388 protein-coding genes, 1 tRNA gene, 7 pseudogenes and 2 riboswitches (2 of these 398 cut by a window edge) are annotated in these 461,373 nt (G+C 70.7%); of the genes and pseudogenes, 224 read left to right on the top strand and 172 right to left on the bottom strand.

Annotated features, from left to right (window positions below; all coding sequences use genetic code 11):
- The 8 genes in view from BKA18_RS10610 to BKA18_RS10575 are tightly spaced (at most 35 nt apart) and all read left to right on the top strand, a layout consistent with a single transcriptional unit that may run on beyond the window.
- Positions 1-352, top strand: the end of a protein-coding gene (locus tag BKA18_RS10610; RefSeq protein WP_366048093.1) for a class I SAM-dependent methyltransferase. The gene continues 494 nt to the left of window position 1, outside the view; 352 of the gene's 846 nt are visible here — the last part of the coding sequence; its start codon lies off the left edge, out of view; the stop codon is at positions 350-352.
- The gene (locus BKA18_RS10605; protein ID WP_366048094.1) at positions 349-1,113 is read left to right on the top strand and encodes a phosphotransferase; all 765 of its coding nucleotides are present in this window, start codon (positions 349-351) and stop codon (positions 1,111-1,113) included. The genes BKA18_RS10610 and BKA18_RS10605 overlap by 4 nt, the downstream gene beginning before the upstream one ends.
- On the top strand, positions 1,110-1,766 hold the full coding sequence (locus BKA18_RS10600) for a histidine phosphatase family protein (RefSeq protein WP_366048095.1): 657 nt from the start codon (positions 1,110-1,112) through the stop codon (positions 1,764-1,766). Before BKA18_RS10605 ends, BKA18_RS10600 begins: the two co-directional genes overlap by 4 nt.
- Positions 1,763-2,599, top strand: a complete 837-nt coding sequence (locus tag BKA18_RS10595; RefSeq protein ID WP_366048096.1) for a phosphotransferase — start codon at positions 1,763-1,765, stop codon at positions 2,597-2,599. The genes BKA18_RS10600 and BKA18_RS10595 overlap by 4 nt, the downstream gene beginning before the upstream one ends.
- 35 nt (positions 2,600-2,634) lie before the next feature.
- The gene (locus BKA18_RS10590) at positions 2,635-3,630 is read left to right on the top strand and encodes an NAD-dependent epimerase/dehydratase family protein (RefSeq protein ID WP_366048098.1); all 996 of its coding nucleotides are present in this window, start codon (positions 2,635-2,637) and stop codon (positions 3,628-3,630) included.
- 27 nt (positions 3,631-3,657) lie between these two features.
- Entirely contained in the window at positions 3,658-4,779 is a 1,122-nt protein-coding gene (locus BKA18_RS10585; protein ID WP_366048099.1) for an adenosylhomocysteinase, read from the top strand.
- Positions 4,780-4,784: 5 nt separating this feature from the next.
- Positions 4,785-5,351 carry an NUDIX hydrolase gene (locus BKA18_RS10580; RefSeq protein WP_366048100.1) on the top strand — a complete coding sequence of 189 codons (567 nt, stop codon included), beginning with the start codon at positions 4,785-4,787 and terminating at the stop codon, positions 5,349-5,351.
- A 24-nt stretch (positions 5,352-5,375) separates the two neighbouring features.
- Positions 5,376-6,155 (top strand): 3-deoxy-manno-octulosonate cytidylyltransferase, encoded by a 780-nt coding sequence (locus BKA18_RS10575; protein ID WP_429638310.1) that lies wholly within the window; start codon positions 5,376-5,378, stop codon positions 6,153-6,155.
- Between the two features lie 157 nt (positions 6,156-6,312).
- Here BKA18_RS10575 and BKA18_RS10570 read toward each other — a convergent pair whose 3' ends face one another.
- Together BKA18_RS10570 and BKA18_RS10565 are read right to left on the bottom strand one after the other, a co-directional pair.
- On the bottom strand, positions 6,313-8,232 hold the full coding sequence (locus tag BKA18_RS10570; RefSeq protein WP_366048101.1) for an AIPR family protein: 1,920 nt from the start codon (positions 8,230-8,232) through the stop codon (positions 6,313-6,315).
- A gap of 638 nt (positions 8,233-8,870) precedes the next feature.
- Positions 8,871-10,637, bottom strand: coding sequence for a hypothetical protein (locus BKA18_RS10565; RefSeq protein ID WP_429638309.1), 1,767 nt, complete (start codon positions 10,635-10,637; stop codon positions 8,871-8,873).
- Positions 10,638-11,508: 871 nt separating this feature from the next.
- Between BKA18_RS10565 and BKA18_RS10560 the strand changes: the two genes are divergently transcribed.
- Positions 11,509-11,829: a hypothetical protein gene (locus tag BKA18_RS10560; RefSeq protein ID WP_366048103.1), complete on the top strand. Its 321-nt coding sequence runs from the start codon at positions 11,509-11,511 to the stop codon at positions 11,827-11,829.
- 626 nt (positions 11,830-12,455) lie between these two features.
- Positions 12,456-12,638 carry a hypothetical protein gene (locus tag BKA18_RS10555; protein WP_366048153.1) on the top strand — a complete coding sequence of 61 codons (183 nt, stop codon included), beginning with the start codon at positions 12,456-12,458 and terminating at the stop codon, positions 12,636-12,638.
- Positions 12,639-12,736: 98 nt separating this feature from the next.
- Here BKA18_RS10555 and BKA18_RS10550 read toward each other — a convergent pair.
- A pseudogene (locus tag BKA18_RS10550) lies at positions 12,737-12,838 on the bottom strand (IS5/IS1182 family transposase); the annotation flags it as partial.
- A gap of 169 nt (positions 12,839-13,007) precedes the next feature.
- Positions 13,008-13,421 carry a TIGR03618 family F420-dependent PPOX class oxidoreductase gene (locus BKA18_RS10545; RefSeq protein ID WP_366048104.1) on the bottom strand — a complete coding sequence of 138 codons (414 nt, stop codon included), beginning with the start codon at positions 13,419-13,421 and terminating at the stop codon, positions 13,008-13,010.
- Positions 13,422-14,085: 664 nt separating this feature from the next.
- Between BKA18_RS10545 and BKA18_RS10540 the strand changes: the two genes are divergently transcribed.
- Positions 14,086-14,853, top strand: a complete 768-nt coding sequence (locus BKA18_RS10540) for a hypothetical protein (protein WP_366048105.1) — start codon at positions 14,086-14,088, stop codon at positions 14,851-14,853.
- Positions 14,854-15,009: 156 nt separating this feature from the next.
- Here the strand turns inward: BKA18_RS10540 and BKA18_RS10535 are convergent, their stop codons facing one another.
- Complete coding sequence (locus tag BKA18_RS10535; protein WP_366048106.1) at positions 15,010-16,383, bottom strand: helix-turn-helix transcriptional regulator; 1,374 nt, start codon at positions 16,381-16,383, stop codon at positions 15,010-15,012.
- Positions 16,384-16,529: 146 nt separating this feature from the next.
- Between BKA18_RS10535 and BKA18_RS10530 the strand changes: the two genes are divergently transcribed.
- From BKA18_RS10530 to BKA18_RS10450, 17 genes are all read left to right on the top strand, one after another.
- Positions 16,530-16,724, top strand: coding sequence for a hypothetical protein (locus tag BKA18_RS10530; protein ID WP_366048107.1), 195 nt, complete (start codon positions 16,530-16,532; stop codon positions 16,722-16,724).
- 941 nt (positions 16,725-17,665) lie between these two features.
- Positions 17,666-18,025: a hypothetical protein gene (locus BKA18_RS10525; RefSeq protein WP_366048108.1), complete on the top strand. Its 360-nt coding sequence runs from the start codon at positions 17,666-17,668 to the stop codon at positions 18,023-18,025.
- Between the two features lie 2 nt (positions 18,026-18,027).
- On the top strand, positions 18,028-18,978 hold the full coding sequence (locus tag BKA18_RS10520; RefSeq protein WP_366048109.1) for a hypothetical protein: 951 nt from the start codon (positions 18,028-18,030) through the stop codon (positions 18,976-18,978).
- A complete protein-coding gene (locus BKA18_RS10515; protein WP_366048110.1) occupies positions 18,978-19,763 on the top strand; it encodes an ATP-binding protein in 786 nt (261 codons plus the stop codon). The genes BKA18_RS10520 and BKA18_RS10515 overlap by 1 nt, the downstream gene beginning before the upstream one ends.
- A 96-nt stretch (positions 19,764-19,859) precedes the next feature.
- Positions 19,860-20,459 (top strand): WhiB family transcriptional regulator, encoded by a 600-nt coding sequence (locus BKA18_RS10510; protein WP_366048111.1) that lies wholly within the window; start codon positions 19,860-19,862, stop codon positions 20,457-20,459.
- Positions 20,456-21,478 carry a DUF2637 domain-containing protein gene (locus tag BKA18_RS10505; protein WP_366048112.1) on the top strand — a complete coding sequence of 341 codons (1,023 nt, stop codon included), beginning with the start codon at positions 20,456-20,458 and terminating at the stop codon, positions 21,476-21,478. The genes BKA18_RS10510 and BKA18_RS10505 overlap by 4 nt, the downstream gene beginning before the upstream one ends.
- A gap of 103 nt (positions 21,479-21,581) precedes the next feature.
- Complete coding sequence (locus tag BKA18_RS10500) at positions 21,582-21,806, top strand: hypothetical protein (protein ID WP_366048113.1); 225 nt, start codon at positions 21,582-21,584, stop codon at positions 21,804-21,806.
- A 269-nt stretch (positions 21,807-22,075) separates the two neighbouring features.
- The gene (locus tag BKA18_RS10495; protein ID WP_366048114.1) at positions 22,076-22,426 is read left to right on the top strand and encodes a plasmid mobilization protein; all 351 of its coding nucleotides are present in this window, start codon (positions 22,076-22,078) and stop codon (positions 22,424-22,426) included.
- Positions 22,427-22,429: 3 nt separating this feature from the next.
- Positions 22,430-24,178, top strand: coding sequence for a relaxase/mobilization nuclease domain-containing protein (locus BKA18_RS10490; RefSeq protein ID WP_366048115.1), 1,749 nt, complete (start codon positions 22,430-22,432; stop codon positions 24,176-24,178).
- A 679-nt stretch (positions 24,179-24,857) separates the two neighbouring features.
- On the top strand, positions 24,858-25,316 hold the full coding sequence (locus BKA18_RS10485) for a hypothetical protein (protein WP_351269700.1): 459 nt from the start codon (positions 24,858-24,860) through the stop codon (positions 25,314-25,316).
- A 2-nt stretch (positions 25,317-25,318) separates the two neighbouring features.
- Complete coding sequence (locus BKA18_RS10480) at positions 25,319-27,505, top strand: hypothetical protein (protein WP_366048116.1); 2,187 nt, start codon at positions 25,319-25,321, stop codon at positions 27,503-27,505.
- On the top strand, positions 27,505-28,620 hold the full coding sequence (locus BKA18_RS10475) for a hypothetical protein (protein ID WP_366048117.1): 1,116 nt from the start codon (positions 27,505-27,507) through the stop codon (positions 28,618-28,620). The genes BKA18_RS10480 and BKA18_RS10475 overlap by 1 nt, the downstream gene beginning before the upstream one ends.
- Positions 28,621-28,894: 274 nt before the next feature.
- Positions 28,895-29,203, top strand: a complete 309-nt coding sequence (locus tag BKA18_RS10470) for a hypothetical protein (protein ID WP_238572580.1) — start codon at positions 28,895-28,897, stop codon at positions 29,201-29,203.
- A gap of 94 nt (positions 29,204-29,297) precedes the next feature.
- Positions 29,298-30,875, top strand: coding sequence for a hypothetical protein (locus BKA18_RS10465; RefSeq protein ID WP_366048119.1), 1,578 nt, complete (start codon positions 29,298-29,300; stop codon positions 30,873-30,875).
- Complete coding sequence (gene mycP, locus BKA18_RS10460) at positions 30,872-32,092, top strand: type VII secretion-associated serine protease mycosin (protein WP_366048120.1); 1,221 nt, start codon at positions 30,872-30,874, stop codon at positions 32,090-32,092. The genes BKA18_RS10465 and mycP overlap by 4 nt, the downstream gene beginning before the upstream one ends.
- A 10-nt stretch (positions 32,093-32,102) precedes the next feature.
- Positions 32,103-36,089 carry a type VII secretion protein EccCa gene (gene eccCa / locus BKA18_RS10455; protein ID WP_366048121.1) on the top strand — a complete coding sequence of 1,329 codons (3,987 nt, stop codon included), beginning with the start codon at positions 32,103-32,105 and terminating at the stop codon, positions 36,087-36,089.
- Between the two features lie 317 nt (positions 36,090-36,406).
- On the top strand, positions 36,407-36,811 hold the full coding sequence (locus BKA18_RS10450) for a hypothetical protein (protein WP_366048122.1): 405 nt from the start codon (positions 36,407-36,409) through the stop codon (positions 36,809-36,811).
- A 314-nt stretch (positions 36,812-37,125) separates the two neighbouring features.
- On the opposite strand, the gene BKA18_RS10445 is transcribed toward BKA18_RS10450, so the two are convergent.
- Together BKA18_RS10445 and BKA18_RS10440 are read right to left on the bottom strand one after the other, a co-directional pair.
- Positions 37,126-37,431, bottom strand: coding sequence for an esterase (locus tag BKA18_RS10445; RefSeq protein WP_366048123.1), 306 nt, complete (start codon positions 37,429-37,431; stop codon positions 37,126-37,128).
- Positions 37,432-37,541: 110 nt separating this feature from the next.
- Complete coding sequence (locus tag BKA18_RS10440) at positions 37,542-37,844, bottom strand: hypothetical protein (protein WP_366048124.1); 303 nt, start codon at positions 37,842-37,844, stop codon at positions 37,542-37,544.
- A gap of 208 nt (positions 37,845-38,052) precedes the next feature.
- Between BKA18_RS10440 and BKA18_RS10435 the strand changes: the two genes are divergently transcribed.
- The gene (locus BKA18_RS10435) at positions 38,053-38,241 is read left to right on the top strand and encodes a hypothetical protein (RefSeq protein WP_366048125.1); all 189 of its coding nucleotides are present in this window, start codon (positions 38,053-38,055) and stop codon (positions 38,239-38,241) included.
- 365 nt (positions 38,242-38,606) lie between these two features.
- Here BKA18_RS10435 and BKA18_RS10430 read toward each other — a convergent pair whose 3' ends face one another.
- From BKA18_RS10430 to BKA18_RS10340, 19 genes are all read right to left on the bottom strand, one after another.
- Positions 38,607-38,735: a hypothetical protein gene (locus BKA18_RS10430; protein WP_366048126.1), complete on the bottom strand. Its 129-nt coding sequence runs from the start codon at positions 38,733-38,735 to the stop codon at positions 38,607-38,609.
- Between the two features lie 43 nt (positions 38,736-38,778).
- Positions 38,779-39,327 (bottom strand): hypothetical protein, encoded by a 549-nt coding sequence (locus BKA18_RS10425; protein ID WP_366048127.1) that lies wholly within the window; start codon positions 39,325-39,327, stop codon positions 38,779-38,781.
- Between the two features lie 32 nt (positions 39,328-39,359).
- Positions 39,360-40,007: an SPDY domain-containing protein gene (locus tag BKA18_RS10420; protein ID WP_429638395.1), complete on the bottom strand. Its 648-nt coding sequence runs from the start codon at positions 40,005-40,007 to the stop codon at positions 39,360-39,362.
- 235 nt (positions 40,008-40,242) lie between these two features.
- The gene (locus tag BKA18_RS10415; RefSeq protein ID WP_366048128.1) at positions 40,243-41,103 is read right to left on the bottom strand and encodes an SPDY domain-containing protein; all 861 of its coding nucleotides are present in this window, start codon (positions 41,101-41,103) and stop codon (positions 40,243-40,245) included.
- A gap of 103 nt (positions 41,104-41,206) precedes the next feature.
- A complete protein-coding gene (locus tag BKA18_RS10410; RefSeq protein ID WP_366048129.1) occupies positions 41,207-41,983 on the bottom strand; it encodes a winged helix-turn-helix transcriptional regulator in 777 nt (258 codons plus the stop codon).
- Between the two features lie 31 nt (positions 41,984-42,014).
- Positions 42,015-42,542 carry a hypothetical protein gene (locus BKA18_RS10405; protein ID WP_366048130.1) on the bottom strand — a complete coding sequence of 176 codons (528 nt, stop codon included), beginning with the start codon at positions 42,540-42,542 and terminating at the stop codon, positions 42,015-42,017.
- Positions 42,543-42,580: 38 nt separating this feature from the next.
- Positions 42,581-43,054: a hypothetical protein gene (locus tag BKA18_RS10400; protein ID WP_366048131.1), complete on the bottom strand. Its 474-nt coding sequence runs from the start codon at positions 43,052-43,054 to the stop codon at positions 42,581-42,583.
- Positions 43,051-43,854, bottom strand: a complete 804-nt coding sequence (locus tag BKA18_RS10395; RefSeq protein WP_366048132.1) for a hypothetical protein — start codon at positions 43,852-43,854, stop codon at positions 43,051-43,053. The genes BKA18_RS10400 and BKA18_RS10395 overlap by 4 nt, the downstream gene beginning before the upstream one ends.
- A 1-nt stretch (position 43,855) precedes the next feature.
- Positions 43,856-44,467: a DUF4913 domain-containing protein gene (locus BKA18_RS10390; RefSeq protein ID WP_366048133.1), complete on the bottom strand. Its 612-nt coding sequence runs from the start codon at positions 44,465-44,467 to the stop codon at positions 43,856-43,858.
- 345 nt (positions 44,468-44,812) lie between these two features.
- Positions 44,813-46,285 carry a hypothetical protein gene (locus BKA18_RS10385; protein WP_366048134.1) on the bottom strand — a complete coding sequence of 491 codons (1,473 nt, stop codon included), beginning with the start codon at positions 46,283-46,285 and terminating at the stop codon, positions 44,813-44,815.
- 59 nt (positions 46,286-46,344) lie between these two features.
- Positions 46,345-47,403 carry a hypothetical protein gene (locus tag BKA18_RS10380; protein ID WP_366048135.1) on the bottom strand — a complete coding sequence of 353 codons (1,059 nt, stop codon included), beginning with the start codon at positions 47,401-47,403 and terminating at the stop codon, positions 46,345-46,347.
- Between the two features lie 215 nt (positions 47,404-47,618).
- On the bottom strand, positions 47,619-47,879 hold the full coding sequence (locus BKA18_RS10375) for a hypothetical protein (RefSeq protein ID WP_366048136.1): 261 nt from the start codon (positions 47,877-47,879) through the stop codon (positions 47,619-47,621).
- Positions 47,876-50,527: an SUMF1/EgtB/PvdO family nonheme iron enzyme gene (locus BKA18_RS10370; protein ID WP_366048137.1), complete on the bottom strand. Its 2,652-nt coding sequence runs from the start codon at positions 50,525-50,527 to the stop codon at positions 47,876-47,878. The genes BKA18_RS10375 and BKA18_RS10370 overlap by 4 nt, the downstream gene beginning before the upstream one ends.
- Positions 50,524-51,300 (bottom strand): class I SAM-dependent methyltransferase, encoded by a 777-nt coding sequence (locus tag BKA18_RS10365; protein WP_366048139.1) that lies wholly within the window; start codon positions 51,298-51,300, stop codon positions 50,524-50,526. Before BKA18_RS10365 ends, BKA18_RS10370 begins: the two co-directional genes overlap by 4 nt.
- A 387-nt stretch (positions 51,301-51,687) precedes the next feature.
- On the bottom strand, positions 51,688-52,875 hold the full coding sequence (locus BKA18_RS10360; protein ID WP_366048140.1) for a DnaB-like helicase N-terminal domain-containing protein: 1,188 nt from the start codon (positions 52,873-52,875) through the stop codon (positions 51,688-51,690).
- The gene (locus BKA18_RS10355) at positions 52,872-53,120 is read right to left on the bottom strand and encodes a hypothetical protein (protein WP_366048141.1); all 249 of its coding nucleotides are present in this window, start codon (positions 53,118-53,120) and stop codon (positions 52,872-52,874) included. The genes BKA18_RS10360 and BKA18_RS10355 overlap by 4 nt, the downstream gene beginning before the upstream one ends.
- Before the next feature lie 110 nt (positions 53,121-53,230).
- On the bottom strand, positions 53,231-55,024 hold the full coding sequence (locus BKA18_RS10350; RefSeq protein ID WP_366048142.1) for a type IV secretory system conjugative DNA transfer family protein: 1,794 nt from the start codon (positions 55,022-55,024) through the stop codon (positions 53,231-53,233).
- 96 nt (positions 55,025-55,120) lie between these two features.
- A complete protein-coding gene (locus BKA18_RS10345; protein WP_366048143.1) occupies positions 55,121-55,282 on the bottom strand; it encodes a hypothetical protein in 162 nt (53 codons plus the stop codon).
- Positions 55,283-55,743: 461 nt separating this feature from the next.
- Positions 55,744-57,231: a hypothetical protein gene (locus tag BKA18_RS10340; RefSeq protein WP_366048144.1), complete on the bottom strand. Its 1,488-nt coding sequence runs from the start codon at positions 57,229-57,231 to the stop codon at positions 55,744-55,746.
- A gap of 395 nt (positions 57,232-57,626) precedes the next feature.
- Here BKA18_RS10340 and BKA18_RS10335 point away from each other — a divergent pair, with 395 nt between their 5' ends.
- The gene (locus BKA18_RS10335) at positions 57,627-58,526 is read left to right on the top strand and encodes a hypothetical protein (RefSeq protein WP_366048145.1); all 900 of its coding nucleotides are present in this window, start codon (positions 57,627-57,629) and stop codon (positions 58,524-58,526) included.
- 116 nt (positions 58,527-58,642) lie between these two features.
- Here BKA18_RS10335 and BKA18_RS10330 read toward each other — a convergent pair whose 3' ends face one another.
- Both BKA18_RS10330 and BKA18_RS10325 read right to left on the bottom strand, forming a co-directional pair.
- Positions 58,643-59,413: a hypothetical protein gene (locus BKA18_RS10330; protein ID WP_366048146.1), complete on the bottom strand. Its 771-nt coding sequence runs from the start codon at positions 59,411-59,413 to the stop codon at positions 58,643-58,645.
- 27 nt (positions 59,414-59,440) lie between these two features.
- On the bottom strand, positions 59,441-60,136 hold the full coding sequence (locus tag BKA18_RS10325; protein ID WP_366048147.1) for a hypothetical protein: 696 nt from the start codon (positions 60,134-60,136) through the stop codon (positions 59,441-59,443).
- 747 nt (positions 60,137-60,883) lie between these two features.
- Here BKA18_RS10325 and BKA18_RS10320 point away from each other — a divergent pair.
- The 6 genes and pseudogenes from BKA18_RS10320 to BKA18_RS10295 all read left to right on the top strand — a co-directional run bounded on the left by BKA18_RS10320 (position 60,884) and on the right by BKA18_RS10295 (position 66,350).
- On the top strand, positions 60,884-61,297 hold the full coding sequence (locus BKA18_RS10320) for a pentapeptide repeat-containing protein (RefSeq protein ID WP_366048148.1): 414 nt from the start codon (positions 60,884-60,886) through the stop codon (positions 61,295-61,297).
- A pseudogene (locus BKA18_RS10315) lies at positions 61,272-61,451 on the top strand (pentapeptide repeat-containing protein); the annotation flags it as partial. The gene BKA18_RS10320 and the pseudogene BKA18_RS10315, both read left to right, overlap by 26 nt.
- A 723-nt stretch (positions 61,452-62,174) precedes the next feature.
- Positions 62,175-62,621 (top strand): hypothetical protein, encoded by a 447-nt coding sequence (locus BKA18_RS10310; protein ID WP_429638427.1) that lies wholly within the window; start codon positions 62,175-62,177, stop codon positions 62,619-62,621.
- A 576-nt stretch (positions 62,622-63,197) separates the two neighbouring features.
- Entirely contained in the window at positions 63,198-64,274 is a 1,077-nt protein-coding gene (locus BKA18_RS10305) for a tyrosine-type recombinase/integrase (protein ID WP_366048841.1), read from the top strand.
- A 22-nt stretch (positions 64,275-64,296) separates the two neighbouring features.
- Positions 64,297-64,605, top strand: a complete 309-nt coding sequence (locus BKA18_RS10300) for a helix-turn-helix domain-containing protein (protein WP_429638302.1) — start codon at positions 64,297-64,299, stop codon at positions 64,603-64,605.
- A 197-nt stretch (positions 64,606-64,802) separates the two neighbouring features.
- Complete coding sequence (locus tag BKA18_RS10295; protein WP_366048844.1) at positions 64,803-66,350, top strand: hypothetical protein; 1,548 nt, start codon at positions 64,803-64,805, stop codon at positions 66,348-66,350.
- A 2-nt stretch (positions 66,351-66,352) separates the two neighbouring features.
- On the opposite strand, the gene BKA18_RS10290 is transcribed toward BKA18_RS10295, so the two are convergent.
- The 7 genes from BKA18_RS10290 to BKA18_RS10260 all read right to left on the bottom strand — a co-directional run bounded on the left by BKA18_RS10290 (position 66,353) and on the right by BKA18_RS10260 (position 73,644).
- Positions 66,353-67,921, bottom strand: coding sequence for an ATP-binding protein (locus tag BKA18_RS10290; RefSeq protein WP_366047074.1), 1,569 nt, complete (start codon positions 67,919-67,921; stop codon positions 66,353-66,355).
- Positions 67,922-67,941: 20 nt separating this feature from the next.
- Positions 67,942-68,397 (bottom strand): DUF6238 family protein, encoded by a 456-nt coding sequence (locus tag BKA18_RS10285; protein ID WP_366047076.1) that lies wholly within the window; start codon positions 68,395-68,397, stop codon positions 67,942-67,944.
- A 42-nt stretch (positions 68,398-68,439) separates the two neighbouring features.
- Complete coding sequence (locus tag BKA18_RS10280; RefSeq protein ID WP_366047077.1) at positions 68,440-69,909, bottom strand: SCO6880 family protein; 1,470 nt, start codon at positions 69,907-69,909, stop codon at positions 68,440-68,442.
- Between the two features lie 102 nt (positions 69,910-70,011).
- Complete coding sequence (locus BKA18_RS10275) at positions 70,012-71,406, bottom strand: SCO6881 family protein (protein WP_366047078.1); 1,395 nt, start codon at positions 71,404-71,406, stop codon at positions 70,012-70,014.
- A gap of 31 nt (positions 71,407-71,437) precedes the next feature.
- A complete protein-coding gene (locus tag BKA18_RS10270) occupies positions 71,438-72,127 on the bottom strand; it encodes a hypothetical protein (RefSeq protein WP_366047079.1) in 690 nt (229 codons plus the stop codon).
- Positions 72,127-72,435 carry a DUF6112 family protein gene (locus tag BKA18_RS10265; RefSeq protein ID WP_046929256.1) on the bottom strand — a complete coding sequence of 103 codons (309 nt, stop codon included), beginning with the start codon at positions 72,433-72,435 and terminating at the stop codon, positions 72,127-72,129. The genes BKA18_RS10270 and BKA18_RS10265 overlap by 1 nt, the downstream gene beginning before the upstream one ends.
- A 78-nt stretch (positions 72,436-72,513) precedes the next feature.
- Positions 72,514-73,644 carry a C40 family peptidase gene (locus BKA18_RS10260; protein WP_429638300.1) on the bottom strand — a complete coding sequence of 377 codons (1,131 nt, stop codon included), beginning with the start codon at positions 73,642-73,644 and terminating at the stop codon, positions 72,514-72,516.
- A 608-nt stretch (positions 73,645-74,252) separates the two neighbouring features.
- On the opposite strand from BKA18_RS10260, the gene BKA18_RS10255 reads away from it, so the two are divergent.
- Positions 74,253-75,002, top strand: coding sequence for a DNA-methyltransferase (locus BKA18_RS10255; protein WP_366047081.1), 750 nt, complete (start codon positions 74,253-74,255; stop codon positions 75,000-75,002).
- Positions 75,003-75,069: 67 nt separating this feature from the next.
- Here BKA18_RS10255 and BKA18_RS10250 read toward each other — a convergent pair whose 3' ends face one another.
- Complete coding sequence (locus BKA18_RS10250) at positions 75,070-75,987, bottom strand: DUF5655 domain-containing protein (protein WP_366047082.1); 918 nt, start codon at positions 75,985-75,987, stop codon at positions 75,070-75,072.
- Between the two features lie 399 nt (positions 75,988-76,386).
- Between BKA18_RS10250 and BKA18_RS10245 the strand changes: the two genes are divergently transcribed.
- A complete protein-coding gene (locus BKA18_RS10245; protein WP_366047083.1) occupies positions 76,387-77,061 on the top strand; it encodes a DUF6338 family protein in 675 nt (224 codons plus the stop codon).
- Between the two features lie 173 nt (positions 77,062-77,234).
- Here the strand turns inward: BKA18_RS10245 and BKA18_RS10240 are convergent, their stop codons facing one another.
- Positions 77,235-77,792: a hypothetical protein gene (locus tag BKA18_RS10240; RefSeq protein WP_366047084.1), complete on the bottom strand. Its 558-nt coding sequence runs from the start codon at positions 77,790-77,792 to the stop codon at positions 77,235-77,237.
- A 281-nt stretch (positions 77,793-78,073) separates the two neighbouring features.
- Here BKA18_RS10240 and BKA18_RS10235 point away from each other — a divergent pair, with 281 nt between their 5' ends.
- Complete coding sequence (locus BKA18_RS10235) at positions 78,074-81,145, top strand: CHAT domain-containing protein (RefSeq protein ID WP_366047085.1); 3,072 nt, start codon at positions 78,074-78,076, stop codon at positions 81,143-81,145.
- Between the two features lie 54 nt (positions 81,146-81,199).
- Here BKA18_RS10235 and BKA18_RS10230 read toward each other — a convergent pair whose 3' ends face one another.
- A complete protein-coding gene (locus BKA18_RS10230) occupies positions 81,200-82,090 on the bottom strand; it encodes a hypothetical protein (protein ID WP_366047086.1) in 891 nt (296 codons plus the stop codon).
- A 608-nt stretch (positions 82,091-82,698) separates the two neighbouring features.
- Here BKA18_RS10230 and BKA18_RS10225 point away from each other — a divergent pair.
- Positions 82,699-83,619 (top strand): phosphorothioated DNA-binding restriction endonuclease, encoded by a 921-nt coding sequence (locus BKA18_RS10225; protein WP_366047087.1) that lies wholly within the window; start codon positions 82,699-82,701, stop codon positions 83,617-83,619.
- 101 nt (positions 83,620-83,720) lie between these two features.
- Here the strand turns inward: BKA18_RS10225 and BKA18_RS10220 are convergent, their stop codons facing one another.
- Entirely contained in the window at positions 83,721-86,603 is a 2,883-nt protein-coding gene (locus BKA18_RS10220) for a hypothetical protein (protein ID WP_366047088.1), read from the bottom strand.
- A gap of 725 nt (positions 86,604-87,328) precedes the next feature.
- Between BKA18_RS10220 and BKA18_RS10215 the strand changes: the two genes are divergently transcribed.
- Together BKA18_RS10215 and BKA18_RS10210 are read left to right on the top strand one after the other, a co-directional pair.
- A complete protein-coding gene (locus BKA18_RS10215) occupies positions 87,329-87,607 on the top strand; it encodes a helix-turn-helix domain-containing protein (RefSeq protein WP_366047089.1) in 279 nt (92 codons plus the stop codon).
- Between the two features lie 173 nt (positions 87,608-87,780).
- Positions 87,781-89,034 carry a tyrosine-type recombinase/integrase gene (locus BKA18_RS10210; RefSeq protein ID WP_366047090.1) on the top strand — a complete coding sequence of 418 codons (1,254 nt, stop codon included), beginning with the start codon at positions 87,781-87,783 and terminating at the stop codon, positions 89,032-89,034.
- 336 nt (positions 89,035-89,370) lie between these two features.
- Here BKA18_RS10210 and BKA18_RS10205 read toward each other — a convergent pair whose 3' ends face one another.
- On the bottom strand, positions 89,371-90,522 hold the full coding sequence (locus BKA18_RS10205) for a metal-dependent hydrolase family protein (protein WP_366047091.1): 1,152 nt from the start codon (positions 90,520-90,522) through the stop codon (positions 89,371-89,373).
- 787 nt (positions 90,523-91,309) lie between these two features.
- On the opposite strand from BKA18_RS10205, the gene BKA18_RS10200 reads away from it, so the two are divergent.
- Positions 91,310-91,945 (top strand): GNAT family N-acetyltransferase, encoded by a 636-nt coding sequence (locus tag BKA18_RS10200; protein ID WP_366047092.1) that lies wholly within the window; start codon positions 91,310-91,312, stop codon positions 91,943-91,945.
- A gap of 241 nt (positions 91,946-92,186) precedes the next feature.
- Here BKA18_RS10200 and BKA18_RS10195 read toward each other — a convergent pair whose 3' ends face one another.
- The 5 genes from BKA18_RS10195 to BKA18_RS10175 form a co-directional block, all read right to left on the bottom strand.
- Complete coding sequence (locus BKA18_RS10195) at positions 92,187-94,634, bottom strand: molybdopterin oxidoreductase family protein (protein WP_366047093.1); 2,448 nt, start codon at positions 94,632-94,634, stop codon at positions 92,187-92,189.
- Positions 94,635-94,808: 174 nt separating this feature from the next.
- Positions 94,809-95,213, bottom strand: a complete 405-nt coding sequence (locus BKA18_RS10190) for a hypothetical protein (RefSeq protein ID WP_382976732.1) — start codon at positions 95,211-95,213, stop codon at positions 94,809-94,811.
- 181 nt (positions 95,214-95,394) lie between these two features.
- Positions 95,395-95,907: a DUF6328 family protein gene (locus BKA18_RS10185; RefSeq protein ID WP_366047094.1), complete on the bottom strand. Its 513-nt coding sequence runs from the start codon at positions 95,905-95,907 to the stop codon at positions 95,395-95,397.
- Between the two features lie 48 nt (positions 95,908-95,955).
- The gene (locus BKA18_RS10180) at positions 95,956-96,270 is read right to left on the bottom strand and encodes a DUF6479 family protein (protein WP_366047095.1); all 315 of its coding nucleotides are present in this window, start codon (positions 96,268-96,270) and stop codon (positions 95,956-95,958) included.
- A gap of 129 nt (positions 96,271-96,399) precedes the next feature.
- The gene (locus BKA18_RS10175) at positions 96,400-97,290 is read right to left on the bottom strand and encodes an SDR family oxidoreductase (RefSeq protein ID WP_366047096.1); all 891 of its coding nucleotides are present in this window, start codon (positions 97,288-97,290) and stop codon (positions 96,400-96,402) included.
- A gap of 366 nt (positions 97,291-97,656) precedes the next feature.
- On the opposite strand from BKA18_RS10175, the gene BKA18_RS10170 reads away from it, so the two are divergent.
- Both BKA18_RS10170 and BKA18_RS10165 read left to right on the top strand, forming a co-directional pair.
- Positions 97,657-98,355, top strand: a complete 699-nt coding sequence (locus BKA18_RS10170) for a diguanylate cyclase (protein WP_366047097.1) — start codon at positions 97,657-97,659, stop codon at positions 98,353-98,355.
- Positions 98,319-98,453, top strand: a pseudogene (locus BKA18_RS10165) (SMP-30/gluconolactonase/LRE family protein); the annotation flags it as partial. The gene BKA18_RS10170 and the pseudogene BKA18_RS10165, both read left to right, overlap by 37 nt.
- Positions 98,454-98,613: 160 nt before the next feature.
- Here BKA18_RS10165 and BKA18_RS10160 read toward each other — a convergent pair.
- Entirely contained in the window at positions 98,614-99,288 is a 675-nt protein-coding gene (locus tag BKA18_RS10160; RefSeq protein WP_366047098.1) for a UdgX family uracil-DNA binding protein, read from the bottom strand.
- Between the two features lie 221 nt (positions 99,289-99,509).
- Between BKA18_RS10160 and BKA18_RS10155 the strand changes: the two genes are divergently transcribed.
- The 5 genes and pseudogenes from BKA18_RS10155 to BKA18_RS10135 all read left to right on the top strand — a co-directional run bounded on the left by BKA18_RS10155 (position 99,510) and on the right by BKA18_RS10135 (position 104,469).
- The gene (locus BKA18_RS10155) at positions 99,510-100,988 is read left to right on the top strand and encodes an aminotransferase class I/II-fold pyridoxal phosphate-dependent enzyme (protein WP_366047099.1); all 1,479 of its coding nucleotides are present in this window, start codon (positions 99,510-99,512) and stop codon (positions 100,986-100,988) included.
- A 254-nt stretch (positions 100,989-101,242) separates the two neighbouring features.
- Positions 101,243-101,569, top strand: a complete 327-nt coding sequence (locus BKA18_RS10150; protein ID WP_366047100.1) for a plasmid stabilization protein — start codon at positions 101,243-101,245, stop codon at positions 101,567-101,569.
- A gap of 165 nt (positions 101,570-101,734) precedes the next feature.
- Positions 101,735-102,145, top strand: a pseudogene (locus BKA18_RS10145) (CBS domain-containing protein); the annotation flags it as partial.
- Between the two features lie 157 nt (positions 102,146-102,302).
- The gene (locus BKA18_RS10140) at positions 102,303-102,719 is read left to right on the top strand and encodes a CBS domain-containing protein (protein WP_366047101.1); all 417 of its coding nucleotides are present in this window, start codon (positions 102,303-102,305) and stop codon (positions 102,717-102,719) included.
- A gap of 172 nt (positions 102,720-102,891) precedes the next feature.
- Entirely contained in the window at positions 102,892-104,469 is a 1,578-nt protein-coding gene (locus BKA18_RS10135; RefSeq protein WP_366047102.1) for a S53 family peptidase, read from the top strand.
- Positions 104,470-104,613: 144 nt separating this feature from the next.
- Here the strand turns inward: BKA18_RS10135 and BKA18_RS10130 are convergent, their stop codons facing one another.
- The 3 genes from BKA18_RS10130 to BKA18_RS10120 all read right to left on the bottom strand — a co-directional run bounded on the left by BKA18_RS10130 (position 104,614) and on the right by BKA18_RS10120 (position 107,876).
- Positions 104,614-105,639 carry a trypsin-like serine peptidase gene (locus BKA18_RS10130; protein WP_366047103.1) on the bottom strand — a complete coding sequence of 342 codons (1,026 nt, stop codon included), beginning with the start codon at positions 105,637-105,639 and terminating at the stop codon, positions 104,614-104,616.
- Between the two features lie 211 nt (positions 105,640-105,850).
- Complete coding sequence (locus BKA18_RS10125) at positions 105,851-106,786, bottom strand: SDR family oxidoreductase (protein WP_366047104.1); 936 nt, start codon at positions 106,784-106,786, stop codon at positions 105,851-105,853.
- Positions 106,787-106,838: 52 nt separating this feature from the next.
- Positions 106,839-107,876 carry a DUF4429 domain-containing protein gene (locus BKA18_RS10120; protein ID WP_366047105.1) on the bottom strand — a complete coding sequence of 346 codons (1,038 nt, stop codon included), beginning with the start codon at positions 107,874-107,876 and terminating at the stop codon, positions 106,839-106,841.
- A gap of 453 nt (positions 107,877-108,329) precedes the next feature.
- On the opposite strand from BKA18_RS10120, the gene BKA18_RS10115 reads away from it, so the two are divergent.
- The 5 genes from BKA18_RS10115 to BKA18_RS10095 all read left to right on the top strand — a co-directional run bounded on the left by BKA18_RS10115 (position 108,330) and on the right by BKA18_RS10095 (position 113,618).
- Positions 108,330-109,646 carry a multidrug effflux MFS transporter gene (locus tag BKA18_RS10115; RefSeq protein ID WP_366047106.1) on the top strand — a complete coding sequence of 439 codons (1,317 nt, stop codon included), beginning with the start codon at positions 108,330-108,332 and terminating at the stop codon, positions 109,644-109,646.
- A complete protein-coding gene (locus BKA18_RS10110) occupies positions 109,643-110,779 on the top strand; it encodes a serine hydrolase domain-containing protein (RefSeq protein WP_429638393.1) in 1,137 nt (378 codons plus the stop codon). Before BKA18_RS10115 ends, BKA18_RS10110 begins: the two co-directional genes overlap by 4 nt.
- Positions 110,780-110,819: 40 nt before the next feature.
- A complete protein-coding gene (locus BKA18_RS10105; protein ID WP_366047108.1) occupies positions 110,820-111,815 on the top strand; it encodes a small ribosomal subunit Rsm22 family protein in 996 nt (331 codons plus the stop codon).
- A 295-nt stretch (positions 111,816-112,110) separates the two neighbouring features.
- Positions 112,111-112,710, top strand: a complete 600-nt coding sequence (locus BKA18_RS10100) for a TetR/AcrR family transcriptional regulator (RefSeq protein ID WP_366047109.1) — start codon at positions 112,111-112,113, stop codon at positions 112,708-112,710.
- Positions 112,711-112,871: 161 nt separating this feature from the next.
- Complete coding sequence (locus tag BKA18_RS10095; RefSeq protein ID WP_366047110.1) at positions 112,872-113,618, top strand: bifunctional DNA primase/polymerase; 747 nt, start codon at positions 112,872-112,874, stop codon at positions 113,616-113,618.
- Between the two features lie 174 nt (positions 113,619-113,792).
- On the opposite strand, the gene BKA18_RS10090 is transcribed toward BKA18_RS10095, so the two are convergent.
- The 4 genes from BKA18_RS10090 to efeO all read right to left on the bottom strand — a co-directional run bounded on the left by BKA18_RS10090 (position 113,793) and on the right by efeO (position 118,232).
- On the bottom strand, positions 113,793-114,722 hold the full coding sequence (locus tag BKA18_RS10090; RefSeq protein ID WP_488169136.1) for an SCO2278 family lipoprotein: 930 nt from the start codon (positions 114,720-114,722) through the stop codon (positions 113,793-113,795).
- The gene (gene efeU / locus BKA18_RS10085; RefSeq protein ID WP_006605975.1) at positions 114,655-115,647 is read right to left on the bottom strand and encodes an iron uptake transporter permease EfeU; all 993 of its coding nucleotides are present in this window, start codon (positions 115,645-115,647) and stop codon (positions 114,655-114,657) included. The genes BKA18_RS10090 and efeU overlap by 68 nt, the downstream gene beginning before the upstream one ends.
- Positions 115,648-115,714: 67 nt before the next feature.
- Positions 115,715-117,049: an iron uptake transporter deferrochelatase/peroxidase subunit gene (efeB, locus tag BKA18_RS10080; protein WP_366047111.1), complete on the bottom strand. Its 1,335-nt coding sequence runs from the start codon at positions 117,047-117,049 to the stop codon at positions 115,715-115,717.
- A gap of 28 nt (positions 117,050-117,077) precedes the next feature.
- Positions 117,078-118,232 carry an iron uptake system protein EfeO gene (gene efeO, locus BKA18_RS10075; protein WP_366047112.1) on the bottom strand — a complete coding sequence of 385 codons (1,155 nt, stop codon included), beginning with the start codon at positions 118,230-118,232 and terminating at the stop codon, positions 117,078-117,080.
- Positions 118,233-118,465: 233 nt separating this feature from the next.
- Here efeO and BKA18_RS10070 point away from each other — a divergent pair.
- Positions 118,466-118,705, top strand: a pseudogene (locus tag BKA18_RS10070) (PhzF family phenazine biosynthesis protein); the annotation flags it as partial.
- A gap of 62 nt (positions 118,706-118,767) precedes the next feature.
- Here BKA18_RS10070 and BKA18_RS10065 read toward each other — a convergent pair.
- Both BKA18_RS10065 and map read right to left on the bottom strand, forming a co-directional pair.
- On the bottom strand, positions 118,768-119,457 hold the full coding sequence (locus BKA18_RS10065; RefSeq protein ID WP_366047113.1) for a biliverdin-producing heme oxygenase: 690 nt from the start codon (positions 119,455-119,457) through the stop codon (positions 118,768-118,770).
- Between the two features lie 158 nt (positions 119,458-119,615).
- Entirely contained in the window at positions 119,616-120,473 is an 858-nt protein-coding gene (gene map, locus BKA18_RS10060) for a type I methionyl aminopeptidase (RefSeq protein WP_006605980.1), read from the bottom strand.
- Positions 120,474-120,538: 65 nt separating this feature from the next.
- On the opposite strand from map, the gene BKA18_RS10055 reads away from it, so the two are divergent.
- A complete protein-coding gene (locus BKA18_RS10055) occupies positions 120,539-120,781 on the top strand; it encodes a hypothetical protein (RefSeq protein ID WP_006605981.1) in 243 nt (80 codons plus the stop codon).
- Between the two features lie 231 nt (positions 120,782-121,012).
- On the opposite strand, the pseudogene BKA18_RS10050 reads toward BKA18_RS10055, so the two are convergent.
- From BKA18_RS10050 to BKA18_RS10040, 3 genes and pseudogenes are all read right to left on the bottom strand, one after another.
- A pseudogene (locus BKA18_RS10050) lies at positions 121,013-121,387 on the bottom strand (MFS transporter); the annotation flags it as partial.
- Positions 121,388-121,531: 144 nt separating this feature from the next.
- Positions 121,532-122,161, bottom strand: coding sequence for a hypothetical protein (locus BKA18_RS10045; RefSeq protein ID WP_006605982.1), 630 nt, complete (start codon positions 122,159-122,161; stop codon positions 121,532-121,534).
- A 148-nt stretch (positions 122,162-122,309) separates the two neighbouring features.
- Positions 122,310-123,275, bottom strand: coding sequence for a dihydrodipicolinate synthase family protein (locus BKA18_RS10040; RefSeq protein ID WP_366047114.1), 966 nt, complete (start codon positions 123,273-123,275; stop codon positions 122,310-122,312).
- 162 nt (positions 123,276-123,437) lie between these two features.
- On the opposite strand from BKA18_RS10040, the gene BKA18_RS10035 reads away from it, so the two are divergent.
- The 7 genes from BKA18_RS10035 (at position 123,438) to BKA18_RS10005 (ending at position 129,886) form a co-directional block, all read left to right on the top strand.
- Complete coding sequence (locus BKA18_RS10035; protein ID WP_366047115.1) at positions 123,438-124,121, top strand: FadR/GntR family transcriptional regulator; 684 nt, start codon at positions 123,438-123,440, stop codon at positions 124,119-124,121.
- A gap of 294 nt (positions 124,122-124,415) precedes the next feature.
- Positions 124,416-125,510 (top strand): sialidase family protein, encoded by a 1,095-nt coding sequence (locus tag BKA18_RS10030; RefSeq protein ID WP_366047116.1) that lies wholly within the window; start codon positions 124,416-124,418, stop codon positions 125,508-125,510.
- Positions 125,507-126,841 (top strand): ABC transporter substrate-binding protein, encoded by a 1,335-nt coding sequence (locus BKA18_RS10025; RefSeq protein WP_366047117.1) that lies wholly within the window; start codon positions 125,507-125,509, stop codon positions 126,839-126,841. Before BKA18_RS10030 ends, BKA18_RS10025 begins: the two co-directional genes overlap by 4 nt.
- Positions 126,838-127,824 carry a carbohydrate ABC transporter permease gene (locus BKA18_RS10020; protein ID WP_366047118.1) on the top strand — a complete coding sequence of 329 codons (987 nt, stop codon included), beginning with the start codon at positions 126,838-126,840 and terminating at the stop codon, positions 127,822-127,824. Before BKA18_RS10025 ends, BKA18_RS10020 begins: the two co-directional genes overlap by 4 nt.
- A complete protein-coding gene (locus tag BKA18_RS10015) occupies positions 127,821-128,669 on the top strand; it encodes a carbohydrate ABC transporter permease (RefSeq protein ID WP_006605988.1) in 849 nt (282 codons plus the stop codon). Before BKA18_RS10020 ends, BKA18_RS10015 begins: the two co-directional genes overlap by 4 nt.
- Positions 128,670-128,731: 62 nt before the next feature.
- Positions 128,732-129,463 carry an NADPH-dependent F420 reductase gene (gene npdG, locus BKA18_RS10010; RefSeq protein ID WP_040900868.1) on the top strand — a complete coding sequence of 244 codons (732 nt, stop codon included), beginning with the start codon at positions 128,732-128,734 and terminating at the stop codon, positions 129,461-129,463.
- 198 nt (positions 129,464-129,661) lie between these two features.
- Complete coding sequence (locus BKA18_RS10005; RefSeq protein WP_366047119.1) at positions 129,662-129,886, top strand: hypothetical protein; 225 nt, start codon at positions 129,662-129,664, stop codon at positions 129,884-129,886.
- A gap of 40 nt (positions 129,887-129,926) precedes the next feature.
- On the opposite strand, the gene BKA18_RS10000 is transcribed toward BKA18_RS10005, so the two are convergent.
- Entirely contained in the window at positions 129,927-130,724 is a 798-nt protein-coding gene (locus BKA18_RS10000) for a site-2 protease family protein (protein WP_366047120.1), read from the bottom strand.
- Positions 130,725-130,908: 184 nt separating this feature from the next.
- Here BKA18_RS10000 and BKA18_RS09995 point away from each other — a divergent pair, with 184 nt between their 5' ends.
- Positions 130,909-134,319, top strand: a complete 3,411-nt coding sequence (locus tag BKA18_RS09995) for an AfsR/SARP family transcriptional regulator (RefSeq protein ID WP_366047121.1) — start codon at positions 130,909-130,911, stop codon at positions 134,317-134,319.
- Between the two features lie 52 nt (positions 134,320-134,371).
- Here the strand turns inward: BKA18_RS09995 and BKA18_RS09990 are convergent, their stop codons facing one another.
- From BKA18_RS09990 to panB, 3 genes are all read right to left on the bottom strand, one after another.
- Positions 134,372-135,202: an ABC transporter permease gene (locus BKA18_RS09990; RefSeq protein WP_040899396.1), complete on the bottom strand. Its 831-nt coding sequence runs from the start codon at positions 135,200-135,202 to the stop codon at positions 134,372-134,374.
- Positions 135,199-136,227, bottom strand: coding sequence for an ATP-binding cassette domain-containing protein (locus BKA18_RS09985; RefSeq protein ID WP_366047122.1), 1,029 nt, complete (start codon positions 136,225-136,227; stop codon positions 135,199-135,201). The genes BKA18_RS09990 and BKA18_RS09985 overlap by 4 nt, the downstream gene beginning before the upstream one ends.
- A gap of 595 nt (positions 136,228-136,822) precedes the next feature.
- Positions 136,823-137,683, bottom strand: coding sequence for a 3-methyl-2-oxobutanoate hydroxymethyltransferase (gene panB, locus BKA18_RS09980; RefSeq protein WP_006605995.1), 861 nt, complete (start codon positions 137,681-137,683; stop codon positions 136,823-136,825).
- A 192-nt stretch (positions 137,684-137,875) separates the two neighbouring features.
- Here panB and BKA18_RS09975 point away from each other — a divergent pair, with 192 nt between their 5' ends.
- The 5 genes from BKA18_RS09975 (at position 137,876) to BKA18_RS09955 (ending at position 144,695) form a co-directional block, all read left to right on the top strand.
- Positions 137,876-139,495, top strand: a complete 1,620-nt coding sequence (locus BKA18_RS09975) for an MFS transporter (RefSeq protein ID WP_366047123.1) — start codon at positions 137,876-137,878, stop codon at positions 139,493-139,495.
- On the top strand, positions 139,492-140,151 hold the full coding sequence (locus tag BKA18_RS09970) for a TetR/AcrR family transcriptional regulator (protein WP_093482866.1): 660 nt from the start codon (positions 139,492-139,494) through the stop codon (positions 140,149-140,151). Before BKA18_RS09975 ends, BKA18_RS09970 begins: the two co-directional genes overlap by 4 nt.
- 1,021 nt (positions 140,152-141,172) lie before the next feature.
- Positions 141,173-141,964, top strand: coding sequence for a hypothetical protein (locus BKA18_RS09965; protein ID WP_366047124.1), 792 nt, complete (start codon positions 141,173-141,175; stop codon positions 141,962-141,964).
- Between the two features lie 326 nt (positions 141,965-142,290).
- Positions 142,291-143,295, top strand: coding sequence for an endonuclease/exonuclease/phosphatase family protein (locus BKA18_RS09960; RefSeq protein WP_429638391.1), 1,005 nt, complete (start codon positions 142,291-142,293; stop codon positions 143,293-143,295).
- A gap of 164 nt (positions 143,296-143,459) precedes the next feature.
- Complete coding sequence (locus tag BKA18_RS09955) at positions 143,460-144,695, top strand: MFS transporter (protein ID WP_366047126.1); 1,236 nt, start codon at positions 143,460-143,462, stop codon at positions 144,693-144,695.
- Positions 144,696-144,778: 83 nt separating this feature from the next.
- Here BKA18_RS09955 and BKA18_RS09950 read toward each other — a convergent pair whose 3' ends face one another.
- Positions 144,779-146,533 (bottom strand): NAD+ synthase, encoded by a 1,755-nt coding sequence (locus tag BKA18_RS09950; protein WP_006606001.1) that lies wholly within the window; start codon positions 146,531-146,533, stop codon positions 144,779-144,781.
- 65 nt (positions 146,534-146,598) lie between these two features.
- The gene (locus BKA18_RS09945) at positions 146,599-148,242 is read right to left on the bottom strand and encodes a multicopper oxidase family protein (protein ID WP_366047127.1); all 1,644 of its coding nucleotides are present in this window, start codon (positions 148,240-148,242) and stop codon (positions 146,599-146,601) included.
- Between the two features lie 296 nt (positions 148,243-148,538).
- On the opposite strand from BKA18_RS09945, the gene BKA18_RS09940 reads away from it, so the two are divergent.
- The 3 genes from BKA18_RS09940 (at position 148,539) to BKA18_RS09930 (ending at position 154,276) form a co-directional block, all read left to right on the top strand.
- A complete protein-coding gene (locus BKA18_RS09940; protein WP_366047129.1) occupies positions 148,539-149,429 on the top strand; it encodes an alpha/beta fold hydrolase in 891 nt (296 codons plus the stop codon).
- A gap of 432 nt (positions 149,430-149,861) precedes the next feature.
- Positions 149,862-151,223, top strand: coding sequence for a type I glutamate--ammonia ligase (gene glnA / locus BKA18_RS09935; RefSeq protein WP_006606004.1), 1,362 nt, complete (start codon positions 149,862-149,864; stop codon positions 151,221-151,223).
- Between the two features lie 26 nt (positions 151,224-151,249).
- Positions 151,250-154,276 (top strand): bifunctional [glutamine synthetase] adenylyltransferase/[glutamine synthetase]-adenylyl-L-tyrosine phosphorylase, encoded by a 3,027-nt coding sequence (locus BKA18_RS09930; protein WP_366047130.1) that lies wholly within the window; start codon positions 151,250-151,252, stop codon positions 154,274-154,276.
- Between the two features lie 442 nt (positions 154,277-154,718).
- Here the strand turns inward: BKA18_RS09930 and BKA18_RS09925 are convergent, their stop codons facing one another.
- The 3 genes from BKA18_RS09925 to BKA18_RS09915 form a co-directional block, all read right to left on the bottom strand.
- Complete coding sequence (locus BKA18_RS09925) at positions 154,719-155,543, bottom strand: phosphatase PAP2 family protein (protein WP_366047132.1); 825 nt, start codon at positions 155,541-155,543, stop codon at positions 154,719-154,721.
- A gap of 118 nt (positions 155,544-155,661) precedes the next feature.
- A complete protein-coding gene (locus BKA18_RS09920) occupies positions 155,662-156,711 on the bottom strand; it encodes a LacI family DNA-binding transcriptional regulator (protein ID WP_366047133.1) in 1,050 nt (349 codons plus the stop codon).
- Between the two features lie 24 nt (positions 156,712-156,735).
- Positions 156,736-158,406 carry a glycoside hydrolase family 13 protein gene (locus BKA18_RS09915; protein ID WP_366047134.1) on the bottom strand — a complete coding sequence of 557 codons (1,671 nt, stop codon included), beginning with the start codon at positions 158,404-158,406 and terminating at the stop codon, positions 156,736-156,738.
- A 222-nt stretch (positions 158,407-158,628) separates the two neighbouring features.
- Here BKA18_RS09915 and BKA18_RS09910 point away from each other — a divergent pair, with 222 nt between their 5' ends.
- From BKA18_RS09910 to BKA18_RS09885, 6 genes are all read left to right on the top strand, one after another.
- On the top strand, positions 158,629-159,906 hold the full coding sequence (locus tag BKA18_RS09910; protein ID WP_366047135.1) for an extracellular solute-binding protein: 1,278 nt from the start codon (positions 158,629-158,631) through the stop codon (positions 159,904-159,906).
- A 53-nt stretch (positions 159,907-159,959) separates the two neighbouring features.
- Positions 159,960-160,838 carry a carbohydrate ABC transporter permease gene (locus BKA18_RS09905; protein WP_429638390.1) on the top strand — a complete coding sequence of 293 codons (879 nt, stop codon included), beginning with the start codon at positions 159,960-159,962 and terminating at the stop codon, positions 160,836-160,838.
- Complete coding sequence (locus BKA18_RS09900; protein WP_366047137.1) at positions 160,832-161,707, top strand: sugar ABC transporter permease; 876 nt, start codon at positions 160,832-160,834, stop codon at positions 161,705-161,707. Before BKA18_RS09905 ends, BKA18_RS09900 begins: the two co-directional genes overlap by 7 nt.
- Position 161,708: 1 nt before the next feature.
- Positions 161,709-163,298: a glycoside hydrolase family 13 protein gene (locus BKA18_RS09895; protein WP_366047138.1), complete on the top strand. Its 1,590-nt coding sequence runs from the start codon at positions 161,709-161,711 to the stop codon at positions 163,296-163,298.
- Positions 163,286-164,350 carry a LacI family DNA-binding transcriptional regulator gene (locus tag BKA18_RS09890; RefSeq protein ID WP_429638294.1) on the top strand — a complete coding sequence of 355 codons (1,065 nt, stop codon included), beginning with the start codon at positions 163,286-163,288 and terminating at the stop codon, positions 164,348-164,350. The genes BKA18_RS09895 and BKA18_RS09890 overlap by 13 nt, the downstream gene beginning before the upstream one ends.
- A gap of 316 nt (positions 164,351-164,666) precedes the next feature.
- On the top strand, positions 164,667-165,698 hold the full coding sequence (locus tag BKA18_RS09885; RefSeq protein WP_006606014.1) for a hypothetical protein: 1,032 nt from the start codon (positions 164,667-164,669) through the stop codon (positions 165,696-165,698).
- An 11-nt stretch (positions 165,699-165,709) separates the two neighbouring features.
- Here the strand turns inward: BKA18_RS09885 and BKA18_RS09880 are convergent, their stop codons facing one another.
- Positions 165,710-165,967, bottom strand: coding sequence for a DUF397 domain-containing protein (locus BKA18_RS09880; protein WP_366047140.1), 258 nt, complete (start codon positions 165,965-165,967; stop codon positions 165,710-165,712).
- Positions 165,964-166,809 carry a helix-turn-helix domain-containing protein gene (locus BKA18_RS09875; RefSeq protein ID WP_366047141.1) on the bottom strand — a complete coding sequence of 282 codons (846 nt, stop codon included), beginning with the start codon at positions 166,807-166,809 and terminating at the stop codon, positions 165,964-165,966. The genes BKA18_RS09880 and BKA18_RS09875 overlap by 4 nt, the downstream gene beginning before the upstream one ends.
- 139 nt (positions 166,810-166,948) lie before the next feature.
- Between BKA18_RS09875 and BKA18_RS09870 the strand changes: the two genes are divergently transcribed.
- On the top strand, positions 166,949-167,413 hold the full coding sequence (locus BKA18_RS09870; protein ID WP_006606017.1) for an ATP-binding protein: 465 nt from the start codon (positions 166,949-166,951) through the stop codon (positions 167,411-167,413).
- A 41-nt stretch (positions 167,414-167,454) separates the two neighbouring features.
- On the opposite strand, the gene BKA18_RS09865 is transcribed toward BKA18_RS09870, so the two are convergent.
- Both BKA18_RS09865 and BKA18_RS09860 read right to left on the bottom strand, forming a co-directional pair.
- On the bottom strand, positions 167,455-168,246 hold the full coding sequence (locus BKA18_RS09865; protein WP_366047142.1) for a hypothetical protein: 792 nt from the start codon (positions 168,244-168,246) through the stop codon (positions 167,455-167,457).
- Between the two features lie 70 nt (positions 168,247-168,316).
- Positions 168,317-168,799, bottom strand: a complete 483-nt coding sequence (locus BKA18_RS09860) for a hypothetical protein (protein ID WP_366047143.1) — start codon at positions 168,797-168,799, stop codon at positions 168,317-168,319.
- Between the two features lie 348 nt (positions 168,800-169,147).
- Between BKA18_RS09860 and pulA the strand changes: the two genes are divergently transcribed.
- Positions 169,148-171,790, top strand: coding sequence for a pullulanase-type alpha-1,6-glucosidase (gene pulA, locus BKA18_RS09855; protein WP_366047144.1), 2,643 nt, complete (start codon positions 169,148-169,150; stop codon positions 171,788-171,790).
- Between the two features lie 93 nt (positions 171,791-171,883).
- On the opposite strand, the gene BKA18_RS09850 is transcribed toward pulA, so the two are convergent.
- The 4 genes from BKA18_RS09850 to BKA18_RS09835 form a co-directional block, all read right to left on the bottom strand.
- Positions 171,884-172,237: a DUF6086 family protein gene (locus BKA18_RS09850; RefSeq protein ID WP_366047145.1), complete on the bottom strand. Its 354-nt coding sequence runs from the start codon at positions 172,235-172,237 to the stop codon at positions 171,884-171,886.
- Between the two features lie 461 nt (positions 172,238-172,698).
- Positions 172,699-172,968, bottom strand: a complete 270-nt coding sequence (locus BKA18_RS09845; RefSeq protein WP_366047146.1) for a hypothetical protein — start codon at positions 172,966-172,968, stop codon at positions 172,699-172,701.
- A gap of 192 nt (positions 172,969-173,160) precedes the next feature.
- Positions 173,161-173,592, bottom strand: a complete 432-nt coding sequence (locus BKA18_RS09840) for a hypothetical protein (protein ID WP_366047147.1) — start codon at positions 173,590-173,592, stop codon at positions 173,161-173,163.
- Positions 173,570-177,559 (bottom strand): polymorphic toxin-type HINT domain-containing protein, encoded by a 3,990-nt coding sequence (locus tag BKA18_RS09835; RefSeq protein ID WP_366047148.1) that lies wholly within the window; start codon positions 177,557-177,559, stop codon positions 173,570-173,572. Before BKA18_RS09835 ends, BKA18_RS09840 begins: the two co-directional genes overlap by 23 nt.
- Before the next feature lie 457 nt (positions 177,560-178,016).
- On the opposite strand from BKA18_RS09835, the gene BKA18_RS09830 reads away from it, so the two are divergent.
- Both BKA18_RS09830 and BKA18_RS09825 read left to right on the top strand, forming a co-directional pair.
- A complete protein-coding gene (locus BKA18_RS09830) occupies positions 178,017-178,523 on the top strand; it encodes a hypothetical protein (protein ID WP_366047149.1) in 507 nt (168 codons plus the stop codon).
- A gap of 75 nt (positions 178,524-178,598) precedes the next feature.
- Positions 178,599-180,203, top strand: coding sequence for a S1 family peptidase (locus BKA18_RS09825; protein WP_366047150.1), 1,605 nt, complete (start codon positions 178,599-178,601; stop codon positions 180,201-180,203).
- 25 nt (positions 180,204-180,228) lie between these two features.
- On the opposite strand, the gene BKA18_RS09820 is transcribed toward BKA18_RS09825, so the two are convergent.
- From BKA18_RS09820 to BKA18_RS09800, 5 genes are all read right to left on the bottom strand, one after another.
- Complete coding sequence (locus BKA18_RS09820) at positions 180,229-180,741, bottom strand: GNAT family N-acetyltransferase (RefSeq protein ID WP_366047151.1); 513 nt, start codon at positions 180,739-180,741, stop codon at positions 180,229-180,231.
- 54 nt (positions 180,742-180,795) lie between these two features.
- Positions 180,796-181,491, bottom strand: coding sequence for a TetR/AcrR family transcriptional regulator (locus BKA18_RS09815; RefSeq protein ID WP_366047152.1), 696 nt, complete (start codon positions 181,489-181,491; stop codon positions 180,796-180,798).
- Between the two features lie 146 nt (positions 181,492-181,637).
- The gene (locus tag BKA18_RS09810; protein WP_366047153.1) at positions 181,638-183,608 is read right to left on the bottom strand and encodes a hypothetical protein; all 1,971 of its coding nucleotides are present in this window, start codon (positions 183,606-183,608) and stop codon (positions 181,638-181,640) included.
- Between the two features lie 293 nt (positions 183,609-183,901).
- Positions 183,902-184,132: a DUF397 domain-containing protein gene (locus BKA18_RS09805; protein ID WP_006606024.1), complete on the bottom strand. Its 231-nt coding sequence runs from the start codon at positions 184,130-184,132 to the stop codon at positions 183,902-183,904.
- 35 nt (positions 184,133-184,167) lie between these two features.
- On the bottom strand, positions 184,168-187,338 hold the full coding sequence (locus BKA18_RS09800) for an alpha-N-acetylglucosaminidase (protein WP_366047154.1): 3,171 nt from the start codon (positions 187,336-187,338) through the stop codon (positions 184,168-184,170).
- A 368-nt stretch (positions 187,339-187,706) separates the two neighbouring features.
- Between BKA18_RS09800 and BKA18_RS09795 the strand changes: the two genes are divergently transcribed.
- The 3 genes from BKA18_RS09795 to BKA18_RS09785 are packed head-to-tail and all read left to right on the top strand — an operon-like array spanning position 187,707 to position 190,253.
- Positions 187,707-188,522, top strand: a complete 816-nt coding sequence (locus tag BKA18_RS09795) for a GNAT family N-acetyltransferase (protein WP_366047155.1) — start codon at positions 187,707-187,709, stop codon at positions 188,520-188,522.
- Positions 188,519-189,499: a lysophospholipid acyltransferase family protein gene (locus BKA18_RS09790; RefSeq protein ID WP_366047156.1), complete on the top strand. Its 981-nt coding sequence runs from the start codon at positions 188,519-188,521 to the stop codon at positions 189,497-189,499. The genes BKA18_RS09795 and BKA18_RS09790 overlap by 4 nt, the downstream gene beginning before the upstream one ends.
- Positions 189,492-190,253 carry a DedA family protein gene (locus BKA18_RS09785; RefSeq protein WP_366047157.1) on the top strand — a complete coding sequence of 254 codons (762 nt, stop codon included), beginning with the start codon at positions 189,492-189,494 and terminating at the stop codon, positions 190,251-190,253. Before BKA18_RS09790 ends, BKA18_RS09785 begins: the two co-directional genes overlap by 8 nt.
- Positions 190,254-190,260: 7 nt before the next feature.
- Here the strand turns inward: BKA18_RS09785 and BKA18_RS09780 are convergent, their stop codons facing one another.
- From BKA18_RS09780 to glnII, 4 genes are all read right to left on the bottom strand, one after another.
- Positions 190,261-190,884, bottom strand: coding sequence for a winged helix-turn-helix domain-containing protein (locus BKA18_RS09780; RefSeq protein ID WP_366047158.1), 624 nt, complete (start codon positions 190,882-190,884; stop codon positions 190,261-190,263).
- 467 nt (positions 190,885-191,351) lie between these two features.
- Positions 191,352-192,029, bottom strand: a complete 678-nt coding sequence (locus BKA18_RS09775; RefSeq protein ID WP_366047159.1) for a rhomboid-like protein — start codon at positions 192,027-192,029, stop codon at positions 191,352-191,354.
- Between the two features lies 1 nt (position 192,030).
- Complete coding sequence (locus BKA18_RS09770) at positions 192,031-192,948, bottom strand: DUF6891 domain-containing protein (RefSeq protein ID WP_366047160.1); 918 nt, start codon at positions 192,946-192,948, stop codon at positions 192,031-192,033.
- A gap of 222 nt (positions 192,949-193,170) precedes the next feature.
- Positions 193,171-194,193 carry a glutamine synthetase gene (gene glnII / locus BKA18_RS09765; RefSeq protein WP_006606033.1) on the bottom strand — a complete coding sequence of 341 codons (1,023 nt, stop codon included), beginning with the start codon at positions 194,191-194,193 and terminating at the stop codon, positions 193,171-193,173.
- A gap of 251 nt (positions 194,194-194,444) precedes the next feature.
- Between glnII and BKA18_RS09760 the strand changes: the two genes are divergently transcribed.
- Positions 194,445-195,353, top strand: a complete 909-nt coding sequence (locus tag BKA18_RS09760; protein WP_366047161.1) for a Gfo/Idh/MocA family protein — start codon at positions 194,445-194,447, stop codon at positions 195,351-195,353.
- Between the two features lie 144 nt (positions 195,354-195,497).
- The gene (locus tag BKA18_RS09755; RefSeq protein ID WP_006606035.1) at positions 195,498-195,770 is read left to right on the top strand and encodes a hypothetical protein; all 273 of its coding nucleotides are present in this window, start codon (positions 195,498-195,500) and stop codon (positions 195,768-195,770) included.
- Between the two features lie 78 nt (positions 195,771-195,848).
- Here the strand turns inward: BKA18_RS09755 and BKA18_RS09750 are convergent, their stop codons facing one another.
- Both BKA18_RS09750 and BKA18_RS09745 read right to left on the bottom strand, forming a co-directional pair.
- Positions 195,849-196,415, bottom strand: coding sequence for a PadR family transcriptional regulator (locus tag BKA18_RS09750; RefSeq protein ID WP_366047162.1), 567 nt, complete (start codon positions 196,413-196,415; stop codon positions 195,849-195,851).
- A gap of 119 nt (positions 196,416-196,534) precedes the next feature.
- Positions 196,535-198,550, bottom strand: a complete 2,016-nt coding sequence (locus BKA18_RS09745) for an oxidoreductase (protein WP_366047163.1) — start codon at positions 198,548-198,550, stop codon at positions 196,535-196,537.
- 354 nt (positions 198,551-198,904) lie between these two features.
- Between BKA18_RS09745 and BKA18_RS09740 the strand changes: the two genes are divergently transcribed.
- A complete protein-coding gene (locus BKA18_RS09740) occupies positions 198,905-199,774 on the top strand; it encodes a HalD/BesD family halogenase (protein WP_366047164.1) in 870 nt (289 codons plus the stop codon).
- A 237-nt stretch (positions 199,775-200,011) separates the two neighbouring features.
- Positions 200,012-201,826, top strand: a complete 1,815-nt coding sequence (locus BKA18_RS09735) for a choline/carnitine O-acyltransferase (RefSeq protein ID WP_366047165.1) — start codon at positions 200,012-200,014, stop codon at positions 201,824-201,826.
- Between the two features lie 34 nt (positions 201,827-201,860).
- On the opposite strand, the gene BKA18_RS09730 is transcribed toward BKA18_RS09735, so the two are convergent.
- The 3 genes from BKA18_RS09730 to BKA18_RS09720 form a co-directional block, all read right to left on the bottom strand.
- Positions 201,861-202,730 (bottom strand): Fpg/Nei family DNA glycosylase, encoded by an 870-nt coding sequence (locus tag BKA18_RS09730; RefSeq protein ID WP_366047166.1) that lies wholly within the window; start codon positions 202,728-202,730, stop codon positions 201,861-201,863.
- 130 nt (positions 202,731-202,860) lie between these two features.
- Positions 202,861-205,089 (bottom strand): catalase/peroxidase HPI, encoded by a 2,229-nt coding sequence (gene katG, locus BKA18_RS09725; protein WP_366047167.1) that lies wholly within the window; start codon positions 205,087-205,089, stop codon positions 202,861-202,863.
- A gap of 33 nt (positions 205,090-205,122) precedes the next feature.
- On the bottom strand, positions 205,123-205,260 hold the full coding sequence (locus BKA18_RS09720; protein WP_366047168.1) for a hypothetical protein: 138 nt from the start codon (positions 205,258-205,260) through the stop codon (positions 205,123-205,125).
- Positions 205,261-205,440: 180 nt separating this feature from the next.
- Here BKA18_RS09720 and BKA18_RS09715 point away from each other — a divergent pair, with 180 nt between their 5' ends.
- The 3 genes from BKA18_RS09715 to BKA18_RS09705 all read left to right on the top strand — a co-directional run bounded on the left by BKA18_RS09715 (position 205,441) and on the right by BKA18_RS09705 (position 211,856).
- Positions 205,441-205,857, top strand: a complete 417-nt coding sequence (locus BKA18_RS09715; RefSeq protein WP_366047169.1) for a Fur family transcriptional regulator — start codon at positions 205,441-205,443, stop codon at positions 205,855-205,857.
- 411 nt (positions 205,858-206,268) lie between these two features.
- Positions 206,269-211,059, top strand: a complete 4,791-nt coding sequence (locus tag BKA18_RS09710) for a DUF6531 domain-containing protein (protein WP_366047170.1) — start codon at positions 206,269-206,271, stop codon at positions 211,057-211,059.
- A complete protein-coding gene (locus BKA18_RS09705) occupies positions 211,056-211,856 on the top strand; it encodes a hypothetical protein (RefSeq protein WP_366047171.1) in 801 nt (266 codons plus the stop codon). The genes BKA18_RS09710 and BKA18_RS09705 overlap by 4 nt, the downstream gene beginning before the upstream one ends.
- Positions 211,857-212,145: 289 nt before the next feature.
- Here BKA18_RS09705 and glnA (BKA18_RS09700) read toward each other — a convergent pair whose 3' ends face one another.
- Entirely contained in the window at positions 212,146-213,555 is a 1,410-nt protein-coding gene (glnA, locus tag BKA18_RS09700; protein ID WP_006606042.1) for a type I glutamate--ammonia ligase, read from the bottom strand.
- 347 nt (positions 213,556-213,902) lie between these two features.
- Between glnA (BKA18_RS09700) and BKA18_RS09695 the strand changes: the two genes are divergently transcribed.
- Entirely contained in the window at positions 213,903-214,370 is a 468-nt protein-coding gene (locus BKA18_RS09695; RefSeq protein WP_235449200.1) for an RDD family protein, read from the top strand.
- 251 nt (positions 214,371-214,621) lie between these two features.
- On the opposite strand, the gene BKA18_RS09690 is transcribed toward BKA18_RS09695, so the two are convergent.
- The 4 genes from BKA18_RS09690 to lipB form a co-directional block, all read right to left on the bottom strand.
- Positions 214,622-215,332, bottom strand: a complete 711-nt coding sequence (locus BKA18_RS09690) for a DUF4191 domain-containing protein (protein WP_040899413.1) — start codon at positions 215,330-215,332, stop codon at positions 214,622-214,624.
- Positions 215,333-215,342: 10 nt separating this feature from the next.
- The gene (locus tag BKA18_RS09685; protein WP_366047172.1) at positions 215,343-215,573 is read right to left on the bottom strand and encodes an SCO2195 family GlnR-regulated protein; all 231 of its coding nucleotides are present in this window, start codon (positions 215,571-215,573) and stop codon (positions 215,343-215,345) included.
- 211 nt (positions 215,574-215,784) lie between these two features.
- Positions 215,785-216,735 carry a lipoyl synthase gene (gene lipA / locus BKA18_RS09680; protein WP_006606046.1) on the bottom strand — a complete coding sequence of 317 codons (951 nt, stop codon included), beginning with the start codon at positions 216,733-216,735 and terminating at the stop codon, positions 215,785-215,787.
- Between the two features lie 163 nt (positions 216,736-216,898).
- Positions 216,899-217,723 (bottom strand): lipoyl(octanoyl) transferase LipB, encoded by an 825-nt coding sequence (gene lipB / locus BKA18_RS09675; RefSeq protein WP_366047173.1) that lies wholly within the window; start codon positions 217,721-217,723, stop codon positions 216,899-216,901.
- Positions 217,724-218,002: 279 nt separating this feature from the next.
- On the opposite strand from lipB, the gene BKA18_RS09670 reads away from it, so the two are divergent.
- Positions 218,003-219,454: an NsdA family TPR-like regulatory protein gene (locus tag BKA18_RS09670; protein ID WP_366047174.1), complete on the top strand. Its 1,452-nt coding sequence runs from the start codon at positions 218,003-218,005 to the stop codon at positions 219,452-219,454.
- 13 nt (positions 219,455-219,467) lie between these two features.
- On the opposite strand, the gene BKA18_RS09665 is transcribed toward BKA18_RS09670, so the two are convergent.
- From BKA18_RS09665 to BKA18_RS09655, 3 genes are all read right to left on the bottom strand, one after another.
- Positions 219,468-220,868, bottom strand: a complete 1,401-nt coding sequence (locus BKA18_RS09665) for an FAD-dependent oxidoreductase (protein WP_366047175.1) — start codon at positions 220,866-220,868, stop codon at positions 219,468-219,470.
- Positions 220,869-221,113: 245 nt separating this feature from the next.
- Positions 221,114-221,998, bottom strand: a complete 885-nt coding sequence (locus BKA18_RS09660; protein WP_366047176.1) for a TIGR01777 family oxidoreductase — start codon at positions 221,996-221,998, stop codon at positions 221,114-221,116.
- 81 nt (positions 221,999-222,079) lie between these two features.
- Positions 222,080-222,598, bottom strand: a complete 519-nt coding sequence (locus tag BKA18_RS09655) for a DUF4240 domain-containing protein (protein ID WP_006606051.1) — start codon at positions 222,596-222,598, stop codon at positions 222,080-222,082.
- Between the two features lie 262 nt (positions 222,599-222,860).
- Between BKA18_RS09655 and BKA18_RS09650 the strand changes: the two genes are divergently transcribed.
- Positions 222,861-224,783 (top strand): hypothetical protein, encoded by a 1,923-nt coding sequence (locus BKA18_RS09650; protein ID WP_366047177.1) that lies wholly within the window; start codon positions 222,861-222,863, stop codon positions 224,781-224,783.
- Positions 224,784-224,936: 153 nt separating this feature from the next.
- On the top strand, positions 224,937-225,851 hold the full coding sequence (locus BKA18_RS09645; protein WP_366047178.1) for an SDR family oxidoreductase: 915 nt from the start codon (positions 224,937-224,939) through the stop codon (positions 225,849-225,851).
- A 46-nt stretch (positions 225,852-225,897) separates the two neighbouring features.
- Here the strand turns inward: BKA18_RS09645 and BKA18_RS09640 are convergent, their stop codons facing one another.
- The 7 genes from BKA18_RS09640 to BKA18_RS09610 form a co-directional block, all read right to left on the bottom strand.
- On the bottom strand, positions 225,898-226,926 hold the full coding sequence (locus BKA18_RS09640; RefSeq protein WP_366047179.1) for a helix-turn-helix transcriptional regulator: 1,029 nt from the start codon (positions 226,924-226,926) through the stop codon (positions 225,898-225,900).
- Between the two features lie 339 nt (positions 226,927-227,265).
- The gene (aceE, locus tag BKA18_RS09635; RefSeq protein ID WP_366047180.1) at positions 227,266-229,938 is read right to left on the bottom strand and encodes a pyruvate dehydrogenase (acetyl-transferring), homodimeric type; all 2,673 of its coding nucleotides are present in this window, start codon (positions 229,936-229,938) and stop codon (positions 227,266-227,268) included.
- Between the two features lie 356 nt (positions 229,939-230,294).
- Entirely contained in the window at positions 230,295-230,918 is a 624-nt protein-coding gene (locus tag BKA18_RS09630; RefSeq protein ID WP_006606056.1) for a GntR family transcriptional regulator, read from the bottom strand.
- A 129-nt stretch (positions 230,919-231,047) separates the two neighbouring features.
- Positions 231,048-232,784 carry a 2-oxoglutarate dehydrogenase, E2 component, dihydrolipoamide succinyltransferase gene (sucB, locus tag BKA18_RS09625; RefSeq protein WP_366047181.1) on the bottom strand — a complete coding sequence of 579 codons (1,737 nt, stop codon included), beginning with the start codon at positions 232,782-232,784 and terminating at the stop codon, positions 231,048-231,050.
- 56 nt (positions 232,785-232,840) lie between these two features.
- Complete coding sequence (gene lpdA, locus BKA18_RS09620; RefSeq protein WP_006606058.1) at positions 232,841-234,229, bottom strand: dihydrolipoyl dehydrogenase; 1,389 nt, start codon at positions 234,227-234,229, stop codon at positions 232,841-232,843.
- 370 nt (positions 234,230-234,599) lie between these two features.
- Entirely contained in the window at positions 234,600-236,144 is a 1,545-nt protein-coding gene (locus BKA18_RS09615; protein WP_366047182.1) for a leucyl aminopeptidase, read from the bottom strand.
- Positions 236,145-236,334: 190 nt separating this feature from the next.
- Positions 236,335-237,129: an adenosylcobinamide-GDP ribazoletransferase gene (locus BKA18_RS09610; RefSeq protein ID WP_006606060.1), complete on the bottom strand. Its 795-nt coding sequence runs from the start codon at positions 237,127-237,129 to the stop codon at positions 236,335-236,337.
- Positions 237,130-237,238: 109 nt separating this feature from the next.
- Here BKA18_RS09610 and BKA18_RS09605 point away from each other — a divergent pair, with 109 nt between their 5' ends.
- Entirely contained in the window at positions 237,239-237,976 is a 738-nt protein-coding gene (locus tag BKA18_RS09605) for a hypothetical protein (RefSeq protein WP_366047183.1), read from the top strand.
- Here BKA18_RS09605 and BKA18_RS09600 read toward each other — a convergent pair.
- From BKA18_RS09600 to BKA18_RS09580, 5 genes are all read right to left on the bottom strand, one after another.
- A complete protein-coding gene (locus BKA18_RS09600; protein WP_366047184.1) occupies positions 237,951-238,700 on the bottom strand; it encodes a hypothetical protein in 750 nt (249 codons plus the stop codon). The two genes, BKA18_RS09605 and BKA18_RS09600, sit on opposite strands and share 26 nt — an antisense overlap.
- A complete protein-coding gene (locus BKA18_RS09595; RefSeq protein WP_366047185.1) occupies positions 238,697-240,460 on the bottom strand; it encodes a phosphatidylglycerol lysyltransferase domain-containing protein in 1,764 nt (587 codons plus the stop codon). Before BKA18_RS09595 ends, BKA18_RS09600 begins: the two co-directional genes overlap by 4 nt.
- 144 nt (positions 240,461-240,604) lie before the next feature.
- Positions 240,605-241,651 (bottom strand): nicotinate-nucleotide--dimethylbenzimidazole phosphoribosyltransferase, encoded by a 1,047-nt coding sequence (gene cobT / locus BKA18_RS09590; protein WP_366047186.1) that lies wholly within the window; start codon positions 241,649-241,651, stop codon positions 240,605-240,607.
- A gap of 16 nt (positions 241,652-241,667) precedes the next feature.
- The gene (locus BKA18_RS09585) at positions 241,668-242,423 is read right to left on the bottom strand and encodes a class I SAM-dependent methyltransferase (protein WP_366047187.1); all 756 of its coding nucleotides are present in this window, start codon (positions 242,421-242,423) and stop codon (positions 241,668-241,670) included.
- A 62-nt stretch (positions 242,424-242,485) separates the two neighbouring features.
- Complete coding sequence (locus BKA18_RS09580; protein WP_366047188.1) at positions 242,486-243,976, bottom strand: bifunctional adenosylcobinamide kinase/adenosylcobinamide-phosphate guanylyltransferase; 1,491 nt, start codon at positions 243,974-243,976, stop codon at positions 242,486-242,488.
- Between the two features lie 161 nt (positions 243,977-244,137).
- On the opposite strand from BKA18_RS09580, the gene BKA18_RS09575 reads away from it, so the two are divergent.
- Positions 244,138-244,353 carry a hypothetical protein gene (locus BKA18_RS09575; protein ID WP_006606068.1) on the top strand — a complete coding sequence of 72 codons (216 nt, stop codon included), beginning with the start codon at positions 244,138-244,140 and terminating at the stop codon, positions 244,351-244,353.
- Between the two features lie 76 nt (positions 244,354-244,429).
- Here the strand turns inward: BKA18_RS09575 and BKA18_RS09570 are convergent, their stop codons facing one another.
- Entirely contained in the window at positions 244,430-245,026 is a 597-nt protein-coding gene (locus tag BKA18_RS09570) for a DUF3043 domain-containing protein (protein WP_006606069.1), read from the bottom strand.
- Positions 245,027-245,378: 352 nt separating this feature from the next.
- Between BKA18_RS09570 and BKA18_RS09565 the strand changes: the two genes are divergently transcribed.
- From BKA18_RS09565 to BKA18_RS09540, 6 genes are all read left to right on the top strand, one after another.
- The gene (locus tag BKA18_RS09565; protein WP_040899421.1) at positions 245,379-246,164 is read left to right on the top strand and encodes a PspA/IM30 family protein; all 786 of its coding nucleotides are present in this window, start codon (positions 245,379-245,381) and stop codon (positions 246,162-246,164) included.
- Positions 246,165-246,220: 56 nt separating this feature from the next.
- A complete protein-coding gene (gene pspAA, locus BKA18_RS09560; protein ID WP_006606071.1) occupies positions 246,221-246,499 on the top strand; it encodes a PspA-associated protein PspAA in 279 nt (92 codons plus the stop codon).
- A gap of 103 nt (positions 246,500-246,602) precedes the next feature.
- Complete coding sequence (locus BKA18_RS09555) at positions 246,603-247,883, top strand: sensor histidine kinase (protein WP_366047189.1); 1,281 nt, start codon at positions 246,603-246,605, stop codon at positions 247,881-247,883.
- Positions 247,880-248,566: a response regulator gene (locus BKA18_RS09550; RefSeq protein WP_006606073.1), complete on the top strand. Its 687-nt coding sequence runs from the start codon at positions 247,880-247,882 to the stop codon at positions 248,564-248,566. Before BKA18_RS09555 ends, BKA18_RS09550 begins: the two co-directional genes overlap by 4 nt.
- Positions 248,567-248,738: 172 nt before the next feature.
- Positions 248,739-251,996, top strand: coding sequence for an efflux RND transporter permease subunit (locus tag BKA18_RS09545; protein WP_366047190.1), 3,258 nt, complete (start codon positions 248,739-248,741; stop codon positions 251,994-251,996).
- A 216-nt stretch (positions 251,997-252,212) separates the two neighbouring features.
- Positions 252,213-252,722, top strand: a complete 510-nt coding sequence (locus BKA18_RS09540; protein WP_366047191.1) for a DUF4430 domain-containing protein — start codon at positions 252,213-252,215, stop codon at positions 252,720-252,722.
- A 353-nt stretch (positions 252,723-253,075) separates the two neighbouring features.
- Here the strand turns inward: BKA18_RS09540 and nadA are convergent, their stop codons facing one another.
- A complete protein-coding gene (nadA, locus tag BKA18_RS09535; RefSeq protein WP_366048824.1) occupies positions 253,076-254,275 on the bottom strand; it encodes a quinolinate synthase NadA in 1,200 nt (399 codons plus the stop codon).
- A 317-nt stretch (positions 254,276-254,592) separates the two neighbouring features.
- On the opposite strand from nadA, the gene erpA reads away from it, so the two are divergent.
- Positions 254,593-254,946 (top strand): iron-sulfur cluster insertion protein ErpA, encoded by a 354-nt coding sequence (erpA, locus tag BKA18_RS09530; protein WP_006606077.1) that lies wholly within the window; start codon positions 254,593-254,595, stop codon positions 254,944-254,946.
- A gap of 138 nt (positions 254,947-255,084) precedes the next feature.
- On the opposite strand, the gene BKA18_RS09525 is transcribed toward erpA, so the two are convergent.
- The gene (locus BKA18_RS09525; protein ID WP_366048823.1) at positions 255,085-256,602 is read right to left on the bottom strand and encodes a hypothetical protein; all 1,518 of its coding nucleotides are present in this window, start codon (positions 256,600-256,602) and stop codon (positions 255,085-255,087) included.
- Positions 256,603-256,727: 125 nt separating this feature from the next.
- Positions 256,728-256,955, bottom strand: coding sequence for a hypothetical protein (locus tag BKA18_RS09520; RefSeq protein ID WP_366048822.1), 228 nt, complete (start codon positions 256,953-256,955; stop codon positions 256,728-256,730).
- A 158-nt stretch (positions 256,956-257,113) separates the two neighbouring features.
- Between BKA18_RS09520 and BKA18_RS09515 the strand changes: the two genes are divergently transcribed.
- On the top strand, positions 257,114-258,088 hold the full coding sequence (locus BKA18_RS09515) for a carbohydrate kinase family protein (RefSeq protein WP_006606080.1): 975 nt from the start codon (positions 257,114-257,116) through the stop codon (positions 258,086-258,088).
- Positions 258,089-258,097: 9 nt separating this feature from the next.
- Here BKA18_RS09515 and BKA18_RS09510 read toward each other — a convergent pair whose 3' ends face one another.
- Positions 258,098-259,543, bottom strand: coding sequence for a cysteine desulfurase/sulfurtransferase TusA family protein (locus BKA18_RS09510; protein ID WP_366048821.1), 1,446 nt, complete (start codon positions 259,541-259,543; stop codon positions 258,098-258,100).
- A gap of 349 nt (positions 259,544-259,892) precedes the next feature.
- On the opposite strand from BKA18_RS09510, the gene ctaC reads away from it, so the two are divergent.
- The 4 genes from ctaC to BKA18_RS09490 all read left to right on the top strand — a co-directional run bounded on the left by ctaC (position 259,893) and on the right by BKA18_RS09490 (position 264,392).
- A complete protein-coding gene (ctaC, locus tag BKA18_RS09505; protein ID WP_366048820.1) occupies positions 259,893-260,855 on the top strand; it encodes an aa3-type cytochrome oxidase subunit II in 963 nt (320 codons plus the stop codon).
- Complete coding sequence (gene ctaD, locus BKA18_RS09500; RefSeq protein ID WP_093482782.1) at positions 260,852-262,588, top strand: aa3-type cytochrome oxidase subunit I; 1,737 nt, start codon at positions 260,852-260,854, stop codon at positions 262,586-262,588. Before ctaC ends, ctaD begins: the two co-directional genes overlap by 4 nt.
- Positions 262,585-262,983, top strand: a complete 399-nt coding sequence (locus BKA18_RS09495) for a cytochrome c oxidase subunit 4 (protein ID WP_006606085.1) — start codon at positions 262,585-262,587, stop codon at positions 262,981-262,983. The genes ctaD and BKA18_RS09495 overlap by 4 nt, the downstream gene beginning before the upstream one ends.
- A 134-nt stretch (positions 262,984-263,117) precedes the next feature.
- Positions 263,118-264,392: a L,D-transpeptidase gene (locus BKA18_RS09490; RefSeq protein WP_208859184.1), complete on the top strand. Its 1,275-nt coding sequence runs from the start codon at positions 263,118-263,120 to the stop codon at positions 264,390-264,392.
- Between the two features lie 19 nt (positions 264,393-264,411).
- On the opposite strand, the gene BKA18_RS09485 is transcribed toward BKA18_RS09490, so the two are convergent.
- Complete coding sequence (locus BKA18_RS09485; RefSeq protein ID WP_006606087.1) at positions 264,412-264,813, bottom strand: hypothetical protein; 402 nt, start codon at positions 264,811-264,813, stop codon at positions 264,412-264,414.
- 263 nt (positions 264,814-265,076) lie between these two features.
- On the opposite strand from BKA18_RS09485, the gene ctaE reads away from it, so the two are divergent.
- The 6 genes from ctaE (at position 265,077) to BKA18_RS09455 (ending at position 272,248) form a co-directional block, all read left to right on the top strand.
- Positions 265,077-265,697 carry an aa3-type cytochrome oxidase subunit III gene (gene ctaE, locus BKA18_RS09480; protein WP_006606088.1) on the top strand — a complete coding sequence of 207 codons (621 nt, stop codon included), beginning with the start codon at positions 265,077-265,079 and terminating at the stop codon, positions 265,695-265,697.
- 84 nt (positions 265,698-265,781) lie between these two features.
- A complete protein-coding gene (gene qcrC / locus BKA18_RS09475) occupies positions 265,782-266,591 on the top strand; it encodes a cytochrome bc1 complex diheme cytochrome c subunit (RefSeq protein ID WP_006606089.1) in 810 nt (269 codons plus the stop codon).
- Entirely contained in the window at positions 266,588-267,652 is a 1,065-nt protein-coding gene (gene qcrA, locus BKA18_RS09470) for a cytochrome bc1 complex Rieske iron-sulfur subunit (protein WP_040899425.1), read from the top strand. The genes qcrC and qcrA overlap by 4 nt, the downstream gene beginning before the upstream one ends.
- On the top strand, positions 267,649-269,286 hold the full coding sequence (gene qcrB / locus BKA18_RS09465) for a cytochrome bc1 complex cytochrome b subunit (RefSeq protein WP_366048636.1): 1,638 nt from the start codon (positions 267,649-267,651) through the stop codon (positions 269,284-269,286). Before qcrA ends, qcrB begins: the two co-directional genes overlap by 4 nt.
- A gap of 138 nt (positions 269,287-269,424) precedes the next feature.
- On the top strand, positions 269,425-270,489 hold the full coding sequence (gene trpD, locus BKA18_RS09460) for an anthranilate phosphoribosyltransferase (protein WP_366048637.1): 1,065 nt from the start codon (positions 269,425-269,427) through the stop codon (positions 270,487-270,489).
- 91 nt (positions 270,490-270,580) lie between these two features.
- Positions 270,581-270,698, top strand: a riboswitch (SAM riboswitch).
- 170 nt (positions 270,699-270,868) lie between these two features.
- Positions 270,869-272,248, top strand: a complete 1,380-nt coding sequence (locus tag BKA18_RS09455) for an aminotransferase class V-fold PLP-dependent enzyme (RefSeq protein WP_366048638.1) — start codon at positions 270,869-270,871, stop codon at positions 272,246-272,248.
- Positions 272,249-272,723: 475 nt separating this feature from the next.
- Here BKA18_RS09455 and BKA18_RS09450 read toward each other — a convergent pair whose 3' ends face one another.
- Positions 272,724-273,005 carry an Lrp/AsnC family transcriptional regulator gene (locus BKA18_RS09450; RefSeq protein WP_006606094.1) on the bottom strand — a complete coding sequence of 94 codons (282 nt, stop codon included), beginning with the start codon at positions 273,003-273,005 and terminating at the stop codon, positions 272,724-272,726.
- Complete coding sequence (locus BKA18_RS09445) at positions 273,002-273,781, bottom strand: rhomboid family intramembrane serine protease (RefSeq protein WP_429638284.1); 780 nt, start codon at positions 273,779-273,781, stop codon at positions 273,002-273,004. The genes BKA18_RS09450 and BKA18_RS09445 overlap by 4 nt, the downstream gene beginning before the upstream one ends.
- A 194-nt stretch (positions 273,782-273,975) precedes the next feature.
- Here BKA18_RS09445 and BKA18_RS09440 point away from each other — a divergent pair, with 194 nt between their 5' ends.
- The 5 genes from BKA18_RS09440 (at position 273,976) to BKA18_RS09420 (ending at position 279,654) form a co-directional block, all read left to right on the top strand.
- Positions 273,976-274,215 (top strand): hypothetical protein, encoded by a 240-nt coding sequence (locus BKA18_RS09440; protein ID WP_040899430.1) that lies wholly within the window; start codon positions 273,976-273,978, stop codon positions 274,213-274,215.
- Between the two features lie 18 nt (positions 274,216-274,233).
- Positions 274,234-275,607, top strand: coding sequence for an NYN domain-containing protein (locus tag BKA18_RS09435; RefSeq protein WP_078568761.1), 1,374 nt, complete (start codon positions 274,234-274,236; stop codon positions 275,605-275,607).
- A 306-nt stretch (positions 275,608-275,913) separates the two neighbouring features.
- Complete coding sequence (locus tag BKA18_RS09430) at positions 275,914-276,939, top strand: C40 family peptidase (RefSeq protein ID WP_366048639.1); 1,026 nt, start codon at positions 275,914-275,916, stop codon at positions 276,937-276,939.
- A 231-nt stretch (positions 276,940-277,170) separates the two neighbouring features.
- Positions 277,171-278,217: a C40 family peptidase gene (locus BKA18_RS09425; RefSeq protein ID WP_006606099.1), complete on the top strand. Its 1,047-nt coding sequence runs from the start codon at positions 277,171-277,173 to the stop codon at positions 278,215-278,217.
- A gap of 51 nt (positions 278,218-278,268) precedes the next feature.
- Positions 278,269-279,654 carry a hypothetical protein gene (locus BKA18_RS09420; RefSeq protein WP_366048640.1) on the top strand — a complete coding sequence of 462 codons (1,386 nt, stop codon included), beginning with the start codon at positions 278,269-278,271 and terminating at the stop codon, positions 279,652-279,654.
- 103 nt (positions 279,655-279,757) lie between these two features.
- Here BKA18_RS09420 and BKA18_RS09415 read toward each other — a convergent pair whose 3' ends face one another.
- Positions 279,758-281,083, bottom strand: a complete 1,326-nt coding sequence (locus tag BKA18_RS09415) for a glycosyltransferase 87 family protein (protein ID WP_366048641.1) — start codon at positions 281,081-281,083, stop codon at positions 279,758-279,760.
- Between the two features lie 230 nt (positions 281,084-281,313).
- Between BKA18_RS09415 and BKA18_RS09410 the strand changes: the two genes are divergently transcribed.
- Positions 281,314-282,456: a glycosyltransferase family 4 protein gene (locus BKA18_RS09410; protein WP_366048642.1), complete on the top strand. Its 1,143-nt coding sequence runs from the start codon at positions 281,314-281,316 to the stop codon at positions 282,454-282,456.
- Between the two features lie 475 nt (positions 282,457-282,931).
- Here the strand turns inward: BKA18_RS09410 and BKA18_RS09405 are convergent, their stop codons facing one another.
- Positions 282,932-284,743 (bottom strand): AMP-dependent synthetase/ligase, encoded by a 1,812-nt coding sequence (locus tag BKA18_RS09405; protein WP_006606103.1) that lies wholly within the window; start codon positions 284,741-284,743, stop codon positions 282,932-282,934.
- A gap of 276 nt (positions 284,744-285,019) precedes the next feature.
- Here BKA18_RS09405 and BKA18_RS09400 point away from each other — a divergent pair, with 276 nt between their 5' ends.
- The 6 genes from BKA18_RS09400 to BKA18_RS09375 all read left to right on the top strand — a co-directional run bounded on the left by BKA18_RS09400 (position 285,020) and on the right by BKA18_RS09375 (position 290,287).
- Positions 285,020-285,796 carry a metallophosphoesterase family protein gene (locus BKA18_RS09400; protein ID WP_006606104.1) on the top strand — a complete coding sequence of 259 codons (777 nt, stop codon included), beginning with the start codon at positions 285,020-285,022 and terminating at the stop codon, positions 285,794-285,796.
- Positions 285,797-286,014: 218 nt separating this feature from the next.
- Positions 286,015-286,518 carry an SRPBCC family protein gene (locus BKA18_RS09395; RefSeq protein ID WP_147249091.1) on the top strand — a complete coding sequence of 168 codons (504 nt, stop codon included), beginning with the start codon at positions 286,015-286,017 and terminating at the stop codon, positions 286,516-286,518.
- Positions 286,519-286,520: 2 nt separating this feature from the next.
- Positions 286,521-287,723: an ArsA family ATPase gene (locus BKA18_RS09390; RefSeq protein ID WP_366048643.1), complete on the top strand. Its 1,203-nt coding sequence runs from the start codon at positions 286,521-286,523 to the stop codon at positions 287,721-287,723.
- A 106-nt stretch (positions 287,724-287,829) separates the two neighbouring features.
- Positions 287,830-288,306, top strand: coding sequence for a DUF5304 domain-containing protein (locus BKA18_RS09385; protein WP_093482764.1), 477 nt, complete (start codon positions 287,830-287,832; stop codon positions 288,304-288,306).
- Between the two features lie 120 nt (positions 288,307-288,426).
- A complete protein-coding gene (locus BKA18_RS09380; protein WP_006606108.1) occupies positions 288,427-289,368 on the top strand; it encodes an ROK family glucokinase in 942 nt (313 codons plus the stop codon).
- A gap of 124 nt (positions 289,369-289,492) precedes the next feature.
- The gene (locus BKA18_RS09375; protein WP_429638278.1) at positions 289,493-290,287 is read left to right on the top strand and encodes an endonuclease/exonuclease/phosphatase family protein; all 795 of its coding nucleotides are present in this window, start codon (positions 289,493-289,495) and stop codon (positions 290,285-290,287) included.
- A gap of 1 nt (position 290,288) precedes the next feature.
- Here BKA18_RS09375 and BKA18_RS09370 read toward each other — a convergent pair whose 3' ends face one another.
- Both BKA18_RS09370 and BKA18_RS09365 read right to left on the bottom strand, forming a co-directional pair.
- A complete protein-coding gene (locus BKA18_RS09370; RefSeq protein ID WP_366048644.1) occupies positions 290,289-290,915 on the bottom strand; it encodes a hypothetical protein in 627 nt (208 codons plus the stop codon).
- Entirely contained in the window at positions 290,902-291,699 is a 798-nt protein-coding gene (locus tag BKA18_RS09365; protein WP_366048645.1) for an alpha/beta hydrolase, read from the bottom strand. Before BKA18_RS09365 ends, BKA18_RS09370 begins: the two co-directional genes overlap by 14 nt.
- A 169-nt stretch (positions 291,700-291,868) precedes the next feature.
- Between BKA18_RS09365 and BKA18_RS09360 the strand changes: the two genes are divergently transcribed.
- The 5 genes from BKA18_RS09360 to BKA18_RS09340 all read left to right on the top strand — a co-directional run bounded on the left by BKA18_RS09360 (position 291,869) and on the right by BKA18_RS09340 (position 297,140).
- On the top strand, positions 291,869-292,603 hold the full coding sequence (locus tag BKA18_RS09360) for a lysophospholipid acyltransferase family protein (RefSeq protein WP_006606113.1): 735 nt from the start codon (positions 291,869-291,871) through the stop codon (positions 292,601-292,603).
- Between the two features lie 87 nt (positions 292,604-292,690).
- Positions 292,691-294,007, top strand: a complete 1,317-nt coding sequence (gene macS, locus BKA18_RS09355) for a MacS family sensor histidine kinase (protein WP_429638389.1) — start codon at positions 292,691-292,693, stop codon at positions 294,005-294,007.
- Between the two features lie 23 nt (positions 294,008-294,030).
- Positions 294,031-294,675, top strand: a complete 645-nt coding sequence (locus BKA18_RS09350) for a response regulator (protein ID WP_239013729.1) — start codon at positions 294,031-294,033, stop codon at positions 294,673-294,675.
- Positions 294,676-294,874: 199 nt separating this feature from the next.
- Complete coding sequence (locus BKA18_RS09345) at positions 294,875-295,903, top strand: 6-phosphofructokinase (RefSeq protein ID WP_366048646.1); 1,029 nt, start codon at positions 294,875-294,877, stop codon at positions 295,901-295,903.
- Between the two features lie 220 nt (positions 295,904-296,123).
- Positions 296,124-297,140: a 2-hydroxyacid dehydrogenase gene (locus tag BKA18_RS09340; RefSeq protein ID WP_366048647.1), complete on the top strand. Its 1,017-nt coding sequence runs from the start codon at positions 296,124-296,126 to the stop codon at positions 297,138-297,140.
- On the opposite strand, the gene BKA18_RS09335 is transcribed toward BKA18_RS09340, so the two are convergent.
- Positions 297,106-299,130: an anthranilate synthase family protein gene (locus BKA18_RS09335; protein WP_366048648.1), complete on the bottom strand. Its 2,025-nt coding sequence runs from the start codon at positions 299,128-299,130 to the stop codon at positions 297,106-297,108. The two genes, BKA18_RS09340 and BKA18_RS09335, sit on opposite strands and share 35 nt — an antisense overlap.
- A gap of 263 nt (positions 299,131-299,393) precedes the next feature.
- Here BKA18_RS09335 and BKA18_RS09330 point away from each other — a divergent pair, with 263 nt between their 5' ends.
- Both BKA18_RS09330 and BKA18_RS09325 read left to right on the top strand, forming a co-directional pair.
- Positions 299,394-300,743: a class II 3-deoxy-7-phosphoheptulonate synthase gene (locus BKA18_RS09330; protein WP_040899445.1), complete on the top strand. Its 1,350-nt coding sequence runs from the start codon at positions 299,394-299,396 to the stop codon at positions 300,741-300,743.
- A 171-nt stretch (positions 300,744-300,914) separates the two neighbouring features.
- Entirely contained in the window at positions 300,915-301,190 is a 276-nt protein-coding gene (locus BKA18_RS09325; protein ID WP_366048649.1) for a (2Fe-2S)-binding protein, read from the top strand.
- Positions 301,191-301,278: 88 nt separating this feature from the next.
- Here BKA18_RS09325 and bfr read toward each other — a convergent pair whose 3' ends face one another.
- Positions 301,279-301,755 carry a bacterioferritin gene (gene bfr / locus BKA18_RS09320; RefSeq protein WP_006606121.1) on the bottom strand — a complete coding sequence of 159 codons (477 nt, stop codon included), beginning with the start codon at positions 301,753-301,755 and terminating at the stop codon, positions 301,279-301,281.
- Between the two features lie 148 nt (positions 301,756-301,903).
- On the opposite strand from bfr, the gene BKA18_RS09315 reads away from it, so the two are divergent.
- Positions 301,904-302,536, top strand: coding sequence for a sulfite oxidase-like oxidoreductase (locus BKA18_RS09315; RefSeq protein ID WP_006606122.1), 633 nt, complete (start codon positions 301,904-301,906; stop codon positions 302,534-302,536).
- A gap of 12 nt (positions 302,537-302,548) precedes the next feature.
- Here BKA18_RS09315 and BKA18_RS09310 read toward each other — a convergent pair whose 3' ends face one another.
- The 5 genes from BKA18_RS09310 to thiO form a co-directional block, all read right to left on the bottom strand.
- Positions 302,549-303,442, bottom strand: coding sequence for a deoxyribonuclease IV (locus tag BKA18_RS09310; RefSeq protein ID WP_366048650.1), 894 nt, complete (start codon positions 303,440-303,442; stop codon positions 302,549-302,551).
- A gap of 63 nt (positions 303,443-303,505) precedes the next feature.
- Positions 303,506-305,464: a Stk1 family PASTA domain-containing Ser/Thr kinase gene (pknB, locus tag BKA18_RS09305; RefSeq protein WP_366048651.1), complete on the bottom strand. Its 1,959-nt coding sequence runs from the start codon at positions 305,462-305,464 to the stop codon at positions 303,506-303,508.
- A gap of 707 nt (positions 305,465-306,171) precedes the next feature.
- Positions 306,172-307,005, bottom strand: a complete 834-nt coding sequence (locus BKA18_RS09300) for a thiazole synthase (RefSeq protein WP_366048781.1) — start codon at positions 307,003-307,005, stop codon at positions 306,172-306,174.
- 8 nt (positions 307,006-307,013) lie between these two features.
- Positions 307,014-307,229: a sulfur carrier protein ThiS gene (gene thiS, locus BKA18_RS09295; protein WP_366048780.1), complete on the bottom strand. Its 216-nt coding sequence runs from the start codon at positions 307,227-307,229 to the stop codon at positions 307,014-307,016.
- Positions 307,226-308,455 carry a glycine oxidase ThiO gene (gene thiO / locus BKA18_RS09290; protein WP_366048778.1) on the bottom strand — a complete coding sequence of 410 codons (1,230 nt, stop codon included), beginning with the start codon at positions 308,453-308,455 and terminating at the stop codon, positions 307,226-307,228. Before thiO ends, thiS begins: the two co-directional genes overlap by 4 nt.
- A riboswitch (TPP riboswitch) is annotated at positions 308,447-308,559 on the bottom strand. (Overlaps the previous gene by 9 nt.)
- Before the next feature lie 156 nt (positions 308,560-308,715).
- Between thiO and BKA18_RS09285 the strand changes: the two genes are divergently transcribed.
- The 5 genes from BKA18_RS09285 (at position 308,716) to BKA18_RS09265 (ending at position 313,628) form a co-directional block, all read left to right on the top strand.
- Positions 308,716-310,011, top strand: coding sequence for an NAD(P)/FAD-dependent oxidoreductase (locus BKA18_RS09285; protein WP_366048777.1), 1,296 nt, complete (start codon positions 308,716-308,718; stop codon positions 310,009-310,011).
- Positions 310,012-310,126: 115 nt separating this feature from the next.
- On the top strand, positions 310,127-310,492 hold the full coding sequence (locus tag BKA18_RS09280; protein WP_006606129.1) for an Rv2175c family DNA-binding protein: 366 nt from the start codon (positions 310,127-310,129) through the stop codon (positions 310,490-310,492).
- Positions 310,493-310,612: 120 nt separating this feature from the next.
- Positions 310,613-311,263 (top strand): thiamine phosphate synthase, encoded by a 651-nt coding sequence (gene thiE, locus BKA18_RS09275; protein WP_366048776.1) that lies wholly within the window; start codon positions 310,613-310,615, stop codon positions 311,261-311,263.
- Positions 311,264-311,486: 223 nt separating this feature from the next.
- A complete protein-coding gene (metF, locus tag BKA18_RS09270) occupies positions 311,487-312,404 on the top strand; it encodes a methylenetetrahydrofolate reductase [NAD(P)H] (RefSeq protein WP_051006930.1) in 918 nt (305 codons plus the stop codon).
- A gap of 36 nt (positions 312,405-312,440) precedes the next feature.
- Entirely contained in the window at positions 312,441-313,628 is a 1,188-nt protein-coding gene (locus BKA18_RS09265; protein WP_366048775.1) for a hypothetical protein, read from the top strand.
- A 64-nt stretch (positions 313,629-313,692) separates the two neighbouring features.
- Here the strand turns inward: BKA18_RS09265 and BKA18_RS09260 are convergent, their stop codons facing one another.
- The 4 genes and pseudogenes from BKA18_RS09260 to BKA18_RS09245 form a co-directional block, all read right to left on the bottom strand.
- Positions 313,693-315,204 carry a phytoene desaturase family protein gene (locus BKA18_RS09260; RefSeq protein WP_366048773.1) on the bottom strand — a complete coding sequence of 504 codons (1,512 nt, stop codon included), beginning with the start codon at positions 315,202-315,204 and terminating at the stop codon, positions 313,693-313,695.
- 91 nt (positions 315,205-315,295) lie between these two features.
- The gene (locus tag BKA18_RS09255) at positions 315,296-315,916 is read right to left on the bottom strand and encodes a DUF4126 domain-containing protein (RefSeq protein ID WP_366048771.1); all 621 of its coding nucleotides are present in this window, start codon (positions 315,914-315,916) and stop codon (positions 315,296-315,298) included.
- Between the two features lie 395 nt (positions 315,917-316,311).
- Positions 316,312-316,926, bottom strand: coding sequence for a TetR/AcrR family transcriptional regulator (locus BKA18_RS09250; protein WP_006606135.1), 615 nt, complete (start codon positions 316,924-316,926; stop codon positions 316,312-316,314).
- Positions 316,927-317,066: 140 nt separating this feature from the next.
- Positions 317,067-317,314, bottom strand: a pseudogene (locus BKA18_RS09245) (hypothetical protein); the annotation flags it as partial.
- Positions 317,315-317,918: 604 nt separating this feature from the next.
- Between BKA18_RS09245 and BKA18_RS09240 the strand changes: the two are divergent.
- From BKA18_RS09240 to BKA18_RS09230, 3 genes are all read left to right on the top strand, one after another.
- Positions 317,919-318,404: an SAV_6107 family HEPN domain-containing protein gene (locus BKA18_RS09240; RefSeq protein WP_366048769.1), complete on the top strand. Its 486-nt coding sequence runs from the start codon at positions 317,919-317,921 to the stop codon at positions 318,402-318,404.
- Between the two features lie 197 nt (positions 318,405-318,601).
- Entirely contained in the window at positions 318,602-319,357 is a 756-nt protein-coding gene (locus BKA18_RS09235) for a methyltransferase (protein ID WP_006606139.1), read from the top strand.
- Positions 319,358-319,615: 258 nt separating this feature from the next.
- The gene (locus BKA18_RS09230; RefSeq protein ID WP_366048768.1) at positions 319,616-320,038 is read left to right on the top strand and encodes a DUF3040 domain-containing protein; all 423 of its coding nucleotides are present in this window, start codon (positions 319,616-319,618) and stop codon (positions 320,036-320,038) included.
- A 518-nt stretch (positions 320,039-320,556) separates the two neighbouring features.
- Here the strand turns inward: BKA18_RS09230 and BKA18_RS09225 are convergent.
- From BKA18_RS09225 to BKA18_RS09210, 4 genes are all read right to left on the bottom strand, one after another.
- On the bottom strand, positions 320,557-322,983 hold the full coding sequence (locus BKA18_RS09225) for a transglutaminase TgpA family protein (protein ID WP_366048766.1): 2,427 nt from the start codon (positions 322,981-322,983) through the stop codon (positions 320,557-320,559).
- 124 nt (positions 322,984-323,107) lie between these two features.
- Positions 323,108-324,475, bottom strand: a complete 1,368-nt coding sequence (locus BKA18_RS09220) for a DUF58 domain-containing protein (protein ID WP_366048765.1) — start codon at positions 324,473-324,475, stop codon at positions 323,108-323,110.
- Positions 324,475-325,494: an AAA family ATPase gene (locus tag BKA18_RS09215; RefSeq protein ID WP_006606143.1), complete on the bottom strand. Its 1,020-nt coding sequence runs from the start codon at positions 325,492-325,494 to the stop codon at positions 324,475-324,477. The genes BKA18_RS09220 and BKA18_RS09215 overlap by 1 nt, the downstream gene beginning before the upstream one ends.
- A 269-nt stretch (positions 325,495-325,763) precedes the next feature.
- Positions 325,764-326,324, bottom strand: a complete 561-nt coding sequence (locus BKA18_RS09210) for a beta-class carbonic anhydrase (protein WP_006606144.1) — start codon at positions 326,322-326,324, stop codon at positions 325,764-325,766.
- Between the two features lie 517 nt (positions 326,325-326,841).
- Between BKA18_RS09210 and rsmH the strand changes: the two genes are divergently transcribed.
- The 16 genes from rsmH to BKA18_RS09130 all read left to right on the top strand — a co-directional run bounded on the left by rsmH (position 326,842) and on the right by BKA18_RS09130 (position 344,953).
- Positions 326,842-327,810: a 16S rRNA (cytosine(1402)-N(4))-methyltransferase RsmH gene (gene rsmH / locus BKA18_RS09205; protein WP_366048764.1), complete on the top strand. Its 969-nt coding sequence runs from the start codon at positions 326,842-326,844 to the stop codon at positions 327,808-327,810.
- Entirely contained in the window at positions 327,807-328,373 is a 567-nt protein-coding gene (gene ftsL / locus BKA18_RS09200; protein WP_366048763.1) for a cell division protein FtsL, read from the top strand. Before rsmH ends, ftsL begins: the two co-directional genes overlap by 4 nt.
- Before the next feature lie 7 nt (positions 328,374-328,380).
- Positions 328,381-330,393, top strand: a complete 2,013-nt coding sequence (locus BKA18_RS09195) for a peptidoglycan D,D-transpeptidase FtsI family protein (RefSeq protein WP_429638273.1) — start codon at positions 328,381-328,383, stop codon at positions 330,391-330,393.
- Between the two features lie 18 nt (positions 330,394-330,411).
- On the top strand, positions 330,412-332,229 hold the full coding sequence (locus BKA18_RS09190; RefSeq protein WP_429638272.1) for a Mur ligase family protein: 1,818 nt from the start codon (positions 330,412-330,414) through the stop codon (positions 332,227-332,229).
- Between the two features lie 62 nt (positions 332,230-332,291).
- Positions 332,292-333,740, top strand: coding sequence for a UDP-N-acetylmuramoyl-tripeptide--D-alanyl-D-alanine ligase (locus BKA18_RS09185; RefSeq protein WP_366046263.1), 1,449 nt, complete (start codon positions 332,292-332,294; stop codon positions 333,738-333,740).
- A 5-nt stretch (positions 333,741-333,745) separates the two neighbouring features.
- Positions 333,746-334,810 carry a phospho-N-acetylmuramoyl-pentapeptide-transferase gene (gene mraY, locus BKA18_RS09180; RefSeq protein WP_006606150.1) on the top strand — a complete coding sequence of 355 codons (1,065 nt, stop codon included), beginning with the start codon at positions 333,746-333,748 and terminating at the stop codon, positions 334,808-334,810.
- Positions 334,807-336,336: a UDP-N-acetylmuramoyl-L-alanine--D-glutamate ligase gene (gene murD / locus BKA18_RS09175; RefSeq protein WP_366046278.1), complete on the top strand. Its 1,530-nt coding sequence runs from the start codon at positions 334,807-334,809 to the stop codon at positions 336,334-336,336. The genes mraY and murD overlap by 4 nt, the downstream gene beginning before the upstream one ends.
- Positions 336,337-336,394: 58 nt before the next feature.
- Positions 336,395-337,744: a putative lipid II flippase FtsW gene (gene ftsW / locus BKA18_RS09170; protein ID WP_429638271.1), complete on the top strand. Its 1,350-nt coding sequence runs from the start codon at positions 336,395-336,397 to the stop codon at positions 337,742-337,744.
- Positions 337,745-337,750: 6 nt separating this feature from the next.
- Positions 337,751-338,842 (top strand): undecaprenyldiphospho-muramoylpentapeptide beta-N-acetylglucosaminyltransferase, encoded by a 1,092-nt coding sequence (gene murG / locus BKA18_RS09165; protein WP_093482732.1) that lies wholly within the window; start codon positions 337,751-337,753, stop codon positions 338,840-338,842.
- Positions 338,843-338,865: 23 nt separating this feature from the next.
- Positions 338,866-339,681: a cell division protein FtsQ/DivIB gene (locus BKA18_RS09160; RefSeq protein ID WP_040899457.1), complete on the top strand. Its 816-nt coding sequence runs from the start codon at positions 338,866-338,868 to the stop codon at positions 339,679-339,681.
- A 281-nt stretch (positions 339,682-339,962) separates the two neighbouring features.
- Positions 339,963-341,189 (top strand): cell division protein FtsZ, encoded by a 1,227-nt coding sequence (gene ftsZ, locus BKA18_RS09155; protein WP_366046262.1) that lies wholly within the window; start codon positions 339,963-339,965, stop codon positions 341,187-341,189.
- Between the two features lie 14 nt (positions 341,190-341,203).
- Positions 341,204-341,968, top strand: coding sequence for a peptidoglycan editing factor PgeF (pgeF, locus tag BKA18_RS09150; protein WP_366046261.1), 765 nt, complete (start codon positions 341,204-341,206; stop codon positions 341,966-341,968).
- Positions 341,965-342,687: a YggS family pyridoxal phosphate-dependent enzyme gene (locus BKA18_RS09145; RefSeq protein ID WP_366046260.1), complete on the top strand. Its 723-nt coding sequence runs from the start codon at positions 341,965-341,967 to the stop codon at positions 342,685-342,687. Before pgeF ends, BKA18_RS09145 begins: the two co-directional genes overlap by 4 nt.
- A gap of 122 nt (positions 342,688-342,809) precedes the next feature.
- On the top strand, positions 342,810-343,430 hold the full coding sequence (locus tag BKA18_RS09140) for a cell division protein SepF (protein ID WP_147249460.1): 621 nt from the start codon (positions 342,810-342,812) through the stop codon (positions 343,428-343,430).
- A 67-nt stretch (positions 343,431-343,497) separates the two neighbouring features.
- Entirely contained in the window at positions 343,498-343,791 is a 294-nt protein-coding gene (locus BKA18_RS09135) for a YggT family protein (RefSeq protein WP_006606159.1), read from the top strand.
- Positions 343,792-343,840: 49 nt separating this feature from the next.
- Complete coding sequence (locus BKA18_RS09130) at positions 343,841-344,953, top strand: DivIVA domain-containing protein (RefSeq protein ID WP_366046259.1); 1,113 nt, start codon at positions 343,841-343,843, stop codon at positions 344,951-344,953.
- A gap of 174 nt (positions 344,954-345,127) precedes the next feature.
- On the opposite strand, the gene ileS is transcribed toward BKA18_RS09130, so the two are convergent.
- Positions 345,128-348,280, bottom strand: coding sequence for an isoleucine--tRNA ligase (gene ileS, locus BKA18_RS09125; protein WP_366046258.1), 3,153 nt, complete (start codon positions 348,278-348,280; stop codon positions 345,128-345,130).
- 616 nt (positions 348,281-348,896) lie between these two features.
- Here ileS and BKA18_RS09120 point away from each other — a divergent pair.
- The 4 genes from BKA18_RS09120 (at position 348,897) to BKA18_RS09105 (ending at position 353,234) form a co-directional block, all read left to right on the top strand.
- Entirely contained in the window at positions 348,897-349,745 is an 849-nt protein-coding gene (locus BKA18_RS09120) for a TraR/DksA family transcriptional regulator (protein WP_366046257.1), read from the top strand.
- 122 nt (positions 349,746-349,867) lie between these two features.
- Positions 349,868-350,470 carry a signal peptidase II gene (lspA, locus tag BKA18_RS09115; protein WP_366046256.1) on the top strand — a complete coding sequence of 201 codons (603 nt, stop codon included), beginning with the start codon at positions 349,868-349,870 and terminating at the stop codon, positions 350,468-350,470.
- A gap of 86 nt (positions 350,471-350,556) precedes the next feature.
- A complete protein-coding gene (locus BKA18_RS09110; RefSeq protein WP_366046255.1) occupies positions 350,557-351,498 on the top strand; it encodes an RluA family pseudouridine synthase in 942 nt (313 codons plus the stop codon).
- Positions 351,499-351,638: 140 nt separating this feature from the next.
- Positions 351,639-353,234, top strand: coding sequence for a Na+/H+ antiporter (locus BKA18_RS09105; protein ID WP_366046254.1), 1,596 nt, complete (start codon positions 351,639-351,641; stop codon positions 353,232-353,234).
- Between the two features lie 54 nt (positions 353,235-353,288).
- On the opposite strand, the gene BKA18_RS09100 is transcribed toward BKA18_RS09105, so the two are convergent.
- Positions 353,289-354,398 carry a mechanosensitive ion channel family protein gene (locus tag BKA18_RS09100; protein ID WP_366046253.1) on the bottom strand — a complete coding sequence of 370 codons (1,110 nt, stop codon included), beginning with the start codon at positions 354,396-354,398 and terminating at the stop codon, positions 353,289-353,291.
- A gap of 105 nt (positions 354,399-354,503) precedes the next feature.
- Between BKA18_RS09100 and BKA18_RS09095 the strand changes: the two genes are divergently transcribed.
- The gene (locus BKA18_RS09095) at positions 354,504-355,115 is read left to right on the top strand and encodes a dienelactone hydrolase family protein (protein WP_366046252.1); all 612 of its coding nucleotides are present in this window, start codon (positions 354,504-354,506) and stop codon (positions 355,113-355,115) included.
- A gap of 42 nt (positions 355,116-355,157) precedes the next feature.
- Here the strand turns inward: BKA18_RS09095 and BKA18_RS09090 are convergent, their stop codons facing one another.
- From BKA18_RS09090 to BKA18_RS09060, 7 genes are all read right to left on the bottom strand, one after another.
- Entirely contained in the window at positions 355,158-356,801 is a 1,644-nt protein-coding gene (locus BKA18_RS09090; RefSeq protein ID WP_366046251.1) for an alkaline phosphatase D family protein, read from the bottom strand.
- 88 nt (positions 356,802-356,889) lie between these two features.
- Positions 356,890-357,798, bottom strand: coding sequence for a thioredoxin domain-containing protein (locus BKA18_RS09085; protein WP_006606171.1), 909 nt, complete (start codon positions 357,796-357,798; stop codon positions 356,890-356,892).
- 45 nt (positions 357,799-357,843) lie between these two features.
- Positions 357,844-358,557: a hypothetical protein gene (locus BKA18_RS09080; RefSeq protein WP_366046250.1), complete on the bottom strand. Its 714-nt coding sequence runs from the start codon at positions 358,555-358,557 to the stop codon at positions 357,844-357,846.
- A gap of 122 nt (positions 358,558-358,679) precedes the next feature.
- Positions 358,680-359,528, bottom strand: coding sequence for a thioredoxin domain-containing protein (locus tag BKA18_RS09075; protein ID WP_366046249.1), 849 nt, complete (start codon positions 359,526-359,528; stop codon positions 358,680-358,682).
- A gap of 96 nt (positions 359,529-359,624) precedes the next feature.
- A complete protein-coding gene (locus BKA18_RS09070; RefSeq protein WP_366046276.1) occupies positions 359,625-360,311 on the bottom strand; it encodes a hypothetical protein in 687 nt (228 codons plus the stop codon).
- A 1,073-nt stretch (positions 360,312-361,384) separates the two neighbouring features.
- Positions 361,385-361,735 (bottom strand): hypothetical protein, encoded by a 351-nt coding sequence (locus BKA18_RS09065; RefSeq protein WP_366046248.1) that lies wholly within the window; start codon positions 361,733-361,735, stop codon positions 361,385-361,387.
- A 590-nt stretch (positions 361,736-362,325) separates the two neighbouring features.
- On the bottom strand, positions 362,326-363,690 hold the full coding sequence (locus BKA18_RS09060; protein ID WP_366046247.1) for a DUF2252 domain-containing protein: 1,365 nt from the start codon (positions 363,688-363,690) through the stop codon (positions 362,326-362,328).
- Positions 363,691-363,889: 199 nt separating this feature from the next.
- Here BKA18_RS09060 and dnaE point away from each other — a divergent pair, with 199 nt between their 5' ends.
- Positions 363,890-367,447 carry a DNA polymerase III subunit alpha gene (gene dnaE / locus BKA18_RS09055; protein WP_366046246.1) on the top strand — a complete coding sequence of 1,186 codons (3,558 nt, stop codon included), beginning with the start codon at positions 363,890-363,892 and terminating at the stop codon, positions 367,445-367,447.
- 178 nt (positions 367,448-367,625) lie between these two features.
- Here dnaE and BKA18_RS09050 read toward each other — a convergent pair whose 3' ends face one another.
- Entirely contained in the window at positions 367,626-367,805 is a 180-nt protein-coding gene (locus tag BKA18_RS09050) for a hypothetical protein (RefSeq protein WP_093482713.1), read from the bottom strand.
- A gap of 273 nt (positions 367,806-368,078) precedes the next feature.
- On the opposite strand from BKA18_RS09050, the gene BKA18_RS09045 reads away from it, so the two are divergent.
- The 4 genes from BKA18_RS09045 (at position 368,079) to BKA18_RS09030 (ending at position 372,118) form a co-directional block, all read left to right on the top strand.
- Positions 368,079-369,368: an NYN domain-containing protein gene (locus BKA18_RS09045; RefSeq protein ID WP_366046245.1), complete on the top strand. Its 1,290-nt coding sequence runs from the start codon at positions 368,079-368,081 to the stop codon at positions 369,366-369,368.
- A 95-nt stretch (positions 369,369-369,463) separates the two neighbouring features.
- The gene (locus BKA18_RS09040) at positions 369,464-370,453 is read left to right on the top strand and encodes an ABC transporter ATP-binding protein (protein ID WP_366046275.1); all 990 of its coding nucleotides are present in this window, start codon (positions 369,464-369,466) and stop codon (positions 370,451-370,453) included.
- A gap of 82 nt (positions 370,454-370,535) precedes the next feature.
- Entirely contained in the window at positions 370,536-371,360 is an 825-nt protein-coding gene (locus BKA18_RS09035) for an ABC transporter permease (RefSeq protein WP_358922950.1), read from the top strand.
- A gap of 68 nt (positions 371,361-371,428) precedes the next feature.
- The gene (locus tag BKA18_RS09030; protein WP_366046244.1) at positions 371,429-372,118 is read left to right on the top strand and encodes an ABC transporter permease; all 690 of its coding nucleotides are present in this window, start codon (positions 371,429-371,431) and stop codon (positions 372,116-372,118) included.
- Between the two features lie 79 nt (positions 372,119-372,197).
- Here BKA18_RS09030 and ybaK read toward each other — a convergent pair whose 3' ends face one another.
- The 3 genes from ybaK to BKA18_RS09015 are packed head-to-tail and all read right to left on the bottom strand — an operon-like array spanning position 372,198 to position 375,168.
- The gene (ybaK, locus tag BKA18_RS09025; protein WP_366046243.1) at positions 372,198-372,710 is read right to left on the bottom strand and encodes a Cys-tRNA(Pro) deacylase; all 513 of its coding nucleotides are present in this window, start codon (positions 372,708-372,710) and stop codon (positions 372,198-372,200) included.
- A 58-nt stretch (positions 372,711-372,768) separates the two neighbouring features.
- Complete coding sequence (locus BKA18_RS09020) at positions 372,769-373,515, bottom strand: LON peptidase substrate-binding domain-containing protein (protein WP_235446239.1); 747 nt, start codon at positions 373,513-373,515, stop codon at positions 372,769-372,771.
- Between the two features lie 51 nt (positions 373,516-373,566).
- A complete protein-coding gene (locus BKA18_RS09015) occupies positions 373,567-375,168 on the bottom strand; it encodes an oxidoreductase (protein WP_366046242.1) in 1,602 nt (533 codons plus the stop codon).
- A gap of 264 nt (positions 375,169-375,432) precedes the next feature.
- Here BKA18_RS09015 and hisD point away from each other — a divergent pair, with 264 nt between their 5' ends.
- The 12 genes from hisD (at position 375,433) to BKA18_RS08955 (ending at position 383,244) form a co-directional block, all read left to right on the top strand.
- Entirely contained in the window at positions 375,433-376,755 is a 1,323-nt protein-coding gene (gene hisD / locus BKA18_RS09010; RefSeq protein ID WP_366046241.1) for a histidinol dehydrogenase, read from the top strand.
- Positions 376,756-376,763: 8 nt separating this feature from the next.
- Positions 376,764-377,882 (top strand): histidinol-phosphate transaminase, encoded by a 1,119-nt coding sequence (locus BKA18_RS09005; protein WP_366046274.1) that lies wholly within the window; start codon positions 376,764-376,766, stop codon positions 377,880-377,882.
- Entirely contained in the window at positions 377,879-378,472 is a 594-nt protein-coding gene (hisB, locus tag BKA18_RS09000; RefSeq protein ID WP_030085936.1) for an imidazoleglycerol-phosphate dehydratase HisB, read from the top strand. The genes BKA18_RS09005 and hisB overlap by 4 nt, the downstream gene beginning before the upstream one ends.
- A complete protein-coding gene (locus BKA18_RS08995; protein ID WP_006606188.1) occupies positions 378,469-378,633 on the top strand; it encodes a hypothetical protein in 165 nt (54 codons plus the stop codon). The genes hisB and BKA18_RS08995 overlap by 4 nt, the downstream gene beginning before the upstream one ends.
- Positions 378,624-379,280 (top strand): imidazole glycerol phosphate synthase subunit HisH, encoded by a 657-nt coding sequence (gene hisH, locus BKA18_RS08990; RefSeq protein ID WP_366046240.1) that lies wholly within the window; start codon positions 378,624-378,626, stop codon positions 379,278-379,280. The genes BKA18_RS08995 and hisH overlap by 10 nt, the downstream gene beginning before the upstream one ends.
- Positions 379,281-379,288: 8 nt before the next feature.
- Positions 379,289-380,011, top strand: a complete 723-nt coding sequence (gene priA / locus BKA18_RS08985) for a bifunctional 1-(5-phosphoribosyl)-5-((5-phosphoribosylamino)methylideneamino)imidazole-4-carboxamide isomerase/phosphoribosylanthranilate isomerase PriA (protein ID WP_366046273.1) — start codon at positions 379,289-379,291, stop codon at positions 380,009-380,011.
- 21 nt (positions 380,012-380,032) lie between these two features.
- A complete protein-coding gene (locus BKA18_RS08980; RefSeq protein ID WP_366046239.1) occupies positions 380,033-380,440 on the top strand; it encodes a Rid family hydrolase in 408 nt (135 codons plus the stop codon).
- Positions 380,437-381,201 carry an imidazole glycerol phosphate synthase subunit HisF gene (gene hisF, locus BKA18_RS08975; RefSeq protein WP_006606192.1) on the top strand — a complete coding sequence of 255 codons (765 nt, stop codon included), beginning with the start codon at positions 380,437-380,439 and terminating at the stop codon, positions 381,199-381,201. The genes BKA18_RS08980 and hisF overlap by 4 nt, the downstream gene beginning before the upstream one ends.
- A gap of 61 nt (positions 381,202-381,262) precedes the next feature.
- Positions 381,263-381,532, top strand: coding sequence for a hypothetical protein (locus BKA18_RS08970; RefSeq protein ID WP_359362312.1), 270 nt, complete (start codon positions 381,263-381,265; stop codon positions 381,530-381,532).
- Positions 381,522-381,809 carry an SH3-like domain-containing protein gene (locus BKA18_RS08965; RefSeq protein ID WP_366046238.1) on the top strand — a complete coding sequence of 96 codons (288 nt, stop codon included), beginning with the start codon at positions 381,522-381,524 and terminating at the stop codon, positions 381,807-381,809. Before BKA18_RS08970 ends, BKA18_RS08965 begins: the two co-directional genes overlap by 11 nt.
- The gene (locus BKA18_RS08960; protein WP_366046237.1) at positions 381,806-382,396 is read left to right on the top strand and encodes a nitrile hydratase subunit alpha; all 591 of its coding nucleotides are present in this window, start codon (positions 381,806-381,808) and stop codon (positions 382,394-382,396) included. The genes BKA18_RS08965 and BKA18_RS08960 overlap by 4 nt, the downstream gene beginning before the upstream one ends.
- A gap of 215 nt (positions 382,397-382,611) precedes the next feature.
- Positions 382,612-383,244 carry a TIGR03085 family metal-binding protein gene (locus BKA18_RS08955; RefSeq protein ID WP_006606200.1) on the top strand — a complete coding sequence of 211 codons (633 nt, stop codon included), beginning with the start codon at positions 382,612-382,614 and terminating at the stop codon, positions 383,242-383,244.
- Between the two features lie 86 nt (positions 383,245-383,330).
- Here BKA18_RS08955 and BKA18_RS08950 read toward each other — a convergent pair whose 3' ends face one another.
- Positions 383,331-383,474, bottom strand: coding sequence for a hypothetical protein (locus BKA18_RS08950; protein WP_167551469.1), 144 nt, complete (start codon positions 383,472-383,474; stop codon positions 383,331-383,333).
- 32 nt (positions 383,475-383,506) lie between these two features.
- Here BKA18_RS08950 and hisI point away from each other — a divergent pair, with 32 nt between their 5' ends.
- The 11 genes from hisI to lgt all read left to right on the top strand — a co-directional run bounded on the left by hisI (position 383,507) and on the right by lgt (position 393,055).
- Positions 383,507-383,911 carry a phosphoribosyl-AMP cyclohydrolase gene (gene hisI / locus BKA18_RS08945; RefSeq protein WP_366046236.1) on the top strand — a complete coding sequence of 135 codons (405 nt, stop codon included), beginning with the start codon at positions 383,507-383,509 and terminating at the stop codon, positions 383,909-383,911.
- Positions 383,912-383,922: 11 nt separating this feature from the next.
- On the top strand, positions 383,923-385,467 hold the full coding sequence (locus BKA18_RS08940; RefSeq protein ID WP_366046235.1) for an anthranilate synthase component I: 1,545 nt from the start codon (positions 383,923-383,925) through the stop codon (positions 385,465-385,467).
- A gap of 203 nt (positions 385,468-385,670) precedes the next feature.
- A complete protein-coding gene (locus BKA18_RS08935; RefSeq protein WP_366046234.1) occupies positions 385,671-386,336 on the top strand; it encodes a TIGR02234 family membrane protein in 666 nt (221 codons plus the stop codon).
- 85 nt (positions 386,337-386,421) lie between these two features.
- Complete coding sequence (locus tag BKA18_RS08930; RefSeq protein ID WP_006606204.1) at positions 386,422-386,664, top strand: HGxxPAAW family protein; 243 nt, start codon at positions 386,422-386,424, stop codon at positions 386,662-386,664.
- 143 nt (positions 386,665-386,807) lie between these two features.
- Entirely contained in the window at positions 386,808-387,275 is a 468-nt protein-coding gene (locus BKA18_RS08925; protein WP_366046233.1) for a DUF2752 domain-containing protein, read from the top strand.
- A gap of 181 nt (positions 387,276-387,456) precedes the next feature.
- A complete protein-coding gene (trpC, locus tag BKA18_RS08920) occupies positions 387,457-388,266 on the top strand; it encodes an indole-3-glycerol phosphate synthase TrpC (RefSeq protein ID WP_093482689.1) in 810 nt (269 codons plus the stop codon).
- A gap of 34 nt (positions 388,267-388,300) precedes the next feature.
- The gene (trpM, locus tag BKA18_RS08915) at positions 388,301-388,471 is read left to right on the top strand and encodes a tryptophan biosynthesis modulator TrpM (protein ID WP_368449594.1); all 171 of its coding nucleotides are present in this window, start codon (positions 388,301-388,303) and stop codon (positions 388,469-388,471) included.
- Positions 388,472-388,648: 177 nt separating this feature from the next.
- Positions 388,649-389,935, top strand: a complete 1,287-nt coding sequence (gene trpB, locus BKA18_RS08910) for a tryptophan synthase subunit beta (protein WP_093482688.1) — start codon at positions 388,649-388,651, stop codon at positions 389,933-389,935.
- Entirely contained in the window at positions 389,932-390,750 is an 819-nt protein-coding gene (gene trpA / locus BKA18_RS08905; protein WP_366046232.1) for a tryptophan synthase subunit alpha, read from the top strand. The genes trpB and trpA overlap by 4 nt, the downstream gene beginning before the upstream one ends.
- Positions 390,751-390,863: 113 nt before the next feature.
- A complete protein-coding gene (locus BKA18_RS08900; RefSeq protein ID WP_366046231.1) occupies positions 390,864-391,838 on the top strand; it encodes a DsbA family protein in 975 nt (324 codons plus the stop codon).
- A 155-nt stretch (positions 391,839-391,993) separates the two neighbouring features.
- Positions 391,994-393,055 (top strand): prolipoprotein diacylglyceryl transferase, encoded by a 1,062-nt coding sequence (gene lgt / locus BKA18_RS08895; protein WP_366046230.1) that lies wholly within the window; start codon positions 391,994-391,996, stop codon positions 393,053-393,055.
- Between the two features lie 204 nt (positions 393,056-393,259).
- On the opposite strand, the gene BKA18_RS08890 is transcribed toward lgt, so the two are convergent.
- Positions 393,260-394,516: a CaiB/BaiF CoA transferase family protein gene (locus BKA18_RS08890; RefSeq protein ID WP_366046229.1), complete on the bottom strand. Its 1,257-nt coding sequence runs from the start codon at positions 394,514-394,516 to the stop codon at positions 393,260-393,262.
- Between the two features lie 46 nt (positions 394,517-394,562).
- Positions 394,563-395,780 (bottom strand): ADP-ribosylglycohydrolase family protein, encoded by a 1,218-nt coding sequence (locus tag BKA18_RS08885; protein WP_429638387.1) that lies wholly within the window; start codon positions 395,778-395,780, stop codon positions 394,563-394,565.
- A gap of 589 nt (positions 395,781-396,369) precedes the next feature.
- Here BKA18_RS08885 and BKA18_RS08880 point away from each other — a divergent pair.
- From BKA18_RS08880 to BKA18_RS08870, 3 genes are all read left to right on the top strand, one after another.
- Positions 396,370-397,101, top strand: coding sequence for a VIT1/CCC1 transporter family protein (locus BKA18_RS08880; RefSeq protein ID WP_006606214.1), 732 nt, complete (start codon positions 396,370-396,372; stop codon positions 397,099-397,101).
- A 291-nt stretch (positions 397,102-397,392) separates the two neighbouring features.
- Positions 397,393-401,997, top strand: a complete 4,605-nt coding sequence (gene gltB / locus BKA18_RS08875) for a glutamate synthase large subunit (protein ID WP_366046227.1) — start codon at positions 397,393-397,395, stop codon at positions 401,995-401,997.
- The gene (locus tag BKA18_RS08870) at positions 401,990-403,450 is read left to right on the top strand and encodes a glutamate synthase subunit beta (protein WP_366046226.1); all 1,461 of its coding nucleotides are present in this window, start codon (positions 401,990-401,992) and stop codon (positions 403,448-403,450) included. Before gltB ends, BKA18_RS08870 begins: the two co-directional genes overlap by 8 nt.
- 220 nt (positions 403,451-403,670) lie before the next feature.
- On the opposite strand, the gene BKA18_RS08865 is transcribed toward BKA18_RS08870, so the two are convergent.
- Complete coding sequence (locus tag BKA18_RS08865) at positions 403,671-404,243, bottom strand: hypothetical protein (RefSeq protein ID WP_366046224.1); 573 nt, start codon at positions 404,241-404,243, stop codon at positions 403,671-403,673.
- Positions 404,244-404,310: 67 nt separating this feature from the next.
- On the opposite strand from BKA18_RS08865, the gene BKA18_RS08860 reads away from it, so the two are divergent.
- The gene (locus tag BKA18_RS08860) at positions 404,311-405,072 is read left to right on the top strand and encodes a winged helix-turn-helix domain-containing protein (protein ID WP_366046223.1); all 762 of its coding nucleotides are present in this window, start codon (positions 404,311-404,313) and stop codon (positions 405,070-405,072) included.
- Between the two features lie 21 nt (positions 405,073-405,093).
- On the opposite strand, the gene BKA18_RS08855 is transcribed toward BKA18_RS08860, so the two are convergent.
- On the bottom strand, positions 405,094-405,675 hold the full coding sequence (locus BKA18_RS08855) for a MarR family winged helix-turn-helix transcriptional regulator (RefSeq protein ID WP_366046222.1): 582 nt from the start codon (positions 405,673-405,675) through the stop codon (positions 405,094-405,096).
- A 68-nt stretch (positions 405,676-405,743) separates the two neighbouring features.
- On the opposite strand from BKA18_RS08855, the gene BKA18_RS08850 reads away from it, so the two are divergent.
- A complete protein-coding gene (locus BKA18_RS08850) occupies positions 405,744-406,469 on the top strand; it encodes an SDR family NAD(P)-dependent oxidoreductase (protein ID WP_366046221.1) in 726 nt (241 codons plus the stop codon).
- A gap of 23 nt (positions 406,470-406,492) precedes the next feature.
- Here the strand turns inward: BKA18_RS08850 and BKA18_RS08845 are convergent, their stop codons facing one another.
- Complete coding sequence (locus BKA18_RS08845) at positions 406,493-406,969, bottom strand: PPOX class F420-dependent oxidoreductase (protein ID WP_366046220.1); 477 nt, start codon at positions 406,967-406,969, stop codon at positions 406,493-406,495.
- 82 nt (positions 406,970-407,051) lie between these two features.
- Positions 407,052-407,540, bottom strand: coding sequence for a hypothetical protein (locus BKA18_RS08840; protein WP_006606221.1), 489 nt, complete (start codon positions 407,538-407,540; stop codon positions 407,052-407,054).
- 142 nt (positions 407,541-407,682) lie between these two features.
- On the opposite strand from BKA18_RS08840, the gene BKA18_RS08835 reads away from it, so the two are divergent.
- Both BKA18_RS08835 and BKA18_RS08830 read left to right on the top strand, forming a co-directional pair.
- Positions 407,683-408,414, top strand: coding sequence for an MBL fold metallo-hydrolase (locus tag BKA18_RS08835; RefSeq protein WP_366046219.1), 732 nt, complete (start codon positions 407,683-407,685; stop codon positions 408,412-408,414).
- A 141-nt stretch (positions 408,415-408,555) separates the two neighbouring features.
- Complete coding sequence (locus BKA18_RS08830; RefSeq protein ID WP_366046218.1) at positions 408,556-409,251, top strand: alpha/beta fold hydrolase; 696 nt, start codon at positions 408,556-408,558, stop codon at positions 409,249-409,251.
- A 40-nt stretch (positions 409,252-409,291) separates the two neighbouring features.
- Here the strand turns inward: BKA18_RS08830 and BKA18_RS08825 are convergent, their stop codons facing one another.
- Positions 409,292-410,185, bottom strand: a complete 894-nt coding sequence (locus BKA18_RS08825) for a hypothetical protein (protein ID WP_366046217.1) — start codon at positions 410,183-410,185, stop codon at positions 409,292-409,294.
- Positions 410,186-410,450: 265 nt separating this feature from the next.
- Here BKA18_RS08825 and BKA18_RS08820 point away from each other — a divergent pair, with 265 nt between their 5' ends.
- The 5 genes from BKA18_RS08820 (at position 410,451) to BKA18_RS08800 (ending at position 416,956) form a co-directional block, all read left to right on the top strand.
- On the top strand, positions 410,451-411,257 hold the full coding sequence (locus BKA18_RS08820) for a S1 family peptidase (RefSeq protein ID WP_006606225.1): 807 nt from the start codon (positions 410,451-410,453) through the stop codon (positions 411,255-411,257).
- 215 nt (positions 411,258-411,472) lie between these two features.
- Positions 411,473-411,652, top strand: coding sequence for a hypothetical protein (locus BKA18_RS08815; RefSeq protein WP_040899489.1), 180 nt, complete (start codon positions 411,473-411,475; stop codon positions 411,650-411,652).
- A 101-nt stretch (positions 411,653-411,753) separates the two neighbouring features.
- Entirely contained in the window at positions 411,754-412,434 is a 681-nt protein-coding gene (locus tag BKA18_RS08810; RefSeq protein ID WP_366046216.1) for a response regulator, read from the top strand.
- A 41-nt stretch (positions 412,435-412,475) separates the two neighbouring features.
- The gene (locus BKA18_RS08805; protein WP_366046272.1) at positions 412,476-413,627 is read left to right on the top strand and encodes a sensor histidine kinase; all 1,152 of its coding nucleotides are present in this window, start codon (positions 412,476-412,478) and stop codon (positions 413,625-413,627) included.
- Positions 413,628-413,866: 239 nt separating this feature from the next.
- Positions 413,867-416,956 (top strand): endo-alpha-N-acetylgalactosaminidase family protein, encoded by a 3,090-nt coding sequence (locus BKA18_RS08800; protein WP_366046215.1) that lies wholly within the window; start codon positions 413,867-413,869, stop codon positions 416,954-416,956.
- Between the two features lie 51 nt (positions 416,957-417,007).
- On the opposite strand, the gene BKA18_RS08795 is transcribed toward BKA18_RS08800, so the two are convergent.
- Positions 417,008-418,819, bottom strand: coding sequence for a beta-galactosidase (locus BKA18_RS08795; protein WP_366046214.1), 1,812 nt, complete (start codon positions 418,817-418,819; stop codon positions 417,008-417,010).
- Between the two features lie 165 nt (positions 418,820-418,984).
- Between BKA18_RS08795 and BKA18_RS08790 the strand changes: the two genes are divergently transcribed.
- The 6 genes from BKA18_RS08790 (at position 418,985) to pyk (ending at position 428,177) form a co-directional block, all read left to right on the top strand.
- A complete protein-coding gene (locus tag BKA18_RS08790; protein ID WP_366046213.1) occupies positions 418,985-419,863 on the top strand; it encodes a helix-turn-helix domain-containing protein in 879 nt (292 codons plus the stop codon).
- Between the two features lie 221 nt (positions 419,864-420,084).
- A complete protein-coding gene (gene pepN, locus BKA18_RS08785) occupies positions 420,085-422,634 on the top strand; it encodes an aminopeptidase N (protein WP_366046212.1) in 2,550 nt (849 codons plus the stop codon).
- A 190-nt stretch (positions 422,635-422,824) separates the two neighbouring features.
- Positions 422,825-424,240 (top strand): pyridoxal phosphate-dependent decarboxylase family protein, encoded by a 1,416-nt coding sequence (locus tag BKA18_RS08780; protein WP_366046211.1) that lies wholly within the window; start codon positions 422,825-422,827, stop codon positions 424,238-424,240.
- A complete protein-coding gene (locus BKA18_RS08775; RefSeq protein WP_366046210.1) occupies positions 424,237-425,685 on the top strand; it encodes a lysine N(6)-hydroxylase/L-ornithine N(5)-oxygenase family protein in 1,449 nt (482 codons plus the stop codon). Before BKA18_RS08780 ends, BKA18_RS08775 begins: the two co-directional genes overlap by 4 nt.
- Before the next feature lie 199 nt (positions 425,686-425,884).
- Positions 425,885-426,595: an SIMPL domain-containing protein gene (locus tag BKA18_RS08770; protein ID WP_366046209.1), complete on the top strand. Its 711-nt coding sequence runs from the start codon at positions 425,885-425,887 to the stop codon at positions 426,593-426,595.
- 145 nt (positions 426,596-426,740) lie between these two features.
- A complete protein-coding gene (gene pyk / locus BKA18_RS08765; protein WP_366046208.1) occupies positions 426,741-428,177 on the top strand; it encodes a pyruvate kinase in 1,437 nt (478 codons plus the stop codon).
- A gap of 56 nt (positions 428,178-428,233) precedes the next feature.
- On the opposite strand, the gene BKA18_RS08760 is transcribed toward pyk, so the two are convergent.
- On the bottom strand, positions 428,234-429,022 hold the full coding sequence (locus BKA18_RS08760; protein ID WP_366046207.1) for a helix-turn-helix domain-containing protein: 789 nt from the start codon (positions 429,020-429,022) through the stop codon (positions 428,234-428,236).
- Positions 429,023-429,106: 84 nt separating this feature from the next.
- Positions 429,107-429,189 (bottom strand) — tRNA-Leu (locus tag BKA18_RS08755).
- An 87-nt stretch (positions 429,190-429,276) separates the two neighbouring features.
- Between BKA18_RS08755 and BKA18_RS08750 the strand changes: the two genes are divergently transcribed.
- Positions 429,277-429,933, top strand: coding sequence for an ANTAR domain-containing response regulator (locus BKA18_RS08750; RefSeq protein ID WP_006606237.1), 657 nt, complete (start codon positions 429,277-429,279; stop codon positions 429,931-429,933).
- A gap of 63 nt (positions 429,934-429,996) precedes the next feature.
- On the opposite strand, the gene BKA18_RS08745 is transcribed toward BKA18_RS08750, so the two are convergent.
- The 7 genes from BKA18_RS08745 to BKA18_RS08715 all read right to left on the bottom strand — a co-directional run bounded on the left by BKA18_RS08745 (position 429,997) and on the right by BKA18_RS08715 (position 439,107).
- Positions 429,997-430,713, bottom strand: a complete 717-nt coding sequence (locus BKA18_RS08745) for an ABC transporter ATP-binding protein (protein WP_366046206.1) — start codon at positions 430,711-430,713, stop codon at positions 429,997-429,999.
- Complete coding sequence (locus BKA18_RS08740; protein ID WP_366046205.1) at positions 430,710-431,648, bottom strand: ABC transporter ATP-binding protein; 939 nt, start codon at positions 431,646-431,648, stop codon at positions 430,710-430,712. Before BKA18_RS08740 ends, BKA18_RS08745 begins: the two co-directional genes overlap by 4 nt.
- A gap of 5 nt (positions 431,649-431,653) precedes the next feature.
- Positions 431,654-433,450 carry a branched-chain amino acid ABC transporter permease gene (locus tag BKA18_RS08735; RefSeq protein ID WP_366046204.1) on the bottom strand — a complete coding sequence of 599 codons (1,797 nt, stop codon included), beginning with the start codon at positions 433,448-433,450 and terminating at the stop codon, positions 431,654-431,656.
- 5 nt (positions 433,451-433,455) lie between these two features.
- Complete coding sequence (locus BKA18_RS08730) at positions 433,456-434,385, bottom strand: branched-chain amino acid ABC transporter permease (protein ID WP_366046203.1); 930 nt, start codon at positions 434,383-434,385, stop codon at positions 433,456-433,458.
- Between the two features lie 126 nt (positions 434,386-434,511).
- Entirely contained in the window at positions 434,512-435,732 is a 1,221-nt protein-coding gene (locus BKA18_RS08725) for a branched-chain amino acid ABC transporter substrate-binding protein (protein WP_366046271.1), read from the bottom strand.
- Positions 435,733-436,216: 484 nt separating this feature from the next.
- Positions 436,217-436,690 (bottom strand): PaaI family thioesterase, encoded by a 474-nt coding sequence (locus tag BKA18_RS08720; RefSeq protein WP_366046202.1) that lies wholly within the window; start codon positions 436,688-436,690, stop codon positions 436,217-436,219.
- Positions 436,691-436,806: 116 nt separating this feature from the next.
- Entirely contained in the window at positions 436,807-439,107 is a 2,301-nt protein-coding gene (locus tag BKA18_RS08715; RefSeq protein ID WP_366046201.1) for an FdhF/YdeP family oxidoreductase, read from the bottom strand.
- 293 nt (positions 439,108-439,400) lie between these two features.
- On the opposite strand from BKA18_RS08715, the gene polA reads away from it, so the two are divergent.
- Together polA and BKA18_RS08705 are read left to right on the top strand one after the other, a co-directional pair.
- On the top strand, positions 439,401-442,139 hold the full coding sequence (polA, locus tag BKA18_RS08710) for a DNA polymerase I (RefSeq protein WP_366046200.1): 2,739 nt from the start codon (positions 439,401-439,403) through the stop codon (positions 442,137-442,139).
- Positions 442,140-442,323: 184 nt separating this feature from the next.
- On the top strand, positions 442,324-443,040 hold the full coding sequence (locus BKA18_RS08705) for a rhomboid-like protein (protein ID WP_366046270.1): 717 nt from the start codon (positions 442,324-442,326) through the stop codon (positions 443,038-443,040).
- A gap of 48 nt (positions 443,041-443,088) precedes the next feature.
- Here the strand turns inward: BKA18_RS08705 and BKA18_RS08700 are convergent, their stop codons facing one another.
- Positions 443,089-444,042 (bottom strand): DUF4184 family protein, encoded by a 954-nt coding sequence (locus BKA18_RS08700; RefSeq protein WP_366046199.1) that lies wholly within the window; start codon positions 444,040-444,042, stop codon positions 443,089-443,091.
- 150 nt (positions 444,043-444,192) lie between these two features.
- On the opposite strand from BKA18_RS08700, the gene BKA18_RS08695 reads away from it, so the two are divergent.
- The 3 genes from BKA18_RS08695 to pgfA all read left to right on the top strand — a co-directional run bounded on the left by BKA18_RS08695 (position 444,193) and on the right by pgfA (position 447,465).
- The gene (locus BKA18_RS08695; RefSeq protein WP_366046198.1) at positions 444,193-445,989 is read left to right on the top strand and encodes a lytic transglycosylase domain-containing protein; all 1,797 of its coding nucleotides are present in this window, start codon (positions 444,193-444,195) and stop codon (positions 445,987-445,989) included.
- A 219-nt stretch (positions 445,990-446,208) separates the two neighbouring features.
- Positions 446,209-446,343: an SPW_0924 family protein gene (locus BKA18_RS08690; protein ID WP_006606250.1), complete on the top strand. Its 135-nt coding sequence runs from the start codon at positions 446,209-446,211 to the stop codon at positions 446,341-446,343.
- A gap of 108 nt (positions 446,344-446,451) precedes the next feature.
- Complete coding sequence (gene pgfA, locus BKA18_RS08685) at positions 446,452-447,465, top strand: cell envelope lipid trafficking protein PgfA (RefSeq protein ID WP_366046269.1); 1,014 nt, start codon at positions 446,452-446,454, stop codon at positions 447,463-447,465.
- Between the two features lie 27 nt (positions 447,466-447,492).
- On the opposite strand, the gene hrpB is transcribed toward pgfA, so the two are convergent.
- Both hrpB and BKA18_RS08675 read right to left on the bottom strand, forming a co-directional pair.
- The gene (hrpB, locus tag BKA18_RS08680) at positions 447,493-450,069 is read right to left on the bottom strand and encodes an ATP-dependent helicase HrpB (protein WP_366046197.1); all 2,577 of its coding nucleotides are present in this window, start codon (positions 450,067-450,069) and stop codon (positions 447,493-447,495) included.
- A gap of 100 nt (positions 450,070-450,169) precedes the next feature.
- Entirely contained in the window at positions 450,170-451,009 is an 840-nt protein-coding gene (locus tag BKA18_RS08675; protein WP_366046196.1) for a class I SAM-dependent methyltransferase, read from the bottom strand.
- Between the two features lie 378 nt (positions 451,010-451,387).
- Between BKA18_RS08675 and rpsA the strand changes: the two genes are divergently transcribed.
- From rpsA to BKA18_RS08650, 5 genes are all read left to right on the top strand, one after another.
- On the top strand, positions 451,388-452,908 hold the full coding sequence (gene rpsA / locus BKA18_RS08670) for a 30S ribosomal protein S1 (protein WP_033271630.1): 1,521 nt from the start codon (positions 451,388-451,390) through the stop codon (positions 452,906-452,908).
- Positions 452,909-453,436: 528 nt separating this feature from the next.
- Positions 453,437-454,390: a PAC2 family protein gene (locus BKA18_RS08665; protein WP_366046195.1), complete on the top strand. Its 954-nt coding sequence runs from the start codon at positions 453,437-453,439 to the stop codon at positions 454,388-454,390.
- A 197-nt stretch (positions 454,391-454,587) separates the two neighbouring features.
- Positions 454,588-455,178: a dephospho-CoA kinase gene (coaE, locus tag BKA18_RS08660; RefSeq protein WP_366046194.1), complete on the top strand. Its 591-nt coding sequence runs from the start codon at positions 454,588-454,590 to the stop codon at positions 455,176-455,178.
- A gap of 23 nt (positions 455,179-455,201) precedes the next feature.
- The gene (locus BKA18_RS08655; protein ID WP_366046193.1) at positions 455,202-455,663 is read left to right on the top strand and encodes a cupin domain-containing protein; all 462 of its coding nucleotides are present in this window, start codon (positions 455,202-455,204) and stop codon (positions 455,661-455,663) included.
- A gap of 386 nt (positions 455,664-456,049) precedes the next feature.
- Entirely contained in the window at positions 456,050-456,463 is a 414-nt protein-coding gene (locus BKA18_RS08650; RefSeq protein ID WP_366046192.1) for a tetratricopeptide repeat protein, read from the top strand.
- A 309-nt stretch (positions 456,464-456,772) separates the two neighbouring features.
- Here the strand turns inward: BKA18_RS08650 and BKA18_RS08645 are convergent, their stop codons facing one another.
- Positions 456,773-457,087, bottom strand: coding sequence for a DUF6343 family protein (locus BKA18_RS08645; protein ID WP_366046191.1), 315 nt, complete (start codon positions 457,085-457,087; stop codon positions 456,773-456,775).
- Positions 457,088-457,133: 46 nt separating this feature from the next.
- Complete coding sequence (locus BKA18_RS08640) at positions 457,134-458,726, bottom strand: UvrD-helicase domain-containing protein (RefSeq protein WP_366046190.1); 1,593 nt, start codon at positions 458,724-458,726, stop codon at positions 457,134-457,136.
- 462 nt (positions 458,727-459,188) lie between these two features.
- Between BKA18_RS08640 and BKA18_RS08635 the strand changes: the two genes are divergently transcribed.
- Positions 459,189-461,373, top strand: partial view of a DEAD/DEAH box helicase gene (locus BKA18_RS08635; RefSeq protein ID WP_366046189.1) — the 5' portion only. The gene runs 749 nt beyond the window's last position; the window shows 2,185 of its 2,934 coding nt (coding positions 1-2,185); it begins with the start codon at positions 459,189-459,191; the stop codon falls past the right edge of the window.

Below are 461,373 nucleotides of genomic sequence, written 5' to 3'. Positions count from 1 at the left end.
CGACAGCTACAGCGACATGGACGCCCTCATCGCCGCCGCCGGTCTCGACCCGCGCGCCGAGCGGCACGAGAGCCTTTACGCCACCGCGCACGGAGGTAACCTCGCCGACCTGGCGCAGTCGGCCATGGACGTGGTGACAGTCGAGCACGAGGAGCACCGCTTCGAGTTCTCCGGCCTCGACCACGCCGCCGAGTACCTCGCCACCAACCCCAAATACGACCTCGCACCCGGCCTGTACGGCAACCCGGGCGCCCTGGCCGCCGCGCTCCACGAGTGGCACCCGGACAAACCGATCACCACCACCTCGGTCATCACCTATGTCGTGGCTCGGTCGGCCGGAGGCCGGACGTGACGCCCTTCCACTTCACCAAGCACTACGAAACCCCGGCGAAGGCCGCTGCCGCCGCCCACCACTACGGGTGGCTCGCCACCCACGCGAAGCCGCTACGGCAGCCGGCGCTGATTGTGATCGGGCCGGCCAGCCTGACTTTCGAGCACATCGACGGTCGTCATGCGCAGAAGAAGGACCTGCTGTCCCTGGCCGCGCTCCTGGGCGATGCGCATGGTGCTGCCTGGACAAGCGACCTGCACGCAGCACAGCTGGACATGCCGCACGAACTCCGGGACGGCAGCCTTCTCGCGGCTTTCCGCTCCTGTCGGGAAGTAGCCCTGCGCAACCGGCTGGAGAAGGGCTTCCTGCCCGACAGAGTCGCCCTGCACGCGATGCTGACGCTGCTGGAGCGCTCCGCCGATGGGCCCGCCGCCTTCTACAAGGACAGCAACCCGCGGAACTTCCTGATCACCGAGAACGACACGGTCTTCAGCGTCGACACGGACGACCTCACCCTCGCGCCCTTCGGATACGACCTGGCCAAGCTGATCACGACGCTGATCATGACGCACGGCCCGATCGACCCACCCGATATCGAAGAGGCCCTGAACAGCTACAACCACGCCACTGCCCGGCACGACGCCCAGCTAGGGGCGACAAGCCGAGAGCGCCTCGGCGACTTCCTCGCACTGCACGCCGTACTGACCGCTCCGTACGCCGGACGTCACGGATACCGCTACGGCTGGCTGAGCCAGGGCCAACAATTCCAAGGCACCTCATGATCACCACAGAACTCGTCTTCGTCCGCCACGGCGAGGCTCGCTGCAACGTCGACGGCCGCGTCGGCGGGCCCGCGACCTGCACCGGGCTCACCCACCTCGGATACCTCCAGGTCCAGAAGGCCGCAGCCCAGCTGGCCGCCGAGCACCGAGCCCAGCCCTTCACCGCGCTCTACGCCGGCCCCCGACTGCGCCTGCAGCAGAGCGGACAGATCCTCGGGCAAGCCCTCGGCCTGGAGCCCCTCATCGAACCTGGCCTCGATGGACCCGTTCACGGTGAGGCCGACGGCAAGCCCTGGCACTACGTCAAGACCGCAGCCAACGGCGGACCGCATGCCCACCCAGACCAACCGTGGGCCACGGGATCCGACAGCTGGAACGGCTACCTCCAGCGAGCCGAGGCGTTTCTCCGCGACCTCATCGCCCGTCACGACGGGGGCCGAGTCGTATTCGCTGCCCACGGCGAAACGGTCCTCGCCGCACACGCCCTCCTGCTCGGACTCGGGCCGATGACGGAAGCCGGCTTCACCGTCTCCCATGCCTCCGTCACCCGCTGGCAGCACCACCACAACCGGCTCGGCCAGCGCCGCTGGATGCTCGACCGGCACAACGACACTGCCCACCTCGCCGCATTAGCAGCGGGAGCGACGCCATGAGCACGGCCTACGACGATCCGCGCATCCAACTCGCGCGCCAGACGGTCGGAGCTGTCAGCATCGTCGCCGACCCGACGCTCCCGCCCCACCTCCTGCAGCTCATCGACACCCGCGGCAACACCTATTTCGCAAAGCAGCACAGAAGCCAGGCCCGATACGTCCAAGAGACGCACGCCTACCTGACGTGGAGACGCCATCTCCAAGACCACGCACCTGAGCTAGTCGGCCGCCAGGACTCGATGCACATCCTCCTGCTCACCGCAGTGCCCGGTCGGAGCGGTGACGCACTCCTGCCTGGTTCGGACGAGGAGGAGCGGGCGCACCACGATGCCGGAGCTGCACTTCGAGCTCTTCACCAGGCGACGTGCCGTCGGAGCACCGGCGACATGGGAGACAAGCTGGCAGTCCGTCTCCGAAGCTGGGTTGCCAGGGCCGACCGCGCAGACCTCCTATCGGGCACCGAGCGGAACCTTCTCCTGCAGATCGCGGACGAACTGGCCGGCACCCGCATGGACAGTGCCGTCTGCCACCTCGACTACCAACCCAGGAACTGGCGCATCGGAGACGGCTTCTGGGCCTTCGACTTCGAGCACATGCGACGCGACGCCCGCATCCGGGACTTCGCCCGACTTGCGTTCCGCCACTGGCAGGCAGCCCCTCGATTGCGCGAGGTGTTCTTCACCGGATACGGCGGTCGCCTCACGGACACCGAACAACGGCTCCTGGAGCGGTTCGGTGCCATCGAAGCCGTCACCGCAATCGTCCGCGGCCACGAACAGGGCGACGCCGTCCTGAGCGCCCACGGCCGCACCGTCCTGTCCCACCTGAGCTGACCTCCCCACCCGCCAACCCACCTCTGGAGAGTTCCTTGTCAGACAGCCACTCCGCCGCGACCGCATCGAGCCCTCGGCGTGCGCTGGTGACCGGCGCGGCCGGCTTCATCGGATCCCACCTCGCCCATGCCCTGCTCCAGACAGGTACCACCGTCATCGGCGTCGACCGCCGCGACCCCGCAAGAGATCAGACGGCCGCCGCCAACATGGCCGCACTGCACGGTCTTCCTGGCTACATGCACATCACCGCGGATCTCCTCACCTGCGCGATCGACCCGCTCCTCATCGACGCAGACGTGATCTTCCACCTGGCCGGCATCCCCGGCGTACGGCCCTCATGGGGACCGCAGTTCAGCGAGTACGTCAACTCCAACATCCTCGCCACCCAGCGGCTCATGGACGCCGCCACCCGCATGCACGTCCCCCGGCTCGTCGTGGCCTCCTCCTCCAGCGTCTACGGCCCCACCAACGGAGGCCCCAGCGTCGAAGGTGATCACCCCCGCCCGGCTTCCCCGTACGCGGTCACCAAGCTTGCCGAGGAACAGCTCTGCCTCGCTCACGCTTCCCGAGCCGACTGCCCCACCAGCGTCATCGCACTGCGGTACTTCACGGTCTACGGCCCCCGCCAGCGCCCCGACATGTTCACCCACCGCGCCCTCCACGCCGCCATGACCGGGGAGCCCCTGCGGCTGTACGGAGACGGCCACCAGCGCCGCGACTTCACGTACATCGACGATGCCGTCGCCGCCACCATCTCTGCTGCGGGTGCCCCTATCGACACGGGCATCGTCAATATCGGCGGCGGAGCCAATGCCTCCTTGCTCGACGTGATCAACATCGCCAACCGCCTCGCTGGCCGAGAGGTCCAGATCCACGCCGACAACGTCCGCAACGGAGACGTACTGACCACCCGCGCTGACCCTCGCCGCGCCCAGTCTGTACTCGGCTGGCAGCCGACGGTCGACCTGCCCACCGGCATGCGCGTACAGATGCAGGCCCTGGCCAAGCCCGCGTATCGCACGGCCGCCTGACCACCTGGCGACGAGAGAGGAGTTGCTGTGGAGAGCCCAGAAAAGGCACGGCTGGACGCTTTCTTCCGACGAATCACCGAACGCTTCCCTGCCGCTGGTCAGGCCACCTCGCTGATCATTACGCACCTGCTCCCCGAGCGGCCGGCGTTTCTGCGCGCGATGGCTCGCACGACCACCGTCGCCGCCGTTCTCCCCAAGCCCAAGTCCGTGACCGGGGAGGCTCTGGCAGAGGTCCGCCGCACATACGCCGTCCATGCCCTTACCCGCGAACTGTTCGCCGATCCGACCAGCGCCCTGGAGTACCTCGAAGACACCGCACCTGGTCGCGACGTCGTCCTCCTCGACATCGGCGGCTACTACGCCCCCAGCCTCGGCACCCTGGTCGACAAGTTTTCCGGCCGCATCCGGGGAGTCGTCGAGGACACCGAAAACGGCCACCAGCGATACGAGGCGCTCGGCCAACTGCCCTGCCCCGTCTTCTCGGTGGCCCGCTCGCCGCTGAAGGACTGCGAGGACCACCTCGTCGGCCGGTCCATCGTCTTCTCTACGGAAGCCCTGGTCCGCACCCGAGGCGACATCCTCACCAGCCGCGACGCCTGCGTCATCGGATTCGGCAAAGTCGGCCGCAGCATCGCCCAGACCCTGCGAGCCCACGACCTGCGCGTCGTCGTCTACGACAACGATCCCGTCAAGCAGGTGCAAGCCCACGCCCAGGGCTTCCGCACCACCGCCACCTGCACGGAAGCGATCCACAAGGCTGGCCTCGTACTGTGCGCCACCGGCAACCTAGCCCTGCGGCAGAGCGACTTCGCTGCCCTGCACAACGGCGCGTACGTCGCCTCGGTCACCTCGTCCGAGGACGAACTCGAACTCGACGCGCTCGACGACCTCTACCGACGCACCCCAACTGGGGACCAGCTGACTCGCTACGACGTGACCGGCCACTACTTCTACGTGCTCGCCAACGGCAACGCCGTCAACTTCCTGCATGGCGCAGCCGTCGGCACATACATCCACCTCGTCCAGGCCGAGATACTCGCCGCCACTTCCGCTCTCAGCCAGGGCGCGTACGACCCGAGCCTCCACGAGATGTCCGCAGACGCCCGCCAGGCCATTGCCAGAGTCTGGCTCGACCACTTCGCCAGGTGATCCACATGCCCCCGTCCCGAAGCCACATCCAGACCACAACCGAGACATACCTCGGACGCCACCCCGAGGAACGGTCAGGGCTCGCGCCTCTCCTGGACGCCCTGACGCGCCCGGAGGACCCGACCAGCCGTAAGACCTACCCCGGCCATATCACCTGCAGCGCTGTCGTGATCGACCGGCACGACCAGGTGCTGCACATCCACCACAAGATCCTCGGCAAGGACCTCGCACCGGGCGGCCACATCGAGCCTGACGACGCCGCTCTCTCCAGTGCTGCCCTGCGTGAACTCCAGGAGGAGGCTGGCATCCCGCCCGGCGCCGTGGTGCCGCTGTCGAGCTACGAAGGCATCCCGCTCGACATCGATGTACACGACATCGCAGCCAACCCCGGTAAAGGCGAACCGGCGCACCAGCACTACGACTTCCGGTTCGCTTTCCGACTTCTCGGCGAGCGGAAGATCCACCTCCAAGCCGAGGAAGTCACGGACTACCGGTGGCTGCCCTTCGCGAAGGTCCCTGCACCGACCATCGCTGCCAAGCTCGCTCTCCTGGCCAGCTCCACCAGTCCCTGACCCGCCGATCGACCGGAGATCACCGTGGCCGCCACCACAACGAAGTCGAAGCACACCCCGCGCCGGCACATAGCGGTGATCCCATGCCGCTGGGGCGCCTCACGATTCCCAGGAAAGCCCCTGGCCATGCTCGGGGACAAGCCGCTGCTGTGGCATGTCCACCAGCGATGCCAGGAGGCCACACGGCTTGATGACGCCATCGTCGCGACCGACGACCACCGTATCGAAGAGACGTGCAGGCAGCTCGGCATTCGCTGCGTGATGACCGGCGAGCACGCCACCGGCACCGACCGCGTCGCCGAATGCGCCCAGCACCTCGACGCCGACGCGTACATCAACGTCCAGGGCGACGAGCCGTTCATCGACCCGGCAGCGATCGACGCCGTCTCGGAAGCAGCGGCTCACCTCGACACAACCACCCTGGCGGTCAACGCGTACACGCGCGTGACTGACGTGGCAGCGGCCATCGACCACAACGTCGTCAAGGTCGTCGTCAGCGCGGACAGCAATGCCCTGATGTTCTCCCGCCAGCCGATCCCGTATCCGCGGGGTCACTACCCTGCCTACCTCCGTCAGCTTGGGCTGTACGCGTTCACAGCCGAAGGGCTGGAGATATTCCGGAAACTGAGCCAGGGGCCGCTCGAACGCGCCGAGGGCGTCGAGATGCTGCGCTTCATCGAGCATTCGCGCAACGTGCGGATGCTGCCCGTGGTCGACGCCGGCCTTGCAGTGGACACCCCCGAGGACCTCGTCCGTGCGGGCATCGTTCTGGAACAGGCACAGGCCAGCTCCCGGTTCTCCTGAGAGGGGCGGGGGCTGGCCTTAGGTTCTGTCCGTCCGGTCATGTACGGATCCAGACGACCGTGGCGGCGAGAGCCACAGTGCCGAGGTACGTACTGGTCGGGCACAGCGGAGCAAACCTGCCGGTCACCGGTGCCGCGGACCGCATTCCGCCCCCTGGCTATCCTTCCTCCGCCTCCTGAAACGCCAGCCACTCTGTTGCGAGTTCCTGGAGAGTTCGATCACCGTTGACTTGCCAGCGCGTTGGGCCTTGAACTGCAGGTGGTGCTTCGGCCCAGGCAGCGAGCTCCCAGATACGAATGACGAGCCCACTGACCGAATAGGCAAGGCCGTCGTAGGACCAAATAAGTGGTCTCGTGCGATGGTTCTGCCAACGGACCTGAGACCTGTGCTCGTCGGCCGCAAGCCACTCTTTGGTCGCTAGCATCTCTGGGGCGTTGCTCGGATAAGTCAGCGGTGTTCCATCCTTAATCACGCGAGCGTTGACAAGAGTTGGAACTGTGGCAGGTTTCCGACGCCGGCTTGGTCGTGCCGACGCTGCATGTTCAAAGGGAAGTTGCGGCACGGGGGCTCGGCTGCGTACATCTTCCGCCACCATTCTGGCGAGGTCTCTGCACCGTTCCTCATTGGTAAACGTGCTCATGAGGAACGAGGTAGGGCCGTAGCTGAGGTTCACTCGGTACACCAGCCAGGGCAAAATGGTCTCAACCAACTCGGGTACGGCTGCCAGCACGGATTCGATAGGGAACGACAGTTCATCAATTTCCGCCAGTTCGAGAAACTGGAACACAAGATGGGTGATCAACATGTCGCCGTGCTGGGCAGTGGCGCGCGTACGACCTGCGAGGCGATTACGCAAAGCATCGAGAGCTTTTCCAGCCTCTCGCTGGATCTGCAAACACCGCCAGATACGGAAGGCACTTGGCACTTCCCCAAAAAGTCGTTGATACGCCCCCTGGGCGCCTGTCTCCCAGAGTAATTCGGTATCCCTTTTAGCCCGTACGGAAAGCTCCGGAGTTCTGTAGACACATGCGAGAGCCACGGCCGCTTGCACGACAGAGCACCCGGAGTCTGGTACGGGTTCTACTTCACCTCGCTTATACACGTACGTCTTGCCTAGAGCCAGATCGAAATCCTCACGAATCAAGGCCTGTTTTTCGTCAAGGGAGATGAAATCTCGACGATACACGTCATTTTGCGTGTTTGTGGTTTCAGCAATCCGAGAGGCATACTCATCGTAATTGTCACCCAGGGCGATGACTCGGACCGCAACATCGGCCCCTGCAACCGTCCCCGGCGTCTCCTGCATAGCTCTATGAATCGAAGTAACGGTTTGGGCGCCATTGACTACGGTGGCGTGCGTCAGTTTCAGGTCTACGGGGTGATCGGGATGCCGGCGCCCGGGGTAGAAGGGCTCGACCCGGTTACACAAGATGGTGATTCCATTGTTGTAGTACCAGAAGTTCTCCGGCTCTTCTGTGAGTGTCTTCTCGATACCGACATTGATGCGGGTGAGTCCCAGCGACTGCCTGATATTTTTCGAGAAGAGCCGAGCGCCGTGCTTCTCGTATATCGCGGCTACATCCAACATTCGCAGCGTGACATCCACTGGATCGGACATCCGATCCTCTCTTAGCTGCTGCAGCAGCTCGGCAGTTGTCATCAGGTCGTAACTTAGCATCGGCCCATGGCTGTGATGATCCTCGCTAGCACGGTCAAGAATCGCAGTTGTATGCGGGCTGAGCGGATCGTTCCCGGCAAGCGCAATGATCAGGTTGATTTTGAGGCTAGAATCACCCAACGCCGAGTCAAGGAGAGCCGTGAATGGCTGCAGCTTTTTATTGAATGCGGCAAACTGCCTGTTCTCTAGCAATCGTAGTCCATCAATGAAGGCACGGGCAGCATCAGTCTGGAAGCCCGCCGTTCCTTTTTCACTCCACTTTGCCTGAACCAACCAAACCTGGGAACCGTCTGTAACCGCCACAGCGTCGATTCCATTGTCATCACTTCCGTCGATCACTGCCTCGGCGCAACGTTTTAGCTCCCACCCCGTCACCCGACGGATTGCTGTGGCTGCCACTGCCCGCGACAGGAAAGCGCGTTCTCGCTCCTGGGTTGAGTTCCGCTGTAGATCGCCTTCATCGATTAGCCCTCGGTATGCCTGTGTCAGAGCCGACCGCATCTGGTGCAACTCAAGTTGCGTAGTCTTCACAGGTCCCCACCCCGTCCCGGTCACGTTCCTCGGATGACGCACGTTCACTTCCGTGCCGGCGCACGAACAACCCTAGTAGCGCTTGTCCTCCTCGGATGTGCTGATTCGGACGGCGCGACCACACGGTAGTCATCTTCTTCGCGGCGAAGAAGCAAGGAACAACACCTGGTGCGGGACACCGTGATGGGAGCAAGTGTTCGTGGGATGCGTGACACCCTCCTGCCGCTTGCGATCATTTGCAGGGTACTCGGGTACTGACCTGGGCAAATGGTCAGGGCGAGGCTCCGCCAGGCTCGATTGCTTGAATCAAGCTTCTCAGATGGCACCATCGCTTCATCGTTCCTGGGACACCGGCCTATCAGGCCCGAGGCGTAGGCGAAGGGGTGCAGTCATCTCTATTGGGGTGAGTCGATGTCGACATGCTGGTTGTGCAGCCCGTCGTGTGGATCACGGCGCTGTTGCAGCGGTCAGACTTTGCAACCCGGCAGAGGCGTTCGAGGGATCCTTTACTCGTAGGGATCTTCATTGTCTTGCCCACTTTGCCCTGCCTTTGCGTCCCTCATCATTTGCAGCCCCTTACCTCCCATGTAGTACCCAACATTCAAGTCGTGGTTGGTCATTTCGGTTCGGAGTCCTTTGTTGCCTCCGAAGCTTTCCAAGGATGCGTCGGGAAGGACCAGAAACAGACTCAGGCCAACTGCCCCTCCTTCCTTGGCTATGCGCAGACACAGCGATGCCGCTTTGCTGCTCGAATTAAACAGCGTCTGCGCCTCTTCGATGGCGATGAAAATACCTGGAGTCTCCACGCTGGGAGTTTCGTACCCGCCCTTCTCTTTCCTGATTTCAATGATTTTCGTAAGGTTGTATAGGGTCGCCAGCGATTTACTTAGATTGTTTCCCGAGATGTGATAGGCGGCCTGAGGCTCCTTGAATGGTTGAAAGCTATCCTGCTCCGCAGACCAGTCGACGAGGAAGAGAACGTACCTCTGACTCATCAGCAGCCCAAGGAGGATTACAGTAAGAGCATTACTCTTGCCGACCCCCTTATCTCCTACGATAATTCCGTGGGCTGCTCCTACGCCGGGCTTATAGAGGGAGAAACCTACTTTTTCGCCATCCCGATATGCGCCTGTGAAGATTCTTCCTGTCTCGGGATCATACAGCGGGGTTTTCGGGTCATAGTAAAGCGTCTTGGCGTGAAATGCGTCTTGAGCTTCCAGATGTCGCCAGTAGCGGGCAGCAGGACGGTCTCCCATTTCTGAGGCGATTACCGCCAAGTTTGATGCGGCACTGCCGTTACCGTTCAGGGCAAGCGGTTCCCAGGCGGCTATGGCGAAGTCATTAGCCCCAGCCATGTAAGCGCGCATACCTATGAGCCAGCGATCGTCGTCGTCAGGGCATAGGTTTAGGGCCTCTTGCCATATGAAATCAGGGATATCCCCCCTGTTCCCTTCGTTCCGCTTGACAGCATCTGGTAGGTAATCGAAGGCCCGCCAAGTTTCTTCGTAATCGCCGCGGACCAAGAGGCCAGATACGCCGAACCGAACGTTCGTTGCCCAAGCCTTGGCGTCTTCCCAGCTTTCAATCCTGAGGGTTGAGGTAGTCAGATACCTGTGATGCAGCTCCTCGAGGACGTTGATGTCGACTGCCCCACTGAATCCTGCTCGCGCCATGTCGACGGCCGTCTGAACTAGAGCGGCTCCTCGTGGGTGGCCGTGCACTCGCTGCGCTCTCTTCCAGTCCTCCATCAGGGCGGGTCCGGCGGCTAGGTACTCGGAAACCCCGTACATAGCGCTGTGGGCTACTGCTTCCGTTATTCGTGCGTCATTGCAACCTGACGCTCGCTCAATTTCGCTAGCACTCCAGAGCCTTGGGATGAAAATGGGTTCGACTGCTCTTAGTAAGCGATTCCCGATCCGCAGAGAAGGGTGCGACTCTCGATGAGGCTGCAAATTTGCGTATGTCTCGAATAGTTCATCTTGCATCGTGGCGACGATTGCAACGCCCATATCCTCCAACACTTGCAATAGCGTAGGATTCATGCCTCTTTTTCCGAGGAACCCCTCTAGGTCGTCCAGCCAGAGAAGGAAAGGGGATTCATCTGACTCCATTAAGTGATTGGGAAGCTCGTCAAGGTGAGTTCCGTGCGTGGGCGCGTAGATCGCATGATTCGGCATGCATCGATGGATCGCATGATGCGCGGTTCGACTCTTTCCAGAGGTGGAATCTCCGGTGAGTAGGATCATGCCGCCGTGATTTGCGAGGTGCTTCATTCGGGCGGCAACTTCTCGATCTGCGTCGCGCAGTATATATGGAGGTAGGGCTAATTGGCCCGTTACTGAGCGAGCCCTATGAACACCTAGCTTGAGTGCGTCCACCTCATGAGCCTTGGGCCATTGGGCGGGGTTGACAGTGGGCTCTTCTTTAAGCTCAATATGTATCTCGGGGTTAGTGAAGACTGGTGCCCGAATGTCACCTGCTGCAGCAACTGCCCCGTCCCCGGATGCTGTCACATTGTTTCGCCGCATTCTCCTTCTACTCCGCACCTTCGGCATCGGTTGTCAGATCGCCTCTGGCTTCTCCACCGATAGCGATGCTGCCTGGGCCTCTGGCGTTTATGCCGGCGCCAGCATCTGAGATTGCGGTTGGTGGCGCCGAAGTGCGTGCACGCGTGCTCACAGTTCTGTGAGTGGAACCACCAACTGCGACACTTCCATGTCCGCTAGCTGTCACGGTAGCCTGTTGGCCTTCGCTGGCTGTGAGCCAAATTTGTGTGGCGACACCTATGAGAAGCAGTGCGCCCAATGAAACCCACCAGGCTAAGCCCGTTCGATCAGTGGCGACGTTTGTTACTACGCCTATTCCTGCGGCGATGACTACCGATGCCCCAGCCACAAGGCCGCGTTTCATCCCTGCCTGCATTGTTCCTCCCCTAGCCCGATGTCACCCTCAGCGGGTAGTGCAGTGGCCTCGGCCAACAGGAATAGCTTGCCCGATCCGCGCGGTCGGTGGAACGGCTTTGGGGCGAGTGATCATGGCCCCGTAAGCTTGCGGCGCGTCGGGCAGGTAGTGGACCTGCCCGGTAAAGCACGACGTTGGGGCCATGATCTTAGAGGCTCGCCCCAAAGTGGCTGCCTTAAAGCCGTGGAGCCGACCGCCCCAGTCACGACGTACGAACGGATCGCACAGATCGTGTACGTGGATGCCGGACCGCTGCCCAGAGGCATGGCAGTGATCGACTTCAATAAGCCTCAAGCGCAGGAGGAGTGGCGCAAGCAGGTCGCGGAGGAGGGGGACGGCTGGCGTCTCCCGGCGCCACCATTCGCCCCAGAAGCCGATCCGGACAACCTGGCGGGACTTAGCGACGACCATCTCGCACGGATGCGCCTGCCGACTGGGCACTTGCCGATGTTCTCCCGGCCGACCGAACTGGCAGCGCTGCTGCTGGACGAGATCGCAGACTAACCGGTCATTGCCGCAGGAGAACCGGACGTTCAAGTAGTCCACTCCATGGCTCAGGACGGTCACGTGACCCATCGGACAGGCATTAGTGTCCGACGGCTCGCGTGGCGGAACTCGAGCTGACTTTGGTGTGGTCCCGCACCGGCCATCGGGACGCACGGCTGTGCCCGGGCCGTGGTCTCGGGCGCGCCAGTACCAGCACTTTGTGGTGCACATCACTCATTCGGGTGGTTAATGTGCCGAGTAGATCTGCGGGGCTCGCACTTGGCTCTTAACTGGCTGGGACTGAGTGAACTGGCCTACGGAACGAGGTAGTTGGTCTTGATTCGTCATGTGCTTCGAACCTTGCTCGTCGCGCCTTTGGTGGCGGGCACCCTGTGCATCGTGTCGTGACGGAGCGGCCTGCGGGATCGTCGGCGAGGGAGTCACGGGCGCCTGCTACAACTCCAGGGTCGGCGGTCAGGGCCAGAACGGCAGCCAGGGCACGGTCGGCACACGCGGCGGCGACGGCAGCATCGGCCTGCAGGGCCAGCCGGGCGGAGAGGCCGGTGAACCCGGCAAGGGCCGCCGGCGGCACGGGCGGCTAGGGCGGCAAGCCCCAATACACCGACATCGCACCCCCGGAGAACGTGGGCCTGGGCGGCGCCGGCGGTACGGGCGGCGACGGCGGAAAGGGCGGGCGCGACGGGGTCGGGATCAACCGCCGCCCCGAGGGCAGTGGGCAGGCCGGGCATGGCGGACTGTTCGGCACAGACGGCCAGCCCGGCGGCAATGGCTACGTCCTGATCATCTGGGACAAGCCCGCTTCCTGACGCAGCAGGTCCTCTCGGCCTGCTGCCTGCATTCCGGGATGCCGGGGGTGACGGCCTCGACTCCCTGTGGAGTGGGGGCCGTCACCGCCAGACGGTCCCACTCTGCGGTGGCTCTTCCAACGCCCTCCCCTTCCTACGTTCTTCGGCAGGTGCGGCTCCAGACGCGCCCACTTCTGATCCGACAGATCTCCCCGGCCCACACCGGCCGCAACGACGTGATCACCTTCCCGCTACGCGACCCGTCGGACACTGCCTAGTCGGGCTCATCGGCGGGCTCGGCGGAGCTGCACTCGGAGCGTGGCGCCGGCGATCGGACAGGGGAATTCTGCGGTCTGCGGTGGGTTACCAGGACTTCGGTGGATGTAGAGGTCACCAGCCCGGTGGTTTCACCGTGCCCATCGCCTTGGCGACCCTGATCTCGATGACTACGCGTTCAGGGTTGGCCCGTGGCTGCTTGTACCGCTGGGCGTAGCGCGCTTCGGCGTCTGCGACCGATTGCGGGTCGTCTTTGATGACTGCGGCTCCCTCCAGCGTCGACCAGCGACGTCCCTCGGCCTGGCTGACCGCGACGGTGACGTCCGGCCCAGCGGCGAGAACGTTGCGAACCTTTTTGCTGGTGCGGCTGCTGATGACGCGGGCGATGCGAGTCTCCGGGTCGTAGGTCACTCCGACCGGGACGAGGTGCGGGGTGCCGTCGGGCCGCGGAGTGCTGAGGAAGCAGATGCGGCGTTCCTGCCAGAAATCCAGCTCGGTGTCGGACTGTGAAGGAGGTGGTGCTGCCATACGGCCATCTTGCCTGGCAGCGCCCACGCGGTTGACCAACGGGCAGTGTGCGCCGCTTCTGGTGGCGCCGCTCGGTGCGATCGACGCCGTCGCCAGCAGAGGGAAGAAGGCACTGGTCAGGTATTTGAGAGGCGTGCTGCCTTGTCGTGTGCCACACCGAACGTAAGCCTCATGGTCATCGATTTACCAACGCCAGCTCGTTCACCGGAGCCGTAGCGAACCTCCTTAACGGCCTCGCGGGACACGGCTACCGAAGTGTCTGCGTGGTCGGCGTCGCGAGGCCCGAGACCTGATCTTCGGGCCGCAGGAGCTGACCCCGGGGGAGGTGGACTTCAAGCTCTCCTGGTGGCCCATGTGCGAAGCGCTCGATGCAACAGCGGAAGGCTGTTTCCCCCGCCCGCACGACCGTTGGCGGCTGTTTCTCGCAACCAGCCATCCCGCGTCTATGCCCCATTGAGCGGTCCTCGGATGCAGCTCGACCTCGCACCCCATCGTCGACAGGAACGCCACGGTGTGCCAAATGTAACTTTTCGTGCAAAGTGGATATATGGGTGCGTCGGGCGTCAGGGAAGCGGGCGATGTAGCCGAGCGCCTGCACCGGCGACCTGCGGAAAGTGACTTCAGGCGCTTGCCGATCACTGTACGTGAGTACCGAGCTGGATCGATGACGTCGGCGCAGCGCACCGATGCCGCTCGCGCGGTCCTGGAAGCGGTGGTTGGCCGTATAGGTCCGCCGACGCTGTACGGCGGAGACGCCTATGGCCCAAACATTCGCTGGCGGACGGATGAGCGGACGCTACTGCTGGACCATGGAGTGGAGGGCCTGCAGCTGTCCGTGCGTCGTACGGCGGAGTTGGAGCAGGAGGAGTTCGCCTGCTTCGAGCGCGGAGTGGGGGAAGGCGCTGAGCAGGTGTCGTATGCCAGCAGCCTGCCGTATCTGTGGCAGCTCTACCGCTCCGGCTCTGGCAGCCCTCCGAAGGTCTTCCCCGAGGGCTACGTAGCTCCGGACTGGGAGCGACTGGAGGAGGCGCTGGAGAGCCTGCTGCGCGCGTGGGGCGAACAGCTGCCGGCGCAGGTCGGGGACGACGCGGCCGCGTTCAATATCGTCAACCGGGCCAACAACGACCGCGCTGTGGGGCTCCTCTGTGGACGTATGGACGGTCTGACGGTCCTTGTCGACGACCGTGGCGTGCCCGACGGAGGCACTCCTCCAGAAGAGATGGAGGCTCGGGGCTGGCAGGTGCCTCTCATGGGGTGGTGGGAAGCAAATTTTGCAGAGCCAGGGTGGGGGAGTGCCGCGGCAGCGGCACAGATGGCGGTCGCAGAGTTGCGCTTGCGCGGAGCGCGCTCCCCCAGAGACCTCGGCCTGGACGATGTCAGCTGCGCGGACCGAGGAGTGCTGAACCTGCCTGGGTTGGGCGTAGGCAGCTGAGGCGGCCGCCGGCCGACACCGGCCGAGGCCTCCGAGGCCACGTTCGGCAGCCAGCTGTCGTCCCGAGGCCTGGAGGATTCTCAGGCGTTGCCCCACTGGTGCGGCCGGTCTCCTCGCCCCCCTGCGGGTCGTCCACCAAGTTCGCGGCGTCCGTTACTAGATCTCGTCGACCGGGTGCCACGTATAGGGGACCTGATCGCGGTTGGCCTCCCACTCGTCGCGGTGGATCTCTTCCAGCACCTCGATGCGTCGACGCAGCTGAGCAGTCATCTCCTGGATGCGCTGCACCGCGTCGCTGGAGTCGATGGGCAGCAGGGCCCGAGTGAGCAGTTTGTACTCCTCGGAGGCGCCCTTGACGTGGATTGCCTGCGGCATGCGGACGATGACGGTGTAGGGGTTGACCTCGGCAACGTCCCAGCGGCCGTCGTCCTGCCGCGTGGCCCAGATAACGGTGCGGGTCGAAGGACCGTAGGTCAGCCGGCAGCCATGTCCCATCAGCTCGCTCAGGATCGGCAGGGCGACGGCACCCTCGCCGGCGTACGTCGCGGCTTCGGCCGCCGTGGCGACGCTGATCTGCCCGGGGAGCTGACCGTTCGATCGGCGTGCCAGTTCCCCGCTCTCCGGGGTCTGGCCGGACACCTCTGCGGCCTGCCTCTTGGAGCTGTCGGCGTGCAGCCAGGTCATGATGACCATGCGGCAGTCCGGCAAGGCCGCCGGGAAGAGCGTCTGAGACTCCAGCTCGACGATCTCGAAATTGTGGGCCGGCAAGGACACCCGGTAGTAGAAGGCCTCCCGCGCCTCGGTGACGTCGCAGCGCTCTTCCCACAGCTGCCGAAGGTAGGCATCTCCGTTGATGATCTCGGCGACGAGGGCACCGATTTCGGCATCCTGCGGGTGCTGGAGTACGGAGAAGCGCAGCATCGCCAGCCATTCGACGGCGTGCTTGTTCCAGTCCACGAAGACCGTTTTCGCCTCGTCGCTGAGCAGCGACCACCGCATCAGGTTGGCGCCGGGATCCAAGACCCACGGGCACCAGGTCTTCATCGGGTCGTTGTACCCGACGATGTTCCACTTCGAGTCGAGCAGCCAGGCCGGATTCGTCTGCTGGTCGAGCAGAGCCTGCACCGCACGGCGGGTAGGCGTATCGAACGCCGGCGCCGGACCAGCAGCGACTGCGCCACCCATGCTGTAGAGGAGCAGGGCCTGAAGCTCGTCGCGCCCGAGGGTGAACAGCTTTCCGATGGCCTCGCACTGCTCGCGGCTCAACCGCGTCGTGGCGCCGGTTTCCAGATCGCGGTACCAGCGCACAGAGCGGGCACACGCGTCGGCGACGTCCTGCTGGGTGATCTGTCGGCCGAGCCGTTCACTGGCCACAGCTCTCCAGGCCCGCAGAAGACCGGCGAGACCCATCAGCTGCGCTGGGGTGAGCGGTCGGGCGTCTTCCCGGCCAGCCTGCTTTCCATCCTGTTTACCGGAGAGCGGCTCGTCGCCGCCCCGCTCGGGTCCGCTCTCAGCGGTTCCCCCGCCCATCGCATCCTCCGTGCTTTGTTGCCTGCACCAGGGCCACCGCTTCCCTCTTCGGGACATGGAAAAAGGGGGAGGCCATCGGCCGCCCCCTCCCCTGGGTTCCGTACATCAACAATACGGGAACTCGAATTCGATCTTGCCTCCCTTTCATGATCGATGGGATCAGAATTGTGGGCCAGGCCACACCTGAAATGGAAGATCATTTCGATGTTCCATTTCGCGGCCCTGGGCAAGGCGGTATCTACGGTCGCGATTCGGGCATAGCGGGCGGCAATTTTCTGCCGCTCGTCATTAGCGGCAGAAAATTGCCGCTCGCTTTTTATTCCGCTCGTCGGCAGGTGTAGGTAAGAGGGGATTGGCGTGTCATGTCGCAGAGATGGACCGTCATGTCTGTGTCCAGTATGGCGAGTTGGAGTTGTCGCACCCCTCGATCAAGCCTATTGATTTTCCCGGTCTACGCGCATCAACTCGGGCTTATGGATGCTTTGACTGGGGGCTTAGGTCCGGCTTAAATCACCGCATGGATCGGTTCGGCAACCTGTTGGTCCGGGCTTTCGCTGGGGGAGGAGTGTGCGTTGCAGTCATTCGAAATGAAGCGGCCGGCCCGCGGTTCTTGTTTACGGCGGGGTGGGATGGCGCAACTCTCTGCGCTGTGACGGAAGCCTCATTCCTGCTCTGCCCCCACCGATGGGTCATCACGCCGTATCGGCAGAGGCTGAGTCATCAATGGATCTTGGGTCCCGGTCCTGCATTTGTTGCTGATCGCTCTGCGGTCAGCAAGTCGAGCGGACCACCCCGGAAGCAGAGAGCATGAGTGGTCGCCGCTCCATTGCCTGTCTGAGCCTGAGGGCAGCGCGAGGAACGCCCGTCGCGAATGGCACTCCGCCCCGGCGATGGCGCGAGATCACCTACCAACACTGCGTCGGCCCCTTCTGGAGGCCGCACCGAAGCGCCCTCGCTTCATCGGGGAGTGTCATATGTCGAGTTGGCGTCGAAGTGATACAGCGACCGCTGGGCGCTGGAGTGTTGGCAGCTCTACGCATATGTTGCTGCTCCCTCGGCGAAAACGCCGAATGGGAGCGAGTGAGGAGGGGAGTCAGGAATAACGCCAAGTGCCAAGTCCCCAACGTTCAGGGGGAAATGAAGTAGGCGCCCAGAAGTTAGCAGCTTCCGGGCGCCGACCCCGCCGCCCCGAAGGGGCTGCGGATTCATAACCGGGATGAGTCGGCTGACCTTTTCGACGAGAACGGCCGTCCCACCCCACCTACGAGTGAGGAATTCTTGCATGCCCAAGTCCCGAGGCGGAAGGGCGCCCGCTCTCCAGTCCGCCAAGGCCCTTGAACCCACTGCCGGAACCCACCAGCACCGCTTGGCTGTCCTCATCGCGGACATGGTTCCCGGAGCCCGCACCCTCCGTGTCTCGCAGCGCGAGCCCGGCCGGAGCTGGCCGAGCCCCTACGCCCGCGCGTACGACGCGCAGGGCCAGCACATAGCGCTCAACCGAGCCCAGGGCATGACGGCCGCACGCTGGGTGATCCGAGCCCACCCCGAGGCGATCTGGGACAAGGCGTACGACCTCGACCTGACCACAGGGGCCCTGCGCCCCGTCGCCGACGCATACGCCGCAACGGGCGGGGGCCGCTGACCGTGGCCAGGATCCGCACCATCAAACCCGAAGCCTTCGCTTCCGAGTCGCTCGCAGCCGTCTCCCTCACCGCCGAGCGGACCTTTTTCGGGCTACTCACCCAGGCCGACGACCACGGCCGCTTCCGCGACCAGCCCGCCGTCATCGCCGGACTGCTCTGGTCCCTGCGTCCTGAGCACAGCCCTGTAGACGTCGAGGACGATCTGACCCAGCTCGCCGGCGCCAACCTGATATGCCGCTACGAAGGCGACGACGGCAAGCGGTACCTGCACATCGTCACCTGGCGCCAGCACCAGAAGATCAACCGCCCGAGCGGCATTCGTCACCCAGCCTGCCCGCAGCACGACGGAGAGCGGGCCGCTGCCGGCGCACCGCAGGCTCACGGAGCCGTCCCTGAGTCCTCCGTGAAGTCTCGCGGAACCAACAGTGAGTCCTCAGTGAAGGCTCACGGAGGACTCACTGAGCCCTCCAGGAACCACAACACCGCAGGTCAAGGCACATTCCGTGAGCCCTCACTGAGCCCTCACGGAGAACTCAGTGAGCCGTCAATGAGTCCTCACGGTCCGGATCTAGGACCTAGGAACTTGGATCTAGGAACTACTACTTCGGGGGGCGCAAGCGCCCACGCACCAGAGACCGTCTCGACCAAGCAGCTCATGGAGGAGTACGCCGCCGCCTGCGCACATCGCCCTCCCAGCGGCGTACTTGGCCACCTCGGGCGCGAGACCGCCAAACTCCTCGCTGAAGGCATCGCCCCCACCCACATCCGCGCCGGACTGGCCCGCCATCGCACCAAGGGACTTCACCCGAGCACCTTGCCGAGCCTCGTCCACGAGGCCATGAACGCCACCCCCGCTGGTTTGGTGCGGACGGAATCGCGGCCTAACCTGCCCGGTCACCGGGCCTGGGCCAACCCCGCCGACCCTGCCACCGCCTACGCCGAGGAGCTGTGATGCGCGACCACGACGCCCAGCCCGTCGGCGGCATCGCCCGCCGCCTGGCCCACATCCTCACTGCCCGGGGCATCGACCCGGCCGCCAAGCTCACCGAGGCGGCTGAGCCCACCCCCGCCCTGCATGCGGCCGAGGCCCGCATCCCGGCCCGTTACCAGGCCGCCGTCGCCGACCACCCGGCCGTCGTCGCCTGGGTCCGCGAGGTCGCCCAGGCCGGACGCCCCGGGCCCAAGGGTGCTCCGGGTATCGCCCAGGGCCGCTCGCTGCTCATCGTCGGCACCACCGGAACGGGCAAGACCCACCAGGCGTACGGCGCGGTCCGGTCCCTGCTCCTCGCCGGAGTCCGGTTGCGCTGGAAGGCGATCACTGCCGCCGACCTGTACGCGGAGCTGCGGCCCCGCCCCGGCCACGACGGCGAGCGCGAGCTGATGGACCTCGCCCGATGCCCGCTGCTGATCATCGACGACCTCGGCGCGGCCAAGAGCAGCGAGTGGACCGAGGAGATCACGATGCGGCTGATCAACCGCCGCTACAACGAGATGCTCCCGACCCTGGTCACCACCAACCTCGGCATGGCCGACCTGCGCCAGCACATCGGGGACCGCGTCGCCTCCCGCCTGACCGAGATGACCGACAAGGTCATCCTCGACGGCCCCGACCGCAGACGAGCCCTCGCAGCCGCGCGTCGCAGCAACGTTGCAGTCGCCACGCCACCGGCATGCACCGAACTTGCCGGGTCAGCGCCTCCCACGGCCGTATCCGCTGCTCGCCGCCACGGCCGCTAGCGACCTCTCGCGACCGCCGTCCCCGGTCGCCTCCTTCACGACCAATCCCCGGGTCGCGCCTGCCCAAACGGGCCCCGGGGGCCACGGAGACATCCCATGCACAGCAACGAGAACCAGACGCCGCGCACCCTCGGCGACCTCACCTGGCACGACCACGCCGCGTGCCGCTCCACCGCCCACCACCAAGTCGATCCGGAAATCTTCTTCCCCGAGCCGGACGAGATGGATCGCATCCGCGCCGCCAAAGCACTGTGCGCACAGTGCCCCGTCCTCAACACCTGCCTCGACGCCGCCCTCGAAGGCGGCGACCGCGACGGCATCCGCGGCGGTATGACCGAAGAGGAGCGAGCGCCGCTGCACCGCAAGTTCCAGCATCGCCTCAACTACGCCCGCGTGAACGCCGTCCTGGCCGGTCGTGACGTCCACCTCACCCAGGCCGAGCGCGAGGCCGTCGTCCGTGCCGCCTACCAGGCCGGTACCCCGGCTGAACAGCTCGCACGACTGCTCAAGGTCAGCAAGGAACACGCCCAGAAGCTCTACCGGGAAACCCGCCGCCAGATCCGCAACCGCGCGGTCGACCAACAGAAGACGGCGAACAAGAGGAACAAGGGCAAGAAGGAGCCCAAGAGCCAGACCACGGTGCTCAAGGAATCCAGGACGAACACCTCCCGCGACGACCTCGGGACGGCCGCGTGAAGCACATCGCGCCGCTACCAGCGCGGATCACCGGCTGGGACCGGGCCGCCATAGTCGCCCTCGGCGGCGCCGGATGCGCCCTCTCCTACGACGCCTTGCAGCAGATGGCCGTCGCCATCCACATCCGCGGGTTCCTCACCTACGTCTTCCCTCTGGTGATCGACGGCTTCATCGCCTACGGCGTGCGCGCCCTGCTGGTCCTGCGCAGCGCATCGCTCGCCGCCCGCTGCTACGTCTGGATGTTGTTCGGCACCGCGACTGCCGCGAGCATCTGGGCAAACGCCCTGCACGCCGTGCGCCTCAACCAACAGCAGCCGCAAGGCTCGGGGCTTCGACTCGGCGACGTCACCGTCGGCATCCTGTCCACCCTCGCCCCGCTCGCCTTGGCAGGAGCCGTCCACCTGTACATCCTGATCGCTCGGCGAGTCGCCGAGCCCGCTGTCCGCGGACACTCGGACACCGCCAGTGTCCGGACTGACCGGGTGACCGCTGACGGCCGGGACACCCCCGTCGGCCCGGTCGAGCACCGGCCGGCCCCGGTCACATCCGGACACCCGGCTGTGCTGTCCGGCCCGGAGACCAACCTCCCGGCGGTCATCGGCGGCCAGGGCACTCAGGAGACGGCGGCCTCGGAGGACCTGTCCGGACAGAAGGATGGCCTGGCCGAGCTGGAGTCTGAGCGCGATGGCCGAACCGCTGACCTGGGCGGACAACCGGCCACCAGACACGCCTCGGTCACCCGCCTCCACCCGGCCGCCCCGCCCGCCGCAGAGCCGGAGACTCACCCGGTCACCGCTCCGGAGACCTCGGACAACGGCACCCCGGACACCGATCCGGTGACCGACAACCTCCTGCTGATCGCCCGCCAGGCAGCCACCGAGGCGGGGAAGGCCACCCGCCAGGTCGTCGCGGACGCCATCCGCGGACAGAACATCCCGCTCGCCAACGACCGACTGACCGACCTGATGCAGCAGCTCCGCGCCGAGGCTAACGAGGGCTCGGTCACCAGGACGGGCTGACCGAACGAGTCACGCCAAGCGGGTGACCCGGCAGATCTGCACCGCCGGTCACCCGCCCACACGCACCACACCATCGACCTCTCCACACAGCGGAGGCACCACGATGCGCACCACATCGGCTACCCACGCCGAGGCCGACGCCTGGATCACCGTCCTTCGCGACCACGGACACCTCCACCGCGCCGAACCCGGGCCCCACGGGAGCTGGACCGTCCAGCGAACGCCGGCGAGCACACCCCGAACCCTGCACCACCCGGTCCTCGCGCTCGACTATGTCGCCGAGGTCCTCCGCGACGTACGCGGCCACACCGCGGAGACGCCCCGATGACCCCCTCCGAACTGTCCGGCACCACCCCTGAGCTGCAGCAATGCCACTGCCCGGCACGAGGCCGAGCAAGCTGTAGCTTCCGAAACTCCTCCGCAGCCACGGGCAGCGGAGGAGTTTCGCAAGCGCATGCCCCCGCCTCCAAAGAGGCGGGGGAGGCCAGGCACCAGGGGGTGCCGGGCCCAGAGGCTGCGACCGAGGGCGGATCGCAGCCAGGAGGGGAAGAACCGCCGCCCGCCGCGACGCGTACGCGCCCTCGCCTCCGTCAGAGCGTGCACCGCGACCAAGTCCGCAGCGTCCGCCTGACCCAAGACGAACTCGACACCGTCAAGCGCGCCGCCGAAGCCGTCGGTCTGAAGACCGCCGGGTTCCTCGCTGACGCCGCGGTCGCGGTCGCCCAGGGCCAAGGCGGTCCGAAGACATGGCTGTTGGACCAGCGCGGCCGGGTGGAAGAACTGATGGCCGCCAGCGCACAGCTCGCCCGCGCCGGCAACAACCTCAACCAGGTTGCCCGCGTGCTCAACTCCGGCGGTCAGGCTGAGTACGCGGACGAGGCGGTCGCCCGAGTCCTGCGTGCCGCCGCCCGCATCGAAGCCGCCGCCATCGAGATGGCGAGGCGCTGAGGCGTGGTCCCCGACATCTCCACCGGCAGCCGCACGTACGGACTACTCAACTACCTCTACGGGCCCGGCCGCAGGGAAGAACACACCGACCCACACCTCGTCGAGTCCTGGATGCCGGGTCTCGCCCCCGACCCCGGGCGCGACCCGGCCGCCACCCTCAAACAGCTCACCGACCGGCTCGACCTCCCCGTCCTCGCTCTCCCGAAGAACCGTCGCCCGGCCCAGCACGTCTGGCACTGCCCCGTACGAACCGCCCCCGGCGACCGTCACCTCACCGACGCCGAATGGGCGGAAGTCGCCCGCCGCATCGTCCACGCCACCGGCATAGCCGAAGACGGCGACGAGAAGGCATGCCGCTGGGTCGCCGTACGCCACGCAGACGACCACATCCACCTCGTCGCCACCCTCGTTCGCGAAGACGGCCGACGACCCCGCCGTCACCAGGACGGCATCCGCGCCCAGGCCGAATGCCGAAAGATCGAAGCCGAGTTCGGCCTGCAGATTCTCAACGCCGGTGACCGCACAGCAGCCCAGCGCCCCACCAGCGCCGAACGCTCAAAGGCCGAACGAGCCGGGCGTACCGAAACACCCCGCGAAACCCTGCGCGAATCCGTACGCCAGGCCCTGGCTGGAGCCTCCGACGAGGACGAGTTCTTCCGCCGCCTCGCCGAGACCGGCCTCCGGGTCGACAAGCGCATCGCCCCCTCCGGCGACACCATTGGATACAAGGTCGCCCTCCCCGGCGACCGCAACCGCGACGGCGAACCGGTCTGGTTCTCCGGCTCCAAGCTCGCCCCGGATCTCTCTCTGCCCAAGATCCGGCAACGCCTCGACGCCGGACCCATCGACGACGAGCCCGCTCGCGACCGCCCGCCCGGGGAACGCGGAAGCCGACCAGCCCGTGCACGCCGCGACGCAACCCACGTCGCCGAGCGCGCCGCATCCGCACTCAGCGGGGACGACTGCGAAGACGCCGCCGCGCAGCTGGTCGGCGTCGGCGAGCTGCTCGACGCGGTAGCGCAAACCGCACCGGCCTCCACCCGCAAGGAACTGGGCGAGGCTGCCCGCGCCTTCGAGCGCGCGACCCGATCACATATCCGTGCCGAGCGCGCCGACAACCGCGCCATCCGCTCCGCCGCGCACGGCATCATCCGCGCCGGCAACGCGCTTGGCAGGGGCGAGGACGGTGGGGCCACGGCAATGCTCCTGTCCACCATGGTCCTTGTAACCATCGCCGCAGTCCGCTGGCACTCCGCCCGCGGTCACGCCCAGCAGGCCGCCGCTGCCCAGCAAGCCGCTCAACATCTCCGGGCCGCCTACCGAACCGCTGCGGCCGCCCCCGTAAACGCCATGCGCGAGCAGGGCCGACGTCTGCCTGCACCCGTACGAAACCGGTACGCCGACACCGTCGCAGCCACGCTCCCCGACCAGGCCGACGATGTGCTCCGCGAGCCGGGCTGGGATGCCCTCGCTGCCACTCTGGACCAGGCCGAGCGAGTCGGCCACGACCCCGCCGCCCTCCTCAAAGAGGCGATCGAGTGGCGAGAGCTGGACACCGCCGACAACGTCACCGACGTACTCGTTTGGCGGCTGCGACGCCTCGGCAAACTGCCCGCGACCGTGCCCCCTCCCCGCGCGCGTGATGGTCGAAAGGCGCCTCCGACTGAAGCCCGTGCGGTGCGGCCAACGCCGAGCGCGCCTCCAACTCAGGCGGCGCAGCTCGATCCGCGTATGCGTTCACCGAGGCGCTGACCTGCACAGCAAAAGGCTGGACACATGACACCGGGCCCTGTTGATGCTGATCGAAGAGAACAAGAAGGAGATGATGCGGATGCTGAGCGAGGACGTCCGAGCCCATAGAACCGTGCTGTCGCCGACCATCCGCTGGTGCGTCTCCAAGCCGAGACACAGCCGCCCGGCCACGTGCACCTCCGTTGCGCCACGCACCCAGAGGAATCCGGCGGCGGTGTACCCCAGAACCATGGCGCAGGTCCCGATCTCGTCGAGCTATGAGGGGTGTTGGGGTTTGGGGCCAACTCGGTTGCTGAGTTCATTGAGGGTGCTGTCGGCGACATCGCGTCACTACGGCGCACCAGACGCAGCCATACGCTCAACGGCACGTCGATGCTCAGGAACTGCTCGATTGAAGCCCATGAATCCGCTGACGTCCAGCATCTGCTGCGGCCGCAACTGCCAGTGGTAAGCCTCGCGTTCCCAACCACCAGCTTCTCGGCTGTCGCCCGCCTCCCGGCCGAATTGGAGGCTCTTCGGCGGTTGCTCCCCGTATGCTCCCAGTCGACATTTGGCCAGGTCAGACCCCGTGATGAAACAGACCGCTCAGCTAATTGTTCCGGCCCACTTGACGCCCTAAGCTCTTTCTGCTGTGCGTCCACAGTGATCATTGGCCTGCACCACCACCGGGGGGAAGCGCATGACCTACGACCAGGATTGGGACCGTCGGCTCAATCCGTTCCGCTACAACGAGGACGGATCGCTCACTGATGCCGCCAAGCGGCAGAACGTGACGATGGAGCTCAACTCCGCTGGGGGCAACGGAGGCGGAGGCGCAGGGAGTGGGGGCCGACAGACATCGGTCCATACGGCCGCACTGACCAAGGCCGCCAAGGCGGTGGAGGAACTGCGGGGTGATACCGACAAGGTGGATCAGCACGCCCTGTCAGCTACCGACGTCGCGTCAAGTGGGCTGCACGGCTGGCAGACCGACGACGGGTTGTTCAGGATGCACAGGCGCTGGGCGGGGGAGGCCGTTCACCTCAGCACGATGCTGTCCGAGGCATACATGAAGCTGCACAACACCAGCGTGTCGTATGAGCGGACTGATCACGCCGAGAAGTCCAGGATGGACGCGCTCGACGGTGGGAGGAGCTGATCATGGTCACTTTCTCCGACCTCCTCCATGCCGACCTCGGGAAGCTCCAGGCAGCGGCGGACGAGTGGAAGCTGCTACCGAAGAAATACCAGGGACTGCAAGAGCACTTCGAGGCCCGTGTCACCAAGCCCCTGAAGTCCGATTGGCAAGGGCATGCCGCCGACCAGGCGCAAGAGTCGCTTACCAAGATCAAGAAGCAGTACGGTGCCGCAGCAGAAGAGGCACAAGCCATTGCGACGCTGTTGCTCGACGCCCATTCGGAGTTCAGCGCGGCACAGAAGAAGCTTCGCCGGATCATGGATGAGGATGCGCCGGCTGAGAAGCTCGAAGTGTTGGATAACGGCACGGTCATCGATGTTGATCTCGATAACCAAGGCACCACCGAGGAATATCGTGATGCCTTCCTCCCGGAACGCAAGGCCGCGGTCGATGCGATGCAGAAGCGTATCGAGAAGGTCTTGAGGGAGGCTACTGCTGCGGACGAAGCCGCGGACTGGGCGCTACGCCAGGACTCCAACGGTAAGAATAGCGACTCGTTTAACAAGAACATCTATACGTCGTTGGACTCGGCGCGGGACGCCAAGAAGGATATGGTCGAGGCGCTCAGGCTCACCAAAAAAGGCGAAGACCTGACCAACGATGAGCTGGGCCGGTTGGGGAAGCTTCTTTCAAAGCGCAAGAATGACATGGTCTTTGCGGAGAAGTTCGCTCTCTCGATGGGTCCGAAGGGTGCCCTCGAATTCTGGCGTGAGGCGTCAGGGCCGAACTCCGGAGAGCGAGGTGGCGAACGTAACGCCGCCCTCAAGCAGTTGCAGGCCAGCCTCGGCTCCACACTCGGCATCGCCACACAGAGCGAAAGTGCGGCAATGGACGGTTGGAAGGAGAAGATGCGGGCGCTCGGGCCGCAGATGATCGATCCGGGAGGGATCGGCGGGCCGAGTGCCAAGGGCTACCAGTTGATGAGCAGCCTCATGCGAAGCGGTAGCTACGACAGCGATTTCCTCCATGACTACGGCCGAGACCTCCTGAGCTACGAGAAGACCAGAAGCCCATCGACTCCAAGGGAGTTGTGGGCTCCGGACTCCACGATGCCGAGGATCGACTATTCGGGAGACGGGCCGGGCGCCGACCCCATGACGGGCTACATGGATGCACTGAGCAAGAATCCCGAAGCCGCAACCGGATTCCTGGACCCCGGCGAGCCGCGCGAGAACGGCAATCTCAAGTATCTCGTGGATGACCGAGAGTGGGTAGAGGACGGCTTCGACAAGAAGACCGGCCAGGGTTCGCTGGCACTGGCCATCGAAGCGGGCTCCACCGGGCATCAGCCGGGGCAGGAAGACGAGGTGCGCGAGCACACTGCATCGCAAGCCAGGATCATGCGTGACAGCATCAACATGCTCGACGGTGGCTCGAAGAACGAGAAGCTACCTGACGGCATGCATCGTCCGATCGCCAATGCCCTGGGCGACTACGTCTCCGACACGCAGGACGTGCTTTCGAACGTCAACGATGGATCAGCGCATCACGATGGAGAGAAAGCATCGGGGGTGTGGGCGGACAAGGAGACCGGACAAATGCGTATGGCCGTTGATCGGAATTCGTTGATCCGGGTCATGCGTGGGGTGTCGGACGATCCTGTGGCGTACCGCGCGCTCCAGGAGGCGCAAACCACCCATACGGCATACCAGTTGGCTGATATTCCTGCTGGAACTAGCGCGGACGAAGCCAAGAAAATGATGTCTGATGCCACTAAAGCAACGGGCGCCATCGATGCTATCCAAGGTGATGTCATCCTCGACCACCGCGACGAGGGACGCTCTGACCATAAGTGGTGGATAGCGAAGGCTGGATATCATGGGCTAGCCGAGGGAGCTAGCAAAATCCCTGCCGTTGGCTCCATCGCGGTGCGCCTCACTGATGTGGGTGCTTCCGCCTGGCAAGAGAAGATGGATGCCGATACCGATGCGCGCTCGGCCGAAGAGATCGCGGAGAACACACTCAACGGAAGCGCGGGCATGGGGGGGAAAGCCAGCATCAACGCGATGGTTGGCGAATTGTACGAGACACGAGGAATTGGCGCTGATACGTCGGACGCAAACTTCGTCCAGCATGAACTGCAGGGCTTTTACGAGGATGGTCGTACCGATGTGCAAGATGTTCTTGGCCGAGGGAAGAACAACAACTGATGACCGCTGACGCAACGGAGGATCGCCGTATTGGTGACCCCGATCCTCGAGTAGTCCGCCGCGAGCGCAAGCGGTGGCTGATCGCCGTGGTCATCATCGTCGTGGTGGCGGTGCCCAGCATCTTCTATTTCAGCGGGGCGTATGACCGTTGGCAAGACGGTCGTAGCCTGGCCGACTCTTGCAGAGGCAGTGTTGACACCTCAGAGGTCAGGGAACTGCTAGGTGTTGACCGTTTGCGCGCGCACGATGTTGAAGTAGAGCAGGGAGCTGTCCCCAGCTCAGGTCAGCTTCACAAGTGCTCCGTGCGTGACCCCGATGCCGGCGGATGGCTATCAGTGGGACTGGACTGGGGTTCCGATGCGGCGGGGGCGCTTCACGACTTTAATGAATTCGTTCCGTACGGTGACGTGGGAATGGCGATTCCGCTCGGCCACGGATGGCAAGGCGTGATGGACGAGGGGCACGCGGGTCAAGATCTCGTTGCCACAGTCAACATGCCCTGCACAAATCACCGTAGCGATCCAAAGCGTTCCTCCCTGATCGTCACGGTGAAGGGGACGGCTATGCGATCAGTGGAGGGAGCCACCCAGCGCGCGCGTTTCGCCCGCACGACGGTGAAGACGGCGCAGAACGCAGCTAAGGCATGGGGATGTACTGTTGTTCCTGGGGGCGTCATCGATCGGGTGCCGGACAACACTGCGCACTCAATAATATCGGGTAAGGCTCGGGGGACTTGTGCGGGCATCGAGGTAGCTGTCCGTGAGAGCGTCACAGATTCGAAATCCCCGATCGAGAATTGTTATTACGTCGCGGAATCAAGTTCTGTCCACAATCGCGTCAGCGCCTTCTACGGTCCCTTTGCTCCGGCGCTGCGGGAACAGCTCGGCTATGATGACGAATACGATCCGTGGAAGCCTGCCGGCCGTAAGGGCGATGCGTTCTGGGCTTCGGCACAGTGTCCTTCCGGTAGTCGGGCGTTGTACATCACGACCCGACCGGTAGACCACAATAACTACGACTCGGTCCCAAGCGAGAAGGTAGAAAAGGCCGCACTGAAGGAGTTCGCTACCCGGTCCGCTAAGCGCCACGGCTGCACTGATCTCAAATTGCCGTGAAGAGGGCCACCAGGCGCGGTGTCACCACGCAGGGCGGAGATTGAGTGGTTGTCTCTGCGTCAATGTGCGAACACGTCACTCTGGCGGACAACGGGCGCACACGACATACCGCCGTAGCCAAGTCGGCCAGATCCGGGTCGCTTTCAGGACAGATCCGCGATGCCTTCGTCCTCGCCAGGGCCACGGTTGACTGGGCGGTCTGACGGAGGGTTACATGAGTTCGCTATGGCGCGAGCGCCAGGCAGAGATCTAGCACGAGGCCGGGGGGATTTGGATGGCCGAGGGATATCGCGTCGATTTGAGCGCACTACAACAAGTCATTACGCGACTCAACTCGCTTGTGGACACCATGGATGGGGTCGGTGTCACGGCGGAGTACAAGACGGAGCTGCCCGAGGGATACCTGGGGCAGGGGTTCGCCGAGGAAGCTGGGCTCCGGGGTGCGCACGGCGAGCTGAAGCGGGACATCGCGGACATGGTCGCTGAGCTGAAGCGCATGATCGCCGCAGCTGGCAAGAATTCGGCGGCGGTGCACGACGGCTACGAGAGTCGTGAGCAAGAGGTCCGCGAATCAATGCGCTAAGTCGGAGCCACCGCTGGCTCGCGCATGTGGGCCGGCGCAGCGGGGAGGAATTGAGATGGGTAGCGGGGGCGGGCACAGCACCGACTTTTCAAGTATGACGCTTGAAAAGTTGAAGGCCATGGTGCGGGACGCGCAGCCGGACAAGGTCGATGAGATCGCCGACCACTGGATGCACGTGCATGACCAGATGGCCGGCGATGCTCCGGACGGAAGTGTGCGGGACCTGTTGGACAAGGCCGTGGCGGATGTCCTTGAGTACTGGCACGGAACCGCTGCGGACGCCTTTGCCGCGCGGGCCAAGATCTTGAGCAAGAGCCTCAAGAACGGCTCCCTGTACGCGAAGAACACGGCGCACACCCTGAAGGCCGCGGCAATCGACCTTCGAGAGGCTAAGCGGGCTGTCACCGAACTACAAGACACCGAGAGTGAGGTCAAAGACGGAAACGTGATCACGGCGGGAATCTCGTTCGTGAAAGATGGTGTGGACAAGGTAGGCGATGCCTTGAGCCGTGACGACAGCGGACTGAAACACGACGTTTCCAAGGGCATGAACGCTGGCGAAGCGCTGTCGAAGCATGCCGACACGCTCTCGCGCGGGCGGGAGATCGCCTTGCAGGCAGCCGCCCACATGGAGAAGCTCGGAGCCTCGTACAACCTTAAGGCAAAGAACCTGCAGGGCCCGGGGAAGATCGAACCGGATAAGCCTGTCTCTGCGCCGGACTCGATGGTTCCTCCGCCGGATGTGGCAGCTGCCATGGTTCCAGTTGTGGCGAGTCCCCGGAAAGCCGGACCGAGTTCGGGCGGCCGGAGGGCAGCCGGCGGTTCGTCGTCTGCGGGAGGTGGAGTCGCTTCCCCGCGTCCTGGGCAGTCGGGCGGTGCTGCGGAGGGTTCTGCCGGACCTGGAGCGCGTCCTTCCGCGCCGAAGGCACCGCTTCCTGGTACGGCGTTGGACGGGGTGCGTGGCGGTGTGCCCAACCCCACCAATTCTCCCGGCGCAGGCCCTGGCAGCGCGGTAATCGGCAGGAATCCCGGCGAATTCGGTTTGGGCCCTGGTGGGCCAGTTATGCCTCCTGGTGGTCAGCCACCGATCGGTGGCCGTGGTCCGCTGGGTGGCAGAACGCCACGCCCCGGCAAACCGGGCGTTCCGAGCACGCCTCCGGGTGGCCGCGCAGGTTCAGGAAAGTCCGCAGTGCCAGGCGCCCCCGGCCAACCAGGTCAGACAGGTCGACCGCCAATCGGCGGCGCCGGTGGTCCGGGTGCGTCTGGCAAGGGAGGAACACGTGGCCGTCAGGGAGGGTTCGCCCGACGGCCTGGCGGTGTCATCGGAGAGCCAAGCAAGCCCGCAGTGCCTGGGCGAGGCGCGCAAGGCGGCTCCGGTCTGCATCGCAGCCGCGGCGGCGTTCTGAACAGCGGTCCGGAAGGAGCATCTCGCGCTCGGGGTCCGATGGCTGTGCCGCCTGGCGGGCGATCGGCCCGCGATGAAAAGGAGAAGCGGGGGTCGTCGCGTCCCGACTACTTGGTCGAGGATGAGGACACCTGGGTATCGCAGCGCGACGTTGTGCCTGACGTTATCGGCATTTCGGCCTCCGAGGAGAACGCCGATGCTGACGCGCCGGAACAGCGAAGCCCTCAGGCGGGGCCGGACAGTTCGGAAGGAAGCGGCAAGGCGTGACGCTCAAGCGATGGATGAGATCGGCAGGTGGGACGGCGCTGCTGTGCGTGGTCAGCCTCGCGCAGGTAGCGGACCCAGCGGCCGCGGATTCCATTCGCGATCGTCAGTGGGCATTGTCGGCGTTCGATGCGGATGCGGTTGAGAAGGTATCCACAGGTCGGGGGGTGACCGTCGCTGTCATCGACACGGGCGTCGACGGGACCCACCCCGACCTCGCAGGCAATGTGCTGCCCGGTAAGGATTTCCTCAAGGGTGGTCGTGCGGACCGTGAGGAGGACAGTTCGCATGGCACTGGCATGGCCTCTCTGATCGCAGGGCACGGCCATGGGCCGGGGGGGACTGCGGGCATCAAGGGACTGGCCCCTGCGGCAAAGATCCTGCCTCTGCGCGCCATCACGGATAGTGATCTGCAAATGGGCACCGGCAAACCAGTGTCGCAGGCGATCCGCTACGCCGTTGATCACGGCGCATCGGTGATCAACCTGTCACTGGCGGACGACTTCAAGGACCCGGACATGGCCGCCTCTGTCAGATATGCGCGACAGAAGGACGCAGTCATCGTCGCCGGGGCAGGGAACGACGGAGTTGCAACGCCGGAATATCCCGCGAGCTTCCCAGGAGTGATCTCGGTGGGCGCCGTCGCCTCCGCAGGGAAGATCTGGGAGAAGTCCAACTACGGGTCGAACAACTTGCTCGCGGCACCTGGGGTAGACAACTACAGCGCGGGCCTGAACCACGAGTACCAGCACGGCACCGGAACATCTGGTGCCACAGCCTACGTATCAGCCGCCGCTGCACTCCTCCGGTCGAAGTTCCCGGATCTCACGGCCGGCCAAATCGCCAACCGCCTGGTGAAGACAGCCAAGTTGCCGGACTCCATGAAGGGCGCGAAGCTTCCGGACAAGCACTACGGGTATGGCTTCATCCGCCCCTACAGTGCCCTGACCGAGGACATTCCCGCCGGTTCGAAGAATGGCCCGCTGCCCGCTCCGTCGTCTTCCTCGCCCGACGCGCCAGCTGATCCTTCGGCCCCGGCCGATCCAGGCGCGTCTGCCAGCAAGGACCGGTCGGCGTACGTCATCTGGGGTGTCGTCGGCGTAGTGGTGCTTGGGCTCCTGGCCGTCGTGGCCGTGGTTGTTGTCAGGCGCCGGCGTCCCGTCGTGCCGCCACCTTCGCCGTTCGGCCAGCAGCAGCCTGGCCCGCCTTTCCAGCAGTAACCGGGCCCCGTTGGCAACCGTCACCATCAAGCGCCCTCCGCGCGCGACGCCTCCTGACTATCCCAAGGGCGACCTCCAGCTGAAGGCGCCGCCCGTGCTGCCTGAGCACAAGGGGGAACCTGTTGCGCTGATGCTGTTGCCGACGATGGCAATGGGCAGCAGTGCGGTCTATTTCTTCCTGCCTGGCTCTCCGCCGTTCATGAAGATCATGGGCGCCATCATGGCAGTCTCCGCTGTGGCCATGGGGATGACGCAGATTGTGCGTGCTCGCCGCGGCTCATCGTCGAGCGTGCGTGCGGCACGTCAGGACTATCTGAAGTATCTGGTCCGGACCCGTGAGGACGTGCGGGATACCGCACGTGGTCAGCGGCTGGCTGAGTGCCGCACTTTCCCGGAGCCAGGCCAGCTGTGGGCTGTGATCGCCGACCGTAAGAGACTGTGGGAGCGGCGGCCCGAGGACGATGACTTCGGTCAGGTGCGGGTGGGGGTGGGTCCTCAGCTGCTGGCGACCCGGCTCGTCGTGCCGCAGGCCGGGCCGGCAGAGGAGTGGGAGCCGCTGGCCGCGCATGCGCTGCAACGGTTCGTGAAGGCGTATGAGCAACTCGATGAACTGCCCATGGCGCTGTCCCTGCGTGCCTTCCCGTGGCTGACGATCCGGGGCCATGCCGACACAGTCCAGGGGGTCGCCCGTGCTGTGATCTGCCAATTGGCCGCTCTGCATGCGCCGGACGACCTGTGGCTAGCGGTGGTCGCAGCGCCGGGTGCAGTCCTGGAGTGGGACTGGATGAAGTGGTTGCCGCACGCCCGTCCGGCCGAGCACGGCAATGGCGTTGGACGGCGCGGCCCCGGCCTGTTGATGTTTCCTTCGTTCGATGCCCTTGAGGAGGGGCTCGCTGAGCAGTTGGCTGCGCGCCATGAATGGTCGCCGGATGCCCAGCCGCTCCTGGACCGGCCGCACTTGGTGATTCTGCTGGACGTTGGGGCCGCGGCGGGATCGCCGCTGACTACCGACCGAGACAGGTTCCAGGGCGTGACCGTCATTGAACTCGAATCGGCAGCTGGTGCCGAGCAGCAGCATCGGACGCGCGGAAGCAGGTCCCGCGGAATCGATCGTCGACCGGGTCTGGCTGTCGAACCGAACACCCTCAGCCTCGTCTCCAGTGCCGGCTCCGTCTACACCGGCATTCCTGACGTCCTGACCGCGGTCGAAGCCACCGCGCTCGCTCGTGCCCTGGCACCCTTGCGCACCAGCGACGACGAGGACGAGGACCCGCTCCTGGGCAATCTGGGATTCACCGATCTGATGGGCATCGACGACCCCACAACCTTCGACCCACCCTCGACACAGCGGACCCCGCACGAGCGGCTGCGCGTGCCGCTCGGAGTCGACGGGGACGGCAACCCCGTCGTCCTCGATCTCAAGGAAGCCTCTCAAGGAGGCATGGGGCCGCACGGACTGTGCGTCGGCGCCACTGGATCGGGCAAGTCTGAGCTGCTGCGCACTTTGGTCCTGGGGCTCGCCACGACTCATAGTTCCGAGACCTTGAATTTCATTCTGGCGGACTTCAAGGGCGGAGCGACCTTCGCCGGCCTGGCTGACCTGCCGCACACAGCCGCGTTCATCAGCAATCTCGCCGAGGACCTCACCCTCGTCGACCGGATGCAGGACGCCCTCGCCGGCGAACTACTCCGCCGTCAGGAACTCCTGCGCGCCAGCGGCAACTTCGCCAATATCGGCGCCTATGAGAGAGCACGGATGGCGGGGGCACCGCTTCAGCCGTTGCCCACCCTGCTGATCATTCTCGATGAGTTCAGTGAACTGCTGACCGCCAGGCCCGAATTCATCGACATGTTCCTGCAGATCGGACGCATCGGCCGCTCTCTCGGTGTTCATCTTTTGCTTGCCTCGCAACGTGTGGAGGAGGGCCGGCTACGCGGCTTGGACACCTATCTGTCCTACCGCCTGGTCATGCGGACCTTCTCCGCCGAAGAGTCCCGGATCGCCCTCGGCACACAGGACGCCTACCACCTGCCCGCAGTCCCCGGTGCCGGAATTCTGAGCTGCGGCACAGAAGCCCCAACGCAATTCAAGGCCGCGTACGTCTCCGGTCCGTACCGTCCCCGGCGCACGACGGCCTCCGGGCGTCGGGAAGACCTGTCACCGATGCTGTTCACTGCCGAGTCTGCCCTCGCCAATCCCGGCTCATCTGTCCCTAGCTATGAGGAAGCCCCGCAAGGCGGTGACGGTACTGGTCCTTCCGTACTGGACGTTCTGGTGGGGCGCCTCCAGGATGAGGGGCCGCCGGCACAACAGGTCTGGCTTCCCCCGCTGGAAGATTCTCCTCCCCTCGGCGATCTGCTCCCCCCTCTCACGAGCACAACCGAACGGGGCCTGCACCCCGCCGAATGGCGGGAGATGTCACTGGTCGTCCCGCTCGGCATCGCCGACATGCCATTCGAGCAGCGCCGAGAAGTCCTCAAGCAGGACTTTTCCGGTCCGCAGGGCCACGCCGTGGTCATCGGCGGCCCGCGTTCGGGGAAGTCCACCTTGCTGCGCACCCTGGTCACGGCCTTCGCTCTGACGCACACACCACGCGAAGTGCAGTTCTACTGCCTGGACTTCGGGGGCGGCAGCCTGTCGTCCCTAGCTGATCTCCCACACGTCGGGGGTGTCGCAACCCGGCTGGACGCGGCCAAGGCACGACGGACCATCGCCGAGATACGGGAGGTCCTCGACGAACGGGAGGAGTTCTTCCGGAACCACCACATCGACTCCATCCGGACCTACCGTGGGCGGCGGGCCGTGGGTCATTACCCCGACCATCTGTGGGGCGATGTATTTCTCGTCATCGATGGCTGGGGCACCTTCAAACGCGAGCACGAGCAGCTGATCCCCGACGTCGAGGCAATGGCAATTCGGGGCCTTGCCTTCGGCGTCCATCTCATCCTTACCGCCGGCCGGTACAACGAGATTCGCCCTGCCCTCAAGGACCAACTCAGCACCCGGCTGGAACTTCGGATGGCCGATCCCCTGGATTCCGAGCACGACCGCAAACGCGCCCGTAACGTGCCCGCATCCCGTCCCGGGCACGGCCTCGCCCGGGGCGGACTGCATTACGTCGCAGCCCTCCCGCAAGCCACTGGCCTCGGTGCCACACAAGACCAGACAGACGGTGCCGCAAGCTCGGCCGATCTGATCGAGGCCATCGCGGCCAACTGGTCCGGCCAGGTGTGCCCGCCTGTGCGCATGCTCCCGGATCGCCTGCACGGCGACGCGCTTCCCAAAGCCAGCGAAACGCCTGACCTGGGCTTCGCTGTGGGCTTCGACGAAGTGGCCTTGGCCCCGGCCTATGTCACCTTCGACACTGACCCGCTCCTCGTCATCTACGGCGAAAGCGGGTCTGGGAAGACCGCGCTTCTTCGTCTGCTCACCCGGCGTCTCGCCGAACGGCATCAGCCCCATGAAGCTCTGGTGATCGTCGGCGACTACCGACGCGCTCTGCATGGCCAACTCCCGCAGGACCATGTGCTGCACTACGCTCCCGCGTCGGCATCCCTCGAAGGCGGCCTCAAGCGCCTCGTCCCGCTGCTGCAAGCTCGGATGCCATCCGCGGAGGTAACCGCCGAGCAGATGCGTGCCCGCAGTTGGTGGCACGGCCCTGAGATCTTCGTCGTCATTGACGACTACGACCTCGTCGCGCTCCCGTCCGGCAATCCCCTCGAAGCGGTGGCCGAATATCTTCCCTACGCGCGAGACATCGGCCTTCGCGTGATCGTCGCCCGCAGCACCGCCGGCGCGGCCCGAACCTCCTTCGATCCGGTCACCCGGCGTCTCAAAGAACTCGGAGCAGCGGGGATCATCCTGTCGGGAGACCCCGACGAAGGACCACTGATAGGCAATACCAAGGCCGGGCCCATGCCGCCCGGGCGGGCCCAACTGATCACTCCCCGGCAACGGCCCCGCATCATCCAAATCGGCTGGTACGACCCCAACTGAGGCAGTGAGGTCAGCCAGCCGCCGATGTCCGGGTGGGGCTGTACGGGGCAGGAGTCCGCGAGCCGGTGAGCCATGCAGTGCGTCGGACGCCACGGCCGATGCAGCGAGAAGGTGGGCGGCTACGTGCAACGAGCCGCCAAAGACCTGCATAGCGTCTACCGTCCGCTGTGCCGCATAATCTCCGCGCCCACCGTCCGGACCAACCGCAGCGACCCCCGCCCCCGAGGCACAAGGCGCTGACCAGCGCAACAAAGGGCTGGACACCGGCAGCGGCGCCTGTTATGGCTGGTTGGAGAGAGAACAGGGAGACGATGCGGATGCTCAGCGAATACCTCCAGGCCCCGAGACCCGTTCTGCCGGAGACGGCAACCGGCCATGACCCGCTGCTGCGGCTCCAGGAGGAGATGCAGCCCGCAGGCGGGAACGTCGGTCTGCGCGCCACCACGCACCCCGAGGAAATCGTCATCACCGGGATCACCGTCATGTGCCCCCAGTGCGGCGCCCGGCGCGACTGGATGGTGATCTGCGACCGCAACGAGATCAGCATCCGCTGCCGCTGCGCGCACCAGTGGGTGGAGCGCGAACTGACCCGCGCGGACTACCTGGCGATGATCGGCGAAGGCATCGGCCAGGACTTCCCGAGCCTGGAGGCCGCGGCACAGGCTGAGGGGTACGACGGCACACTGGCCGGTACCTATCTCGCTGAGCCCCGTCCGGAGTGAGGGCTCATCACTCAATGCCCCACGACCTGACTGCATCCCGACGCACAGCGTTGGTGAGCCCTTCGTCTGGAATGACGGGAGGCGCGCTGGTGGCGCCGGCATGGTGCGCGTCTAATGCCCTGGCATGGACGGAAGCGTTGCCGCGGTTCTGGGCGCGGCGATAGGTGCCCTGGGGGCTGGGAGCGGTGGCTGTCCGTGCTCGAACGGGACGGGGCCTTCCAGACAGCGGCGCGAGCGGCCCTCTGTACCGAGATCCCATAAGCCGAGAGGGCTGCCCCGGCGTGGGCAGCCCTCAATGGTGGGGTCGATGGCCGTCAGGAAGAAGCCAGGTGGTTGGCGAGGTGCAGGGCGTCGGTGGCCACGGTCAGCGCGGCGTGAAGACCGGTGACCTCGAACAGGGTGGGGTGGACGATGGGGGTCCAGTCGCCGCGAAGGCCAGGCCAGGTGGCGAGTACAACGTTGGTCGCAGCCAGTCCGAGGTGGGCGGTCACGTCCATGCCGCCGCCGTGGCCAGGCTCCCAGCTCAGCAAAATGGCGCCGGGCCGGAGCCGCTCGGGATGTAGGGCGGTGGCCCAGATGGCACGGATCGGCTCGGCGGGCAGCGGGGGGACGGCGCACAAGAGAGCACCGTGTACCGACTCGGGCAGGGGCTGACGGACCAGATCACTCAGGGCAAAGGACGGGTCCGAGCTGATCGCCCCCGCCGAGAGACGCGGGTGGGCCCGGCAGGTCACACGTCCGCCCAGCCCAGCTCGGTGCGTACCGCGGGAGGAAGTACGCCCTCCTGGCCGTTCTCGGCGAGGTACACGGCACCGTTCGGGCCGGGGACTTCGACGATGCGACCGACGTAGTGGGCGTGGGGCCAGTCCGAGTTGATAGCGAAATACGCGGGCAGGTCGGGGTCGACGGTCTGGAGCTGGTGGATGAGCTGGCGGACGGTGATCTGGTGCGACAAGACGGCCTCCTGGACGAAGAGGGTCGCGAACGGAAGCGCGGCGGGGGCCTGGAACGGGGTGGTGGAGTTGAGCGGCACGAGCAGCGAACCCTTCGTTGACCTGCGATTTTTCCCGGCACCCGTACGTTGGCATGGTGTCGGGCGGGGTCTCCAGTCCATTGCCGCGGTGTGCGTCTGCCGTGGGCGAACTGGGAACAGGACCGAGCGCTGATGTCCAGGCAAGGGGGAATGAATCGGTCGCCCCAGGGGCTGTCCCCGGGGCGACCGATTGCAGTGGAGGGTTGGCTTGGAGAACGAAGAGGTCCGTACGTACAACGAGGCCGCCGACGACGCGGAGGCCGCGTCCCTGGGCCGCGCCCGCATGGCCGACGGCAGACGGATCGAACTGAGCTTGGAGGAGCTGGCGCAGCTGGTGGGGGCCGAAGCCACGGGCGAACGCGGCGCGGGCCAGCACGGGCCTGCCGGCACGCATTAACGACGGGCCGATCGCACCCCATCGCGCGTTCCGACGACCGCCATGTGACCGGTGCTCCGAGGGCCGGCGGGCGGCGTCGCTACCGGCGTGGACGAACGGGTGCGCGCTGCCTCGGCGCGAGCAGCCGCCGAGTGGTCCAGGGACCGGGCGAGTCCTTCGGCGAGGTGCCCTTCGGGGTAGGCGTCGATGATCGAACGGATGGCGTGGAGTCGGGCCTGGCTCTCCGCGTGGGCCGTCAGCAGCTCGGTTGACGAGGCGCTGAGCTGCTTGAGGTCGTGATGGAGCGGGACGTGCCCTTGGCGGGTGAGGCGGTGTATCCGTTCCCGTGGCACGGCGATGTCGCTGTCATCGATGACGAGCGCCGTTCACACCCGCAGCACCGCAACGAGTGCCGGGGCGTGGGCCCTGCCTTCGCGCAGGTAGTCGTACAGACCGTCCACGGGGTGTCCCCAAGCGGAGCTGATCACGGTGCCGGCGGCGAGGGGCGGGTTCATCAGACACAGATGGCTCCCAGATTCTTTGGTTACGGCTGGCTGATCACCGAGATTGGCGGCGGGGATTCTCCGATAGCGGGGGCAGCGTGGTGCTGCGATCGGAAGCATCGACTGCCGTGGCCGGATCGATGGGGACCCTCCAATTGGGGGAGCGTGAAATGGCAGCGAAAGCCCGAGGGGCGGGGAGCCTCTCATTGACGCTTCCGAGCCGTTCGGCTGCCCGCTCGACCAGGGCTTGCTGCACTTCGAGCGGCTGAGCATCGATCTCCGCGATCAAGCGCGGCATCGACGAGGAGAACATCGAAGCTGTGTGCAGACCAGCGACGTTGGCGACGAGGCGCAGGGCTTCCGATTCGATCAAGGGTGCCCAAGATGGGTGCAGTTCGTCCAGTTGGTAGGCCTGTTTGCCGCCTCCTTGCAGGGAGTCGGAGAAGGCCCAGCCGTTTTCCATGACCATGGGTAGACAGTCGAGGAGGGACTGCGTGGCCGCCCGGAGTCGACGGGTGAGGTCGTGGTCGGTGGCCCATCGGCCGGTGCCGGCTGTTTCCGTGGGGCCGTCGTTCGGTGGCATGTGGGGGTCTGTCTGTTCCATGTTCGTGTCCTTAGTGGAGGCGACGGCAGGGGTCATCGGCGGTGGGCGGAGCGCATGGGTGGAGCGGTGTTCGTGCCAGAGGCAGTTGCGGGCATTGCTGGAGAACTGCGGATGATGTGGTGGCCGGTGGAGCGGGCGTGGGCTGCCGTTGCGCGACGGACGTCGAGTGGCGTCGGCGCTGGTGGGGGAATGGGGGTCACTCGGGCTGCGGTGAGGTTCCGTTTGGGTACATCGGCCTTGTACCGGGCTACCGGTGTGGGGTCTGCGAGGGCGGCTGTGGTGGCGGCGATCAGGTGGGCGGGGGTGTGGGTGGTGAACGTCGCGTGCCAGCGTGAGGCGTAGCCGTCGCGTCCGCCGCTGGCGCTCCAGCGGTACTGGTAGCCGGACAGCTCGGCCTGGTGATCCAGCGCCCCTCGGACATGGTTCATTTCCGCCAGGCCGTCGGGCGCGACAGAGACGCTGAGGTGTGGCCCTTTCCCTGTGCGCCAGCCGGCATCGACGAGCGGCTGGAAGCCTTGGTCCCTGCCGGTGCTGCCGTAGAGGTGGGTGTCGTGGCCCTGGGCGTAGTCGTGGGCGAGGGCGGTGGTGAAGGCGGCGACGAGTTCCGTGGGCGTGGTGTTCTCGAAGGTGGCGAGCCAGCGGGCGGGGCGAACGGGTCGGAGTGGACGGCGATCTTCCAGAGGGTGGAGTCCTCGCCTTCGGGGAGGTAACCCAGCCGGACGTGCTGTTCGGGCGAAGTGACGTAGACGTTCGATAGTTCGTCGAGGTGGAGATGGAACGCCTGATCGAGGAGTGGCTGGAGGGCGGGGTCGCCGGTGAAGGTGGAGCCGGCGAGGTAGACCGGGGAGAGGTAGATGTCCCCGTCGGGAGCTTGGGTGGGCATGACGGATCGGATCTCCGGGTGAGGTGCGGGCGTCAGCGCTGACGGCGCGAGCTGGCGATGACGGGTGTGACGGGGGCCGGTGCGGGTGGTGGGGGATGGACTTGGTGCACCGCGTTGGTGCGCGAACTGCGGGCCAGCGCAGCCGTGATGCGCGAGGTCGCCTGGTCGGGGTGCAGGGGCTGGGTCTCGACCAGGGAGCGGTGGCGGTCGGGAATGAGGAGTGCAGCGCGGATGACGGGGCTTGGGTCGGTGAGGGCGAGGGCCGTGGCGGTGATGAGGTGCTCGGGGGTGCCCCGGCTGAAGTACGCCTGCCAGCTGGGCGTGGAGATGGGGTCAGGGCCGGCGGACATGCGCCAGGTCGACTTCTCCGGGTCAAGTAGCTCGTCGTATTCGTGGAGCCAGCCGCCGCGTATCCGGTAGGCGGAGTGACCGTCGGGCGAAACCATCCGGAACGGCCGCGTGCTGCGGACGGCCTCCCACTGGTGACTGGAGAGCACGGTGGCGGGCGTGTGCCCGGTGTGGTGCTTGCCGCCGCTGAGGTAGTCGGCGAAATTGTTGGGCAGCCCGGCGACGAGCGTGTCCGTGAACGCCGCCACGATCTCTCGGGGGGTGTCGCGGTCGAAGGTGGTGATCCAGTCCGGTACGCCGAGCGGGTCCTCGGCGTATGAGAACGTCCAGCCGCCGTAGTGGCTGTCCATGACATTGGCGATGCGCACGCGCTGGCACGGGCTGGTGTAGTACGTGTCCTCGCCGAAAGCCACGACCTTGGTCCAGTCTGTCGCAGAGTCAAGGGTGTTGAAGATGGCGTCATCAGTGCCGGGACCGGCGAGGTAGGCGGGGGTGATGAGGACATCGGCGGCGGGGTCGAGGGCGTGAGGGTCGGTGGTGGGCATGAGGATCAACTCCGAAGGGGTGGTGCACGGGCGCCCGCGCGGCTCGCAATGGAACGTGCGCGGGCGCCGTTGTGGCTGCGGGGTCTGGCTGTGGGCATGTGGATCACTTGGTCCGGGATGGGCGGGAGAGCGCCGTGACGTGGGCCGGGACGTGCGGCTGTGGCTCTGGGGCGTGAGAGAACAACCCCGGGAAAGCCGAGGGGGTCCGCCGGACAGCCGCGTTGGCCCTCGCCATGCCGGCCGTCGGCCGAGTTGTGGGGTTGTGTCGCACAGTGGCGGATGAGGCCATCGACTCGAAGGCGGCCAGCTCTACGTACACGGGCCCGAGTGCCTGAGCGGCTGGCGTCAGGTCGTACGCGCGGTTGGAGGGGCCGGTGCGGGTGAGGAGCTGATCCTCCTGGAGCTGCTGGACGCGGTAATGGAAGGAGCCTGTGGCGAGTCCCGCCTCTTCACGCAGTTCGCCGTTCGGAAAGGGGCCGTGTTGCGAGAGGGCGTGGAGGACGTCGACCGCGCCCTTGCCGCGCAGCCGGCGCAGGGCATCTTCCGTGCGCTCCGCCTCGGCGAGCACCGGGCCGCAGTCGGTGAAATGCGCGCGGTGCCAGGAAGCAAGCGCGCGATGGGCGTTGTGTGCGTGGCGGCCGAGCGGGGCGACCTCGTAGAGCCCGAGCTGCGGTCGGTCCAAGAGGCCGTCCGTGAGCATGCGTCGCAGAACCCACTGCGTGTTCTGGGTTCCGATCCACGGCAGCGCTGAGGCGATCTCTGTGAAGCGCATCTGGCCGTGCTGCTGGATGGTCTGCAGGGTCCAGGTGGTCCAGCGAGGGGCGAGGCGGCCGATCGCGTGGCGGACGTCCTCGGTCTTCGCCGATGCGTGGTCGTACATGTCCAGTTCTCCGAGTATCGGTCGTGCGCCGTCAGCGGGAGCGCACAGAGCGTTCTGCGGGCGCGGGTGAGGTGACGGCGGGGGACATCGGGGCAGCGGGGACAGGCGGCGCCGCAGCCGTGCGCAGTGCTGCGGCCCGTGCCGGGGAAGCCGGGGTCGAGGTGGCCTGCGCGCGGGACGCGGAGCGGCGTCGCTCCTTGGCCGGTGGGTCCTCGGCTTGAGGTACCGAGCGCCGGTATGCGCCGGTCAGAGCCTTCAGATGATCGGCGCTCTGGCCGCGGCGTTCGGCGAGGATGTTGATGTCCGCGCCGATGGTGCCGAGGACGGTGCTGCCGACGCCTCGCTCGATGGCCTGCAGCTCTCGGTAGGCGGACCGGGAAGTCTGGACGATCTTGTGGTCGAGGTCGTCGACCTTCCAGGCAGCGTCCACGATGAGGGCAGCCATCTGGCCGTGCGGGCTGAGGAAGTTATGCCGGGCCAGCAAGTCGGCGGGGCGGTCGACTCCGAGAGCGGCGGCGACGAGCCGTGTGCCGAGACCCGGCGGGGTGGAGGGGGACATGAACATCCTTCGTGCGGTCTTGTGCGAAGAGCTGGGGATCACGAGCGGGTACGACGGGCACGCGGCTGCGCGGCGGAAGCCGCAGGCGCCTGCGGGCTGGGGTTGGCCCGGCCGCTGCTGCCGTGCGGGGAGCGGGCCCTGGCGGCCTGGGCGCGACGCGCGAGAGGCGGCGTACGGGCGGTGGCCTCTCGCTCGCGCTCCAGCCGGCGTGCCGCGGTTCGGTAGGCGGCCTGGTCCTGGCGCTCGCCGACGGCCAGGAGGTAGATCTCCCGGTTGTGCTGGGACGAGGCTGGGGCGTCCCGGTATTGGATGACGAGACGCCATCGGGTTTCCGGATCGACGTATACCTTGTGGCAGCCCGCCAGTTCGCGTTGCAGGGCAGCCCCGCGTTCGTTGCCGTGAACCAGATGCTGCAGCTCCAGCAGGGCCAGGTCCCGAATCTTGTCCGGGACGGTGCGCAGGTCGGCGAGGGCTTCGGGGTGAGCCGCGAAGGCGTACCGTGCCCGGCTCACGGTGCGCTCCGACGCGGACGTGCCGGCGCATCCGCCGTAGACCGAGGTGGTGCGACGCGAGCCGGGGCTACGGCGAGGCCGCTGGCCTTGACCGTCGAGCGGGCGCGAGCAGCTTCTGCCCGGAGGCCGACCGTGCCTTGGGGCGCCGGTGCTACGGGGAGCGGAGTGGACCGCTCCATGGCCCAGCTATCCGCAGTTTCGGCGGTGACGAAGGCGCCCTCCCGCACCGTGTAGGACCGGAAGTCCTTGGTGGTCTCTTCGAGGAAGAGCCGATACGGAGCGCTTGCGGAATCGGGGTGGCTGTCGCGGACGAGGGTCCGCACCTCGGTGCCGAAGTCGAAGGACGACGGGTTGTCGGTGTAGTGGTCGATGACCTTGTACCGGTCGCCCGGATTGGCCCTGAGCAGATCCTCAAGCCGGGCCGTGAGGGCGTCGGCCGGCCGGGGCCCGTGGTTCTTGGACAGCTCCGCCGATTCGGCCGGGCAGCCCTGGCGGATGAGCCAGTTCTGCGCCAGCGGAATGACAGGGTGGCTCTCGTACGCGAAGTCGAACGTTCGCTGGTCGTTGTCCCGGGTGATGTGCAGTGAGACGTACTCCGCCATGCCGGGGATGTCCCAGATCGCAGCGCGGTCGTACAGCAGCAGGTAGGTGTCGCGGCCGTCAGCGCTGTGGTGCTCGGCAAGGGGCACGAACATGTCGTCCGAGAGCGTGAGCGAGAAGAAGCCCTCCTCGATCCGCTCGGTGGCGGCCTCGAAGCCGTCGATCCGGTAGTCCGGCACCGGGGCGTAGGTGCTGGCCATGTCAGACTCCGGCAGGCTCGGGCGGGGCCAGGAGCCGGTGGTTGGGGCGGGCCGGGCTGGTGGTGCACGCACCGAAGGGCCCGTCCGGTGTGCGGAGTTGAAGCAGCGCCGGGTCGAGGTGGTCGCGGTGCCATGTTGAGGGGCCGGTGAGGCCGGCTTCGACGTCGGTGAGGTGCTGCCAGGCGAGCCAGAGGGCGTGAAGCCGGGCGACGGCCTCGGGGTGTTCTCGCCACTGCTGGCACCACGGCCGGCTGGTGGTGATCTCCCTGCCGTAGACCGGCAGGAGCAGGTGGTGAACCCAGCTGGTCAGTGCGGCGAGTTCCTCGGCGTACGCCTTGCCGTCGAGCGCCAGGATCAAGACGGACGACGGGCCGTCGTCCTGCGAGTCCTGCGTGTTCGCGCTCCGGTCGCTGACCGGCACCGCGCCGGGCTCGACGGTGGGCTCCGCAGGCTCGCCAGCCTCTGCGAGCGGCTGGTCGTCGGTGAGCCGGGCGAGCGTTTCGCTCTGCTTGCGACTCTCCGCGACCAGCCGCGCGACCGTGGATACGAGGTCGTCCAGGTCGTGATCAGGTATGCGCACAGACTTGTCGCCATCGTGGGCGGGTCCGGACATGACTACCCCTCCGCAAGATCGGGTGGTTGGGGTGTCGAGGGTCCGGAAAATCCCAGGTTTGGCCTGGCCGGAAAACTGGTGTAGACGCACCGCTCAGAGCGCTAGGCGATGCGGGCAGCCCTGCGATGAAACCGGCACACATGGACGCCGGCCGGGAGTGGCTTCCGGCCGGGGCTGTCGGCGGTGGCACTGCCGTTGTTCCGCTTCATCGTGGTGGCACGCGGACGAGGTCACGGTGTGGCTGATGTTGATCCGCGGCTCCGACGAAGGGTGCTCTCGCGGCTGCTTGCCAAGTGCAGGTGCGCTCTTAGCTTGGCGTTTATCGTCGCACGTGGCGCATGGAGCTCACTCGGCCGTCCCGCAAGACGAGTCGAGGTGGGGCACCACCCTGATGCGGGCATCCTCAAGGCGGAGGCTTGCCTTCTGTCGGGCGCTGGGGATCCAGAGCTCGATGCGGTCGCCTGTCTGACCGAAGGAGATGACAGGGTGATTGGTCGGCGGGCGGACGCCGTAGTACGGGGTGTCACCGGAGGGCAGCGCCACACAGACATAGTCGGCGCTAAGGCCGAAGTACTCGGGGATGTCCTTGCCCTGAGCCGCCAGCCGTCGGTCTGCTACGCCGCTCTGGCCCGCTCCGAGCAGAACGATCAGGGAGAAGGCGATTGCCAGGCCGGTGCCGACGCTCAGCATGAAGGTCCACGACATCCAGGAACCCCGCGCGTCCACCGACGAGTTCAGAAATCGGATCCAGCCGAGATAGGCGATGGGCAGGAACAACGTGCCGAGGAACACGGACAATACCCAAGCGCCGGCGAGGATGCTCCCGACCCCTTCCTTCCCTGGCGGCAATTCCAACTCGAACGGCGACAGATAGGCGCGCTGGACTAGCGTCCCGAGCCACGGGACCAGCGGCACGGCCAGTGGTGCCGCCAGGGGAAGAATCCATGGGACGGCCCGATGGGTTGCCGTACCGCGAAGGGCCAGTACTGCGCCCACCAGCACGTAGGTGACCATCAGCAACAGGACGGGAGCGCCAACGCGCGGATCGTCGAGGCCCATCGCCGACCACAGACCGGCGCCGAACAGGATCAGCATCGCCGCCACGAAGAGCAGGCCCAGCATGGCGGCCGTCTGCCACGCCACACGGGTCTTGGGCATCGTCAGCACGTGCCGATCGACGTCCAACTCACGCCCCGACAGCGGATGCCGGGAGAGTTCGGTACGCGCGGAACGACGGCTGCGGGCCAACCGGCGAAGACGCGGCTCGTCAAGCGAGGTGGGGACGCGTACGAGGCGGACGGTGCCGGCAGCTTGATCGTGGCCAGCGGTCCGCGTCAGCAGATGTGTCGCGTGTCGCAGGTGCTGAGTTGGTGACTGGCGCCTGCCGCGCAAATGCCACTCAATCAGGGGCCGGTGCACAGGCTCCACCAGCGTGGCATCTCGGCAACTCGCGGATACGCCGGCGTCCTGGGCAAGCGTGTCAAACGTGGCCACCGCCTGTTGCACCGCCCCGTCGCGCACACTGCGTATACGCGCTTCGACGATCCTGACGGCCCAGTCGCCCTGCGGCGCCACTGACGTCTCCTGGGCGAGCGGCAGCCGTACGGGCCAACCCAACGACTCGCACAACTGAGTCAGAAGGTCGACTTCCTCGGGGCGGTCTATGACCTCGACCACCATGTAGACGCGACGATTGAAGGGCACCTTGCCGCCCCTCGCGACGGCAGGGAGCACGGCATCTGCCGCGCCCGGCGATGACGGCCGGGAACCGCCGGAGGCCGAGTCGCCGGCGGAGGCACCGGAATCAGGGGTGAACATGCTGGTGATTCTGCGCCGGGCACGTACCCGCGTCCCACAGTTTTATGATCTGCACGCCCTTAGGCGGGCGGTTCAGGGCCGGCACCACCCCGGAGGGAGGAGATGACGAGGCGTCCGTACCGTGTGGTGAGGGCGGCGGCGGTGGCGGCGATCGACAGGCCGAGGGCGACGAGCAGGTGGGTGGCGGACTGGTCGCCGAGGACCTGGAGGACGCTGAGAGCTGTGCCGAGGGGGAGGCCGAGGATGGTGAGGACTCCGAGAGCGCCGCTGATCTGCTGGCTTTCCTGGTTCTGGACCAGTCGGCTGTAGTCCGCGGCCTCGGCCAGTATCTCCGTGAAACGCTCGGGCAATCGGTACTGAGCCTGGAAGGCAAGCAGTAGTTCGTTCGCCGGGCCGTGGGCGGTCAGGTGTTGGCGCCAGTACGTACTGCGGAAGTGCGCGATGTTCCTTTCCAACGAACCGACTTGGGCGGAAAGATGCGGGCCGTCGAATACCCCGGAGAGTTCGTCGGTGAGTCGGTCGATGTGGTCACGCTGGAGCGTGCCGAGTAGCAGGGCGTCGAGGTAGACCGTGCGGGCATGCAAGGCCGCGTAGTCGTAGAAGTCGCCCGCGCCGGCGTCGGCGCGATGGCCGAGGAAGGCGGCGCTGTGCCGCAGCACCAGAGCACTCCAGTCGGCGGAGATGCGCACAGCCTGATCGAATTCGTCGACGGCGGTTTCGGGAGCGAGAGGAAAGTCGCGTGGTGTGGAACGGGATGCCAGCTGCCACAGCCAGTGGTCGGCGGTAGGCGGGAGTGCTGCCGTGGGCTCAGGCCGAAGCGCGGGCGTGTGGTGGGCTTCTGGGGTGAGGAGGGCGATGGTGTACGGGCGGGAGATCGCTAACGTTTCGGTGCCGTCGCGGACCTCGGCCACCTGTCCGAAGAGCTGCTGCGGCGCGAACGGGCCGGTGAGTGGGTCGGGGCCGGCATCGGGCCGGTGGCCTATCGCTCGCAGCACCGGAAGCAGTGGTCTGTCCACGGTGAAGTGCAGTACCGCCAGAGCGTGTCCGTGGCTGCGTCCCGTGGCCGTACGCAGCAGCTCCATGCCCTGCAGATGCAGCCCGTCGTGACCGAGTGACATTGCCCGATACCAGCGACAGGGGCGCCCAGGCGACCCGTACAGCACTCTGGCGGAGGCGGGCGCGAAGTAGGTCGCACGGGTGGCCGCATCCGTCCGTCTGCTGCCGAGCTCGAACGGGAAGGGCCCCTCCGGCCAGTCCGGAGTGCGCAGCAACCGTACCGGGAGCACGACCATGAGGAGCTGTCGCGCCCCGGCGACAGCCTCCAGGTCAACGGTCACCGGTAGTACTCGGCAGGGTCTGGCTGATCGAGCCTGACCACGAACTCAGCGCCACCGGGACGGTCTGCGGCCGCATGGAACCGCACGCGTTCACCAGTGCGGATGGTGCGGAAGCCTTCGGTCACGATCTGCGTGTAGTCGAAGGTGTAGTAGCGACCGTCCGCTTCGTCCTGGACGATGAAGGCACCGACCGCGCCGGTCAGTCCGCCGCCGGTGGGCCGGCGGTCGACGATAGTGCCGTGCCGCGCGTCGCTCATGAGGTGGCCACCTCCGGGTCGGTGATGTCCTGTACGCAACGGAAACCGACTGCGTTACTGCAGCCACGCTTCCGGTAGATGCCCTTGCTGCTCGCTTGCACGGCGCGCAGCGGATTGTCGTAGCTGCCACCGCAGATGACCGCTTCCCCGGCGTCATCCAGGCTGGTGGACGTCCACTCCCAGACGTTCCCTGCCATGTCGGTGATGCCGTACGGGGAGCAATTCGCGGCCCTTTCGCTGACCGGGGTGACCCACGCTCTGCGAAGTGCCTCTTGGGCGAACTCCTGCTGCCAGGCGTGGAAGGTCACCACGGGATGACCGACCCACGTGTCAGCGCAGTTGACCGGCGCGCCGTCAGACTCGTCACCCCAGGGAAAGAGACGTCCGTCCGTTCCGCGGGCTGCGGCTTCCCATTCCAGCGCGGTGGGCAGGCGCTTTCCCTCGAAGGCGGCGAAGGCGAAGGCGCTCCACCAGCTGACGCAGATGGCCGGGTAGTCGTCGTAGCGGGCATTGCGGTAGTAATCCGCTTCGCGGAGCCGGTCGGTCCAGGGGATGTGGGTGACGTTGTCTGGCTGGTCTGGGTGGTCCCAGGGCGAGGTGCCGTCGGGCCGCAGGACGTCGAGGAAGCGGCGGTAGCGGCCGACCGTGACGGCGTGGCGGTCGAATCGGACCGCGTGTCGCACGCGGCGTAACAAAAGCCGTTCAGCCGGCCCGACGAGGTGTACCCCAGCGGGAAGGACGCACTCGTCGGAGGGAACAATCGCCGGTATGCGGGCGAGGAAGGCTCTCACCTGCTCGGTGATGAAGGCATCTCCAGGCAGCTTTGCTACCTCTTCGCGACCGCTCGGGGTGGCAAGGAATCGGGCAGCCAGCAGCTCCTGGTAGGCGGTATGGACGAAGGCGACCTGGTCCGGACCGGCTGGCCGCAACAGGGGGGCGAGCACGCAGCTGTCGAGTTCGAGACGACCGTCGGTGAAGGCACCAGGGCCAAGGTCGCGGTGCAGGTCGACGAGGGAGAAGACCGTCTGATCGGTGAGGAACGCCCTTCCGAAGACTGCGGGCAGGCGATGTTCGGTATTGGCCTGACCGTGGTCGGCGAGGGTCTTCGTGATGTGTGCGCCGAGTAACGCGTCGAGAGGTTGCGGAGAGGCATGTTGGAGGAGGGCGGTCAGCCGCACTTCCAGCAATGTGGCTTCGGGATCCGCGAGCCGTACGAGGTGAAAGTGCGGTACTCGGGCCGGGTCGATTCCGTTCGCGTACATCTGCTCAACCAGCTGCTCGGACCGGGCGGCTCCGCTGTCCAACAGCTGGCGGACCTGGGGGGAGTCGGCGAGGAATGACACCCGCGAGCTCATGACCACAGTGGACTCAGCGGAGAGCACCGGGGCCAGATCTGCGAAGAGCCGCAGAAAGCCGGCGGGGCTGGCCTCGTCCACACCCTCGTCAACCGCATCCAGGACGCACAACGCAGAACCGGACCGGATCAGGTAGAGGAACAGGTCGTACGCACGGGAGCGGTCCGCCGTCATGCACGGGGACAGCAGGCGTGCGGCGTATTCGGGGAAGGTCTCGTCCCTCGCTTTGAGACTGAGGTCGAAGTAGAAGCGAAACCGCCGTGCATCGGGGTCTGCGGCCAGTGTTTGGAGCAACGTGCTTTTGCCGCTGCCGGGACGACCGGTGATCAGAACGTTGGCTTGGCCACGGGCAAGGCGGCCGAGGAGGACGGCTGCGTCCTCGGCTGTCTGGATTAGGGACTCTCCCGTGCGGGCATCGGTGGACAGCACGGTGGCGGTGACAGCGCTACGTGGTTCGGCACAGTCCACGGAGGTCACGTCGGCCAGGTGGGCGGCAATGTCGACGTGCCTGTCGATGAAGCTGTCGTAGCGCACCAGCCGGTAGTCGCGACCGAGCAGTTCGCGGACGGGGCCGGGCAACTCCTCGTCCTCACCTGCCTCGTCGAGGATGACGAAGCGGGTCAGTTTGGGCAGACGGGTGCGCAGCAGTTCACCGCCGTTGGAGGTGAGCACGGTGCGCAGATCGTCCACGTCCTGCGAGACCATCAGCTCTACGTACTCCAGGCGCATGCCCGATTCACGGCAGAAGAGCTGGTATACCGTGTCGGAGGTCAGGACGAATCGCTTGGCCTGACGGTAGCCCAGGGTGATGTACAGCCCGGCGAGGAACTCGCAGCGACGGGCGACCTCGGGAGCCATGTGCGGCTCTCCGCCCAGCAAGGCAGAGTTACTGGTACTCGTGAACCAGACCAGGACGTCGACGAGTCGGCGTACCGCCAGCAGGCCGTCCTCATCGGAGATGTCGTAGCCGTCGTGCGTAGACCGATTGCGCAGACGACGGATGTCATCCAGCGCGTTCAGGACGGTACTGCTGCGGATATGCGGCTGACACCGCTTGACCAGGTCATTAAGGGCGCGGCCCGATGGGTCGCCCTCGATGCCATGGTGCCGCCACAGCTCCTTGAGCAGCTTCTCCGTCAGTTTGCCGACGAGAGAGATCGCGTTCTCGGGATAGCCATCATTGAGGCTGCGCAAGGGACGTTCGAGATCGAGACCGAGGCGGTCGGCGACACGGGAGTGGTCGTCGAGTTCGCTGCGGAGCCGTTGCAGTCGTTCGTCCACCACCATGCTCATCGCCCTTCCTCCGGCTTCACGCCCAGTAAGAAGGCGAAGCAGTCGGGAAAGGCGAGCACCGGCTCCGGATGCGCGGCTCTCATCTCATCGATTCCCTTCTCGATCTCGCTGTCAGTGAACGTGGAGAGCATCGACATGTAGCGGGCCCGCACCATCCCGACGTACTTCTCTCGGTCGAGGCGCAACTCGTACTCGACGTGACGAAGGTGGGTTTGCAATCCGGCCTCCCGTAGGTGGCCGACAATGAGAGCAGGGTCGGGCTGGAGCTCTGCGAAGTGATCAAGTGCTGCCTGGAACAGCGGGTACTCGATGCTGGTCGGAAGCATGATCACGAGTAAACGACCGCCGGGAGCAAGCCGAGCCGCCAGGCCATACAGGGTGGCGGCGGGATCGGCGACGTGATGCACCGACTCCTTCAGCCAGATGGCATCCAGTTGCCCGTACGGTAATTGGGAACGTCCCGAAGCGATGTCTTCCGCCGAGGCTACGATCGGCGTCAGGCCAGCGGGTGGTGGGGTACCGATCTGGCGCAGCATCGCCACTGACGGGTCCACGCAGAGGATGGCATGCTCCGGGTTGACGATCCGAGCCACCTCGCGTGCGAACATCCCTGTGCCACAGCCGATGTCGGCGATGCGGTCAGCGGAAGAGAGACGCAGGGTCTCGGCTATGCGTGCAGACATCCAGGTGATGTGGTGCGACCCATATACCCAATGCTCGTCGTACTCGGCAGCAAGCCGCTCGTAATGTCCCTGAACATCCCGCCGCTCCACAGTCCCCCCGCCCGGGTATACGGCTCTGCTGGCCCGCCGTCAGGCTACTCCTCCCGTAACTCCACGAAACCGATCAGCCACAGTTTCAGCCAGAGCATGGAGGCGCCGATCGATCGCCTGGGTGCATACCGGCCTGGGCGGCGAAAGCATCTGCAGGGCGCGGGCGGCCTGCTGAGGCACAACGCCATTGCCCAGAGCGACCAGTTGGGCAGGACGTCCCAGCCCCGGGGTGGCGGTCACCCACCCCGGAGCCAGGCCCTGCATCCACTCCACGAACAGCAGGCTCAGGCGGCCCGCTTCATCGGTCGGCCGGGGAGCTGGGCGAGTGGCCGTCTCCCATCGGGCGACGGCGGCGGCATACGGCCCCCGCATCTCGGTCATGATCGGTCATGACGGACTCCGGCGGTGGGGACGGTCGAGGACAGCGGGTCGCGAGGCCGCGATGGGCACCGTGGCAGGGGCGGCGTCCGCGAAGCGAGGGCGGCTGCGCGATCGGGCCGCCTCGATACGGGCAGCAGGCGGGCTGGCACCCCGTTGGCCTGCGGCGCGGTGTGGTTCGGGCTCGGCTCCGGTGGCGATGCGCCAGCGGCGGCGGACTTCCTCCAGCGGTCCCAGGGCGTGGAGGGCGTAGCCGATCAGCCGCCCCGATGCCAGGGACTCGTCGTCGGCCAGCGCGCGCACCTGCCGGGCCGATGCTGCTGCTGTCCGCACGAGGGAGGCGTTGACGATCTGCTCGCCGAAGTACTCCGCCGACCCTGCGAACGCCGAGGGGTCGCAGATCCGCACAACGCGTTCGGTATCGAGGGTCCGGTCGGCCAAGGCGCCTCGGCGCTGGGTCTCCCACAGCACGGTCAGCTGGTCGATGGGCTCGCCCCGATGGTGCAGCGCTCCCAGGGACCGGTAGATCTGCTGATGGCCGGCATCGGCGAAATCGCCGGGGTGGAGCCACCCCACGACCTCGTCCAACTTCTGGGGACGCGCACTGAGGCAACCGAGGAGGAACTCCTCATCGGCCAGGAGCTGTTCATCCACCGGCTGTGGATGAACGGGAGGGGACGGGGCCGACGCCGGGGGTGCTACGGGCCGGGGCTCGCCGCCCCAGCGGCGCGCGAGATCGGCCAGCACGTCGGACAGAACTTGGGCGTGGTGCACCGTTTCCTCAACGCCGCCGCTGATCGCGTCGGCGCGGGCGGCCTGGTGCAGTCGTGTGGCGTGCTGGGCGACACTGCGGTGGATGGCTCCCTCCAGCACCATCCGTCCGTAGACCACCGCGTGCTCGGGTCGGGGACAGGCCGAAACCAGGGAGTGTGCGTACGAGGCGGTGAGGCCCCGGGTGTGCTTGCTTGCCTCGGCGACCGTGTCGGTCGGCCAGGACATCGGTACGGGGCCAGCGTCCTGGGCCTTCGAGGCGGGGTGGTCGTCGGATCGGAGCTTGAGCATCGCGGCGTAGATCGCAGCGTGTGCCGGACGGGAGAAATGCTCCGGCCGAAGCCAGGGCGAAAGGCGGTCAAGCTGGCCGGGAGCCAGGAAGACCGCTCCAAGGACTGCCTGCTCGGCTTGGACGAGCGGCGTCACCGTCGGGCCTCGCGTACTGGAGTGTCGGAAGCGTCGCGTCCGTTGTGCAGATCAGCGACGGCGCGGTTGGCGGCGGCCATATCGGTGGCGAAGCGGTCCAGTTCGCCCGTGAAGGCGCGGTCGGAGGCGAGCACGGCTCCGGAGGACGATACGAGCCACCAACGGCCGGCGCGGCGTACGACGGGAGCGTCAGCCAGCTGCTCGGAGGGTTGATCGGAAGCCCAGGACGGTACGGGGTGTGGCATGGGGAGCACCTCGTGATCAAGGCGAAGGTCGGGAAGTGGATCGGGCGGGCGGTGCGGCGCGAGGGCCGCGCCGAGCGGTCTCGCCCGGGTGCGGAGTTGCGAGGGGCCGGTCATGCCGCGGGACCGAAGTCGTCCTGGCGCAGCGCCTTGGCGACAGCGCGTTCGCTGATCGAGGCTGTGGCCTTGGCGGACGCGGCGCCCAACTTCTTGGCGTCGCGGCCCTTGTACCAGGGCTTGAGGTCCATTCGCGCGAGACGGATACCGGTGGCCATCAACACGGCGGTGCCCTTGGGCATCGCGCGGAGCACGTCCAGCGGCAGCACCCGCTCCTGGCGCATCGAGACCGAGGTCGACTTGCCCGACTCGCCGGTGGAGACCGAGACCGTTCGCACGTCGTGCTCACCGCCGAGGCGCGAGATCTTGTCGGCGAAGTCGGCGTCGTCCATGCCCGAGCCGATCACCTTGATTGTCGCGGCGGAGAGCAGCGCGTCCATGCCGGACTGGCCCCAGACCCTCACGCCCTGCTGGTAGGACTGCAGGATCGTCATCGGGATGACGCCGCGGGAACCGAGATGCGAGTACAGGTCCGGCAGGTCGGCGATCTTGCAGACGTTGGCGGCCTCGTCCAGGATCGCCAGTAGCGGAGCATCCAGACGCCCGCCATCGCGTTCGGCCTGGATGACGGCGGCGCGCATGACGGCGTCGGCGGCTGCGGCGATGATCGCTGAGGCGGAGCCGCCGCCGTCCTTCGACAGCAGGTACAAGGTGTCCTTGCTGGTCGCGAACGCATCCGGCTTGAACTCCCGTACCTTTTCGAGGCTCTTGGGTGGGGTGACCCAGGCGGCGATGCCGGGGTCGAGGAGGCAGCTGGCGTACTGCCGGGCGGTTTCGAAGATGCCGTCGCGGGTTTCGACGGCGCCGGCCACGGTGCCCTGGAGCTGGGCTGCGACCGCGTCGAACCCGGCGTCCTGGAGCAGATCGATCGCCGTGCGGTCGGCCGGCGAGGCCAGCCAGGTCAGGACGTCCGTGATCGGGCGTCGGGCTTGGGCGGCGGCCAGGAAGAAGGCGGTGAGGGTGTTGGCGGCGGCCGTGGACCAGAAGTCGCCCGCGCTGGATTCGTCGACGGAGGCGGTGACGAAGTGCCCGGCGAGCCGCCGGGCCCCGGCGAGATCGCGGGCGTCGGCGAGGATGTCCCACCACATGGTCTGTGGCGCGTGGGCGATCTGTTGCGGATCCAGCGTCCACACCGTACCGACCTCGGCGCGGGCGTCGATGGTTGCGGTGTAGGCGTCGCGTGCCGCCTTGTTGGAGGTCAGCAGCACGGGGCCGGGGGCGCGCAGGATGGCGGGGATGGCCAGTCCGGAGGTTTTGCCGGAGCGGGGGGCCATGATCGCCAGGATCACGTCCTCCCAGGAGGAGCGGAGTTCGTCCTTGCCCGGTTTGAAGGTGCCCAGCAGGACGCCCCGGTCGTCGGGGGCGACGTCCTTGGGCTTCTTGCCCGCCAGGCTGGGGCGCAGGTCGATGGCCTTGGCGGCGATCTGCTTGGCCAGCAGAGGCTCCAGGTCACGTCGGGTGGCCAGCCCCGACGGGCTGTTGCGAAAGCGCAGCCAGACCTTCGCGGCTACGACGGCGGTGGCTATGAGGACGAGGGCCGGCAGGACGTAGCAGCCGGTGACCAGAGCGGGCTGCGGCAGATGAGGCCAGACCCGCTCCGGATGAAGCAATGTTTCTTCAGGGCGGTAGGCGGCCCATGGGCCGGAGCCGGCGACGGCGTTGGTGAGGTTGCCGAACAGCCAGGCCAGCGAGCCTCCTGCCATACCTATCCCGGCGACGGCGAGCAAGAGGTAGAGGAGGAGGTCGGTACCGGTGGTGGTCGAGGGCGTGCTGGTGCGTGGGGAAGACAAGGTGAGTTCCAGGTGGCGCGGCGCGGTGAGGGACGGCGGGGCGGCGCGTTGTTCTGGTGATCACGAGGGCTCCTGGAGGCTGTTGAAGGAGGTGGCCTACGGGCGGTGGGACGCGGCGGTCTGTGTGCTCGTGGCCGTGTACGTGTCGGTGGTCGGGCTGGTGGGCCAGCCGGGGTGGTCCGGGCGGCGCTCGCGGATCTCGGCCCATGTGGCGGCGAGCGTGGAATCGCAGACGAGGTGGGAGGCGATGTCTGCCACGAGTACCTCGCCGGAGTGGATGACGTGCGGGTGGCGAGGATGGGTGGCGATGCCCCGTTTGGCGGTGCTGGAGATTGGTGCTAAAGGGACCTGGGAGGGTGGTCTACAGCAGTTCGACATCCTCGGGTGCGGTTCGCCGGGCGTTACGGGACCTCCGTCGTCCCGCGTGAGCATCCAGGCCCCCGAGCGGGCCGAACTCGAAGCTCACGAAGACTTTGCGCTGACGCGTCCCCGTAGCTCGGCACGCAGTCAAGATCACACAATCGATGGGCAGATCTCCAGAGCAGGGTGTCCCAACGCAGAGCGAGAGGCGGAGGCAATATAGATCTCTATCATCGAGACGGCAATGATCAATATCCCGTGCGCTGAGCCGCGGCTGCGGGCCTCATTCCGCAATTTCCAATAGCCGGAAGTACCAGCAACTCCCGGATATCTCCGGCGAACTGGCGTCCCGGTTGAGGTCAACCTGCCGTTGGTGCGTGCGGTCGGCCGGTCAATGCCTTGACTTCCTTGTCCACGGAATCGGCGGCAGGGGTCAGGTCCCCATCGAGCGAATCCAGAATCAGTCCAAGGGCTGCCTGCGGGTAATACTCGCGCCCGTGCAGTGGCCGGTGGCCTGCACCCTTGAGGCGCGCCAGCATCCCGTTCTCCGCCTCTCGAGCAACCCCCTCAGGAAGGCCGGTGAAGAGCCGGTGTCGGGTGTTGTAGCCGTCGCGGGCGTGCCGCGACAGCCGGACCTCTCCGTCCCCGTTGCTGATGCCGAACTTGACCCCCGGCTTCCCGGTCACCCGGTCTGTGCCTGTCACGACGTAAAACACATCCTTCGGTTTGACGGCCCCGGCTTGGGCGGCTTGGCCAGCCCTAGCCTTCCGCTCGGCAGCAGCAGCGGCGCGCGCTTCCTGCACCCGGGCCCGTGCCTCCCGGTCGACCTTCAGTTTCTGCATGGCGGCCTCGCGCTCAGCCCGCTCGGCGGCCTCGCGCTCAGTCCGGAGAGAGGGTTCATACGCTTCCGCGTAGTTCCGCTCGGTCGCGTGCACGCGCATTACGTGCATATAGGCACGGAAGCGGACATAGTCGATGCCCGGCTCGAACCGCACGATCGCCTCTGCGATGTGCGCCTCGTTCAGTGTGTACTCGCCATCCTGGTGATTGTGATCCTCCCAGCTCGCCTCGACGATGCCCCGGAGTCGCGACGTCTCGATGCCTCGCAGTCCGGCCAGGTGGTAGTTGGCATGGATGAGGTATCTGCCGACAGGGTCGTCCCAGAAGGGATCGTAGATATCGGGACCGGGAATTCGATGGTCGGTGTTCTGCGGAACAGCGGCACGGACGGCCGTCAGGCGGTGCCGTGAAGCGGTGTACGTTTCGACCCCGACGTCGCGCGCAGCAGCCCGCAGAGCCGTCACGGCCTGTGCCAGGGCGATGCCTGCAGAAGTGACGGCCTCCATGCAGGCAATCACCTCGGCCGATTCGCGGACTTCGCTCGCGCGTGCCTCGACCGCAGCTGGGTCTGGCTGCGGCTCTTCCGCTGGAACGATCGGCGCCACACCCGCAAGGGCCGCTAAAAGGTGATCGGCGTCCGCCCACGGGATCGTGATGTGCACGAACCCGGAAACAGGTAGCGGGTCGAAGCCGTGGCCATGTCCAGCGCCGTACTTGCTGTGCTCGCCGTGACAGGTCAGGTCGATGCCGACCCGCTCGGCGAGAAGCCGGATCCCTCGGACTGCTTCGTCGGCCCAGCCGTTTCGTATCTTGATGGGCGCGCGACCGTAGCGATCCAGGTCTCCTTGGTATGGCGGGGCAGGAACCTCAATGAGTACGCCACCGTCGCCCTCGGCGAGAAACGCCTTCGCGTCCGGAGCACCCCCTTCCCTGAGAACCGTTTCGAGGCCCCGCCCGAGCCTCTGCTTCTCGTCCTCCGTGTACCTGGACCACTTGCGCACACGCACGCCGACTCCCCCCTCGATGGCCGGGCCACCCGGCCGGAACGGCGACTTTATTCCGCTGCTCTGACATCTCCGCCGAGCAGGCGTACCAGAACTTCGTCGAGCGGGACTGGACCGTCCCCGCCGCCAGGGTGCGCGCACCGGCGGGGCGCTGTCGGAGCCGGGCAACACCGGCGCGGCACCGGGCATTCCGCACCTTGGAACATCCCGCTGTACCAGCAACCTGCGGCCTGGTTCTCCTGCCCGAACACGGTCCGGACGGCGAGAACGGCTGCCGTTGCGACCTCGACCTGCTCGGCGCTGGGGCAGAGAGAAGTCGACATATGTCGCCGGTGGCACTATTGAGTGCCACCGAAATTCCGACAATGTGTCTGCTCCAGCCGCCTAGTGTCCTGGCCATGGACTCTGAACGGCTCAAGCTCTCTTCGCGCAAATGGATGATCGCGGCCTTCACCGCGCTCGCCGAAGGCCCGTCGTCTCATGACCTGGCGGTCCACCACGCCGGGATCGCTGCCGAGCATCTCCTCAAGTCATACCTGGCCAGCCTCCACCCGGCTCTCGTAGTGGAGGGCAAGGATTTCAACTCCTTGCTGCACGCGACGGGTCACGGGTCACACGCTTCGGTTCCCGCGGAGCAGGTCAAGACCATCGGCTTGGCCGAAGCCCATGCCCGAGCGCAGAAGATCTTGCGGAAGAAAATGCCGGTCGATCAGCGGGCGCTTGGACCGCTAGCCAATGCTCGTAACGGCGTCGCACACAGTGGCATGTACGACCGGTCAGAGGTCAATGCCGTCTTCACCACGTGTCTCCGGCTGATCGACCCCTTGCTCGTCGAGCTCAAGATCAACACTTCCTACTGGGGCGGTTACGAGTCTCTGCACGACAGGCTTCTCGAAGAGAACGTGGAAGCTGTCCGTGTCCGGCTGGAGAGTAAACTTGCTCGGGCCAAAGATGTCTTCACGGAACGTTACGGCCACTTGCCCCAGAAGGAACGCGAGCTCGTCCTCGGCGCGATTGCGCGAGTCTCCTCTCCCGGCCACATCGAACACGACGAGCCCGCCACCTGCCCGGCATGCGACTCGCAGGGCTGGCTTAGTGGTGACACGCACGTGGACGAGGATGAGTGGGCGGTCATGTTCACCCCCTTCGTCTTCACCTGCCCGGCCTGCGACCTGCTTGTCGAGCACGAGGAACTTGAAGAGTTGGAGGGCCTCGCAGAGGAGGTCAAGCTGGATGAGTCACCAAACGACTTCTACGCGGACTGGGAGCCAGATGAAGTCCTCTACCGGGACCGGTGACCACCGTGGATCTCCACTGGATGGAGGGCCATTCCGCAACTTCTGATAGCCGGACTTACCAACAACGGCCATGACAGGAACTCCTTCTTCTGTACTTCTGGGATCGGAAGGGGTGGTCAGCGTGTACGGCGGGAGCTGGGCGGCGCGGCCGTGGAGCGGGGCGCTTCTCCCGGGGCCGCAGGACGGTCGGCTGGGCGCTTTGGTGAGGACGCCACGGCCGCGCGAGCACGGGCGGTGTGCGTGACGGAGGGGACCTCGTACCGCTTCGGGAGCGGAACGTCGGCCAGCGGCGGGGCATCCTTGGGTGTCACATCCGGCATGACCGACAGATCGAGCTGCGCGTCGGCCAACCGGTCGCCGAGGAAGGCGACATGGTGCGCGACCGTGCGCAGGTGCTGGCCCAGCTCCCGGCCGCCCGGGGTATCGAGTCGCTCGCACCAGGCGGCAGCGGTGTCGATGAACTCCTCCAGATCGCCGACGGCACCGTGGTGCTCATCGAGGATCTGCTCCAGCACATCGGCGACGTCTGCCGAGCGACGCAGCTCGTGCAGCTCGCCGGTCAGCGCGGTCAACGACTGCCCAGGCTGCGTTGTACGTGCGGTCACGCCGTCCGGTGTGGGGACGGGCGGCGGCAGCATAATGCGGGGATCGGCGGCGACGGAGAGGCCGGCGTCCTGGAATTCGCGGGTGGCGGCGGCCACGGTCCGGACCGCGATGTTGTGTGGTGTGCCCTCCGGCAGGAGGTAGACGTCCAGGTCCTGGCTGTAGCGGAAGTGGTGCTTGCGCAGGACCTCGTCCAGGTGCGGCCGGTCATCCGGTACCGCGGCGCCCACACCAAGATCGGGGTGAACTCCGAAGGCAACGTCGGGCTCGTAGGGCAGGTTCATCACGAAGACTCCTTCGAGGCAGCGGCGTCAGCGGGCGTGGACCGGCTGCTGGGTGGCGGTAGCCGGGCGGTAGGCGACGGTGGCGGCTGGCTGCTGCGGCAGCGCGACACCTGCACGGGCCGGGGAGATGGCGGTGGCGGCCTGAGCGCGGCGCTGCATCATCGACAACCTCGGGTCACGACGCTCGTTGCCGGGCATCGAGTAGAAGGCGTCGAACGCGCGGCCGGTGTGCTCCAGGCGGGCCTCGACGTGGCGCAGATCGCCTTCGCCACGGAGCAGCAGGCCCTCGCGGGTACGTACGTCCGTGCCGACCGCGCGCAGTGTGCCGTCACGGTCACGCACCTGGTCGTGAACCACGATCTGAGCTGTCCGTATGTCAGCGTCGAGCGCGCGGGCGGAAGCGAAGGCCGTCTGCCCGGCGGAACGATTCTCCAGTCGGTCAAGACCTTGGTTGGTGGTGAGTGGGGTGTGGGGATTGAGGTCGTACGCAGCGTCGGTGATGACGTGGTACTGCGCGGCCCGCAGGGACTGGACTGCCTGTTGTCCTCGGCGGGTTGGGTCGCGGTCCGGCTCGGTGAGGGCGTAGAGGTTGCTGTCGGGCAGCCGCGCGAAGCCGATCCGCCGCAGCATGTGGTCGGCGACATGGTTTTCGTGCGAAGCCGCTGCCACGACGCCGAAGCGGTCGTGGTGGCTGACGGTGATGTGCGGACGTGTTTCCGCCACGAGAAGTGCACCTCGCAGAGGTTGGGGCCGTGCGGACGACGAGGATGCGGCCCGAAGACGGGTTTGGTGATGCCGGAAAAATGCGCTAGCGCGAGCGAGGCCCGCGGTCGTGTCTGCAGATCGACTGGTCGCGCGGCGGACTCCCGCGCCGGCGCGGCGCTCTCCTGGGCGGCGAGTGGAGACCGGGCGCGGGCGGTCCCGGCCTGCGCTGACAGCTTCAGGCCCTTCGGGCTGCGCCGCAGCGACTGCTCGGCCCGCGTGCCATGCCGACGAGCGCGCCAGCGTTCTCCACAGCCTCATCCCTCGTCGTTGCGCTCTATGACTGCCCCGTCGAGGGAGAGCCGGACCGTGGCCGAGGAAGGGGGCGAACTGGGCGTGCCCCACCGGCCCTAGTAACGCTTGCTGGGCTGCACGAGGTGCAGCTGTTTGTCGATGACATCGCCGGACTGCGAGCACACGATCGGTTACATGGGGAGATCGTGAAGCCCTGTTGCGGCGCGGCGACGACGTTGGCGACCAGGTTCACGGCGGCGCTCTTCGTCGCCGAACTGCGTGAACTCCAGGGGCAGATGAGGTATCGGTAAGGGCATGTCTGAGCCATCAACGAACTCTTCACCGCCGCATTGGCGCCACTGCGGGCACGGCGCCGATACCGAGTCGGATCCGGTGGGGTGCCGAGGCGCGCTCGCCCCCATGCAAGGGGCTGCGACCTGCATACCTCATACCCCAAACCTTCGGGAGGCTTACTTGGACGGCCTCCAGCCGGGCGACAACATCGACCTTCGCGGCTGCACGATCACCGAGTCATTCTGGAGTCGGCTCCGGGCAGCTGTACATGATGGCGAACGCCCCAGATTCGGCCGGGTTCGCTTCAACGAAGCAACCTTCGAAGGAGATACCGATTTCGACGACGCCCAATTCGACGATGCGGATTTCCGGAATGCAACCTTCGAAGGTGGACCATCTTTCGTTGCACCTCACTTCACGGGCGATGCGCAGTTTCAATCGGCAGTATTTGGAGGCACGGTAAATTTCGAGGGTGGCCAATATGATGGGACAATGTTTTTCGAGCGGGTCAAATTTTCCAAGAGTGTAACGTTCTCCGACCTTTCATTTAAGCTTGGAACATGGTTCAATGATGCGCAGTTTGATGGCTTTTAACTTTAATCTCTACGGCGGCCTCTGGCTTACGGATTGCAGAATTACTGGGCAGACCTGCTTCATGGACTGCGAATTCGGCCCCTCTACCTTTTCGGGCACTAGATTCGAAGATGTAACCAGCTTCGCGCGCGCGACATTCAAAGGGGGCTGTAATTTGGAGAAGGCTCAGATTTGCCCTGATTCGATATTCGGTCCGATCGTATGCGAAGGTCCGATAAACTTGACCGATGCCCGGATTACGGCGCCAACCGTGATGGAGGTATCGGCCGCCGCGATACATCTATGCGATGCCACGCTGCAGGAGTCAGTCACTATTCGAGCGCGATATGCATCGATCGACTTGACAAGGGTCCGGCTATTCTATCCGTGTACGGTATCCACTGATCATGCGCCCAGTGAACGCGGAGACGAATCACGTTTACCGTCACTTGCGTCAGCCGAGGTGCTAGCTAACCAGTCGATGTGGCAGTGGGTGCACGATCCAGTCAACGCTTCAATAGTATCTCTCGAAGGCGTGGATTCCTCGTTCCTGCTTTTAGTCGACGTCAGCCTGCTTTGTTGTGAATTCTCAGGAGCGCATCATCTGGATCAAATGCGCCTCGAAGGGTATTGGATTCTTGGTGTGCCCCCTCTGCGGGATAGATGGCGAGGGATCCTTCCGTTTAGTCCGGCCCGACGTCAGGTAGTAGAAGAAGAAAGGAAGTGGCGAGCGCTTCGTAGCGGCGAGGATGATGATCGAACAGGGTGGGGGCAACCTCCCGAGCGAGTGCAAGATGTCCCAGGTCTCCCGACGCTAGCGGCCGTTTACCGCCAGCTTCGCAAGGCCCGAGAGGACGCGAAGGACGAGCCGGGCGCTGCGGACTTCTACTACGGCGAGATGGAGATGCGCCGGCATGGCAGGAGCTGGAAGACGACGGAACGCTGGCTCCTCCAGGGGTACTGGCTCCTCTCCGGCTACGGGCTGCGCGCGTCGCGGGCGCTTGGCTGGCTCGCCCTCGCCATGATGACCACCATCCTGCTGATGATGGGTTTCGGCCTCCCTCAGTCCTCCCCCAAGCAAGAGGCGACGGGGACCGTCCCACCCGGCGGGGGAAAGGTCATCTTCGAGATCGACAGGGGCGAACCTAAGAACCCGGCCAGGGACCGGTTCACGACGAAGCGCTTCGATAAGGCGCTCACGGTGACGCTCAACTCTGTGGTGTTCCGGTCCAGTGGTCAGGACTTGACGACGGCCGGCGGGTATATCGAGATGGCGTCGCGTTTCTCCGAGCCGGTGCTGCTCGGTCTTGCCGCGCTCGCGATCCGAGGGCGGGTGAAACGGTAGTGGACACTGCCTAGTCAACGACTCAGACAGCCCAGATCCAGGAGCTGCCATGCGTGAACTTATTTTACCTATCCACGAACAAGAATGGCTGGCCTATGGAGGTAGGGGGCGCGCTGTTACAGCCATGGCGGGTCCCATGTGTGATCACAGACGGGTACCTGGTGCCCATCACCTGCGCGGCGAGTCTCATTGAGGGCGCCGAAGGGACCTGTGGCCAGTGGCCGTGGCCGGCGTTGGCCTTCGCGGCGTCGATGTAGAGCTGGACGAGTCGACGTGTGGCACGGCGGATGGTGTTCTGCAGAGGCATGGGAACGGATTCCTTCAGATGCTTGCGAGGGGAGGGCGGAGGGAGCCGAAGTGCGGCTTCGGCTCCCTCCGCGGCATGAGCCCGGCCAGCGGATGCGCTCATGTCTGTAGGGCCGTGGGTTCGTTCGTGGCCTCTGGGATGAGCTGAAGCGGACGGCCAGCTCCTTGGGGGTGGCTGGTCTGGGGCATGAGTTTTGAAGTTCCTTCATCCACAGTGAAGTTCGGTCGGTAGCATCGACGTGATGGCACCCTCGGTGAAGGGAGTGGTCGATGAGCCTGGCCGTGGTCCGCAACCTCTCGTCCGCGCGTGCGCTGCGGACGCAGCGTGACGTCGAGGATTTCGAGCAGGAGATCGTCGACCAGTACGCCATCGCCATGGCGGCCGCGAATCTCTCGGACGGCCACATCGGCGGCGCACGGGCTGTGATCTTCGAGTTCACTCGGTCCCTCAACAGCCCTATCTGGACGGCCTCGTGCGACGATGGGGACCGCTTCCTCGCTCAGCAGCGCCTCGCGGGTCATGCCCACAGCACCCGCGCGGGCAAAGCTGGAATCCTGGCCTGCTTCTACGACTTCGTGATCAGGCGGTACCAGGGCGATGTCCACGCCTTGACGGGCTGCGTCGTCGAGCAGCCGATCGACGAGTACAACCGTCCGCGGAGCCCCCTCTACGCCGACGTTCGAGTACCGCCCTCCGAAGCGGAGATGGATGTGCTCTTCGGACAGTGGCGCTCGTCGATCTCCGAGGCTCGCAAGTACCTGCCAGCAGCCCGGGATTACTTCGTGGCGTCCCTGTGGCGTCGGCTCGGCCTGAGGATCAACGAGTCGGTCATGCTCGACATCCGGGACTGGCGCCCGGACCTGGGTGCCTTCGGGAAACTGCACGTGCGACACGGCAAGGGCAGCCGGGGCCGTGGCCCCAAGCCTCGCCTGATTCCCGCGATCAACGGCGCGGACCGCCTGATCGACTGGTGGCTCGGCGACGTACGGCATCAGTTCGGCAGCGACTGGTCCAACCCGGACGCCCCCCTGTTGCCCAGCGAGCGGCGTGACCCAGACTTCGGCGGCTGCCTGCGCGTCACCACAGATCCGCTGCGCAAGAGCCTGGCCGCGGCGACAAACACGTGGCTGCCCGGCTGGGACGGCCGACTGACCCCGCATGTGCTCCGGCACTACTGCGCCTCGTCGCTCTACGCCGAGGGCATGGACCTCAAGGCACTGCAGGAGCTGCTCGGTCACGAATGGCTCTCGACCACGACCCGCTACATCCATGTCCGCAGCGAGCACATCGAACGGGCTTGGACCGAGGCCAACCAGCGGCTGGAAACCCGTTTCGAGGAGACGTGACAACGTGCGGTGGAACCTGCGCATGAAGGCCGCTGAGCGCGGCATCTGGAAGTCGACCGAGATGCGGCGCCTGCTCGCCGAGGCCGGCGTGGAGATCAGCGCGGGCAAGATGTCCCAGCTATGGACCGGCACGCCCAACATCGTCCGCCTGGACGAACTGGACGTGATCTGCGCGATCCTGGACTGCGAGCCGTCGGAGCTGCTGATCCGCGAGCCGGACAAAGTGGCCGAGCGCCGGCCGGACCGGCCGCAGATCGCCTCCGCCTCCTCCTCCACACCACCGGTCGTCGCGCCGCGCTTCGGCAACAAGCGATCCCAGCCGCCGCTATGAGCGTCAGCCCTCCACCACCCAAGTGCGTTTCCTGCAAGGTCAATCGGGCGGCGTGGACGAACCCGCGCGTCGACTTCTGCTACGCATGCCTGCCCGGCGGACCGTTCACCCCGCCACCGTGCCGGATCTGCGGAGCGAGCGAGTCCTACTTCAGCCAAGGCCGGTGCGAGCGCTGCCACCCCGGAGCACCGCTGTACATGGGCGCCTGCCACAGCTGTCTGGCCTGGGGTGTCTACCGCCGCCACAGCTGGATGTGTTGGACCTGCCGCTGGTGGCGCGGTCATTACCCGGTTGGCACCTGTGCCTTCTGCGCACGCGAGACCTACGTCAACGGCTCGGGAGCCTGCCGTCTGTGCTGGGAAAATGCCCGCCGCGTCCAAGAGCCTGACCGTGCGATCAACCTGCCCGAGGCCAACCGTCACGGGCAGCAGTTGTTCTTGGCCAACCTGCAGTACGACACCACCGGCGCCCACCGACGACGCATAGCCCGCGAGCGGCACCGCCGTCGCCTGCAGCCGCCGTCCGAACCACTGCCCATAGCCAGTCACCGCCAGCTGCTGCTGTTCCGCATGCCACCGGGCCAGGGAGCGATCAAGAAGCGGGCCCTGACTCAGGATTCGCCGCTGCTGCGGCACTGCAACCAGGCCCTGCGCGATCACGCCCGGCAGCACGGCTGGAGCAAGCGACTGGTCAACGGGGTCGCCCACACCATCAAACTCCTCGATGCCCTCCAGGACACCCCGAGCACCAAGATCCGCAGCAGCGACGTCCTGGCCGCCATCCGCTACGGGGCCACCGTGATCTCGACTCTGGAAGTCTTGGACGCTGTCGGCCTCCTCGAGGACGACCGCACCCTGGCCGTCGAGCGCTACTTCGCCCAGCGCACCACAGACCTGCCCGCCGCAATGACCGGCCAGCTCCAGCTGTGGTTCGACACCATGCTCCGCGGCAGCAGCACCGCCCCCAGGCGCCGAGCTCGGCACGTGGAGACCATCCACATGCACATCGCCGGCATGTCGCCGATCTGGCGCACCTGGGCCCAGCAGGGCCACGCATCGTTCGCCGAGATCACTGCCCAGGACGTGACGCGTGCACTGCCCACCAGCGGCACGAACCGGATCTTCGCCGAGCAGGGCTTGCGCTCGCTGTTCACCGTCCTCAAGGCGCACCGCCGGGTGTTCACCAACCCGCTGCGCGGGATGCGAGCCACCCGCCCGAACACCACCGTCCCGCTGCCACTCGACACCCAGAAGATCCGAGACGCACTCAACTCGCCGGACCCCGCATGCGCTCTCGCAGTCGCCCTGGTGGCCTTCCACGCACTCAATGGCCGACAACTTCAGGAGCTGGCGCTGACCGACATTGTCGACGGCCGACTCCGGCTCGGACCTCGCGTCATTCCGCTCGCAGCCCCGGTCAAGACTCGGTTGACGGCCTACCTCGACCACCGCGCACGCCGATGGCCTCAGACGATCAACCCGCACCTGTTCGTCAACCATAAGACCCAGGCCCGAACCAAGCCGGTCAGCAAGCAGTTCCCCTGGCGCATGCTGAACATCACCGCGCAATCCCTGCGCGACGACCGAATCCTGCAGGAGATCTACGCCACCGGGGGCGACGTACGCCGCCTCTGCGACTTCTTCGGAATAGGCATCGAAGCCGCACTGCGATACCGGAGCGTCCTGGACGACCCCGAACTGAGGGCTACAACCGAGCGAGACTCGGGAACCCACGACCCCACGTAGACTCATCGCTGCAGCTCCCTGGCTCGCATCGGTATTGGGAATCCTTCAGTTGGAGTGAACCCACTGGGTTTGGCGGACATCCGGGCGTCTGTATCGAACAACTCGAGTTCGCGCGGGTGGAGGAGATGTTGAGTAATGAACGACCGGCCCGCGACCTTCCACAGGCCACGCCCCTTGGTGAGGGCGGACACGGCCTGCGTCTCGACGCCGGTCAGCCCCAGCAGCGCTGCGGCGGAGGTGAGTTGGTCGGCTTCCTGGCGGTAGACGATGCGGGTCGAGCAGTCGGTGAGCAGGCCCTCCGCCAGCGCCCGGCCCCGGGAGCCGGCATCGCCTGCGGTCAGTAGGTCGCTGAGGCGGTGGATCACCATGAGGTTGGCGATGCCGAGGCCGCGTGAGAGCTTCCACTGGCTCTGCATGCGTTCCAGCAGGGCGACGTGCCGCATGACGCGCCATGCCTCGTCGTAGATCACCCAGCGCCGCCCGCCGGTGGGGTCCGCGAGCGCGGACTCCATCCAGGCCGAGGCGCAGGTCATGGCCAGGACGAGCGCGGTGTCGTCGCCGGCCCCGCCCAGGCGCGAGAGATCGATGGAGAGCATTGGCGCGCTTGGGTCGAAGGCGACGGTGCTGGGGGCGTCGAACATTCCGGCCAGGTCACCGTGCACGAGCCTGCGCAGGGCGTGGGCGAGGTCTTCGGCGGCGTGTCCGAGGCGACCGGACAGCTCGCCGAGCGCGGAGTCGACCCGCTCGGGAGAGCCGAGTACGTGCGCGACATCGCCCAGCAGCGGGGTGGTGCCGTCCACTGCGGCGTGCGCGACGGCCTGGTCGAGCGCCACGTCGAGTGCGGTGTGCTCCATGGGGTGCAAGTCCCGCCGCAGGACCGTCTTGGCGAGCGAGCCGAGGAGGAGAAGACGGCGCTTGCGGACCTCGTTGGCCCAGTCCTCCTCGCTTACGCCGTGCGGCCTGGTGGGCGCGTCCAGAGGGTTCAAGCGTCCTGGGAGGCCGGGGCCGAGGGCGATGGTCTGGCCGCCCAGTTCCTGGGCGACGACGGTCCACTCGCCCTTCGGATCGCACGGCACGTAGATCCGGTAGCCGAAGGCAACGGCTCGCAGGGCGAGGGACTTGGCCAGGGCGGACTTGCCCATGCCGATGATCCCGGCGAGCAGGATGTTCGGATTCGTGAACCCATCGAGACGCCCGTACAGCGCGAACGGATCGTACGTAAACGCCGCCTCGGCATGTACGTCGCGGCCTATGTAGATCCCCTGAGCGCCCAGGCCGCCCTCGGCGAGAAAGGGATACGCACCGGACGCTGTCGCGGTCGTCATGCGGTGAGCGGGGAGCTTGAGACGGCCGCCGCGGGCGGAGGCCGAGCCGGGCCGTCCGGCTGCCGGGTAGGTGGCCCGCAGCTCGGGGCCGATGCCCGGTTCGGTGCGGCGGGCTTGGGGGCGTGCGGCGTGGCGGGCCTGGTCGCGGGCAGCGGCGAACTGGTCGCGTGCGGCGCGGGCTGTGCGGCGGTCGCTCTTGCGAGGGACGAACAGCGGACTGGCGCTGGCACGGGTGCGGGTGGACATACTGGTGGTGCTCCTGGCGGTCAGTGGCGGATCAGGCCGGTGAAGGGGTCGCGCAGATCGGCCGGGGTGTGGTCACGGCGGACCTGGGCGGCGGTGGCCAGGTGGCGCTGGCACACGGTGAGCTCCGGCGCCCCCTCGGGGAGGCGGGCCCGGCACGCCTCCCGGGTGGGGAGGTGGCCGGTGTCCGGGTGAGGGGCTGCGTGAAAGGCGGCGTGGAGGTGTTCGGCTGCCTGCCACAGGCGGACCCGGCAGGCCCGCAGGTGATCGCCCTCGGCCTCAGCCACCGGGGTGGTGCGGCCGGTGTGGGTGTCGAGGAGGCCGTACAGGGCGGTGAGGTGGGCGTGGAGGGCGTCCAGCTCGGTGCGGTGTGCGGCCACGGGCCCGGCGGGGAGGTTGATCGCTCGGTGGAAGTCGAGCGCCGCGGTGGCGAACGGGACGAAGTCCGCAGCCAGGTCGGGCAGGGGGTCGGTCGGCATGGGTGGGGCCCTTCGGTTGAGCGCGGTGGTGGAGCTGGTGCGCTACGGGCGGGCCAGCGGGAGGGCGGCGTTGGTGAAGGCTTCGGCCTGCTGCCAGGTCAAAAGCCGCAGATCGAGGAGGGCGGAGACCGCGGCCGTCTCGATCGCCGCGCAGGCGGAGTTGAGTTCGTCGTCGGTGTCGGCGCTGACGGTGAGCAGACCGGTCAGGGCGACGTCGGCGTGGCCGGCGATCAGCTGTCGCTCGCGCTGCTTGATGTCGGCGTACTCGACGGAGTCCTCTTCGGAGTCGACCTGGCCCTTGCGCTGCCGCTCGGCGGCATCCGCGATCACCGTGGCCTTCTTGCGCTGCACGTCCTTGAGCGCTGCGTCCAGACCCTTGGGTGCGTAGGTCAGCGACAGGGTGCGGCGCACCCCGGAGGTGAAGAGCAGCTGGTGCAGAAAGCCGGGGCTGGTTTCGATGCGGGGCCAGTTCTCGATCCAGTACGTGGCGTGGCGGGCCGAGTCGGTCTGGATCCGGTCGGCCTTCTCCACTAGGACGACCGGTCCGGCAGCCGCGGGATCGGCCTGCGGGCGGCCGGCCTCCGACCACAGATCCAGTGCCGCGGACGCCTTGGGGTCGTAGGCGGTACGGATCACGGCGGCGATCTCACTTGCCCCCAGCCAGCCGCTGGGCATGAGGCCGGAGTTGCGGGCGGCCTGGTCGAAGGTGGAGGTGAGCTGGGCAAGGACGGCGAAGGCGCCGGTGAGTCCGCCGCCGGCCTGGTTGATCAGGCGTCGGGCGGCCTTGAGGTCGAGGGCGAGGGCGACGTATGCCTCGTGCGGGGCTGCGGCGGGACCGGCGGCGGTCAGCAGGTCGCTGTACATGGGGCCTGCCAGGTGGGTGTCGGCGTTGCCGTGCTCGGTCCAGTAGCGGTTGAGCGCGTCGCCGGAGTCGGGAACGGTGCGCTCCAGCACCTGGACGCGGGCGATGTGTCCGGTGCGAGAGAGGGCGGCCAGGGTGCGGCCCCAGCCTGCGACGTTGCTGGTCTGGGTGGCTGGATCGAGCAGGGCGAAGGCGCGGGAGGAGACCTTCACCGCGGCGGTCAGGGTGCCGTTGTGCGGGTCGTGCACCGCACCGAACTGGCCATCAGGCGAGGTGGCCACCCGCAGTGAGGCGGCAGTGCCCGGCAGGTGCAGCAGGCCCTCACGCCGCGGGCGGCGGGACGGGCGGGCCAGCCAGATGAGCTGCCCCTTGAAACGCCGCAGCGCATAACGCAGGGCGATGGGTGCCCAGTCGGCGAGGGACCGCCCACGGTGGCGGATGAAGACCGCAGCCAGGATGACCGCCCACAGCGGGATGAGCTTGAGCGCCCCGGTGACGCCGGATTGCATCAGCACCGCGAGCAGGGCCAGGCCGGTGAGGGTGACGACGACGAGCTGGGCGACCGAGAGACCGAGCAGTACACCGCGGCGTGAGCGATGGGGGAATTTCACGGTGGCCGGGCCGTCAGGCTGAGGAGCGTCGGGATGCATGGCAAAGCCGTCCTTGGAACGTGGTGAGAAAAGGAGGAGGGAAGGGGAGACGGGGGCGGGCGGGCGGAGCGCAGCCAGGCGCCCGCCCCCGTCAGATGAGGGCTACGAGCCCGATCCACCCGGTGGCTTGGGGTAGATCCACCGCTGCGGCGTGCTACCGCCCTGCGGCGGAGGCCCACTTGCCGGTGGCGGCCCGCTGGGCCGTGGCGCAGGCGGGTCCAACCGCGTACCCGCTGCGGCCGAGGCGCCCTGGGGCACGAGCCCGGACGAGACCGGCGCCGAGGCTGCCGCTGCGCCGGAGGTGGTCGCCTGGCCGGGGCGCTGGATCAGGGGCTGGCCGTGGTCGCCTTCCGTGGGAGGCCGCTGGATCAGTGCCCGGCCCTTGTCGCCCGTGGCGTTGGGGTCCTCGCCGTAGCGGAAGCGGGTCTGCTTCGGCTTACTGTCACCGCTTGAGCCGCCGGTCGGGTCGATGCCGGAGGCGACGCCATCCGTGCCCTGGCCTGGCACCTTCGCCGGACCCTGCGGAGCAGGCGTGCCGGTGCCGGCCTGCATGGCGAGCTGGCCTGCGGTCTTGGCCGCGCCCGCAGCTACCGCCATGCCGGCTACGCCGGTGCGGTGCAGGTCGTCGTGGCCCCCGCCATCAGCGGCCCAGTGGATGAACTTGTAGGTGGCGTACGGGCACAGCATCACCAGGACCATCACGACAATGCCCGCGATCGCATCCGACAGGGCAGCGAGCCCACCGTGCGAGTCGGACTTGCCCATGGCCGAGACGCCCAACAAGAACACGATCGTCATCAGCAGTTTTGAGACGACCAGGGTGGCCGTGGCCTCGATCCAGCCGCGGCGCCAGCGCTTGGCCACCTCCCAGCCCCCGCCGGCCCCGGCGAAGACCGCCAGCGTGACCAGGACCAGGATGCCGACCTTGCGGGCCACCATCACCGCCCAATAGAGGAAAGCCCCGATGGCGCAGCCGAGCGCGATGATCGAGGGGACACCCCAGCCCAGGCCATACATCGCCCCCAGCTCGTTGACCTTGATCATGCGGCGGACCGCATCATCGACGGAACTGTTGGCTGCCTTGAACAGACCGGCACTGAGCGCGTCGACCACGGTGATGGCGACGGTGGTGCAGGCGATGGCGGCGAAGGCGAAGAAGACGCCCACCATGGTCCCGAACGCGGCTTGGGCAAGGGCGCGTTCGTCCCGGCGCCAGGCGGCGCGGGTGAGCTGCAGGCAGAACGTGCCAACCGTCAGGATCAACCCGATCGGCAACAGCAGTTCGTAGTTGTTGCGGAACCACTCGGCGTTCAGGTCGATGGCGGTGGTCTTATCGACCGCCTTGGACGCCAGGTCGGCCGCGGACTGGGCCACTTCGCCCATCGACTTGGCGATCCAGGCACCGATGCCATCGGTGACCGCCTCGCCGGTGGAACTGACGACGCCGCCGACGGCGTCGCAGATCGAATTCATCAGAGGAAGGTCGCAGGCTCCCATCAGGGCACCTCCTTATCCGGGATCAGGGCGGTCATGGCGCGGCGTTGGGCAGGACGGCGGCCAGCGCGCAGTTCTGGTGTGGCCGGCACTGGACGGCGAGGGTCATCGAGCGGGCCTCGGCCCCGGACCCGGAGCTCTTCCAGGCGAGGGTCTGGTTGCCGGTGACCGTGACGGCGTAGACGTACGCCTCGGTGATCGCACCGGGATCCTGAGCCAGCGCGGTTTTGAACGCCTGCGGGAAGTGGCCCTCGCCAACCGTGGCGCTCGCGTGCTGGTGGTTGTCGTGCATCCGCGACCACAGCACCGGACTGGGCACCTGGTCGGTGATGGACTTCCAGTCGGCGTACTTCTTCTCGCCGGTCATCCACCGCTTCAGCCCGGCCAGGTGCTCGGCCTGGGCGAAGGCGCGGGTGTCGTACGTCCACAGGACCTTCGTGGCCGCCTTGGCGAACGCGATCGGATCGGTCGTCTTCGGCGGCGCCGCGACAGCCACGCCCTTGCCGTCAGTAGCGTCGGGCGAGGGCGACGACCCCTGAGCGGATTGCGACGGTGGTGAGGGCTTGGCCGAGGGCGGGCTCTGCGTACGGTTGAGATACGCGACCAGGCCGGCGACGGCCAGCAGCACGGCGAGGATTATGCCGCCGATCAGTGAGCGCCGCAGCACCGAGGTCGGTTCTCCGTGCGTGCGCTCCTCGGGAATGCGGAGACGTTTCTTCGGCATCAGTGGACCTGCGTTCCCATGGCGGAGAAGAACGCGACGATGCCGTTGGCCGCGCCCAGCAGCAGGGCGCAACCCGCGGCAACCGCCGTGCCCTTCTTGCCGTTCGCCTCCGCCTGGTGGCCGCCACTGTGGTGACCCCAGGCCCAGACGACCGCGGAGATGACCAGGGCGCCGACCGCGGCGATGATGCCGAACAGGTTGATGCTGCCCATCACGTTCTTCAGGACATCGAGACCTGGAAGCCCGCCCTGCTTCGGCGTGACGCCGGGGTTGTAGGCCAGGTACTGGGCGTGCTGCATGAGCTTCATTGGAACTCCAGTGCGGATACGGGCATGCGAAGGCCCGGAAGGGGAGGAAGAGGGAGAGAGGGGAGAGGGAGAGGCCGGTCAGGCGACTCGACGCGCGGCGAGGATGTCCGGCCGCCAGGAAGAGAGGGTCGAGATCTTGACCACGTCACCGGTTCGCGGGGCCTGCAGGATCAACCCCTGGCCGATGAACATCCCGACGTGTTCCGGCACCGCTGCTGTGCCGCGGGTAAAGAGCAGATCGCCAGGCTTGAGGGCATCGACGCTGACCGCCTTACCCTCCTTGACCTGCGTGTACGTGGTCCGGGAGATCGAGACCCCGCTGGCCTTGTACGACGCCTGCATCAACGACGAGCAATCACAACGACCCATCGGGTCCTGACCGTGCGCATCAGAGCAGCTGCCACCCCACTGGTACGGAGTGCCCAGCTGCCCTAGACCCCAACGGATCGCCATACGAACCGACTTGGGTGCATCAGCCGGGATCTTGTAGCCCTTGGGTACGGATCCGGCAGGGATCGGGCCGAACCCGCTGCCGTCGCCTCCCGTTCCGCAGCCACCAGCGGGAGCCTCCGGCTTGGCATCGGTACTGTCCTTACCGGAAGTGCCCTTGCTGGGGAGGTTCTTGGCGATGGCCTTCTGAAGGGCCGTGGCTAGCGGTTCCCACTTGGCGTAGGCGTCGGGGAACCCGCTCGCCTGGACGGCCTGCGCGGCCTGGGCGATGGTCATCGACTGCCAGCCCGAGACCTTCAGCAGCGCCTCGTAGAACTTCGTCGAGGCGTGCACCGGATCCCGGACCTGCTGCGCGGTGCCCCAGCCCTGGCTGGGCCGCTGCTGGAACAGACCGAGAGAATCCCGGTCGCCGTAGTCCAAGTTCCGCAGCCCCGACTCCTGCAAAGCAGTCGCCAGCGCAACGATCTGCCCGCGCGGGGGCACCTTCATCGCGACGCCGGTGGCCAGGATCGTCTTGGCGATCGGTATCTGCTCCTTCGGGTTGTCCAGCCCCGAAACGGACACAGAACCCTTGCCGCCGCTCTTGAGGATCGACTCCACCTGCTTGGCCACGGCCTTGGCGTCCACCGCACCGGCACCACCGGCTTCGCCGCAGGCGGCCTGGGCGTTGCTGGCGCCGGCCAGGGCGACGGCGACGGGCGCGATCACCAGCATCGGGGCGAGGACGACGCCCCCGGCTATCGCACCGACCTTCTTCACAGCCGGCCACCGGACGCTCGGAGTATCCGAAGATCTGGCTCGGGGGAGGGGCGTGCCTGGGCATGCTGCATCAGCAGCTCCTTGCTCGTAGGCAGCGTGGTGCCGGCGTTCTCGTCGAAAAGGCCACCGGCACCACACCGGTTAAACACTCGAAAGTCCCCGAAGGGAGGGCCGTGCTTCGAAGCTGCTAACTCCGAAGCATTGGACCCTTTATCGCAACGCGGCAGCCAGCCGCGCTCGTAATCTCAGGCGCCACACAGTGAATTCCTCTACCTCGCATCCGTCAGGGCTCTTCACGGGTGCCGAGCGGGCCGCCAATTGGACGAGGCAACACGCATCAGCACAGCTCAACAGGGCCGGGATCAGGGCCCGTCCTGCGAACATGCCGAGACTGTAGAGACAAAATCCGGCCGTACCAAACGAGCCGTGATCATGAAAGGGGTGACCAAGATCCTGCCATTGGGTGCGGCCGGAAAAAGGCGCTAACCTCCAGCCCACTGCTCGCCCCAGTCAGCCGCCTGTGCGGTTGTCCCGAGCAGTTCTTGCACGCATATCCCGTTCCACGGGGGCGTGCATGTGGCCGTATTCCAGAAAGAGAGATCTGTCGAATGTCGTCGTACACCCTGCACCGAGGCGATGCGCTTACCGTCCTGAAGTCCCTGCCGGACGAGAGCGTCGATGCTGTAATCACCGACCCGCCGTACAACTCCGGCGGGCGCACCAGTTCTGAACGCACCGCCCGCACCGCACGAGCGAAGTACACCAGCGGCGACGCACAGCACGACCTCGCGAACTTCCCCGGCGAAAACCGCGACCAGCGCTCCTACCGCGCCTGGCTGACCGAACTGCTCACCGAGGCATACCGAGCAAGCCGCGAACACGCCGTCGTCATGGTCTTCTCCGACTGGAGGCAGGACCCCACCACGTCCGATGCCCTGCAAATGGCCGGCTGGACCTGGCACGGGAAAATGCCGTGGATCAAGCCGGCCTCACGGCCCCGCAAGGGCGGACCGAAGCAGGACTCCGAGTTCATCCTCTGGGGAGTCAAGGGCACCCTGGACAACACCCGCGACCTCTACCTCCCCGGCCACTTCATCGCCTCCCAGCCCCGCAAGGACCGCGTCCACATCACCCAGAAACCCATCGAGGTCATGCAGCAACTCGTCCAGGTCTGCCCGCCCGGCGGCACCGTCCTCGACCCCTTCACCGGCTCCGGCTCCACCGGCATCGCCGCACTGAAGGAGGGCCGCAACTTCGTCGGCATCGAGCTGTCCGACCACTACGCCGGCATCGCCGAACAGCGCCTCCGCAGCGCCCTGACCCAGGACGACTTCGCACTCGCTGGGCCTGAGGAGTGAGAGCGGCACGCCCCGGCAGACCGGGCCAGAACGCAGAAACAGGGCGGTTGCCCTTGTCCGTTCGAGGTCAGCCCACTTCGACACTCTGCCAGATCAGGTCACCGGCTCGTGCGAGGTCCTCGCGCGATCTGATCCGCACCTCGACGCCGTCCTTGATGCCGAGGCAGCCCAGGCCGCGGACGTCTCGCGAGAAGCCCTCCTCCAGCTCCACAGCGTCCGGATCCAGCTTCAGGTTGACCACGAGCATCCGGTTCCGCGGCTGGACCCGTACCGTGGCCACGTTCTTGATCCGCCGGTACGCGATGTAGTGCAGCTGCGGCTCCTTCTGTATATCCCCGTGCGACAGGAGCACCTGGTCGAGGTCCGCGTACAGATCCTGAAGATCCTGCGGCGACTCATCCAGGTACTGCTGAACCGACTTCGGCGAAACCGCACTGGAGACCCGGGACACGGCGGGTGTTCTTCCCCGCGTCGGAGCCGCGGCGCCGGCAACGGAGGCGACCAGCTGCAGCGTCAGCACGTCGTCGAAGACCCGGTAGCTCACCAAGTCGATGCGACGGCCGATCATCTCGATGGCCACCGTGTCGTGGTGCGTGAAGTCCCCGGCGATGCAGACGAGTCGGGGATTGCTCCAGTCGATCGCCTCGGCTGCCTCGGAGCCGAGCTTCTCCTTGACCAGGCTCTCGAACTCATGGTGATGGTCATGGAGCCATGAAAGGTACGAAAGTGCCTGATTCGTGATGTTCTGGTCGCGGGAGCGCTTGTATTCCAAGATGACCGGTGTCCCGTTCTCGTCCAAACCCAGAGAGTCGATCCGGCCCCGGTGTCGCCCCGTTGCGTACTCGCTGACCAGAAAACGGATGCCGAGCATCGCCTCCATATTGCCCTCGATCAGCGACTGCAGATGACGCTCCAGAGTCACGGACGAGCCCGGCATCTCCGTGGCCTGACCGCCGCTCACCCTGAACGCCTTCAAGTTGCTCATACGCCTCCCCCGACTCCACCTCGATCACTGCAAACGAACAATCGAGGCAAGGAAGCATTTATTCCGGAAGGGCCTCGGAGCTAACGAGCATCATGCCCCGGCCATGTACGCCTGACCGCTCCGGTATCCACGTGTTGCGCATGCACTCGGTGTATCCGTGTCGACCCAGCCGACATCGCCAGATTCCTTGCCTCGGACAACACCAAGATCAAACCAGCGTGTTGATTCCCGGCAAGCCCTTAGCCTGCCGATGGCGCGAGGGATCCGGCTTGAGCCCTGCCAGCGCTGTTCACCCCTCTCGTCGGCACGTGAACCCTGATCGGAATAGCCCACCCGCTCCGGACCGAGCATCTGGGGGTGTGAAAGGCTCTCACGGCACAACAAGGGGCAGGAGTATGCGTGCAACCACCTTCGACAATTGGCCAGTTGGTATCGCTCGTGCTACTCGTTCTGCCGGGACTGACCTATCAGTTCTTACGCGAACGCTGGCGCGGGCCGGTCGCCGGAGAGGCGCAGCTGGGCGAGCGGGTCCTGCGCGCCATCACGGCCAGCGTTGCCCTGAACGGGGCGTACGCGGTTGTCGCGGGCCCCGCCCTCGCCTCTGCCTGGCGTAGGGCAGGGAGGTCAGGGCTCGCGGCCCTGGTCGCCGAGCACCCGCGGGCCGTGGGTCTGTGGGCTCTGCTGCTTTTTCTCGGCGTTCCCGCTGCTGCTGCCGCCGCTGTCTCGTATCGCGAGCGGCGCAGCGCCCGTTCCGTGTACCTGCCCGTGCCGACCGCGTGGGACTACGCCTTCGGTGGCCGTACCCACACGGGGCCGCGCTACGTACGGGCTCGGATGAAGGACGGCACCTGGGTCGGAGGCTGGTACGGCAACCGGTCGTATGCCTCGGGCCACCCGCAGGAACCGGACCTGTACTTGCAGTGGTCGTACCGGATGAGTGCGGACGGCTCCTTTGGGCCCCGGGTGGAGGGCACCGAAGGGATCTACCTGCGCATGGCCGAAGTCGACATCCTGGAGATGGTCGGCCCTGTCGACGTACGACCTCAAGGAGATCAGGATGACCGCAGCGGATGATGAACTGACCCCGTGGGAACGGGCCTTCCTCGAAAACCCTGGTGAACCTCGTGGATATCAGCCCAAGGGCTCGGCGGACACCGAGGAGGCGCCTCCGCCGCCCCCACCCGGTCCGGCGGGCGCATCGCCGCTGCCAGAGCCGACCCGCACGGGCCTCGACGATCGCCCGTCCGTCAGCGGCTGACCATGTTCAGCTCGTATCCGGCCTGCTGGAGCGCGATCGCAGTCTCCTGGAGATCCTCGTCCCGGAACTCCCGCCAGGTTTCGAGCAGCGCCTCGATCGGTGCGAGCAATGGCACGTTCGCATACCGGGCGGAGGTGCGCCAGTGCGGAATGACGGTGGGGATTCCGTGTGGGCTGGTGCCGTCCACCTCCACGTCAAACGGGTGCCAGTGGAGGGTGTGGCCGTCGAAGCCGGCGTCCAAAATGACGATGCCCGTCGCGAAGTGCTCCTCCGGCAGTTCGAGCGCGGTGCGCAGGTCACAGTCCTCCCATGCGACGACGAGGCGTGTCGCCATGAGTACGGATGGGAGCAGCCCCAGATTGGCGAGGGCGTCGGCCGCGTCCCTGCCGCGGTAGAAGAGCCGGCACGTGACGAACCCGACGTACGGCTGGTCCATGTCCTCCGCGAGGATGTGGACTTGGGGCCGTAAGCAGAGTCCGTGGTCCCTGAGCATCGACTCACTGACTTTGAGGATGGTGTCGATCACACCGTCGGCTACAGCTGGCATGCACTCAAAGTAGCTTTCAGTCCGCGCATTTGGCCGAGGAAGACAGGAGAAGGGCACGCATGCGAGAGCGGTGGGCGTCGGCCGTCCGGTCCCGGCTCGATGGGTCCGGCGGCCCGTACGGATTGCTAGACGATGCCGCTCTGACTGAGGCTGTGGAGCTCTTCGCCTGCACGACGGACGCCCGGGACATCCTGGAGTCGTGCCACCTCGTCGGACTGCTGCACTGGAAACGGGGCAGAGCCCTCGCCGACGAGCGAGCGCTGCCCGAAATACGAACGGGCGTGGCATTGCTCGTCGTTGTACAACGGTCGGGCGCTGAACTGCCCTTGCCGGACACGTTCCCGCGGTCCGAGGAGCTGACTCCGGCGCCGGTCGGTGAAGCAGTCTGGGAGGACGTTCTCATGGGACTGGGACTGCGGCTGGAGGACGGGGCGGACGCGCACACTGCCCGGCTGGCGGTGTGCACGGGGCGCAACGCGGTGGCCGATACCCACGCGGATCCAGCCCGGCTCGCCGACCGGCTGCGTGTTCTCGGGATGGGATTGAGTCGCCTCTTCGACCACACAGGACATGTGCCCACCCTGGAGGAGGCCATCCAGGTCGCCCGCCAGGCGGTCGCGGCGGCGCGAGAGGCCGGCACTGACCCATCGATGTGCCTGCACAATCTTGCCGAGGGGCTGCGCGACCTCTTCAAGCGTACGAACGACGCCCGATCGCTGCATGAGGCTGTGGACATCGGGCGGCAGTTGATCCGGAACCCGCCAGGCGGTGAGCGTGAACGGGAGGTGATCTGGGCCGGGCTGAGCGACTACCTGCGAATCCTCTACCAGCGCACGAACGACCCCGCTTTTCTGGATGAGGCCCTCCAGATGAATGCCACCTCCGTGGAGTGCGCGTCCAGTTCCGGATCGGGCAGGACACGGGCCGAGCCGCTGATGAACGCCGCTCTGCTACGTCGTGCGGAGTTCGAGCGCACCGGGGATCAGGCGGTCCTGCACGAGGGGATCACCATGGCACGCGGAGCGGTCGGCGCCGCGCCGCGCGGCACGGCCCTCCACCATACGTGCCTGTACAACCTTGGCAGCATGCTCCACGTGCTGTCCGGCCACGCGGGTGACCTGGCGGCCCTCGACGAGGCCATCGTTTGCGTACGCGCCGTGATCCGGGCTACTCCCGCCGATCACCCTGACGGACCGTTGTACCGGGCAACGCTGGCCGGGCAGTTGCACGATCGGTACTTCCAAGCCGGGAACGCCGCCTTGCTGGACGAGGCGATCACTCTGGCAAGCGAAGCGGTCGAGGCGACACCGCAGAACCATCCCGACCGATGGATGTACCTGTCGAATCTTGCCGTACCGTTGAAGGCGAAGGCCGAGCTCACGGAAGATCTCGACATCCTGCGGCGGGTTATTTCGATCCAGCGCCAGGCAGCTGTTTCGGCCGCGCAGGCAGGCCGTGACCAGGTCGCCGCTCTGTCGAACCTCAACAACTCCCTCCGCCTGTACTTTCACTGGACGAGGGAGCTGCCCGCACTGGAGGAGGCGATCTCCGTCGGGCGCGCCGCCGTGGGCGTGGCTACCACAGACCACCATTTCCGATCGCAGTGCGAGTTCAATCTCGCGACGGCGCTGAGCAGTTATGGCCTCGCCGTCCACGACGACTCGTTGGTGGAGGAGGCCCTGGGACTGCTGGAGACCGCAGCAACCAGAAACAGCGCCCCGACTAGGCTGAGGGTGTCGGCAGCCCGCGAGTGGGCCGAAACCGCGGTGGCCGTCGGACGCTCAGAGGAGGCGGCGCGGGCCTTCGCGTTCGGCGTCGGTCTTCTGCCGCGCCTGGCCGCCCGCGGCCTGGAGCGGGCTGATGCGACTCGATGGATGGCCGAGCACGCACGTCTGGCGAGCGACGCGGCTGCTTGTGCGTTGGCCATTGGACGGCCGGACGACGCGGTCGAACTGCTCGAAGCGGGCCGAGGCGTGCTGTTGGCACAGGCGCTGGAGTCCCGGTCGGATCTCACCGAACTGCGCGAGCACGACCAGAAGCTGGCTGACCGTTTCCACTATTTGTGCGTACGCCTGGACGGCGACACATCCACCGACGGGACCGCGGACACGGCCCTCGATGCGTCACAGGGCGAGAACGCCCCGGACACCCGCCGTACGCTGGCTCAGGAGCTGGACGCCCTGGTCACACGGGTCCGGGCGTTGCCGGGCCTGGAGCGATTCCTGCTGCCTCAGCCGGTCGACCGGCTGACCGCCGAAGCGCACACTGGGCCCCTCGTCATGATCAACGTCAGCCGGTACCGGTGCGACGCGCTCATCCTGACCGGGAGCGGCGTCCAAGTATGCGAGCTGCCCGAGGTGGACCACGACGACGTCCACGACCGGCTCGGCGACATGCATCACATGCTGGACCGGATCGGCACGTCCCCCGCCGCCCGCCGGGAGGCCGAGAACGTCATGGTGCACGACACGCTGCCCTGGCTCTGGGACGCCGTGGCCGGACCGGTGCTCGAACAGCTCGGCCTCACTAGCCCGGTGGACGGACACCGCACGCGCCGCCTGTGGTGGATCCCTTGCGGCCCGCTTGCGTTCTTCCCGCTGCACGCCGCCGGCCACCATCTCGAAAGGCCCGCCATTGGGCCCCGTCGCACGGTCATGGACCGAGTCGTGTCCTCGTACACGCCCACCGTACGAGCCCTCTCCCACGCACGCGCGCAGCGCGCCCGGCAGACGGCGTCGTCGCCCAGCGGTCCACGCCCGCCACGCGTCCTGGCCGTCGCCATGCCGTACACGCCCGACGCCTCGGAGCTGGAGGGCGCCCAGCGTGAGTACGAACACCTCGAACAGCGCTTCCCCGAGTTTGAGGGCCTGGTCGGAGAAGACGCCACTCGCGAGGCCGTACTGTCCCGCCTTGCCACCCACCCCTGGGCACACTTCGCCTGCCACGCAGGTGCCGACCCCACCGACCCGTCCCGGAGCCATCTGCTGGTCTACGACCACGCAGACCGGCCGCTCAGCGTGCTGGAGGTCTCCCGGCTGCGCCTGGACAGCTCCGCGTTCGCCTATCTGTCCGCCTGCAGCACTGCCGTGACTACGCCCCGGCTCGCCGATGAAGCCCTGCACGTCGTCACTGCCTTCCAGCTCGCCGGATTCCCACACGTCGTAGGCACACTGTGGGAGATCAACGACACCATGGCCGCGACCATCGCTGAGCACATCTACACGCACCTTGGGGCAGTTGGATACGACCCCGCCCATACCAGCGCCTGCGTTCACCGGGCGACCCGTCTGATGCGGGACCGTTTCCCCAGCTTCCCCACGCTCTGGTCCGCCCACATCCATATGGGCGCATGAAGGTCGGTCCCGATGCGCATGGCGGCAGGGCCGTGGAATACAACACACGTCTAACTAGTCGACGGTCCACTTCAACCGGGGCGAGTAGTCGAGGGTGTTGCGGGAGTACGTGACAGTCGTGACTTTCCGGGCCTTCGGTACCACGAAGGGTACGCACAGGGTGTGGTCCTCGCCCTTCTGCCAGGTGGCGTTGATCTTCTCAGGTTGGCAGTCAGCGGGCCTGCTCTTCAGGGCTTCGATGAAGGTCAACGGCGTTCCCTCGCGGCCGCCCTCGGAGAGCAACCCGACCCTGTCCGTCGTCACCGTGGGCCCGCTGAGCGGGGTGTCGCCACCGACCAGCTTCGCGTTCACGTACGCCCACGCCAGCGTGGCGCCTGGGTACTTCTTCTCCTTCTCCATCTCGTCCAACTCATCGAGGTCGGAAGGCTTGCCCATGACGACCCGCTGCGGCGTGATGACGAACTTGCCTTGCTTGCTGTCGTCGCCCAGGACTTCCTGGGCTTGGGGGCTTGGCTGACCCAGCTTGAGCGCACTGCGGGGCTTTTCGGCTCCGTCGGTGCTTTTCTTGACGCTTTCGCTGGTCGCGGCGTCGGCGGGGTGAATCGCGATCTGAATGACCAGGAACAGCACCCAGGCCAAGGGGATCAACGCCCCCAAAGCGGAGGGGCGTCGGCGCAGCGGCACTCCCGGATCGAGCTGCTGGCCGGGCTGCCCTGGAACCGGCGGCGGGAGCTTGTTGAGCTTGCCCCTGACCGTGAGATTCCAGATCAGTGTGAAAGGGGTGAAGGCAATCAAGGAGAAGGGGCTCCACCAGCCTTGCCAGAGCGTCTTCCCGGTCATCTCGCGCAGCACGGCTGTGCCGCAATTCCGACAGAACGGGCCCCTCAGGCTTAGGAACCGCATCATGATGAGAACGCCCTGGTGTCCGCGAACGGTGACGTCCACAGCGGGTATAGCGCCACAGTTCCGACAGACCGGACACGGGTTACCTGTCGGGACCTGCCCCCAGGCGATCGGTTGACCGTAGCCCCGTCCCTGGTCCTGTGCTTGCCACTGACCCGGGGCCACAGGCTGGGGAGGCTGCTCAGCGTGTTGCCCGTAGCCGTGGGGTTGTGGCGGCTGGTGCTGGGCGGGCTGAGGAGCTTGGGACGGGCCCGGCTGCGGCTGAGGTTGCGGCGGTGTCGTCACTGAAATCCCCCGATTTCCTTGAGATGGCAGGGTCAGAAATGGGACGGTCGGGTGCTGGTGGGCTCATACAAGCTCATGGCGCCATGAGGGTGGCCCATCGAATCGGCATGTATCGCGGTGCCCTCGGCTCCCATGCGTCACACGATGAACTCGGAATACTAACTAATGAGGCCGAGTTCGCCATGATCAGGCACCCGGCCTCGTCCCGCCGCGCGGCATGCGTGGCGCGCCCGACAGCCACGGCCGATATGACGTCCATCCCGGCTTACGCCAGCAGATCCGCGCCTACCTCGCAGCCACCCATCCGTACTCGGCTGATCGACAGACATGATGCGATGTCGGTACCGCGAACTACCCTGGCGGCCATGGACTGGCTCGATCGAGTGGCGAAGCTCAGACAGTGGACGAACAGCGATGTCCGGGCTCCGCACAAACCATTGCTGTTGCTGTACGCACTCGGTAACTACCAGCACGATGTCGACAGCGAACTGCGCTACAGCGCAGTCGAGGAGGAGCTCAAGCGGCTGCTTTCCGAGTACGGGCCATCGCACCCGACGACCCCCGCATATCCCTTCCATCATCTCGTCAGTGACGGCGTGTGGGAGGTCAGAACCGACCGGGGGCTGGGGAGTCCCGGAAGCGGAGTGCGGGTCCTTCGTTCCAGTGGAGCTACCGGTCGGCTCGCGCCCGGCCTGCGGGCCGCGCTTGCCAAGGAGCCGTCGCTGCTGGGCCGACTGGCCAGGGTCCTGCTGGACACCCACTTCCCGCCGTCCCTGCACGTCGATCTGTGCGAAGCCGTCGGCCTCGACCTGGAGCTTGCCGAGACCTGGCCCGTGGAGGGCGCGTATGTCGCAGCCCGACGGCAACGTGATCGACGGATGCGTGACCTCATATTGACGGCCTACGAGTTCCAGTGCGCGTTCTGTGGTTATGACGGGGCGCTCGGCACAAGCGCCGTCGGGCTGGAGGCCGCGCATGTGCGCTGGTGGTCACACGACGGGCCGGACGAGGTCGACAACGGACTGTGCCTGTGCTCACTGCACCACAAGCTCTTCGACAAGGGGGTCCTGGGCCTTGGGGGCGACCACCGAATCCTCGTCTCCCAACGCTTTGTCGGCCGCAGTGAGGTCAGCCGACAGCACGTGCTTGCCCTCGCTGGCCGGCCGGTCATTGGCCCACAGTCGGGCGTCCTACCAGTCGCGAGACGACACCGCGAGTGGCACGTCCGACAGGTCTTCCACGGCGCACCCCGGACACCCGTGGGCAGGCCCGTGCACTCCACGTGACAGGAGGCTCTACCGGCGACGCATTGCCACCGCGCCCAGTTCTGCACCCAGGCGTTCCTGGCGGCGCGTTGCTTCCGTTGTCCCCCACGGAGGTGACCCGCCTATTTCAGCTCCTCCCGAAGGGCGCGCGCCAGCGCTATTACTTCTCGATCAGCATCGGATCCCAGTTTTAGGAACTCGTCGAGATCTGGCCAGTCGAGAACTTCGTCTAGCAGGAGCATGGCACGCATATCGCCGGAGGAAAGACCAGTAGCACACGCATGGCACGTGTTGCGAATCAGGTCAATAATCGAACCTCGAAAGAGTCGCGGTGCTTCGGGACTCTCCTTCCAGAAGCGGACTTCACCGACTGCCTCACTCCACTTCGCCTGCATGGCCAGAGCCTCGATGAGTCGGCGACGCGCCTCTGGGTCGACATGCCCTGAAGGCCTCGTGCCGAGCAGCTCACGGCAGCATCGTTCTGCCTCCGCGTATTGATGCCGCTGGATAAATTCCTCTGCCTTCTCAAGTGCTCCATGGGTGATGGAGTAGGAGGTAGGGGCAATTCTCGACTCTAGATCCACGAAAGCATCTGCAAGTAGAGCGAGCCTTGTTGACTCTGGCACCGGAAATTCTGAATTGTGGAGAACCGTACGCGCGTCAACTGCGAACTTGAGTGCTGCTTTGGGATATTCATCCACCCACATCCTTGCTTGGTGTAGCACATACTCAAGGTGTTGAACTGCTTCATTAAAGGTGGTTGCAAGTCTCACATGCTGCTCAGTGCTAACATCTTGAGTTTGCAGGTAAATGGCGGCCAAGGCAAATCGTGTCTGCGTGACCAGTGTGACGTTCGTCGATTCCAGACGCGCCAGGTGATCCAACTCATGAAGCATGAGCTGTTCGGCCCGTAATGCGTCACCCTGAAGATAGTAGGGGGAGGATAGGTTCCCATACAAGAGGGCGACACGCTCACTTGTGTAACCCATGTCCTCGATGTGCGTCAGCAGAGTCTCGGCGTGAGATTGCATAATCTGGACCCGCTCCAGTTCGCCGAGTTGGGAAGACGAGCTGAGCCAACGTTCCACATGGCCTGTCAACTGGTTCATAGCGGTTGGGCGTGCAGGGTTGCTCTTGAGGCGCTCGCGGACCAAAGCCTGACTCACCGTATTTACAGCGATCGTTCGCTCGGCATCCGGAAGGGTCTCTCCGTATGTAGGCGGAAGCGGCAAGTCATTCTTGATGAGCGAGAATCGGTGAAGCTCTCGAAGCGCCTCACCTAGGTTTACCGTTTCCGGTGGGACCAGAAACGCGCCGCGATGATCTGGATCCAGAGTCTCGATATCGCTGATTGCTGCCGCCAGGAGCAAGTGAGCCGGTATCTGGTGCGACGCCAGAAACCCAGATGCGAAGAACATCTGCAGTGCTGCGGAAGGCGGTTCAAGGTGTTCCTCGGACTGGGTACGGGCATCAAGGCGATCGATGCACAGGTTGAGTGCTGCGGCGAGCGTGCGGGGATATCCTGGGGGGATTGAATCCCTGTCAGCAATTGAGCGGACTTTCAGTTCCCGAAGGTAATGGTCGACGTAGTCGAGCCCAAGTCCAGTGCTGTATAGATAACTGGCCCCAAGTTCCAGGGCCAGTGGCCAGTCGCCCAGTTCCTCGGCCAGACGTTCCAGGGCTTGCATCCAATGATCCCGCTCGCCATCGGTGAGACGAAGGCGTCGGCGCAGCAGCTCAATGGATTCATCACGCGCCATCGCTGAAACATGCACGATGTCGCCACTACCTGGATGAGATGCCGCGTTGACGGTGGTGACGATTACATCACCGCGCCCCACCTTTGGGATCCACGGATCGATCTCCCGTGCTGAGCCCACGTTGTCGCAGATCAATAGCCAGCGGCCCGGCAATCGGCCGAGACCCCCTTGGACGGCTTGTTGGATATCCTCAACGGTGGTATCCGGTCGCTTGGCTGGTGAATTCGGGTTGAGAGTGTCCAACACGCGCTGGAATGAAGCGCGGGTCGAGTGCTCCGTTTCGCAGTCGATCCAGCCAATGAAATCGTACGCATCAGCACGATCAGCGATAAAGAGAGTTGCGGCACTCGACTTCCCAATGCCGGATGGTCCGACCATTGAGACCCGACGGGTTACCTGACCTTTCGCCAGGGGAAGGGAGGCCACAAGACAGCCGAGAAGTTCAGGCCGATCCACATCCGGGACTGCTGGCACCGGCCCCACGAGGATTCCCCAGTCGCGCATCCCGGTCGTGCGCGCCAGTGTCTCCCCATCGACCAAGACGAGCCTGTGTAACTCGTCGACCGAGAAGCTGGCCCGCTTGCCGGTAACGTCGGCAGCCCGGTCGAGGATCTCGGAGATCAGATAACCAGTGAGCAGGCCGGCAGACCTCTCTCCCAGACCTTGTTGCGCGCGGTTGCGAATACCTCTAAAAGTGTTCCGCAGTTGCTCACGAATCTCGTCATCATCACGAGCGTCGTAACCCACCCGGCAACGCCCCAACCGAGTGAGACCATTCTCGTCCAGTCCCTCCAGTTGGCTCCTTCGTTGGGGAGCGTCACGGAACAACTCGATAAGCCCGTCGCGCAAGTCCTGCGGACCCGCCGCAGAGGACAAGATCTCGTTGAGTTGTGCGGACCTGGCAGCGGGGCGGCCATTCGTCAGAAGGCGGTAAACATCGGCTTCGTGCTTGCCATTGATCATCTCCAGGAGGATGCCCAGTGCCGCCGCGCCGCTCATAGAACCACCTGCGACCCGGCTCTTGACCTGGGCCGCCATGCGTACGACTCCATCAAGATCGACGACGTCGAAGTCGACCTGATCTACCGTTCCCTCGCTTGTTGGAGGGCCTTCGACGCGAACGCAGGCGATTCCGGGCTCATCGAGCACCGCGGCCAACTGCTCAAGCGTGCGGAGATACTGGTACTGAAACCCGCGTGCCGCTACGCGTCCCCCATCCACGACATGTTCTCCCGTCTGCCCCACCCAACAGAAGCTGCACTCAGCCTGGGGCAAGTCTGCCGCACTGTCGGCCTCTGCAACCTGTGTACACCGAATATCTGGAGTGATTAACTTCGGCAGTCCGCCCCTGCCATGACCTGAGCACCCGTCAGGTAGTCGGCTTGGGGCGTGGGTACTGGAGTGCGGGACGCCTGAGGTTTTCCGCCGGATTGCCCTCGGTGGCGCAGCCTGGGGCCTCTCACGCATAGCTGTGGCAGCCTCGTACGCGCTCGTAGGCGAGGCTCGCAGCGGCTGTGCCGGTTGCCCCTCCAGCCGACCGCACCCTCCTCGACGCGGTCACGCCGAAGCTGAGCGGCAGTAGTACCGAAGCGTCGGGAAGAACGAAAGCGTCTTGGCTGGCATGGATGCAAGGCCGACGGCTGGGGTGCTATCTCCGTGAGCGGACGGCGTAGCACATGCCGGTTCGCGCAAGATCCGCCAGGACGATGGTGTGATCACCACGTTCATGTCGGCCTACATGCGCGTTGATGCTCTTGGTGGATGAGTCCCGGATGCGTAGTGCCCGCCGGGCCGATCAGGTGGCCTGCCGCTACGAGCGGTGTCTAGCACTTAATCGCGGCCGGTCCAAACCGGCTTTTCTCCGGACGCTGGTCTCGCCTACCAAGAGCAGCCCGGACATCGCCGCTGCATAGCTGGTGGGAGACCGGCGCGGCTGCCGGTACGGCGAAGTTCTCTCCCGGAGATATCCAATGAGTCATCAGAAGCAGCCTTTCGTCGAGACAGCGTTCCTGAACGTGGAGAACGCTGCTACATACCTCGGTATCTCGACGAACACCTTGTACGTCTGGCGTCACCGGCGGCAGGGGCCGCCCAGCTTCCGTATGGGCCCTGGCGGGCGGGTCATGTATCGCCGGGACTTGCTCGATGCATGGCTTGCGGAACAACAGGAAGCGGATTCGCGCTCGAACCCGGCCCTTAGCCCGATGAACAGGGCACCGCAGCGGCGTTCGCCGCGGACGGTGGCCTGATGCGGAAGGTCCATCTTGCCGTCGTACCGGTCGGGGCGGGTTGAGGCATCAGAGGCCACGAGTTGAAGTCGTGGACGATACCGGGAATTTCGTGCAGGCCGAGGTCGTCTGTGTGCTGAGCAAGGTGCGGGATGTGCCTTGTGAATTGACTGTCCGACCTTAAGGGGCTTCATATGGCGGGATACATAGAGGACAGGTGGCTCAAGAAGCGGCCGAATAAGGAGACCGGCAAGCGCGAACGCACCGAACTCTGGGGGAAACGCACCCGTTACCGGGTGAAGGGGATCCCGGGAGTTCAAGATCGCTCGTTCGACACGGTCGCGGACGCCAAGGCGTGGCTCGCCGAGGCGCAGACCGACTCGCGCCGCGGCGAGTTCGTAGACGCCCGCGACGGCGAGATCACCCTCCGCGAGTATGTCGAGAAGCACTGGTGGCCGTCGCAGGTCCACCCCGCGCAGACGCGGGAGAGCATGCAGTATCGGATCTGGGGATGCGTACTGCCATACCTGGGTGAGACCGCGCTGCGGGACATCGGCACGGCAGAACTCCGCAAGTGGTCCGCCGACGTGCAGCGCGCAGTCGGGGCCAGCACGGCGCACATTGCCTGGATCTACCTGAAGGCGATCATGCAGGCCGCGGTCGAGGACAAACGCCTCTTCCGTAACCCCTGCAAGGGCAACAGCAGCATCAAGCCGCCGAAGAAGCCGGAACGGAAAGCCCGCTCCTGGGAGCAGTCGCGCGTGGACGCCGTTCGTCGAGGGCTCCCGGACCGATACCAGGTGGCGCTCGACCTCGGCGTCGGGTGCGGCCTCCGCCAGGGGGAGGCGTTCGCGTTCAGCCCCGGAGACATCCACGGAGACTCGGTGCACATCGAGCGGCAAATCCTGCGGCACCGGTCACAGCTCTACTTTGGCCCGCCGAAGGGCGGCAAGGAGCGCGACGTCCCCCTGTCCGCTGCCCTTGCCAAGCGGCTGTTGACGCACCAGGAGCGGCTGAAGCCCGTTCTGGTCACACTGCCATGGCTTGACCCGGAAGAGCCGGACCTCCCCCGCGAGAAGCGGCGTACGGTCACGATCCCGCTGCTTGTCAGTACGACACGAGGCGGCGCGATCAACCGCACCACCTGGAACACCAAGGCCTGGAAGCCGGCGCTCGCCAAGGCCGGGGTGATCCCGCCCCTGGCGAAGTCGAAGCCGGGGGAGAAGGTCACCCGCGTCTGGGAGCCGAGCCGGGAGCACGGATTCCACGTCCTGAGGCACACCTATGCCTCGGTGATGCTTGAGGCGGGCGAGTCGATCGTCTCGTTGGCGCAGTGGCTCGGTCACTCCGACCCGGCCTTCACTCTCCGCACCTACACTCACTTCATGCCGCAGGCCGGCGCCCGCGGACTCTCCGCCATCGAGGCGTGGTTCACCGATCTCGACTGAAAGTCCCCGAGAAGTCCCCGCGGGCCCAACGGCCCGAAAAGATCATGCAAACATGCAGGTCAAAGCATGATCCTTGCCGTGGGCGACAGAACCCGGCGTACAGGCCGACTCGTCCGCCGCCAGCTGGAACGTTGCACCGGGAAGGGCCTCCGACCTGAATCGGAGGCCCTTTCCGGCCTTTCCTGCGCTTGCCGCTTTGGGCAGCCGGAAGTCCCTCGGAAGTCCCTCTGACAGAGCGGAAAGTCCCTGAAAAGTCCCAGCGGTGGGCGCTGATCGGAGGCGTCTGAGCAGCCGCTCCATGGGGGTACCGGCCGCCTGAAACAAGATCACCGGGCGCTACGAATCTCGGGGCAGCTCGGCTCGCCCTTCCTTCTCGGACCTGCCCTTGCATATCCTTCCCGCGCGGATCACGGATCGGATGTCGAGCAGGGTTTCCAGATGGTGTAGGGGATTGCCGGCCACTGCGATGAGGTCGGCGTCGTAGCCGACGGCGATCTGTCCTTTGCGATCGTCCAGCCGACATGCTTGTGCGGCGAGGGTGGTGGCCGAAGCCAGGGCTTCGGTGTTGGTGAGGCCGAGCGAGCCCATCTGGATGATCCCGTGCGGGAGTACGCCGTGGGGCTTGCGGGGGCCGGCACCGGCATCGGAGCAGCAGACCAGTCGAGCTCCTTCGCGGTGCATCCGTGCGAAATTCGCACTTCGCTCTTCTACGCGCTGTGCCATGTGTGGTGCGACCATCGAGCCGGTCGGAAGCCATGCTTCGGTGGCGCCGATGAAGACGCCTGCCTCCACCACGGCCGCAACGGTCCTCCAGTCGGGTTCGACACCGTCTTCGGTAAAGAAGGAGGCGTGCTCGATGCCGTCGACACCGGCTGCGACGGCATCAGCCATTCCCTGCCGACCGTGAGCATGGGCGGTGACCGGTTTCCCGTGTGCATGGGCCGCCCGGGTTACCGCCGCGAGTTCGTCGCGGGTGTACTGCGACTGGTGCGGTCCCCATCCGGGGGTGATCACGCCACCGGTTGCCATGATCTTGACGACGTCGGCGCCGCGTGCGACACGTTCCTTGACTGCGGCCTCCACGGCGGCGACGCCGTCGGCTTCGCCGCCCAAGAACCAGCAGTGTCCGCGAGTTCGCGTGATGGGCGGTCCGGCGGCGAGGACCTCCGGACCCATTTCTGGCCCTGCCGTGTAGTGGTCACGGAGCGATACGGCGAGAAAATGACGGTCGCCGAGGTCCCGTACGGTGGTGACCCCCGCCCGCAACTGTTGCCCGGCGTGGACGCGCATGCGTGCCAGGGTGGTGCGGGCATCTTCATGTGCCATCGCTTCCTTCGACTTGTCGTCCGGGTCGAAGGCAAGGTGTACGTGAGAGTCGATGAGCCCGGGCAGCAGCGTGGCGTCACCGAGATCCAGAACGCGCAGGTCCGCAGAAGGAATCGCTCCCGTCATGTCGACACCCGCAATGCGCGAGCCATCGATGAGCACCAGTGGGCGCCCTGACCGCATTGTGTACCCGTCAAACAGCCGCGCCGCGCGGACGGCCCAGACCCCCCGACGCTGTACGTGCTGTTGTTTACCGCTGACAACCACTCGACTGTGTCTCCTCACACTCATGACGGCGGCGACGATAAGTCGCCACCGAGCTTTCGGCCACGCCTGTTCGGGTGCATGCGCCCAGAACGTGAGCGCTACGAGCACTGAAGCGCTGAAGGCCACGCCACCGAGCAGGTGTATGGCCAGTGACGCTAGGTTGGGTAGGCCAAGAAGCCGAAGTCCGCCTCGCCTACGAGGCCGTGACGCGCGCCCGCAGGCACCTCGACCGCGGTGGACTGTCATGGATCAACGAACACCCGGACGGCACCCCGGACCTGCGGCAGATCAAGTGCGGCCGCGCAGCGTGCCGGCCTGCCGCCAGGCGCCCGAGGACACCTGCCTTGCCCCCTGCCCGCGGACCGATGCGGTTGGCGCCCCCGGGGGAGGCCGCACCCGAAACAGGTACCGCGGCCTCGACGAGACCGGACTGCGACACCAACTCACCGACGCGGCCAGGCACTTCGTCCGACTCGACACCTCGCTCGCCGGCACACCCCTCGCGGCGACTCGAACACCACCCTTCGCAGCACGCCGCCCTGCTGGACAAAGATCCAGCAGGGCGGAATCAGCCAACAGGGCCCCGAAACGGATGCCGCCCGCCGCACGGCAACGTAATGTGCACTCTCGATGACTGACTATTACTCGGCCGTTTGGCGCGGCCGCCGTTTCGGGAGGGTTGATGGTTGCGGACATCGTCAGGACCTGGGTGGCGGGCTGGGCTGTGTCACGGCGGACGCCCCCGCCGGTCGGGAAGCCCTGGGGCTTCTACATCGAGGTGGCCGACAACCCCGTCGAAGTAGGACGCCATGTCCTGCCAGAGGTCGAGGAGTTGTTGGTCCGCAGCGCCGCTGCCTCGGTGTCCGTGCCGCGGACCTGGATGAAGATGCCCGCGGAGCCGGAGGAGATCGAGCCCTGGCTGTCCCGGGGCTGGGTGGCGCCCCGGGAGGAGACCGGACATTTGATGGCCGTTGACCTGATGGCCACACACCCCGTCGTGCCCGAGGGGTACACCGCGACCGTGGAGACCATCGAAGCCGTCACCTGCGTCCGGGTGCTGGATGCGGCGGGCAGGCCGGCGGCCCAGGGGCAGATGGCGGTCCTCGGGGAAGCCACGGTCGTGGATCGCGTGGTGACTGAGGAGGTCCATCGGCGGTGTGGGCTGGGCGGCTTCGTGATGCGCACGCTCGCCGACCGCGCCCTGGACGAGGGCGCGGTCCTCGGCGTCCTCGGCGCGACCAACGCCGGGCGTGCGCTGTACGAGACGCTGGGCTGGAAGAAGCACGCGACACTGGCGGAGTGCATCTACCGGCCCTGAGTCCCGAGCGTCAGTGCCATGAGAAGGCGGCATAGAGGCCGCCGCCCGCCGATCGTGCCCTGTCGGCGAACGAGGCGGGCGACGGCTCGCCTGCAACTACTTCGGCCGCGCGGGAGGCGAACCCGGTTGCGGTAGCGCCGCGGGAGACGGAGCCATGTATTCGCAGTGGGGGGCACGAGTGTTGACGAGGGGAGTAGAGAAGCTCTGAGTCCTCTCTGAGCTGCGGCATGTTCCGACGCCCTCAGCCCTCGTGGGTGGCGTACGACTCCACCCCGCCCGCGGTCGGCGGGAGGCTGCCGGGTGACGCAGGTGCGGAGGCGGTGATGGTCGGCGCGGGGGCCGGCGTGCCGTCGGAGCGGGTGACGAGGCTGACGCGGGCGGCGCCGGTTTTGAACAGGGGTTGTTTGGAGGCCGGGTCCCAGTCGGTGGGGGTCGTCTCGTTCGCAGCCCGGCCCGCACCCTCCGGCGGTGGGCCGTCAGGGGTGTCCCAGTAGCCGTAGTGGAAGGGCACGAAGACCATGCCGTCCCGCATCGCGGTAATTCTCAGGCGGGCTCGTAGGGCGCCGCGGGGCGTGGTGACCTCGATGAGGTCGCCTTCGCCCAGTGCGTGTGCCGCGGCCTCGGTGGCGGACAGTTCGGCCCACACGTCAGGCGCCGCGGCGTCGAGTTGAGGGGTGCGCCCGGTCTTCGTGCGGGTGTGGAAGTGGTAGAGGGTGCGGCCGGTGTTGAGCTGGAGCGGGAAGTCCGGGGAGGTGTCCTCGGGCGGTGGGAGGTATGCGGCGGACCTGATGACCGCTTTGCCCTGGGGGTTGAGGGAGCGGTATGCGGCGGAGTCGGCCGGTGCTCCGGTCTCCAGGTCCTTGCCGTAGCTCTCGCACAGGTCCGGGTCCGCCCAGGTGATGCCGTCGGTGTAGAGGCGCTCGGTGCCGTGCGGGGCTTGATCGTTGCAGGGCCACTGGATTCCGCCCGTTTCGCGGAGCCGGTCGTAGCTCAGACCGGTGTAGTCACACGGCCGGCCGGCGCTGCACCGCTGCCAGGCCTCGAACGCCGACGGTGCGTCGTGCCAGGCCACGAGGGGTGCGCCGGCCTTGTCGCGGAAGTCCATGCGGGCCGCGTAGTCGAGGAAGATGTCGAGATCGGGCCTGGCCTGGCCCGGGGGGTCGACGGCCTTCTCGGACAGGTGCACCGTGCGATCGGCGTTGGTGAAGGTGCCCGTCTTCTCGCCCCAGGTGGCCGCCGGCAGGACCACGTCGGCCAGCTGCGCGGTCTCGGTCGGATACAGGTCCTGCACCACGACGAAGAGGCGGTCCTGGGCGAGGAGGGAACGGATCCGGTGCAGCTCCGGCAGGGAGACGGCCGGGTTGGTGCCGCTGATCCACAGCATCCGGATCGAGCCCTGCTCGGCGTAACGGAACATCTCCATCGCGGGGGTGGGCGGCTTGTCGTGCGGGATGCGGTCCGGTGTCACGTTCCACACCCGCGCCAAGTCGGCGATGTGCTCCTCGTTCTGCCAGTTGCGGAACCCCGGCAGATCGCCGTTGGCTCCGCATTCCCGGGTGTTCTGGGCGGTGGGCTGCCCGTTCATCTGCAGGACTCCGGCCCCTGGGCGCCCCAGCATGCCGCGGACAAGGTGCAGGTTGTTGACCTGGACGGCGGCGGCGGTGGCCTGGTGGGACTGGTAGACGCCCTGCAGGACGGTGGACACCAACCGCTCGGCGCTTCCCAGGATTTCGGCGGCTTCGCAGATCAACCGCGCGGGAACGTCGCAGATCCCGGCAGCCCACTGCGGGGTGCAGGCGGCCACCTGGGCCTGGAGTCCCTCAAAGCCGACGGTGTGCGCCGCCAGGTAGTCGCGGTCGATGCGGCCGGTGCGCAGGATTTCGTGGAGCAGGGCATTGAGGAGGGCGACGTTCGTGCCGCCCCGCAGGGGCAGGTGCACCGTCGCGCGGCGGGCGACAGCTGTCGGGCGGGGGTCCACGCAGATCAACCGTGGCGGCTGCGGCCCTTCCAGGCGGTCGAGGATGCGCATCCACAGCACGGTTTGCGTCTCGGCGACATTGTGGCCGAAGAGTGCGAGGGTGTCGGCGTGATCGATATCGGTGTAGGAGCCCGGCTGACCGTCCGTACCGAAGCTCTCCTTGAGTGCCTCACCGGCGGTGGCTGTGCACAATCGCGTGTTGCCGTCCAGGTGGTGGGTGCCGATGCCGGCCCGGGCGAGGACCGTGAGGGTGTAGTACTCCTCAAGGAACAGCTGACCTGAGGTGTAGAAGCCGACCGACCCGGGCCCCCGCTCCGTCAGAAGCTGCTGGGAGCGGGACGCCACCCGGCCCATCGCCGTGGGCCAGTCGCACTCCACCAGCCGGCCGCCCTCGCGGACCAGCGGCCGGGTCAGCCGGTCGGGCGAGGCGTTGGCCTGCCACCCGAACAAGTCCTTCGGCCCCAGACGGCCACGATTCACCCGGTCGACGGCGCGCCCCCGCACACCGACGATCCGGCCGCCGAGCACGGCGATGTCCATCGCATCGCCGTTGGAGTGCAGCAGCGACGCGGACGGCACCCATCGCTCCACGTCGGCCGGGCGGACCCCCGGCGCGAAACGCGCATCCACGCGTACCGGCCAGGGCTGACCAGGGCCGTACGCGCTCCGGCTGCCCCACGGTTCCGCAATCCGGTCCGTCGACGTCTCCATCCCGGCCTCTCTTACGTGCCGCTCTTGCGTGCCGCTCTTGCGTGCCGCTCTTATGCGCCGCCGGTTCGCCCCGGCGCTCGCCGCTGACCGGATGAGCGCATGTGGCGAGCGCATCGGCCACTTTAAGCTGATATGCCGTCAGCTCTCGGGATGGGCAGGCCCGCCATGAGGTGGTTACGCGGCGGTCGGCCGGGTCACCAAGCGCAGCTGTGCCTCCTGTTCCTGGTCACCGGATGTCGAACCGACCTCTTGGAGCGCGAAAACCGACGCCAGGCCGGCGCGCAGGCGGTCGACCGCCCAATAGCCGCCCTGGACGGTGGCCGTCACCGGCGCGGTCAGCCGTCGAGGCGCTGCCTCGGCCGGTGGCGCCGACACGTCAACGGTCGCAGCCCACACCGTCACACCGGTTCCGGCCGAGTCCGGAGGGGCATCGTCCGTCGCCCGGTCGGAGACGAAGACCGCGTTGAGCGCGCTGAAAACCGTCTGCGCGTCTTCCGGCGGGCAATCGGATACCGCCACCTGGACCTGGGCCGCACCTTGATTGGTCTGTGCTGCCTCTTGGGCGTCGTTCACGTTCACTGTGCCTCCCTCTCGCGTGGTACGTGCCGCTGCGCAGCCGGCTGGCTCTTTATTCGGCCGGGGAAACGACATCGAGGGGACGAATCGAATCCGCCGGGAACGACGTGTTCCGCCCCCACTGACGTGCCCCGCCCCTCCCGGAGCGGCTACCCGAACGCCCTCCGCCTACCACTACCGGCGCTCATCCTTGTGACGGCCGGCCGGCGGCCGAGTGCCGGTGGCGAGCCCAGGCGGGCAGTGCGAACCAGCTGAACAGGAACCAGGCCACCAGACCCGCGACGACCCAGGGGACGGCGGCATTGTCCATGGCGATCCGCAGAATGAGGAGGAGAGCCGAGGTGACCGTGGCCAGGAGGAGGACGATTCCGGCAAGCGCCAGGCGCGAGGCCCAGACCACGGTTTCGGGCTTCAGCCGGTGCCCGGTGAGGAACCGGTGGAATGTCACCGGCGCGATGAGAGTGCCGGTGGTCGCCGCGCCCAGCAGGACGGTGACCACGTAGAGGGTTTTGTCGCCGGGCGGGAGGGTGGCGAACCGGGGAGTGAACACCACGGTCAGCAGAAACCCGAAAAGAATCTGCACACCGGTCTGGACCACCCGCACCTCCTGCAGCAGCTCGTTCCACCGTCGATCGGCCCGTTCCTCGGGCGATTCCGCCCGCCCCGGGGCCGCCTGCCGTGGGCCCGTCGAATCCATAGGTCCTCCCACCTGCATGAGGGCGCCTGGTAGTGCCGAGCGTGGCGGCTACCGGCGGCGCCGGGACTCGATGCCGTTGCCCTTCACCTCGTGCGGGGTGAGCCGTTGCTCGCGCGGAGCGAGTTCGTCCGGCTCGCGGTCCTCCACGGCATAGCCCACGGGGCCGTCCGCCGGCAGACGTGGCTGCTCCTCGGGCCCGGGCGGGCCCGGCTCACGAGCCTTCAGGCGACGTCCCCAGGCAAAGGCCGCAATGAGCACGGCGACGACGAGAATTCCCACGAGGACGAGCAGGGCGCCACTCACCCCGTTCCCGGTGGCCAGTTGCTGATGCACTGTCAATGCTTCGATGCGCAGGGTCTCCATTCCGGTCGGGTACCCGTCGGGGGAGGTGGTATCCGGGCCCCTGGCGGGCGGTCCCGAAGTCCTTGCTGACGCCCGAGAGCGGCGGACGGCGGCTCCTGTCCGCTCGCACTCCCTCAGGACATCAGGGCATCAGGGCAAGGGAGTTCCCCCGGTCGCGTTGACGATCTCCGCGGTGATGTAGCTCGCCTGCGGGGAGGCGAGGAAGACGTAGGCCGGAGCCATTTCCGCGGGTTGGGCCGGCCGGCCGAGAGGTGACTGCTTGCCGAACGTGGTGGTGTCCGGCAAGGTCGCCGGGATCAGCGGCGTCCAGACCGGGCCGGGCGCAACGGCGTTGACCCGGATGCCGTCGGAGGCCAGCATCTGCGCGAGGCCCTGAGTGAAGGTGACGATGGCGCCCTTGGTCGTTGCGTAGTCGAGCAGGTGCGGGCTGGGCTTGTAGGCCTGCACCGAGGCGGAGTTGATGATGGAGCCGCCCTGGGGAATGTGCGGCAGCGCGCTCTTGCACAGCCAGAACATGCCGTACAGGTTCGTGCGCATCACCCGGTCGAACTGTTCCGTGGTGATGGCTTCGATGCCGTCCGGCTGCGACATCTGATAGGCCGCGTTGTTCACCAGGATGTCGATCCGGCCGAACTCCTTCACCGCGCGTGCGATGAGCAGCCGGCACTGCTCTTCCTCCCGGATGTCGCAGGCGACCGGTACGGCCGTGCGCCCTGCGTCGGTGACGAGCCGGGTGGTTTCCGCAGCGTCTTCCTCTTCCGCGGGCAGGAAGGTGAACAGCACGTCCGCCCCCTCACGTGCGAACGCCAGGGCCACGGCCCGGCCGATCCCGGAATCGCCCCCGGTCACCACGGCCTTGCGCCCGGCGAGGAGGTCGCTGCCCCGGTAGGACTCCTCGCCGTGGTCGGGAGGCGGGTCCATCGGCCCCGTCCAGCCGGGGTGCGTCTGGTCCTGCTGCGGGAATTCGGGCTGGGGGTGCTCGGTGACCGGATTGCTCGGGGCCGGATCTTCACCCGACATGGCAGACCTCCCGGGTATGCGTGAGCGGGCTGTCCGGGCTCGGCGGCCGCAGGCGCGTGGGCCGAGGGCCTCAGCAGCAGCCCTGAGTGGTGACGTGGGCGGCGGGTGCGCGGTCGTCTCCGGGGTGCTCGGCTGCGGGCACGCGCTTCCGAGGTACCTCGGCCCCGGCGCCACCTCACCGCTCTCTGCCGTCTTGCCTCGGCTCGGCCCCTCCACACCTCTCCAGGCTGAGGGACAAGCACCTCAGCCGCATCTCGACCCCCGTCAGGGGTGCCGCCTGCTTGGGCTAGGTGGCCGAGGAACGTGCGTGGGAGGCGCGCGGTGGGGGTACCCGGCCTGTGATCTGAGAGCGGCGAGGAGGGGGACGTGGTGCCGACGGCACCCGGCGCCCTCGATGCGCAGCGATTCCGGAGGCAGGACATGGATCTGCGGCACAGTCCGGTAGCGCGTGCCTGGCAGCAGTGGCGGCGGCCGCGGGATCTGCCGGTTCCCGCAGGCTCCTTCGATACGGAGGGCGCGAACCGGCGGTTTCTCCTGTACGGGGTGCTGCCCCTGTGGTGTGTGCCTGCCGTGGCGGACTGGATCATGCATCGCCGTACGCGGATCGAGGACACCACCGGAATGCGTGAGTCGGCGTTGCACGCCCTGATGATGACGGAAGCGGGCGTCCCCGTGGCGATGGGCCTGCTGGCCAAGGTCAACCCGCTCGTGCTGTCCGTCATGGGAGGCGCCGCCGTTGCGCACGGGGCCACCGCGCTCTGGGATGTGAGCCTGGCGACCGGCGAACGGGAAGTCCGCCCGGTGGAGCAGCACATCCACAGCTTCCTGGAGGTCCTGCCGCTCGCCGCGCTGGCCTTTACGTGCTGCCTGCACGCCGACCAGGTCCGCGCCATGCTGCGCGGCGGCGTCGCCCCCGACGACTGGAAGCTGCTCCCGAAGAACAACCCCCTGTCGGTGGCCTACTTGGCCGGCCTCGGCCTCGCCATCGGTGCCTGCGTCGCCCTCCCGTATGCCGAGGAGATGACGCGATGTGCCAAGGCGGCGAGGAAGCGGAAGACCTCGTGAGCCGGCGCGCCGGGCGCACCCCGAAGCCCGGCGGGCAGCCGCAGCGGCTCCCCGCCCTCCGAGTGATCGCCACCGAGATTCAGGGGCCGGAAGACGTGGTGGCCGACGCCGAGGGCACGCTCTACACCGGAGGCGCGGACGGCACGTGTGGCGGCTGGCACTCTCGCCGTCTGAGACCGGCCCCGAGGTGTGCGCACTCGACGCCTCCGCGTCGGCCTCCGCGCGCCGACCCGCCCGGGCGCTCGGCGTCGCTCCCGCTCAGCCCAACGCGCCGGCGGCCACCCGGAGGTCCGATACGAGGCCCGCGTACGCCGTTTCGCGCTCATCGGACCGGAGAACCGCCGAGGGATGCAGCGTCGCGACGACCATTCCCCCTGCTCGGCCGGGCGGTTGATGCTCGTCCTGGGGCAGCGGAAGGAGGGCACCCCGGTCCTTCGTGACCCGGAACGACGACCCGAGGAGTGCCTTGCCCGCGGTCGCACCGAGCGCGACCACGAGCTCGGGGTCCACGAGGCGCAACTCGGCACTCAGCCAGGGGCGGCAGGCCGACATCTCCCGCAGGCTCGGCGGCTTGTGGATCCGCCGCTTGCCCCGCCCGGCCACCTCGAACTTGAAATGTTTGACGGCATTGGTGAAGTAGGCCTGGCTCTCGACGATCCCCGCCTCGTGCAGCGCCTCCCGCAGCAGGCGACCGGCCGGCCCGACGAACGGCTCTCCCGCCCGGTCCTCCTGGTCTCCCGGCTGCTCTCCGACGAACATGATCCGCGCGGAGGTGTCACCCGCCCCGAAGACCGTCCCGGACGCCTCCCGGAACAGCGGGCAGCCCTGGCAGCGTGCCGCGGCACGCCGATACGCCGGCAGGCCGCCGCGCCGGGGAAGATAGGGCGTGGCGTCGTACTCCTGCCCAGCGGGCTCTGTCTGACGTTCAACCATCGGTGTCCCCTCTGCGTCCACGGGCCGGACGGGGGCCGGACGGGGCCGCGGTTCTGTCACTGTCCCGCGCCCCCGCATGAACCGCACCTTCCCGTGGCCTACGACGGTCGGGCTGCCCATGAGGGGATGAATGCGGGGACGTGAGGCGTCACTCCTGACGTCGCGTTGCGTCACTCCTGACGTCCCGATTACTCACTCACGACGTCGGGAAGCCGTCTGCTATGCCCCTTGACCACAGCCAGGCGCCCGTGCTGGAAGCCCTCGCCCGGTATCACGCGTCGCAACAGCTGTCGTTCAGCCCTCCCGGCCACAAGCAGGCCCGGGGTGCCGACCCGCGGGTCCGCGACGTTCTGGGCGACGCCGTCTTCTACGGGGACGTCCTGGCTTCCGGCGGCCTCGACGACCGGCGTACCGGCAGCAGAGTCCTCGAACGCGCCGAGAGGCTGATGGCCGATGCGGTACACGCCTCCCACACCTTCTTCTCGACCTGCGGCAGCTCCCTGTCGGTGAAGGCCGCCATGCTCTCCGTCGCGCATCCCCACGAAAAGTTGCTGATCGGCCGGGACGCGCACAAGTCCGTCGTCGCGGGCCTGATCCTCGCCGGCATCCAGCCCGTATGGGTGGATCCCCGGTGGGACGCCGACCGGCACCTGGCGCACCCGCCGTCCGCCGACGACTTCGAGGCGGCCTTCACGGCCCACCCGGACGCGAAAGGAGCACTGGTCACCAGCCCGACCCCGTACGGCACCTGCGCGGACCTCCGCGCCCTCGCGGACACCTGCCACCGTCGACGGCGCCCACTGATCGTGGATGAAGCGTGGGGGGCGCACTTGCCCTTCCATCCTGATCTGCCCACCTGGGCCATGGACGCCGGTGCGGATCTCTGTGTGACCAGCATCCACAAAATGGGGAGCGGCCTGGAGCAAGGTTCCGTCTTCCATCTGCAGGGTGACCTGATCGACCCGACCTTGCTGAAGACCCGTGCCGATCTGCTCGGTACCACCAGTCCGTCCGTGCCGATCTACGCCGGCCTCGACGGCTGGCGCCGGCAAATGGCCCAGCACGGCCGGGGCCTGCTCGACGGCGCCCTCCGCCTGGCGAGCCGGGTGCGGGAGGCCATCGAGGCGATCGACGGCCTGCACGTACACGGCCGTGCGGACTTCTGCGGGCCCGGCCTGGCGGACGACTTCGACCCGCTTCCCGTCGTCATCGACGTCAGCGGGCTGGGGACCACGGGGTACCGGGTGGCCGACTGGCTTCGCACGCACCGAAGCGTCGATGTGCATCTGTCGGACCATCGCCGCATCAACACCCAGCTCACCCACGCCGATGACGAGGAGACGACGGGCGTCCTCCTGGCGGCGCTGAATGCTGTTTCTGCCGCTGCGTCGGAGCTGCGCCCCGCCCCGACGGTCGACGTGCCGCCTCCCGCCGCCCTGCGGCTGCCGCAGACCTGCCTGCCGCGCGACGCCTTCTTCGGTCCCGTGGAAGACGTTCCCGCGCAGGACGCCGTGGGCCGCGTGGCCGCCGAGATGATCACGCCCTATCCGCCCGGCATCCCGACCGTACTGCCGGGCGAACTGCTCACCGAACCCGTGCTGCGTTACCTGCGCTCAGGGGTCGAAGCGGGAATGAACCTTCCCGACGCCGTCGACACCCAACTCGACACGGTGCGGGTCGTGGCGGCGGACGAGGGATGACTGCCCCCTGGGCCGTCAAGGCGGGGCCGGGCCGGCGCCCGGCCTGCCCGTTCGGAGCAATGGGCGCGCCTCCTCTCCGCCTGCAAGGCCGTACGCACCGGGCCGGACCGGTGCGGGCGCCGCCGCTCTCCTTCGTGTCGCGTCAGGAGGCGTTTCGTCGTGGACTGGTAGCGGCGCGCCCGCATTCGTGCCGGTATGCGGGTACCCGCCACTTGAAGACAAAGGCCCTTGAGCCGCGAGATGAGGAGTGTGTGATGCCGGCAGGATCCAGCAGTAAGCGTGAGCGGCAGTACGAGCACATCAAGGAGGGCGCCGAAAAGCGCGGGACCTCCCGGGGGCGCGCGAAGGAGATCGCCGCGCGCACCGTCAACAAGGAACGCGCCCGGGCGGGAGAGGCGAGGTCCGCGAGCCGGACCTCGACCCGCGACCCCAAGTCCGCCTCCCAGCGCGGCGGCGAGCGCTCCCACCGCGGCCCCCAGGGCCCCACGAAGGACCAGCTCTACGCCGAGGCCAAGAAGAAGCACATCGACGGCCGCTCCACCATGACCAAGGAGCAGCTGCGCAGGGCCGTCGGCCGCTGACGGCAACCGACGGCAGGAAGCACAGCATCGCCGGTGCACCCCGGCAGGGGCGGCCCGCCCGGCCCACCCCTGCCGTTCGGTGCCCACCGGTTGGGGGGAGGCGTTTGCCGGCGCTCCGGCTCGTTGCGCCCGGCTGAACCCCGACACCTCACCAAGGCGGACGCTATGCCTGTGGCACGCGACATCATGACCCCAGGAGTGGAGTGCATCGGCGCCGAGGACAGCGTCCTGGACGCGGCATGCACACTCACCCGGCTGGCCGTCGGGGCGTTGCCGATTCGCGGCAGTGACGGCAGCCTCACGGGCGTGCTGACGGACCGGGACATCGTGATCAAGGTTCTCGGCAAGGGCAAGGACCCCCGGCGGACGAAGGCCGGCGAACTCGCGCAGGGCGTGGTCACCGTCGGCGCGGACGACGACGCGGACGAAATCTTCCGGACGATGGCCAGTCACAAGGTCCGCCGCCTCCCGGTCATCGACGGTGGCCGGCTGGTGGGCATGGTGGCGCTGGCCGATGTGGCTCGCGCGCTGCCGAACCTGCACGCCGGCAGCCTGCTCGAAGCGCTCTCCGCGGACGGCTCGCCCTCCGGGCACCGGTGTGCTCCAGCCAGCCCTGCTTGTGTCGCGCTCGGCTGCTCTTCGACGTGAAGTGGTATCTGCGTACCCGTGCGTGCGGGCCCCCTCGGCCGATTCGCGGGTACGCGCCCCTGCTCCGCGAGACGGGAGACGGCGTATGACCAGCGCGAGAGAGATCATGACGCCCGGTGTGGAGTGCATCGGCCTGGAGGAGAGCGTGGTGCTGGCGGCCAAGAAGATGGCCGAGCTGGGGGTGGGGGCGTTGCCCATCTGCGGCGGCGACAACAAGCTCAGGGGCATGCTCACCGATCGTGACATCGTGCTCAAGGTCCTGGCCAGGGAGCGGGAGCCCGCCGCCACTAAGGCCGGGGAACTGGCCCAGGGCGAGGTGGTGGCCATCGACGTGGACGACGACACGCACCACATCCTGCGCACGATGACCGCGCACAAGGTGCGCCGGCTGCCGGTCATCGACGGCAACGACCTGGTCGGCATGGTCGCGCTGGCCGACGTCGCCCGCGACCTGCCCGACGCCCAGGTCGGCGACCTCCTTGCCGCCCTGTCCACCGACTGACGTGGGGTGCGCCGCAGCGCTTCGGAAAACCAGGACCCCTCGACGGACGCCTGGACCGCAGTTCCGGGCCGCGTGACCCGGTGGTTCGGGAGGGGCTCGCCGGGGTGACAGGGCACCTTGTGGGGGATTCTCGGGGTGCAGGTCCGCCGCGATCGGGTCGATAATTTGTGCTATGAATGAGCGATTTGTCCCTGTGCCTGGCAGTGAGCGCTCGGCCGCACCCGACGCGCGCCCGGCGGGCCCCCTCGACGGCTCGAAGCCGGTCGAGGCCACCGTCGTACTGCGCCGCAAGGCGGAGGTCCCCCATGAGCTGATCACGGGGCCCGAGACGATCCCGCAGGCCGAGTTGGCCCGGCAGTACGGTGCGGACCCGGCCGACGCCGAGCTGCTCCGCGAGGTGCTGGGCCGCCTCGGGCTGCGGGTGACCGACGTCGATCTGGCGTCCCGCCGGGTCAAGGTGACGGGCTCGGCGGACGAGATGGCCGCGGCGTTCCGGACCCGGCTGGTCCGTGCCGCCAGCCCCGACCCGACCGGCGGCGACCCCGTCGAGCACCGCCACCGCGAGGGCCCGCTGGAGGTGCCCGCCGCACTGGAGGGCGTGGTCGTCGCGGTGCTCGGGCTGGACGACCGGCCGCAGGCCCGCCCCCATCTGCGGCGGGCCAGGAAAAAGGCCCACCGGATCTCCTACAAGCCGTCGCAGCTGGCCGAGGTCTACCACTTCCCGCCCGGGACCGACGGCAGTGGCCAGACTCTGGCGATCATCGAACTCGGCGGCGGCTTCGAACAGTCCGAGCTCGACACCTACTTCGCCTCGCTCGGCCTGCCGAAGAGCCCCCGGGTGACCGCGGTGAAGGTCGGGACCGCCCACAATGTGCCGGGCCGGGACCCCGACGGCGCCGACGGCGAGGTGCTGCTGGACATCGAGGTCGCGGGCGCGCTGGCGCCCGGTGCGGAGCAGAAGGTGTACTTCGCGCACAACACCGACCAGGGCTTCGCCGACGCGGTGAGCGCGGCCGTCCATGACACCCCGACGCCGGCCGCGCTGAGCATCAGCTGGGGCGCCGCCGAGCCGTTCTGGACCGACCAGGCCCGGGCGGTCATCGACGAGGCGCTCGCCGATGCCGCGGCGCTCGGCGTGACCGTGTGTGCCGCGGCGGGTGACGACGGCAGCGGGGACGGGGTCGGCGACGGACTGCCGCACACCGACTTCCCGGCGTCCAGCCCGCATGCGCTGGCCTGCGGCGGCACCCGGCTGGACGCCGACCCGGCCACCGGCCACGTACGCCATGAGCGGGTCTGGGGCGGCAGCGCCGCCGGCGGGGCCACCGGCGGCGGTGTCAGCGAGGCGTTCGGCCTTCCGTCGTGGCAGACCACTGCCGGGGTCCCGCACAACGGGAGCCCCCCGGGCCGTGGCGTACCGGATGTGTCGGGCGTCGCCGATCCGGCCACCGGCTATCAGGTGCTGGTGGACGGCCACCGTTCGGTGATCGGCGGCACCAGTGCCGTGGCGCCCCTCTGGGCGGCCCTGACCTGCCGGCTGGTGCAGGCACTGGGGCGCCCGCTGGGCATGCTCCACCCCCTGCTGTACGCCGGTGCCACACCGGGCCACACCGCACGCGGCTTCCGCGAGATCATCGACGGCTCCAACGGTGACTTCAGCGCCGCCCCCGGCTGGAACGCCTGCACCGGTCTGGGGGTCCCCAACGGCACCGAACTGCTCGCCTCCTTGCGGGAGATGTCGACCCGCTGAGCCGGTCCGGCTGCGGGCTCGCCCGGCGTCCGAGGGGCGCCGGGTGGGCCTTCGGCCGGCGCCCCTCGTGCCGGGCCGGGGGCGTCCGCCCGCCGGTCCGCTCCTTGGGTCACCCGGATGGGGGTACGGCCCCGGAGGCGTCGGTCAGGTCCCCTGGGCCGTCGTGTAGAGGTTCTTCGCGTCGTCGCCGAAGTACGGGCCGAACATGGTGTGCGGCCAGAACTGGTAGCCGAAGCTGTTCACCGAGGTCTGCAGGCCGGTGCCGGTCTTCTCGTCGAACGAGGCGAACCAGGGGCCGCCGCTGGAGCCGCCGGTCATGTTGCAGTCCAGACCGTGGTCGCCGGAGAACAGCGGGTCCTTGAAGGTGGTGCCGCCGCAGTAGATGAGCTTGCTGCCGTCGTACGGGGCGGCCGCGGGGAAGCCGAAGGCGTACATCGCCTTGTTGTAGCCGGAGTTGAAGGACAGGCCCTGGCCGCCGACGACATCGGTGAGCTTCTTGCCGTCGAGCGGGGCGACGACCGCGGCGCCCACGTCGTAGTTGATGTCCTCACTCGCCGTCCACTGCGGAGTGGAGAGCGTCTTGGTGGCCGCCCACTTGCCGTACGGGGCCTGGCCGTCGTGGTAGCCGGGGACGAATACCCAGTCGGTGTGCCAGACGCCGCCGAGCTTCACACAGTGCCCCGCGGTGACCACCGTGCTCTTGTTGCCGCTGGTCACCGCGTCGCCGGAGCAGGCGGCCGTGCGGCCCTGGTAGGTGAAGAACACCCGGCCGGTGGTCTTGGTGACCGCGCCGCCGCCGGTCCACGGCCCGCCGGCCTGGGGCAGGGCGCCGGGGCGGGCGGGTGTCTTCGGGAGCCGCGGGAAGGTGGGCGCCACCGTGAGCGGGGCGCCGTGCCGGACCGCGGCGGTGGACCGCGGTGCGGGGGTGGCGAGGTCCAGGGGCTCGGCGGCGCGCATCCGGTCCGCCGTCCAGAAGGCGTCGAGGGCGGTCTGCGGGGCGGGGGAGCGGTGGCCGTGGTGTACGCCGGCGGCGCCGGCCGGGGTGGCGGGGAGCAGCAGGGCGAGCAGCCCGGCGGCCGTCAAGGTGCCCAGGGCGACCCGGGATCTGCGCACGGGGTGCGGCGCGGGTATGGCGTGAACTTCCGCTGTGCCACGTACGGTTCGTCTCACGCGTAACTCCTTCTGCGGGGGCCGCGCGGCAGCTGCGCGCGGCCGTGGGGGACGGGCCGCGCGACGGCGGCCCGGCAGGAGCGGTGCGGAATCCGGGGTAAGGGTGCCACTGGAGACGGCAGGAGGGCAGGGGTCGTACCAGGATTCGGCGCCCGGACCGGCGCGGTGGCGCAACTTCGCCCGAACCCCGCCGTCCTGGCCGGAAGGTGCCTCAACCCCGCCCGATGTAGGGCATGTTCGTCGCCATCACCGTCGCGAACTGCACATTGGCCTCCAGCGGCAGCGCCGCCATGTGGACGACCGTGCGGCCGACGTCCGCCGCGTCCATCACCGGCTCGACCGCCAGCTGGCCGTTGGCCTGCCGGATACCGGTCTGCATCCGGCCGGTCATCTCGGTCGCCGCGTTGCCGATGTCGAGCTGGCCGCAGGCGATGCGGTACGGACGGCCGTCCAGGGAGAGCGACTTGGTCAGCCCGGTGACCGCATGCTTGGTGGCGGTGTAGGCGATGGAGTCCGGGCGCGGGGCGTGGGCGGAGACGGAGCCGTTGTTGATGATCCGGCCGCCCTGCGGGTCCTGGGTCTTCATCGCGCGGAAGGCGGCCTGTGCGCACAGGAAGGCGCCGGTGAGGTTGGTGTCCACCACGGTGTGCCAGTCCTCGTAGGTCAGCTCGTCGAGCGGCGCCGTCCTGCCGAAGGTGCCCGCGTTGTTGAAGAGCAGATCGACCCGGCTGAACCGCTCCAGGGCGGCGGCGAAGAGGGCGTCGACCTGGTCGGGGCGGGTGACATCGGTCGGCACCGCCATGAGGGCGGGGCTTTCGGGGGTGGTGAGGCCCGCCAGCCGGGCGGTCTCCGCCAGGGCCTCGGCGCGCCTGCCGGCCAGCACCACCGTCCAGTCGGCGTCGAACAGCGCCAGGGCGACCGCCCGTCCGATGCCGGATCCGGCGCCGGTGACCACCGCCACCTTCCGGGGCGCGGCCCCGCCCCGCCGCGCCTCCTGGACGACCGACGCCGTCTGTGCGCGCTGTCCGGGCCGCGAGGACGGGGCCGGCAGCGTGGGCCGCTCCGCGGTCGCCGTCCCGCCGACCTGCCCCGCCCGCGCCGTCGGCGTCGCCTGCGCTGCCCCTGCCCGCTCTGTGTTCTGTGCCATGGCGGCAGCGTAAACGGCGTACCGGCGGCAACCGGGCCGCCGCCGCGGCAACTCAGCCCGCGGTGTGGAAGCGTGCCAGGACCGCGGCCTTCGTCGCGGTGAACTCCTCCTCGGTGAGGATGCCGTCGCGGCGCAGCTCACCGAGCTCGCGCAGCCGGCGCAGCAGCGCGTCATGGTCGTCGGCGGCGCCGGACGCGGTCTCGGCGGGCGTCGTTGCGACGGACGCCGCCCCTGCGGGTGCGTTCCCGGTGGGCGCGTTCCCTGCGGGTGCGTTCCCGGTGGGTGCGTTGCCGGCGGGCGCGTTGCCGGCGGGCGGGGCGAGCGCCGCGGGAGCCTCCGTCGCCGGGGCCGCCGCCAGGGTCCCGGCCGTTCGGGCCTGCGGGCCGGCCGACGGATGCGGCAGCCGTACCGCGACCGCGGCCGCCAGCAGTGCGGTCGTGCCGCTCTCCTTCTTGAACCCCCACAGCTCAAGCGAGTTGGGGTCGCGATCCGGCGCCGGCTGCTCCGCCGCCCCGTACAGCCGGAAGCGGAGATACCCCGATTCCAGGCCGGAGGGGGCCTGCCACTCCACCGCTTCCAGACCGGTCAGCGTGAAGTCCCGGGGACCCCACTGCCGCTTGGTCTCGCTGGTGTTCCAGCGCCATTCGATATGCACCCGCTCCCCGTCGAAGGTGGCGATGCCGTCCACTCCGGCCGCCGTCAGCGGCACCGGCGGGCCCGGCAGCAGATAGCGGTCGGTGGGCCCCTCGGGAATCTGCTCCAGCGTCAGGGCCTGCCGTACGGCGTCGACGAAGTACTCGGCGACGTCGACCCGTCCGGCATCCACCGCCAGCTGGTACGGGCTGGCGTCGTCCGGCAGGCTGCCGCCGGTGGCCTGGAGCAGCGGGTCCGCGCCGTCCCGCAGCCGCAGTCGCAGCCGGCCGCCCTTGCGGGCCGGTTCGTAGGCGATCTTGGCCACGGCGGCCAGCGGCACCGTGAACTCACCGAGATACTGGCGCAGTTTGTGCACCCCGCGCTCGCTCCCCGGCACGATCCGTATGACCTCGCCGTCGAAGGTCCAGGTGCCGTCGCGCACCATCAGTTCAGCCATGTCCCGAATCCTACGGAGGCACGGGCCGGCGCCGCGCTTGTCCGACGGAGTCCGGTGCGGGCCGGTCCGCACTCGGCGAGCGCTGACGGCTCCCCCCCCACCCCCGAACCCACCCCCGCCCCCTCCCCCGAAGGGGGAGGAGGGGGAGGGGGCGGGGGAGCGCCTGACGCCCGGGACGGCGCCGCGCTCGCCCTGGCGACCGGCGTTCACCTTGGCGACCGGCGCTCCACCGTGGCGACCGACGCTCACCGTGGCGACCGGCTTCCCAGAGGCGACCGGCCTCCCGGAGGCGGAGGCAGCCGATCGGGCTCCGAACCGGCGGCCTGATCCAGGACGTTGGTCCTAGGACCTCCCGCCGCCGCATTCCGGTCAAAAGACCGGCTTGGAACCGGCCGTGAGCCGTCCGGTGCGTGCCACCATGGTGCAGCCCCTCGACGACCCGTGGAGACCTTCATGACGGAGCCCGGCCCCGGTACGGCCGAGACCAGAGACCAGCCCGCAATAACCGGGCGGGCCGCGCCGGCAGCACCCGCCGCGGCCCGCCGCACCAGCCTCCTCGTCACCCTCGTGCTCGGCGGGCTCACGGCGGTCCCGCCGCTCTCCATGGACATGTATCTGCCGGCGCTGCCGCAGGTGACCGCCGCCCTGCACAGCCCGGCCGCCACCGTCCAGCTCACCCTCACCACCTGCCTGGCGGGCATGGCCCTGGGCCAGATGATCGTCGGCCCGATGAGCGACAAGTGGGGACGCCGCCGCCCGCTGCTGGCCGGCATGGTGATCTACATCCTGGCGACCGCCCTGTGCGCCCTCGCCACCAACGCCGAAATCCTCATCGCCTTCCGCCTGTTGCAGGGCCTGGCCGGCGCGGCGGGCATCGTCATCGCCCGGGCCGTGGTCCGAGATCTGTACGACGGCGTGGCGATGGCCCGCTTCTTCTCCACCCTGATGCTGATCTCCGGCGTGGCGCCGGTCGTCGCGCCCCTCATCGGCGGCCAGATCCTGCGGATCACCGACTGGCGCGGCGTCTTCGTCGTCCTCACCGTCGTCGGAGTGGCGCTCACCCTCCTCGTCTGGCGCACGCTGAAGGAGACCCTCCCGCCGGAGCGCCGGCACCCCGGCGGCCTCGGCGCGGCCCTGCGCACCATGCGCGATCTGCTCGCCGACCGGGTCTTCTCCGGCTACCTCCTGGTCGGCGCCTTCGCCTTCGCCGCGCTCTTCGCCTACATCTCCGCCTCGCCGTTCGTCGTCCAGGAGATCTACGGCGCCTCCCCGCAGACCTTCAGCCTGCTCTTCGGCCTCAACTCCGTCGGCCTGGTGGCGGTCGGCCAGATCAACGGCAAGCTGCTGGTCGGCCGGGTCGGTCTCGACACGGTGCTGGGCACCGGACTGGCCGTGATCGCGGTCGCCGCGGGTGCGCTGCTCGCGGTGTCCTCGGGCGTCTTCGGCCACGTCGGCCTGGTCCCGATGGCCGCCGGCCTCTTCGTCCTCATGGCCGCGATGGGCCTGGTGATGCCGAGCACCAACACCCTGGCGCTGCTGCGCACCCCGCACGCGGCCGGCTCCGCCTCCGCGCTGCTGGGCACCTCCACCTTCCTGCTCGGCTCGGTGGCCTCCCCGCTGGTGGGCATCGCGGGGGAGCGGACGGCCGTACCGATGGCGCTCGTACAGCTTTCCTGCGCCGTATTGGCGCTCGTCAGCTTCCTGGGACTGTGCCGCCCGTGGCAGCGTAGGGGGGAGCGCACCGCGTCCGGCGAGAGGACCAGGCTCTGAACGCACCGAGACTCACCTACGGCACACCGGCCCGGGCGGGGCTCGACACCGCCTGGGTCGAACGGCTGGTCCGCGGCGTGCGGGCGCTGCCCGACGGCCGCCCGCCCTGGTGTCCCGGAGTGGTGGTGCTGGCCGGCCGCGGCCCGGTCGTCGTCGCCGAGGCCGCCGCGGGCTGGGCGCTGCGCTACCGGGCCTACGACCCCGAGCGGGACCGCGGCCTCGATCTGCCGCGCGACCGGTGGGAGCCGATGCGGGTCGGCACCGTCTTCGACCTGGCCTCGGTCAGCAAGCTCTTCACCGCCGTCGCCGCGGTCCAGCAGATCGAACGCGGCCGGCTGGCCCTGGACGACGAGGTACGGGCCGATCTGCCGGCCTTCGCCCCCGGCATCACCGTCCGGCAGCTCCTGACCCACACCTCGGGACTCGCCCCCGAGCTGCCGTTTTACGACCAACGGGACCGCGCCGCCCAACTGGCGCTCCTGTGGGCGGAGGCAGCGGCCCCCAGCGGCCGCCCCGCCGGCGACCCCCGCTACTCCGACCTCAACCTCATCGCCCTCCAGCTCGTCCTGGAGCACCGCACCGGGCACCGGCTGGACGCCCTGGTCCACGACGGCATCACCGGCCCGCTGGGCATGTCCAGCACCTCCTACGGCCCGCTGGCACCGCAGGGCGTGGCGGCCACCGAGGACCAGCGGCGGCCCTGGGCCAAGGCGGACCGCGGGATGGTCCGCGGCGAGGTGCACGACGAGAACGCCTGGGCACTGGGCGGCGTGGCCGGCCATGCGGGCCTCTTCGCCACCGCCCAGGACCTGGCCGTGCTGTGCCGCACCCTGCTCAACGGCGGCATCTACGGCACCACTCGGATCCTCGGCCCGGACGCGGTCGCCGCCCTGCTCGACCCGCCCGGCCTCGGCTTCGGCGTCGACCAGCCGTATTTCATGGGCGAGTTGGCGGGCCGCGGCGCGGCCGGCCACACCGGCTTCACCGGCACCAGCCTCGTCCTCGACCGCGCCACCGACACCTTTTTGATCCTCCTTGCCAACACCGTCCACCCCCGCCGCCGCAACGGCGGCAGCGCACCGCGCGCCGCGGCCGCCACCCGCCTGGCCCGCGCGGTGGCCTGCGGCGCCTGACCGGCCGGGGCAGGCGGGGGCGCACCGTAGAATTTCTGCCATGCACGAGGAACTGCGCGCCGCGCTGGCGGGCCTGCTCGACGGCCTGCCGCCCACGCAGGCCGCGCAGGCAGTCGACCGTCTGATCAGCAACTACCGGGGCCGCACCCCCACCGACGCCCCGGTCCTGCGGGACCGCGCCGATGTCGCCGCGTACGCCGCCTACCGCATGCCGGCCACCTTCGAAGCCGTCCGCGCCGCCCTGGCCGCCTTCGCCGCCCGGGTCCCCGACTGGTCCCCGGCCACCCACCTGGACATCGGCGGCGGCACCGGCGCCGCCACCTGGGCCACCGCCGCCACCTGGGACGGCCCGCGCAGCACCGTCCTGGACTGGGCCCAGCCCGCCCTCGACCTCGGCCGCGAACTGGCCGACGGTGTCCTGCCCGACACCCGGTGGCAGCGCCGGACCATCGGCGAAGGCCTCACCGTCCCGCCCGGCACGGACCTGGTCACCGTCTCCTACGTCCTGGGCGAACTCCGCCCCGAGGACCGCCGCGCCGTCGTCGCCGCCGCGGCCACCGCCCACGCCGTCGTCCTCATCGAACCCGGCACCCCCGACGGCTACCTCCGCATCCGCGAGGCCCGCACCCAGCTCACCGAAGCGGGCCTGCGCATCGTCGCCCCCTGTCCGCACAGCGACACCTGCCCCATCGTCCCGCTTGTCCAGAGCGTGGGGGCACCCCCAGCGGAAGCCGGCGGAGACTGGTGCCACTTCTCCGCCCGGGTCAGCCGCTCCTCCCTCCACCGCCAGGTCAAGGGCGGCTCCCTGCCGTACGAGGACGAAAAGTTCAGCTACGTCGCCGCCACCACCCTCGACGCCACCCCCGCCCCCGCCCGCGTCACCCGCAAGCCCCAACTCCGCAAGGGCCAGGTCCTCCTGGACCTGTGCACCACAACAAACGGCCTCCAACGCACCACGATCACCAAGCGCCAAGGCACCGCTTACCGCGAGGCCCGCAACACCTCGTGGGGCGACACCTGGCCCTCAAACTCCTGACCGCCACCCACGGCGGCCCGTCCGTTCACCCCCACTGCCCCGCACCCCGACCGACTCCCGCACACCCACGGCGGAACCGCCCCCCACCCCCACCCCGGAGCCCCCGGCACCGCCCCGCCCCCACACCGCGGGCCACAGCCCACCCCCCACCCCGCCGAAGGCGAAATCAACGGCGCCGCACCCGGGACGGGCCCCGCACCCGGCAACGCACCCCACCCCGCCAACGGCGCGCCGCCCGAAATAACCGCCTCGAAGAGACGATACGTCTCGCCTCCCACTGGCTAAACTCGGCCCCATGGCCGACAAACCAGCCCCCGACCCCTCCCGCCGCAGCGAACGCTCCCGCCGCGCGATCTTCGATGCCGCCCTCGCCCTCGTCGGCGAGGTCGGCTACGACAAGCTCACGATCGAGGGCATCGCCGCCCGGGCCGGCGTGGGCAAGCAGACGATCTACCGCTGGTGGCCCTCCAAGGCCGCCGTGCTGCTCGACGCGTTCACCGCCGGTGTCGACGAGGACTACGCCAAGGGCCTGCCGGACACCGGTGATCTGGCCGCGGACCTGAAGTTCGTGCTGCGGGCGACCGCCGACGAGTTCAACGACCCGGTGTTCCAGGCCCCCTACCGCGCCCTCGCCGCGGCCGGCGCGAACGACGAGGAGCTCTCCCGCGCCTTCGTCGGCCGGCTGCTGGAGCCCGGCACCCGGGTCTACGTCGACCGGCTGCGGGCGGCGCAGGAAACCGGCGAGGTGGCCGCCGGTATCGACGTACGGGTGGCCGTCGAGATGCTGCTGAGTCCCTTCTCACAACGCTGGCTGATGCGGACCGGCGAATTGACCCACGAGTACGTCGACACCCTTGTCGACCAGGTGCTGTGTGGTCTGCGGCCGCGCGACTGAACGCGCGACCGGCCGGCGCCGGCGGCGGGGGTCCGTCGCCGTTGACCCGAATTGCCGGTATTGGCCTCCCATTCGTTCACCCCGGATCTCCACACCGGTCACCCGGGGAGCAGGATGGTGGCAGCATTGATCCCAGACCACCGCTCGAAGTGAGGGGATAGATGGAACGCAAGAGCAGGTTCTCCCAGTGGCTGCGCCGGCCGAAGAGCGGATCGGACGGCGGCGATACGGACACGGGATCAGCGGCTGCGCGCGGCCGCGAGGACCTGCTGCTGGCGGCGGCCGACGCGGGATTCCCGGTGGCCCCGGCGGCGCACCCCTCCGGCTACGGCTGTTCCTGTGAGCGCATCGGCTGTCCCACCCCCGGCCGCCACCCCATCTCCTTCGGCTGGCAGACCGTCGCCACCACCGACCGCGACAAGGTCGCCGCCTGGGTCCGCACCCTCCCGCAGGCCAACTTCATCACCGCCACCGGCATCGCCCATGACGTCCTGGACGTCCCCGTCGAGGCGGGCCGCAGCGCCCTGGGGCGGCTGGACGCGGCGGGTGTCGACGTCGGGCCGATCACCCTCAGCGGCGGCGGCTTCGGCGACGGCCGGATGCTCTTCTTCACCGCCACCCGCGGCACCCCGGACGACGAGGACGAGTGGTGGCCCTGTGAGCTGGACTGCCACCCCGAGACCATGGACGAGCATCCGGGGATGCGCTGGCACTGCCGCGGCAGCTATGTGCTGCTGCCGCCCTCGACCCTGCCCGGCGAGCAGCCCGCGGTGACCTGGCTGCGCGGCCCCGAGCTCCCGCTGCCCGACCCGCTGACGCTGCTGGAGTCGCTCACCGACGCCTGCGCCGAGTTCAACGACCGCGAGCCCCACCACCACGAGGCAGCGGCCTGGCCGATCAGCCGCTGAGCGGGCCCGCCCGCCCCGCCCGGGCCCTTCCGTACGCTCCGTACGCCGAAGGCTGCCGGGACCACCACGCTCCCTGCACCGAAGGGCCGCCGGAATCACCCCGACGGCCCCCTCCGCACCGAGCAGTTCTCAGCAGTTTTCAGCAGTTCTACCGAGCAGTTCCGCGGATGGCGGCTACAGCGGCCGGACCGACGTCTTCGCTTCGATCCGGTTCAGCACCGCGACCTTCCCGCCGGCGCTCTTGGCCGGCACCGTGACCGTCTGGCCGGAGACGGTGGTGAAGGCCATCCGGTTGGTCTTCTTCGGCGGGCCCTCCAGGAGGCCCTTCAACGCCCCCGACACGGTGATCGTCGCGCCGGCGAACACCGTCTTCTGCTGGTGGTAGACGGTCGAGAAGAACACCAGCGCGCCGCCGTCCTTCGTCCGCAGCGCCACCGGCGGATAGTTCGCGGCGGTGTCCTCCCACATGATGCGGACGCCGGGCCGGTTGGCGTCCTTCGCCCGCCGGGCCCGCCAGCCGTCGGTGTCCCGGCCGGAGGCGAAGGTGCTGCCCTTGCCGGTGTTGAGGTAGTCCGCGTAGCTGCGGCTCAGCTTTCCGGGGTCGACCGTCAGACCGGAGTCCGCACCGGCCGGCACCGCCTCCGCGTAGCCGTCCTGGTCCGTCTTCAGCTCCGGCGCCTTGTTGCCGGGGAACGTCGCCAGATACACCGCGCGCCACTTCTCGTCGATGGCGTTGCGGCTGAACACCAGGAACCAGCGGGTGTACTGGCCGGCGGCGTTCTTGCGGTTGCTGGCCGCGTCCGCGACGAAGTACTTCGGCCAGCCCTTCTGCTGCGGCACGGTGAAGTGCGCGTCCTTGAACTCCAGCGCCGTGAAGCCGGGGTTGCCCTGCGGCCGGAGGGCGTGCGCCGCCTTTATCCCCGCCTGGTCGATGGCGAGCAGCGCGCCCCCCTCGAAGGAGGGATTGAGCTGTGGGGCCAGCTGACGGTTGGCCTTGTTGAAGCCGTCGGTGAACTGCTGGAGCGCCTTGGCGCCCTCAGCCTTCGACACCGCCGGCAGCATCTCCCTCTCGCCGTGCACCGTCATGCACCCGCTGAGTATCACCAGCGCCGCCGCTGCCGACGTCAGTGTTGCGGGCACCCGGAACGGCGACCTGCGTGTCATGGGGCTCGGGCTCCTTCGGGGCGACCTGGGCGGACGGGTTGACCGCCGGGGTGGCACGATTCGGCGACACCCTACCGGGGGCGAAGAAGAACACGAGCGTGGGGATCAGATACAGCGCCCACACCGTGACCTGAAGAACGGTCGGGTCCGGCTGGAAGTTGAAGATGCCCTTGAGCAGGGTGCCGTACCAGCTGTCGGCCGGGATCTGGGCGCTGATGTCGAACGCCTGGGAGGTCAGCCCCGGCAGCACGTCCGCCTCCTGCAGATCGTGGAAGCCGTACGCCAGCACGCCCGCCGCGACCACCACCAGCATGCCGCCGGTCCAGGTGAAGAACTTCGCCAGGTTGATCCGCACCGCACCGCGGTAGAACAGCCAGCCCAGCGCCACCGCCGTCAGCAGCCCCAGCAGCGCCCCGACCAGCGGCCGTACCCCGTCGTTGGCGGACTGGGCTGCGGTCCAGATGAACAGCGCGGTCTCCAGGCCCTCCCGGCCCACCGACAGGAAAGCGGTGACCACCAGCGCCACGGTGCCCATCTGCAGCGCCGCGTCCAGCTTGCCGTGCAGCTCCTTCTTCAGGTGCCGCGCGGTGCGCCGCATCCAGAAGACCATCCACGTCACCAGGCCCACCGCGATGATCGACAGTGAGCCGCCGAGCGCCTCCTGCGCCTTGAACGTCAGGGTCTCGGACCCGAATTGCAGGGCCGCGCCGAACGCGAACGACAGGACCACGGCGAGCGCGATCCCGATCCAGACCGGGCGCAGCGCCTCCCGCCGGCCGGTCTTGACCAGATAGGCGATGAGAATGCAGACGACGAGGCTGGCTTCCAGACCCTCGCGCAGACCGATCAGGTAGTTGCCGAACACGTCGGTTCCTTCCCTTCCTTCGTGCAGTTCATGGGGGCGGCGGTGGCCGTTTCCGGCGCCGGCGGTGTCAGGCGAACAGCTCCCGGCCCCACCAGTCGTCCGCGTGACGGACGCCCGGCGGCACCGCGAAGACCGCGGAACCCACGTGCTGGATGTACTCGTTGAGCGCGTCGCCCGCGGCCAGCCGCTTCTGGAGGGGGACGAAGCCCTGGCGCACATCGTGCTGGTAGGCGAGGAAGAACAGCCCCGCGTCCAGCCGGCCCAGGCCGTCCGTACCGTCCGTGAAGGAGTAGCCGCGGCGCAGGATGCGTATCCCGCCGTTGGAGTCCGGGTGCGCGAGCCGGACGTGCGCGGTCGGCAGCATCGACTTCAGATGCGGGGTGTCCCGCTCGTTCTTCTTGCCGACCGGCGCGCCCTCGCCCTTGTCCCGGCCGAAGATGTCCTCCTGCTCCTTGAGCGGGGTGCGGTCCCAGGTCTCGATGTGCATCCGGATGCGGCGGGCGACGAGGTAGGAGCCGCCGGCCATCCAGCTCTCCTTGCCCTTCGCCGCGTCCTCCGCGACCCAGACGTGCTTGTCGAGCGCGGCGGTGTCGGTGCCGGCGAGGTTGTGGGTGCCGTCCTTGAAGCCGAACATGTTGCGCGGGGTCTGCGCCTCCGGCGTCGTCGAGGACGTCTTGCCGAAGCCCAGTTGGGACCAGCGGATGGCGACCTTGCCGAAGCCGATCCGGGCCAGGTTGCGGATCGCGTGCACCGCCACCTGCGGGTCGTCCGCACAGGCCTGGACGCACAGATCGCCGCCGCTGCGCGTCTTGTCGAGGTTGTCGCCGGGGAACTGCGGCAGATCGATCAGCGCCTCGGGCCGCCGGGCCTTGATGCCGAAGCGGTCCTTGCCGTCCTTCTCGAACAGCGTCGGGCCGATGCCGAAGGTGAGGGTGAGCCGGGACGGCGGCAGGCCCAGCGCCTCGCCGGTGTCGTCCGGCGGCGCCTCCGCCAGTCCGCCGACGGCGCCGTCGCCGACCGCGTCCCCGGCCGTCATCCGCGCCGCCGCCCTCGTCCACTCCTTGAGCAGCGCGATCAGCTCGTCGCGGTCGTCGGTGGTGACGTCGAACGAGGCGAAGTGCAGCCGGTCCTGGACGGCGGTGGCTATCCCGGCCTGGTGCTTGCCGTGGAAGGCGACCGCGGAGCCCGCGGTCGCATCCGCGCCGGCCGGCTGGGCGTCGCCGCCGGTGCGCAGCGCCGCCGCCGTACCGCCGGCCGCGACCGCGCCGAGCGCCAGGCCCGCACCGCCCCAGCCGAGCAGCGAACGCCGGGAGGGGGCGCGCCCGTTGCCGCTCTGCGCGGCCTTCTCGTCCGCGGCCCCGGTGCCGTCGTGCGTCGTCGTCGTGCCGTTGTCGTGCGTCATGGTGACCCCCTGGCCTGGCGGCGGACGGTTACTTGGTGGTGGCCACGGCGGCGGCCAGCTTGGACAGCGGCTCGGCCAGCGCGTTGACACCGTCGGAGAGCTTCTTGCGCTCGGCCTTGTCGATCGTGTCGTACGAGACGAAGCCGTCGGCGGACTTGCTGTCGCGGTGGTTGTCGAGCAGCGTGCCGATCGCGGTGAACTGCTTGTCCAGCTCCTTGGCGAGCGTCGGATCGTTCTTGGCGACGGCCGGCTTGAGCAGCTCGAACGCCTTCTGCGCGCCCTCCACGTTGCCCTGGAAGTCGACCAGGTCGGTGTGGCTGTAGCGCTCTTCCTCACCGGTGACCTTGCCGGTGGCCACCTCGTCGAGCAGCTCCTTGGCGCCGTTGGCCATGCTGGTCGGGGTGATCTCGGCCTTGCCGACCCGCTTCTGCCAGTCCTTCAGGTCGGTGATGAGCTGGTCGGCGAGCTTCTTGTCGTCCCCGGAGATCTTCTTCGTCTCCCACAGGGACTGCTCCAGCTTGTGCCAGCCGGTCCACTTCTGGCCCTTCTCCACACCGTCGGCGCGCACATCGACCTTGGGGTCGATGTCACCGAACGACTCGGCGACCGGCTCGGTGCGCTCCCAGCCGACCCGCGAGACGGCGTAGGCCTTCTTCGCGGCCTCGACGTCGCCGGACTTGACCGCGTCGGCGAACTTCTGCGCCTTCGGCAGGGTCTGGTCGGCCTGCTCCTGCACGTACGTGCGGTAGGCGGAGACCGCGGCGTCCAGCTTGGGGTCGCGCTTGGTGCTCGCGCTCTTGCCGCTGACGGTCACCTTCTGGCGGATGCCGTTGCCCTTCATGCCGGGCTTGCAGGCGATCTCGTACGAGCCGGCCTTGACCTCGGCGGTGATCTCCGCGCTGGTGCCGGGCCCGATGTTCTCCCGCTCGGTGACGATCCGGTCGCCGGGGGCGTAGAGGTACACCTCGGTGACCTTGGAGCCCTTGTTCTGCACCGCGAAGCGGACATGTCCGGCGGGGAACTCCTTGGCGGAGAGCTCACAGCTGCTGTCCGTGGCGGTCACCTCGACCGTGCCCTTTCCGCCACCCCCTTTGCCGTCGTCCTTCGCGGCGCAGCCGGAGACGGCGGTGACGGCCGTGGCCGCGGCTATGGCGGCAACGGCGGAGGTGCGAAGGGCTCGCATACGGGGCTCCAAGCGGGCTCGGATGTACGGGTTCGACGTACGGGAACGATAGAGGGTCACTGAGGTCGCCACTAAGGCAGCCCTAACTTACGTGAGGCTTACCTATTCCTGCCCACCGAATCCCGTGATCCCGCTCTCATGCTCAACGGCCTGATTACGGATTGACATGCACCGGGTCACGGGATAACCATGCGCCGGTCAAGGTAAGGGCCGGGCCTGCGGGCGGGGTGTGACGGGCTCGGGCGTTCCCGCGGCGCATTGCTGAGCGCGGCGTCAGCCGCTCCAGTGGAGCCGGTGCTCGCACCGGGGCCATCGCCGAGGACGAGGCGACCGGTGCCGCGGCCATGCTGCTGACCCACGAGCTGGGGCGCCCGCTCGACATCCGCCAGGGCGCCGGCTCACAGATCCTCACCCGTGTCCATCCGGGCGGCAGCATCGCCGTCGGGGGGCGGGTGCGCCGCCGGACGCCGTAGCGCCCGTACGGCCGGCGGGCGGCGAAGGGCGCGGGGTGGTGCCGGCCAGGGCTCGGCGGTTGCTACGCGCTCAGCGGGAACTGTTCGCCCAGCTCGCGGAAGACCGCGCTGTTCAGGCGGAACGCGTGCTTGCACTCGTCGACGACGCGCTGCTTTTCCAGGTCGTCGACCGGCAGGGCGTCCAGCAGCGCCCGGTACTCGCGCTTGAAGGCGGCCGGGTTGGGGATGTCCTCGAAGACGTAGAACCGCACGCCGTCCCCCTTGCGGGCGAAGCCCCAGGTCTTCTCGGCGGTCCCGCGGATGATCTGGCCACCAGAGAGATCGCCGAGATAGCGGGTGTAGTGGTGGGCGACGAAACCGGCCGGCCAGGTGCGGGCGCAGGCCGCCACCCGGTCCGCGTAGGCGGCGGTGGCCGGCAGGGGGGCGAGGCCGGTGCGCCAGCGGGGTCCGCCGAGATGGGCGAGATCGCGCTCCAGCTCTGGGGTGCGGGCGAGCTCCGGGCGGAGGAAGGGGCCCGCGACCGGGTCGGCGGCGAGCGCGTCGGAGACGTCCTCCAGGGCGCGGTAGACGAACCACAGTTGCTCGGTGTAGCGCCGGTAGGCGGGGATGCCGAGCCCGCCGCCGAGGAGATCGCTCATGAAGGAGGAGTTCTCGGCCTCGGTGTGCTGCTCGTGGGACGCGGTGCGGATGACCGTCGAGAACGGGGTGGACGGAACGGCCGGTACGGACGGATGCGGGCTGGACGCTTCCAAGGCGGGCCTCCGGGGACCGAGGGGCGGACGGGAACGGGCCGGCGCGGAGTCTCGCCCCTGCCGAGGCTCCGCCGACGCCACCCGTTCCCGACGTCCTGTCGGTACCCAGCCTACGCCCGTTCCCGACACCTTGTCGGTAAAAGGTGTCCCCGCTCCCGTCAGGGCAGCGTGAGGATCTCGGCCCCGGTGTCCGTCACCACCAGCGTGTGCTCGAACTGCGCGGTCCGCTTGCGGTCCTTGGTCACCACCGTCCAGCCGTCGTCCCACATGTCGTAGTCGTAGGACCCCAGCGTCAGCATCGGCTCGATCGTGAAGGTCATGCCGGGCTTGATGTCGGTGGTGTGATGCGGGCTGTCGTAGTGCGGAACGATCAGGCCGGAGTGGAAGGAGGAGTTGATGCCGTGGCCGGTGAAGTCACGGACCACTCCGTAGCCGAAGCGCTTGGCGTACGACTCGATGACCCGGCCGATGATGTTGATCTGCCGGCCCGGCTTGACGGCCTTGATCGCGCGGTTGAGCGCCTCGCGGGTGCGCTCGACCAGCAGCGTGGACTCCTCGTCCACGTCGCCGCACAGGTAGGTGGCGTTGTTGTCGCCGTGCACACCGTTGATGTACGCGGTGACGTCCAGGTTCACGATGTCGCCGTCCTTGAGGACGGTCGAGTCCGGGATGCCGTGGCAGATGACCTCGTTGAGCGAGGAGCACAGGGACTTGGGGAAGCCGCGGTAGCCGAGGGTGGACGGGTAGGCGCCGTGGTCGCACATGAACTCATGGGCGACCCGGTCCAGTTCATCGGTCGTCACGCCCGGCGCGATGAGCTTGGCGGCCTCCGCCATCGCCTGCGCGGCGATCCGGCCGGCGATCCGCATCTTCTCGATCGTTTCGGCGTCCTGCACCTCGGGCCCCGTGTACGGGGTGGGCGCGTCCTTCCCGACGTACTCGGGGCGCGGGATCGAGGCGGGGACGGGGCGGGTGGGGGAGATCTTCCCCGGGGCAAGGAGCGACTGGCCAGACATGTCAGCGAGTGTATCCGCGGGCCGTCGGGCAGGATGGTGGCACAAAACATCCACAGGAGGCGGCAATGGCGCTGTTCAAGAGGCGTACGGTCGGCAAGCCGGGCGAGTGGTTCTACTGCCTCAACCACCAGACGGTCGAAGAGGGGCCCGAGTGCCGCGCCGCCGACCGCTTCGGCCCGTACGCCACCCGCGAGGAGGCCTCGCACGCCATGGAGACCGCCCGGGAGCGGAATCTGGAGTGGGACACCGACCCGAAGTGGCACGACAAGGGTGAGGGGCCGGGGAAGAGCGACGGGGCGGCCGGGTAGCGCCTGCCGGCGGCCCGGTATCAGGCCGTGGCCGGGGCCGCGTCCAGATCCTTGGGCACGGGGGCGGTCGGCGTCCCGCCCCCGGCGGCCCGGCGCTCGCGCATCCGCCGCGCATGCTCATCCGTCCGGGAGTCGTACGCCCTCAGCTTCGGCAGCCCCGGCACCAGCAGCCCGACCCCCGCGCCGCACAGCAGCCCGCCCGCCGACACCGACGCCCGCACGCCCACCAGCGGCCGGCCGCTGGAGCCCGGTCAGCGCGCTGGACAGTGCGGCTGCCGCGTACAGCGGCCATACCTGCGGGTGCGGCAGCAGGCTGTTGAGCAGCAGCAACGCGGAGATCACCCCGAGCGCCAGCTCGCTTCCGACGATCAGCCGGCGGTGGTCCACGAAGTCCGCGAGTGCACCGCCGTAGAGCCCGAAGACCAGCAGCGGGACCAGCTCCACCGCGCCCAGCGCGCCGACCGCGAGCGTGGAGCCGGTCAGCTCCGTCAGCTGGAGCGGCAGCGCCACGACGGTCAGGAAGGTGCCGAAGACCGTGATCGCGCCCGCGCACCACAGCAGCCGGAAGTCGCGCGAGGAGCGCCAGGGAGCCAGGTCGGGCAGCAGTGCCGTGCGGGGTCGCCGGGCAGCGGGCGCGGTGGTGGGCGCGGCGGTGGGAAGTGGGGGCCGTCCGAAGTCACCGGTGCACCTTCGCCCTGTGTACGGAACGGTGCAAAGGGTTGTTTCCGGTCCGCGGGGTGGAGGGGGGAGCTACCAGCGTGGTGGCGGCGGGGCGGTCAACTGATCGGCGAGGCGGGCCAGCCGGTCCCGGAAGCGGCGGCGGCCGCGGGGCGGGGGGAGGCTGTTCTCCCCGGCGGCAGCGCTCACCAGGTGCTGGACGGTGTCGAGGTCGAGGTCCGGTGCGGCCTCGGCTGCGCCGGCGGGCGGGGCCGGGGGAGCGGCGAGCGCGTCATGGGCCAGGGCGTGCAGATCGCGGTTGCCACCGTCCAGGGCGAGCACCGTCGTGCCGTTGCGGCGGGCGTCGTGCACCCGCTCCAGGAGCCCGGCGCCCGGCTGCCCCGGCGCGACGACCAGCAGCGTCTCACCCCGCCCGGCCGCCTCCAACCGGCCCAGCCCCACCGCCAGATGGGCTGGTGCCCCGCCGGGGACACGGTGGCGCACCAGGGTCGGGGACAGCTCCGGCAGACCCGACCAGGCGGCCTCGTCGTCGAGATGGGCGGCCAGGTGCCAGGGCTCGTAGGCGGCGGTGCCGACCAGCAGCAGCCCGCCGCGGTGCGGGCCGACGGAGGACCGCAGCGCCCCCGCGAAGCGGCGGGTGGCCTGCACCCACTCGGTTCCGGCGAGGACCTCACGGAGCAAGGCGACTCGTACGGCATCCATGGCCCGGCATCCTGCCGCACGACGGCGCGCCACGGTGGCGAATTCAACCGGTGTCACTCGTAAGGGACTTGCGCGCCCTGTCGTGCCTCCGGTAGGCGCTTCCCCCCGCGGCCCCGTCGGTCGTGCCGTGCCGGCGGCGGACCGGCCCTCAGTCCCGCCGTGCCGGCAGCAGACCGGCCGTCCTGAGGTGGCGTGCCACCTCCGCCACGGCCGCCTCGCTCAGCGGGCGCTGGGGAAAGGCAGTGGCGCCGCGCTCGGTCACGCCGAGGAGGCGGAGGGCCGCCTTGAACGAGCCCAGGGCGGCGGAGCTGCGGCCCATCTCGGCCTCGGGGCCGGCGTCGACCATGGAGAACAGGGTGACCAGACGCTCCTGTTCGGCGGCCGCCCGCTCCCAGTGGCCCGCCCGGGCGGCGTCGTAGAGGCGTACGTATGCGGCCGGGTCGACGTTGCCGAGGCCGGGGACGACGCCGTCCGCACCCGCCAACAGGGCCGCGTCCACGGTCAGTTCGGAGCCGGTGAGGACGGCGAAGCCGGGGGCGGGGCCGCGGTGCCGGCCGGTGCGGCCGCCGAGGGCGGTGAGCAGGCGGCGCAGGGCGCCGTCGTCGCCGCTGCTGTCCTTGAGTCCGGCGAGGGTGCCGTCCTCGGCCAGCTCCCGCACCAGCTCCGGGGCCAGCTTGCTGTGGACGGCGACGGGGATGTCGTAGGCGACGAGGGGCAGATCCACGGCCGCCCGCAGATGGCGGAAGTGGGCGGCGATCTCCCGGGGGTGGGTGCGGGTGTAGAAGGGCGCGGTGGCGACCAGGGCGTCGGCGCCGAGGTCGGCGGCCCGCCGGGCGTGGTCGAGCACCCGCGGGGTGGTGGTGTCGATGGCCCCGGCGAGCACCGGGACCCGGCCGTCGGCGGCTTTGCGGACGGTTTCCAGTGCGATGTCGCGCTGGGCGTCGGTGAGGTAGGCGACCTCGCTGGTGGAGCCGAGGGCGAACAGCCCGTGGACGCCACCGTCGAGGAGGTGCTGCACCAGGCGGGTCAGGGACGCGGTGTCGACCTCACCGTGCGGGTCGAGCGGGGTGCAGACCGGGGGGATGACGCCGTGCAGGGGGGCGGGCAGTGCCATGAGGGCTCCGGGTCTCCAGGTCCGACATAGGACATGGGATGTCCTATGTCGAGCACAATAGACCTGTTCACAGGCGGTCGGTCAAGGATCCGCGGCCCCGTCGGGGCGGGTGGCGGACGGGTCGGCGGCACGGCAGACGCGGGAGCGGGAGAAGGAGTTTCCATGGCGCGAGGGACGATGTCCGAGGATGTGCAGGCGCAGATCAAGCAGTTGATCCTGCAGCGCGGACTGACGCCGGGCGATCCGCTGCCCACCGAGGCCGACCTGGTCGGCCTGCTCGACGTCAGCCGCAACTCGGTGCGCGAGGCGCTCAAGGCGCTGCAGGCCATGCGCATCGTGGAGATCCGGCACGGCTTCGGCACCTACGTCGGCCCGCTCACCCTGGAGCCGTTCGTGGAGGGGGTCGCCTTCCGCGCCGCCGTCCGCCACCACCAGGGCGAGGCGAGCCTGTACGAGCTGATGGAGGTCCGCGAGGCGCTGGAGGCCGGTCTGATCGGCGCCGTCGCCCGCGATCTGCCCGCCGAGGACCTCGCCGTCCTCAAGGGGCTGGTGCAGCGGATGGCGGAGGAGGCGCGCGGCGGGGAGGTGCAGAGCGCCACCGACCGGGCCTTCCACCTCGCCCTGTACCGCTCGCTGGGCAACCACCTGCTGAGCGAGGTGCTGGACGCGTTCTGGGCGGCGCTGCGCCGGGTGCGCGAGGACCTCTCCGACGACCGGCCCGACCCGGAGGTGACCTACCGTCAGCATCGGGAGATCGTCGACGCGCTGGAGGCGGGCGACGGTGACCGCGCCGTGGAGGCGATACACCGGCACTTCGACGGGATCCGGCGCCGGCTGACGGAGTAGCGGCGCCGGGGCCCCGGAGATGCCGGGGCGCCGGGCGAGGCCGCAAAACGGGGCCCCGGCCATGCCGCAAAAACGGGCCCCGGCGATGCCGCAAAAACCGGGCCCCGGGCGAGGCCGGGCAAAGGCGCCGAGATGTCGGCATTGCCCCCGTTCACCGGAAAGTCACCCGCCGTCGGCGATGCCGTTGCCGACACGCACGACGTCATGTGGGCCGCCTTGACGGTCAGTTGGGCACTCCCTATGGTCACCGCAGGACAGGGGACGTCCTACGTCCTTGCCCATTGGGGGTGACCCATGGCGTACGAGAGCTCGGTGCCGTACCGGGCCGGGACCGAGGGGTACACCAGCTTCCGGATCCCTGCCGTGGTCCGGGCGCGCTCCGGGACCGTCCTCGCCTTCGCCGAGGGCCGGGTCTCCTCGGCGGCCGACTGGGGCGATATCGACCTCGTCCTCAAACGGTCCACGGACGGCGGCCGCACCTGGGGCCCGCTCCAGGTCGTCGCCCGCAACGGCACCGGCACCGCGGGCAATCCCGCACCGGTCGTGCTCGCCGGCGGCCGGGTGCTGCTCCTCCAGGTCCACAACGCCGCCGACGCCACCGAGGACCGTATCCGCCGCGGCGAGGTCCCGCCCGCCGACGGCCGCCGGGTGTGGCTCCAGCACAGCGACGACGAGGGCGCCACCTGGAGCGCGCCCCGCGAACTCACCGACCAGGCGAAACTCCTGCAGTGGCGGTGGTACGCCACCGGCCCCGGCCATGCGTTACGCCTGCGCCACGGCCCGTACGCCGGGCGGCTGCTCGTCCCCGCCAACCACTCCACGCCACCCACCGCCCCGGGGGACACCGGCACCGAGCCGCGCTACAACGGCAGCCACGTCCTGCTCAGCGACGACGGCGGCGCCACCTGGCGGATCGGCGCCATCGACGGCGCCACCGACCCCTTGGTCGCCCCCAACGAGACCACCGCAGCCGAACTCCCCGGCGGGCGCGTCTATCTGAACGCCCGCAACGAAGCGAAGGCCGCCCCCTGGCGGCGCGTCGACGCCGTCTCGGCCGACGGCGGTGCCCACCTCGTGCGGCCCTTCCGGCCACAGGCCGCGCTGACCGGGCCGGCCGTCCAGGGCAGCGCACTGCACCTCGGCGACCACGACGCACTGCTCTTCTCCGGCCCCGCGCACCCGGCCGCCCGCGCCCTGATGACCGTCCGCACCAGCCGCGACAACGGCCTGACCTGGTGCGGTGCCTACCCCGTCGCCGGGCTCCCGGCCGGCTACTCGGACCTCGTCCGGCTCGACCGCGACACCCTCGGACTGCTCTACGAGACGGGCGACTTCAGCGCGTACTCGACGCTCACCTTCCGCCGCATCCCCGTGGAGGACCTCGTATGACCAGCAACCCGATGCCCCGCAGAACGGTCCTGGGCGGGGCGGCCGCCCTCGCCGCCGGCTTCGCGCTCGCCGGCTGCGGTGCCGGCGGGGACGACGACGGGAAGGCGCCCCGGGAACGCAAGAAGGGACAGCGGATCCAGCTGTCCTTCTGGTCCTGGGTGCCCGGCATCGACAAACCGGTCGACCTGTGGAACCGCAAGAACCCCGAGGTGCAGGTCAAGCTCGAAAAAGTCTCGGCGGTCAACGGCGAGCAGTACGCCAAGATGCACGCCGCCGTGAAGGCCGGCAACCCGCCCGACCTCGGCCAGATCGAATTCCCCGTCGTCCCCAGCTTCCTCCTCGACGACGCCCTGCTCGACCTCGCCCCGCTCGGCGCCTCCCGCTACCAGGACAAGTTCTTCGGCTGGCAGTGGCAGCAGTCCGTCTTCGGCAAGGGCATCTACGCCATCCCGCAGGCGTCCGGGCCGATGGGGCTGTTCCTCCGTCAGGACCTCTTCGACAAGTGGGAGGTGCAGACGCCGCGGACGTGGGACGAGTACGAAACCGCCGCCAAGGCCATCCGCAAGAAGGGCGCCTGGATCGAGACCTTCGCCCCCACCAATGGCAACCGCTTCGCCGGCCTGGCCTGGCAGGCCGGCGCCACCTGGTACGCCACGCACGGCGACACCTGGATCGTGCACCTCGACGACGAGCCCACCCGCAGGGTCGCCGACTACTGGGAGTCCCTCGTCCGGCGAAAGCTCGTCAAGACCATCCCCGACCGGCAGAACGCCTGGTACAAGGATCTGCAGACCGGCGCCATCCCGGCCTGGGTGGGCGCCAGTTGGGGCGACGCCCTGCTGGTCGGCAACGCACCGGGCACCAAGGGGAAGTGGCGGGCCGCGCCGCTGCCGCAGTGGAAGGCGGGCGAGCAGGCCTTCGCCAACTGGGGCGGCTCGACCACCGCCGTCTTCGCCGCCGCGCACTACCCCAAGGACGCCCTGGACTTCGCCGTCTGGCTCAACACGGACCCTGAGTCGATCGCCCTGCTGATCGAGGGCGGCTACGGCTTCCCCAGCGCCAAGACGGGCTACACCACCGCCGCCCTCGATGCCGACAAGAGCTTCTTCGGCGGCCAGGCGTACAGCAAGGTCTTCGCGGACGCCGGGGCACACGTCGACACCAGCTGGCGGTGGGGACCGGGGGTGGACACCCTCTACCAGCGGCTCGGCGACGCCTTCACCGATGCGCTCGCCGACGGCAGTTCCTTCCGCTCCGTCCTGACGAAGGTGCAGGGGCAGACCGTCGCCGACCTCAAGGGCAAGGGCCTGAAGGTGGCGAGCGGCGGGTGAGCCGGGACACGCTGGACCGGCCGGAGCCGGCGGTCGGGAAGCGGCCCGGCCCGGCCCCGCGCGGCCGCCGGCGCCGCGCCTTCGGCACCGGGGCCCGCCACGCCCGCGCGGCGGCCGGGTTCCTGCTGCCCTTCCTCGCCCTCTTCGCCCTGTGCTTCCTCGCCCCGATCGGCTACGCGCTCCACCAGAGCCTGTTCACCACCGAACGCACCGGGCCGCTCGGGCTCGGCGGCCACGAGCGCGACGTCTTCGCCGGCTTCGCCAACTACGCCCATGCGCTGACCGACGACCGGTTCCTGACCGGCTTCGGCCGGGTGCTGCTCTTCGGCGCCGTCCAGATCCCGCTGATGATCGTGCTCGCCACCGCCCTGGCGCTGCTGCTGGAGAGCGCGAGCGCCCGCGGGGTCACCTTCTTCCGCACCGCCTTCTTCCTGCCGTACGGGGTGCCCGGCGTGATCGCCTCGATCCTGTGGGGCTTCCTGTACGTGCCGGGGATCAGCCCGCTGGTGAAGATCGCCGGCACGCTGGGCTGGGACGTCGACTTCCTCTCCCGCGGCACCGTGCTGTGGTCCATCGCCAACATCGTCACCTGGCAGTTCACCGGCTACAACATGCTGGTGCTGATCGCCCAGCTCAAGGCCGTACCGGGGGAGTTGTACGAGGCCGCGCGGATCGACGGGGCCGGTGCCTGGCAGGTCGCCCGGCACATCAAGCTTCCGCTGATCCGGCCGGCGCTCGTGCTCACCTGCGTCTTCAGCATCATCGGCACCCTCCAGCTGTTCGCCGAACCCATGGTGCTGCGCCCGCTGGCCTCCGCCATCGACTCCGGCTTCACCCCCAACCTGCACGCCTACAGCGAGGCGTTTGTCGGCAACAACCAGCATGTGGCGGCCGCCGAGGCCGTGCTGCTCGCGCTGGTGGCGTGCGTGCTGTCGTTCGGCTTCCTGCGGCTGGTCGGCGGGCGCGGGACGGAGCGCCGATGACCCGGCCCCCGGTCCGCCACCGGATCATCACGGCCTCGCTGCTGACCGTCGCCGCGCTCTACTTCCTGGTGCCCGTCTACTGGCTGGCCGTCTCCGCCACCAAGAACAGCGCCGACCTCTTCGGCACCTTCGGCTTCTGGTTCTCCGACCATCCGCACCCCGTCGACTACCTCGTCGACGTCCTCACCTACGACCACGGCATCTACGCCCGCTGGTTCGCCAACTCCCTCTTCTACGCCGGGACCGGGGCGGTCTGCGCCACTCTGCTGTCCGCCGCGGCCGGCTATGCGCTGGCCAAATTCCCCTTCCGCGGACGGGAGGCGGTCTTCAACGTGGTGCTCGCCGGGGTGCTGATCCCCGGCACCGCACTCGCCCTGCCGCTCTACTTCCTCTTCAGCGCGATGGGCCTGTCCAACACCTACGGGGCGGTGCTGATCCCGAGCATGGTCAGCCCGTTCGGCGTCTATCTCTGCCGGATCTACGCGGCCGCCGCGGTCCCCGACTCGCTGCTGGAGGCGGCCCGGATCGACGGCGCGGGCGAGGCCCGCATCTTCGGCGGGCTCGGGCTGCGGCTGATGACCCCGGCGCTGGTCACCGTCTTCCTGTTCCAGTTCGTCCATATCTGGAACAACTACTTCCTGCCGCTGGTGATGCTCTCGGACTCCGACCTCTATCCGGTCCAGCTGGGCCTGACCTCCTGGACCGGCTACGCCGACCGGCAGCCGGTGCTCTACCAGTACACAGTGGGCGGCGCCCTGTTGTCCGTGGTGCCGCTGATGGTGCTGATGACGGTGCTCCAGCGGTACTGGCGCACGGGACTGACGGAAGGCAGCGTCAAGGCGTGACGGTCCCTGACCGCGGTGAGGGCCTGCCCGGCTCGCCGTCGGCGCGTGACACCATCACTGTCATGACTACTCCTGACGATGCCCGGTCCGAGAACGTCGCGACCCGCGTGAAGGCCGCCCTCAAGCGTGACCCCTGGGACCTCCCGGACGTCTCCGGCCTGGTGGTCGGCGTCCTGGGCGGCACCGGTGACCAGGGCCGCGGCCTGGCCTACCGGCTCGCCCGGGCCGGCCAGAAGGTGATCATCGGCTCCCGCGCCCTCGAGCGTGCACAGACCGCCGCCGACGAGCTGGGCCTGGGCATCGAGGGCGCGGAGAACGCCGCCTGCGCCCGCCGCAGCGATGTCGTGATCGTCGCCGTGCCCTGGGAGGGCCACGCCAAGACCCTGCAGGCGCTGCGCGACGAGCTGGCCGGCAAGCTGGTCATCGACTGCGTCAACCCGCTCGGCTTCGACAAGAAGGGCGCCTTTGCGCTCAAGCCGGAGGAGGGCAGCGCCGCCGAGCAGGCCGCCGCCCTGCTGCCGGAGTCCCGGGTCACCGCCGCCTTCCACCATCTGTCCGCGGTGCTGCTGCAGGACCCCGGGACCGAGCAGATCGACACCGATGTGATGGTGCTCGGCGAGTCCCGCGCGGACACCGATCTGGTGCAGGCGCTGGCCGCCCGCATCCCCGGCATGCGCGGCGTCTTCGCCGGCCGGCTGCGCAACGCCCACCAGGTCGAGTCGCTGGTCGCCAATCTGATCTCGGTCAACCGGCGCTACAAGGCGCACGCGGGTCTGCGGATCACTGACGTCTGAGCAGGACGGCTGCGCCGGACGCCGAACGCCGGCCGCTGGACGCCTGCCGTCGGCGCTCGGCCGCCGGCGCCCGGTCCGGCCCGGCGCCCGGTCCGGCCCGGCGCCCGGTCCGGCCCGGCGGCCGACGAGCCGCCGGACGGTGCCCGCCGGGCATGGGGGACACTGGGACGGACCGCACCACTCCCGACAGGAGCCCCCATGTCCTTCCTGCCCGCGCCCGGCCCGACCCGGCGGCTCGCCCTGATGGCCCTCGCCGTGTGCGTCCTGTCCGTCGCCGCGGCCGTCGTCGCCTTCGTCGAAGGCAGCTTCGTCGGCATCGTCTGGATCCTGCTGGCGGGCATCTCCAGCAACATGGCGTGGTTCTACGTGCGCAAGTCCAAGCAGGAGGCGCAGCAGGCGCAGCAGGCCGGGGCGGCCGGCTGACCCGGCCCTGGTCCCGGCCCCGCGCCACCGGACCGGCGTCCTAGGAGACTCCGCCGACCCCCGGTGCGCCCTGCCAGAAGCGGAAGAACTCCTGGCCCAGATAGCTGTACATCTCCGAGACGCCCAGCGCGCCCAGGACCGTGTGGACCAGGTCGAAGAACGCCCGGTTGAGCTCCGGAACCCACAGCAGGCCGAAGATCAGCAGCAGCCCGAACGGGGCGATCGGCTCCACCTGCCGCCGCAGTGAGTGCGACAGCCACGGCTCGATCACGCCGTAGCCGTCCAGCCCGGGCACCGGCAGCAGGTTCAAGATCGCCGCGGTCACCTGCAACAGCGCCAGGAACGCCAGCGCACAGCGGAACGGGACCGGCACCCCGTCCAGCCCGTGCAGCCAGAACGGCGCCGTGCACACCACGGCGAACAGCACGTTCGTCAGCGGCCCGGCCGCGGAGATCAGACTGTCCCGCCAGCGGCCGCGGATCCGGCCGCGCTCGATGTACACCGCGCCGCCCGGCAGCCCGATCCCGCCCATGAGCAAGAAGATCACCGGCAGCACGATGCTGAGCAGCACATGGGTGTACTTCAGCGGGTTCAGCGTCAGATAGCCCTTGTCCGCCACCGAGAGGTCGCCGCTGTGCAGCGCGGTGCGGGCATGGGCGTACTCGTGCAGGCACAGCGACACCACCCAGCCGGACACCACGAACAAGAACACCGCGAAACCGGTGTTCGCCGCGAGCTTCTCGCTCCACACGGCCCAGCCGGACACCGCCATCGCGGCGACGAGCGCAAGGAAGACCGGGCTGACGCGACGGTCCGCGCGCCGGAATGCTGTGGTCATGGTGCGGGCTCCCGAAGTCGGTGAGGGACAGCCCCGACCGTATCCGCGGCACGGCGGGCGGCGCACGGGCCCCCTGAACGAGCGCGTGCCCAGGGCACCTTCCCAGGGAGCTGTCCCCGAGGCCCCTGCCCCGGAAAGGGATGCTCGATGCCTGGCGGGATCCGCCGTGCAGGACAATGGGCCGGTGCGCTACGGAATTCTCGGCACCACCCAGGCCGGCCGGGCCGACGGCACTCCCGTCGCTCTCGGCGGCGCACGTCTGCGTGCGCTGCTCACCGCCCTCGCGCTGCGCCCCGGCCGGGCGCTGCCGCCCGAGGTGCTGATCGCCGACATCTGGGGCGCGGCCCCGCCCGCCGACGCCTCCGGTGCGCTCCAGGCGCTGGTCGGCCGGCTGCGCCGCGCCCTGGGGCACGCCGCGGTCGCCTCGGCCGACGGCGGCTACCGGCTGTGCGCCGAGCCCGACGCGATCGATCTGCACCGTTTCGAACGGCTGGTGGCGGAGGGCGGCCGGGCGCTCGGCGAGGCCGACCCGGCCCGCGCCGCCGCGCTGCTCGACGACGCCCTGGCGCTGTGGCGCGGCCCGGCTCTCGCCGACCTCCCGGACGCGGGCTCCTGGGCTGCGGGCGCCGAGCGCCGCCGGCTGGACGCCCAGCGCACCCGCCTCGCCGCCGAACTCGCCCTGGGCCGAGCCGACCGGGCGCTGCCGCAGCTCCATGCGCTGTGCCAGGAGCACCCGCTCGACGAGCCGCTCCAGGCCCTGCGGCTGCGCGCCCTGCGCGCCGCGGGCCGCCCGGCGGAGGCGCTGGCGGCCTACGAGGAGATCCGCACCGGCCTCGCCGACCGCCTCGGCACCGACCCGGGCCCCGAACTGCGCGCCCTGCACGCGGAACTGCTGCGCCCGCAGCCCGCGACAAGACCCTCGACCCCGCTCCCGCCGACCGACGCCCCGCCCGGCATGCCGTACGGCACCGGCCCCGGCTCCCCGGCCGACGGCGCCGCCACCGCTCCCGGCTCCGCCCACCCCCGCCGGGGCAACCTCCGTGCCCGGCTCACCTCCTTCGTCGGCCGGGACGCCGATCTGGCGGCGCTCCGGTCCGATCTGGCCGAGCACCGGCTGGTGACGCTGCTGGGGCCCGGCGGCGCCGGCAAGACCCGGCTGTCCCAGGAGGGCGCCGAGAGCGCCGCGGCCGCACTGCCGGACGCCTGGCCGCACGGCGTCTGGCTGGCCGAACTGGCACCGGTGGACGATCCGCAGACCGTGCCCGAGGCGGTGCTGACCGCGCTCGGCGCCCGCGAGACCGTGGTCCGCAGCAGCACCGCGGAGGGGCTGCGCGCCGCCACCGACGCCACCGCCCTGGACCCGCTCGCCCGGCTCGCCGAACACTGCGCGGGCCGCCGGATGCTGCTGGTGCTCGACAACTGCGAGCATGTGATCGGTGCCGCCGCCGAACTCGCCGAGCGGCTGCTGGCCCACTGCCCCGGGGTGACGGTGCTGGCCACCAGCCGGGAGCCGCTGGCCGTCCCGGGCGAGGTGCTGCGGCCGGTCGAGCCGCTGCCCGATGCGGTCGCGCTGCGGCTGCTCGCCGACCGCGGGGCCGCCGCCCGCAGCGGCTTCCGTATCGAGGACGATCCGGCTGCCTGCACCGAGATCTGCCGGCGGCTGGACGGGCTGCCGCTCGCCGTCGAACTCGCCGCGGCCCGGCTGCGGCTGCTCTCCCCGCGCCAGCTCGCCGACCGGCTCGACGACCGCTTCCGGCTGCTGACCAGCGGCAGCCGGACCGTGCTGCCCCGGCAGCAGACGCTGCGCGCGGTCGTGGACTGGTCCTGGGACCTGACCGGCGAACCCGAACGGGCCGTGCTGCGCCGGCTGTCCGTCTTCTCCGGCGGCTGCGATCTGGCCGCCGCGGAAGAGGTGTGCGCGGGCGGCGGCGTCGACCGGCGCGAGGTGGCCGCGCTGCTCGGCTCGCTGATCGACAAGTCGCTGGTGGTGGCGGCCCCGGCCGGCAAGGGGGACGGCGAGCGCCGCTCCGGTGCCGGCGGGCAGATGCGCTACCAGCTGCTGGAGACGGTGGGGGAGTACGCCGGCGAGCGGCTGGACGAGGCGGGGGAGCGGGCCGGTGCCGAGCGTCGCCATCTGGTCGCCTACCGCGAACTGGCGCGTACCACCGACCCGTTACTGCGCGGCCCCGGCCAGCGCGCGGCCATGGAGCGGCTGGAGCTGGAGCACGACAACCTGCGCACCGCGCTGCGCCGCGCCGTCGCCGCCCGTGACGAGCACGAGGCGCTGTGCCTGGTGCTGTCCCTCCAGTGGTTCTGGTCGCTGCGCGACCACCGCGGCGACGCCCGCCACTGGTCATCGGCGGCCGCCGCGATCGGCCCCAACCCCTTCGCCCCGCCCGTCGAACCGGCCCCCGACCTGCCCGAGAGCCCCATCGACAGCCCGCCCCCGATGGCCCCCGACCAGCTCGTGGAGGCCCGCCGGGAGGTCCGGCTGGTCGCGCTCGCCAGCCGGGACAGCGACATCCGGGAGCTGCGCGAGCCCGAGATGCAGGAGGAACTGGCCGGGATCCTCGCCGCCTACCGCACCGGCATGCCGCAGACCTGCAAGGTCCCCGGCGTGATGTGGCACTACGCGGTGATGATCTCCGGGCGCTTCGAGCAGCTGACGGAGCTCGTCGACAGCGCCGTACGGGCCTGCCGCGCCTTCGGCTACGCCTGGGAGCTGGCCTTCGTACTGCAACTGCGCGCCAAGGTCCTCAACGAACGCCCCGACGGGCTGAGACAGGCGGCCCGGGACGCCGACGAGGCGCTGCGGATCTTCCAGGAGCTGGGCGACGCGTGGGGCGCGGCCGAGGCGCTGGCGGGGCGCGGCGAAACCCATGAACAGCGCGGCGAGTACGCGCTCGCGGCCCGCGACTACCGGGCGGCGATGGTGCACGCCGAGGAACTCGGAGCGCACGGCCAGACCCTGTTGCTGCGCTGCCGGCTGGGCGGCGCGCTGATCGAGGACGGCCAGGCGGAGACCGGCGAGCGGCTGCTGCGCGAGGTGCTGGCCGAGGCCGCGAAGGGCAACAGCGGCCGGGACACCGAGCCGTTCGCCCGGATCACCCTCGCGATGCGGCTGGCGATGACCGGGCGTCCGGCGGAGGCGCGGGCCCAACTGGAGCGGGTGGCGAACCTGTTCACCCCGCACCCGCCGGAGATGTTCGCCGGGATGCTGCAGGCGCTGCTGGTCTCGCTGGATCTGGACGAGGGGCGCCTGGACGGGCTGCTGCCGAGGTTCCGGGAGGCGCTGCGGCTGATGAAGGACTCCATGACGGAGATGGTGGCGCCGGAGCTGCCGGTGGTGCAGCTCCTCACCGGGGCCCGGGTGTTGATGGCCCTGCGGGGCGCGGCGGCCGGGCGGGACGCGGCCCGGCTGGTGGGCGCGTACGACGCGCTGTCGTCGAGCAGCCACGTCCCGCGGCGGGTCATCCGCGAGGAGCGGGCCCGTGCCGCGGCGGCGGCGCGGGCGCTGCTGGGCGATCCGGCCTATGACCGGGCGTACGCCGAGGGCGGTGGCCTCTCCTTGGCGGAGGCCACCGCCCTCATCTGACGCGAGCCGGGCGAAGGGCCGTCCCGCAAGGAGGTCCCCTGCGGGACGCACGTCAGGTCCTCTTACGGAACTTCGCCACCGCGAGCGGCATGGTGACGGCCGTGAGGCCGACCACCCAGCCGAGGGTGATCAGGGTCGGGTGCAGCACCGCGCCCCGGCCGTCGATCAGGGCACGGGACGCGTCCGCCAGGGTCGAGAGGGGATTGACCTTGGTGAAGGCCTCCAGCCAGCCGGGCATCGAGGTCGGCGCGGTGAAGACGGACGAGCCGAACTGCAGCGGCATCAGGATCAGCATCGCCGTGCCCTGCACCGCCTGCGGGGTCTTCATCGCCAGCCCGAGCAGGATGAAGATCCACATCAGGCCGGCGCAGAAGACCACGGACAGCACGACCGAGGCGAGGAAGGGCAAGGTGCCGCCCTTGATCTCCAGCCCCAGCAGAAAACCCATCGCGAGCAGGATCGTGGTGGCGATCAGCATCCGGCCGAGCTCGACCACGATCTTGGCGATCAGGACCGAGGACCGGGCGATGGGCATCGTCCGGAAGCGGTCCATGACGCCCGTGCGGAAGTCCTCGTTGACGCCCGTGCCAACCGCCGTGGCGATGTTCATGGCCATCATGCCCATCATGCCGGGCACCAAGTACTGGACGTAGTCCTCCTGTCTGCCCTTGCCGGCGATCGCGCCGCCGAAGACGTAGACGAACAGCAGGATGAAGATGACGGGCATCAGCAGGGCGTCGAACATCGACTCCGGGGCCTGCTTGATCTGCAGGGCGTTGCGCCGCACCAGCGCCCCGATGTGCCGCAGATTGGCGCGGACGCCGATCCGGCCCTCGTCGGCTCCGGCCTTCAGCGGCGGTGCCGCCATCGTTGCGGCACTCATGCCGACACCTCCGCGTACCGCTGGTCCCTGTCGTCCTCGGATGCGCCGGCCTCGGAGGACTTGTGGCCGGTGATGGCCAGGAACGCCTCGTCCAGGCTGGGCAGATGGGTGCTGATGCCGGCGAGGGCGAAGCCCCGCTGGCCGAGCACCCCGACCACCGCGGTCAGCTGCTCATCGCTGATGATCGGTACGTTGACCACACCCTCGTCGTGGTCGGCGGTGGCACCCGTGATGCCGTCCAGACCGGCCTGGGCGATGGCGCCCACCATCCGGTCCAGTGTGCCCTGGTCCGCCGGCCGGATCTGCAGCGTCCGCCCGCCGACCTTGGCCTTCAGCTCGTCGACCCGACCGGCGGCGATCACCCGGCCGCGGTCGATGACCGTCAGCTCGTCGGCCAACTGCTCGGCCTCCGCCATGTATTGCGTCGTCAGCAGCACCGTCACGCCCTCGCGCACCATGCGCTGGACCTCCTTCCACACCTCGTTGCGGGTGCGGGGGTCCAGACCCGTCGTCGGCTCGTCCAGATACAGGACGGTCGGACGGCCGATCATCGAGGCGGCGAGGTCGAGCCGGCGGCGCATCCCGCCGGAGTATTTGGCCGCGGGCCGCTTGGCGGCCTCGGTCAGCGAGAACCGCTCCAGCATGCCGTCCGCGCGGCGCCGGGCGTCCTTGCGGGACAGATCGAGCAGCCGCCCGATCATGTAGAGGTTCTCCCAGCCGGAGAGCTTTTCGTCGACCGAGGCGTACTGCCCCGTCAGACCGATCGTGCGGCGCAGCGCGCGGGGCTGGCGCACCACGTCGTAGCCGGCCACCACGGCCCGGCCGGCGTCCGGCACCAGGAGGGTGGACAGGCAGCGCACGAGCGTCGTCTTGCCGGCGCCGTTGGGGCCGAGTACCCCGAGCACGGTGCCTTCCTTCACGTCCAGGTCCACTCCGTCGACGGCCTTGACCGTGCCGAAGTGCTTGACCAGACCGCGCACCTCCACGGCGTTGCCGCCCTTGGTGGATATCGTCTGTCGCGTCATGCCACCACGGTGTCAGCTGGCGCTGACAATGTGCCGACACTCTGCCGATACGCTGCGCTTGGCCCTTCCCCCACGTTTTCGGCTGTCCCGCCGTGGTGGTTTTTCGCCGTTGCGCTTTGCGGCGCACCCGCACGTTTTTGTCTTTCCCGCCGTGGTGGCGTTTCGCCGTTGCGCTTTGCGGCGCGCCGCACGTTGTCGACTGGCCCGCCGTCGGGGTGTTTCGCCGTTGCGCCTGCGGCGGGCGTGGGTTGTCGGGTGCGGTGCCGCTCCTCCGGACTTCGTCCTGCGGCGCGGCCCCTCCCGTAGTGGGTGGGAAGAGGCCGGTGGGGGCGGGTCCCGGCCGTCGTCTGCGTGTAGTCGAGGGATGAGGTCCGCCCCCACCGGTCTTCTTCCACCCCCAACGGGAGGGGGCGGACCGCAGGACGGAGTCCGGAGGGCCGGTCCCGCGGCCGAACAGCCAGCGCAGCGGCAACCAGCCCGCCGCAGGCGCAACGGCGACAAACACCCACGGCGGGCCAGCCGACAACGTGCGGGTGCGCCGCCAAGCGCAACGGCGAAAAACCACCGCGGCGGGTCAGCCGACAACGTGGGCGGCTCAGTGAAACGTGTGCGGCTCCGCGGGGAAGGTGCCCCCGACGACCTCGTCCGCGAACGCCTTCGCGGCACCGCCGAGCAACTCCCGCATCTGGAGGTACTGCTTGACGAACTTCGGCAGCCGGCCGGCCGTCATGCCGGCCATGTCGGTCCACACCAGCACCTGGGCGTCGCAGTCCGCCCCCGCGCCGATGCCGACGGTCGGGATCGCGAGCGACCGGGTGACCTCGGCGGCCAGCTCGGCGGGTACGGCCTCCAGGACGACCGCGAAGGCACCGGCGTCCTGCACCGCCTTCGCGTCCCGCAGCAGCTGCTGGGCCGCCTCCTCGCCGCGCCCCTGGACGGGGTAGCCGCCGAAGGCGTTGACCGACTGCGGGGTCAGTCCGACATGGGCCATCACCGGGATGCCGGACGACACCAGCAGCTCGACCTGGTCGGCGGAGCGCTCCCCGCCCTCCAGCTTGACGGCGCCCACACCGGCTTCCTTCACCAGCCGGGTGGCGCTGCGCAGCGCCTGCACCGGCCCTTCCTGGTACGTGCCGAACGGCAGATCGCCGACGACGAGGGCGCGCGTGGTGCCCCGGACGACCGCCGCGGACAGCATGACGGTCTCGTCCAGGGTGACCGGCACGGTGGATTCGTAGCCGAGGTGGCAGTTGCCCATCGAGTCGCCGACGAGCAGTACGGGGATGCCGGCCTCGTCGAAGACGGAGGCGGTCATCGCGTCATAGGCGGTGAGCATCGGCCACTTCTCACCGCGCTCCTTGGCGGCGGCGATGTCCCGGACGGTGATCCGGCGCGAGCCGGATCCCCCGTACAGAGACTTGGCGACCGGCTTCTGGGCAGGCGAAGGCTGCGTCATGGTGACGGCTCCTGTTCTTCATCTCGAGGCACCCTCACGGTGTCCCCGGACTCCCGTCCATGCTGGCACGGGTCGCCCGCAAAGGAAAAGGGGAGCAGCCGGGCCCGGTTCCTTCACCCGGGTGGCCGTACCCGCCCGCGATTCCCTCCAATACGGAACGGGGCCGTATCGGAAGGTGCATAAGGTGCCGCCATGGCCACCTCACCCCCCGCCCCGGACGCACCCCCCGCCCGCCACATCCCGGACCGTATCCACCGCCGCCGCTGGGCGATCCTGACCCTGCTCATGCTCAGCCTGCTGATCGTGGTGCTGGACAACTCGATCCTCAACGTCGCCATGAAGACGATCGCCACCCCCGCCCCCGTGGGCCTGGGCGCCACCCAGAGCGAGCTGGAGTGGGCGATCAACTCCTACACCCTGGTCTTCGCCGGGTTGCTGTTCACCGCGGGACTGCTGGGCGACCGTCTGGGCCGCAAGAAGACGCTGCTCTTCGGCCTGGCCGTCTTCGGTGCCGGGTCGGTGCTCGCCGGGGTGTCCGGATCACCCACCGAGCTGATCACCTTCCGCGCGCTGATGGGCGTGGGCGGCGCCTTCGTGATGCCCTCCAACCTCGCCATCCTGATGAACGTCTTCGAGCGGGAGGAGCAGCCCAAGGCGATCGGCATCTGGGCCGGCGGGGTGGGCGTGGCCATCGCGGTCGGCCCGATCGCCGGGGGGCTGCTGCTCGACCACTTCTGGTGGGGCTCGGTCTTCATGATCAACGCCCCGATCGTGGTGATCTCGCTCATCGCGATGCTGATCCTGGTGCCCGACTCCCAAGACCCCCGCCCCGGCCGGCTGGACCCGATCGGGGTGCTGCTGTCCATCGTCGGGCTCGTGCTGCTGGTCTACGGCATCATCAAGGGCGGCCAGCTCGCCGACTTCACCGAACCCGAGGTGGTAGGCCCGATCGCCGGCGGGCTGCTGGTGCTGGCCCTCTTCGTCGTGCACCAGAAGCGCAGCGACCATCCGTCGATCGACATCGGCTACTTCCGCAACCGCGCCTTCTCGGCCGCCATCACCGCCATCGCGCTGGTCTTCTTCGCGCTCACGGGCGTGACCTTCTTCATCGTCTTCTACGTCCAGAGCGTGCGCGGCTACTCCCCACTGCAGGCCGGCATGCTGATCCTGCCGCTGGCCGCGGCCCAGCTGATCTTCGCGCCGCGGGCCCGGCTCGCCGTGGACCACTACGGGGCCCGCGCGGTGTGCACCTTCAGCATGTTCGTGGTGGCCAACACCATGGTGGGCCTGCTGCTGCTGGACGCCACCACCCCGCTGTGGCTCATGGAGGCGCTGTTCTTCATCCAGGGCTCCGCCATGGCGCACATCATGCCGCCGGCCACGGTCGCGGTCATGCAGGCGCTGCCGCGGGAGAAGGCCGGCTCCGGCTCGGCGCTCAACAACGTCTTCCGGCAGGTCGGCGGCACCCTCGGCGTCGCCGTCCTCGGCTCGCTGCTCTCGACCAGCTACCGCGACCACATCCAGGGCACGCTCGACGCCCTGCCCGGCGTGCCGGCCGCCGTCCGGCACGCGGCCGGCGAGTCCATCGAGGCGACCCTCTCGCTCGCGGCCCGGATGGGCTCGGCCGGCCGGCCGCTGACCACCGCCGCCGACGACGCCTTCATCCACGCCATGCACATCACCGCGCTCGGTTCGGCGGTCGTCGCGCTGCTCGGCACCGTGGTGGCCGCGGCGTTCCTGCCAGGCAAAATGGTCTCGGCGCCGCAGCCGGCGGAGCCCCAGGAAGAGCGGAAGGCGGGCGCGCAGCGATGAACCGGGCGGCGGAGGACTCCGAGGTCGCGGCGGACGGGGGGCGCCCGGGCCCGGCGACCCCCGGGCGCCGCGGCCGGCCGCGCAGCGCCGCGGCCGACTCCGCCATCATCGAGGCCGTGCTGCGCCTGATCGAGGACGGCGTCTCCATAGGTGAGCTGTCCATGGAACGCATCGCCCGCGAGGCAGGCGTCGGCAAGGCCACCGTCTACCGCCGCTGGCCCGGCAAGAGCGCCCTGATGCTCGACGTCATGCGGTCGCTGGACGTCCCGAGCCCGCCGCCGGCCGGCCTCTCGGTCCGCGACGACCTGGTCTCGCTGCTGGAATTCCTGCGCCGCCGCGGGCTCGCCAAGCGCAGCTCCGCGCTGCTGCGCACGGTCGTCAGCCACGTCCAGGCGCAGCCCGAGCTGTGGGCGGAGTACCACGCCACGGTCGTCCGGGCCCGTCATGAGGCACTGCTCGGGGTGCTCCGGCGCGGTGTGGCGAACGGCGAGATCCGCGCCGACCACGACCTGGACACCCTCGCCGACCTCTTCGTCGGCCCGATGCTGGCCCGCGCCCTCCTCCATGACCGTACGGAGCTGCCCGACGCACTCCCGGCGGACATCGTCGACCTCGTCCTGGAGGGCGTACGGCCCACGGCACGGGCCGCGGGCTGAACTCCGCGGTGCGCCCACCGGGTTGGGCCGCCGGAGCACACCTGCCCACCGCGCCGTCCGCCGGCTTCCGGAACCACGCACGGCTGCCGAACGTGACTGAGTATGTGCCCTGTGTGGGCACGGGCAACGGGGCAAGGCGGCCGAACTCACCCACCACGAGGGCGGTTACGGGGTGTCGGCCCCGGACGGTTGAGCAAGCGAGGGGGAAGCTCAATGGGACACCGCATCACGCGCCCACGCCGTGCTGCCGCGCTCGCCGTGGCGCTGATCGCGACGGCGGGGTGTGCCCACGGCAGCGGCGGAGTGCCGGACGGGGGCGCCGACGGCGGACACCCGGCACCGGGCGTCGTCACGGAGGCCCCCGCCGAGCCCGGTGCGGCGAAGCCTTCGCCCTCGGGCCATGGAGGGTCGGCTTCCGAGCGTCAGGAAGGGAGCGGGTCCGCGGTCGGCGGCGCGGCGGCCGGTGGGGCACAGGGCGCTCCCACCGGAGAAGCCCCCGGTTACGGGGGCGACCCCGTTCCGCCGGTGAAGTCACCGCCCGTCGATCGGAGTGTGCCGCCGGTGCACGGCGGCGGGGTGGACCCGAGCGGCGGTGGTGACGGCGGTGGCAGCGACGTGGGCGGCAGCGACGTGGGCGGTCAGACAACCGGCGGGGGTGAGCAGGGCGGCGGGACCTGCCCGCCCTCCGGGCAATCCCCGTCGCCCAGCGGCTCGCCCGAAGCGACCGGGTCGGCCCTCCCTTCGGACTCGCCCGGCCCCGATCCTTCGCCGGCGGAAACCTGCCCGTCCCCGTCCGGTACGTGAGCCTCGGACCGACGAGGAGAAGGAGCCGCCGTTGTCCCGCCGGAGCAACCAGAGGAGCGCTCCCACCCGGCGTTCCCCCACAGCCGCCCGGTCCGGCCGCCCGGCGCGCGTACGGGCGGCGGCGCCGGCATCCGTGCCCCCGGGGCCGGGGCCGAGGTCGGGGTCGGGGTCGGGGTCGGGGTCGGCGGAGCGTACGGCCGCCGGGCTGCTCGGGACCGTGACGGCGCAGGCCTCCTTCCTCGTGGCGGTCATGTACTTCCTCGGTGCGGTCTATCTGACGGCCTACTACCAGTACTTCCGCCTGGACGCCTTCAGCCTCGGCTTCGGCTTCGCCGAGCTGGCGATGCAGAGCCTGAACCTCCTGACCGCGTCCGCCGCGATCGTCCTGACCGCCGCGGTCCTGACGGCGCGTCACCTCGCCACCGGGGAACCGGTTCCCGGCCAGGGCCGGGTGGTGCGGGCGGTGGACCGGGGCATACGGACCGCGGCACGGGCACACCTGTACGTCGTGGGGGCCGGCGTCGCCCTTCTGCTCCTTTGGCCGTACATCCGGCCCTATGAGTGGTCCGGGCCGGCGCTGCTGGGGATCGGCGTGCTCCTGGGCCAGCGCGGGCGGGCTCCCGACGCGGTCGCCCCGCCTGGCGTGTGGAGCAAGGCGGTACCCGTCTTCACGGCCGGCCTCCTGGTGATGTGGGCGCTCAGCCTCGCCACCGGCCAACTCGCGGAGGACGAGGCCCGCGAGACCGCCGCGAACCTCCCGCGCCGCACCGCCGTCGTGCTGCTGAGCACCGCCCGGCTCAGCCTGGCGGGTCCGGGGCTGACGGTGGAGGACCTGGGCTCCGCGGCGCGCTACCGCTACCGCTACACCGGCCTGCGCCGGCTCATCGAACGCAACGGCCGGTACTACCTGCTGCCCGTCGGCTGGAACTCCCGGACCGGTCCCACCTACGTCATCCAGGACAGCGAGGGCATCCGGGTGGAACTGCTGCCCGGCACACAGCACAGGTGAGGAGCCCACGGGATGCGGGTACCTACGCCCGTATCCCGCCCCCGTCCCGCTCGTGAAGCGCTGACCAGCGGATTCGAAGTGTGCAGGCACCATTGCCGCGAACGGCGAACATCCGGGACCATCGACACAAACCGTATTGCCTCATGACCGGACCATGCCCGTTCTGTCACAGCCGTCGTCACACGTCCCGAGACCGGAACCCAGCCCTGCCAGCGCGCCGTCCTCACTTCTAAGAAAGCACATTACGGGCCATCGCCTAGGGTCGGAGACCACAGGTGTGGCGCAGCGAGCAAGGCAGTGAGGACGGCTACATGGCGCAGGCATATATGACGGAACCGGGACAGGGGCACCACCCCGGGCAGGCCGGTTCCCGGGCCGAACGCCTGCGGAACTGGTGGCGCCCCGAGGGCATGTGGCGGCGCGGCATCGTCCTCGCGGCACTCGCCATCGTGCTCGGGCTGCTGATGATTCTGCATGCGCGGGTCCCCAACACCGTGGGAAACCTGGGCAGTCTGCTGGAGACGTTCCTGCCGTGGGTGGGGCTGGGCATCCCGCTGCTGCTCCTCGCCGCGGTCCTGCGCCGCTCGGCGACGGCGCTGGTCGCCCTGCTGCTGCCGGCCTTCGTGTGGGTCAACCTCTTCGGGAGCCAGGTCACCGACAAGGCCGGCGAGGGCGGCAACCTCACCGTCGTCACCCACAACGTCAGCGTCGACAACCCCGACCCGGCGGGCACCGCCAAGGATCTCGTGGCGTCCGGCGCCGAGGTGGTGGCCCTGGAGGAGCTCTCCGGGGACGCGCTGTCGACCTACCGTCAGGGGCTGGCGAAGGCGTATCCGTACCACACGATCGAGGGCACGGTCGGCCTGTGGAGCAAGCGCCCGCTGACCGACACCCGGCCGGTGGACACCAAGATGGGGTGGAACCGCGCGCTGCGGGCCACCGTCACCGCCGCCGACGGCCGGCAGTTCGCCGTCTACGTCGCCCATCTGCCGTCGGTACGGGTCAACCCCCAGAAGGGCTTCACCGCCAACCCGCGTGACGCCAGCGCCAAGGCGCTGGGTGAGGCGATCGCCGCGGACCCGGTGAAGAAGGTCGTACTGCTCGGCGACCTCAACGGCACCATGAACGACCGGTCGCTGGCCCCGGTCACCTCCCAGATGCGCTCCGCGCAGGGCGCGGCGGGCGACGGCTTCGGCTTCACCTGGCCGGCGTCGTTCCCGATGGCCCGGATCGACCAGATCATGATGAAGGGGATGTCCCCGGTCAAGGCCTGGGTGATGCCGTCGACCGGCAGCGACCATCTGCCGATCGCGGCCTCGGTGAAGATCTGAGGGGCGGCGGGGCGCGCGGCCGACGGGCAGCGGAAACGGGGGCGTCATGCCCCGTTCTCCGGCCGGCATACCTGGCCTGAGAGACTTTGTTCCGTAAGAGAACTTAGCGCTTACGGTCCGTTGCCCGCGTGCCCGTCCGCACGCACACCCCTGGAAGGTCCTTCATGCCCTTGGCTCTGCTCGCGCTCGCGATCTCGGCCTTCGGTATCGGCACCACCGAATTCGTGATGATGGGCCTGCTGCCCGATGTCGCGGACGATCTGGGCACCTCGGTGCCCACCGCCGGCTACCTCGTCTCCGCCTACGCCCTCGGCGTCGTCATCGGCGCCCCGCTCCTGACCGCCCTCGGCTCCCGCATGCCGCGCCGGCGGATGCTGGTGGCGCTGATGGCGCTCTTCACGGTCGGCAACCTCGCCTCCGCCCTGGCGCCCACCTTCGGCCTGCTGATCGCCGGCCGGCTGCTGGCCGGCCTGCCGCACGGGGCGTTCTTCGGCGTGGGCGCGGTGGTCGCCGCCCGGCTGGTGCGCGAGGGCCGACAGGCCCGCGCGGTCGCCACGATGTTCCTCGGCCTGACCATCGCCAACATCATCGGTGTCCCCGCCGCGACCCTCCTGGGCCAGCAGCTCGGCTGGCGCGCCACCTTCCTCGTCGTGGCCGCCATCGGCCTGGTCGCGATGGCCGCGCTGGTCCGGCTCCTGCCGCCGCTGCCGGCCGGCGAACGCACCGGCCTGGGCCGCGAACTGCGCGCGCTGGGCCACCGCCAGGTGCTGCTCGGCCTGCTCACCACCGTCTTCGGCTTCGCCGGGGTCTTCGCCGTCTACAGCTACCTCGCGTCGATGATGACCGAGGTCACCGGCTTCGCCGCGGGCTCGGTCCCGCTGGTGCTCGCCCTCTTCGGCATCGGGATGACCCTCGGCGCCCTGGCCGCGGGCCCGCTCACCGACCGGGCGCTGCGCCCCACCCTCTACGGCTCACTGGCGGCCCTGGCCCTCGTCCTGACGGCCTTTCACTTCACCGCCGACATGAAGGGGGCGGCGCTGGTGACGGTCGTCCTCATCGGCGCCGTCGGCTTCCTGACCACCACCCCGCTCCAGATGCTGGTCATGCACCAGGCCCGGCAGGCCCCGACCCTGGCCGCCGCCTCCAACCAGTCCGCCTTCAACCTCGCCAACGCCGGCGGCGCCTGGGTGGGCGGCCTGGCCCTGTCGGCCGGCTGGGGCTGGACCGCCCCGCCCCTGGTCGGCGCGGTCCTGGCCACCCTGGGCCTGGCCGTCGCCGTCCTGGCCGGCTTCCTGGACCGCGGCGCGCACGACGCCTCCCGGATCGTGGCCCGCAGCGCCGCACCGGACGCGGAACCGGCCGCCGGCGCGGAGCTGCCGGCCGGGGACCACCGGGGCTGAGGCGTACGGGCCGCGGCGGGTACGGGCCGAGGCGCCTACGCGACCGAGCAGCCGCCTTCCCGCCGGCCGCCTTCCCCCAGCTGTCAGTCGCCTTCCCGCCAATGGTTGGTGATCGGCAGCCGGCGGTCCTTGCCGAAGCCCTTCGACGAGATCTTGGGGCCCGGCGGGTACTGGCGGCGCTTGTACTCGGCGCGGTCGACCATCCGCAGCACCCGCGTCACCAGCCCGTCGTCGAAGCCCTGGCCGACGATCTCCTCGCGGCCCTGGTCACGGTCGACGTAGAGCTCCAGGATGCGGTCCAGGACGTCGTAGTCGGGGAGTGAGTCGGTGTCGACCTGGCCGGGGCGGAGTTCGGCGCTCGGGGGCTTGGTGAGGGTGTTCTCCGGGATCGGCGGGGTGTGGCCGCGCTCGGCGGCGGCCTGGTTGCGCCAGCGGGCCAGCTGATAGACGACGGATTTGTAGACGTCCTTGATGGGGCCGTAGCCGCCGACCGAATCGCCGTACAGGGTCGAATAGCCGCACGCCAGCTCGGATTTGTTGCCGGGGGCGAGGACCAGATGGCCCTCCTGGTTGGAAATGGCCATCAGGGTGGTGCCCCGCAGCCGCGACTGCAGATTCTCCTCGGCCAGACCGGTCAGCGGCAGCGCCTGCATATAGGCGTCGAACATCGGGCCGATCGGCACCGTACGGAAGGACAGGCCCGTACGACGGGCGAGTTCGGCGGCGTCGGTCAGCGAGTGCTCCGACGAGTAGCGGGAGGGCATCGCCACCGCGTGGACCTGGCCCGCCCCCACCGCATCACAGGCGAGGGCGGCGACCAGCGCCGAGTCGATCCCGCCGGAGAGGCCGAGCACCACACTGCGGAAGCCGTTCTTGGCGACGTAGGCGCGCAGCCCGACGACCAGCGCGGTGTAGATCTCTTCGAGGTCGGTGAGGCGTTCGGCCTCGCCCCCGGGGGTCTCGGGCGCATAGTGCGGCAGCGGGTCGGGGGTGAGGACGCGGTGGTCGACGCGCAGCCCGTCGTCCAGGACGCCCGAGGGCGGCTGGGGGGCCGCGGCCGGCAGATCCAGGTCCACCAGCACACAGCCCTCCGCGAACTGCGGTGCCCGTGCGATCACCGTGCCGTCCTTGTCGACCACGATCGAGTCACCGTCGAAGACCAGCTCGTCCTGCCCGCCGATCATCGCCAGATAGGCGGTGGTGCAGCCGGCCTCCTTGGCCCGCCTGCGGACCAGCTCCAGCCGGGTGTCGTCCTTGTCCCGCTCGTACGGCGAGGCGTTGACCGACACCAGCAGCCCGGCGCCCGCGCTGCGCGTCGCCGGCACCCGGCCGCCGTCCTGCCACAGGTCCTCGCAGATGGCGAGCGCCACATCCACCCCGTGCACCCGGACGACGGGCAGCGTGTCGCCGGGGACGAAGTAGCGGAACTCGTCGAAGACTCCGTAGTTGGGAAGGTGGTGTTTGGAGAAGGTGAGGGCGATCTCGCCGTGGTGGAGCACGGCGGCGGCGTTCTGGGGGGCGCCCGCGGGCTTGCCGTAGCGGGGCCTGTCCTGCTCCCCGCGGTCGAGATAGCCGACGATCACCGGGAGGTCGCCCAGGCCCTGCTCGGCCAGCCGGCCGGCCAGGGTCCGCAGCGCATCCCGGCTCGCCTCGACGAACGAGGGGCGCAGCGCGAGGTCCTCGACGGGATAGCCGGTCAGTGCCATCTCGGGGAAGGCGACGAGGTGTGCGCCCTGGTCGGCGGCGTGCCGGGTCCAGTGCAGGATCGTCTCGGCGTTCCGGGCGAGATCGCCGACACACGAATCGATCTGGTTGAGGGCGAGACGAAGTTGAGGCACCCCGCCAGTCTAATCGTCTTTCTGACGCAATGGGGGTCGGGAAGCGGATCTCTTCCGGTGGCCGACTACTTCTTGCGATAGCCGACGACCGTCATCATCCCCGACTCCGAGTGATAGACGTTGTGGCAGTGGACCATCCACAGCCCGGGGTTGTCGGCGTCGAAGTCGACGTTCAGGGAGCGGCCGGGCAGCAGGCTCAGGGTGTCCTTGCGGGGGCCGTCGTCGGGCAGCGCGAAGGTGTGGCCGTGCAGATGCATCGGGTGCCACATCCGGGTGTGGTTGCGGAAGCGAATCCGGACCCGTTCGCCGGCCTCGACGGGATACCGCTGGGACGCGGTGTACGGCTGCGAATTGATCGCCCAGTCCCACTTCCGCATGGTGCCGGTGGCGGTCATCTCCAGGGTGCGGTCAGGCTGCCGCGAGCTGAGCCGGACCGACTCCGCGGCCCGGAGCCGGTCCGCGGTCAGCACCTCGCCGCGCAGTTCCCGGGGCCGGGCGGACTCACCTGGCGCCTCGCCGTCGCCGGTGCGCAGCACGGCCAGCGCGGAGCGCTTCTTGCCCTCGGCGAGCGCGGTGAGCGGGAAGACCCCGTCCCCGGCCGTGACCAGGACGTCATAGCGCTCGGCCATCCCGAGCAGCAGCGCATCGGTCTCGGTGTGCTCGACGGGCCAGCCGTCGGTGTGGGTCACGGTCATCCGGTGGCCGCCGAGCGCCACACGGTAGGCGGTGTCGGCGCCCGCGTTGATGAAGCGGATCCGGATGCGGTCGCCGCGCCTGGCCCGGAAGGTCTCCGGGTCCTTGGTGCTCCGGCCGTTGATGAGGTGGAACGGGTGGTCCACATCGCCCGCGTCGCCGCCGAGCAGCCTGCTCCGGGCGCCCGTCAGCATCCGTGACGGGCCGTTCGAGGTGCCCGCGGCCCCCGTCTTCCCGCCGTCGCCGCCCATGTTCATGTCGTCCTGGCCCATCCCGCCGCGGACCCTGCCCCCGCTCAGCTCGGCCAGCACCGCCTCCGGTTCGCTGCCGTCGACCCCGTCGAGCCAGTCGTCGATCATGACGATCCACTCCCTGTCGTACGAGAGCGGCTCCTTGGGGTCGTCGACGATCAGCGGCGCGTACAGCCCGCGGTCCAGCTGTGTCCCCGAGTGCGGGTGTACCCAGTGGGTGCCGGGCTCGGTGATCGCGAAGTGGTAGTCGAAGGCGGCACCGGGCTGGAGGGACCGCTGGGTCAGGCCGGGGACGCCGTCCATGTCGTTGCGCACCGCCAGCCCGTGCCAGTGCAGGGTCGTGGACTGCGGAAGGTGGTTGGCGAGGGTCAGCGTGAGCCGGTCGCCCGCCGTGACCCTGATCTCCCTGCCGGGCAGCCGGCCGTCGTACGCCCAGGTCCGGACGGTGTGACCGCCCAGGTCCAGCTCGGTCTCGGCGGCGGTCAGCGCGGCGCTGCGCACGGGGCCCGAGCCGCGCTTGCGCTCGGCCTCGGCGACCTCCGGGCCGTCGGGGGTGACATAGCCGGGCGGGGTGTCGTCACCGGGGCCGTGCGAGACGTCCATGCCGTTCTTGTCGAGCCTGCGTGTCGTGTGGTGCGCGGGCGTCGTGTCGTGCGTGCCGGTGCGGACGGAGCCGGACGCGCGGGTGGCACCGGCCGGCAGCAGACCGCTGCCGGCGACGGCGATACCCGCGCCGAGCAGGGCGCGGCGGGAGGGCGTACGCATGGGGAGCACCTCGTGAGGGTGTCGGTCGGCGGCCGGGGAGACCCATTCTTCGCACCCTACCCCCTAGGGGTATGGCCCTCCGGGTATCCGCCGCCGAACGGGGGACCGCCGCCGGCCCGGCCGCCGGATCCGGCCCGTCCGCATCGCCCGGACCGGCCGCCTGCGGTCGTCCGCGCCGGTATCGCCGCTGCACCGTCCACCGGCTGCCTATTCTTGACTTTTCTGAGCCTTCCGCGTGCCTGCCCGCCCGTGCGTCCGGCCGGGTCCACCCGATCACCTGGATGTCCGTGACCCCGATGAGCCCCCTCCCTCTCCCCGTCCCCGGCCGGTTCCTGCGGGTCGGCGGGGTGCCGCTGCATGTGCTGACCGAGGGGCGCGGGCCGGTCTGCGTCCTCAGCGGCGGTCTCGGCATGGCCTGGTACGACTGGGACGCCGTCGCCGCGCTGCTCGCCCCGTACCGCACCGTCGTCCGCTTCGACCGGCCCGGGCTCGGCCTGAGCGCCCCGGCCCCCGGGCCGCCCACCCTCGCCGCCGAGGCCGACCGGATCGCCCACCTCCTCGACGCGCTCGGCCACTTCGGCCCGGCCACCGTCGTCGGCCACTCGCTCGCCGGCTTCCACGCCGAGGCGTTCGCCCGGCTGCACCCCGCGCGCTGTGCCGGGCTCGTGCTGGCCGACGGCAGCATCGAGGACGCGCCCCGGCCCCGGCTGCCGCGCGCGGTGCGGACCGCCGTGGCGGGCGGCGTGGCCGCTGCGGTGTCCGCCGCCGGGCTGCCGCGTGCCCTGGGCCCGGCCGCCCGCCGGCTGATCGACCGCGCCACGACGGTCGGCAGCCATCCGCCGCACCCGTGGGAGCACACCTACCGCACCAGCCGGGTCCTGCGCGCCTGCGTCCTGGAGAACGCGACCTACGGCTACCAGGCCGCGGAGCTCGCCGCACTGCGTCCGGCCCGCCCGCTGCCCGCCGCCCCGGTCACCGTCCTCGCGGCGTACGACGGCAGCGAGACGCCGCGGCAACTGCGCTGGCTGGAGCGGCAGCGCGGGCTCGCCGCGGAGCTGGGCGGCCGGTTCGCCCTCGCCGCGCCCGCGGGACACCTGCTGATGGCCGATGCGCCGGCGTCGGTGGCCCGGGCGGTGCTGGACCTCTCGGGGACGGGGAGGGACGCGACGGTCCCGGAGCGCCCGTGAACACCTCGGGGCGTCCCGCGCACGGCGGTCCCGGAGCGGCCGTGGGCTCCCACTCGCCGCCCCGGACCGCCCGGACCTCCCCGCTCCGAACGCCCCACAGGCGCCCCGGACCGGCCCTGGACCACCCCGCCCCGAACCCCCCGTACCCGCCCGCATCCGCCGCGTGAACTCCGTGGAACGGAGCCGTCAACGCCTGGTCAACGTGCCCTCAGTACGGGTCCAAGACTGGGCCAAGCCGCCCGATTGCCGCCGCCCGCAGCGCTGAGCCCGTCTGCTGCGGGAAGGATGGGGCCGAGGGTTACGGGACGCCGGTTCTGATTCAGGCCAAGGGTGCGTAATGTGACGGTAACCCCCTCACGTGATACTGGTGTGCCGAACCACGTTGCCCGATGTGGCTCGACAGGCCGATTGACCTGCAAGGATTGGTGACCCATGGACAAGCAGCAGGAGTTTGTGCTCCGGACGCTGGAGGAGCGCGACATCCGCTTCGTACGACTGTGGTTCACCGATGTGCTCGGGTTCCTGAAGTCCGTGGCGGTGGCGCCCGCGGAGCTGGAGCAGGCCTTTGACGAGGGCATCGGCTTCGACGGCTCGGCCATCGAGGGATTCGCCCGGGTGTACGAATCCGACATGATCGCCAAGCCGGACCCCGGCACCTTCCAGATCCTCCCCTGGCGCGCGGAGGCCCCCGGCACCGCCCGGATGTTCTGCGACATCCTGATGCCGGACGGCTCCCCCTCCTACGCCGACCCGCGCTACGTCCTCAAGCGCATCCTGGCCAAGACCTCCGACCTCGGGTTCACCTTCTACACCCACCCGGAGATCGAGTTCTTCCTGCTCAAGGACAAGCCCGTGGACGGCCGGCGGCCCACCCCCGGCGACTCCTCCGGCTACTTCGACCACACCCCGCAGAACGTCGGCATGGACTTCCGCCGACAGGCGATCACCATGCTGGAGTCGATGGGCATCTCGGTGGAGTTCAGCCACCACGAGGGCGCCCCCGGCCAGCAGGAGATCGATCTGCGCTACGCCGACGCGCTCTCGACGGCCGACAACATCATGACGTTCCGGCTGGTCATGAAGCAGGTGGCGCTGGAGCAGGGCGTCCAGGCGACGTTCATGCCCAAGCCGTTCTCGGAGTTCCCGGGCTCCGGCATGCACACCCACCTCTCGCTCTTCGAGGGCGACCGCAACGCCTTCCACGAGTCCGGCTCGGAGTACCAACTCTCCAAGGTGGGGCGCTCGTTCATCGCCGGTCTGCTCAAGCACGCGGGCGAGATCTCCGCCGTCACCAACCAGTGGGTCAACTCCTACAAGCGCATCTGGGGCGGCGCCAACCGCACCGCGGGCGCCGGCGGCGAGGCCCCCTCCTACATCTGCTGGGGCCACAACAACCGCTCCGCGCTGATCCGCGTGCCGATGTACAAGCCCGGCAAGATGGGCTCGACCCGGGTCGAGGTCCGCTCGATCGACTCCGGCGCCAACCCGTATCTGACGTACGCGGTGCTGCTCGCGGCCGGTCTCAAGGGCATCGAGGAGGGCTACGAGCTGCCGGCCGGCGCCGATGACGACGTCTGGGCGCTGTCCGACTCCGAGCGCCGGGCGATGGGCATCGAGCCGCTGCCGCAGAACCTCGGCGAGGCCATCGATCTGATGGAGCGCAGCGAACTGGTCGCCGAGACCCTCGGTGAGCACGTCTTCGACTTCTTCCTCCGCAACAAGAAGCAGGAGTGGGAGGAGTACCGCTCCGAGGTCACCGCCTTCGAGCTGCGCAAGATGCTGCCCGTGCTCTGAGCCACCGCGCCACCGAGAGGCTGACCATGGCACTACCCGCTCCGCAGGGACGGCGGAGCAGCACCTTCACCCGGCTGCTGAGGCACGGTTTCACCGACCCCTCGGCGGCCGGGGAGCTGCTCGATGCCCCCGGCCTCGCCCCCGTACGCGACGATTCGGTGCTGCTCGAAGCGCTCGGTGCCACCGCGGACCCGGATCTCGCGCTGCGCGGCCTGGCCCGGCTGGTGGAGCGGCAGGGCGAGCCGGACGCCCAGCAGACGCTGCTGAGCACGGTCGTCGCGGCGAAACCGCTGCGCGACCGGCTGCTGGGGGTGCTCGGTGCCTCCGAGGCGCTCGCCGACCACCTCGTCCGCCATCCGCAGGACTGGCAGTCGCTGGTCACCTACGAGTCGGTCGATCTGCACCCCACCACCCCCGAGTTCGAGCTGGCGCTCGCCGAGGGCATCTGGGGCGAACACGGCGCCGTCCGGCCGCGCGCGGACGCCCTGCGCACCGCCTACCGCCGCGCGCTGCTGGGGATCGCCGCCCGCGATGTGTGCGGGACGACCGATGTCGCCGAGGCCGCGGCCGAGCTCGCCGACCTGGCCACCGCCACGATCCGGGCCGCCTTGGAGATCAGCTACGAAGAGGCGCCCGGCGACGCCGCGGTGTGCCGGCTGGCCGTCATCGGCATGGGCAAATGCGGCGGCCGGGAGCTGAACTACGTCTCGGACGTCGACGTCATCTTCGTGGCCGAGGCCAAGGAAGGCGTCGACGAGGCCAAGGCGCTGCAGGCCGCGACCCGGATCGCGGCCCGCATGATGCGGCTGTGCTCGGACAACACCGCCGAGGGCACCATCTGGCCGGTGGACGCCAATCTGCGCCCCGAGGGCCGCAACGGCCCCCTGGTGCGCACGCTCAGCAGCCATCTCGCCTACTACCAGCGGTGGGCCAAGACCTGGGAGTTCCAGGCGCTGCTCAAGGCCCGCCCGATGGCCGGCGACCTCGGGCTGGGCGAGGAGTACATCGATGCGCTGGCGCCGATGGTGTGGGAGGTCGCCGAGCGGGAGAACTTCGTCGCCGATGTGCGCCAGATGCGCCGCCGGGTCGTCGAGAACATCCCCGCCGCCCAGGTCGAACGCGAGCTCAAGCTCGGCCCCGGCGGGCTGCGCGACGTCGAATTCGCCGTCCAGCTGCTCCAGTTGGTGCACGGCCGCAGCGATGCCACCCTGCGCAGCGCCACCACCCTCGACGCCCTGGCGGCGCTGGCGGCCGGCGGCTATGTCGGACGCCAGGACGCCGCGGCCCTGGACGCCGCCTACCGCTTCCTGCGCACCCTGGAGCACCGTATCCAGCTCTTCCGGCTGCGCCGTACCCATCTGATGCCCGAGGACGAGGGCGAACTGCGGCGCCTGGCCCGCTCGTTGGGGCTGCGCACCGAGCCCGTCGACACCCTCCGCAAGGAGTGGAAGTGGCACGCCCGGGAAGTGCGCCGGCTGCACGAGAAGCTCTTCTACCGTCCGCTGCTCGACGCTGTCGCCACCCTGGAGACCGGCGAGACCCGGCTGTCCGCCAGGGCCGCAGGCCACCGCCTCGAAGCGCTCGGCTACGCCGACCCGGTGGCCGCGCTGCGCCACCTGGAGGCCCTGGCGTCCGGCGTGACCCGTAAGGCCGCCATCCAGCGCACCCTCCTCCCGGTGCTGCTGGCCTGGTTCGCGGACTCCGCCGACCCGGACGCCGGGCTGCTCAACTTCCGCAAGGTCTCCGACGCCCTCGGCAAGACGCCCTGGTACCTGCGGCTGCTGCGCGACGAGGGCGCGGCCGCGGAGAACCTCGCCCGGGTGCTCTCCGCCGGCCGGCTCGCCCCCGATCTGCTGCTGCGCGCCCCCGAGGCGGTCGCCCTGCTCGGCGCCGCCGACGGCCTCCAGGCGCGCAGCCGGGCCGCGCTGGAGCAGGAGGTGCTGGCCGCGGTCGGCCGCGCCGACGGTGCGGAGGCGGCGGTCGCCGCGGCCCGCGGGGTGCGCCGCCGCGAGCTGTTCCGTACCGCCGCGGCGGATGTGATCGGCGCGTACGGCACGGAGTACAGCCCCGCGCACACCGACCACGGCCGCTCCGTCGACGCGGTCGGTTCGGCGGTCTCCGACCTCAACGCCGCCACCCTGGCCGGCGCCCTGCGTGCCGCGGTCCGCGCACAGTGGGGCGATACCCTGCCCACCCGCTTCGCGGTGATCGGCATGGGCCGCTTCGGCGGCCGTGAGCTGAGCTACGGCTCGGACGCCGACGTCCTGTTCGTCCACGAACCGCGCGAGGGCGCCGACGAGCAGGAGGCCGCCCAGGCCGCCCAGGCCGTCGCCAACGAGATGCGCCGGCTGCTCGAACTCCCCTCCTCCGACCCGCCGTTGCCCATCGACGCGGACCTCCGCCCGGAGGGCAGGTCCGGCCCGCTGGTACGGACGCTCGCCTCCTACGCCGCCTACTACAGGCGCTGGTCGCTGGTGTGGGAGTCGCAGGCCCTGCTGCGCGCCGAACCGGTCGCCGGCGACGAGGAGCTGGGCCGGCGGTTCATCGAACTGATCGACCCGCTGCGCTACCCCGCCGAGGGCCTGGGCGACGAGGCGGTCCGCGAGATCCGCAAGCTCAAGGCCCGGATGGAGGCCGAACGGCTGCCGCGCGGCGCCGACCCGACCACCCACGCCAAGCTGGGCCGCGGCGGCCTGAGCGACGTCGAGTGGACCGTCCAACTGCTCCAGATGCAGCACGGCTGGGAGATCCCCGGCCTGCGCACCACCCGCACCCGCGAGGCGCTGGCTGCCGCGCACGCCGCCGAATTGATCGGCACCGAGGACGCCCAGACCCTGGACGAGGCCTGGGTGCTGGCCGCGCGGGTGCGCAACGCGGTGATGCTGGTCCGCGGCCGCCCAGGCGACACGTTCCCCGTCGACGGCCGGGAGTTGGCCGCGGTGGCCCGCTACCTCGGCTACGAGGAGGGCCACGTCGGCGAGCTGCTCGACGACTACCGGCGGATCACGCGGCGGGCGCGCAGCGTGGTGGAGGAACGCTTTTACGGGGCGTAGTGCCTCCCACGTTTTCGGCTGGCGCCTCGGCCGCCTCCCACGTTTCCGGCTGTCCCGCCGTGGTGGTTTTTCGCCGTTGCGCCTGCGGCGGGCGTGGTGTGTCGGGTGCGGTGCCGCTCCTCCGGACTTCGTCCTGCGGCGCGGCCCCTCCCGTGAGTGGGTGGGAAGAGGCCGGTGGGGGCGGGCCCCGGCCCTCGTCTGCGTCTAGTCGAGGGAGGAGGCCCGCCCCCACCGGTCTTCCTCCACCCCCAGCGGGAGGGGGCGGACCGCAGGACGGAGTCCGGAGGGCCGGTCCCGCAGCCGAACAGCCAGCGCAGCGGCAACCAGCCCGCCGCAGGCGCAACGGCGACAAACACCCGCGGCGGGCCAGCCGACAACGTGCGGCGCGCCGCAAAGCGCAACGGCGAGAAGAACCGCGGCGGGCCAGCCGACAACGTGGGGGCTAGGCCCGCGCCAAGCGATGTGGCAGCGAGCCGTACCAGACGCAGGCCAGCGCGGAGCCGAAGGACAGGCAGAGTACCCCGCCCACCGCATCCAGCCAGAAGTGGTTGGCCGTGGAGACGATGACCAGGAGGGTGACGGTGGGGTAGAGCAGCCCGAGGGCCCTCGCCCAGAGCGGCTTGGCCAGTAGGGCGATCGTGATGCCGCACCACAGCGACCAGCCGATGTGCATCGACGGCATCGCGGCGTACTGGTTGGACATCGAGGCGAGGTTGCCGGACGCCATCGAGCCCCAGGTTCCGTGGTCGACGAGGGTGTCGACGAAGCCGCCGCCCGCCATCAGCCGGGGCGGCGCCAGCGGGAAGAAGTAATAGCCGATCAGGGCGACGCCGGTGGTGGCGAACAGGGCCAGCCGCGCCGCGGCATAGCGGCCCGGGTGCCAGCGGTAGAGCCAGACCAGCACCCCGATCGTCACGATGAAGTGCAGTGTCGCGTAGTAGTAGTTCATCGACACGATCAGCCACGTCACGGAGTCGACCGCGTGGTTGACGGTGCGCTCGACGGCGATGCCCAGAGAATGCTCCGCCTGCCAGATCCAGTCGGCGTTCTTGAGCGCCTTGGCCTTCTGCTCCGGAACGGCGTTGCGAATCATCGAGTACGTCCAGTAGCTGACCGCGATCAGCAGGACCTCGAACCAGAGCCGGGGGGTGCGCGGGGACCTCAGCCGGGCCAACCGGCCCTCGTTCGCCGGACGGTCCGCGGGTTCCCCGGTGGGTGTCGGGGTGGTCGGCAGGCCGTCCAGAGTCCTCGTATTCGCATCACCCATAGGCAGACAGTCTGCCAGAAAGGGGTGTGTCGCCGATCATCCTTCGGTCGGGTATTCGAAGCCGCATATCGGTCTTGAGGGGGACATCGGACCCCCGTCGTTCTCGGGGGCGCGAACGTCAAAGAGCCCGCAGCGGCTTCGGGATCCGGGCCGTTTTCGGGGCCGAGGCGGTCGAGCCGCGGACCACGAGTTCGGGGTGGAAGACGAACTCGCTGTGCGGGGCCGGGGTGCCGCCGATCTCCTCCAGCAGCGCACGCACCGCCGCCTGCCCCATGGCCGTGACCGGCTGCCGGATCGTGGTCAGCGGCGGGTCGGTGAAGGCGATCAGCGGGGAGTCGTCGAAGCCGACCACGGAGACGTCCCGCGGGACGTCCAGCCCGCGCTGGCGGGCCGCGCGGATCGCACCGAGCGCCATCATGTCGCTGGCGCAGACGATGGCCGTCGCGCCCCGCTCGATCAGCGCGCCGGCCGCGGCCTGCCCGCCCTCCAGGGTGTAGAGGGAGTGCTGGATGAACGGCTCCGCCTCGGCCGGCCCGGTCTGCAGCCGCTCCTGCATGCTGCGGACGAAGCCCTCGATCTTGCGCTGTACGGGGACGAAGCGTTTCGGGCCGAGTGCCAGCCCGATCCGCCGGTGGCCGAGCGCGCCGAGGTGGGTGATCGCCAGGTCCACCGCGGCCCGGTCGTCGGGGGAGACGAACGGGGCCTGCACCTTGTCGGAGAAGCCGTTGATGAGGACGAACGGCACGCCCTGGCCGCGCAGCTGTTCATAGCGCTGCATATCGGCGGAGGTGTCGGCGTGCAGCCCGGAGACGAAGATGATGCCGGCCACCCCGCGGTCGACCAGCATCTCGGTCAGCTCGTCCTCCGTGGAGCCGCCCGGCGTCTGGGTCGCGAGGACCGGCGTATAGCCCTGGCGGGTCAGCGCCTGCCCGATGACCTGCGCGAACGCCGGGAAGATCGGGTTCTCCAGCTCCGGGGTGATCAGTCCGACCAGCCCCGCGCTGCGCTGCCGCAGCCGCACCGGGCGTTCGTAGCCCAGCACATCGAGGGCGGCAAGCACGGACTGGCGGGTGGTGGCGGAGACACCGGGCTTCCCGTTGAGAACCCGGCTGACGGTGGCCTCGCTGACACCCGCCTGTGCTGCGATATCGGTCAGCCGGGCGGTCATGAGCAGGACTGTACCGTTCTGCTGTCAGATTGCCCACCAGATGCAGCTGTCACCGGGCAGCACCGCGCTGCCGTCGTTGACGATCACCGGCGAGCTGGCCAGCAGCGGGGTCCCGGGCGCCGGGAAGGCGAGGTCGCGTCCCAGGGTGTTGACGGTGCACAGCACGCCGGGGCGACGGAAGGCGAGCACCCCGTCGGGCGCGGACACCCAGCTCATCGGCCCGTCGCCCAACCCCGGCAGCCGTCGCCGCAGGGACAGCGCGGTGCGGTAGAGCTCCAGGGTGGAGGCGGGGTCGCCGGTCTGTGCGGCGACGGTCAGCGCGCGCCAGTCGGCGGGCTGCGGCAGCCAGCTGCCACCGGGCCCGAAGCCGTACGGCGGCTGCTCGCCGGACCAGGGGAGCGGGACCCGGCAGCCGTCGCGGAAGCCGTCCTGGCCGCTGGTGTCCCCACCGTCCGCAGCCGGGATGTCGGCGGCCGCGGCACCGGCTGCCGCGCCCGGGCGGCGGCCGCGGAAGAACGCCGGGTCCTGGCGGACCTCGTCGGGCAGGTCGGTGACCTCGGGCAGGCCCAACTCCTCGCCCTGGTAGAGGTAGGCGGAGCCGGGCAGTGCCAGCATCAGGAGGGTGGCGGCGCGGGCGCGGTCCAGGCCGCCGCCGAGGCGGGTGGTGTGGCGTACGACGTCGTGGTTGGACAGGACCCAGGTGGTGGGGGCGCCGACCGAGGCGGTGGCGGCGATCGAGGCGTCGATGACCGCGCGCAGCGCCCCGGCCTGCCAAGGGGCGTTCAGGAACTGGAAGTTGAAGGCCTGGTGGAGTTCGTCGGGGCGGACGTAGAGGGCGAGGCGCTCGGGGGTGGGCGCCCAGGCCTCGGCGACGCCGATCACCTGCGTGCCGTGGGCCTCGCCGTAACCGTCCAGCAGCCGGCGCCAGGTGCGGTGGATGGCGTGCACCCCGTCCTGGTCGAAGAACGGCAGGACCTGGGTGCCGATCAGCTGGGCCTGTTGGCCGTGGCCGATGTCCGGCAGACCGGGCGCCTTGATCATGCCGTGCGCGACATCGATCCGGAAGCCGTCCACGCCCAGGTCGAGCCAGAAACGCATGATGGCCTCGAACTCGGCGTGCACCTCCGGGTTGTCCCAGTTCAGATCGGGCTGCTCGGGGGCGAAGAGGTGGAGGTACCAGTCGCCGCGGTCGGTACGCGTCCAGGCCGGGCCGCCGAAGACCGACTCCCAGTCGTTGGGCGGGAGTTCGCCGCTGGGCCCCTTGCCCGGACGGAAGACATAGCGCTCCCGGGCGAGTTCGGGGTCCCGGAACCACGGGTGCCGGTCGGAGGTGTGGTTGGGCACGATGTCGACGATCACCCGCAGGCCCAGGTCATGGGCGGTACGGAGGAGATCGTCGGCGTCCTGGAGGGTGCCGAAGAGCGGGTCGACGGCGCGGTAGTCGGCGACGTCGTAGCCGCCGTCGGCCTGCGGTGAGGCGTAGAACGGGGTGAGCCAGACGGCGTCCACCCCCAGGTCCCTGAGGTACGGCAGCCGCTCACGGACCCCGCGCAGATCGCCGATGCCGTCGCCGTCGCTGTCGGCGAACGAGCGCACGTAGACCTGGTAGATGACGGCGTCGCGCCACCACCGGGAATCCCGGCCGGTCTCGGGGGCCCGGGGGGCGGGGCTGGGGGAAGTGAGCTCCTGGGTCATCTGCCGTCCCTGTCGGTCGAGAGGCGTGCATGCCGTCACGCAATCAACGCTCGGGCGGGCGCGGGGTGACGGTGCCGGGAGCGCCCGGAGGGTCCCGTTCCAGCCATCTCGTTGCAATTCGTTCCAGGGGTCTTGCAGAAATTTGCCGCAAGGTCTTTCGGTTTGTTTGCGGCGCTGTTACGTTCCTGACCGCCATCTGAGGCATTTCCCTAAGGAGTTCACATGCGGTGTGGCATACGGGGCGTAACGGCCACCGCGCTGGTCGCGGGCCTGGCACTGGCGGCGACGGCGTGCGGCGGGGGTGACGGCGGCAGCGGCGGCAACAGCGGGGGCGAACTGTCCGGAACCGTTACCTTCTGGGACACCTCCAACGACGCCGAGAAGGCGACGTACCGCAAGCTTGCCGAAGGTTTCCAGAAGGAGCACCCGAAGGTCCACGTTCAGTACGTGAACGTCCCGTTCGGTGACGCCAACGCCAAATTCAAGAACGCCGCCGGCGGCAACTCCGGCGCCCCCGACGTGATGCGCACCGAGGTCGCCTGGACCGCCGACTTCGCCAACCTCGGCTACCTCGCCCCGCTCGACGGCACCCCCGCCCTCGACAAGACCGGCGACTACCTCCCGCAGGCCGTCGGCTCCACCAAGTTCAAGGGCAAGACCTACGCCGCACCCCAAGTCATCGACACCCTCGGCCTCTTCTACAACAAGAAGCTCCTCAAGGACGCCGGCGTCGGGGTGCCCAAGACCTTCGCCGAACTGGCCACCGCCGCCAAGAAGATCAAGGCCAAGACCGGCGCCACCGCCCTCTACCTGCGCGGCGACGACCCCTACTGGTTCCTGCCCTACCTCTACGGCGAGGGCGGCAACATGGTCGACGCCCGCGACAAGATCGTGCAGATCGACGACGGCGCCGGCGTCAAGGCCTTCAAGACGATCAAGGACCTGGTCGACTCCAAGGCCGCCGTCACCGACGCCACCGACGGCCAGGAGAACCAGCTCAAGGCCCTCAAGGACGGCACCGTCGCGATGGCCGTCGACGGCCCCTGGGACATCGAAGGCGCCCGTGCCGGCAAGGCCTTCAAGGACAAGGAGAACCTCGGCGTCGCCCCCGTACCCGCCGGCTCCAAGGCCCAGGGCTCCCCGCAGGGCGGCTGGAACCTCTCCGTGTACGCGGGCAGCAAGAACCTCCAGGCCTCCTACGCCTTCGTGAAGTACATGAGCTCGGCCAAGGTCCAGCAGCAGACCACCGACAAGCTCAGCCTGCTGCCCACCCGCAAGTCCGTCTACGACGTGCCGGCCGTCAAGAACAACGAGATGGTCAGGTTCTTCAAGCCCGCCGTGGACGGTGCCGTCCAGCGCCCCTGGATCGCCGAGGGCAACTCCCTCTTCGAGCCGATCAAGGTCGAGATGAACAAGGTGCTCACCGGCTCCGCCACGCCCGAGCAGGCCGCCAAGGCGACCGGCGACGCCTACCGGAAGCTGCTCAAGGACTACAAGTGACCGTTGCTGTACGGGTGCGCCGGGCGCTGGGCACCCACTGGTACGCATGGACGATGGTCGCCCCGGTGGTACTCGTCATCGGGGTGATCATCGGCTACCCGCTGGTGCGCGGCGTCTTCCTCTCGCTCACCGACGCCAACGAGGCCAACGTCGAGCGGAACATCGGCGTCAACCACCTCCCCGCCACCTACAAGTTCACCGGCCTGGACAACTACAAGGCGGTGCTCACCGACGGCGTCTTCTGGGACCGCCTCGGCTGGACCGTGACCTGGACCGTCGCCTGCGTCTCGATCACCTTCCTGACCGGCCTCGCCCTGGCGAACATGCTCAACCGCTCGCTGCGCGGCCGCACCTTCTACCGCCTGGCGCTGATCCTGCCGTGGGCCGTCCCCGCCTTCATCTCCGTCTTCACCTGGCGGATGCTCTACAACGAGAAGAACGGCATCCTCAACAAGCTGCTGGCCGGCGGCGGCATCGACGCCGTCCCGTGGCTCAACGACCCCACCTGGGCCAAGCTCTCGGTCATCGCCGTCAACGTCTGGCTGGGCGTGCCCTTCATGCTCGTCGCGCTCCTCGGCGGGCTCCAGTCCATACCCGGTGAGCTCTACGAGGCGGCCGAGATGGACGGCGCGAGCGCCTGGCAGCGCTTCCGCCACATCACCGTCCCCGGACTGCGGGCCGTCAGCAGCACCGTCATCCTGCTCTCCACCATCTGGACCTTCAACATGTTCCCGGTGATCTTCCTGCTGACCCGGGGCGGCCCCGGCGACGCCACCGAGATCCTGGTGACCTACGCCTACCGGCTCTCCTTCGTCGACAGCCCCCGCAACTTCTCCGAGTCCGCGGCCTGGGGCGTCCTGATCCTCGTCCTGCTCTCGGCCGTCGCGGTCGTCTACCGCAGAGCACTGCGCAAGCAGGGAGAGGTGTGGTGACCGTGACCCGCACACCGCCGGCCCGCACCGGCACACCCCGCAAGCGCTCCGAGCGCTCCCGGCTCGCGTCCGCCGGACTGCACCTCACCCTGGCCGTCGCGGCCGTGATCGCGGTGTTCCCGCCTCTGTGGCTGCTGGTGACGTCCTTCAAACCCCGCAACGACGCCTTCTCCACCGGCCTCGTCACCCACTTCACGCTCGCCAACTACACCCACGTGGTGGCCGACACCGAGTTCCTGACCTGGTTCAAGAACTCCGTGCTCATCGTCGGGGTGACCACCGTCCTCGGTGTCTTCCTCGCCGCCACCACCGGCTACGCCGTCAGCCGCTTCCGCTTCCCCGGGATGCGCCCGCTGATGTGGCTGCTGCTGATCACCCAGATGTTCCCGGTCGCGGTGCTGATCGTGCCGCTCTACAACCTGCTGGCGAGCCTCGGCCTGCTCAACCAGCCCGCGGGCCTGGTCATCACCTACCTCACCATCGCCGTCCCGTTCTGCGCCTGGATGATGAAGGGCTTCTTCGACACCATCCCGGTGGAGATCGACGAAGCGGGCCGGGTCGACGGCCTCAACCCCTTCGGCACCTTCTGGCGGCTCGTCCTGCCGCTGGCCCGCCCGGGCCTCGCCGTCACCGGCTTCTACACCTTCGTCACCGCCTGGGCCGAGGTCGCCTACGCCTCCGCCTTCATGACCGGCGAGGAGAACCTGACGCTCGCCGGCGGGCTGCAGACCTTCGTCAACCAGTACACCAACGACTGGGGTTCGATGACCGCCGCCGCCGTGATCATCGCCGTCCCGGCCGCGCTCGTCTTCGCCTTCGCCCAGCGCCACCTCGTCGCCGGACTGACCGCCGGCACCACCAAGGGTTGACATGACTCCACAGCACCACAGCACTCCTGCCACCGACTGGTGGCGCGACGCGGTGATCTACCAGGTCTATCCGCGCAGCTTCGCCGACGGCAACGGCGACGGCATGGGGGACCTGGCGGGCATCCGCAGCCGGCTGCCGTACCTGCGCGACCTGGGCGTGGACGCCGTCTGGCTGAGCCCCTTCTACGCCTCCCCGCAGGCCGACGCCGGCTATGACGTCGCCGACTACCGCGCCATCGACCCGATGTTCGGCACCCTGCCCGACGCCGAGGCCGTTCTCACCGAGGCCCACCGGCTGGGCCTGCGCATCATCGTCGACCTCGTGCCCAACCACTGCTCCGACCAGCACGAATGGTTCCGCCGCGGGCTCGCCGAGGGCCCCGGCTCGACGATCCGCGAGCGCTTCCACTTCCGCAAGGGACGCGGCGAGAACGGCGAGCTGCCGCCCAACGACTGGGAGTCCCTCTTCGGCGGCCCCGCCTGGACCCGGGTGCCCGACGGCGAGTGGTACCTCCACCTCTTCGCCCCCGAGCAGCCCGACTTCAACTGGGACCACCCCGCCGTCCGGGACGAGTTCCGCTCCGTCCTGCGCTTCTGGCTGGACCTGGGCGTCGACGGCTTCCGGGTGGACGTGGCCCACGGCCTGGTCAAGGCCCCCGGCCTGCCCGACATGGGCCACGGCGAACAGCTCAAGCTGCTCGGCAACCAGGTCCTGCCGTTCTTCGACCAGGACGGGGTGCACGACATCTACCGCTCCTGGCGCACCGTCCTCGACGAGTACGCGGGCGAGCGGATCGCGGTCGCCGAGGCCTGGACCCCCACCGTCGCACGCACCGCGCTCTATCTACGCCCCGACGAACTCCACCAGGCCTTCAACTTCCATTACCTGAACACCGGTTGGGACGCGGCCGCGCTCCGCGAGGCGATCGACACCTCCCTCGACGCCATGCGCCCGGTGGCCGCCCCCACCACCTGGGTGCTGTCCAACCACGATGTCGTACGCCATCGCACCCGCCTCGGCGGCGGCCTGGACCGGGCCCGCGCCGCCACCCTGCTGATGCTGGCCCTGCCCGGCTCCGCCTACCTCTACCAGGGCGAGGAGCTGGGCCTGCCCGAGGTCACCGAGCTGCCCGACGAGGTCCGCCAGGACCCCTCCTTCTTCCGGGCCGCCGGCCAGGAGGGCCTGCGCGACGGCTGCCGGGTGCCGATCCCGTGGAGCGGCGATACGGCCCCGTACGGCTTCGGCACCGGCGACAGCTGGCTCCCGCAGCCCGCCGACTGGGCCGCTCTCACCGTCGAGGCCCAGACCGGCGACCCCAACTCGACCCTGGAGCTGTACCGCACCGCGCTGTCCCTGCGGCGCACCCACCCCGCCCTGGGCGCGGGCGACTCGGTCGAGTGGCTGGACGCCCCCGAGGGTGTCGTGGCCTTCCGTCGCCCCGGCGGCTTGGTCTGTACGGTCAACACGACGGACACTCCGGCTCGCCTGACCGTCCCAGGTCGGGTGCTGCTCTCATCCCGCCAACTGGACGCGCTTCACGGGGACTTCTTCGTCCTGCCCGCCGACACCACCATCTGGTGGGAGGAGTGACCCTGCCCGATACCCATGCCACCCCCCGGCTCTCCGACATCGCCGGCCAGGCGCAGGTCAGCGAGGCCACCGTCAGCCGGGTCCTGAACGGTCGGGCAGGCGTGGCGGCGGGCACCCGGCAGCGGGTGCTCGCCGCGCTCGATGTGCTCGGCTACGAGCGTCCCGTCCGGTTACGGCGCCGCAGCGCGGGCCTGGTCGGCCTCGTCATCCCGGAACTCACCAACCCGATCTTCCCGGCCTTCGCCCAGATCATCGAGCAGTCGCTGGCCGGCCACGGCTACACCCCGGTGCTGTGCACCCAGATGCCGGGCGGGGCCACCGAGGACGAACTCGTCGAGCAGCTGGAGGAGCGCGGCGTCACCGGCATCGTGTTCCTGTCGGGGCTGCACGCGGACACCCGCGCCGACCCCACCCGCTACGCCCGGCTGGCCTCCCGCGGCGTCCCGTTCGTCCTCATCAACGGCTACCACGACCGCATCGACGCCCCGTTCGTCTCACCCGACGACGGCGCGGCGGCCCGGATGGCGGTACGCCACCTCGCCGAGCTGGGCCACGAGCGGATCGGACTCGCCGTCGGCCCGGCCCGCTATGTGCCCTCCCGCCGCAAGGCCGAGGGCTTCGCGGCGGCGCTGGCGGAGTCGTTCGGCCTGTCGAGGGGGCAGGCCGAACGACGCGTCCAGCACACCCTGTTCAGCGTCGAGGGCGGTGACGCGGCCGCCGCCGTGCTCCTCGACGACGGCTGCACCGGTATCGTCTGCGGCAGCGATCTGATGGCCCTCGGCGCCGTACGCGCGGCGCGCCGCCGGAGCCTGAACGTCCCCGGGCACGTGTCGGTGGTCGGCTTCGACGACTCCCAGCTGATCGCGTTCACCGACCCGCCGCTGACCACGGTGCGCCAGCCGGTCCAGGCGATGGCGACCGCCGCGGTCGGCGCCCTCATCGAGGAGATCCACGAGCGCGGGCAGGGTCGCCAGGCCCCACCCCAGCGCACCGAGTTCATGTTCCAGCCGGAACTCGTCGTACGGGGATCGACGGGCCCGGTCGGGACATGACCTCTGGCCCACAGCGGCTCTGACCTGCTTAAAACCGTGGTCGGCCCCCGCACGTTTCGTGGTGCGGACGGGTGCGGCCTTGTGGCTCCCCGTGGGTGCGCGGGCCCGACCGAAGAGTTGTGGCCGGGACGTGGACACCGGGCCCTGCCGTGCTTCGAATGGCTGAAACCGGCGGCGCAAGCCGGACATAAGCAGTGTTCGGGAAATAGGGAGTCACGCCATGACGAATTCAGCCGCCGCCCTGCGTAGGGCGGTCAGCGGAAGGGCCAGAAGTGCCACGGCGCTGGCTGCGGCAGCGCTTGTCGCGGCGCCTCTGATGGGTACCGCGTCACCGGCCGCGGCTGCCGACGAGCAGAAGCCGATCGACAACGCAAAGATCTACTCGTCGGAGCAGGACGTCGTCGCCAGGATGGAGGGGACGGACGGGATGAAGGACAAGGAGGGGAAGCCGGTGCCCGGGTATGCGCCCGTCGCGGACTCCGAGAGCGTGATGGGCTACCCGAAGGGCGTCGACCGGGACAAGGACAACAAGGTCATGCCCGTCTACAAGGACGATGTGCAGGCCCAGTACGACGCCAAGCAGGCGGTCGAGGACGCCAAGGCGGCGGCGAAGAAGTACGCGGAGGACACGACGAACAACCCCCAGCCGTTGCGGGAGACCGCCAAACTGCTGGCGGATTCGACCCTCACCGATCCCGAGGTCCGTGGGGACACCAACGACGACGCGCTCTTCGGGAGGGGCGGCCCCGAACTCGGGGCGGAACACGCCGAGATGTACTGCGCGGGCAAGCATGCCCCCGCCCCAGGCGGCAGGGTCGATCAGAATGCTGCCAAAGCGAATCCGTGCGTCTTCGTCGGCAAGCTCGACAAGAAGGACGGTTCCAAGTACCCCAAGGTGGGTGGCAGTAGCGGTATGGCAGGCGGGGGCGAGAAGACGTACACGGTCGCGGGGGAGACCACGGAGGAGAAAAGCTCGACGGAAGGCTGGGCGGTGGGCGGCAAGTTCACACCCAAGGTCGCCCTCACCCCGGCGGGAGACAAGGGCGGAGCGGGGGGAGAGCTCGGCGCTGAGGCCAGCTTTACCTACAGCTACTCCTCCACCACCACCAACAAGGTGAGCACCAAGCAGCAGGATGAAACCAAGGTCACGTTCCCGAGCGACAAGAAGGGGAGCCTGCAAGGTCGGCGCGACGGCGCTTACTACGTCGGCTACATCGTCGTCCGCAAGACCAATGCCCTACCCGAGGACAACATAGGACAGGAGCATCTGATCGCCATCCCTGCCCGGGTCTACGTCCAGTCCCCCCAGTCCAGCACCTCCGTCACCTACTTCAAGTACCAGGAGTAGCAGTGACCGGGTTAGCGAGCAGCCCCTGCCTTGGCGGCGTACGCAACGAACGCCGCCCAGGCCTGGGCCGGTACGGCGAGCCGGGGGCCGGCCTTGTCCTTGGAGTCGCGGATGTGGATGGTGGTGGGGGAGGGGGCTATCTCGATGCAGTCGTCGCCAGAGCTGCCGCTGTAGCTGGACTTCCGCCAGGAGAGGGCGATTTCGACGCAGTCGCCATCGCCGCCGCTGCTGTAGCTGCTCTTGAACCAAGCCAGATCAGTGGTGTTCATAGCGCTCCTCGCATCTGCTTCAGCAGGCTCAAGGAGTCATCAAGGGAGAGAGCCTGCGAGCGCATCCTGGCATACCGCATCTGGAGGACGCTGACCTCTTTCGGGTCGGAAATGAACAGGCCGCATCGTTGGCCCTCGTTGTAGGCGAACCACTGGTTTTCCGGGGTCTCCAGCAACTGCATGGGCCCGTCTAGCCCGGCATGGGTCTTCCGCTCCAACGGCATGATCTGGATCTCGACGTTCCTCGCCTCGACGGTCTCCAAAACATGCTCGATGAGCTCCCTGGTGACCTCCGCCCCACCAGTCCGCCGCAGAAACAGATGCTCCTCCAGGATAAAGCTGTACGCCGTGTTCGGTCGCTCCCGCAGCAACCGCTGGCGTTCTGCCCGCGCCGCCCATTGCGCCTCGATCTGCTCGTCGTCCAGGGGCGGAAGCTGCTCCGTGAACAGCGCCCGCGAGTACGCCTCGGTCTGCAGCAGCCCCGGAATCAACCGGCATTCGTACGTGTAAAGACTGATCGCCCGCTCCTCCAACGCCGCCCACTGCCGGAACCACGCCGCAATCCCCGGCTTCCGCGCCAGATGGACGGCCGCCGCCCGTAACACCCCGAACGCATCCAGCACCTCCTCCGCCCGCTCGATGAAATCGGGTGGCGGCAGCCGTCGCCCCTGCTCGATCGAGGCCACGGTCTGCGGCGAGAACCGGACCAGCAGGGCCAGGCCCTCCTGCGTCAGCCCCGCCCGCTCCCGGAAGGCCTTGACCACGGCCCCGAATGCCTTGAGGCTGTCCGTGGATTCCGGTTCACCGCTGCCCGTACCGCCGGTCATGTTCTGCACCTCCATGTGCTCGTTCGGCCTTCGCCCAACGCACCCATGATTACTCTCCGTAACGCGTACTGTCCACCCCCTGTGCCCGTACGCTGACCCTCCGTACGGGCCGGATTCCTGGTCATGCGGCAGAAACGGGCGGCACCGTAGGGGCATGCCAGTCCACGTCTCCCCTCCGGCGGAGCATCTCGCGGTCACCGTACGTGTGTTCACCCAGCGCTTCAGCGCCACCCGCCGCGGTGCCCGGCTCGCCCGGCGGCTCGCCGTGCAGCAACTCGACGCCTGGGGCTTCCCTTACGGGTGCGGACTCTCCGACGCCGTCGGACTGATCGTCGGCGAACTCGCCGCCAACGCCGTCACCCACGGCCGGGTCCCCGGCCGGGACTTCGAACTGCGGCTCGCCCTGCGGTCGAATGCCTCGCGGCCGGGCGCTCTGCACATCGAGGTCGCCGACACCCGTACCGAGCGGCGCCCGCCGTGCCCCGACGAGCTCACGCCGCCGTCCGACGACTCCGAGACGGGCCGGGGGCTGCTGTTGGTCGCGGCCCTCGCCGCCCGCTGGGAAGTGCGCGACCGCGACGCGGTCGGCAAGGTCGTCCGGGCCGAACTGGACCTGTAGCGCCGCTCGGAGGCAGGTGCGGACGCGATACGGCCGGCCGCTCAGCGGCGGGCGTCGGGCCGGGACGCCAGCGAGGCGGTCACCACCACCTGCTCCGCGCATCCGACCGCGCGGAGCGCATCGCCGACGACCTCGACCAGCCACACCGCCCCATCCGGCGACCACTCCGGCGCACGGCACGCGAACCGCATCACGCCCCGCTCACGGCCCTTGTTGTAGCCGTGCTCGCCGTCCACGTCCGCCATGCCGGACAGGTCGAGCCGTCCACCGGCGACGTCGACATCCGCGAGGTCACCGAGCCGCTCTCGGACGGCGTCGCGCACGGCCGTCTCCTTGCCCCATCCCGCCTGGCCGGTGGCGGCGGTGACGCTCACCGGCACCGACGCGGACGGGTCGGCGAGAGCGAACCACTTCCGCATCGCCTCCAGGTCGTCGGAGGCATCACCGACGAGCTCATGCAGCGGGAGGACGGCATGCAGCCCGGTGAACCGGACGCGCCCGAGCCGGTTCATCGCGTCCGACAGGATGCGCGCCACGTGAAGGACCGGGAGCCGCGGCTCCCGGACGTCGTCCGGGATGTCCGCCGACATCCAGGCCAGCTCCCGGACCTGCCCGTCCTGCGTCCAGTCCCCACCGGCCAGGCAATCGGCCCAGCGTCCCGGGTCCTGGACGATACGGGCCTCGCCCCACCCCTCGTACTTGTAGGTCCAGCCGCCGGTTGCGTACCAGCCGTAGGCCTCCGACCTGCGCATGGCGAGGTCGTACAGTTCGCTTCCGGTGTCCCCGCAGGTGAGGTGCGACGTCCACGGATACTGGTCGAGTACTCCGTGCAAGGCAACAAGCGTCTCGTAGTACACGCCAAGGCCTTTCTGTACCCGACCGGTATCCGAGCGCGGCCGGGTGCTAGATGCCGCAGTACAGCGTCTGCGTCTTGGTCACGAGCTTCTCGGGGCTGTCCGGGTAGCCCACGATGTCCGCGTCAACCACCGTACGGAAGTGGTTCTTCGCGATCAGGTTGGTGCACTTCCAGTTGGCGACCGCCCGCTTGTTGCTTCCACCGCCCGGCGGAACCGTCTTGACGCCCTTGTCGAGAGTCTTCCACCCGGAGCCGAACTTGACCTGCAACCAGATGGTGATCTTGGCATGTGTCGCCGGGCCGTCGATCTTCTTCCACCAGCCGTGCGCGTTGACCGTGTTCCGCACGGTGTGTGAGAAGTGGGCGTAGTCCCCCTTGGTCAGGAAGCCGTGCGCGCCCTGGGCGTCGATCGCCTGATAGCTGTGCGCAGGCTTGCTGTGGTGGTCGTCGGCATGAGCCGGCATGGTCGAAGCCGCGGCCAGCAGAACGGCCAGCACGGCCGATGCTCCACCAATACGAATCTTCATCATGATTCCCCCTAGTTGGTCGCGTACATGGCGCGCCGCGACGAATCCAACCACGCCACCCCACCCCGCACAATTGTTTTGAATCTCAAGGTGGGTGCAGATGTGGCGAGTTGGCCCAGGGGGTTGGTGGGGGGGCTCTGGGGCGTCCGCTTGCCGGCCCCGGCGCGAGGCGGGGGCGGGGCGGTCCGGGCTTCCGTGTTGGGGGCCGGTCCGGACGGCCGGGCGCGTAGGGCCCGTTGAGACGGGTCTCCGGCCGACCGGACCGACTCTTACGGCAAGGAACGTAACACCCTTGCAATGTCTTGCGTAAGGTCTTGCACCACCGAATCGTCGCGGCTAGAACCATGACCCATGTCCTCCACCACCCGCCGGTCCCGTCGGCGCCCGGCCGCTGTCCTCGCCCTGGCCCTCGGCGCGACGGCCCTGCTTGTCTCGCCCCCGCCGCAACCGGCCGCGGCCGCCCCGTCCGGCCAGGAACAGGCCCTGGCGCAGTGGATCGACCGCGACACCGTCGTCTGGAAGGGCGCCGAACACGCCCCCGCTCTCCTGGAGTTCGGGACCCACGGCGCGCACCTCCGGCTCGTCCCGGGCAGCCTCAGCCCGTCCGAACGCCTCGCGTATCCGCATTTGACGCACTATCCGGCCTTCACCGTCGACCCCCGCGACCGCGGCCTGGCCCGTACCGCCCTCCGTGACGCGCTGCACGCCAGCCAGCGCACCGCTGACGGGCGGCGCACCACCACCGGCGTCCAGATACCCGGCGTCCTCGACGACCTGTACGGCGCCCGCGCCCAACACGCGGCCCTGGGGCCGGTGTTCTCGCGCGACGGCCGCCCCACCCTCGCTGTCTGGGCGCCCACCGCCCGCACCGTCGCCCTCGAACTCGACGGCCGTACGGTCCCGATGCGCCGGGACGACACCAGCGGCGTGTGGCGCGTCCGCGGGGCGCGCGACTGGGCCGGAAAGCCGTACCGCTACCGCGTCACCGTATGGGCCCCCTCCGTCGGCAAGACCGTCACCAATGAGGTCACCGACCCCTACTCCACCGCGCTGACCGCGGACTCCGCGCGCAGTCTGGTCGTCGACCTCGCCGATCCGCAGCTCGCTCCGGCCGGCTGGACACGGCTGCACAAGCCCGCCGCGGTCCCGCTGCGCCGGGCCCGCATCCAGGAGCTGCACATCCGCGACTTCTCCGTAGAGGACCGCACCTCCCGCCACCCCGGCCAGTACCTGGCGTTCACCGACCCACGCTCCGACGGCATGCGCCACCTGCGCTCCCTCGCCCGCGCCGGCACCTCCTACGTCCATCTGCTGCCGGCCTTCGACAGCGCGACCGTCCCGGAGAAGCGCGCCGACCAGGCCCGCCCCGGCTGTGACCTCACCTCCTACGCCCCCGACTCCGATCGCCAGCAGGACTGCGTCACCAAGACGGCCGCCCGCGACGCCTACAACTGGGGCTACGACCCGCTCCACTACACCGTCCCGGAGGGCTCGTACGCCTCCGTCCCGGACGGCGCCGCCCGGACCGTCGAATTCCGGCGCATGGTGCAGGGCCTCAACGGCGCCGGGCTGCGCACCGTCATGGACGTGGTCTACAACCACACCGCCGCGAGCGGCCAGGACCCGCACTCCGTACTGGACCGGATCGTTCCCGGCTACTACCAGCGGCTGCTGGACGACGGCAGCGTGGCCACGTCCACCTGCTGCTCCGGGACCGCGACCGAACACACCATGATGGGCAAGCTCGTCGTCGACTCCGTCGTCACCTGGGCCAAGGAGTACAAGGTCGACGGCTTCCGCTTCGACCTCATGGGGCACCAGCCCAAGGCCAACATCCTGGCCGTCCGCAAGGCGCTGGACGCGCTGACCCCGGCCAAGGACGGGGTGGACGGCAAGTCGGTCATCCTCTATGGCGAGGGCTGGAACTTCGGAGAGGCCGCGAACGACGCGCGCTTCGTCCAGGCCACCCAGCAGAACATGGCAGGGACCGGGGTCGCGACCTTCTCGGACCGCGCCCGCGACGCCGTACGCGGCGGCGGCCCCTTCGACGCCGACCCCCGCGTCCAGGGTTTCGCCTCCGGCCTGTACACCGACCCCAACTCCTCACCCGCCAACGGGAGCCCGGACGAACAGCGCACGCGGCTGCTCCACTACCAAGACCTCCTGAAGGTCGGCCTGACCGGCAACCTCGCCGACTACACCTTCACCGACAGCACAGGCCACCAGGTCAAGGGCTCCGGCGTCGACTACAACGGCGCCCCGGCCGGTTACGCCGCCGCCCCCGGTGACGCGCTCGCCTACGCCGACGCCCACGACAACGAGACCCTCTACGACGCGCTCGCCTACAAGCTCCCGCAGCGCACCGCCGCCGCCGACCGCTCCCGTATGCAGGTGCTCGCCCTCGCCACCGCCGCCCTCTCCCAGGGCCCGGCGCTCTCCCAAGCGGGCTCCGACCTGCTGCGATCCAAGTCCCTGGACCGCAACTCCTTCGACAGCGGCGACTGGTTCAACGCCCTGCACTGGAACTGCGCCGACGGCAACGGCTTCGGCCGCGGCCTGCCCCCGGCCGCCGACAACAAGGACAAGTGGCCCTACGCCCGGCCCCTACTGGCCGACCCCGCCCTACGCCCCGAGTGCGCCGCAATCCACCAAACCTCCGCCGCCTACCGCGACCTGCTCCGCATCCACGCCACCGAACCGGCCTTCGGCCTGCCCACCACCGCCGCGGTACAAAAGGCCCTCTCCTTCCCCCTGTCCGGGAGGGACGAGACCCCGGGCGTGCTCACCATGCGCCTCGACAACCTCGTCATCGTCTTCAACGCCACGCCGCAGCGCGCGCAGCAGACCGTCCAGGCCCTCGCGGGCGAGCCCTACGCCCTGCACCCCCTCCAGGCCCACGGCACCGACCACACCACCGCCACCGCGTCCTACGCACCCTCCTCGGGCACCTTCACCGTCCCGGCCCGCACGGTGGCGGTCTTCCGGCGCGGCTGAGCGGGGCCGCCTCGGCGAATGGGTGGGCATCAGCGACTCGGTCAAGATCCCGTTTTGGCTGGTTCTTGCATCGCGTGAGTCATCTTGGTTCCCCTACATCGAGCCTGCGAACATTTCCACTTCCCCAAGAAGGGAGGCCTCCCTCTCGGACTTTGGGCTCATCTTCACCCCACCGCGCTCCAGCACCACGAGGGAGACGAGCAGCACGCCTCGCATAAGCCCGTGTTGAACTGGGTGGCGTGTTGAGGCATAGCACTCAAGCAGTGCCTCGACGAACTGTCGGAATACCGGCACGTCCACCGCGCATGTATCGTCATCTGCCGGTGTCAGGCCAGTAGGGCGATGGACCAGACCTGCCGCGCTCTCCGCGAAAGACAGGTACCACCTTCCCATGCGGAGCGAGGGGTCCCAGAGAGTATGGCCGGAAGCCTCGAAGTAATAGCTCATGGGACAAGCTCCGATCTGATGTCAACGCCTCCAGATGACCTCACGGCCCTCAGTTCCTTCTGGCAACCCCACAGGGTCTTCTGTGCCATGCAGAGCACTGATTCGGCTGCACAGCACGAACCCTGACCCGCTTCTTGAGCGAAGGGCAACAACGAGATGCCGTTCCCTCCAGGGAGAGGTCATTCCGGAGAAATCCAGAATCTGCCGAGTTTCGCTGTCGCTGGCGGTACGAAGCTCAATCGATTCGTAGTGAGTGACCAGTTGCATGGCACGCACGCCTTCAAAGAGCAGGTCCAAGCGGAGGGTGTCCGTACTGTCCGGAAAAGCGCGAAGGAGTAGTTGTGAGTGTCCGACCCCATATCGCCAGACCGTGAAGGTGCGCTCAGAACTGAACAGAACCGGAGAACGGGATCCATCATTCGAATGGATTGTCAACTGGACGGCCTCCTCGTTACTTCCTGCTATCCGTCAGCCGAGCGACACCGCGGTAGGAGGGTGCGCCCACGCTCGTTGATCAACCCACTGTCGGCGATCGGCTTCATCTGGGGGTCGAAATACTCCAGCATGGCCCGCGATTCGACGAATGATATCCCGAGCTCCTGCTGGAATATGTGGAGGAATTCCAACGGGCTGAGTTCGCGAGGGTGGCGATGGGCGAGGTACTCGATCACCTCCAAGAAGCTTGCCCCAGCAGCCACGAGGTCCCGCAGCGCAGTTTTACTCTTCGACATGACTGCTTACTCCGGCCTGCACCGCCATGTTGAGGGTGCAGTGGTCCAGGTTGGCCAAAATTTTCCGCGCGATCCTCGGGTACCTTCACCGTCCCGGGCCCGGGCGGCGGTGGTCTTCCGCCGCGGCTGAGCGGGGCCGGAACCCCAGGAAGCCCCGCCGGGCCGTCCCGGCGGGACTTCTCAGCTTCTCGACTACCCTCTCAGAATCAATACGGATTCCGGATGCGGAAGTCCCAAGCTCTCACCGTCTTTATCCCTGGGATGCGACCAGATGCTGTAGCTGAGGCATGCCACGAGTCCATTGCCGCTGTCCGACTTCAGCGCCAGGCAACGGACCCGCGAAGACTGAGACTCCCGCACTTCGGAGAACTTCAACATCTCGTCAGTCTCCGCTGGTTCGGCGAGGCTGATGCTGAGCGGCCGGTATACGGTTTTCAGCCTCATTCCCACGACTCCATAGAAGGTGACTTCGATGAAGTCATGCGCTGCGTCGGAGTCGATGCTTCGAAGCTTCAGCTCTGAATGCCCAATGCTGTATCGCCACGGCCGGAACTTCCGGTCGAACGAGATGGGGAGGGTCGCAGTGGGCTGCTGCCCTTCGTCAGCGGGCGAATGGGTTGGCATCAACGACTCCGTTTCTGTAGAACGTCACGCGAGGCCAGATGCTCGGGTTGTCCTGGATCAAGCTTAGCTCCCAGGCGGTCGCGTGCCCATCGAATACCGGATCCATGCCCTTACCCTTCCGCGCGAGTGCCACGGGATCGTCGATTCCATCCAAGTTGAAGTGGATCGAAGTTTTCCCGTCATTGATGTAACTCTTGAGCTCGGAGACCCAGTTGTCACCGGCAGAAGGCCAATCGTGATACGACTTCGCGCCAATTGAATCTGCAAATTCATGCAGAGCCATCGGATCTTCATCGACTTCGCTGAGGCCGAGCGCAATTCCTCCGCAGCCGCTGGAATTATGCACCAGTACGGGGGTCCGGCCGGCCAGCACATAGTACGTGTGGAGGCCGTCGACGGTGAGGTTGTAGGTGCGCGCGTGCTGGTCGAACGGGCGGTTCGCCTGGACGCGGACGGTGGTTCCGTCGTTGCTCAGCAGGGTTGTGCCCGGCGTGAGTGCCTGAGCCTGGAGCCAGCGGTGTTGCGATGGGCTCCAGAAGGGGTGCTCGTAGGTGGCGTTGAGCTTGCGCGGGCCGTTGGGGGTGGTGAGCGTCAGTTCGTTGAAGTGTTTGTCGTCTTCGGTGACAATTCGGCGCGTGACCTTGCGGGGCGCGGTTCTGCCTGTTTCCGGGTCGGTCGCAAGGACCTTCTCACCTGGCGTGATGTCCTCGATTGTGCGCGTGGAGCGGTCGCCCATGAGGACTCTGGTGCCGGCCAGGAAGCACTGGTTGCACCCCTTCTCAAGGAAGCGCAACGCCTGGTACGTCCTGGAGAGGAGCCTGAGTTTGGATCCGAAGGTGGCATCCTGCGCGAGTTGTAAACAGGATTCGAGGTCTCCTGTTTGTGCGCACTCCTGGAGCATTCCGATGCCGATGAGGTCTTTCTCGAATTTCCAGATCTTCTCGAGGCCCGGTTCGAGTTTCTCTCCCGCGGCGAGGATGGTGCAGTAGCCCTCGTTGCGGATGCACCAGCTGGGGAAGTTGTGGGCGGCGTCGCAGCCCATGACCCCGCACATGTACTGCTCGCGGGCGATCTTTCCCGGGTCCTTGGCGGCCTTTTTCTTGGCTTCGGCCTCGGCCTTGCGCTGGGCTTCGGCTTCGGCCTTGAACTTGTCGAGGGCGATGTTGAAGGCTTCCTCGGCCGCCTTGTGGGCGGCGGTGGCGTCCTTGCCGGCCGCCGTGGCGGAGGCGCGGGCGCGGCGGGCTTCCGCCCAGGCGGTGTTGGCGGAGACGTGCGCCAGCTGCGCGGAGACCGTGGCATCGGCGGCGGACGTGGCTGCGTTGGATGCCGCGTGGTTGGCGTCGGCCTCGGCCTTGCGGGCGGTCTTGGCGGACTCGGCGGCACGCGCCGCGGAAGCTTCGGCCTCCTTGGCCGACTTCGCCGCATCGGCGGCGGAGTTCTTTGCCGCATCGGCTGATGCCTGGGCCTGCTTGGCGTATTTCTTCGCCTCGTCGGCCTTGTGCACCGCCAGGGCGGCGACCCTACGTGCCTCGGCGGCGTTCTGCTGCGCGGTGGCCGCGGTACGTGCCGCCTCGGCGATCAGCTGCTGGACGCGCGCCTTGTGGGTGGCGGCCAGCAGGTCCTTGCGCTGGGCGGTGTACTGCCCGGCCTCGATGAAGGCGTGCAGCAGTTGCGGCGGGCTTTCCAGGGCGATGCGGCCGGCGGCCTTCAGCTCCGGCCCACCGCTGTTGATCAGCTGGGCGGCCCGGACCCGCTCGTCCTCGGTGCGCGCGGTGTACTGCCCGGCGGCCAGGAACTCGCAGTATGTGTCGGTGGATCCGGAGTTCAGCGCGGCCCTGCCCGCTTCCCGCACGCCGGGGCCGCCACGGTTGATGACCTGCGCGATCTCGACCCGGAAGTCCTCCGCACCGGCCTGATACTGCCCGGTCGCCAGGAAGGCACTGATCTGCGCCGCATCCCCCTTGAGGGCCTGCTCGGCGGCGTTGCGCACCGACTCCAGGGGGCTTTCGCCGGCCAGCCGCCCGACGTCGACCCGGTCGTCCTGCTGGAGGGCTTCCTTCCACCCGGTGCGTACGTATGCGACGACGTCGTCATCCGCACCGCCCAGGGCCGCCTCGGCAGCCGCCTGGCTCCACGGACCGCCGGACTTCATCGCCAGCAGCGCGACCTTACGGCCCTTGACCACCACGTCCTTGGCGTCGGCACCGTCCTGGCCTGCTTCGGCGGCCAGGCGCTGCGCCTCGGCCTGGAACTTCTTGAGTTCCTCGGCACCCGCGGTCCGGTCCGCTTGCAGCTCGTCGTTGTCCGCCTTGAGGTCCTTGGCGTGCTCGATCCCCTCGTTGGTACGGGTGAGGATCTCCGCGGCCTCGAACTCCCGGGCCAGGCCGTAGATGTCCTTCGCCTTGTCGACCGCCGCACTCGCGGCGTCGGCGTCCTCCTGAGCGGCCTTGGCGTGCGCGGCGGACTTCGTCGCCGCACTCGCCGCCTCCCCCGCGTGATCGGCAGCCTCATCGGCGTCCTTGGCCGCCGCGTTGGCATGCTTGGCGGCCGACCTGGCGGCATCCCGCGCCTGACCGGCGGCCGTGGCGGCCTTGCGGGCCAGGGCGGTGGCGGCGTTCGCGGCACGGGTGGCCTCATCCGCATGACGGCGCGCCTCGGCCGCCGCACGCCGCGCCTGTGCGGCATGCGCATCGGACTGTCCGGCGTAATTCCCCGCCTCCTCCGCGGCGTTGGCCGCGGCCTGGGCGTTGGCGCCGGCGGCAACGGCGTCCTGGGCGGCATCCCCGGCGTCCGTCGCGGCCTTGTGGGCCTCATCGGCGGCATCCGCCGCCCGGTCCGCGCCCTGGGCAGCCGCCCGCGCAACCTCGGCAGCCTTGCGCGCGGCAGAAGCATCACCGGCGTTGATGGCCGCGGCAGCGGCCGCACCCCGCGCACGGGAGGCCGCCTGCGACGCACCCGCCGCCGCGGACGCCGCCCGAGCCGCGGAATTCGCCGCCACCCGGGCCGACTGCGTAGCCGCCCGAGCCGCCCCGATGGCCTCCTGCGCGGCAGACGCCGCCTGCGAAGCCGCCGAAGCCGCCCGCTGCGCCGCGCCGGCCGCCTTCTGGGAGTCGCTCTTGGCCGCCTCGGCCTCGGTCGCCGCCGCCCTGGCGGCTTTCTTGGCCAATTCCGACGCCGTCACCGCATGCGCCGACGCCTTCTTGGCCGCCTCGGTCTCCGACTTCGCCCGCCGGCCCGCCTCCCGAGCCTCCTCCGCCAACTCCGCGACAGAGGTCTGTTCCTCGTCACGGGCGCGCGCCACATACTGGCCCACCTCAAGGAACTCACGGATATCGTCCGCGGAACCATTGAGCGCAATCCGACCGGCGGTACGAACCTCAGGTCCACCGGAATTCAGAATCTGCGCGAGCTCAACCCGCTGATCCTCATCCCGCTTGGTGTACCGGCCCTCTTCCAGGAACTTCCGGACGTCCTCCGCCGAACCGTTCAGCGCGGCACGCCCGGCCTCCCGGACACCGGGCCCGCCCTCATTGATGATCTGAGCGACCCGGACCCGCTGATCTTCCGCGAGCGGACCCTGCCAGCCGCTCACCAGAAATGCTTTCAGTTTGTCCGGAGTCCCGCCGAGGGCAGTGCGTGCGGCTTCCTGGAGCGACCGGCCGCCCACATTCGCCTTCTGGGCGGCGGCCACCCGGTTGTCCTGGAACCTCTCACCCTCGACCACGGTGAGGAAGTGCATGACGTCGTCGTCGGTGCCCGCCAGCGCGACTTCCGCGGCGGCTTGGACGCCGGGCCCACCGGTCTTCCATTGCTCGACGATCCACGCCCGTTTGGCGAAAATCTTCGAGCGGGTCGGCTCCCCCGGGGCCGTAGTCTTCTCATCCGCCCACGCAGGCGCAGGCGCGAGCAGGCTCGCCAATAACGCGCATAACAGGCTCAGGTGCAGCGCGCGTATCGCGCGGTTCACCCTCCCTCTGCTCCTTCTTGAACGCATTCTTCTTCTCAAGGAAATACGCTTCCTGTTCGTCAGCAAACCTCGTTGCCGGATATCGAATATCAGCGGGAGGGGCATAATCATGCCGTGCACGGCGAAATCTGTGGGATTTCAAGCTGTCGAGCGGCAGGAACTGGCCACGGGCGGAAGGGTTCTGCGTCTTACGGGAATGCCGAATGGCGGGAAACTGCCCTGATAGCCCCCTGGTTGCCGGTGATGACCTACCGGCAAGCGGGGAGGACCGTAGCACGCAAACACTAACTGATGCCCCATCAAGTGACTCACATCACATTGCATAGATTCCTCGCAAACAAACCCTGTCCGATTTTGACCGTGGTTTCGTGATACCTTCCCGTCTCGCTTCTTACGCTGTCATGACAACCACGGGGGACTGCGGATGAGCTGTCACCCCTCCCTGGAAGGACCACAGGTGAGATCTCGAACCCGCAGCCTGTTACTTGCTGCCGGCCTGTTCAGCCTGCTCGGCGCCGTGCTCGGCCTGCCCTCGCCGCACTCCGCCTCCGCCGCCCCGACGGGGGTGACCTCCGCTGGCGAACCGCCCTCCGCGGTGGAGGAGTTCGACTACCCGGACGCGGCGAAGATTCTTGAGAACAAGAAGATCAAGCTCCTCAAGGGGGACGGGCACCTCCTGCTCGCCGACTGCGGCAACTCGCCCCAGCAGATCAAGATCTGGACGCGCGACGGAGGCGACTTCTGCTTCCTGGCCAACGCCAACCGCGGCTACGTCACCCTGGAAGTTCACAAGGTGTGGGCTCTGGAGACCGCGAGCCACCCCATCAGCGCCGACCTCACCGCCCGGGGTAAAACGGAGACCGTCAACGTCTCCAAGACCGGTCCCCAGGACGGCTATCAGAGCGTCGGTGAAGGCACCGACAGCGACCCGTCCGTCCTCGTCGAGCTCCGCGTCACCGGCTGACGCGTACCGAGCGCCCCACCGGCGAACTGACTTCAAGCTCTGAACTTCACGATCTGACCTCAGGGGGATGGATACATGTCTGGCATACGTCCGCGCCGAGCGTGGATGACCTTCATCATGGCCGCCACGGTCGCAAGCAGTGCGCTGCTCACCGGCTCCGCGCACGCCGTCTCGGGCGAGGTCGCCAAGGACGGCACCTACGCGTTCACCGTGAAGCTCGACATCGAGCGCGACGGCGGCAAGCGCGGTTGCTCCGGCGCGCTCGTCGACAAGCAGTGGGTCCTGACCGCCGCCCGGTGCTTCGCCGCCGACCCGGGCAAGGACTTCAGGATCGACGAGGGCGCCCCCAAGGGGAAGGCGACGGCGACCATCGGTCGCCCGGACCTTTCGGGTACGGGCGGCAGTGTCACGGACATCGTCGAACTCGTCCCCTACGCGGGCCGCGACCTGGTGATGGCCCGGCTGGCCAAGCCGGTCAGTGGCGTCACCCCGGTGGCCATCGGCACCAACCCGGTCGCCACGGGCGAGCAGTTGACGGTGGCGGGCTTCGGCCGCACCAAGACCGAGTGGGTCCCGAACACACTGCACACGGCCGCGTTCACCGTGGACGAGGTCCAGAGCACGTCGATCGGCATCACCGGCAAGGACGCGGCGGTCTGCAAGGGCGACACCGGCGGACCGGCGCTGCGGGAGAGCGGCGGCCGGGTGGAGCTGGTCGCCGTCAACAGCACCTCCTGGCAGGGCGGTTGCCTGGGCACCGATCCGGCCGAGACCCGTACCGGTGCCGTCGATGCCCGGGTGGACGACCTGGGCACCTGGGTGCAGCAGGTGCGCTACCGCCCGGTCTTCGCCGCCGCGCCGTGGGCGAAGGCCACCCACATCGCCTCGGGATACTTCACCGGCGGCTCGGCCGGCGGCACCCGGCACATGGACATGATCGTGCGCTGGAACGACGCCGAAGTCACCCTCTACCAGGGCTCCGAGGACAAGGACCCCCGCCATCCCTTCTCCGCCGAGTACCAGCTGGCCGAGGCGCCGAAGCCGCCCAGGACGAGCATCTGGCAGCACGTCGAGCAGATCACCGGCGCGAGCTTCGGCGGCGGTACGGACGGGCTGGTCGTGCGCTGGGACGACGGTGAGCTGACGCAGTACACCCACGTCGACAAGAACGGCTTCCACGGGGAGAAGCAGCTCGCCAAGGCCAAGAACACCGTCTGGCCGCACGCCCAGCAGATCACCGCCGGCCGCTACACCGCCAACGCCCAGCGCGACGACATGATCGTCACCTGGGACGACGGCCGCGTCACCTTCTACAACGACCTCGACACCAACGGCGTCCGCACCGAGAAGACGCTGGTGAACAAGAACACGACCTGGTCGCACGCCACCCAGATCAGCGCCGGGGAATTCACCGGCAAGAAGACCGCCGACCTCTTCGTGCGCTGGTCCGACGGCGAAGTCACCCTCTACCCGGGCGTCGATGCGGCCGGTATGCACGGGGAGACCCAGATACGGCCGCGCAAGTCGTACTGGACCCACGCGACCGTGGTGACTGCCGGCGCCTTCGTCGCCAACGAACGCCCCAACGACGTCCTCGTCCGTTGGGACACCGGGGCAGTCACCCTTTTCCCGGATGCCGACGCCGCCGGCCTCCACAGCGAATTCAATCTCCTGAAATGAACCTTGGACCCCGAGGCGTCCGACGTCAGCCGGCCAGCCGCTTTTCCAGGAGGGTGACCGCATACTTGCTCCCGCCCGCGCCCTCCTTGAAGGGCTGTTCGCCGACGACGGTGTAGCCGGCGGCCTCGTAGTACGTGCGCAGGCGCGGGTTGGAGGAGACGCAGTCCAGGCGGGACCAGGCCCGGCCCGCCTCGGCTGTCCGTCGCTCGGCATGGGCCAGCATCGCCCGGCCCGTGCCGGCCGGGGCCCGGTCGCGGTTCACCATCAGCCGGTGTACATAGCCCGCCTCCGGGGGCTGGGGGCCCCACGCGGGTTCGTCCTGCCACCAGAGTTCGAAGGCGCCCACCAGGTGTTCGGCGGACTCCGCCAGCCAGACCTCGCCGTCCAACCGCCGCCGGCGGAAGTGGTCCGCGTCCTTCTCGCCGGGCTTCCACTGCGCGATGCCGTTCTCCTGCATCCAGCGGGCCGCGGCGTCGTACAGGGCGACCAGGGCGGGCAGATCGGCGCCGTCGTCGGCGAGCCGGAAGGTGAGCTCCATGCCGGGATTGTTCCGCACCCGCACCGGGCGTCCCCTGCCGGGGCAGCCGCCGGCTCAGGCCGGATCCGGGAGCTCCATCAGCCGGCCCACCAGATCCGCGAAGATCCCGTTCTCCGGTTCGTCGGCGAGTATCCGGCGGACCACCTGCGCCATTCGCGCGTCGTACGCCGCGCTCACCGCCGCCAGCGCCGCGAAGTCGTGCACCAGCTGCCGCTCCAGCTCCGTATGCGGCACCCGTCGGCCGTCCAGCCACAGCAGTGCGGTGGTCTCGGCCAGCGAGATCCAGGAGCGGACCACCATCTCCAGGCGGGGGAAGGGCCGGGGGACGTCGAGATGGGCGAGGATCTGTGCGAAGGCGGCCTGCCGGACGCCGTCGACCAGCGCGCCCGTACGGCCCGAACCGATCGCCGGGCCGCCGCGCATCAGCGCCGAGAAACCCCGGCCGTGCTCCGCGACGAAGTCGAAGAAGCGCTCCATGACGCGCAACAGCCGGGCGCCGAGCGGGCCTTCGTGCGGTTCCGCGAAGCGTGCCGTGAGCTCCTCGGCGGCCCAGCGCAGCGCCGCCTCGTACAACTGCTGTTTGCCGGGGAAGTAGTGGTACACCAGCGGCCGGGAGATCCCGGCGGCCTCGGCGACCTCGTCGATCGACACGTCCTCGGGCGAACGGTGACTGAAGAGGTCGAGGGCGACGGCGATCAACTGCTCACGCCGCTCCTCGACGCCCATCCTGCGGCGCGCGACGGTCGTCATGCGGACCACCCTAACGATCCGGAGCCCGGCGCGGAATCGCGTTCGGAATCATGGATCGGGCACGGACCAGGGGTTTTGGCGGCGCATTGGCCGAAAGTGGTGGTCCCCCGCGGGCCGGCCGGCGGATGCGCCCGGCCCGCGGACGCTCAGTGCAGCGCCTCGATTTTTCCGCCCGTCGCCAGCCGGCCGGTCAGCTCCGCGTGGTCGCCCGCCTTGGCGGGGGCCGCCAGGAAGTGGCCCGCGGCCTGGGCGTGCAGGCCGCTCCGGGCGGTGATCGAGGTGACCTGTCCGCTGCCGGCGGCCAGCAGCCACCAGGTGCCGGTCGGGGACTTCCACAGGACGCCGGCCAGGGCCCGTGGATTCCGCGGTCCGCAGGCCGTACCGCCCTCGGCGCGCGCCGTGACCGTGCCCGCCGCATAGGGCGCGCCCTTCGGCGCCGGGGTCTGGATCTGCGCCATCGTCCGGCTGCCCGCACCGCGCCAGGTCTCGGCGCGGGTGCACAGCCAGGCCGCGAGGCCGGCGCCCGTGGGCAGCGGCTGCCGCGCGAACTCCCAGGCGTTCACCGTGCGTACGCCCTGCCCGCGGAGCGCGGCCAGCTGGCAGGCGGTACGCGCCCAGGCCGCCTTGGCCGGCCGGCCGGTCACCTCGCCGGGCCGGCGCGGCCTGCCGTACGTCAGACGGGCCGGGGCCAGTTCACCGAGATCGGTCAGCAGCCGGCCGCCGGCCTGCAGCGCCGGCCAGGTCGTGCACTTCTCCGCGGGCTGCGCGGTGGGCACCGGGCTGGTGACGCCGTCCGCCCCGATGGTCACCGGCTGGCCCGCCGCGTCCGGCTTGACCAGATCGACCAGCCGCGCCGACTTCACCCACGGGGCGGTCAGATAGCGCACATTGCCCTGCGTACGGCTCGCCACCAGAGCGCTTGCCGCATCGCCGGCCGCGCCGTCCACCCGGGCGAAGTCCAGCGCGGCTCCGGTGCCGTCGCTCTGCCCCGCCCCGTCCGCCGCCTCGGCGTACCGCACCACCCGCAGCCCGTCGTGCAGCAGTACCACCACGGCGTGGTCCACCACGCCCGCGAACAGCAGCTGGGCCGGGCCGGCCGCCGGTCCCGGCGCGGTCCCGGGCGTCGCCGAGACCTGCACCCCGGCCCCCGGCCTGGCCCACACGGCCAGCGCCCGCCGCAGCAGCGCCCTGTCGTGGATCCGGTCGCCGCGGGCGGGCCAGGTGGCGAAGTCCTGCCGGGCGGCCTGCTTCCAGGCGGTCGCGGAGGTCACCGTCAGCTTTCCGGGGTCCAGGGCCGCTTCGGCGGCGCCGTTGCGCGCATACGGCGGGGCGGCGGCGCCGTCCGGGCCCCAGCCGTCGCCCGGCATCCCCAGCAGCGCCCCGCACACCAGCACGGCCGCACCCGCCGCCAGCACCGCGCGGCCGTGCTGCCGGCGCCGGATCAGATCCGTCGGCCGGGCCTGCAGGGCACAGGGGTCGAACTCCGGCGATTCCAGCAGCGACCGGTCCCGGCTGCCGGCCGGCGTCGCGGCCCGCTCCGCCTCGTCCAGCGCCTCCCGGGCGTGCGCCACCCCGGCCGCCTCCAGCACCCGGCGCGCCTCGGGCGTGCTCAGCCGCTCCAGATCGCGCAGCACGAACGCCGCCCGGGCCGGGCCGGACAGCGCCGACAGCGCCTGGTCCAGTGCGAGTTCATCGGCGCCGCCGGACCGCGGGAACAGCCGCAACCCCCACACCTGGGGGAAGAGCGGAGGCCGGCGGACGGCGCGGCGGCCGGACAGGGCGGCCCGCAGGACCCGCAGCCGTACGAAGGCGTAGCCGGGGTCGATCGCGGCGTCCGTGCCGGCGCGCTGGGCGGGCAGTCCGAGGCCGCGGGCGGAGCTGCGCTGGCGCGGCAGGGTCCGCTGCACCACGCCGTGGGCGGCCAGCACCCGGCGGCTGCGGCTCTGGCCGGGTGGCAGCACGAGATAGGCGAGCCGGACCAGCCGGGGATAGTGCTCCACCAGCGCCGCCTCGGCCTGCTCGACGTCGATGACGTCGCCGGCCTCCTCGCTGCCGCCGGCGGAGACGCGGTCGACGTGCCGGGGTGTCGCCTGCTGCTGTTTCTGCTGCTGCTTCACGTTCGGTGAAACGAGTGATTCCTGTGATGGTCACCGGCCCCCGGGCGCTCCGGCGGGTCGCCGGACACGGCTGCGGCCATCGCGGTGTGCCCACCGCGATGGCCGCCTGACCGCTGTCCGGACCTAGGGCGTGTCTTTCGGATCAGCCCGGGCCCGCGGCGTCTGGCACGGCACCTCGCGGCGTTGTCGCATCACCCACGGACACCCAGTCCGCGGGCAATGCTCCGCCTTGCGATGCACCGCACCAGACGCCGCGGGCTGATCCGGGCTGATCCAAAAGACACGCCCTGGCGTCAGCGCTCCAGGTCGAACTCGCCGTCGCGCGCGCCGAGGACGAACGCCCGCCACTCCGCCTCGGTGTAGCGGAGTACCACCTCGGGGTCCGTGGAATTGCGCATGGCCACCGCGCCGCGCTCCAGGAAGGCGATCTCCACCGCCTCTTCCGCGTCGCCCGGGGCGCGCTGCCAGGTGGCGTCGGAGATGTCCAGGGCGTAGAGCCACTCTTTCTCCGCTGCGGCACTCATACCGTCTTTTTCCCCTCGCTCGTGGTGCGTTGTGGTCAGCGTACGCGGTGGCCGGATGCGCTTCCAGTGACCGTCCAGCGACGGAAGGTTGCCGTACCGCGGTCCCCGGACGCGGAGTTGGCGGCCGACTGGTGCAGTCCGGTGTCCTGCCGGGCGGCGGCTCCGGGGACGCGGACGGTGGCGATCTCGCGCCAGCCGGCGCCGCCGTCGGTGGAGCAGGCGCCGGTGTACGTACCGGAGCGCCCCTCGTCCGGGCCGCGGGTCAGCCGCAGCAGGACGGGCGCGGTGACGCCGGTGAGCCGCCGGTAGGTGTCCAGGGTGCCGTCGCCGGTGGCGTCGTAGGACAGCACGACGCCGTTGGCGGGCGTCACGGACAGGTTGAGGAAGCCGAGGGCGTCCGGGGAGCCGGGGGCGGGGGTGGCGAGCCGGTTGCGGACGACGAGGCCGGCGCGGGCCCAGGGACCGGTCGGGTCCTGCGCGCTCACCTCGACCGTCACCGAGCCGCCCGCGGTGAGCGCGTCCGGCCGGTAGACCGCGCCGAATTCGGCGGTCGCCTTCCACAGGTCCGCGCCCGCGCCGTTGACCGCGAGCCGGTCGCCGAGCTGGCCGAAGACCGCCGCATTGGTGGTGACCGTGCGCAACTCCCGGTCCAGTGGCCCTGCCACGAACAGGGTGCCGTGGTGGGTGGCGCGGACCCGCGGCTCGCCCTTCGGCCCGTAGTCGGCGGTGAGGCCGTACGGCAGGGCCTTCAGCGGCTCGGTGAGCGGGCCGGCGGGGGCGGTGACCCGCCAGCGGGCCCGGCCGGTGCCGCCGGGCGGGAGCGACGGCAGCGACACCGGTCCCTGCGCGGTGGCCTCGACGCCGGTCAGCGCGAAGTCGACCCGGCCGGTGGCCCGCAGCCCGTTGACGTTGCGCAGCGCCGCGGTGACGGTGGCGCCGCCGCCCGGCGGCAGCGCGGACGGGCTCGCGGTGACGGTGACGGTGCCCTGGTAGGGCGCCTTGGCGAGGGTGTCGTGGACCCGCCGCGCGGTGCGGTACGCCTCGGTCGTGGGGTGCAGCGGAGGGGTGGTGCGCTCATGGGTCCAGGGCTCTTCCCTGGCGTACCAGTCGAAGGGCTTGGGCGGCCGGTCCGCGGCCAGCGCGTCCGCGAGTTCGCCCAAGTAGGCCTGCCACTGGGGGAGATGGACCTCGCCGATCAGGCCGTGCCAGTCGCGGTTGGCGTAGTTGGCGAGCGAACCGCCGTCGGCGGTGGGCCGGTCCGCCCAGGTGGTGAGCAGCGCCCGGGCGCTGTGTTCCAGGCGCGCCTCCTCCTCGGGGCCGGACGCCATGGCCCGGGCGTCCGCCAGCCACGGCCCCAGCAGGAACTGCCGGTGGGCACCGGTGACGTCCTCGCTGAGCCGCATCAGGTGCAGCCACAGCCCGGACAGCGCACGGAACGTGGCCCGGTCCTTGCGCCGGTAGGCGTCCTGGAGCTGCCCGATCAGCTGCCAGGACCGGTTGGCCAGCGCCTGCCGGGCGGTGTCGGTCAGATCGCGGCGGTAGGCATCGGAGCCGCGCAGCGCGGGGCGTACGGTCAGCAGCGCCGCGAACGCGGTGTCGAAGGCCGCCGGGTCGAAGGCGGGGGTGTGGGTGGCGTAGACGGTGCCGGAGCGGGCGGCCAGGTCGGGGCGGGCGGCGAAGACCGAGTCGTGCGGGCGGCCGTCCTTGCTGGAGATCTCGTATGCGCTGGTGCCCAGTGCGGCGAACGCGGCGCGGGCCCCCTTGTCGCGGGCGCCGTAGCGCAGGTCGGCGTAGCCGTCGAACCATGCGGCGCGGTCCACCGGGCGCTCCCGCCAGGCGAGTTCGCTGAACAGCTCGAACGCGGCCGGGTCGCGTTCGGCGGCCTCCGGCATGTACGCGGTCCCGGCGAGCCGGCTGCCCGGCTTGTCGCGCCAGGCCGGAAAGCGCTCGGCCCAGACATGCGTCTTGGCGCCGATGGTGGTGCGGCCGCCGAAGTTGGGGATGGAGCCGAACGCGTACGGCACCCCGCCCCAGTCCCGCTCCCGGTCGGTGACCGTCTCCAGGTCGCTGAGGCCGTCCACGATCAGCATCCGGTCGTGGTCGACGGCGTCCAGCAGATCGCGCCGCGGGTTGTTCTGCCAGCCCAGGATCACCCAGGTCGCGCCGGGGCGGGCGGTGCGCAGCGCCTTCTCGACGGCGCGGGCGGCGTCCGGCACCGGGACGTCGCCGGGGTCGCCGCCCTCGTGCAGCAGATCCATCTTGAAGTGGTCGGCGGGGCCGAGGAGTTGCTCCTGGTGGCGGTAGAAGGCGGCGGCCGTCTTGGCGAAGACCTCGGTGCGCGGATCGAGCCAGTCGGGGCGGGCCAGCCCCGACCAGGTGCCCTGCGGCACGGTGCGGGCGCCGGGGTTGCGGGCGGCGAAACCGCCGGGCACGGTGCCGAAGTAGCCCGGCAGTACGGGGTGCATGCCCAGCTCGCGCAGCCGGCCGGTGATCCGCTGCCCCAACTCGGCCCGTTTGGCGATCAGTTCACTGCTGGTGGGCCCGCCGTAGCCGCTCATGTTCTGCAGTAGCCACCACGGCTGGTGCGAGGGCGCCGGGATCCAGGCTCGGGCCTCGGCATCGGAGTAGCCGAAGCCGGTCAGCAGCCGGTGGTAGACCGCCTCGGCGCCCGGGGTGACCAGCACCTCGTTCACCCCGTGCAGCGCCAGTACGTCGATCATCCGCTCCCAGCGCGGCCAGTTGGCGTACGGGGCGGTGTAGCCGTCGTGGGTGTCGTTGAGGGCGAAGCGGTGCGGCAGCCCGGTGCCGCGCTCTACGGGGGAGGCCGGGGCGGGCAGCAGTCCGGGCAGCTCCACCTGGTCGCCGGCCCACGACAGATGGGCCCGGCAGGTGTATTTGAGGTACCAGTGGACGCCGGTCAGCAGCACCGCGGGCGTGGTCCCGGCGACCGTGATCCGGCCCGCCCGGCCCTCGACGCGGAAGCGGTCGCCGGTGCCGTCCGGGGCGAGCGCCACCAGCTGGAACTGGTCGGCGTGCCGGGGCAGCAGCCGGGTCAGCGCGGCCCGTGCCGGTGCGGTGTCGTACGCCGGTGCCCGCTCCTGCCGGCGGCCGTCCCGCCCGGGGGCGGGGGAGGCCCCGCCGAGCGCCACCCCCGCACCGATCGCTCCGGCGGTTCCCAGCACTGCGCGTCGTGACGGTCGGCTCACGTGTGCCCCCACTGCTCGGTGGTTACAACAGTCGCGTGTGTGGGGGGCACGCTAACGGGCAGTCAGCCGCGGTCCAAGTACGCCCCTGGCGCGCGGGCCGGCCCCGGCCCTGGCCTCGGCCCTGGCCCCGGGCCCGGTGGTCGTCGGCCGCTGCGGCGGCGGCGACCAGTGTTCCGCGGACCCTCATCCCTTCGCTTCCTGGGCTTCACGCGCCCGGCCGGCGGGCCCGGGAACAGTCTGCGGCGTAGAGAAGGGCCAGGTCACCGGGTTGCGCCCGCACTCGGCGTCTTCCCGGCACCGCATTTCGGCCGGCCCCGCCGTCTCCCCGTCGACTCGCACAGCCTCCCCACTCCCCATGGAGGGCTCTCATGAGCGTGGCATCGACCGCGTCCGCCGTCTCCACCCCCGTCCCCACCCCCGTCCCCACTCCCGTCCCTGCGAACGCCGCCCCCGCCCCGGCCGCCGACCCCGGCTACACCGCGGAGATCGCCGACACCCGGGCGCAGATCCGCGCCGCACAGCGGCTGCGCCACCGGGTCTTCGCCGAGGAGATGGGCGCCACCCTGCACTCGCCGCTCGCCGGCCACGACATCGACGACGTCGATCCACTCGCCGATCACCTTGTCGTCACCCACACCGCCACCGGTGAGGTCGTCGGCACCTACCGCCTGCTGCCGCCCGGCCGCAGCGCGCGGCTGTACTCCGACGGCGAGTTCGACCTCGGCGCCCTGGAGGGGCTGCGTCCCTCCCTCATCGAGGCCGGCCGCTCCTGTGTGCACCCCGACCACCGCAACGGCGCCGTGATGACCCAGATGTGGGCCGCGCTCGCCCGCTACACCCTGCTCTCCGGCCACCGCTACCTGGCCGGCTGCGCCTCCGTCCCGCTCGCCGACGGCGGCACCGCCGCCGCCCACGCCTGGGGACTGGGCGGCACCCGCTACGCCGCCCCGTCCGGACTCCAGGTCACCCCGCACCGCCCCTGGCACGCCACCATCCCGCTCCCCGGCCGCCCCAGCCTCGCCCAGCTGCCGCCGCTGCTCCGCGGCTATCTGCGCATCGGCGCCGTCATCTGCGGCGCGCCCGCCCATGACCCCGAGTTCGACGTCGCCGACTTCTTCGTCGTGCTGGACATGGAACGGCTGGACGACCGCTACCGGCGCTACTTCCTGGGCGAGCAGCGGTGAACGGCCCCTGGGACGTCTCCTCCGACTGCACCCCGGACTGCGCCGCGCACGCCGTCCCGCGCGTCCCCGCGAGGGTCGTCGCCCGCCGCGGCGCCGTGTTCGCCCACACCGTGCGGCGGGCGCTGACCGACGGCACACGACTGGCCGACCCGGTACGGCTGCGGGGGCATGCCGCGGCGCTGCTCGATGCGCTCGGCATCCGTATCGAGGGCGCCGCGGCGCTCTCGGCCGGGGACGGCCCCGGCACCCTCGTCGTCGCCAACCACATCTCCTGGCTCGACATCCTCGCCCTGCTCGCCGTCGAGCCGGTCACCCTGCTCGCCAAGCGCGAGGTCGGCGGCTGGCCGGTGGTCGGCGGGCTGGCCCGCCGGGCCGGTACGCACTTCATCGACCGGACGAATCCCCGGCGGCTGCCCGACTCCGTGCGCCAGGTGACCGAACTGCTCGGCTCCGGGCGCTCGGTGGCGGTCTTCCCGCAGGCCACCACCTGGTGCACCGCCGAACAGGGCGCCTTCCGCCGGGCGACCTTCCAGGCCGCGCTCGACGCGGGGGCGCCCGTCCGCCCGGTGACCCTCGACTACACCCAGCAGGGCCTGCCCAGCACGGTGGCCGCGTTCTGCGGCGAGGACACCTTCGCCGGCTCGCTGCGCCGGGTGCTCGCCGCCCGTGGTCTGACCATCCGCGTCACGGCACATCCGGCGCTGACGGCGGCCGACACAGACCTGGACCGGCGGGAGCTGGCAGCGCTGGCGGCACGGGCGGTCCGCGGCGGCCGGCCGTCGCTGTCGCCGGCATCGGCATCGGCATCGGCAGCGGTGGCGGTACGGCGGGCGTCCGCAGCGGCCGCACCCGTCCCGTCCGTACCCACCCCGGCCACCACCGCCCCGTCCGTACGCATCCCGTCCGCACCGGCCCCCGCGCCGCCGCACTCCCGACTGCCGGATACGCCCCCGCGGGACACCCCGGCTCATGTTTGACCAACTCGACCAGCTCGACCAGCTCACCGAGCCGCTGCAGGGCATGCTGGGCTCGCCCTGGCTGTGGCTGATCATCCTGCTGGTGTCCGGCCTCGACGCCCTGCTGCCGTTCATGCCGAGCGAGACCACCGTGGTCCTGGTCGCCGTGCTCATCGGCCCCGATCTGCCGCTGCTCGCCCTGCTGGCGGGCGTCGCGGCGACCGGGGCACTGGCCGGTGACTGTCTGGGCTATGCGGTGGGACGGTACGCGGGCCCGCGCGCGATCGCCCGGCTGCTGCGCGGCGAACGCGGCCGGGCCCGGCACACCAGGGCCCGCGCCATGGTGGAACGGCACGCCGCCCTGCTCGTCATCGCCGGCCGCTTCGTGCCCGGCGGCCGGGTGGTCGCCTCGCTGTCCACCGGCAGTGTCCGCTTTCCGCTGCGCCGCTTCGTCCTGCTGGACGCGGCGGGCGCGGGCATCTGGGCCGTGTGCAGCGCGGCGCTCGGCGGCTTCGGCGGTACGGCGTTCACCGATTCCCCGGCCGTGGGCATGCTGCTGGCCTCCGGGGCCGGCCTCCTGGTGGCGGGCTGTGTGGGATATCTGCACCGGCGGGGCGTCGGCGTACCGGAGGAACGTCCGCCGGGCACGCCGGAGGAACGTCCGCCGGGCCGGCAGAAGCGGCGCGGCCGGGGCGGGGGAGCGGCCCCCGGCCGGGCGGAGGAGCGGATCCCCGCCCGGCCGCACCCCCGGCAGGAGGAGCCGGAGGGCGTGTGACCCGGGCTCAGACGCCCGGCACGTACTTGTAGCCCACCCGCCGCACCGTGACGATCGACGACCGGTGCGCGGCGCCCAACTTGCGGCGCAGCCGGGCGACATGGACATCGACGGTCCGGCCGTCGCCGACATGCCCGTAGCCCCACACCGTGGTCACCAGCTGGTCGCGGGTGTGCACCCGGTGCGGATACGCCACCAGGTGGGCCAGCAGCTCGAATTCGAGGTACGTCAGATCCAGCGGGCGGCCCTGGACCTGTGCGGTGCGCCGCTCGGGGTCGATCCGCACGATCTCGTCGCCGGTCGGCGCGGTCGGCGGGGCCGCCGTCGGCCCGGGTGCGGCGCCCGGCGGCGGGGCGGGGGCCTGCTCGGCCGGTACGAGCACCAGATATCCGACCATCGGTGGCTGTCCGGGCAGCGCGGGCAGGCTGTGCTGGGGCGCCGGAAGCCAGGTGGCGGCGGAGTTCAGCAGCTCGGCGACCGAGGGGGCGCCGTGGCGCGACGCGCCGCCATCCGGGGCGGTGGTGGGCGACGGGAGGGCCTCGTCGGGGGCCACGGCGCGCAGCCGGTGGCGGTGGGCGTGCGGGGCGGGGGCCGTCGGGGAGGGGGCGGTCAGGGTACGGACGTTCGTCATCACGGTCAGCTTTCGCGCAGAGGGGCGTCGGGGGACGTCGTGCGCGCGGGCAGGGCGTGCGGCGCCGGTCAGCGGCGTCGGTGAGAGAGGTGCGGGCCCGCGCTCAGTGCGCGCGGCAACACAGAAGGTCGAAGGCGTGCGCCTGCCGGGACGGCCAGAACGGCTCGAGGTCGCTGCGACCCGTCGCGGTGTCATTGAGGCTGGCCATGGCCCCATTGAACCAGACGGCCGGTGTTCTGTCCCCCGTGCGGCCCGCGGTGTGACGCGAATCCGCCGCGCCGTGGTCGGGCAGGCACCGGGGGTGGGGAAGATCCGGTCCCGACTCGGCGGTGGCACGCCGGAGTTGGCGGACGGGCGGTCCCACGGGAGGCGATGCGGCCCCTGGCTGGAATCCGTCATGCGGCGCCCCACCCGTACGCAGCGCTTCACCCGCCGTGCCGGGTGGCCCCCTTCCCGGGTCCCGGTCCTCATCCGGCTGCCCGGCCGATACCCGGCTGCCCGGCCGCCCTCCGTATCCCCGCCCCACACATCCCCCCGAGCGCCGTCGCCGTCAGATGCCCGGCATCGGTGAACGTCCGTGCCCGGCGCAGCACGGGCCAGGTCCCCAGCGCCAGCAGGCCGGCCGCCGCCGCGGTGCGCGCGCCGCGGTGCGGGACGGCCGCGGCCAGGGCGCCGAGCGTGGCATGGAAGCCATAGCTCGCCCCGACGTCGACGGCCCGTGCGGTCGCGTCCGGCGGATCCGTGCGCACCCGGCCGCGCAGGCCCGCGTACACCAGCAGACAGGCGCCGGTGTGGCCGGCCGCGAACACCCCTGCCGCGCGCCGGGTGCCCCAGCGCGCCTCGGCCGTACCGAGGACGGTGAGCAGCGCGGCGGCGTACGGGAGCGACAGCGGCTGCTCGACGAGGACGGCGCTGGTGGCCAGCGTCCGCCACCGGCCGGCCCGCAGATTGACGACATTGGTGGAGTGGGCGCGCAGCAGCTCCGTACGCCGCCGGTCGGGCAGCCGCGCGGTGGCATACGCACCGAGCTGGACGGCACCGACGTAGAGCGGCGCGAGCCAGGGCACGGCGGCGGCCGGCCGGACCCGCGAGAGGGCACCCGGCAGTACGCCCCGGCGCAGGAACCGAATGGCGGCCCTCGGCATCTCAGGCTCCCGTCGGCAGCCGCTTGCGCCAGTCCAGCGGGGTGACCTCGATGACGCGGTCCGGGTCGCCGTCCCACTCCACCGGCAGCCCCGCGGCCGTGAGCGCCGCCGCCACCGTCCGCCCGACCTCGGCACGCGCCTCGCCGGCCGCCTCCCCGGTGTCCGCGTACGCGCCGTACCGGACCGAGAGTCCATAGCCGTCCGCGGCGGCCTCGGTGTCCTGGTAGTGGAAGAAGACGAACCCCCGGTCGCCCTCGGCGCGTTCGGCCGCCATCTCGCCGAGCGCGCAGTTGCTGCAACAGGTGAAGTGCATCCGGGCGGTCAGCCCCTGGGAATCCAGGGCGGCGAAGGCCCGCGCGACCCGGTCGGCACCGGTCACCTCGGGCCATCGCTCCTGCTCGGCGAGCTGCTCCTCCCACAGGCCCGCCACGATCCGGCGCGCCTCGTCGAGGGTGAGCGGGGAGTCCTCCGGATCGAGGACGTCACACACGCTCTGCGCGACCTCATGGGCCTTGCGGAAACCGGAGCGCATGTCCTTGCGGGCCTGCTCCTCGGCGGCCGCGCGGGTCCGCGGATCCAGGCCGGGCGTGGCGAAGAGGTCCGCCGGCCGCCAGTCGAGCGCGCTGCGCCAGGCGTCCCCGCCGCGCGCCCAGTCCAGGAAGACCGCCACGACCTGCTCGGCATCGTCGCACTCCGCGCTGAAGTGCCGCTCGGGGGTGCCGTCGCGGTACTCCACCGCGAACGGCCCCGTGCCCTCCCGCCAGGTCTGCACGAAGACCTGCTGCTGGTCGGGGACGCGCTCGACGACCACGAAATGGTCGTCGGCGGCGCCGATCCGCCGCAGCAGTCCGGCGAGTTCGGCTTCGGCCGGATGGGAGCGCTCCGCCCCGGTCTCGGTCCTGACGTTGATCGCAAGCATGCCCCCAGCGTGCCACCCGCCACTGACAGGCGACCCCCGGCCCGCCCCTGGCAATCGGCCCCGGCCGCTACGTGCAAGCGACCCGGCCACCGGTGGCGAACGGCCCGGCCGCAACTCGCAGCCGGCCGCGCCGCGCCCGGCAAGCGCCCCGCCCGCCCGGCATGCGGGAAGGGACCGGACCCACCGGCCCGGCCCCGCTCCCTCCCCGCTGCGACGACGTCGTCAGATCTGCTCGCGCCGAGCCAGCTCCGTGCAGCAGGTGTCCACCATCAGACGGGTGACCACATACGGGTCGACATTGGCGTTCGGCCGCCGGTCCTCGATGTACCCCTTCTTCTCGACCTCCACCTGCCAGGGGATCCGCACCGAGGCGCCGCGGTCCGAGGCGCCGTAGGAGTACGCGTCCCAGGGGGCGGTCTCGTGCGCGCCGGTCAGCCGGTCCTCGATGCCGGTGCCGTACTGGCGGACGTGCTCCAGCGGCTTGTCGCCCTCACCCAGCGCCTCACAGGCGGTGATGATCGCGTCGTAGCCCTCGCGCATCGCCCGGGTGGAGAAGTTGGTGTGCGCACCGGCGCCGTTCCAGTCGCCCTTGGCCGGCTTGGCGTCCAGCGACGCGGTGACGCCGTACTCCTCCGCGACCCGGTGCAGCAGCCAGCGCGCCACCCACATGTGGTCCGAGACCTCCAGCGGCGGCAGCGCGCCCACCTGGAACTCCCACTGGCCGGGCATGACCTCGGCGTTGATCCCGGACAGGCCGAGGCCGGCCGCGAGGCACAGGTCGAGGTGCTTCTCGACGATCTCCCGGCCGAAGATCGCGTCGGCGCCCACGCCGCAGTAGTAGTCGGCCTGCGGGGCCGGGAAGCCGCCGCCTTCGGGGAAGCCGAGCGGACGCTCGCCCTTGAGGAAGGTGTACTCCTGCTCGATGCCGAAGATCGGCTCCTGGCCGGCGAACTTCTCCGCCACCGGGCGCAGCAGCGCCCGCGTGTTGGAGGGGTGCGGGGTCAGGTCGGTGTGCAGGACCTCGCAGAGCACCAGCAGGTGGTCGCCGCCGCGGATCGGGTCCGGGCAGCTGAACACCGGCTCCAGTACGAGGTCCGAGGAGTGGCCTTCGGCCTGGTGGGTGCTGGATCCGTCGAAGCCCCAGCGGGGCAGGCTGCCGCCGTCCGCAATGATCTTGGTCTTGGAGCGGAGCTTGGCGGTCGGTCGGGTGCCGTCGATCCAGATGTATTCGGCCTTGATACTCACGGGGGTTCCTCTTACTGCCGGTAGGTGCGGGTGCGGGTACCTGTGCGGGTGTACTGCCGCACTCTCGCAACGCGCCATTTCCCGCCCGTTGCCCAATTGTGAACCGCAGGTTACCGAGCCGGACATCCCGGCATTTCGAAGGTCCTCGCGATTGAATGCCTGGGATTCTGTGCCTGAGGGGTCCCCTCAGGCGCGGTCGCGGGCGCGGCGCAACCGGCCCCCGGCCCGCGCCCCGCGAGACACTGGCCCGTATGGCGACCCTGCGCATCGGACTCCTCGGTACCGGGCCCTGGGCGCGGACCGTCCACGCCCCCGCCCTCGCCGCCCACCCCGGCGTCGAGCTGACCGGCATCTGGGGCCGCAGACCGGCGGCCGCCGCCGCACTGGCCCAGGTCCACGGCTCCCGCCCGTACGACACCCCCGACGAGCTGTTCGCGGCCTGTGACGCGCTCGCCGTCGCCCTGCCGCCCTCCGTGCAGGCCCCGTTGGCGATCCGCGCGGCCGGGGCCGGCTGCCATCTGCTCCTGGACAAACCGGTCGCCACCGCCGTGCCCGAGGCCCGCGCGCTGGCCGCGGCCGCCGAGCGCGCAGGGATCGCCTCGGTGGTCTTCTTCACCGCGCGCTTCGGGGAGCAGGAGGGGGAGTGGATCGCCGCCCAGGCCGCGGTCGGCGGCTGGTTCACCGCGCACGCCGACTGGCTCGGCTCGGTCTTCGCCGAGGACAGCGCCAGCCCGTACGCGCACTCGCCCTGGCGCCGGGAGAAGGGCGGCCTGTGGGACGTCGGCCCGCATGCGCTGTCCGTGCTCCTCGCGGTCCTCGGCGACGTGGAAGCGGTCACCGCGACCCGGGGCCCGGCCGATGCGGTGCTGCTGACGATGCGGCACAGCAGCGGCGCGGCCAGCACCGCGACGGTCGCGCTGACCGCCCCCGCCGCGGCGGCCGGGGTCGAGATCACCCTCCGCGGCACCGCGGGCACCACCTGCCTGCCCCGCCGCCTGCACGGTCCCGAAGCGGCCTACCACCGTGCCGTCGACGCCCTGCTCGCCGCCGCCGGAACGGGTCTGCCCAACGCCTGCGACCTCCACTTCGGCCTCCGGGTCACGGAAATCCTGGCGGCGGCCGAAGCGACGCTGCCCCCTCTCGTACGGCCCGGCGCCTGAGCCTCGCCCAGGGGTCCCGCAGCGCCCCTCCGCCACCGCCTCCCGCACCCCTCAAATCGCCCTTGGCCAGGGCCTTTTGTCAGTGGTCGCCAGTAGAATGGGAACCAGTCAGTGAGGGTTCATCCACGCTCCAGGAGGTCGCCGATGGCCGCTGCCACACTCATCACGAAGCCTCTCCCGGCCCACCCACTGCCCAAGAAGCCGCTGCCCGCCGGATGGCCGCGCGAGCGGTACGAATCGCACAATCGCCGCCTGAAGGCCATGCGGCTGGCCATAGCCCTGCTCGACACCGGCGTCTACCGCCCCGAGCAGGCCCCCAACCGCAGGATCCGCCGCACCGCGGCCGACATCGGGGTCCACACCCCGTCCGACACCACCTGCCGCCTGGTACGCGCGCTCCTCTACGACCACTGCTGACGCCCCCGCACGCCAACAGGGCGGCCGGCCCCGGGACTTCCCCCGGGGCCGGCCGCCCCACCCCCACGCCTCGGAGGCTCACCCGCCCGGCCGGTCCTTAGGGGCCTCGGCGGCATCCATGTCCACCACTTCCGCCAGCGCCTCCGCCAGCCAGTCGACCCAGAACGTCTCCAGGCCGATCCCGGCCCGCAGCACCAGCCGCCGCAGCCGGTCCTCGGGATCCGCCGCGGCCCCGAAGTCACGGTCCTCGATCTCCTGGTACTCCGCCAACTGCTGCCGGTGCCGCGCCAGATGCCGCCGCAGCTCCTCGTCGAGCCCGGCCCGCCCCACCACCGCCGACGCCCGCAGCCGCAGCAGCAGCGCGTCCCGGATGGGCTTGGACTCCTGCTCGCCGGACGCCCATCGGGTCAGCTCGGTGCGTCCCGCGGGCAGCACCGCGAACTGCTTCTTCCCTCCCCGGGACGGCTGCTCGGCGGGCAGCGCCCGGATGTAGCCGGCCAGCTCCAGCTTTCCCAGCTCGCGATAGATCTGCTGATGCGTGGCCGACCAGAAGTAGCCGATCGACCGGTCGAACCTCCGGGTCAGCTCCAGCCCCGACGACGGCTTTTCGAGCAGGGCGGTGAGGATCGCGTGCGGGAGTGACATGGGGGAATCCTAGGGCGGGTCCGCCGCGCCCCAGGAGGGCCGCAGAGCCCCGCCCCAGGAACGCGGCAGGGTCCCGCCCCAGGAACGCGGCAGCGTCCCGCCCCAGAAAGGGGCCCAGGTCAGAGCGCCGCGGCCAGCTCCGTGCCCTGGGCGATGGCCCGCTTGGCGTCGAGTTCCGCGGCGACGTCCGCACCACCGATCAGGTGCACGGCGCGCCCCTCGGCCCGCAGCTCCTCGTACAGATCCCGGCGCGACTCCTGCCCGGTGCACAGCACGACGGTGTCCACGGGGAGCGTGGTGGCCGTGCCGTCGACGGTGAGGTGCAGCCCCTCGTCGTCGATCCGCTCGTACGACGCCCCGGCGACCATCGTCACCCCGCGGTGCCGGAGCTCGGTCCGGTGGATCCAGCCGGTGGTCTTGCCGAGGCCGGCGCCGACCTTGGAGGTCTTGCGCTGGAGTAGATGCACCTGGCGCGGCGCCTTCGGGCGCTCGGGCGCCCGCAGCCCGCCGCGCTCCTCGTACGCCGTGTCCACACCCCAGGCCCGGAAGTAGGCCTCCGGGTCCTGGCTCGCCGCGTCGCCGGCGTCGGTCAGGAACTCGGCGACATCGAAGCCGATACCGCCCGCCCCGATCACGGCCACCCGGTCGCCGACCGGCGCCCCGTCCCGCAGCACATCGAGGTAGCTGACCACGCTCGGGTGGTCGATCCCCGCGATCTCCGGCGTCCGCGGGGTGACACCGGTGGCGACCACGATCTCGTCGTAGGCGCCGAGGTCCCCGGCCGCGACGGCGGTGTTCAGCCGCACCTCCACGCCGTGCTGCGCAAGCTGCGTACGGAAGTAGCGCAGGGTCTCGTCGAACTCCTCCTTGCCCGGGATCCGCTTGGCGATGTTCAGCTGCCCGCCGATCTCGGCCGCGGCGTCGAACAGGGTGACCTCGTGGCCGCGTTCGGCGGCGGAGACGGCACAGGCGAGCCCGGCGGGTCCGGCGCCGACCACCGCGAGCCGCTTGCGCAGCCGGGTGGGGGCCAGGACCAGCTCGGTCTCGTGGCAGGCCCGCGGATTGACCAGACAGGACGTGATCTTGCCGCTGAAGGTGTGGTCGAGGCAGGCCTGGTTGCATCCGATGCAGGTGTTGATCGCATCGGACCGGCCGTCCCGCGCCTTGGCGACGAAGTCCGGGTCGGCGAGGAAGGGCCGGGCCAGGGACACCATGTCGGCCCGCCCGTCGGCGAGCAGCTCCTCGGCCACCTCGGGGGTGTTGATGCGGTTGCTGGTCACCAGGGGGATGGTGACCGAGCCCATCAGCCGCTTGGTCACCCAGGTGTAGGCGCCGCGCGGCACCGAGGTCACGATGGTGGGGATCCGGGCCTCGTGCCAGCCGACGCCGGTGTTGATGATCGTGGCACCGGCGGCCTCGATCTCCCGGGCGAGGGTGATCACCTCGTCGAGAGTGGAGCCGCCCGGGACGAGGTCCAGCATCGAGAGCCGGTAGATCAGGATGAAGTCCGTGCCGACCCGCTCCCGGGTACGCCGGACGATCTCCAGCGGGAAGCGCATCCGGTTCTCGTACGAGCCGCCCCACCGGTCGGCGCGCCGATTGGTCGCGCCGACGATGAACTCGTTGATCAAATAGCCTTCCGAGCCCATGATCTCGACCCCGTCGTACCCGGCGGCCTTGGCCAGCTCCGCCGCCCGTACGTAGTCTTCGACGGTCTGCTCGACCTCGTCGTCGGTGAGCGCATTCGGCACGAAGGGGCTGATGGGCGCCTGGAGCGCGCTCGGCGCGACCAGATCGGCGTGGTACGCGTACCGCCCGAAGTGCAGGATCTGCATCGCGATCCGCCCGCCCGCGGCATGCACCGCGTCGGTCACGGTCCGGTGCTGCGCCGCCTCCGCCTCGGTGGTGAGCTTGGCCCCGCCCTCGTACGGCCGTCCCGCGTCGTTCGGCGCGATCCCGCCGGTCACCATCAGGCCGACGCCGCCGCGCGCACGGGCGGCATAGAAGGCGGCCATCCGCGCGAACCCGTTCTCCGCCTCCTCCAGGCCGATGTGCATCGACCCCATCAGCACCCGGTTGGGCAGGGTGGTGAACCCGAGGTCGAGCGGGCTCATCAGGTGCGGGTACGGGCTCATGGGGGCCTCCTGGCGCGGTGGTCGTGACAGCAGTTGTAGACCAGCCGCCCAGCCTTATGCAACAAGTTGCATAAAACAGTGACGCAGGCGACGCCGCCCGGCCGGCCGCGCCCCCTCCCGCGCCGGTGCGCCGCTGATCACGCCCGGTGCAGTGTGGCGTGTCACAGACAACATCGCGACGCTGTGGGAGCTTCAACTGTGGTGCTCCTCAGTGGAGTTACCGATGAGTCCGGGTGTGGGCCGGTCGGCGCGCGGACCGCCTTGGCTGGCTTGTGGGGGGCGCCCGGGATGAAACCGCGGGCCGGCGGGGAGCATCCGGCTCGGGACGGTCTGCCCGCACGTGGAGAGGATCGAATGAGCACTCTGCAAGCCATCACGCTGGACCAGGTGGTCGACACCGCCCGGTACCCCCTGTCGGATCTCGACGGGGCCGAGGGACAGGCAGTGATGTCCCGTGCCCGGCGGGAACTCCAAACCCTCGGCTGCACGGTGCTGCCGGACTTCATCCGCCCCTCGCTCCGCGAGGTCCTGCGGCAGGAGTGCGCGGCCCTCGCCCCCCAGGCGCACTTCGAGACCGAGACGGTCAACGTCTACAACATCGCGGTGGACAGCCGGCTGCCCGAGGGCCACCCCGGACGGCGCACCTTCCGCCGCGGCAACGCCTTCGTCGCCCGGGACCGCATCCCCGAGGCGTCCCTCCTCAGCCGGCTCTACTCCCACCGGGCCTTCCAGGACTTCATCGCCCGCTGCTTCGCCCTGCCCGGGCTGCACGAGCTGGCGGACCCGCTCTCCGGGCTGGTCCTCAATGTCGTCGAACCCGGTATGGAGCACCCCTGGCACTTCGACACCAACGAGTTCACCGTCAGCATGCTCACCCAGCAGGCGCCCACCGGCGGCGTCTTCGAGTACTGCCCGAACATCCGCTCCGCCGACGACGAGAACTTCGGCGACGTCCTCGATGTGCTCGACGGCCGGGGCGAGCGGCTGATCCGGCGCCTCCCGTTGCACCCTGGCGACCTGCAGCTCTTCAAGGGCCGCTACTCCCTGCACCGGGTGAGCCCCGTGCAGGGCGAGACCGCGCGGCACTCCGCGATCTTCGCCTACAGCCGGCGTCCCGGCGTCATCGGGAGCGTGGCCCGGACCCGGCAGCTCTTCGGCCGGGTGCTGCCCGCCCATCTGGCCGCCGAGGGTCGGGCGGTCCGCGGCGACCGGCTGCTGGATTAGGGGCCCGCTCACCGGGCAGCCCCGGGGGCGGCGACACCCCGAGGCGGCCGCGTCCCGGCGGACGTCCGGGACGCGGCCGCCGCCACAGCCCGTTCCCCGCCCGGCGCTCCACGACGGAGCACGCCGGGCGGGTGACGATGCGATACCGCGGGAACCAAGACCGCAGAAGCCACGATCTGAATCGTCTGAATCGAGAGAGCCGAATTGAATACGTCAGCCCCTCAGGAAAGCGCAGCCATGACGACCTTCGCCCGGGAGGAGACCCTGCCGCGGGTACCGCTGCCCACACTGGAGGCGAGCTGTGAGCGGTTCCTCGCCTGGTGCGCGCCGCTGCTGACCGCCGACGAGCGGGCGGCGACCGAGGCGGAGGTGGCCGCCTTCCTCCGGCCCGGCGGCCCCGGCCGGGTGCTGCACGCGGCGCTGGAGGAGTACGACGCCACGGCGGGCGTCCACAGCTGGCTCGACACCTTCTGGCCCTACCGCTACCTGGGCCGCCGGGACCGCATCGCCCTCAACGCCAACTTCTTCTTCCTCTTCCAGGACGCCGGCCCCGACGAGCCGCAGTCCCAGGTGGCCCGGGCGGCCGGGCTGATCGCCGGCGCCGTCGGCTACAAGCGCCAGCTCGACCAGGACCTCGTCCCGCCCGTCGTCCAGCGCGGCCAGGCCCAGTCGATGGTCCAGAACGCCTACCTCTTCTCGACCACCCGCATCCCCGGGGCGCAGCAGGACACCGTCCGCAGCCCCTACAGCGACGAGTGGCCCGGCCCGTCCGACGCCCGGCACATCGTGGTGTTCCACCGTGGCGCCATGTTCCGGATGGAGGTGCTCGGCGCAGACGGTGACCCGCACAGCCTGGACGACCTCGAAGCGGGGTTGCACGCCGTATTGAAGGCCGGCGCGCAGCCCCCCGCCCCGGACACCTCGGTGGGTCACCTCACCACCATGGCCCGCGCCGAATGGGCCGCCGCCCGCGAGTCCCTGCGCACCCGCCACCCCGGCAACGCGGCCGCCCTGGACGACATCGAGACCGCACTGTTCTGCGTCTGCCTGGAGGACTTCGCCCCCGCGGACGTCCAGGACGCCTGCGACCAGCTGCTGTACGGCGACCGCGGCAACCGCTGGTTCGACAAGGCGGTCTCCCTGATCGTCTTCGCCGACGGCCGGGCGGGCATCAACGTGGAGCACTGCGAACTCGACGGGACCACCATCCTCGGCTTCACCGACGCCCTGCTCAGCACCCCCGCCGAGGAACACTCCCGCCGCTCCGGCGCCCGCTCCCAGGGACTCCCGGCCGTGGAGCCGCTCGTCTTCGAGCTGGACGACGCCCTCCGGGCCCAGGTGCGCTCCGCCGCGGACGCCTTCGCCGCCTACGGCGCGGCCACCGCCACCCGGACCGTCTCCTTCGACGACTTCGGCAGCACCACCGCCAAGGCACTGGGCGCCTCACCCGACGCCTTCGTCCAGCTCGCCTACCAACTGGCCCACCAGCGCGCCAAGGGCCACCTGGGCGCGACCTACGAGTCGATCGCCACCCGGCAGTACCGCTACGGCCGGACCGAGGCGATGCGGGTGGTCACCCCGGAGATCCAGGAGTTCGTCGCCGCCATGGAGGACCCGGCGGCCTCCGCGGACACCCGCCGGGCCGCCTTCCACGCCGCGGCCGCCCAGCACGTGACCCGCGCCAAGGAGTGCCAGACCGGCCAGGCCCCCGAGCAGCACCTCTGGGAGCTGGAGCTGATCCAGCGACGGCGCGGGGCGGAACTGGGCGTCACCGAACAGCCCGCCCTCTTCCGCACGCCGGGCTGGCTGACGATGCGCGACGACTACCTGAGCACCAGCTCCGCGCCGTCCATCCACATCCAGTACTTCGGCTTCGGCTCCACCAGCAGCCGCTGCATCGGCGTCGCCTACGTCCTGCTGCCCGACCGTTTCCACCTCTACCTGAGCACCCCGCTGCCGGTGGCCGACCAGATGCACACGTTCGCCGACCGGCTCCGCGAGGCGCTGACCGAACTGCGCGAACTGCTGTCCTCCGGCCCCTCTGCTAACTGACCCCCTCCCGGACCGGCGGCCGCCCCTCTGTCTCCTACTTCAACAGCCGGGACAGCCGCCGGTCCGCGAGGATCTTGCCCCCGGTCTGGCACGTCGGGCAGTACTGCAGCGACGAATCACTGAACGACACCTCGCGGATGGTGTCTCCGCACACCGGACACGCCTCCCCCTTCCGCCCGTGCACCCGCAGCCCACTCTTCTTCTCCGCCTTGAGGTCCTTGAGCGCCGTGCCACGGGCCCGCTCAACCGCCTCGCCGAGCACCACACCGACCGCCTCGTACAGCAGGGCCACCTCGTCCGCACCGAGCGTGCCCGCCAGCCTGAACGGCGACATCCGGGCCGCATGCAGAATCTCGTCCGAGTAGGCGTTCCCGATCCCGGCCAGCACACTCTGGTCGCGCAGCACCCCCTTGATCTGCCGGCGCTCCCCCTCCAGCCGCCCACCGAAGACCTCCAGGGTGAACCCCTCCGCCAGCGGATCCGGCCCGAGCCGCGCCACCCCCGCCACCTCCTGCGGATCCCGCACCACATACACCGCCAGATGCTTCTGACTCCCGGCCTCGGTCACCTCCAACCCCGCCCCGTCGTCGGGCTCCCCGAGCCGCACCCGCAACGCCAGCGGCCCCTTCCCGGGCCGCGGCGGCACCGCCGCCAGCTTGTCGCTCCACCGCACCCACCCCGCCCGGCCGAGGTGCATGACCAGATGCAGCTCCCCGACCCGCAGATCCAGAAACTTCCCGTGCCGGCGCACCCCACCGAACGACCGCCCTTCGAGCGCGCTCACCGGCGGGTCATAGGTCTTGAGCGCATGAACGGCGACCGGGTACACCCGGGCGACGGCCCGGCCGGCCAGCCGCTCGCCCAGAAACTGACGAAGGGCTTCCATCTCGGGCAATTCAGGCATGGGGCCAGTCTGCCTCGGACTGGCCGGCGGGAGCCTGCGGACGGGCACACCAATGAGGGCTGCCACCCGGATACGGGTGGCAGCCCTCACTGATCAACCCGGCCGGCGCGGGCCGGCCGGGCCGTCATGATCAAACGAGGTCGAACCGGTCCAGGTTCATCACCTTGTCCCATGCCGCGACGAAGTCGTTCACGAACTTCTCCTTCGCGTCATCGCTCGCGTAGACCTCCGCGAGCGCGCGCAGCTCGGAGTTCGAGCCGAAGACGAGGTCGGCACGGGTGCCGGTCCACTTGACCGCCCCGGTGGCGTCGCGGCCCTCGAACTCGTCCTGCGCCTCGGACGTCGACTTCCACGTCGTGCCCAGGTCGAGCAGGTTGGCGAAGAAGTCGTTCGTCAGCGTGCCCGGCTCGTCGGTGAGGATGCCGTGCTTCGCCTGGGCGTGGGTGGCGCCCAGGACGCGCAGGCCGCCGACGAGGACCGTCAGCTCGGGCGCGCTCAGGGTCAGCAGGTTCGCCTTGTCGAGCAGCAGGTACTCGGCCGGCAGGCGGTTGCCCTTGCCGACGTAGTTGCGGAAGCCGTCGGCGGCCGGCTCCAACGCGGCGAACGACTCCACGTCCGTCTGCTCCTGCGCGGCGTCCACCCGGCCCGGCGTGAAGGGCACCTCGATGTCGTGGCCGGCGTCCTTGGCCGCCTTCTCGACGGCCGCGCTGCCCGCGAGCACGATCAGGTCGGCCAGCGAGACCTGCTTGCCGCCGGTCTGCGCGGAGTTGAAGGACTCCTGGATGCCTTCGAGGGTACGCAGCACCTGCGCGAGGTCGTCCGGGTTGTTGACCTCCCAGTTGCGCTGCGGCTCCAGGCGTATGCGGGCACCGTTGGCGCCACCGCGCTTGTCGCTGCCGCGGAAGGAGGAGGCCGACGCCCAGGCTGCGGACACGAGCTGCGCGACCGTGAGGTCCGAGCCGAGGATCCGCTCCTTGAGGGAGGCGATGTCCGCGACGTCGATCAGTTCGTACGTGCGCTCCGGCAGCGGGTCCTGCCACAGCAGCTCCTCGGACGGAACCTCCGGGCCGAGGTAACGCACGACAGGGCCCATGTCACGGTGGGTCAGCTTGAACCAGGCGCGGGCGAAGGCGTCCGCGAACTCCTCGGGGTTCTCGTAGAAGCGCCGCGAGATCGGCTCGTAGACCGGGTCGAGGCGCAGCGCGAGGTCGGTGGTGAGCATCGTCGGCGCCTGGCTCTTCGACGGGTCGTGCGCGTCGGGGATGGTCCCCGCGCCCGCACCGTCCTTGGCCACCCACTGGTGGGCGCCGGCCGGGCTCTTGGTGAGCTCCCACTCATAGCCGAACAGGTTCTGGAAGAACCCGTTGCTCCATTGCGTCGGCGTGCTGGTCCAGGTCACCTCAAGACCACTGGTGATGGCGTCGGCGCCCACACCCGTGCCGTGCGTGCTCTTCCAGCCCAGGCCCAGCTGCTCCATCGGGGCGGCCTCGGGGTCGGCGCCGACGCGATCCGCCGGACCCGCGCCGTGGGTCTTGCCGAAGGTGTGGCCACCGGCGATGAGGGCGACCGTCTCCTCGTCGTTCATCGCCATGCGGCGGAACGTCTCACGGATGTCGCGGGCCGCGGCGATCGGGTCCGGGTTGCCGTTGGGACCCTCGGGATTGACGTAGATGAGGCCCATCTGCACCGCTCCGAGCGGATTCTCCAGCTCGCGGTCGCCGGTGTAGCGCGCATCGCCCAGCCACTCGGTCTCGGGGCCCCAGTACACGTCCTCCTCGGGCTCCCACACATCCTCACGGCCACCGGCGAAGCCGAAGGTCTTGAAGCCCATCGTCTCCAGCGCCACGTTGCCGGTGAGGACCATGAGATCGGCCCAGGAGATGCTCTGGCCGTACTTCTTCTTGACCGGCCACAGCAGACGGCGGGCCTTGTCGAGGCTGACGTTGTCCGGCCAGCTGTTGAGGGGCGCGAAGCGCTGCTGACCGGCACCGGCGCCACCGCGGCCGTCGCTGATCCGGTAGGTACCGGCGCTGTGCCAGGCCATACGGATCATGAGCGGGCCGTAGTTGCCGAAGTCGGCAGGCCACCAGTCCTGCGAGGTGGTCAGCACCTCCGCGATGTCCCGCTTCACGGCGGCGAGGTCGAGGGAGTTGAATGCCTCGGCGTAGTCGAACTCCTCACCCAGCGGGTTCGCCACCGCAGGGTTCTTGGCGAGGATCTTCAGGTTGAGCCGATCCGGCCACCACTGGCGGTTTCCGCCGCCCTGGGTCGGGTGCGGGGCGCGTCCGTGCGCGACCGGGCAGCCACCCCCGCCCTCCGTCTTCGCGTCTGTGACGATTGCATCATGGTTCTCAGGCATGGGAATCCTTCCGGGCCAGGCGGATTACGGTGCTCAGGAACTGCGGGCGGTGGAACGGTCGGGACACGGGCTCCAGGAGATGACCTCGGCCTCGTCGTTCGGGAAGCCGGGGTCGTCGGTGCACTCGGGCAGGAGCCTCGCCGACCGCGCGGTCGGCGTCGGCGACGACACGACGCGACCCTCGAACCCCAGGCGGATGCGCCTCCTGAACCGTCACGTGCTCTTTCCCGCTGTTGTCCTGTCCCTTGGCTCTCGCTGGAGCCGATCCTACGATGGACTCAATCCAAGTCAATACGATGACCAGGTCCGTACGGATTCTTTGACAGGCGATGCACAGTTAGGCTGGTGGGCATGAGTGACCTGCTGGAACGGCTTCGCGGACGCGGCTGGCGGATGACCGCACAGCGCCGGGTCGTCGCCGAGGTACTCGACGGCGAGCACGTTCACTTCACCGCGGACGAGGTGCTCGCGCGAGCCGCCGCCCGGCTGCCGGAGATCTCTCGCGCGACTGTCTACAACACTCTCGGTGAACTCGTCTCGCTCGGCGAGGTGAGCGAGGTGGCCACCGACGGCCGCGCCAAGCGCTACGACCCGAACGCCCACCGCCCACACCACCACTTGGTGTGCTCGCGCTGCGACGCCATCCGCGACGTCCACCCCGACGGCGACCTGTTGGCCGATCTGCCCGCCTCCGAGCGGTTCGGCTTCACCGTTCGCGAGGCCGAGGTGACCTACCGGGGCCTGTGCCCCGACTGCGCCCGGGCCTGACCGGGCCCACGCACCTGCTCCCGCCCCTGACTACCTGCCACACCTGCCACCCTGCAGGAAAACGCAAAGAGTGGTTGTTTCCGCCGATGCCGGACGGAAACAACCACTCAAGGCTTCTCGACTATCGCGCGCCGAGTGCGGGCTTTGCTTTTAGATGTCGAAGAACAACACGAGAAGCGCTCTGACCTGCGCGGATACCGTCTGAAGGCTGTGTGGGTGCACGACCGGTGCGCATCGTGGGCGAGGCGGAGCGCCTGGTGCGCGTCCGACCATGACCGGCATACGCACGACTGGGCGATGACGTGCGCGGGAAACCCGCCAGGTAAGGGCTCATAGGACTCTTGAGAAGCCGTTCGCCCAGCTGCAAGTATTTGATCATCTGCGGAATGGTCAACGGGGGAGTGTTCTTACGTGGGTGTGGTGCTGCCTGGCTGGGCGGACGAAGTACTCGACATCATCGGTGTCTCGTGGCCGAACGTCGACGAGGACGACTACCGGGACATGGCCGATGCCATGCGGGAGTTCGCCGATGACATCGACCACGGTGCCAACGAAGCTCACACGGCCATCCAGGGATTGGTGGGGTCAGCGGGTGGCTCGTTGGCTGTCGACGCGCTCAACGCTCACTGGAGCAAGATCAATGGCACTCACCTCAAGAATCTGGGGGAGTGCGGCCGCATGGCGGCCACTGCCATGGAGGGTGTGGCGGTCCTCATCGAGGGCGCGAAGATCGGCGCGATTGTCCAGCTGGGTATCCTCGCCGCAGAAGTGATCGCCGCGCAGGCGGCGGCACCGTTCACGCTGGGCCTTTCCGAAGTCGGTGCGCTGGCCGCGACCCAGGCGACCCGCGTAATCGTCAAGCGCCTCTTCAAGGAGGTGTGCCAGCAGGTCGCTGAACAGGTCATCAGCATCGCCCTGACGCCCGTCGAGGAGGCCCTGGGCGCAATGGTCGGCGACCTGGTCGTCCAGATCGGCGCCAACGCTCTCGGAGCCAAGGACGGAGTGGACCTGGGGCAGACCGCCAAGGCCGGCAAGGGTGGCTTCCAGCAGGGCGTGCAGGACGCCAAGGACTCCGCGAAATCGGCCGCAGCCAATCCGATGGAACTCCTCAGTGCCGGCAGCGGCAGCGGGGGCGGAGGCGGCGGAGGCGCCGGCGGAGGGTTCAGTTTCGACCCGGATGAGCACGACCGCGTAGTGACGGGCCTGCAGAGCGCAGGTGGCACCTTCCGCAACAAGGCCGGCGGCAAGATCGGCCGGGCCAGAAGTCACCACGGGCGTACCCGTGGCAAGGACGCCATCGCTGACGCGGCTAACGCGATGTTGGACAAGGTCATCGACGGCATCGAGGACGGTGTCAAGAAGACCGCCAAGCACCTCGACGACAACATGACCCGTGGTGTGAAGCAGATGGCCAAGAACCATCAGGAAAACGACCGCAAGCTGGCCGACCACTTCACAGGCATCGGCAAGGGCGACAAGAAGGACCCCAAGGCGCCGGGGGGTGGCATCGGCGGGACGGGTAGCCGCGCCGGCGGCAAGAATCCGGGAAGGGGCGCACCGAAATCGCCCCTGCGGAACGGGGCAGCAGAACCGCACAAGACCAGCACCCCAGCGGACGACCGCAACTGTCGAAGCGACCCGATCGACATCGCCTCGGGTGAGATGGTCCTGGCTCAAGAGGACGTCAGCCTTTCGGCTGTTCTGCCGCTGCTTCTCTCGCGAACCCATGTGTCCTCGTACCGCTGCGGCGGGTGGTTCGGACCGTCGTGGTCCTCGACGCTCGACCAGCGCCTCGAACTCGACGACGAAGGTGCCGTCTTCGCGACCGAGGACGGCATGATCTTGGTCTACCCGGTGCCCGGACGTGATGAGCCGGTCTTCCCCGTCGAGGGCCCTCGTTGGCCGCTCAGCTGGGATCCGGAAACGCCCGGTGGACTCCGCATCAGCGACCCACAGGAGGGACGCTCCTGGCACTTTGCCAAGCCGGCCAACGTTACGGGCGAGCTGAGAGGGTTGAGCGCCTCACAGCTACCGCTGACGGCCATCACCGACCGGCACGGGAATCAGATCGACATCGACTATTCCGACGACGGCACTCCCAGCGAGGTCTGGCACAGCGGCGGATACCGGATCCGAGTTGAGACCGCGGGGCTACGGATAACCGGGCTGCGCCTGCTGGGTGCGAGGAGTTCGGACGCGGTGGCACTGGCCGCCGAGCCAACCGCTGGTGCGGAGGCCGAAGGCGACTCCGCGGTGGGGCTGCTGCTGACTGCATTCGCTTATGACGGCAACGGGAATCTCACCGAGGTCACCAACTCGTCAGGTGTACCGATGCGCTTCACGTATGACCAGGACGGCCGGATCACCTCCTGGACCGACCGCAATCGGCATCGGTACGACTACCTCTACGACGCGGCTGGGCGCTGTGTCGAGACCCGCGGCGAGGGTGGTTTCCTCGATGCCGTCTTCGTGTACGACGGCGAGGCGCGCTGCACCCGGGTGACCGATGCACTGGGCCAGGTCACTGTCTACCAGCTCAACGAGCGTGGTCAGACGACAAGGGAGACCGATCCCTCGGGCGCGGTCACCACCTTCGAATGGGACCGGTACCGCCGACTGCTGCGGCGTACGGACCCGCTGGACCGTACCGTCACGATGGAGTACGACGCGGCGGGCAACGCCACCGCGGTCACCCGCCCCGATGGCTCGCGGATGACCGCTGTCTACAACGAGTTCCACCAACCCTTGCTCATGGTCGGTGCGGATGGCGCGGGCTGGCAGTACGCGTACGACGACTGCGGAAACCTGCTGCAGATCACCGATCCCGTCGGAGCCACCACCAGCTATGAGTACGGCTCTTTCGGTCATCTCACAGCCGTCACCGACGCAATCGGTCAGACAACCCGGCTCACCACCAACGCCGCCGGACTGCCGGTAACCGTCACCGACCCTCTGGGAGCCGTGAGCAGATGCGAGCGGGATGCCTTCGGCCGACCCCGGCTGGTGACCGATCCGATGGGCGCGGTGACGACGTTCGGCTGGACGGTGGAAGGACAGCCGGCCTGGTGCATTCGTCCCGACGGTCACACCGAGCGGTGGTCCTACGACGCCGAGGAAAACCTGCTCCAGCACGTCGATGCGGCTGGCGGAACCACGTCCTTCGAATACACGTTTTTTGACCGAGTCTCCGTCCGCACGGGCCCTGACGGTGCCAGGTTCACCTTCGCCTACGACGCTGAGCTGCGACTCATCTCCGTCACCAACCCTCAGGGACAACTGTGGCGCTACACCTATGACTCGCTGGGCCGGGTCGTGCAGGAGACCGACTTCAACGGACGGCACATCAGCTATACCCACGATGCGGCCGGCCGGCTGACGTCGCGAACCAACGGTGCGGGTCAGACCGTGCGCTACACCCGCGATCTGCTCGACCGTGTTGTTCGAGAAGCCACGCAGGCCGGCGGAGCGCGATTCCACTACGACGCCGAAGGCCGTCTGCTGTACGCGGCGAACGGCGCCACGGACCTGGCTTTCACGTACGACCCAGCGGGTCACTTGCTGACGGAGCAACAAGGCCTGACGGTCATCGAATTCGGCTACGACGATCTGGGTCGGCGCACCCTGCGCCGTACCCCCAGCGGTGTAGAGAGCCGGTGGACCTACGATGCGGCCGGTCGGCCGGCAACGCTGGTCAACGCTGGGCGAGAGGTCAGGTTCGGCCACGACCTCGCCGGTCGGGAGGTCCGCCGCAATCTCGGTGCGGCGGTCCTCGGCCAGACCTGGGACCCGTCCAACCGCATGACGGCCCAGACCCTCTCAGGTATGTCGGCGCCGCCTGGTGGCGACATACCTGAGACTGCGCTACGACACCGCACCTTCGCCTACCGTCCGGACGATCAGCTGCTCGGTTTCACGGACACCATGCTGGGGACGCGAGCCTTCGATCTGGATCCGGTAGGGCGGGTCACCAGCGTCTCGGGACACAACTGGTCCGAGACCTATACCTATGACACTGCGGGCAACCTGGCCTACACGGGAGGCCAGACCGCCGGGATGGCGAGCCTGAACGACACCGCGGGGACGCGGTCGTACGACGGCACTCTGCTCCGCCAGGCAGGCCGCACCAGCTATGAGTACGACGGCCAGGGACGGGTCATCAAGCAATGCCGCAGGCTGCTCTCCGGCGGTACCCGCAGCTGGCACTATTCCTGGGACGCAGACGACCGCCTCACCGCGGTCACCCTCCCGGACGGCACCATCTGGCGCTATCACTACGATCCCCTCGGGCGCCGCATCGCCAAGCAGAGGCTGAGCGGCGACACCATCACTGTGGTGGAGCAGACCACGTTCACCTGGGACGGGACCGTTCTCGCTGAGGAGCTGCGCAGCGGTCCAGGGCCGGCTGGTGTCCAGGTCACCAGCTGGGAGTGGGATCCGGTCGGCTACCGCGTCCTGACCCAGGTGGACCGAACCGCCGGCGTATCCGAGCCGGCGCAGCAGGAATTCGACGAGCGGTTCTACTCCATCATCACCGACCTGGTCGGCACACCTACGGAACTTGTCGATGAAGACGGTGCGATTGCCTGGCATTCCAGGTCCACGCTGTGGGGAACACCGCGTCCCGCTGATCCCCGCCAGGCTGCGGTGGAATGCAGCCTCGGCTTCCCAGGTCAGTACCACGACCGTGAGAGCGGCCTGCACTACAACCTGTTCCGTTATTACGACTCACTCACCGGCCGATATCTCAGCCCCGATCCGCTCGGCCTCGGGCCCGCCCCCGACCCACACGGCTACGTCGACAACCCCTTCGCCGAGATCGACCCACTCGGCCTGGCGAAGAAGAAGTGCCCGGTCATCATCGAACGCTACGGCAGCGAGGCGGAAGCGAAGGCGAGCGCCGCAGTGAAGCCGAGCGGGGGCCTTGTCCCGCGGCCCGGCCACGAACGGCAGCCAAAGTGGATCGCCCAGACCGGCAAGGTCAACCCCGGCACGCTGGGCAAGAGCAAGAATTACACCCACAAAATGGAGTTCCACTGCAAGCCAGAGGTGTTGGCCTGGCTGAAACAATACGAGGTCAAGCCAACCAATGAGCCAGGTCGCTATGCGGTGCCGGCGGACAAGATCGATGAGTTCAACAAGTACGTGGAGAAGACGAACGTCCAGCCGCTCGACTCAGGCGGCGGCCGTAGGAGGAGACGATGAATCCGTCATCGCCGCGCGGACGCCTGCGCGATGCGCTGCTGTGTGTCGGCAAAAGGGGTGACGTAAGCGAGGCCGACCTCAGTGCGGCGGTCACCACCGCGCTGCGCGAACTGGCTTCGGAGGCGCTGGGCGAGCGAGCGCGCGTCGAACTGGTCACCGTTGGCGCTGAGGACCACCCCTGGGGACGAAGCCTCGGTCTTCGGCTTGCGGACTATGACGTAGAGCTGCCGGAGGTGCTCTTGTACGCAGACCAGAGCGACCTTCCGCCCCAGGTGCAGGAGAGTTTCCCGACTCTGATCCAGGAGGAGTGGGAGGCGGTACTGCTGGTCTCCAAGCTCATCTTCATAGGGCTTCAATCGGAGCCCGAGCCTGTAAACGATGTTGCCGGTCAACCTCCGCAGGTCACCCCGAGGCCGCCCCGGTCGGTAGCGAGAGAGCAGTTCTGCCAGGCACTGGCTGCCATTTCGGAACGCGCTGACCTGCACCAGGACGAACTCACTGCGCAATTGCGGACCGCGCTCCTGAACTTCGCGTCGGAGACACCCGACAACAAGGACGCCGCTCAGCACATCGCGGTGCTGCACACCGGGGAGCCGCAACAAGGGCCGCGCTTGTGCCTCAGCCGCTCGGGGTTGGCCTTCGCGGAGGTAGTGCTGAGCGCTGGTGGCTGTCCTGTCCCCAGCTGTGTTCTGGAGGAATTCCCGGACTTGACCCAGGACGAGTGGAACGCCGTCATCCACGTCACAGGACTGACGCTCATGGCGTTCGAGCCCGAGTCGGCCCGCGAGGTGGGGTAGCGCCCGGGGCGCCTCGACGGTCCAGGGCCGGCAAGGGAATCGCCAACCAGTGACGGTTAACGAGTAGTCGCCGCGGACGATACCGCTCTCCAGCTCATGCTGGCTAAGTCCCCAGTGGGCGAGTTGGACGCGTCTCTGATCTGCAGTCTGGGGCACAGAGCGAATCCAGCTGGGCTCTGGATACCTATGAAACAGCAGGGTCGCGACAGACGACGAGCGGTTGCCTCCACCCGGGTGGAGGCAACCGCTCATAGCCGTTTCGTCGGCTGCCGAGTTCGAACTCTGCTTTCTAGATGTCGAAGTAAAGCTCGAACTCGTGCGGGTGCGGACGGAGCTGGATCGGGGCGATTTCGTTGGCTCGCTTGTAGTCGATCCAGGTCTCGATGAGGTCGGAGGTGAAGACGCCGCCCTGCTGGAGGTACTCGTTGTCGGCCTCGAGGGCGTCGAGGACGGCCGGGAGGGACGTGGGGACCTGGGGGACGCCCGCGTGCTCCTCGGGGGCGAGCTCGTAGAGGTCCTTGTCGATCGGCTCGGCCGGCTCGATCTTGTTCTTGACGCCGTCCAGGCCCGCGAGGAGGAGGGCGGAGAACGCGAGGTACGGGTTCGAGGACGGGTCCGGGGCGCGGAACTCGACGCGCTTTGCCTTGGGGTTCGAGCCCGTGATCGGGATACGCATGGCCGCGGAGCGGTTGCGCTGCGAGTAGACCAGGTTGACCGGGGCCTCGAAGCCGGGGACCAGGCGGTGGTAGGAGTTCACCGTCGGGTTGGTGAAGGCCAGCAGCGACGGGGCGTGCTTGAGGATGCCGCCGATGTAGTAGCGGGCGGTGTCCGAGAGGCCCGCGTAGCCCTGCTCGTCGTAGAAGAGCGGCGCGCCACCCTGCCACAGCGACTGGTGGACGTGCATGCCGGAGCCGTTGTCACCGAAGATCGGCTTGGGCATGAAGGTCGCGGTCTTGCCGTTGCGCCAGGCGACGTTCTTGACGATGTACTTGAACAGCATCAGGTCGTCGGCCGCGGCGAGCAGAGTGTTGAACTTGTAGTTGATCTCGGCCTGGCCGGCGGTGCCGACCTCGTGGTGCTGGCGCTCGACCTGCAGGCCGGCCTTGTCCAGCTCCAGGGAGATCTCGGCGCGCAGGTCGGCGAAGTGGTCGACCGGCGGGGCCGGGAAGTAGCCGCCCTTGTAGCGGACCTTGTAGCCGCGGTTGTTCTCCTCCGACCCGGTGTTCCAGGCGCCGGCCTCGGAGTCGATGTGGTAGAAGGACTGGTTCGACGAGGTCTCGAAGCGGACGCTGTCGAAGACGTAGAACTCGGCCTCCGGACCGAAGAACGCGGTGTCCGCGATGCCGGTGGAGGCGAGGTAGGCCTCGGCCTTCTTGGCGATGTTGCGCGGGTCGCGGCTGTACTGCTCGCCCGTGATCGGGTCGTGGATGAAGAAGTTGATGTTGACGGTCTTGTCCCGGCGGAAGGGGTCCACCCGGGCCGTCGACAGGTCCGCGCGCAGCGCCATGTCGGACTCGTGGATCGCCTGGAAGCCGCGGATCGAGGAACCGTCGAAGGCGAGTTCCTCGTTCGGGTCGAACGCCTTTGCCGGGATCGTGAAGTGCTGCATCACACCGGGCAGGTCGCAGAACCGGACGTCGACGAACTTGACGTCCTCGTCCGCGATGAACTTCTTGGCCTCGTCGGCGTTCTGGAACATCCAACTCCTCCTAGCCCGGTCACCGGTCGGCGGACGCGGGATTGCTACTCGGAACGCGACCATGTGCGGTGGCGCGTTGCCCGACCATAGGCAGGCGGGATTTCCCAAGCATGACCCATTTGTTTCGCCGAGGTTAACCGGCACGCGGCCGCTCCTCACCCCCAGTGTGCGCCATGAAGGGGCATTCCGGACCGGCGGAAGCGCCGCCTTCTCCGGCCGTCCGCCGGGCCGGCCGGCCGCTCCCGGGCCGCCCGGGGCCGCCCCCGCGCCCGGCCCGTACGGCCCCCGGCCCCGCCCGCGGCGGCCCTCCGGGAATCGCCCGCGGGCGGTCGCAGTACCGTGGTCGGGTGGACAACAGGCATGCAATCGGATCGTGGATCTCCGGGCCCCGCGCGGCAGCCGAGGACATGGGTGTCGAGTTCGGATACCGCGGGCAGCAGCTCGGGCTGCCGAAGGAGGGGCCGGGCTCGATCGCGCGCCCCGGCCGGCGGTTCGCCGCGCTCTTCCTCGACTGGGCGCTGTGCATGCTCATCGCATACGGCTTGCTCAGCGGCGGCCGGGCACAGTCGGCGAGCAACTGGGCGCTGCTGGTCTTCGCGGTGCTCAGCGTGCTGACGGTCGGCACGGTCGGCTTCACACCGGGTAAGCGGCTCCTGGGCCTGCGGGTGGTCGCCGAGGGCGGCGGCCGGATCACCCTCCCGCGGGTCCTGGTCCGCACGCTGCTGCTCGTCGTGATCATCCCCGCAGTGGTGTGGGACCGGGACGGGCGGGGGCTGCACGATCGCCTCTCGCGCGCCGTGCAGGTCCGTTTGTGAGGGGTGAGGCCCGCAGGCCCGCCGGCCGGTGCGGCGCCGCGGTCGTACGCCGCCGGCCGCCGGCCGTGCGGCCCGGGCACGTACGCCGATGAGCCCGCGGCGGCGCCCGTCACCAGCCGCCCCGCCCCCTCACGCGTACTCCACCGCATACGAAACGCATACGAAACGCCCCGGAACCAGGTTCCGGGGCGTTGTCGTGCGATCGGGGCCGGGTCCGGCGGCTGCTGGATGCGGGAGCCGGACCGGGGCGGTCAGCGCGTCTTGCCGCCGCCCTTGGGCATCCGCATGCCCTTCGGCATCGGGCCCTTCGGGACGGGCATGTTGCTCATCAGGTCGCCCAGTGCACGGAGCCGGTCGTTGACGGCCGTGACCTGGGCGCCGGGGAGTACGCGCGGCAGCTTCAGCAGCGTCGTACGGAGCTTCTTCAGCGGCACCTGGTCCTCGCCGTCGCCCACCACGATGTCGTGGACGGGGGCGTCGGCGACGGTGCGCGCCATCCGCTTCTTCTCGGCGGCCAGCAGGCCGCGGAGGCGGTTGGGGTTGCCCTCGCCGACCAGCACGATGCCGGCCTTGCCGACGGCACGGTGGACCACATCCTGGCTGCGGTTCATGGCCACCGCGGGGGTGACCGTCCAGCCGCGGCCGACGTTGTCCAGCACGGCCGCCGCCGCACCGGGCTGGCCTTCCATCTGCCCGAAGGCAGCCCGCTCGGCACGCCGTCCGAAGACGATCGCCATCGCGAGGAAGGCCAGGACGAAGCCCAGGATTCCCGCATAGAGGGGGTGGCCGATCACGAAGCCGATGGCAAGGAGAACGCCGAATACGACGATGCCTACACCAGCGACGACAAGACCGACCTTGGAGTCGACCCGACGGGTCATCTTGTAGGTCAGGGCGATCTGCTTCAGTCGCCCGGAGTTCTCAGCGCCGGCAGCGCCGTCTGTGTTTGCCTTCCTCGCCATACAGCGAAGTTTACGTGGCGTGCGGGCGCCGGGTCGCCGCGGCCTCCAGTACGTACTCGGCCTCGTGGCGGTCCTTGGCGCGGCGGCGGTCCTCCAGGACCGACGTCCAGGCGTTACGACGGGCGGTGCGCTGCCCGCCCCGCATGAGGACGGCCTCGACGGCACGCAGGGCGCCGGTGACCGTGGGGAGCGGGAGGGCGGGACTGGCGGCGGGGGTGGCGCGGAGCGGCGCGGCCTGCATGGTGGTGACTCCCTCTGATCTGTTCGGAGAAGCAGGGGTAGGTGCGGGAGCGGTGCGTGCATCCATCGTCACGCAACGGTGTTACCAACGGATGACCTGCCGGTCAAACACCAATGAAACGTTGACGCGGCCCCCACGCCCCCCGTCCTGGGAGAGTGCGGGCCGCGTCCTCAGCATGTGCCACGTTTCACAAGTTGGCGCGCCGGGAAACTCAAACCGCCTGACTGGACGCCTCGACCTCGCGCCGCTCGACGGCCTGCTGGTAAAGGCGGCCGGCGCGGTAGGAGGAGCGGACCAGCGGGCCGGACATGACACCGGCGTAGCCGATCTCCTCGGCCTCTTCCTTGAGCTCCACGAACTCGGCGGGCTTCACCCAGCGGTCGATGGGGTGGTGGCGCACGGTCGGGCGCAGGTACTGGGTGATCGTGATCAGCTCGCAGCCCGCGTCGTAGAGGTCCTGCAGCGCCTGGCTGATCTCCTCGCGCTCCTCGCCCATGCCCAGGATCAGGTTGGACTTGGTCACCAGACCGGCCTCGCGGGACTTGGCGATGACCTCCAGCGAGCGCTCGTAGCGGAAACCGGGGCGGATCCGCTTGAAGATCCGCGGGACCGTCTCGACGTTGTGGGCCAGCACCTCCGGGCGGGAGGAGAAGACCTCGGCGAGCTGCTCGGGGACCGCGTTGAAGTCGGGGATCAGCAGCTCGACGCCGGTGCCGGGCATCGTGGCGTGGATCTGCCGGACCGTCTCGGCGTAGAGCCAGGCGCCGCCGTCCTCCAGGTCGTCGCGCGCGACGCCGGTGATCGTGGCGTACTTCAGGCCCATGGTCTGCACGGACTCGGCGACCCGGCGGGGCTCGTCGCGGTCCAGCTCCTGCGGCTTGCCGGTGTCGATCTGGCAGAAGTCGCAGCGGCGGGTGCACTGGTCACCGCCGATGAGGAAGGTCGCCTCGCGGTCCTCCCAGCATTCGAAGATGTTGGGACAGCCCGCCTCCTGGCAGACCGTGTGCAGGCCCTCGCTCTTGACCAGGCTCTGGAGGTGGTTGTACTCGGGACCCATCTTCGCCCGGGTCTTGATCCACTCGGGCTTGCGCTCGATGGGGGTCTGGCTGTTCCGGACCTCCAGGCGCAGCATCTTGCGTCCGTCGGGTGCGACTGCGGACACGACCGGCGCCCCTTCCTGCTTACGCAGCATTCGTTTCTTCGGCGTACACCAGGGTACGCCCGTTGATTCGCACGTCTTTACGTGCGGGGCAACCCCGTATGGCGGGGTGGCATTCCCGGAGGTCTCCGGAGTGCATGACAGGTACCTGCCCGGTCGGGCCGGCTCAGACCGCGCGGGGGAGCAGCTCGGCGCCCTCGAGGACGTCCCGCAGATGCTTCTCGACGACGGGCAGCACCTCGGCGATGGTGACCTCGCGGCCCAGCTCGTCGGCCAGCGAGGCGACGCCGGCATCGCGGATGCCGCACGGCACGATCTTGTCGAACGAGGTGTTGTCGGGGTTCACGTTGAGCGCGAAGCCGTGCATCGTGACGCCCTTGGCGACGCGGATGCCGATCGCGGCGAGCTTGCGGTCCTCGCGGCGCTGGCCGGCGTTGGACGGCGCGTACTCGGGACCGTTCAGCCGCGGGTCGAACAGCTCGTCCGTCACCCGGGGGTCGAAGTCGAGGCTCAGCCCGCCCAGGGCCGCCCGCTCCTCGGCCGCGCCGACGGTGTCGCCCAGCACCCACACGCCGCTGCGGCCCTCGACCCGGGTGCCCTCCACGCCGAACTCGGCGCACACCCGGATCAGCGCCTCTTCGAGGCGGCGGACATGGGCCACGACGTCCACCGGACGCGGCAGCTTCTGGATGGGGTAGCCCACCAGCTGGCCGGGGCCGTGCCAGGTGATCTTCCCGCCGCGGTCCACGTCGACGACCGGGGTCCCGTCCAGGGGGCGCTCATCGTCGGACGTACGCCGCCCCGCGGTGTAGACGGCCTGGTGCTCCAGCAGCAGACAGGTGTCGGGCACCTCGTCGGCGAACCGGGCGGCGTGCACCCGGCGCTGCTCCTGCCATGCCGATTCGTACTCCACGGCGTCGGCGCCGAAGCCCAGATGCACAAAGCGCAGCCCCTCGGGTGCGGGGGTCTCCCCCCGAGAGATCGCAGTCACCGGCAGCTCCTCTTCGAACCTGTGTTGCAGTTTCCCGCAACGTTGATGCCACTTTGCGCCCATGCCACTGTACGGCGGCCCGTTCCGGACCCGGCAGGCGGCCGGTGTCCGGCACGTTCGCCCCTGCTCACACGATCGGATGAACGCGGGGCGCAGGCGGTGATCAGGGTTCCGAAGGCCGTTACATTCACGCCGTTCCACAAGGGCGATGAGCAGTGCCGGAGCAGGGTCCGCCGGACCCGGCAGTGCGGCCCGGAAGGCAGGAGACCGGTAAAGCTGATGACGGAACGACCCCCGCACCACACGCCCAACCGCCAGCTCGCCGCGCTCATCGCCGAGGCGGGATTCTCCAATGCCGGGCTGGCCAGACGGGTTGATCAGCTCGGCATCGAGCATGGCCTCGACCTCCGCTACGACAAGACGTCGGTGACCCGCTGGCTGCGCGGCCAGCAGCCACGGGGCACCACCCCCGCCCTGATCGCGGAGGTGTTCACCCGCCGGCTCGGCCGCCGGCTGTCCGCCCAGGACCTGGGCCTGGACGCCTGCGCACCGGTGTACGCAGGGCTGGAGTTCGCCGCGACCCCCAGCGAGGCGGTGGACATCGTCAGCGGCCTGTGGCGCAAGGACTCCGGCAGCCATGCCGAGCTCCGCAAGATCGCCTTCACCCCGGCCGGGCTCGTGGTGCCCAGCCGCGACTGGCTGATCGGCCGCGCCGACGAACGGGTCGCCCGTGGCGAGGCCGCCGACGGGCCGGCCCGGGTGCCCCTCCAGGGCCGGGCCGCGGTGCCGCGGCAGCGCCGTACCGACCAGGTCGACCGCACCCACGGCTCCCGGGTCACCTCCGGCGACATCGCGGCGCTGCGCTCGGTCGGCGAGCTGTTCCGGGCGCTGGACCACGCCTACGGCGGCGGTCACGCCCGGCAGGCCCTGGTGCGCTATCTGGAGCACGAGGCCGAGCCGATGCTGCGCGGCAGCTACGGGGAGGCCACCGGCCGCCGGCTGTTCGCCGCGGCCGCCGATCTGACCCGGCTGGCGGGCTGGACCTCGTACGACATCGCCGCCCACGGCCTGGCGCAGCGGTACTTCGTCCAGGCCCTGCGGCTGGCCCAGGCCGCCGGCGACCGGGCCTACGGGTCCTACGTCCTGGTGACGATGAGCCGGCAGGCCGTCTACCTGGGGCACGGCAGGGAGGCCGTCCAGCTGGCCCGGGTCGCCCAGCAGGGCATCGGCAGCAGCGCGCCGCCCGCCGTGCAGGCGTTGCTGCACGCCGCGGAGGCGCGCGGCCACGGCGTCCTGAGCGAGGTCCGGGCCTGCACGGCGGCGCTGGCCCGCGCCGAGCGGGCGCTGGAGACCGTCCGCCCCGGCGACGAGACCCCGTACTGGGCGCGCTTCTTCGACGAGGCACAGCTCGCCGACGAACTGGCGCACTGCCACCGCGACCTCCAGCAGTACCGCGCGGCCTCCCAGCACGCCGAGCGCTCGCTCCAGCTGCGCGCGGCCGGCTTCGCGCGCAGCCGGCTCTTCTGCCGGGTGGTGCTGGCGACCGCGCGGCTGGGCCTGGGCGAGCTGGAGCAGGCCTGCACGCTCGGTGCCGAGGCGGCTCTCCAGGCCTCCGAGATGCGCTCCGTGCGGGCCCATGAGTACGTCAGGGAATTCGAGCGCCGCCTGGAGCCGTACCGGGACGCGGCGGCGGTGCGCGGGTACCGCGAGCGGGTGGCGGCGCTGGGCTGAGGCGCCGCCCCGGTCAGGCCGCCGCGGGCAGGGGGTCCGGTTCGGTGGTGAGGGCCGGCAGGCCGAAGTCCTGGAGGATGGCGCGGGCCGCGCGGCGGCCCGAGTTGAGGGCGCCCTGGAGGGTGCCGGTGTCGCGGTGATCACCGCATACGTAGAGGCCGGCGAGCACCCGCACCGGGCGCTCCGGGTCGTGCGGGGCGGGCATCGCCGGTACCGCGTACGGATCGTGATGGGTCGTCAGCAGCTCGCGGGGCTGCGCACCGTGGATGCGGTCCAGCTGGGGGCCCACCGCCCGGTCGAGGACGGCGGACGGCAGCCCCGCCGCGGCGCCGAGCACGACCGTGGTGAGCAGGGCCCGCCCCGGCGGCGTACGGGACGGGTCGATCGCGCCGGCGGCGTAGGTGTACGCGACCGGGCCGTCCGTCGGCAGGATCAGCGCGGTGTCGCGGGAGGGCGCACCGCGGCCCCCGGATGCCGCCGCGGTGTGGTGCAGGACGGTCACCGGGTGGAAGGCGGGCACCCGCAGTCCCGGCAGCAGTTCGGCGGCATCGCGGGCGCCGGTGGCCACCAGCACCGCCCGGCAGGGGACCGGGCCGTGTTCGGCGGTGTGCACGCCCGTTGTGGAGACCGCGGTGACCCGCACGGAGGTACGGACCGTGCCGGGCGGCAGGGCGGCGGCGAGGAGTTCGGGGACGGCGAAGGCGCCGCCGGCCGGCAGCCACAGCTGCCCGTCCGCATAGCCGCGCAGCGCGGCCGCGGCGCCCCGGCTGGAGCCGCGCAGCTGCGGATCGCACAGCAGCGCGCCCAGCAGGGGCCGCAGGAACGCGTCATGGGTGCGGGGCGGGAAGGCCGGGCGGCTCGCCAGCGCGTCGCGGATGGGGCGGTCGACGGCCGGGGCGGGGGCGGCGGGGGGAGTGGCGTACGAGGGCGCTGCACGGCCGGTGCGGCGGTCGAGGCGGCGCACCGTGCGGCGGTCCGCGTCCTGTTCGGCCCGCCGGTCGGGGAGGCGGCCCGTCTGGCGGGCTGCCTGACGGTCCGTCCGGCGCTCCGTGCGACGGTCGGCCCGCACCAGGGCGCGGGCCGCGGACAGTGCGCCTCTGGTGCTTCGGGGGGCGCCGATGCGCTGCACCCGTTGTCCGTTGTGGACGCTCAGGCCGGGCGCGAACGGACGCGGCGTCAGCTCGCCGAGGCCCGGGGTGCGGCGCAGCTCGGCGGCGGAGACGGCCAGCGGCCGGCCGCAGTGGTCCAGCCGGAAACCGTCGAGATGATCGGTGACGGACCGGCCGCCGATCTCCGGCGAGGCTTCCAGGACGGCGACCGACACCCCGGCGCCGGTCAGATGGCGGGCGGCGGCGAGTCCGGCCGGGCCGGCTCCCACAATGACGACGTCCACGGCCGATGCGGTGCGCAGCACATGCCCCTCCCGAGGTCGGTCCCAATGGCGGCACCGTTGTCATGCCCACTGTGGCCTCGGGGGATGCCAGAGGTGCGTGAGAGGACGGTAGGAACCGGGCGGTCCGTGCGACAGGAGGCGGCCGGTGCGCACTGCAGCAGCCTTGGCCGAAGAGTGGCTTGTGGTGCGGACGGTGACGCGGTCCGGCAGGCAGCCGTCGTCCGGACCGGCCGTCCGGCCCCGGTCCCGCCCCGCCCCGCCCGTGCCTACGCCGCCCGGATCGCGTCGATGATCCGCGGGTGGCGGAAGACGAACCCCGAGTCCAGCAGCCGCCGCGGGACGACCCGCTGACTGCCCAGCACATCGCCGGCGAACTCACCGAGGGCGGCCCGCAGCACCGGCGCCGGAACGGTGCACAGCGTGGGGCGGTTCAGGACATGGCCCATCACGGCGGTCGCCTCGCGGTTGGTGACCGGTTCCGGGGCCGTGAGGTTGACCGGCCCGGTCAGGTCGCCGGTGTCGATGAGGTGGCGCAGCGCCGCGATGTGGTCCGCCAGCGAGATGAAGCTCCAGTACTGGCTGCCGTCCCCGAACCGGCCGCCGAGGCCGAGCCGGAAGACGGGGAACAGCCGTCCCCAGGCGCCGCCCGAGCGGGCCACGACCAGACCGGTGCGGGCGAAGACGGTGCGGATGCCCGCCTCCCGGGCCGGCTTCGCGGCGTCCTCCCACGCCACGCAGACCTCCGGCAGAAACCCGTGGCCGGCCGGTGCGCTCTCGTCCGTACGCCGGTCGCCGGTGTCGCCGTAGTAGCCGATCGCGCTGCCGGACACGAAGACCCGCGGCGGGGTGTCCATGGCGGCGAGTGCCGCGGCGAGGGTCCGGGTGCCCAGCACCCGGCTGTCGCGGATCTCCTGCTTGTAGGCGCTCGTCCAGCGGTGGTCGCCGACCCCGGCACCGGCCAGATGGACGACCGCCTCGCAGCCGGCCAGCCCCGCCGTGTCGACCTCCTGGCGCTTGGGGTCCCAGCGCACCTCGTCGGCCGCACCGGGGGCACGCCGGACGAGCCGGACGACGTCATGGCCGTCCGCGCGCAGGGACCGGGTGAGCGCCGTGCCGATGAGTCCGGTCGAGCCGGTGATCGCGATCCGCATGGGGCCATACTGCCGCAGCCACGGGCCGGCGGCGGCACCCGGGGCCCGCCCCCGCCGCGTCGGCGGGCGCGCGCTCGCAGGTCAGGACCGGAAACGGTCCCAGAGGCCGGGGAAGCGCTCCGCCAGGCCCTGGTCGTCGTCGAAGTCGAGGTAGCCGCCGAGCGGTTCGCGGGGCGGCGCCGGCAGGGCCAGATCGGGCATCACCCCGCCGGTCATCTGCTCGTACGCCTCGTCGGCCGCGTAGCCCAGCTCCTCGGCGTCGCCGTCCACCGCCTCGTCGAAGTCGTCCAGCAGCTCGGCGAGCTGGTCCGGGTCGTGCAGCGCGCCCTCGAAGACCTCCCGGCCCTGGCCGATCAGCCAGCAGCGGAAGTAGTCGAAGGCGTCGTCGCTGGCGCCGCCCAGCAGGATCGTGGCCGCGGCCCACAGGTCCCAGGAGTACGCCCGGTTGTAGCGCGCCTCGAAATGACGGGCGAAGTCCACGACGGCGTCCGGATCGAGCCCGAGCAGCCTCTCGACCAGCGCGTCGGCCTGCTCTTCGGGGTCGCCCTCGGCCGCCTCGCGGGAACCGTCGATCAGTTCCCAGAACTCCGTCTCGTCCATCACCGCTCCAGCATCGGCCCTACCGGGCCCCGCCGCATGCGGAGTACCCCGGATGCGACGGGGTCGTTATCCGGATCGGTGACGCGGTGTCCGCTGCGGTGACGGGATGTTCGGATAGGTGACGGAGTGTTCGGGCCGGCGCCCGCTCCGCGCCGCTCGGTGCGCCCTCGGGTGACCGCCCCAAGAATCACTCGTTGGAAGGCGTGCACCACCCACGACGGCATATCCGCCATTTTGCGAAGGGCTGTTCCAAGCCATGCCCATGGACGAACGTACCCGGGCCGATGTCGAACGGGCCGAGGCGGCCATCGTCGAGCACTATCCACGGCTCGTCCGCCTCGCCTACCTCGTCCTGCCCCCGTCGATGGGCCGCCACCGCCGGGTTCTGGCCGCACACGCCCTGGTCCAGCGGGCACTGCCGCGGGCCCGGCTGCGGCGACCGGACGGCGGGCTGCCGGCCCAGCGCGGCCCGGCGGCCGAGACCGGCTACGACCTGGTGCGGCTGCGGGCCCTGCGGCTGGCGCTGGCGTACGAGGGGCGGCCGGGCCGGGGGCTGCCGGTCCTGCCGCAGGTCTGGGGGCTGCGGCTGTTCCCGCGGGCCGGCGGCGCCGAGGAACTCGCCCTGGACCAGGCGCTGTCCGCCGTCCCCGCGTCGGTCCGCGCCACCCTCGGGCTGTGGCATCTGGAGGGCCTGGACGAGGAGGCCGCGCGCACCGTCCTCGAACAGGCCGGGGCGCCCGCACCGGACGCGGCGCTGCGGGCGGCCGAGCAGCTGGACCGGGAGACCGGGGCCGGCGCCGGGGCGATGCTGAACTCCGGGGAGTTCGACCCGTGCACGGTGCAGACCCGGCCGACGGATCTGCTGCGCCGCCGGCAGCGGTTGCGGGCGGTGGCCGCGCTGGTGGCCGTACTGGCCTTCGGCGCGGCGGCGGCCGGGGTGTGGCAGGGCGTGCGGGACCGGCCGGCGCGGGCCGAGACCCTCGCGGAGCAGGCGCTGGAACCGGCCCGGCTGGTGCGCACCCCCAACGACCAGTGGGCGGACACCTCCCGGGTGGACTTCACCGCCTGGCCCGCCCGCGGCCGGCAGGCCGGCGACCAGGAGTTGCTGGGGCGGGCCCTGCGGGTCTGGGCGGCGCCGCCCGACGATGCCCGGATCACCGCGACCGCGGGCACCTCCACCAGGCCGCCGGACCATCCGCCGCAGCTGCTCTACGCGGGCCTGATCGACGCGGTGATGGTGGTGGTCTTCCACGACGGCGAGCGGCTGGTGCGCTATGCCGAGCCCGAAGACGCCACGCCCACCCTGCACTTCGCACGGGTCGACGACGCGGATCTGACCACCGGCGCCGCGCTGGTGATCGGTCGCGGCAACGGCTGGATGCGCTATCTGCTCGCGCCCTGGATCTCCGAGGTCACCACCCGCGATCTGCTGGCGCCGGCCGCCCCGCCGCACGCGCTGCACGTCGCACCGGACGGGGTCACCGACCGGATCCTGGCCCCGCCCATGCCGGGCAGCGGCTGCGGGCGCTGGCCCGTCGCCCGGTTCCGGCCCTCGACCCGGGTCGTGGAGACCGCCGCCCACGCCGACGACGCGACCTTCCTCCTGGCCGACCTCAACGACCTCGTGCCCGTCCATCTCCGCTATGTGCCGCCGCCGTCGTCCGACGGCACCCCGGGCGCCGGACCGCACGAGGCGACCGGCGCCCCGGCGCTGCAGAGCTGGGCCCGAACCGCCTGTTCCCTCGGGTCGCTGCGCGGCACCGGCGTACGGTCCGTCACCGACTGGGCGTTCGCCGAGCAACGCCTCCCGGAGGGCGCCGGCCGGGCGACCTGGGTGTGCAGCCGCGCCGACACCTGGCGCGGGCCCGGGAGCGTGCGGATTCAGTTCCTGCCGCCCGCCGTGCGCCCGACGGACCCGGGGCGGCTCGCCGGGCGGGCCGCGAACACCGCCGCCTGCAGCCCCTACGGGCCGCACGTGGTGGGTCAGGTCCGCTGGCGGGCGACGTCCGGCCGGTGGTATCTGCTCGCGGCGGGCAGCCGGGAGGTCGGCGGCATCGACGCCACCGGCGGCGTACGGGCCACCGGCAACGAAGGCACGCTGGCCGCACCGGCCGGCCCGGACACCCCCGCAACGGTCACCGGACGGCTGCGGAACGGCGCGCCCGTGCCGGCGTTCGGCCCGTAAAGGGGGCGCTCGTAAGGGGCGGCCCGGAGGGGAGGGCGCCCACTGGCTCCTGTCGGAATCCCGGCCGATTCCCGACAGGAGATGTCCGGTTTCGCTGACAGGGTCGGTCGCCATGTACGGATGCGAGGCACCTGACAGCGAGGAGTGGCGGACGTGACGAAGGAACTGGCGGGACGGGTGGCGCTGGTCGCCGGGGCGACCCGGGGCGCGGGCCGGGCGATGGCGGTCGAGCTGGGCCGGGCCGGTGCCCTGGTGTACGTCACGGGGCGGACGACGCGGGAGCGGGTCAGCGAGGTCGGACGGGCCACGGAGACCATCGAGGAGACCGCGGAGCTGGTCACCGCGGCGGGCGGCACCGGCATCGCCGTGCCGACCGACCATCTTGAACCGGAGCAGGTCAAGGCACTGGTCGAGCGGATCGACCACGCGCAGGGACGGCTGGACGTGCTGGTCAACAGCCTCTGGGGCGGTGACCGGCTGATCGAGTTCGGCACCCGGCTGTGGGACCTCGATCTGGCGGGCGGGCTGCGGATGCTCCGCCTGGGCATCGACTCCCACCTCATCACCGGCCATTACGCGCTGCCGCTGCTGATCCGGCGGCCCGGCGGGCTGGTCGTCGAGATCACCGACGGCACCGCCGACTTCAACCGCCGATACCGCGACAACGTGTGCTTCGACTTGGCCAAGAACGCCCCGCACCGCATCGCCTTCGGTCTCGCCGCCGAGCTCGGGGAACACGGCGGCACGGCGGTCTCGCTCACCCCCGGCTTCCTCCGGTCCGAGGAGATGCTGGACCACTTCGGGGTGACGGAGGAGACCTGGCGCGACGCGGTGGCCAAGGAGCCGCACTTCGCCATCGCCGAATCGCCGGCCCTGATCGCCCGCGGCGTACGGGCGCTGGCCGCCGACCCGGACAAGGAGCGCTGGAGCGGCCGCTCGCTCTCCAGCGGTCAGCTGGCGAAGGAGTACGGCTTCACCGACACCGACGGCTCCCGGCCGGACTGCTTCGGCTACTTCGACGAGGTGGTCTTCGGCGGCCGGGACGCGACGGCGGCCGACTACCGATAACAGCTGTCCGCGGCGGAACGGTCGCCCGGCTGCGCATGCGGCCCGGCTACGCATACTGGGCGGCCGTCCGGCGGGCGGCCGCCGCCATGCGCGCACGCAGCTGACCGGGCGCGAGTATCTCGCCCTCCGGGCCGAGCGACAGCAGCTGGGCGTAGGCGACCTCGGCGGACTCCACGGCCAGGGTGACCGTCAGCCGCCCCTGCTCATCGGGGCCGTCCGCCGCCTGCGCCCGGGCGATCGCCTCGCGGGCCGCGGCGCGTTCGGTGACGTACGGCAGCTGGCGCACTCCGCGCGCGGAGAGCCGCAGCACCACCTCCTCGCGGAGGATCGACCGGGCGAACTGGGCCGCCCGCTCCGCCCAGAATGCCGGGAGGTCGAAAGCCTCGTCCCGGCGGAACCGGCCGTCCGAGGCCGCGGCAGCCCCGGTAGCCCCGACAGCCGCGGCGGCCCCGGCGCCCTCGTCGGCCGTCACGGCGGTGAACCGATCGACCCGGTAGACGCGGTACTCCCCGTCCACCCGCGCCGCCAGATACCAGACCCCCGCCTTCAGCACGAGGCCGTACGGCTCCAACTCCCGCTGCACCTCGGTGTCCTTGCGGAGGTAGCGGGCGGTGATCCGACGGTCGTCCCAGACCGCGTCGGCGATCGCGGGGAGCAGCTCGGGGGGCTCGGGCTCCTGATACCAGGCGGGTGCGTCGAGGTGGAAGCGCTGGGCGGCGCCCGACGCGGCGTCCCGCAGCTCGGGCCGCAGCGCGGCGGAGACCTTCAGCCGCGCGGCGGAGGCGGCGTCCGCGAGGCCCATCTCGCGGAGCGCCGTGGGCACTCCGGACAGGAACAGCGCCTCCGCCTCGCTGCGGCCGAGGCCGGTGAGAAGGGTGCGGTAGCCGCCTATGAGGCGGTAGCCGCCGGCCCGGCCGCGGTCCGCGTAGACCGGGACGCCGGCCTCGGAGAGGGAGAGGACGTCGCGGGCGACCGTACGCTCGGAGACCTCCAACTCGCGCGCCAGCTCGGCGGCCGTCATCGACGGCCGCGCCTGGAGCAGCAACACCATCTTGATCAGCCGGGCAGCACGCATGTCTTCATCATGCCGGGGGCCACTGACAACGCCCCGGCGGCCGGCTCCGCCTGCCGAATTCGGCCCCACCACACCCGCCCACCCCCCGAAGGGGGGTGGGCGGCGGGGAAAAGGGGAGGCTCGGCCGTAGTCAGGGCGTGGTCCGCCGGCCCGGCCTGGCCGCCACGGCCACACCGCCACCCCGCCGGCAAAAAAGCCCGCCCGGCCGCGGTCAGGGCTTGACCGGCCGGGCGGAGCGGGTTCCCGTGCGAAGGCCCCGGGCGCGGGAAGGTGGCCTCCGCACGGGAGTTGGGGGTGCCCCGGAGGGCGGGCGGACCCGGTGCCGGGTCCGCCCATGGTTCACAGCCCGTAGCGCTCCCGGGCTTCCTTGACGGCCTCCGGCTTGACCTCGCCGCGGCGGGCGAGGGCGGCCAGCGCCTGGACGACCACCGACTGCGGGTCGACGCCGAAGTGCCGGCGGGCCGCCTCGCGGGTGTCGGACAGGCCGAAGCCGTCGGTGCCGATGGAGGTCCAGTCCTGCTCGACCCACGGCGCGATCTGGTCCGGCACCGCCCGCATCCAGTCGCTGACCGCGACGACCGGGCCGGGGGCACCGGCCAGTGCACGGGTGACGTACGGGACCCGGTCCTCGCCCTCCAGCCGGGCGGCGTCGCACTCCAGGGCGTCCCGGCGCAGCTCCGTCCAGGACGGCGCCGACCACACGTCGGCCGCCACGCCCCAGTCGTCGGCCAGCAGCTGCTGTGCCTCCAGGGCCCAGTGGATGGCGGTGCCGGAGGCCAGCAGCTGCAGCTGCGGGCTGTCGGCCTCGGGCCGGGTGCCCTCGTTGAAGCGGTACAGGCCCTTGAGGATGCCCTCTTCGACGCCCTGCGGCATGGCCGGCTGGACCTTGGTCTCGTTGTAGACCGTCAGGTAGTAGAAGACGTCCTCGGCCTCGGGGCCGTACATCCGGCGCAGGCCCTCCTTGACGATGACCGCCACCTCGTAGGCGAAGGCCGGGTCGTAGGAGAGCGCCGCGGGGTTGGTGGAGGCGATGAGGTGCGAGTGGCCGTCGGCGTGCTGGAGGCCCTCGCCGGTCATCGTCGTCCGGCCGGCGGTGGCGCCGATCACGAAGCCGCGGCCCAACTGGTCGGCCAGCGCCCAGAACTGGTCGGCGGTGCGCTGCCAGCCGAACATCGAGTAGAAGATGTAGAACGGGATCATCGGCTCGCCGTGCGTCGCGTAGGACGTCGCGGCGGCGGTGAAGTCGGCGAGCGAACCGGCCTCGGTGATGCCCTCGTTGAGGATCTGGCCGTCCTTGGCTTCCTTGTACCAGAGCAGCTGGTCGCGGTCGACCGGGTCGTACGTCGCGCCCCTGGGGGAGTAGAGGCCGGCGGTCGGGAAGAGCGACTCCATCCCGAAGGTGCGGGCCTCGTCCGGGACGATCGGCACCCAGCGCCTGCCGGTCTCCTTGTCCCGCATCAGGTCCTTGATCAGCCGGACGAACGCCATGGTGGTGGCGATCTCCTGGCTGCCGGAGCCCTTCTTCAGCGCGTCGAAGGCCTTGTCGGCGGGCATCGGCAGCGGTTTGGCGACGACCTTGCGGGCGGGTGCCGGGCCGTCGAGGGCGGCGCGCCGCTCGCGCAGGTAGACCATCTCGGGGGAGTCGTCGGCAGGGCGCCAGTACGGCACCTGGTCGCCCTCCAGCGCGCTGTCCGGGATGGGGAGTTCGAGCACGTCACGCATGGTGCGGAACTCCGCCATGGTGAGCTTCTTCATCTGGTGGTTGGCGTTGCGGGACTCGAAGCCCGCGCCGAGGGTGTAGCCCTTGACGGTCTGCGCCAGGATGACGGTCGGCGCGCCCTTGTGCTCGACGGCGGCCTTGTAGGCGGCGTAGACCTTGCGCGGCTCGTGGCCGGCGCGGGAGGTCTGGAACAGCTCCAGCAGCTTGGCGTCGGAGAGCGTGGCGGCGAGGGCCCGCAGGGACTCGTTCGCGCCGAAGAAGTGCTCGCGCAGGTAGGCGGCGTCGCGGGTGGCGTACGTCTGGAACTGCGCGTCGGGGGTCTCGCCGAGGCGGCGGAGCAGCGCGCCGTCGGTGTCGCGCGCGAAGATCTCGTCCCAGGCCCGGCCCCACAGCGACTTGACGACGTTCCAGCCGGCCGCACGGAACTGGGCCTCCAGCTCCTGCACGATCTTGAAGTTGGGGCGGACCGGGCCGTCGAGGCGCTGCAGGTTGCAGTTGATGACGAAGGTCAGGTTGTCCAGGCCCTCGCGGCCGGCCAGCGCCAGTGCGGCGGTCGACTCGGGCTCGTCCATCTCGCCGTCGCCCAGGAACGCCCAGACGTGGGAGTTGCTGGTGTCCTTGATGCCGCGGTGCTCCAGGTAGCGGTTGAAGCGCGCCTGGTAGATCGCGGAGAGCGGGCCCAGGCCCATGGAGACGGTGGGGAACTCCCACAGCCACGGCAGCCGCCGCGGGTGCGGGTAGGACGGCAGGCCCTCGCCGCCGGCCTCCTGGCGGAAGTGGTCGAGGTGGTCCTCGGTGAGGCGGCCTTCGAGGAAGGCGCGGGCGTAGACGCCGGGGGAGGCGTGGCCCTGGATGTAGAGCTGGTCGCCGCTGCCGTCGCCCTCCTTGCCGCGGAAGAAGTGCTGGAAGCCGGTCTCGTAGAGCCAGGCGGCGGAGGCGAAGGTGGCGATGTGGCCGCCGAGGCCCAGCTTGGAGCCGCGGGTGACCATCGCGGCGGCGTTCCAGCGGTTCCAGGCGGTGATCCGGGCCTCCATCGCCTCGTCGCCCGGGAACTCGGGCTCGGCGGAGGTCGGGATGGTGTTGACGTACTCCGTCTCCAGCAGCGACGGCAGGGCGGTGCCTTCGGTGCGCGCGGTGTGCTCCAGGGCACGGCGCATCAGATAGGCGGCGCGATGCGGACCCGCTGCCTCGGTGACGGCGTCGAGCGACTCACGCCATTCGGCCGTCTCCTCGGGATCACGGTCCGGGAGCTGGTCGAGCTGGCTGTACGGCAGGCGCACGGGGTCGGGCATGGGTGGCCCCTTTCCGGACGGGAGGGAAGCTCGGGGTGTCGTCGTGGCCGGGTCCGCGTCCACAGGGGAGGACGGCGGGCCCTCGACGACACCCCCTACGAGTTCGGCAGGCAGGGTTGTCGCGCCCCGAGGGAGGACGATACGCCTCTGATCGATGATCGATCAACGCTCAACGAAGGAAAAACCGCAGGTCGGCACGGGGTGCCGCATTTTTGGGCACCGCGTGCCAGTCGAAGAGGGCCGGTCACCCCACCCGAAAGGGGCCCGGTCTCCCCGTCCGGGAGCGGTCCGGTCTCCCCGTCCGGGAGCGGCCCGGTCACCCGGGAGGAGTCCCGTCGCCCCCTCCGGGACGCCCCTCAGACCCGAGGTGCGCAGCTCAGCACGTGTGACTTGAGCAAGGCGCCGATCTTCGGGTCGCGCCGCCGGAAGGCGTCCACGATCTCCTGGTGATCCTGGGCGTGCGAACGCGGCTCCGGGCTGAACCAGCGGATCGACAGCGTCGTCCAGACCTCGATGCCCAGCGACTCCCAGGTGTGCAGCAGCACGGAGTTGCCGGCCGCCCGCACGATCTCCCGGTGGAAGGCGACCGTGTGCCGCACCTGCGCCTCCCCGTCACCGGCCCGGTCCGCCTCGCGCAGCGCCGCCACCTCCCGCTCCAGCGCCGCGGTGTCCTCGGCCAGCCGGCCGGCGGCCAGTTCGGCGGCCACCTGCTCCAGCCCGGCCCGCACCGGATAGCTCTCCTTGAGGTCGTCCGCGGTCAGATTCCGCACCCGGACGCCCTTGTTCGGCGCCGACTCGATCAGCTGGAGCGACTCCAGTTCGCGCAGCGCCTCCCGTACGGGCGTCTGGCTGACCTCCAGCTCCACCGCGATCCGCCGCTCGACGATCCGCTCGCCCGGCTGCCAGCGGCCGCTGACGATCCCCTCGAGGATGTGCTCGCGGATCTGCTCGCGGAGCGAATGGACGACGGCCGGGGTCATGGGGTGCTCCTTCAGAGCGGGGGGTGACGAGGGGGCCATTATCCGTGACCGCGGCATGCACAAGGGCCGGCCCCGGTCCGTACGGATGTGGTACGGACCGGGGCCGGCCCCTGCTGCACGGCTACGAACTCAGAGACCGATCTCGGTCTCGAACTCGGCGGCCTCCAGGATCTGCTTGACCGTGGTCAGGTAGCGGGCGGCGTCGGCGCCGTCCACCAGACGGTGGTCGTAGGAGAGCGCGAGGTAGGTCATGTCGCGCACCGCGATGGTCTCGCCGAGGTCCGGGTGGTTGATGACCACCGGGCGCTTGACGGTGGCACCGATGCCCAGGATGCCGACCTGGTTCGGGGGCACGATGACGGTGTCGAACAGGGCGCCGCGCGAACCGGTGTTGCTGATGGTGAAGGTCGCACCGGACAGCTCGTCCGGCGTGATCTTGTTCGCGCGGACCTTGCCCGCCAGGTCCGCCGTCTTGCGGGCGATACCGGCGATGTTGAGGTCACCGGCGTCCTTGATGACCGGGGTCATCAGGCCCTTCTCCGCGTCCACCGCGATACCGACGTTCTCGGTGTCGAAGTAGGTGATGGTGCCCTCGTCCTCGTTGATCCGGGCGTTGACGACCGGGTGGGCCTTCAGCGCCTGGACAGCGGCCTTGACGAAGAACGGCATCGGGGAGAGCTTGACGCCCTCACGCTGCGCGAAGGCGTCCTTGGCCTGGTTGCGCATCCGCATGATCTTGGTGATGTCCACCTCGACCACGGAGGTCAGCTGCGCCTGGCTGTGCAGGGCCTTCATCATGTTGTCGCCGATGACCTTGCGCATCCGCGGCATCTTGACGGTCTGACCGCGCAGCGGGGACGCCTCGATGGCCGGGGCCTTCGACGCGGCCGGAGCGGCGGCAGCGGGCGCGGCGGCCTTGGCGGCCTCCGCGGCGGCGATGACGTCCTGCTTGCGGACGCGGCCACCGACACCGGTGCCCTTGACCGTGGCGAGGTCGACGCCGCTCTCCGCGGCGAGCTTGCGCACCAGCGGGGTGACGTACGCACCCTCACCGGCAGCCGGGGCCGGGGTGACGGGGGCGGCAGCCGGGGCGGCAGCCGCGGCGGGAGCCGGAGCGGCGGCCGGAGCCGGCGCCGGCGCGGGGGCCGGAGCCGGAGCGGCGGGCGCCGGGGCAGCAGCGGCCGGGGCCGGCGCCGGGGCGGGCTCCGGAGCGGCGGCGGGGGCCGGGGCGGCCGGGGCCGGAGCGGCGGCCGGAGCCGCGCCCTTGGCACCGATCACGGCGAGCTTGGCGCCGACCTCGGCGGTCTCGTCCTCACCGACGACGATCTCCAGCAGGGTGCCGGAGGCCGGGGCGGGGATCTCGGTGTCGACCTTGTCGGTGGAGACCTCCAGCAGCGGCTCGTCGGCCGAGACCTCCTCGCCGACCTCCTTCAGCCAGCGGGTGACGGTGCCCTCGGTGACGCTCTCGCCGAGCGCGGGGAGGACGACGTCCGTGCCCTCGGCGCCGCCCGCGGGGGCAGCGGCGGGGGCGGGGGCCTCGGCTGCCGGGGCCGGGGTGGGCTCGGGCTGCGGCTGGGCGGCGGGCGCCTCGGCGGCGGCCGGAGCCGGGGCAGCGGCAGGGGCGCCGGTGCCGTCGTCGATGACGGCCAGCTCGGCGCCGACCTCCACGGTCTCGTCCTCGGCCACCTTGATGGCGGACAGGACACCAGCGGCCGGGGCGGGGATCTCGGTGTCGACCTTGTCGGTCGACACCTCGAGCAGCGGCTCGTCGACCTCGACGCGCTCGCCCTCGGCCTTCAGCCACCGGGTGACGGTGCCCTCGGTGACGCTCTCGCCGAGCGCCGGAAGGGTTACGGAAACCGCCATGGTTTCAGTTGCTCCTTACAAATGTGGTGCGGATGTGGTCGCGCCCGGGACTGGGATCAGTCGTGGGAGTGGAGAGGCTTGCCGGCGAGGGCCAGGTGGGCCTCGCCGAGGGCCTCGTTCTGCGTCGGGTGCGCGTGCACGAGCTGCGCAACCTCGGCCGGCAGGGCTTCCCAGTTGTAGACCAGCTGGGCCTCACCGACCTGCTCGCCCATACGGTCACCGACCATGTGGACGCCGACCACGGCACCGTCCTTGACCTGGACGAGCTTGATCTCGCCCGTGGTCTTGAGGATCTTGCTCTTGCCGTTGCCCGCGAGGTTGTACTTGAGAGCGACGACCTTGTCGGCGCCGTACAGCTCCTTGGCCTTGGCCTCGGTGATACCGACCGAAGCGACCTCGGGGTGGCAGTACGTGACGCGCGGCACGCCGTCGTAGTCGATCGGCACGGTCTTCTGACCGGCCAGCCGCTCCGCCACCAGCATGCCCTCGGCGAAGCCGACGTGCGCGAGCTGGAGGGTGGGAACGAGGTCACCCACGGCCGAGATGGTCGGCACGTTGGTCTGCATGTACTCGTCGACGAGGACGTAGCCGCGGTCCGTCGCGACGCCCTGCTCCTCGTAGCCCAGGCCCGCCGAGACCGGCCCGCGGCCGATCGCGACCAGCAGCACCTCGGCCTCGAAGGTCTTGCCGTCGGCGAGGGTGACCTTGACGCCGTCGGTGGTGTACTCGGCCTTGTCGAAGAAGGTGCCGAGGTTGAACTTGATGCCACGCTTGCGGAAGGCCCGCTCCAGCAGCTTGGAGCTGTTCTCGTCCTCGACCGGGACGAGGTGCTTGAGGCCCTCGACGATGGTCACGTCGGTGCCGAAGGACTTCCACGCCGAGGCGAACTCGACGCCGATGACGCCGCCGCCCAGCACGATCGCGGACTTCGGCACGCGGTCCAGCGTCAGCGCGTGGTCCGAGGAGATGATGCGGTCGCCGTCGATCTCCAGGCCCGGCAGCGACTTCGGCACCGAGCCGGTCGCCAGCAGGACGTGGCGGCCCTGGACACGCTGGCCGTTCACGTCGACGGAGGTCGGGGAGGACAGCCGGCCCTCGCCCTCGATGTACGTCACCTTGCGGGAGGCGATCAGGCCCTGCAGGCCCTTGTACAGGCCCGAGATGACCTCGTCCTTGTACTTGTGGACCGCCTTGATGTCAATGCCCTCGAAAGTGGCCTTGACACCGAACTGCTCGCTCTCGCGAGCCTGGTCGGCGATCTCACCGGCGTGCAGCAGAGCCTTCGTGGGGATGCAGCCGTTGTGCAGGCAGGTACCGCCGACCTTGCCCTTCTCGATCAGGGCGACGTCCAGGCCCAGCTGCGCCCCGCGCAGAGCCGCGGCGTAACCACCGCTGCCGCCGCCGAGGATCACTAGGTCGAAAACGGTGCTGGCGTCGTTCGCCACGTCACGTCCTCCATGCATGGGTGCGCCGGAACCGGTCCTCGATGACCGGACCGCGGCTGTTGTTCGGCCGCTTTAACTTCGGCCCTGGGTAAGGGGGGCCCTGTCCTGCCGAGAACCCATCTTCGCACTTGTTCCGGGAAGCCGGGACGGCGGGCCGGGCTGTAAGACGGTGATCAACCGCCTCGTAGGGGTTACTGGTGCGTACAAATGGTGCAGTGGTGCAAAGCGCCGCCTGGGAAGGGCGGTGATGGCGGGCGTACGGATTTCGTCGAGGGCGAATGTGACCGAATACGCACCCAAGGCCCCGGGCGGGAGGCGCGGGGCCTTGGGGATGAAGCGGGCAAGAGGGCGGAAAGCCCTCGTGGGAACGTCAGCCCAGGTCGCCCGCGGCGGTGCGCTCCGCCAGCCGGACCAGGGTGCGGACCGCGGATCCCGTGCCGCCCTTGGGGGTGTAGCCCCAGGGCGCGCCCTCGTGGAAGGCCGGGCCCGCGATGTCGAGGTGGGCCCAGGTGATGCCCTCGCCGACGAACTCCTTGAGGAAGAGGCCGGCGACCAGGCCGCCGCCCATCCGCTCACCCATGTTGGCGATGTCGGCGACCGGGGAGTCCATGCCCTTGCGCAGGTGGACCGGCATCGGCATCGGCCAGGACTGCTCGCCGACCTCCTCCGCGATCTCGTGGATCGAGGTACGGAAGGCGTCGTCGTTCGACATGATCCCGAAGTGGCGGTGGCCGAGGGCCAGCACCATGGCGCCGGTCAGGGTGGCGACGTCCACGATCGCGTCCGGGGTCTCCTCCGAGGCGCGGGTCAGCGCGTCGGCCAGCACCAGCCGGCCTTCGGCGTCGGTGTTGAGCACCTCGACGGTCTTGCCGCTGTACATGGTCAGCACGTCGCCGGGGCGGGTGGCCGAGCCGGACGGCATGTTCTCGGCGAGCGCCAGCCAGCCGGTGACGTTCACCCGCAGGCCGAGGCGGGCGGCGGCCACGACCGCGGCGAACACGGCGGCCGCACCGCTCATGTCGCACTTCATGGTCTCGTTGTGGCCGGCCGGCTTGAGCGAGATGCCGCCCGAGTCGTAGGTGATGCCCTTGCCGACCAGCGCGAGGGTCTTGTCGGCCTTGGGGTGCGTGTGCGCGATCCGCACCAGCCGCGGCGGGGTCTCCGATCCCTGGCCGACGCCCATCAGGCCGCCGTAGCCGCCCTTCTTGAGCGCCTTCTCGTCCAGCACCTCGACCTTGAGGCCGAACTCCTTGGCGGCGGCCTGGGCCTGGGCCGCGAAGGACTTCGGGTCGAGGTCGTTGGAGGGCGTGTTGATCAGATCGCGGGCGCGGTTGATCTCCTCGGCCAGCGCCACGGAGCGCTCGGCGGCCGCCTTGAACTCCTTGTCGCGCGGCTTTCCGCCGAGGATCGCGGCCTCGCCGAGCGGCGCCGACTTGGCGTCGTTCTTCTTGCCGCCCTTGGCGTTCTGCCCGTTGCCGTTGCTGCGGTACGCGGTGAAGGCGTACGCGCCGAGCAGCGCGCCCTCGCTCACCGCGGCGGCCGCCTCGGCGTCCTCGACGGGCAGCGCGAAGCCGGCCTTCTTGGTGCCGGACAGGGCGCGGGCGGCGCTGCCCGCGGCGCGCCGCAGCGCCTCGTTGTCGTAGCCGTCGCCCTTGGCCGGGGCGTCGCCCAGGCCGACCGCCAGCACGACCGGAGCCTTGAGGCCGTCGGCGGCGGGCAGCTTGGTCACCTCGCCCTCGGCACCACTCGCGCCGAGGGTCTCCAGCACAGCGGCGAGCTTGCCGCCGAAGGCCTTGTCCACGGCCTCCGCGCCGGGGGCGACAACGACGCCCTTGGCGCCCTTGGCCACGCCGACGACGACGGCATCCGCACGCACCGTTGCGGCGGAAGAAGTACTGAGGGTCAGTGCAGTCACGGTGATGGGGGTCCTGTTCCGTCCGGGGAATCCGTCTGCGCGCAGCGCGCTGCTGCGGCCGAGCCTACGCTCGGCGGCGCCGCGGGGCCCTGTCCACCGGCACACCGGCGGCGACGCCCGCCCCGGCGGACTGTGCCGTAACGGGCGAACTGCGGTGAGTGCAGGGCGAGTTGGGGGATATGTGCGGCCGTCAGCCCAGTGCCAGCGCCAGCAGCGCCGTGAGGCCGGCGCTCTCCGCGAGGGCCCCGAACACATCGCCGGTCACCCCGCCGAACCGCCGCCGGCAGTGCCGCAGCACCAGCTCGCCGAGCCCGAGGCCGGCCAGTGCCGCGAGGGCGGCGCGCAGTGCGCCGTACGGGCCGAACGCGGCGCCGGCCGCCGCGCATCCGGCGGCCACCAGCGCCGCGCACAGCAGCGCCGCCCGCACCGAAACCGTGCCCGCGACCGCCGCGCCCAGTCCCTCCGGACGGGCGGCCGGCACCCCCGCACGGGAGGCGAGGGTCAGCGCCGTGCGCGCGGTCACCGCTGCGACGGCCGCCGCGGCCGCGCCGCGCGCCCAGCCCCCGGCGTACAGCCCGGACAGCGCGGCCACCTGTGCCAGCAGGGTGAACAGCAGCGTGAGGACCCCGAACGGGCCGATGTCGGACTGCTTCATGATGCGCAGGGCGTCCTCGGCGGGCTTGCCGCTGCCCAGGCCGTCGGCGGTGTCGGCGAGCCCGTCCAGATGCAGTCCGCGGGTGAGCACCGCGGGCACCGCGGCGGTGCCGACCGCGGCCAGCAGCGGACTGCCGCCGAGCAGCAGCAGCGCACCGCCGACGGCGGCCGCGCACAGCCCGACGACCAGCCCGGCCAGCGGTGCGCAGAGCATCCCGCCGCGCGCCGCCGCCCGGTCCCAGCGGGTGACGTGCACCGGCAGTACGGTCAGCGTCCCGAACGCGAAGCGCAGGGCGTCGGAGGGGGACGGGGGAGCGGGGGTCTCGGTCACCGCGGCAGGCTATCCGGGCGCCGGCGGCGTTTGGCTGCCGGTCCCGGGCACCGGGAGGGGGCCTAATGGTTGCTCCAGGTCCTTATGCGGCAAACCGGGAGCGTGTGGGATGAGCCACTGGTGGTACCGCAACATCGTCGAGCCGGGGAAGCTGCCGCTGCTGCTCGCCCTGGCCTCCTTCGTGCTGACCTTCCTCGTCACCCGCGTCATCACCCGGCTCATCCGCGCGGGCCGGGGGCCGTTCCGCAACATCAGCCCGGGCGGCGTCCATGTGCACCATGTCGTGCCCGGCGTGGTGCTGATGGTGCTCGGCGGCTTCATCGCGCTCGCCGGCGGCCGGCGCGGCTTCGGCTCCGGTGTCGCGGCGGTGCTCTTCGGCATGGGAGTGGGCCTCGTCCTGGACGAGTTCGCGCTGATCCTGCATCTGGACGACGTGTACTGGACCGAGGAGGGGACCAAGAGCGTCGAGATCGTCCTCCTCACCGCCGCCCTGGTCGCCCTGATCCTCGGCGGCTTCCTGCCGTTCGGCGTCAACGAGGTGTCCCCGGACGAGTCGACGAACCGCTTCACCGTCGTACGGACCGTGGCCGTCAACTTCCTCTTCGTGCTCGTCGCGCTCGTCAAGGGCAAGGGCCGGATGGCGGTCATCGGCATCTTCGTGCCGTTCGTCGCGCTGTTCGGGGCGATCCGGCTGGCCCGGCCGCACTCGCCCTGGGCCAGGCGCTTGTACCGCAACCGGCCGAAGGCGCGGGCCCGTGCCCGGGTCCGCGCCGTCCGTCACGACCGCCGCTGGTCGGGGCTGCGCCGCAAGGTCGAGCAGTTCATCGGGGGTGCTCCCAGCCGCTGACGCGCTGGAAGCCCGGCGGTTTGTGCGGCTGCCGCACCTCCTGCAGCAGACACACCGCCAGCACCACCAGCGCCGCCGCGACATGCTCCTTGCCCGCCAGGTTGTTCTTGATGAACACCACCTCGACGACCATCGAGGCCACCACGACGGCACAGGTGAACCACGCGCGATGGCGCCAGCACACGTACACCGCCAGCCCCACCACGGCCGCCGAAGGCCCGGTGTCGATCACGTACTTGTCCGCGTCGGCCAGCCCGATGGGGCTCTGCGGGCCGATCCAGATGCCGATCCGGGCGTACATCGTCCCGGCGAGCGTGGCCAGGTAGGCGACCCCCAGCGTCTGCCGCCAGCCCACACAGATCTCCGCGATCCCGAAGACCACCAGGATCTGCGCCAGCGCACCCCACACCGGAAGGTCCAGCGCGGGCACGAACAGCGACAGCGGGGTGCGCAGCAGCGCCACCCACAGATGCTCCCAGGCCTGGACGGAGCCGATGTCCTGCACCGCCCGATAGCCCCAGGCCTGGTTCTGTACGAGCTGGAAGACCAGGGTCAGACAGACCGCGGCGAGCGTCACCGGAATCGCCTGCAGCTTCCGCGTGGCCAGCGCGGACCGCACCGTCCACAGCAGCGGGCCCCACTCGGCGCGCGCGGCGCGGCGCAGGGCGGACGTCTCCCCGGGCCCCGGCGCAGGGACCTCCCGCCCCGCCCCGGCCTCGCTCATCTCACGTTCTCCAGGTGCTTGCGGTTCAGCCACTTGGGCAGCCCGGGTGCTTGAAGAAAACCTTCCGCACGGGCCGCAGCGATTCCGATCCGCAGCAAATCGGTGCTCTTTTCGAAGAGCAGGTACCGCGGCTCCCAGATGGGCCGGTATTTCGCATTGGCGCGATAGAGCGATTCAATCTGCCACCACCGGGAGAAGAAGCTGAGCAGTGAGCGCCACAGGCGCAGCACCGGGCCCGCGCCGAGCCGCGATCCACGTTCGAAGACGGAACGGAACATCGCAAAGTTCAGCGAGAGCTGAGTGATCTCCACCTCTTTCGCGCGCTGGATCAACTCCAGCACCATGAACTCCATCAGACCGTTCTCGGAGTTCCGCTCCCGCCGCATCAGATCCAGCGAAAGGCCCTTTGCCCCCCACGGGACGAAACTGAGCAGCGCCCGCAGTTCCCCGGACTCCTCGCCGGCGCCGCCGTCGTAGCACTCCAGCATCACGCAGCGCCCGTCCCCCAGATCCCCGAGCCGGCCCAGCGCCATCGAGAAACCGCGCTCGGTCTCCCCGTCGCGCCAGTCGTCGGCGAGATGCAGCAGCCGGTCCATCTCCTGGGCGGGGATGTCCTCGTGCCGGCGGATCCGGACCGTGTAGCCGGCCCGCTCGATGCGGTTGTACGCCTGCCGTACGGTGCGCATCGCCCGCCCGGCGAGCGTGAACTCCGCGGTCTCCACGATCGCTTCGTCGCCGAGCTCCAGCGCGTCCAGCCCGTGCCGGGCGTAGATCGTGCCGCCCTCCTCGCTCGCGCCCATCACGGCCGGCGCCCAGCCGTGCTCCCGCGCCTCGGCCAGCCAGCCCTCGATGGCACCGGGCCAGGCCTCGGGGTCGCCCAGCGGATCCCCGGAGGCCAGCGACACCCCGCCCACCACGCGGTAGGTGACCGCGGCCTTGCCGCTGGGGGAGAACAGCACGCTCTTGTCGCGGCGCAGCGCGAAGTAGCCCAGCGAGTCACGGTCGCCGTGCCGCGCCAGCAGCCCGCGCAGCCGCTCCTCGTCGTCCGCGGTGAGCGCCTCGGTGCTGCGTACGGAGCGGAACGCCGCCCACAGGACCGCGACCAGCAGCAGCGTGCTCAGCACATTGATCGCGACATTGACCCAGTTCGGGGTGGCGATCTCCGGGAACGCACGGTCGTCGGCGGCCAGCGACACCAGCCGCATCAGGCCGTAGCGCCAGCGCTGTACGAACGTCGAGGAACCGTCCGCGGTGTTGGTGACACTCACCAGCAGCGCCGCGAGCAGCGAGGTGACCAGCAGGCCGCCGGCCGCGACCGCCGCCGCCAGTTTCGGATTCGAGCGGTCGCCCTTGGCGTAGAACTCCCGGCGCCCGACCACCAATGCGGCGACGAACAGCACGGTCAACCCCAGCGACACCCAGTTCTGCACAGGTGCGCGGAACTCCGGGACCGTGGCCATCCCGAGGACGAACAGCAACACCAGCAGACCGGAGAGCACCAGATTCAAAATCCACGCCGCCCGCTTGCGCCGCCGCAGGGTGACGGAGAGGAAGAGCGAGAAGGCGCCGGAGGCGAAGCCCGCCGTCAGCAGATACGGAGTGAAGAATTCCGCGATGTTGTGCCGGCGGATGTCGTTGCCGAACGACACCCACACCGCACTCAGGAAATTGAGGAACGTGACCGTGCGCAGATACCAGATACCGAACCCGGCACCACGCCGTGACCATGGACCGCGCGGGCGGCCTTCATCCGGACTCAAGCGATGTCTCCCATAAAACGTGTAAAGCGCGATCTTATGGGGCGCGCACCGGTGGTCCGGTACGGCAGGAAGCAGCGAGGCGCCCGCGAGGGGCGCCTCTCCGGTCGCTTTGTACGGTGCCGGCCCCGGTGGGCCGGTGCCGGGTCAGTCGCGCACGGGCAGCTCTGCCGCCAGGGCCGCGGCCGCCTGCACCAATGGCAGGGCGAGCAGCGCCCCCGTCCCCTCGCCAGCAGTGACGCCATGGTCGAGCAAAGGGTTGAGCGCGATCCGGTCCAGCGCCTTCGCCTGCGCCGGCTCCCCGCTCGCCTGTCCGGCCACCCACCAGTCCGGCGCCCGGAACGCCACCCGCTGCGCCACCAGCGCACAGGCCGCCGAGACCACCCCGTCCAAAATCACCGGGGTGCGGCGCACCGCGCTCTGCAGCAGAAAGCCGGTCATCGCGGTCAGATCCGCGCCGCCGACCGCGGCCAGCAGCTCCAGCTGATCGCCGAGCACCGGACGGGCCCGCCGCAGCGCATCGCGGATCGCCGCGCACTTGCGCATCCACGCCAGATCGTCGATGGGGGCCCCGCCGCGCCCGGTGACCACCGAGGCGTCCGTTCCGCACAGCGCGGCGATCAGGGTGCTCGCGGCCGTCGTCCCGCCGACGCTCAGATCGCCCAGCACCACCAGATCGGTGCCGGCGTCCGCCTCCTCGTCCGCCAGGGCCATGCCGGCCCGGAACGCCGCCTCGGCCTCCTCGGCCGTCAGCGCGTCCTCGATGTCGATCCGCCCCGAACCGCGCCGCACCCGGTGCCGGGTGACCTCCTCGGGCAGCTCCTCGGGGTCGCAGTCCACCGCCAGATCGACCACCCGCAGCTGCGCCCCCACGCCGCGGGCCAGCACCGCCGCGGGGCTCGTACCGTCCAGCACGGCCCGTACGAGATCCCTGGTGGACCCCGCCGGCCGGGCCGAGACGCCCAGCTGCGCCACCCCGTGATCGCCCGCGAACAGCAGCACCCGCGGCCGCGCGACGGGCCGCACCGGCACCTGCTGCTGCGCGGCGGCCAGCCACTCGCCCAGCTCGTCGAGGCGGCCGAGCGCCCCCGGCGGCACGGACAGGCGCGCCCGCCGCTCCTCGGCGGCACGGCGCACCCCGCCGTCGGGGCGCTCGATCAGGTGGGCGAAGTCATCGAGGTTCAGGGCGCTCATTGGGCGCAGATTACCGTCAACTCACCGCTGACGAGGCACGTCGGGGGGACCGGGCGGCCGCGAACCGCACCTCGCACACCAGGGGCACCAGCGCCCGCACCGGGGCCCGCCGGCCGAGCCACGACGGCAGGCCGTACGCCGTCCACCGCCACGGCGGGCCCGCCGCCGGCACCGGCGCGACCTCGTGCACCGCGGCGATGCCCGGGTGCGCACCGGCCAGCCGCGGCAGTTGGCCGCGGTCCAGCCCCCAGCGCACCGGAGCCGGCCACCGGCCACCGCCCGGCGCGGCCGCGGCCCGCCGGGCCAGCGCCGCGGTCAGCCGTGGCAGGGCGTCAAAAACCAGCGCGCCACCGGGAAACCGCTCCGCACACGCCGCCAGCAGCGCCCGTACCGTCGCCGGCGGCAGCCGCATCAGCACCCCCGGCGCGGTGACGATGACCCCGCGCTGCGGCTCCTGCACCGCGTCCAGCCAGCCGTGGTCGCCCGCCGGGCAGGCGACCGTACGCCGCCGGGGCCCGTCCGGCAGCAGCATCCGGCGCACCGCGGCGGCCTCCGGCACCACCACCGTCAGCCAGGTCAGCCGCCCGTTGTCCAGCCGCCAGAAACCGGTGTCGAGGCCCTCCCCGAGCGCGACCACCGTCGCCTGCGGATGCCGCGCCAGATAGGCCCGGACGGCCGCGTCGAAACGCCGCCCGCGCGCCCCCGGGTCCCGGGCGGGCGCCACGGCACACCCGGCCGGCGCTTCGGTCTCGGTCCGCTCGGATTCGCTCACGGCTCAAGAGCACCCGGCGCCGCACCCCGGGGCAAGCGGACACGGGCCGCACCGGGCATCCGTCATCCACGCAGCGCAAGCGCCTGGCCCGCGACGACCAGCAGCACCTGCTCGCACTCCGCGGCGAACGCCGCGTTCAGCCGCCCCAGTTCGTCGCGGAACCGGCGGCCCGCCGGGGTCGCCGGGACGACCCCGGAGCCGACCTCGTTGCTGACCGCCACCACCGGCCGCCGGGTCGCGCGCACCGCCGCGACCAGCGCATCGGTGCGCTCCCGCAGCGCCCGCCGGCCACCGGCCTCCCAGGTCGCGTCGTCCCACGCCCCGACCTCGTCCATGACATGCGTCAGCCACAGCGCCAGACAGTCGATGAGCAGCGGCGACGCCTCGGCCGCCCGGCCGGCCCCGGCTCCCGCGGCGGGCCCGGCGGACTCCGCCCCCGGCCACCCCGCCCCGGCGCCCCGCCCCGCGGCGTCCTTCCCCGGCCCCGCGGCTTCCGTACCCGGCGCCGGGGCTTCCTCCCCTGGCCCCCCGGCCTCGCCGCCCGGCGTCGCCACGTCCTTCCCCGACCCCCCGGCTTCCCGCCCCGACCCCCCGGCTTCCCGCCCCGGCGTCCCGGCCTCCCGCCCCGGCCTCCCGGCCTCCAGAAGCGGCACCAGATCGCAGGTCTCGACGGTCCGCCAGCTGCTCGGGCGCCGCTCACGGTGCAGCGAGACCCGCTGCGCCCAGTCCTCGTCGCCGTCCCGGGTCCCCCCGGTGGCCACGTACACCACCTCCGGGAAGGCCGCGAGCCGCCGCTCCGCCTCCAGCGACTTCCCGCTGCGCGCGCCGCCCAGCACCAGCGTCCGCCGCGGCAGATCCGGCACGGCGTGATACTCGCCGACCACCAGCGAACTGCCGTCCGCCACCGCCCGGGCGCCCACCACGGCCAGCCTGCGGTGCAGCTCGGGCCCCGGCGGCACGTCGTGGTCCACATGCACCGCGACCACATCCGTCGCCGCGTCGACCAGGCCGGCCGCCCGCAGCCGGGCCAGCGCGTCCGGCCGCGCCAGCACGTCGAGCAGCACCAGGTCGTACGGCCCCGCGCCGCCCTGGCCCCCGGCACCGCCGCCGGCCGACCGGCCGGTGCCGTTGCCCAGCCCGGCCGGTGCCGCGCCCGGCGGCAGATACAGCAGCCGCTCGCCGTCGGCTCCGGAGATCTCATAGCCGGTCCCCGGACCGTCCACCGCGAGGGCCCGCACCCGGTGCCCGTCGAGCAGGGCCAGCTCCCGCCCGTCCGCGACCCGCCCCGGCTGCGGCAGCCCGGCGGGCACCTCCATCGCCGGGCCGTCGTGCGGATGCGAGAGCAGCACCTGCCGGACGCCCGCCAGCGACCGTCCGGCCCGGGCGGCCGCGAAGGCCGGCCCCGGCGTCAGATCGATCAGCAGTACGCCGTCGACGAGCAGCGCGGTCGCCGCCCGCGCCTCGTCGCCGACGGCGGTCGCACAGGCGGCACACGGGCAGCCGGGCCGCGGCAGCCCCTGCGGGGCCCCGGTGCCGAGGAGAGTCACATCCACACCGCCGAGTTTCTCGCGTCCGGCCGCGGTGAGCGCGGCGGGGGCGGACTCGACACGGCCGTTAGGCTGCCGATCAGCACGGAAGCACGGCACCGCGCAACGTGGCAGGACCCGTTCCGCGGTGGCACGGACTCGTACCCGGTGGGATCCAGGAGGCGGACATGGCGTGGACGTGGCGGTTCGAGACGGCGGACGGTGCACAGGCGGCGCCCGCCGTGCAGCCGGAGGAGTTCACCACGCAGGGCGACGCGGAGTCCTGGATCGGCGAGGAGTGGAAGGCCCTCCTCGAAGGCGGCGTCGACCAGGTCAGGCTCTTCGAGGACGGCACGGAGGTCTACGCGGGCCCGATGAGCCTGCACGCGGACGCCGAGGGCTGAGACCGCACACGCCGCGCGGCCGGACCCCACTAAGGGGCCGGCCGCGCGGCGTGTCAGTCGGCAAGAAGGACTGGCCTCAGGGTCGCTGACCCCGCTTGACCTGCGGCTTCGGCAGCCGCAGCCGCCGCATCTGCAGCGTCCGCATCACCGCGTACGCCTTCACGCCCTTGAGGTTCTCGTTCGGGAAGCGCTCCTGCAGCCGCTTGCTCAGCCGGAACCAGATCAGTACCGAGTCGAGCACGATCAGCACGATCAGCACCAGCCACAGCAGCAGCGCGATGCTCTGGATCGACGGCACCCGGATCATGGTGAGCACCAGGATCACCACGGCCATCGGCAGGAAGAACTCGGCGACGCACCAGCGGGAGTCGACATAGTCCCGGGCGAACCGGCGCACCGGCCCTTTGTCGCGCGCCGGCAGATACCGCTCATCGCCGTTGGCCAGCGCCTCGCGCTGACGGGCCATGTCGGCACGGCGGGCCTCACGCTGGGCCTTGGCCGCGTCCTTGCGGTTGGCCGGCGTGTGCGCACGGGAGCGGCGCTGCGACTGCGCGTCGTTGCGTTTGGGCGTCGGCCGGCCCTTGGGGGCCTGCGGATCGCGGGGCTGCTGGGGCTGGTCCGCGGTCACCTTGGCGGTCGCGGCCTGCTCATCCTTCGAACGGCTTCGGAACACAACACCCAAGAGTACGTGCTCGCCGCGGCAGAGCCATGGTCCGACGGCCACGATCCGGCAACGGACCCCCTCCGGCGGCCCCGCCGCACCGGGACCACCCACCCCGCTCACCGGGTCCGAGCGGACATCGAACGGGTCAGAGCGGACATCCCGCCGGTTGTCCGGACTCTCCCTACTCCCTGCGCGGGAGGCAGGGCGCCCGCGATCGTCCTGGAGGAGGAGCGCATCCGGGCGCGAACAGTGCGGTAATGGAACCAGGGCCCGTACTGTGGGGTCTGTAGATGTGCTGGAGCCTAAGCCCGGGGCGACCCGGGTCAGAAGGGGGCGCGCGAGGCCCATGAGCGATGGTGTCATGAAGCGGATGGGGATGATCTTCCGCGCGAAGGCCAACAAGGCCCTGGACCGGGCCGAAGACCCGCGCGAGACCCTCGACTACTCGTACCAGAAGCAGCTGGAGCTGCTGCAGAAGGTGCGCCGCGGGGTCGCCGACGTGGCGACCTCCCGCAAGCGCCTGGAGCTGCAGCTCAACCAGCTCCAGGGCCAGTCCGCCAAGCTGGAGGACCAGGGCCGCAAGGCGCTGGCGCTCGGCCGCGAGGACCTGGCCCGTGAGGCGCTGACCCGGCGCAGCGCGCTGCAGCAGCAGGTCACCGACCTGGAGACGCAGCACCAGACGCTGCAGGGCGAGGAGGAGAAGCTCACGCTCGCCGCCCAGCGCCTGCAGGCCAAGGTCGACGCCTTCCGTACCAAGAAGGAGACCATCAAGGCCACGTACACGGCCGCCCAGGCGCAGACCCGGATCGGCGAGGCCTTCTCCGGCATCTCCGAGGAGATGGGCGACGTCGGCATGGCCATCCAGCGCGCGGAGGACAAGACCGCGCAGCTGCAGGCCAGGGCCGGTGCCATCGACGAGCTGATGGCCTCCGGCGCGCTGGACGACCCGTCCGGCATGGCCAAGGACGACATCACCGCCGAGCTGGACCGGCTCTCCGGCGGCAGCGATGTCGAACTGGAGCTACAGCGGATGAAGGCCGAACTCTCGGGAGGCTCGTCCGCCGGCCAGCAGGCCATCGAGAGCGGTCAGAACGGCGAGGCGAAGCCCGCCCCGCAGCAGGACCAGCCGCGTTTCGACAAGCAGTGACGGTCCGCGGCGGCTAACCTCGCAAGGATCGTCGGACCGGACCAAGGGAGACCGTCGTGATCGTACGGATCATGGGGGAGGGCCAGGTGAAGCTGGACGATGCCCACTTCACCGAGCTCAACAAGCTGGACGATGAGCTGCTCGCCGAGATGGAGAGCGGCGACGAAGAAGGCTTCCGGCGCACGCTCGGCGCCCTGCTGGACGCCGTGCGCCGCCTGGGCACGCCGCTCCCCGACGACGCCCTCGAACCGTCCGCCCTCATCCTGCCGTCCCCGGAGGCCTCGCTCGACGAGGTCCGCGAGATGCTCAGCGACGACGGCCTGATCCCGGGCTGATCTCCGGCGGGCCCCGCCCCGGTCACTCCACTCCAGCGCACAGCACTCCAGCGCACAGCGCCCCGGTCCCCGTGCAGGGACCGGGGCGCTACCGTTTGCTCTTGTGAGCCTCCTCGATCCCCGCCCGGACACGTCGCGCGCCGGCCGCTTCCAGTGGCACCGCACGCATCCGCGCGCATGGGACGCCGCCGTGGCCGTCGCCGTCTTCGGGTGCATCCTGTTCGGCGCGATGGCCGGTCCGCACGGCTCGCACGGCGAACGGTTCGTCCGCCACGAACTGTCCGCCACCGCCGTGGTGCTGGCCGCACTGGCCTGTGCCGCCCTGGTCCTGCGCCGCCGGCTGCCCCGCACCGTCCTGGCCGCGACGGTCCTGCTCACCCTCGCCGAACTGCTCACCCGCACCGGCACCCTGGGGGCCCCGGTGGCCGCCGCCACCGTGATCGCCCTGTACGGCCTGGCCTCCCGCACCGACCGCCCCACCACCTGGCGGGTGGGCGCGCTGACCGTCGTCGTGCTGACCGCCGCCGCGATGCTCTACGGGCCCCGCCCCTGGTACGCACAGGAGAACATCGGGATATTCGCCTGGACGGGCATGGCCGCGGCGGCCGGCGACGCGGTCCGCAGCCGCCGCGCCTTCGTCGACGCCATACGGGAGCGCGCTGAACGCGCCGAGCGCACCCGCGACGAGGAGGCCCGGCGCCGGGTCGCCGAGGAGCGCCTGCGGATCGCCCGCGAGCTGCACGATGTCGTCGCCCACCACATCGCTCTGGTCAACGTCCAGGCCGGGGTCGCCTCGCACGTCATGGACAACCGCCCCGACCAGGCCAAGGAGGCGCTGGCGCACGTCCGCGAGGCGTCCCGCTCCGCGCTGGAGGAACTCCGCACCACCGTGGGGCTGCTGCGGCAGTCCGACGACCCGAAGGCACCGACCGAGCCGGCACCGGGCCTGGGCGTCCTCGACCAGCTCGTCGAGGGGTTCGTCCGCGCCGGGATCCCCGTCGACCTGGAGATCCCGCCGCTGCCGAGGCCGCTGCCCGCCTCCGCCGACCTCACCGCCTACCGTGTGGTCCAGGAAGCGCTGACCAACGTCCACAAGCACGCCGGAGAGGGGGCCCGTGCCACGGTACGGATCGTCCACTCCGACACCGCGCTGACCGTGACCGTCCTGGACGACGGCGCCGGCCGGGCCGGCGTACCGCGCCAGAAGGGCGGTGAGCGGGCCGTGGAGCCGGACGAGCCCGGCGGTGGCCACGGCCTGATCGGGATGCGCGAGCGGGTCTTCGCGCTGCGCGGCACCGTCGTGACCGGCCCCCGCGCGGCCGGCGGCTTCCAGGTGCGGGTGACCCTTCCACTGCAGACCGTCCGTACGGGGGAGACGACATGACGATCAAGGTGCTGCTCGCCGATGACCAGGCGCTGCTGCGCAGCGCGTTCCGGGTGCTGGTGGACTCCGAACCGGACATGCGGGTGGTGGGGGAGGCCTCCGACGGCGCCCGGGCGTACGAGCTGACCCGGGCCGAGCGCCCCGATGTCGTCCTGATGGACATCCGGATGCCCGGCGTCGACGGCCTGGCGGCCACCCGCATGATCAGCGAGGACCCCGACCTCACCGAGGTCCGGGTGGTCATCCTGACCACGTTCGAGGCCGACGACTATGTGGTGCAGTCGCTGCGCAACGGCGCCAGCGGCTTCCTCGGCAAGGGCGCCGAACCGGACGAGATGCTGCATGCCATCCGGATCGCGGCGGCCGGTGAGGCGCTGCTGTCACCGGTCGCGACCAAGGGGCTGATCGCCAAGTTCCTCGCGCAGGGCGGGAGTTCGGGTGACGGCGACCGTAGTGGGCGGGGCACCGAGCGGCTGGCGACGCTGACCGGCCGGGAGCGGGAGGTGCTGACGCTGGTGGCCGGCGGGCTCTCCAACGACGAGATCGCCGAACAGCTCGCGGTCAGCCCGCTCACCGTCAAGACGCATGTGAACCGCGCGATGGCCAAGCTCGGGGCCCGCGACCGCGCCCAGTTGGTGGTCATCGCCTACGAGTCCGGACTCGTACGCCCACGGGTGCAGTAAGGGTGGAGTAAAGGTACTCCGAACGCGGTACACCCCCGGCCCGGAAACCGACCTGCGAGCGAGGAAAACCGGCCAGGACATGCCGGAAGGTTGAGGTGGGCTGTAAAGGCCCCTGTCCTCGGGCCCCAGCAGGCCCCGCCGCCCTTTCGGAACAGAAGAGAGTGACCCCACCATGTCCTGGCTGTCCCGCCTCAGCCTCGTACAACGGGGCCTGATAGCGCTGATGTCGATCGTGGCGATCGCCTTCGGCGCCATCGCGATCCCACAGCTCAAGCAGCAGCTCCTGCCCTCCATCGAACTCCCGATGGTGTCCGTCCTGGCGCCCTATCAGGGTGCCTCGCCCGACGTCGTCGAGAAGCAGGTGATCGAACCGCTGGAGGACGGCGTCCAGGGGGTCGACGGCATCAAGTCCGTCACCTCGACGTCGAGCGAGGGCTCGGGCGTCATCATGGCGCAGTTCGACTACGGCAATGACTCCAAGCGCCTGGTCGCCGATGTCCAGCAGGCCGTGAACCGGGCCCGCGCCAAGCTGCCCAAGGACGTCGACCCGCAGGTGGTGTCCGGCTCGACCGACGACATCCCCACCGTGGTCCTCGCCGTCTCGTCCGACTCCAAGGACCAGCAGACGCTGGCCGACCAGCTCAACCGCAGCGTCGTACCGGACCTGAAGAACATCGACGGCGTCAGCCAGGTCACCGTGGACGGCGTCCAGGACCGGATCGTCGCGGTCACCCCCGACGACAAGAAGCTCGCCGCGGCCGGGCTGAGCGCCCAGTCACTGGGCCAGGCGCTGCAGAACGGCGGCACGTCGGTGCCCGCCGGCTCGTTCGCCGAGGGCGGCAAGAGCAAGACCGTCCAGGTCGGCGCCGGCTTCACCTCCGTCGCACAGATCAAGGACCTGGCCCTCGCCCCGTCCGCGGGCGGCGGCGCGGGTGCCGGTGCCTCCGCGGGCGGCGGCCCGTCGGCAGGTGGCGGTGCGGGTGCCGGTGCCGGTGCAGCGGCAGGCGGCGCTCCCGCCGCGGGCGGCGCGCGTGCGTCCGAGCCGGTCCGCCTCGGCGATGTCGCCACCGTCAAGGAGGAGCAGGCCACCCCGACCTCCCTCACCCGCACCAACGGCAAGCCCAGCCTCGGCGTGATGGTGACGATGGACAAGGACGGCAGCGCCGTCGCCATCTCCGACGCGGTCAAGGACAAGCTCCCCAAGATCCGTCAGGACCTGGGCCAGGGCACCCACCTCACGGTCGCCTCCGACCAGGGCCCGCAGGTCTCCAAGTCGATCGACTCGCTGACCACCGAGGGCCTGCTCGGCCTCGCCATGGCGGTCATCGTCATCCTGGTCTTCCTGCTCAGCCTGCGCTCCACCCTGGTGACCGCGGTCTCCATCCCGCTCTCGGTCGTCATCACCCTGATCGTGCTGTGGACCGGTGACCTCTCCCTCAACATGCTCACCCTCGGCGCGCTGACCATCGCGATCGGCCGCGTCGTCGACGACTCCATCGTCGTCCTGGAGAACATCAAGCGGCACCTGGGCTATGGCGAGGAGCGCCGCGAGGCCATCCTCTCCGCCGTCAAGGAGGTCTCCGGAGCGATCACTTCGTCCACCCTCACCACGGTCGCGGTCTTCCTCCCGATCGGTGTGGTCGGCGGCATGATCGGCGCCCTGTTCGGCTCCTTCTCGCTGACGGTGACGGTCGCCCTGCTCTCCTCCCTGATCGTCTCCCTGACGGTCGTTCCGGTGCTGTCCTACTGGTTCCTGCGCGCCCCGAAGCTGCCCGAGGGCACCACCGCGGACGACCTGCGGCGCGCGGCCGAGGAGAAGGAGGCCAAGAGCCCCCTCCAGCGCCTCTACGTCCCGGTCCTGCGGTTCGCCACCCGCCGTCGGTTCACCAGCCTGGTCATCGCCGTGGTGATCCTTCTCGGCACCATGGGCATGGGCCCCCTGCTCAAGACCAACTTCCTCGACCAGGGCTCCCAGGACACCCTCACCCTCAAGCAGGAACTCAAGCCCGGCACCAGCCTGGACGCGGCCGACAAGCAGGCCAAGAAGGTCGAGAAGCTGCTCGGGTCCAACGACGACATCGCCGACTACCAGGTCACCGTCGGTTCCTCCGGCTTCATGGCGGCCTTCGGCGGCGGCACCGGCGCCAACCAGGCCTCCTACCAGCTCAAGCTGAAGGACTCCGCGGACTCCGGCAAGGTCACCGACGACCTGCGGGCCGGCCTCGACAAGCTCGGCAAGTCCATCGGCGACACCACCTTCAGCACCGGCGGCGGCTTCGGCAACCAGAACCTGAGCGTGGTCGTCAAGGCCGGTGACGCCGGCGTCCTGAAGCAGGCCAGCGAGCAGGTCCGCAAGACGGTGGCCGGACTCGACCACGTCACCGACGTCAAGAGCGACCTCTCCGAGAGCGTGCCGCGGATCTCGGTGAAACCCAACGCCAAGGCGGCCGCGGCCGGTTACGACCAGACCACGCTCGGCGCGGCGGTGACCCAGGCGGTCCGCGGCACCGAGAGCGGCAAGGCCGTCCTGGACGACACCGAGCGGGACATCGTCATCAAGGCGGCCCATCCGGCCACCACCGAGGACGACCTGAAGAACCTGGCCGTCCCGACCCCGTCCGGCCCGGCCAAGCTCAGCAGCCTCGCCACCGTCCAGACCGTCCCCGGCCCGGTCCAGATGACCCGGATCGACGGCGCCCGCTCGGCGACCGTCACCGCCAAGCCGACCGGCGACAACACCGGTGCGGTCAGCGCCGAGTTGCAGAAGAAGATCGATGCGCTGAAGCTGCCGGACGGTGCCACCGCGAAGATCGGCGGCGTCTCCCAGGACCAGTCCGACGCGTTCTCCTCGCTCGGCCTCGCGATGCTGGCGGCCATCGCCATCGTCTTCATGCTCCTGGTGGCCACCTTCCGCTCGCTGATCCAGCCGATGATCCTCCTCGTCTCGATCCCCTTCGCGGCAACCGGAGCGATCGGCCTGCTGGTCGCCACCGGCACCCCGCTGGGCGTCCCGGCGATGATCGGCATGCTGATGCTGATCGGCATCGTGGTCACCAACGCCATCGTGCTGATCGACCTCATCAACCAGTACCGGTCGCAGGGTTACGGCGTCGTGGAGGCGGTCATCGAGGGCGGCCGCCACCGCCTCCGCCCGATCCTGATGACCGCCCTGGCCACGATCATGGCGCTGCTCCCGATGGCGCTCTCCATCACCGGTGACGGCGGCTTCATATCCCAGCCGCTCGCCGTGGTCGTGATCGGCGGCCTGATCACCTCCACCCTCCTGACCCTCCTCCTCGTCCCGACGCTCTACGCGATGATCGAACTCCGCAAGGAGCGCCGGGCGAAGAAGAAGGCCGCAAAGCGGAACGACACCTCCGGCCCGCAGTCCGGGAAGGACGACCGCACCCCGGAGCCGGCGACCGTCTGACGACGACGCCCCGGCGACGAATCGATGCCCCCGCAGGCCGGTGCTTGCGGGGGCATCGTGCTGGGCGTTCCCGGGACGGGCTCGACCGGTACTGACTTCGCCCGCCCCGTCCGCAGTCCGGGGCCACGTACGCATTCGGAGGCGCACCTCTCGCCGACCGCGGAGAGTGATGGTTTGGTGGCTGATGGTTGCCGAACCGACGAAAGGTGAGCGAGCGTGCCGAGTGCTCCGGCCCGCAGGGTCGTCCCCGTAACCGCTGCCGCGCTGCTGCTCCCGCTGGCCCTCGTGGCCGCCCCGCCTGCCGGCGCCGAGGAATCCACCGCCGCCGTCCGGGTGGCGGTCACCGGCGGCTCGTACACCGCCAGCGTGGGACTCGTCCGGACGGGCCCGCGCACTCTCTTCGGCGGCTTCTACTGCGCCGCCGACGGCATCGGCCCCACGCCGCTGACCGCCCTGGTCGACGCCGACGACATCTACGGCCTCGGCGGGGTCCGGGCGAGCTGGGACGCCACCACCCAGGACTACGTGGTCACCGAGATCCACGGCGACGCCGCGGACAGCACCAAGAAGTGGAACGCGTACGTGAACGAGAAGAAGATCACGAAGGGCCCCTGCCACACCGCGATCAAGGGCGGCGACAAGGTCCGCTGGACCCTGGAGGCCGCCCCCGCCGCGTCCGGAACCGGTACGGCCGAACGGCCACCGCGCCGCCGCCGGGAACGCTGACCGGGCGGGCACGCAGCCAACTCGGCGCCCGCCCCCACCCACCGCCACGTACTCCACTCACGGGAGGGGACGGGCCGGAGGGGCCTGGTGTGTGGACGTAAAGCGAAGCAGTCCACACACCAGGCCCCGGAGGCCCGTCACCGCACCCGACACCCACCCAGCCCGCCGCAGGCGCAACGGCGAGAAGAAGCACGGCGGGAAAGCCGACAACGTCCGGCGGCGCCGCAAAGCGCAACGGCGAGAAGCAACCACGGCGGGCCAGCCGACACCGTCCGGCGGCGCCGCAAAGCGCAACGGCGACAAACCCCCACGGCGGGAAAGCCGAAAACGCGCGGCCCGGCCGACAACGTCGGCTACGGCAACGCCAGCATCCGCTCCAACGCCAGCTTCGCGAAGCTCTCCGTCTCCTTGTCGACCTCGATGCGGTTGACGACCTTGCCGGCGGCGAGGGACTCCAGCGCCCACACCAGGTGGGGGAGGTCGATGCGGTTCATCGTCGAGCAGAAGCAGACCGTCTTGTCGAGAAAGACGATCTCCTTGTCCTCCGCGGCGAAGCGGTTGGCCAGCCTGCGGACGAGGTTCAGCTCGGTGCCGATGGCCCACTTCGAGCCGCGCGGGGCGGCCTCCAGGGCCTTGATGATGTACTCCGTCGAGCCGACCTGGTCCGCCGCCGCCACGACCTCGTGCTTGCACTCGGGGTGGACGAGGACATTGACGTCGGGGATGCGCGCCCGTACGTCGTTCACCGACTCCAGCGAGAAGCGGCCGTGCACCGAGCAGTGGCCGCGCCACAGGATCATCTTCGCGGCCCGCAGCTGCTCGACGGTCAGGCCGCCGTTCGGCTTGTGCGGGTTGTAGACCACGCAGTCGTCCAGGGACATGCCCAGGTCGCGGACGGCGGTGTTCCGGCCGAGGTGCTGGTCCGGCAGGAAGAGGACCTTGCTCGTCGCGGGGTCGCCCTGCGCGAAGGCCCAGTCCAGCGCCCGCTTGGCGTTGGAGGACGTACAGATCGTGCCGCCGTGCTTGCCGGTGAAGGCCTTGATGTCGGCCGAGGAGTTCATGTACGAGACGGGCACCACCTGCTCGGCGATACCGGCCTCGGTGAGCTGGTCCCAGCACTCGGCGACCTGCTCGGCGGTGGCCATGTCGGCCATCGAGCAGCCGGCGGCCAAGTCGGGGAGGACGACCTGCTGGTCGTCGCCGGTGAGGATGTCGGCCGACTCCGCCATGAAGTGCACACCGCAGAAGACGATGTACTCGGCGTCCGGCCGGGCGGCGGCGTCCCGCGCGAGCTTGAAGGAGTCGCCGGTGACATCGGCGAACTCGATGACCTCGTCGCGCTGGTAGTGGTGCCCCAGGATGAAGACCTTGTCCCCGAGCTTCGCCTTGGCCGCGCGGGCGCGCTCGACGAGATCGGGGTCCGACGGAGCCGGCAGATCGCCGGGGCACTCCACGCCGCGCTCGCTCTTCGGGTCGGCCTCGCGGCCGAGGAGGAGCAGGGCCAGCGGGGTCGGCTGGACGTCCAGGGGCTGGGCGGTGGTCACAACACGCACCCTCTCTTTTCTGCGGACGGCTCTTGCACAAGCCTTTTCGTCTATTTGACGCTATCTATCATAGCTGCTTCACGTCACTTTGACGATGGGGCTTGTGTCGATGTGACGCATCAGCGCCCCGCCGTGTGTGGTCGGCCACCTGTTCCTGTCCGCCAGTGTGCGAGCATGATGGGAGAACAATGTGAGAAGCCGCCCCCGGCGGTGTGCCGGAAGGCTTCTCGACATGTGGTGCCCAGCCGGAATTAATCCGGGACGTCGTTGGTTGCAGCTGGTTGCATCCGATGACAAGCGGTCCGTACAACCCGGGAGAGATCTAGATGAGCGTTCAGGACGAGACCACCGTCAGCGACGGCATCATCCTGTCCGACGCGGCCGCGTCGAAGGTCAAGAGCCTGCTGGAGCAGGAAGGCCGGGACGACCTCGCGCTGCGGGTGGCCGTTCAGCCCGGCGGCTGCTCCGGACTGCGCTACCAGCTCTTCTTCGACGAGCGCTCGCTCGACGGCGATGTCGTCAAGGACTTCGACGGTGTCAAGGTCGTCACCGACCGGATGAGCGCCCCCTACCTGGGCGGTGCCTCCATCGACTTCGTCGACACCATCGAGAAGCAGGGCTTCACGATCGACAACCCGAACGCCACCGGCTCCTGCGCCTGCGGCGACTCCTTCAGCTAAGGAGCTCGGGCAGTACGTACGGAAGGCGGCGCCCCCCGAGTGGGGGAGCGCCGCCTTTCGTTGTTTCCGCCTCCGGTGCCTCGGTGATTTCCGGCGCCCACGCCCCGCCCCGGAGGCCCGGAGGCCCGTGCACACCCGTTACTGCTTGGGCACCGACTCACCCGTCGAGACGTCGACCACCTTCCGGCCGTCCAGCGGCTTGTGCAGCGTCACGGTCTTGGTGAACTCCTTGGCGATCTTCACGCAGATCTGGCCGGGCTTCTTGTCCTTGCCGACGACCTTGGTCTGCACTGCCGAGCCGGACTCCTCGGCGCTCACCGAGTAGACGCTGCACACCCCGCCCCAGAAGTGCACCGTCAGCTTCTTGCCGCCGTCGCTCACGTCGTACGACTCCAGGGCCATCGCCCCGGGCTTCCCGGACGGCTTCTGCGGCTTCCCCGGGCCCTGCGAGCTGCCCCCGCCGTCCCGGTGGGCCAGGTACTTCGGGTTCACGGCCGGCTGCGCGACCGTCGAGGTGGCGTCCGGGCCGCTGCCGGCGCCCGGCTGGCGCACCGTGTACAGCCACGACGGCACCAGCGCCTGCCCGCCGTCCACGTACTGGACCGAGAGGCCAAAGGCCGCGCCGGTCACCTCGGACGGCCGCTGCGCCTTCGTCGGCGCCGGCTCGCACGGCGCGATCCCGCCGGCCTTGCCGTCCTTGGTGTCCTTCTTGCCGGGCGGGGAGGGGCAGCCGGCCGGCTTGCGGCCCTCGCCCGAGTTCAGCCGGTCCAGCGTCCTGTCGGCGTTCAGCACCGGATACTCCGCGCCCTTGACCGGGTTCGCGAACTGGCCGCTGCCGCCGACCACTTGACCGTCCGAGCCGACCTGCAGATCGCTCTGCCAGCCGTACGTCGGCAGCCCGCCCAGCACCGGGTTCGTGGTGACGATCCGCACCGCACCGGACAGCCCGCCCGCATCGAGCCTGGCGTCCTCCTGGCCGAGCGCCTTCAGCACCGGCCGCACCGCCTGCTTGGCCTTCTCCGGCGAGACCGCGCCCCTGCCGCTGCTGTCGTCCTCGGTCGCGATGTCCCCGCCGCCGCGGTACGACGGACAGCCGGGCCGGCTCGACGCGGCGGCACCGTCCCCGCCCTTGTCGCCCTTGGGGGAAGCGGGCAGCGCACAGTTGGTGCCGCCCGGGGTGCCGTACTGCGAGAACGTCCAGGAGCCCGAGCCGGTCTTGTTCACCTGGAGGACGGGGCCGCGGCCGTCCCGCGTCGGCCCGCCGACCTTCCAGGTGGTGCCCTCCGAGCGGACCTTTCCGGCCACATCCAGGGCCTTGGCCAGCCGCTCCACGGACTCCCGGCTGATCTCGCCCTTGGGGCGGTAGACCGGCGCGGCCGCCGGACCGCCGGGCAGCTTCTTCACCGCCCGGTACTTCGCACCCTGCGGATTGGGCTCACCGGCCGCGATCGAGCCGCCGGAGTAGCCGTCGAGCGCGAGGGGCGGCGGGTCGCCCTTGGCCGAGCCGGCGGCCCCGCTGCCGGACGTGGACGAGGCCCAGTACGCCGCGCCGCCCCCGGCCAGCAGCACCGCGGCGGCCACCGACGCGACCACCGCCGGGGTGCGCCGCCTGCGCTCCGTGGGGTTCGGGCTGTCGTTGCTGTCCTCGGTGTTCACCGCATCGCTCCTTCGGCTCCGCTGAACATCTGACGTGCCATCCTCCGTGAGGGGACGCCGATGGGACGGAGCGGGGGTGGATGCGGTTCCCGCCGGGCGCCGTTCGGCCCCCGGCGGGCGCGCGGTCAGTCGCCGTACTCGGACATTCCGTCCACCAGAGCGGCGGAGGACGAGGGGACCTTGACGCCGTGCAGATCGGCGGCCCGCCCCGGTGCCGGTGCGGGACTCTGCTCGGTACTCCAGTGACCCCTCATCCGCGCGCAGTCACCGCGCAGCTCATCGAGCGACTCCGGGTCCTGCCGGGCGGGCGAGGCGTCGGGGGACGGTGTGACGGCTTTCACAGGCTTGGTCATAGCGGCACCGTACGCAGTCATAAACCGTGGAGAAAGACCTACTATTGGGTAGTTTCAGTAGCTCAAGTGTCCGGGATGACCGGGTGGCGTGCCACCCCGCCGGGTAGCGTTGCTTCACGTCCGCCCGCCCCTACGCCTTCCGCAGGAGCAGACCCGTCGTGCGTATCGCAGTCACCGGCTCCATCGCCACCGACCACCTGATGACCTTCCCCGGCCGCTTCGCCGATCAGTTGGTCGCCGACCAGCTGCATACGGTCTCCCTCTCGTTCCTGGTCGACCAGCTCGACGTCCGCCGCGGCGGCGTCGCCGCCAACATCTGCTTCGGCATGGGCCAGCTCGGCACCGAGCCGATCCTGGTCGGTGCCGCCGGCAACGACTTCGAGGAGTACCGCGCCTGGCTCGACCGCCACGGCGTCGACACCCGCTCCGTACGCATCTCCGAGGTGCTGCACACCGCGCGCTTCGTGTGCACCACCGACGCCGACCACAACCAGATCGGCTCCTTCTACACCGGCGCGATGAGCGAGGCCCGGCTGATCGAGCTGCAGCACGTCGCCGAGCGGGTCGACGGCCTGGACCTGGTCCTGATCGGCGCGGACGACCCCGAGGCGATGATCCGGCACACCGAGGAGTGCCGCAGCCGCGGTATCCCCTTCGGTGCCGACTTCTCCCAGCAGATCGCCCGCATGGACGGCGACGCCATCCGCACCCTCATGGAGGGCGCCGCCTACCTCTTCTCCAACGAGTACGAGAAGGGCCTGATCGAGTCCAAGACCGGCTGGACCGACGAGGAGATCCTCGCCAAGGTCGGCACCCGCGTCACCACCCTCGGCGCCAGCGGCGTCCGCATCGAGCGGGTCGGCGAGCCGACGATCGAGGTCGGCGTGCCGGAGGAGAAGGTCAAGGCCGACCCGACCGGCGTCGGCGACGCCTTCCGCGCCGGCTTCCTGTCCGGCCTGGCCTGGGGCGTCGGCCTGGAGCGCGCCGCGCAGGTCGGCTGCATGCTCGCGACCCTGGTCATCGAGACCGTCGGCACCCAGGAGTACGAGCTGCACCGCAGCCACTTCATGGACCGCTTCACCAAGGCCTACGGCCACGAGGCCGCGAACGAGGTCCAGCAGCACCTGGCCTGAACCACCGCGTCAGGCGCGGCGCCGCACGACATACGCGGCGCCGCGCCCGGCCGCCCGCTCACCCACGTACTCCTGGTCGCGCATGGTGCACCAGGCGGGGATGTCCTGCCGGGCGGCCTCGTCGTCGGAGAGCACCGTCACCGTCTGGCCGACCGGCACCTCGCCGATCACCTTCGCGAGCTCGATGACGGGGATCGGGCAGCGCTTGCCCAGCGCATCGACGACCAGCCCGGCCGCCTCGGCGGGCTCCGCGGCCGGTGCCGCCGGGGCGGTCTGCGGAGCCCCGCCGTCCGCCGCCGGCACCTCCCCGCCGCCCGCCGCCGGGACGCCCAGCCGCTCCCGCACCGAGCGCACCACCTGCGGCAGCACCGCCAGGAAGCGCTCCACCTCCGCCTCGGCCGTGCCGTACGGCAGCGAGATCCGGACATTTCCCTCGGACAGCACCCCCATCGCCCGCAGCACATGGCTCGGCGTCAGGGTGCTGGACGTACACGACGAGCCGGACGACACCGAGAAGCCCGCCCGGTCCAGCTCGTGCAGCAGGGTCTCCCCGTCGACATAGAGACAGGAGAAGGTGACGAGATGCGGCAGGCGGCGCACCGGGTCGCCGACCACCTCCACGTCCGGCACCAGCTCCGGCACCCGTGCGCGGATCCGGTCCACCAGGAGCCGCAGCCGCGCCGCTTCCGCGTCCGTCCCCGGGTCCGCCCGCAGCGCGCGCAGCGAAGCCGCGGCGGCCACGATCGCCGGGAGGTTCTCGAAGCCCGGGCTGCGGCCCGACTCCCGCTCGTCCGCCGGCCCCTGGGGCGCGAACCGGGTCCCCTTGCGGACCGCGAGCAGCCCCACACCGGGCGGACCGCCCCACTTGTGGGCGCTGGCCGCCAGCAGCGACCAGGGGCCGGGCACCGGCCCCCACGGCAGCGACTGGGCCGCGTCCACCAGCAGCGGCACCCCCGCCTCCCGGCAGAGCTCCGCCACCTCGTCGACCGGCTGCTCGGTCCCCACCTCGTGGTTCGCGGACTGGAGGCAGACCAGCGCGGTGTCCGTACCGAGCGCGGCGGCCACCTCGCCGGCCGCCACCCGACCCGTACGGTCCACCGGCAGCTCCGCCCGGCTCCCGCCGGCCGCCTCATGGACCTCGGCGGCATGCAGCACCGAGGAGTGCTCGACGGCGGAGTGCAGCAGCCGGCGGCCGGCCCGCCGACGGGCCGCCAGCGCGCCGGACACTCCCGTATGGACCGCCTGTGTCCCCGAAGGGGTGAAAACCAATTCGTCCGGGCGACAGCCGACCGCCTCGGCCGCGGCCTCCCGGGCGGCGTCCAGCAGCAGCCGGGCGCGCCGCCCCTCGCGATAGAGGCGGGCCGGGTCGGCCCACCCTTCGTCGAGCGAGGCGAGGAGCGCCTCGCGGGCGACGGGGTGCAGCGGGGCGGTCGAGGCCGCGTCGAAGTAGGGCACGTAACGACGGTAGAACACCGGCCGCGGGCGGTGCGTGGAATCGGTCCGGCGGCGGACGGGGCGGCCGCCGGGGCCCGGACGAAGCGGCCCGGGCGCGGTGCCGGGTACGGCGTCAGATGCCTGGTGGAAGCGGGTATTCGGGGGTTCGGCGGGCCGCCCGCCATGGGCCTGGCCACCCCTTAGGGGTGCGGCGCGGCGCGTTGGGCACCCTCCCCGCGCGACCCCAAATAGCGTCCAGTAAGGTTTGGCCCGCATAAACATCCAAACCCCTGCCCGACGCAGGGCGGCGACCGACCAGCGAGTAAGGCCGCAGCCGACCGCGCGGGCGAGACTCTCGGGAAGGCGCTACGTGAGTCCCAACGGCTCCGACCGCTCGTCGCGGCGCCCGATGCGGCGGAAGCTGCCGCAGGTGCTTGCTGCGGGCCTGGTCCTGGCGACCGCTACTGGTTGCACATATAAGGACTTCCCCCGCCTCGGCATGCCAACGCCCGTCACCGACGAGGCGCCGCGGATCCTCTCTCTTTGGCAAGGCTCCTGGGCCGCCGCCCTCGCAACGGGCGTGCTGGTGTGGGGCCTGATCATCTGGAGTGTGATCTTCCACCGCCGCAGCAGGACCAAGGTGGAGGTCCCCGCGCAGACCCGGTACAACATGCCGATCGAGGCGTTGTACACGATCGTCCCGTTCATCATCATTGCGGTGCTTTTCTACTTCACCGCACGTGATGAGAGTGCGCTGCTGAAGACTTCCAAGAAGCCGGACCACGTCGTGAACGTGGTGGGCTTCCAGTGGAGCTGGGCGTTCAACTACCTGGAGAACGTGGACGGCAACAAGTCCACCTCGGCCATCGACTCCAGTGCACTCTCCGCGGTCCCGGACAAGTGGAAGAAGACCGCGCCGGCCGGTGCGGACGGCGTCTACGACGTGGGCACCCCGGGCGAGCGCAACCCGCAGACCGGCAACCCCGGTCCGACCCTGTGGCTGCCGAAGGGCGAGACGGTTCAGTTCGTGCTGACCTCTCGTGATGTCATCCACTCCTTCTGGGTGGTGCCGTTCCTGATGAAGCAGGACGTCATCCCGGGCCACACCAACGTCTTCGAGGTGACTCCCAACAAGGAGGGCACCTTCATGGGCAAGTGCGCCGAGCTCTGCGGCGTCGACCACTCCCGGATGCTCTTCAACGTCAAGGTCGTGTCCCCCGAGCGGTACCGGGCACACCTGAAGGACCTGGCGAAGAAGGGCCAGACCGGATACCTGCCGTCGGGCATCAAGCAGACGGATCACGCCAGGAATGCGGAGACGAAGAACCAGTGAGCATCCTCAACGAACCTCAGGGTGCCGCCGCCGATACGGCTCCGGCAGCACCGCCCGTACGCAAGAAGCAACCCGGTATCGCTGCCGTCCAGTGGCTCACCACCACTGACCACAAGACGATCGGCACGCTCTACCTGGTCACGTCGTTCGCGTTCTTCTGCATCGGCGGCGTGATGGCGCTCCTCATGCGCGCCGAACTGGCCCGTCCCGGCACGCAGATCATGTCGAACGAGCAGTTCAACCAGGCGTTCACGATGCACGGCACGATCATGCTGCTGATGTTCGCGACGCCGCTGTTCGCCGGTTTCGCGAACTGGATCATGCCGCTGCAGATCGGCGCGCCCGACGTGGCGTTCCCGCGGCTGAACATGTTCGCCTACTGGCTCTACCTCTTCGGCTCGCTGATCGCGGTGGCCGGCTTCCTCACCCCGCAGGGTGCGGCGGACTTCGGCTGGTTCGCGTACTCGCCGCTGTCGGACGCGGTGCGTTCGCCGGGCGTCGGCGCGGACATGTGGATCATGGGTCTGGCCTTCTCCGGCTTCGGCACGATCCTCGGCTCGGTCAACTTCATCACGACGATCATCTGCATGCGGGCGCCGGGCATGACGATGTTCCGGATGCCGATCTTCGTCTGGAACGTGCTGCTGACCGCCGTGCTGGTCCTGCTGGCCTTCCCGGTGCTGGCGGCCGCGCTGCTCGCGCTGGAGGCGGACCGCAAATTCGGTGCGCATGTCTTCGACGCCGCAAACGGCGGCGCGTTGCTCTGGCAGCACCTCTTCTGGTTCTTCGGCCATCCCGAGGTGTACATCATCGCCCTGCCGTTCTTCGGCATCATTTCCGAGGTCATTCCGGTGTTCTCCCGGAAGCCGATGTTCGGCTACATCGGTCTGATTGCGGCGACGGTTTCGATCGCCGGTCTTTCGGTCACGGTGTGGGCGCACCACATGTATGTGACGGGCGGCGTGCTGTTGCCGTTCTTCTCCTTCATGACGTTCCTCATCGCGGTGCCGACGGGTGTGAAGTTCTTCAACTGGATCGGCACGATGTGGAAGGGCTCACTGTCCTTCGAGACGCCGATGCTGTGGGCGATCGGCTTCCTGATCACCTTCACCTTCGGTGGTCTGACCGGTGTCATCCTGGCCTCGCCGCCGATGGACTTCCACGTCTCCGACTCGTACTTCGTGGTGGCGCACTTCCACTACGTCGTGTTCGGTACGGTCGTCTTCGCGATGTTCGCCGGATTCCACTTCTGGTGGCCGAAGATGACCGGCAAGATGCTGGACGAGCGGCTCGGAAAGATCACCTTCTGGACGCTGTTCGTGGGCTTCCACGGCACCTTCCTCGTCCAGCACTGGCTGGGCGCCGAGGGCATGCCGCGGCGTTACGCGGACTACCTCGCGGCCGACGGCTTCACGACGCTGAACACCATCTCGACGATCAGCTCGTTCCTGCTGGGCCTGTCGATCCTGCCGTTCCTCTACAACGTCTGGAAGACGTCGAAGTACGGCGAGAAGATCGAGGTCGACGACCCGTGGGGCTACGGCCGCTCGCTGGAGTGGGCGACGTCCTGCCCGCCGCCGCGGCACAACTTCCTCACCCTGCCGCGTATTCGCTCCGAATCCCCGGCGTTCGACCTGCACCACCCGGAGATCGCAGCCCTTGACGCGCTGCACAACGGCCACGGCACCGAGGCCGACAAGGCCCTCGCCGGCGGCAAGGAGGCGGGCAAGTGAAGATCCAGGGCAAGATGTTCATCTGGCTCTCCGTCTTCGTCCTCGTCATGGCGATCGTCTATGGCCTGTGGTCGAAGGAGCCTGCGGGTACCACCGCGCTGTTCCTCGCCTTCGGCCTGTGCATCATGGTCGGCTACTACCTGGCCTTCACGGCCCGGCGGGTCGACGCGGGTGCACAGGACAACGAGAACGCCGAGGTCTCGGACGACGCCGGCGAGCTGGGCTTCTTCAGCCCGCACAGCTGGCAGCCGCTGTCCCTGGCGATCGGTGGCGCGCTCGCCTTCCTGGGAGTCGTCTTCGGCTGGTGGCTGCTGTACTTCTCGCTGCCGGTGATCTTCGTCGGACTCTTCGGCTGGGTCTTCGAGTACTACCACGGTGAGAACCGCACGCAGTAAGCACGCGCACTGCCGTACGGCGGGCCCGGACACCCTGACGGGGTGCCCGGGCCCGCCCCGTTTCCGGGCCGGGGACAGACCCGTTTGCAGTCCTCCAGCGCGCTGGGCCAGGTGATTCTTCATATTTTTGGGTCATGAGTCACAGACCTCGAACCCGGACGGTGCTGAGCTGCGGCCTCCTGCTCGTGCCCCTTGCGGTGAGCGCCACCGCGTGCGGGGGCTCGGATTCGGAAGCGCTCTCCGCCGCTCCCTACGACGCGGCCGACCAGATCACGGCCAACACCCCCGACGGCAAAAAGAAGGCGGACCCAGACAAGCCGCTTGAGGTTTCCGTCAAGGGGGACGACGCGCGGATCACCGACGTGACCGCCACCGACTCCACCGGCCGCTTCGTCCGTGGCGAGCTGAGCGCCGACGGCAGGCGCTGGCGCACCACGGTGCCGCTGGCCGCCGGCAGCCGCTACACGGTGCGGGTGAGCACCGAGGACGGGGACGGTGCGCCCGGCCGCAAGACGCTCACGGTCCACACCGCGGACGCCGACGGCCAGTTGACCGCGGTCTTCGGGCCGGAGGGCGGCGAGTACGGCGTCGGCCAGCCGGTCACCGCCGAGCTGAGCCGGCCGGTCAAGGACGCCAAGCAGCGGGCCATCGTCGAGAGCGCCCTGAAGGTCGATTCCATGCCGCGGGTCGAGGGCGCCTGGCACTGGGTGGACGGCAAGAAGCTGCACTTCCGGCCGAAGGAGTACTGGCCCGCCCACGCCACCATCTCGGTGCACAGCAACCTGGCCGGCCTGAAGATCGCCAAGGGGCTCTACGGCGGCCCGTCCAAGCCGCTGCGGCTCACCACCGGCGACCGGGTGGAGGCCATCACCGACGCGGCGGCACACCACATGACGGTGCTGCGCAACGGTGAGGAGATCAACACCATCCCCGTGACCACCGGCAAGCCCGGATTCTCCACCCGTAACGGCGTCAAGGTCGTCCTCGGCAAGGAGAGCTTCGTACGGATGCGCAGCTCGACCGTCGGCATCGCCGCCGGCAGCTCGGACTCCTACGACCTGCCGGTCTACTGGGCCACCCGGGTGACCTGGAGCGGTGAGTACGTGCACGCCGCACCCTGGTCCGTCGGATCCCAGGGCGCGGCGAACGTCAGCCACGGCTGTACGGGCATGTCCACCGGCAACGCCCAGTGGTTCTTCAACCACGTCCGGGTCGGCGACATCGTCAAGGTCGTCAACAGCGGCGGCGAGACCATGACGCCGTTCGACAACGGCTTCGGCGACTGGAACATGCCCTGGCAGGAATGGCGGGCCGGCAGCGCGCTGAAGAACAAGGCGTCCAGCACCACAGGAACCGCCGAGCGCGAACAGAACCCCGCCGACGACGCCCGACTGCGCCCGACCTTCTGAGCGCCGCCCAGCAGGCCGCTCAGGCCTGTACGAGGCGCCTGCGGCGCAGCAGGCCGGCCAGTGCGTCGGCGAAGGCGACCGGGTCCAGCGGATGGGTCACCGCGGCGTCCGCCCGGCTCCAGGTCGCTAGCCAGGCGTCCTGGGGGCGGCCGATCAGCAGCAGCACCGGCGGACACTGGAAGATCTCGTCCTTGATCTGCCGGCAGACGCCCATTCCGCCCGCGGGGGCGGTCTCGCCGTCCAGTACGCAGACGTCGATGCCGCCCTGCTCCAGCGCCGTGAGCACGGCCGGTGCGGTGGCGCACTCCAGGATCTCGATCTGCGGGGCATCGGCGGCGGGGCGCCGTCCGGCCGCCAGCCGGACCTGCTCGCGGGTGCCCGCGTTGTCGCTGTAGACCAGCACCGTGGCAGTCGCCTGCATCGTTCCTCCACGCTTCGTAGCGGCACAGCATCGGGTGGGGCGGATGCTACTCCCGCGGGGGGTGCCGACAGGAGGGGTCGGACGGATCCGGGATCTTCCCGACGGGCCGTCAGGAGAGGTCCCGACGGGGTCCGGGCTCCGCGTCCCGGCCGCTGCGTCCCTCCTTCGAGCGATCGCCGAAATGGGCCGTACGAGCAGGGCATACGCCCTTGACACACCGAACGGGACCCCCCGGAGTGAGGGCGGGATAAGCGACCGACATAATGTCGGTCGTGGCGACAGCAACGACAGTAGAAACCGGGCACGCGCACCCGTCGGTCAATCGGCCGAACCTCACCAGCGTCGGAACCATCATCTGGCTGAGTTCCGAGCTGATGTTCTTCGCGGCCCTCTTCGCGATGTACTTCACCCTTCGATCGGTGACCGGCGAGGCGTATTGGAAGGAATCCGCCAGTGCGCTGAATCTTCCGTTCTCCGCGACCAACACCACGATCCTGGTGCTCAGCTCGCTGACCTGCCAGCTCGGCGTTTTCGCCGCCGAGCGCGGCGACGTCAAGAAGCTCCGGGCCTGGTTCGTGGTCACCTTCATCATGGGTGCGATCTTCATCGGCGGTCAGGTCTTCGAGTACACCGAGCTGGTCAAGCACGAGGGCCTGTCGCTCTCGTCCGGCCCCTACGGCTCGGTGTTCTACCTGACCACCGGCTTCCACGGACTGCATGTGACAGGCGGTCTGATCGCCTTCCTGCTGGTCCTGGGCAGGACGTACGCGGCCAAGAGGTTCACCCACACGCAGGCCACCGCGGCCATCGTCGTGTCCTACTACTGGCACTTCGTCGATGTCGTCTGGATCGGCCTCTTCGCCACGATCTACCTGATCCGGTAACCGGTACGGGGCCTTGCCGGGCCCGCATATCAGACAGACATAGCCAAAGCATCGACGCAGAAGATCCTGACACCGGGGTAATCCGTGAAAAAGCTCTCCGCACGACGGCGCCATCCGCTGGCGGCGCTCGTCGTCCTACTCTTCGCGCTGGCGGTCACTGGGGGGCTGTACGCCGCGTTCGCGCCGGCGGACAAGGCTCAGGCCGATGACACCGCCCAGTCTCTTGCCATCAAGGAGGGCAAGAAGCTCTTCGCCGTGGGCTGCGCAAGCTGCCACGGCACCGGCGGTCAGGGCACCTCCGACGGCCCGAGCCTGGTCGGCGTGGGCGCCGCCGCCGTCGACTTCCAGGTCGGCACCGGCCGTATGCCCGCCCAGCAGCCCGGCGCCCAGGTGCCGCGGAAGCGGAACATCTACACCAACGCCCAGATCGACCAGCTCGCGGCCTACGTCGCGTCGCTGGGTGCCGGCCCGACCATTCCGGAGAAGTCGCAGTACAACTCCGAGGGCGCCAACATCGGCAAGGGCGGCGAGCTGTTCCGCACCAACTGCGCGCAGTGCCACAACTTCACCGGTAAGGGCGGCGCCCTCACCAACGGCAAGTTCGCACCGACGCTCGAGGGCGTGGACCCGAAGCACATCTACGAGGCCATGGAAACCGGCCCGCAGAACATGCCCTCCTTCGGTGACGGCTCGCTGTCGAAGCAGAACAAGAAGGACATCATCGCGTACCTCGGCGCGGTCAACGGCGATGAATCGGAGAGCCCGGGCGGCCTCGACCTCGGTGGTCTCGGTCCGGTCAGTGAGGGTCTCTTCGGTTACATCTTCGGCCTGGGCGCGCTGATCGCGGTCGCCATCTGGGTCGCGGCCCGGACTACGAAGGCCAAGAAGTCATGAGCGAGACTGGACGACACGAAGACGTGCCAGAAGAAACCCTTCCCGGTGAGCGGGAGACGGCTCACGAGGGTGCGGTGATCACGGCGGAGAACCCGTTCGCCGACCCGGGTCTGCCGCCCCACGAGCACCGTGCCCAGGACATCGACGAGCGGGCCGCCAAGCGCTCCGAGCGCACCGTGGCTCTCCTCTTCGTCGTGTCGATGATCGCGACGGTCGCCTTCATCGCCTCGTATGTGGCGATCCCGATCGACAAGATCGTCTACATCTGGCCGATCGGCCACATCAGCGCGCTGAACTTCGCGCTGGGGCTGACCCTCGGTGCGGCGCTCTTCTGCATCGGCGCCGGCGCGGTCCACTGGGCCCGCACGCTGATGTCGGACGAGGAGGTCGCCGACGAGCGCCACCCGATCGAGGCGGCCCCCGAGGTCAAGGCCAAGGTCATGGCGGACTTCGCAGAAGGTGCGAAGGAGTCGCAGATCGGCCGCCGCAAGCTGGTCCGCAACACGATGTTCGGCGCGCTGGCCCTGGTGCCGCTCTCCGGCGTCGTCCTGCTGCGTGACCTCGGGCCGCTGCCCGGCACCAAGCTGCGGACGACGAACTGGAAGAAGGGCGTCCGCCTCGTCAACGCGTCCACCAACCTCCCGCTGCGTCCCGAGGACATCGCCGTCGGTTCGCTCACCTTCGCCAAGCCCGAGGGTCTGGAGGAGGACGACGAGGAGTTCGCGGAGAAGATCGCCAAGGACGCCCTGATGCTCGTGCGGATCCAGCCGCAGAACATCAAGGACAAGCACGAGCTGTCCTGGTCGCACGAGGGCATCGTGGCGTACTCCAAGATCTGCACCCACGTGGGCTGCCCGATCAGCCTGTACGAGCAGCAGACGCACCATGTGCTCTGCCCCTGCCACCAGTCGACCTTCGACCTCTCTGACGGTGGTCGGGTGATCTTCGGTCCGGCCGGTCACGCCCTGCCGCAGCTGCACATCACGGAGAAGGACGGCTTCCTGGAGGCCGCAAACGGCTTCGAGGAGCCCGTCGGCCCGAGCTTCTGGGAGCGCGGATGAGTAACGAGACGAGCGCGACCACCACGCGCCGTGGCCAGGCGCCACGGGGCGAGCGGATCGCCGACTGGGCGGACGGCAGGCTGGGCATCTACAGCCTCGCCAAGTCCAACATGCGCAAGATCTTCCCGGACCACTGGTCCTTCATGCTGGGCGAGGTCGCGCTTTACAGCTTCATCATCATCATCCTGACCGGTGTCTATCTGACGCTGTTCTTCCACCCGAGCATGGCCGAGGTGACCTATCACGGTTCCTATGTGCCCATGCAGGGAATCCGGATGACGCAGGCCTTCGAGTCGACGCTGAACATCAGCTTCGACGTGCGGGGTGGTCTGCTGATCCGCCAGATCCACCACTGGGCCGCGCTGGTCTTCCTGGCCGCGATGATGGTCCACATGATGCGGGTGTTCTTCACCGGCGCCTTCCGCAAGCCGCGCGAGGTCAACTGGCTGTTCGGCTTCCTGCTGTTCGTGCTGGGCATGTTCACCGGCTTCACCGGTTACTCGCTCCCCGACGACCTGCTCTCCGGCACCGGTGTGCGGTTCATCGAGGGCGTCATCCTGGCGATGCCGCTGGTCGGTTCGTACCTGCAGTTCTTCATCTTCGGCGGGGAGTTCCCGGGGCACGACATCATCCCGCGGTTCTTCACGGTGCACGTGCTGCTGCTGCCGGGCATCATGCTCGGCCTGCTGGTGGCGCACCTGATCCTGGTCTTCTACCACAAGCACACCCAGTTCCCGGGTGCCGGCAAGACCAACAACAACGTCGTGGGCATGCCGCTGCTGCCGGTCTACATGGCCAAGGCCGGAGGCTTCTTCTTCCTGGTCTTCGGTGTGATCGCGGCGATCGCCGCGATCGCCAGCATCAACCCGGTGTGGGCCATCGGCCCGTACCGCCCCGACCAGGTGTCCACCGGCGCCCAGCCCGACTGGTACATGGGCTTCGCCGAGGGTCTGGTGCGTGTCATGCCGGGCTGGGAGTGGAACTTCTGGGGCCACACCCTCAACTTCGGCGTGCTGATCCCGATCCTGATCTTCCCGCTGGTCCTGGTCGCCATCGCGGTCTACCCGTTCGTGGAGTCCTGGGTCCGCGGCGACAAGCGCGAGCACCACATCCTGGACCGCCCGCGCAACGTCCCGACCCGTACGGGCTTCGGTGTCGCCTGGCTGATCGCGTACTTCGTGATGCTGATCGGTGGCGGCAACGACCTGTGGGCCACGCACTTCCACCTGTCGATCAACTCGATCACCTGGTTCGTCCGGATCGCGTTCTTCGTGGGGCCGGTGCTGGGCTTCATCGCCACCAAGCGGATCTGCCTGGGTCTGCAGCGGCGCGACAAGGACAAGGTGCTGCACGGCCGCGAGTCCGGCATCATCAAGCGCCTGCCGCACGGTGAGTTCATCGAGGTCCACGAGCCGCTCGAACAGGAGCAGCTGCACCTCCTCACCCAGCACGAGCAGCCCGAGCCGCTCGAACTGGGCCCGGAGGTCGACGAGAACGGCGTGCGGCGCAAGATCCCGCGTACGCAGAAGCTGCGCGCCAAGCTCTCCGAGAGCTACTACGGCGAGGACAGCGTCATCGCCAAGCCCACGGTCGAGGAGTACAAGGAGATCACCAGCGGCCACGGCCACCACTGATCACCGCGGCGCCTCGTAGCGCACCGTAGGGAGCACGCCACCCAGAGGGTCCCGTCCGGACGGACGGGGCCCTCCGGCGTGTCCGGCGGCTCGATAGGGTGAGCGACAGAAGCAGGAGACAAACCAGGAGTGTGGACCATGAGCGTTGCGACCCCCTTTGGCGGCGACAGCGTGGCGGCCCAGACCTGGCCGGGCCTCCTGAACGCCCTGCTCGACGGCCGTGACCTCACCGCGGACGACACCGCATGGGCGATGGACAAGATCATGCGGGGCGAGGCCGGCGACGCCCAGATCGCCGGGTTCGCGGTGGCGCTGCGGGCCAAGGGCGAGACCGTCGCGGAGATCTCCGGCCTCGTGCGGACGATGTACGAGCACGCCCGGCTGATCGAGGTGCCCGGGCCGAGCGTGGACATCGTCGGCACCGGCGGCGACGGAGCCAAGACCGTCAACATCTCCACGATGTCCTCGATCGTGGTGGCCGGCACCGGCGCCAAGGTCGTCAAGCACGGCAACCGCGCCGCATCCTCGGCCAGCGGCGCCTCCGACGTCCTGGAGAAGCTCGGGGTCAACCTCGATCTCACCCCGCGACGGGTCGTCGAGGTCGCCGAGGAAGCAGGGATCACCTTCTGCTTCGCGGTGAAGTTCCACCCCTCGCTGCGGCACGTCGCCAACGCCCGGGGCCAGCTCGGCATCCGCACCACCTTCAACGTGCTGGGCCCGCTGACCAACCCCGCCAAGGTCCGCGCCCAGGCGACCGGCGTCGCGGACGCCCGGATGGCGCCCATCCTGGCCGGGGTGCTCGCCGAGCGCGGCTCCTCGGCGCTGGTGTTCCGCGGCGACGACGGCCTGGACGAGCTGACCACGACCGCGACCTCGCGGGTGTGGGTCGTCCGGGACGGCACGGTGCGCGAGGAGGCCTTCGACCCGCGGGACGTGGGCATCGACCTGGTGCCGGTGGAGTCGCTGCGCGGCGCGGACGCCTCGTACAACGCGGAGGTGGCGCGCCGGCTGCTCGACGGCGAGACCGGGCCGGTACGCGAGGCGGTGCTGCTGAACGCGGCGGCGGCGCTGGTCGCCCTGGAGCCCACCGATGCCCCGCTGGCGGAGCAGATCCGGGCCGGTATCGCCACCGCCGCCGCCGCGATCGACTCCGGGGCGGCCAAGCGGGCGCTGGAGCGCTGGGTGGCGGCCAGTAACGCCTGAGCGCCCGGTCACGCAGGGTGTGACGCAAGGCCCGTTCCGTCATATGGACCGGGCCTTGCGGCGTACCGGCGGTATGGCATGATTCTGCGCAGGTCACGAGTGACAGCGACACAGGCCCCGGCCCGCTGTCCGGCAACCCTCCTTCCGTGGCGGGGTGCCCCGGGTGATGACCAGGCCGCAGGCAGCGAGGTCTGCGGCAAGCGCGGATCCCTCGCCAGGGATCCTGGTCCTCGAGGGAGAACTTCCGTGAATCAGCGAATGCGATAGGGCTCGACGGCCCCTTCTCCGCATCCCTTTTTCCTTTCCGCTGCGGTGCCCCGACGGTTCCTTCCGTACGCCCGCCCGCAGCGAATTCGCTTACCTCTTACGGGAGTTCGCCATGTCTGTTGCCGCCGTTGCCGCCGACCGTTCCGTTTGTGCCCCGCTGCCGGTTCTCGGCCGGGATGTCCGCGTCCCGCTCGTGACCGGCGGCGAGGTCGACTACGCCGCGCTGGACTACGCCGCCAGCGCCCCCGCCCTCCAGCGCGTCTGGGACGACGTCGCCGCCTACGCCCCGTACTACGGCAGCGTCCACCGCGGCGCCGGATACCTCTCCCAGCTCTCCACCGACCTCTTCGAGAACAGCCGCCGGACGATCGCGGAGTTCCTCGGCTGCCGCGCCGACGACCAGGTGGTGTTCACCCGCTCGACCACCGACTCGCTGAACCTGCTGGCCGCCGCCCTCCCGCAGGGCACCCGGGTGTTCGTCTTCGAGACCGAGCACCACGCCTCGCTGCTGCCGTGGGAACAGCGCGCGGATGTCGCCGTGACCTACCTCAACGCGCCGCGCACCCCGCGGCAGGCGGTGGACACCCTGGAGAAGGCGCTGGCCGAGCGCGAGCCCTACGGCCCCGCGCTGGTCTGCGTGACGGGCGCGTCCAACGTCACCGGTGAGCTGTGGCCGGTACGGGAACTGGCGGCCGCGGCCCACGCGCACGGCGCGCGAATCGTGCTGGACGCGGCGCAGCTCGTCCCGCACCACCCCGTGGACCTCGCCGAGCTGGACGCCGACTGGGTCGCCTTCTCCGGCCACAAGCTGTACGCGCCGTTCGGCGCCGGTGTGCTGGCCGGCCGCGCGGACTGGCTGCAGGACGCCGCACCGTACCTGGCGGGCGGCGGCGCCAGCCGCAAGGTTTCCCGCCGTACGGACGGCGGGGTGGACATCGAGTGGCACACCACCGCGGCCCGGCACGAGGCCGGCTCGCCGAACGTCATCGGCGCCTACGCCATCGCCTCCGCCTGCCAGGCACTGACCGAGGCCGGTTTCCCGGAGCTGATCGCCCGTGAGCAGGAACTGATCGACCGCGTCCGGGCGGGCCTGGCCGAGGTGCCCGAGGTCCAGGTCCTCTCGCTCTTCGGCGCCGACGCCGCACGCGTCGGCGTCCTCTCCTTCGTCGTCGAGGGCTGGAACAGCTCACACTTCGCCGCGGCCCTGTCGGCGGAGTACGGCATCGGCGTCCGCGACGGCCTGTTCTGCGCCCACCCCCTGGTACGGACCCTCCTGGGCAGCGAGCCGCAGGACCCCGGGGAGTGCGGCGCCCCGGAGGCAGCCCCCGGCGAGCGATCGCTGAACGCCATCCGCGTGAGCTTTGGCGTGGGCACGCCGGATGAGCACGTTGACCGCTTCCTCCGCGCGGTCAAGGAACTGGTGACGGACGGCGCCACCTGGAACTACCGCACTGAGGACGGCCGTTGTGTTCCCGTGCGTAGCGCGGGTTGATTCCCACGTTTTCGGCTGTCCCGCCGTGGTGGTTTTTCGCCGTTGCGCTTTGCGGCGCGCCGCACGTTGTCGGCTGGCCCGCCGTCGGGGTGTTTCGCCGTTGCGCCTGCGGCGGGCGTGGGTGGTCGGGTGCGGTGCCGCTCCTCCGGACTTCGTCCTGCGGCGCGGCCCCTCCCGTAGTGGGTGGGAAGAGGCCGGTGGGGGCGGGCCCCGGCCGTCGTCTGCGTGTAGTCGAGGGATGAGGTCCGCCCCCACCGGTCTTCATCCACCCCCAACGGGAGGGGGCGGACCGCAGGACGGAGTCCGGAGGGCCGGTCCCGCAGCCGATCAGCCAGCGCAGCGGCAACCAGCCCGCCGCAGGCGCAACGGCGACAAACACCCGCGGCGGGCCAGCCGACAACGTGCGGGTGCGCCGCCGAGCGCAACGGCGAGAAGAACCACGGCGGGACAGCCGAAAACGTGGGGAAAAACAGGCCTACGCGTCGAGGCCAATCGCAAAGGCGGCCTCAAGGTCGTGCTGGGAATACGTGCGGAACGCGATGTGCGTCTCCGTGGAGGCGACGCCGGGGACCTTGCTGATGCGGCCGGGGATGACGTCCGCGAGGTCGTCATGCGCGGCCACCCGCACCATCGCGATCAGATCGTGGGCTCCGGTGACCGAGTAGACCTCGCTGACCCCGTCCAGGGCGGCGATCTTCTCGGCGATCTCGGGGATCTGGTCCACGCTGGTCTTGATGAGCACGATCGACGTGATCACGGCTGGCTCTCTCCCTCGGTCGCCCGGTCGTTCCGCCTGGTGGCCCCCACACTATCCCTCCTGTAGCGGGCCCAGGCGTAGAGGAAGCCGAGCGCGAACCCGATGACATGGGCGAGGTAGGCGACCCCGGGGCCGCGCGGGTCGTGCTGCGCGGCCTGCCACTGCAGGAAGAACCAGAACAGCAGCACCATCCAGGCGGGAAAGCGCAGCGGCAGGAAGAACAGGAAGGGGAAGACGCTGGTCACCCGCGCTGTGGGGAAGAGATAGAGGAAGGCCCCGAGCACCCCGGAGATCGAGCCGGAGGCGCCCACCAGCGTCTGGTCCGAGGAGGCGTGGGCGGCCGCGTAGCCGAGCAGCGCCAGGTAGCCGATGATGAGGTAGAAGGCGGCGAACGGCAGCCGGCCCATGCGTGCCTCGGCCATCCCGCCGAAGACGTAGAGAAAGAGCATGTTGCCGAGCAGGTGCAGCCAGCTGCCGTGCACGAACAACGCGGTGAGCGGCGTGATCAGTGCCCGCACCGAGCCGCTCCACAGATCCAGCGGGATCACGCCCCACCGCTCGAAATACGCGGTCTGGGCCTTCAGCAGGGCATCACCGGTGCCGTATATCCGGTTCAGGCCGGATGCCGGGCCGATCACGAAGACCGCGCAGCACAGGCCGATCAGCGCATTCGTCAGCCGCGAGAACACCGCGGTCAGGGACCGGGTGGCATGCGGCGGACGGGGGAGGAGACCGGACGAGCGGGGTGAGCGGGGAGAGGGGGCCGGCGCCGTCATGAAGTGATCATTGCTCAATGGGGGCAATCGGGACAGAGCGCCTCGCCGCATCCCGGCACCCGGGCGGGCCCGCACCGGCCCCCCGTCAGGCCGTAGGGTTACAGGCAGTACTTTGCGTATTTCCGCAGTCCGACGGCGCACCGCGTGAACGGCGCAGCTGCACGAGATCGACGAGCACGAAAGAGGACGACAGGATGTCTGTTCCCCTGCCGACGGACGGAACCCGGTGGCGCTGCACGCTGTGCGGCAACCTCACCCGTTTCGACGTGACCCGCCAGGCCAAGGTGGTGGAGTACGTCCATCTGGACCTGGCCGGCGAGCCGAAGGTGGAGGAGCGCGAGGTGCTCAGTGAGAGCATCGAGTCCGTGCGCTGCCGCTGGTGCAACGCGGTCGACCAGATCGAGCTGGTGGACCGTCCGGGCGCGAACGCCTGAGATCGGAGCGAGGCAGCCGTGGTGGAGCGTCCAGAAGGGGAGCCGGGGGCACAGCGTGACGACGTACCCGAGGGTGCGGCGGATGAGGTGCTCGACCGACCGCTGCCCGAGGGCGTACGGCGCCGGGTCGTGGCGCTCACCGCGGAGTCGTTCGGCGCGCTGACGGTTGCCGAACTCCCGCCCCCGCTGCGGCAGTACGCCCGTTTCACCCCGACTCGCCGGGCCAAATTCGCCGGAAATGCGATGGCTTCCGCCTTGGAGGGCGATGCGGTCTTCCGGCAGCGCATCGCCGGCAAGCTGCGCGAGGCGCAGCCGGAGCTCGCCGCGGCGCTGGAGCACGGCAATCCGCCGGCGGCCGCCGAACCCCTCGATGTCGCGGCGGCCGCCTATGTGCTGCGCCCCGAGGGCTGGGTCAAGCTCGTCGCGGCGGCCGGCGAGGAGGCCCAGCGGGCGCGCGCCGAGCGGGCCGGCGAGGAGGCCGAGCGGGAACTGGCCCGGCTGCGCGAGGAGCTGGCGCAGGCGCGCGGCGAGGCCCGTACGGAGGCCGACCGGATCCGGGCCGACCTGGACACCGTCCGCAAGGAGAACGAGTCGCTGCGGCGCAAGCTGCGCAGCGCGCTGAGCGACGTCAAGCGCGGTGAGGCCGCGGTGCGCAAGGCCGACGCCGCCCTCGCGGAGACCCGGGACCGGGCGGCCACCGAGAAGACCGCCGCGGACAGTGAGGTGCGCCGGCTCAAGGCCCGGATCGCCGAGGCCGAGACGGCGCTGGAGACCAGCCGGCGGGCCGCCCGCGAGGGCCGCAGCGTCGAGGACATGCGGGTGCGGCTGCTGCTCGACACGGTGCTGGACGCGGCCCAGGGGCTGCGCCGCGAGCTGGCGCTGCCGCCCGCCAACGTCCATCCCGCGGACACCGTCGAGGCGGTCGCACCGGGCCGGATGACGCCCAAGGACATCGCCACCCGGGCGCTGTCGGAGATGGACCCGGCGCTGCTCGACCAGCTTCTGGCGCTGCCGCAGGCGCATTTGGTGGTGGATGGCTACAACGTCACCAAAACCGGCTATCCGACCATGCCGCTCGACAAGCAGCGCCTGCGGCTGCTGGGCGGTCTCGCGGTGCTGGCGGCACAGACCGGCGCGGAGATGACCTGTGTCTTCGACGGGGCGGAGCTGGCAGCGCCGGTGCTGCTCGCACCGCCGCGCGGCGTACGGGTCCTTTTCAGCAAACCGGGCGTAACGGCCGATGAGTTGATTCGTCAGCTGGTTCGGGCCGAACCGCCCGGCCGTCCGGTCGTCGTGGTCTCCACGGACCGGGAAGTGGCCGACGGGGTGGCCAAGGCCGGGGCGCGGCCGGTGGCATCGGCCTTGCTGCTCAAGCGACTTGCCCGAACCTGACGCCCGCCGGGCCCCTGGCGCCGGAACCGCCGTCCACCGCCTGTTCTCCGTACCTGAGCGTCAGTTGACGCTCACTGCCTGTGTGACGTTGGTAAAGGATGGGGCTGGTGGCGCAGAAATTTCCCCTGGGGATTTGAAGCGATCACAGCTCGGTTACTAAGGTCAGGCCCGAACCTTCATGCAGATGATTATCCAACCGGGATGATCAGTGAAGGTACCGCCGAGTCCGCGGCGTTCACGCGGAGCCGGGGTCTCACCACCCCCCACTTCCCGGTAGGCGGCTGGAGGAAGAAGGAGCTCGCCCCCGTGGCGTCCCACCGTCGACCCAAGCAGCCGAGCCGTACCCGCGTGACCGTGCTCACCGCCACCGCCGCAGCGGCCGTCGCCCTCTCGTCCCAGGCCGCCCAGGCCGACCCCCACCAGTCGAAGAAGGACGTCAAGTCCGAGGTCGACAAGCTCTACAACGAGGCCGAGCAGGCCACCGAGAAGTACGACGGGGTCAAGGAGCAGCAGGACAAGCTCCAGAAGGAGGTCGGCGACCTCCAGGACAAGGTCGCGCGCGGCCAGGGTGAGCTCAACCAGCTGCGCAAGGGTCTCGGTGCGGTCGCCTCCGGCCAGTACCGCAGCGGCAGCATCGACCCCTCGGTGCAGCTGTTCCTCTCCGGTGACCCGGACACCTACCTCGAAAAGGCCGCCACGCTCGACCAGTTGAGCGGCAAGCAGGCCGAGCAGCTGAAGACCATCGCGGACAAGCAGCGCCGGCTCGCCCAGGAGCGCGCCGAGGCCGCGGGCAAGATCAAGGACCTCAGCGAGTCCCGCAAGGCGCTCGGTGACAAGAAGGACGAGATCAAGGGCAAGCTCGCCAAGGCGCAGCAGCTGCTCAACCAGATGACGGCCAAGGAGCGGGCGGCCATGCAGGCCAAGGAGGACCGCGCCAACCGCAGCAACGACCGGGCCGACCTCGGCAACGACGTCCCGGCGTCGCAGCGCGGTGCGGCCGCCCTCCGGGCCGCCCAGTCCAAGATAGGTTCGCCCTACGTCTGGGGCGCCACCGGCCCGTCGTCGTTCGACTGCTCGGGTCTGACCTCCTGGGCCTATGCGCAGGCCGGCCAGTCGCTGCCGCGCACCTCGCAGCAGCAGGCCAACGCCGGTACCCGGATCGCCTCGCAGAGCGCCCTCAAGCCGGGCGACCTGGTGCTCTTCTACAGCGACCTGCACCACATCGGCCTCTACGCGGGCAACGGCATCGTGCTGCACGCGCCGAAGCCGGGCGCCGTGGTGCGCTACGAGCCCATGAGCAACATGGAGTTCGCGTTCGGCGTGCGGGTCTGACAAGCCTCACAACACTCTCAACCTGCCGCCCGAACGGGCGAATTGCGGCCGAGGCCGCTGACCTGCCGCCCCGTCGGTGACCTGCACAGTCACCGGCGGGGCGGCTTTTTGTGGGCGAAATGCGGTCTTTGGCCGGTGTGGACCGACGCCGCTACTGTCTGCCCGCGCAGCATCCGGTCACCGACGCCCTCCCGGGCGGCAGGGGCTGCACAGGGAAGGAGTGCGGCTCTCGTGGTGTCCCACCGCCGTACCTCGCAGCACGGCCAGAGCACCCTCGCCGGGGTCACCGTTGTGTCGGCCGCCCTGGCGACCGCGGCCGCCGGACTGTCGGCCCCGGCCGCGTCCGCCGATCCGGCCGGCCGCGCGGCCGCCGGCCGGGAAGCGGCGACCGCCCGGGTCGACAGCCTCTACGCGCAGGCGGAGCGGGCCACCGAGAAGTACGACGGTGCCCAGGCACGGACCAAGGAACTGCGCGGCCAGGTGGCGGCCCTCCAGGACCGCACCGCCCGCGCCCAGGAACGGGTCAACCGGATGCGCGGCCGGCTGGGCGCGCTGGCCGCCGCCCAGTACCGGTCCGGCGGCATGGACCCCACCGTCCAGCTGATGCTCACCGAACGGCCCGACACCTTCCTGGAGAAGGCCTCCGCGCTCGACCGGCTCGGCGTCAGCCAGGCCGGCGAGCTGCGCCGGCTCCGGGCGGCACAGCGCACCCTGGAGCAGCAGCGCCGGGAGACCGCGGCGAAGCTGGCGCAGCTGGAGGCCAGCCGCAAGGCCGTCGCCCGCCACAAGCGGGACGTCCAGCGCAGGCTGGCCACCGCCCGGCGGCTGCTGAACGCGCTCCCCAAGGACGCCAGGAAGGCCTTCGAACGGGCCACCAGGAGCGACGGGCGCCGCGAGGCCGTCCCGGACCTGCACGGGGTCGTCCCGGCCTCCGGGCGGGCCGCGGCGGCCGTCGCCGCGGTGCGCGCCGCGGTCGGCTCGCCGTACGCCTGGGGGCGCAGCGGCCCCTCGGCCTTCGACTGCTCCGGGCTCACCCAATGGGCCTACGGCCGGGCCGGTGTCTCCCTCCCGCGGACCTCGCAGGCCCAGCGCGGCGCCGGCCGGCAGGTGCCGCTCAGCCAGGCGCAACCCGGTGACCTGGTCATCTACCGCTCCGACGCCAGCCACGTCGGGATGTACGTCGGCAACGGGCAGGTCGTGCACGCGCCCTATCCCGGCGCACGGGTGCGCTACGACCCGGTCGGGATGATGCCGATCTCGGCCGTCACCAGGCCCTGAGGCACAGCCCAGCGTTTTTGCCCCGGCCGGGCCCGACCTACGATCGTCCGCATGTCACAGCAGTGGGCGGCCGGACGGCTGTCGCGGGCCGGGGCGGCGGGTGCTGCCGCTCTGGCCCTCGTGCTGCTCGCCCCGCTGGCCGGCTGCGCGCCCACGGCCTCCACACCGGCCCGTTTCCCGGACGTCCAGCGGATGCTCGACACCCGTGCGCAGGCCGTACGGAAGCGGGACGCGGCGGGCTTTCTCGCCTCCGTCGACCCGCGGGCCACCGGCTACCGCGACCGGCAGCGCGCGATGTTCGCCCACCTCGCGGGCGTACCGCTGGCCGACTGGCACTACGACCTCGATTCGACCGGTGCCTTCCCGCTCCCGTCCGGCAGCACCGGCACCCGGCTGGCCGCGAAGGTGCGGCTGCGCTACCGCCTCAAGGGCTATGACACCGCGCCGGTGCACGCCGTCCAGTACCTCACCCTGACCGAGCGCGACGGCCGCTGGCTGATCTCCTCCGACACCGACGGCGCCGAGGACGGCCACAGCGGCACCCGGCAGCTGTGGGACCAGGGCCCGGTGCGGCTGGTGCGCGGCCGGCACAGCCTGGTCCTCGGCAGCCCCGCCCATCCGGGGCGGCTGAAGGACCTGGCGCGCCGGGTGGACCGGGCGGTGCCCGCGGTCTCCGCGGCCTGGAAGGGGAAGTGGGCGCAGAAGGTCGTGGTGGAGGCGCCGGACTCGGTCGAGCGGATGGCGCAGCTGATGGGCGGCGATGATCCGTCCGGCTATGCCGGGATCGCGGCGGTCACCACCGGGGAGGCGGGCGTCGAGGCAGCCGCGCCCGCGGACCGCGTGATCATCAACCCGGACGCCTACGAGGAGCTCAACGACCTGGGCCGCAAGGTGGTGCTCACCCACGAGACCACCCATGTCGCCACCCGCGCGGCCACCACCCCGGCCACCCCGCTGTGGCTCTCCGAGGGCTTCGCCGACTGGGTCGCCTACCGCGGCGTCCACCGCAAGGCCGTCACCACCGCCCCCGAACTCACCCGCGCGGTCGCGGGCGGCAAGCTCCCCGCCCGTCTGCCGACCGATGCGGACTTCGGCTTCCGGGCCGGTGCCGACCGGCTGGCGAAGGCGTACGAGGGCAGCTGGCTGGCCTGCCGGATGATCGCCGAGAAGTGGGGCGAGGCCAAGCTGATCGCCTTCTACAAGGCGGCGGGCAAGAGCGCGATCCGGGTCGCGTCGGGGAACTCGGGGGCGCCGATGGAGGCGGCCACGGCGGCGCCCGCGGGCTCCCGGCCGGCCCGCCCGGCCCCCGGCGCCGGACACCGGCCGCTGTCCCGCGCCGACCGGACGGACCGCGTCATGCGCACCCAACTGGGCATCGGTACGGCGGAGTTCACCCGGCGGTGGCGCGCTTACCTACGGCAGCAGCTGCGGCGGTGAGGCGGGAGCCGGGGTGGTGGCCGGGGCGGCGGGCCACCGGACCGGTGCCGGGGGCGCCGAGTGTGGAGCGGGCCTGAGCCGCGAGGGCCGGCGGCGGTGGCCGCTACCGGGCCGCCGGCGGTGCCGGTGTCCGCGGTGGTGCGGCAGCGTCGGTGAGCCGGGTGGCGGCGGCCATCCCGTCCGCCGGCTTGCGGGCGCGGACGACGCCGGCGCCGTCCCCGGGCCCGTCGTCCCCAGGCCCGCCGTCCTTCGTCGAGGCCCACAGCCGGCGGCAGGCGAGCAGGGACGCGGCGACCAGCAGCCCGTTGCGGACGACCAACAGGGCGACGCCCTTCGGGTCGCTCGCCACGACATCGGCGAACCGGACGGGGAACTCCAGCAGGGTGACCCCGGTGGCGAGCAGCACCAGCACCGCCGGCAGCGTCTGCCGGCAGGCGCGTACGGTCACACACACCGCAGCGAGGCCCACCAGCCAGAGCATGTACTGCGGGCTGATCACCCGGCTGGTGGTCGTGAACAGCAGGGTGGCGGTGAACGCGGCCTCGCACAGCGTCGCGGGGCCCAGCTCCCGGGCCCGTACCCGCCACAGGAACAGCCAGCCGACGGCCGCCAGGCTCAGCGTGAGCGCCACGGTGCCGGCGACGGGGACGCCCGGCCCGAGGAACTCCAGCGAGCCGTAGTGCAGCAGCACCTGCCCCTGCCACCCGAATTGGCGGGCGACGTGGAAGGCCAGGGCGCCGAGCGACTCGACCTCCGTACCGCGGTCGCGCTGGAAGGTGAGGAAGGCCAGCGCGCCCGGTGCGGCGGCGACGAAGAACAGGGTGAGCCCGGCGGCGGTACCGGCCGCGCTCCACCACAGCGCGCGGGCCCGCCGGCCGCGTCCCGCCGCCCCGGTCAGCAGCAGCGCGGGCCAGACCTTCAGCAGCGCACCGAAGGCGATCAGCGCGCCCGCCACCCGCGGCCGGCGGACGGCCGCGAACAGCGCGGCGACGGCGACCGCGGTGACCATCAGGTCGTAGCGGGCGTACGCCGTCGGGCCCAGCAGCGCCACGCCCGCGATCCACACCCACGCCCCGGCCGGGCGGTGGCCGGGCCGCCGGCCGGCCCGCAGGAAGAGCGCGAGCACCACCGCGTCCGTCAGCAGGATCAAGGTGTAGAACGCCGGAGCGTAGTCCAGGAACGGCAGCAGACCGGGGGACAGGATCGCGAGGGCGGCGGCCGGCGGATACTGCCAGGTCACATCGGCCAGCGGGAAGGTGCCGGTCTTCAGGACGTCGAACCAGCCCTGGTAGATCACCGAGACATCGGTGGTGACGTCCGGTCCCGGCAGGACCAGCACCCGCAGGACGCACAGCAGCACCACGGCCCGGGTCACGGCCCAGGCCGCCACCGGGAGCCACACCCCGCGCGCCGTGCTGATCCTGCTCATCGTCACCTCATCGCCGCTCGTCCGGGGCCCGCCCGGCACCGCGGGCGGCTCCGGGGCACGGCGCCCTGCCTGCCGTTGCCCGCCCGAGCAGTCTGCCTGATGCCGGGTGGCGGCCGGTCATGACCGTAGGGGGGACGGGTGTGGCGGGGCGGGCCGCCGCCGTCCGGCGGCGGCCCGGTACTCTCGGGCGAACTGCCGAGACCGCCCGGACCGACCGCCGAGAGACCATCGTGCACAAGACCTTGATCGTCACGAACGACTTCCCGCCCCGGCCGGGCGGCATCCAGGCCTTTCTGCACAGCATGGCGCTGCGGCTGGACGCCTCCCAGGTCGTCGTCTATGCCTCGACGTGGAAGCGCAGCGCCGAGGGCCGCGCGGCCACCGCGGCCTTCGACGCCGACCAGCCGTTCCCCGTGATCCGGGACCGTACGACGATGCTGCTGCCCACCCCGAGGGTGACCCGGCGGGCCACCGGGCTGCTGCGTGAACACGGCTGCTCGTCGGTGTGGTTCGGTGCGGCGGCGCCGCTCGGGCTGATGGCGCCCGCGCTGCGGGCGGCCGGCGCACGCCGCATCGTGGCGACCACCCACGGCCACGAGGCGGGCTGGGCGCAGCTGCCGGCCGCCCGGCAGCTGTTGCGCCGGATCGGCGCGGGCACCGACACCCTCACCTACCTCGGCGAGTACACCCGCACCCGGATCGCCGCTGCGCTCGCCCCCGAGGACGCCGCGCGGATGGTCCAACTCCCGCCCGGCGTCGACGAGAAGACCTTCCACCCCGACTCGGGCGGCGACGAGGTACGGGCCCGGCTCGGCCTCGCCGGCCGGCCGGTGGTGGTATGTGTCTCCCGGCTCGTCCCGCGCAAGGGCCAGGACACCCTGATCGAGGCGATGCCGGCGGTGCTGTCCGCGGTGCCGGACGCGATCCTGCTGATCGTCGGCGGCGGCCCGTACGAGAAGGACCTGCACGCGCTGGCGACGGCCAAGGGCGTCGCGGACGCGGTGCGCTTCACCGGCGCGGTCCCGTGGGAGGAGCTGCCGGCGCATTACGGCGCGGGCGATGTCTTCGCGATGCCGTGCCGCACCCGCCGCGGCGGGCTCGACGTCGAGGGCCTGGGCATCGTCTACCTGGAGGCCTCCGCCACGGGGCTCCCGGTGGTCGCGGGGGACTCCGGAGGGGCACCGGACGCGGTCCTGGACGGCGAAACGGGCTGGGTGGTCCCGGGCGGCGCCCCCACCCCCACCGCCGACCGCATCATCACCCTCCTCCGTGACCCCGCCCTGCGCCGCACCATGGGCGAACGGGGCCGCGCCTGGGTGGAGGAGAGGTGGCGCTGGGACCTGCTGGCGGAGGGCCTGAAACGCCTGCTATGACGCTGCGCTTTGGCTTGGCTTCCCACGTTTTCGGCTGTCCCGCCGTGGGTGTTGGTCGCCGTTGCGCTTTGCGGCGCACCCGCACGTTTTCGGCTTTCCCGCCGTGGTGGTATTTCGCCGTTGCGCCTGCGGCGGGCGTGGTTTGTCGGGTGCGGTGCCGCTCCTCCGGACTTCGTCCTGCGGCTCGGCCCCTCCCGTGAGTGGGGAGGAAACAGGCCGGTGGGGGTGCTCGTAGGTGGTCCAGTGCGCCTCGTCGGTCGCAGTGAACCGGCTACGAGTGGCCAGCCCCCACCCACCGTCACTCACTCCACTCACGGGAGGGGACGGGCCGCAGGACGAAGTCCGGAGGAGCGGCACCGCACCCGACAACAACCCAGCCCGCCGCAGGCGCAACGGCGAGAAGCAACCACGGCGGGCCAGCCGACGACGTGCGGCGGCGCCGCAAAGCGCAACGGCGAGCAACACCCACGGCGGGTCAGCCGACAACGTGCGGCGACCTATAGATCGCCTCGATCTCCTCCGCGAAGTCCTTCGCCACCACGTTCCGCTTGAGCTTCAGTGACGGGGTGACATGGCCCGACTCCTCGGTGAACTGGGTCGGCAGAATGCGGAACTTGCGCACCGACTCGGCCTTGGAGACGGCCGCGTTGCCGTCGTCGATCGCGCGCTGGACGGCGGCCAGCAGCTCCGGGTCCTCGGCGACCTGGGACGGCGTCACATCGGCGGGGTGGCCGTGCTCCTCGGCCCAGCGGGGCAGGAACTCCTCGTCGAGGGTGACCAGCGCGCCGATGAACGGCCGGCCGTCGCCGACGACCATGCACTCGGCGATCAGCGCATGCGCCCGGATACGGTCCTCGATCACGGCGGGGGCGACGTTCTTCCCGCCCGCGGTGACCAGGATTTCCTTCTTGCGGCCGGTGATGGCGAGGTAGCCGTCCTCGTCGAGGGTGCCGAGGTCGCCGGTGTGGAACCAGCCGTCGGACAGCGCCTCCTTGGTGGCCGACGGGTTGTTCCAGTACTCGGTGAAGAGGTGCTCGCCGTGCAGCAGGACCTCGCCGTCGTCGGCGATCCGCACCACCGAGCCGGGCAGCGGCTGGCCGACGCTGCCGATCTTCTGCCGGTCCCAGGGGTTGAAGGCGGTCGCCGCGCAGGACTCCGTCAGGCCGTAGCCCTCCAGGACGGTGAAGCCGATGCCGCGGTAGAAGTGGCCGAGGCGGTCACCGAGCGGGGCGCCGCCGGAGATGGCGTGGGTGGCGCGGCCGCCGAGGACGGCCCGCAGCTTGCTGTAGACGAGCCGGTCGAAGACCTTGTACTTCAGCTTCAGCCCGAACGCCGGGCCCTCCGGGGCGTCCAGCGCGCGGCTGTAGGCGATCGCGATGTCCGCCGCCTTGTCGAAGATCTTGCCCTTGCCGTCGGCCTGCGCCTTGGCCCGCGCCGAGTTGTAGACCTTCTCGAAGACCCGCGGCACGCCCAGCACCAGCGTCGGGCGGAACGAGGCGAGGTCGTCGGTGAGGTTCTTGATGTCGGGCGCGTGGCCCAGCTTGATGGGCGCCATCACCGCGGCGATCTGCACCAGCCGGCCGAAGACGTGCGCGATGGGGAGGAAGAGGAGCACCGAGGAGTCGCCGGTACGGAACAGCGGGCGCAGCCGCTCGACGATGTTGCCGCACTCCGCGAAGAAGCTGCGGTGGCTGAGCACGCAGCCCTTGGGGCGGCCGGTGGTGCCGGAGGTGTAGACGATGGTGGCCGGCGAGTCGGCGTCGGCCAGCGCGCTGCGTGCCTCGACCTCGTCATCGGTGATGCCGGCACCCGCGGCCTGCAGCCGGGCGATGGCGTCCCGCTCGATCTGCCAGATGTTCTCCAGCTCGGGCAGCCGGTCGCGCACCGACTCCACGGTCGCCTCGTGGGTGGGGGACTCCACCAGGCAGGCCACCGCGCCGGAGTCGCCGAGGATCCACTGGATCTGTTCGGCCGAACTGGTCTCGTACACCGGGACGGTGACGGCACCGGCGCTCCAGATGGCGAAGTCCAGCAGTGTCCACTCGTAGCGGGTGCGCGACATCAGACCGACCCGGTCGCCGGGCTGCACTCCGGAAGCGATCAGCCCTTTGGCCGCGGCGCGGACCTCGGCGAGGAAGGCGGCGGCGGTGACGTCCTGCCATGCGCCGTTCACCTTGCGTCCCATGACGGCAACATCCGGGTGCTGCGCGGCATTTCGGCGGATGAGATCCGTCAGATTGCCGTCCGCGGGGACCTCGTACAGGGCCGGAAGGCTGAACTCGCGCAAGACTGCTGCTCCTCAAAAGCGCCGGCGCCACGACGCTGTGTGTTGCACCGGCGGCGGTCCATGGTCATGCAGGGGGAGATTGGACTGCCCGGACGTTACCCATGGGTATTGCTCTTGGGATAGGGGGGAACGGCCAGATGTTTGATGCGTCACATGCAGCGGGACACGCCATGGGGACTCTCCCGCGCAGACTAGACCAGCGGGTCGGTGACCCGAAAGTAACCCCAGGTACCCTGCCCCCTCCCGGCTCTGGCCAGGCCGATCTAGGGTGACGGCATGCGCGTGCATGTGGTCAGTGACGTACACGGCAACAGCCGGGATCTCGCGGCGGCCGGAGAGGGCGCCGATGCCCTGGTCTGCCTCGGTGACCTGGTCCTCTTCCTCGATTACGCCGACCATTCGCGCGGCATCTTCCCCGACCTCTTCGGCGCCGCGAACGCCGGCACGCTGGTCGAACTGCGCACCGCCCGCCGCTTCGAGGAGGCCCGCGCGCTCGGCCGGAGACTGTGGGGAGAACTGGACGCCGCGGGCGCCAGCCGCGAGTCGGTGATCGAGGGCGCGGTCCGCCGGCAGTACGCCGAACTCTTCGCCGCCTTCCCGACGCCCACGTACGCCACCTACGGCAACGTCGACATCCCGCGCCTGTGGCCCGAGTACGCCCGGCCCGGCACCACCGTCCTGGACGGCCAGCGGGTGGAGATCGGCGGCCGGGTCTTCGGCTTCGTCGGCGGCGGCCTCACGAGCCCCATGCGCACCCCGTACGAGATCAGCGACGAGGAGTACGCCGCCAAGATCGAGGCGGTCGGCGAGGTGGACGTGCTGTGCACCCACATCCCGCCCGATGTCCCCGAGCTCTGCTACGACACCGTCGCCCGCCGCTTCGAGCGCGGCAGCGCGGCCCTGCTGCACGCCATCCGCACCACCCGGCCCCGCTACTCCCTCTTCGGGCATGTGCACCAGCCGCTGGCCCGGCGGGTCCGGATCGAGGGCACGGAATGCGTCAATGTCGGCCACTTCAACGCGACCGGCACGCCCTACGTCCTCCAGTGGTGAGGCCGCCACGGCTCGGCCGGCGCGGGCCCGGTGCGTGGCCGGTGGCCGACCGGGTCCGTCGTGCCGCGCCTGCTGGTGTCCGCCCGCAGGTTCCCGCGCGGTAGCCTCAGAGCCGGTAGCAGCACAGACACGGCGTATCGGGGTCTGCCCAGCTCGGAGCTGAGAGCTCGGGGAAGAGTCGGCGGACCGGCAGGAATCGGCATGGAGGAGTCACGGCGATGGCCGAACACACCAGCTCGAGCATCACGATCGAGGCGGCACCTGCCGAGGTGATGGGAGTGATCGCCGACTTCGACCGCTATCCGGAATGGACCGGCGAGGTCAAAGAGGCAGAGGTGCTCGACAAGGACGACCGCGGCCGCGCCGCGCAGGTGCGCCTGCTGCTGGACGCCGGGGCGATCAAGGACGACCACACCCTCGCCTACACCTGGACCGGCGAGAACGAGGTCAGCTGGTCCCTGGTCAAGTCGCAGATGCTGCGCGCCCTCGACGGCTCCTACCGCCTGTCCGCGCTCGGCGGCGGCGCCCGCACCGAGGTGACCTACCAGCTGACCGTCGACGTCAAGATCCCCATGCTTGGGATGATCAAGCGCAAGGCCGAGAAGGTCATCATCGACCGTGCGCTGGCCGGGCTGAAGAAGCGCGTCGAGAGCGGCCCCGCCGACGATACCGCCGGGCCCGCCGACGGAGCCGGGACCGCCGACGAGGCCAAGAAGCTCTGAGCGTGCGCACCGTCCTCGTCACGGGCCCCGGCGGCGCGGGCCGCACCACGCTCGCCGCCGCGACCGCCCTGGCCGGCGCCCGGCGAGGCGCGCGGGCACTGCTGCTCACCACCGAGAGCAGCGCCCCGGAAACGGTGCTGGGCGTCCCCCTCGGCGCCGATGCGCCCACCCCGATAGCGCCCGGCCTGCACGCCCGGCGCATCGACCCCGGTGACCGCTTCCGCCAGGAGTTCCTCGCGTTCCAGGAGCGCGCGGGCGCCGCCCTCGATCTGCTGGGCGCCGCCCCGCTCGACGAGGACGAACTCACCGAACTCCCCGGCTGTGAGGACTTCGCGCTGCTGCACGCGCTGCGCGCCGAACACGCCTCGGACGACTGGGACTTGGTCGTCGTCGACATGCCCTCGGCCGCCGAAACGGTCCGGCTGCTCGCCCTGCCGGCCCAGGTACGCCGCTATCTGCGCCGGCTGCTGCCCCCCGAGCGCCAGGCCGCCCGCGCGCTGCGCCCGGTGCTCGCCCAGCTCGCCGGCGTCCCGATGCCGGCCCAGAAGCTGTACGACGCCGCCGAGCGCTGGGAGACCGAACTCGCCGCCGTCCAGCGCGCGATCGACGACCCCGGCACCTCCGTCCGCCTGGTCACCGACGCCGGACCGGTCGCCGCCGCCACGCTGCGCGGCATCCGCGCCGGTCTCGCCCTGCACGGCCGGCGCACCGACGGCGTGGTCGTCAACCGGCTGCTGCCCACCGGCTCCGCGGACCCCTTCCTCGCCGCGCTCTCCGGCAGCCAGCAGTCCGCCCTCAAGGCGCTGCGCGAGGAGTTCGGCGACGTCCCCGTCCACGAGGTGCCGCACCTGGGCCGCGACCCCCAGGGCGTCGGCGCACTCGACGAGTTGCTCGACGGCGGGGCCGGCGAGATCGCCGGGAGCGCGCCCGGCGAGGGGTCCGGCCGCGACCCGTGGACCGTCGAGGACCGGCTGGCCACCGACGGCATCCTGCTGTGGCGGGTGCCGCTGCCCGGTGCCGAACGCCGGGGGCTGGGCCTGGTGCGCCGCGGCGACGAGATCGTGGTCACCGTGGGCCGCTTCCGGCGGATCCGTACGCTGCCCTCCGCGCTGCGCCGCTGCACCGTCTCGGGCGCCGGACTGCGCGACGGCGTCCTGGACATCCGCTTCACCCCCGATCCCGACCTGTGGCCCAAGAGCGACTGAACGCGGTACCACCGTTCGGGTACCGTCGAGGGTGGGGCCCGCCCCGACGTGCCCGTCTTGCACCCCTTCGCCGTACTGCCTCGCCGCAGGAGTCACGGAGTTCATCATGAGCGATGCCACCGAGCGCCCCGCCGACCGCAGGGCCGAGCCCGATGCCGACGCCTGGCAGACCGCCTGCGCCGAGGACCTCGCGGCCGAGCAGGCCCGCCACCGCGCCGCCCACGGCCCGCAGCCGGGCAGCGCCGCCGAGGAGCTGCGCAAGCTCGCCGAGGCGGTCACCGACAAGCTCGCCGGCATCCAGCTGCCCGGGGCGCTCGGCGGGATCGCCGCGCAGGGCGCCGTCAACCAGCTGTTCAAGCAGGCCAGGGCCGCCGTCGAGCCGGTCATCGAGCGCAACCCCGACATCTTCGACCACCTCGCCGCGGCCGGCTCCGAGCTGCTCGCCGCCTATCGCTCCGCCGTCGAGGGCAGCGAGCGCCGCTGGACCCGCGACGACCTCGACGACCGCCCCGGCGGCCGCCGCGGCGACGATCCCCGCGACGACGACGGCCCCGCCGGCACCGAGCGGATCGACCTCGACTGACCTCGCGGCCCCGCGCCCGGGGGCGTGCCCTCCACTCCGGCCCCCTGAGGGGAGCGGCAGGCGCCCCCACCTCCGGTACGGTGGATCCCGGCGGGGTTCGAGCGAAAAACTGAGGGACACATGGGACTCACCATCGGCGTCGACATCGGCGGCACGAAGATCGCGGCCGGCGTGGTCGACGAAGAGGGCTCGATCCTTGAAACGTGCACGGTGCAGACTCCGCATGCCACCGAGGCGCTGACCGAGGCCATCGCCGAGGCGGTGCGCACCGTGGGAGCCGGCCATCACGTCGAGGCCGTCGGCATCGGCGCCGCCGGCTACGTCGACGAGAAGCGGGCCACGGTCCTGTTCGCACCGAACATCGACTGGCGCCACGAACCGCTCAAGGACAAGGTCGAACAGCGCGTCGGCCTCCCCGTGGTGGTCGAGAACGACGCCAACGCCGCGGCCTGGGGCGAGTACAGGTTCGGCGCCGGTCAGGGTCACAGCGACGTCATCTGCATCACCCTCGGTACCGGCCTGGGCGGCGGCATCATCATCGGCAACAAGCTGCGCCGCGGCCGGTTCGGCGTCGCCGCCGAGTTCGGCCACATCCGGGTGGTGCCCGACGGACTGCTCTGCGGCTGCGGCAGCCAGGGCTGCTGGGAGCAGTACGCCTCCGGCCGCGCCCTGCTGCGCTACGCCCGCCAGCGCGCCTTCGCCACCCCCGAGAACGCCCAGATCCTGCTGTCGCTCGGCGACGGCACCTCCGAGGGCATCGAGGGCCGGCACGTCAGCGAGGCCGCCCGCCAGGGCGACCCGGTGGCCATCGACTCCTTCCGCGAGCTGGCCCGCTGGGCCGGCGCCGGCCTCGCCGACCTCGCCTCGCTCTTCGACCCGTCCGCCTTCATCGTCGGCGGCGGCGTCTCCGACGAGGGCGAACTGGTCCTGGGGCCGATCCGCAAGTCCTTCCGCCGCTGGCTGGTCGGCAACCAGTACCGGCCGCATGCCCAGGTGCTCGCCGCCCAGCTCGGCGGCAAGGCCGGCCTGGTCGGCGCGGCCGACCTGGCGCGCCAGGGCTGACCGGCCCGAGGGCCCGTCAGCGCCCGCTGCTGCATCCGGCACCGCCCGTCGCGTCCCTCAGGGGTGCGGCGGGCGGTGCTCTATCTTGGCCCGCGTGACGATCCCGGTGAGAGGACCAGCCGCCTTGCGCTCGCTCCCCGAGTCCCGTACCGAGCCCGGCCCCGCTCCCGGCGAGGACACCGGCAACGGCACCGCGCAGCACAGCGGTGCGGCCGTGATCCGGGTGCTCAGCTACAACATCCGCTCGATGCGCGACGACCGGGCGGCGCTGGCGAGGGTCATCCGGGCCTGCGCCCCCGATCTCGTACTGATCCAGGAGGCGCCGCGGTTCTTCCGCTGGCGCAAGACCACCGAGAAGCTGGCCCGGGCGGCCGGTCTGGTCCATGTCACCGGCGGCGCCACGGCCGCCGGCCCGATGATCCTGTCCACCCTGCGCGCCCATGTGGAGCGCACCGAGGACATCCTGCTGCCCCGCACCCCCGGACTGCACCGCCGCGGTTTCGCCACCGCCGTGGTCCGCATCGGCGGCGCCCGCCTCGGCGTGCTCAGCTGCCATCTCAGCCTCGCCGACCGGGAGCGCTACGCGCAGGCGGGGCTGCTGCTGGAGCGGCTGGCCGCCCTGGACGTGCCGTACGCCGTCGCCGGGGGCGACCTCAACGACCGGCCGGACGGCCGCAGCTTCCGCCGGCTGGCGGGGTCGCTCACGGACGCCTGGGCGGCCCGGCCGTGGGGCGGGGAGTTCACCTCCACGCCCCGTGATCCGCATCAGCGGATCGACGCGATCTTCACCACCGACGGTGTGGAGGTCCTCGGCTGCGGGGTGCCGCACGGGCTGCCCGGGGTACGGGAGGACGACCTCACGGCGGCCACCGACCATCTGCCGGTGCTGGCCGCCCTGCGGGTGCCGGCCACGGGCTGACTCACACCACCGCGCCGCTGCCCGGCAGGTCGTCGTCGTCCTCGTCGTCGTTCTTCATCCGGGCCACCAGAGTGGCGAACCCGCCGAGGAAGCCGCCGATGCCCAGGACCGTGATCCACCACGTCACCGGCTGCTGGAAGAGCACCATGGCCACCAGCAGCAGCGGGCCGCCGATCACCGCGATCCAGGCGAACTTGGCGGTGACGTCGGCCTGCGGCAGCGGGGGCGGTTCGGGCGGGGTGAAGTGGCCCTCGTCGGTGTCGTCGAAGTCGTCGTCGGACGCCTTGGCGGCGCTCCAGTCGCGGGGGCCGACGCCCGGCGCGTAGACCACGAAGCTGCCCGGACGCGAGCTGCCGGTCAGGGGGTCCCCGGAGTCGGGCCCGGGCCCGGGCCCGGACCCGGCCTCGCCCGCGGCCGTGCCGTCCTTCGCGGCCGCCTCGTCCTTCGACGCGTCCGCCTCGTCCTTCGCGGGGGTCTCGCCGTCGCCGTCGCCGTCCTCGCCCGGGGACGCCGACGGGCCGTCCCCCGCGGGGAACGCCGGCTGCTCGCCGTAGCCCGCCACGATCTCGGCCCAGGCGGCGTCTTCGTCCAGCGGGTCCCGGGGGTCGCGGGGGCTACGCTCCGCCACGGTCCGCCGTCCCCTCCTGGGCGGTGCCCGCCTGCGCCTGCGGGGCCAGCCGGGTGATGAAGGCGACGGTCTCCCGGAAGATCTGCTCCGCGTCGTGGTCGAGCGTCGCGACGTGGTAGCTGCGCTCCAGCAGCGTCTGGCGGACATCGGTCGAGGACACCCGGCTCAGGATGCGTTCGGAGTCCACCGGCGGGACGACGTGGTCCTGGGGGCTGGTCATCACCAGCAACGGCTGGGTGACGCGGGGGAGTTCGGAGTCGACCTGCTGGAAGAACCGGCGCAGTGAATGCGCGGCGTCCAGCGGCACCCGGTCGTAGCCGACCTCCTCGATACCGGGCTTGGCGATGTCGCTGGCGATCCCCTTGGTTGTCCGTACGAGATGGCGCAGCACCGGCAGCAGCGGCGCGGCCGCGTCATGGATCTTGTTGCCGGGGTTGACCACGGCGACCCCGCTGATCGCGTCGCCGTGTTTGGCGGCCAGTCGCAGCGCCAGCGCGGCGCCCATCGACAGGCCGCAGACGAAGACCGTGGTGCAGCGCTCGGTCAGCGCCCGCAGTTCGCGGTCGACCTCGGCGTACCAGTCCTGCCAGGTCGTGATCTGCAGGTCCTGCCAGCGGGTGCCGTGACCGGGCAGCAGCGGCAGGCTGACAGTGAGCCCCTGGTCGGCCAGATGCTCGGCCCAGGGGCGTACGGACTGGGGGGAGCCCGTGAAGCCGTGGCACACAAGGACGCCGACCTCTCCGCCGTCACGGCGGAACGGCTCGGCTCCGGGAAGGAGCGGCACCGGGGGACTCCGATCGATGAGGGGGCCTGGCGAGTTACCTCAGGGTACGCAAAGTGACGGCGGGCGGGTAGGTCCGGCGACGGCCGCCGGGCGCGACGCGAGGGGGCGACCGCGGCAGGTTAAGGTCTTTGCGTCACACACAGGAGGCAGTCGGTTGATCTACGGCGCAATGAAGTTTTCCATCGGCGGGTCACTGAAGCTTGCCTTCAGGCCCTGGGTGGAAGGCATCGAGAACATTCCCGCCGAGGGTCCGGCGATCCTCGCGAGCAACCACCTGTCCTTCTCGGACTCCTTCTTCCTGCCCGCGGTGCTCGACCGGAAGGTCACCTTCATCGCCAAGGCGGAGTACTTCACCTCGCCGGGCGTGAAGGGCAAGCTGACCGCCGCGTTCTTCAAGGGCGTCGGCCAGCTGCCGGTCGACCGCTCGGGCGGACGCGGCGCGGGCGAGGCGGCGATCAAGAGCGGCATCGAGGTGCTGGAGCGCGGTGAGCTGTTCGGCATCTACCCGGAGGGCACCCGCTCCCCGGACGGCCGCCTCTACCGCGGCAAGCCGGGCGGTCTGGCGCGGGTGGCTCTGGCCACCGGGGCGCCGGTCATCCCCGTGGCGATGATCGACACCGAGAAGGTGCAGCCGCCGGGCAAGATCGTGCCCAAGATGATCCGGCCGGGCATCCGTATCGGCAAGCCGCTGGACTTCACCCGCTACCAGGGCATGGAGGGCGACCGCTTCATCCTCCGGTCGGTCACCGACGAGGTCATGTACGAGATCATGAAGCTGTCCGGCCAGGAGTACGTCGACATCTACGCGACCGCGGCCAAGCGGCAGATCGCCGACGCGGCGAAGGCGGCGGAGGCGCAGAAGAAGGCCGAGGCGGAGCAGGCCAAGAAGGCGGCCGCCGAATAGGCGGGCAGGGCCGAGACCGGGTGTGAGTGCCCGGTTAGGGGGACGGCGATGACGGATACCGACACGGGCATAGCGGCGGGGCGCGCCATGGCCGCCCGGCGCCATGGCAAGCGCCCCCCGAAGGCGCTGCGGATGTCCGTCGAACTCCCGCTGTGGCGGGCGCTCACCGGCTACCGGATCCTCACCCTCGTCTACACCCTGTGCCTGGTCGGGCTCTCCTACCGGTACTACGCCCATCCGCTGGTCGCCGTCGCCTACATGGCCGCGCTGACCCTCTGGATGGCGCTGACCTGGCGGCGTACGACGTCACCGGAGCGCTGCACCCGGCAGTTCCTGGTCGCCGACCTCGGCTTCGCGGTCGGCGGCATCCTGCTCACGCTGGCGGTCGACACCCACGCCCGCATCATGGGCGGCGGGCCGACACTGCCGTCCATCTGGGCCGCGGGCGCCGTCCTCGGCTTCGCGATCAAGGGCGGCTGGCGCTGGGCCGCGGTGGCCTCCACCCTCGTGGCCGCGGCCAATCTGATCGAGCGTCAGGAGCTGGCCCGCGACACCATCCACAACGTGGTGCTGGTGTGGGTGGCCAGCGTCGGCATCGGCTACGTCGTCGAGGTGGCCCGCTCCAGTGAGCGCACCCTCGCGCGCGCCCTGCAGATCGAGGCGGCCACCCGGGAGCGGGAGCGGCTGGCCCGCGACATCCACGACAGCGTGCTGCAGGTGCTGGCCATGGTGCAGCGGCGCGGTGCCGCGATCGGCGGCGAGGCGGCCGAACTGGGCCGGATGGCCGGTGAACAGGAGGTCGCGCTGCGGACGTTGGTCGCCGGCGGGCTGCTGCCGCCGCACGGAGGCCTGCCCGGCGCGGCCCCCACGGTGCCGCACCAGGCCGATGACGGCGTACGGGCCGGCGACGGCGTACGGGAGGACCTCCCGGCACCCGTCGCGGCCGCACCGGCGGCGTCCGACACCGGGCCGTGCGATGTGCGGGCGCTGCTCGCGCCGTTCGCGCGCGCCGGCGTCACCTTCTCCGAGCCCGGGGCCCCGGTGGAGCTGCCGGCCGCCGCGGCGGCCGAGCTCGCGGCCGCTGTCAGTGCCGCGTTGGACAATGTCCGGGTGCATGCGGGGGACGGTGCCCACGCCTGGATCCTGGTGGAGGACGAACCGGATGCGGTGCTGGTGACCGTCCGCGACGACGGCCCCGGCATCCCCGAGGGCCGGCTCGCCGACGCCGAGCGGGAGGGCCGGCTGGGGGTGGCCCTGTCGATCCGCGGCCGGCTGCGGGATCTGGGCGGCAGCGCCCAGTGGGTCTCGGTCCCCGGCCAGGGCACGGAAGTGGAATTGACGGTTCCCAAGAAGGGCGCGTCCGGTGCGGCCGAGGGCACACGGCGGGGGAAGGCGGGCACGTGAACGAGCAGCCGGCGCTGAAGGTGATGGTGGTCGACGACCACCCGATGTGGCGCGACGCGGTCGCCCGGGATCTGGCGGAGGCCGGGTTCGAGGTCGTGGCGACGGCCGGGGACGGCCTCCAGGCGGTGCGCAGGGCGCAGGCCGCGGCGCCCGATGTGCTGGTCCTGGACCTCAATCTGCCGGGGCTGCCCGGAGTGCAGGTGTGCAAGCAACTGGTCGGCGCCCGCCCGGCGCTGCGGGTGCTGGTGCTGTCCGCGAGCGGTGAGCACGCCGATGTGCTGGAGGCCGTCAAGTCCGGGGCGACGGGCTATCTGCTGAAGTCCGCGAGCACCCAGGAGTTGCTGGACGCGGTGCGGCGCACCGCCGCCGGCGACGCGGTGTTCACCCCGGGCCTGGCCGGTCTGGTGCTGGGCGAGTACCGCCGGCTGGCGACCGAACCGGCTCCGGCGACGCCGGACGAGCCCGGCGCACCGCAGCTGACGGACCGGGAGACCGAGGTGCTGCGCCTGGTCGCCAAGGGTCTCTCGTACAAGCAGATCGCCGAGCGGCTGGTCATCTCGCACCGCACGGTGCAGAACCACGTCCAGAACACCCTCGGCAAGCTCCAGTTGCACAACCGCGTGGAGCTGGTGCGCTATGCCATCGAGCGCGGCCTCGACGAGGTGTGACCGGCGCGGAGACCGGCCGGAGGGGCCGCCACCCGGAGGGAGCCGCTCATACGGGTGAACGCCCGCCCGCAAGCGCCCGCTAAATCACCGGCATCACCGTTTGCCGCATTCCTGAGTGACCCAGATCACCATTAGCGTGACCGGGGTCGGATCGAAGACGGCCGTGCGCGGCCACTGACGGGATGTAGGTGAAGCAGCGATGCGGGTCGGAGTACTGACCGGCGGCGGCGACTGCCCCGGTCTGAACGCGGTGATCAGGGGTGTCGTCCGCAAGGGCACCCAGGAGTACGGATATGAGTTCCTCGGCTTCCGGGACGGCTGGCGCGGGCCGCTGGAGGGCGACACGGTCCGGCTGGACATCCAGGCGGTGCGCGGCATCCTGCCCCGCGGCGGCACGGTCCTCGGTTCCTCGCGGACCAACCCCTTCAAGCAGAACGACGGCGTCCGCCGGATCCGGGAGACGCTCGCCAAGGAGGAGGTCGAGGCCCTGATCGCGATCGGCGGCGAGGACACCCTCGGGGTCGCCGCCCGGCTCTTCGAGGAGCATGGGATCCCGTGCGTCGGCGTCCCCAAGACCATCGACAACGATCTGTCGGCCACGGACTACACCTTCGGCTTCGACACCGCCGTCGGCGTCGCCACCGAGGCCATCGACCGGCTGCACACCACCGCCGAATCCCATATGCGGGTCCTGGTCGTCGAGGTGATGGGCCGGCACGCCGGCTGGATCGCGCTGCACTCCGGGCTCGCCGGCGGGGCGAACGTCATCCTGATCCCGGAGCAGCGCTTCGACATCGAGCAGGTCTGCCGGTGGATCGAGTCCCGCTTCAAGGTCCGCTACGCCCCGATCGTGGTCGTCGCCGAGGGCGCGATGCCCAAGGACGGCCAGATGGTGCTCAAGGACGACTCCACCGACTCCTTCGGGCACGTCCGGCTCTCGGGCGTGGGGGAGTGGCTGGCCAAGGAGATCGAGTCACGGACCGGCAAGGAGGCCCGTACCACCGTCCTCGGGCACACCCAGCGCGGCGGCACCCCCAGCGCCTTCGACCGCTGGCTGGCCACGCGCTTCGGGCTGCACGCCATCGACGCGGTACGGGACGGCGACTTCGGCAAAATGGTCGCGCTGCGCGGCACGGAGATCGTCCGAGTGCCGATCGCGGAGGCGACCGCCCGCCTGAAGACCGTCGATCCGGCGCTCTACGCCGAGGCCGGGGTGTTCTTCGGCTGAACCGGGCCGCAGCCCGCCCTCGGCCGTACTCAGCCCGCCCTCCTCGGCTGTATTCCTCCCGCCCCCTCGCCCGCGGTTCTCCCGCCCCGCCACGGGCGGCACCACCGGGCGAGGGTCCGTAGCGGGCCGTATATTCGCCGTACACGGCATACGCGATATATCCGGCCTATTGCCCATAGGCGGGTGGAATCCAGCCGGCGCACGAACCCGGGAGAGCTCAGTGGAGATCGTCGCCTTCGGCGTGCAGACGGATGAGCGGCCGATCCTGGAGAAGGCCTTCGCCGGCCGTCACCAGATCCGCAGCCTGGACGTCGCCCTCAACCGCGACACCGCTCCCATCGCCCACGGTTACGAGATCGTCAGCGCGGGCGTCACCGCCGACCTGGGCGCGGACGTGCTGCAGACCCTCGCGGCCGGCGGGACGAAGATGATCGCCCAGCGCGCCACGGGGTTCAACAACATCGATCTGCGGGCCGCGGCCGACCTCGGGATGAGCGTCGGCCGGGTCTCCCGTCACTCGCCGTACGCGGTCGCCGAATTCGCCTGGGGGCTCGCCCTGGCGGTCAACCGGCGGATCGTCATGGCCAGCCACCGCACCCGTAACTTCGACTTCCGGCTGGACGGCCTGATCGGCCGCGATCTGCGCGGACGGACGGCGGGAGTGCTCGGCACCGGCCGGATCGGCGAGGCGTTCACCGAGATCGCCCACGGCTTCGGGATGCGCCTGCTGGGCTGGGACCTCGCCGAAAACCCGCGATGCCTCGACCTGGGGATGGCGTACGTCACCAAGGAGCGGCTGTTCGCCGAGGCGGATCTGCTCACCCTGCACGTCCCCCTGGTGGCGGCCACCCGGCATCTCATCGACGCCGACGCGCTGGCCGCGATGAAGGACGACGCGATCCTGATCAACTCCAGCCGGGGCGGGCTCGTCGACACCGTGGCCCTCGTCGACACGCTCAAGGCCGGCCGGCTCACCGGCGTCGGCCTGGACGTCTACGAGGAGGAGGGCGGGTACTTCTACGCCGACAAGTCCCTGGACGTCATCGGCGACGACACCCTCGCCCGCCTGATGACCTTCTCGAACGTGCTCGTCACCTCGCACCAGGCGTACTTCACCGAAGAGGCGGTGGACCAGATCGTCGAGGCCACCGTGGCCAACGTCGAGGACTATCTGGCCCACCGCACCAACGCGAACATGCTGGTCACACGAGGACAGCTGCCAGCAGCTGTGCGGTGACCGCCGCGCCGTCCAGGGTCAGCACCGACTCGGGGTGGAACTGCACGCCCGCAAAGCCCGGGCCGCGCAGCGCATGCACCTCACCGGTGCCCGCGTCCCGGCTCAACTCGACGCGGTGCATGGCGAGTTCGGCCGCCGTGGTGTCGTCGCAGCGGGCCGTGAAGGTGTTGTAGAAGCCGACCGTCTCCTGGCGGCCGAAGAAGTCGATCCGCTCCTGCGCGCCCTGGAAGGGCACCTCCTTGCGGACGATCTCCAACCCCAGCTCCGCGGCGAGCAGTTCATGTCCGAGGCACACCCCCAACAAGGCGGGGCGGCCCGAAGGGCCTCGATGAGGGGCGGTGGCCGGGAGACGGGCGGGCCCATGCCGGTGCCCCGCGACCAGCTCGGCGGTGAGCGACCGCAGAAAGCGCATCTTGGGGTCGGCGGCATCGGACGGATCGCCCGGCCCCGGGCCCAGCACGACCGGGCCCCGGTGCGCCCGGGCGGCCTCGCGCAGCCCCGGCTCGTCGAAGCGCCGCACGGTGACGCCCAGCCCCGAGGTGCGCAGCAGATGCGCCAGCATCGCGGTGAAGGTGTCCTCCGCGTCGATGACCAGGGCCTGACCGCTCAGCTCGGCGACCGGCGCGGTGGTCTGCATCCGCAGCCAGAAGGGGGCCAGGCCGGCGCGGCGGGCGTCCAGCGCGGCCCGCACCCGCGGGTCGTCGGCCAGCCGCGGCGGGCGGCTGCCGTCCGCGGGCCGCACGGGCGCCGGCCGCACCCCCAGCGCACTGAGCACCCCCGCCGCCTTGGCGTGTGTCTCGGCGACCTCGCTGTACGGGTCGGAGGCGCGCACCAGCGTGGCGCCGACCGGCACCCGCAGCCGGCCGGCGGCGGAGATGTCGGCGGTACGGATCAGGATCGGCGAATCCAGCGTGCGGGTGCACCCGCCCTCCTCGGGCCCGCCGCCCGGAGCCCGCCCGATCAGCGCCAGCGCGCCCGCGTAGTAGCCGCGGCCCCGCCCGTCACCGTCCACCGGCTCATGCCGCTCGATGACCCGGCAGGCGTTCTGCACCGGCGACCCGGTGACCGTCGCCGCGAACATCGTCTCCTTGAGCACCTCGCGCACATCGAGGGTGGACCGGCCGCGCAGCTCGTACTCGGTGTGCGCCAGATGCGCCATCTCCTTGAGCCGGGGTCCGACGACCACCCCGCCCTTGTCGCCCACGGTGCACATCATCTTCAGTTCCTCGTCCACCACCATGGACAGCTCCTCGGCCTCCTTGCGGTCGTCGAGGAACGCCAGCAGGCTCTCCGCGGTCGGGCCGCCGGGCGGGTAGCGGTAGGTGCCGCTGATGGGGTTCATCACGACCGTGCCGCCCGACATCCGCACATGCACCTCGGGGCTGGCGCCGACCAGCGTGTGCACCCCCGGACGGTGCACCACATACGTCCAGTACGCCCCGCGCTCACCGGCCAGCAGCCGCCGGAACAGCGCCAGCGCGTCGGCCGCCGAGAAGTCCGCGATCTCGCCCTGGAACGTCCGGCGGATGACGAAGTTCGCGCCCTCACCGGTGCCGATCTCGTCCCGCACCACCCGCCCGACGATCTCGGCGTAGGCGTCGTCGTCCACGTCGAACGCCCCGTTCGTCACCCGCACGTCATGCGTGGGCAGCGCCGCCAGCAGCTCGTCCAGGGGCACCTCGGCGCTCTCCCGGGGGCGCAGCACGGCCAGCGGGGTGCCGTCGTCGTGGGCCCGGAAGCCGCGCTCGTGGATCTGCCGGAAGGGGATCAGCGCGAGCGCATCGGTCACCGGCGCATCCGGCACCCCCTCGCTCAGCGGGATGTCGGCCAGCCGCCCGACCTCGGTGACCTCGCCGGTCAGCACCTCGACGATGGTGCCGTCCCGCCCGGGGGAGCGGCGGCGGAGCAGGGCGAACGGCGGGCAGGCGGGGTCGAGCAGCCGGCCGACGAGGGCGGCGGCGTCGGTGCGGGCGGGGGGCTCGCGGTGCATGGCGGGGTTCCTTCCAGGAGGGGAGGGAACGGCCGCCGGAAAAGGCTGAAGGCCGCCCCTCGGGCGGCCTTCGCGGAGTGTTTCGAGTGCGCGCGAAATCAGTGGGCCGCCGGATGAGCGGTCCACCACCAGTTCATGTTCATGGCGGGATGCGCGTGCATGCCGGTCACCCTACCGGACGGACCGCGCCGCCCCGGTGCGGGCCCGTCTCACACTCCGGTCGGAGTACTGGACGCTCGACGGGACCCCGTAATGTTGGCTTTGTGACCGTGAACGCTGAAACCCACGCCGGTGGCCACACCTGGCGAGACCTGCCCGCGGCGCAGCAGCCTGACTGGCCGGACCAAGAGGCTCTGCGCGATGTGATCGCGGAGCTCGAGTCCTATCCGCCGCTCGTCTTCGCGGGCGAGTGCGACCAGCTGCGCGAGCGCCTGGGAGCAGTCGCCCGTGGTGAGGCGTTCCTGCTGCAGGGCGGCGACTGCGCGGAGGCCTTCGACGCCGTCTCCGCCGAGCACATCCGCAACAAGCTCAAGACGCTGCTGCAGATGGGCGCCGTCCTGACCTACGCCGGGTCCGTCCCGGTGGTCAAGGTCGGCCGGATCGCCGGCCAGTACAGCAAGCCGCGCTCCAAGCCCACCGAGACCCGCGACGGGGTGACGCTGCCGACCTACCGCGGCGACTCCGTCAACGGCTTCGAGTTCACCGAAGCGGCCCGCATCCCGGACCCGCAGCGGCTCAAGCGGATGTACCACGCCTCCGCGGCGACCCTGAACCTCGTGCGCGCCTTCACCACCGGCGGCTACGCCGACCTGCGCCAGGTGCACGCCTGGAACCAGGACTTCGTGAAGTCCTCGCCCTCCGGACAGCGCTACGAGGCGCTGGCCCGCGAGATCGACCGCGCGATGAACTTCATGAACGCCTGCGGGGTGGACCCGGAGGAGTTCCGCACCGTCGAGTTCTACGCCTCCCACGAGGCGCTGGTCCTCGACTACGAGTCGGCGCTGACCCGGGTCGACTCGCGCACCGGTCACCTCTACGACGTCTCCGGGCACATGCTCTGGATCGGCGAGCGCACCCGTCAGCTCGACGGTGCGCACATCGAGTTCGCCGCGCGGGTGCGCAACCCCATCGGCGTCAAGCTCGGCCCGACGACGACGCCCGAGGACGCGCTGACGCTGATCGAGCGGCTCGACCCGGAGCGGGAGCCGGGCCGGCTGACCTTCATCACGCGCATGGGAGCGGACAAGGTCCGCGACAAGCTCCCCGAGCTGGTCGAGAAGGTCACCGCCTCCGGCGCCCAGGTCGCCTGGATCTGCGACCCGATGCACGGCAACACCTTCGAGGCGGCCTCCGGTCACAAGACCCGGCGCTTCGACGATGTGCTGGACGAGGTCAAGGGCTTCTTCGAGGTCCACAAGAGCCTCGGCACGCACCCGGGCGGCATCCACGTCGAGCTGACCGGCGACGATGTCACCGAGTGCGTGGGCGGCGGCGACGAGATCTTCGTCGACGACCTCCACCAGCGCTACGAGACGGCCTGCGACCCGCGGCTCAACCGCAGCCAGTCGCTCGACCTGGCGTTCCTGGTGGCGGAGATGTACCGCGACCAGTGAGCCGGTGGGCCGCTGACCTGCACTGACGGTCAGGGACAACAGACGATGGGGCGCGGATCCTGTGATCCGCGCCCCATCGCGTTGTGCAGCCCTCGCCATGCCAGGTAAGGTAAGGGTAACCTCACTCAAGATCAGCCGGATCGATGAGGTTCCCTACGGAGGTGACACCGCGTGTACGTCTGCTCTTGCTTCGGGATCACCGAGCAGCAGGTCCGCGAACACGCGGATACCGGCGCCTGCACGCCCCGCCAGATCGCCTCCGCCTGCAAGGCCGGCACCGACTGCGGCAACTGTGTACGCCGCATCCAGGCCCTGCTCGGCCGGGGCGCCTGCCCCCGCCGGGAGCTCATCGAGAACGGCACGTCCGAGCCGCTGGGCGGCGTGTCCGAGCCGCTGGGCGCGGCGGCGGGCGCAGTGGAGCCCGTGGTGCTCTCGGAGGCCGCGTAGCCGTCAGGGCCGCGGTCTCCGTCAGGGGTGAGGGAGATCCTTCCCTGTCGCCCGGGCGGTGGCCGCGAAGGCGCATCGGCCCGCTCGCTCAGCTCGGCTGCTCGATGAGCTGGGCGAGGTAGAGCGCTTCCCCGAGCTTTTCGATCAGTTCCAGCTGGGTGTCGAGATAGTCGATGTGGTGTTCCTCGTCCGCGAGGATGTCCTCGAAGATATTCGCCGAGGTGATGTCGCCCTTGGTGCGCATGAGTTCGATTCCGCGCTTGAGCCGGTCGATTGCCTCGACCTCGACCTGCCGGTCGGCCTGGAACATCTCGGTGACGGTCTGACCGACCCGCACATGGAAGAGCCGCTGGTAATTCGGCAGACCTTCGAGGAAGAGAATCCGGTCCGTCAGGATCTCCGCGTGCTTCATCTCGTCGAAGGACTCGGAGCGGGTGTACTTCGCGAGCTTCGTCCAGCCGAAGTTCTCCTGCATCTTGGCGTGCAGGAAGTACTGGTTGATCGCGGTCAGCTCGGCGGTCAGCTGCTCGTTGAGGAATTCGATGACCTCGGGGTCGCCCTGCATGGCTGCGGGCTCCTTCCACGCGAGAACTGGGCAGGTGCCGCGCATCCTCGCACCGCCCGGAGTGGGCCGTCCAGTAAGTGCATGCTTAGTACGAGTTGCCCCAATCCCTCCCCTCGCTGGTCATCGGCACCCCTTCCGGTCTGAGACCATGGAGGGCATGGGTCAGCCGGAAAGCCGCGAAGAGGAGCCTCCTGCGCTCCCTCCGGGACAGCGGCTGCAGCGGGGCTGGCCGGTGACCCATTACGGGCCGGTCCCCAAGTTCCGTCCCGAACGCTGGGAGTTCCGGGCTTTCGGTGCCACCGCCGACGGTGCGAAACACTGCTGGTCACACGAGGAATTCACGGCACTTCCGTACACCACGGTCGTCGCCGATATGCACTGCGTGACGAAATTCAGCATGCTGGGAGCCGAATGGGGCGGGGTGCGCACCCAGACCATTCTTGATCTTGCACCGCCCGCGCCCGATGTCACCCATGTGATGGTGTGGGCCGAGTACGGCTTCAGCTCGAATCTGCGGATCGAGGATTTCGCCGGCGAGAAGTGCCTCTTTGCCACCCACCGCTCGGGAGAACTCCTCACCGCGGAACACGGTTTCCCGGTCCGCCTGATCGTTCCGCATCTGTACGCCTGGAAAGGCCCCAAGTGGGTCCGCGGCATCGAATACATGCGGGCCGACCGCCGCGGCTTCTGGGAGGAGCGCGGCTACCACAACCTCGGTGACCCCTGGCGGGAGCAGCGCTACTCGTACCAGGAAGAGCCCGGGGACGGCCCCGAGCTCTGACCCCGTCCGCGGTCAGCGCCCGCGCAGCTCCTTGAGCCGCGCCACGTCCGCCGCATGCCCTTCCTTGCCGCCGGGCGTCTCGACGACCAGCGGCACTCCGGCCGTCGCGGGATGGGTGAACAGCTCACCGAAGGGCTCCGCGCCGATGTGACCCGCGCCGATGTTCTCGTGCCGGTCCTTGTGGGCGCCGGCCACGTCCTTGGAATCGTTGGCGTGGATCAGCTTCAGCCGGCCCTCGCCGGTGACCTCCACCAGCTCGTCCAGCAGCGCCTTCGTCCCGCCCGGCGCCGCCATGTCGTGCCCGGCCGCGAAGGCATGACAGGTGTCGAGACATACCCCCAGCCTGGGGTGGCGGTCCAGCGCATCGAAGTACGGGCCGAGATCCTCGGCCATCGCACACAGCGACGCCCCCTGCCCGGCCGTCGGCTCCAGCAGCAGCCAGGGGTCGTCCGGATGCGTCAGCTCGTCGAGCAACGGCCGCAGCCGCTCCCTGACCTGCGCCATCGCCACCGCCCGCGACCGCCCGCCGGTTGCCGAGCCGGTGTGCACGACCACCCCCAGCGCACCGATCTCCCGGCCGCGGCGCAGCGAGTGGCGCAGCGACAGCACGGACCGCTCGACCGTCGCCTCGGTGTGCGACCCGAAGTTGATCAGATACGGGGCATGGACATACGCGGGAATCTGCTCCTGGGCACAGGCCGCCCGGAACGCCTCGTCCTGCTCCGGGTTGCCGGGCACCGTCGCCCAGCCGCGCGGATTGGCCACGAAGACCTGGACGACCTCGTCGCCCATCTCCCGGGCGTACGGAAGGCCGGTCTTCGCCAGCCCGCCGGCCACCGGAACATGGCCGCCGACCGGATTACGTGCACGGGCGCGCAGCGCGGCGCCCTGGGGGGAAGTACTCACCCTCTCAGGGTGCCAGGTGCCCCGCGGCCGCCGTCCGCCGGACGGCCGCGGAGCAGCCCGCCCTTACAGCCCGCCCTTGAGCTTGATGGTGATCGTGCCGCCCTTCGGCGCCTTCTGACCGGCCTCGACGGACTGGGAGTCGACCGTGTCCTGCGGGAAGAAGAACGGCTTGTCCACCTCGACCTGGAAGCCCAGGTCGGTCAGCTGCTTCTTGGCGTCGTCGACGTTCTTGCCGGTCACGTCCGGGACGGGGATCATCTCCGGGCCCTTGGACAGCGTCAGGGTGACCGTGTCGCCCTTGCCGAGCTTGCCGCCCTCGGCCGGCGTCTGCCGGGCGACGGTGTCCTTGTCCTGCGTGGAGAAGACCGGCTGGTCGGCGAAGCGCACCTGGAAGCCGGCCTCGCGCAGCGTGGTCGCGGCGTCCGCGCGCTTGCTGCCGAGCACCCCCGGCACCTGGACCGCGGTGCCCCGGCTGATGGTCAGTCCCACCGCGGTGTCCGGCCGCCGCTTGCTGCCCGCGACCGGGTCCGTACGGATCACCGAGCCCTTGGCCACCTCGTCGCTGAACTCCCGCGCCTCGGTGCCCGGGATCAGCCCGCGGTCGCGCAGCTTCCGCTTGGCGTCGGCGACCGGGGTGCCGGACAGGTCGGGGACGGTGACGATGTTCGGGCCGCGGGAGACGGTGAGGGTGACCGTGCCGTTGCCGCGGATCCGCTTGCCGTTCGCCGGATCCGTCTTCATGACGTGACCGCGGTCCACGTTCGAGCTGAAACCGCGCACCACCTTCACGCCCAGGCCCTCGTCCCGCAGCGTCTTCTCGGCCTTGGCCTGCGGCATGTCCAGCACCGCGGGCACGGTCGTGAACTGGCCGGAGTTGATGTACCAGACGCCCGCGCCCACCCCGAAGACCAGCAGCACGGCCGCGAGGACGGTGATCAGCCGCCGGCGCTGCGGCAGCGCGCGGCGGTCCGGCGCACCCGTCCCGCCCGGCACCGGCCGCAGCCGGGTGGTCCGCTCCTCCGGCGGCACCTCCAGCCGGCTGGTGCGGTGCAGCTCCGCCTCGTCCACCCCCGGCGCCGTGCCGGCCGGCCGCGGTAGCACGTCCGTCCGCTCCGCGCCGTCGCCGCCCGCCGGCACCTCCTTGGCCTGCGGCGGTACGACGTCCAGCTGGGCGTCGGTCAGCTGCGCCCGGGTCTCCTGCGCCCGGGACAGCAGCGCCACCGCGTCCTGCGGGCGGTGCTGCGGATCGCGGGCACAGGCCAGCGCGACCAGCTCGTCCAGCTGCGGTGCCAGCCCCGGCACCAGCCCCGACGGCGGCAGGACGTCCTCGTGCAGATGCTGGTAGAGGACCTGCGCCACGGAGCCGCCGGTGTGCGGCTTGGTGCCGGTCAGCATCTCGTAGAGCACCACACCGCAGGCGTAGACATCGACCCGGGCGTCCGCCGTGCCGTGCTCCATCTGCTCGGGCGCCAGATAGGAGACCGTCCCCAGGACGGAGCCGGTCGAGGCGGTGGTGTTCGTGTCGACCGCGCGCACCAGCCCGAAGTCGGCGACCTTGACCCGGCCGTCGTCGCCGATCAGGACGTTCTCCGGCTTCATGTCGCGGTGCACCAGTCCGGCGCGGTGCGCGGCCCCCAGCGCGGCCAGGATCGGCTCCAGGATGTCCAGCGCGGCCCGGGGCTGGAGGGCGCCCCGCTCGCGCAGCACATCGCGCAGCGTGCAGCCGGCGACGTACTCCATCGCCAGATAGACGTACGTCCCGTCCGTGCCCTGGTCGAAGACGCCCACCACATTGGGGTGCGACAGCCGCGCCACGGACTTCGCCTCGCGGATGAAGCGGTCGACGAACGCCCCGTCCGTGGCCAGACTCGGGTGCATCACCTTCAGGGCGAGCATCCGGTCCAGCCGGGTGTCCATGGCCTGGTAGACCGTGGCCATACCGCCGGCGGCGATGCGCGCCTGGACGCGGTAGCGGCCGTCGAGCAACTGGCCCACGAGCGGGTCCTGAAGGGTGGTATCCACGGGGAACGAGTCTAGCTATGGCTTTGCTTCCCACGTATTCGGCTTACCCGCCGTGGGTGTTGGTCGCCGTTGCGCTTTGCGGCGCGCCCGCACGTTTTCGGCTGGCCCGCCGTTGCGCCTGCGCTTGGCGGCGCACCCGCACGTTTTCGGCTGTCCCGCCGTGGTGGTTTTTCGCCGTTGCGCCTGCGGCGGGCGTGGTTTGTCGGGTGCGGTGCCGCTCCTCCGGACTTCGTCCTGCGGCTCGGCCCCTCCCGTGAGTGGGGAGGAAACAGGCCGGTGGGGGTGCTCGTAGGTGGTCCAGTGCGCCTCGTCGGTCGCAGTGAACCGGCTATGAGTGGCGCGCCCCCACCCACCGTCACTCACTCCATCCACGGGAGGGGACGGGCCGGAGGGGCCGGTGTGTGGGACGTAAAGCGAAGCAGTCCCACACACCGGCCCCGGAGGTCCGTCACCGCACCCGACAACAACCCAGCCCGCCGCAGGCGCAACGGCGAGAAGCAACCATGGCGGGCCAGCCGACCACGTGCGGCGGCGCCGCAAAGCGCAACGGCGAGACGACACCGCGGCGGGCCAGCCGACCACGTGCTGCGGCGCCGCAAAGCGCAACGGCGAGACGACACCGCGGCGGGCCAGCCGACAACGTGCGGCGGCGCCGCAAAGCGCAACGGCGAGCAACACCCACGGCGGGAAAGACAAAAACGTGGGAATCAAAAAGCCGGCCGCTCAGGGTCCAGTTCCGCCATCCCCTCCGTCGGTGAGGACGCGAGAGCGAAATGGCGGCGTGGGATGCGGCCCGCGCGGTGGGCCAGGCGGCCCGCCTCGACCGCGTGCCGCATCGCGTGGGCCATCAGCTCCGGCTCCTGCGCGCGGGTCACCGCGGACGCCAGCATCACCGCCGCGCAGCCCAGCTCCATGGCCAGGGCGGCATCTGAGGCGGTGCCCGCGCCGGCGTCCAGGATCACCGGGACTCCGGCCCGCTCGGTCATCAGCTGGAAGTTGTGTGGATTGCGGATGCCCAGCCCGGAGCCGATCGGCGAGCCCAGCGGCATGATCGCGGCGCAGCCCACCTCCTCCAGCCTGCGGGCCAGCACCGGGTCGTCGTTCGTGAACGGGAGCACCGTGAAACCGTCGTCCACCAGGGTCTCGGCGGCATCCAGCAGCTCCACCGGGTCGGGCAGCAGGGTGCGCTCGTCGGCGACGACCTCCAGCTTGATCCAGTCGGTGCCGAGCGCCTCCCGGGCGAGCCGGGCGGTGAGCACCGCCTCGCCCGCGGTGAAGCAGCCCGCGGTGTTCGGCAGCACCCGGATCCCGTGCCGTTCCAGTACGGACAGCACCGAGCCCTGCACGGTCGGATCCAGTCGCCGCATGGCGACCGTCGTCAGCTCCGTTCCCGACGCGAGCAGCGCCCGCTCCATGACGTCGAGGCTGGGTGCGCCGCCGGTGCCCATCATCAGACGGGACCCGAAGGTGGTGCCGGCGAGGGTGAAGGGGTCGGTGGTGGTGGCGGGAGCGGTCTCCCGCCGGGTTGCGATATCGGTCATGTCTGCGGTCAGCCTCCCTGGACGGCGGTGAGAACCTCGACGCGGTCGCCGTCGCCGAGCGGGGTGGTGGGCCACTGGGCGCGTGGCACCACGACGTCGTTGACCGCCGCGGCCACCCCGGAGGACGCCGGGGTCAGCGTCGCGACCAGCCGGTCGAGGGTGAGCCCGCCGGCGACCTCGCGGACCTCGCCGTTGACGGACACGGACACGGTGGGGGCGCTCATACGGGCTGCTCCTGGGGGGTACGGGTGCGCACGGGCCCCGGGATGCCGGGGGAGAAGCGCGCGGGGGAGAAGGGGCGGGCCACGTCCGGCAGGCTCCCGGTGACCAGCGACTCGGCCATCGCGTCACCGGTGACCGGCGTCAGCAGCACCCCGTTGCGGAAGTGGCCGCAGGCCAGTTGCAGGCCGGGCAGCTCGGTCGGCCCGAGCAGCGGGGCGTTGTCGGGGGAGCCGGGGCGCAGCCCGGCGCAGGTCTCGACGAGCGGCAGCTCGGTGATGCCCGGGACCAGCTCGTGTGCGTCCCGCAGCAGCTCGTAGACGCCGCCCGCGGTCACGGTGGTGTCCCAGCCCAGCTCCTCGCTGGTGGCGCCGACGATCAGTTCGCCGCTCGCCCGCGGCACCAGGTAGAGCGGCCCGCCGCGTACGACGGCCCGTACGGTGCGCGACAGGAAGGCGGGGCTCCCGGCCGGCACCTCCGGCAGCCGCAGCCGCAGCACCTGCCCCTTGACCGGCCGCACCGGCGGCAGCACCCCGTCGGGGACGCCGGCCAGACGGCCGCTCTCGCTGCCCGCGGCCAGGACGACCTGACCGGCCGACAACCGTGTCCCGTCGGCGAGTTCGGCCCCGGTGGCCCGTCCGCCCGCGACCGTCAGCCGGGCGGCGCGGCTGCGGTGGAAGTCCACGCCGGCGCGCTCGCAGGCGACCAGCAGGGCGCTCGCGAGCCGGCGCGGATCGACCTGGTGGTCGCCGTCCACCCGCAGCCCGCCGCGCACCCCGGGGGCCAGCATCGGCTCCAGACGGCGGCATTCGCGCCCGTTCAGCCACTGCGAGTCCAGTCCCGAGCGGATCTGCAGGGCGTGCAGCTCGCGCAGGTGCGCGCGGTCGTCGGCGTCCAGCGCGACGGCCAGGGTGCCGCACCGCCGGTAGCCGATCCGCTGCCCGCCGGCCTCCTCCAGCTCCCGGGTGAACTCGGGGTAGCGCCGGGCCGAGGCGAGATTGAGCCCCAGCAGGGTCTGCTCGCCGTAGTGGAGCTCGCTGACCGCGGCCAGCATGCCGGCCGCGACCCGGGCCGCGCCGCCGCCGGGCGCCGGATCGGCCACCGCGACGGTCAGCCCGCGGCCGGCCGCCCGCCAGGCGGTGACCAGTCCGATGATGCCGCCGCCGAGTACGAGCACATCCGGCCTCCCGGCGGACGGCTGCGACCGTGCGGCAGATGGTGGCATGGGCATCCAGCCCCTCCCTTCGCCGGCATGACCCGGATCAGGTTCGTACGGTCGGAGGCCGGCCAGCCTCCCTCTCAGCCCGGTGCGTCCGGGCTCCCGCGAGTGCGTGTAGCCGTCACCCTAATACGGTGCCGCGACGCGCCGTAAGGTGCCGCCCCCGGCGCGCCCACGGGTCCGCACACCCCACCGAGCGTCCTTGACGCTGTGTCAGAGATCTCCTTGCGCGCTGCTGCGGACGGCCCCGCCCACCGTCCTAGAGTGATCAGGTGAGCGAGCAGAGCAAGTCCTCCCAGGCCCCTGACCGCACGCCGCGCGTCGTGATCGTCGGCGCGGGGATCGCGGGTGTGCAGACCGCCGTCGCCCTGCGCGAACAGGGCTGGCGCAGCGCGATCACGCTCCTCGGCGACGAGCCCCACCAGCCCTACGACCGCCCGCCGCTGTCCAAGGCGGTGCTGCTGGGCAAGGCCGAAGGCTCCACCTTCGACGTCGACTTCGCCGCGCTCGGCATCGACCTCCACCTCAACCGCCCGGTCACCGGCCTGGTACCGGAGGCCCGCCAGGTAGAGACGGCCGCCGGCCCCATCTCCTACGACTACGCCGTCCTCGCGACCGGCGCCGCCCCGATCATGCTTCCCGGCAGCGAGGGACTGCCCGGCGTCCATCTGCTGCGCACCCTCGACGACGCCGAGCGGCTGCGGCCAGTGCTCGCCGCCCAGCACGAGATCGTGGTCGTCGGGGCCGGCTGGATCGGCGCCGAGTTCGCGACCGCGGCCCGGGAAGCGGGCTGCGCGGTCACCGTCGTCGAGGCCGCCGACCGCCCGCTGGCCGGTGCCCTGCCGCCCGAAGTGACCACCCACATGACCGGCTGGTACGCGGACGCCGGCGCCGAGCTGCGCACCGGCGCCCGGGTCGCGTCCGTCACCCCGGGCGCGGTCACCCTGGAGGACGGCACGACACTGCCCGCCGACGCGGTGGTCGTCGGGATCGGCGCCCGGCCCGCGACCGGCTGGCTGGCCGGCTCGGGCGTCGAGGTGTCCCCGCAGGACGGCTCCGTCCTGGCCGACGGCCGCCTGCGCACCTCCGTGCCCGGTGTCTACGCGGTCGGCGACTGCGCCTCCTTCCCCTCGGCCCGCTACGGCAGCCGGCTGCTCATCCACCACTGGGACAACGCCCTCCAGGGCCCCCGCACGGTCGCCGAGAACATCGCCCGCGGCGGCACGGAAGGGCTGGTCTACGACCCCGTCCCGTACTTCTGGTCGGAGCAGTTCGGCCGGTTCGTGCAGTACGCGGGCCACCACGTCGACGCCGATGACCTGGTCTGGCGCGGCGACCCGACCGGGGCCGCCTGGTCGGTGCTCTGGCTGCGCAGCGAGGGGGGCCCGAGCGAAGCGCAGCCGGATCGGGGCGGTGGCGGGCGAGGGGCGGGCAGGCTCGTCGCGCTGCTGGCCGTGGGCCGCCCGCGCGACCTCGCCCAGGGACGCAAGCTCATCGAGCGGGGGGTCGTCCTGGACCGGGATCGGGCCGCGAACGCCTCCGTACCGCTGAAGGCCGCGGCGCTGTAGCGGGGCCGCACAACGGTCGCCGACGGCAGCCGGCCGTCACCCTCCGGTGTGCAGCAGGCCCCCGACGGCGATGCCCGGCTACCGGCTGTCAGTGCGAGGTGGCAGGCTTGTTCCTGTGACCGAGATTGACGCAAACATCGATGGACTCGTCCCCGCCTGGCTCACCCTCCCCGACATCGCCGAACGGCTCGGCGTCGAGGTGACCCGCGTCCGGCAGCTGGTCAAGGAGGGCCAGCTGATCGCGGTGCGCCGCGGCGAGAACCGGGCGCTCCACGTGCCCGCCGATTTCATCAAGGACGACAAGGTGGTCAAGGGGCTCGTCGGCACCCTCACCCTGCTCAAGGACGACGGCTTCACCGACGAGGAGATGCTGGAGTGGCTGTTCACCCCGGATGAGACCCTGCCCGGCACGCCCGCCCAGGCGCTGCGCGAGAATCGCGGCACGGAGGTGAAGCGCCGGGCCCAGGCGCTCGCCGTCTGACGCCCCCGGTTGCGGCGCGCTCCCGTCCCGCAACCGCACCAGCATCCGTAACCACATCCGAGGGGTGTACGGACCGGAAGGACCGGCCCGTACACCCCCGACCCGGGGGGAAGCCGCCCGATGACCACCGCACGACAGGCCCTTGCCGACGCCCGCCTCTACCTGTGCACCGACGCCCGCACCCGGCAGGGCGACCTCCCGCAGTTCCTGGACGCGGTGCTCGCCTCCGGGGTGGACATCGTCCAGCTGCGCGACAAGGGCATGGAGGCGGGTGCGGAGCTCCGGCATCTGGAGGTCTTCGCGGACGCCTGCCGGCGGCACGGCAAGCTGCTCGCGGTCAACGACCGGGCGGACGTCGCCCACGCGGCCGGCAGCGACGTGCTGCACCTCGGCCAGGGCGACCTGCCGGTCCCGGCCGCCCGCGCCCTGCTCGGCCCCGAGGTCCTCATAGGCCGCTCCACCCACGCCGAGGCCGAGGTGGACGCGGCCCTCGACGAACCCGGCGTGGACTACTTCTGCACGGGCCCGTGCTGGCCCACCCCCACCAAGCCGGGCCGGCACGCCCCCGGCCTCGACCTGGTCCGCTACACCGCCTCCCGCGCCCCCGAGCGCCCCTGGTTCGCGATCGGCGGGATCGACGCCGGAAACCTCGACGAGGTGCTGACGGCCGGCGCCCACCGGATCGTGGTGGTCCGCGCCCTCACGGAGGCGGACGACCCGGGGGCGGCGGCCGCGGACCTGGCCAAGCGCATCCGGACCTGGGACGCCTAGGCATCTCGTGCAGGCGTCTCGTGCGGAGGTGACCGGGATCACTCCGCGCCGGCGGAGCCGGAAGACCCGCCGGCTTCCGCAGGGCCCGGGGTGTGGTGGCAGCGGAAGGTTTTCCGACATCCCGGCGACCGGAAAATGTCCAACCAGTGGACATGAACCGCACCAACCAGGCATAACGCCGATCACGGTTGGTGTGTGCCCGGCCGGTGGTTAACCTGCCGGTATGGCCCTAGGTACAGCTTCCACCAGGACTGATCGCGCACGAACGGTGCGCGACCTGCTTGCTTCCGGTAAGCAGTCGTACTCGTTCGAGTTCGCCGCCCCCAAGACGGAGAAGGGCGAGCGGACCCTGTGGAACGCCATTCGCCGCATCGAGGCCGTCTCGCCGACCTTTGTCTCCGTGACGTACGGCGCCGGCGGCACCTCCCGTGACGGCACGGTGCGCGCCACCGAGCGCATCGCCACCGACACCACCCTGACCCCGGTCGCCCATCTGACCGCGGTCAACCACTCCACGGCGGACCTGCGCAACATCATCGGCCAGTACGCCGGCGCCGGGATCCGCAACATGCTCGCGCTGCGCGGCGACCCGCCCGGCGACCCGATGGGCGAGTGGGTCAAGCACCCCGACGGCGTCGCCTACGCCGCCGACCTGGTCCGTCTCATCAAGGAGTCCGGCGACTTCTGCGTCGGCGTCGCCGCCTTCCCCGAGATGCACCCGCGCTCGACGGACTGGGACACGGATGTGGCGCACTTCGTCGACAAGTGCCGGGCCGGCGCGGACTTCGCCATCACCCAGATGTTCTTCTATCCCGAGGACTACTTCCGGCTGCGGGACCGGGTGACGGCCGCGGGTTGCTCCACGCCGATCATTCCGGAGATCATGCCGGTGACGAACGTGCGCCAGATCGAGCGGTTCGCGCAACTGAGCAACGCGGCCTTCCCGCCCGAGCTGGCCGAGCGCATCCTCGCCGTCAAGGACGACCCGGCGGCGGTACGCTCCATTGGCATCGAGTACGCAACGGATCTGTGCGCGCGTTTGATGGCCGAGGATGTTCCCGGGTTGCACTTCATTACCCTGAACCACTCCACGGCGACCCTGGAAATCTACGAGAATCTGGGACTGCACCAGCAGTCCTGATCACGGTGGCCGGCGAGCGGCGGAAGAGGGGCGTATATGGGCTGGACGGTCCTCTACATCGCGTTCGGCCTGGTCGCCCTGTGGTTGCTCGGTGAGGTCCTCCTCCAGAACAAGGCGCGACTGCGCTGGCGGCTGCTCGCCTTCGCCGGTTTCCTCACCGTGGTCGTCGGTGTCCTCATCCCGTCGGTGATCGCGATCGGCGTGGGCCTAGCCGCCTTCGCCGTCGGGCAGACCAATGTGACGCTCTCCTTCCGCCGAGGCTTCACCACCGGCTGGGCCCTGCGCGGCAAGGACGGCAAGCCCGGCATGCCCGGGATGTCGGGCAAGCCTGCCGAGGGGGGCCGGCGCCGCCGGGCCCGCAACTCCGGCCAGGCCCCCGCCGAACCGACGCTGGAGGTCTCCGGCCTGGAGGCGGTGCAGCCCACCGACACCGACGGACGGGGCTTCAACGCCGGGGCCGGCAACGGCCTGGAGGACACCTTCGAGAGCACCGGCGGCTTCCAGAGCCAGGACCCCTACGCCGGACAGGGCGCCTACGCCGGGCAGGGCTCCTACGACTACGACTCCGACGACGTCTTCCGCCGCCAGGACCCCTACCAGGGCGGGCAGTTGGACCAGAGCGCCTACGAAACCCAGCCGTTCGCCGTCCAGAACGACTATGCGCAGGCCGACGCCACCGCCGTCTACGCCCCGCAGCCGATGCCCGACGAGACCGGCCAGTACGGCATCTACAGCCCCGACGCCCGCGCCCCACAGCCCGAATACCCCGGCTACGACGCCTACGGCACCGCCGCCGGGAACGGTCCGGGCGCCGGCAACGGCTATGCGTACGACGGCAACGGCGCGGCGTACGACGGCAGCTACGGTCAGAACGGCACCGGCCAGGAGACCTGGGCCGATCCCTACGCGGCCTACGGCGACGCCCTGGGCCAGCAGGCGCCCTACTCCGACCCGTACATCGGCACCCAGCAGTACTCCGCGGCCTACGACCCGTACGGGCAGCCGGACCCCTACGCGCAGTCGCCGTACGCCCAGGCGCCCTACGCCACGCAGCAGTACGACAGCCAGGGACAGCCGCTCGCCCAGAATCCGGGCCAGGGCTACGGCGAGACACCGCCCGGCGGTGTCTGGGTCCCCCAGCAGCGCGACAGCGAACTCCCGCCCGAGCAGGAGCCGTATCCGCCCTACCAGCAGGGCTACGACGGGCAGCAGTACCGGTACTGAGCCAACGGGCATCGGGCGCGCGGCGCGGCGACGGCGCCCGGCCCCGGCCCGCACCGCCCGACCGTCAGGTCGAGCCGTGCCAGTCGTCGCCGTGCACGATCAGGCCCGCGACGATCGCGCCGGACATCCCGGCATGCGCGAGCCCACCGCCCGGGTGCGACCAGCCACCGACCGCATAGAGCCCCGGTATCCGGGTGCGGTTGCCGGGCCGCAGAAAGCGCCCTTCCTGGCCGGCCAGCGCCGGGCCCGGCACCGGCATGTCGTCCGTGGGCGGCAGCACCTCCCGCCACAGCACCCGCTCCCGCAGCCCCGGCACCGCGGCCTCGGCGATCCCGGTCATCCGCTCGGCCTCGGCCGCCACGGCCTCGCCGTCGAGCCAGTCCACCGGGCCGTGCGGAGGGACCGTCGCGGTCAGCGTCACCGCCTCATGGGCGTCGTCCGGCCGCGTGGCGGGGTCGTCCGGGCGCAGCACCGTCACCGTGGGACGGTCGCAGGGGGTCCGCAGCCCGGGGCCGTCGCCGAACACGCCCGCCAACTCGGCCGCGCGGTCCGCGGCATGCACCACCGTCCGGTGCACGGCGTCCGCGGGGCGCGCCCCGCGCAGCGCCAGACACACCGTCAGCCGCCCGGGGCCGCGCTCGCCCGAGCCGGGCCGCACCTCGTCGGCGCCCCAAGGCTCCCGGCCCCCGCAGAGCCCCGCGAGCTGCCCCGGATCGATGCCCGCGACCACGAACTCCGCCTCGGCCACCCGGCCGTCGGCCAGCTCGACGCCCGCCGCCCGGCCGTCCTTCTCCACGATCCCGGTCACCGCGGCGCCGAAGCTGAACTCCACCTTGCGCGCCAGACAGCGCTCGTACACCGCGTCGGCCAGCGCCCGCAGACCGCCGCGCGGATACCAGCTCCCGAAGGTCTGCTCCATGTACGGCAGCACGGCGGCGCTCGCCGGGGCGCTGCGCGGGTCGAAGCCGTAGGCCAGCGCATGGCTCTCCAGCAGCGCGACCAGCCGGGGGTCGGCCAGCTCGCGGCGGGCCACCTCGGCGAGGGTGGCGGTCGTGGGGCCCTTGCCCCGGCCGAACAGCCCGCGCCGGCGCACCGCCGGATACGGATCGCGCCCCAGCACCCGCCAGTCCTGCCACAACGGCTCCTCCAGGAGCGGCCGGCGGGTGGCGTCCCAGGCCTCGCGGGCGCGGCCCACCAGTGCGCTCCAGCGCTCCCCGGCGCCCGCACCCAGCGCCTCGTCCAGGGCCGCCAGCACGCCGGCCCGCGAGGCGTTCGGCAGCGACACGGCGGTGCCGTCGGCGAAGACATGGCGGCTCGCGGGGTCGACCTGGGACAGCTCGACACAGCTCTCCAGCGCCTCCCGACCGGTCTTGAGGAACAGATCCCGGTAGACGGCCGGCAGATGCAGCAGACCGGGCCCCGTGTCGAAGGCGAAGCCGTCCCGCTCCAGACGCCGCACCGCACCGCCGTGCGTCGCGCCGCGCTCGAACACCGCCACCCGGTGGCCCGCGACGGCCAGCCGGGCAGCGGCTGCCATCGCGCCCATCCCGGCGCCGATCACCGCAATCCGTGCCATGCCTGCGACTTTATCCGGAGCCACTGACAACGCCCGCACGGCCGGTGGCCGGACCGGCAGCAGCCCCGGCGCCACCGCCCCGAGCGGACCGTCAGACCGCCGGCGGCACCGCACCGCCCGCCGCGGCGAGCCGCTTGTCCTCGCGCCGCTGCCGCCGGCGCCGGAGGTACCGGCGGATCCGCGACCACAGAAGGACCACCACCGCGATCCCCGCGGCCAACAGCGCCCCCGCGATGAGCGCGGCCGCCACCGGATGGAACACCGCGAACGCGACGAGCCCGGCGACGCCCAGATCCTCGACCACGCTCAGCACGATGTTGCTGGCCGGCTCCGGCGAGGTGTTGACCGCGATCCGGGTGCCCGCCTTGACCAGATGGCTCACCAGCGCCGTCGAGCCGCCGACCGCGCCCGCCGCCAGCTGGGGCAGCGACCCGTCGTGCCCGGCCAGCAGCGCCGCCACGACACCACCGGCGATCGGCCGGATCACCGTGTGCACGGCGTCCCAGACGGAGTCCACGTACGGGACCTTGTCGGCGACCGCCTCGCACAGGAACAGGACCCCGGCCACGAGCAGCACATCGGGACGCTGCAGCGCCGCGGGCACCTCCTCGCTGACGCCGGTCGCGCCGAGCAGGCCGAAGACGAGGACGACGGCATAGGCGTTGATCCCGCTCGCCCAGCCACTGGTGAACACCAAGGGAAGTACGGACACGCCGAAGATCGTAGGCCCTGGGGGTGTGTGCTCAGACTTGAGTATCCGTACTCAGACGCCGAGATGAGTAGGTACGCGGATGGGCCGCCGGCCACCCGGACGGAAGAGTAGGGGCCACGGAAGGGAAGCGGCGCCGCACCGCCGACACGGGGCGGCGGAGCGGCGCGGCTCCCGGACGTGACGGGGGATACGGGGGACGCACGGGGGAGCACGGGGGAAGCGCTGTCCTGGTCGGATCGGTGGGGGAACGATCTGTGCCAGGGCAGCGCACTCTTTTGCGCGGACCCACGGGGGAGAACGGGTGCGCGCCGCACCTGACTACTACGGCGCGCATCCGCATCCCGCCCCGGAAGCCCCCCGCAACCACGGGGCCCCGGCTCGCCCGCCGAGCCCGGCTACGCGACCTGGCCGCCGACCCGCCCCTGGAGCAGCCGCGACAGCGCCGCGTGGACCTCGTCGATCGACCGGTCCGGCTGGTAGGACTGCCAGTCCAGGGCGGCCACCAGAACCATCCCGAACAGCGCCGAGGCGGTCAGCGGGATATCGATCTCCTCGCTCAGCTCCGCACGGGCCACCGCCTCCCGCAACACGGTCTCCACCACCGTGATGGCCCGCTCGCGCACCACCATCAGCGTCGACTGCCAGGCCCGGTTGGTGCGCCACAGCTCGGCCACGTAGAGCTGGGTGAGCGCCGGGTAACGGGAGATGAAGTCCAGGCCGGCCCGGATCATGGCGTCCAGCGCGTCGATCCGGCTGCCGCCCCGGCCGGAGACCTCGTCGGCGGCCGTCTGCAAGGAGGACGCCAGCAGCTCGATGCCGTGCCGCAGCAGCTCCTCGAAGAGAACGTTCTTGCTTGCGAAGTTGTAATACACGGTGCCCTTCGCGACGCCCGCCCGTTCGGCGATCTCGTCCACCGTGGTGGAGGAGAAACCCTGTTCGGCGATGAGCGTGACCGCGGCGTCGAAGAGCTTGCGCCGGGTGGCGTCGCGGCGTGAGTGGGAGCTGTCCATGGGGGCGATTGTGCCGCTCCCCGCGGATCGACGCGCGGCACGAGGGCGGTCCCACGGGGCGTTCGGCCCCGGGGCAGCCTCCGGCAGGACGGTGGTGGGCCGGGTATACCTCCCAGCGGGAGTGGAAGGAGGGCGGGCGCTCACAGGCTCAGCTCCGGATGCATGTCCTTCATCAGCACCGCCTCCCGGCCGCGCGCCGTGGGCAACGTCAGCACCAGCGCCCCGGCGGTGAACGTCAGCAGTACCGCACTGCCCTGCCGCGCGGGCGGTAGGGCACCGCCCGTCATGAGCCGGCGCAGCCCCTCCACGAGGTAACTCATCGGCAGATACGGGTGGATGGCGGCGAAGAAGCCGGGGGTGGTCTGCACGGACAGGTGCCGCCCGCTGAGCCGCGGCCGCAGCAGGTCCGGCAGCGAACTGCCGAACCGGCCCCGCAACAGGGCAGGTTCCCGCAGATGCTCGACGAGCGGGAGCGCGGGATCGAGCTCGACGACGCCCGGCACATGGGCGAGCGCGGTGACGGGCCGGACTGCGAGCATCCTCTTCGGCAGTGTCAGCCCGCCGACCTCGGCACTGCCCCGGCGGTCTTCACCGTCTGGTGAGCGCGAGCAGCAGACACGTACGGCCCGAGCCCGACGTGACCTGTACGGCGATCAGCGAGCCGGGCCAGGGCCGTGATGTCGATGTTCCGGAACGCTCATCCGCGGGGCCCCTGACCCCGAATGCCGCGGCCGTGACCGCCGCCCCCGTGCGGGGTGCTGTCCACGATCCCTCCTTGGGCTGACTGGTCAGTTTAAAAGAATCCGCCCCCCACCCCCGATTCCGCAAAGGGGTGTTGGACGCCGGCCACCTCGAGTCCGCCGGAGATCCGCCGCCTTTTCGGTGAAAACGCAGGTCAGGGCCGATTGTCAGTGGCGTACGTCACGATGGCTTCATACGGTCCCGAATCGGCATTCGGTCCCGAACCGGCTTGCGACGACAGGAGGTTCGTCATGGCAGCTCGTCCCGGCAGGGGCAGCTCCGCTGCGTACGGTCCCCCGAGCGATGTCCACCCCGTCCTGCGGCGGGCGACCGCACCACCCGCCGCCCTCGATCTGCTCACCCAGGCCCAGCAGGGTCTGGCGGAAGCACAGGCCATGGAAGCCCCCAACGAGCGGTTCGCCACGGCTCATCTGGCCGCGTTGCGCACTGCCGCCGCCGTCCTCGCCGTCCGCGGCCGGCCCGAGGCCACCGCGCGCCGCAGGCGGCGTATCCGCAGCGCCTGGGAGGTCCTCCCCGAGGTCGCTCCCGAACTCACCGAGTGGAGCGCACTCTTCGCCTCCGGCGCCGACCGTCGGGCGAAGGCCGAGGCCGGTATAGCCGGCGCGGCCGGCCGCCGGGACGCCGATGATCTTCTGCGGGACGCCGCGATGTTCCTGCGCCTGGTGGAGCGGATGCTGCTCGTCCAGCCCTCACTGCCGCCCCAGCGCGCGGGGTAGGGGCCGGCCGAGCCAGGGGAGGCGGGGGTGGGGTGGGGAGGGGAGGGCCCCCGGGGGGAGGGCCCGGGGGGAGGGAAAGAGAAGCCCCGCCCCACGCCGCACACAAGACGTACGGCTCCGCAGGCGGCGCAGGCCGCCGGACGGAATAGGGTGGTGGACGCCTAGACGTTCATGCCCCCGCCGAGGAGCCACCCGCCGTGTCTGACCCGCTGCGCCCCCGCGCATCCCTTCGTACCGCCGTGGTCTGGGAGGTCCTCAAGGACGCCCTGGAGCGCCGGGTCAAGACCGCCGGGCGCGATGTCCTGGACGTCCTCGACACCGGCGGCGGCACCGGCAACTTCGCCGTGCCGGTCGCCCGCCTCGGCCACCGCGTCACCGTCGTCGACCCCAGCCCCAACGCCCTCTTCGCCCTGGAACGCCGGGCCGCGGAGGCCGGTGTCGCCGACCGGGTACGCGCGGTCCAGGGCGACGCCCACGGCCTCTTCGACGTCGTCGAGCGAGGCGGCTACGACACCGTGCTCTGCCACGGCGTGCTGGAGTACGTCGACGACCCGGCCGAGGGCGTCCGCAACGCCGTCGACGCGCTGCGCCCGGCCGGCACCCTCAGCCTGCTCGCGGCCGGTCTGGGCGGCGCCGTCCTCGCCCGCGCCCTCGCGGGCCACTTCACCGAGGCCCGCCACGCCCTCACCGACCCCGCAGGCCGCTGGGGCGAGGGCGACCCCGTCCCGCGCCGGTTCACCGCCGACCAGCTCACCGACCTGGTGTCCGCCACCGGTCTGCAGGTCGGCGCGGTCCACGGCGTACGGGTCTTCGCCGATCTGGTCCCCGGTGTGCTGGTCGACACCGAGCCGGGCGCCATGGAGGCCCTGCTGAAGCTCGAAGCGGCCGCCGCCGAGCAACCCGCGTTCCACTCCGTGGCCACCCAGCTGCACGTCCTCGCGGAGCGCGACTGACCCACGCGGCACGAGCGACTACCGCGTGCAGTCGGCCACAGACCACCCGATCAGCCCCTTCGCCCCGTATGATCGGGGTACGACGTTCCGGCATGACGGACAGGCGGGTGGGGAATGCAGGCAGCATCGCCACCGGTCTCCTCGGCGGCCCGGACAGTGAACTGGCGTCGAGAGGCGGGTTTCACGGGGGCGATTCCCTGCCTATCCTGAAAGGGTCGCACCCGGTCGCCCCCCGCGACCGACGAGTAGGAGGACTCCGTGCCGCTCTCGGAGCACGAGCAGCGCATGCTCGAGCAAATGGAGCGAGCGCTGTACGCCGAAGATCCCAAGTTCGCGACAGCGCTTGAGGGAAGCGGGCTGCGCACGTACACCCGGCGACGGGTCTACCAAGCGGTCGCGGGCTTCCTGGTGGGTATCGCCCTGCTCATGGCCGGCATGGTCGCGCAGCAGATCTGGATCAGTGTGGTGGGCTTCCTCGTCATGCTCGGCTGCGCAGTGCTGGCGGTCACCGGCTGGCGCAAGGCCCCCCGGCAGGGCCAGCAGCAGGGCCAGCAGCCGTCCGGCGCGGGCCCCGCAGGCGGCGCAGGTGCACCGGCACGCAGGTCCAGGCAGCGGCGCTCGATGATGAACCGTATCGAGGACCGTTGGCAGCGCCGCAGGGACGAACAACAGGGCCACTGAGTCGACGGGTCGATATGGCGACGGGCCTCCCGGGGATTCTCTGAGCCCTCCGGTGCCGACCCACGCAAGCCCTGCTTCCCACCCCCGAAGCGGCCTTCCGGGCCGCTTCCATCCTTTCCGCCCCTCCGCCCAGTTGCGGCTCCTCACGTCTTCGCGCAGCCTCCCCTACGCAAGCCTCCGCAGCACGCAGCACGCAGCACGCAGCACGCAGCACGCAGCACGCAGGCGAAGGCTGAAGGTTGCCAGTTGCGCTGAGTGGGGGGCTGCGAGCGGACCCTTCCGCCCGCAGGCCGCGGTTCGCCCGCCGGCGAGCCGACAGCCCGCTCTGCACCGGTGCTTCGGCGTTGAGCGGATCGGCGTTCTGGGTTTCGGCGCTGCCGCGCAATGTCTTCTCCCTGCGCCGACACCGGGAGTCTCCGCCTCGCCGTGGCCGCCCGACAGGATCAGGCAGCCACAGCTCTCTTGCGGCACACACCACTCTGCGCCTCGCGGACTTCTCTGCTCCGGCAGCGCGGACGCTATGCCCGCCGCCGCCCCGGCCGTAGGACCGTCACCGTCCGCCGCATCAGGGCGACCAGGCGGCTGGTGCGGCACCGCAGCAGGAAGGCCGCCCAGCGGGCGGAGCAGGCCCGGCCCAGGCGGGCCGCCGAGCGCGGAGCGAGCCGGGCGCGCAGCCGTAGAGCACGGGGGGCGCCGGCCTGCAACCCGGCCCGGACCTGCTGTACGTCTGTGGCGAGGCCGGACACTGGCTGCGGTTGCGGGGCGTACAGGACCTGTTCGACCGCTGCCGCAACTCGGTGGGCGGCCGCGGCGGACTCCGGTTGCAGTTCTCCGATGCTGATGATCCGTGCCGCCGCCTTGCGCGGGGTCAGCGATTCGTCCGGCAGGATGCCGAAGTCCCAGGCGGTGTCCAGCAACTCCCGCCAGGCGGCGAGGGTGCCCGCCGTGAGGTCCCCGTCCGCGCCCGTGGCCGCCAGCCGCCTGGAGCGTATCCGCAGGCGCCACAGCAGTGGGAGCGCGGGCAGCAGCAGGACCAGCAGGGTGGCCGACACGATGCCGGCGATGGCCCAGGGGGACGTGCCGCCGTCCGGCGGGCGGGCGCCTGACTCCGCGGGGAGGGCGACGCATGCCGATCCGCTGCCTTGCCGCTGTTCGTCCGGGCCGCAGGACGGGTCCGCGGACGGACCGCCGTCCGAGGGGGCATCGGGCCGGGAGGGCTCGGGGGCCGGGTTGCCCGCCTCGGCCGGGGCCGAGGGGTCGGGGTAGGCGTAGTCAGGGATGCTGCCTCGGCTCGGGGTGGGTTCGAAGCGGGTCCAGCCGACGCCCTGGAAGTACAGCTCGGGCCAGGCGTGGGCGTCCTTGAGGCCGACCGAGGTCGTGCCGTCCGGCTGCTTGGTGCCCGGGGTGAAGCCCACCGCTACCCGGGCCGGAATGCCCAGCGTCCGGGCCATCGCGGCCATCGAGAACGAGAAGTGGACGCAGAAGCCCTCCTTTTGCCGCAGGAACCGGGCGATGGCCTCGGAACCGCTGCCGGCCCGGACCTCGGTGTTGTACGTGAAGCCGCCGTTGAGCGCGAACCAGTCCTGGAGCTTGACGGCCTTGGCATAGGCGGTCGGTGCGCCGTGGGTGACCCGGCGGGCGGTGTTGCGGACGACCGGGGGGAGGGAGCCCGGGACCTTGGTGTACTCGTGCAGCAGCTTGGCGGGTGGTGCCGGGGCGGTGGCGAGCTGCCGGGACGTGGGCCGCACCTGCAGGCTCTCGACCTGGTATTGCAGGCCGTGGGTGTTCTGGCCGCGGTCCCCGACGAGCGTGCGGCCCTGGGGCTCGAAGCGCCAGCGCCCGGAGATGTCCACCTTGGACGCCGGGTAGGGGAGCGGCAGCCAGTTCTGGGCGTACCACTCGGCGGTCGAGATGGAGGTGTTGACGTGGTTGAGCTCGACCGAGGAGCTGAGGCCGGGCGGTCGCGGAAGCTGCTCGGGGACGTCCGTGACGGTCCGCTCGGAGGGCTTCCAGGTCGTGCCGTCGAACTGGTCCAGGGCGACGATCCGCAGATACATGTCCCGGGAGTCGGAGGCGGTCGTGCGGTAGTTGAGGACTTCCTTGTCCTCGGGCTGGTTGAGGCTGTCCTGCAGCGACACCAGCGGGTTGACCGCGGAGATCGTGCCGCCGCCGCTGCCCGGTCCTCCGCCGCTGGCGGAGCCGCCGAACAGCCCGCCGCCCAGGGAGGGGAGGAGGGCGGGTACCACCACCGCGATGCCGAGCACCAGCGCGCCGATCCTGCGGCCCGTACGGACCGGGGCCGGCGTGGGCCCGCTGAGGGCGAAGCCCCGTGCGCGGTCCGGCCGGCCGGGACCGCCGAACACCCGGCCCCACTGGGAGAGCCGGTCGCGCCCCTCGGCCAGCAGAAGCAGCAGATAACCGGCGGCCGCGATGAGGAAGCGCAGCCTGCCCGCGCCGCCCTGGGAGAGCCCCGCCGCCACCGAATAGAGCGCCAGCAGCGGCAGCCCGGCGGGCGCGGCGCTGCGGTAGGTGACCGCCAGCGCGTCCACGAGCAGGCCGATCAGCAGCACACCGGCGATCAGCAGCAGCCGGATGCCGGGGGTGACGGGGGCGGGGATGGCGTAGCGGCCGACGTCCCGTAGGCCGGCATGCAGCAGCCGGCCGAATTCCGCGAAGGCGTCGGGGCCCGGCAGCAGGCCGAGGATCGCCTCGCCCGGGGCGAAGAACAGGGTCATCAGCAGCACGGCGACCAGGGCCTGTACGCCGATGACCAGCGGCCCGGCGAGGGGGGCCCGGCGGGCGGCCGCGCCCGCGCCGGTCACGACGGCCAGCAGGAAGGCCGCCTGGATCAGCCAGTCGATCGGCTCCACCAGCGGCAGCAGCGCGCCGGCGGCACACAGGGTGGCCACCGCCGCACACAGCGCCAGCCGCGCCCGGCCGCTCATGCGTGGGCCCCCCTGCGCTCCGGGCCGGCCGGGCACGGCCCGCGCCGACCGCTGCTCCGGTCCCTGCTCCCACCACGGCGGGGCAGGCCCGGCCGTCGCTCCCGCGCAGGGTTCGGGCACCCGTTCATGGCCGGCCCCCTGCCATCGTCTCCGCAGCGTCCGCCTCCGCCGGGCGCTGCGGCCCGGCCCCCGCACGCCACAGGTCGGCGAGCGCATCCCCGGGGGTCACCGGCAGCGCCGTCCAGCCCGCCTGGCGCAGCAGCCGCAGCCGGTCGGCCACCGGGACCTGGCCGGGGGAGAATCTGATGCCGCCGGGGCGGCGGGTGAAGGCGTCGCCGTCCAGGACGAACGCGACGGCCGCACCGCAGCGCTGCCGCATCCGCCCGGCCACCGCCGCCTGCTGCTCGTCCAGATCGCCGAAGAAGGCGACCAGCAGTCCTTCGTTGCTGCCGCGCAGTACGTCGTACGCCGCCGACAGGCCCTCTTCCTCGGACTGCTCCACGACGGCGAGGGTGTCCAGCACCAGGCCCGCGGCATCGGCCGATTCCGTGCCGCCGCCGAAGCCGCCGGCGCCGTCGGGGCCCGGGACCGAGGTGCCGGTGTCGGTCAGCAGCCGCACCGAGAAGCCGCGCTCCAGCAGATGCACCGCACTCGACGCCGCGCCCGTCACCGCCCATTCGAAGGCCGAGTCGGGACCCGAGCCCGGGTGGGCCGTCTCGCGGGTGTCGAGCAGGATCGTGCAGCGCGCCTTCTGCGGCTGCTCCTCCCTGCGGACCATCAGCTCGCCGTAGCGCGCGGTGGAGCGCCAGTGGACCCGGCGCAGATCGTCGCCGTGCCGGTAGCCGCGCGGAATGACGTCGTCCTCCCCGGCCAGCGCCAGCGAACGCTGCCGTCCTTCGCCGTAGCCGGCGGCCTCGCCCGTCAGGCGCACCGGCGGCAGCGGCTCGACCCGCGGCACCACCGTGAGCGTGTCGCAGGTGCTGAACGAGCGGGTCAGCTCGCACATCCCGAACGGGTCGGACAGTCGCAGCTGCAGCGGGCCCAGCGGATAGCGTCCGCGCAGGTCGGAGCGGACGCGGTAGGAGACCTCACGGCGGCCGCCGGCCTCGACCCGGTCCAGGATGAAACGCGGCCGGGGCCCGAGGACGTACGGCACGCGGTCCTGGAGCATCAGCACCCCCGTCGGCAGCCGGGAGACGTTCTCCATCCGCAGCCGGACCCGGGACTCGGCGGCCGCGGGCACCCGGGCCGGGGAGAGCGTGCGGCTGCCCGCGACCCGGTAGCGGGTGCGGTGCAGGACCAGGACGCACACCAGCGGCAGCGCGGCGAGCAGCAGACCGACCCGCAGCAGATCCGGCTGTCCGAGGAGGAAGGAGCACACCGCGGCGGCCATCCCGGCGGCCAGGAACGATCTGCCGCGTGTCGTCAGCCCCGCGAGGGCCGCCCGCAGTCCGTCGCGGTCCGGCGGCCCCCCGCGTCCCCCCTCGGACATCACAACCCCCGTACGCCGGGCGGTCGCTGACCGGGTGTGCGCCATGGCTGCACGGACGGATCGGGGACCGGGACGCGCTGCAGGATCTCCCGGACGATCTGTTCGGCCGTACGGCGGTTCAACTGGGCCTGGGCGGTGGGCAGCAGCCGGTGGGTGAGCACCGGCACCGCCAGCGACTGGACGTCGTCCGGGAGGGCGTACTCCCGCCCCAGGAGCGCGGCACCGGCCTTGGCGGCGCGCAGCAGATGCAGGGTGGCGCGCGGTGAGGCGCCGAGCCGCAGCTCGGGGTGGCTGCGGGTGGCCGTGACCAGATCCACGGTGTATCTGCGCACCGTTTCGGCGACATGGACCTCGCGCACCGCTTCGGTCAGCTTCACGATCTCGTGGGCGTGCGCCACCGGCTGGAGGTCGTCGAGGGGCGAGGCGCCGCCGTGCACGTCCAGCATCTGCAGCTCGGCCGCCGGGCTGGGATAGCCGATCGACACCCGGGCCATGAAGCGGTCCCGCTGGGCCTCGGGGAGGGGATAGGTGCCCTCCATCTCGACCGGGTTCTGGGTGGCGATCACCATGAACGGGCTGGGCAGCTCGTAGGTCTGCCCGTCCATCGTGACCTGGTGCTCCTCCATGGACTCCAGGAGCGCCGACTGGGTCTTGGGCGAGGCGCGGTTGATCTCGTCGCCGATCACGATCTGGGAGAAGATCGCGCCGGGCTTGAACTCGAAGTCCCGTTGCTGCTGGTCGAAGATGCTGACGCCGGTGATGTCGGAGGGCAGCAGGTCCGGGGTGAACTGGATGCGCCGCACGGAGCAGTCGACGGAGCGGGCCAGTGCCTTGGCGAGCATGGTCTTGCCGACGCCGGGGACGTCCTCGATGAGCAGATGTCCCTCGGCCAGGAGCACGGTCAGTGCGAGCCGTACGACCTCCGGCTTGCCCTCGATCACGCTCTCCACCGACCGGCGGACCCGCTCCGCGGTGGTGGTCAGATCGCTGAGGCTCGCTCGTTCGTCATACGTCGTCACTCGGCCCTCCTCGGCCCCGAACCACGGGCAGGTGCCCCCTCTGCGGACCCGGCCCACCCCGAAAGCGCGCATCGCGCCCGGCCACGGCCGGGACGACGTCACGTACGCATTCTTGCCGCCCGCGCGGCTTCGCGTCATGACCTGTGGATAACTCACAAGGTTATCTCGCGGCTTTCCCGGCTTTCCGGGCGAACCCGCCCTTCCGGTCCGGCCCCACGCCCCCGCAGAACCGGCAGGGCCGGCCGGCCCGGCCGGCCCTGCCCGGCACGTCAGTCCCGCGGATCGATCTCCCGCAGCAGGCCCGTCGTCACATCGAAGACGAAGCCGCGGACGTCGTCGGTGTGCAGGAGGAAGGGCGAGGTGCGGACCCGCTGCATCGACTGCCGCACGTCCTCGTCGAGGTCCTTGAACGCCTCGACCGCCCAGGTGGGACGCTGTCCGACCTCGGCCGCCAGGTCATGGCGGAAGTCCTCGGTCAGGCTGAGCAGACCGCAGTTGGTGTGGTGGATGAGGACGACCGAGCGGGTACCGAGCGCCCGCTGGCTGATCGTCAGGGACCGGATGATGTCGTCGGTGACCACGCCGCCGGCATTGCGGATGGTGTGGCAGTCGCCGAGCTTCAGGCCGAGGGCACGGTGCAGGTCGATTCGGGCGTCCATACAGGAGACGACGGCGACCTTGCGGACCGGCCGGGCGTCCATCCCGGGGTCGGTGAACGACGCGGCATAGTGCCGATTCGCTTCGACGAGACTGTCGGTGACGGTGCCGGCGGCACCGCCGGCGGCGCTGTCGGAGGACGGGGGCAGCGGCTGCGATGCAGGTATGGGCATGGAATCACCGTAATAGGCGGCGGCTCGTCCGGCCGCATGAGAGGTCGGGCATAGGGGGCGACATCACTCCTTGTGAGGTAACCCACAGGTCCGTCCGTACCCCGCCGTCCGGGTGAGCGGCCCCGGGGAAGCCGGCGGGAATGGCCGCGGCAAAGCCGTCGCAGGACGCGCGGAACCGGTTGATTGACCGGGGCAGCCGGTGGACTAAAGTGGCGCGAAGTGGGAGGCGTGATGCTCTCCTTGGATACCGGATTCCTCGCGTGCGCGCATCGTACGTACGGCTCGGCCTCCTCCCGCTCCCATGGTCTTCCGACGTCACTTCCCCGTCGCCGGAGGGCCACTTCCCCTTCAGAGCGGGCGGGGACCAAGCGGTACGTGCGGCATCCCCCAGCCAGCGGCCGGGGGACCCACCTGCCGCCCAGCCCATCGGAAGGCACATGAGCGAGCGTAGCGAGCGAACCAGGAAGAAGTGCGCGCTCTGCGCGGGCAGGCGGGCCGGGCGCGGCGGGGCCGCCGTATGAACAGCGGCACCCGTCACGTACCCGTCATGCTCCAGCGGTGCCTGGACATGCTCGCCCCCGCGCTCGCCGAGCCCGGTGCGGTCGTCGTCGACTGCACGCTCGGCCTCGGCGGGCACAGCGAGGCGCTGCTCGCCACCTTCCCGGCGGCCCGGCTCATCGCCCTCGACCGCGACCCGTCCGCCCTGAAGCTGGCGGGCGAGCGGCTCGCCCCGTACGGCGAGCGCGCCACCCTGGTGCACGCCGTCTACGACGAGCTCCCCGAGGTCCTCGACCGGCTCGGGATCCCGCGCGTCCAGGGTGTGCTCTTCGATCTCGGTGTCTCCTCCATGCAGCTCGACGAGGCCGACCGCGGCTTCGCGTATGCGCAGGACGCCCCGCTCGACATGCGGATGGACCAGACGACCGGCATCAGCGCCGCGGAGGTCCTCAACACCTACGCGCCCGGTGAGCTGGTCCGGATCCTGCGCTCCTACGGAGAGGAGAAGCAGGCCAAGCGGATCGTCGAGGCCGTCGTGCGCGAGCGCGCCAAGGAGCCCTTCACCACCAGCGCGCGGCTGGTCGAGCTGATCCGTGACGCCCTGCCGCAGGCCGCCAAGCGCACCGGCGGCAACCCCGCCAAGCGCACGTTCCAGGCGCTGCGCATCGAGGTCAACGGGGAGCTGCAGAGCGTGGAGCGAGCCGTTCCGGCGGCCGTGAAGGCGCTCGCGGTGGGCGGCCGGATCGCCGTGCTCTCCTACCACTCGCTGGAGGACCGGCTGGTCAAGCAGGTCTTCGCGGCCGGAGCCGCCAATACGGCGCCGCCCGGGCTGCCGGTCGTCCCCGAGCGCTACCAGCCCCGGCTCAAGCTACTGACCCGCGGCGCCGAGCTCCCCACGGAGGAGGAGATCGCCGAGAACCGCCGGGCTGCCCCCGCCCGGCTGCGCGGCGCGGAGCGCATCCGCGAGCATGTCGAGGACACCGCATGAAAGGCCAGGGGAGGCCGCGCGGCAGGCAGTACCGCCTCGCCGCGCTGCTCCCCTCCGGGGCCGGCGGACGGGGCACGGCGGCGCGCACGCCCTTCGTGTTCCTGATCGTCGTCCTGCTCGGCTCCGGCCTGATCACCCTGCTGCTCCTCAACTCCGCCCTCAACCAAGGCTCGTTCGAGCTCAGCAAGCTGGAGAAGAAGACCGACGAGCTGACGGACGAGCAGCAGGCCCTGCAGCAGGACGTGGACGCCTACTCCGCCCCGGACGCGCTGGAGGGGCGCGCCCGGCGGCTGGGGATGGTGCCGGGCGGCACCCCCGCGTTCCTGCTCCCGGACGGCACGGTCCGCGGCCGGCCGAGCAAGGCCACGTCGACGGGGGCACCGCTGAGCAGCTCCGTCCAGCCCTCGCCGGCGGCCGGCCGCACCGGCCCGTCCGCGCAGCCGCTCGCGGCCGCCGCCGGGGTGCTGGGACCGGACGGCGTACCCGCGCCCTCGCCCGCCGCCTTGCGCGCCCCCTCCGGCGGCACCGCGGCCGCTCCCTCCCCGACGACCGCCGGCAGGTGACCGCGGCATGACCGAGCCCAGGGACCCCCGCCGGGTGCCGCGCCCCGCCCAGCGCGGCGGCCAGGGATCCGGCCGCGCCGGGCGGCCGGCCGCCGGCCGGAGCCCCGGGCCCCGGCCGGGCCCGAAGCCGGGCGCCCCGCGGCCCGCGGCCCGGCGGCCCGCCGCTCGCCCCCGCCCCGGGCAGCCGGCGCTCCGCCTCGGCAGCCCGCGCCCCCGGCTGCGGCTGGTCGCCCTCGGGCTGACGCTGATCATGCTGATCTTCGTCGTACGGCTCTTCCAGGTACAGGCCGTCGATGCCTCGGCGTACGCCGCCAAGGCCAACGAGAACCGCTATGTACCGGTCAAGCTGGCCGCCGAGCGAGGGGCGATCACCGACCGCAACGGCGTGGACCTGGCCACCACCGTCGACGCGTACGACATCACCGCCGACCCCAGCCTGCTGGCGCCCGACAAGACCAAGGTCGGCGACGCGCCGCAGCGGGCCGCCGCGCTGCTCGCCCCGATCCTCGGGCAGGACAGGGCCGCCCTCGCCCGGAAGCTCGACCAGCCGAAGGCGCGCTATGTACTACTCGCTAGGCAGCAGAGCCCGCAGGTCTGGAAGAAGATCAAGGACCTGCGCGCACGCCTCGACGCCAGGGCGGCCGCCGCCCCCAAGAGCGCCCCCCGCCCCGATGTCCTGGTCGGGATCTTCGCCGACAAACACAGCCGGCGCCTCTACCCGAACAAGGACCTCGCCTCGGGCGTCCTCGGCTTCGTGGGCAGCAACGGCAAGGGCGGCGGCGGCCTGGAGGCGCGTCTGGACAAGCCGCTGGCGGGCAAGGACGGCAAGCTCGTCTACGCCCAGTCCGGCGGCCGCCGGGTGCCCACCGGCGACACCCAGGAACACCCCGCCGTCCCCGGCAGCGACGTCGAGCTGACCCTCGACCGGGACATCCAGTGGGCGGCCCAGAAGGCCATCACCGAGCAGGTCGCCCGCTCCCGGGCCGACCGCGGCTATGTCGTCGTCCAGGACAGCCGCACCGGCGAGATCCTGGCGCTCGCCAATGCGCCCGGCTTCGACCCCAACGACATCGCGAAGGCCGAGCCGGAGGCGCTGGGCAACGCCGCGCTGTCCGACGCCTTCGAGCCGGGCTCCACCAGCAAGCTGATGTCGCTGGCCGCCGTCCTGGAGGAGGGCGTCGCCACCCCGTCCACCCGGGTCACCGTGCCCAACCGGCTGCACCGCGGCGACCGGCTGTTCGCGGACGACGTCGACCACGCCACCTGGCACCTGACGCTCAACGGGGTGCTCGCCAAGTCCAGCAACATCGGCACGATCCTCGCGGCCGGCCAGCTCGGCAGGACCCAGCCGGAGGCCAACCGGGTCCTCTACTCGTACCTGCGCAGATTCGGGATCGGGAAGCCGACCGGGCTCGGTTTCCCCGGCGAGACCGACGGCATCCTGGCCAAGCCGCAGAAGTGGAACACCTCGCAGCAGTTCACCATCCCCTTCGGCCAGGGGCTGTCGCTCAACGCCGTCCAGGCCGCCTCCGTCTACTCCACGATCGCCAACGGCGGCGAGCGCGTCGCCCCCTCCCTGGTCCGCGGCACCACCGGCCCCGACGGCAAGTTCGTAGCGGCGCCCCGGCCCGCCAAGAACCGGGTGGTCAGCCGGAAGACCGCCACCACGCTCGCGACCATGCTCGAATCGGTGGTCGACGACGAGGAGGGCACCGGAGCGAAGGCGAAGATCGACGGCTACCGGGTCGGCGGCAAGACCGGCACCTCCAACCGGGTGGACCCCCGGACCGGCCGCTACCACGGCTACACCGCGTCCTTCGCCGGCTTCGCCCCCGCCGACAAGCCCCGCCTCACGGTCTACTGCGCCGTACAGAACCCCACCGCGGGCAGCTATTTCGGCGGTCAGGTCTGCGGCCCGATCTACCAGCAGGTCATGGCGTTCGCGCTGAAGACCCTCCAGGTACCTCCGACCGGAGCCAAGCCCCCGCGGCTGCCGGTCACCTTCACGCCAGGCCAATGAAATCGAGGCAATTCCGCCGTGACGACCATCACCCCCGACGGCACCCCGGACGGCACCCCCATCCCCGGGAGCTGCTCCCCACCACCGCCCTCACTTCGCCCCGGGCCCACTGTGCCCGGTACGCTCACCGCCGTGTCACATGCTGATCAGTCCCCGAAAGCCCAGCACGCCGAGAAGGGCGGTCCCGGCACCTATCCGGGCGCACCCCGCCCTGACCGGGTCCGCCCCACCCCCCTGGCGGACCTCGCCGAGCAGCTGGGATGCCCGGCCCCCGCCGCCGGCCATGCCGATGTCATGGTCACCGGCATCACCCATGACTCCCGGGCGGTCCGCCCCGGCGATGTCTACGCCGCGCTGCCCGGTGCCCGTCTGCACGGCGCCGACTTCGTCGCCCAGGCCGCCGACCTCGGTGCCGCGGCGATCCTGACGGACCCCTCGGGCGCCGAGCGCGCCGCCGCGACCGGCCTGCCGGTCCTCGCCGTCGAGAACCCGCGCGCGCGGATGGGCGCCCTGGCCGTCTCGATCTACGGAACGCCGGGCGAGGACCTCCTCCAGATCGGCATCACCGGCACCTCCGGCAAGACCACCACCGCCTACCTCATCGAGGGCGGGCTGCGGGCCGCCGCGGCCAAGCGCCCCGAAGAGGGGGGCCTGCGCGAAGCGCAGTCGGCCCAGGGCGGTGGCGGGCGACGGGCGGGCGGGCTCACCGGCCTGATCGGCACCGTCGAGACCCGTATCGGCGACGAGCGGATCAAGTCCGAGCGCACCACCCCCGAGGCCACCGACCTGCAGGCGCTGTTCGCCGTGATGCGCGAGCGCGGGGTCCGTGCGGTCGCCATGGAGGTCTCCAGCCACGCCCTGGTCCTCGGCCGGGTCGACGGCTGCGTCTTCGACGTCGCGATCTTCAACAACCTCAGCCCGGAGCACATGGAGTTCCACTCCGGCATGGAGGACTACTTCCAGGCCAAGGCCCAGCTGTTCACCAAGGCCCGCAGCCGCGCCGGCGTGGTCAACCTCGACGACGAGTACGGCAAGCGCCTGGCCGAGGGCGAGTCCGAGGTCCCGGTCACCACCTTCTCCGCGGAGGGCCACCCGGACGCCGACTGGCGCGCCGCGGACGTCGAGGTCGGCACCCTCGGCTCGACCTTCATGGTGCACGGCCCGGACGGCGTGACCGTGCGCGCCGCCTCCCCGATCGCCGGCCCCTTCAACGTCGCCAACGCGCTCGCCGCGATCGTCTCGCTGGTCGTCGCCGGCATCGACCCGCAGACCGCGGCTGACGGCGTGGCCGCGGTGCCCGGCGTCCCCGGCCGTCTGGAGCGCATCGACGCCGGCCAGCCGTATCTGGCGGTCGTCGACTACGCCCACAAGACCGACGCCGTCGAATCGGTTCTGCGCGCGCTGCGCAAGGTCACCGACGGCAAGCTGCACGCCGTGCTCGGCTGCGGCGGCGACCGCGACCCGCACAAGCGCGGCCCGATGGGCGCCGCGGTGGCCCGGCTCGCCGACACGGCCGTCCTGACCTCCGACAACCCCCGTAACGAGGACCCGCTCTCGATCCTCGCCACCATGCTCGCGGGCGCCGCCGAGGTGCCGATCCACGAACGCGGCACGGTGCTGGTAGAGGAGGAGCGGGCCGCCGCCATCGCCGCCGCCGTCGCGCGCGCCGAGCCCGGCGACACCGTGATCGTCGCGGGCAAGGGCCATGAGCAGGGCCAGGACATCGCCGGAGTGGTACGCCCCTTCGACGACCGCCAGGTGCTGCGCGGTGCCATCGAGGACTCGTTGAAGCCGAAGCAGTCGCAGCAGTCACCGCAGCCGAACCACCAGGGATGACACACCTCCATGTGCGCACAATCCGCTTACCGTCACCGCCCGCCCCTCGACGGGGGTGACCTGTGATCTCCCTGTCGCTCGCCGAGATCGCGAGCATCGTCGGCGGGCAGCAGTACGACATACCGGACGACGGCCGCCGAGTGACCGGACCGGTCGTGGCCGACTCCCGTGCGGTGGGCCCCGGCTCCCTGTTCGTGGCCTTCGCCGGGGAACGCGCCGACGGCCATGACTTCGCCCGGGGCGCCGTCGAAGCGGGCGCGGTGGCCGTCCTGGCCGCCCGCCCCGTCGGCGTCCCCGCGATCGTCGTCGACGACGTCACCGCCGCACTCGGCGCGCTCGCCCGCGCCGTCGTCGAGCGGCTCGGCACCATCGTCGTCGGGCTGACCGGCTCGGCCGGCAAGACCAGCACCAAGGACCTGCTCGCCCAGCTGTTGCAGCGGCACGGCCCGACCGTCTGGCCCGAGGGCAACCTCAACAACGAGATCGGGCTGCCGCTGACCGCGCTGCGCGCCGATGAGACGACCCGTCACCTCGTCCTGGAGATGGGCGCCCGCGGCGTCGGCCACATCCGCTACCTCGCCGGGCTGACCCCGCCGAAGGTCGGTCTGGTGCTCAACGTCGGCTCCGCGCACATCGGCGAGTTCGGCGGCCGCGAGCAGATCGCCGCGGCGAAGGGCGAACTCGTCGAGGCGCTGCCGTCCGCGGCGGAGGGCGGGATCGCGGTGCTCAACGCCGACGATCCGTACGTCCGTGCCATGGCGGTGCGCACAACGGCCCGTACGGTCCTGTTCGGTGAGGCAGCGGACGCCGCCGTACGTGCCGAGAATGTCCGTCTCACGGAGCTGGGACAGCCCGCATTCACGCTTCACACACCCTCCGGGTGCAGTGATGTGACCATGCGGCTGTACGGTGAGCACCACGTGTCGAACGCGCTCGCCGCGGCCGCCGTAGCCCATGAGTTGGGCATGCCCGTGGACGAGATCGCCTCCGCGCTCTCCGAAGCCGGCACGCTCTCCCGCTGGCGTATGGAGGTCACCGAGCGCGCGGACGGCGTGACGGTCGTCAACGACGCCTACAACGCGAACCCCGAGTCCATGCGAGCGGCGCTGCGAGCGCTGGTCGCCATGGGCGCAGCCGCCAAGGCGAAGGGCGGGCGCACGTGGGCGGTGCTCGGTGAGATGGCCGAGCTGGGCGAGGAGTCACTCGCCGAACACGACGCGGTCGGGCGGCTGGTCGTCCGACTCAACGTCAGCAAGCTCGTGGCGGTCGGCGGCGCGGAAGCGGCGTGGCTCGACATGGGCGCCAAGAACGAGGGTTCGTGGGGTGAGGAGTCGGTGCACGTGTCCGACGCGCGGGCGGCGGTCGACCTGTTGCGCAGCGAGCTGCGGCCGGGAGATGTCGTGCTGGTGAAGGCGTCCAGGTCGGTGGGGCTGGAGCGGGTCGCCGCAGCATTGCTGGACAACGGCGGCGCTGCGGGCGCCGGCGCTGAGGGTGGAGCCGCATCCCGATGAACTCGATGAAGCAGATCCTCTTCTCCGGAACGATCGGGCTCTTCCTGACCCTGATCGGCACCCCGCTGCTGATCAAGCTGCTGGCCAAGAAGGGCTACGGGCAGTTCATCCGCGATGACGGCCCGCGCGACCACCACAGCAAGCGCGGTACGCCCACCATGGGTGGTATCGCCTTCATCCTGGCCACGATCATCGCCTACGTGCTGACCAAGGTCATCACGAGCAGCGACCCCACCTTCTCCGGTGTGCTGGTGCTGTTCCTGATGGCGGGCATGGGCCTGGTCGGCTTCCTCGACGACTACATCAAGATCGTCAAGCAGCGTTCGCTGGGCCTGCGGGCCAAGGCCAAGATGGCCGGCCAGCTGATCGTCGGTATCGCCTTCGCAGTGCTCTCGCTGCAATTCGCCGACCTGCGCGGACAGACCCCGGCCTCGGACCGGCTGTCCTTCACCCAGGACTTCGGCTGGCAGATCGGCCCGGTGATCTTCGTGATCTGGGCGCTGTTCATGATCCTGGCGATGTCCAACGGCGTGAACCTCACCGACGGCCTCGACGGCCTGGCCACCGGCGCCTCGGTGATGGTCTTCGGCGCGTACACCTTCATCGGCATCTGGCAGCACCAGGAGTCCTGCGCCAACCAGATCACCGCGGGGCCGGGCTGTTACGAGGTCCGCGACCCACTCGACCTCGCGGTCGTCGCCTCGGCCCTGATGGGTGCCTGCTTCGGCTTCCTGTGGTGGAACACCTCACCCGCCAAGATCTTCATGGGGGACACCGGCTCGCTGGCCCTGGGCGGCGCGCTGGCCGGTCTGGCCATCTGCTCCCGTACCGAGCTGCTGCTGGCCATCCTCGGCGGCCTCTTCGTCCTGATCACCATGTCCGTGGTCATCCAGGTCGGCTCGTTCCGGCTGACCGGTAAGCGGGTCTTCCGGATGGCGCCACTCCAGCACCACTTCGAGCTCAAGGGGTGGTCGGAAGTGCTTGTGGTGGTCAGATTCTGGATTATTCAGGGCATGTGCGTCATCGTCGGACTCGGCATCTTCTACGGCGGTTGGCAGGCAGCGAAGTGACCACCCACGGTCCGACCGGCACTCCCGCGGAGTTCGCCGGTCAGCACATCACCGTGGCCGGCCTGGGCGTGAGCGGCATCAGTGCCGCCCGCGCGCTGGCCGGCCTCGGCGCCCACGTCACCGTCGTGGACGGCGGCGACGGGGAGAAGCAGCGGGCGGCCGCGCGGGAGCTGGAGGAATGGGCAGCGGCGCAGAGCGCCTCCGGCAAGGGCGGTGGTGGGCGACGTGCGGGCGGGGTCACCGTCCGCCTCGGCGACGGCGAGACCTTTCCCGAGGGCACCGACCTCGTCGTGACCTCGCCCGGCTGGAAGCCGGACAGCCCGCTGTTCACGGCGGCCGCCGCGGCCGGGGTGGACGTGGTTGGTGACGTGGAGATCGCCTGGCGGCTGCGCGAGACCGTCGCGGGGCAGCCACCCGCCGCCTGGCTCGCGGTCACCGGCACCAACGGCAAGACCACCACCGTGCGGATGCTGGCCTCGATCCTGGCCGCCGAGGGTCTGCACACCACGGCCGTCGGCAACATCGGCACCCCGATCATCGATGTCGTCCTCGGCCAGGGCAAGGACGGTGCGCGCCCCTACGACGTGCTCGCCGTCGAGCTCTCCAGCTACCAGCTGCACTGGGCGCCGTCGCTGCGCGCGCACTCCGCCGTGGTCCTCAACCTCGCCCCCGACCACCTCGACTGGCACGGCTCCATGGAGGCCTACGCCGCCGACAAGGGCCGGATCTACGAGGGCAACACCGTCGCCTGCGTCTACAACGCGGCCGACAAGGCGACCGAGGACCTGGTGCGCGAGGCCGACGTCGAGGAGGGCTGCCGCGCCATCGGCTTCACCCTCGGCACCCCCGGCCCCTCCCAACTCGGCGTCGTCGAGGGCCTCCTCGTCGACCGCGCCTTCGTGGAGAACCGGCAGCAGCAGGCCCAGGAGCTCGCCGAGGTCTCCGACATCGCACCCGGTTCCGGCACCCCCGCCCCGCACAACATCGCCAACGCCCTCGCGGCGGCGGCGCTGGCCCGTGCCTTCGGCGTCCGGCCCGCCGCCGTACGCGACGGACTGCGCGCCTTCCACCCGGAGGCACACCGCATCCAGCACGTCGCGGACCTCGACGGCGTCACCTACATCGACGACTCCAAGGCCACCAACACCCACGCAACCGAGGCGTCGTTGGCGGCGTACGAGCACATCGTGTGGATCGCCGGCGGCCTCGCCAAGGGCGCGACCTTCGACGAGCTGGTGCAGAAGTCCGCGGCCCGGCTGCGCGGCGTGGTGCTGATCGGCGCCGATCGGGCGCTGATTCGCGAAGCCCTGGTGCGACACGCCCCCGATGTCCCGGTGGTCGACCTCGACCGGACAGACACTGGGGCGATGTCCGAGGCGGTCCGGGAAGCGACCCGTCTGGCCGAGCCGGGCGACACCGTCCTGCTGGCTCCGGCCTGTGCCTCGATGGACATGTTCGTCAATTACAACAAGCGGGGCGAGGCCTTCGCCGCCGCGGTCGGCGAGCTGACCGCACGGGATCACTAGACCGTTTCTCCCCGCCGCCGCCGGGACCGGTCGGCGCGTACCTGTGGAGGGGACGAGGATGACGGCCCGATCGCCGATGGCGCCCCTGCCGCGTCCGCCGCGCCGCCCCGCCATGGTGCGGGGGCCGCGCGGCGGCCGCGTCCCCGGTGGCCCCCGGGGCTTCCTGGCCAGGGTGAAGCGCGCCTGGGACCGTCCGCTGACCGCGTACTACCTGATCCTCGGCGGCAGCCTGCTGATCACCGTGCTGGGCCTGGTGATGGTCTACTCGGCGTCCCAGATCAAGGCGCTGCAGTCCGGCCTGGCCCCGGCGTACTTCTTCCGCAAGCAGCTGCTCGCCGCGGTCCTCGGCGGCGGGCTGCTGCTGGCCGCCTCCCGGATGCCGGTACGGCTGCACCGCGGGCTGGCCTATCCGCTGCTGGCCGGCTCGGTCTTCCTGATGTGCCTGGTGCAGATCCCCGGGATAGGGGTCGCGGTCAACGGCAACCAGAACTGGATCAACCTCGGCGGCCCGTTCCAGATGCAGCCGAGCGAGTTCGGCAAGCTCGCGCTGGTGCTGTGGGGCGCCGATCTGCTGGCCCGCAAACAGGACAAGAAACTGCTGGTGCAGTGGAAGCACCTGCTGGTGCCGCTGATCCCGGTGGCCTTTCTGCTGCTCGGGCTGATCATGCTCGGCGGTGACATGGGCACCGCGATCATTCTCACGGCGATCCTTTTCGGGCTGCTGTGGCTGGCCGGTGCGCCGACCAGGCTGTTCGTGGGGGTGCTGGGCGCCGCCACGCTGATCGGGGCGCTGCTGATCAAGACCAGCGCCAACCGGATGTCCCGCCTGGCCTGCATCGGAGCCACCGATCCGGGGCCCGGGGACCAGTGCTGGCAGGCCGTGCACGGCATCTATGCCCTGGCGTCCGGCGGATTCTTCGGTTCCGGCCTCGGCGCAAGTATGGAAAAATGGGGAGAACTCCCTGAACCGCACACCGACTTCATCTTCGCCATCACCGGGGAGGAACTGGGTCTGGCGGGGACGCTGTCGGTGCTCGCCCTCTTCGCGGCTCTAGGCTATGCGGGTATCCGCGTGGCCGGACGCACGGAGGACCCCTTCGTACGGTACGCCGCGGGAGGTGTGACCACCTGGATCACGGCTCAGGCCGTGATCAACATCGGTGCGGTGCTCGGCCTGTTGCCGATCGCCGGTGTCCCGCTCCCGCTGTTCTCCTACGGAGGCTCCGCCCTGCTGCCGACGATGTTCGCCATCGGGCTGCTGATCGCCTTCGCGCGTGACGAGCCCGCTGCACGGGCGGCCTTGACGGCCCGGTCGAAGCGGAAGCCGGTCTTCGGCAGAAGAGCGGCTGGGGTGAGATGGAAGACGATGAGACGGCGCGTCAAGAAGCGGCCGTCCGGAGAGCGGTGAATTTCGGTGCATGTCGTACTCGCCGGTGGGGGGACCGCCGGCCACATCGAGCCCGCGCTCGCCCTCGCGGACGCACTGCGGAGGCAGGACCCCACCGTGGGGATCACGGCACTCGGTACGGAGAAGGGCCTGGAGACCCGGCTCGTCCCGGAGCGCGGCTATGAGCTGGGGCTGATCCCCGCCGTCCCGCTGCCGCGCAAGCCCACGCCGGAACTGATCACCGTCCCCGGGCGGCTGCGCGGCACGATCAAGGCCGCCGAACAGATCCTGGAGCGCACCAAGGCCGACTGCGTCGTCGGCTTCGGCGGCTATGTGGCGCTGCCCGGATATCTGGCCGCCAAGCGGCTCGGAGTGCCGATCATCGTCCACGAGGCCAACGCCCGGCCCGGTCTGGCCAACAAGATCGGCTCGCGGTACGCCAAGTTCGTCGCCGTCAGCACCCCCGACAGCAAGCTGCGCGGGGCCCGCTACGTCGGCATCCCGCTGCGCCGCACCATCGCGACCCTGGACCGTGCCGCGGTCCGCCCCGAGGCGCGGGCCGCCTTCGGCCTCGACCCCAACCTCCCGACGCTGCTGGTGTCCGGCGGTTCCCAGGGCGCCCGCCGGCTCAACGAGGTCATCCAGGCCACCGTGCCGGCCCTCCAGCGCGCCGGTATCCAGGTCCTGCACGCGGTCGGCCCGAAGAACGAACTGCCGCACGCGGACAACATGCCCGGGATGCCCCCCTATGTCCCGGTACCGTACGTGGACCGGATGGATCTCGCGTACGCCGCGGCCGACATGATGCTCTGCCGCGCGGGCGCGATGACCGTCGCCGAGTTGTCCGCCGTCGGGCTCCCGGCCGCGTTCGTCCCGCTGCCCATCGGCAACGGCGAGCAGCGGCTCAACGCCCAGCCGCTGGTCAACGCCGGCGGAGGTGTGCTGGTCGACGACGCCCAGCTGACCTCGGACTGGGTGCAGAGCAATGTGCTCCCGGTCCTGGCCGATCCGCACCGGCTGTACGAGATGTCGCGCGCGGCCTCCGAGTTCGGCCGCCGGGACGCCGACGAGCTGTTGGTCGGCATGGTGTACGAGGCGATCGCGCAGCACAACAAGTAGCGCACGAGAGAAGGCAGGGGAGCGTGGCCGGACCGGCAACCGCCCGTCGAGGCGAGCAGAAGTCACCGTCCGGCCCGCCCTCCGCCGAGGCGCCCCCGGGGCGAAGACTCCGGTGGGTGCGCCTTCCCGTTCGCGCGCCGGGCCGCCGCAGTCTGATCATCATCCTGGTCGGCGTGGTGCTGCTCGGCGCGTTCGGCGCCTGGGTGCTCTACGCGTCGAACTGGCTGCGGGTGGAACGCGTCAAGGCCACCGGTACCGAGGTGCTGACGCCGGATGAGGTCGTTGCCGCGGCGCATGCCCCGATGAACGCCCCGCTGGCCTCCGTGGACACCGAGGCGCTGGCCCGCCGGCTGCGCGCCCGGCTGCCGCGCATCAAGACCGTGGACGTCGAGCGGTCCTGGCCGAACACAATCGGTCTGAATGTGACCGAAAGAATGCCGGAACTGCTGATGCGATCGGGCGGAAAGTTTGTCGAAGTGGACGCCGAAGGCGTCCGGTTCGCCACCGTGAAGGCGGCCCCCAAGGGTGTTCCGCTTCTGGAAATGATCGCATCCGACTCTCCGAGTCTGCATCAGTTCGGAACCGACCGGTTGCGACGCTCTGCGGTCGAGGTCGCCCAGGATCTTCCCGTGGCGCTGCGCAAGGACCTCCGGAAGGTCCGGGTCCGGTCCTATGACGCCATCTCCCTCGAACTGGCGGACGGTCGCACCGTCGCCTGGGGTAGTCGCGAACAGGGCGCCGAAAAGGCAAAGGTGCTGGCCGCGCTGGTGAAAGCCGCGCGTGACGCGCGCCACTTCGATGTGTCGGTCCCCAGCGCCCCTGCCGTATCCGGGAGTTGACGTCCGTAGCCGCAGGCCAGCACCCTGGATGGCTACGACTATGGGTGATCACATAGGGTGAAAAGAAAAACGGGAGGTTCGGCGTGTTCGTTGAACGTGCGCGCCTTGTCGACTTAGTGTCTCGTTCCAAAGGGACTATGGAACCAAGGAACACAGGCACAGGTAACCCTAAACTTCAACGTTAGGGTTCGGGTCGGCACTACGAACCGTCCCATCGGCATCAGTCGGCGTCCACACGCAGTGCGGCGACGACACGTAACTCGAGGCGAGAGGCCTTCGACGTGGCAGCACCGCAGAACTACCTCGCAGTCATCAAGGTCGTCGGCATCGGCGGCGGTGGCGTGAACGCCATCAACCGGATGATCGAGGTCGGGCTCAAGGGCGTCGAGTTCATCGCGATCAACACCGATGCGCAGGCGCTGCTGATGAGCGACGCCGACGTCAAGCTCGACGTCGGCCGCGAAATGACGCGCGGGCTCGGCGCCGGCGCCAACCCGGATGTGGGTCGCAAGGCGGCCGAGGACCACCGCGAGGAGATCGAGGAGGTCCTCAAGGGGGCCGACATGGTCTTCGTGACCGCCGGAGAGGGCGGCGGCACCGGTACCGGCGGCGCCCCCGTCGTCGCCAACATCGCGCGCTCGCTGGGCGCCCTGACGATCGGTGTGGTCACCCGCCCGTTCACCTTCGAGGGCCGCCGTCGCGCCAACCAGGCCGAGGACGGCATCGCCCAGCTGCGCGAAGAGGTCGACACCCTCATCGTGATCCCCAATGACCGGCTGCTGTCCATCTCGGACCGTCAGGTGAGCGTGCTCGACGCGTTCAAGTCCGCGGACCAGGTGCTGCTGTCGGGTGTGCAGGGCATCACCGATCTGATCACCACCCCGGGCTTGATCAACCTCGACTTCGCCGACGTCAAGTCCGTGATGTCCGAGGCCGGGTCCGCCCTCATGGGTATCGGCTCGGCGCGCGGCGACGACCGCGCGGTGGCCGCCGCGGAGATGGCGATCTCCTCGCCGCTCCTGGAGGCGTCCATCGACGGCGCCCGCGGCGTGCTGCTCTCCATCTCCGGCGGCTCCGACCTCGGTCTCTTCGAGATCAACGAGGCCGCGCAGCTGGTCAGCGAGGCGGCACACCCGGAAGCCAACATCATCTTCGGTGCGGTCATCGACGACGCGCTGGGCGACGAGGTCCGGGTCACGGTCATCGCCGCGGGCTTCGACGGCGGTCAGCCGCCGGCCCGCCGCGACTCACAGTCCGCCGCGTCCACCGCGAAGCGCGAGGAGCCCGCCCCGGCTCCGAGCCGTCCGGTCGCTCCGCCCGAGCCGCGTTCGTCGTCCTTCGGCGGACTGGGCTCGGTGCCCGTACGCGACGAGGAGCCGGCCTCGGCCGAGTCCTCCTCGCTGGGCGAGGTCTCCTCGCCCCCGGCGAGCGCCCCGCAGGTTCCCCCGGCCCGTCCGTACTCGGACTCCGCGGCCGAGGAACTGGACGTCCCCGACTTCCTGAAGTGATGTAAAGCAGCGAAGTGATAGGGAAACAGCACCACGAGAGCGGCGCGCACTTCGCCTTCACCGACAGGTGGGGCGGGGTGAGCGCCGCTCCGTATGAGCAGCTCAACCTGGGCGGCGCGGTCGGCGACGACCCGCAGGCCGTACGCACCAACCGTGCGCGCGCCGCCGCGGAACTCGGCCTCGACCCGGCCGCGGTGGTCTGGATGAACCAGGTCCACGGCCGGGACGTCGCCGTGGTCGACGGACCGTGGCGAGACGAGGACGTCCCCGGTGTCGACGCGGTGGTGACGGTTCGCCGGGGTCTTGCGCTCGCCGTGCTGACGGCCGACTGCACCCCGGTCCTGCTCGCCGACCCGGTCGCCGGGGTCGCGGGGGCCGCGCACGCCGGCCGGCCCGGGCTGGTCGCCGGGGTCGTCCCGGCGGTCGTCGAGGCGATGGTGCGGCAGGGCGCGGAGCCGGCCCGGATCGTCGCGTACACCGGACCCGCGATCTGCGGGCGGTGTTACGAGGTGCCCGAGGCGATGCGCGACGATGTCGCCGCCGTGGTGCCCGAGGCCCGGGCGACGACCGGCTGGGGCACTCCCGCGGTGGACGTCACCGCAGGCGTACGGGCCCAACTCGCCGCGGCGGGCGTGCCGTTGCGTGAGGATTCCCACATCTGCACCCGCGAGTCCGCGGACCACTTTTCTTACCGGCGCGACCGTACGACGGGGCGGCTCGCGAGCTATGTGTGGCTCGGGGGCGCCCCCGGCCCGGGGCTGGGGGAGGCAGAGTCGTGACGGACGACCGTAAGACGCAGCTGGCACACAACCTGGCGCAGGTGGAGGAACGTATCTCCGCCGCCTGCGCCAAGGCCGGCCGGCCGCGCGACGAGGTGACCCTGATCGTGGTCACCAAGACCTACCCCGCGAGCGATGTACGGCTGCTCGCGGAGCTGGGGGTACGGCAGGTCGCGGAGAACCGTGACCAGGAGGCCGCGCCCAAGGCCGCGGAATGCGGAGATTTGCCGCTTAATTGGCACTTCGTTGGGCAGTTGCAGACGAACAAGGTGCGGTCCGTGGCCGGATATGCCGGAGTTGTTCAGTCGGTCGACCGGGCCAGGCTCGCCACCGCCCTCTCCAGGGAGGCGGTGCGCGCCGAGCGCGAACTGGGCTGCCTGATCCAGGTGGCGCTCGACGCGGAGTCGGGGGAGCGGGGGGACCGGGGCGGGGTGGCGCCGGACGGAGTCGAGGCACTTGCCGAGACCATCGCCGGGGCCCAAGGGCTGCGCCTGGACGGTGTGATGACCGTCGCACCGCTGGCCGGGCCGTACGCGGGCCGTGAACTCGCCGCTTTCGAACGGCTCATGGAAATCGCATCCGACCTGCGCGCGCTGCATCCTGCTGCCAACATGGTGTCAGCAGGCATGAGCGCGGACCTCGAAGATGCCGTGGCAGCCGGGGCGACACATGTGCGCGTCGGCACTGCGGTGCTCGGAGTCCGACCACGGCTCCGGTAACGTCGCCAAGCAAGTCGGACCACAGCACAAAATATGGTCATTCCCGCAAAAGCGGGCAGGCCGCGTGGATCCAAGGCCCCTGCTGACGGAGCCGATCCACCACAGAGCGGAGGACGCAGAGAATGGCCGGCGCGATGCGCAAGATGGCGGTCTACCTCGGCCTCGTGGAGGACGATGGGTACGACGGCCGGGGGTTCGACCCCGACGACGAGTTCGAGCCCGAGCTTGACCCGGAACCCGATCGGGGGCGGCGTCAACAGCACCAGGCTCAGCCCGAAATCCCCCCGGAAAGGGAGGAACCCGTCCGTGCTGTGACACCTCCGGCGCAACGCGAACCGGCTCCGCTCACCGCGGAAAGCGGACGACCCGCGCGAATCGCCCCCGTGTCATCCATCACACCCGAACGTCCAAATCTGGAGAAGAACGCACCGGTGATCATGCCCAAGGTTGTGTCCGAGCGGGAGCCCTACCGCATCACCACACTCCACCCCCGGACCTACAACGAAGCCCGTACCATCGGGGAACACTTCCGCGAGGGCACTCCGGTGATCATGAATCTGACGGAGATGGATGACACCGATGCGAAGCGACTTGTCGACTTTGCGGCCGGTTTGGTGTTTGGTCTTCACGGCAGTATCGAGCGGGTGACGCAGAAGGTGTTCCTGTTGTCTCCTGCTAACGTCGATGTCACGGCGGAGGACAAGGCCCGTATCGCAGAGGGCGGGTTCTTCAACCAGAGCTGAGACGCAACACCGGGCACACCAGGGCCGTAAGGTCTGCACAGGAGCAAGGGGAGAGGGACAGCGCGAGATGAGTGTCTTTGGTCAGGTGATCTACATCGCGCTGTACTGCTTCCTGATCGTGTTGATCTTCCGGCTGGTGATGGACTATGTGTTCCAATTCGCCCGTTCATGGCAACCCGGCAAGGCGATGGTGGTCGTTCTTGAGGCCGCCTACACTGTCACTGATCCGCCACTCAAGCTTCTGCGGCGGGTAATTCCGCCGCTGCGTCTCGGGGGCGTGGCGCTCGACCTGTCCTTCTTCGTATTGATGATCATCGTGTACATCCTGATCACCGTCGTGAGGTCGGTGTTGTTGGTGTGAACGATACGGTCTTGCCGATTGCCGACGACTACGTTGAGGTGAAGTAGAGATGCCGTTGACCCCCGAGGACGTGCGGAACAAGCAGTTCACGACCGTCCGCCTCCGAGAAGGCTATGACGAGGACGAGGTCGATGCCTTCCTCGATGAGGTCGAAGCCGAACTGACCCGGCTCCTGCGGGAGAACGAGGACCTCCGCGCCAAGCTTGCCGCTGCCACCCGCGCCGCCGCGCAGAACCAGCAGCAGCAGGGTCTGCGCAAGGGACCGGACCAGCAGCAGGAGCAGCAGCAGAGGCCCGGGGCTCCCGTGCCCGCCGCCATATCCGGTCCGCAGCCGGTGCCGCCGCAGCAGCAGCAGGGGATGGGTGGCCCTCCCCAACTGCCCGGTGGAGCACCGCAGCTGCCTCCTGGTCCCGGTGGCCACGGCCCGCAGGGCCCGCACGGCCCCGGTCCGATGGGTCCCGGTGGTCCCATGGGCGGCCCGATGGGCGGCCCCGGTGGACCCCAGCTGCCCGGCCCCGGCGGCCAGCAGGGCGGCCCGGGCGGTGACAGCGCGGCACGCGTGCTGTCGCTGGCACAGCAGACCGCCGACCAGGCGATCGCGGAGGCCCGTTCCGAGGCCAACAAGATCGTCGGCGAGGCGCGCAGCCGTGCCGAGGGCCTGGAGCGGGACGCCCGCGCCAAGGCCGATGCGCTGGAGCGGGACGCGCAGGAGAAGCACCGCGTGGCGATGGGCTCGCTGGAGTCGGCCCGCGCGACGTTGGAGCGCAAGGTCGAGGACCTGCGCGGCTTCGAGCGCGAGTACCGCACGCGGCTGAAGTCCTACCTGGAGAGCCAGCTGCGTCAGCTGGAGAACCAGGCCGACGACTCGCTGGCCCCGCCGCGGACCCCGGCGACCGCTTCGCTGCCGCCGTCGCCCTCGATGGCGTCGGCCGGTGCGGGTGCCATGGGCGGCAACCACACCATGGGTGGCGGTCAGTCCATGGGTGGTGGCAACCACTCCATGGCCGGTCAGTCCAGCGGCGGTCCGTCCTACGGCGGTCAGCAGCAGATGTCGCCGGCGATGACCCAGCCGATGGCTCCGGTGCGGCCGCAGAGCCCGCAGCCGATGCAGCAGACGCCGTCGCCGATGCGTGGCTTCCTCATCGACGAGGACGACAACTGACGCCCGCGTAGCGCGCGCCGTCGGCAATCAGGGCCGGGCCCCGAAGGAAGAACATTCCTTCGGGGCCCGGCCCTTTTGTGTGGACTTGTCCAGGCGGCCGGGAGTGGGTGCGGGGACGGCGAAGCCCCCCGGCGCGGGCTGCGCCGGGGGGCTTCGTACGGGCGGTGCCCGGGGTTACGCCTTGCGGAGACGGAAGGTCAGGGCCAGGGCCTCGTCGGTGAACTCGGGGCCGTAGGAACCGTTCGCCTCGTCGGTGGTGTGCTGCTCGTTCACGAAGTCCGTGGCGAGCACCTCGTCGGAGATCAGGCCGGTGTGGTCGGCCAGGGCCGTGCGGACCTCCTCGTCGGTGGACTGCCAGCGCAGCGCGATCCGGTCGGCGACGTCCAGACCGCTGTTCTTGCGGGCCTCCTGGATCAGCCGGATCGCGTCGCGGGCCAGGCCCGCCCGGCGCAGCTCGGGAGTGATCTCCAGATCGAGGGCGACCGTCGCCCCCGCGTCGGAGGCCACCGACCAGCCCTCCCGCGGGGTCTCGGTGATGATCACCTCGTCGGGGGCGAGGGAGACGGTCTCGCCGTCAACCTCGACGCTTGCCGTGCCCTCGCGCAGGGCGAGTGAGAGGGCCGCGGCGTCCGCGCCGGCGACGGCCTTGGCGACCGCCTGGACGCCCTTGCCGAACCGCTTGCCGAGGGCACGGAAGTTCGCCTTGGCGGTGGTGTCGACGAGGGAGCCCCCGACCTCCGAGAGCGAGGCCAGCGAGCTGACGTTGAGCTCCTCGGTGATCTGTGCGCGCAGGTCCTCGGGCAGGGCCGCGAAGCCGTGGGCCGCGACCAGTGCGCGGGACAGCGGCTGGCGGGTCTTGACGCCGGACTCGGCGCGGGTGGCGCGGCCCAGCTCGACGAGCCGGCGGACCAGCAGCATCTGGGCGGACAGCGTCGGGTCGATGGCGGCCTTGTCGGCGACCGGCCAGCTCGCGAGATGCACCGAATCCGGGGCGTCCGGGGTCACCGGGACGACCAGGTCCTGCCAGACCCGCTCGGTGATGAACGGGGTGAGGGGCGCCATGAGGCGGGTGACGGTCTCGATGACCTCGTGGAGGGTGCGCAGCGCGGCCGCGTCGCCCTGCCAGAAGCGGCGGCGGGAGCGGCGGACGTACCAGTTGGAGAGGTCGTCGACGAAGGAGGAGAGGAGCTTGCCGGCGCGCTGGGTGTCGAAGGACTCCAGGGCGACGGTGACCTGCTCGGTCAGGGTGTTGAGCTCGCCGAGCAGCCAGCGGTCCAGCAGCGGGCGGTCGGCGGGGGCCGGGTCGGCGGCGGAGGGCGCCCAGTTCGAGGTACGGGCGTACAGCGCCTGGAAGGCGACCGTGTTCCAGTACGTGAGGAGGGTCTTGCGGACGACTTCCTGGATGGTGTTGTGGCCCACCCGGCGGGCGGCCCACGGGGAGCCGCCGGCGGCCATGAACCAGCGGACCGCGTCGGCGCCGTGCTGGTCCATGAGCGGGATCGGCTGGAGGGTGTTGCCCAGGTGCTTGGACATCTTCCGGCCGTCCTCGGCCAGGATGTGGCCCAGGCAGACCACGTTCTCGTAACTCGACTTGTCGAAGACGAGGGTGCCGACGGCCATCAGCGTGTAGAACCAGCCGCGGGTCTGGTCGATGGCCTCGGAGATGAACTGCGCCGGGTAGCGCTTCTCGAACAGCTCCTTGTTGCGGTACGGGTAGCCCCACTGCGCGAACGGCATCGAGCCCGAGTCGTACCAGGCGTCGATGACCTCCGGGACGCGGGTCGCGGTGCCCTGGCAGGTCGGGCAGGCGAAGGTGATCTCGTCGATGAACGGGCGGTGCGGGTCCAGGTCCGACTGGTCGGTGCCGGTCAGCTCGGTCAGCTCGGCCAGCGAGCCGACGCAGGTGAGGTGCTTCTCCTCGCAGCGCCAGATGGGCAGCGGGGTGCCCCAGTAGCGGTTGCGGGACAGTGCCCAGTCGATGTTGTTGTTCAGCCAGTCGCCATAGCGGCCGTGCTTGACGGACTCCGGGAACCAGTTGGTGTTCTCGTTCTCCCGCAGCAGGGCGTCCTTGATCGCGGTGGTGCGGATGTACCACGACGGCTGGGCGTAGTAGAGCAGCGCGGTGTGGCAGCGCCAGCAGTGCGGGTAGCTGTGCTCGTAGGCGAGGTGCCGGAAGAGCAGACCGCGGGCGCCGAGGTCTGCGACCAGCGCCTCGTCGGCCTTCTTGAAGAACTGGCCGCCGATCAGGTCCAGCCCCTCCTCGAAGGTGCCGTCCGGGCGGACCGGGTTGATCACCGGCAGGCCGTAGGCCTTGCAGGTCTTGAGGTCGTCCTCACCGAAGGCCGGGGCCTGGTGGACGAGGCCGGTGCCGTCGTCGGTGGTGACGTACTCGGCGTTGACGACGATGTTGGCGCCGTCCAGCTCGACGAGGTCGAAGGGGCGCTCGTAGGACCAGCGCTCCATCTCGCGGCCGGTGAACGACTCGCCGGTGGTGCTCCAGCCCTCGCCGAGCGCCTTCTCCAGCAGCGGCTCGGCGACGACCAGCTGCTCACTGCCGTCGGTGGCGACGACGTAGGTGACGTCGGGGTGGGCGGCGACGGCGGTGTTGGAGACCAGGGTCCAGGGGGTGGTCGTCCAGATGAGGAGCTTGGCCCGGCCGGCCAGCGGACCGGAGGTCAGCGGGAGGCGGACGAAGACCGAGGGGTCGACGACCGTCTCGTAGCCCTGCGCCAGCTCGTGGTCCGACAGGCCGGTGCCGCAGCGCGGGCACCAGGGGGCGACACGGTGGTCCTGGACCAGCAGGCCCTTGCCGAAGATCTCCTTCAGCGACCACCACACCGACTCGATGTAGTCGGGGTCCATCGTGCGGTACGGGGCATCCAGGTCGGTCCAGTAGCCCATACGGGTCGTGAGCTCGGCGAAGGCGTCGGTGTGGCGGGTCACCGACTCGCGGCACTTGGCGTTGAACTCGGCGATGCCGTACGCCTCGATGTCCTTCTTGCCGTTGAAGCCCAGCTCCTTCTCCACGGCCAGCTCGACCGGGAGGCCGTGGCAGTCCCAGCCGGCCTTGCGGTCGACGTGGTAGCCCTGCATCGTGCGGAACCGGGGGAAGACGTCCTTGAAGACGCGGGCCTCGATGTGGTGCGCGCCGGGCATGCCGTTGGCGGTCGGGGGGCCTTCGTAGAAGACCCACTCGGGCCGTCCCTCGGACTGCTGGAGGGTGCGGGCGAAGACCTTCTGCTCCTGCCAGAACTCGAGCACGGCGTGCTCAAGGGCGGGGAGGTCTACCTGGGCGGGTACCTGGCGGTACTGGGGCTGCGGACTCATCGGGGGCTTCCTCCGGCGGACACCTGCTGCGTTCTCCGTCCGGAGGGACGAGAGCCTGGGCTCCCGCGGTACCACCCTCCTTGGCGGTGCCGTCGCACCGCCCCCTCATTGGGGTCGCGCTGCCGGTTCTACTCGCCCGCAGGTGCTCTGCGGGCTTTCTTCCGGCGGCTCGGGGTGATCTTCACGTCGTGCACGCCCCCGGGCTTCCACCGTCCCCGGGTCGCTGCTGGCTGCGTACGGCGCTACTCGTCCCGTCAATGCCTCTCGCTGGTCCCCCGAGCTCTCGACTCCGCTCGAGCAGGGGGCACCCCCACAGTGTACGGGGCCGCGCCGACCGCGGCCGACCGGTTTTCCGCCGGCGTGCGGGCGGGCCGGGCACCGGCGCTCCGCGGGGGCGTGCCGGCCCCTCGAAGTGACCCGAATGGCGAGCAGTCGGGTGCCGCCCCGCCCGGCGGATTACCGGGCGGACGGCGGGGCACAACCGAGACAGACCGGACGTCCGGGCCGGTAGGCAGGGCCTGAGGGGCGGTGCGTCCCGTTGCCGCGTGGCGCGTGGCGATTTATCGTTCCCGTCACGATTCGCGAACAAAGTCACATATGTGAAGGGGTCGCGGCCATGGTGGCGAAAAAGACCGCCGCGGAGAAGAGCACGACGCCTGCCGACGAGGCCGTCGCGAAGCAGCCTGCACCGAAGAAGACAGCTCCGAAGAAGGCCGCGGCCAAGAAGACGGTGGCCAAGAAGACCGCGGCGAAGAAGACGGCGGACGGCGCGGCCCGCCCGTCGAAGACCACGGCCAAGACGGCCGCGCCGGCGAAGAAGGCCTCGGCGAAGACCGCCGAGAAGACCGCCGAGAAGACCGCCGCGAAGAAGGCAGCGGCCAAGCCGGCGGCGAAGAAGGCAGCGGCCAAGAAGACCGCGAAGAAGACCGGGAAAAAGGCTCCGGCCAAGACGGCCGCGGTGCCCGCTAAGAAGACGGGAGCCAAAACGGTGGTGGCGAAGAAGACTGCGGCCGCAAGGGCCGGGGCGGCCGGCAACAAGTCCGCGGTGCCGACGGTCAAGGTGGCCGCGGCGCCCGGCGAGCTCGCCGTACGGGCCGGTGAGGACCCCTGGACGCCGGCCGAGGTCGCCGCGGCCCGGACCGAGCTGATGGACGAGGCGGCGCGGCTGCGGCTGGAGATCGTCTCGGCCGAGAACGCCATCGCCGGGCTGATGCGTGACGGCGACGGCGCGGGCGACGACGAGGCCGACACCGGCACCAAGAACATCACCCGCGAACACGAGCTGGCGCTCGCCTCCAACGCCCGCGAGATGCTCCACCAGACCGAACGGGCCCTCGGCCGGTTGGATGCGGGCACCTACGGGCTGTGCGAGAACTGCGGCAACCCCATCGGCAAGGCACGGATGCAGGCCTTCCCGCGCGCGACGCTGTGCGTGGAGTGCAAGCAGAAGCAGGAGCGCCGCTGAGGCGGCCGGAGGTCGTCGCGGGGCGGCACCCGGACCGCCCGCGTCCGTGGAGGCGTGCCGTACTCTCGTGGTTCAGCCGGGCGGGGCCCGGCCGTGGACACGACGGGCTGAGGGACTCACACGTGGCAGAGGCGGAACGCATCACCGGCACGCCGGAACCCGAGCAGGGTGCCGGAGCGGATCCCATCACGGGGGCCGAAGCGGACGGGCCGGCGCAGTCCGGGCGGGACGCCGGCCGCGGCAAGCGGCGGATCCTCGCCCTGCTGCTGGTCGCGCTCCTGGTCTACCTGCTCGACCTGAGCAGCAAGCTCCTCGTCGTGGCGAAGCTGGAGCACCACGCGCCCATCGAGGTCATCGGGACGCTGCTGCAGTTCACGGTGATCCGTAACCGCGGTGCCGCCTTCGGTATGGGCGAGGCGCTGACGATCTTCCTCACCTTCATCGCGGCGGCCGTGATCGTGGTGATCGCCCGGATCGCCCGCAAGCTCTACAGCCTGCCCTGGGCGATCGCGCTCGGGCTGCTGCTCGGCGGTGCCTTCGGCAACCTCACCGACCGGATCTTCCGCACGCCGGGCGTCTTCGAGGGTGCGGTCGTCGACTTCATCGCCCCCGCGCACTTCGCGGTCTTCAACCTCGCCGACTCCGCGATCGTCTGCGGCGGCATCCTGATCGTGATCCTGTCCTTCCGTGGCCTCGACCCCGACGGGACCGTCCACAAGGACTGACCGGTACGGCGGGGGCGGGCGCCTCGCGGGCCCGCCGCCGCCAACCGCCGGGCAGGACACCATGGCGTAACTGCCATACTCGTGGGGTGAGCACCATTCCCGAGATCCGCACCCTGCCCGTACCGGACGGCCTGGAGGGCGAGCGCGTCGACGCCGCGCTGGCCCGGATGTTCGGCTTCTCCCGTACGAAGGCGGCCGAACTCGCGGCCTCCGGAAGGGTCCGGGTCGACGGCTCCGAGGTGATGAAGTCGGAGCGGGTGCACGGCGGCGCCTGGCTGGAAGTCGAGATGCCGCAGGCCGCGCCGCCCGTCGAGATCGTCGCCGAACCCGTCGAGGGCATGGAGATCGTGCATGACGACGACGACATCGTCGTGATCGTCAAGCCGGTCGGAGTGGCCGCGCACCCGAGCCCGGGTTGGACCGGTACGACCGTCATCGGCGGACTGGCCGCGGCCGGCTACCGCATCTCCACCTCCGGCGCCGCCGAGCGCCAGGGCATCGTGCACCGTCTCGACGTCGGCACCTCGGGCCTGATGGTGGTCGCCAAGTCCGAGCGCGCCTACACCCTGCTCAAGCAGCAGTTCCGCGAGCGCACGGTCGACAAGCGCTACCACGCCCTGGTGCAGGGCCACCCGGACCCGATGAGCGGCACCATCGACGCCCCCATCGGCCGGCATCCGCAGCACGACTACAAGTGGGCCGTCACCGCCGAGGGCAAGCCGTCGGTCACGCACTACGACCTGATCGAGGCGTTCCGCGCGGCCAGCCTGCTCGACATCAAGCTGGAGACCGGCCGCACCCACCAGATCCGGGTGCACATGGCCGCCCACCGCCACCCCTGCGTCGGCGATCTGACCTATGGCGCGGACCCGACCCTCGCCCAGCGGCTGAGCGTCGGCCGGCAGTGGCTGCACGCGGTCCGGCTGGGCTTCGAGCACCCCTCCGACGGCCGCTGGGTGGAGTTCGAGAGCACGTACCCGGACGATCTGCAGCGCGCGCTGGACACCGTGCGGGACGAGAGCAGCTGACGCCGCCCGGACGCGCGGCGGCGAACTGACACAGCGGCGAACTGCCACAGAACGGACACCGGCACGGCGGGTCCAGGTCGGCGCCGTGGCAGGCTGGGGCGGAAAGTGATCGAATCCGACCACCCCGGAGCGTAGCCACCGTGGACCAGCTGGCTCTGATGTTCGTCCTTCTGCTCGGAGCCGTGGTCATGGTTCCGGTCGGCGACCGGCTGGGGCTCCCGTCACCGGTACTGATGACGCTGGCCGGTGCCGTGCTGGCGCTGCTGCCGTTCGTGCCCAACGTCGAGGTACCGCCCGAATTCATCCTGCCGGTGGTGCTGCCGCCGCTGCTCTACGCGGCGGTGCAGCGCACCTCCTGGCGGCAGTTCACCGCCAACCTGCGGCCGATCTTCCTGCTCGCGGTGGCGCTGGTCTTCGCCACCACCGCCGCGGTGGCCGCCGTCGCCCAGGCGGTGGTGCCCGGTCTGCCGGTGGCCGCTGCGGTGGTGCTCGGGGCGCTGGTCGCACCGCCCGACCCGGTGGCCGCGACCGCCGTCGCCGGCAAGCTGGGGCTGCCCCGCCGGATGGTCTCCATCCTGGAGGGCGAGGGGCTGTTCAACGACGTCACCGCGATCGTGCTCTACCACGTCGCGCTGATCGCCGCGGTCACCGGCACCTTCTCGGTGCCCGCCGCGCTCGGCTCGCTGGTGCTGTCCGCGGTGGTCGCCATAGCGGTCGGCCTGGGGCTCGGCTGGGTCACCAACAAGCTGATGGGGCTGCTCGATGATCCGACGCTGCAGATCGGGCTGACGCTGCTGGTGCCGTTCGTCTCCTACGTCCTGGCCGAGGAGTTCCAAGGGTCGGGCGTGCTGGCGGTGCTGACCTGCGCGCTCTTCCTCGCCGAGCACGCGGTCGACGCGGACGACGTGCGGGGCCGGCTCGCGGGCTACACCTTCTGGGAGGTCGTCGACACCCTCGTCACCGGTGTCGCCTTCGGGCTGATCGGCCTGGAGCTGCACAACATCTTCGGGGCCGCCTCGCACCGCTGGGGCCAGCTGCTCGGCGCCGGGGCCGCCGTCGTCGGGGTGGTCGTCGGCGTCCGGCTGCTGTGGCTGCTGCCCGCCGCCTGGCTGGCCAAGCGGATGCACAAGCGCCGCGACTACGACGAGGACATCCCGATGAGCTGGCGGGAGACGCTCATCATGTGGTGGGCGGGGATGCGCGGGGTGGCCTCGGTGGCGCTGGCGCTGGCCATTCCGTACGCCATCGACGGCGGCAACGACTTCCCGGCCCGCGACGACATCCTCTTCATCGCCTTCGCGGTGGTGCTCTCCACCCTGATCATCCAGGGCCTCACGCTGCCCTGGCTGGTGCGCCGGCTGCGGGTGCGGGCCGACACCGATGCGGTCGACGCGCTGGAGCGGGAGCTGGCGCTGCGGGTGATCAAGGCGTCCAAGCGCCGGCTGAAGGAGATCCTGGAGGTCGAGGAGCTGCCCGACGAGATCAGCGAGCAGCTGGCCCGCCGGGCGCACGACATCGGCGCCCGGATCGCGCCGGAGATCGTCGACGACGAGCGGCGCGAGCTCTTCGAGAAGCGCATCGCCCGGATGAAGAAGGTGCAGCGCATCCAGGGCGAGATGCTCTCCGCCGCCCGGCACGAGGTGCTGGCGGCCCGCAGCGAACCGGGCGCGGACCCGGAGGTCGTCGACCGGGTGCTGCGGCATCTGGACGTGCGCAGCCTGCGGGGTACGCCCTGACGACACCGCCGGCCAGCCGTCGCGGGACGGCTGTACGGGGGCCCGGCCCGCGCTTCAGCCGCGCGGCGGCTCGGCGCCCGCGTCCGCGCCGGCCTGGTCACCTCGGCGGGCCGGCGGCACCTCCGGCTGCGCCGGTGCCGTGGTGATCCGCGGCAGCGCGTAGGCGTGCTCGGCCTGCAGCCACTCCAGCAGCCGCTCGCGGACCACACAGCGCACCGTCCATATGGTGTCCGCGTCCCGGGCGGTGACCAGGGCACGGACCACGATCGTGGACGGTGTGGTGTCGGTCACCACCAGGCTCCAGGCCCGGCCGTCCCACTCCGGGCACTCCTGGAGGATCTCCAGCAGCCGCTGCCGCATCTTCTCCACCGGCGCGCTGTGGTCGAGGTGCAGCAGGACCGTGCCGGTCATCTGCGCACCGCCGCGCGACCAGTTCTCGAACGGCTTGCCGGTGAAGTACGACACCGGCATGGTGATCCGGCGCTCGTCCCAGGTCCGGACGGTCAGAAAGGTCAGGGTGATCTCCTCGACGGTGCCCCACTCGCCGTCCACGACGACCGTGTCCCCTATCCGCACCATGTCGCCGAAGGCGATCTGCAGCCCGGCGAAGAGATTGCCGAGGGTGGACTGGGCGGCGATACCGGCGACGATGCCCACCAGCCCGGCGGACGCCAGCATGGAGGTGCCCACCGTCCGCATCGCCGGGAACGTCAGCAGCATCGAGGCGGCCGCGACGACGATCACCACGGCCGTGACCACCCGCTGGATCAGCGTCACCTGGGTCCGCACCCGGCGCACCCGCGCCGCGTCCCGGGCGCCGGCCGCATAGCGCGAGTACGACGACTCGACGATGGCCGCCGCGGCCCAGACCACCAGCCAGGCGGTGGCCGCTATCAGCACCAGGGTCAGCGCCTGGCCGATGCCCACCGCATGGGCGTCGATGAGCTGGACCGCGGTCGCGTCGTACGAGCCGCGCAACAGCGCCGCGCACAGCGCCACTTGCAGCGGTATCCGGCAGCGCCGCAGCAGTCCCCACAGGGGCGTCTCGGGGTGCGCGGCATCGATCCGGACCAGTGCCCGGTCGGCGAGCCAGACCAGGACGAGGGTGAGCAGGACCGAGCCGCCGATGACGACGACCGGACGCAGTACGTCCTCAGGTGACACGGGACTCCTCCTCTATGGGGTGCGGGGCGCTGTGGTGTGCTGGTACCCGGTACCTGCGACCGTAACTGGCACGATGGGGGGAGATCGGTCCAACCCAGGGAAGTGATGTCAGTGCCGGCCTCCGCCGAGTCCCCGACCAGCGGGCTTTCGACGATTGTGCTCTTTCATTCGGTGTGCGGGCTACGCCCCGCGGTGCATGCCGCGGCCGACCGGCTGCGCGCCGCGGGCCACGAGGTGATCGTCCCCGATCTGTTCGACGGCCGGACCGCGGAGTCGGTCCCGGACGGCATTCTGATCAAGGACGAGATCGGCAAGGAGGAGCTGCTCAAGCGGGCCATCATGGCCGTGGCACCGTACTCCGACCGCGGGCTGGTCTACGCCGGCTTCTCCTTCGGCGGCTCGGTCGCCCAGAACCTCGCGCTGGGGGACGAGAAGACCCGCGGTCTGCTGCTGCTCCACGGCACCTCGGACATCGCCGAGGACGCCGTCGCCGACGACCTGCCGGTGCAATTGCACGTCGCCGACCCCGACCCGTACGAGCCGCACGACTGGCTGAACGCCTGGTACTTGCAGATGCGCCGGGCCGGCGCGGACGTAGAGGTATACCGCTACGCCGGCGCCGGCCATCTCTTCACCGATCCCGGCCTGCCCGACTACGACGCGGAGGCGGCGGAGCGCACCTGGAAGGTGGCCGAGGGCTTCCTCGCCGGGCTGTGAGCCGGGCCGGCCGGGCCGGTGTGCCGGTGGGCGGGGCGCAGCTCAACCCACCGGCTGGTCCGTCCGCTCCACCTGCTGGGTGCCGGACCGGGTGCGGTACGAGCGCAGCAGCGTGCTGGTGGCCTGGGGATCGGTCTTGTCGGAGATGCCGAAGTAGTCCATCTGCGTCCGCTCGGCGGTGACGTCCAGGACCCCGTAGCCGTGCGAGTCCATGTCCAGCCACTTCACATGGCGGTTGGCGGCCCGGATGGCGGCGACCCCGGCCAGGGAGAGCGTGTGCGGCGCGACGTGCAGGATGTCGTCCAGGTTGTCGGAGGTCACGGAGGTGACCACGAACTCCGTCGCCACCGGCCCGGTCGCCGGGTACGTCGCCGCCTGGATCGGCACGTCGTTGGCCCAGGCCATGTGGATGTCGCCGGTCAGGAAGACGGTGTTGTCGATCCCGCGGTCGCTGAGATGGGTCAGCAGCTCGTGCCGGTCGTCGGTGTAGCCGTCCCACTGGTCGGTGTTGATCGCCAGGCCCTCCTTGGGCACCCCGAGGATCTCGGCGAGCGGGCCGAGCAGCTTCGCGGGTATGGACCCGAACGCGACCTGCGAGATCATCACCGAGGTGCCGACCAGCCGCCAGGCGCTGTCCGAGCGCTCCAGCCCCTGCTTGAGCCAGTCCAGTTGGGCCCGCCCGGTGATCGTCCGGCTGGGGTCGTCGACCGCGCCGCTGCCCGGCTTGGCCTGCTGGTCGCGGAACGAGCGCAGATCCAGCAGATGCAGATCGGCGAGGGTGCCGAAGCGCAGCCTGCGGTAGGTGGTGCCGGCGATCGAGGGGCGCACCGGCATCCACTCGAAGTACGCCTGCTTCGCCGCGGCCATCCGCGTGGACCAGTCGCCCTCGGTGCCCGGGGTGTGGTTCACCGCGCCGCCCTTCCAGGCGTTGTCGGCGAATTCGTGGTCGTCCCAGATGGCGATGACCGGGTGGGTGGCGTGCATCGCCAGCGCGTCCGGGTCGGTCTTGTGGACGCCGTGCCGGATGCGGTAGTCGGCGAGGGTGAGCAGTTCGTGGGCGGGGGAGTGCGGGCGGACGACGTACTTGAACTCCGGGTATTCGCCGGACTTGTACTCGTAGAGGTAGTCGCCGAGGTGCAGCACCGCGTCCAGGTCGGTGCGGGCGGCGAGGTGGCGGTAGGGGGAGAAGTAGCCGGACTCCCAGTTGGCGCAGGAGACCACGCCGAAGCGGACGTTGCCCGCCGAGGTGCCCTCGGCGGGTGCGGTGCGGGTGCGGCCGACGGGGGAGTGCTGCCCGCCGGCGGTGAAGCGGTAGTAGTAGTGGGTGGCCGGGCGCAGGCCGCGGACGTCCGCCTTGACGGTGTGGTCGGTGGCCGCCGAGGTGGACAGGCTCCCCCGTGCGACGACGGACGCGAAGTCCTGGTCGCCGGCCACCTCCCAGCTCACCGTGGTGGCCGGCCCCCGGCCGGAGCCGGGGGTGGCCTGCGCGGTCGGCGTGAGGCGGGTCCACAGCAGGATGCCGTCGGGGAGCGGATCCCCGGAGGCAACGCCGTGCTGGAAGAACCTGCCCTGGTCCGGGGCCTCTTGGGCGTGCGCGGTGGCGGCGCCGGCGAACGGCAGGAGAGCGGCGGTGGCGGCTACGGCCGTAACGGCTGTGCGGCGCGAGATCTGGTCATGATCGGTCACGGCCGCTCACCTTACTGGCCGGTAAGCCGCGCCGGGAGGGCGATTTCCGGGATTCCCGGAATTCGCCCGCCCGTTGTCCGAAAGCCACTCAGCGGCCGCCCGTGGGGTCCTTTTCGCCCTCGCGGATGCCCTTGCCCGGGTCCGGCTTGCCGGAGCCCTTCGCCGGGCCGAACTCCTTGTCGATCATCTTCTTGAAGTTGGCCTGCGCGAGCTGGTTGTACTGCGCCTGCGTCATCTGCTGCTGCGGCACCTGGGGCATCACCAGCTTCTTGTCGCCGTGCATGAAGCTGGGCGTGCGTTTGATGCCCTTACGGCCGAAAAGCGCGGTCATGTCCATCGCCCAGCGGTCGTAGGTGCCCTTCTTCACCGCCGTGGCGAACGCCTTGTCGTTCTTCAGCTCCGGCACTTCGCTGGCGACCTTGAGCAGTTCGGCGTCCTTGGCGTACAGGTCCTCGCGTTCGTCGGGGTGGTACTTGGCCGAGTACAGCGCCGACTTGTACTTCAAGAAGGCCTCCGGGCTGACGTTCAGGGCCGCGCCGAGCGCGCTCAGCGCGTTCTTCGAGCCCTCGCCGCCGCCGACATCGTCGATGAAGGCGTACATGGTGAAGCGGACCCGGTACCGGCCGTCCTCGATGTCCTTGGCCAGGACCTTGCCGCTGCTCTGCTCGAAGGCCGCACACGCCGGGCAGCGGACGTCCTCGAAGACCTCCAGGGTCTGCTTGGCGTTCTTGTCGCCTATCAGGATCTCGGTGCCGTTCTTGCCCTGGGTGTGCGCGGGCGTGACGAGCTTGGCCTCCTTGGCGGCCTCCCAGCCCTTGGGCTCGTTGGCCTTCATCACGGCGTAGCCGATGCCGCCGGCCACCGCCAGGACGCCGATCACCGCGCCCGCCGCGGTCAGTTGGCGGCGCAGCTTCTCCTTCTTCTTCTGGCGCTCCCGCTCGGCCCGGATGCGTTCGCGGGCCGCGGTCTTGTTGGCCAGGTTGTTGCGGTTGCTCATGGGTGGTGGGGTCCCCTCGAGGTCGTGCCGGCTTCGGTGTGCTGGTCAGGCGCTGGCCGGGCGGGGCGGGCCGCGGCGCCGTACGCAGTGCACGAGGAGGGGGAGCGGGCGGGCCGGCGGCAGCGGGTGCAGCGGCCGGATCCGCCGGCGGGGCGGGGCGGGGGCGGCGGTACGCACCGCCGCTGCGGTGCGCAGGGGGCGGATGGCACCGGCCGCGGCGGCGCGCAGCAGGGTGTCCAGCGCGGCGTCCCCGCGGTGCAGCCCGGCCGCGGCGAGCAGGCCGACCGCGACATGGGCGGCGAGCAGCAGCCAGGGGGCCGCCGCCGGGACGGTCGGCGGCAGGGTCGCGCCCGGATGGGCGGTCGCCCGGGCCAGCGGTGTGCCCCATTCGCCGCCCCGGCACAGCATTTCGACGCCGACCGAGCGCAGCGGGCCGGTGACCGGGCCGCCGGCCGGGCCGTAACAGGTGTGCTGCCCGGCGGTGAAGACGGTGTCGGCGGCCAGTTCCAGCGGCACCAGGAGCGCGGCGACGGCGCCGAATCCGCGCTCCCTGCCGGTCAGCGCATAGGCGGCGGCGAAGACCCCGGCGCAGATCGGGAGGACCGGAGCGGGCGGTAACGGGTGGTGCGAGAGCAGCACATGGGAGGCCGCGGACAGGGCGGTGCACAGTGCGGTGAACAGCGCCGCCCGCAGCGCCCTGAGCTGAACTCCCGGCGCGGTCGTCGGCCGGGCCCCGGGGCGTATTCCCGTCGCCTGCATGACGGGAGTCTGCCATGTGCACGGCATCAGCCCAGGTCAAGATTTGGCATCGGCCGGCGTGCACGGAACACGCCGGCCGCGGGGGGCGGCCCGCGGCCCGGCCGGTGGCCGGGCCGCCCGCGTCACTTCTTCAGGGCCTTGTCCACCATGGAGTTGAAGGCGGCCACGCTGGACGGCGCCACCTTGCCCTGCGGGCTGTCCGTGCCCAGCACCGTGTCGTTGAGCTTGATCGTCGGGGTGCTGGTGACGTCCTTGACCGCGCTGAAGGCGTCGGACATCTCCAGCGCCCACCGGTCGTACGTGCCCGACTTGACGGCCTTCTGGAAGGCGGCGTTGCCCTTGAGCGCCGGGATGGTGTCGGCGACCTTGAGCAGGTAGCTGTCGTCGGCGAACTTGTCCGGGCCGGTCTCGTCGGGGTGGTACTTCTTCGAGTACAGCGCGAACTTGTACTTCAAGAAGGCGTCCGGGCTGACGTTCAGGGCCGCGCCCAGTGCGCTCAGCGCGTTCTTGGAGCCGGTGCCCTTGAGGTTGGCGTCGAGGAACGTGCCCAGGTGGTAGGAGGCCTTGTACTTGCCGTCCTTGATGTCCTTCTCGACGGTCTGACCGACGTTCTGCTCGAAGTTGGCGCAGCCGGGGCAGCGCGGGTCCTCGAAAAGGTTGAGGGTGTTCTTGGCGTCGGACTTGCCGATGACGACCGTGGTGCCGTTGGCGCCGCTGCTGTTGGCGGGCTTGACCAGCTTGGCCTTCTCGGCCTTCCCCCACTCGTCGCCGCTCGCGGCGCTGCTGCCGGAGTCGCCGCCCATGGTGGCGAAGGCCACGCCGATGCCGCCGGCTATCGCCAGCACGGCGACGATCGCGCCGCCGACGATCAGCTGCCGGCGGACCTTCTCCTTCTTCGCCTGCCGCGCGCGCTCGGCGCGCAGCCGCTCGCGGGCTGCCTGCTTGTTGGCCTGGTTGTTGCGGTTGCTCATGACTGTTCCTGCTCCGTGGAATCCGTGGGACGGGGGTGCGTGCGGTCGGCGGCGTACCCGTACCTCACGGGGACGCCGGCTGCGCGGGCGCGGGGCTCACGCAGCGAGCGCGCAGGGCGGCCCACGGCGTACCACACAGTGCACCAGCAGGGGGGCGGTGCCGACGAGGTGCCCGGCCCGGACGGGGGCGGGCGCCGGGCGGCGCGGGGCGGCGGTGGCGCCGATCACCGCGACGGCGACCAGCAACGGACGGAAGGCGCAGCCGGCCACCGCGCCGAGCAGCTGCGCCAGCGCGGCCTCGCCGCGGCGCAGCCAGCCCGCTGCCAGCAGGCCCACACCGACGTGCGCCCCCAGCAGTAGCCAGGCGGCGCCCGGGTCGACGTCCGCGAGCAGCGCCGCCGCGCCACCGTGCCCGTCGCCGGTCATCCTGGCCAGCGGTGTCCCCAGGGGAGCCCCACCGCAGAGCACGCCGAAGCCGACGGAGCGCAGCGGACCCGCCACCGGGCCGCCCGCCTCGCCGTAACAGACGTGCTGACCGGCGGTGAACACCGTGTCGGCGGCCAGCTCAAGCGGGATCAGCAGGGCGGCGATCCGCCCGAAGCCGCGCTCGCGCCCCGCCAGCGCGTACGCGATGACGAAGACGGCGGTGGTGATGGCCGCCACCGTGGTCAGCGGCAAGGGGCCCCGGGAAAGCAGTACGTGCGACGCGGCGGAGAGCGCCACGACGAGCGCTGTGAAGAGCGCCGCGCGCACGGCTCTGAGCTGGGTCCCGGATATGTCCATCGAGGAGGAGTGTGCCATGGGTTCCTGTAGGCGGCCCCTAAAGGGTCCCTTTGAGTTCCCTGTCAAGGCCCCTGCCTAGGCCCGCAAGGGGCGGCGGACGCCGTAGACCCGGAACCCGGCCGTTGTGGAACAGGTCGATGAAGATCTGGTGGTCGCGACCTGCGCTTACGGGCGTGGCGACTGTTGGCAAGCCGGCACCGTCGGACGTCAGCAGGCAGGTGACCGCCGATATCGTAGGGGTGCTTGTTCGATCCGCGAAATGGGACGTGGCGATGAGCTGGACGTGCGGTCGCCACCCGTAGACGGCGGTGGTTGATCGTGGCCCGGACAGCGGCGGGGAGCCGGTTGCGGGCCTGCTACAGCAGAGCGGAAGTCGTGCAAAAGCGTATCTGGCGGGAGATCTCCCAGTCCGCCTAGAAGTTGCTGGGCTCGCTATGAACTCGTAACGGGATCATGTATTGGTCTTCTTCACGCGACGCCGGCAGATGAGGCTGCAGCCCACGAGAGGAAGACGTCGTGGAGTTCGAGGCTTCGCCCCCAGCTCACGCGAGAGGTTTCAACTGCCGCCGACCAGGGCGAGGTCTGCGTGACGCCGCTGATGTTCGCTGCGGTGGTGATGAGATGGAGCTGTGTCACCTTGTCATCGCAGATCAGGTGGTGTTTGCTGCCCGACTTCCATCGGCCGACCGGCGACGGACCGGTCGCGGCTCCCTCCTTTTTCGCGCAGTTGAGGGAGCCGCCCGCGCAGCGCGCTTTCGGTCCAGTTCGCTGGCCACGTTCAGCTTCGCGAGCACGATGCCAGTGCAGCTGGCCTTAGCGTGGTCCAGGCGGTACCAGAAGGACCACCCGGAGCTGCACTCCAACGCGGAGGTCACCAGCATCTGCGATCGGGCGGCGACGCACTCCCCGAACCTCGGCTCATCGGTATCCACTCCGTCTCGACGAGTCGAAGTCCAATTCGGGAGCCGTGGAAACCTAAACCTGCCTGGCGCGTTAGTGAAGCAGTCGCAGTTCCTCCGGAGCAAGGAAAAAGGGCGACCAGATATCCGGCGAACCGTTACGCGAGACCGAAACTAGCAGACCTTGACTGACCCGGACTCCTTGGTCAAGTCCTGTGAGTAAATCCACCCCATGGCGTCGTCCGATGTGCGCCCATACACCCAGAGGTTTCCGTACTTGTTGTAGACGCCGCACCAAGCATAAAAGGTTGTGCCGCGCGCCACAGACCTGATAGGCCTGCACGACGCGGACGGACCATCGAGCATATCCCCTAGCACGACCTTATGTACGGCATCAGAGTTGTTGTGTCCGACGCTGCCACAGCCGTAACCGGCGGCGCTGGCCGGCGTTGCCCCGCCTATCGTGAAGCCCCCCAGTACTGCTGTTGTGGCGGCAATCGACACAAGCGTCTTCTTGAGTTTCATCTTTCCTCCCCTGTTCCTTCGCTTATCGGAACGGGGGGATGTTACCCCATTATGAGGGTGCTGGCGAAGGGTTTGAATGGAATATCCGGTTCCATTTGGAGTGATGGTTGTGTCCCTGAGGTACATTCAAAGGATCGCCGTGTTCGGTGACAGTGCAGCCTGTGTATTTTCGGTATTGTGGCTATCGCCGATCTGTGATATCGATTCGCTAAGAGAGTCCTGTCGCTGTTTGAGCCGACGGTTTTTCCGCAATGTTCGCCATGCGGCTGTCCAGTCGCCTGATGGCACACGGGCTGCCGCCGCTGAGAGTTCGCTTCGGAGCGGCGTCCTGGGGGTGCCAAGGTCTTGCCGTGATGACCCCGCGGTGCCGGTGAGATCGGCGAGGCGTCGTAAGGAGCGCCGAGCCATGCGCCGGCGGGTGACGAAGGTGAGGGCAGGTGAGGTGCAGCGCGGTGAGCAGGGCCGCGCTGCACTGTCCTGAGCCACTGGTGTGCCGTCCCACGTGGCAGTCTGTGCAGGTCAGCAGGTAACCGGCGGCTACCGAACATGTCTGGGCGACGCTGCCTGGCGGCGCATAGCGACGGAGCGGCTCACCGTAGCCCTGAAATCCGGCCGTTGCGGAAGAGGTCCACGAAGATCTGGTGGTCGGCGCGGGCGCGGGCGCCGTAGGAGTGCGCGAAGTCCACCAGCAGCGCCGCGAAGCCCTCCTCGTCGGCCGCGATGGCCGCGTCGATCGCCCGCTCCGTGGAGAACGGCACCAGCGAGTGGCCGCTCTCGTCGTCCGCGGCGGCGTGCATGGTCGCGGTGGCCCGCCCCAGGTCGGCCACCACCGCCGCGATCTCCTCCGGGTCGTCGATGTCCGACCAGTCCAGGTCGACCGCGTACGGCGAGATCTCGGCGACCAGCTGGCCGGCGCCGTCCAGCTCGGTCCAGCCCAGCCAGGGGTCGGCGTGGTCCTGCAGGGCGCGCTGCGAGATGACCGTGCGGTGGCCCTCGTGCTGGAAGTAGCCGCGGACCGCGGGGTCGGTGAGGTGCCGGGAGACCGCCGGGGTCTGCGCCTGCTTCATGTAGATCACGACATCGTTCTCCAGGGCGTCGCTGTTGCCCTCCAGGAGGATGTTGTACGACGGCAGCCCGGCCGAACCGATGCCGATGCCGCGCCGGCCCACCACGTCCTTGACGCGGTAGGAGTCCGGGCGGCCCAGGCTCGACTCGGGCAGCGTCTCCAGATAGCCGTCGAAGGCGGCGAGCACCTTGTAGCGGGTGGCCGCGTCCAGCTCGATGCTGCCGCCGCCCGGCGCGAAGCGGCGCTCGAAGTCGCGGATCTCCGTCATCGAGTCCAGCAGCCCGAACCGCGTCATCGCGCGGGCGTCGCGCAGCGCGTCCAGCAGCGGGCCGTCGGCGGTCTCCAGCATGAACGGCGGCAGCTCGTCCTTGTCGGCGTTCGACCCCCCGGAGGCCAGCGCGTGGATGCGCTCCCGGTAGGCGGCGGCGTAGGTGCGCACCAGGTCGGTGATCTGCTTGTCGCTGAGCGCCTTGGCGTAGCCGATCAGCGCGACCGAGGCGGCGAACCGCTTGAGGTCCCAGGTGAACGGGCCGACGTAGGCCTCGTCGAAGTCGTTGACGTTGAAGATCAGCCGGCCCGTGGAGTCCATGTAGGTGCCGAAGTTCTCGGCGTGCAGATCGCCGTGGATCCACACCCGGCCGGTCCGCTCGTCCAGATACGGGCCGCGGTCCTTGCCGTCCCCCTGGGCGGCCGCGGCCTCCAGGTCCCGGTAGAACAGACACGCCGTCCCCCGGTAGAAGGCGAAGGCGGAGGCGGCCATCTTCCGGAATTTGACGCGGAAGGCCGCGGGGTCGGCGGCGAGCAGTTCCCCGAAGGCGGTGTCAAAAACGGCGAGGATCTCCTCGCCGCGCTGCTCGGCGTCCTGCGCCGGGGCGTGCTGGGACGGCATCGCTGGGTGCCTCCTGAGGTGCGGAAAATGGTTCGGAGCGCCGTGACGTACCGGGTCGCGGTCTGCCACTGACAACGGGTGAGGCTACTCGCGCGTGCCCGGCGATTGTCAGTCAGGAGTCGTAGACTTCGAGACCACCCACCGGCCCCCGGCTCGCGCCGGGAGTGCCCCGCCGACCGCTCTCCGGAGGTCCCCTGCTGTGGCTGCCGCGTCCCAGGCCCCGTTCACACATCTGCACGTCCACACCCAGTACTCCCTGCTGGACGGTGCGGCGCGGCTGTCGGACATGTTCAAGGCGGCCAACGAGATGGGCATGACGCACATCGCGATGTCCGACCACGGCAATCTGCACGGCGCGTACGACTTCTTCCACTCCGCGCAGAAGGCCGGTGTGACGCCGATCATCGGCATCGAGGCGTATGTCGCCCCCGAGTCGCGGCGCAACAAGCGCAAGATCCAGTGGGGCCAGCCGCACCAGAAGCGCGATGACGTCTCCGGTTCCGGTGGTTATACGCACAAGACCATCTGGGCGGCGAACAAGACCGGTCTGCACAACCTCTTCCGGCTGTCCTCGGACGCCTACGCCGAGGGCTGGCTGCAGAAGTGGCCGCGGATGGACAAGGAGACCATCGCCCAGTGGTCCGAAGGCCTGATCGCCTCCACCGGCTGCCCCTCCGGTGAGCTCCAGACCCGGCTGCGCCTGGGCCAGTACGAGGAGGCGCGCAAGGCCGCCGGGGAGTATCAGGACATCTTCGGCAAGGACCGGTATTTCCTGGAGCTGATGGACCACGGCATCGAGATCGAGCGCCGGGTCCGCGACGACCTGCTGAAGATCGGCAAGGAGCTCGGCATCCCGCCGCTGGTCACCAACGACTCGCACTACACCTATGCGCACGAGTCCGCCGCGCACGACGCGCTGCTGTGCATCCAGACCGGCAAGAACCTCTCCGACCCGGACCGCTTCCGCTTCGACGGCACGGGCTACTACCTCAAGTCCACGGAGGAGATGTACGCCATCGACTCCTCCGACGCCTGGCAGCAGGGCTGTGCCAACACCCGCCTGGTCGCCGACCAGATCGACATCACCGGGATGTTCGAAAAGCGCGACCTGATGCCGAAGTTCGACATCCCGGAGGGCTTCACCGAGGTCACCTGGTTCCAGGAGGAGGTCCGGGTCGGCATGCAGCGCCGCTACCCGGGCGGGGTCCCCGAGGACCGCCAGAAGCAGGCCGAGTACGAGATGGACATCATCATCCAGATGGGGTTCCCCGGCTACTTCCTCGTCGTCGCCGACTTCATCATGTGGGCCAAGAACAACGGGATCGCGGTGGGCCCCGGCCGTGGCTCCGCGGCCGGTTCGATCGTGGCGTACGCCATGGGCATCACCGACCTCGACCCGATCACCCACGGGCTGATCTTCGAGCGGTTCCTCAACCCCGAGCGTGTCTCCATGCCCGATGTCGACATCGACTTCGACGAGCGCAGGCGCGTCGAAGTCATCCGGTATGTCACGGAGAAGTACGGCGCCGACAAGGTCGCCATGATCGGCACCTACGGCAAGATCAAGGCCAAGAACGCCATCAAGGACTCCGCGCGCGTCCTGGGCTACCCCTACGCGATGGGCGACCGCCTCACCAAGGCCATGCCCGCCGACGTCCTCGGCAAGGGCATCGACCTCAGCGGCATCACCGACCCCAAGCACCCGCGCTACAGCGAGGCGGGCGAGATCCGGGGGATGTACGAGAGCGAGCCGGACGTCAAGAAGGTCATCGACACCGCCAAGGGCGTCGAGGGCCTGGTCCGTCAGATGGGTGTGCACGCGGCCGGCGTGATCATGTCCAGCGAGCCGATCGTCGACCATGCACCGGTCTGGGTGCGGCACACCGACAACGTCACCATCACGCAGTGGGACTACCCCCAGTGCGAGTCGCTCGGCCTGCTCAAGATGGACTTCCTGGGCCTGCGCAACCTCACCATCATGGACGACGCCGTCAAGATGGTGAAGAAGAACAAGGGCATCGACCTGGAGCTGCTCTCCGTTCCGCTGGACGACCCCAAGACCTACGAGATGCTCTGCCGCGGTGACACCCTCGGCGTCTTCCAGTTCGACGGCGGCCCGATGCGCTCGCTGCTGCGGCTGATGAAGCCCGACAACTTCGAGGACATTTCCGCCGTCTCGGCCCTGTACCGCCCCGGCCCGATGGGCATGGACTCGCACACCAACTACGCGCTGCGCAAGAACGGCCTCCAGGAGATCACCCCGATCCACCCGGAGCTGGAGGAGCCCCTCAAGGAGGTCCTGGGCCTCACCTACGGCCTGATCGTCTATCAGGAGCAGGTGCAGAAGGCCGCCCAGATCATCGCCGGGTACTCCCTCGGTGAGGCCGACATCCTCCGCCGCGTCATGGGCAAGAAGAAGCCCGAGGAACTCGCGAAGAACTTCGTGCTCTTCCAGGAGGGCGCGAAGAAGAAGGGCTTCTCCGACCAGGCCATCCAGGCGCTGTGGGACGTCCTGGTCCCGTTCGCCGGCTACGCCTTCAACAAGGCGCACTCCTCCGCGTACGGCCTGGTCACCTACTGGACCGCCTACCTCAAGGCCAACTACCCGGCCGAGTACATGTCCGCGCTGCTGACGTCCGTGCGCGACGACAAGGACAAGTCGGCGGTCTACCTCAACGAGTGCCGGCGCATGGGCATCAAGGTGCTGCCGCCGAACGTCAACGAGTCGGAGGCGAACTTCGCCGCCCAGGGCGACGACGTGATCCTCTTCGGCCTCACCGCGGTCCGCAACGTCGGCCAGAACGTCGTCGACTCGATCATCCGCTGCCGCAAGGCCAAGGGGAAGTACTCCTCCTTCCCCGACTACCTCGACAAGGTCGAGGCGGTCGTCTGCAACAAGCGCACCACCGAGTCCCTCATCAAGGCCGGCGCCTTCGACGAAATGGGCCACACCCGCAAGGGCCTGATGGCGCACTACGAGCCGATGATCGACAACGTCGTCCAGGTCAAGCGCAAGGAGGCCGAGGGGCAGTTCGACCTCTTCGGCGGCATGGCCGGCGACTCCGGCGACACCTCCGAGGGCCCCGGCTTCGGTCTGGACATCGAGTTCTCGGACGTCGAGTGGGACAAGACCTACCTCCTCGCCCAGGAGCGCGAGATGCTCGGTCTCTACGTCTCCGACCACCCGCTCTTCGGCCTGGAACACGTACTGTCCGACAAGGCGGACGCCGCCATCTCCCAGCTGACCGGCGGCGACTATTCGGACGGCTCGATCGTCACCATCGGCGGCATCATCTCCGGTCTGCAGCGCAAGATGACCAAGCAGGGCAACGCCTGGGCGATCGCCACCGTCGAGGACCTGGCCGGCTCCATCGACTGCATGTTCTTCCCGGCGACCTACCAGCTGGTGTCCACCCAACTCGTCGAGGACACCGTGGTCTTCGTCAAGGGCCGCCTCGACAAGCGGGAGGACATCCCGCGGCTGGTCGCGATGGAGATGATGGTCCCCGACCTCTCCGAGGCCGGCACCAACGCCCCCGTGACGATCACCATTCCGACGGTCAAGGTCACCCCGCCGATGGTCGAGAAGCTCGGTGAGGTGCTCAGCAGCCACCGCGGCTCCACCGAGGTACGGATCAAGCTGCTGGGGGCGCGCAAGACGACGGTGCTCCGGCTGGACCGGCACCGGGTCACGCCCGACCCCTCGCTGTTCGGCGATCTGAAGGTGCTGCTCGGCCCGTCCTGCCTGGCGGGCTGACCGGCCGACGCTGCACCGCTTCATGGGCCTGCCCGGCGGAGCATCGCCGGGCCACTGAGCCACCGTGCTCCCGAATCACCGGGCCCCTGAGTCACCGGGCCCCTGAGTCACCGGACAGGCCCTACCCCGAGGGGCGCGCCCGAAGTGGGCGCGCCCCTCAACCCCTGTGCGGCATCGATCAGTTGTGACCGAAGCGCCGCTGGTGCTTACGTGCAACATCTGCCGGGCTGCCCTGAGCCTGGGACCGCGCCTGGGTCTGTGCCTCCAAGCTCGCACGCTGGGCCTCCTGCTGGCCGCGCTCGGCCGCGGATGCCGTCTTCTGCTGCCGGCTGCGGTCCTGCTTCTTGTCCTTGGCCATGACCTTGCCTCCTGAGGGGGAATCGGGATCTGGGCCGGAACCAGACTTACACGCGGGACAGACGCCTGCATTTCGGGCAATTACCGTGCGTAAAACGGCCGATCACGCACGGTGCACGAGATCCCCGGCCGAATCCGCCACGCCGATGATCGAGTTCGGGCTGATAACGCCCGTACGGTCGGGCAGACTCGAAGGAAAGCCGAAGGAAACTCGTGCCATGCGCCGAGCCGGGGGGCGACCGGACTTTCAGCACCTCAGGGAAGAGGGTGGAACGTGGATCGCTGCGTCGTCCTGGTGGACGCCGGGTATTTGCTCGGTGCCGCCGCGAGCCTGCTCGCCGGAGAGCCCGCACGGTCCCGGATCACCGTTGACCACGCCGCCCTCATCCAGGGCCTGCGCCAGCGCGCCGAGGCGGACACCGAACGCCCGCTGCTGCGGATCTACTGGTTCGACGGCGCCCCCGACCGCGTGCCGCAGCCCGAGCACCGCCGGCTGCGGGTGATGCCCCGGGTCACCGTCCGGCTGGGCGCCCTGACCCGCAGCGACGGCCGCTGGGCGCAGAAGGGCGTGGACGCCGCCATGCACGCCGAGCTGACCGAACTCGCCCGTAACCGCGCCTGCTCCGACATCGTGCTAGTCACCGGCGACGGCGATCTGCTGCCCGGGCTGATGTCGGCGAAGGAGCACGGCGTCGCCGTCCACCTGTGGGCCGTCCAGGCCGCGGACGGCGACTACAACCAGTCCGAGGACCTGGTCGCCGAGGCCGATGAGCGGCGGGTGCTGGACCGGACCTGGATCACCCGCGCGGTGCGCGCCAAGGAACTCGGCGGCCCCTGCGCCCCGCCGCCCGCGCCGCGCCCCGAGATCGCCGCGATCCTCTCCGCCCCGCTGCCCGAGTCCGCGGCCGCGGCGGCCGCGACCGGACCGGAATCCGCCGAGCACACCCATGAGCGCAGCGGCGCCAACGGGGTCGCCCGCCCGCCGGCCGGCACCGAGAGCGCCGCGGCCGCCGGCGGCGAGCCCGGCGCCACCGGCTCCAAGGTCGTGCCCACCCCCAAGGACCTGGCCGGGCTCGGTCGGGCGCACGCGGCGGGCCAGGGCGCGGCTGGCCCGGGCGCCGCGCAGCCCGGGGCCGCGGCCGGCGCCACCCTGCGCTGGTCGTCCGACAAGGGCTGGGTCGAGCGCGGCGGCCCGGTCGGCGAACCGGAGGCGACCGCGGGCCTGCCCACGCTCGCCCAGCTCACCAGCGCCGAGCAGCGCTGGGCCGACCGCGAGGAGGACATCACCGCCGTCAGCGGCGACCCCTTCGAGGTCGGCCAGGTCTTCGCCCGCCGCTGGACCGACCGGCTCTCCGACACCGCACATCTGACGCAGCTGTCGACGGAGTACCCGCGCATCCCGCACCGCATCGACGGTGAACTGCTGCGCTACGCCGCCCGTTTCGGACTGCTCGCCCACAAGGACGACCAGATCGACGAGCACGACCGCTATGCCATCCGGGCCGGTTTCTGGCGCGAGGTCGATCTGCGCACGGCCGCCGAGCACGCCCCGGCCACGGACTGACGGCGCCGGGTCCGGCTCGCCCGTCCGAGCCCCGCGGGCCGGAGGCGGTCCGGGGACGCGTACCCTCATAGCTCGTGAGGACGGGCGCAAAACAGGTGGAGCGCGGTGTACCGGTGTGCGCCGTGCGGGACCTGGTCAAGACGTACCCCGCGACGCGCGGGCGCCGCGGGGCGGCTCAGGCGCCCGCCGTACGGGCCAACGACGGCATCACCCTGGATGTCCACCGCGGCGAGATCTTCGGGCTGCTCGGCCCCAACGGCGCCGGCAAGTCCACCCTGGTGCGCCAGCTGACCGGACTGCTGCGCCCGGACTCCGGCACCATCGCCGTCCTCGGCCACGACCTGGTGCGCCACCCGGAGCGGGCCGCCCGCCTGCTGGGCTACCTGGGCCAGGAGTCCACGGCGCTGGACGAGATGACGGTCGCGCTGGCGGTGGAGACCACCGGACGGCTGCGCGGCCTCGGCGCCCGCGAGGCGCGGGCCGAGCGGGACGCGGTGCTCGGCGAGCTGGGCCTCGCCGACCTCATGGGACGGGCGCTGAAGCAGTTGTCCGGCGGGCAGCGGCGGCTGGCCTGCCTCGCCACCGCGCTGATCGGCGAGCGGCCGCTGCTGGTGCTGGACGAGCCGACCACCGGGATGGACCCGGTCGCCCGGCGCGCCGTCTGGGCCGCGGTCGACCGGCGGCGCGCCGAGCGCGGGGTCACGGTGGTGCTGGTGACCCATAACGTCCTGGAGGCCGAGAGCGTGCTCGACCGGGTCGCGGTGATCGACCGGGGCCGGGTGATCGCCTGCGACACGCCCGGCGGACTGAAGGAGATGGTGAGCGAGGAGGTCCGGCTGGAGCTGGTGTGGCGCGAGGGCCCGCCGCTGGACGTGCCCGAGGTCGCCGCCCTCGCCGCCGCCGCGCACACCTCCGGCCGCCGCTGGACCCTGCGGCTCCCCGCCGACCGGGCCCGCACCGCCGTCGCCGCCGTCACCTCGGGGCCCGCCTTCGCCGCCCTCGACGACTTCACCCTCGCCACGCCGAGCCTGGAGGATGTCTACCTGGCCCTCGGCGGCCGCGCGGAGGGGCTGGTCAAGGCGTGAACGGCGCGGGGCGCGGCGCACGTATCGATGACTGCGGACGGCACGAAGACTGCCGACAGTACGAGGAAGGCTCGGTGACAGCGTGAGTGTGGTTCCCGCGCAGGCGGTGGCCGGTGCGGCTGTCGGCCCCGAGGTGCGGACCGAGGACGGTGCCGCCCCGCTGGCGCCCCGCGCCCGCTTCGGGCCCGCGCTCGGCGCCGTCTACCGCGCCCAGCTCTCCCGGGCCCGGGTGGCACGGATCCCGCTGCTGTTCGTCGCCACCTTCCAGTCCGTCGGGATCATGGTCCTGCTGCGCGGCGTGGTGGACAGCGGGGACCCGGCGCGGTCGGTGGTGTCCGGCTCCAGCGTGCTGGTCGTCGCCTTCGTCGCGCTCAACCTCCTCGCCCAGTACTTCGGCCAGCTGCGGGCCGGCGGCGGGCTCGACCACTATGCGACGCTGCCGGTGCCGCCGGCCGCCGTGGTGCTCGGCGCCGCCGCCGCGTACGCCTCCTTCACCGTGCCGGGGACGGTCGTCACCGCGGTCACCGGCTGTGTGCTCTTCCAGCTGCCGATGGCCCATCTGTGGGTGCTGGCCGCCGTGATCCCGCTCGCCGGGGCGGCGCTGGCCGGCCTCGGCGCGGCCCTCGGCCTGCTCGCCCCGCGCCCCGAACTCGCCACGCTCTGCGGCCAGTTGGGGATGTCGGCGGCGCTGCTGCTGGGGGTGCTGCCGGCCGCGCGGATGCCCGAGGTGATCGGCTGGGCCCGCGATCTGCTGCCGTCGACCTATGGCGTGGAGGCGCTGTCGCGCAGCTTCGACCCGCATCCCGACTGGCTCGTGGTCGGCGCCGACCTGGGCGTCTGCGCGGCCGTCGGGGTGCTCTCGCTGGCCGTCGCCACCTGGGCCTACCGGCGGGCGGCCACCCGATGACCGCCTCCGGCCCCTCCAACGGGCGTCCTGCCGCCGGTCCCCCCGGCCCCACCTGGCACGATGACGGGGTGACCGCACCGCTGACGCCCCGCGACAACCAACCGCCCGAAGAGCCGCAGCACCCCCAGGCCGCGCCCGCCCACGGCCACGGAGCCACCGCCGAGCACCCTGACCACACCGGCCTCGGCGGCCCCGAGCTGGCGCGTGAGCTGCGCGAGGGCGCCGTGATCGCGCTCGTGGTCGCGGTGAGCGGGGTGCTGCTCGGGGTGCTGTGGAACTGGCTCGCCCCGCACATCCCGCTGATCGCGGACACCCGCAACGTCTACCTCAAGAACACCGAGGGCGAGGAGGCGATCGGCGCGGACGGCACCTTCGTCCTGCTGTCCCTCGGCTTCGGGGTGCTCAGCGCCGCGGTGGTCTTCCTGCTGCGCCGGCGCGGCGGGATTCCGCTGGTCGTGGCGCTGGTCGTGGGCGGGCTGCTGGGTGCGGTGCTGGGCTGGGTGACGGGGATGTGGCTGGGCCCCACCCCGGACGTGGCCACGCACGCCAAGCAGGTCGGCCCCGGGGTGACCTTCTCGGGCCCGCTGCGGCTCCAGGCCAAGGGCGCGCTGCTGGCCTGGCCGATCGCCGCGATGCTCACCCAGCTGGCGCTGACCGGGCTGTTCGGCCCGCGGGACCCGGAGCCGGAGGTGGACTGGAGCGGCCACCACGACCAGCGGGAAGAGCCGCCCGCGCCGGAACCGCCCGCCGCGCACTGACGCCGCCGGACACCGACGCACCGGCAGGGGCGGCCGCCATCGCGGCTGCCCCGCCCGCGCTCCGGGACGCCCTGACCCCCTAGCCCCGCGCAATCGGCGCCACTCGGGCCCCCGTGAGCGCCACCAGATCCTCCGGCGCCAGCTCGACCTCCAGGCCGCGCCGCCCCGCCGAGACACACACGGTCGGCCGGCCCTGCGCGGAGGCGTCCACGACGGTGGGCAGCCGCTTGCGCTGCCCCAGCGGGGAGATCCCGCCCAGGACGTACCCCGTACTGCGCTCGGCCGCCGCCGGATCGGCCATCGCGGCCCGCTTGCCGCCCACCGCGGTCGCCAGCGCCTTCAGGTCCAGGGACCCCGACACCGGCACCACGGCGACCGTCAGCGCGCCGTCGACCTCCGCGAGCAGCGTCTTGAAGACCTGCTCGGGCGCGACCCCGAGGGCCTCGGCGGCCTCCTCGCCGTACGAGGCGGCGGCCGGGTCGTGCGCATAGGCATGCACCGTGAAGGGGACGCCGGACGCGGTGAGCGCCACCGTCGCGGGCGTACCGCCCCCGGGCTGCCCGGCCTTCTTCTGCTTCGTCTTCTTCGGCACCGCGAAAACGCCTCACTCGCCAGGGCCCGGCCCCGCGCGGGCCCCGGGCCGCGGAACGTCAGTTGGGGTGGGTCGGCTGCCGGGTCAGGTCCACGGCCGGCAGCGACGGGAGCTTACCGAGCAGCGCCGATTCCTGGCGCAGCAGCGTCAGCTCCTGGGCCAGCCGGGCCGCGGCGTCCGGCGCCTCCAGCAGCTGCTGCTTGGCGGGGACGTCCAGCACGGCCGCCGCGGCCACCAGATACGACAGCACGGACGGGTCGGCCGGCAGGTCCTGCCCGCTCGACAGGGTCCGCTCGTTCGCCCAGGCCAGCCGCTTCTGATAGGTGCGAAAGGCCCGGACGACGCCGGAGGCCAGCGCCCCCGCGCCGTCCCCCTCGTCGTCCGCCAGCTCCGCCACCTCACCGGTCAGATACGGCCCCGAGGCCTCCACCGACAGCAGCCGGAAGCGGGTGGTGCCGGTGGCGAGCACCTCGTAGCCGGTGTCGTCGGCGGACGACTTCTCCCGGATGGTGGCCGCGTCCGCGATACAGCCCACCGTGTGGAACGCCTGCATCGGGTCGTCACCGAAGCCCGCCGCGGGACCCTCCGCGGTCGGCAGCGTGGCGTCCGGCATGCCCATCGCGGTGGGGGCGACCTCCCGGCCGTCCCGGATCGTGATCACCGCGAACCGGCGGTCGTCCTCGGGCACCGCACTCAGATCGCGCATCATCGCCCGGTAGCGCGCCTCGAAGACGTTCAGCGGGAGTACGAGTCCCGGGAACAGCACCGAGTTCAGCGGGAAGAGGGGGAGGCGCACGGAGGTCACAGCCCGTAAGCCTAGAGCCTGTAGCGGTCCGGGCCACCACCCGTACCCCGGCTATTGCCGCCGCAGCAGCCGCGAGGCGCCGGCCGCGACCGTCGTGGCGAGCACCCAGCCCGCCAGGATCAGCACCGCGGCCACCCACTGCGAGGTGCCGCCCGGCTTCCAGGCGGCCCCCTGATTGAGGTCTATCACCGGAAGCAGCAGGTCCAGGGAGTAGAGATACGGATTCCAGGGCGGCGCCTCACCCGCCTTGAGGGGCGGCGGCGGGGACGTCGAGAAGTAGAGCGTGCCGATCGCCCACAGCACGGCCATCCACACCGCGGCCCGCCCCGGCCGGTAGCCGTAGGCCACCGTCCAGTCCTGCAGGATCCCCCAGGCCTTCGCCGCCAGCGGCAGCGTCTCGCGGCGGCGCCGCTGCTTGGCCAGCAGCACCTCCCGGGCGTCCGCGTCCTCGCCGGTGCTGCGCAGCGAGGCGGCCAGCATCTCGTACGGCTCGGGCGCGTACTCGGGGGTCGCCGCGGCCACCCACTGCAGCCGCAGCGCCAGCGGGAAGTGGCCGCGCGGGATCAGCGTCTCGTAGGCGAAGCCGGCCATCCACAGCCCGCCCAGCCCCGGCCAGCTCGCCGATTTGTCGATGAGGTTGACCACCCGGGCACCGGAGAGGATCACCCGGCCGCGCTGCGGGCGCTCACCGAGGAACCGCAGCTCGGGCGTCTGGATCCGGCGCAGCGACAGCTCCTGGTCGGACTCCATGATGAAGCGGGCGTTCTCGAAGTCGACCGCGTCGCCGAAGCGCCCGTCGTCCAGCCGCATCCCGCCCTCGCACTCGAAGCGCTGCACCCGGGTGCCGCGCGAGGGGGTCTGGCCGATGCCGTACGGGGGAGTGGCGCTGCTGGAGAACGGGGAGTTCGCCAGGCCCGCGGCGGTCAGATAGAGGGTGCGCTCGACGGTCAGCTGGGGGGCGTTCAGCGCCCGGCGGCCGAACGGGTTGCACAGCCGGCTGCCGCGCAGGCTCAGCGAGACGCCTATGGTGGCGCCGCGCAGCGACAGCTCGCCGTAGGACTCCATCATCTCGGCCTGCAGGTCCTGGGCGACGGTCAGCCCGTCCGCCATGAGCGACCGGCCCTGGCGGTCCTTGTGCACGATGGTCTGATTGAGCATCAGGTCGGTGCCTATCTGGGCGTCCGTGAGCCGGATGCCGGACTGCACCACACAGCGCGGCAGATGGAGGTCGCCCTCGGTGTGCAGCCGGGCCGCCTCCAGCCGGGGTATCGCGCAGTTCACCAGCCGCAGCGTGGTGAAGTGGCTCTCCGGCAGCACCACCTCGGCCTCGAAGCGGCAGTCCCGCAGCTCCACGAATGGCTTGATCGTGCCGCCCGCAACGTCGAGAGTGTCCGTGATGTACGCGCCGGTCAGCTGTAATGCGGCCACCCGTCCCGGCTGCGGGGGCGGCCCGTCGAGCAGCAGCAGCGCCACGACCCGGGCGCGCACCCGGCGCTCGGGGCCCCACAGATGCTGCCCGTGCGGATCGTCGCGGGCCGGGTCGCCGATGTGCAGGTCGCAGGTGCTGCCGTTGCGGAAGGCCTGCCACATGCTCCATTCCGCGGATGTCAGTTGCAGGTCGGCGGGCGCGTCGCCGTCCCCGGGCTCGGTCACTGTGGATCCCCCTTGCTGTCCCGTGGTGTGTCGCAACCTGTTCGGACGCACCTCGTGCACCGGTCGTGTGGCGTCCCACAGGCGTCCCCGTACGCCGTCAGCTGGCCCTTGCCCGCGCCCGTGTCTGCTTGAACACGCGTGGTCAGGGCCAACTCCGGTCAACTTCGAACGGCCGGGTCACGGTGCGTCCCCGGCGTACGCCGCTGTGTATCACTGAGTGATACGGCCGCTCGGGCCCGGGAGCAGGTCTGAGACACTGGGAGGGTGATCTCCCGAATCGACCTGCGCGGTGACGCCCTCCCCGAGGGCGGCGCCCTGCGCGATCTGCTGCCCCGTGCCGAGTTCGACGTGGAAGCCGCCCTGGAGAAGGTGCGGCCCATCTGCGAGGACGTACGCCATCGCGGCACCGCGGCGCTGATCGATTATGCGCGGCGGTTCGACGGCGTCGAGATCACGCGCGTACGGGTGCCCGCGCAGGCGCTGCGCGAGGCCCTCGACGGGCTGGACCCGGCCGTGCGGGCCGCTCTGGAGGAGTCCATCCGGCGTGCCCGGATCGTCCACCGCGAACAGCGCCGCACCGACGTCACGACCAAGGTCGTCCCCGGCGGCACGGTCACCGAACGCTGGGTGCCCGTCGAGCGGGTGGGGCTCTACGTCCCCGGCGGCCTGGCGGTCTACCCGTCCTCCGTCGTCATGAACGTCGTCCCGGCCCAGGAGGCCGGGGTCACCGGCATCGCCGTCACCTCCCCGCCGCAGAAGGAGTTCGGCGGCCGGCCGCACCCGACCATCCTCGCCGCCTGTGCCCTGCTCGGCGTGGACGAGGTCTACGCCGCCGGCGGCGCCCAGGCCATCGCGATGTTCGCGTACGGCACCGAGGAGTGCCTGCCGGTCAACCTCGTCACGGGCCCCGGCAACATCTACGTCGCCTCCGCCAAGCGCCTCCTCAAGGGCCGCATCGGCATCGACGCCGAGGCCGGCCCCACCGAGATCGCGGTCCTCGCGGACGCCACCGCCGACCCCGAGCACGTCGCCGCCGACCTGATCAGCCAGGCCGAGCACGACACCCTGGCCGCGGCCGTGCTGGTCACCGACTCCGCCGAGCTCGCCGACGCCGTCGACGCGGCCCTCAAGCGGCAGGTCGCCGCCACCAAGCACATCGAGCGGATCACCGAGGCGCTGGGCGGCCGGCAGTCCGCGACCGTCCTCGTCGACGGCATCGACGAGGGCCTCACGGTCGTGGACGCCTACGGTGCCGAACACCTGGAGATCCAGACCGCCGACGCCTCCGCCGTCGCCGCCCGGGTCCGCAACGCCGGCGCGATCTTCGTCGGCCCGTACGCCCCGGTCTCGCTCGGCGACTACTGCGCCGGCTCCAACCACGTCCTGCCCACCGGCGGCTGCGCCTGCCACTCCTCCGGCCTGTCCGTGCAGTCCTTCCTGCGCGGCATCCATGTCGTGGACTACTCGCGCGACGCGCTGGCCGAGGTCACCCACCATGTGGTGACCCTCGCCGAGGCCGAGGACCTCCCGGCCCATGGCGCCGCGCTGAAGGCCAGGTTCGACTGGAAGGTCCCGCAGAGCAAGTGAGCAGGCACGTGACCCGTATCGACGACCTCCCCATCCGGGACGAGCTGCGCGGCAAGTCCCCCTACGGCGCGCCGCAGCTGGACGTCCCGGTGCGCCTGAACACCAACGAGAACCCCTACCCGCTGCCCGAACCGCTGGTCCGGCGGATCGCCGAGCGGGTGACCGAGGCCGCCCGGCAGCTCAACCGCTACCCCGACCGGGACGCGGTCGAGCTGCGCGAGGCGCTGGCCCGCTACCTCACCGGCACCGGCGGCCACCCGGTCACCCGGGAGCAGATCTGGGCCGCCAACGGCTCCAACGAGGTCATCCAGCAGCTGCTGCAGACCTTCGGTGGCCCCGGCCGCACGGCCCTCGGCTTCGAGCCGTCGTACTCCATGCACGGGCTGATCTCCCGCGGCACGGGCACCGGCTGGATCTCCGGCCCGCGGCGCGCCGACTTCACCATCGACGTCGAGGCGGCGCGGGCGGCCATCGCCGGGCAGCGGCCCGACGTGGTCTTCATCTGCTCGCCGAACAACCCCACCGGCACCGCCGTCGAGGCGGAGACGGTGCTGGCGCTGTACGACGCCGCGCAGGCGGCGCGGGCCGACGGCGCCGGAGCCCTGGTGGTGGTCGACGAGGCCTACGGCGAGTTCAGCCACCGCCCCTCGCTGCTGCCGCTGATCGAGGGCCGCCCGAATCTGGTGGTCTCCCGGACCATGTCCAAGGCGTTCGGTGCCGCCGGACTCCGGCTGGGCTATCTGGCCGCCGACCCCGCCGTGGTCGACGCCGTCCAGCTCGTCCGGCTCCCGTACCACCTCTCGTCCGTCACCCAGGCCACCGCGCTCGCCGCGCTGGAGCACACCGACACCCTGCTGAAGTACGTCGAGCAGCTCAAGGCCGAGCGGGACCGCCTGGTCACCGAGCTGCGGGCGAGCGGCTGTCAGGTCGTCGACTCCGACGCCAACTTCGTGCAGTTCGGTCTCTTCGACGACGCGCACGCCACCTGGCAGGCGATCCTCGACCACGGCGTGCTGGTCCGTGACAACGGCGTACCGGGCTGGCTGCGGGTCACCGCCGGCACCCCGGCCGAGAACGACGCGTTCCTCGACGCGGTTCGTGCAGTACTGAAGGAGAGCAAGCGATGACCCGCGTAGGACGCGTGGAGCGCACCACGAAGGAAACGTCCGTGCTCGTCGAGATCGATCTCGACGGCCGGGGCGAGGTCGAGGTATCGACCGGTGTCGGCTTCTACGACCACATGCTCGACCAGCTCGGCCGGCACGGCCTGTTCGACCTCAAGGTCAAGACCGACGGCGATCTGCACATCGACACCCACCACACCATCGAGGACACCGCCCTCGCGCTGGGTGCCGCCTTCAAGCAGGCCCTCGGCGACAAGTCCGGCATCTACCGCTTCGGCAACTGCACCGTCCCGCTGGACGAGTCGCTGGCCCAGGTGACCGTCGACCTCTCCGGCCGCCCGTATCTGGTGCACACCGAGCCGGAGAACATGGCGCCGATGATCGGCAGCTACGACACGACCATGACCCGACACATCTTCGAGTCGTTCGTCGCCCAGGCCCAGATAGCGCTGCACATCCACGTCCCGTACGGCCGCAACGCCCACCACATCGTGGAGTGCCAGTTCAAGGCGCTGGCCCGGGCGCTGCGCTACGCCAGCGAGCGGGACCCGCGGGCGGCCGGCATCATCCCGTCCACGAAGGGCGCGCTGTGAGCGGCCTCTCCACCGTCTTCATCCTGCTCGGGCTCTTCCTTCTCGGCGGCGTCTACTCCTTCTGGAAGCAGCAGCTGCCCAAGAGCCTGATCGTGCTGTTGTCCGTCGGCTCGGCGCTGTGCCTGGCCGCCGGTGTGCTCCGGTTGGAGGTATGGAATTGACCGCCTCGGCACCCCGCAAGAAGGTCGTCGTCTTCGACTACGGCTTCGGCAACGTCCGCTCCGCCGAGCGCGCGCTGGCGCACGTCGGCGCCGAGGTGGAGATCACCCGGGACTTCGACCGGGTGATGAACGCCGAGGGGCTGCTGGTCCCCGGCGTCGGCGCGTTCGCCGCCTGCATGGCCGGGCTGAAGGAGGCCCGCGGTGACTGGCTGGTGGGCCGCCGGCTGGCCGGCGGGCGCCCCGTCATGGGCATCTGCGTCGGCATGCAGATCCTCTTCGGCCGCGGCATCGAGCACGGCGTCGAGACCGAGGGCCTGGACGAGTGGCCCGGCACGGTCGGCCCGCTCAAGGCCGACGTCGTGCCGCACATGGGCTGGAACACCGTCGAGGCCGCCGGCGACTCGCGGCTCTTCGCCGGGCTGCCCGCCGACGCCCGCTACTACTTCGTGCACTCCTACGCGGTGCACGACTGGGAGCTGGAGGTCGGCAACCCCCATCTCGCCGCGCCGAAGGTCACCTGGGCCACCCACGGTGAGCGGTTCGTGGCCGCGGTCGAGAACGGCCCGCTGTGGGCCACCCAGTTCCACCCCGAGAAGTCCGGCGACGCCGGCGCCCAGCTCCTGACCAACTGGATCAACACCCTGTGAGCCCCTTGATGCCGAAGCTCGAACTCCTCCCCGCCGTCGACGTCCGCGACGGCCAGGCCGTCCGCCTCGTCCACGGCGAGTCCGGCTCCGAGACCTCCTACGGCGACCCGCTGGAGGCGGCCCTCGCCTGGCAGCGGGCCGGCGCCGAATGGCTGCACCTCGTCGACCTCGACGCGGCCTTCGGCACCGGCGACAACCGGGCGCAGATCGCCGAGGTCGCCCGGTCCATGGACATCAAGGTCGAGCTGTCCGGCGGTATCCGCGACGACGACTCGCTGGCCGCCGCCCTGGCCACCGGCTGCACCCGCGTCAACATCGGCACGGCCGCCCTGGAGAACCCCGACTGGGTCGCCAAGATCATCGCCGAGTACGGCGACCAGATCGCGGTCGGCCTGGATGTCCGCGGTACGACGCTGCGCGGCCGCGGCTGGACCCGCGACGGCGGCGACCTCTACGAGACGCTGGCCCGCCTCGACGCCGAGGGCTGCGCCCGCTACGTCGTCACCGACATCAACAAGGACGGCACCCTCCAGGGCCCCAACCTGGAGCTGCTGCGGAACGTCTGCGCGGCCACCGACCGCCCCGTCGTCGCCTCCGGCGGCGTCTCCTCCCTCGACGACCTGCGCGCGCTCGCCACACTGGTGCCCGAAGGTGTGGAGGGCGCGATCGTCGGCAAGGCGCTCTATGCAAAGGCGTTCACCCTCGAAGAGGCGCTGGCAGCAGTGTCGTAACGGCGAACGAAAGGCCGCGTGATGACCATCGAGCGCGTACGGACCGACAACCCCTGGGAAGACAAGATCGGCTTCGCACGCGCCGTGGCGGCCGGCGACCGGGTCCTGGTCGCCGGCACGATGCCCGTGGTCGACGGCGTGCTCCAGGGTGAGGGCGACCCCTACGTCCAGACCCGGACCGCCCTCAGCAACGCGCTGGCCGCGCTCAAGCCCTTCGGCCTGGGCGCCGACGCGGTACTGCGCACCCGCCTGTACCTCACCCACCTCCGCGACGTGGACGCGGCCGGCCGCGCCCACCGGGAGCTGTTCGAGGCCACCCCGCCGGTCGCGACCCTGGTCGTGGTCTCCGGCTTCGTCGACTCCCGCGTCCTGGTCGAAGTAGAACTAGAAGCATTCCGAGAACTGGCAGAGAGGCCCCCACAGACATGACCCTGGCGGTCCGAGTCATCCCTTGCCTGGACGTCGACAACGGCCGGGTCGTCAAGGGCGTCAACTTCCAGAACCTGCGGGACGCGGGCGACCCCGTCGAGATGGCGAAGATCTACGGGGACGAGGGCGCCGACGAGCTGACCTTCCTCGACATCACCGCCTCCTCCGGCAACCGCGAGACCACCTATGACGTGGTCCGCCGCACCGCCGAGCAGGTCTTCATCCCGCTCACCGTCGGCGGCGGCGTGCGCACCCCCGACGACGTCGACAAGCTGCTGCGGGCCGGCGCCGACAAGGTCGGCGTCAACACCGCCGCCATCGCCCGGCCCGACGTGATCCGCGAGATCTCCGAGCGCTTCGGCAGCCAGGTCCTGGTGCTGTCGGTCGACGCCCGGCGTACCGACGCCGGCACCCCCTCCGGATTCGAGGTCACCACCCACGGCGGCCGCCGCGGCACCGGCATCGACGCCGTCGAATGGGCCCACCGCGCCGCGGCCCTCGGCGCCGGCGAGATCCTGCTGAACTCCATGGACGCCGACGGCACCAAGGACGGCTACGACGTCGAGATGATCGAGGCGGTCCGCAAGCACGTCACCGTCCCGGTGATCGCCTCCGGCGGCGCCGGCCGGCTGGAGGACTTCGCCCCGGCCGTCGCGGCCGGCGCCGACGCGGTGCTCGCCGCCTCCGTCTTCCACTTCGGCGACCTGCGCATCGGCCAGGTCAAGGACGCCCTCCGGAGTGCGGGGCACCCGGTGCGCTGACCCGCAGGCCGCCGACCCGAAGGCTGCTGACACGAAGATCATTGACGCGTAGGCTCCGCCCATGAGCCGTGTCAACGATGTGGGCGGGCAGACCGGGTTCGGGGCGCTGGAGATCGAGGCGGACGAGCCGCCGTTCCACGCCGACTGGGAGGCGCGGGTGTTCGCGCTCAACTCCACGCTGGTACGGAACGGGGTGTACCGGCTCGACGAGTTCCGCGACGCGGTCGAGCGGCTGGCCCCGCAGCAGTATCTGGCGACGTCGTACTACGAGCGGTGGCTGCTCGCGATCGAGACGCTGCTGGCCGAGCGGGGGCTGCTCGATGCGGGCTGAATTCCGGGCGGGGGAGCGGGTGCGGGTGCGCGCCGGCGACCCCGCGGGGCACACCCGGGCGCCGCGCTATGTGCGCGGCCAGGTGGGCCGGATCGTCGAGTGCCAGGGCAGCTGGGAGCTCGCCGACGAGGTGGCGGCAGGGGTGGCCGAGCCCCGGGTGGAGCCCGTCTACACCGTGGCCTTCACCGCGGGCGACCTGTGGGGCGAGGGCGGTCATGAGGTCACGGTCGACCTCTGGGAGTCGTACATCGAGCGCGCAGCGGAGGACGGGGTATGAGCGGCGAGCACACGAGTGCGCCGGTGGCGGCGCGGGTCCGGCGGCTGGAGGAGCGGCTGATCGAGGCCGGGGTGGTCGCCCAGGAGCAGCTGGATGCGTCCCTTGCGGCGATGCTGCAGGGGGCCTCGCCGGTCAACGGGGCGCGGATCGCGGCGCGGGCCTGGACCGACGCGGGGTTCCGGGAGCGGCTGCTGGCCGATGCGAATACGGCGCTGCCCGAGGTGGGGCTGTCGATGGCGGGCGGAATCCAGGAGCAGCGGCTCAAGGTCGTCGAGAACACCGCCACCACGCACCACGTCCTGGTGTGCACGCTGTGTTCCTGCTACCCGGTCGGGCTGCTGGGGCCGTCGCCGTCCTGGTACAAGAGCGAGGCCTACCGCTCGCGGGTGGTACGCGAACCGCGGGCCGTGCTGGCCGAGTTCGGGCTGGTGCTGCCGGACGACACCGCGATCACCGTGTGGGACTCCAGCGCGGAGAGCCGCTACATGGTCCTGCCCCGGCGGCCCGACGGCACCGCGGGATACAGCGAGCCGGAGCTGGCCGCGCTCGTCACCCGCGAAGGACTCATCGGGACCGCCGCGGTCTGATTCGGCGCCCCTTGCGCGCCGCCCGGACGAACTCGCGGTTCATCGTGGTGATGCTGAACAGCTCGATGCCCTTGGGCAGGCGGTGGCCCACAGTTGATGACGGCCGACCAGCACCCTTGCTGACGGCCCGGCAGCCGGGTGACCGGGCCGGTCACCCGCCGATCGCCGGGCGCGGCCCCGTGGCAGGGCCCCGGGGCCGGTCGTAGGCTGGCCGCATGTCGACCCATGCGAAGCGTGAACGGCTCCTTCTCGCCGACCTGTTGGAGAGCGCCGGCCCCGAGGCGCCGACGCTGTGTGAGAACTGGAGCGCGCGGGAACTGGCCGCGCACGTGGTGGTGCGCGAACGGCGCGCCGACGCGGCCGGCGGGATCCTCGTCAAGCCGCTGGCCGCACGGCTCCAGCGGGTGCAGGCGGAGTTCGCCGCCAAGCCGTACGAGGAGCTGATCCAGCTGATCAGGACCGGGCCGCCGAGGATGTCGCCGTTCGCGCTGAAGCAGCTCGACGAGGCGTCCAACACCGTCGAGTTCTACGTCCACACCGAGGACGTACGGCGGGCGCAGCCGGACTGGTCCGCGCGGGAGCTCGACCCCGTCTTCGCGGACGCCCTGTGGTCCCGGCTGGAGCGGATGGCCCGGGTGCTGGGCCGCAAGTCGCCGGTGGGCCTGGTGCTGCGGCGGCCGGACGGGCGGACGGCGGTCGCCCATCGCGGCACCCCGGTGGTCACGGTCGTCGGCGAGCCGGGCGAGCTGACCATGTTCGCCTTCGGCCGGCAGGAGGCGGCCGACGTGGCACTGGACGGGGACAAGGAGGCGATCGACCGGCTGCTGGCGGCGAAGCTGGGGGTCTGACCGCCCCGGTCCCGCTCCGGCCGGATGGGGCGTGTCCGCACGGTCCCGTCGCGGGGTCCGCTCCGGCCCGCCGGGGCGGACCCGTCCTACCGCCGGAACACCACGACCACGATCGCCACGGCCACCGCCACCGCCGCCGCGCACACCGCCCCCAGCACCCGCGCGGCCACCCGCGCGGCACGGTCCGGGTCCGGCGGCGGTGGCGGCACGGGCGGCTGCTGAGGATGCATGTCTGCAGGATGCCGCACGGCACAATGGACGCATGACCCGCAGCCGCACCACCGCCCCCGGCCAGGCCCCCGCGGCCGCCTCCGCCCTCGACCCGGCCATCGCCGCCCGCCTCAAGCGCGGCGCCGACGGCCTGGTCCCCGCCATCGCCCAGCAGTACGACACCGGCGAGGTGCTGATGCTCGGCTGGATGGACGACGAGGCGCTGCACCGCACCCTGACCACCGGCCGCTGCACGTACTGGTCCCGCAGCCGCCAGGAGTACTGGGTCAAGGGCGACACCTCCGGCCACGTCCAGCACGTCAAGTCGGTGGCGCTGGACTGCGATGCCGACACCGTCCTGATCAAGGTCGATCAGGTCGGCGCCGCCTGCCACACCGGCGACCGCACCTGCTTCGACGCCGACGTCCTGGCTGCCGAGGCCACCTCCGACCAGTAGGCTCCGCTGCCATGACCACGGGAACCACCGGCACCGCCACTCCGGACCTCGACACCTTCCGCACCCTCGCCAAGGACCGTCGGGTCATCCCCGTCACCCGGCGCCTGCTCGCGGACGGCGACACACCGGTCGGGCTCTACCGCAAACTCGCCGCGGAACGCCCCGGCACCTTCCTCCTGGAATCCGCCGAGAACGGCCGTACGTGGTCGCGCTACTCCTTCATCGGCGTCCGCAGCGCCGCCACCCTCACCACCCGCGACGGGCAGGCGCACTGGCTCGGCACCCCGCCCGTCGGCGTCCCCACCGGTGGCGACCCCCTCCAGGCGCTGCGCGCCACCGTCGAGGCGCTGCACACCCCCCGCGACCTCATCGAGGGCGCGGGACTGCCGCCGTTCACCGGCGGCATGGTCGGCTACCTCGGCTACGACATCGTGCGCCGCCTGGAGAAGATCGGCGAGCAGACCGCCGACGACCTCCGGCTGCCCGAGCTGACCATGCTGCTCACCTCCGACCTCGCCGTCCTCGACCACTGGAGCGGCACGGTCCTGCTGATCGCCAACGCGATCAACCACAACGACCTCGACACCGGTGTCGACGAGGCCTATGCGGACGCCGTGGCCCGCCTGGACACCATGGCCTACGACCTGGCGCGGCCCGCGCCCGCCAGCGCGGCCGCGATGCCGCCGTCCGCGGTCCCGCCGTTCACCGCCGAGTGGGGCGGCCCCGCCTTCCAGGACGCAGTCGAGGACATCAAGGAGCGCATCCGGGCCGGTGAGGCCTTCCAGGTCGTGCCCTCCCAGCGCTTCGAGACGCCGTGTACGGCGAGCGCGCTGGACGTCTACCGGGTGCTGCGGGCCACCAACCCCAGCCCGTACATGTACCTCTTCCGCTTCGAGGGCGGCGAGGGCGCCGAGGAAGGCGCCTTCGACGTGGTGGGCTCCAGCCCGGAGGCGCTGGTCAAGGTCGAGGGCGGCCGGGCCACGGTGCACCCCATCGCCGGCACCCGCCCGCGCGGTTCATCCGTCCAGGAGGACCAGGCCCTGGCCGATGAGCTGATGGCCGACCCCAAGGAGCGCGCCGAGCATCTGATGCTGGTCGACCTGGGCCGCAACGACCTGGGCCGGGTCTGCGAGCCGGGCAGCGTCGAGGTCGTCGACTTCATGTCCATCGAGCGCTACAGCCATGTGATGCACATCGTCTCCACGGTCACCGGGCAGGTGGCCGAGGGCCACAGCGCCTTCGACGTGCTCACCGCCTGCTTCCCGGCCGGCACCCTCTCCGGGGCGCCCAAGCCGCGCGCCCTGCAGATCATCGAGGAGCTGGAGCCGACCCGGCGCGGGCTGTACGGCGGCTGCGTGGGCTACCTCGACTTCGCCGGCGACTCCGACACCGCCATCGCGATCCGTACGGCCCTGCTCCGGGACTCCACCGCCTACGTCCAGGCGGGCGCCGGGGTGGTCGCCGACTCCGACCCGGTGGCCGAGGACACCGAGTGCCGCAACAAGGCGGCCGCGGTGCTGCGCGCCGTGCACACGGCCAATCACCTGGGGAAGTAGACCGCCGAGGGGGCCACCGGGCGGGACCACCAACGGCTCCTGCCCCGGTCCACCCCGCTGCGGGGTGCCCGGAGTGCCCAACAAGGCGGCCGCGGTGCTGCGCGCCGTGCACACGGCCAACCACCTGGGAAAGTGACCGGCCGCACCCCCCGCACCCACCCCGCGCACCGGACCCCGTCGGCCGGTGCGCGATAGTGGTGCGCGTGAGTGCCGTACCCCAGACCCCTGCCGACGCCCCGCCCACGGGCGAGCCGGCCGCCGCGCCGGCCACCCGCGCACGCAGCAGCGCGCGCAGTCTCGCCCTCGCCCTGCTGGCCGGCGCGGCCGGCGCGGGCCTGGCGCTGCTGGCCTCCGGCCGCATCTGGGCCAAGGGCTCCGCGGAGCTCGCCCAGGGCGCGCTGCCGCGCAGCGTGACCGGCGCCGATGTGACCGGGGTGCCCGGCGCGCTGGCCGTCGTCGGCCTGGCCGCGCTGGTCGCCGTCTTCGCCGTGCGCCGGGTGGGCCGGATCGCGGTCGCCGCCCTGCTCACGCTCAGCGGCGCGGGCATCGCCGTGGCCGCCGTGCTGGGCAACTCCGACACCTCCGCGCTGCGCGAGAAGGCCGCCACCGCGGTCGGTCTGACCGACGCCGGTGTGCATCACGTCACGCACACCGGCTGGCCGTGGGTGGCCGCGGCCGGCGGCGGGCTGCTGCTGCTCGCCGGGCTGCTGGCGCTGGTGTACGGACGCCACTGGCCTGCGATGTCGGGCCGGTACGAGCGCACGCCCGGTGGCGCCCGCGGCCCGCGCAGGGCTCCGGCCCCGCCGGATCTGGACCGTCCGGAGGAGATCTGGAAGTCCCTGGACCGCGGTGAGGACCCCACCCGGTAAAGGTGCTCCGCCCGGCATCGGTGACAATGGGCGACGAGGATCACCGCGCCCCGACCCCGGCGCGACAGAGCAACGAGGAGCATTCATGTCGAGCAGTGGCCACGGACACACCCCCGCCGCCTGGACGGGCGTCATCATCTCGTTCATCGGCTTCTGCGTCTCCGGAGCCTTCATCGTGCTGGGGAACGTGCCCGGCTTCTGGGCCGGCATCGTGCTGATCGGCCTCGGTGCCGTGGCCGGCGGTCTGATGCGTGCGGCCGGCATGGGCCAGGAGCCCCGCCGCGCCAAGCCCGCTGCCCCGGCGCAGGCCCAGCCGCAGGAGGGCTGAGCTCCCGCTCCCGTGGCGCCCGCCCGGCGCCACCCCCGCGGTTCCCTTCGAAGGCGCCGCTTCCCGGCCCGTACGCACCCGTGGTGCCGTACCCGCCGTCCGTGCCCGCTCCGTACGGCGGCCGAGAAGCTGCGCCTTCGCGCATGCCGCCGCACAATCGGCACGTGAGCGATCCCGTGGCGCACCTCTCGCCCCCGGCCCCCCGCCGGCGCGCGCTGCCCCGCCGTCTCGCGGCACCCCTGGGCGCCCTGACCGCCGCCCTCGCGGCCTTCGCGTACGTCGGCGCCGTCGATCCCCATCAGCCCGGCCACTATCCCGTGTGCCCGCTGCTGCATCTGACCGGCCTGTACTGCCCGGCCTGCGGCGGGCTGCGCAGCGCCCATGACGTCGCCCACGGAGATCTCCCCGCGGCGCTGGGCGCCAACGTCCTCGCGGTGGCCGGGTACGCCGCCTGTGCGGTCTTCTGGGCGGTCTGGCTCGGCCGCGCGGTGCGGGGCCGCCCGATGGCGGGCCCCAGGCCGCGGCCCGTCCACTGGTGGGCACTGGCCGGGCTGCTGCTGGTCTTCACCGTCGTCCGCAACCTCCCCGCCGGCAGCGCGCTGGCCCCGTGATCGCGGCCGGGCGAGGCGGCCGCACACCTCCCCGTCACCGGCAAATGTCCAGGTCGTGGGACTGCGGTCCACCGGATGCGAGACCTGCATGCCATGGCGGATACCATCGAAGGACCGGGTGGGACGGCTCGTCCCCACGGGTCACTGTCCACCTCCCCCGCTCAAGAAGGAGGCCGCTCGCGTGAGTGTGCTCGACGAGATCATCGACGGGGTCCGCGCCGACCTCGCGGAGCGGCAGGCCCGCGTCACTCTCGACGAGCTCAAGGAGCGGGCCCGCAAGGCGCGCCCCGCGAAGGACGGCGTCGCGGCCCTCAAGGGCGAGAGCGTGACGGTGATCTGCGAGGTCAAGCGCTCCAGCCCCTCCAAGGGCGCGCTCGCCGCGATCGCCGACCCGGCCGGCCTGGCCGCCGACTACGAGGCGGGCGGCGCGGCGGTCATCTCCGTCCTCACCGAGCAGCGCAAGTTCGGCGGTTCGCTGGCCGACCTGGAGGCCGTCCGCGCCAAGGTCGACATCCCCGTCCTGCGCAAGGACTTCATCGTCACCGCCTACCAGCTGTGGGAGGCCCGGGCCTACGGCGCCGACCTCGCGCTGCTGATCGTCTCCGCGCTGGAGCAGGAGGCGCTGGTCTCGCTGATCGAGCGGGCCGAGTCGATCGGGCTCACGCCGCTGGTCGAGGTGCACGACGAGGAAGAGGTCGCCCGCGCGGTGGACGCCGGCGCCAAGATCATCGGCGTCAACGCCCGCAACCTCAAGACCCTGGAGGTCGACCGCGGCAACTTCGCCCGGGTCGCCCCCGAGATCCCCGACCACATCGTCAAGATCGCCGAGTCCGGTGTCCGCGGACCGCACGACCTGATCGCTTACGCCAACGACGGCGCGGACGCGGTGCTGGTCGGCGAGTCGCTGGTCACCGGCAAGGACCCCAGGACCTCGGTCGCCGACCTGGTCGCCGCGGGCTCCCACCCGGCGATCCGGCACGGCCGGTCCTGAGCGCCCGCCCCCAGGACAGGACGCCCACCCCGACATGACCGCCGCCCCCCGCCGCCCCGAGGCCAAATGCTCCGCGCTGCCCTCATGGCACCGCGGCTGCCGCGCCCCCGCGCGGCGGGTGCACGGGCGCCGGGTCAGGTACCACATCGGGTCCGAGCCGGGACAGATCAACGGCCGGCGATGGCGACGGGGGCCCGCGCGCTGACGCGCCGGCCCCGTGTCGGCGCCGCGATGCCCCCAGGCATCGCGTCCGTACCTCCGCGGTACCGGCCCCGCCGGCTCCGCGGCGGCAGCGACCCCTACAGCGCGCCGCCTTCCGTCATGCTCACTTCCCGATGAACCGGACCTCCGGGGCGAGTGCCCCGGTCTAGGAGTGCGTCAGATGTCCTCCGAATTCTTCCTTCCCGACCCCGAGGGCCAAGTCCCCAGCGCCGAGGGCTACTTCGGTGCCTTCGGCGGCAAATTCATCCCCGAGGCGCTGGTCGCCGCGGTCGACGAGGTCGCCGCCGAGTACGAGAAGGCCAAGGCGGACCCCGCGTTCGCGGCCGAACTCGACGATCTGCTGGTCAACTACACCGGCCGCCCCAGCGCGCTCACCGAGGTGCCGCGGTTCGCCGAACAGGCCGGCGGGGCCCGCGTGTTCCTCAAGCGCGAGGACCTCAACCACACCGGCTCACACAAGATCAACAACGTGCTGGGCCAGGCGCTGCTCACCCGGCGGATGGGCAAGACCCGGGTCATCGCCGAGACCGGCGCCGGCCAGCACGGCGTCGCCACCGCCACCGCCTGTGCCCTCTTCGGCCTCGACTGCACCATCTACATGGGCGAGATCGACACCCGGCGCCAGGCCCTCAACGTCGCCCGGATGCGGATGCTCGGCGCCGAGGTCATCGCCGTGAAGTCCGGCAGCCGCACGCTCAAGGACGCCATCAACGAGGCCTTCCGCGACTGGGTCGCCAACGTCGACCACACCCACTACCTCTTCGGGACCGTCGCCGGCCCGCACCCGTTCCCCGCGATGGTGCGCGACTTCCACCGCGTCATCGGCGTCGAGGCCCGCCGCCAGATCCTCCAGCGCGCCGGCCGCCTGCCCGACGCGGCCGTGGCCTGCGTCGGCGGCGGCTCCAACGCCATCGGCCTCTTCCACGCCTTCCTGCCGGACGCCGGGGTCCGGCTCATCGGCTGCGAACCCGCCGGCCACGGCATCGAGACCGGTGAGCACGCCGCCACGCTGACCGCCGGCGAACCGGGCATCCTGCACGGCTCCCGCAGCTACGTCCTCCAGGACGAGGAGGGCCAGATCACCGAGCCGTACTCCATCTCGGCCGGTCTGGACTACCCCGGCATCGGGCCCGAGCACGCCTACCTCAAGGACAGCGGCCGCGGCGAGTACCGCGCCGTCACCGACGACGCCGCGATGCAGGCGCTGCGCCTGCTCTCGCAGACCGAGGGCATCATCCCGGCCATCGAGAGCGCCCACGCCCTCGCCGGGGCGCTGGAGGTCGGCCGGGAGCTCGGCCCGGACGGGCTGATCGTGGTCAACCTGTCCGGGCGGGGCGACAAGGACATGGACACCGCCGCCCGCTACTTCGGCCTGTACGACACCGACGCCGCCGTGGAGGCGGACACCGACACCGCCGGCGCGGAGATCGAAGGGGACGCCAAGTGAGCGGAAACATCCAGCTGTTGAGCGACACCCTCGCCGTCGCCCGGGCTGAGGGCCGGTCCGCGCTCATCGCCTACCTGCCCGCCGGGTTCCCGACCGTCGACGGCGGTATCGAGGCCGCCAAGGCCGTCTTCGACGGCGGCGCGGACGTCGTGGAGATCGGGCTCCCGCACAGCGACCCGGTCCTCGACGGGCCGGTCATCCAGACCGCCGACGACATCGCCCTGCGCGGCGGCGTGAAGATCGCCGACGTGCTGCGGACCGTGCGCGAGGCACACCGGGCCACCGGCAAGCCCGTCCTGGTCATGACGTACTGGAACCCCATCGACCGCTACGGCATCGAGCGCTTCACCGCCGAGCTCGCCGAGGCGGGCGGCGCGGGGTGCATCCTGCCCGACCTGCCGGTCCAGGAGTCCGCGACCTGGCGCGAGCACGCCGGCAAGCATGGTCTGGCGACCGTCTTCGTCGTCGCCCCCAGCAGCAAGGACGCCCGGCTCGCCGAGATCACGGCGGCGGGTTCCGGCTTCGTCTACGCCGCCTCGCTGATGGGCGTCACCGGCACCCGCGAGTCGGTGGGCGCCCAGGCGCAGGACCTCGTCCGGCGCACCAAGGCGACGACCGCCCTGCCGGTCTGCGTCGGCCTCGGTGTCTCCAACGCCGAGCAGGCCGCCGAGGTGGCGCAGTTCGCGGACGGCGTGATCGTCGGTTCGGCCTTCGTCAAGCGGCTGCTGGCCTCGGACGGGGACCTGGCGGCCGGCCTCGCCGGGATCCGTGCCCTGGCGGGCGAGCTGGCCGAGGGCGTGCGCAAGCGTTCCTAGGAGTGGGGCGCGTCGGGCGGACGTCCACGTCGGCCCGGCGCGCTGTCCCTCGATAGGGCGAACATCGGTGCGGAGGGGTGCAGGGTCACCCCTCCGCTTCGTTGTCCAGGGGCGTGAGCCAGAAGAACCATGAGGGTAAGAGAACCGCCCGCGAGCGACTCCAGGAACAGCGGGAAAAGGAGAAGACGCGCGCCCGGCGCCGCCGACAGGGCATCGTCGCCGGATCGGTGGTGGTGGTGCTGGCGATCGCCGGCGGCATCGCCGTCTGGGCGTCGTCGGCCGGCGACAACGGCAGCAAGAGCGGCAACCAGATCGCGGTCCCGAAGCAGGCGAGCGGCGGCAAACGGCCCGCCGTCCCGGTGGGCGCGGTCGGCGCCCCCTCCACACTCACGGTGTGGGAGGACTTCCGCTGCCCCGCCTGCCAGCAGTTCGAGACCGGCTTCCGCCCGGTCGTCCATGAGCTGGTCGACTCCGGCCAGCTCAAGAACGAGTACCACCTCGTCACGATCATCGACGGCAACTCCGGCGGCAAGGGATCCCTCAACGCCGCCAACGCCGCCCTGTGCGCGCAGGACGCGGGCAGGTTCCGCGACTACCACGACGTCCTCTACGCGAACCAGCCGCCCGAGACGCAGGACAAGTTCGCCGACAAGAAGTACCTCCTCCAGCTGGCCGGCAAGGTCAAGGGGTTGGTGACCCCCGCCTTCACCGCCTGCGTCAACGACGGCAGGTACAACCGCTTCGCGCAGAAGTCCAACGACGCCTTCGCCACCTCCGGCTACCGCGGCACCCCGACCGTCCTGCTCAACGGCAAGGACCTCGCGCAGGAGAAGGGCGGCCGGTTCACCCCGGCGGACCTCAAGAAGATGGTGCAGGACGCCAACAAGGGCAAGCAGCCCGGGAAGGGCCTCCCGCCGCACCCGAGCACCTCGCCCCACCCCGGCAAGCAGGCGGGCCGCCACAGCGCCGCGCCACACCACCGGCACACCGGCATCCCGGGCGTCCCGTCCCAGGAGCGGCAGCCCCACGGCCGGAGCACCGCGCCCCGGGAGCCGCAGAGCGGAGCGGGCCTCGCGCCGTCGTCCTAATCGTCCTGGGCGGAGGGCTCCGCGGGGGCCTCGGCCTACCGAGGTCGGCGGCCCGGACACCCAGCGTCATCGTCCGGGACGGCGGGTCGTTACGCAGCCGTAGCCGGGTGGAAGTTGTCGTCGACCCCGCCCGGCGCGGTAGCGTCGTCCCTGCCATGGACCTCGCATTCATTCCCAGCCCGTCGACCGGAGTCGTCTACCTCGGCCCGGTCCCGCTGCGCGGCTACGCATTCTGCATCATCATCGGCGTCTTCGTCGGTGTCTGGCTCGGCAACAAGCGCTGGGTGCAGCGCGGCGGCCGCTCCGGAACCGTCGCGGACATCGCCGTGTGGGCCGTGCCCTTCGGGCTGGTCGGCGGCCGCCTCTACCACGTCATCACGACGTACGAGCCGTACTTCGGCCCGAACGGCCACCCGATCGACGCCTTCAAGGTGTGGCAGGGCGGCCTGGGGATCTGGGGTGCGGTCGCGCTCGGCGCGGTGGGCGCCTGGATCGGCTGCCGCCGGCGCGGCATCCCGCTCCCCGCGTACGCCGATGCGCTGGCGCCCGGTCTGGCCATCGGGCAGGCGATCGGCCGCTGGGGCAACTGGTTCAACCAGGAGCTGTACGGCAAGCCGACCGATCTCCCGTGGGCGCTGAAGATCAGCTCCGACCCGGCCATCGGACGGATCGGCGGCACCTACCACCCGACCTTCCTCTACGAGTGCCTGTGGTGCCTGGGCGTCGCCGCGCTGGTCATCTGGGCGGACAAGCGCTTCCGGCTCGGCCACGGGCGGGCCTTCGCGCTGTATGTCGCCGCCTACTGCGCGGGCCGCGCCTGGATCGAGTACATGCGCGTCGACGAGGCGCACCACATCCTGGGCCTGCGGCTGAACGTCTGGACCGCCCTGATCGTCGGCGTCCTGGCCATCGCCTACCTGGTGATCTCGGCCAAGAAGGCGCCCGGCCGGGAAGCGGTCGTCGAGCCGGGGGCACAGCTCGCCGAGGGGGAAGACGGCGACGAGGGCGCTCGGGACGGCGTCGACGGCGGCAAGGTGTCCGTCGAGAAGCCGTCCCCGGAGGCGGCGTCCGACGACGGCGAGACGGACTCCGGGAACAAGGCCGCCACCGGGTCCGCGACGGACGCGGCCGGCGACGCGAAGGGCGAGGACCCGGCGGAGGAGTCCGCCGAGGAAGCCGCCAAGCCCGCCGGAAGCGGCAGCACCAAGAAGGCCTGAGGCGACGCACGAGAGCACGGCGCCGGGCGGTCCCGAACATCTCGGGACCGCCCGGCGCTGTGCTGTCCGGTCCCGGTCAGCTGCGGCGGGTGGCCAGGTCCAGCTCCCGCCGGGGCCCCGCCACCTCCGGGCGGTCCCCGGGGACGTAGAGCCAGGTCAGCGGCTTGGGTACGGGAGCCCGCCGAGGCATTGGCGGGCCCGGCCTCACAGCGCGCCCGCCGCGCGCAGCCCGGCGATCTCGGGGCCGGTCAGCCCGAGGGAGGTCAGCACCTCGTCGGTGTCCGCGCCGTGCGGGCGGCCCGCCCATCGGATGGCGCCCGGCGTCTCGGAGAGCCGGAAGAGGACGTTCTGCATCCGGACCGTGCCCAGCTCGTCGTCCGGGACCTCGGTGATCGAGCCCAGCGCCTGGTACTGCGGATCCGTCATCACCTCGCGGATGTCGTAGATCGGCGCCACGGCCGCCTCGGCCTTCTCGAAGGCGGCCATCACCTCGGCCCGGTCGTGCCGGGCGATCCAGTCGGCGACCGGCGCATCCAGCTCATCGGCGTGCGCAGCCCGTCCCGCGCCGGTCGCGAACCAGGGCTCCGCGATCACCTCGGGCCGCCCGACCAGCCGCATCACCCGCTCGGCGACCGACTCGGCCGACGTGGAGACCGCCACCCAGGAGCCGTCGGCGGTGCGGTAGGTGTTGCGCGGCGCGACGTTGGCCGAGCGGTTGCCGGTCCGCGGCTGGACATGGCCGAGCTGGTCGTACCAGAGCGGCTGCGGGCCGAGGACGGTCAGCATCGGTTCGATGAGCGCCATGTCGATGACCTGGCCGCGGCCGGAGGCCGTCCGGGCGTGCAGCGCGGCCATCACGGCGTAGGAGGTGCCGAGCGCCGCGATCGCGTCCGCGAGACCGAACGGCGGCAGGGTGGGCGGACCGTCCGGCTCGCCGGTCATCGCCGCGAAGCCGCTCATCGCCTCCGCGAGCGTGCCGAACCCGGGCCGGCGGGCGTACGGGCCGAACTGGCCGAAGCCGGTGACCCGGGCCAGCACCAGCCGCGGGTTGACGGCGGACAGCTCGTCCCAGCCCAGGCCCCAGCGCTCCAGGGTCCCGGGCCGGAAGTTCTCGATCACGGCATCCGCCCCGGCGGCGAGCCGCAGCAGCACGTCCCGGCCGCCCGGGTGGGACAGATCCAGCGTCATGGCCTTCTTGTTGCGGCCCAACAGCTTCCACCACAGCCCGATGCCGTCCTTGGAAGGGCCGTGGCCGCGCGAGGGATCGGGCCGGTGCGGATGCTCGACCTTGATCACCTCGGCGCCGAAGTCGCCCAGCAGGGTGGCGGCGAGCGGACCGGCGAACAGCGTGGCGAGATCGAGCACCCGCAGCCCGGTGAGCGGGCCGAAGGCGGGAGGCTGCGGGGAGGTACGGCCGCCCGCGGCGGGCTCGGCCGTACCGGAGGGGGAGGGGTCGGTCATGGTGCGGAGGCCTCCGGTGGGTCGGGGGTGGGGGCGGCGGTGGCGGTCACCGCCCGCCCGCCTCCGTCATCGCGGGGATGGCCGAGATCGCGGTGAAGGCCTGCTCGTGGGTGCGGGCGCGGGACCGGTCGCGGGTGAAGATCTCCCGGGCGACGGTGGCCAGCGTGGCCCCGGGCGCCTGCAGATCGAGGCGGCTGGCGCGGGCGACCTCCTCGCTCCACTCGGCCGGCACCGCCGACGCCCCGCGCAGGGCGCCGACCAGCGCACCGCTCATCGTGGCGATCGAGTCGGAGTCGCGCCCGTAGTTGACCGCGCCGAGCACCGTGCTGCGGAAGTCGCCGCCGCCGATCAGCAGCATGCCCAGGGCGATGGGGAGCTCCTCGACGGCGTGCAGCCGGGAGGGGCGGCGGGCGCCGAGCGAGGGGTTGCGGTAGTCCGGGCCCACCGTGTCGAAGGGGGCGACGGCCGCGCGCAGCGGCGCCGGCGCCGACACGGGGTCGGTCAGCGACGACGCGGCCTCACAGACCGCCTCGATCGCGGCGCGGGTGCCGTCCTTGGCCAGCCGCAGCGCTTGGACGAGGACGGAGGACGGGGTGGCGTCCGGGACGAACGCGGCGGCCACGGCCGCGGCGAACACCCCCGCCGCCTCCCGCCCGTACGAGGACTGATGGGCACCGGCGATGTCCAGCGCCTCGGCGTACGCCCGGTCCGGGTTGCCGGCGTTGACCACGCCGACCGGTGCCATGTACATCGCCGCACCACAGTTGACGATGTTCCCCACGCCCGCCTCCCGCGGGTCCGCATGCCCGTAGTGCAGCCGCGCCACGATCCACTTCTCGGCGAGGAAGATCCGTTGCAGTGGCAGCGCCTCGGCCTCCAGCTCCGGGATCCAGCGCGGGGTGTCGATCAGATCCGGCACCAGATGGTCGGCGATGTCATAGGCGTCGAGGTGATCGCGCACCGTCTCGTAGACCCTGACCAGCGCATGCGTCATCAGGGTGTCGTCGGTGACGTGCCCGTCGCCCTTGTGGTACGGCGCGATCGGCCGGGCGGTGCGCCAGTCGTCGTGGAACGGTCCGACGATGCCCTCGACCCGGCCGCCGTGCCGCTTCGCGATCTCCTCCGGCGACCAGCCCTCCACGGGCCCGCCGAGCGCGTCCCCGACCGCCGCCCCGACCAGTGCGCCGGTCGCCCGGTCCTCCAGGGACGGCGGGACGGGGGCGGCAGCCGGCGGACTCACCGGCGCCGGCTGCACGGACGGCATGACCGCCCTGGCCCCGGCGGCCCGCCGGCCGGGGGCGTCCGGCGCGGTCGGGGTCTGCTCGCTTGCGTAGGTCATGTGCGGGGGAGTCCTTCCACGGTGGGGGAGAGGGGCGAGCGGGCGCCGAGGACGGCGTCCGCATGTGCCGCCGGGACCGCCGCCCCGCTGGCGTCGGGGGCGGTCGGCTCCGTACGGGCGAGCGGCCGGGCCGGCGCGACGGGGCCCGGCCGGCGCGACGGGGCCCGGGCCGGTCGGGGCCTCGTCGAGCCGGCCGGACGGCGCCCGGCGGGCGTCGGACCGCTGCGCTTCATCCGTGCCACGCGTCGGCCCGGCTCTCCTCTCCCGGGCGCCACGGTCACCCGGTCGACTCCCCCCGGACGGTGCCGCGGGGCCGGTCCCGCGGGGCCGCCTACGGGCGTGTGACCCGGATCTCACCGCCGACCTCGGAGAAAAACCGCAGGTCAGAGCGGTAAGTTCGGCCTTCCTTGCTAGCGGCGGAGGGTAATGGGCGCATAAATTCGAGGCGTTGAAGGGGGAAGTGCCGCCATCGGCCCACACCTCGCTCCAGGGAGTAGGTACCGATATGTCCGTCATGGAGATCATGGATGCCGCGGCGCCGACGCACGTGGCGCACCGCGACAACCACACCCACCGCGATGTGAACGGCGGCTGGCTGCGCCCCGCCGTCTTCGGTGCGATGGACGGGCTGGTCTCGAACCTCGCCCTGATGACGGGTGTCGCCGGCGGCGCGCTCTCGCAGCAGACGATCATCATCACGGGCCTTGCGGGCCTCGCGGCCGGCGCCTTCTCGATGGCCGCGGGGGAGTACACCTCGGTCGCCTCGCAGCGGGAGCTGGTCCAGGCCGAGCTGGCGGTCGAGCGGGCCGAGCTGCGCACGCACCCGAAGGACGAGCTGGATGAATTGGCGGCCCTCTATGTGTCGCGGGGCGTCGAGCCGGCGCTCGCCCGGCAGGTCGCCGAACAGCTCTCCTCGGACCCCGAGCAGGCCCTGGAGATCCACGCCCGCGAGGAACTGGGCATCGACCCGTCGGACCTTCCTTCGCCCGCCGTCGCCGCCATTTCCTCCTTCGGATCTTTTGCGCTGGGCGCGCTGCTGCCTGTCCTTCCTTACTTGTTGGGGGCTTCCGCGATCTGGCCCGCGGTGCTGCTCGCCCTGGTCGGACTCTTCGCCTGCGGGGCGGTCGTGGCCCGGGTGACGGCGCGTTCCTGGTGGTTCAGCGGGCTGCGTCAGCTGGCCCTCGGCGGCGCCGCGGCGGGTGTGACGTACGCCCTGGGCGCACTGTTCGGGACCGTCGTAGGGTGACGTGTCATGCGAGTGACTGCATAATTACCGCATTACCCAGCGGTTTCGAATCGATGACGACGGGGCATAAGGCCCAGGCGTCGCGGGCAATGTCGCTCGCCGAACGCCGCCCTGTGGGACGGCTCCAGATTCCGTCCGCGTCCTGACCCACCGCACCCGCGGTGTCCGCATGTTGGAAGCCTCTTTTCGACTTTCGAGAAGCGGCCCATCCTGTAACCTGCACGAAATTTCGCGGAGGGCCAACGTCGTCCCTCGGCAATTCCTATGCCACGACGACGTTGGGAGAGCTTGATGCGCTTCGCGTCCACGCACTCCGCGACCACCAGCAGCGCCGGCGACGCCGCCTGGTCGCCCATGGACGGCCGCCCCGCCCAGCAGGGCATGTACGACCCGCGCAACGAGCACGACGCCTGCGGCGTCGGCTTTGTGGCCACCCTCACCGGAGAGGCCAGCCACGCACTGGTCGAGCAGGCGCTCACCGTCCTGACGAATCTGGAGCACCGCGGTGCCACCGGCTCGGAGCCCGACTCGGGCGACGGCGCGGGCATCCTGCTCCAGGTGCCGGACGCGTTCCTCCGTGACGAGGTCACCTTCGAGCTTCCCGAGGCCGGCGCCTACGCCGTCGGCATCGCCTTCCTGCCGTCCGATGCCCAGGAAGCGGCCAAGGCCGTCGCGCGCATCGAGACGATGGCCGGCGAGGAGGGCCTGGACGTCCTCGGCTGGCGGGTGGTCCCGGTCGCCCCGCAGCTGCTGGGCAACGGCGCCCGCGCCACCATGCCGGCCTTCTCCCAGCTGTTCGTCGGCGATGGCAAGAGCACCGGGCTGGCGCTGGACCGCAAGGCCTTCGCGCTGCGCAAGCGCGCCGAGCGGGAGGCCGGGGTCTACTTCCCCTCGCTGTCCGCCCGGACGATCGTCTACAAGGGCATGCTGACCACCGGCCAGCTGGAGCCCTTCTTCCCGGACCTGTCCGACCGCCGCTTCGCCACCGCGATCGCGCTGGTCCACTCGCGGTTCTCCACCAACACCTTCCCGAGCTGGCCGCTGGCCCACCCGTACCGCTTCGTCGCGCACAACGGCGAGATCAACACGGTCAAGGGCAACCGCAACTGGATGCGTGCCCGCGAGTCCCAGCTGGCCTCGAAGCTCTTCGGGAACGAGGACCTGGAGCGGATCTTCCCGGTCTGCACCCCGGACGCCTCCGACTCCGCGTCCTTCGACGAGGTCCTGGAGCTGCTGCACCTCGGCGGCCGCTCGCTGCCGCACTCGGTGCTGATGATGGTCCCGGAGGCCTGGGAGAACTCCACCTCCATGGACCCGGCCCGGCGCGCTTTCTACCAGTACCACTCCACGATGATGGAGCCCTGGGACGGCCCGGCCTGCGTCACCTTCACCGACGGCACCCAGGTCGGCGCGGTCCTCGACCGCAACGGTCTGCGCCCCGGCCGCTACTGGGTCACCGACGACGGCCTGGTCGTGCTCTCCTCCGAGGTCGGCGTCCTGGACATCGACCCCGCCAAGGTCGTCCGCAAGGGCCGACTGCAGCCCGGCCGGATGTTCCTCGTGGACACCGCCGAGCACCGCATCATCGAGGACGACGAGATCAAGGCGCAGCTCGCCGCCGAGCAGCCCTACCAGGAGTGGCTGGAATCCGGGCTGATCGAGCTCGCGGACCTGCCCGAGCGCGAGCACATCGTGCACACCCACGCCTCGGTCACCCGCCGCCAGCAGACCTTCGGCTACACCGAGGAAGAGCTGCGCGTCATCCTCGCCCCGATGGCCAAGGCCGGCGCCGAGCCCATCGGCTCGATGGGCACCGACTCGCCGATCGCCGCGCTCTCCGAGCGCCCCCGGCTGCTCTTCGACTACTTCACCCAGCTCTTCGCGCAGGTCACCAACCCGCCGTTGGACGCCATCCGCGAGGAACTGGTCACCTCGCTGATCTCCTCGCTCGGCCCCCAGGGCAACCTCCTGGAGCCGAACTCGGCCTCCTGTCGCAGCGTGACCCTGCCCTTCCCGGTCATCGACAACGACGAGCTGGCCAAGCTCGTCCACATCAACGCCGACGGCGACATGCCCGGCATGAAGGCCGTGACCCTCTCCGGCCTCTACCGGGTCTCCGGCGGCGGCGAGTCGCTGGCCGCCCGGATCGAGCAGATCTGCGCCGAGGCGGACGCCGCCATCGACGACGGCGCCCGGCTGATCGTGCTCTCCGACCGCCACTCGGACGCCGAGCACGCGCCGATCCCGTCGCTGCTGCTGACCGCCGCGGTCCACCACCACCTCATCGGCACCAAGGAGCGCACCCAGGTCGGTCTGCTCGTCGAGGCCGGCGATGTGCGCGAGGTGCACCACGTCGCGCTGCTGATCGGCTTCGGCGCGGCCGCGGTCAACCCGTACCTGGCCATGGAGTCCGTCGAGGACCTGGTCCGGGCCGGCACCTTCCTGCCCGGCGTCGAGCCGGAGACCGCGATCAAGAACCTGATCAAGGCGCTCGGCAAGGGCGTCCTGAAGGTCATGTCCAAGATGGGCATCTCCACCGTCGCCTCCTACCGGGGCGCGCAGGTCTTCGAGGCCGTCGGCCTGGACGAGGAGTTCGTCGCCAAGTACTTCCACGGCACCGCGACCAAGATCGGCGGCGCCGGCCTGGACGTCATCGCCAAGGAGGTCGCGGCGCGGCACGCCAAGGCCTACCCGGCCTCCGGCATCGCCGCCACGCACCGTGCGCTGGAGATCGGCGGCGAGTACCAGTGGCGCCGCGAGGGCGAGCCGCACCTCTTCGACCCGGACACCGTCTTCCGGCTCCAGCACTCCACCCGTACCCGCCGCTACGACATCTTCAAGAAGTACACCGAGCGGGTCAACGAGCAGTCCGAGCGGCTGATGACGCTGCGCGGCCTGTTCTCCTTCGCCTCCGACCGCCCCTCGATCCCGATCGAGGAGGTCGAGCCGGCGTCGGAGATCGTCAAGCGCTTCTCCACCGGCGCCATGTCGTACGGCTCCATCTCCCAGGAGGCGCACGAAACCCTCGCCATCGCCATGAACCAGCTGGGCGGCAAGTCCAACACCGGTGAGGGCGGCGAGGACCCCGAGCGCCTCTACGACCCGGCGCGCCGCTCGTCCATCAAGCAGGTCGCCTCCGGCCGCTTCGGTGTGACGTCGGAGTACCTGGTCAACTCCGACGACATCCAGATCAAGATGGCCCAGGGCGCCAAGCCCGGCGAGGGCGGCCAGCTGCCCGGCCACAAGGTCTACCCCTGGGTCGCCAAGACCCGGCACTCCACCCCGGGCGTCGGCCTGATCTCCCCGCCGCCGCACCACGACATCTACTCCATCGAGGACCTGGCTCAGCTGATCCACGACCTCAAGAACGCCAACCCGGCGGCCCGCATCCACGTGAAGCTGGTCTCCGAGGTCGGCGTCGGCACGGTCGCCGCGGGTGTCTCCAAGGCGCACGCGGACGTGGTCCTGATCTCCGGCCACGACGGCGGTACGGGTGCCTCCCCGCTGACCTCCCTCAAGCACGCGGGCGGTCCCTGGGAGCTGGGCCTGGCCGAGACCCAGCAGACGCTGCTGCTCAACGGCCTGCGCGACCGCATCGTCGTGCAGACCGACGGCCAGCTCAAGACCGGCCGCGATGTCGTCATCGCCGCCCTGCTGGGCGCCGAGGAGTACGGCTTCGCCACCGCACCGCTGGTCGTCTCCGGCTGCGTCATGATGCGCGTGTGCCACCTCGACACCTGCCCGGTCGGCATCGCCACCCAGAACCCGACGCTGCGCGAGCGGTTCAACGGGAAGGCCGAGTACGTCGTCAACTTCTTCCAGTTCATCGCCGAGGAGGTCCGGGAGATCCTCGCCGAGCTGGGCTTCCGCAGCCTGGACGAGGCCATCGGCCACGCCGAGCTGCTGAACACCGCCCGCGCGGTGAACCACTGGAAGGCGCAGGGCCTGGACCTGGCCCCGCTGCTGCACGTCCCCGAGCTGGCCGAGGGCGCCGTGCGCCACCAGGTCATCGAGCAGGACCACGGCCTGGAGAAGGCGCTCGACAACGAGCTGATCAAGCTCGCCGCCGACGCGCTGTCCGCGGACACCGCCGAGGACGCCCAGCCGGTCCGGGCGCAGATCGCGATCCGCAACATCAACCGGACCGTCGGCACCATGCTCGGCCACGAGGTCACCAAGAAGTTCGGTGGCGCGGGCCTGCCCGACGACACCATCGACATCACCTTCACCGGCTCGGCCGGCCAGTCCTTCGGCGCGTTCCTGCCGCGCGGCGTCACGCTGCGCCTGGAGGGCGACGCCAACGACTACGTCGGCAAGGGCCTCTCCGGCGGCCGGGTCGTGGTCCGCCCGGACCGCGGCGCCGACCACCTCGCCGAGTTCTCCACCATCGCCGGCAACACCCTCGCCTACGGCGCCACCGGCGGCGAGCTGTTCCTGCGCGGCCGGGTCGGCGAGCGCTTCTGCGTCCGCAACTCCGGTGCCACGGTGGTCTCCGAGGGCGTCGGTGACCACGGCTGTGAGTACATGACCGGCGGCAACGCGGTCGTGCTGGGCGAGACGGGCCGCAACTTCGCGGCCGGTATGTCCGGCGGCTTCGCCTACGTCATCGACCTGGACAAGGCCAACGTCAACAAGGAGCTCGTCGACGCGGTGCACGCGCTCGACGACGCCGACAAGCAGTGGCTGCACGACGTGGTGCGCCGCCACCAGGAGGAGACCGGCTCCACCGTCGCCGCCAAGCTCCTCGCCGACTGGGATGCCGCGGCCGCGCGCTTCAGCAAGGTCATCCCGCCCATTTACAAGGCAGTGCTCGCCGCCAAGGACGCCGCCGAGCAGGCCGGGCTCTCCGAGTCCGAGACCCACGAGAAGATGATGGAGGCGGCGACCAATGGCTGACCCCAAGGGCTTCCTGAACCACGAGCGCGAGGTCGCCAAGACCCGCCCCGTCGGCGAGCGCGTCAAGGACTGGAACGAGGTCTACCAGCCCGGCTCCCTGCTGCCGATCATCAGCAAGCAGGCGTCGCGCTGCATGGACTGCGGCATCCCGTTCTGCCACAACGGCTGCCCGCTCGGAAACCTCATCCCCGAGTGGAACGACTACGCCTACCGCGAGGACTGGACCGAGGCCAGCGAGCGGCTGCACGCGACCAACAACTTCCCGGAGTTCACCGGCCGCCTGTGCCCCGCGCCCTGTGAGTCCGCCTGTGTGCTGGGCATCAACCAGCCGCCGGTGACCATCAAGAACGTCGAGGTCTCCATCATCGACAAGGCGTGGGACAACGGCGACGTCACCCCGCAGCCGCCCGAGCGCCTCTCCGGCAAGACCGTCGCCGTCATCGGCTCCGGTCCGGCCGGCCTGGCCGCCGCCCAGCAGCTGACCCGGGCCGGCCACACCGTCGCCGTCTACGAGCGCGCGGACCGTATCGGCGGTCTTCTCCGCTACGGCATCCCCGAGTTCAAGATGGAGAAGCGCCACATCAACCGCCGCATCGAGCAGATGCGCGCGGAGGGCACCAAGTTCCGTACGGAGGTGGAGATCGGCCGCGACCTCGACGCCAAGAAGCTGCGCAAGCGCTACGACGCCGTCGTCATCGCCGCCGGTTCCACCACCTCCCGCGACCTGCCGGTGCCCGGCCGCGAGCTGAACGGCATCCACTTCGCGATGGAGTACCTGCCGCTGGCCAACAAGGTGCAGGAGGGCGATCTGACCGTCGCCCCGATCAGCGCCGAGGGCAAGCACGTCGTCGTCATCGGCGGCGGCGACACCGGCGCGGACTGCGTCGGCACCGCCCACCGCCAGGGCGCGGCCTCCGTCACCCAGTTGGAGATCATGCCCAAGCCGGGCGAGGAGCGGCACGCGGGCCAGCCCTGGCCGACCTTCCCCATGCTCTACAAGGTCACCTCCGCGCACGAGGAGGGCGGCGAGCGGGTCTACTCCGTCTCCACCACCCACTTCGAGGGCGACGAGGACGGCAACGTCCAGTACCTGCACCTCACCGAGGTGGAGTTCAAGGACGGCCGCCCGGAGCCGAAGCCCGGCACCGAGCGGAAGATCCCGGCCCAGCTGGTCACCCTCGCGATGGGCTTCACCGGCACCGACCGGGAGAACGGCCTGGTCGAGCAGTTCGGCCTGGAGCTCGACGAGCGCGGCAACGTCGCCCGCGACGCGGACTTCGCCACCAACGTCCCCGGCGTGTACGTCGCCGGTGACGCCGGCCGCGGCCAGTCGCTGATCGTGTGGGCCATCGCCGAGGGCCGCTCCGCCGCCCGCGGGGTGGACCGCTTCCTGACCGGCGTCAGCGCCCTGCCCGCTCCCATCAAGCCGACGGACCGCGCACTCGCTGTGTGACGGACCGTCCCCTGCTGTCCCGTACAACGTCGTACGGCGGCATGGGGCCCGGGAATCCCCCCGGCTCCCATACCGCGGCGCCTGTCCCCTCCCCCCGACCGGAGGGCAGGCGCCGCGGATTTTTCCCGTCGGCGACCCACGGGAATACACCCCGCCCCCTGCCCCGTTGTGGCCCCGCAGGGGGCGCTCGCTTCCCCTACGGGATCTGTTCGCCCGCCCCCTACGAGTCGCTGTGCCCGGCGGGGAAGCGCCGCCCCAACTGCCGTGCCAGCTCCCGCGCGGGCGCCGGTACGGGCGGCGGCGGGGGAGTGGCCGACGGCCGGAAGTCATGCACCGGCGGCTGCCAGACCACCGCGTCGCCCCGCCCCTCGCCGAGCGGCAGCACGGCCCGCGGATCGACATGCACCCGCAGCACCTGGGCCTCGATCTGGGCCCATGCCCCGTCGGTCACCGTCCACTCGCCGACCCGGCGGGCCTCCAACTGCACCGGGCAGTGCGTGAGTCGGGGCGGCCGTACCAGCTCGGACCGTTCCGTCCACGGCGTATCCGTGGCGCACGGCATGCTGCTCGTCCCCTCCTCGGCCCCCGTCCCGTCCGGCGGCAGATTGAAGACCACGTCCGGGCGAACCGCGAGGTTCTGCGCGGTGCGGCCGCGGGACGGCAGCCAGACGCTGACGACCGGCCCGAGCTCCCACCGGATCCGCAGCTCGACCAGCACAAAGGTCCCGTCGTCGTTCTCCGTGGACAGCAGCGCCGGCGTGACCGAACTGCTCTTCTCCAGCGCGACGTTCATGGCGTTGAGGATAGAAGCCGGACGATTCGGTGCTCACCGAAATGTTATGAGAGGTTACTCTGTGTAGATGAACCGATGGGACGCCGATCAGGAAAGCGTCGCGGAAACCCCCGATCTGGCCGCCCTGGCGGCACTGCTCGCGGACCGCACCCGTGCCGCCATCTGTATGGCCCTGCTCGACGGCGGCGCCTGGACCGCCGGTGAACTCGCCGAATACGCCGCGGTGGCCCCGTCCACCACCACCGAACACCTCAACCTCCTGGTCTCCGGCGGCCTGCTCGCCGAGGAGCGCCGGGGCCGGCGGCGCTATGTGCGGCTGGCCGGCCCGGAGACCGCGGAAACCCTGGAGAACCTCGCCGGTCTGGCTCCCTACCGTCAGGTCCCGGTCCGCTCGCTGGCCGAGGCCAACCACCGCCGGGCGCTGCACCACGCCCGTACCTGCTACGACCACATCGCCGGTGCGCTCGGCGTCGCCATCGCCGCCGCCATGACCGAACGCGGCCTGCTGGCACGGGACTACGGCCTGGTGCTGACCGGCGCCGGTGCCAACTGGCTGGCCTCGCTGGGCATTTGCGACGCCGGTCCGTCGGCCGGCGGCCGGGCCCATGTCCGTACCTGCCTCGACTGGACGGTGCGCCGCCAGCATCTCTCCGGTGCGGTCGGTGCCGCCCTCTATCGGCACGCCCTGGAGCACGACTGGATCGTCAAGGCCGTCACCACCCGCATCCTCACCGTCACCGCGGCGGGCCGCAGAGCCTTCCGCGCCCAGCTCGGACTGCCCGACGAGGCGCTGTATCCCTCCCTGGCGCTCGCCCCGCCCCGCGCATGACCCGGCAAGGGCGGGCCGCGGTCAGTCGTCGCCGACCTGGCTGATCCGGTCGTCCCCGAGCCGGCGCTGGGTGTCCTGGAGCAGGAGGCGCAGCAGTCCGGCGAGCTGCTCCTGCTGCTCGGGGGTCAGGCCGCCGACCAACTCGGCCTCGCGCCCGAGCACTTGGTCGACGGTGGCCTCGATCAGCTCGTGGCCGGCCGGGGTCAGTGCGACCAGGACCGTACGCGGGCGGCCCTCGCCGGGCCGCCGGGTGACCAGCCCCTCGCGCTCGGCGCGGGCCACCCGCTGGGAGATCGCCCCCGCGGTGACCAGCGAGCGCCGGCTGAGCTCACGGGTCGTGAGGATGTAGGGCTCGCCGCTGCGGCGCAGCACGCTCAGCAGATCGAGGGTGGCCGGGTCGACCCCGGCGCCGGCCAGCACCCGGCGCCGGTCGTCCCCCAGCAGCTTCGCCAGCTGCCAGATCGGCGTCACGATCCCGATCGAGGAGACCGGGATGCCCGGGCGTTCGCGCTCCCAGGCCGCGGCGATCTCCTCGACGGGGTACGGGGAGGTGCCGGCCGCCGGGGGGCCATGGCCCCCCGGCGCCTCGAATTCCCTTGCCACGAGCCCTCCTGGCGATGTTAGGTTTAGCTCTAAATTTAGACCTGAACGTCATGGACGGAGCTCAGCATATGTCACGCACCATCCTGGTGACCGGCGGCGGATCGGGCATCGGACGGGCCGTCGCCCACCATTTCGCGGACCGCGGTGACGAGGTCGTCGTCACCGGCCGGCGCCCCGGCCCCCTCAAGGAGACCGCCGCCCACCATCCCGCCGTCCGCCCGCTGGTGTGCGACCACACCGACCCACAGGCGCTCACCGCGCTGCTCGCCGAACTCCCCGCGCGGGTCGACGTCCTGGTCAACAACGCCGGCGGCAACACCGACCTCGACTCCGACGGCGCCGGCGATCTGGCGTCCTACGCCCGGGAATTCCGCGCCAACCTCGACGCGAACCTGCTCAGCGCCGCGCTGACCACCAGGGCGCTGGAGGACCGGCTGGCGGCCGGCGGCGCGGTCGTCCACATCGGGTCGATCGCCGCCGACCAGGGATCCGGCGGCGCCTACGGGGCGGCCAAGGCGGGCCTCGCCTCCTGGAACGCCGGCCTGTCCCGGGACCTCGGCCCCCGCGGCATCACGGCCAACGTCGTCTCGCCCGGCTATATCGCCGGCACCGACTTCTTCCGCGACCAGCTCACCGACGAGCGCCGCGACCAGCTGGTGACCGCCTCGGCCGTGGGCCGCCCGGGGTCCGTGGCGGACATCGCGGAGGCGGTGGCCTTCCTGGCGTCACCGGCGGCCCGGCACATCACCGGCCAGGTGCTGAACGTCAACGGCGGGACCCGTACCACCCGTTGACGTCCGCCCGCGGCAGGGGAGGGCTACGCGTCGTCGTCCTCCGCGAGCCGGGCCGGGAAACCGCCGGTGGCGATCGGGCCCCAGCGCAGCGGTGTCACCCGGATCAGTGACTTGCCCTGCGTGCGCATCGCCTCCCGGTACTCGGCCCAGTCCGGGTGCTCCCCGGCGATGCTCCGGTAGTACTCGACGAGCGGCTCGATCGCATCCGGGACGTCGAGGACCTCGGCCTCGCCGTCGATCTGCACCCATGGGCCGTTCCACTCGTCGGACAGCACGAGGACGCTGACCGACGAGACCCGGCGGGCGTTGCGGGCCTTGGCGCGCTCCGGATACGTCGACATGACCAGCCGGCCGGAGTCGTCCACCCCGCAGGTCAGCGGCGAGCCCTGCGGGGTGCCGTCGCTGCGGCGGGTGAGCAGGATCGCACGGTGCCGGGGGCGGACGAACTCCAGCAGTCCCGGCAGTTCGACGCGGGTGGTGGTGGCGCGGGAAGGGCTCATACGGGCGAGCTTAGGGCGGTCCGGCCATGATCCGCCGGACCGGCGGATCATGGCCGGGAAGTCCCCTCGGGGCGCCCGCCGGTCAGCCCTTGAGCAGCTGCTTGCCGGTGGCCGCGTCCACGACCTTGCGGCCGTCCAGGGCGGTCTTGAGCCGCACCGTCACCTTGTCCGTCGCCAGCTGCTCGGTGCACATCCCCTTGTTGCTCTTCCGCTTGCCCCAGCCGGTGATCACCACCAGGTCCTTCGACTCGTGGCTGCGCGCACCGAAGTGGACATCGCAGGCACTGTGCCCGACCGTCACCGTGATCTCCCGTACGCCCTTGTCCTTGGGGCGGTCCGCGCCGACCAGCGGCAGCAGCGCCTGCTGCCGCCCGGTGACCGGGGACACCTTCGGCCAGTCCCGCACGAGCTGATCCGCGCGCCGCTCGAAAGCGTCCTGCTTCTTCGGGGCCGGCGCGGTGCCCACGGTCTGCTTCTGCTGGCCGCAGCCGGACAGCGCGACGGTGCCGGCCGTGGCCAGCGCGAGCACAGCGGTGAGGGTACGGGTGCGGGAGAGGTGGGATCCTCGCATGACATTGCCTCCTTGGTCAGCGGTGAGACGTGGCGGAGGCAAGACAGGTTCCGGCCCAATCCGGGGGCGGTTCGCCCTGCGCACAATCCGCCCCTGGCGCAACCGCCGGGACTGCGGCCCGCCGGCCGTTAGCGTCCGGGCCATGGACACCCTCACCCGGATCACCCGCACCGTCTGGCACCTTCCCTTCCCCGTCGGGCACGTGTATTTCGTCGCCCTCCCCGACGCGGGGTACGCCGTGGTCGACACCGGCGTCCCCGGCTCCGCCCCCGCCGTCCTCGACGCCCTCGCGCGTCTCGGCGGACGCCCCGACCAGCTGCGGCAGATCGTGCTCACCCACTACCACCTCGACCACATGGGCGCCGCCGCCGACCTGGTCGCCGCCACCGGCGCCCGCGTCCTGGCCGGCGCCCTGGAGGCCCCCTACATCCGCGGCACCGCCCCCGCCCCCGAGCCGGAGCTCACCCCGGCCGAACGGCCGCTGCACGAAGGGATCATGGCCGACCTCACGGCCGCCGGCATCCCGCCGCTGCGCCCCGTCGAGGTCGATGTCGCACTCCACGACGGGGACGCCCTCGACGGCTGGCCCGAACCGGTCCAGGTGCTGCACGTCCCCGGCCACACCCCCGGCGGGATCGCCCTGCACCTCCCCGCGAGCCGGCTGCTCTTCCCCGGCGACCTCATCGGCGCCGACCCCGAGGGCCGGCGTGCCGTCCTCGGCCCGCTCAATGTCGACCGCGCGGCGGCCGTCGCGTCCTTCCGGCGGCTCGCCGCGCTCGGTGCCGACACGGTGTGCGTCCCGCACGGTGCGCCACTGCGCGGTGACGCGCGGGAGATCCTGGCCGCGGCCACGCCCGAGACGGACTGGCGGTAGCCGGGGCCGGGCGGGTGCGCCGTAGCGGGTCGGGGGGCAGCGCCCGGTCCGCGCGGCGCCGCGCGGCTACCCTCGGGCGGGCCGGGCCCGTCCGGGAACGGCGGGAGCCGGCGAACGCGGGATGCGAGGAGAGGCACGGGCATGCAGTTGTACACCCATGAGTGGGGCGCCGGTGAACGGATCGCGGTGCTGGTCCACGGAATGATGTCCGATCACCGCACCTGGCACCGGGTCGGCCCGGCGCTCGCCGAACGGGGCTATCGCGTCCTCGCCGTCGATCTGCGCGGCCACGGCCGCAGCCCGCGCGGCGACTACGGTGCCGAACTGTTCGCCGACGACCTCGTGGAGACCCTGCCCGCCGCCCCCGAGGTCGTCATCGGGCACTCTCTGGGCGGCCTGGCGCTGTCCCTGGCGGTGGAGCGGCTGCAGCCGCGACGGGCGGTGTACAGCGATCCGGCGTGGTCGCTCGCCGGGCTCGGACAGTCCGTCGACCCGGCCCTGTTCGTCACGTTCAAGCGGGCCGACCGGGCGAAGGTGCGGATGTTCAACCCGCGCTGGAGCGAGGCCGACATCGACATCGAGCTGGCCACGGTCGCGGACTGGGACACCGGCACCGCCCTCGCGCTGTCCGCCGTGCACCGCGAGGACCGTACGCCCGAGAAGCCGGTCGTTCCCTCGCTGGTGCAGTTCGCGGGGGAGGGGTTCCTCTTCTCCGCGCCGGCGGCGGCCGAGCTGGCCGGGCGCGGCTTCGAGGTCCGTACGGTGCCCGGCGTGGGACACACCATCCACCGCGACGACTTCGACGCCTTCATGGCGGGCCTGGAGGGGTGGGTCTGACCAGGACCGAGGCGGGCCCGGCGCAGCGGCCGCCGCACCGTCAGGTGTCGCAGTCCAGCAGGGTCTTGCACAGCGCGCAGCGCGCCTGCAGCCGGCCGCGGACCGGGACCCGGATCCGCTGGTGGCAGGCGGGGCAGGGGAACGACACCCGCAGGGGCGACGGGCCCTCGAAGGCGTAGCCGTCACCGGCCGCGGGCGGCCGGCCCGTTCGCCCCTGCGCCGCCCGGCGGTCCTTGGCGTAGCGCAGCCGGGCGGCCCAGCCGGCGCCGGCCAGCGGAGGCCGGCGCAGGTCCCGCCCGGCCCGCTCCGCGCCCGCCGTGTACGCGTCGTACGCCTGCGGGCTGGTGAACCACGGCGCCGGGTCCTCGCCGAAGAACCGGGCCCGCTTGGCGAGGACGTAGCCGAACTCCTCCGGCGTCAGATAGCCCAGCTTCTGCGAGAACGGGCCGTGCTCGCGATAGGCGTCCAGCAGCAGCCAGCCCGCGCCGAGGTAGGTCGTGGCGGTGTCGGTGAGGATCTCGTTGTCGCGAGTGCCGGGGAACGACAGGTCCAGCCGGTGCAGGCAGATGTGCATCACCTCGTGGGCCAGCGCGGCGCCGATGTCCTTGCGGTGCTTGGTGAAGCGGTCGTTCAGCTCGATGAAGTACTCGGGCCCCGCGGTGAGTTCGACGTTCGCGGCATGTTCCATCTCGCGGAAGGTGATGACCATCCGGGCGTCCGGCAGATGCAGCTGACGGACCAGGGCGCGGGCGACCCGCTGTGCTCCCAGATGCAGGTCCTCGGACTCGTCGAAGGCCACATCGACCGGCAGCACGCTGGTGGCGAAGGTGCTGACCGTGTCGTACGACAGGCGGGTGAACAGCGCGTGGACGGCCGCGCGCACCGTGTCGAGATGGGGGAAACCGTGCTCGATCTCACTGCTGCCGGTGGTCACCCGGCCACTGTACGGGGCGCCGGGAACGTCCGGTATGGGCCGTACGGGGCGTACGGGGCAGGGGAGTTGGCCGGATGCGCACTCTTGTCACTCTGACCTGCCGGTCCACATAATCGCAGGGCGCTCTTCGGACTCATCCCCCACTGGGTCCGGACGCCTTACGGCGTGCTGTCTTCCGCCCTGTGCACGGTGCGGCGGTCACGTCCGGCTCCGGTGTTGGCATGGGCTCGTCATTGACGTGCAACCCCCCACGAAAGGAAGCCCGTTGCGCACTTACCGGAAGCTTCTCACGAGATCCTCCGCCGTCGGCGCGGTCGCCCTGGCCGCCTTCAGCCTCCAGCCGGGCGCGGCCCATGCCGCCCCCGCCCCGGACCCCTCCGGCTCCGTCCACACCAAGGTCGTCGGCGGCACCAAGGCCGACCAGGGTGAATTCCCCTTCATGGTCCGCCTGTCGATGGGCTGCGGCGGCGCCCTGTACGCCAAGGACATCGTGCTCACCGCGGCGCACTGCGTCGACGGCAGCGGCGCCAACACCTCCATCACCGCCACCGCCGGGGTGGCCGACCTGGAGGACTCGCACGCCGTCAAGGTGAACTCCACCAAGGTCCTGCAGGCCCCCGGCTACAACGGCAAGGGCAAGGACTGGGCGCTCATCAAACTCGCCAAGCCGATAGACCAGCCCACCCTGAAGATCGCCGAGAACGACAAGCTCAACAACGGCGACTTCACCATCGCCGGCTGGGGCGCCGACAAGGAGGGCGGCGACCAACAGCGCTACCTCCTCAAGGCGACCGTGCCGTTCGTCGACGACGCCACCTGCAAGAAGGCCTACGGTGACCAGTTGACGCCCGGCGACGAGATCTGCGCCGGCAAGCTGGACACCGGCGGCGTCGACACCTGCCAGGGCGACTCCGGCGGCCCGATGTTCCGCAAGGACGACGGCGGCCAGTGGCTCCAGGTCGGCATCGTCTCCTGGGGCGAGGGCTGCGCACGGCCCGGCAAGCCCGGTGTCTACAGCGAGGTGAGCACCTTCGCCGCGAACATCAAGAAGGCCGCGGGCGAACTCGGCTGACCGCAGCACGCACCGCAGGGCCCGGGGAGCCGCTCCCCGGGCCCTGTGCCGCAGCGGGCGATCCCGACTCGGCCCGGGCCCTTGGTCCCGCCGCCCCAAGGACCTTGGTCCGTCCGGCCCGGGACCAAATTCGTGCTTCCGGCCGGGTCTTGTGCCGTCACGGATGACCGTACGGCCTATGGGCGGGCCCCCGGCGGCTCCATAGCGTGAACGCCATGACCACCCAGCCCCGACCCCGCCCCCCGGCATGCCGCCGTGACCGCGACCACCGCACGACGGTCCTCGCCGCCCTGCTCCTCGCCGCCTCCGCCGCAGCCGTCGCCTACGTCCTGCTCGGCGTCCACGACAACCCCGTCCAGCCGGCCGAGGCGCCCCCGCAGGCGGTCCGGGACTGACCGTGCCCGCAGGTTCTCCCGGCCCCCGGGGCGCCGCGCGCCCCGCCGGCCGGCCGGACGGACACGGGCCCTCGGCCCCGACGGCGCCGAGGAGGAGCGACATGCCGATCAGCGTGGTCATCGCGGACGACCAGGAGATGGTCCGGAGGGGATTCCGGATGATTCTGGAGAGCCAGCACGACATCGAGGTGCTCGACGACGTCATCGACGGCCGGGCCGCCCTCGATGCCGTGGCCCGGCTGCGCCCCGACGTGCTGCTGCTCGACATCCGGATGCCCGCCCTCGACGGGCTGGAGGTCACCCGCCGGCTGGCCGAGCTGGCCGCCGCCCACCCCGAGCACGAACAACGCCCCCGGATCGTCATCGTCACCACCTTCGACCTGGACGAATACGTCCACGCCGCGCTGCGCGACGGTGCCAGTGGATTCCTCCTCAAGGACGCCAGCCCGGCCATGCTCGTGGAAGCCGTCCGCGCCGCCGCCGTCGGCGACTCGCTGGTCTCACCCGCGATCACCGTCCGGCTGCTGCGCCGGATGGCGCCCGCCGCCGGCCCCGGCCGCCCGGCCCGTACCCCCTCCGAGCCGCTCACCGAGCGCGAACAGGACGTCGTACGGGCGCTGGCCGGCGGCCTGACCAACGCCGAGATCGCCGGCGAACTGTACGTTTCGCTGTCCACGGTCAAGACCCATCTGGCCAACGTGCAGAACAAGCTGGACGCCCGCAACCGCGTCGAGATCGCCGCCTGGGCCTGGGAGACCGGTCTGGTCACGGGCCGGACGTGAGCGAGCGCACCGGAAAGCGGCTCGTCCCGGACAGGAGCCCGGTGACGGGCTGGCGCCTGCCCCGCCCGCGGCCCGGCGTCGCCGCCAAGGCCGGGCTGGCGGTACTGCTGCTGTTCCTCGTCGGCTTCGAGACGGTGGAGCTGGCCGGTCAGCCCCTCCGCCCGTACGCGACCGTGGTGGCCACCGCCGTCGTGGTCTGCCTGTGCGCGGTGCCCGCCACCCGGATCCCGCTGACCGTCCGGGCCTGGACCGCGGCCGCGGTCTCGCTGGCCGGCTCGGCGGTGCTGATCGCCGGACAGCACGCGCTCCAGGTATGGGGCCTGGGCGAGGGCATCGCGCTGCTCGTCCTGCTCACCGCCGTCGTCCACCGCGCGCCCGCCCGCACCGCCGCCGTGCTCGGCCCGCTGCTGGGTCTGGCCTGCATGCTCGCCCCGCTGCGGGACATCCGGCTGGGCATCTTCACCGTCGTGCACGCCGTGCTCACCGTGGTCGTCGCCGCCTATTCGCTGATCTTGCGCCGCCAGGACGCCCAGCGGCTGCGCGACCTCGCCGCGGTCCGGGCCGCCGAGCGGCTGGAACTGGCGCGTGAGCTGCACGACCTGGTCGCCCACCACGTCACCGGCATCGTCGTCCAGGCCCGCGCCGCCCGCTTCACCGCCCTGGAAGGGCAGCAGGCCGGCGCCACCTTCGAACGGATCGAGACCTCCGGCAGCGAGGCGCTGGGCGCGATGCGCCGGCTGGTGCGGGTACTGCGGGAGAACGGGGCGCAGACCCATCCCGTCGCCGGGCTCGCCGAGGTGCGGGCGATGACCGATGCGTTCGCCCGCACCGGTCCGCCGGTCGTCCTCGCCCTCGACCGCGGGGTGGCCGACGCGCTGCCGGCCGATGTGGCGGCCGCGGTCTACCGCATCGTGCGCGAGGCGCTGACCAACATCCGCAAGCACGCCGCGGACGCCACGGCGGTACGGATCGGTCTGCGGCCCGTCCCCCTCGGGGCGGAACTGCGCATCGCCAACGACGGCGGCGCCCCCGCCCGCCTCTGCGAACAGGCCCGCGGCGGCGGCTTCGGCCTGGCCGGACTCACCGAACGGGCCGAGGCGATGGGCGGCCGCCTCACGGCGGGCCCCGCGGCCGAGGGCGGCTGGGAGCTCACGGCCGTCCTGCCCCTCGAGGGCGGGGCGGCGGCCGCCTGACGCCGGCACCGGACAGGGGTTGCCCGCCGCCACCGGCCCGGGGCCACACTGCCGCCCGACATCGCCACCGGCTCGGGGGTGCCCGCTGTCACCGGCCCGGGGTTGCCCGCCGTCACCACCGCCCCACCCGCCCCACATCTGTCCAACACCTGCCCCTCCTTTGTCCATAGGCGCACGCCCCGCCCCCGCAGCACGCTGTCCGCCAACAGGCACTGCCGGCACGAAGGAGGAGCGCGCGCGTGAACGGACAGACAGGTGCCCCCCGCGGGCCCAGCCGCAGAACCGTCGTCGCCGGCACCGCGCTCGCGCCGGTCGCCGGGGCCCTCCTGCCCGGCGCGCCCCCCGCCACGGCCGCACCCCGGCGCGGCGATACGGCCCGGCTCCGCTCCGACGCGCTGGAGGTCCGCGTCGACACCGCCTTCCCGCGCATCGTCTCCTACACCGACCGCGGCACCGGCGCCGTCCTGCACGGCCAGGACACCCCGGTCTCCGAGGTCCTCATCGACGGCACCGCCCGCACCCCCCACGTCACCCACCGCGCCCGCGCCGACCGCGCCACCTACACCCTCGGCTTCGACGGCGGCACCCGCATCACCGTCGAGATCGCCGTCCGGGGCCGGCAGGTCACCTGGCGGGTCACCGGCATCGCCGACACCCCGGCGCTGCGCATCGGCACCCTGGAGATCCCCGGCCTCGCGCTGCTCAGCGTCCGCAGCGACCAGCCCGGCGCGACCCTGCTCGCCGCCCGTATAGCGCTCGACAAGGCCACCAGCGGCGACACCCTGGTGCAGGTCACCGCCGACACCCCGGCCGAGGCCGCGCCCACCGGATGCGCCTACGCCGTCGTCGCCACCGACGAACTGGCCGCCGCCGTCGAGACCAACACCGTCTACGACAAGCCGGCCGGCGCCACCACCTGGGAGAACGGCCGGCTGTGGCGGCAGACCCTCCAGGGCGACGGCTTCGTCAAGGCCCAGCTGGTCCCCGGCCAGTGGACACACCGGGCGGCCGGGCAGCCGTCCGATGCCACCGAGCCGCTGCCGTACGCGACCGTCATCGTCACCGGCGACCGCAACGGCGACGGCCGCATCGACTGGCAGGACGCCGCCATCGCACTGCGCGACATCATGGTCGTGCCGCTGGGCGCCGACGCACAGCACCTGCGGGTCGTCCCGCACATCGCGTTCAACTTCGCCAGCCAGGCCACCAACCCGTTCCTCGCCACCCTCGACAACGTCAAGCGGATCGCCCTGGCCACCGACGGGCTCGGGCAGTTCACCCTCCTCAAGGGCTACCAGTCCGAAGGACACGACTCCGCGCACCCCGACTACGGCGGCAACTACAACCAGCGGGCCGGCGGCCTCGCCGACCTCAACGCGCTGGTCCGCGCCGGAAAGAAGTGGAACAGCGACTTCGCGGTGCACGTCAACGCCACCGAGTCCTACCCCGTCGCGCACGCCTTCTCCGAGGAACTCGTCGACAAGAACGACAAGCAGTGGGACTGGCTCGACCAGTCCTACCGCATCGACGCCCGCCGCGATCTGGTCTCCGGAGACATCGCCGCCCGCTTCGCGCAGCTGCGCAAGGAGACCGACCCGGCGCTGACCACCCTCTACATCGACGTCTTCCGCGAGTCCGGCTGGAACTCCGACCGCCTCCAGCGCCATCTGCGCGACCAGGGCTGGCAGCTCACCACCGAATGGGGCCACGGCCTGGAACGCTCCTCGCTGTGGTCGCACTGGGCCAACGAGACCGACTACGGCCCCGACACCTCCCGCGGTATCAACTCCCAGCTGATCCGCTTCGTCCGCAACCACCACAAGGACGTCTTCGCCGACAAGTGGCCCACGCTGCTGGGCAGCGGCCGGATGGGCAACTTCGAGGGCTGGGTCGGCAAGACCGACTGGAACGCCTTCCACACCCTCCTCTGGACCCAGGCCCTGCCCGCCAAGTACCTCCAGGCGTACCCGATCCGGACCTGGAGTGCCCACGAGATCACCTTCGAGGGCACCACCAAGACGTCGGTCAGCGACGCCGAGGGCACCCGCACGATCACCACCGACGGCCGGCTGGTCTACGACGACGGCACCTACCTGCTCCCCTGGGAGCCCCGCACCGCCACCGACCCCGGCAGGCTCTACCACTACAACCCCCGCGGCGGCACGACCCGTTGGACGCTGCCGCGCGGCTGGTCCGCGGCCGGCGCCGTGCACGTCTACCGGCTCACCGACCAGGGCCGCACCGAGGAGACCCGGGTCCCGGTCCGCGACGGGAAGATCACCCTCACCGCCCGGCCCGGCGTGGCGTACGTCGTCCACCGCCACCGGGCCCCCGCCCAGGGCGACCCCCGCTGGGGCGAGGGCACCCCGGTCACCGACCCCGGCTTCCACGCCGGAAACCTGGACGCCTGGCGGACCACCGGCCCGGCCGCCGTCCGGCGCAGCACCCTCGGCGACTACGAACTGGTCATCGGCGCGGGCGCCGCCGCCACCGTCGCCCAGCACCTCCGCCGGCTCGCCCCCGGCAGCTACGCCGCCTCCGTACAGATCGAGGTCGGCGCCACGGCGGGGGAGCGGCGCCGGGCGGGCCTTGCGATCCGCACCGCCGACGGCGTCACCGCCGCCAACTGGACGGACACCTCCACCGCCGGCAACTACGTCGCCGCCGACCGCAAATCCGGCACCCGCTTCCAGCGGCTGTTCACCCACTTCACCGTCCCCGACGGCGGCGGCCCGGTCACTCTCACCCTGACCGCGGCGGCGGGCCGGGCCCGGGTCCGGTTCGACAACGTCCGCGTCGTCCCCGCCCAGGCCGTCACCAAGAAGGGCACCCTGGTCTTCGAGGACTTCGAACACGTCCCCCAGGGCTGGGGCCCCTTCGTCAAGGGCGACGCGGGCGGCAGCACCGACCCCCGCACCCATCTCGCCCAGCGGCACGCCCGCTTCACCCAGCGGGGCTGGAACGGCAAGGCGATCGACGACGTCCTCGACGGCGGCCAGTCGCTCAAGTCCCGCGGCGAGAACACCGGGCTGGTGTACCGCACCGTCCCGCACACCGCCCGCTTCACCCCCGGCCGCCGCTACCGGGTCACCTTCCGCTACGAGAACGAGAAGGCCGGCCAGTACGCCTGGGTCACCGCCGCCGACGAGCCCGCACCCCGCGAACTGAGCCGCAGCCCGCTCCCCGTGGCGACCCGACCCACCACCTTCACCCACGAGTTCACCGCACCCGCACACGGCGAGGCCTGGGTGGGCCTGCGCAAGGTGGGCGACGACGGAACCGCGGAGTTCGTCCTCGACACGTTCGAGGTGCGCGAGGTGCAGGGGTAGCGCGGGGGCGGGGCCGGCGCACCCCCACGACCACCCTCGGCTCCCCGCCGCTCAGCTCCCTGCCGCGCAGGGCCGCAGACCGGGCGCCCCGGCCCCTTCCCCCACGGGGGCCGGGGCGCCCTCCCACTCCCACAACAACAGCTCGTTGCCGCCCGCACGCAGCACCGGGCCGGGCACGTACAGCGAGCGCTGCGGCCCGACGGACCGATAGCGCCCCAGGCAGAACCCGTTGATCCAGGCGAAACCGTGGCGCCAGCCCGGCAGCACCAGATCCGCATCCCCGGCCCGCCCGGCCACCGTCACCGTGCCCCGGTACAGCCCCGCGGCCCCATCGGCCCCCGCCGCCGCCCGGAACGGCACCTTGGCCAGCGCCCCCGCCTCCTCCAGCGCATCCAGCCGCAGCCCCCGCGACCGTACGCCGTGCACGAACTGCCGCTCATGCAGCACCCCGCCCACGATCCCCTTGGACTCGGCAAGCCGCGGACCGTAGTTGACCCGCCCCAGCGACCCCACCCACACCTCCACCGACGCCGGCCCGGCCACCTCCCCCAGCAGCGCGTCCTCGGCCTCCATCACGGGCCCGGGCACCCCGTCGACGGACACCACCGCCCGGTCCCGCAGCCCCCGCACCCGCAGCGGATACCGGCCCCGCGGCCCCGGCACCGCCAGCCGGTAGCGCACCACCCCCCGGTCCACGCCCAGCTCCTCGAACGTCGCCGGGCCGCCCCCCTCGACCTCCGCACCCCCCAGCGCCGCCATCACCTCCCCGGCCGGCGCCCACTCCCCGAGCACCGCACGCGCCGGAGCCGCCAGGCACGGCAACGGCTCCGGCACCGGCGGCAGCGGCCCCTGCGCCCACTCGGCGAGCACCTCCCGGAACCGCCAGAACTTCTCCGTGGGCCGCCCCCGTTCATCGACCGGCGCCCCGTAGTCGTACGAGGTCACCGTCGCCTGCAACGCCCCGTCCTGCAGCTCACCCGACCGGTTGGCCCCCGCCCACCCGCCGAAGCTCGTACCACCGTGCGCCATGTACACATTGACCGAGGCCCCGCACTCCAGGATCTCCCGCAGCGCCGCCGCCGCATCCCGCGCCGTGCGCGCCGCCTGCTCCCGCCCCCAGTGCGCGAACCACCCGCACCAGAACTCCATGCACATCAGCGGCCCGTCCGCCCGGTGGCGCCGCAGCGCCGCCAGCGCCTCCCGCGCCCCGGAACCGAAATTGACGGTGGCCAGCACCCCCGGCACCGACCCCCCGCTCAGCATGTGCTCCTCGGGCCCGTCCGACGTACACAGCGGCACCCGCACCCCCAGCCCACGCAGTCGGTCCACCAGCCACGCCAGATACGCGCCATCGCTGCCGTACGAGCCGTACTCGTTCTCCGCCTGCACCATGAGCACCGGCCCGCCGCCCGGCCCGCCGGGCCCCGAGGTCTCGGTGCACTGACGCGCCACGACCTGCGGCAGCAACCGCCCGAACCAGCGGTCCACGGCCCGCAGATACGCCGCGTCCCGCGTCCGCACCCGCCGCCCCAGCGGCCCGGTCAGCCACTCCGGCAGCCCGCCGTTCTCCCACTCCGCGCAGATGTACGGCCCCGGGCGGACGATCGCCCACAGCCCCGCCGCCTGCGCCGCGTCCAGGAACCGCCCCAGCGCCTCCGGGTCCCGGAACTCCCCGGGCCGCGGCTCGTGCAGATTCCACGGCACATAGGTCTCCACACAATTCAGGCCCATCGCCCGGAGCATCGCCAGTCGGTGCCCCCACTGCTCCTCGTGCACCCGGAAGTAGTGCAGCGCCCCCGACAGCAGCCGCACCGGCCGCCCGTCCAGCAAGAAGTCCCGCTCGCCCACCTCGAACCGCGTCACGTCACCCGCCCCTGTGTCGTCTCCCGCGCGCCACCGGCCGCGCATGCCCGGTCTCCGGTCACCCTCGCCCTCTGGCGGTGTGACGGTCCATGGACAAAGATCGGCTGCGGTTGGACGGTTCGACGGAGCGGTACGGACAGGCACGCGGCGACGGGAGGCCCGGACGTGTACCACACCTGGATGCGGTACTTCACCCCGAACCCGGTCCACCACCGGCTCGGCCTGGTCTGCCTGGGGGTCGGCCTCCAGCACGGCACCCTCCCCGCGGTCGGCCCGCGCACCCTCGACCACCACGTCGCCATCGTCATCAGTGCCGGCCACGGCTGGTGCACCACCCCCGACGGCCACCGCCACACGGTCACCGCCCCCGCCCTGCTGTGGATCACGCCAGGCGTGGTGCACCACTACGGCGCCGACCCCGAGACCGGCTGGGACGAGAGCTTCGTCGACTTCACCGGCCCCGCCGCCGAGACCTACACCGAACTCGGCTACATCGAGCGCGACCGCCCCCTCGTCCCCCTCGCGGACACCGGCCCCGCGCGCGCCGCCGTGGGACGCATCGCCCGCGCGGCCCGCCGCGGCAACCCGCTCCTGGAGGTGGAGACCTCCGCCGCCGTCCACGAACTCCTGGTCGCCCTGCGCCGGGCCCGCGCCGATACGGACGCCGACGGCGAACCCGTCCTCCAGGCACTGGCCCGCGACGCGTTCCTGCCACTCTCCGTCGCCGAACACGCCGCCCGGCACGGCATGACACCGGCCGAACTCCGCACCGCCGTACGCCGCGGCGCCGGCTGCAGCCCCAAGGACTACCTGCTGGGCATCCGCCTGGGCCGCGCCAAGGAACTCCTGGCAGGAACCGAACTCCCGGTGGCCGCAGTGGCCCGCCGCGTCGGCTACGAAGACCCCGCCTACTTCAGCCGCCTCTTCACCCGCCGCGTCGGCACCGCCCCCATCCGCTTCCGCGACCGCCAGGTCCACAGCGTCCCCGGCGGCTGGTCCACCCAGATCCCGGACCCGAACGACCCACCACTGGTCGGCGGCTGACCCGGACATACCAGGGCCACCATGGCGCGGGGCCCACATGAGCGGTGACGGCCAGTGCCACCGCCCCCACAGCCGGGAACGAACGAGGGCCGGAGGGGACATACCGGGCCCGCATGGTCGCTAACGGCCAGTGCCACCGCCCCGCAGCCGGGACCGCACCCACAACCCCACCCTGTCAAACCCCCGTGCACGCCCCACGGACCGTACGGCAGCATGACCCCATGCCCGCACTGCAGCGCGACGAGGCGCAGACCCGAGTTCAACTGATCGACGTCCACCATTACGACATCGCCCTCGACCTCACCCGAGGTGCCGACCGGTTCGGGTCCCATACGGTCATCCAGTTCACCGCACGGACCGCCGGCGACACCTTCGTCGAGCTCAAACCCGCCGAGCTGCACTCCGCCACCCTCGACGGCCGGCCCCTCGACCCCGCGGCCCTGGACGACAACCGCCTCCCGCTCACCGGCCTCACCCCCGGCGCCCACGAACTGCGCCTGGACGCCACCATGTGCTACTCCCGCACCGGCGAGGGCATGCACCGCTTCACCGACCCGGCCGACGGCGAGAGCTACGTCTACACCCAGCTGTTCCTGGACGACGTCCAACGCGTCTTCGGCGCCTTCGACCAGCCCGACCTCAAGGCGGTCTTCGCCCTCACCGTCACCGCCCCCACCGACTGGACCGTCCTCGGCAACGGCATCGCCACCCAGGGCGACCCCGGCCACTGGACCCTCGCCCCCACCCCCCGCATCAGCACCTACCTCGTCGCCGTCGCCGCCGGCCGCTGGCACAGTGTCCGCACCGAACACGCCGGACTGCCCTTCGGCATCCACTGCCGCCGCTCGCTCGCGCCCCACCTGGACGCCGACGCCGAGGAGATCCTCGACCTCACCCGCCGCTGCTTCGACCGCTTCCACGAGATCTTCGAGGAGCCCTACCCCTTCGACTCCTACGACCAGGCGTTCGTCCCCGAATTCAACGCCGGCGCCATGGAGAACCCCGGACTGGTCACCTTCCGCGACGAGTTCGTCTTCCGCTCGGCGGTCACCGACACCGAACGCCAGACCCGCGGCATGGTCATCGCCCACGAAATGGCCCACATGTGGTTCGGCGACCTGGTCACCCTCCAGTGGTGGGACGACATCTGGCTGAACGAGTCCTTCGCCGAATACATGGGCTACCAGGTCCTGTCCGAGGCCACTCGCTTCAGCGACACCTGGACCGATTTCGCCGTCGCCCGCAAGGGCTGGGGCTACGACGCCGACCAGCGGCCCTCGACCCACCCCGTCGCCCCGGACCCCGACGACGTCCCCGACACCGCGTCCGCCCTCCTCAACTTCGACGGCATCTCCTACGCCAAGGGCGCCTCCGCCCTGCGCCAGCTCGTCGCCTGGATGGGGGAGAAGGACTTCCTCGCCGGCATCAACGACCACTTCGCCCGGCACCGCTTCGGCAACGCCGCCCTCGCCGACTTCCTCGACTCCCTCGGCCGCGCCACCGACCGCGACGTGCACGCCTGGGCCGCACGCTGGCTGCGCACCACCGGAGTCGACACCCTCACCCCCGAGGCCGCCACCGGCCACGACACCTGGCACCTCGACGTCCACCACAGCGGCAGCCGCCCGCACCGCATCGCCGTCGGCGCGTACGACCAGGACCTCACCGACCCCGGCCGGCTCGTCCTGCGCGACCGCTTCGAGCTGGACATCCCCGCGGAAGAGGGCCGCACCCGCCGCGCCTTCCCCAAGCCCGCCCCCGACCTCCTCGTCCTCAACGACGGCGACCTCACCTACGCCAAGGTCCGATTCGATCCGGCCTCCTGGCAGACCGTGGCCCGCTCACTGTCCGGCCTGCCCGACCCGCTCACCCGAGCCGTGGTCTGGAACGCCGCCCGCGACATGGTCCGCGACGGCGCCCTCGCCCCCACCGCCTACCTCGACGCCGCCCGCACCCACCTCCCCCACGAAACCGATCTCGCGATCCTCCAGGGCGTCCTCTCCTTCGCCCGCGCCCAGATCGCCGACCACTACCTCCCGTCCGCCCAACGCCACACCGCCCTGACCACCCTCACCGCCCTCAGCCGCGACATCCTCCGCCGCACCGAAGGCCCCGCACACGGCAGGGAAGCAGGCCTCCGGCTCACCGCCGTACGGGCCTTCATCGACAGCGCCACCACCCCCGAAGGCATCCAGGACTGGCTCGACGACGGCAGCGTCCCCGGCGGCCCCCACCTCGACCCCGAACTGCGCTGGCGCATCCTCGGCCGGCTCGCCACCCTCGGCGCCGGCCCCCTCGACGCACTCCGCGCGACCATCGACGCCGAACTCGCCCGCGACCCCGGCGCCACCGGCCGCGAAGGCGCCGCCCGCTGCCACGCCGCCCTCCCCGACCCCGCCGCCAAACAGGCCGCCTGGGACGCCCTGTTCACCACCGACGGGACCGGCGGGAAACCAGCCCTGTCCAACTACCTCTTCATCGCCACCGCCACCGGCTTCTGGGCACCCGAACAGCACGAACTGCTGCGCCCCTACGTGGCCCGCTACTTCACCGCCGCCCCCGCCCTCGCCGCCGCCCGCGGCCCCGCCCTCGCCGCCGCCGCCGGCCGCCAGGCCTTCCCCGACACCTTCGTCGAGGACGAGACCCTCCGCCTCGGCGAAGCCTGCCTCGCCGAGAGCCAGCCGACCCCCGCCCTCCGCCGCAAACTGGTCGACCAACTGGACGACCTGCGACGGGCGCTGAAGATACGCGCCGCGGCCGACGCGCCCTAGAGCACCAACAGGTGCCGCCGGACCGGCAGCCGGCGGCACCCCGCACACACCCGCGGTAAACATCCGTACCACTTACGGGTGGTATGACCGCAACCAGTAGATACGTGCTGTACAGGGAAAGTAACTTAGGGCCGCCTCAGGGCTCGTCCGTATGGGACCGCCCGAACTCTCCTGACAGAAGAGCACATTGATGTCTGCGCCCCCTGCCGGCACCGCCCTCGCAGGCGGCACCAACGGCCCCCGCGCACTGCGCCCCCTCCTCGACACCGTCCTCGACGCCCTCACCACCGGCGCCGAGGACCGTGCCGGCCCCCTCCCGCCCGGCGGCCCCGACACCGTCGCCCGCACCGTACGCGACGCCTGCCACCCCCTCCTGCCCGACCACGGCACCGGCCCGCACGCCGCCCTGCGCACCCTCGTCCACACCCTCGCCGCCGGCGCCGCCGACCCCGCAGACCCGCACTGCGCCGCCCATCTGCACTGCCCGCCCCTGGCCCTCGCCACCGCCGCGGACCTCGCCGCCTGCGCCCTCAACCCCTCCATGGACTCCTGGGACCAGGCCCCCGCCGCCTCCGCCCTGGAGACCCTCACCAGCCGCGCACTCGCCGCACTGGTCTACCCCCGGGCCACCGCCCCCGACGCCCTGATCACCACCGGCGGCACCGAATCCAACCAGCTCGCCCTGCTCCTCGCCCGCGAGGCCGCCGCGGCCGACCACCCCACCGCCGGCCCCCTCCAGATCATCTGCGGCGCCAACGCCCACCACAGCATCCACCGCTCCGCCTGGCTCCTCGGCCTCCCCGAACCCCTCACCCTCCCCACCCCCGACGGCATCCTCACCCCCGACACCGTCCACACCTGCCTGGCCAACCTCGCCGGACACACCGGCCCCCTCCTCCTCACCGCCACCGCAGGCACCACCGACTCCGGCGCCATCGACCCCCTCCCCGCCCTCGCCGACCTCACCGAACGGCACGGCGCCCGCTTCCACGTCGACGCCGCCTACGGGGGAGCCCTGCTCTTCAGCGACACCCACGCGGCCACCCTGAGCGGCCTCGACCGAGCCCACACCGTCGCCCTCGACCTGCACAAACTCGGCTGGCAACCCGTCGCCGCCGGCCTCCTGGCCGTCCCCGGCCCCACCACCCTGGCCCCCCTCGCCCACCAGGCCGACTACCTCAACGCCGACGACGACACCGAAGCCGGACTCCCCGACCTGCTCAGCCGCTCACTGCGCACCACCCGCCGCCCCGACATCCTCAAAATCGCCGTCACCCTCAAAGCCCTCGGCCGCCACGGCCTCGGCGACCTCGTCGACCGCACCCTCGCCGCCGCCCAGACCCTCGCCGACCTCATCGAGGCCCACCCCTTCTACGAACTCCACTCCCGCCCCACCCTCAGCACCGTCCTCTTCCGCCCCACCGGCATCACCGACACCACCCTCGCCGCCGTCCGCCGCACCCTGCTCATCGACGGCCGTGCCGTCCTCGGCCGCGCCACCACCCCCACCGGGCTCTGGCTCAAGGCCACCCTCCTCAACCCCCACACCCAACCCGGAGACCTCACCACCCTGCTCACTCTCGTGGAAGGCCAGACCCTCCGATGACGCACACCCAGCCCCGTGAAGCGCCCCTCACCACCGACACCACGGGCACCACCGCCCCCGACGAACCCCTCGACCTCGTCGGCATCGGCATCGGCCCCTTCAACCTCTCCCTCGCCGCCCTCGCCCACCCCCTCACCCACCTCCGCACCGCCTTCTACGACCAGCGCCCCAACTTCCAGTGGCACCACGGCCTCCTCATCGACGGCACCACCCTCCAAGTCCCCTTCCTCGCCGACCTCGTCACCCTCGCCGACCCCGCCAGCCCCTGGAGCTTCCTCAACTACCTCAAGACCCGCGAACGCCTCTTCCCCTTCTACTTCGCCGAACGCTTCCACCTCCACCGCGCCGAATACGACGCCTACTGCCGCTGGGTCAGCGAAAACCTCCCCGCCCTCCACTTCGGCCACCAGATCGACGCCGTCCGCTGGAACCCCGAACGCGAAGCCTTCGAAGTCGACTTCGCCCAACTCGACCCCGACGGCGAAGCCGAAGCCCTCGGCCGCACCTACGCCCGCAACCTCGTCCTCGGCATCGGCACCACCCCCCACGTCCCCGTCCCCCTGCGCCCCCTCGCCGACGCCCCCAACGTCCCCGTCATCCACTCCGCCGACTACCTCGACCACCGCGACCGCCTGCTCACCGCCGACCGCCTCACCATCATCGGCGCCGGCCAATCGGGCGCCGAGATCTTCCTCGACCAGCTCCGCGCCCGCCCCGCAGGCCGCGAAGGCCTCCACTGGCTCGCCCGCACCCCCGCCTTCGCGCCCATGGAATACAGCAAAATCGGCCTGGAACACTTCACTCCCGACTACACCCGCTACTTCCACTCCCTCCCCGAACGCGTCCGCGACGCCCTCGTCCCCAGCCAATGGCAACTCCACAAAGCCATCGACCACGACACCCTCGCCGCCATCCACGACGAGCTCTACCGCCGCACCCTCGACGGCGGCTGGCCCGACGCCACCCTCACCCCCGGCGTCTGCGTCCGCACCGCAGGCCGCGTCGGCAACACCAAGGTCGAACTCCACCTCGACCACACCCAGCAAGGCACCCGCACCCGCCTCACCGCCGACGCCGTCATCCTCGCCACCGGCTACCGGGAACGCCGCATGGACACCCTCCTCGCCGCCCTCGACCCCTACGTACGCCGAGACTCCGCCGAACGCCCCCGCATCGACGTGAACCACCGCCTGGTCCTCGACCCCTCCGTCACCGGCCAGATCTACGTCCAGAACGCCGAAACCCACACCCACGGCGTCGGCACCCCCGACCTCGGCCTCGCCGCCTGGCGCAGCGCCACCATCCTCAACTCCCTCACCGACACCACCCCCTACCCCCTCCCCACCCGCACCGCCTTCACCACCTTCGGCCTCCCACAGGCCCCGCCCCCCGGACGCACCGGCACCGTCCCCCGCCAGGGCTCCACCCTCGTCCCCCGCGGCTGACCCAGCGGCGGCGATGTCCCGGCACCGCCGCCGCCACCGGCCACCGGCGGCCCCAGCACCCCGGCATCCCATGACCTACCAAGGGGCGAGCGGATGCCCACCCCGGCCGGAGAACGCCGCCGCACGCCACAAAGCCTCCACCCGCGTGGGCAACGCACGTAGATTCAGCCGCAGCCCACCCCACCACCCGGAGGCACCCATGACCGACCCCGCCGACGGCACCCCCGCCCCCGCCCTCCCCTACGGCACCCCCGACACACCCCGCCTCGCCGTACGCGGCGAAGCCCGCCTCGAAGCCGACCCCGAAATCGCCCGCATCACCGTCACCGTCAGCGCCCGCGGCACCGACCGCAGCGCCGCCCTCACCGACCTCACCCGCCGCAACGAACAAGCCCTCACCCTCCTCAAGACCTACGGCGCCGCCCTCGAAAAACTCGAAACCGGCACCTTCAGCCTCACCCCGCAGCTCACCGAAAAAGGCCGCCACGAACGCATCCGCGCCTACCACGGACGCGTCACCCACACCGCCACCCTCAACGACTTCACCACCCTCGGCGAACTCACCACCCGCCTCGCCGACCTCGACCTCACCCGCGTCGACGGCCCCTGGTGGGCCCTGCGCCCCGACTCACCCGCCCACCGCGCAGCCCGCACCCAAGCCGTCCACGAAGCCGTCCAGCGCGCCCGCGAATACGCCGAGGCCGTCGGCGCCCGCCTCGACGCCCTCCTCGAAATCGCCGACCTCGGCGCCGAGAACGCCGCCCCCACCGCCGCCCCCGCCATGCGCTCCGTCCCCGGCTACGGCGGCGCCACCCAGGAAACCGCCCCCGCCCTCGACCTCGAACCCCAGCGCCAGACCGTCTACGCCCACGTCAACGCACGCTTTACGATGACCCGTCCCGCACTGTGAGACCACCCCGCGCCAGGGCGGCATTCCGCTCATCGGAGCGGGGTCGCGCGCATTCCAAGACTTGTCAACAGCCTTTCATCAAGCCCTCGTTGAGCAGACACTTTCCTACCGTTCCCTACCGCCCGGTAAGTCATAGAGTCGAACCATGCGCCGAGCAAAAATCGTCTGCACACTGGGCCCCGCCACCGACTCGTACGAGCAGATCAAAGCCCTCGTCGACGCCGGAATGGACATCGCCCGCTGCAACCTCAGCCACGGCACCTACACCGACCACGAAGCGCGCGTCGACCGGGTCCGCAAGGCCGCCGAGGAATCCGGCCGCACCGTCGGCATCCTCGCCGACCTTCAAGGCCCGAAGATCCGACTCGGCCGATTCCGCGAAGGCCCCGTACTTCTCGAACGCGACGACGAGTTCACGATCACCGTCGAACCCGCCGTCGAAGGCGACCGCCAGATCTGCGGCACCACCTACGACGGCCTCGCCGCCGACGTCACCACCGGCGAACGCATCCTCGTCGACGACGGCAAAGTCACCCTCGAAGTCCTCGGCGTCGACGGACCCCACGTCCGCACCAAGGTCATCGAAGGCGGCATGGTCTCCGACCACAAAGGCCTCAACCTCCCCGGCGTCGCCGTCTCCGTCCCCGCCCTCTCCGAAAAAGACCAGGACGACCTCCGCTGGGCCCTGCGCTACGGCGCCGACATCATCGCCCTCTCCTTCGTCCGCAGCGGCCGCGACATCCACGACGTCCACCGCATCATGCGCGAGGAGAACCGCACCCTGCCGGTCATCGCCAAGGTCGAAAAACCCCAGGCCGTCGACAACATCGACGACATCGTCGCCGCCTTCGACGGCATCATGGTCGCCCGCGGCGACCTCGGCGTCGAAATGCCCCTCGAAACCGTCCCCATCGTCCAAAAGCGCGCCATCAAGCTCGCCAAGCGCAACGCCAAACCGGTCATCGTCGCCACCCAGATGCTCGACTCGATGATCGACAACTCCCGCCCCACCCGCGCCGAGGCCTCCGACGTCGCCAACGCCGTCATCGACGGCACCGACGCCGTGATGCTCTCCGGCGAGACCAGCGTCGGCAAATACCCCACCGAAACCGTCCGCACGATGAGCCGCATCGTCGAAGCCGCCGAGGAAGACATCCTCGCCAAGGGCCTCCCGCCGCTCACCGAAACCAGCAAACCCCGCACCCAGGGCGGCGCCGTCGCCCGCGCCGCCGCCGAAATGGGCGACTTCCTCGGCGCCAAGTTCCTCGTCGCCTTCACCCAGTCCGGCGACACCGTCCGCCGCCTCTCCCGCTACCGCTCACCCATCCCCCTGCTCGCCTTCACCCCCGACCCGGCCACCCGCGCCCAGCTCAACGTCAGCTGGGGTGTGGAGACCTTCCTCGGCCCGACCGTCAACTCCACCGACGAGATGGTCGCCCAGGTCGACGAGCACCTCCTCGCCCTCGGCCGCTGCCAGAAGGGCGACGTCGTCATCATCACCGCCGGCTCCCCGCCCGGCGTCCCCGGCTCCACCAACCTCGTCCGCGTCCACCACATCGGCGAGGACGACTCCCCGAAGTAGCTCCACCCGCACCACACCTGAACCCGCTGGGCCGAGGTACCTGACTGCCGTCCGCGTCAGTACTTCGGCCCGATGTGTTGATCCATGAGGGCGACGGAGGCCTTGCGGGCCACGGAGATGTTGAACGGGTCGCTGCCGCGGGCAAGGGTCGTCCACTCGACCCCGACCTTCGTGAGGGTGTCCGAGCAGAGCCTGCGGATGTCGTCCGACTTGTTGCTGAAGAAGTACCGCGGGTATTCGTACCGCTTGCGCTCGCCGCCTACGAGCCGGGTGGTCCAGTTGGTGATCCGGCAGCCGTCTGAGTGGATCAGCCCGCGGATGAACTCCCACGGGTGTGCGTCCACGATCTGCTGTTGCCAGGGTTCGAGGACGATCGGTCGCTCGTGCTTCTTGCCCTCGCCGTGCTGCGGGAACACGCACGATAAGTGCTTCGAGTAGACCTTCACGTTGTGGCAGCCGGTCCTGCTGACGCGGCACACGGAGTTGTCCGGGAAGACTGCGCGCATTGCGGTTTCGCAGGCGTCCATCAGGCCGGGCCAGTCGTCGCCGCACGTGACCATGAGGCTTGGCACGCGGTGCGTCGAGTACTGGATGATGTGGCCGTCGCCGAGATAGAGGGCCAAGAGGTAGGCGTATGCCGCCGCGTCGAGGTCGCGTCCGTCGCAGCGTGGGCATCTGGGGTGGTGGGAGCCCGGGCACTCTCCGCGTTTGGCGCGGTCCAAGTGTCGCCAATAGCCGACGGTGCCGAGGGGGATGCCCAACGCGCGGGCCACGTCCGCGTTCCTTGCCCCCGCGCGGAGCTGGGCGATTGCCTTGTGCCGCAGGTCTGTGCCGTGGAAGTCCATGACATCACTGTGCGTGACGAATCACGGGTGCGGGGTGAAAATGCGTGCGAACCACGCGAAGGTGATGTTCCGCTTGTGCGAGAGTGCCCGGTGTGGGATTCGAACCCACATGCCCGAAGGCACGGCTGTTTGAGAGCCGCGTGTCTGACCAGTTCCACCAACCGGGCCGGCTGCAGAGACACCCTACCGTGTGCATCACGATGGCCGCCTCTAGGTAGGCTGCAAGGGCACCACCTGCCTGAACGAGGAGTCCCGTGAGCGCCGCTGAGCCCGAGCAGCCCGTCGCCGATGACGATCAGTCGCACGTCCCGCCGCTGACCACGCGCGTCGTGATCGCCGAGGACGAGGCCCTCATCCGTCTCGATCTCAAAGAGATGCTGGAGGAGGAGGGCTACACCGTCGTGGGTGAGGCCGGGGACGGTCAGACGGCCGTGGAGCTGGCCCGGGAGCACCGCCCCGATCTGGTGATCCTGGATGTGAAGATGCCGGTGCTGGACGGGATCTCGGCGGCCGAGGTGATCTGCGAGGAGAGCATCGCGCCGGTGCTGATGCTGACCGCGTTCTCGCAGCGTGAGCTGGTGGAGCGGGCGCGGGACGCGGGGGCGATGGCGTATCTGGTGAAGCCGTTCTCGAAGACCGATGTGGTTCCGGCGATCGAGATGGCGGTGAGCCGGTTCACCGAGCTGCGGACGCTGGAGAAGGAGATCGAGGATCTCACGCAGCGGCTGGAGACCCGGAAGCTGGTGGACCGGGCGAAGAGCATTCTGCAGACGCAGTACGGGCTGACGGAGCCGGCGGCGTTCCGGTGGATTCAGAAGACGTCGATGGATCGCCGGCTGTCGATGCAGCAGGTGGCCGAGGCGGTCATCGAGGATGCCGAGGAGAAGAAGCAGCAGAAGAAGGACGAGTAGCTGCGCTGTGTGTGCGAGCGGCCCCGTACCGGTTGTCCGGTGCGGGGCCGCTCGCGTGTGGGGTCAGTCCTCGCCGAGGTAGGCCTTGCGGACGGATTCGTCGTGGAGGAGGGATGGGCCGCTGCCGGAGAGGACGATGCGGCCGATTTCCATGACGTGTCCCTGGTCGGCGAGGGAGAGCGCGGCCTGGGCGTTCTGTTCGACGAGGAGGATGGTGGTGCCCTGGGAGCGGAGTTCGCGGATGGTTTCCATGATCTTCTGCATCATGATCGGGGAGAGGCCCATGGAGGGTTCGTCGAGCATGAGGAGTTTGGGGCGCGACATCAGGGCGCGGCCCATGGCGAGCATTTGCTGTTCGCCGCCGGAGAGGGTGCCGGAGGCTTGTTTGCGGCGTTCGCCGAGGATGGGGAAGAGGTCGTAGACGCGTTGGATGTCGGCGTCGATGCCTGCGGTGTCTTTGCGGAGGAAGGCGCCGAGCTGGAGGTTTTCGGCGATGGTGAGGCGGGGGAAGAGGCGGCGGCCTTCGGGGGAGTGGGCGAGGCCGCGTTCGACGATCTTGTGGGCGGGGACGTCGTTGAGGGGTTCGCCGTCGAAGGTGATCTTTCCGGCGAGGGGCTTGAGGAGGCCGGAGAGGGTGCGCAGGGTGGTGGTTTTGCCGGCGCCGTTGGTGCCGATGAGGGTGACGGCTTCTCCTGCTTCGACGGAGAACGAGATGCCTTTGACGGCTTCGATCTTGCCGTAGGCGACGCGGAGGTCCTCGACTTCGAGCAGTGCGGTCATGGGGTGTCTCCGGTGGGTCCCTGGGCCGGCCGGTCTGCCGGGGCCGTGGCGTCGGGGGCGGTTTCCGCGGCGGGGGCGCCGCCCGGGTCCGGGGTGTCCGCGGTGGGTGCCGGGTCGGCCGCGTCGTCCGGTGTGGTGTGGTCGTCGACGGGTTCGCCCAGGTAGGCGGCGATGACGCGGTCGTCGGCCTGGACGACTTCTGCGGTGCCTTCGACGAGTTTTTGGCCTTGGACGAGGACGGCGACGCGGTCGCAGAGGTTGAAGATGAAGCGCATGTCGTGCTCGATGACGAGGACGGCGGTGCCCTGGGCGCGGATGGCGAGGACCAGGTCTTGGGTGGCGCGGGTTTCGTAGGGGTTCATGCCGGCGGTGGGTTCGTCCAGCAGGAGGAGTCCTGGTTCGCTGGCGAGGGCGCGGGCGATTTCGAGCTTGCGTTGTTCGCCGTAGGGGAGGTTGCGGGCGAGGTGGTCGCGCTTGTGCGCGAGGCCGGTGAACTCCAGGAGTTCCATGGCGCGTTCTTCGCTGGTGCGTTCCGCCTTTTTGAAGCCGGGGCCGCGCAGGAGGGCGGACCAGAGGCCTTCTTTGGTGCGGGTGTGGCGTCCGACGAGGACGTTTTCGAGGACGGTCATGTTGGCGAAGAGGCGGATGTTCTGGAAGGTGCGGGCGACGCCGGCCTGGGTGACGAGGTGGGGTTTGCGGGAGAGTCGGGTGCCGCGGTAGCTGACGGTGCCTTCGGTGGGCACGTAGAGGCCGGTGAGGCAGTTGAAGAAGGTGGTTTTGCCGGCGCCGTTGGGGCCTATGAGGCCGACGATTTCGCCGCTGCCGACGGTGAGGTCGACGCCGCGTACGGCGGTGAGTCCGCCGAAGCGCATGGTGACGCCTTCGGCCTTGAGGACGGTGTCGGTGGCGGGTGCGAGGCTGGGTGCTGTGGTCATGGTCCTCACGCCTTTGCCTTGGTGACGCCGAGGGTGGCGTCGGTGTCGGGGAGGCGCTGGTCGGGCACGTCGAGCTGGCCGGTTTCGTGGAATTCCAGCTGTTTGCGGCGGTCGGGGATGAGGCCTTCGGGCCGGAAGCGCATCAGGAGGACGAGGGCGAGGCCGAAGAGCAGGAGTTGGTAGTCCTGGATGAAGTCGAGCTTGGCCGGGATGAGGAAGAGCAGGGCGGCGCCGACGAGGGGTCCGCTGAGGGTTCCCATGCCGCCGAGGATGACGGCGGCGAGGAGGAAGGCGGAGTTGGGGGGCTGCGGGCCGGCGAACTGGAACTGCTCGGGGGTGGCGGTGGTGACGACGTGGGCGTGCACGGTCCCGGCGAGTCCGGCGAGCGCGGCGCCGAGCGCGAAGGCCAGGAGCCGGAGGCGGAAGCTGTTGATGCCCATGGCGATGGCGGCGGTTTCGTCTTCGCGGATGGCGATCCAGGCGCGGCCGATGCGGGAGGCGGCGGCGCGGCGGAAGACGAGGACGACGAAGGCCGTCACGAGGATCATCAGCAGGTAGTAGTTGCCGTAGGTGGCGATGGGGATGCCGAGGATTTCGTGGGGTTCGCCGAAGTTGAAGCCGAAGATTTCGAGGTTGGGGATGTTGGGGATGCCCATGGCGCCGTTGGTGATGTCGGGGCCGGTGGTGCCGTTGAGGTTGAGCATGGCGATGCGGAAGATCTCACCGAAGCCGAGGGTGACGATGGCGAGGTAGTCGCCGCGCAGGCGGAGGGTGGGGGCGCCGATGAGGACGCCGAAGACGAGGGAGGCGGCGGCGCCGGTGAGGAGGGCGGCCCAGAAGGGGAAGTGGAGGCCGAGGGCGGATTCGGCGGAGCCGGAGACGAGGGCGGCGGCGTAGGCGCCGACGCCGAGGAAGGCGACGTATCCGAGGTCGAGGAGGCCGGCGAGGCCGACGACGACGTTGAGGCCCAGGGCGACGGTGGCGAAGATCAGGATGTTGGCCCCGATGATCGTGTATTGGTCGGTGTCCTGGGTGAAGGGGAAGCTGGCGGCGGAGAGGAAGGCCGCGCAGAGGGCCACGCCGCGGTGGTTGCGGGTCAGTGCCGTCAGGCGGGCGATGAGTCCGGCCCGGTTGAGGGCGGGGACGGCGAGCGCCATGAAGAGCAGGTAGCCGACGAAGGGGGCGCCGTCGTCGGTGTCGATGCCGTAGGTGAAGGCGAGCAGGCCGGCGGCGAAGGCGGCGGCGATGATCAGGATCTCGGCCCAGGAGGGGAGTTCGCGGGTGCGGCGCCGTAGGGGGCTGGCGGCGAGGGCCGCGGTGAAGCGTTGCCGTGCGCCGGCCGGTGTGGTGTCGCCGGGGTTGTCCGGGGGGAGGGCGAGGGCGCCGAGGAGGGTGAGGAGGGAGGCGATGGCGGCGAGGAGGCCGCCGGGTTCGAGGTTGATCAGGCCGCCGAGCTGGACGGCGATGGAGATCAGGGTGAACCACGTCGCGGCGAAGGTGGCCAGGGCGGCGAGGAGGGTGGGGGCGTTGCGTCCTGCGGGGGTGAGCCATTGCAGTCCGCGGACGCCGAGTGCCGCGGTGGCGAGGAGGAGGGTGAGGAGTCCGCCGAAGAGGGTGATGAGCTGGAGGCCGGCGGGGGAGAAGTTGTAGGTGAGGTCGCCGGGGAAGTCGCTGCTCCAGGTCCAGGCGAGGCCGGTGGAGAGTGCGGTGGCGAGGGCGCCGGCGGCGGTGGTGAGGCGGGCGGTGCGTTCGGGGAGGGGGAGCAGGCCGCGCGCGGGGGTTGTGGTGGTGTCAGTGGTCATCGCTATCACGCCCGATCCGCGACACGTTCGCCCAGGAGGCCCTGTGGTCTCAGCAGGAGTACGAGGATGAGGAGGACGAATGCCCAGACGTCCTTCCAGGCTCCGCCGCCGAATTGCTCCATGCCCGGTATTTCTTCGATGTAGGCGGTGGCGAGGGCTTCGGCGATGCCGAGGACGACGCCGCCGAGCATGGCGCCGTAGATGTTGCCGATGCCGCCGAGTACGGCGGCGGTGAAGGCCTTGAGGCCCATGATGAAGCCCATGCGGAATTGGACCTCGCCGGTGCGCAGTCCGTAGGCGACGGCGGCGACGCCGGCGAAGGCGGCGCCGATGGCGAAGGCGAGGACGATGATGCGGTCGGTGTTGATGCCCATGAGCTTGGCGGTGTCGGGGTCCTGGGCGGTGGCCTGCATGGCGCGGCCGCTGCGGGTTTTGGCGACGAAGAAGCCGAGGCCGATCATGCAGGCGGGGGCGGCGATGAGGACGAAGATGTCGCTGCGTTGGACGGTGGCGCCCAGGATCTCGAAGGAGTGGCCCTTGAACTGGGGGAAGACGCGGGCCTGCTTGCCGTCGGGGTACCACTTCCAGATGGCTTGCTGGAGGGCGATGGACAATCCGATGGCGGTGATGAGGGGGGCGAGGCGGGGGGCGCCGCGCAGGGGGCGGTAGGCGAAGCGTTCGGCTGCGATGCCGACGAGGACGGATACCGCGATGCCGCCGAGGAGCATGATCGGCAGTGCGAGGGCGAGTGAGGTGCCGGCGGGCAGAGCGAGGTAGACGCTGAGTGCTCCGAAGCCGCCGACCATGAAGATCTCGCCGTGGGCGAAGTTGATGAGCTGGACGATTCCGTAGACCATCGTGTAGCCGATCGCGATGAGACCGTACATCGCGCCGAGGATGAGTCCGTTGGCCAGCTGTTGCGGCAGATCGCTCACCGCTGGGCCTCCGTTGCATGGGAGTTACGAGGGTTTTGGGGTATCCCGGTGTGCCACGGGCCGCGCCAGGGTCGGTCGTTCGTGGCGTCCTGGCGCGGCCCGGGGTGTGGGTGGTGCTGCGGTCGGTCAGCTCTTGTCGAACTTCTTGAATTCGGCGCTGAAGCGGGAGGCCCAGGCGCCCTTGTCGACCTGATACGCGGTGATCATGGTGTTGGTGGTGTCGCCGAACTTGTCGAAGGCGACCTTGCCGGTGACACCGTCGAAGGTGACGGTGTTCATGGCGTCGACGACCTTCTTGCGGGCGTCTTCGGGGAGCTTGCCGCCGTTGTCCCCGACGACCTTCTTGACGGCCTGGATGAGGGCCCAGGTGGCGTCGTAGGTGGAGCCGCCGTAGGCCTCGTAGGCCTCCTTGAAGCCGGCCGCCTTGTAATCGGCGATGAACTTCTTGGCCGAGGGGAGCTCTTCGACGGGCTTGCCGACGGAGGAGGCGTAGTCGCCCTGAGCCTTCTTGTTGAGCTTGATGTAGTCGCCGCTGTACATACCGTCGCCGCCCATCAGGGGCACGGCGACGCCGCCGTCCTTGAGCTGCTGGCTGAGGGGGCCGGAGGCGGGGAATTCGCCGCCGTAGAAGACCAGGTCGGGCTTGGCGGACTTGACCTTGGAGACGACGGCCTTGAAGTCGCGGTCGTCGGGGCTGACGTGCTCGGTGCCGACGACCTTGCCGCCGAGCTTGGTGAACTGGTCCTTGAAGGAGGAGGCCAGGCCGACGCCGTAGGTCTTCTGGTCGTCGATGATGTAGACCTTCTTGGCCTTCATCTTCTCGTAGGCGTACTGGCCGTCGAAGGCGCCCTGCACCTCGTCGGTGGTGGCGGTGCGGAAGTACGTGGGGAACTGCCGGACCCGCTTGTTCTTCCGCCAGTCCGGGCCCTGGGTGAGGTCCGGGGTGGTGTTCGCCGGGGATATCAGGGTGAGGTTGTTCTGCTTGGAGACCTGCTGCATGGACTGGGCGACGCCGGAATTGAGCGGTCCGACGATGCCGAGGACGTCCTTGTCGCCGGCGAGCTTGGTGGTGTTCTGCTGGCCGACGTTGGGCAGGGCCTTGTCGTCGAGGGCTTCGAGTTTGAAGTTGACGCCCTTGACCTCGCCGGCCTTGTTGGCGTTGTCGATGGCGAGCTGGGCGGAATTGCGGATGCCCAGGCCCAGCGCGGAGAGCTCTCCGGTGGTGGGGGCGTCGAGGCCGATGACGACGGTTGCCTTGGAGCCGTCGCCGCTCTTGTTCTCGCCGCGCGAGCCGCACGCGGAGAGCGTGAGGGCGCCGGCGGTGACTGCGGTGGTGAGGATGAGCAAGGAACGGTGACGCACGATCAGTCCTTTCCCTGGCGGCCACAGCTGTCGTATGGCCGGTTCGCGCGCCGGGCTGTACGGGGTGAGGCAGGGTTCCGTGCTTGCAGCGGGCCCGGCGGCGCGGTGACTGGCGGTGACTCTAAGCCGGTGTTCGCCGCATCGGCAGAGGCGCCGACCAGGATGTGACGCTCTTGTTATGACCTTCGATGAGTGTTTTGCCGTTATGGTCCTTACACCGGAGGGCGAACGCGGTGCGGGGGATGAACGTGCACCTCCACGGGGGGATGAGGCGCGCGGTGACGGCCCGGCGTCCGGTATCCGGACGTGGCGGGCGCGGGGGCGCCGGGGCCCTTGAAGGGCACGGGAATCGGCGGCGGCACGTCCTCGCCCGCCCACTACTCAGCGTCACGAAAATGCGGGCGGCCCCGCTCCCGGGGGCCGGAAGCGGGGCCGCGGCGGCGGGCGACGATGCGCCGGCCGGGGTGGCTCAACTGCGGTAGGCGTCGCTGTCGGTCTCGCGCAGCAGGCAGGTCAGCCGGGCGGTGCAGACCCGCTTGTCCTGCTCGTCGGTGATGACGATCTCGTAGGTGGCGGTGGAACGGCCGCGGTGTACGGGGGTGGCGACGCCGGTGACCAGCCCGGAGCGGGCACCGCGGTGGTGCGTGCAGTTCAGGTCGACGCCGACGGCGATCTTGGTGGGGCCGCCGTGCAGCATGGAGCCGACGGAACCGAGGGTTTCGGCCAGGACGGCCGAGGCCCCGCCGTGCAGCAGGCCGTAGGGCTGGGTGTTGCCCTCGACGGGCATGGTGCCGACGACGCGCTCCGGGGCGGCCTCGGTGACGTGCACGCTCATCCGCTCGCCGAGGTGCCCGGCGGAGAACAGCGCCGGCAGGTCGAGGCCGAGGCCGGCCCACTGGTCGAGGATCTCCTGCGGAAACGTGGTCGTGCTGTGCTCACCCATGCCTGCGGCTCCGTTCGCTCACCCTGATCGTCGTCGATCCGTGCCTGTTCCTATCAGGCCCCTGAGCAAGCGCTCAGCGCGGGGTCGTTGTTCCCGCCGCCCGGGGCCCGCCGCGGTCAGTCCTCGCGGGCGCTCTCCAGACGGATCACCACGGACTTGGCGGCCGGGGTGTTGCTGGTGTCGGCGGTGTGGTCGAGCGGGATGAGGACATTGGTCTCGGGGTAGTAGGCGGCCGCACACCCGCGGGCCGTCGGGTAGTGCACGACGCGGAAGCCGGCCGCGCGCCGCTCGCTGCCGTCGGTCCACTCGCTGATCAGGTCGGCGTACGCGCCGTCGGCCAGACCCCGTTCGCGGGCGTCGTCGGGGTGCACGAGCACCACTCGCCGGCCGTTCTTGATGCCGCGGTAGCGGTCGCTGAGGCCGTAGATGGTGGTGTTGTACTGGTCGTGGGAGCGCAGCGTCTGCAGCAGCAGCCGTCCTTCGGGGACGGTGGGGTACTCCACGGGCGCGGCGGTGAAGTTGGCCTTGCCGGTGGCGGTGGGGAAGCTGCGGCTGTCCCGGGGGGCGTGCGGAAGGGCGAAGCCTCCGGGGCGGGCGACCTTGGTGTTGAAGTCCTCGAAACCCGGGACGACATGGGCGATCCGGTCGCGGATCGCCCCGTAGTCCTGCTCGAACGTCTCCCAGGGGGTGCGGCTGCGCTCGCCCAGGACGCGGCGGGCCAGCCGGGCGACGATCGCGGTCTCGGACAGCAGATGGCCGCTGGCGGGCTCCAGGCGGCCGCGGGAGGCGTGCACCATGCCCATGGAGTCCTCGACGGTCACGAACTGCTCGGCGCTTTTCCCGTCCGGGCCATGCTGCACATCGCGTTCCGTACGGCCCAGGGTCGGCAGGATCAGGGCGCGGGCGCCGGTGATCACGTGCGAGCGGTTGAGTTTCGTGGAGACATGGACGGTGAGCCGGGCGCGGCGCATGGCCGCCTCGGTGACGTCGGTGTCGGGGGTGGCGGAGACGAAGTTGCCGCCCATCGCGAAGAAGACCTTGGCTTGCCCGTCGCGCAGCGCGCGGATGGCGCGGACGACGTCGAGGCCGTGCTCCCGGGGTGGCGCGAAGCCGAACTCCTTCTCCAGGGCGTCGAGGAAGGCCGGCGCGGGCCGTTCGAAGATGCCCATGGTGCGGTCGCCCTGGACGTTGCTGTGTCCGCGGACGGGGCAGACGCCGGCACCGGGGCGGCCGATGTTGCCGCGCAGCAGCAGGAAGTTGACGACTTCCCGGATGGTGGGGACGGAGTGCTTGTGCTGGGTCAGGCCCATCGCCCAGCAGACGATGGTGCGCCGGGAGGCGAGGACCATCGCCAGTGCGCGGCCGATCTCCTCGCGGGTCAGGCCGGTAGCGGCGAGCGTCTCGTCCCAGTCGTCGTCGGCCCGGGCGGCCTGCGCGAACTCCTCGAAGCCGTGGGTGTGCGCACGGATGAAGTCCTCGTCGAGGGCGCCGTCGGTGTTCAGGACGAGGCGGTTGAGGGCCCGGAAGAGGGCCTGGTCGCCGCCGAGGCGTACCTGGAGGAAGAGATCGGTGAGCGCGGTGCCGCCGCCGGCCAGGCCGCGCGGGGTCTGCGGGTTCTTGAAGCGCTCCAGGCCGGCCTCGGGCAGCGGATTGATCGAGATGATCTTCGTGCCGCCGGCTTTGGCCTTCTCCAGGGCGGTGAGCATCCGTGGGTGGTTGGTGCCCGGGTTCTGTCCGGCGACGATGATCAGGTCGGCCTGGTAGAGGTCCTCCAGCAGGACGCTGCCCTTGCCGATGCCGAGGGTCTCGGTGAGCGCGGAGCCCGACGACTCATGGCACATGTTGGAGCAGTCGGGGAGGTTGTTGGTGCCGAATTCGCGGGCGAAGAGCTGGTAGAGGAAGGCGGCCTCGTTGCTGGTGCGGCCGGAGGTGTAGAAGACGGCCTCGTCGGGGGAGTCGAGGGCGGTGAGCTCCTCGCCGACGAGGTCGAAGGCCCGCTCCCAGGAGACGGGGACGTAGTGGTCGGCGCCCTCGGCCAGATACATCGGGTGGGTCAAGCGGCCCTGCTGGCCGAGCCAGTAGCCGCTGCGGTCGGCGAGGTCGGCGACGGAGTGGGCGGCGAAGAAGTCCGGGGTGACGCGGCGCAGGGTGGCTTCCTCGGCGACGGCCTTGGCGCCGTTCTCGCAGAATTCGGCGGTGTGCGGCTTGTCGGGCTCGGGCCAGGCGCAGCCGGGGCAGTCGAAGCCGTCCTGCTGGTTGACGCGCAGCAGGGTCAGGGCGGTACGGCGCACGCCCATCTGCTGCTGGGAGATGCGCAGGGCGTGGGTGAGGGCCGGCAGCCCGACGGCGGAGTGCTGGGGTTCGCTGACCTGGGGCGCGTCCTGGACGGGGTCCGACACGGGCGGTTTGCCTGCCATGGCGCTCTCCCTTGAGCCGTGAGTTGCTGCGCGGTCCGCCGGGTGCGGCGGACCGTTGCCGTACGCATTCGCTTGCCGTACGCATTCGATCCTGTCACGGACGCGTGGCGGGGTGCAGGGGGTGGCAAGCGGGGCCGGCGGCGTACGGGGAGGTCGGGGGCGGTGTGCGGCGGTGGCGGGGTGGCCCGGCCGGTCTCGGGAGCGGTTGTGGCAAGAGGCCGGGAGTCGTCGCGGCAAGAGGCCGGGAGCCGTCGCGGCGGGGATTGTCAGTGGGGCGTGGCAGGATCGGGGGCGTGGCAGCAAAGGCAGCGAAGAAGAGCGAAGCGACCGGCACCCCGGCGGCGGCGGGCGGCCGTCCCCGCCTGCTCCTGATGGACGGGCATTCCATGGCATACCGGGCGTTCTTCGCCCTGCCCGTGGAGAATTTCACGACCGTCACCGGACAACCGACCAATGCGATCTACGGCTTCGCGTCGATGCTCGCGAACACCCTGCGCGACGAGGCGCCCACGCATTTCGCGGTGGCCTTCGACGTCTCGCGCAAGACCTGGCGGTCCGAGGAGTTCGCGGAGTACAAGGCGAACCGCTCCAAGACGCCCGACGAGTTCAAGGGGCAGGTCGAGCTGATCGGCGAGATGCTCGACGCGATGCGGGTCAAGCGCTTCGCGGTCGAGGGCTTCGAGGCCGACGACGTCATCGCCACGCTCACCGAGCAGGCCACGGCCCAGGGCTTCGAGGTCTCGATCGTCACGGGCGACCGCGACTCCTTCCAACTGGTCTCCGACGACGTCACGGTGCTCTACCCGACCAAGGGCGTCTCGGAGCTGACCCGCTTCACCCCGGAGAAGGTCTTCGAGAAGTACGGCCTGACCCCCGCCCAGTACCCCGATTTCGCGGCGCTGCGCGGCGACCCGTCCGACAACCTCCCCGGCATCCCGGGCGTCGGGGAGAAGACCGCCACGAAGTGGATCAACCAGTTCGGTTCGTTCGCGGAGTTGGCCGAGCGGGCCGACGAGGTCAAGGGCAAGGCGGGCGTCAACCTCCGCGAGCACCTGGACGCGGTGAAGCTCAACCGCCGGCTCACCGAGATGGTGCGCGATGTCGAGCTGCCGTGCGGCCCGGCGGAGCTGACCCGCGAGGCGTACGACCGCGAGGCGCTCTCGGTCTTCTTCAACGCGCTGGAGATCCGCAACCAGGGCCTGCGCGACCGGCTGCACGCCGTCGACCCGGGCGCCGCCGAGGCCGCCGAGGAGGCCGCCCCGGCGCCCGGCGTCGAGGTGGACGGCACGCTCATCGGCGCCGGTGACCTCGCTCCGTGGCTGGCCGAACACGGCACGGGGCCGCTCGGCGTGGCCACGGTCGACGTCTGGACCCTCGGCAGCGGCAGCGTCGCCGAGGTCGCGCTCGCCGCCCCCGGCGGACCGGCCGCCTGGTTCGACCCCGCCCAGCTCGACGCGGCCGACGAGCAGGCCTTCGCCGCGTGGAGCGCGGATGCCGCCCGCCCCAAGGTGATGCACAACGCCAAGGGCCTGATGCGGGTCTTCGGCGAGCACGGCTGGCGCATCGACGGCGTCACCATGGACACCGCGCTGGCCGCCTATCTGGTCAAGCCGGGCCGCCGCTCCTTCGCCCTGGACGCCCTGTCCATCGAGTACCTGGGCCGCGATCTCGCCCCCGCGGCGGCCAGTGACGGCCAGCTGGCCTTCGGCGCGGACGAGCAGGCCGAGGCGGACGCCCTGATGGGACAGGCCCGCACGGTCCTCGACCTGGGTACGGCGTTCGAGGCGAAGCTGGCGGAGGTCGGCGCGGCCGAGCTGCTGCGCGAGGTGGAGCTGCCGACCAGCGTGCTGCTGGCCCGGATGGAGCGGGCCGGCATCGCCGCGGACCGGGGCTGGCTGGAGCGCATGGAGCAGCAGTTCGCGGGCGCGGTGCAGCAGGCCGTCAAGGAGGCGCATGCCGCCGCCGGCCACGAGTTCAACCTGGGCTCGCCCAAGCAGCTGCAGGAGGTCCTCTTCGGCGAGCTGGGCCTGCCCAAGACCAAGAAGACCAAGACGGGCTACACCACCGACGCCGACGCCCTGGCCTGGCTGGCGGCGCAGACCGAGAACGAACTCCCGGTGATCATGCTCAGGCACCGTGAGCAGGCCAAGCTGCGCACCACCGTCGAGGGTCTGATCAAGACCATCGGCGCCGACGGCCGGATCCACACCACCTTCAATCAGACCGTGGCCGCCACCGGCCGGCTGTCCTCCACGGACCCCAACCTGCAGAACATCCCGGTGCGGACGGACGAGGGCCGGGCGATCCGCCGCGGTTTCATCGTCGGTGAGGGTTTCGAGTCGCTGCTGACGGCCGACTACAGCCAGATCGAGCTGCGGGTGATGGCCCATCTCTCCGAGGACGAGGGCCTGATCGAGGCGTTCACCTCCGGAGAGGACCTGCACACCACGGTCGCCTCCCATGTCTTCTCGGTCGCCACCCACGAGGTCGACGCGGAGATGCGCCGCAAGATCAAGGCGATGTCCTACGGCCTGGCGTACGGCCTGTCCGCCTTCGGGCTCTCCCAGCAGCTGGGCATCCAGCCCGATGAGGCCCGCAAGCTGATGGACAACTACTTCGAGCGGTTCGGCGGGGTGCGCGACTATCTGCGGCGCGCCGTGGAGGAGGCCCGCGCCACCGGCTACACCGAGACGATGCTCGGCCGCCGCCGCTACCTCCCCGACCTCAACAGCGACAACCGCCAGCGCCGCGAGATGGCCGAGCGGATGGCGCTGAACGCCCCGATCCAGGGCACCGCCGCCGATATCGTCAAGATCGCCATGCTGCGGGTCGACGCGGCACTGCGGGCCGCGAAGCTGGAGTCGCGGATGCTGCTCCAGGTACACGACGAAATCGTGGTCGAGGTCGCGCCGGGCGAGCGCAAGAAGGTCGAGGAACTGCTCCGCCGGGAGATGGCCGACGCGGTCGAACTGAGCGCCCCGCTGGACGTCTCGGTCGGCTTCGGCAAGGACTGGGAGTCGGCGGCCCACTGAGCCGGGAAGCGGGTGGCGGCCCGGACGCCCCGTGCCGCCACCCGCCGCACCACCCAACCCGACCCGCACCGCAGCGAATTGCTACCGGGTTCGGGCGCGCCCGCCGGTGGCTTGAAACCGGTCGTCGCCCGATGCGTCATGGAGCGTGTTCCGCTCGAAAGCGCTGTGTTTTGATCACCCCGTGATGCGTCGTGCGGCCCGCGCCCTGGGCACCTATGTCTCCCGTAGCCCGGTCACCGTCGGCTATCTCGTACTGCTGCTGGCGACTCATCTGTGGTGCACCGCGGTGCTGTCCACCGCGCAGGCCCAGCGGGTGGTGCTCGGCGTCAGTACCCATCTGGACAATCTTCATGACCATCCGGTCCGGGTGCTGGCGGGCAGCCTGCTGTTCTTCGACGGCACGCTGACCGAGATCACCTCGGAGGCCTTCGCCGGCACGCTGATCACGCTCGGCCTCGGCGTCACCGTGTGCCTGGCCCGGCTGGAACGGCGGTACGGGCCGGGGCGCGCCTACGGCATCTTCCTCCTGGGGCATCTCGCGGCGACGCTGCTCACCGTGCCGGTGATCCAGGTGGCCCTCGCCCACGGCTGGTACCCGGACAGTATCCGGCACGCCCCCGACTTCGGCATCAGCTACGGGGCCGAGACGGTGCTCGCGGTGGGGGCGCTCCTGCTGCGCCGGACGCGCTGGCTCGCGGCGGCCGGGGTCGTCGCCTGGCCGGTGCTCGGCGGCGACTGGAGCGGGGTGCTGCCCGACTTCACCACCATCGGACATCTGCTGGCGGCCGCCGTCGGGTTCGTCTGCGGCGCCATTCTGCTGCGGGCTGCCCGGCGCACCGCCCCCGCCCCGGTGCCCGAGGCCGGCCCCGTGTCCGACCCCGGCCCGGCGCTCGTCGAGTAGCCCGACGGGGTGCGGCGGCGCGGGCGCGAGCAGGCCGCTCGGGCGCCGTCACTCGGTGCTGGACGAGGCGTCCGGTGAGGCGGCCCCGGCACCCGACCGCGACGCCGCCCGGGGCGTGTTCCGCACCGCGGGCCTCGGTGGCCGGCCCGTGGCGTCGGCCGCCCGGATGCGGAGTGTGCGGTGGTGCAGCAGCCGTACGGCCACCGCGTAGAGCGGGAGTCCGAGGATGAGGCCGGCCCCGGCGCCGAAGAGCGCGGACGGGAGGTAGTTGAGCGCGCCCGCCGCAGGACCGTTCATGGCGCGCGCCTGCAGAACACGGTGCACGGCGCCAGCCGCCACGCACAGCGCGAGCGGGGCGGTCAGCAGCAGCCGAAGCCGTACGCCCAGCGCCGGGACCGCCGGCCGGTGCGGACGCCCCGGCCGCCGCGGTGCCGCCGCCCCGCCCCGGAGAACCGGCCACACGAACGCGCCCATCGCCGCCAGCGCGAGCGCCGAGGTGCCGTACTGCACGTACTTGCAGACCGGCATTCCGCCCACCACCTGGTCCAGACCGGGAACCAGCCGGGTGCCCCAGCGGCCCGGGTGGGTGAAGGAGTCCCAGATCACATGCGTCGCCGCCCCGAGTATCGCCGAGACCAGGAACCAGCCCCCCAGGGCGGCGAGTTCACGAGGCCCGCGGGGCCGCCAGGGCCGGCCGCGCAGGAAGCTGTGGGCCGGGCCCTGCTTCGCCCGGGGCAACAAGGCGGTCAACGGCTCGCGCACCAGCAGCCAGCCGGCGACGAGCGCCACGGTGACCAGCACATCCACGGTCAGCACCCCGGGCAGCGAGTGGGTCACGTCGCCGAAGGCCATGCCGCCCGGAACCAGGGTGTCCGCGTAATACGTCATATCAGGTGCGAACGACCCTGCCACGAGCGCCGAGGCGACCAGCGGACCGCGGGCCGTACCGGTCCGCCGGATGGCCGGGAGTACGGCGGCGGCATGGCTGAGTGTGAACGGCATGCATCTCCCCTTGATCGATTCAGATCATTATGTGTGTGATGGGGTGGTAGATGCCGGGCCCGAGTTGTCGTAGTCTCGCCTGAGTTGGAGCGCCGGGGGAGCGCGATACCGCGTCAGGAGCGCGGTACGGCAACGCGGAGGGGACCACGCATGGCAGCCACATTCCGACGGCGGCTCCAAAGGGGGGCGGCCTCGACGGCCGTGGCGGCCCTGGTGCTCGCCGCTCTGACGGCCTCTCAGGCGCCGGGCGCCACCGAGGCGGCGGCCGCCAGAAAGCAGCCGCCCCCGCCCCCCGCCGATACCCCCATCGACGGCGGTACGACGTACTACACCGACCTGCCGCCCCTCAACAGCCCGGTACCGCCCCGCGGTTCGCACGGCACCGGCCACCACTCCGGCAGCGCCGCCGGCCCCACCGAGGCCGGTCTCCCCGCCACCGTCCTGGCCGCGTACAAGAAGGCCGAGTCGGCCATCGACGGATCCGACCCGGGCTGCCGGCTGCCCTGGCAACTGCTCGCCGGGATCGGCAAGGTCGAATCCGGCCAGGCGCGCGGCGGAGCGGTCGACGCCGAGGGGACCACCCTCCAGCCCATACTCGGACCGCAGCTCAACGGCCACGGCTTCGCGCGGATCGCCGACACCGACGGCGGCCGCTACGACGGCGACCTCACCCACGACCGTGCCGTGGGCCCGATGCAGTTCATCCCCTCCACCTGGTCGCAGGGCGGCCCCGACCACACCGGCTGGGGCGCCGACGGCAACGGCGACGGCAAGAAGGACCCCGACAACGTCTTCGACGCGGCACTCGCCGCGGGCCACTATCTCTGCGCCGGCGGCCGTGACCTGTCGGACCAGAACGATCTGGACCACGCGATCCTCGGCTACAACAACTCCGAGGACTATCTGCGCACCGTGCTGTCCTGGTACGCCTTCTACCGCCACGGCACCCACGAGATCCCGGACGGCAGGGGCGTCCTGCCGGAGCACCGACGGGAGCCCCGGACGGCCGACGACGACCGCGACGCCCGGACCGGCGCCCGTGAGCCGGCCGGCCGCGGCCCCGCCGGCGCGCCGGACCACAGCCGAGCGCCCGGCGGATCCGGCACCGGCAAGCCAGGCAAGCCCGGCAAGGGACCACACCACCCCCGCAAGCCGGACGGCACCGACCCCGCCCCGGGCGGCGGCACCCCCACCCACAAGCCCACCCCCAAGCCGCCCGCCCAACCCCGCCTCACCGCCCTCGCCCGGGTCGGCGACAAGGACCTGACCGCCACCGCCGGCAGCGAGTTCACCGCCTCGCCGAAGGTGCGCGCCGAGGACGCCGCGGGCAAGCCGGTCGCCGGCGCCCCCGTCCGCTTCACCCTCCCCGCCTCCGGCGGCGCCCGCTTCCCCGGCAACCGGACCGCCGTCACCGTCACCACGGACAAGGCCGGCCTGGCCACCGCCCCCGCCCTGCGCGCCGGCGACCGGCCCGGCGCCTTCACCGTCCGCGCCACGGCCGTGGGCCGCAGCGCGCCCGCCGTCGACTTCGGCGCCACCGTCGAGGCCAGGCCGGCCCCGAAGGCCGACAAGCTCGCCCGTACCTCGGACAAGGAGCTGACGGCGACCGCCGGCCAGCCCTTCGCGGAGGACGCGGTCGAGATCAAGGCGACCTACCGGGGCAAGCTCGCGGCGGGGGTGCCGGTCACCGCCACCATGGTCACCGACGACCCGGACCACCCCGTGGAGAACGACAAGGGCCCCTACTTCAAGGACCCCGAGGCCACCGGCGACGACCAGGACGCCCCGGTCCGCACCCGCACCGGCCTCACCACCGACGCCCATGGCCTGCTGAAGCTCCCGAAGATCTACACGGACACCCACCCGGGGACGTTCCTGCTGCGGCTGACCACCGCCGACGGCGCCGTGCTCACCGTCAAGCTGAAGGTCGCCCCGGCCGGTTCCTGACCGCGCGCCCACCCGGACCGAAGTGCCACGGCCGTGGCGCACCGCCCCAACAGGCGGGCCGCCCCGGCCGGTTCGGCGCCGGCCCGGTGACCGCGCCCCCGTCGCCGCCGTCCCGCCCGCCGTTCCGGGCAGGACGGCGGTGTCACGTGTTCTCATCTCGCGCGCCCGTTGCTACGGTGCCCCCGCCTGACGCTGCATCAGCTCATGGGGAGGCCCGCCATGCGCGCCCTGACAGCAGCCGCGGTCGGACTGGCCGCGGCGCTCACCCTCGTCCTCACCCTCACGGCGGTCGGCGCCCCCGGCGGCACGACCTCGCCCAAGCCGCTGCTGACCACCGTGCCCGCGCACCCCTGAGGGAGGGACGCCGCCATGCGCCGCACCGACCCCACCCGCGCCACACCCCCCGCGCCCCCGGTCGAGGCCGCCACCGCCGCCCCCGGCCGGCGACGAGCGGCCCGCGGCATGCGCCGCCCGGCGAGCCTGGTGCTGCTGGCCCTCGCCGTCTTCTTCACCGCACTGTCCCCGCTGATGCGGTGGTACGCCTTCCCCCGGCTCGCCAAGATCCCGCCCGGCCAGTACCAGGACATGGTCCTGGAAGCGAAGCCCGCCACCCTCCTCAACTACGGGACGATGAAGGCCGAGCAGGTCCCCCGGGTCACCATCGTGCAGACCCTCAAGGGCAACGTCGCCGCATCCGACCGGATCGAGCAGTCCGCCGGCCGCGATGTCGTCGTCTGGGACGCGCTGTCCTACGTCGCCGGCCCCGACGGAAAGATGGTCTCCCAGGTCCCCGAGCGCTACCTCTTCGACGCGCACTCCCAAGAACCCGTGCACGCCACCGGCGAGTCGGTCGACGGCGACCCGGTCCGCCGCGAGGGCATCGAATACAAGTGGCCGTTCCTCACCGAGAAGCGCGACTACGCCTACTTCGACGCCCAGACCCGCACCTCCGCCCCCATCCACTACAAGGGGACCCGCACCTTCCGCGGCCTGGAGGTCTACTACTTCGAGCAGACCATTCCCTGGACCAAGGTCGCACTCCCCAAGAAGATGCCGGTCAAGGGCGTCACCCCGCAGGCCGTCGCGAAGATGGGCACCACCCGCTGGTACACCACCCAGCGGATGTTCTGGGTGGAGCCGGTCACCGGAGCGCCGGTCAACGGCCAGGAGATCCACAAGGAGGAGCTGCGCGGCGGCGATCTGCTGCCCGGCGGGCGCACGGTCACCGCGTTCGCCGGCCATGTGAAGATGCGCGCCGACTACGTCGACGCCACCGTGTCCCTGGTGAGATCGCAGCGCACCCTCGTGCTGCTGCTCACCCGCTACCTCCCCTGGGGATTCCTGGCCCTCGGCGCCGCCCTGCTCGCCCTGAGCCTGCACCTCGAAGCCCGCAGCCGCCGGCCCCGCACCGCCCGCGCCGGCCGGCCCGCGCCCGGCGGCGGCGCTGTCGGCGGCGACCCGTCACGTCCCCTGTGACGCCGCAGCGCCCCTGCCCCCTCCGGCTCAGCCCCGCTTGAGCCGTGCCGTCGTGTGCCGCGTCGGCGCGGCCGTCGAAGGATCCTCCGGCCAGGGGTGCTTGGGGTAGCGGCCGCGCAACTCCGCGCGTACGGACCGGTATCCGCCCTTCCAGAAGGACGCGAGGTCGGCGGTGACCGCGGCCGGGCGTCCGGCGGGGGACAGCAGATGGATGAGCAGGGGCACACCCGACACGCGCGGCGACTCCTGCCAGCCGAACACCTCCTGCAGCTTCACGGCCAGCACGGGCTGCTCACCGCCGTAATCCACCCGCACCCGCGAACCGCTCGGCACCTCGATGCGCTCCGGCGCCAGCTCGTCGAAGCGCGCCGCCTCCCCGGTCGCCCACGGCAGCAGCCGGGCCAGCGCCTGCCCCGCGTCGATCCGCTCCAGATCGGCCCGGCGCCGTGCCCGGGCGAGCTCCCCACCCAGCCACTCCTCGACGCGCGCCAGCAGCGCCTCGTCCGACACATCCGGCCACGGCGCCCCCCACTCCCGGTGCAGGAACGCCATCCGCTGCCGCAAGGACACCGCGGCGGCCGGCCACCGCAGCAGCCCGAGCCCCTCCCGCCGCAGGCCCGCCACCACCGCGTCCCGCAACAGCCCCGCGTCGGGCGAGGCCAGCGGCCGGGACACCAGCTCGATCGCCCCCAGCCGGGTCACCCTCCTGGCCACCACATCGCCGCCCGACCACCCCACCTCCTCGCCCGAGGAGTACAGCGCCCGCGCCGCCGCACCCGCCGTCCCCTCATCGATCACCGCCGCCAGCCGGATCCGCGCCGACACCGCCGCCACCGGCCGGTCCGCCACCGCGACCGCCAGCCACTCCGCATCCCGCAGCCCCGACCCGTCACCGGACCGCGTCCCCGGACCCGCCCCCGCCAATTCGGCTCCCGTCCCGGACGCCATGAGAAAACTCCCGCCCCCGCGGGCCCGGGCCACCCGCTCCGGGAACGCCAGCGCCGCAATGAGCCCGGCGACGGCATCGTCGCCACGGCCGCCGGCAGCACCCACCGCGGCCCCGTCCCCGCCGCCCGCCCCGGCCCGCGGCTCCCCGGCCGCCGACGCCAGCCGCCGGACCTCCTGCCGCCACCGCGCCGCATACGCATCGCCGCCCCGGCGCACGCTGCGCCACGCGGCCGCCAGATCGTCCCCGTACGCCCGCGGCGGCTCCTCGCTCAGCAGGGCGACCACCTCCGCGGCACGCCGCAGGCCCACCTCGGGCGCCCCGTCCAGCAGGGCCCGCGCCAGCCGCGGATGCAGCCCGAGCCGCGCCATCCGCACCCCCCGGTCGGTCGCCCGGCCCTCCGCGTCCACCGCACCGACCGCCGTCAGCACCTCCCGGGCCGCGGCCAGCGCACCGGCCGGCGGCGCGTCGAGCAGCGCGAGACCACGGGCCGCCGGATCGCCCCAGCACGCCGCCTGCAACGCGAACGCCGTCAGATCGGCCACCTTGATCTCCGGATCGGGGAACGCCGGCAGCCGCCCGTCCTCGCCCTGTGCCCAGCAGCGGTAGACCACACCCGGCGCCTCACGCCCCGCCCGGCCGGCCCGCTGACGGGCCGCCGCCCTGGAGGCCCGTACGGTCGCCAGCGCACTGAGCCCGCGCGCATGATCCGTCCGCGGCACCCGCGCCAGCCCGCTGTCCACCACCACCCGCACCCCCGGCACCGTCAGGCTGGACTCCGCCACCGACGTCGCCAGCACCACCCGGCGCACGCCGTCCCCGCCCGCCAGTACGGCATCCTGCACCTCGGCCGGCGCCCGCCCGTGCACCTGCAACACCTCGGCGTCCACCCCGGCCAGCTGCCCGGCGACCCGCCCGATCTCCCCGACACCGGGCAGGAAACACAGCACATCGCCCGTCTGCTCCTGCAGCGCCCGCCGCACCACCGCCGCCACATGCCCCAGCAGCGCCGGATCGACCCGCATCCCGTGCGCCGGCTGCACCGGCCGCTGCGGCGGCGCCCACACCACCTCCACGGGGTGCGACACGCCCGCCGCCTCGACCACCGGCGCCGCCCCCGCGGAGCCGCCCAGCAACCGCGCCCATCCCTCGGCGTCCGTAGTGGCCGACGCCGCCACCAGCCCCAGCTCGGGCCGCAGGGTCTCCCGCACGTCCAGCAGGAACGCCGCGGAGGTGTCGGCGTCGAGATGCCGCTCATGACACTCGTCGAGGACCACCACATCCACCCCGGCCAGCTCCGGATCGCGCTGCAGCCGCTGCAGCAGCACCCCGGTGGTCACCACCTCGACGACCGTACGGGCCCCGGCCCGGCGCTCCCCGCGCACCGTGAACCCCACCCGCTCACCGGCCTTCTCGCCCAGCAGCCAGGCCATCCGCCGCGCGGCCGCCCGGGCCGCGATCCGGCGCGGCTCGGCGACCAGCACCCGCCGCACCGGACCCGCGCCCGTCAGACCCGCGAGATCCAGCGGCACCAGCGTCGTCTTGCCGGTACCCGGCGGCGCGCACAGCACCGCGGCACCGGACCCGTCGAGGGCGGCACGGAGCGCGGGCAATGCAGTACGGACGGGCAACTGGGCGAGGGCGTCACGACGGATCACGCCCCCAGTCTGCCGCCCCGCCACCATCCACCGGCCGGCACGCCCTCCGGCCCCCGGCGGCACCGCACAGCCCCCTCCGTCCGTTGGGGACCCACGTCCGTCAGCTGTGTACCGGGGCCTCGGCAGCCGCCGTGCACACGAAGATCGCCGTCCCCGGGATCAGATGCCCCCGCAGCGGGGACCAGCCGCCCCACTCCTGGGTGTTCCATTCCGGCCATTCCGGCTCGACGAGATCCTCCAGCCGGAACCCCGCGGCCACCACGTCCCGCACCCGGTCGCCCAGCGTCCGGTGGTGCTCCACGTACACCGCCCGCCCGGACTCGTCCTGTTCGACGTACGGCGTGCGATCGAAGTACGACGCCCCCACCGAGAGCCCCTCGGGCCCCGGCTCGTCGGGGAAGGCCCAGCGGATGGGGTGGGACACGGAGAAGACGAACCGCCCGCCCGGCCGCAGCACCCGGCGCACCTCACGCAGCACCCGCACCGGATCCGCGACGAACGGCAGCGCCCCGTAAGCAGAACAGGCGAGGTCGAAACTGCCGTCGCGGAACGGCAGCGCCCCGGCGTCCGCCTCCACCAGCTCCGTGGTGTCGTCCGCCGCCCCGTCGGCGATCCGCAGCGCATGCTGCAACTGCCGGTGGGAGAGGTCCAGTGCCACCGGGAGCGCGCCCTGCGCCGCCAGCCAGCGGGAACACTGCGCCGCGCCGGCCCCGATCTCCAGGATCCGCCGCCCCTTCAGCTCGGCGGCCGGCCCGAGCAGCGCGGCCTCCGCCTCGTCCAGCCCCTCCGGCCCCCAGATGAAGCGGTCGTCCCCCAGGAACGCCCCGTGCTCGCTCTGGTACTCGTCCGCGTTGCTGTCCCACCAGCCCCGGCTGGCCCGGCTGCTCTCGGTGTCCGAGGCGTCACGGCGGGTCGCCTCCGGCTCGTGCTCTTGGTTCATGGCGCCCGTCGTCGTAGTGTTCGCTCTGCTTGTTGCTGCAGGGACTGTGAGGCCGTTCGACCTCGCGGAACATCGCGTGTGCCGGTTATGGGGCGTTCTGCCCCGGGTGTGCGCGTTCGCGCATTGACCGGGTCCGGCTGCCCCCGTATGCTACAAGTTGCGCTGCGGGCTTGCGCGCCTCAGACGGAGCAGGCCGCGCTCGCATCTGTATGTATGTCCCCTCGGTTTTGAGGCGATTCGGGTCGCTCCGGATGCTCCGGCATCTGCGGTTCTCCCGAAGGTGCGCCCTTGACACTGTCCGGCTTATGCAGAGGCGATACGGGCTCTCGGCGTAGCAGTACCTACGACTTCAATGTCCGTACCGGAGCCCTTTCCCACATGACGAGCAGCACCGAGACCACCGCCACCACCCCGCAGGTTGCGGTCAACGACATCGGTAACGAGGAAGCCTTCCTCGCCGCGATCGACGAGACGATCAAGTACTTCAACGACGGCGACATCGTCGACGGCGTCATCGTGAAGGTCGACCGGGACGAGGTCCTGCTCGACATCGGTTACAAGACCGAAGGCGTCATCCCGAGCCGCGAGCTCTCGATCAAGCACGACGTCGACCCCAATGAGGTCGTCGCCGTCGGTGACGAGATCGAGGCCCTGGTCCTCCAGAAGGAGGACAAGGAAGGCCGCCTGATCCTCTCGAAGAAGCGCGCCCAGTACGAGCGCGCCTGGGGCACCATCGAGAAGATCAAGGAAGAAGACGGCATCGTCACCGGTACCGTCATCGAGGTCGTCAAGGGTGGTCTCATCCTCGATATCGGCCTCCGTGGCTTCCTCCCGGCCTCCCTGGTCGAGATGCGCCGCGTCCGCGACCTTCAGCCCTACGTGGGCAAGGAGCTCGAGGCCAAGATCATCGAGCTGGACAAGAACCGCAACAACGTGGTCCTGTCCCGCCGTGCCTGGCTGGAGCAGACCCAGAGCGAGGTCCGCCAGACCTTCCTCACCACCCTCCAGAAGGGTCAGGTGCGCTCCGGCGTCGTCTCCTCCATCGTCAACTTCGGTGCCTTCGTGGACCTGGGCGGCGTCGACGGTCTCGTCCACGTCTCCGAGCTGTCCTGGAAGCACATCGACCACCCCTCCGAGGTCGTCGAGGTCGGCCAGGAGGTCACGGTCGAGGTCCTGGACGTCGACATGGACCGCGAGCGCGTGTCCCTGTCGCTCAAGGCGACCCAGGAAGACCCGTGGCAGCAGTTCGCCCGGACCCACCAGATCGGTCAGGTCGTCCCGGGTAAGGTCACCAAGCTCGTTCCCTTCGGTGCGTTCGTGCGCGTCGACGAGGGCATCGAGGGCCTGGTCCACATCTCCGAGCTGGCCGAGCGCCACGTCGAGATCCCGGAGCAGGTTGTCCAGGTCAACGACGAGATCTTCGTCAAGGTCATCGACATCGACCTCGAGCGCCGTCGCATCAGCCTCTCGCTGAAGCAGGCCAACGAGTCCTTCGGTGCCGACCCGTCGGCGGTCGAGTTCGACCCGACCCTGTACGGCATGGCCGCGTCTTACGACGACCAGGGCAACTACATCTACCCCGAGGGCTTCGACCCCGAGACCAACGACTGGCTCGAGGGCTACGAGACCCAGCGCGAGGCGTGGGAGAACCAGTACGCCGAGGCGCAGCAGCGCTTCGAGCAGCACCAGGCTCAGGTCATCAAGTCCCGCGAGGCCGACGAGCAGGCTGCGGCCGAGGGCGCTGCGGCGCCGGCGGCGCAGGGTGGCGGCCAGGCCGGCGGCGGCAACGCCGGTGGCGGCGGCTCCTACTCCTCGGAGTCGGCGGACAACTCCGGCGCCCTGGCGTCGGACGAGGCCCTCGCCGCGCTCCGCGAGAAGCTGGCCGGCGGCCAGAGCTGAGCTCTCGCCGATAGGCACTAGCCGATAGACGAAGGCCCGTTCCCCTCAAAGGGAGCGGGCCTTCGTCGTACCCGCAGGCGGGCGCGAGGGGGCCGGGGCGAACGGGGGCGCGTACGCATCCCTTGGCTCCCGGAAGGCGAGCGCTGCATGTCGGTGCCGAGGTGTCGCGGGGGCGGAGTCCGAGGGGTGGGGCTGCTGTGCCTCACGATGCAGGAGTGCGGGGAGGGGCGGTGAATTCGTCTTCTGCGACGGGGAGTTCACCAGCCGAAAAGTGGAATGCGAAATGTGAGATGAGGGGCTACGGGGTAGGCGTGAGGTGAGGGGCCGGCGAGTGGCGTCGGGTGGGGGTGCGCGGTGGCGACGTCGGAGGGGCGGGCGCGAGGGCCGGAGTGCCCGATGGCGTGGGCCGGCCGGGGCGGGGCCGGAACTGACCCTCTGCGAGGGCGCAGGGCGGCGCAGGCCGGTCGTCGGGAATGCTTACGCCCCCTCATGCGTTGCCGCCCATGAGAACGAGAAGGAGCGGTCACTGTGTTGGATGCCCAGGGTTTGTACGAATGGGAGCCGAGCGGGCTCGCGGAGGTCGAGGCGATCGCCTCCAGGGACTCCGCCGGCCTGGTGCTGCTGTACCACTTCGACGGGTACATCGACGCCGGCGAGACCGGCGACCAGATCGTCGAGCGGCTGCTGGACGGCCTGCCGAACCACGTCGTCGCCCGCTTCGACCACGACCGCCTCGTCGACTACCGGGCCCGCCGCCCGCTGCTCACCTTCGAGCGCAGCCGGTGGACCGCCTACGAGACCCCGAGCATCGAGCTGCGGCTCGTACGGGACACCACCGACGCGCCCTTCCTGCTGCTGACCGGGCCCGAACCGGACGTGGAGTGGGAGCGCTTCGCGGGCGCGGTGAAGGACATCGTGGAGCGCCTGGGCGTCCGCCTCTCGGTCAACTTCCACGGCATCCCCATGGGCGTCCCGCACACCCGCCCCGTGGGCATCACCCCGCACGGCAACCGCACCGACCTGATGCCCGGTCACAGCGCCTTCTTCGACGAGGCACAGGTCCCCGGCAGCGCCGAGGCGCTGATCGAATTCCGGCTCGCGGAAGCCGGACACGATGTGCTGGGCGTGGCGGCGCATGTACCGCACTACATCGCCCGGTCCGCCTACCCGGACGCCGCACTGACCGCTCTGGAGGCCGTGACGGCCGCCACGGGGCTGGTCCTGCCCGGCGCCGCACACGCGCTGCGTACGGAGGCACTGCGCACGCAGGAGGAGATCGAGCGGCAGATCTCGGAGGGCGACGAGGAACTGGTGGCCCTGGTCAGCGGGCTGGAGCATCAGTATGACGCGGTGGCCGGGGCGGAAAGCCGGGCGAGTCTGGTGGCCGAGCCGGTGGAACTCCCCTCGGCCGATGAGATCGGCAGGGAGTTCGAGCGCTTCCTGGCGGAGCGGGAGGGGGACGGCGGGGCGGGCGGGGCTTGAACCGGTTGGTGCTTGAACCGGAGGTGCTTGAAACGGGGGGCTTGAACCGGTCGGCGGTTGAACCGGCCGGGGTCTGAACCCGGCTGGCGCTTGGACCTGCGGGCGGCTGAACCGGCCGGTGCGTGAACTGGCCGGCGCCGAGCTGGTCGGGACCTCCTGTGCTGCCGCCGTCCGGGCGCACCGTATAGCGTGGGTCCATGGTGAAGGTGGGGCTGACGGGCGGAATCGGCGCGGGCAAGAGTGAGGTCTCGCGACTGCTGGCGTCATACGGCGCCGTGATCGTCGACGCGGACAAGATTGCCCGCGAGGTCGTCGAGCCGGGTACGCCCGGACTGGCGGCCGTGGTCGAGGAGTTCGGGAACGGTGTGCTCGCGCCGGATGGCACGCTGGACCGGCCGAAGCTGGGCGGGATCGTCTTTGCCGACCCGGAGAAGCTGAAGGCGCTGAATGCGATCGTGCACCCGCTGGTGGGCGCGCGATCGGCCGAACTCGAAGCAGCGGCGGGCCCGGACGCGGTGGTCGTGCATGACGTCCCGCTGCTGACCGAGAACGGCCTGGCGCCGCTGTACGACCTGGTGGTCGTGGTCGACGCCGCACCGCAGACCCAGCTGGACCGCCTGGTACGGCTGCGGGGGATGGCGGAGGACGAGGCCAAGTCCCGGATGGCGGCCCAGGCGACGCGCGAACAGCGGCTGGCGGTCGCAGATCTCGTGATCGACAACAACGGACCGCTGGAGGCGCTGGAACCGCAGGTACGTGCGGTGTGGGAGCGGCTGCGGAGCGCGTGAGGGCGGAGGGTACCCTCGCCGCCATGACTGCTGCTTCCGATCTTGACGCCCAGACGCCCGGTACCGCGGCCGCCTCCGCTACGGAGCCCGGCGCGGGATCCGCTTCCGAGTCCCGCTCCGCCGCCGGGTCGGCCCCCGCCTCGTTCGCGGTCAATATCCCCGGCATCGCGGACGACGAGCTGGAGGCGGAACCGCTGGACCCCTCCCAGATCGTCTCCGGCGAGCCCGTGGTGACGGGCAAGGTGTTGTGGGAGTCCCCCGACGGGCGGCAGATCCGGGGAATCTGGCAGATCACGCCGGGAGTGGTCACGGACACCGAGGCCAACGAGCTGTTCGTGGTCGTCAGCGGGCGCGCCACCATCGAGGTCGAGGGCGGCCCGGTGCTCGAAGTGGGACCCGGCGATGCCTGCGTCCTGCGCGAGGGCGACCGTACGCAGTGGACCGTGCACGAGACGTTGCGCAAGGCGTACCACATCAGCCTTTAGGGGGCTGCGGTTCGGCGGGGGGTTGGTGTGGGGGCGTAGTGGCTCGGGGGGGCTTGGGTGGGCTGATGGTGTGGGGGTGGGTGGGGGAGGGGCTGGGTGGAATGTTGGGCTGGCTTCTCCTCGGGGGGGCCGCCCCCGCCCCCCGCCCCCTCCCCCGCTCTCTTGCTCCTCCCTTGCTCCTCCCTTGCCTCCTTCCCTACGGCCTACTTCTCCTCAGCCGGTCTCCTCCCCCCCCCGGATCGTTACGGCTTCGCGTGCGGTGGGTTGGGCCGGTTGAGGGGGCGCCCGCCGGGGAATGCCGCGGCCGGGGGGATTGTTGTGCCCCAGGTAGCGCCGTACGGTCCGTAGCTGATGCACGCCCCGACGGCGACGGAGAGGAGCAGGCCGTGCCCGAAAGCAGCCCCGAGACGCATGTGATCGACTTCCGCGCCGCGGAGCAGCTGTTGGCGGCCCGCGACCCGCGCGGTGCGATCCAGCTGCTGGACTCGGTCATCACCGCGCACCCCGAGAACACCGCGGCCCGGCTGCTGCGTGCCCGCGCCTTCTTCCTGGCCGCTCAATTGCGGCCCGCGGAACTCGAGTTCCAGATTGTGCTGGAACGCGAGCCGGACAACGCCTTCGCACATTTCGCGCTCGGCCGCACTCTGGAGCGCGCCGATCGTTCCGAGGAGGCGCTGCGCCACTTCCGGCTGGCGGCGGCTCTGGAGCCGCGCCCGGAGTTCATCGAGGCGGCCCGCTTCGCACGCGAGACGGGTAACGGCGAACACGACCCCGGCCATCCGGACAGTGAGACGGAGTAGCCGCACCGAGACGGTTAAGGGCGAACGCACTGCCCCTCACCGGACGTTCGGCCCGCCCAGTGGCACACGCGCAATCTTCGGTGATCTTCGGTCTCACCCCGTGCCGCACGGCCGTCGTCCAGACGCGTACCCCCATTCCCCCGATCCTCGGATGCCTGCCCCTGGATTCCGTACGGGCGCATTTCAGGGCTCGGCAGCCGCAGCCGGGACCGGACACCGCCTCCCTCCCGTGCATGCCCGTCTGTCCCGCCTGTGCCAGCCCGCCGCCGTGCGGCCGCGCAGCACCTCCTGCCCGGTGTTCCGTCCCCTCTACCGTCCGGTGTTCCGTCTCCGGCCGGCGTCGTTCCGTATGCCGAACGCGTCGTTCCGGCCCCGGTCGGGTGCGTAGGGGGGTATGTCCTTGCCCGGTTGGTAGTGCGGTCCCTGACGGATGTGGCGGATCACCATGGCCAGGTCCGTGGCCGCCACCATGGCCAGGGCGGCACATGCCGCTGCCCATTCCGGCCGTCCGGCATTGATGAAGGCCACGGTTCCGGCGATCGCCCACAGCAACCCCCACAGCGCCAGCCCACAGCGTATTTTCAGCGGGCTGCGTGCGTGAAGGGGCTCATTTCCCGTACGCATCGGCACCCATCTCCCTCCTCCAGGATCCTCCCGATCGACTGGACAGTCACTTCTCCCCGGCACCTCTTTTCCTCGCTTGCGCCATGCGTCCCGCGGCTTGCTCCGTGGGTTTCCTGCCGGCGGGGGGCGGGTCGCCGGCGGGGTGGCCGTTGATCCAGGACAGCCCGCCGATGTCGAGCAGTGAGCGGGCGCGGGTCACCGCGACGTAGGCCAGACGCGCCTCGTCGATGTCGATCGGACCCGGGAGCGGGGCTCCGTCCTCCCCGCGCTCGTCGAGATCATCGGGGCCCGTGAAGTCGTCCGCGATGCGGACGCTCGCCCACTCCCGCCCCTTGGCTCGGTGGGCCGTGGACACCGTCACCTCGGCGGATTCCTCGGGTGAGAGCTGCTGGAGTGCACCCAGCAGGGCCGGTGTGCCGTGCTCGTCGACCAGTTCCACGAGCGGCAGCAGATCCCGTCCGGCCGGGTCGAACTCGGCGTACTCGCGCAGTTCGCCCCAGGTCTCGAAGAGCATCAGCTCGGGGTGTGCGGTGCGGTGCCCGGCGTCGAGGTCGTGCGCCGCACGGGCCAGAGCGCTGAGCGCCGCACCGCCGCCGGCCAGTGCGACCCGGCGGTCCGCTGCCAGCTGCTGTATCACCTCCACCATCGCTCCCGCATTCGTCCGGCACAGAATCGCGTCCGGCGCGCGGACCGTGCGCACTTCCGTCTCCCGGTCGGGCGCACCGGTGAGCCGGAGCGGTGCGCCGACGATCGTGAGCCAGCGGTTGGCCTCGGCCGCGAGCGCCGGCCCGAAGCGGAACGAGCGGGAGAGGCTGAGCTGTCTCCCGTCGAATCCGGTCATGACATCGCGCGCGCCGCGCCAGCCGTAGATGGCTTGAGCGGAGTCCCCGACCATCACCAGCTGAGCGTGGTCGCGCTGGGCCGTGAAGACCTGCTCCACCACGGGGTTGGTGTCCTGTGCCTCGTCCAGGAGCAGGAAGTCCGCAGGGATGACGGGCTCGCTCAGCGCCCACATCTTGAGGTAGTGGTCGTGCTCGAAGCGGACGACGCCGTGGTCCGGATGCTGCAGATCGGCCCAGGCCTTGCGCGCATACGGCAGGACGAGTTCGGCGAGGTGTGCGTGGAGCGGTTCGGGCTCGGCCCCGCGCAGGGGTGGGACATGGTGCGGTGCCACCTCCGTGTCGGCCGACTGGCAGAAGCGGGTGACGGTGCGCAGCACCGTATGTGAGAGCGCCTTGTGCGTGACTGTGTGTGCTCCGATGCGCACGGTCATGCCGTCGTCGATGCCCAGGGCTGCGCCCGTGCGCCAGCCCGCTTGCCGTGGGGCGTTCATGCGCGCCTGGAATCTCCTGCCCAGGGCGGTGTAGGCGAGGGCATGGGCGGTTCCGCAGGACACCTCGGAGGGGACTGACCGGGCGGCGTGGCGCGCGACCGCTCTGTTGAAGGCGATGTACCGGCCCGAACGGCCCTGGCGCCGCGCGGTGTGGGCGAGCATGGCGAGGGTGGTGGTCTTTCCTGTCCCGGCGCCGGCCTGGATCACCAGATGCGCGCCGGTCGGAAAGGCTTCCGCCGCGGCGGACTGTTCGAGCGTGGGGGCGTTCGTGGGGGTCTTCGTGGAGGTGTTCACGAGGGTGTTCATGAGGGCTCCTCACCGGCACGGGCAACGGCATCGGTCGATCACCGAGAGTGATTTCGTCACTGACCGTAGCGGATTTCCGGCGGAGAGCGAGAGGCTTTGTGCGGCCTGTGGATAACTCGGCCGATGCGCGAGGCGCGGGCAGGACGCATTGTCAGTGCCGTCTGCTTACCTCGTCATCACGGCACGGCCCGCGGCGGGCCGAGGCCGGAGCGGGCGGGAGGTTCGCCTTCTCCGGCACGGTCGACGAGCAGGTGCCGAAGTCGAAGGCCGGCTGGACTTCGGGCGCGTCCGGCGATCCCTCGCCAGGCGCGCGGGGGGAGGGCCGGGACGCTGGGGGAGGGAGCGGAAGGCACCGTGCGTACGACCGTAGACTCGCAGGTCGGGGACACAGCAGCAGGGCGGGCGCGGCAGGCTCGGGGAGCGCCGTGGCCGGCACGGGACGGCCGAGCGGTAAGGGATGGCATGACGAGGCGGTGGGAGGCGGCGGCAGGGGAGACCCGGCCGCCGGACGGCTCGTCCGCGGCCGGATCCGGGGGCGCGAGCGAGGACGGCGGGATCGGCGCCGCCGTGGTTCGCTGCGCCGCGGTGTTCCTGCCCGCCCAGCCGCCGCGCGCCGGGAAGATCGCGCTCTGGCGGCCGGAGGGCGGCCCACTCCCGGATGGCCTCACCACGGGAAGCGAGGCGGCGGGCGAGGGCGGAGCCGCCGAGCCGGGGGAGCTGACCGTCGCCCGCCGCCACGGAAACGGCGCCCGCAGCCGCACGGTCCCCGCCGTACTGCTCCCGCTGGCCGAGGCCGTCCCGCTGCTGATCCGTGCCCGGCACGCCCCGGACGCCCACCCGGCCGCCGCCTGCTGGGGCGCGGCCACCCTCCATGCGCTGCACCTCACCGCGCGCGGCCGGCTGCTTCCCGGACTGACCGCCGACGACACCGACGCCTGGCGCGCCGGCCCGCTCGACCCCGACGACATCGCGCACCTGCGGGCCATCGCCGCCGCCATGCCCGCCGAGGCCTTTCCGGTACCCCTCCCCGGCAGCCGCCCACTACAGCTGCACGATCCCGCGGAGCTGGTCCGGCGCTATGTGGACGCGGTCGTCGATACGCTGCCGCGCACCCCCGCCGCCGCAATGGTGGCCGGCGCCCCGTTCGCCGCGAGGACACCCCAACGCCTGCCCGGCGCCCGGGAATGGGCCACCGAGGTCGCGGCCGGCGTCGACGCGGGGGTACGGCTCTCGCTGCGCCTCGACCTCTCCCCGCACCGGCTCTTCGACCGGCAGGAGGAAAGCGGGGCGGGCGACACCGAAGAGCGCAGTGCGGCCGCAGCCGTCCTGCAGGTGCACAGCCTGACCGACCCCACCTTGGTCGCCGACGCCCGGGACCTGTGGGAGAGCGAAGGGCCCGAGCACTTCGGGGCGCGCTCCCGCGTCGACACCCTCCTCGCACTGCGCCGCGCCGCCCGTGTCTGGGCCCCGCTCACCCGCCTCCTGGAGCGGCCGGTGCCCGACGTACTGCCGCTCGGCGAGGACGAGTTGTACGAGCTGCTGGGCGAGGCCGCGCCCCGTCTGGGCGCCGCGGGAGTGACGGTCCACTGGCCCAGGGAACTGGCCCGCGGTCTGACCGCGGCGGCCGTGCTGCGCCCGGCACCCGGCTCCGCCGCGGACGGCTTCGGCTTCTTCGACACCCGCGAACTGCTGCAATTCCGCTGGCAGGTGGCGCTGGACGGGGTGGCGCTGACCGAGGCGGAAATGGACGCCCTCGCCGAGGCGCACCGTCCCGTCGTCCGGCTGTGCGACCAGTGGGTCCTGGTGGACCCCGGGCTCGTACGCAAGGCCCGCAAGCGCGAACTGGGCTACCTGGAGCCGGTCGACGCCCTCGCCGCGACGCTCCACGGCACCACGGAGGTGGACGGCGAGGAGGTCGAGGTGGTGCCCCAGGGCGCACTCGCCGCGCTGCGCGGCCGCCTCACCACCGACGCGCGCCCCCTGCCCCAGCCGCCCGGACTGCGCGCGACCCTCCGCGACTACCAACTACGGGGCATGGCCTGGCTCGACACCATGACCTCCCTCGGCCTGGGCGGATGCCTCGCCGACGACATGGGTCTGGGCAAGACCGTCACCGTCATCGCGCTCCATCTGCACCGGCGGCCCGCCGCACCGGTGCTCGTGGTCTGCCCGGCCTCCCTCCTCGGCAACTGGCAGCGCGAGATCGAACGCTTCGCCCCCGGCACCCCCGTACGCCGCTTCCACGGCCCCGGCCGCAGCCTCGACGGCCTGGACGGCGGCTTCGTGCTGACGACCTACGGAACGATGCGCAGCAGCGCGCCCCAACTGGCCGGCCGGCCCTGGGCATGGGTCGTCGCCGACGAGGCCCAGCATGTGAAGAACTCGCGTTCCTCGACGGCCAAGGCGCTGCGCAGCATCAAGGCACCCGCCCGGATCGCCCTCACCGGCACCCCCGTGGAGAACAACCTCTCGGAGCTGTGGGCCCTCCTCGACTGGACGACCCCCGGGCTCCTCGGGCCCCTCAAGACCTTCCGCGCGCTGCACGCCCGTGAGGTCGAGGGCGGCGAGGACCCGGCGGCGGCCGAGCGGCTGGCCCGACTGGTGCGCCCGTTCATCCTGCGCCGCAAGAAGTCCGACCCCGGCATCG

The organism is Streptomyces auratus, assembly GCF_050433025.1.
Classification (GTDB): Bacteria; Actinomycetota; Actinomycetes; order Streptomycetales; family Streptomycetaceae; genus Streptomyces; species Streptomyces sioyaensis.
Note: the sequence above shows the minus strand (reverse complement) of the source record. Positions and strands in the feature narration are given on the sequence as shown.

What these genes read in the sequence shown, in the direction of transcription:
- BKA18_RS10275 (WP_366047078.1), bottom strand. Translation starts at nt 71,406, where the DNA reads ATGGGAGCCTGCGACCTTCCTCTGATGAATTCGATCTGCGACGCCGTC.
- BKA18_RS09755 (WP_006606035.1), top strand. Translation starts at nt 195,498, where the DNA reads ATGGCCGCTGCCACACTCATCACGAAGCCTCTCCCGGCCCACCCACTG.
- BKA18_RS09420 (WP_366048640.1), top strand. Translation starts at nt 278,269, where the DNA reads ATGTCACAGCAGTGGGCGGCCGGACGGCTGTCGCGGGCCGGGGCGGCG.
- BKA18_RS09940 (WP_366047129.1), top strand. Translation starts at nt 148,539, where the DNA reads ATGAGCCCCCTCCCTCTCCCCGTCCCCGGCCGGTTCCTGCGGGTCGGC.
- BKA18_RS08735 (WP_366046204.1), bottom strand. Translation starts at nt 433,450, where the DNA reads ATGACCACTGACACCACCACAACCCCCGCGCGCGGCCTGCTCCCCCTC.
- BKA18_RS10115 (WP_366047106.1), top strand. Translation starts at nt 108,330, where the DNA reads ATGACGGAGCCCGGCCCCGGTACGGCCGAGACCAGAGACCAGCCCGCA.
- BKA18_RS09075 (WP_366046249.1), bottom strand. Translation starts at nt 359,528, where the DNA reads ATGAGCAACCGCAACAACCAGGCCAACAAGCAGGCAGCCCGCGAGCGG.
- BKA18_RS09795 (WP_366047155.1), top strand. Translation starts at nt 187,707, where the DNA reads ATGAGCGTGGCATCGACCGCGTCCGCCGTCTCCACCCCCGTCCCCACC.
- BKA18_RS09775 (WP_366047159.1), bottom strand. Translation starts at nt 192,029, where the DNA reads ATGCCGAGGGCCGCCATTCGGTTCCTGCGCCGGGGCGTACTGCCGGGT.
- ctaE (WP_006606088.1), top strand. Translation starts at nt 265,077, where the DNA reads ATGTCGGTCGTGGCGACAGCAACGACAGTAGAAACCGGGCACGCGCAC.
- BKA18_RS09910 (WP_366047135.1), top strand. Translation starts at nt 158,629, where the DNA reads ATGCGGTGTGGCATACGGGGCGTAACGGCCACCGCGCTGGTCGCGGGC.
- cobT (WP_366047186.1), bottom strand. Translation starts at nt 241,651, where the DNA reads ATGAGCGCCCTGAACCTCGATGACTTCGCCCACCTGATCGAGCGCCCC.
- BKA18_RS08870 (WP_366046226.1), top strand. Translation starts at nt 401,990, where the DNA reads ATGGCTGACCCCAAGGGCTTCCTGAACCACGAGCGCGAGGTCGCCAAG.
- BKA18_RS09080 (WP_366046250.1), bottom strand. Translation starts at nt 358,557, where the DNA reads ATGCAGGCGACGGGAATACGCCCCGGGGCCCGGCCGACGACCGCGCCG.
- BKA18_RS10515 (WP_366048110.1), top strand. Translation starts at nt 18,978, where the DNA reads ATGCGCGACCACGACGCCCAGCCCGTCGGCGGCATCGCCCGCCGCCTG.
- coaE (WP_366046194.1), top strand. Translation starts at nt 454,588, where the DNA reads ATGGTGAAGGTGGGGCTGACGGGCGGAATCGGCGCGGGCAAGAGTGAG.
- BKA18_RS09960 (WP_429638391.1), top strand. Translation starts at nt 142,291, where the DNA reads ATGACGGAACCGGGACAGGGGCACCACCCCGGGCAGGCCGGTTCCCGG.
- BKA18_RS08980 (WP_366046239.1), top strand. Translation starts at nt 380,033, where the DNA reads ATGACCATCGAGCGCGTACGGACCGACAACCCCTGGGAAGACAAGATC.
- BKA18_RS09905 (WP_429638390.1), top strand. Translation starts at nt 159,960, where the DNA reads ATGGTCGCCCCGGTGGTACTCGTCATCGGGGTGATCATCGGCTACCCG.
- BKA18_RS09705 (WP_366047171.1), top strand. Translation starts at nt 211,056, where the DNA reads ATGAATCCGTCATCGCCGCGCGGACGCCTGCGCGATGCGCTGCTGTGT.
- BKA18_RS08840 (WP_006606221.1), bottom strand. Translation starts at nt 407,540, where the DNA reads ATGCGAGGATCCCACCTCTCCCGCACCCGTACCCTCACCGCTGTGCTC.
- BKA18_RS10375 (WP_366048136.1), bottom strand. Translation starts at nt 47,879, where the DNA reads ATGAGCGACGCGCGGCACGGCACTATCGTCGACCGCCGGCCCACCGGC.
- BKA18_RS09440 (WP_040899430.1), top strand. Translation starts at nt 273,976, where the DNA reads ATGTCTGTTCCCCTGCCGACGGACGGAACCCGGTGGCGCTGCACGCTG.
- BKA18_RS10285 (WP_366047076.1), bottom strand. Translation starts at nt 68,397, where the DNA reads ATGCCGACCGACCCCCTGCCCGACCTGGCTGCGGACTTCGTCCCGTTC.
- BKA18_RS09120 (WP_366046257.1), top strand. Translation starts at nt 348,897, where the DNA reads ATGGTGGCGAAAAAGACCGCCGCGGAGAAGAGCACGACGCCTGCCGAC.
- BKA18_RS08640 (WP_366046190.1), bottom strand. Translation starts at nt 458,726, where the DNA reads ATGAACACCCTCGTGAACACCTCCACGAAGACCCCCACGAACGCCCCC.
- BKA18_RS09885 (WP_006606014.1), top strand. Translation starts at nt 164,667, where the DNA reads ATGGGTACCGCGTCACCGGCCGCGGCTGCCGACGAGCAGAAGCCGATC.
- BKA18_RS09085 (WP_006606171.1), bottom strand. Translation starts at nt 357,798, where the DNA reads ATGAGCAACCGCAACAACCTGGCCAACAAGACCGCGGCCCGCGAACGC.
- trpM (WP_368449594.1), top strand. Translation starts at nt 388,301, where the DNA reads ATGACCGCCGCCCCCCGCCGCCCCGAGGCCAAATGCTCCGCGCTGCCC.
- bfr (WP_006606121.1), bottom strand. Translation starts at nt 301,755, where the DNA reads ATGCAGGGCGACCCCGAGGTCATCGAATTCCTCAACGAGCAGCTGACC.
- BKA18_RS08930 (WP_006606204.1), top strand. Translation starts at nt 386,422, where the DNA reads ATGTCGAGCAGTGGCCACGGACACACCCCCGCCGCCTGGACGGGCGTC.
- BKA18_RS10300 (WP_429638302.1), top strand. Translation starts at nt 64,297, where the DNA reads ATGAAGGCCGCTGAGCGCGGCATCTGGAAGTCGACCGAGATGCGGCGC.
- BKA18_RS09265 (WP_366048775.1), top strand. Translation starts at nt 312,441, where the DNA reads ATGGGCTGGACGGTCCTCTACATCGCGTTCGGCCTGGTCGCCCTGTGG.
- BKA18_RS08745 (WP_366046206.1), bottom strand. Translation starts at nt 430,713, where the DNA reads ATGACCGCACTGCTCGAAGTCGAGGACCTCCGCGTCGCCTACGGCAAG.
- BKA18_RS08815 (WP_040899489.1), top strand. Translation starts at nt 411,473, where the DNA reads ATGACCACCCAGCCCCGACCCCGCCCCCCGGCATGCCGCCGTGACCGC.
- BKA18_RS09925 (WP_366047132.1), bottom strand. Translation starts at nt 155,543, where the DNA reads ATGGGTGATGCGAATACGAGGACTCTGGACGGCCTGCCGACCACCCCG.
- BKA18_RS10295 (WP_366048844.1), top strand. Translation starts at nt 64,803, where the DNA reads ATGGGCGCCTGCCACAGCTGTCTGGCCTGGGGTGTCTACCGCCGCCAC.
- BKA18_RS10215 (WP_366047089.1), top strand. Translation starts at nt 87,329, where the DNA reads ATGAGTCATCAGAAGCAGCCTTTCGTCGAGACAGCGTTCCTGAACGTG.
- BKA18_RS09870 (WP_006606017.1), top strand. Translation starts at nt 166,949, where the DNA reads ATGCCAGTCCACGTCTCCCCTCCGGCGGAGCATCTCGCGGTCACCGTA.
- BKA18_RS09805 (WP_006606024.1), bottom strand. Translation starts at nt 184,132, where the DNA reads ATGAGTGCCGCAGCGGAGAAAGAGTGGCTCTACGCCCTGGACATCTCC.
- BKA18_RS08810 (WP_366046216.1), top strand. Translation starts at nt 411,754, where the DNA reads ATGCCGATCAGCGTGGTCATCGCGGACGACCAGGAGATGGTCCGGAGG.
- BKA18_RS10405 (WP_366048130.1), bottom strand. Translation starts at nt 42,542, where the DNA reads ATGTCCCCCTCCACCCCGCCGGGTCTCGGCACACGGCTCGTCGCCGCC.
- BKA18_RS10395 (WP_366048132.1), bottom strand. Translation starts at nt 43,854, where the DNA reads ATGGCCAGCACCTACGCCCCGGTGCCGGACTACCGGATCGACGGCTTC.
- BKA18_RS10035 (WP_366047115.1), top strand. Translation starts at nt 123,438, where the DNA reads ATGGCGCGAGGGACGATGTCCGAGGATGTGCAGGCGCAGATCAAGCAG.
- BKA18_RS09575 (WP_006606068.1), top strand. Translation starts at nt 244,138, where the DNA reads ATGGCGTGGACGTGGCGGTTCGAGACGGCGGACGGTGCACAGGCGGCG.
- hisF (WP_006606192.1), top strand. Translation starts at nt 380,437, where the DNA reads ATGACCCTGGCGGTCCGAGTCATCCCTTGCCTGGACGTCGACAACGGC.
- BKA18_RS10125 (WP_366047104.1), bottom strand. Translation starts at nt 106,786, where the DNA reads ATGGCACAGAACACAGAGCGGGCAGGGGCAGCGCAGGCGACGCCGACG.
- BKA18_RS09565 (WP_040899421.1), top strand. Translation starts at nt 245,379, where the DNA reads ATGAAGCGGATGGGGATGATCTTCCGCGCGAAGGCCAACAAGGCCCTG.
- ftsW (WP_429638271.1), top strand. Translation starts at nt 336,395, where the DNA reads ATGACGGCCCGATCGCCGATGGCGCCCCTGCCGCGTCCGCCGCGCCGC.
- npdG (WP_040900868.1), top strand. Translation starts at nt 128,732, where the DNA reads ATGACTACTCCTGACGATGCCCGGTCCGAGAACGTCGCGACCCGCGTG.
- BKA18_RS09825 (WP_366047150.1), top strand. Translation starts at nt 178,599, where the DNA reads ATGTCTGGCATACGTCCGCGCCGAGCGTGGATGACCTTCATCATGGCC.
- BKA18_RS10470 (WP_238572580.1), top strand. Translation starts at nt 28,895, where the DNA reads ATGGCCGAGGGATATCGCGTCGATTTGAGCGCACTACAACAAGTCATT.
- BKA18_RS10535 (WP_366048106.1), bottom strand. Translation starts at nt 16,383, where the DNA reads ATGGGCGGGGGAACCGCTGAGAGCGGACCCGAGCGGGGCGGCGACGAG.
- BKA18_RS09060 (WP_366046247.1), bottom strand. Translation starts at nt 363,690, where the DNA reads ATGCCGTCCCAGCACGCCCCGGCGCAGGACGCCGAGCAGCGCGGCGAG.
- BKA18_RS10335 (WP_366048145.1), top strand. Translation starts at nt 57,627, where the DNA reads ATGGACTCTGAACGGCTCAAGCTCTCTTCGCGCAAATGGATGATCGCG.
- BKA18_RS08950 (WP_167551469.1), bottom strand. Translation starts at nt 383,474, where the DNA reads ATGCATCCTCAGCAGCCGCCCGTGCCGCCACCGCCGCCGGACCCGGAC.
- BKA18_RS09315 (WP_006606122.1), top strand. Translation starts at nt 301,904, where the DNA reads ATGGAGGGCATGGGTCAGCCGGAAAGCCGCGAAGAGGAGCCTCCTGCG.
- BKA18_RS10270 (WP_366047079.1), bottom strand. Translation starts at nt 72,127, where the DNA reads ATGCCGAAGAAACGTCTCCGCATTCCCGAGGAGCGCACGCACGGAGAA.
- gltB (WP_366046227.1), top strand. Translation starts at nt 397,393, where the DNA reads ATGCGCTTCGCGTCCACGCACTCCGCGACCACCAGCAGCGCCGGCGAC.
- BKA18_RS09250 (WP_006606135.1), bottom strand. Translation starts at nt 316,926, where the DNA reads ATGGACAGCTCCCACTCACGCCGCGACGCCACCCGGCGCAAGCTCTTC.
- BKA18_RS10005 (WP_366047119.1), top strand. Translation starts at nt 129,662, where the DNA reads ATGTCCTTCCTGCCCGCGCCCGGCCCGACCCGGCGGCTCGCCCTGATG.
- BKA18_RS10525 (WP_366048108.1), top strand. Translation starts at nt 17,666, where the DNA reads ATGCCCAAGTCCCGAGGCGGAAGGGCGCCCGCTCTCCAGTCCGCCAAG.
- BKA18_RS08720 (WP_366046202.1), bottom strand. Translation starts at nt 436,690, where the DNA reads ATGGGTGAGCACAGCACGACCACGTTTCCGCAGGAGATCCTCGACCAG.
- ileS (WP_366046258.1), bottom strand. Translation starts at nt 348,280, where the DNA reads ATGAGTCCGCAGCCCCAGTACCGCCAGGTACCCGCCCAGGTAGACCTC.
- BKA18_RS08880 (WP_006606214.1), top strand. Translation starts at nt 396,370, where the DNA reads ATGGAGATCATGGATGCCGCGGCGCCGACGCACGTGGCGCACCGCGAC.
- BKA18_RS09260 (WP_366048773.1), bottom strand. Translation starts at nt 315,204, where the DNA reads ATGGCACGGATTGCGGTGATCGGCGCCGGGATGGGCGCGATGGCAGCC.
- BKA18_RS09605 (WP_366047183.1), top strand. Translation starts at nt 237,239, where the DNA reads ATGAGCCACTGGTGGTACCGCAACATCGTCGAGCCGGGGAAGCTGCCG.
- BKA18_RS10600 (WP_366048095.1), top strand. Translation starts at nt 1,110, where the DNA reads ATGATCACCACAGAACTCGTCTTCGTCCGCCACGGCGAGGCTCGCTGC.
- BKA18_RS09065 (WP_366046248.1), bottom strand. Translation starts at nt 361,735, where the DNA reads ATGAAACTCAAGAAGACGCTTGTGTCGATTGCCGCCACAACAGCAGTA.
- ftsL (WP_366048763.1), top strand. Translation starts at nt 327,807, where the DNA reads ATGAAAGGCCAGGGGAGGCCGCGCGGCAGGCAGTACCGCCTCGCCGCG.
- BKA18_RS09735 (WP_366047165.1), top strand. Translation starts at nt 200,012, where the DNA reads ATGACGACCTTCGCCCGGGAGGAGACCCTGCCGCGGGTACCGCTGCCC.
- BKA18_RS09975 (WP_366047123.1), top strand. Translation starts at nt 137,876, where the DNA reads ATGGCCACCTCACCCCCCGCCCCGGACGCACCCCCCGCCCGCCACATC.
- priA (WP_366046273.1), top strand. Translation starts at nt 379,289, where the DNA reads ATGCCGAAGCTCGAACTCCTCCCCGCCGTCGACGTCCGCGACGGCCAG.
- BKA18_RS10510 (WP_366048111.1), top strand. Translation starts at nt 19,860, where the DNA reads ATGCACAGCAACGAGAACCAGACGCCGCGCACCCTCGGCGACCTCACC.
- BKA18_RS10385 (WP_366048134.1), bottom strand. Translation starts at nt 46,285, where the DNA reads ATGTTCACCCCTGATTCCGGTGCCTCCGCCGGCGACTCGGCCTCCGGC.
- BKA18_RS08770 (WP_366046209.1), top strand. Translation starts at nt 425,885, where the DNA reads ATGACCGACCCCGCCGACGGCACCCCCGCCCCCGCCCTCCCCTACGGC.
- BKA18_RS09360 (WP_006606113.1), top strand. Translation starts at nt 291,869, where the DNA reads ATGAAGTTTTCCATCGGCGGGTCACTGAAGCTTGCCTTCAGGCCCTGG.
- BKA18_RS10015 (WP_006605988.1), top strand. Translation starts at nt 127,821, where the DNA reads ATGACCCGGCCCCCGGTCCGCCACCGGATCATCACGGCCTCGCTGCTG.
- BKA18_RS09850 (WP_366047145.1), bottom strand. Translation starts at nt 172,237, where the DNA reads ATGAGCTATTACTTCGAGGCTTCCGGCCATACTCTCTGGGACCCCTCG.
- BKA18_RS10380 (WP_366048135.1), bottom strand. Translation starts at nt 47,403, where the DNA reads ATGTCACTCGGTCACGACGGGCTGCATCTGCAGGGCATGGAGCTGCTG.
- BKA18_RS10155 (WP_366047099.1), top strand. Translation starts at nt 99,510, where the DNA reads ATGCCCCTTGACCACAGCCAGGCGCCCGTGCTGGAAGCCCTCGCCCGG.
- BKA18_RS09760 (WP_366047161.1), top strand. Translation starts at nt 194,445, where the DNA reads ATGGCGACCCTGCGCATCGGACTCCTCGGTACCGGGCCCTGGGCGCGG.
- BKA18_RS08845 (WP_366046220.1), bottom strand. Translation starts at nt 406,969, where the DNA reads ATGAGCCCTTCCCGCGCCACCACCACCCGCGTCGAACTGCCGGGACTG.
- BKA18_RS09640 (WP_366047179.1), bottom strand. Translation starts at nt 226,926, where the DNA reads ATGCGTGCTGCCCGGCTGATCAAGATGGTGTTGCTGCTCCAGGCGCGG.
- qcrB (WP_366048636.1), top strand. Translation starts at nt 267,649, where the DNA reads ATGAGTAACGAGACGAGCGCGACCACCACGCGCCGTGGCCAGGCGCCA.
- BKA18_RS08700 (WP_366046199.1), bottom strand. Translation starts at nt 444,042, where the DNA reads ATGCCGTTCACACTCAGCCATGCCGCCGCCGTACTCCCGGCCATCCGG.
- BKA18_RS08715 (WP_366046201.1), bottom strand. Translation starts at nt 439,107, where the DNA reads ATGGCAGGCAAACCGCCCGTGTCGGACCCCGTCCAGGACGCGCCCCAG.
- panB (WP_006605995.1), bottom strand. Translation starts at nt 137,683, where the DNA reads ATGACGCAGCCTTCGCCTGCCCAGAAGCCGGTCGCCAAGTCTCTGTAC.
- BKA18_RS10040 (WP_366047114.1), bottom strand. Translation starts at nt 123,275, where the DNA reads ATGGCACTGCCCGCCCCCCTGCACGGCGTCATCCCCCCGGTCTGCACC.
- BKA18_RS09415 (WP_366048641.1), bottom strand. Translation starts at nt 281,083, where the DNA reads ATGAGCAGGATCAGCACGGCGCGCGGGGTGTGGCTCCCGGTGGCGGCC.
- BKA18_RS10485 (WP_351269700.1), top strand. Translation starts at nt 24,858, where the DNA reads ATGACCTACGACCAGGATTGGGACCGTCGGCTCAATCCGTTCCGCTAC.
- BKA18_RS10030 (WP_366047116.1), top strand. Translation starts at nt 124,416, where the DNA reads ATGGCGTACGAGAGCTCGGTGCCGTACCGGGCCGGGACCGAGGGGTAC.
- BKA18_RS09780 (WP_366047158.1), bottom strand. Translation starts at nt 190,884, where the DNA reads ATGACGAACGTCCGTACCCTGACCGCCCCCTCCCCGACGGCCCCCGCC.
- hisI (WP_366046236.1), top strand. Translation starts at nt 383,507, where the DNA reads ATGACCCGCAGCCGCACCACCGCCCCCGGCCAGGCCCCCGCGGCCGCC.
- pepN (WP_366046212.1), top strand. Translation starts at nt 420,085, where the DNA reads ATGCCCGCACTGCAGCGCGACGAGGCGCAGACCCGAGTTCAACTGATC.
- BKA18_RS09820 (WP_366047151.1), bottom strand. Translation starts at nt 180,741, where the DNA reads ATGGAGCTCACCTTCCGGCTCGCCGACGACGGCGCCGATCTGCCCGCC.
- BKA18_RS09840 (WP_366047147.1), bottom strand. Translation starts at nt 173,592, where the DNA reads ATGCCAACCCATTCGCCCGCTGACGAAGGGCAGCAGCCCACTGCGACC.
- BKA18_RS09740 (WP_366047164.1), top strand. Translation starts at nt 198,905, where the DNA reads ATGAGCACTCTGCAAGCCATCACGCTGGACCAGGTGGTCGACACCGCC.
- BKA18_RS09930 (WP_366047130.1), top strand. Translation starts at nt 151,250, where the DNA reads ATGGCACTACCCGCTCCGCAGGGACGGCGGAGCAGCACCTTCACCCGG.
- BKA18_RS09815 (WP_366047152.1), bottom strand. Translation starts at nt 181,491, where the DNA reads ATGACGACCGTCGCGCGCCGCAGGATGGGCGTCGAGGAGCGGCGTGAG.
- erpA (WP_006606077.1), top strand. Translation starts at nt 254,593, where the DNA reads ATGAGCGTTCAGGACGAGACCACCGTCAGCGACGGCATCATCCTGTCC.
- BKA18_RS10290 (WP_366047074.1), bottom strand. Translation starts at nt 67,921, where the DNA reads ATGTCCACCCGCACCCGTGCCAGCGCCAGTCCGCTGTTCGTCCCTCGC.
- BKA18_RS08780 (WP_366046211.1), top strand. Translation starts at nt 422,825, where the DNA reads ATGTCTGCGCCCCCTGCCGGCACCGCCCTCGCAGGCGGCACCAACGGC.
- glnA (WP_006606042.1), bottom strand. Translation starts at nt 213,555, where the DNA reads ATGTTCCAGAACGCCGACGAGGCCAAGAAGTTCATCGCGGACGAGGAC.
- BKA18_RS09050 (WP_093482713.1), bottom strand. Translation starts at nt 367,805, where the DNA reads ATGGCCAAGGACAAGAAGCAGGACCGCAGCCGGCAGCAGAAGACGGCA.
- BKA18_RS08675 (WP_366046196.1), bottom strand. Translation starts at nt 451,009, where the DNA reads ATGAACCAAGAGCACGAGCCGGAGGCGACCCGCCGTGACGCCTCGGAC.
- BKA18_RS09920 (WP_366047133.1), bottom strand. Translation starts at nt 156,711, where the DNA reads ATGACCGCCCGGCTGACCGATATCGCAGCACAGGCGGGTGTCAGCGAG.
- BKA18_RS10250 (WP_366047082.1), bottom strand. Translation starts at nt 75,987, where the DNA reads ATGAGCAACTTGAAGGCGTTCAGGGTGAGCGGCGGTCAGGCCACGGAG.
- BKA18_RS09345 (WP_366048646.1), top strand. Translation starts at nt 294,875, where the DNA reads ATGCGGGTCGGAGTACTGACCGGCGGCGGCGACTGCCCCGGTCTGAAC.
- BKA18_RS09915 (WP_366047134.1), bottom strand. Translation starts at nt 158,406, where the DNA reads ATGACCCAGGAGCTCACTTCCCCCAGCCCCGCCCCCCGGGCCCCCGAG.
- hisB (WP_030085936.1), top strand. Translation starts at nt 377,879, where the DNA reads ATGACCCGCGTAGGACGCGTGGAGCGCACCACGAAGGAAACGTCCGTG.
- BKA18_RS10425 (WP_366048127.1), bottom strand. Translation starts at nt 39,327, where the DNA reads ATGGAACAGACAGACCCCCACATGCCACCGAACGACGGCCCCACGGAA.
- thiS (WP_366048780.1), bottom strand. Translation starts at nt 307,229, where the DNA reads ATGAGCGCCCCCACCGTGTCCGTGTCCGTCAACGGCGAGGTCCGCGAG.
- BKA18_RS08695 (WP_366046198.1), top strand. Translation starts at nt 444,193, where the DNA reads ATGGCAGCCACATTCCGACGGCGGCTCCAAAGGGGGGCGGCCTCGACG.
- BKA18_RS09395 (WP_147249091.1), top strand. Translation starts at nt 286,015, where the DNA reads ATGGCCGAACACACCAGCTCGAGCATCACGATCGAGGCGGCACCTGCC.
- efeB (WP_366047111.1), bottom strand. Translation starts at nt 117,049, where the DNA reads ATGACGCACGACAACGGCACGACGACGACGCACGACGGCACCGGGGCC.
- BKA18_RS09730 (WP_366047166.1), bottom strand. Translation starts at nt 202,730, where the DNA reads ATGCCTGAATTGCCCGAGATGGAAGCCCTTCGTCAGTTTCTGGGCGAG.
- rpsA (WP_033271630.1), top strand. Translation starts at nt 451,388, where the DNA reads ATGACGAGCAGCACCGAGACCACCGCCACCACCCCGCAGGTTGCGGTC.
- BKA18_RS10200 (WP_366047092.1), top strand. Translation starts at nt 91,310, where the DNA reads ATGGTTGCGGACATCGTCAGGACCTGGGTGGCGGGCTGGGCTGTGTCA.
- BKA18_RS09880 (WP_366047140.1), bottom strand. Translation starts at nt 165,967, where the DNA reads ATGAACACCACTGATCTGGCTTGGTTCAAGAGCAGCTACAGCAGCGGC.
- BKA18_RS10100 (WP_366047109.1), top strand. Translation starts at nt 112,111, where the DNA reads ATGGCCGACAAACCAGCCCCCGACCCCTCCCGCCGCAGCGAACGCTCC.
- BKA18_RS10390 (WP_366048133.1), bottom strand. Translation starts at nt 44,467, where the DNA reads ATGTCCGGACCCGCCCACGATGGCGACAAGTCTGTGCGCATACCTGAT.
- thiO (WP_366048778.1), bottom strand. Translation starts at nt 308,455, where the DNA reads ATGCCCATGCCACCATCTGCCGCACGGTCGCAGCCGTCCGCCGGGAGG.
- qcrA (WP_040899425.1), top strand. Translation starts at nt 266,588, where the DNA reads ATGAGCGAGACTGGACGACACGAAGACGTGCCAGAAGAAACCCTTCCC.
- BKA18_RS08890 (WP_366046229.1), bottom strand. Translation starts at nt 394,516, where the DNA reads ATGACCGACCCCTCCCCCTCCGGTACGGCCGAGCCCGCCGCGGGCGGC.
- BKA18_RS09670 (WP_366047174.1), top strand. Translation starts at nt 218,003, where the DNA reads ATGACGGAACGACCCCCGCACCACACGCCCAACCGCCAGCTCGCCGCG.
- BKA18_RS10105 (WP_366047108.1), top strand. Translation starts at nt 110,820, where the DNA reads ATGCACGAGGAACTGCGCGCCGCGCTGGCGGGCCTGCTCGACGGCCTG.
- thiE (WP_366048776.1), top strand. Translation starts at nt 310,613, where the DNA reads ATGACCACCGCACGACAGGCCCTTGCCGACGCCCGCCTCTACCTGTGC.
- BKA18_RS10255 (WP_366047081.1), top strand. Translation starts at nt 74,253, where the DNA reads ATGTCGTCGTACACCCTGCACCGAGGCGATGCGCTTACCGTCCTGAAG.
- BKA18_RS09875 (WP_366047141.1), bottom strand. Translation starts at nt 166,809, where the DNA reads ATGGAGGTGCAGAACATGACCGGCGGTACGGGCAGCGGTGAACCGGAA.
- BKA18_RS09685 (WP_366047172.1), bottom strand. Translation starts at nt 215,573, where the DNA reads ATGCAGGCCGCGCCGCTCCGCGCCACCCCCGCCGCCAGTCCCGCCCTC.
- aceE (WP_366047180.1), bottom strand. Translation starts at nt 229,938, where the DNA reads ATGCCCGACCCCGTGCGCCTGCCGTACAGCCAGCTCGACCAGCTCCCG.
- BKA18_RS09135 (WP_006606159.1), top strand. Translation starts at nt 343,498, where the DNA reads ATGAGTGTCTTTGGTCAGGTGATCTACATCGCGCTGTACTGCTTCCTG.
- BKA18_RS09600 (WP_366047184.1), bottom strand. Translation starts at nt 238,700, where the DNA reads ATGAGCGAGGCCGGGGCGGGGCGGGAGGTCCCTGCGCCGGGGCCCGGG.
- BKA18_RS09845 (WP_366047146.1), bottom strand. Translation starts at nt 172,968, where the DNA reads ATGTCGAAGAGTAAAACTGCGCTGCGGGACCTCGTGGCTGCTGGGGCA.
- BKA18_RS09455 (WP_366048638.1), top strand. Translation starts at nt 270,869, where the DNA reads ATGTCTGTTGCCGCCGTTGCCGCCGACCGTTCCGTTTGTGCCCCGCTG.
- BKA18_RS10045 (WP_006605982.1), bottom strand. Translation starts at nt 122,161, where the DNA reads ATGGATGCCGTACGAGTCGCCTTGCTCCGTGAGGTCCTCGCCGGAACC.
- BKA18_RS09300 (WP_366048781.1), bottom strand. Translation starts at nt 307,005, where the DNA reads ATGACCGATATCGCAACCCGGCGGGAGACCGCTCCCGCCACCACCACC.
- BKA18_RS10595 (WP_366048096.1), top strand. Translation starts at nt 1,763, where the DNA reads ATGAGCACGGCCTACGACGATCCGCGCATCCAACTCGCGCGCCAGACG.
- macS (WP_429638389.1), top strand. Translation starts at nt 292,691, where the DNA reads ATGGCCGCCCGGCGCCATGGCAAGCGCCCCCCGAAGGCGCTGCGGATG.
- BKA18_RS08835 (WP_366046219.1), top strand. Translation starts at nt 407,683, where the DNA reads ATGGACACCCTCACCCGGATCACCCGCACCGTCTGGCACCTTCCCTTC.
- BKA18_RS10175 (WP_366047096.1), bottom strand. Translation starts at nt 97,290, where the DNA reads ATGTCGGGTGAAGATCCGGCCCCGAGCAATCCGGTCACCGAGCACCCC.
- BKA18_RS10310 (WP_429638427.1), top strand. Translation starts at nt 62,175, where the DNA reads ATGGAGATGCGCCGGCATGGCAGGAGCTGGAAGACGACGGAACGCTGG.
- BKA18_RS09195 (WP_429638273.1), top strand. Translation starts at nt 328,381, where the DNA reads ATGACCGAGCCCAGGGACCCCCGCCGGGTGCCGCGCCCCGCCCAGCGC.
- BKA18_RS09550 (WP_006606073.1), top strand. Translation starts at nt 247,880, where the DNA reads ATGACGATCAAGGTGCTGCTCGCCGATGACCAGGCGCTGCTGCGCAGC.
- pgfA (WP_366046269.1), top strand. Translation starts at nt 446,452, where the DNA reads ATGCGCCGCCCGGCGAGCCTGGTGCTGCTGGCCCTCGCCGTCTTCTTC.
- BKA18_RS10150 (WP_366047100.1), top strand. Translation starts at nt 101,243, where the DNA reads ATGCCGGCAGGATCCAGCAGTAAGCGTGAGCGGCAGTACGAGCACATC.
- BKA18_RS10055 (WP_006605981.1), top strand. Translation starts at nt 120,539, where the DNA reads ATGGCGCTGTTCAAGAGGCGTACGGTCGGCAAGCCGGGCGAGTGGTTC.
- BKA18_RS09220 (WP_366048765.1), bottom strand. Translation starts at nt 324,475, where the DNA reads ATGTCCGAGGGGGGACGCGGGGGGCCGCCGGACCGCGACGGACTGCGG.
- BKA18_RS10500 (WP_366048113.1), top strand. Translation starts at nt 21,582, where the DNA reads ATGCGCACCACATCGGCTACCCACGCCGAGGCCGACGCCTGGATCACC.
- efeO (WP_366047112.1), bottom strand. Translation starts at nt 118,232, where the DNA reads ATGCGAGCCCTTCGCACCTCCGCCGTTGCCGCCATAGCCGCGGCCACG.
- BKA18_RS08940 (WP_366046235.1), top strand. Translation starts at nt 383,923, where the DNA reads ATGACCACGGGAACCACCGGCACCGCCACTCCGGACCTCGACACCTTC.
- BKA18_RS09400 (WP_006606104.1), top strand. Translation starts at nt 285,020, where the DNA reads ATGCGCGTGCATGTGGTCAGTGACGTACACGGCAACAGCCGGGATCTC.
- BKA18_RS08830 (WP_366046218.1), top strand. Translation starts at nt 408,556, where the DNA reads ATGCAGTTGTACACCCATGAGTGGGGCGCCGGTGAACGGATCGCGGTG.
- BKA18_RS10135 (WP_366047102.1), top strand. Translation starts at nt 102,892, where the DNA reads ATGAATGAGCGATTTGTCCCTGTGCCTGGCAGTGAGCGCTCGGCCGCA.
- BKA18_RS10120 (WP_366047105.1), bottom strand. Translation starts at nt 107,876, where the DNA reads ATGGCTGAACTGATGGTGCGCGACGGCACCTGGACCTTCGACGGCGAG.
- BKA18_RS10000 (WP_366047120.1), bottom strand. Translation starts at nt 130,724, where the DNA reads ATGACCACAGCATTCCGGCGCGCGGACCGTCGCGTCAGCCCGGTCTTC.
- BKA18_RS10305 (WP_366048841.1), top strand. Translation starts at nt 63,198, where the DNA reads ATGAGCCTGGCCGTGGTCCGCAACCTCTCGTCCGCGCGTGCGCTGCGG.
- BKA18_RS10225 (WP_366047087.1), top strand. Translation starts at nt 82,699, where the DNA reads ATGGACTGGCTCGATCGAGTGGCGAAGCTCAGACAGTGGACGAACAGC.
- BKA18_RS10210 (WP_366047090.1), top strand. Translation starts at nt 87,781, where the DNA reads ATGGCGGGATACATAGAGGACAGGTGGCTCAAGAAGCGGCCGAATAAG.
- BKA18_RS08955 (WP_006606200.1), top strand. Translation starts at nt 382,612, where the DNA reads ATGTCGACCCATGCGAAGCGTGAACGGCTCCTTCTCGCCGACCTGTTG.
- sucB (WP_366047181.1), bottom strand. Translation starts at nt 232,784, where the DNA reads ATGGCGGTTTCCGTAACCCTTCCGGCGCTCGGCGAGAGCGTCACCGAG.
- BKA18_RS10480 (WP_366048116.1), top strand. Translation starts at nt 25,319, where the DNA reads ATGGTCACTTTCTCCGACCTCCTCCATGCCGACCTCGGGAAGCTCCAG.
- BKA18_RS09985 (WP_366047122.1), bottom strand. Translation starts at nt 136,227, where the DNA reads ATGACGCGACAGACGATATCCACCAAGGGCGGCAACGCCGTGGAGGTG.
- BKA18_RS09660 (WP_366047176.1), bottom strand. Translation starts at nt 221,998, where the DNA reads ATGCGGATCGCGATCACCGGCTCGACCGGACTCATCGGCACGGCGCTC.
- BKA18_RS08970 (WP_359362312.1), top strand. Translation starts at nt 381,263, where the DNA reads ATGAGCCGTGTCAACGATGTGGGCGGGCAGACCGGGTTCGGGGCGCTG.
- glnA (WP_006606004.1), top strand. Translation starts at nt 149,862, where the DNA reads ATGGACAAGCAGCAGGAGTTTGTGCTCCGGACGCTGGAGGAGCGCGAC.
- BKA18_RS08885 (WP_429638387.1), bottom strand. Translation starts at nt 395,780, where the DNA reads ATGCCGTCCGTGCAGCCGGCGCCGGTGAGTCCGCCGGCTGCCGCCCCC.
- pyk (WP_366046208.1), top strand. Translation starts at nt 426,741, where the DNA reads ATGCGCCGAGCAAAAATCGTCTGCACACTGGGCCCCGCCACCGACTCG.
- BKA18_RS10410 (WP_366048129.1), bottom strand. Translation starts at nt 41,983, where the DNA reads ATGTACGACCACGCATCGGCGAAGACCGAGGACGTCCGCCACGCGATC.
- BKA18_RS09490 (WP_208859184.1), top strand. Translation starts at nt 263,118, where the DNA reads ATGAGTCACAGACCTCGAACCCGGACGGTGCTGAGCTGCGGCCTCCTG.
- BKA18_RS09655 (WP_006606051.1), bottom strand. Translation starts at nt 222,598, where the DNA reads ATGGACGAGACGGAGTTCTGGGAACTGATCGACGGTTCCCGCGAGGCG.
- BKA18_RS08645 (WP_366046191.1), bottom strand. Translation starts at nt 457,087, where the DNA reads ATGCGTACGGGAAATGAGCCCCTTCACGCACGCAGCCCGCTGAAAATA.
- katG (WP_366047167.1), bottom strand. Translation starts at nt 205,089, where the DNA reads ATGCCTGAGAACCATGATGCAATCGTCACAGACGCGAAGACGGAGGGC.
- BKA18_RS08705 (WP_366046270.1), top strand. Translation starts at nt 442,324, where the DNA reads ATGCGTCGTGCGGCCCGCGCCCTGGGCACCTATGTCTCCCGTAGCCCG.
- BKA18_RS09650 (WP_366047177.1), top strand. Translation starts at nt 222,861, where the DNA reads ATGGACGAACGTACCCGGGCCGATGTCGAACGGGCCGAGGCGGCCATC.
- BKA18_RS09945 (WP_366047127.1), bottom strand. Translation starts at nt 148,242, where the DNA reads ATGCGTACGCCCTCCCGCCGCGCCCTGCTCGGCGCGGGTATCGCCGTC.
- BKA18_RS10355 (WP_366048141.1), bottom strand. Translation starts at nt 53,120, where the DNA reads ATGCCACACCCCGTACCGTCCTGGGCTTCCGATCAACCCTCCGAGCAG.
- BKA18_RS10265 (WP_046929256.1), bottom strand. Translation starts at nt 72,435, where the DNA reads ATGAAGCTCATGCAGCACGCCCAGTACCTGGCCTACAACCCCGGCGTC.
- BKA18_RS09445 (WP_429638284.1), bottom strand. Translation starts at nt 273,781, where the DNA reads ATGACGGCGCCGGCCCCCTCTCCCCGCTCACCCCGCTCGTCCGGTCTC.
- BKA18_RS09970 (WP_093482866.1), top strand. Translation starts at nt 139,492, where the DNA reads ATGAACCGGGCGGCGGAGGACTCCGAGGTCGCGGCGGACGGGGGGCGC.
- BKA18_RS09485 (WP_006606087.1), bottom strand. Translation starts at nt 264,813, where the DNA reads ATGCAGGCGACTGCCACGGTGCTGGTCTACAGCGACAACGCGGGCACC.
- BKA18_RS08925 (WP_366046233.1), top strand. Translation starts at nt 386,808, where the DNA reads ATGCCGCCGCACAATCGGCACGTGAGCGATCCCGTGGCGCACCTCTCG.
- BKA18_RS08965 (WP_366046238.1), top strand. Translation starts at nt 381,522, where the DNA reads ATGCGGGCTGAATTCCGGGCGGGGGAGCGGGTGCGGGTGCGCGCCGGC.
- BKA18_RS10280 (WP_366047077.1), bottom strand. Translation starts at nt 69,909, where the DNA reads ATGCATCCCGACGCTCCTCAGCCTGACGGCCCGGCCACCGTGAAATTC.
- mraY (WP_006606150.1), top strand. Translation starts at nt 333,746, where the DNA reads ATGAAGCAGATCCTCTTCTCCGGAACGATCGGGCTCTTCCTGACCCTG.
- trpB (WP_093482688.1), top strand. Translation starts at nt 388,649, where the DNA reads ATGTCCTCCGAATTCTTCCTTCCCGACCCCGAGGGCCAAGTCCCCAGC.
- BKA18_RS08760 (WP_366046207.1), bottom strand. Translation starts at nt 429,022, where the DNA reads ATGGACTTCCACGGCACAGACCTGCGGCACAAGGCAATCGCCCAGCTC.
- rsmH (WP_366048764.1), top strand. Translation starts at nt 326,842, where the DNA reads ATGAACAGCGGCACCCGTCACGTACCCGTCATGCTCCAGCGGTGCCTG.
- BKA18_RS10330 (WP_366048146.1), bottom strand. Translation starts at nt 59,413, where the DNA reads ATGAACCTGCCCTACGAGCCCGACGTTGCCTTCGGAGTTCACCCCGAT.
- BKA18_RS10450 (WP_366048122.1), top strand. Translation starts at nt 36,407, where the DNA reads ATGCTCAGCGAATACCTCCAGGCCCCGAGACCCGTTCTGCCGGAGACG.
- BKA18_RS10025 (WP_366047117.1), top strand. Translation starts at nt 125,507, where the DNA reads ATGACCAGCAACCCGATGCCCCGCAGAACGGTCCTGGGCGGGGCGGCC.
- BKA18_RS09140 (WP_147249460.1), top strand. Translation starts at nt 342,810, where the DNA reads ATGGCCGGCGCGATGCGCAAGATGGCGGTCTACCTCGGCCTCGTGGAG.
- metF (WP_051006930.1), top strand. Translation starts at nt 311,487, where the DNA reads ATGGCCCTAGGTACAGCTTCCACCAGGACTGATCGCGCACGAACGGTG.
- BKA18_RS09335 (WP_366048648.1), bottom strand. Translation starts at nt 299,130, where the DNA reads ATGCACCGCGAGCCCCCCGCCCGCACCGACGCCGCCGCCCTCGTCGGC.
- BKA18_RS10565 (WP_429638309.1), bottom strand. Translation starts at nt 10,637, where the DNA reads ATGAAGCACCTCGCAAATCACGGCGGCATGATCCTACTCACCGGAGAT.
- BKA18_RS08655 (WP_366046193.1), top strand. Translation starts at nt 455,202, where the DNA reads ATGACTGCTGCTTCCGATCTTGACGCCCAGACGCCCGGTACCGCGGCC.
- BKA18_RS10475 (WP_366048117.1), top strand. Translation starts at nt 27,505, where the DNA reads ATGACCGCTGACGCAACGGAGGATCGCCGTATTGGTGACCCCGATCCT.
- BKA18_RS10240 (WP_366047084.1), bottom strand. Translation starts at nt 77,792, where the DNA reads ATGCCAGCTGTAGCCGACGGTGTGATCGACACCATCCTCAAAGTCAGT.
- BKA18_RS09520 (WP_366048822.1), bottom strand. Translation starts at nt 256,955, where the DNA reads ATGACCAAGCCTGTGAAAGCCGTCACACCGTCCCCCGACGCCTCGCCC.
- BKA18_RS08960 (WP_366046237.1), top strand. Translation starts at nt 381,806, where the DNA reads ATGAGCGGCGAGCACACGAGTGCGCCGGTGGCGGCGCGGGTCCGGCGG.
- BKA18_RS08775 (WP_366046210.1), top strand. Translation starts at nt 424,237, where the DNA reads ATGACGCACACCCAGCCCCGTGAAGCGCCCCTCACCACCGACACCACG.
- BKA18_RS09785 (WP_366047157.1), top strand. Translation starts at nt 189,492, where the DNA reads ATGTTTGACCAACTCGACCAGCTCGACCAGCTCACCGAGCCGCTGCAG.
- pulA (WP_366047144.1), top strand. Translation starts at nt 169,148, where the DNA reads ATGTCCTCCACCACCCGCCGGTCCCGTCGGCGCCCGGCCGCTGTCCTC.
- BKA18_RS10180 (WP_366047095.1), bottom strand. Translation starts at nt 96,270, where the DNA reads ATGGAGACCCTGCGCATCGAAGCATTGACAGTGCATCAGCAACTGGCC.
- BKA18_RS09770 (WP_366047160.1), bottom strand. Translation starts at nt 192,948, where the DNA reads ATGCTTGCGATCAACGTCAGGACCGAGACCGGGGCGGAGCGCTCCCAT.
- BKA18_RS10185 (WP_366047094.1), bottom strand. Translation starts at nt 95,907, where the DNA reads ATGGATTCGACGGGCCCACGGCAGGCGGCCCCGGGGCGGGCGGAATCG.
- BKA18_RS09130 (WP_366046259.1), top strand. Translation starts at nt 343,841, where the DNA reads ATGCCGTTGACCCCCGAGGACGTGCGGAACAAGCAGTTCACGACCGTC.
- BKA18_RS09990 (WP_040899396.1), bottom strand. Translation starts at nt 135,202, where the DNA reads ATGAGTGCCGCAACGATGGCGGCACCGCCGCTGAAGGCCGGAGCCGAC.
- BKA18_RS09955 (WP_366047126.1), top strand. Translation starts at nt 143,460, where the DNA reads ATGCCCTTGGCTCTGCTCGCGCTCGCGATCTCGGCCTTCGGTATCGGC.
- BKA18_RS08690 (WP_006606250.1), top strand. Translation starts at nt 446,209, where the DNA reads ATGCGCGCCCTGACAGCAGCCGCGGTCGGACTGGCCGCGGCGCTCACC.
- BKA18_RS09240 (WP_366048769.1), top strand. Translation starts at nt 317,919, where the DNA reads ATGGCAGCTCGTCCCGGCAGGGGCAGCTCCGCTGCGTACGGTCCCCCG.
- BKA18_RS09385 (WP_093482764.1), top strand. Translation starts at nt 287,830, where the DNA reads ATGAGCGATGCCACCGAGCGCCCCGCCGACCGCAGGGCCGAGCCCGAT.
- map (WP_006605980.1), bottom strand. Translation starts at nt 120,473, where the DNA reads ATGTCTGGCCAGTCGCTCCTTGCCCCGGGGAAGATCTCCCCCACCCGC.
- BKA18_RS09895 (WP_366047138.1), top strand. Translation starts at nt 161,709, where the DNA reads ATGACTCCACAGCACCACAGCACTCCTGCCACCGACTGGTGGCGCGAC.
- BKA18_RS10465 (WP_366048119.1), top strand. Translation starts at nt 29,298, where the DNA reads ATGACGCTTGAAAAGTTGAAGGCCATGGTGCGGGACGCGCAGCCGGAC.
- BKA18_RS10370 (WP_366048137.1), bottom strand. Translation starts at nt 50,527, where the DNA reads ATGAGCATGGTGGTGGACGAACGACTGCAACGGCTCCGCAGCGAACTC.
- BKA18_RS09350 (WP_239013729.1), top strand. Translation starts at nt 294,031, where the DNA reads ATGGTGGTCGACGACCACCCGATGTGGCGCGACGCGGTCGCCCGGGAT.
- BKA18_RS10540 (WP_366048105.1), top strand. Translation starts at nt 14,086, where the DNA reads ATGACGTCGGCGCAGCGCACCGATGCCGCTCGCGCGGTCCTGGAAGCG.
- BKA18_RS09750 (WP_366047162.1), bottom strand. Translation starts at nt 196,415, where the DNA reads ATGTCACTCCCGCACGCGATCCTCACCGCCCTGCTCGAAAAGCCGTCG.
- BKA18_RS09630 (WP_006606056.1), bottom strand. Translation starts at nt 230,918, where the DNA reads ATGACCCCGGCCGTCGTCCATTCGCTCCGCGAGCAGATCCGCGAGCAC.
- BKA18_RS10580 (WP_366048100.1), top strand. Translation starts at nt 4,785, where the DNA reads ATGCCCCCGTCCCGAAGCCACATCCAGACCACAACCGAGACATACCTC.
- BKA18_RS08860 (WP_366046223.1), top strand. Translation starts at nt 404,311, where the DNA reads ATGAACCGATGGGACGCCGATCAGGAAAGCGTCGCGGAAACCCCCGAT.
- BKA18_RS08850 (WP_366046221.1), top strand. Translation starts at nt 405,744, where the DNA reads ATGTCACGCACCATCCTGGTGACCGGCGGCGGATCGGGCATCGGACGG.
- BKA18_RS09225 (WP_366048766.1), bottom strand. Translation starts at nt 322,983, where the DNA reads ATGAGCGGCCGGGCGCGGCTGGCGCTGTGTGCGGCGGTGGCCACCCTG.
- lgt (WP_366046230.1), top strand. Translation starts at nt 391,994, where the DNA reads ATGGACCTCGCATTCATTCCCAGCCCGTCGACCGGAGTCGTCTACCTC.
- BKA18_RS09545 (WP_366047190.1), top strand. Translation starts at nt 248,739, where the DNA reads ATGTCCTGGCTGTCCCGCCTCAGCCTCGTACAACGGGGCCTGATAGCG.
- BKA18_RS10545 (WP_366048104.1), bottom strand. Translation starts at nt 13,421, where the DNA reads ATGGCAGCACCACCTCCTTCACAGTCCGACACCGAGCTGGATTTCTGG.
- BKA18_RS09070 (WP_366046276.1), bottom strand. Translation starts at nt 360,311, where the DNA reads ATGGACATATCCGGGACCCAGCTCAGAGCCGTGCGCGCGGCGCTCTTC.
- BKA18_RS10195 (WP_366047093.1), bottom strand. Translation starts at nt 94,634, where the DNA reads ATGGAGACGTCGACGGACCGGATTGCGGAACCGTGGGGCAGCCGGAGC.
- hisH (WP_366046240.1), top strand. Translation starts at nt 378,624, where the DNA reads ATGGAATTGACCGCCTCGGCACCCCGCAAGAAGGTCGTCGTCTTCGAC.
- BKA18_RS10430 (WP_366048126.1), bottom strand. Translation starts at nt 38,735, where the DNA reads ATGAACCCGCCCCTCGCCGCCGGCACCGTGATCAGCTCCGCTTGGGGA.
- BKA18_RS09690 (WP_040899413.1), bottom strand. Translation starts at nt 215,332, where the DNA reads ATGGCGAGGAAGGCAAACACAGACGGCGCTGCCGGCGCTGAGAACTCC.
- trpD (WP_366048637.1), top strand. Translation starts at nt 269,425, where the DNA reads ATGAGCGTTGCGACCCCCTTTGGCGGCGACAGCGTGGCGGCCCAGACC.
- BKA18_RS08740 (WP_366046205.1), bottom strand. Translation starts at nt 431,648, where the DNA reads ATGACCACAGCACCCAGCCTCGCACCCGCCACCGACACCGTCCTCAAG.
- BKA18_RS09745 (WP_366047163.1), bottom strand. Translation starts at nt 198,550, where the DNA reads ATGAGCCCGTACCCGCACCTGATGAGCCCGCTCGACCTCGGGTTCACC.
- BKA18_RS09715 (WP_366047169.1), top strand. Translation starts at nt 205,441, where the DNA reads ATGAGTGACCTGCTGGAACGGCTTCGCGGACGCGGCTGGCGGATGACC.
- BKA18_RS09095 (WP_366046252.1), top strand. Translation starts at nt 354,504, where the DNA reads ATGTCAGTGCCGGCCTCCGCCGAGTCCCCGACCAGCGGGCTTTCGACG.
- BKA18_RS10415 (WP_366048128.1), bottom strand. Translation starts at nt 41,103, where the DNA reads ATGCCCACCACCGACCCTCACGCCCTCGACCCCGCCGCCGATGTCCTC.
- BKA18_RS09380 (WP_006606108.1), top strand. Translation starts at nt 288,427, where the DNA reads ATGGGACTCACCATCGGCGTCGACATCGGCGGCACGAAGATCGCGGCC.
- BKA18_RS10140 (WP_366047101.1), top strand. Translation starts at nt 102,303, where the DNA reads ATGACCAGCGCGAGAGAGATCATGACGCCCGGTGTGGAGTGCATCGGC.
- BKA18_RS10160 (WP_366047098.1), bottom strand. Translation starts at nt 99,288, where the DNA reads ATGGTTGAACGTCAGACAGAGCCCGCTGGGCAGGAGTACGACGCCACG.
- BKA18_RS08865 (WP_366046224.1), bottom strand. Translation starts at nt 404,243, where the DNA reads ATGAACGTCGCGCTGGAGAAGAGCAGTTCGGTCACGCCGGCGCTGCTG.
- BKA18_RS09210 (WP_006606144.1), bottom strand. Translation starts at nt 326,324, where the DNA reads ATGCCCATACCTGCATCGCAGCCGCTGCCCCCGTCCTCCGACAGCGCC.
- BKA18_RS09860 (WP_366047143.1), bottom strand. Translation starts at nt 168,799, where the DNA reads ATGATGAAGATTCGTATTGGTGGAGCATCGGCCGTGCTGGCCGTTCTG.
- BKA18_RS10095 (WP_366047110.1), top strand. Translation starts at nt 112,872, where the DNA reads ATGGAACGCAAGAGCAGGTTCTCCCAGTGGCTGCGCCGGCCGAAGAGC.
- BKA18_RS10530 (WP_366048107.1), top strand. Translation starts at nt 16,530, where the DNA reads ATGATCGATGGGATCAGAATTGTGGGCCAGGCCACACCTGAAATGGAA.